Origin of the sequence: Streptomyces sp. NPDC091271, from assembly GCF_044757505.1 — a bacterium.
In the GTDB taxonomy this organism is placed as follows: domain Bacteria; phylum Actinomycetota; class Actinomycetes; order Streptomycetales; family Streptomycetaceae; genus Streptomyces.
This window is the reverse complement of record NZ_JBIVVD010000001.1, coordinates 831,177-1,286,527: the sequence shown is the minus strand read 5'-3', so window position 1 is coordinate 1,286,527 and position 455,351 is coordinate 831,177. Positions and strand designations below refer to the sequence as shown.

Annotated in this window: 404 protein-coding genes, 4 tRNA genes and 3 riboswitches (2 of these 411 cut by a window edge); of the genes, 166 read left to right on the top strand and 242 right to left on the bottom strand. The window is 71.1% G+C overall.

Features of this window, described 5'->3' with window-relative positions; all coding sequences use genetic code 11:
• Both ACIQM3_RS06135 and ACIQM3_RS06130 read right to left on the bottom strand, forming a co-directional pair.
• Positions 1–2,255, bottom strand: the 5' portion of a protein-coding gene (locus ACIQM3_RS06135) for a putative bifunctional diguanylate cyclase/phosphodiesterase (RefSeq protein ID WP_401619377.1). It extends 577 nt beyond the left edge of the window; 2,255 of the gene's 2,832 nt are visible here — the first part of the coding sequence; its start codon is at positions 2,253–2,255; its stop codon lies beyond the left edge, outside the window.
• Between the two features lie 265 nt (positions 2,256–2,520).
• Entirely contained in the window at positions 2,521–3,471 is a 951-nt protein-coding gene (locus ACIQM3_RS06130; protein WP_401619374.1) for a 2-hydroxyacid dehydrogenase, read from the bottom strand.
• 128 nt (positions 3,472–3,599) lie between these two features.
• Here ACIQM3_RS06130 and ACIQM3_RS06125 point away from each other — a divergent pair, with 128 nt between their 5' ends.
• Together ACIQM3_RS06125 and ACIQM3_RS06120 are read left to right on the top strand one after the other, a co-directional pair.
• Positions 3,600–4,556: an aldo/keto reductase gene (locus ACIQM3_RS06125; RefSeq protein ID WP_401620023.1), complete on the top strand. Its 957-nt coding sequence runs from the start codon at positions 3,600–3,602 to the stop codon at positions 4,554–4,556.
• 118 nt (positions 4,557–4,674) lie between these two features.
• Positions 4,675–5,853: a PQQ-dependent sugar dehydrogenase gene (locus ACIQM3_RS06120; protein ID WP_401619372.1), complete on the top strand. Its 1,179-nt coding sequence runs from the start codon at positions 4,675–4,677 to the stop codon at positions 5,851–5,853.
• Positions 5,854–6,009: 156 nt separating this feature from the next.
• On the opposite strand, the gene ACIQM3_RS06115 is transcribed toward ACIQM3_RS06120, so the two are convergent.
• The 15 genes from ACIQM3_RS06115 to ACIQM3_RS06045 all read right to left on the bottom strand — a co-directional run bounded on the left by ACIQM3_RS06115 (position 6,010) and on the right by ACIQM3_RS06045 (position 26,175).
• Entirely contained in the window at positions 6,010–9,048 is a 3,039-nt protein-coding gene (locus ACIQM3_RS06115; protein WP_401620020.1) for an AAA family ATPase, read from the bottom strand.
• 50 nt (positions 9,049–9,098) lie between these two features.
• Positions 9,099–9,272, bottom strand: coding sequence for a hypothetical protein (locus ACIQM3_RS06110; protein ID WP_401514554.1), 174 nt, complete (start codon positions 9,270–9,272; stop codon positions 9,099–9,101).
• Positions 9,273–9,466: 194 nt separating this feature from the next.
• Positions 9,467–10,123 (bottom strand): hypothetical protein, encoded by a 657-nt coding sequence (locus ACIQM3_RS06105; protein WP_401619370.1) that lies wholly within the window; start codon positions 10,121–10,123, stop codon positions 9,467–9,469.
• Positions 10,124–10,184: 61 nt separating this feature from the next.
• Positions 10,185–10,739: a GNAT family N-acetyltransferase gene (locus ACIQM3_RS06100; protein ID WP_401619367.1), complete on the bottom strand. Its 555-nt coding sequence runs from the start codon at positions 10,737–10,739 to the stop codon at positions 10,185–10,187.
• A gap of 28 nt (positions 10,740–10,767) precedes the next feature.
• Positions 10,768–12,987 (bottom strand): MMPL family transporter, encoded by a 2,220-nt coding sequence (locus tag ACIQM3_RS06095; protein WP_401619364.1) that lies wholly within the window; start codon positions 12,985–12,987, stop codon positions 10,768–10,770.
• A gap of 186 nt (positions 12,988–13,173) precedes the next feature.
• Entirely contained in the window at positions 13,174–15,285 is a 2,112-nt protein-coding gene (locus tag ACIQM3_RS06090) for a phosphocholine-specific phospholipase C (RefSeq protein ID WP_401619361.1), read from the bottom strand.
• Between the two features lie 168 nt (positions 15,286–15,453).
• Entirely contained in the window at positions 15,454–16,962 is a 1,509-nt protein-coding gene (gene gatB, locus ACIQM3_RS06085; RefSeq protein WP_401619358.1) for an Asp-tRNA(Asn)/Glu-tRNA(Gln) amidotransferase subunit GatB, read from the bottom strand.
• 16 nt (positions 16,963–16,978) lie between these two features.
• Positions 16,979–17,221 carry a hypothetical protein gene (locus ACIQM3_RS06080; RefSeq protein WP_136329351.1) on the bottom strand — a complete coding sequence of 81 codons (243 nt, stop codon included), beginning with the start codon at positions 17,219–17,221 and terminating at the stop codon, positions 16,979–16,981.
• Complete coding sequence (gatA, locus tag ACIQM3_RS06075; protein WP_401619355.1) at positions 17,218–18,720, bottom strand: Asp-tRNA(Asn)/Glu-tRNA(Gln) amidotransferase subunit GatA; 1,503 nt, start codon at positions 18,718–18,720, stop codon at positions 17,218–17,220. Before gatA ends, ACIQM3_RS06080 begins: the two co-directional genes overlap by 4 nt.
• A 5-nt stretch (positions 18,721–18,725) precedes the next feature.
• A complete protein-coding gene (gene gatC, locus ACIQM3_RS06070; protein ID WP_014153935.1) occupies positions 18,726–19,022 on the bottom strand; it encodes an Asp-tRNA(Asn)/Glu-tRNA(Gln) amidotransferase subunit GatC in 297 nt (98 codons plus the stop codon).
• Positions 19,023–19,187: 165 nt separating this feature from the next.
• Positions 19,188–21,329: a putative bifunctional diguanylate cyclase/phosphodiesterase gene (locus tag ACIQM3_RS06065; protein ID WP_401619352.1), complete on the bottom strand. Its 2,142-nt coding sequence runs from the start codon at positions 21,327–21,329 to the stop codon at positions 19,188–19,190.
• A gap of 300 nt (positions 21,330–21,629) precedes the next feature.
• Positions 21,630–23,828, bottom strand: coding sequence for an NAD-dependent DNA ligase LigA (gene ligA, locus ACIQM3_RS06060; protein ID WP_401619349.1), 2,199 nt, complete (start codon positions 23,826–23,828; stop codon positions 21,630–21,632).
• Between the two features lie 44 nt (positions 23,829–23,872).
• Complete coding sequence (locus tag ACIQM3_RS06055; protein ID WP_401619347.1) at positions 23,873–24,898, bottom strand: methionine synthase; 1,026 nt, start codon at positions 24,896–24,898, stop codon at positions 23,873–23,875.
• Positions 24,899–24,930: 32 nt separating this feature from the next.
• Positions 24,931–25,620 (bottom strand): SDR family oxidoreductase, encoded by a 690-nt coding sequence (locus ACIQM3_RS06050; RefSeq protein WP_401619344.1) that lies wholly within the window; start codon positions 25,618–25,620, stop codon positions 24,931–24,933.
• A 15-nt stretch (positions 25,621–25,635) separates the two neighbouring features.
• Positions 25,636–26,175, bottom strand: a complete 540-nt coding sequence (locus tag ACIQM3_RS06045; RefSeq protein WP_393761094.1) for a TIGR00730 family Rossman fold protein — start codon at positions 26,173–26,175, stop codon at positions 25,636–25,638.
• Between the two features lie 65 nt (positions 26,176–26,240).
• Between ACIQM3_RS06045 and ACIQM3_RS06040 the strand changes: the two genes are divergently transcribed.
• Together ACIQM3_RS06040 and ACIQM3_RS06035 are read left to right on the top strand one after the other, a co-directional pair.
• Entirely contained in the window at positions 26,241–26,576 is a 336-nt protein-coding gene (locus tag ACIQM3_RS06040; protein WP_401619340.1) for a DUF427 domain-containing protein, read from the top strand.
• A 62-nt stretch (positions 26,577–26,638) separates the two neighbouring features.
• A complete protein-coding gene (locus ACIQM3_RS06035) occupies positions 26,639–27,439 on the top strand; it encodes an alpha/beta fold hydrolase (RefSeq protein WP_401619337.1) in 801 nt (266 codons plus the stop codon).
• A 121-nt stretch (positions 27,440–27,560) separates the two neighbouring features.
• Here ACIQM3_RS06035 and mnmA read toward each other — a convergent pair whose 3' ends face one another.
• Positions 27,561–28,694 carry a tRNA 2-thiouridine(34) synthase MnmA gene (gene mnmA, locus ACIQM3_RS06030; protein ID WP_401619334.1) on the bottom strand — a complete coding sequence of 378 codons (1,134 nt, stop codon included), beginning with the start codon at positions 28,692–28,694 and terminating at the stop codon, positions 27,561–27,563.
• Between the two features lie 61 nt (positions 28,695–28,755).
• Here mnmA and ACIQM3_RS06025 point away from each other — a divergent pair, with 61 nt between their 5' ends.
• Entirely contained in the window at positions 28,756–29,451 is a 696-nt protein-coding gene (locus ACIQM3_RS06025) for an N-acetylmuramoyl-L-alanine amidase (protein ID WP_401619331.1), read from the top strand.
• On the opposite strand, the gene ACIQM3_RS06020 is transcribed toward ACIQM3_RS06025, so the two are convergent.
• The 3 genes from ACIQM3_RS06020 to ACIQM3_RS06010 all read right to left on the bottom strand — a co-directional run bounded on the left by ACIQM3_RS06020 (position 29,444) and on the right by ACIQM3_RS06010 (position 31,304).
• Positions 29,444–30,613: a cysteine desulfurase family protein gene (locus tag ACIQM3_RS06020; RefSeq protein WP_401619328.1), complete on the bottom strand. Its 1,170-nt coding sequence runs from the start codon at positions 30,611–30,613 to the stop codon at positions 29,444–29,446. The two genes, ACIQM3_RS06025 and ACIQM3_RS06020, sit on opposite strands and share 8 nt — an antisense overlap.
• Positions 30,614–30,803: 190 nt before the next feature.
• A complete protein-coding gene (locus ACIQM3_RS06015; protein ID WP_401619325.1) occupies positions 30,804–31,133 on the bottom strand; it encodes a DUF4190 domain-containing protein in 330 nt (109 codons plus the stop codon).
• Between the two features lie 15 nt (positions 31,134–31,148).
• Positions 31,149–31,304, bottom strand: coding sequence for a hypothetical protein (locus ACIQM3_RS06010; RefSeq protein WP_187355833.1), 156 nt, complete (start codon positions 31,302–31,304; stop codon positions 31,149–31,151).
• Between the two features lie 105 nt (positions 31,305–31,409).
• Here ACIQM3_RS06010 and ACIQM3_RS06005 point away from each other — a divergent pair, with 105 nt between their 5' ends.
• Complete coding sequence (locus ACIQM3_RS06005; RefSeq protein ID WP_401619321.1) at positions 31,410–32,033, top strand: TetR family transcriptional regulator; 624 nt, start codon at positions 31,410–31,412, stop codon at positions 32,031–32,033.
• Positions 32,034–32,043: 10 nt separating this feature from the next.
• On the top strand, positions 32,044–32,877 hold the full coding sequence (locus ACIQM3_RS06000; RefSeq protein ID WP_401619318.1) for an alpha/beta fold hydrolase: 834 nt from the start codon (positions 32,044–32,046) through the stop codon (positions 32,875–32,877).
• Here ACIQM3_RS06000 and ACIQM3_RS05995 read toward each other — a convergent pair.
• The 11 genes from ACIQM3_RS05995 to ACIQM3_RS05945 form a co-directional block, all read right to left on the bottom strand.
• Positions 32,849–33,820, bottom strand: coding sequence for a helix-turn-helix transcriptional regulator (locus ACIQM3_RS05995; RefSeq protein ID WP_401619315.1), 972 nt, complete (start codon positions 33,818–33,820; stop codon positions 32,849–32,851). The genes ACIQM3_RS06000 and ACIQM3_RS05995 overlap by 29 nt on opposite strands.
• 19 nt (positions 33,821–33,839) lie before the next feature.
• The gene (locus ACIQM3_RS05990; protein ID WP_401619312.1) at positions 33,840–34,706 is read right to left on the bottom strand and encodes a thioesterase family protein; all 867 of its coding nucleotides are present in this window, start codon (positions 34,704–34,706) and stop codon (positions 33,840–33,842) included.
• Positions 34,707–34,758: 52 nt separating this feature from the next.
• The gene (locus ACIQM3_RS05985; RefSeq protein ID WP_401619309.1) at positions 34,759–35,430 is read right to left on the bottom strand and encodes a trimeric intracellular cation channel family protein; all 672 of its coding nucleotides are present in this window, start codon (positions 35,428–35,430) and stop codon (positions 34,759–34,761) included.
• A gap of 18 nt (positions 35,431–35,448) precedes the next feature.
• Positions 35,449–36,822, bottom strand: a complete 1,374-nt coding sequence (locus ACIQM3_RS05980; protein ID WP_401619306.1) for an ABC transporter ATP-binding protein — start codon at positions 36,820–36,822, stop codon at positions 35,449–35,451.
• The gene (locus ACIQM3_RS05975) at positions 36,819–37,907 is read right to left on the bottom strand and encodes an ABC transporter ATP-binding protein (RefSeq protein WP_401619303.1); all 1,089 of its coding nucleotides are present in this window, start codon (positions 37,905–37,907) and stop codon (positions 36,819–36,821) included. The genes ACIQM3_RS05980 and ACIQM3_RS05975 overlap by 4 nt, the downstream gene beginning before the upstream one ends.
• Positions 37,904–38,893 carry an ABC transporter permease gene (locus ACIQM3_RS05970; protein ID WP_401619300.1) on the bottom strand — a complete coding sequence of 330 codons (990 nt, stop codon included), beginning with the start codon at positions 38,891–38,893 and terminating at the stop codon, positions 37,904–37,906. Before ACIQM3_RS05970 ends, ACIQM3_RS05975 begins: the two co-directional genes overlap by 4 nt.
• Before the next feature lie 90 nt (positions 38,894–38,983).
• A complete protein-coding gene (locus tag ACIQM3_RS05965) occupies positions 38,984–40,744 on the bottom strand; it encodes an ABC transporter substrate-binding protein (RefSeq protein ID WP_393761060.1) in 1,761 nt (586 codons plus the stop codon).
• A gap of 44 nt (positions 40,745–40,788) precedes the next feature.
• Positions 40,789–41,781 carry an ABC transporter permease gene (locus ACIQM3_RS05960; protein ID WP_104789294.1) on the bottom strand — a complete coding sequence of 331 codons (993 nt, stop codon included), beginning with the start codon at positions 41,779–41,781 and terminating at the stop codon, positions 40,789–40,791.
• Between the two features lie 356 nt (positions 41,782–42,137).
• Positions 42,138–42,932: an enhanced serine sensitivity protein SseB C-terminal domain-containing protein gene (locus tag ACIQM3_RS05955; RefSeq protein WP_401619296.1), complete on the bottom strand. Its 795-nt coding sequence runs from the start codon at positions 42,930–42,932 to the stop codon at positions 42,138–42,140.
• Positions 42,933–43,086: 154 nt separating this feature from the next.
• Positions 43,087–43,863 (bottom strand): enhanced serine sensitivity protein SseB, encoded by a 777-nt coding sequence (locus ACIQM3_RS05950; protein ID WP_401619294.1) that lies wholly within the window; start codon positions 43,861–43,863, stop codon positions 43,087–43,089.
• 173 nt (positions 43,864–44,036) lie between these two features.
• Positions 44,037–44,726, bottom strand: coding sequence for an AAA family ATPase (locus tag ACIQM3_RS05945; protein WP_401619291.1), 690 nt, complete (start codon positions 44,724–44,726; stop codon positions 44,037–44,039).
• Positions 44,727–44,899: 173 nt separating this feature from the next.
• Positions 44,900–44,997: riboswitch (glycine riboswitch) on the top strand.
• Positions 44,998–45,165: 168 nt separating this feature from the next.
• Between ACIQM3_RS05945 and gcvT the strand changes: the two genes are divergently transcribed.
• The 5 genes from gcvT (at position 45,166) to ACIQM3_RS05920 (ending at position 51,418) form a co-directional block, all read left to right on the top strand.
• Positions 45,166–46,293 (top strand): glycine cleavage system aminomethyltransferase GcvT, encoded by a 1,128-nt coding sequence (gene gcvT / locus ACIQM3_RS05940; protein WP_401619289.1) that lies wholly within the window; start codon positions 45,166–45,168, stop codon positions 46,291–46,293.
• 88 nt (positions 46,294–46,381) lie between these two features.
• Complete coding sequence (gene gcvH, locus ACIQM3_RS05935; protein WP_401619288.1) at positions 46,382–46,759, top strand: glycine cleavage system protein GcvH; 378 nt, start codon at positions 46,382–46,384, stop codon at positions 46,757–46,759.
• A gap of 18 nt (positions 46,760–46,777) precedes the next feature.
• Positions 46,778–48,037: a serine hydroxymethyltransferase gene (gene glyA / locus ACIQM3_RS05930; RefSeq protein WP_362931700.1), complete on the top strand. Its 1,260-nt coding sequence runs from the start codon at positions 46,778–46,780 to the stop codon at positions 48,035–48,037.
• 156 nt (positions 48,038–48,193) lie between these two features.
• Complete coding sequence (locus ACIQM3_RS05925; protein WP_401619285.1) at positions 48,194–49,579, top strand: L-serine ammonia-lyase; 1,386 nt, start codon at positions 48,194–48,196, stop codon at positions 49,577–49,579.
• 315 nt (positions 49,580–49,894) lie between these two features.
• Positions 49,895–51,418 (top strand): catalase, encoded by a 1,524-nt coding sequence (locus tag ACIQM3_RS05920; RefSeq protein WP_401619282.1) that lies wholly within the window; start codon positions 49,895–49,897, stop codon positions 51,416–51,418.
• Between the two features lie 104 nt (positions 51,419–51,522).
• On the opposite strand, the gene ACIQM3_RS05915 is transcribed toward ACIQM3_RS05920, so the two are convergent.
• The 3 genes from ACIQM3_RS05915 to ACIQM3_RS05905 are packed head-to-tail and all read right to left on the bottom strand — an operon-like array spanning position 51,523 to position 53,898.
• Positions 51,523–51,945 carry a RidA family protein gene (locus ACIQM3_RS05915; protein WP_401619280.1) on the bottom strand — a complete coding sequence of 141 codons (423 nt, stop codon included), beginning with the start codon at positions 51,943–51,945 and terminating at the stop codon, positions 51,523–51,525.
• Positions 51,942–53,069, bottom strand: coding sequence for a mandelate racemase/muconate lactonizing enzyme family protein (locus ACIQM3_RS05910; protein WP_401619277.1), 1,128 nt, complete (start codon positions 53,067–53,069; stop codon positions 51,942–51,944). The genes ACIQM3_RS05915 and ACIQM3_RS05910 overlap by 4 nt, the downstream gene beginning before the upstream one ends.
• 49 nt (positions 53,070–53,118) lie before the next feature.
• Complete coding sequence (locus ACIQM3_RS05905; protein WP_401619275.1) at positions 53,119–53,898, bottom strand: creatininase family protein; 780 nt, start codon at positions 53,896–53,898, stop codon at positions 53,119–53,121.
• A gap of 41 nt (positions 53,899–53,939) precedes the next feature.
• Between ACIQM3_RS05905 and ACIQM3_RS05900 the strand changes: the two genes are divergently transcribed.
• A complete protein-coding gene (locus tag ACIQM3_RS05900; RefSeq protein WP_401619272.1) occupies positions 53,940–54,899 on the top strand; it encodes an ROK family protein in 960 nt (319 codons plus the stop codon).
• Positions 54,900–54,913: 14 nt separating this feature from the next.
• Here ACIQM3_RS05900 and ACIQM3_RS05895 read toward each other — a convergent pair whose 3' ends face one another.
• The 5 genes from ACIQM3_RS05895 to ACIQM3_RS05875 are packed head-to-tail and all read right to left on the bottom strand — an operon-like array spanning position 54,914 to position 60,081.
• Positions 54,914–55,789 (bottom strand): ATP-binding cassette domain-containing protein, encoded by an 876-nt coding sequence (locus ACIQM3_RS05895; RefSeq protein ID WP_401619270.1) that lies wholly within the window; start codon positions 55,787–55,789, stop codon positions 54,914–54,916.
• A complete protein-coding gene (locus tag ACIQM3_RS05890) occupies positions 55,786–56,604 on the bottom strand; it encodes an ATP-binding cassette domain-containing protein (protein WP_401619267.1) in 819 nt (272 codons plus the stop codon). The genes ACIQM3_RS05895 and ACIQM3_RS05890 overlap by 4 nt, the downstream gene beginning before the upstream one ends.
• Positions 56,601–57,515 carry an ABC transporter permease gene (locus tag ACIQM3_RS05885; protein WP_401619264.1) on the bottom strand — a complete coding sequence of 305 codons (915 nt, stop codon included), beginning with the start codon at positions 57,513–57,515 and terminating at the stop codon, positions 56,601–56,603. The genes ACIQM3_RS05890 and ACIQM3_RS05885 overlap by 4 nt, the downstream gene beginning before the upstream one ends.
• A complete protein-coding gene (locus ACIQM3_RS05880) occupies positions 57,512–58,510 on the bottom strand; it encodes an ABC transporter permease (RefSeq protein ID WP_401619261.1) in 999 nt (332 codons plus the stop codon). The genes ACIQM3_RS05885 and ACIQM3_RS05880 overlap by 4 nt, the downstream gene beginning before the upstream one ends.
• Positions 58,507–60,081 carry an ABC transporter substrate-binding protein gene (locus ACIQM3_RS05875; RefSeq protein WP_401619258.1) on the bottom strand — a complete coding sequence of 525 codons (1,575 nt, stop codon included), beginning with the start codon at positions 60,079–60,081 and terminating at the stop codon, positions 58,507–58,509. The genes ACIQM3_RS05880 and ACIQM3_RS05875 overlap by 4 nt, the downstream gene beginning before the upstream one ends.
• A gap of 54 nt (positions 60,082–60,135) precedes the next feature.
• On the opposite strand from ACIQM3_RS05875, the gene ACIQM3_RS05870 reads away from it, so the two are divergent.
• Both ACIQM3_RS05870 and ACIQM3_RS05865 read left to right on the top strand, forming a co-directional pair.
• Positions 60,136–61,005, top strand: coding sequence for an IclR family transcriptional regulator (locus ACIQM3_RS05870; RefSeq protein ID WP_401619256.1), 870 nt, complete (start codon positions 60,136–60,138; stop codon positions 61,003–61,005).
• Positions 61,002–62,045: a serine hydrolase domain-containing protein gene (locus ACIQM3_RS05865; protein ID WP_401619253.1), complete on the top strand. Its 1,044-nt coding sequence runs from the start codon at positions 61,002–61,004 to the stop codon at positions 62,043–62,045. Before ACIQM3_RS05870 ends, ACIQM3_RS05865 begins: the two co-directional genes overlap by 4 nt.
• A 108-nt stretch (positions 62,046–62,153) precedes the next feature.
• Here ACIQM3_RS05865 and ACIQM3_RS05860 read toward each other — a convergent pair whose 3' ends face one another.
• The 6 genes from ACIQM3_RS05860 to ACIQM3_RS05835 form a co-directional block, all read right to left on the bottom strand.
• Complete coding sequence (locus ACIQM3_RS05860) at positions 62,154–62,369, bottom strand: EF-hand domain-containing protein (protein WP_401619250.1); 216 nt, start codon at positions 62,367–62,369, stop codon at positions 62,154–62,156.
• Between the two features lie 119 nt (positions 62,370–62,488).
• Positions 62,489–63,283 (bottom strand): polysaccharide deacetylase family protein, encoded by a 795-nt coding sequence (locus ACIQM3_RS05855; protein ID WP_401619248.1) that lies wholly within the window; start codon positions 63,281–63,283, stop codon positions 62,489–62,491.
• Between the two features lie 390 nt (positions 63,284–63,673).
• On the bottom strand, positions 63,674–64,189 hold the full coding sequence (locus ACIQM3_RS05850) for an ATP-binding protein (protein WP_401619245.1): 516 nt from the start codon (positions 64,187–64,189) through the stop codon (positions 63,674–63,676).
• A 251-nt stretch (positions 64,190–64,440) separates the two neighbouring features.
• Positions 64,441–65,208 (bottom strand): enoyl-CoA hydratase/isomerase family protein, encoded by a 768-nt coding sequence (locus ACIQM3_RS05845; protein WP_104789264.1) that lies wholly within the window; start codon positions 65,206–65,208, stop codon positions 64,441–64,443.
• A gap of 80 nt (positions 65,209–65,288) precedes the next feature.
• A complete protein-coding gene (locus ACIQM3_RS05840) occupies positions 65,289–66,539 on the bottom strand; it encodes an Ig-like domain-containing protein (protein WP_401619242.1) in 1,251 nt (416 codons plus the stop codon).
• A gap of 203 nt (positions 66,540–66,742) precedes the next feature.
• Positions 66,743–67,963, bottom strand: a complete 1,221-nt coding sequence (locus tag ACIQM3_RS05835) for an Ig-like domain-containing protein (RefSeq protein ID WP_401619239.1) — start codon at positions 67,961–67,963, stop codon at positions 66,743–66,745.
• 267 nt (positions 67,964–68,230) lie between these two features.
• Between ACIQM3_RS05835 and glgX the strand changes: the two genes are divergently transcribed.
• Positions 68,231–70,351, top strand: a complete 2,121-nt coding sequence (gene glgX, locus ACIQM3_RS05830) for a glycogen debranching protein GlgX (RefSeq protein WP_401619236.1) — start codon at positions 68,231–68,233, stop codon at positions 70,349–70,351.
• A 13-nt stretch (positions 70,352–70,364) separates the two neighbouring features.
• Here the strand turns inward: glgX and ACIQM3_RS05825 are convergent, their stop codons facing one another.
• From ACIQM3_RS05825 to ACIQM3_RS05810, 4 genes are read right to left on the bottom strand one after another with little or no spacing between them, the layout of a single operon-like run.
• Positions 70,365–71,021 (bottom strand): response regulator, encoded by a 657-nt coding sequence (locus ACIQM3_RS05825; protein ID WP_401619233.1) that lies wholly within the window; start codon positions 71,019–71,021, stop codon positions 70,365–70,367.
• Positions 71,022–71,043: 22 nt separating this feature from the next.
• On the bottom strand, positions 71,044–72,297 hold the full coding sequence (locus ACIQM3_RS05820; protein ID WP_401619230.1) for a sensor histidine kinase: 1,254 nt from the start codon (positions 72,295–72,297) through the stop codon (positions 71,044–71,046).
• Between the two features lie 20 nt (positions 72,298–72,317).
• Entirely contained in the window at positions 72,318–73,091 is a 774-nt protein-coding gene (locus ACIQM3_RS05815; RefSeq protein WP_401620018.1) for an ABC transporter permease, read from the bottom strand.
• Between the two features lie 2 nt (positions 73,092–73,093).
• Positions 73,094–74,002: an ABC transporter ATP-binding protein gene (locus tag ACIQM3_RS05810; RefSeq protein WP_401619227.1), complete on the bottom strand. Its 909-nt coding sequence runs from the start codon at positions 74,000–74,002 to the stop codon at positions 73,094–73,096.
• A gap of 153 nt (positions 74,003–74,155) precedes the next feature.
• Between ACIQM3_RS05810 and ACIQM3_RS05805 the strand changes: the two genes are divergently transcribed.
• The 3 genes from ACIQM3_RS05805 to ACIQM3_RS05795 all read left to right on the top strand — a co-directional run bounded on the left by ACIQM3_RS05805 (position 74,156) and on the right by ACIQM3_RS05795 (position 80,516).
• Complete coding sequence (locus ACIQM3_RS05805) at positions 74,156–75,958, top strand: ABC transporter ATP-binding protein (protein WP_401619224.1); 1,803 nt, start codon at positions 74,156–74,158, stop codon at positions 75,956–75,958.
• Positions 75,955–77,826 carry an ABC transporter ATP-binding protein gene (locus ACIQM3_RS05800; RefSeq protein WP_401619221.1) on the top strand — a complete coding sequence of 624 codons (1,872 nt, stop codon included), beginning with the start codon at positions 75,955–75,957 and terminating at the stop codon, positions 77,824–77,826. Before ACIQM3_RS05805 ends, ACIQM3_RS05800 begins: the two co-directional genes overlap by 4 nt.
• 644 nt (positions 77,827–78,470) lie before the next feature.
• Positions 78,471–80,516, top strand: coding sequence for a M4 family metallopeptidase (locus ACIQM3_RS05795; RefSeq protein ID WP_401619218.1), 2,046 nt, complete (start codon positions 78,471–78,473; stop codon positions 80,514–80,516).
• 94 nt (positions 80,517–80,610) lie between these two features.
• On the opposite strand, the gene ACIQM3_RS05790 is transcribed toward ACIQM3_RS05795, so the two are convergent.
• Together ACIQM3_RS05790 and glgP are read right to left on the bottom strand one after the other, a co-directional pair.
• Positions 80,611–82,284 carry a SpoIIE family protein phosphatase gene (locus ACIQM3_RS05790; protein WP_401619216.1) on the bottom strand — a complete coding sequence of 558 codons (1,674 nt, stop codon included), beginning with the start codon at positions 82,282–82,284 and terminating at the stop codon, positions 80,611–80,613.
• A 326-nt stretch (positions 82,285–82,610) separates the two neighbouring features.
• Positions 82,611–85,298 (bottom strand): alpha-glucan family phosphorylase, encoded by a 2,688-nt coding sequence (glgP, locus tag ACIQM3_RS05785; protein ID WP_401619213.1) that lies wholly within the window; start codon positions 85,296–85,298, stop codon positions 82,611–82,613.
• Between the two features lie 710 nt (positions 85,299–86,008).
• On the opposite strand from glgP, the gene ACIQM3_RS05780 reads away from it, so the two are divergent.
• The 4 genes from ACIQM3_RS05780 to glgB all read left to right on the top strand — a co-directional run bounded on the left by ACIQM3_RS05780 (position 86,009) and on the right by glgB (position 94,003).
• On the top strand, positions 86,009–88,105 hold the full coding sequence (locus ACIQM3_RS05780; RefSeq protein ID WP_401619210.1) for an alpha-1,4-glucan--maltose-1-phosphate maltosyltransferase: 2,097 nt from the start codon (positions 86,009–86,011) through the stop codon (positions 88,103–88,105).
• Positions 88,102–89,808: a maltose alpha-D-glucosyltransferase gene (gene treS, locus ACIQM3_RS05775; protein WP_104789243.1), complete on the top strand. Its 1,707-nt coding sequence runs from the start codon at positions 88,102–88,104 to the stop codon at positions 89,806–89,808. The genes ACIQM3_RS05780 and treS overlap by 4 nt, the downstream gene beginning before the upstream one ends.
• 261 nt (positions 89,809–90,069) lie before the next feature.
• Positions 90,070–91,512 carry a maltokinase gene (locus ACIQM3_RS05770; RefSeq protein ID WP_401619207.1) on the top strand — a complete coding sequence of 481 codons (1,443 nt, stop codon included), beginning with the start codon at positions 90,070–90,072 and terminating at the stop codon, positions 91,510–91,512.
• A gap of 49 nt (positions 91,513–91,561) precedes the next feature.
• A complete protein-coding gene (gene glgB / locus ACIQM3_RS05765) occupies positions 91,562–94,003 on the top strand; it encodes a 1,4-alpha-glucan branching enzyme (protein WP_401619204.1) in 2,442 nt (813 codons plus the stop codon).
• 197 nt (positions 94,004–94,200) lie between these two features.
• Here glgB and ACIQM3_RS05760 read toward each other — a convergent pair whose 3' ends face one another.
• Positions 94,201–94,659, bottom strand: coding sequence for a hypothetical protein (locus ACIQM3_RS05760; RefSeq protein WP_401619201.1), 459 nt, complete (start codon positions 94,657–94,659; stop codon positions 94,201–94,203).
• Between the two features lie 324 nt (positions 94,660–94,983).
• Here ACIQM3_RS05760 and ACIQM3_RS05755 point away from each other — a divergent pair, with 324 nt between their 5' ends.
• From ACIQM3_RS05755 to ACIQM3_RS05710, 10 genes are all read left to right on the top strand, one after another.
• Positions 94,984–95,703: an IclR family transcriptional regulator gene (locus ACIQM3_RS05755; RefSeq protein WP_401619199.1), complete on the top strand. Its 720-nt coding sequence runs from the start codon at positions 94,984–94,986 to the stop codon at positions 95,701–95,703.
• A gap of 335 nt (positions 95,704–96,038) precedes the next feature.
• Positions 96,039–97,796, top strand: coding sequence for a hypothetical protein (locus ACIQM3_RS05750; RefSeq protein ID WP_401619197.1), 1,758 nt, complete (start codon positions 96,039–96,041; stop codon positions 97,794–97,796).
• Positions 97,793–98,644: a hypothetical protein gene (locus ACIQM3_RS05745; RefSeq protein ID WP_401619194.1), complete on the top strand. Its 852-nt coding sequence runs from the start codon at positions 97,793–97,795 to the stop codon at positions 98,642–98,644. The genes ACIQM3_RS05750 and ACIQM3_RS05745 overlap by 4 nt, the downstream gene beginning before the upstream one ends.
• Positions 98,641–99,651: a membrane dipeptidase gene (locus tag ACIQM3_RS05740; RefSeq protein ID WP_401619191.1), complete on the top strand. Its 1,011-nt coding sequence runs from the start codon at positions 98,641–98,643 to the stop codon at positions 99,649–99,651. Before ACIQM3_RS05745 ends, ACIQM3_RS05740 begins: the two co-directional genes overlap by 4 nt.
• Positions 99,652–99,809: 158 nt before the next feature.
• Positions 99,810–101,438 carry an ABC transporter substrate-binding protein gene (locus tag ACIQM3_RS05735; RefSeq protein WP_401619188.1) on the top strand — a complete coding sequence of 543 codons (1,629 nt, stop codon included), beginning with the start codon at positions 99,810–99,812 and terminating at the stop codon, positions 101,436–101,438.
• 3 nt (positions 101,439–101,441) lie between these two features.
• A complete protein-coding gene (locus tag ACIQM3_RS05730; RefSeq protein WP_401619186.1) occupies positions 101,442–102,572 on the top strand; it encodes an ABC transporter permease in 1,131 nt (376 codons plus the stop codon).
• Positions 102,569–103,456 carry an ABC transporter permease gene (locus tag ACIQM3_RS05725; protein ID WP_401619183.1) on the top strand — a complete coding sequence of 296 codons (888 nt, stop codon included), beginning with the start codon at positions 102,569–102,571 and terminating at the stop codon, positions 103,454–103,456. Before ACIQM3_RS05730 ends, ACIQM3_RS05725 begins: the two co-directional genes overlap by 4 nt.
• Positions 103,456–104,613, top strand: a complete 1,158-nt coding sequence (locus ACIQM3_RS05720; RefSeq protein WP_401619180.1) for an ABC transporter ATP-binding protein — start codon at positions 103,456–103,458, stop codon at positions 104,611–104,613. The genes ACIQM3_RS05725 and ACIQM3_RS05720 overlap by 1 nt, the downstream gene beginning before the upstream one ends.
• Positions 104,610–105,635, top strand: a complete 1,026-nt coding sequence (locus ACIQM3_RS05715) for an ABC transporter ATP-binding protein (RefSeq protein ID WP_401619178.1) — start codon at positions 104,610–104,612, stop codon at positions 105,633–105,635. Before ACIQM3_RS05720 ends, ACIQM3_RS05715 begins: the two co-directional genes overlap by 4 nt.
• Positions 105,636–105,789: 154 nt before the next feature.
• Entirely contained in the window at positions 105,790–106,563 is a 774-nt protein-coding gene (locus ACIQM3_RS05710; RefSeq protein ID WP_401619175.1) for an SDR family NAD(P)-dependent oxidoreductase, read from the top strand.
• A gap of 122 nt (positions 106,564–106,685) precedes the next feature.
• Here the strand turns inward: ACIQM3_RS05710 and trxA are convergent, their stop codons facing one another.
• The 3 genes from trxA to ACIQM3_RS05695 form a co-directional block, all read right to left on the bottom strand.
• Complete coding sequence (gene trxA, locus ACIQM3_RS05705; protein WP_393760983.1) at positions 106,686–107,030, bottom strand: thioredoxin; 345 nt, start codon at positions 107,028–107,030, stop codon at positions 106,686–106,688.
• Entirely contained in the window at positions 107,027–107,443 is a 417-nt protein-coding gene (locus tag ACIQM3_RS05700; protein ID WP_401619171.1) for a MerR family transcriptional regulator, read from the bottom strand. The genes trxA and ACIQM3_RS05700 overlap by 4 nt, the downstream gene beginning before the upstream one ends.
• Positions 107,444–107,642: 199 nt before the next feature.
• A complete protein-coding gene (locus tag ACIQM3_RS05695) occupies positions 107,643–109,007 on the bottom strand; it encodes a cation:dicarboxylate symporter family transporter (protein ID WP_401619168.1) in 1,365 nt (454 codons plus the stop codon).
• Between the two features lie 154 nt (positions 109,008–109,161).
• Between ACIQM3_RS05695 and ACIQM3_RS05690 the strand changes: the two genes are divergently transcribed.
• From ACIQM3_RS05690 to ACIQM3_RS05680, 3 genes are all read left to right on the top strand, one after another.
• Positions 109,162–110,817, top strand: a complete 1,656-nt coding sequence (locus ACIQM3_RS05690) for an ATP-binding protein (RefSeq protein WP_401619165.1) — start codon at positions 109,162–109,164, stop codon at positions 110,815–110,817.
• On the top strand, positions 110,814–111,488 hold the full coding sequence (locus ACIQM3_RS05685; RefSeq protein ID WP_401619162.1) for a response regulator: 675 nt from the start codon (positions 110,814–110,816) through the stop codon (positions 111,486–111,488). The genes ACIQM3_RS05690 and ACIQM3_RS05685 overlap by 4 nt, the downstream gene beginning before the upstream one ends.
• A 164-nt stretch (positions 111,489–111,652) precedes the next feature.
• Positions 111,653–112,276, top strand: coding sequence for a helix-turn-helix domain-containing protein (locus tag ACIQM3_RS05680; protein WP_401620015.1), 624 nt, complete (start codon positions 111,653–111,655; stop codon positions 112,274–112,276).
• A gap of 61 nt (positions 112,277–112,337) precedes the next feature.
• On the opposite strand, the gene ACIQM3_RS05675 is transcribed toward ACIQM3_RS05680, so the two are convergent.
• On the bottom strand, positions 112,338–113,363 hold the full coding sequence (locus ACIQM3_RS05675) for an ATP-dependent 6-phosphofructokinase (protein ID WP_401619160.1): 1,026 nt from the start codon (positions 113,361–113,363) through the stop codon (positions 112,338–112,340).
• Positions 113,364–113,603: 240 nt separating this feature from the next.
• Here ACIQM3_RS05675 and pta point away from each other — a divergent pair, with 240 nt between their 5' ends.
• From pta to pyk, 3 genes are all read left to right on the top strand, one after another.
• Positions 113,604–115,676 carry a phosphate acetyltransferase gene (gene pta / locus ACIQM3_RS05670; RefSeq protein ID WP_401619157.1) on the top strand — a complete coding sequence of 691 codons (2,073 nt, stop codon included), beginning with the start codon at positions 113,604–113,606 and terminating at the stop codon, positions 115,674–115,676.
• 4 nt (positions 115,677–115,680) lie between these two features.
• Positions 115,681–116,922, top strand: a complete 1,242-nt coding sequence (locus tag ACIQM3_RS05665) for an acetate kinase (RefSeq protein ID WP_401619154.1) — start codon at positions 115,681–115,683, stop codon at positions 116,920–116,922.
• Positions 116,923–116,996: 74 nt separating this feature from the next.
• Complete coding sequence (gene pyk / locus ACIQM3_RS05660; protein ID WP_401619151.1) at positions 116,997–118,424, top strand: pyruvate kinase; 1,428 nt, start codon at positions 116,997–116,999, stop codon at positions 118,422–118,424.
• A 93-nt stretch (positions 118,425–118,517) separates the two neighbouring features.
• Here the strand turns inward: pyk and ACIQM3_RS05655 are convergent, their stop codons facing one another.
• The 4 genes from ACIQM3_RS05655 to ACIQM3_RS05640 form a co-directional block, all read right to left on the bottom strand.
• Positions 118,518–119,816, bottom strand: a complete 1,299-nt coding sequence (locus ACIQM3_RS05655; protein ID WP_401620013.1) for a hypothetical protein — start codon at positions 119,814–119,816, stop codon at positions 118,518–118,520.
• Positions 119,806–120,372 carry a DUF6114 domain-containing protein gene (locus ACIQM3_RS05650; protein ID WP_401619148.1) on the bottom strand — a complete coding sequence of 189 codons (567 nt, stop codon included), beginning with the start codon at positions 120,370–120,372 and terminating at the stop codon, positions 119,806–119,808. The genes ACIQM3_RS05655 and ACIQM3_RS05650 overlap by 11 nt, the downstream gene beginning before the upstream one ends.
• Positions 120,373–120,467: 95 nt before the next feature.
• Positions 120,468–121,109, bottom strand: a complete 642-nt coding sequence (locus tag ACIQM3_RS05645; RefSeq protein WP_401619145.1) for a DUF6230 family protein — start codon at positions 121,107–121,109, stop codon at positions 120,468–120,470.
• Between the two features lie 600 nt (positions 121,110–121,709).
• On the bottom strand, positions 121,710–122,687 hold the full coding sequence (locus ACIQM3_RS05640) for a tetratricopeptide repeat protein (protein ID WP_401619142.1): 978 nt from the start codon (positions 122,685–122,687) through the stop codon (positions 121,710–121,712).
• 318 nt (positions 122,688–123,005) lie between these two features.
• On the opposite strand from ACIQM3_RS05640, the gene ACIQM3_RS05635 reads away from it, so the two are divergent.
• On the top strand, positions 123,006–123,641 hold the full coding sequence (locus tag ACIQM3_RS05635; RefSeq protein WP_401619139.1) for a TetR/AcrR family transcriptional regulator: 636 nt from the start codon (positions 123,006–123,008) through the stop codon (positions 123,639–123,641).
• Positions 123,642–123,648: 7 nt separating this feature from the next.
• On the opposite strand, the gene ACIQM3_RS05630 is transcribed toward ACIQM3_RS05635, so the two are convergent.
• From ACIQM3_RS05630 to ACIQM3_RS05615, 4 genes are all read right to left on the bottom strand, one after another.
• Positions 123,649–125,349 (bottom strand): methylmalonyl-CoA mutase, encoded by a 1,701-nt coding sequence (locus ACIQM3_RS05630; RefSeq protein WP_401619137.1) that lies wholly within the window; start codon positions 125,347–125,349, stop codon positions 123,649–123,651.
• Positions 125,350–125,433: 84 nt separating this feature from the next.
• On the bottom strand, positions 125,434–125,766 hold the full coding sequence (locus ACIQM3_RS05625; protein ID WP_401619134.1) for a DUF3817 domain-containing protein: 333 nt from the start codon (positions 125,764–125,766) through the stop codon (positions 125,434–125,436).
• Positions 125,767–125,828: 62 nt separating this feature from the next.
• Positions 125,829–126,338, bottom strand: coding sequence for a MarR family transcriptional regulator (locus ACIQM3_RS05620; RefSeq protein WP_356711533.1), 510 nt, complete (start codon positions 126,336–126,338; stop codon positions 125,829–125,831).
• Positions 126,339–126,370: 32 nt separating this feature from the next.
• The gene (locus tag ACIQM3_RS05615; protein WP_401619132.1) at positions 126,371–127,717 is read right to left on the bottom strand and encodes an MFS transporter; all 1,347 of its coding nucleotides are present in this window, start codon (positions 127,715–127,717) and stop codon (positions 126,371–126,373) included.
• 71 nt (positions 127,718–127,788) lie between these two features.
• Between ACIQM3_RS05615 and ACIQM3_RS05610 the strand changes: the two genes are divergently transcribed.
• A complete protein-coding gene (locus ACIQM3_RS05610; RefSeq protein ID WP_401619129.1) occupies positions 127,789–128,775 on the top strand; it encodes a DUF5937 family protein in 987 nt (328 codons plus the stop codon).
• A gap of 26 nt (positions 128,776–128,801) precedes the next feature.
• On the opposite strand, the gene ACIQM3_RS05605 is transcribed toward ACIQM3_RS05610, so the two are convergent.
• The 3 genes from ACIQM3_RS05605 to ACIQM3_RS05595 all read right to left on the bottom strand — a co-directional run bounded on the left by ACIQM3_RS05605 (position 128,802) and on the right by ACIQM3_RS05595 (position 131,003).
• Complete coding sequence (locus ACIQM3_RS05605) at positions 128,802–130,190, bottom strand: glycosyl transferase (RefSeq protein WP_401619126.1); 1,389 nt, start codon at positions 130,188–130,190, stop codon at positions 128,802–128,804.
• A 172-nt stretch (positions 130,191–130,362) separates the two neighbouring features.
• The gene (locus ACIQM3_RS05600; RefSeq protein WP_401619123.1) at positions 130,363–130,656 is read right to left on the bottom strand and encodes an MTH1187 family thiamine-binding protein; all 294 of its coding nucleotides are present in this window, start codon (positions 130,654–130,656) and stop codon (positions 130,363–130,365) included.
• Positions 130,653–131,003, bottom strand: coding sequence for a DUF3817 domain-containing protein (locus ACIQM3_RS05595; protein ID WP_099174426.1), 351 nt, complete (start codon positions 131,001–131,003; stop codon positions 130,653–130,655). The genes ACIQM3_RS05600 and ACIQM3_RS05595 overlap by 4 nt, the downstream gene beginning before the upstream one ends.
• Positions 131,004–131,217: 214 nt before the next feature.
• Between ACIQM3_RS05595 and ACIQM3_RS05590 the strand changes: the two genes are divergently transcribed.
• From ACIQM3_RS05590 to ACIQM3_RS05575, 4 genes are all read left to right on the top strand, one after another.
• Positions 131,218–131,850 carry an AIM24 family protein gene (locus ACIQM3_RS05590; RefSeq protein WP_401620011.1) on the top strand — a complete coding sequence of 211 codons (633 nt, stop codon included), beginning with the start codon at positions 131,218–131,220 and terminating at the stop codon, positions 131,848–131,850.
• Positions 131,850–132,500: an AIM24 family protein gene (locus tag ACIQM3_RS05585; protein ID WP_401619120.1), complete on the top strand. Its 651-nt coding sequence runs from the start codon at positions 131,850–131,852 to the stop codon at positions 132,498–132,500. The genes ACIQM3_RS05590 and ACIQM3_RS05585 overlap by 1 nt, the downstream gene beginning before the upstream one ends.
• Entirely contained in the window at positions 132,497–133,261 is a 765-nt protein-coding gene (locus ACIQM3_RS05580) for an AIM24 family protein (protein ID WP_401619117.1), read from the top strand. The genes ACIQM3_RS05585 and ACIQM3_RS05580 overlap by 4 nt, the downstream gene beginning before the upstream one ends.
• Before the next feature lie 95 nt (positions 133,262–133,356).
• Positions 133,357–133,833: a MarR family winged helix-turn-helix transcriptional regulator gene (locus ACIQM3_RS05575; RefSeq protein WP_401619114.1), complete on the top strand. Its 477-nt coding sequence runs from the start codon at positions 133,357–133,359 to the stop codon at positions 133,831–133,833.
• A 12-nt stretch (positions 133,834–133,845) separates the two neighbouring features.
• Here the strand turns inward: ACIQM3_RS05575 and ACIQM3_RS05570 are convergent, their stop codons facing one another.
• Complete coding sequence (locus tag ACIQM3_RS05570) at positions 133,846–135,297, bottom strand: ATP-binding protein (protein WP_401619111.1); 1,452 nt, start codon at positions 135,295–135,297, stop codon at positions 133,846–133,848.
• Positions 135,294–135,953 (bottom strand): response regulator transcription factor, encoded by a 660-nt coding sequence (locus ACIQM3_RS05565; protein ID WP_401619108.1) that lies wholly within the window; start codon positions 135,951–135,953, stop codon positions 135,294–135,296. Before ACIQM3_RS05565 ends, ACIQM3_RS05570 begins: the two co-directional genes overlap by 4 nt.
• Before the next feature lie 124 nt (positions 135,954–136,077).
• Here ACIQM3_RS05565 and ACIQM3_RS05560 point away from each other — a divergent pair, with 124 nt between their 5' ends.
• The gene (locus tag ACIQM3_RS05560; RefSeq protein ID WP_401619105.1) at positions 136,078–136,698 is read left to right on the top strand and encodes a PepSY domain-containing protein; all 621 of its coding nucleotides are present in this window, start codon (positions 136,078–136,080) and stop codon (positions 136,696–136,698) included.
• Positions 136,699–136,753: 55 nt separating this feature from the next.
• Here ACIQM3_RS05560 and meaB read toward each other — a convergent pair whose 3' ends face one another.
• Positions 136,754–137,716 (bottom strand): methylmalonyl Co-A mutase-associated GTPase MeaB, encoded by a 963-nt coding sequence (meaB, locus tag ACIQM3_RS05555; RefSeq protein WP_362936533.1) that lies wholly within the window; start codon positions 137,714–137,716, stop codon positions 136,754–136,756.
• Positions 137,717–137,744: 28 nt separating this feature from the next.
• Positions 137,745–138,947, bottom strand: coding sequence for an acetyl-CoA C-acetyltransferase (locus tag ACIQM3_RS05550; RefSeq protein ID WP_401619101.1), 1,203 nt, complete (start codon positions 138,945–138,947; stop codon positions 137,745–137,747).
• Positions 138,948–139,082: 135 nt separating this feature from the next.
• Here ACIQM3_RS05550 and mce point away from each other — a divergent pair, with 135 nt between their 5' ends.
• The 7 genes from mce (at position 139,083) to ACIQM3_RS05515 (ending at position 148,708) form a co-directional block, all read left to right on the top strand.
• Positions 139,083–139,511, top strand: coding sequence for a methylmalonyl-CoA epimerase (mce, locus tag ACIQM3_RS05545; RefSeq protein ID WP_401619099.1), 429 nt, complete (start codon positions 139,083–139,085; stop codon positions 139,509–139,511).
• A gap of 244 nt (positions 139,512–139,755) precedes the next feature.
• Complete coding sequence (scy, locus tag ACIQM3_RS05540) at positions 139,756–143,550, top strand: polarized growth protein Scy (RefSeq protein WP_401619097.1); 3,795 nt, start codon at positions 139,756–139,758, stop codon at positions 143,548–143,550.
• 175 nt (positions 143,551–143,725) lie between these two features.
• Entirely contained in the window at positions 143,726–144,664 is a 939-nt protein-coding gene (locus tag ACIQM3_RS05535) for a cellulose-binding protein (protein ID WP_401619094.1), read from the top strand.
• Positions 144,665–144,753: 89 nt separating this feature from the next.
• A complete protein-coding gene (locus ACIQM3_RS05530; protein ID WP_401619091.1) occupies positions 144,754–145,761 on the top strand; it encodes an ATP-binding cassette domain-containing protein in 1,008 nt (335 codons plus the stop codon).
• 5 nt (positions 145,762–145,766) lie between these two features.
• Entirely contained in the window at positions 145,767–146,546 is a 780-nt protein-coding gene (locus tag ACIQM3_RS05525) for an ABC transporter permease subunit (RefSeq protein WP_401619088.1), read from the top strand.
• 123 nt (positions 146,547–146,669) lie between these two features.
• A complete protein-coding gene (locus ACIQM3_RS05520; RefSeq protein WP_401619085.1) occupies positions 146,670–147,848 on the top strand; it encodes an ABC transporter ATP-binding protein in 1,179 nt (392 codons plus the stop codon).
• Positions 147,845–148,708, top strand: coding sequence for an ABC transporter permease subunit (locus ACIQM3_RS05515; protein ID WP_401619082.1), 864 nt, complete (start codon positions 147,845–147,847; stop codon positions 148,706–148,708). The genes ACIQM3_RS05520 and ACIQM3_RS05515 overlap by 4 nt, the downstream gene beginning before the upstream one ends.
• Positions 148,709–148,717: 9 nt before the next feature.
• Here ACIQM3_RS05515 and ACIQM3_RS05510 read toward each other — a convergent pair whose 3' ends face one another.
• Positions 148,718–149,047, bottom strand: coding sequence for an ATP/GTP-binding protein (locus tag ACIQM3_RS05510; RefSeq protein WP_104789162.1), 330 nt, complete (start codon positions 149,045–149,047; stop codon positions 148,718–148,720).
• A gap of 215 nt (positions 149,048–149,262) precedes the next feature.
• Between ACIQM3_RS05510 and ACIQM3_RS05505 the strand changes: the two genes are divergently transcribed.
• A complete protein-coding gene (locus tag ACIQM3_RS05505; protein ID WP_401619079.1) occupies positions 149,263–150,294 on the top strand; it encodes an LLM class flavin-dependent oxidoreductase in 1,032 nt (343 codons plus the stop codon).
• A gap of 97 nt (positions 150,295–150,391) precedes the next feature.
• Here the strand turns inward: ACIQM3_RS05505 and ACIQM3_RS05500 are convergent, their stop codons facing one another.
• Entirely contained in the window at positions 150,392–150,784 is a 393-nt protein-coding gene (locus tag ACIQM3_RS05500) for an SCO5389 family protein (protein ID WP_104789158.1), read from the bottom strand.
• Positions 150,785–151,041: 257 nt separating this feature from the next.
• Between ACIQM3_RS05500 and nucS the strand changes: the two genes are divergently transcribed.
• The gene (gene nucS / locus ACIQM3_RS05495; RefSeq protein ID WP_356530893.1) at positions 151,042–151,713 is read left to right on the top strand and encodes an endonuclease NucS; all 672 of its coding nucleotides are present in this window, start codon (positions 151,042–151,044) and stop codon (positions 151,711–151,713) included.
• A gap of 70 nt (positions 151,714–151,783) precedes the next feature.
• Here nucS and ACIQM3_RS05490 read toward each other — a convergent pair whose 3' ends face one another.
• From ACIQM3_RS05490 to ACIQM3_RS05475, 4 genes are all read right to left on the bottom strand, one after another.
• Positions 151,784–154,252: an ATP-binding protein gene (locus tag ACIQM3_RS05490; RefSeq protein ID WP_401619076.1), complete on the bottom strand. Its 2,469-nt coding sequence runs from the start codon at positions 154,250–154,252 to the stop codon at positions 151,784–151,786.
• A 244-nt stretch (positions 154,253–154,496) separates the two neighbouring features.
• On the bottom strand, positions 154,497–154,820 hold the full coding sequence (locus ACIQM3_RS05485) for an STAS domain-containing protein (RefSeq protein WP_014154038.1): 324 nt from the start codon (positions 154,818–154,820) through the stop codon (positions 154,497–154,499).
• A gap of 243 nt (positions 154,821–155,063) precedes the next feature.
• Positions 155,064–155,912, bottom strand: coding sequence for a 3-hydroxyacyl-CoA dehydrogenase family protein (locus ACIQM3_RS05480; RefSeq protein WP_104791876.1), 849 nt, complete (start codon positions 155,910–155,912; stop codon positions 155,064–155,066).
• A 127-nt stretch (positions 155,913–156,039) separates the two neighbouring features.
• On the bottom strand, positions 156,040–156,681 hold the full coding sequence (locus ACIQM3_RS05475) for a TetR/AcrR family transcriptional regulator (protein ID WP_401619072.1): 642 nt from the start codon (positions 156,679–156,681) through the stop codon (positions 156,040–156,042).
• An 82-nt stretch (positions 156,682–156,763) separates the two neighbouring features.
• On the opposite strand from ACIQM3_RS05475, the gene ACIQM3_RS05470 reads away from it, so the two are divergent.
• Genes ACIQM3_RS05470 through ACIQM3_RS05460 form a run of 3 tightly spaced genes read left to right on the top strand, consistent with a single transcriptional unit; the run spans position 156,764 to position 158,890 of the window.
• A complete protein-coding gene (locus tag ACIQM3_RS05470) occupies positions 156,764–157,579 on the top strand; it encodes an ABC transporter ATP-binding protein (RefSeq protein ID WP_401619069.1) in 816 nt (271 codons plus the stop codon).
• Complete coding sequence (locus ACIQM3_RS05465; RefSeq protein ID WP_401619066.1) at positions 157,555–158,304, top strand: ABC transporter permease; 750 nt, start codon at positions 157,555–157,557, stop codon at positions 158,302–158,304. Before ACIQM3_RS05470 ends, ACIQM3_RS05465 begins: the two co-directional genes overlap by 25 nt.
• Before the next feature lie 13 nt (positions 158,305–158,317).
• A complete protein-coding gene (locus tag ACIQM3_RS05460; RefSeq protein ID WP_401619063.1) occupies positions 158,318–158,890 on the top strand; it encodes a cob(I)yrinic acid a,c-diamide adenosyltransferase in 573 nt (190 codons plus the stop codon).
• On the opposite strand, the gene ACIQM3_RS05455 is transcribed toward ACIQM3_RS05460, so the two are convergent.
• Positions 158,891–159,448, bottom strand: a complete 558-nt coding sequence (locus tag ACIQM3_RS05455) for a hypothetical protein (RefSeq protein ID WP_401619061.1) — start codon at positions 159,446–159,448, stop codon at positions 158,891–158,893.
• Between the two features lie 150 nt (positions 159,449–159,598).
• Between ACIQM3_RS05455 and ACIQM3_RS05450 the strand changes: the two genes are divergently transcribed.
• The 3 genes from ACIQM3_RS05450 to ACIQM3_RS05440 all read left to right on the top strand — a co-directional run bounded on the left by ACIQM3_RS05450 (position 159,599) and on the right by ACIQM3_RS05440 (position 163,480).
• Entirely contained in the window at positions 159,599–160,795 is a 1,197-nt protein-coding gene (locus tag ACIQM3_RS05450; protein ID WP_401620008.1) for a sensor histidine kinase, read from the top strand.
• The gene (locus ACIQM3_RS05445) at positions 160,792–161,442 is read left to right on the top strand and encodes a response regulator (protein WP_401619058.1); all 651 of its coding nucleotides are present in this window, start codon (positions 160,792–160,794) and stop codon (positions 161,440–161,442) included. Before ACIQM3_RS05450 ends, ACIQM3_RS05445 begins: the two co-directional genes overlap by 4 nt.
• Before the next feature lie 163 nt (positions 161,443–161,605).
• A complete protein-coding gene (locus ACIQM3_RS05440) occupies positions 161,606–163,480 on the top strand; it encodes a glycosyl hydrolase family 18 protein (protein ID WP_401619055.1) in 1,875 nt (624 codons plus the stop codon).
• An 83-nt stretch (positions 163,481–163,563) separates the two neighbouring features.
• On the opposite strand, the gene ACIQM3_RS05435 is transcribed toward ACIQM3_RS05440, so the two are convergent.
• From ACIQM3_RS05435 to ACIQM3_RS05315, 25 genes are all read right to left on the bottom strand, one after another.
• The gene (locus ACIQM3_RS05435; RefSeq protein ID WP_014154045.1) at positions 163,564–164,010 is read right to left on the bottom strand and encodes a DUF2550 domain-containing protein; all 447 of its coding nucleotides are present in this window, start codon (positions 164,008–164,010) and stop codon (positions 163,564–163,566) included.
• A gap of 142 nt (positions 164,011–164,152) precedes the next feature.
• Positions 164,153–164,527, bottom strand: a complete 375-nt coding sequence (locus tag ACIQM3_RS05430) for a F0F1 ATP synthase subunit epsilon (protein ID WP_359472776.1) — start codon at positions 164,525–164,527, stop codon at positions 164,153–164,155.
• A 109-nt stretch (positions 164,528–164,636) separates the two neighbouring features.
• The gene (atpD, locus tag ACIQM3_RS05425; protein ID WP_401514260.1) at positions 164,637–166,079 is read right to left on the bottom strand and encodes a F0F1 ATP synthase subunit beta; all 1,443 of its coding nucleotides are present in this window, start codon (positions 166,077–166,079) and stop codon (positions 164,637–164,639) included.
• The gene (locus tag ACIQM3_RS05420; protein ID WP_401619051.1) at positions 166,079–166,996 is read right to left on the bottom strand and encodes a F0F1 ATP synthase subunit gamma; all 918 of its coding nucleotides are present in this window, start codon (positions 166,994–166,996) and stop codon (positions 166,079–166,081) included. Before ACIQM3_RS05420 ends, atpD begins: the two co-directional genes overlap by 1 nt.
• A 3-nt stretch (positions 166,997–166,999) precedes the next feature.
• Positions 167,000–168,571: a F0F1 ATP synthase subunit alpha gene (gene atpA / locus ACIQM3_RS05415; protein ID WP_073745255.1), complete on the bottom strand. Its 1,572-nt coding sequence runs from the start codon at positions 168,569–168,571 to the stop codon at positions 167,000–167,002.
• A 146-nt stretch (positions 168,572–168,717) separates the two neighbouring features.
• Complete coding sequence (locus ACIQM3_RS05410) at positions 168,718–169,533, bottom strand: F0F1 ATP synthase subunit delta (RefSeq protein WP_401619048.1); 816 nt, start codon at positions 169,531–169,533, stop codon at positions 168,718–168,720.
• Positions 169,530–170,075 carry a F0F1 ATP synthase subunit B gene (locus ACIQM3_RS05405; protein ID WP_356711606.1) on the bottom strand — a complete coding sequence of 182 codons (546 nt, stop codon included), beginning with the start codon at positions 170,073–170,075 and terminating at the stop codon, positions 169,530–169,532. The genes ACIQM3_RS05410 and ACIQM3_RS05405 overlap by 4 nt, the downstream gene beginning before the upstream one ends.
• A 42-nt stretch (positions 170,076–170,117) precedes the next feature.
• Positions 170,118–170,363: an ATP synthase F0 subunit C gene (gene atpE / locus ACIQM3_RS05400; protein ID WP_014048348.1), complete on the bottom strand. Its 246-nt coding sequence runs from the start codon at positions 170,361–170,363 to the stop codon at positions 170,118–170,120.
• Positions 170,364–170,437: 74 nt separating this feature from the next.
• On the bottom strand, positions 170,438–171,253 hold the full coding sequence (atpB, locus tag ACIQM3_RS05395) for a F0F1 ATP synthase subunit A (RefSeq protein WP_393760877.1): 816 nt from the start codon (positions 171,251–171,253) through the stop codon (positions 170,438–170,440).
• A gap of 222 nt (positions 171,254–171,475) precedes the next feature.
• Entirely contained in the window at positions 171,476–171,913 is a 438-nt protein-coding gene (locus tag ACIQM3_RS05390; protein WP_356711608.1) for a hypothetical protein, read from the bottom strand.
• Between the two features lie 262 nt (positions 171,914–172,175).
• On the bottom strand, positions 172,176–173,543 hold the full coding sequence (locus ACIQM3_RS05385; RefSeq protein WP_401619043.1) for an MraY family glycosyltransferase: 1,368 nt from the start codon (positions 173,541–173,543) through the stop codon (positions 172,176–172,178).
• 94 nt (positions 173,544–173,637) lie between these two features.
• Complete coding sequence (gene glyA, locus ACIQM3_RS05380) at positions 173,638–174,918, bottom strand: serine hydroxymethyltransferase (protein ID WP_401619041.1); 1,281 nt, start codon at positions 174,916–174,918, stop codon at positions 173,638–173,640.
• A gap of 138 nt (positions 174,919–175,056) precedes the next feature.
• On the bottom strand, positions 175,057–175,698 hold the full coding sequence (locus tag ACIQM3_RS05375) for a protein-tyrosine-phosphatase (protein WP_104789118.1): 642 nt from the start codon (positions 175,696–175,698) through the stop codon (positions 175,057–175,059).
• Complete coding sequence (locus tag ACIQM3_RS05370) at positions 175,695–176,342, bottom strand: L-threonylcarbamoyladenylate synthase (RefSeq protein ID WP_401619037.1); 648 nt, start codon at positions 176,340–176,342, stop codon at positions 175,695–175,697. Before ACIQM3_RS05370 ends, ACIQM3_RS05375 begins: the two co-directional genes overlap by 4 nt.
• A gap of 67 nt (positions 176,343–176,409) precedes the next feature.
• The gene (prmC, locus tag ACIQM3_RS05365) at positions 176,410–177,255 is read right to left on the bottom strand and encodes a peptide chain release factor N(5)-glutamine methyltransferase (protein WP_104789117.1); all 846 of its coding nucleotides are present in this window, start codon (positions 177,253–177,255) and stop codon (positions 176,410–176,412) included.
• Between the two features lie 52 nt (positions 177,256–177,307).
• Entirely contained in the window at positions 177,308–178,384 is a 1,077-nt protein-coding gene (gene prfA / locus ACIQM3_RS05360) for a peptide chain release factor 1 (protein WP_401619034.1), read from the bottom strand.
• 156 nt (positions 178,385–178,540) lie between these two features.
• Positions 178,541–178,765: a 50S ribosomal protein L31 gene (rpmE, locus tag ACIQM3_RS05355; RefSeq protein WP_033298361.1), complete on the bottom strand. Its 225-nt coding sequence runs from the start codon at positions 178,763–178,765 to the stop codon at positions 178,541–178,543.
• Positions 178,766–178,942: 177 nt separating this feature from the next.
• The gene (locus ACIQM3_RS05350) at positions 178,943–180,046 is read right to left on the bottom strand and encodes an LCP family protein (protein ID WP_401619030.1); all 1,104 of its coding nucleotides are present in this window, start codon (positions 180,044–180,046) and stop codon (positions 178,943–178,945) included.
• 479 nt (positions 180,047–180,525) lie between these two features.
• A complete protein-coding gene (gene rho / locus ACIQM3_RS05345) occupies positions 180,526–182,616 on the bottom strand; it encodes a transcription termination factor Rho (RefSeq protein ID WP_401619027.1) in 2,091 nt (696 codons plus the stop codon).
• Positions 182,617–183,004: 388 nt separating this feature from the next.
• Positions 183,005–183,922, bottom strand: coding sequence for a homoserine kinase (gene thrB / locus ACIQM3_RS05340; protein WP_401619024.1), 918 nt, complete (start codon positions 183,920–183,922; stop codon positions 183,005–183,007).
• A 267-nt stretch (positions 183,923–184,189) separates the two neighbouring features.
• On the bottom strand, positions 184,190–185,260 hold the full coding sequence (thrC, locus tag ACIQM3_RS05335; protein WP_401619022.1) for a threonine synthase: 1,071 nt from the start codon (positions 185,258–185,260) through the stop codon (positions 184,190–184,192).
• A gap of 6 nt (positions 185,261–185,266) precedes the next feature.
• Positions 185,267–186,577 carry a homoserine dehydrogenase gene (locus ACIQM3_RS05330; protein WP_401619019.1) on the bottom strand — a complete coding sequence of 437 codons (1,311 nt, stop codon included), beginning with the start codon at positions 186,575–186,577 and terminating at the stop codon, positions 185,267–185,269.
• A gap of 95 nt (positions 186,578–186,672) precedes the next feature.
• Positions 186,673–188,064: a diaminopimelate decarboxylase gene (gene lysA, locus ACIQM3_RS05325; protein ID WP_401619016.1), complete on the bottom strand. Its 1,392-nt coding sequence runs from the start codon at positions 188,062–188,064 to the stop codon at positions 186,673–186,675.
• A 25-nt stretch (positions 188,065–188,089) separates the two neighbouring features.
• The gene (nrtL, locus tag ACIQM3_RS05320) at positions 188,090–189,154 is read right to left on the bottom strand and encodes an ArgS-related anticodon-binding protein NrtL (RefSeq protein ID WP_401619013.1); all 1,065 of its coding nucleotides are present in this window, start codon (positions 189,152–189,154) and stop codon (positions 188,090–188,092) included.
• A gap of 79 nt (positions 189,155–189,233) precedes the next feature.
• Complete coding sequence (locus ACIQM3_RS05315; RefSeq protein WP_401619010.1) at positions 189,234–189,716, bottom strand: response regulator; 483 nt, start codon at positions 189,714–189,716, stop codon at positions 189,234–189,236.
• A gap of 125 nt (positions 189,717–189,841) precedes the next feature.
• On the opposite strand from ACIQM3_RS05315, the gene ACIQM3_RS05310 reads away from it, so the two are divergent.
• Both ACIQM3_RS05310 and ACIQM3_RS05305 read left to right on the top strand, forming a co-directional pair.
• Positions 189,842–189,913 (top strand) — tRNA-Arg (locus ACIQM3_RS05310).
• Between the two features lie 533 nt (positions 189,914–190,446).
• On the top strand, positions 190,447–192,255 hold the full coding sequence (locus tag ACIQM3_RS05305; RefSeq protein WP_401619007.1) for an ABC transporter permease/substrate binding protein: 1,809 nt from the start codon (positions 190,447–190,449) through the stop codon (positions 192,253–192,255).
• Positions 192,256–192,336: 81 nt separating this feature from the next.
• Here ACIQM3_RS05305 and ACIQM3_RS05300 read toward each other — a convergent pair whose 3' ends face one another.
• From ACIQM3_RS05300 to glyA (ACIQM3_RS05275), 6 genes are all read right to left on the bottom strand, one after another.
• Positions 192,337–193,311 carry a TauD/TfdA dioxygenase family protein gene (locus ACIQM3_RS05300; protein WP_401514215.1) on the bottom strand — a complete coding sequence of 325 codons (975 nt, stop codon included), beginning with the start codon at positions 193,309–193,311 and terminating at the stop codon, positions 192,337–192,339.
• A gap of 1,201 nt (positions 193,312–194,512) precedes the next feature.
• Entirely contained in the window at positions 194,513–195,244 is a 732-nt protein-coding gene (locus ACIQM3_RS05295) for a hypothetical protein (RefSeq protein WP_401619003.1), read from the bottom strand.
• 63 nt (positions 195,245–195,307) lie between these two features.
• Complete coding sequence (locus ACIQM3_RS05290) at positions 195,308–195,970, bottom strand: formylglycine-generating enzyme family protein (protein ID WP_401620005.1); 663 nt, start codon at positions 195,968–195,970, stop codon at positions 195,308–195,310.
• Positions 195,971–196,062: 92 nt separating this feature from the next.
• Positions 196,063–197,025 carry a D-2-hydroxyacid dehydrogenase family protein gene (locus ACIQM3_RS05285; RefSeq protein WP_401619000.1) on the bottom strand — a complete coding sequence of 321 codons (963 nt, stop codon included), beginning with the start codon at positions 197,023–197,025 and terminating at the stop codon, positions 196,063–196,065.
• A gap of 74 nt (positions 197,026–197,099) precedes the next feature.
• Positions 197,100–198,257 carry an NERD domain-containing protein gene (locus ACIQM3_RS05280; RefSeq protein ID WP_401618997.1) on the bottom strand — a complete coding sequence of 386 codons (1,158 nt, stop codon included), beginning with the start codon at positions 198,255–198,257 and terminating at the stop codon, positions 197,100–197,102.
• Positions 198,258–198,414: 157 nt separating this feature from the next.
• Positions 198,415–199,710 carry a serine hydroxymethyltransferase gene (gene glyA / locus ACIQM3_RS05275; protein ID WP_401618994.1) on the bottom strand — a complete coding sequence of 432 codons (1,296 nt, stop codon included), beginning with the start codon at positions 199,708–199,710 and terminating at the stop codon, positions 198,415–198,417.
• A 39-nt stretch (positions 199,711–199,749) separates the two neighbouring features.
• A riboswitch (ZMP/ZTP riboswitch) is annotated at positions 199,750–199,872 on the bottom strand.
• Between the two features lie 176 nt (positions 199,873–200,048).
• Here glyA (ACIQM3_RS05275) and ACIQM3_RS05270 point away from each other — a divergent pair.
• Positions 200,049–201,692, top strand: coding sequence for a hypothetical protein (locus tag ACIQM3_RS05270; protein ID WP_401618991.1), 1,644 nt, complete (start codon positions 200,049–200,051; stop codon positions 201,690–201,692).
• Between the two features lie 32 nt (positions 201,693–201,724).
• On the opposite strand, the gene ACIQM3_RS05265 is transcribed toward ACIQM3_RS05270, so the two are convergent.
• Positions 201,725–202,813 carry a Ku protein gene (locus ACIQM3_RS05265; RefSeq protein ID WP_401618988.1) on the bottom strand — a complete coding sequence of 363 codons (1,089 nt, stop codon included), beginning with the start codon at positions 202,811–202,813 and terminating at the stop codon, positions 201,725–201,727.
• Between the two features lie 59 nt (positions 202,814–202,872).
• Between ACIQM3_RS05265 and ligD the strand changes: the two genes are divergently transcribed.
• The 6 genes from ligD to ACIQM3_RS05235 all read left to right on the top strand — a co-directional run bounded on the left by ligD (position 202,873) and on the right by ACIQM3_RS05235 (position 210,413).
• On the top strand, positions 202,873–203,766 hold the full coding sequence (ligD, locus tag ACIQM3_RS05260; protein WP_401618986.1) for a non-homologous end-joining DNA ligase: 894 nt from the start codon (positions 202,873–202,875) through the stop codon (positions 203,764–203,766).
• Positions 203,767–203,948: 182 nt separating this feature from the next.
• A complete protein-coding gene (locus tag ACIQM3_RS05255; protein WP_401618984.1) occupies positions 203,949–206,069 on the top strand; it encodes a PBS lyase in 2,121 nt (706 codons plus the stop codon).
• Positions 206,066–206,386, top strand: a complete 321-nt coding sequence (locus ACIQM3_RS05250) for a zinc-ribbon domain-containing protein (protein ID WP_401618982.1) — start codon at positions 206,066–206,068, stop codon at positions 206,384–206,386. Before ACIQM3_RS05255 ends, ACIQM3_RS05250 begins: the two co-directional genes overlap by 4 nt.
• Positions 206,387–206,465: 79 nt before the next feature.
• On the top strand, positions 206,466–207,830 hold the full coding sequence (locus tag ACIQM3_RS05245; protein WP_401618980.1) for an FtsW/RodA/SpoVE family cell cycle protein: 1,365 nt from the start codon (positions 206,466–206,468) through the stop codon (positions 207,828–207,830).
• A complete protein-coding gene (locus tag ACIQM3_RS05240; RefSeq protein WP_401618977.1) occupies positions 207,827–209,284 on the top strand; it encodes a peptidoglycan D,D-transpeptidase FtsI family protein in 1,458 nt (485 codons plus the stop codon). The genes ACIQM3_RS05245 and ACIQM3_RS05240 overlap by 4 nt, the downstream gene beginning before the upstream one ends.
• Positions 209,285–209,363: 79 nt before the next feature.
• Positions 209,364–210,413: an amidase family protein gene (locus tag ACIQM3_RS05235; protein ID WP_401618974.1), complete on the top strand. Its 1,050-nt coding sequence runs from the start codon at positions 209,364–209,366 to the stop codon at positions 210,411–210,413.
• Between the two features lie 7 nt (positions 210,414–210,420).
• On the opposite strand, the gene ACIQM3_RS05230 is transcribed toward ACIQM3_RS05235, so the two are convergent.
• Positions 210,421–211,287 (bottom strand): hypothetical protein, encoded by an 867-nt coding sequence (locus tag ACIQM3_RS05230; RefSeq protein ID WP_401618971.1) that lies wholly within the window; start codon positions 211,285–211,287, stop codon positions 210,421–210,423.
• A 76-nt stretch (positions 211,288–211,363) separates the two neighbouring features.
• Positions 211,364–212,254: an ADP-ribosylglycohydrolase family protein gene (locus tag ACIQM3_RS05225; RefSeq protein ID WP_401618968.1), complete on the bottom strand. Its 891-nt coding sequence runs from the start codon at positions 212,252–212,254 to the stop codon at positions 211,364–211,366.
• 122 nt (positions 212,255–212,376) lie between these two features.
• Here ACIQM3_RS05225 and ACIQM3_RS05220 point away from each other — a divergent pair, with 122 nt between their 5' ends.
• On the top strand, positions 212,377–212,691 hold the full coding sequence (locus ACIQM3_RS05220) for an SCO0607 family lipoprotein (protein ID WP_401618965.1): 315 nt from the start codon (positions 212,377–212,379) through the stop codon (positions 212,689–212,691).
• Between the two features lie 20 nt (positions 212,692–212,711).
• Here the strand turns inward: ACIQM3_RS05220 and ACIQM3_RS05215 are convergent, their stop codons facing one another.
• Positions 212,712–213,818, bottom strand: coding sequence for a ferritin-like domain-containing protein (locus tag ACIQM3_RS05215; RefSeq protein WP_401618962.1), 1,107 nt, complete (start codon positions 213,816–213,818; stop codon positions 212,712–212,714).
• 189 nt (positions 213,819–214,007) lie between these two features.
• On the opposite strand from ACIQM3_RS05215, the gene ACIQM3_RS05210 reads away from it, so the two are divergent.
• From ACIQM3_RS05210 to ACIQM3_RS05200, 3 genes are read left to right on the top strand one after another with little or no spacing between them, the layout of a single operon-like run.
• Positions 214,008–214,943, top strand: coding sequence for a diiron oxygenase (locus tag ACIQM3_RS05210; RefSeq protein ID WP_401618960.1), 936 nt, complete (start codon positions 214,008–214,010; stop codon positions 214,941–214,943).
• Positions 214,944–214,984: 41 nt separating this feature from the next.
• Positions 214,985–215,776 (top strand): TetR/AcrR family transcriptional regulator, encoded by a 792-nt coding sequence (locus ACIQM3_RS05205; protein ID WP_401618957.1) that lies wholly within the window; start codon positions 214,985–214,987, stop codon positions 215,774–215,776.
• A 44-nt stretch (positions 215,777–215,820) separates the two neighbouring features.
• Positions 215,821–217,035, top strand: coding sequence for a hypothetical protein (locus ACIQM3_RS05200; RefSeq protein WP_401618954.1), 1,215 nt, complete (start codon positions 215,821–215,823; stop codon positions 217,033–217,035).
• 34 nt (positions 217,036–217,069) lie between these two features.
• Here ACIQM3_RS05200 and ACIQM3_RS05195 read toward each other — a convergent pair whose 3' ends face one another.
• Positions 217,070–218,074 carry a hypothetical protein gene (locus ACIQM3_RS05195; protein ID WP_401618951.1) on the bottom strand — a complete coding sequence of 335 codons (1,005 nt, stop codon included), beginning with the start codon at positions 218,072–218,074 and terminating at the stop codon, positions 217,070–217,072.
• 137 nt (positions 218,075–218,211) lie between these two features.
• On the opposite strand from ACIQM3_RS05195, the gene ACIQM3_RS05190 reads away from it, so the two are divergent.
• From ACIQM3_RS05190 to ACIQM3_RS05180, 3 genes are all read left to right on the top strand, one after another.
• On the top strand, positions 218,212–218,487 hold the full coding sequence (locus tag ACIQM3_RS05190; RefSeq protein ID WP_401618948.1) for a hypothetical protein: 276 nt from the start codon (positions 218,212–218,214) through the stop codon (positions 218,485–218,487).
• 71 nt (positions 218,488–218,558) lie between these two features.
• Complete coding sequence (locus ACIQM3_RS05185) at positions 218,559–221,123, top strand: PQQ-binding-like beta-propeller repeat protein (protein WP_401618945.1); 2,565 nt, start codon at positions 218,559–218,561, stop codon at positions 221,121–221,123.
• Between the two features lie 151 nt (positions 221,124–221,274).
• Positions 221,275–222,447, top strand: a complete 1,173-nt coding sequence (locus ACIQM3_RS05180; protein WP_401618942.1) for an NlpC/P60 family protein — start codon at positions 221,275–221,277, stop codon at positions 222,445–222,447.
• A 57-nt stretch (positions 222,448–222,504) separates the two neighbouring features.
• On the opposite strand, the gene ACIQM3_RS05175 is transcribed toward ACIQM3_RS05180, so the two are convergent.
• From ACIQM3_RS05175 to ACIQM3_RS05155, 5 genes are read right to left on the bottom strand one after another with little or no spacing between them, the layout of a single operon-like run.
• Positions 222,505–223,746, bottom strand: coding sequence for a styrene monooxygenase/indole monooxygenase family protein (locus ACIQM3_RS05175; RefSeq protein ID WP_401618939.1), 1,242 nt, complete (start codon positions 223,744–223,746; stop codon positions 222,505–222,507).
• Positions 223,747–223,783: 37 nt separating this feature from the next.
• The gene (locus ACIQM3_RS05170; protein WP_401618936.1) at positions 223,784–224,434 is read right to left on the bottom strand and encodes a GTP-binding protein; all 651 of its coding nucleotides are present in this window, start codon (positions 224,432–224,434) and stop codon (positions 223,784–223,786) included.
• Positions 224,415–224,828 (bottom strand): DUF742 domain-containing protein, encoded by a 414-nt coding sequence (locus ACIQM3_RS05165; RefSeq protein WP_103513691.1) that lies wholly within the window; start codon positions 224,826–224,828, stop codon positions 224,415–224,417. The genes ACIQM3_RS05170 and ACIQM3_RS05165 overlap by 20 nt, the downstream gene beginning before the upstream one ends.
• Entirely contained in the window at positions 224,825–225,304 is a 480-nt protein-coding gene (locus ACIQM3_RS05160; protein WP_401618933.1) for a roadblock/LC7 domain-containing protein, read from the bottom strand. The genes ACIQM3_RS05165 and ACIQM3_RS05160 overlap by 4 nt, the downstream gene beginning before the upstream one ends.
• On the bottom strand, positions 225,301–228,246 hold the full coding sequence (locus ACIQM3_RS05155; RefSeq protein WP_401618931.1) for a nitrate- and nitrite sensing domain-containing protein: 2,946 nt from the start codon (positions 228,244–228,246) through the stop codon (positions 225,301–225,303). The genes ACIQM3_RS05160 and ACIQM3_RS05155 overlap by 4 nt, the downstream gene beginning before the upstream one ends.
• A 369-nt stretch (positions 228,247–228,615) precedes the next feature.
• Between ACIQM3_RS05155 and ACIQM3_RS05150 the strand changes: the two genes are divergently transcribed.
• A complete protein-coding gene (locus ACIQM3_RS05150) occupies positions 228,616–229,401 on the top strand; it encodes a protein phosphatase 2C domain-containing protein (protein ID WP_401618928.1) in 786 nt (261 codons plus the stop codon).
• 34 nt (positions 229,402–229,435) lie between these two features.
• On the opposite strand, the gene ACIQM3_RS05145 is transcribed toward ACIQM3_RS05150, so the two are convergent.
• Positions 229,436–229,933: a MarR family winged helix-turn-helix transcriptional regulator gene (locus ACIQM3_RS05145; protein WP_401618925.1), complete on the bottom strand. Its 498-nt coding sequence runs from the start codon at positions 229,931–229,933 to the stop codon at positions 229,436–229,438.
• 236 nt (positions 229,934–230,169) lie between these two features.
• Between ACIQM3_RS05145 and ACIQM3_RS05140 the strand changes: the two genes are divergently transcribed.
• Positions 230,170–231,015 carry a lysozyme gene (locus tag ACIQM3_RS05140; RefSeq protein ID WP_401618922.1) on the top strand — a complete coding sequence of 282 codons (846 nt, stop codon included), beginning with the start codon at positions 230,170–230,172 and terminating at the stop codon, positions 231,013–231,015.
• A 182-nt stretch (positions 231,016–231,197) separates the two neighbouring features.
• On the top strand, positions 231,198–231,950 hold the full coding sequence (locus ACIQM3_RS05135) for a polysaccharide deacetylase family protein (RefSeq protein ID WP_401620002.1): 753 nt from the start codon (positions 231,198–231,200) through the stop codon (positions 231,948–231,950).
• Positions 231,951–232,043: 93 nt separating this feature from the next.
• Here ACIQM3_RS05135 and lon read toward each other — a convergent pair whose 3' ends face one another.
• Positions 232,044–234,473: an endopeptidase La gene (gene lon, locus ACIQM3_RS05130; protein ID WP_401618920.1), complete on the bottom strand. Its 2,430-nt coding sequence runs from the start codon at positions 234,471–234,473 to the stop codon at positions 232,044–232,046.
• Positions 234,474–234,602: 129 nt separating this feature from the next.
• Here lon and ACIQM3_RS05125 point away from each other — a divergent pair, with 129 nt between their 5' ends.
• From ACIQM3_RS05125 to ACIQM3_RS05100, 6 genes are all read left to right on the top strand, one after another.
• Positions 234,603–235,430, top strand: a complete 828-nt coding sequence (locus ACIQM3_RS05125) for a nucleotidyltransferase domain-containing protein (protein WP_401618917.1) — start codon at positions 234,603–234,605, stop codon at positions 235,428–235,430.
• Positions 235,431–235,525: 95 nt separating this feature from the next.
• Positions 235,526–236,209 (top strand): spermidine synthase, encoded by a 684-nt coding sequence (locus ACIQM3_RS05120; RefSeq protein ID WP_401618914.1) that lies wholly within the window; start codon positions 235,526–235,528, stop codon positions 236,207–236,209.
• A gap of 233 nt (positions 236,210–236,442) precedes the next feature.
• A complete protein-coding gene (locus ACIQM3_RS05115) occupies positions 236,443–237,180 on the top strand; it encodes a response regulator transcription factor (protein ID WP_014154105.1) in 738 nt (245 codons plus the stop codon).
• Complete coding sequence (locus tag ACIQM3_RS05110) at positions 237,177–238,253, top strand: ATP-binding protein (protein ID WP_401618911.1); 1,077 nt, start codon at positions 237,177–237,179, stop codon at positions 238,251–238,253. Before ACIQM3_RS05115 ends, ACIQM3_RS05110 begins: the two co-directional genes overlap by 4 nt.
• Positions 238,254–238,512: 259 nt before the next feature.
• Entirely contained in the window at positions 238,513–242,319 is a 3,807-nt protein-coding gene (locus ACIQM3_RS05105; protein WP_401618908.1) for a multifunctional oxoglutarate decarboxylase/oxoglutarate dehydrogenase thiamine pyrophosphate-binding subunit/dihydrolipoyllysine-residue succinyltransferase subunit, read from the top strand.
• Between the two features lie 90 nt (positions 242,320–242,409).
• Complete coding sequence (locus ACIQM3_RS05100) at positions 242,410–242,592, top strand: DUF6104 family protein (RefSeq protein WP_003961784.1); 183 nt, start codon at positions 242,410–242,412, stop codon at positions 242,590–242,592.
• Here ACIQM3_RS05100 and ACIQM3_RS05095 read toward each other — a convergent pair whose 3' ends face one another.
• A complete protein-coding gene (locus tag ACIQM3_RS05095) occupies positions 242,593–243,465 on the bottom strand; it encodes a hypothetical protein (RefSeq protein WP_401618906.1) in 873 nt (290 codons plus the stop codon).
• Positions 243,466–243,634: 169 nt separating this feature from the next.
• Between ACIQM3_RS05095 and ACIQM3_RS05090 the strand changes: the two genes are divergently transcribed.
• Together ACIQM3_RS05090 and ACIQM3_RS05085 are read left to right on the top strand one after the other, a co-directional pair.
• Entirely contained in the window at positions 243,635–244,492 is an 858-nt protein-coding gene (locus ACIQM3_RS05090) for a DUF4097 family beta strand repeat-containing protein (RefSeq protein WP_401618903.1), read from the top strand.
• Position 244,493: 1 nt separating this feature from the next.
• Positions 244,494–245,471: a helix-turn-helix transcriptional regulator gene (locus ACIQM3_RS05085; RefSeq protein ID WP_401618901.1), complete on the top strand. Its 978-nt coding sequence runs from the start codon at positions 244,494–244,496 to the stop codon at positions 245,469–245,471.
• A 51-nt stretch (positions 245,472–245,522) separates the two neighbouring features.
• On the opposite strand, the gene ACIQM3_RS05080 is transcribed toward ACIQM3_RS05085, so the two are convergent.
• The 5 genes from ACIQM3_RS05080 to ACIQM3_RS05060 form a co-directional block, all read right to left on the bottom strand.
• Positions 245,523–246,095 (bottom strand): Clp protease N-terminal domain-containing protein, encoded by a 573-nt coding sequence (locus ACIQM3_RS05080; RefSeq protein ID WP_401618898.1) that lies wholly within the window; start codon positions 246,093–246,095, stop codon positions 245,523–245,525.
• Positions 246,095–246,304, bottom strand: coding sequence for a sigma factor-like helix-turn-helix DNA-binding protein (locus ACIQM3_RS05075; RefSeq protein WP_033298277.1), 210 nt, complete (start codon positions 246,302–246,304; stop codon positions 246,095–246,097). The genes ACIQM3_RS05080 and ACIQM3_RS05075 overlap by 1 nt, the downstream gene beginning before the upstream one ends.
• 31 nt (positions 246,305–246,335) lie before the next feature.
• Positions 246,336–246,884, bottom strand: coding sequence for a GNAT family N-acetyltransferase (locus ACIQM3_RS05070; RefSeq protein WP_401618895.1), 549 nt, complete (start codon positions 246,882–246,884; stop codon positions 246,336–246,338).
• A complete protein-coding gene (locus ACIQM3_RS05065; RefSeq protein ID WP_401618893.1) occupies positions 246,881–247,846 on the bottom strand; it encodes a zinc-binding dehydrogenase in 966 nt (321 codons plus the stop codon). Before ACIQM3_RS05065 ends, ACIQM3_RS05070 begins: the two co-directional genes overlap by 4 nt.
• Positions 247,847–248,046: 200 nt before the next feature.
• The gene (locus ACIQM3_RS05060; RefSeq protein WP_401618890.1) at positions 248,047–249,282 is read right to left on the bottom strand and encodes an NADP-dependent malic enzyme; all 1,236 of its coding nucleotides are present in this window, start codon (positions 249,280–249,282) and stop codon (positions 248,047–248,049) included.
• 523 nt (positions 249,283–249,805) lie between these two features.
• On the opposite strand from ACIQM3_RS05060, the gene ACIQM3_RS05055 reads away from it, so the two are divergent.
• The 3 genes from ACIQM3_RS05055 to ACIQM3_RS05045 are packed head-to-tail and all read left to right on the top strand — an operon-like array spanning position 249,806 to position 252,494.
• Positions 249,806–250,765, top strand: a complete 960-nt coding sequence (locus ACIQM3_RS05055; protein ID WP_401618888.1) for an ABC transporter substrate-binding protein — start codon at positions 249,806–249,808, stop codon at positions 250,763–250,765.
• Between the two features lie 29 nt (positions 250,766–250,794).
• Positions 250,795–251,736, top strand: a complete 942-nt coding sequence (locus ACIQM3_RS05050; protein WP_401618885.1) for an amino acid ABC transporter permease — start codon at positions 250,795–250,797, stop codon at positions 251,734–251,736.
• Complete coding sequence (locus tag ACIQM3_RS05045; RefSeq protein ID WP_401618882.1) at positions 251,733–252,494, top strand: amino acid ABC transporter ATP-binding protein; 762 nt, start codon at positions 251,733–251,735, stop codon at positions 252,492–252,494. The genes ACIQM3_RS05050 and ACIQM3_RS05045 overlap by 4 nt, the downstream gene beginning before the upstream one ends.
• 79 nt (positions 252,495–252,573) lie before the next feature.
• On the opposite strand, the gene ACIQM3_RS05040 is transcribed toward ACIQM3_RS05045, so the two are convergent.
• Positions 252,574–253,335 carry a class I SAM-dependent methyltransferase gene (locus ACIQM3_RS05040; RefSeq protein WP_401618880.1) on the bottom strand — a complete coding sequence of 254 codons (762 nt, stop codon included), beginning with the start codon at positions 253,333–253,335 and terminating at the stop codon, positions 252,574–252,576.
• 88 nt (positions 253,336–253,423) lie between these two features.
• Here ACIQM3_RS05040 and ACIQM3_RS05035 point away from each other — a divergent pair, with 88 nt between their 5' ends.
• Entirely contained in the window at positions 253,424–254,053 is a 630-nt protein-coding gene (locus tag ACIQM3_RS05035) for a CGNR zinc finger domain-containing protein (RefSeq protein ID WP_401618877.1), read from the top strand.
• Here ACIQM3_RS05035 and sodX read toward each other — a convergent pair.
• On the bottom strand, positions 253,957–254,394 hold the full coding sequence (sodX, locus tag ACIQM3_RS05030) for a nickel-type superoxide dismutase maturation protease (RefSeq protein ID WP_401618874.1): 438 nt from the start codon (positions 254,392–254,394) through the stop codon (positions 253,957–253,959). The two genes, ACIQM3_RS05035 and sodX, sit on opposite strands and share 97 nt — an antisense overlap.
• Positions 254,395–254,571: 177 nt before the next feature.
• Between sodX and sodN the strand changes: the two genes are divergently transcribed.
• Positions 254,572–254,967 carry a superoxide dismutase, Ni gene (sodN, locus tag ACIQM3_RS05025; protein WP_033298259.1) on the top strand — a complete coding sequence of 132 codons (396 nt, stop codon included), beginning with the start codon at positions 254,572–254,574 and terminating at the stop codon, positions 254,965–254,967.
• Between the two features lie 108 nt (positions 254,968–255,075).
• On the opposite strand, the gene ACIQM3_RS05020 is transcribed toward sodN, so the two are convergent.
• From ACIQM3_RS05020 to ACIQM3_RS05005, 4 genes are all read right to left on the bottom strand, one after another.
• Positions 255,076–255,957: an SDR family oxidoreductase gene (locus tag ACIQM3_RS05020; RefSeq protein WP_401618871.1), complete on the bottom strand. Its 882-nt coding sequence runs from the start codon at positions 255,955–255,957 to the stop codon at positions 255,076–255,078.
• On the bottom strand, positions 255,954–256,307 hold the full coding sequence (locus ACIQM3_RS05015; RefSeq protein WP_401618868.1) for a DUF952 domain-containing protein: 354 nt from the start codon (positions 256,305–256,307) through the stop codon (positions 255,954–255,956). The genes ACIQM3_RS05020 and ACIQM3_RS05015 overlap by 4 nt, the downstream gene beginning before the upstream one ends.
• Positions 256,308–256,317: 10 nt before the next feature.
• The gene (locus tag ACIQM3_RS05010) at positions 256,318–257,322 is read right to left on the bottom strand and encodes an NAD-dependent epimerase/dehydratase family protein (RefSeq protein WP_401618865.1); all 1,005 of its coding nucleotides are present in this window, start codon (positions 257,320–257,322) and stop codon (positions 256,318–256,320) included.
• 72 nt (positions 257,323–257,394) lie between these two features.
• Complete coding sequence (locus ACIQM3_RS05005; protein WP_401618863.1) at positions 257,395–258,348, bottom strand: LysR substrate-binding domain-containing protein; 954 nt, start codon at positions 258,346–258,348, stop codon at positions 257,395–257,397.
• 256 nt (positions 258,349–258,604) lie between these two features.
• Between ACIQM3_RS05005 and snpA the strand changes: the two genes are divergently transcribed.
• Positions 258,605–259,279 carry a snapalysin gene (gene snpA, locus ACIQM3_RS05000; RefSeq protein ID WP_401618860.1) on the top strand — a complete coding sequence of 225 codons (675 nt, stop codon included), beginning with the start codon at positions 258,605–258,607 and terminating at the stop codon, positions 259,277–259,279.
• Positions 259,280–259,343: 64 nt separating this feature from the next.
• On the opposite strand, the gene ACIQM3_RS04995 is transcribed toward snpA, so the two are convergent.
• From ACIQM3_RS04995 to ACIQM3_RS04980, 4 genes are all read right to left on the bottom strand, one after another.
• On the bottom strand, positions 259,344–260,012 hold the full coding sequence (locus ACIQM3_RS04995) for a DUF6304 family protein (protein WP_401618857.1): 669 nt from the start codon (positions 260,010–260,012) through the stop codon (positions 259,344–259,346).
• A 79-nt stretch (positions 260,013–260,091) separates the two neighbouring features.
• Complete coding sequence (locus ACIQM3_RS04990) at positions 260,092–260,688, bottom strand: GNAT family N-acetyltransferase (protein ID WP_401618854.1); 597 nt, start codon at positions 260,686–260,688, stop codon at positions 260,092–260,094.
• A gap of 92 nt (positions 260,689–260,780) precedes the next feature.
• Positions 260,781–261,824: a family 2 encapsulin nanocompartment cargo protein polyprenyl transferase gene (locus tag ACIQM3_RS04985; RefSeq protein WP_401618851.1), complete on the bottom strand. Its 1,044-nt coding sequence runs from the start codon at positions 261,822–261,824 to the stop codon at positions 260,781–260,783.
• Between the two features lie 99 nt (positions 261,825–261,923).
• Entirely contained in the window at positions 261,924–263,327 is a 1,404-nt protein-coding gene (locus tag ACIQM3_RS04980; RefSeq protein ID WP_401618849.1) for a family 2B encapsulin nanocompartment shell protein, read from the bottom strand.
• 300 nt (positions 263,328–263,627) lie between these two features.
• Here ACIQM3_RS04980 and ACIQM3_RS04975 point away from each other — a divergent pair, with 300 nt between their 5' ends.
• Positions 263,628–264,638 (top strand): questin oxidase family protein, encoded by a 1,011-nt coding sequence (locus ACIQM3_RS04975; protein WP_401618846.1) that lies wholly within the window; start codon positions 263,628–263,630, stop codon positions 264,636–264,638.
• 10 nt (positions 264,639–264,648) lie between these two features.
• Here ACIQM3_RS04975 and ACIQM3_RS04970 read toward each other — a convergent pair whose 3' ends face one another.
• The gene (locus ACIQM3_RS04970) at positions 264,649–266,076 is read right to left on the bottom strand and encodes an FAD-binding oxidoreductase (RefSeq protein ID WP_401618844.1); all 1,428 of its coding nucleotides are present in this window, start codon (positions 266,074–266,076) and stop codon (positions 264,649–264,651) included.
• 99 nt (positions 266,077–266,175) lie between these two features.
• On the opposite strand from ACIQM3_RS04970, the gene ACIQM3_RS04965 reads away from it, so the two are divergent.
• The 4 genes from ACIQM3_RS04965 to ACIQM3_RS04950 all read left to right on the top strand — a co-directional run bounded on the left by ACIQM3_RS04965 (position 266,176) and on the right by ACIQM3_RS04950 (position 269,611).
• Complete coding sequence (locus tag ACIQM3_RS04965) at positions 266,176–266,628, top strand: RrF2 family transcriptional regulator (protein WP_401618841.1); 453 nt, start codon at positions 266,176–266,178, stop codon at positions 266,626–266,628.
• Positions 266,629–266,758: 130 nt separating this feature from the next.
• The gene (locus tag ACIQM3_RS04960; protein WP_401618838.1) at positions 266,759–267,955 is read left to right on the top strand and encodes a globin domain-containing protein; all 1,197 of its coding nucleotides are present in this window, start codon (positions 266,759–266,761) and stop codon (positions 267,953–267,955) included.
• Between the two features lie 142 nt (positions 267,956–268,097).
• The gene (locus ACIQM3_RS04955) at positions 268,098–268,688 is read left to right on the top strand and encodes an N-acetylmuramoyl-L-alanine amidase (protein WP_401618835.1); all 591 of its coding nucleotides are present in this window, start codon (positions 268,098–268,100) and stop codon (positions 268,686–268,688) included.
• 29 nt (positions 268,689–268,717) lie between these two features.
• A complete protein-coding gene (locus tag ACIQM3_RS04950; protein ID WP_401618831.1) occupies positions 268,718–269,611 on the top strand; it encodes a 1-aminocyclopropane-1-carboxylate deaminase/D-cysteine desulfhydrase in 894 nt (297 codons plus the stop codon).
• Between the two features lie 16 nt (positions 269,612–269,627).
• Here the strand turns inward: ACIQM3_RS04950 and ACIQM3_RS04945 are convergent, their stop codons facing one another.
• On the bottom strand, positions 269,628–271,229 hold the full coding sequence (locus ACIQM3_RS04945) for a Na+/H+ antiporter (RefSeq protein WP_401618828.1): 1,602 nt from the start codon (positions 271,227–271,229) through the stop codon (positions 269,628–269,630).
• A 53-nt stretch (positions 271,230–271,282) separates the two neighbouring features.
• On the opposite strand from ACIQM3_RS04945, the gene ACIQM3_RS04940 reads away from it, so the two are divergent.
• From ACIQM3_RS04940 to ACIQM3_RS04930, 3 genes are all read left to right on the top strand, one after another.
• A complete protein-coding gene (locus tag ACIQM3_RS04940; protein ID WP_104788984.1) occupies positions 271,283–271,543 on the top strand; it encodes a UBP-type zinc finger domain-containing protein in 261 nt (86 codons plus the stop codon).
• A 230-nt stretch (positions 271,544–271,773) separates the two neighbouring features.
• Positions 271,774–272,187 (top strand): anti-sigma regulatory factor, encoded by a 414-nt coding sequence (locus ACIQM3_RS04935; RefSeq protein ID WP_014154139.1) that lies wholly within the window; start codon positions 271,774–271,776, stop codon positions 272,185–272,187.
• Positions 272,184–273,137, top strand: a complete 954-nt coding sequence (locus tag ACIQM3_RS04930) for an RNA polymerase sigma factor SigF (RefSeq protein ID WP_401618824.1) — start codon at positions 272,184–272,186, stop codon at positions 273,135–273,137. The genes ACIQM3_RS04935 and ACIQM3_RS04930 overlap by 4 nt, the downstream gene beginning before the upstream one ends.
• Before the next feature lie 60 nt (positions 273,138–273,197).
• Here the strand turns inward: ACIQM3_RS04930 and ACIQM3_RS04925 are convergent, their stop codons facing one another.
• Positions 273,198–273,650 carry a hypothetical protein gene (locus ACIQM3_RS04925; protein WP_401618822.1) on the bottom strand — a complete coding sequence of 151 codons (453 nt, stop codon included), beginning with the start codon at positions 273,648–273,650 and terminating at the stop codon, positions 273,198–273,200.
• Between the two features lie 149 nt (positions 273,651–273,799).
• Here ACIQM3_RS04925 and ACIQM3_RS04920 point away from each other — a divergent pair, with 149 nt between their 5' ends.
• A complete protein-coding gene (locus ACIQM3_RS04920; RefSeq protein ID WP_362935208.1) occupies positions 273,800–274,768 on the top strand; it encodes a diacylglycerol kinase family protein in 969 nt (322 codons plus the stop codon).
• Between the two features lie 320 nt (positions 274,769–275,088).
• A complete protein-coding gene (locus tag ACIQM3_RS04915) occupies positions 275,089–275,346 on the top strand; it encodes a WhiB family transcriptional regulator (RefSeq protein WP_003953983.1) in 258 nt (85 codons plus the stop codon).
• A gap of 175 nt (positions 275,347–275,521) precedes the next feature.
• Here ACIQM3_RS04915 and ACIQM3_RS04910 read toward each other — a convergent pair whose 3' ends face one another.
• Positions 275,522–276,988 carry a sensor histidine kinase gene (locus ACIQM3_RS04910; protein ID WP_401619999.1) on the bottom strand — a complete coding sequence of 489 codons (1,467 nt, stop codon included), beginning with the start codon at positions 276,986–276,988 and terminating at the stop codon, positions 275,522–275,524.
• Positions 276,989–277,559: 571 nt separating this feature from the next.
• Between ACIQM3_RS04910 and nagB the strand changes: the two genes are divergently transcribed.
• A complete protein-coding gene (gene nagB / locus ACIQM3_RS04905; RefSeq protein WP_401618818.1) occupies positions 277,560–278,345 on the top strand; it encodes a glucosamine-6-phosphate deaminase in 786 nt (261 codons plus the stop codon).
• 68 nt (positions 278,346–278,413) lie between these two features.
• On the opposite strand, the gene ACIQM3_RS04900 is transcribed toward nagB, so the two are convergent.
• The 4 genes from ACIQM3_RS04900 to ACIQM3_RS04885 form a co-directional block, all read right to left on the bottom strand.
• Entirely contained in the window at positions 278,414–279,937 is a 1,524-nt protein-coding gene (locus ACIQM3_RS04900) for a glycoside hydrolase family 3 protein (protein WP_401618816.1), read from the bottom strand.
• Between the two features lie 9 nt (positions 279,938–279,946).
• On the bottom strand, positions 279,947–280,819 hold the full coding sequence (locus ACIQM3_RS04895; protein ID WP_401618813.1) for a carbohydrate ABC transporter permease: 873 nt from the start codon (positions 280,817–280,819) through the stop codon (positions 279,947–279,949).
• Entirely contained in the window at positions 280,816–281,832 is a 1,017-nt protein-coding gene (locus ACIQM3_RS04890) for a carbohydrate ABC transporter permease (RefSeq protein WP_401618810.1), read from the bottom strand. The genes ACIQM3_RS04895 and ACIQM3_RS04890 overlap by 4 nt, the downstream gene beginning before the upstream one ends.
• Before the next feature lie 126 nt (positions 281,833–281,958).
• Positions 281,959–283,257 (bottom strand): sugar ABC transporter substrate-binding protein, encoded by a 1,299-nt coding sequence (locus ACIQM3_RS04885; RefSeq protein ID WP_401618807.1) that lies wholly within the window; start codon positions 283,255–283,257, stop codon positions 281,959–281,961.
• A 286-nt stretch (positions 283,258–283,543) separates the two neighbouring features.
• On the opposite strand from ACIQM3_RS04885, the gene ACIQM3_RS04880 reads away from it, so the two are divergent.
• The 6 genes from ACIQM3_RS04880 (at position 283,544) to ACIQM3_RS04855 (ending at position 290,752) form a co-directional block, all read left to right on the top strand.
• On the top strand, positions 283,544–284,308 hold the full coding sequence (locus ACIQM3_RS04880) for a GntR family transcriptional regulator (protein ID WP_104788968.1): 765 nt from the start codon (positions 283,544–283,546) through the stop codon (positions 284,306–284,308).
• 177 nt (positions 284,309–284,485) lie between these two features.
• Positions 284,486–284,749 carry a DUF3311 domain-containing protein gene (locus tag ACIQM3_RS04875; protein ID WP_393763445.1) on the top strand — a complete coding sequence of 88 codons (264 nt, stop codon included), beginning with the start codon at positions 284,486–284,488 and terminating at the stop codon, positions 284,747–284,749.
• Positions 284,746–286,380, top strand: coding sequence for a monocarboxylate uptake permease MctP (gene mctP / locus ACIQM3_RS04870; protein WP_401618803.1), 1,635 nt, complete (start codon positions 284,746–284,748; stop codon positions 286,378–286,380). Before ACIQM3_RS04875 ends, mctP begins: the two co-directional genes overlap by 4 nt.
• Before the next feature lie 144 nt (positions 286,381–286,524).
• Entirely contained in the window at positions 286,525–287,025 is a 501-nt protein-coding gene (locus tag ACIQM3_RS04865; RefSeq protein ID WP_401618800.1) for a GNAT family N-acetyltransferase, read from the top strand.
• Between the two features lie 40 nt (positions 287,026–287,065).
• A riboswitch (cobalamin riboswitch) is annotated at positions 287,066–287,202 on the top strand.
• Positions 287,203–287,339: 137 nt separating this feature from the next.
• Positions 287,340–289,736, top strand: a complete 2,397-nt coding sequence (locus ACIQM3_RS04860; RefSeq protein ID WP_401618797.1) for a ribonucleoside-diphosphate reductase subunit alpha — start codon at positions 287,340–287,342, stop codon at positions 289,734–289,736.
• Positions 289,736–290,752, top strand: coding sequence for a ribonucleotide-diphosphate reductase subunit beta (locus tag ACIQM3_RS04855; RefSeq protein WP_401618794.1), 1,017 nt, complete (start codon positions 289,736–289,738; stop codon positions 290,750–290,752). The genes ACIQM3_RS04860 and ACIQM3_RS04855 overlap by 1 nt, the downstream gene beginning before the upstream one ends.
• Here ACIQM3_RS04855 and ACIQM3_RS04850 read toward each other — a convergent pair.
• Entirely contained in the window at positions 290,749–290,961 is a 213-nt protein-coding gene (locus ACIQM3_RS04850; RefSeq protein ID WP_401618791.1) for a hypothetical protein, read from the bottom strand. The genes ACIQM3_RS04855 and ACIQM3_RS04850 overlap by 4 nt on opposite strands.
• An 81-nt stretch (positions 290,962–291,042) precedes the next feature.
• Here ACIQM3_RS04850 and ACIQM3_RS04845 point away from each other — a divergent pair, with 81 nt between their 5' ends.
• Both ACIQM3_RS04845 and ACIQM3_RS04840 read left to right on the top strand, forming a co-directional pair.
• Positions 291,043–292,017, top strand: coding sequence for a GlxA family transcriptional regulator (locus tag ACIQM3_RS04845; protein WP_401618788.1), 975 nt, complete (start codon positions 291,043–291,045; stop codon positions 292,015–292,017).
• A 92-nt stretch (positions 292,018–292,109) separates the two neighbouring features.
• Positions 292,110–294,029 carry a family 20 glycosylhydrolase gene (locus ACIQM3_RS04840; RefSeq protein ID WP_401618785.1) on the top strand — a complete coding sequence of 640 codons (1,920 nt, stop codon included), beginning with the start codon at positions 292,110–292,112 and terminating at the stop codon, positions 294,027–294,029.
• Positions 294,030–294,124: 95 nt separating this feature from the next.
• Here ACIQM3_RS04840 and ACIQM3_RS04835 read toward each other — a convergent pair whose 3' ends face one another.
• The 9 genes from ACIQM3_RS04835 to ACIQM3_RS04795 all read right to left on the bottom strand — a co-directional run bounded on the left by ACIQM3_RS04835 (position 294,125) and on the right by ACIQM3_RS04795 (position 302,377).
• Positions 294,125–294,862: a D-Ala-D-Ala carboxypeptidase family metallohydrolase gene (locus tag ACIQM3_RS04835; protein ID WP_401618782.1), complete on the bottom strand. Its 738-nt coding sequence runs from the start codon at positions 294,860–294,862 to the stop codon at positions 294,125–294,127.
• Positions 294,863–295,045: 183 nt separating this feature from the next.
• Positions 295,046–295,684: a peptide deformylase gene (def, locus tag ACIQM3_RS04830; protein WP_401618780.1), complete on the bottom strand. Its 639-nt coding sequence runs from the start codon at positions 295,682–295,684 to the stop codon at positions 295,046–295,048.
• A gap of 80 nt (positions 295,685–295,764) precedes the next feature.
• The gene (locus ACIQM3_RS04825) at positions 295,765–296,757 is read right to left on the bottom strand and encodes a tetratricopeptide repeat protein (RefSeq protein ID WP_401618778.1); all 993 of its coding nucleotides are present in this window, start codon (positions 296,755–296,757) and stop codon (positions 295,765–295,767) included.
• Between the two features lie 90 nt (positions 296,758–296,847).
• Positions 296,848–298,095 carry an HD-GYP domain-containing protein gene (locus ACIQM3_RS04820; RefSeq protein ID WP_401618775.1) on the bottom strand — a complete coding sequence of 416 codons (1,248 nt, stop codon included), beginning with the start codon at positions 298,093–298,095 and terminating at the stop codon, positions 296,848–296,850.
• Positions 298,092–299,477 carry an HD-GYP domain-containing protein gene (locus ACIQM3_RS04815; protein WP_401618772.1) on the bottom strand — a complete coding sequence of 462 codons (1,386 nt, stop codon included), beginning with the start codon at positions 299,475–299,477 and terminating at the stop codon, positions 298,092–298,094. Before ACIQM3_RS04815 ends, ACIQM3_RS04820 begins: the two co-directional genes overlap by 4 nt.
• Positions 299,478–299,616: 139 nt before the next feature.
• Positions 299,617–299,931 carry a mycothiol system anti-sigma-R factor gene (gene rsrA / locus ACIQM3_RS04810; RefSeq protein WP_393763422.1) on the bottom strand — a complete coding sequence of 105 codons (315 nt, stop codon included), beginning with the start codon at positions 299,929–299,931 and terminating at the stop codon, positions 299,617–299,619.
• Positions 299,928–300,584, bottom strand: coding sequence for a sigma-70 family RNA polymerase sigma factor (locus ACIQM3_RS04805; RefSeq protein WP_033298180.1), 657 nt, complete (start codon positions 300,582–300,584; stop codon positions 299,928–299,930). Before ACIQM3_RS04805 ends, rsrA begins: the two co-directional genes overlap by 4 nt.
• 305 nt (positions 300,585–300,889) lie before the next feature.
• Entirely contained in the window at positions 300,890–301,552 is a 663-nt protein-coding gene (locus ACIQM3_RS04800) for an alpha/beta family hydrolase (RefSeq protein WP_401618769.1), read from the bottom strand.
• Positions 301,553–301,561: 9 nt separating this feature from the next.
• Positions 301,562–302,377, bottom strand: coding sequence for an SOS response-associated peptidase (locus ACIQM3_RS04795; RefSeq protein ID WP_401618766.1), 816 nt, complete (start codon positions 302,375–302,377; stop codon positions 301,562–301,564).
• Between the two features lie 75 nt (positions 302,378–302,452).
• Between ACIQM3_RS04795 and ACIQM3_RS04790 the strand changes: the two genes are divergently transcribed.
• The 4 genes from ACIQM3_RS04790 to ACIQM3_RS04775 all read left to right on the top strand — a co-directional run bounded on the left by ACIQM3_RS04790 (position 302,453) and on the right by ACIQM3_RS04775 (position 306,111).
• Positions 302,453–303,166 (top strand): M50 family metallopeptidase, encoded by a 714-nt coding sequence (locus ACIQM3_RS04790; protein ID WP_401618763.1) that lies wholly within the window; start codon positions 302,453–302,455, stop codon positions 303,164–303,166.
• Positions 303,167–303,281: 115 nt separating this feature from the next.
• Positions 303,282–304,661 carry a 3-phosphoshikimate 1-carboxyvinyltransferase gene (gene aroA, locus ACIQM3_RS04785; protein WP_401618760.1) on the top strand — a complete coding sequence of 460 codons (1,380 nt, stop codon included), beginning with the start codon at positions 303,282–303,284 and terminating at the stop codon, positions 304,659–304,661.
• Positions 304,662–304,665: 4 nt separating this feature from the next.
• The gene (rsgA, locus tag ACIQM3_RS04780) at positions 304,666–305,682 is read left to right on the top strand and encodes a ribosome small subunit-dependent GTPase A (RefSeq protein ID WP_401618757.1); all 1,017 of its coding nucleotides are present in this window, start codon (positions 304,666–304,668) and stop codon (positions 305,680–305,682) included.
• A gap of 105 nt (positions 305,683–305,787) precedes the next feature.
• Positions 305,788–306,111, top strand: coding sequence for a multidrug efflux SMR transporter (locus ACIQM3_RS04775; protein WP_329232667.1), 324 nt, complete (start codon positions 305,788–305,790; stop codon positions 306,109–306,111).
• Here ACIQM3_RS04775 and ACIQM3_RS04770 read toward each other — a convergent pair.
• Positions 306,068–306,640 (bottom strand): TetR/AcrR family transcriptional regulator, encoded by a 573-nt coding sequence (locus ACIQM3_RS04770; RefSeq protein WP_401618753.1) that lies wholly within the window; start codon positions 306,638–306,640, stop codon positions 306,068–306,070. The two genes, ACIQM3_RS04775 and ACIQM3_RS04770, sit on opposite strands and share 44 nt — an antisense overlap.
• 152 nt (positions 306,641–306,792) lie before the next feature.
• Between ACIQM3_RS04770 and hisN the strand changes: the two genes are divergently transcribed.
• Positions 306,793–307,593 carry a histidinol-phosphatase gene (gene hisN / locus ACIQM3_RS04765; RefSeq protein WP_393763406.1) on the top strand — a complete coding sequence of 267 codons (801 nt, stop codon included), beginning with the start codon at positions 306,793–306,795 and terminating at the stop codon, positions 307,591–307,593.
• A 163-nt stretch (positions 307,594–307,756) separates the two neighbouring features.
• Entirely contained in the window at positions 307,757–308,158 is a 402-nt protein-coding gene (locus ACIQM3_RS04760; protein ID WP_401618750.1) for a cyclic nucleotide-binding/CBS domain-containing protein, read from the top strand.
• Between the two features lie 106 nt (positions 308,159–308,264).
• On the opposite strand, the gene ACIQM3_RS04755 is transcribed toward ACIQM3_RS04760, so the two are convergent.
• Entirely contained in the window at positions 308,265–309,734 is a 1,470-nt protein-coding gene (locus ACIQM3_RS04755; RefSeq protein WP_401619996.1) for a catalase, read from the bottom strand.
• 160 nt (positions 309,735–309,894) lie between these two features.
• Here ACIQM3_RS04755 and ACIQM3_RS04750 point away from each other — a divergent pair, with 160 nt between their 5' ends.
• Complete coding sequence (locus ACIQM3_RS04750; RefSeq protein WP_401618747.1) at positions 309,895–310,314, top strand: Fur family transcriptional regulator; 420 nt, start codon at positions 309,895–309,897, stop codon at positions 310,312–310,314.
• A gap of 102 nt (positions 310,315–310,416) precedes the next feature.
• On the opposite strand, the gene ACIQM3_RS04745 is transcribed toward ACIQM3_RS04750, so the two are convergent.
• From ACIQM3_RS04745 to ACIQM3_RS04730, 4 genes are all read right to left on the bottom strand, one after another.
• Positions 310,417–310,490, bottom strand: a tRNA-Met gene (locus tag ACIQM3_RS04745).
• 92 nt (positions 310,491–310,582) lie between these two features.
• The gene (locus ACIQM3_RS04740) at positions 310,583–312,628 is read right to left on the bottom strand and encodes a sel1 repeat family protein (protein WP_401618744.1); all 2,046 of its coding nucleotides are present in this window, start codon (positions 312,626–312,628) and stop codon (positions 310,583–310,585) included.
• Positions 312,629–312,839: 211 nt separating this feature from the next.
• Positions 312,840–312,913 (bottom strand) — tRNA-Met (locus ACIQM3_RS04735).
• A 42-nt stretch (positions 312,914–312,955) separates the two neighbouring features.
• On the bottom strand, positions 312,956–315,883 hold the full coding sequence (locus ACIQM3_RS04730) for a UPF0182 family protein (RefSeq protein ID WP_401619993.1): 2,928 nt from the start codon (positions 315,881–315,883) through the stop codon (positions 312,956–312,958).
• 127 nt (positions 315,884–316,010) lie between these two features.
• On the opposite strand from ACIQM3_RS04730, the gene ACIQM3_RS04725 reads away from it, so the two are divergent.
• A complete protein-coding gene (locus ACIQM3_RS04725) occupies positions 316,011–316,580 on the top strand; it encodes a PPA1309 family protein (protein ID WP_401618741.1) in 570 nt (189 codons plus the stop codon).
• A gap of 68 nt (positions 316,581–316,648) precedes the next feature.
• On the opposite strand, the gene ACIQM3_RS04720 is transcribed toward ACIQM3_RS04725, so the two are convergent.
• The 4 genes from ACIQM3_RS04720 to ACIQM3_RS04705 form a co-directional block, all read right to left on the bottom strand.
• Positions 316,649–317,755: a PDZ domain-containing protein gene (locus ACIQM3_RS04720; RefSeq protein WP_401618738.1), complete on the bottom strand. Its 1,107-nt coding sequence runs from the start codon at positions 317,753–317,755 to the stop codon at positions 316,649–316,651.
• A 176-nt stretch (positions 317,756–317,931) separates the two neighbouring features.
• Entirely contained in the window at positions 317,932–318,102 is a 171-nt protein-coding gene (locus tag ACIQM3_RS04715; protein WP_014048224.1) for a hypothetical protein, read from the bottom strand.
• A 127-nt stretch (positions 318,103–318,229) separates the two neighbouring features.
• Positions 318,230–318,691 (bottom strand): molybdenum cofactor biosynthesis protein MoaE, encoded by a 462-nt coding sequence (locus tag ACIQM3_RS04710; RefSeq protein ID WP_401618735.1) that lies wholly within the window; start codon positions 318,689–318,691, stop codon positions 318,230–318,232.
• Positions 318,692–318,807: 116 nt separating this feature from the next.
• Positions 318,808–319,950 carry an SDR family oxidoreductase gene (locus ACIQM3_RS04705; protein ID WP_401618732.1) on the bottom strand — a complete coding sequence of 381 codons (1,143 nt, stop codon included), beginning with the start codon at positions 319,948–319,950 and terminating at the stop codon, positions 318,808–318,810.
• Between the two features lie 191 nt (positions 319,951–320,141).
• Between ACIQM3_RS04705 and ACIQM3_RS04700 the strand changes: the two genes are divergently transcribed.
• Together ACIQM3_RS04700 and ACIQM3_RS04695 are read left to right on the top strand one after the other, a co-directional pair.
• A complete protein-coding gene (locus ACIQM3_RS04700) occupies positions 320,142–321,608 on the top strand; it encodes a zinc-dependent metalloprotease (RefSeq protein ID WP_401618729.1) in 1,467 nt (488 codons plus the stop codon).
• On the top strand, positions 321,605–322,150 hold the full coding sequence (locus ACIQM3_RS04695; RefSeq protein ID WP_401618727.1) for an NUDIX hydrolase: 546 nt from the start codon (positions 321,605–321,607) through the stop codon (positions 322,148–322,150). The genes ACIQM3_RS04700 and ACIQM3_RS04695 overlap by 4 nt, the downstream gene beginning before the upstream one ends.
• Before the next feature lie 61 nt (positions 322,151–322,211).
• On the opposite strand, the gene ACIQM3_RS04690 is transcribed toward ACIQM3_RS04695, so the two are convergent.
• The 4 genes from ACIQM3_RS04690 to ACIQM3_RS04675 form a co-directional block, all read right to left on the bottom strand.
• Positions 322,212–322,967 (bottom strand): AIM24 family protein, encoded by a 756-nt coding sequence (locus tag ACIQM3_RS04690; RefSeq protein ID WP_401618724.1) that lies wholly within the window; start codon positions 322,965–322,967, stop codon positions 322,212–322,214.
• An 18-nt stretch (positions 322,968–322,985) separates the two neighbouring features.
• Positions 322,986–323,666, bottom strand: a complete 681-nt coding sequence (locus ACIQM3_RS04685; RefSeq protein WP_362933523.1) for an AIM24 family protein — start codon at positions 323,664–323,666, stop codon at positions 322,986–322,988.
• An 11-nt stretch (positions 323,667–323,677) separates the two neighbouring features.
• Entirely contained in the window at positions 323,678–325,303 is a 1,626-nt protein-coding gene (locus tag ACIQM3_RS04680; protein WP_401618721.1) for a TerD family protein, read from the bottom strand.
• Between the two features lie 106 nt (positions 325,304–325,409).
• Positions 325,410–326,033, bottom strand: a complete 624-nt coding sequence (locus ACIQM3_RS04675) for a M48 family metallopeptidase (protein ID WP_401618718.1) — start codon at positions 326,031–326,033, stop codon at positions 325,410–325,412.
• 180 nt (positions 326,034–326,213) lie between these two features.
• On the opposite strand from ACIQM3_RS04675, the gene ACIQM3_RS04670 reads away from it, so the two are divergent.
• Together ACIQM3_RS04670 and ACIQM3_RS04665 are read left to right on the top strand one after the other, a co-directional pair.
• Positions 326,214–327,359, top strand: a complete 1,146-nt coding sequence (locus ACIQM3_RS04670) for a TOMM precursor leader peptide-binding protein (protein WP_401618716.1) — start codon at positions 326,214–326,216, stop codon at positions 327,357–327,359.
• A 64-nt stretch (positions 327,360–327,423) separates the two neighbouring features.
• A complete protein-coding gene (locus ACIQM3_RS04665; RefSeq protein ID WP_401618713.1) occupies positions 327,424–328,833 on the top strand; it encodes an ABC1 kinase family protein in 1,410 nt (469 codons plus the stop codon).
• A 19-nt stretch (positions 328,834–328,852) separates the two neighbouring features.
• Here ACIQM3_RS04665 and ACIQM3_RS04660 read toward each other — a convergent pair whose 3' ends face one another.
• The 5 genes from ACIQM3_RS04660 to ACIQM3_RS04640 all read right to left on the bottom strand — a co-directional run bounded on the left by ACIQM3_RS04660 (position 328,853) and on the right by ACIQM3_RS04640 (position 332,834).
• Positions 328,853–329,065, bottom strand: a complete 213-nt coding sequence (locus ACIQM3_RS04660; protein WP_401618710.1) for a hypothetical protein — start codon at positions 329,063–329,065, stop codon at positions 328,853–328,855.
• Between the two features lie 154 nt (positions 329,066–329,219).
• Positions 329,220–329,558, bottom strand: a complete 339-nt coding sequence (locus ACIQM3_RS04655; RefSeq protein WP_401618707.1) for a hypothetical protein — start codon at positions 329,556–329,558, stop codon at positions 329,220–329,222.
• 17 nt (positions 329,559–329,575) lie between these two features.
• Positions 329,576–329,944 carry a WhiB family transcriptional regulator gene (locus ACIQM3_RS04650; RefSeq protein WP_099174590.1) on the bottom strand — a complete coding sequence of 123 codons (369 nt, stop codon included), beginning with the start codon at positions 329,942–329,944 and terminating at the stop codon, positions 329,576–329,578.
• A 170-nt stretch (positions 329,945–330,114) separates the two neighbouring features.
• Positions 330,115–330,444 carry a hypothetical protein gene (locus ACIQM3_RS04645; protein WP_401513951.1) on the bottom strand — a complete coding sequence of 110 codons (330 nt, stop codon included), beginning with the start codon at positions 330,442–330,444 and terminating at the stop codon, positions 330,115–330,117.
• A 167-nt stretch (positions 330,445–330,611) separates the two neighbouring features.
• A complete protein-coding gene (locus ACIQM3_RS04640; protein WP_401618704.1) occupies positions 330,612–332,834 on the bottom strand; it encodes an ATP-dependent DNA helicase UvrD2 in 2,223 nt (740 codons plus the stop codon).
• A 183-nt stretch (positions 332,835–333,017) separates the two neighbouring features.
• Here ACIQM3_RS04640 and ACIQM3_RS04635 point away from each other — a divergent pair, with 183 nt between their 5' ends.
• On the top strand, positions 333,018–333,275 hold the full coding sequence (locus ACIQM3_RS04635) for a glutaredoxin domain-containing protein (RefSeq protein WP_401618702.1): 258 nt from the start codon (positions 333,018–333,020) through the stop codon (positions 333,273–333,275).
• 167 nt (positions 333,276–333,442) lie between these two features.
• The gene (locus tag ACIQM3_RS04630) at positions 333,443–333,967 is read left to right on the top strand and encodes a GNAT family N-acetyltransferase (protein WP_401618700.1); all 525 of its coding nucleotides are present in this window, start codon (positions 333,443–333,445) and stop codon (positions 333,965–333,967) included.
• Between the two features lie 50 nt (positions 333,968–334,017).
• Here ACIQM3_RS04630 and nudC read toward each other — a convergent pair whose 3' ends face one another.
• From nudC to ACIQM3_RS04605, 5 genes are all read right to left on the bottom strand, one after another.
• Complete coding sequence (nudC, locus tag ACIQM3_RS04625; protein ID WP_401618697.1) at positions 334,018–334,965, bottom strand: NAD(+) diphosphatase; 948 nt, start codon at positions 334,963–334,965, stop codon at positions 334,018–334,020.
• A gap of 44 nt (positions 334,966–335,009) precedes the next feature.
• Positions 335,010–336,404 carry a dipeptidase gene (locus tag ACIQM3_RS04620; RefSeq protein ID WP_401618694.1) on the bottom strand — a complete coding sequence of 465 codons (1,395 nt, stop codon included), beginning with the start codon at positions 336,402–336,404 and terminating at the stop codon, positions 335,010–335,012.
• A 10-nt stretch (positions 336,405–336,414) separates the two neighbouring features.
• Complete coding sequence (locus ACIQM3_RS04615; RefSeq protein ID WP_401618691.1) at positions 336,415–339,900, bottom strand: UvrD-helicase domain-containing protein; 3,486 nt, start codon at positions 339,898–339,900, stop codon at positions 336,415–336,417.
• A 60-nt stretch (positions 339,901–339,960) separates the two neighbouring features.
• Positions 339,961–343,317: an ATP-dependent helicase gene (locus ACIQM3_RS04610; protein WP_401618688.1), complete on the bottom strand. Its 3,357-nt coding sequence runs from the start codon at positions 343,315–343,317 to the stop codon at positions 339,961–339,963.
• Between the two features lie 293 nt (positions 343,318–343,610).
• Positions 343,611–344,024: an MGMT family protein gene (locus tag ACIQM3_RS04605; protein ID WP_401618685.1), complete on the bottom strand. Its 414-nt coding sequence runs from the start codon at positions 344,022–344,024 to the stop codon at positions 343,611–343,613.
• Between the two features lie 216 nt (positions 344,025–344,240).
• On the opposite strand from ACIQM3_RS04605, the gene ACIQM3_RS04600 reads away from it, so the two are divergent.
• The 3 genes from ACIQM3_RS04600 (at position 344,241) to ACIQM3_RS04590 (ending at position 350,371) form a co-directional block, all read left to right on the top strand.
• Positions 344,241–347,036, top strand: coding sequence for a lysylphosphatidylglycerol synthase domain-containing protein (locus tag ACIQM3_RS04600; RefSeq protein WP_401618683.1), 2,796 nt, complete (start codon positions 344,241–344,243; stop codon positions 347,034–347,036).
• 77 nt (positions 347,037–347,113) lie between these two features.
• The gene (locus ACIQM3_RS04595) at positions 347,114–348,712 is read left to right on the top strand and encodes an alpha/beta hydrolase (RefSeq protein WP_401618680.1); all 1,599 of its coding nucleotides are present in this window, start codon (positions 347,114–347,116) and stop codon (positions 348,710–348,712) included.
• Positions 348,713–348,820: 108 nt separating this feature from the next.
• Positions 348,821–350,371: an alpha/beta hydrolase gene (locus ACIQM3_RS04590; protein WP_401618677.1), complete on the top strand. Its 1,551-nt coding sequence runs from the start codon at positions 348,821–348,823 to the stop codon at positions 350,369–350,371.
• A gap of 66 nt (positions 350,372–350,437) precedes the next feature.
• Here ACIQM3_RS04590 and moeZ read toward each other — a convergent pair whose 3' ends face one another.
• The 12 genes from moeZ to ACIQM3_RS04530 all read right to left on the bottom strand — a co-directional run bounded on the left by moeZ (position 350,438) and on the right by ACIQM3_RS04530 (position 364,908).
• The gene (gene moeZ / locus ACIQM3_RS04585; RefSeq protein ID WP_401618674.1) at positions 350,438–351,616 is read right to left on the bottom strand and encodes an adenylyltransferase/sulfurtransferase MoeZ; all 1,179 of its coding nucleotides are present in this window, start codon (positions 351,614–351,616) and stop codon (positions 350,438–350,440) included.
• A gap of 84 nt (positions 351,617–351,700) precedes the next feature.
• A complete protein-coding gene (locus ACIQM3_RS04580; RefSeq protein ID WP_401618671.1) occupies positions 351,701–352,528 on the bottom strand; it encodes a spherulation-specific family 4 protein in 828 nt (275 codons plus the stop codon).
• Positions 352,516–353,481: an NAD(P)-dependent oxidoreductase gene (locus ACIQM3_RS04575; RefSeq protein WP_099174603.1), complete on the bottom strand. Its 966-nt coding sequence runs from the start codon at positions 353,479–353,481 to the stop codon at positions 352,516–352,518. Before ACIQM3_RS04575 ends, ACIQM3_RS04580 begins: the two co-directional genes overlap by 13 nt.
• Before the next feature lie 138 nt (positions 353,482–353,619).
• Positions 353,620–354,819, bottom strand: coding sequence for a hypothetical protein (locus ACIQM3_RS04570; protein WP_401618666.1), 1,200 nt, complete (start codon positions 354,817–354,819; stop codon positions 353,620–353,622).
• Positions 354,820–354,853: 34 nt separating this feature from the next.
• Positions 354,854–356,662 carry a DUF3492 domain-containing protein gene (locus tag ACIQM3_RS04565; protein ID WP_401619990.1) on the bottom strand — a complete coding sequence of 603 codons (1,809 nt, stop codon included), beginning with the start codon at positions 356,660–356,662 and terminating at the stop codon, positions 354,854–354,856.
• Between the two features lie 189 nt (positions 356,663–356,851).
• Positions 356,852–358,492: a dipeptide ABC transporter ATP-binding protein gene (locus tag ACIQM3_RS04560; RefSeq protein ID WP_401618663.1), complete on the bottom strand. Its 1,641-nt coding sequence runs from the start codon at positions 358,490–358,492 to the stop codon at positions 356,852–356,854.
• The gene (locus ACIQM3_RS04555) at positions 358,489–359,478 is read right to left on the bottom strand and encodes an ABC transporter permease (RefSeq protein ID WP_401618660.1); all 990 of its coding nucleotides are present in this window, start codon (positions 359,476–359,478) and stop codon (positions 358,489–358,491) included. The genes ACIQM3_RS04560 and ACIQM3_RS04555 overlap by 4 nt, the downstream gene beginning before the upstream one ends.
• The gene (locus ACIQM3_RS04550; protein WP_401618657.1) at positions 359,475–360,491 is read right to left on the bottom strand and encodes an ABC transporter permease; all 1,017 of its coding nucleotides are present in this window, start codon (positions 360,489–360,491) and stop codon (positions 359,475–359,477) included. The genes ACIQM3_RS04555 and ACIQM3_RS04550 overlap by 4 nt, the downstream gene beginning before the upstream one ends.
• A gap of 2 nt (positions 360,492–360,493) precedes the next feature.
• Complete coding sequence (locus ACIQM3_RS04545) at positions 360,494–362,221, bottom strand: ABC transporter substrate-binding protein (protein ID WP_401618654.1); 1,728 nt, start codon at positions 362,219–362,221, stop codon at positions 360,494–360,496.
• Between the two features lie 201 nt (positions 362,222–362,422).
• Positions 362,423–362,518 (bottom strand): Ms4533A family Cys-rich leader peptide, encoded by a 96-nt coding sequence (locus ACIQM3_RS04540; protein ID WP_397697135.1) that lies wholly within the window; start codon positions 362,516–362,518, stop codon positions 362,423–362,425.
• Positions 362,519–362,608: 90 nt separating this feature from the next.
• Positions 362,609–363,934: a DUF3152 domain-containing protein gene (locus ACIQM3_RS04535; protein WP_401618650.1), complete on the bottom strand. Its 1,326-nt coding sequence runs from the start codon at positions 363,932–363,934 to the stop codon at positions 362,609–362,611.
• Between the two features lie 8 nt (positions 363,935–363,942).
• A complete protein-coding gene (locus tag ACIQM3_RS04530; RefSeq protein ID WP_401618648.1) occupies positions 363,943–364,908 on the bottom strand; it encodes an alpha/beta fold hydrolase in 966 nt (321 codons plus the stop codon).
• 111 nt (positions 364,909–365,019) lie between these two features.
• Here ACIQM3_RS04530 and ACIQM3_RS04525 point away from each other — a divergent pair, with 111 nt between their 5' ends.
• The 4 genes from ACIQM3_RS04525 to ACIQM3_RS04510 all read left to right on the top strand — a co-directional run bounded on the left by ACIQM3_RS04525 (position 365,020) and on the right by ACIQM3_RS04510 (position 366,876).
• Entirely contained in the window at positions 365,020–365,235 is a 216-nt protein-coding gene (locus ACIQM3_RS04525) for a hypothetical protein (protein WP_401618646.1), read from the top strand.
• A gap of 168 nt (positions 365,236–365,403) precedes the next feature.
• Complete coding sequence (locus ACIQM3_RS04520) at positions 365,404–366,045, top strand: TetR/AcrR family transcriptional regulator (protein ID WP_099174612.1); 642 nt, start codon at positions 365,404–365,406, stop codon at positions 366,043–366,045.
• 135 nt (positions 366,046–366,180) lie between these two features.
• The gene (locus ACIQM3_RS04515) at positions 366,181–366,408 is read left to right on the top strand and encodes a DUF3107 domain-containing protein (RefSeq protein ID WP_056793994.1); all 228 of its coding nucleotides are present in this window, start codon (positions 366,181–366,183) and stop codon (positions 366,406–366,408) included.
• 195 nt (positions 366,409–366,603) lie between these two features.
• A complete protein-coding gene (locus ACIQM3_RS04510) occupies positions 366,604–366,876 on the top strand; it encodes a hypothetical protein (RefSeq protein WP_401618642.1) in 273 nt (90 codons plus the stop codon).
• 15 nt (positions 366,877–366,891) lie between these two features.
• On the opposite strand, the gene ACIQM3_RS04505 is transcribed toward ACIQM3_RS04510, so the two are convergent.
• Positions 366,892–367,638, bottom strand: coding sequence for a ferritin-like fold-containing protein (locus tag ACIQM3_RS04505; protein ID WP_401618640.1), 747 nt, complete (start codon positions 367,636–367,638; stop codon positions 366,892–366,894).
• 449 nt (positions 367,639–368,087) lie between these two features.
• Between ACIQM3_RS04505 and ACIQM3_RS04500 the strand changes: the two genes are divergently transcribed.
• A complete protein-coding gene (locus ACIQM3_RS04500) occupies positions 368,088–370,067 on the top strand; it encodes a DEAD/DEAH box helicase (RefSeq protein WP_401618637.1) in 1,980 nt (659 codons plus the stop codon).
• Positions 370,068–370,175: 108 nt separating this feature from the next.
• Complete coding sequence (locus ACIQM3_RS04495) at positions 370,176–371,030, top strand: alpha/beta fold hydrolase (RefSeq protein ID WP_401618634.1); 855 nt, start codon at positions 370,176–370,178, stop codon at positions 371,028–371,030.
• A 37-nt stretch (positions 371,031–371,067) separates the two neighbouring features.
• Here ACIQM3_RS04495 and ACIQM3_RS04490 read toward each other — a convergent pair whose 3' ends face one another.
• Entirely contained in the window at positions 371,068–371,979 is a 912-nt protein-coding gene (locus ACIQM3_RS04490) for an NYN domain-containing protein (protein ID WP_401618631.1), read from the bottom strand.
• A 210-nt stretch (positions 371,980–372,189) separates the two neighbouring features.
• Between ACIQM3_RS04490 and ACIQM3_RS04485 the strand changes: the two genes are divergently transcribed.
• Complete coding sequence (locus ACIQM3_RS04485) at positions 372,190–372,342, top strand: hypothetical protein (RefSeq protein ID WP_401618628.1); 153 nt, start codon at positions 372,190–372,192, stop codon at positions 372,340–372,342.
• A gap of 114 nt (positions 372,343–372,456) precedes the next feature.
• Here ACIQM3_RS04485 and ACIQM3_RS04480 read toward each other — a convergent pair whose 3' ends face one another.
• The 3 genes from ACIQM3_RS04480 to ACIQM3_RS04470 form a co-directional block, all read right to left on the bottom strand.
• A complete protein-coding gene (locus ACIQM3_RS04480; RefSeq protein ID WP_401618625.1) occupies positions 372,457–373,062 on the bottom strand; it encodes a MarC family protein in 606 nt (201 codons plus the stop codon).
• 111 nt (positions 373,063–373,173) lie between these two features.
• Entirely contained in the window at positions 373,174–374,040 is an 867-nt protein-coding gene (locus tag ACIQM3_RS04475) for a PHP domain-containing protein (RefSeq protein WP_401618622.1), read from the bottom strand.
• 88 nt (positions 374,041–374,128) lie between these two features.
• The gene (locus ACIQM3_RS04470) at positions 374,129–374,773 is read right to left on the bottom strand and encodes a DUF6758 family protein (protein WP_401618620.1); all 645 of its coding nucleotides are present in this window, start codon (positions 374,771–374,773) and stop codon (positions 374,129–374,131) included.
• A 157-nt stretch (positions 374,774–374,930) separates the two neighbouring features.
• On the opposite strand from ACIQM3_RS04470, the gene ACIQM3_RS04465 reads away from it, so the two are divergent.
• Entirely contained in the window at positions 374,931–376,163 is a 1,233-nt protein-coding gene (locus ACIQM3_RS04465; RefSeq protein WP_401618617.1) for an MFS transporter, read from the top strand.
• Between the two features lie 78 nt (positions 376,164–376,241).
• Here ACIQM3_RS04465 and ACIQM3_RS04460 read toward each other — a convergent pair whose 3' ends face one another.
• Positions 376,242–376,826: a suppressor of fused domain protein gene (locus ACIQM3_RS04460; protein WP_362933417.1), complete on the bottom strand. Its 585-nt coding sequence runs from the start codon at positions 376,824–376,826 to the stop codon at positions 376,242–376,244.
• A gap of 410 nt (positions 376,827–377,236) precedes the next feature.
• On the opposite strand from ACIQM3_RS04460, the gene ACIQM3_RS04455 reads away from it, so the two are divergent.
• Positions 377,237–378,352 (top strand): magnesium and cobalt transport protein CorA, encoded by a 1,116-nt coding sequence (locus ACIQM3_RS04455; RefSeq protein ID WP_401618614.1) that lies wholly within the window; start codon positions 377,237–377,239, stop codon positions 378,350–378,352.
• A 24-nt stretch (positions 378,353–378,376) separates the two neighbouring features.
• A complete protein-coding gene (locus tag ACIQM3_RS04450; RefSeq protein ID WP_401618611.1) occupies positions 378,377–378,895 on the top strand; it encodes a hypothetical protein in 519 nt (172 codons plus the stop codon).
• A gap of 8 nt (positions 378,896–378,903) precedes the next feature.
• On the opposite strand, the gene ACIQM3_RS04445 is transcribed toward ACIQM3_RS04450, so the two are convergent.
• The gene (locus ACIQM3_RS04445) at positions 378,904–379,710 is read right to left on the bottom strand and encodes a hypothetical protein (RefSeq protein WP_401618608.1); all 807 of its coding nucleotides are present in this window, start codon (positions 379,708–379,710) and stop codon (positions 378,904–378,906) included.
• Positions 379,711–379,865: 155 nt separating this feature from the next.
• Here ACIQM3_RS04445 and ACIQM3_RS04440 point away from each other — a divergent pair, with 155 nt between their 5' ends.
• The 3 genes from ACIQM3_RS04440 to ACIQM3_RS04430 are packed head-to-tail and all read left to right on the top strand — an operon-like array spanning position 379,866 to position 382,867.
• On the top strand, positions 379,866–381,140 hold the full coding sequence (locus ACIQM3_RS04440; RefSeq protein WP_104788854.1) for a magnesium transporter MgtE N-terminal domain-containing protein: 1,275 nt from the start codon (positions 379,866–379,868) through the stop codon (positions 381,138–381,140).
• Positions 381,130–381,690: a DUF1003 domain-containing protein gene (locus ACIQM3_RS04435; RefSeq protein WP_401618604.1), complete on the top strand. Its 561-nt coding sequence runs from the start codon at positions 381,130–381,132 to the stop codon at positions 381,688–381,690. The genes ACIQM3_RS04440 and ACIQM3_RS04435 overlap by 11 nt, the downstream gene beginning before the upstream one ends.
• A gap of 43 nt (positions 381,691–381,733) precedes the next feature.
• Complete coding sequence (locus ACIQM3_RS04430; RefSeq protein ID WP_401618601.1) at positions 381,734–382,867, top strand: Mrp/NBP35 family ATP-binding protein; 1,134 nt, start codon at positions 381,734–381,736, stop codon at positions 382,865–382,867.
• Between the two features lie 52 nt (positions 382,868–382,919).
• Here the strand turns inward: ACIQM3_RS04430 and ACIQM3_RS04425 are convergent, their stop codons facing one another.
• The 5 genes from ACIQM3_RS04425 to sigE all read right to left on the bottom strand — a co-directional run bounded on the left by ACIQM3_RS04425 (position 382,920) and on the right by sigE (position 388,017).
• Positions 382,920–383,582, bottom strand: coding sequence for a hypothetical protein (locus ACIQM3_RS04425; protein ID WP_401618598.1), 663 nt, complete (start codon positions 383,580–383,582; stop codon positions 382,920–382,922).
• Positions 383,583–383,707: 125 nt separating this feature from the next.
• A complete protein-coding gene (locus ACIQM3_RS04420; protein WP_401618596.1) occupies positions 383,708–384,178 on the bottom strand; it encodes a sec-independent translocase in 471 nt (156 codons plus the stop codon).
• Positions 384,179–384,296: 118 nt separating this feature from the next.
• Positions 384,297–386,225, bottom strand: a complete 1,929-nt coding sequence (locus tag ACIQM3_RS04415) for a trypsin-like peptidase domain-containing protein (protein ID WP_401618593.1) — start codon at positions 386,223–386,225, stop codon at positions 384,297–384,299.
• Between the two features lie 89 nt (positions 386,226–386,314).
• On the bottom strand, positions 386,315–387,259 hold the full coding sequence (locus ACIQM3_RS04410) for an anti-sigma factor family protein (RefSeq protein WP_401618590.1): 945 nt from the start codon (positions 387,257–387,259) through the stop codon (positions 386,315–386,317).
• Complete coding sequence (gene sigE, locus ACIQM3_RS04405; RefSeq protein ID WP_187355817.1) at positions 387,256–388,017, bottom strand: RNA polymerase sigma factor SigE; 762 nt, start codon at positions 388,015–388,017, stop codon at positions 387,256–387,258. Before sigE ends, ACIQM3_RS04410 begins: the two co-directional genes overlap by 4 nt.
• A 178-nt stretch (positions 388,018–388,195) precedes the next feature.
• Here sigE and ACIQM3_RS04400 point away from each other — a divergent pair, with 178 nt between their 5' ends.
• Positions 388,196–388,861 carry an O-methyltransferase gene (locus ACIQM3_RS04400; RefSeq protein ID WP_356716108.1) on the top strand — a complete coding sequence of 222 codons (666 nt, stop codon included), beginning with the start codon at positions 388,196–388,198 and terminating at the stop codon, positions 388,859–388,861.
• Between the two features lie 100 nt (positions 388,862–388,961).
• Here the strand turns inward: ACIQM3_RS04400 and ACIQM3_RS04395 are convergent, their stop codons facing one another.
• Positions 388,962–389,129 carry a DUF3117 domain-containing protein gene (locus tag ACIQM3_RS04395; RefSeq protein ID WP_003966491.1) on the bottom strand — a complete coding sequence of 56 codons (168 nt, stop codon included), beginning with the start codon at positions 389,127–389,129 and terminating at the stop codon, positions 388,962–388,964.
• 314 nt (positions 389,130–389,443) lie between these two features.
• Between ACIQM3_RS04395 and ACIQM3_RS04390 the strand changes: the two genes are divergently transcribed.
• Entirely contained in the window at positions 389,444–390,244 is an 801-nt protein-coding gene (locus tag ACIQM3_RS04390) for an enoyl-CoA hydratase/isomerase family protein (RefSeq protein ID WP_401618586.1), read from the top strand.
• Between the two features lie 50 nt (positions 390,245–390,294).
• Here ACIQM3_RS04390 and ACIQM3_RS04385 read toward each other — a convergent pair whose 3' ends face one another.
• The 3 genes from ACIQM3_RS04385 to ACIQM3_RS04375 form a co-directional block, all read right to left on the bottom strand.
• Positions 390,295–390,879 carry a DNA-3-methyladenine glycosylase I gene (locus ACIQM3_RS04385; RefSeq protein WP_401618583.1) on the bottom strand — a complete coding sequence of 195 codons (585 nt, stop codon included), beginning with the start codon at positions 390,877–390,879 and terminating at the stop codon, positions 390,295–390,297.
• The gene (locus tag ACIQM3_RS04380) at positions 390,876–391,268 is read right to left on the bottom strand and encodes a DivIVA domain-containing protein (protein WP_393764476.1); all 393 of its coding nucleotides are present in this window, start codon (positions 391,266–391,268) and stop codon (positions 390,876–390,878) included. The genes ACIQM3_RS04385 and ACIQM3_RS04380 overlap by 4 nt, the downstream gene beginning before the upstream one ends.
• Before the next feature lie 63 nt (positions 391,269–391,331).
• Positions 391,332–392,780, bottom strand: coding sequence for a PLP-dependent aminotransferase family protein (locus ACIQM3_RS04375; protein ID WP_401618580.1), 1,449 nt, complete (start codon positions 392,778–392,780; stop codon positions 391,332–391,334).
• 46 nt (positions 392,781–392,826) lie between these two features.
• On the opposite strand from ACIQM3_RS04375, the gene ACIQM3_RS04370 reads away from it, so the two are divergent.
• A complete protein-coding gene (locus tag ACIQM3_RS04370) occupies positions 392,827–393,768 on the top strand; it encodes an aldo/keto reductase (protein ID WP_401618577.1) in 942 nt (313 codons plus the stop codon).
• Positions 393,769–393,837: 69 nt separating this feature from the next.
• Positions 393,838–394,710: a dihydropteroate synthase gene (gene folP / locus ACIQM3_RS04365; RefSeq protein WP_401618574.1), complete on the top strand. Its 873-nt coding sequence runs from the start codon at positions 393,838–393,840 to the stop codon at positions 394,708–394,710.
• A gap of 109 nt (positions 394,711–394,819) precedes the next feature.
• Here folP and ACIQM3_RS04360 read toward each other — a convergent pair whose 3' ends face one another.
• Entirely contained in the window at positions 394,820–395,605 is a 786-nt protein-coding gene (locus ACIQM3_RS04360) for a TIGR00730 family Rossman fold protein (RefSeq protein WP_203182296.1), read from the bottom strand.
• 85 nt (positions 395,606–395,690) lie between these two features.
• Positions 395,691–396,770: a succinyl-diaminopimelate desuccinylase gene (gene dapE, locus ACIQM3_RS04355; protein ID WP_401618570.1), complete on the bottom strand. Its 1,080-nt coding sequence runs from the start codon at positions 396,768–396,770 to the stop codon at positions 395,691–395,693.
• Positions 396,771–396,832: 62 nt separating this feature from the next.
• On the opposite strand from dapE, the gene ACIQM3_RS04350 reads away from it, so the two are divergent.
• Positions 396,833–397,729, top strand: a complete 897-nt coding sequence (locus tag ACIQM3_RS04350; RefSeq protein ID WP_401618567.1) for a hypothetical protein — start codon at positions 396,833–396,835, stop codon at positions 397,727–397,729.
• 308 nt (positions 397,730–398,037) lie between these two features.
• A complete protein-coding gene (locus ACIQM3_RS04345) occupies positions 398,038–398,385 on the top strand; it encodes an ATP-binding protein (RefSeq protein ID WP_401618564.1) in 348 nt (115 codons plus the stop codon).
• Between the two features lie 82 nt (positions 398,386–398,467).
• Here ACIQM3_RS04345 and dapC read toward each other — a convergent pair whose 3' ends face one another.
• Both dapC and fdxA read right to left on the bottom strand, forming a co-directional pair.
• Positions 398,468–399,574: a succinyldiaminopimelate transaminase gene (gene dapC, locus ACIQM3_RS04340; RefSeq protein WP_401618562.1), complete on the bottom strand. Its 1,107-nt coding sequence runs from the start codon at positions 399,572–399,574 to the stop codon at positions 398,468–398,470.
• A 150-nt stretch (positions 399,575–399,724) separates the two neighbouring features.
• On the bottom strand, positions 399,725–400,045 hold the full coding sequence (gene fdxA, locus ACIQM3_RS04335) for a ferredoxin (protein ID WP_014154250.1): 321 nt from the start codon (positions 400,043–400,045) through the stop codon (positions 399,725–399,727).
• Positions 400,046–400,162: 117 nt separating this feature from the next.
• On the opposite strand from fdxA, the gene ACIQM3_RS04330 reads away from it, so the two are divergent.
• The 3 genes from ACIQM3_RS04330 (at position 400,163) to ACIQM3_RS04320 (ending at position 404,076) form a co-directional block, all read left to right on the top strand.
• Complete coding sequence (locus tag ACIQM3_RS04330; RefSeq protein WP_401618558.1) at positions 400,163–401,164, top strand: GNAT family N-acetyltransferase; 1,002 nt, start codon at positions 400,163–400,165, stop codon at positions 401,162–401,164.
• A gap of 30 nt (positions 401,165–401,194) precedes the next feature.
• Positions 401,195–402,043, top strand: coding sequence for a transglutaminase-like domain-containing protein (locus ACIQM3_RS04325; protein WP_401618555.1), 849 nt, complete (start codon positions 401,195–401,197; stop codon positions 402,041–402,043).
• Positions 402,044–402,282: 239 nt separating this feature from the next.
• Positions 402,283–404,076 carry a coagulation factor 5/8 type domain-containing protein gene (locus ACIQM3_RS04320; protein WP_401618552.1) on the top strand — a complete coding sequence of 598 codons (1,794 nt, stop codon included), beginning with the start codon at positions 402,283–402,285 and terminating at the stop codon, positions 404,074–404,076.
• 67 nt (positions 404,077–404,143) lie between these two features.
• Here the strand turns inward: ACIQM3_RS04320 and ACIQM3_RS04315 are convergent, their stop codons facing one another.
• The 5 genes from ACIQM3_RS04315 to ACIQM3_RS04295 all read right to left on the bottom strand — a co-directional run bounded on the left by ACIQM3_RS04315 (position 404,144) and on the right by ACIQM3_RS04295 (position 408,612).
• Complete coding sequence (locus ACIQM3_RS04315; protein ID WP_401618549.1) at positions 404,144–404,581, bottom strand: VOC family protein; 438 nt, start codon at positions 404,579–404,581, stop codon at positions 404,144–404,146.
• A 92-nt stretch (positions 404,582–404,673) separates the two neighbouring features.
• Complete coding sequence (locus ACIQM3_RS04310; RefSeq protein WP_401618546.1) at positions 404,674–406,791, bottom strand: hypothetical protein; 2,118 nt, start codon at positions 406,789–406,791, stop codon at positions 404,674–404,676.
• Positions 406,792–406,966: 175 nt separating this feature from the next.
• A complete protein-coding gene (locus tag ACIQM3_RS04305; RefSeq protein ID WP_401618543.1) occupies positions 406,967–407,428 on the bottom strand; it encodes a DUF6113 family protein in 462 nt (153 codons plus the stop codon).
• Positions 407,425–408,342 (bottom strand): N-acetyl-1-D-myo-inositol-2-amino-2-deoxy-alpha-D-glucopyranoside deacetylase, encoded by a 918-nt coding sequence (mshB, locus tag ACIQM3_RS04300; RefSeq protein WP_401618540.1) that lies wholly within the window; start codon positions 408,340–408,342, stop codon positions 407,425–407,427. The genes ACIQM3_RS04305 and mshB overlap by 4 nt, the downstream gene beginning before the upstream one ends.
• A gap of 75 nt (positions 408,343–408,417) precedes the next feature.
• Positions 408,418–408,612, bottom strand: coding sequence for a hypothetical protein (locus ACIQM3_RS04295; RefSeq protein WP_014154257.1), 195 nt, complete (start codon positions 408,610–408,612; stop codon positions 408,418–408,420).
• A 166-nt stretch (positions 408,613–408,778) separates the two neighbouring features.
• Here ACIQM3_RS04295 and ACIQM3_RS04290 point away from each other — a divergent pair, with 166 nt between their 5' ends.
• Positions 408,779–410,905, top strand: coding sequence for an alpha/beta fold hydrolase (locus ACIQM3_RS04290; RefSeq protein ID WP_401618537.1), 2,127 nt, complete (start codon positions 408,779–408,781; stop codon positions 410,903–410,905).
• Between the two features lie 10 nt (positions 410,906–410,915).
• Here ACIQM3_RS04290 and ACIQM3_RS04285 read toward each other — a convergent pair whose 3' ends face one another.
• The 16 genes from ACIQM3_RS04285 to ACIQM3_RS04210 all read right to left on the bottom strand — a co-directional run bounded on the left by ACIQM3_RS04285 (position 410,916) and on the right by ACIQM3_RS04210 (position 431,556).
• A complete protein-coding gene (locus tag ACIQM3_RS04285; protein WP_401618534.1) occupies positions 410,916–412,049 on the bottom strand; it encodes a hypothetical protein in 1,134 nt (377 codons plus the stop codon).
• Between the two features lie 205 nt (positions 412,050–412,254).
• Entirely contained in the window at positions 412,255–413,391 is a 1,137-nt protein-coding gene (locus ACIQM3_RS04280; protein WP_401618531.1) for an ABC transporter ATP-binding protein, read from the bottom strand.
• The gene (locus ACIQM3_RS04275) at positions 413,381–414,358 is read right to left on the bottom strand and encodes an ABC transporter ATP-binding protein (RefSeq protein WP_401618528.1); all 978 of its coding nucleotides are present in this window, start codon (positions 414,356–414,358) and stop codon (positions 413,381–413,383) included. The genes ACIQM3_RS04280 and ACIQM3_RS04275 overlap by 11 nt, the downstream gene beginning before the upstream one ends.
• Positions 414,359–414,371: 13 nt before the next feature.
• Positions 414,372–415,364 carry an ABC transporter permease gene (locus tag ACIQM3_RS04270; protein WP_401618526.1) on the bottom strand — a complete coding sequence of 331 codons (993 nt, stop codon included), beginning with the start codon at positions 415,362–415,364 and terminating at the stop codon, positions 414,372–414,374.
• Positions 415,357–416,280, bottom strand: coding sequence for an ABC transporter permease (locus tag ACIQM3_RS04265; protein ID WP_401618523.1), 924 nt, complete (start codon positions 416,278–416,280; stop codon positions 415,357–415,359). The genes ACIQM3_RS04270 and ACIQM3_RS04265 overlap by 8 nt, the downstream gene beginning before the upstream one ends.
• Before the next feature lie 88 nt (positions 416,281–416,368).
• Positions 416,369–417,997 carry an ABC transporter substrate-binding protein gene (locus ACIQM3_RS04260; protein WP_401618520.1) on the bottom strand — a complete coding sequence of 543 codons (1,629 nt, stop codon included), beginning with the start codon at positions 417,995–417,997 and terminating at the stop codon, positions 416,369–416,371.
• Between the two features lie 166 nt (positions 417,998–418,163).
• On the bottom strand, positions 418,164–419,306 hold the full coding sequence (locus ACIQM3_RS04255) for an ABC transporter ATP-binding protein (RefSeq protein ID WP_401618517.1): 1,143 nt from the start codon (positions 419,304–419,306) through the stop codon (positions 418,164–418,166).
• Positions 419,299–420,357 carry an ABC transporter ATP-binding protein gene (locus ACIQM3_RS04250; protein ID WP_401618514.1) on the bottom strand — a complete coding sequence of 353 codons (1,059 nt, stop codon included), beginning with the start codon at positions 420,355–420,357 and terminating at the stop codon, positions 419,299–419,301. The genes ACIQM3_RS04255 and ACIQM3_RS04250 overlap by 8 nt, the downstream gene beginning before the upstream one ends.
• Positions 420,358–420,368: 11 nt before the next feature.
• Positions 420,369–421,310 (bottom strand): ABC transporter permease, encoded by a 942-nt coding sequence (locus ACIQM3_RS04245; RefSeq protein WP_401618511.1) that lies wholly within the window; start codon positions 421,308–421,310, stop codon positions 420,369–420,371.
• Positions 421,303–422,232, bottom strand: a complete 930-nt coding sequence (locus tag ACIQM3_RS04240; protein WP_401618509.1) for an ABC transporter permease — start codon at positions 422,230–422,232, stop codon at positions 421,303–421,305. Before ACIQM3_RS04240 ends, ACIQM3_RS04245 begins: the two co-directional genes overlap by 8 nt.
• 122 nt (positions 422,233–422,354) lie before the next feature.
• Positions 422,355–423,980: an ABC transporter substrate-binding protein gene (locus ACIQM3_RS04235; protein WP_401618506.1), complete on the bottom strand. Its 1,626-nt coding sequence runs from the start codon at positions 423,978–423,980 to the stop codon at positions 422,355–422,357.
• A gap of 442 nt (positions 423,981–424,422) precedes the next feature.
• Positions 424,423–426,297 (bottom strand): translational GTPase TypA, encoded by a 1,875-nt coding sequence (gene typA / locus ACIQM3_RS04230; RefSeq protein ID WP_401618503.1) that lies wholly within the window; start codon positions 426,295–426,297, stop codon positions 424,423–424,425.
• Between the two features lie 335 nt (positions 426,298–426,632).
• Positions 426,633–428,864: an ABC transporter family substrate-binding protein gene (locus ACIQM3_RS04225; protein ID WP_401618500.1), complete on the bottom strand. Its 2,232-nt coding sequence runs from the start codon at positions 428,862–428,864 to the stop codon at positions 426,633–426,635.
• 193 nt (positions 428,865–429,057) lie between these two features.
• Positions 429,058–429,609 (bottom strand): isochorismatase family protein, encoded by a 552-nt coding sequence (locus ACIQM3_RS04220; RefSeq protein ID WP_401618497.1) that lies wholly within the window; start codon positions 429,607–429,609, stop codon positions 429,058–429,060.
• A gap of 43 nt (positions 429,610–429,652) precedes the next feature.
• Positions 429,653–431,062 carry an MFS transporter gene (locus ACIQM3_RS04215; protein ID WP_401619987.1) on the bottom strand — a complete coding sequence of 470 codons (1,410 nt, stop codon included), beginning with the start codon at positions 431,060–431,062 and terminating at the stop codon, positions 429,653–429,655.
• A 17-nt stretch (positions 431,063–431,079) separates the two neighbouring features.
• Positions 431,080–431,556, bottom strand: a complete 477-nt coding sequence (locus ACIQM3_RS04210; protein WP_401618494.1) for a MarR family winged helix-turn-helix transcriptional regulator — start codon at positions 431,554–431,556, stop codon at positions 431,080–431,082.
• 205 nt (positions 431,557–431,761) lie between these two features.
• Between ACIQM3_RS04210 and ACIQM3_RS04205 the strand changes: the two genes are divergently transcribed.
• The gene (locus tag ACIQM3_RS04205) at positions 431,762–433,858 is read left to right on the top strand and encodes a TPM domain-containing protein (protein ID WP_401619984.1); all 2,097 of its coding nucleotides are present in this window, start codon (positions 431,762–431,764) and stop codon (positions 433,856–433,858) included.
• 69 nt (positions 433,859–433,927) lie between these two features.
• Positions 433,928–434,641, top strand: coding sequence for a PspA/IM30 family protein (locus tag ACIQM3_RS04200; RefSeq protein WP_401618491.1), 714 nt, complete (start codon positions 433,928–433,930; stop codon positions 434,639–434,641).
• 27 nt (positions 434,642–434,668) lie between these two features.
• Here the strand turns inward: ACIQM3_RS04200 and ACIQM3_RS04195 are convergent, their stop codons facing one another.
• From ACIQM3_RS04195 to ACIQM3_RS04170, 6 genes are all read right to left on the bottom strand, one after another.
• Positions 434,669–437,242 carry a SpoIIE family protein phosphatase gene (locus ACIQM3_RS04195; protein WP_401619981.1) on the bottom strand — a complete coding sequence of 858 codons (2,574 nt, stop codon included), beginning with the start codon at positions 437,240–437,242 and terminating at the stop codon, positions 434,669–434,671.
• A gap of 193 nt (positions 437,243–437,435) precedes the next feature.
• The gene (locus ACIQM3_RS04190; RefSeq protein ID WP_362936775.1) at positions 437,436–437,873 is read right to left on the bottom strand and encodes an ATP-binding protein; all 438 of its coding nucleotides are present in this window, start codon (positions 437,871–437,873) and stop codon (positions 437,436–437,438) included.
• A 206-nt stretch (positions 437,874–438,079) separates the two neighbouring features.
• On the bottom strand, positions 438,080–438,484 hold the full coding sequence (locus ACIQM3_RS04185) for a (deoxy)nucleoside triphosphate pyrophosphohydrolase (protein ID WP_401618488.1): 405 nt from the start codon (positions 438,482–438,484) through the stop codon (positions 438,080–438,082).
• A gap of 55 nt (positions 438,485–438,539) precedes the next feature.
• Complete coding sequence (locus tag ACIQM3_RS04180; RefSeq protein WP_401618485.1) at positions 438,540–438,722, bottom strand: SPOR domain-containing protein; 183 nt, start codon at positions 438,720–438,722, stop codon at positions 438,540–438,542.
• Positions 438,723–438,936: 214 nt separating this feature from the next.
• Positions 438,937–440,658, bottom strand: a complete 1,722-nt coding sequence (locus ACIQM3_RS04175; RefSeq protein WP_401618482.1) for a purine-cytosine permease family protein — start codon at positions 440,656–440,658, stop codon at positions 438,937–438,939.
• A 203-nt stretch (positions 440,659–440,861) separates the two neighbouring features.
• A complete protein-coding gene (locus ACIQM3_RS04170; protein ID WP_401618480.1) occupies positions 440,862–441,614 on the bottom strand; it encodes a GntR family transcriptional regulator in 753 nt (250 codons plus the stop codon).
• Between the two features lie 131 nt (positions 441,615–441,745).
• Here ACIQM3_RS04170 and ACIQM3_RS04165 point away from each other — a divergent pair, with 131 nt between their 5' ends.
• Positions 441,746–442,870 carry a threonine synthase gene (locus ACIQM3_RS04165; RefSeq protein WP_401618477.1) on the top strand — a complete coding sequence of 375 codons (1,125 nt, stop codon included), beginning with the start codon at positions 441,746–441,748 and terminating at the stop codon, positions 442,868–442,870.
• Between the two features lie 5 nt (positions 442,871–442,875).
• Here the strand turns inward: ACIQM3_RS04165 and ACIQM3_RS04160 are convergent, their stop codons facing one another.
• Positions 442,876–443,358, bottom strand: a complete 483-nt coding sequence (locus ACIQM3_RS04160) for a cupin domain-containing protein (protein WP_401618474.1) — start codon at positions 443,356–443,358, stop codon at positions 442,876–442,878.
• Between the two features lie 90 nt (positions 443,359–443,448).
• Here ACIQM3_RS04160 and ACIQM3_RS04155 point away from each other — a divergent pair, with 90 nt between their 5' ends.
• Together ACIQM3_RS04155 and ACIQM3_RS04150 are read left to right on the top strand one after the other, a co-directional pair.
• Positions 443,449–446,034: a glycosyl hydrolase family 65 protein gene (locus ACIQM3_RS04155; RefSeq protein ID WP_401618471.1), complete on the top strand. Its 2,586-nt coding sequence runs from the start codon at positions 443,449–443,451 to the stop codon at positions 446,032–446,034.
• A gap of 30 nt (positions 446,035–446,064) precedes the next feature.
• Positions 446,065–446,138 (top strand) — tRNA-Trp (locus ACIQM3_RS04150).
• Positions 446,139–446,198: 60 nt separating this feature from the next.
• Here the strand turns inward: ACIQM3_RS04150 and ACIQM3_RS04145 are convergent.
• Positions 446,199–446,861, bottom strand: a complete 663-nt coding sequence (locus ACIQM3_RS04145) for a hypothetical protein (protein WP_401618469.1) — start codon at positions 446,859–446,861, stop codon at positions 446,199–446,201.
• 80 nt (positions 446,862–446,941) lie between these two features.
• Positions 446,942–447,031, bottom strand: coding sequence for a DUF397 domain-containing protein (locus tag ACIQM3_RS04140; RefSeq protein WP_401618466.1), 90 nt, complete (start codon positions 447,029–447,031; stop codon positions 446,942–446,944).
• A 485-nt stretch (positions 447,032–447,516) separates the two neighbouring features.
• Between ACIQM3_RS04140 and ACIQM3_RS04135 the strand changes: the two genes are divergently transcribed.
• The 8 genes from ACIQM3_RS04135 to ACIQM3_RS04100 all read left to right on the top strand — a co-directional run.
• Positions 447,517–447,720 (top strand): hypothetical protein, encoded by a 204-nt coding sequence (locus ACIQM3_RS04135; RefSeq protein ID WP_401618464.1) that lies wholly within the window; start codon positions 447,517–447,519, stop codon positions 447,718–447,720.
• Positions 447,721–447,834: 114 nt separating this feature from the next.
• Positions 447,835–448,896, top strand: a complete 1,062-nt coding sequence (locus tag ACIQM3_RS04130) for an RNA polymerase sigma factor (protein WP_401618462.1) — start codon at positions 447,835–447,837, stop codon at positions 448,894–448,896.
• Positions 448,897–448,908: 12 nt separating this feature from the next.
• Positions 448,909–450,801 (top strand): SMI1/KNR4 family protein, encoded by a 1,893-nt coding sequence (locus ACIQM3_RS04125; RefSeq protein ID WP_401618459.1) that lies wholly within the window; start codon positions 448,909–448,911, stop codon positions 450,799–450,801.
• Positions 450,802–450,864: 63 nt separating this feature from the next.
• Positions 450,865–451,848 carry a BtrH N-terminal domain-containing protein gene (locus tag ACIQM3_RS04120; RefSeq protein WP_401618456.1) on the top strand — a complete coding sequence of 328 codons (984 nt, stop codon included), beginning with the start codon at positions 450,865–450,867 and terminating at the stop codon, positions 451,846–451,848.
• 146 nt (positions 451,849–451,994) lie between these two features.
• Positions 451,995–452,873: an alpha/beta fold hydrolase gene (locus ACIQM3_RS04115; RefSeq protein ID WP_401618453.1), complete on the top strand. Its 879-nt coding sequence runs from the start codon at positions 451,995–451,997 to the stop codon at positions 452,871–452,873.
• Between the two features lie 126 nt (positions 452,874–452,999).
• Positions 453,000–454,154 carry a serine hydrolase domain-containing protein gene (locus ACIQM3_RS04110; protein WP_401618450.1) on the top strand — a complete coding sequence of 385 codons (1,155 nt, stop codon included), beginning with the start codon at positions 453,000–453,002 and terminating at the stop codon, positions 454,152–454,154.
• 122 nt (positions 454,155–454,276) lie between these two features.
• Entirely contained in the window at positions 454,277–455,014 is a 738-nt protein-coding gene (locus tag ACIQM3_RS04105) for an SDR family NAD(P)-dependent oxidoreductase (protein ID WP_401618446.1), read from the top strand.
• 80 nt (positions 455,015–455,094) lie between these two features.
• Positions 455,095–455,351: the beginning of a M24 family metallopeptidase gene (locus ACIQM3_RS04100; RefSeq protein ID WP_401618444.1), read on the top strand. 1,024 nt of this gene lie beyond the right edge of the window; 257 of the gene's 1,281 nt are visible here — the first part of the coding sequence; the start codon lies at positions 455,095–455,097; its stop codon lies off the right edge, out of view.

Sequence of the window (455,351 nt, the reverse complement as noted above, 5' to 3'; positions counted from 1 at the left end):
GCGGCCGACACGCGCACCGACACGGAGACCGGATGTCCGGCCCGGGACCGGTCCGCAGCCTGCTCGACGGCCTCCTCCAGCAGCCAGGTGCCGAGCTCGGCGGCGCGGTCGCCGCCCTCGGAGACCCGGAGGAATTCGGCGGGGGTGAACAGGATGCCCTGGGCGGAGCGCCAGCGGGCCTGGGCGGCGACGGCCGCGACCGTGCCGCTGGCCAGGTGGACGACGGGCTGGTGGAGCAGGGCGAACTCGCCGTCGCGCAGGGCCGTGCGGAGCCGTGACGCGAGCTCCGAGCGGCGGACGACGTCCGCCTGCATCTGGGGGGCGTACAGCTCGACCCGGTCCTTGCCGCTCGCCTTCGCCCGGTACATGGCGAGGTCGGCGTTGCGCATGAGGTCCTTGGGCGTGATGGAGGGCTCGGCGAAGGCGACCCCGATGGAGGCGGCCACCCGGACCTCACCGGTGCCGATCCGGTACGGCTGGGAGAGCCTGAGGCGCAGCCGGTCGGCGATCTCGTGGACCTGGTACTCCCTGGCGGCCTGGTCGCGGGTGCCGTCGCCGACGATGAGCGCGGCGAACTCGTCACCCCCGAGGCGGGCCGCTGTGTCCGAGGTGCGTACGGACTCCTGGAGGCGGCGTGCGGCCTGGACGAGGAGCTCGTCGCCCGCCTGGTGGCCGATGGAGTCGTTGACCGCCTTGAAGCCGTCGAGGTCGATGAAGAGCACGGCGGTGCCCGGGTCCCCGGCCCGGCGCCCGCCGAGCGCCTGGCCGACACGGGTGGTGAAGAGGGCGCGGTTGGGCAGGTCGGTGAGCGGGTCGTGTTCGGCGTTGTGCTGCAACTGCGCCTGCAGTCTGACCCGCTCGGTCACGTCGCGGCTGTTGAGGAGCAGACCGCCCTGGTGGCGGTTGACGGTGGACTCGACGTGGAGCCAGTCGCCCGTGCCCGATCTGAAGCGGCACTCGATCCGGGTGGTGGGCTCCTCCCGGGACGGCACGGCGAGGAAGCGCCGCAGCTCGTGGACCACTCCCCCGAGGTCGTCGGGGTGGATGATCGACGACAGCTCCGCGCCGACGAGGTCCTCGGCGTCGCGCAGGTAGACCCCGGCCGCCGCGGGACTGACGTAGCGGAGCCTGCCGCTGGGTTCGGCGATCATGATGACGTCGCTGGAACCCTGCACCAGGGACCGGAAGTGGTTCTCCTTCTGGGCGAGTTCCTGGGTGAGCGCGATGTTGTCGAGGAGCATGATGGCCTGCCGGAGGACCAGCGCGAGCACCACCGTGCATCCGGTGAGGACCACGACCCGGTCGACCCTGCGGCCCTCCACCACGTTGTACAGAATGCCGAGGGTGCAGACCGCAGCGGCCAGATAGGGCGTGAGCGCGGCGAGGGACCCCGCGATCGGGCGGCTCACGGCTCGCGGCTCCAGGGAGGGGGCCTCGACAGCGTTGTCCTGGCCACGGCGGACACCCCAGGGGGCGTACGCGAGGAGCAGGGAGCCGGAGAACCAGCCCGCGTCCAGCAGTTGGCCCGACTGGTAGGCCGAACGGAGCAGCGGGGCCGTGAACAGGGCGTCGCACAGCACGGTCAGGGCGAGGCCGGCGATGGCGGTGTTCACGGCGGAGCGGTTCATGTTGACCCGCCGGAAGTGCAGCGCGAGGACCATGGAGACCAGCACGATGTCGAGCAGCGGGTAGGCCAGCGAGAGCGCCGCCCTGGCCACGCTCTCACCGGCGGCGTTGGCGAGATGGGCGGTGTGTGCCAGCGCGAGGCTCCAGGAGAGCGTCAGCAGGGACCCGCCGATCAGCCAGGCGTCCAGCACCAGGCAGACCCAGCCGGCCCGCGTGACGGGCCGCTTGGCCAGGACGAGCAGCCCGACGATGGCGGGCGGCGCGAAGCAGAGGAAGAACAGGTCCGCGAGGGAGGGGCTGGGCACGGGGCGCCTCAGCACCACCTCGTACCACCCCCAGACCGCGTTGCCCCCCGCGGCCATGGCCGAGGAGAGCGAGAAGAGGAGCCAGGCGGGCCTGAACCGGCCTCCGCCGGAGCGGGCGTAGACGAAACAGGACACCGCGGCGATCAGGGCAGCGACGCAGAGGCCGAAGTCCCCCATGAACAGGGCGACTCCGGGCGATCCCCAGCCGAGGGCGGCTCCCACCGCGTATCCGGCGCAGACGGCACCGAGGACGAGCTGGGAGCGCAGCCCCACGGTCCGGCCCGAGGCCGGCCGCCTGGAGAGCAGGGCCGCGAGGGCGCTCACCGGAGGGCTCCACGGGCAGGCCCTGGCGCCCTCGCCGCCGCCTGCCTCGCCTGCCCGCCACGCCGCGTCGGATCGTCTCTCCGCTGCCCGAACATGCCCGTCGCCCCCTCGCGTTCCGCTTCCCCCCGGCACCGTCCCTTCCACGGCGCAGCCCTCTTGTGGACGATACACCAGAGCCGTCACTCAGGGACATAGCTTCTCTACTCTCCGTTACCACCTGCGGTGTTGCCGGGACACAGAGCGCCGGAACCGCTCCGGAGCGTGGTCAGCCGGTGGTGAGTACGAGGTTGGCGACCGGCTCTCCCGCGGCGAACCGGGTGAGCTGTCCGGCCAGCAGACGCTTGGCCCGGGGCAGGAACGCGGAGGTGCTGCCGCCCACATGGGGGGTGATCAGTGTGTGGGGAGCATGCCAGAGAGGATGGCCGGCGGGCAGCGGTTCGGGGTCGGTCACGTCGAGCGCGGCACGCAGTCGCCCTGACTCGAGTTCGGACAGCAGGGCCGCGGTGTCGACGACGGCGCCCCGCGCGACGTTCACGAGCAGTGCGCCGTCGCGCATCGCGGCGAGGAAGCCGGGTCCCACCAGCCCTTGTGTGGACGGGTTCAAGGGGGTGGACAGGATGACGATGTCGGCCTCGGGGAGGAGGGCGGGCAGATCGTCGAGCGCGTGCACGGGGCCGCGCGCGGTTGTCCGTGCGGAGCGCGCGACGCGCACCACCCGCGCGCACTCGAAGGGTTCGAGCCGGTCCTCGATGGCGGCGCCGATCGATCCGTATCCCACCACGAGAACGGACTTGTCGGCGAGCGCCGGATAGAAGCCGGACCGCCACTCCTCCTTGTCCTGGCCGTGCACGAAGCCGGGGAACCCCCGGAGGGAGGCGAGTATCAGGGCGAGAGCCAGCTCGGCCGTCGAGGCCTCGTGCACACCCTTGGCGTTGCACAGCCGCACTCCGGCGGGCAGCAGGCCGAGCCCCGGCTCCACGTGGTCGATGCCCGCGGAGAGGGTCTGGACGACCTGGACGGCCTTCATCCCCTCGAGCGGGCGGACCGCGACCTCCGAACCCTTCATGTAGGGAACGACGTAGAAAGCGCAGTCGGAGGGGTCCGCCGGGTAGTCCCGGCCGCCGTCCCAGAAGCGGTAGTCGAGGCCCTCGGGGAGGCCGTCGATCTCATCGGCGGGAAACGGCAGCCATACGTCGGTGGCAGATGTAGAAGTCATGGTCAGGAGGCTATGCGAAGGGCGCGGAGGCGTAGAGGTTACTTTGGGGTGCTGGTGGCCCGTGATCATGGGCCGAGGGAGGGTTCGGGGAGTTGGAGCGCAGGACTATCGGTGCGGCGGCACTCGCCGTGGGTGCGGTCGGGCTGGGCTGTATGCCGATGAGCTGGGCGTACAGCACGTCGCAGCAGCGCGGTGACCGCTCGGTGCGGACCGTGCACGCCGCGCTGGACGCGGGTGTCCAACTGCTCGACACCGCCGACATGTACGGGCCCTTCACCAATGAGCTGCTGGTGGGCCGGGCGCTCAAGGGCCGCCGCTCCGAGGCCTTCCTCTCCACCAAGTGCGGTCTGCTGGTGGGCGATCAGCACATCGTGGCGAACGGGCGTCCGGGCTATGTGCGCCGTGCGTGCGACGCCTCGCTGCGACGGCTCCAGACCGATGTGATCGATCTCTACCAGCTGCACCGGGCGGATCCCGAGGTACCGGTCGAGGAGACCTGGGGCGCGATGGCGGACCTGGTGACGGCGGGCAAGGTGCGGGCGCTCGGACTGTGCGCGGTGGGGGCCCGGGCCGGGCGCCGGCCGGGGGCGCGGATGCACGACGGGACCATCCGGCAGCTGGAGCGGATGCAGCAGGTCTTTCCCGTCAGCGCGGTCCAGGCGGAGCTCTCCGTGTGGTCGCCCCAGGCGCTGGAGGATCTGCTGCCGTGGTGCTCGGCCCGGGGTGTGGGGGTGCTCGCGGCGATGCCGCTGGGCAGCGGCTATCTCACGGGCACGCTCAAGCCCGGCCAGGGTTTCGAGCCGGACGACCCGCGGGCCAGGCACCCCCGGTTCACGGGCGAGATGATGGCGGCCAACCAGCCGGTGGTCGCGGGGCTGCGCAGGATCGCGGAGCGGCACGGCGCCACTCCGGCGCAGGTGGCCCTGGCCTGGGTCCTGCGGCAGGGCCGCCACGTGGTGCCCGTGCCGGGCACCAAGCGGGAGCTGTGGGCCGTGGAGAACGCGGGGGCGGCGGGACTTGTGCTGACCGACCGGGATCTGGGCGAGATAGCCGGGCTGCCGCGTGCCCGCGGGTCGTGGGACTGAGACGGCCCGCACAGGAGGACGGCCCGGCTCCGGGGCGGGAGAATTGGCGGAGATCGGGAACCCGGGCGGAGCGGCGGTGTAAGAACATGGTCGTGCGACCCTCGAAAGGATCGGTGCTGTGCAAACTCCCGTGCTGCGCAAGGGGGTAGTGGCCCTGCTCGCCTCGGCCTCCCTCCTGCTGACCGCCTGTTCGTCCGACGACGGCCCGGCGGCCGGTGAGGGCGCCTCCTCGCCCCCGGGCGCCACGTCCGCTCCCCCGGCCTCGGCGAGCCCGTCGGCGGACCTGCCGCCGGCCAAGGGCTCGGCCGAGGTGGTGAAGACGCTCACGGACGGCCTCGCGTCACCCTGGGGCCTGGCGGCGCTGCCCGGGGGCGACCTGCTGGTCTCCTCGCGTGACGAGGCGACGATCACCAGGGTCGACGGGGAGAGCGGCAAGAAGACCCTGCTGGGCTCGGTGCCGGGGGTCGCGCCCGCGGGTGAGGGGGGTCTGCTGGGCCTCGCCGTCGCACCGACCTACGGCGCGGACCACCTGATCTACGCGTACTTCACCACCGAGTCGGACAACCGCGTCGCCCGCCTCCAGTACGACGAGGAGAAGCCCGCAGGACAGCAGTTGGGCGCCCCGGACACCGTCCTGCGGGGCATCCCGAAGGGCGCCGTCCACAACGGTGGCCGGATCGCGTTCGGCCCCGACCGCATGCTGTACGTGGGCACGGGCGAGACGGGCGACACGGGCCTCGCCCAGGACAAGGCGTCCCCCTCGGGCAAAATTCTCCGGATGACGCCCGACGGCGAGCCGGTGCACGGCAATCCCGAGGCCGACTCGCTGGTCTATTCGTACGGGCACCGCAATGTGCAGGGCCTGGCCTGGGACAGCGGAAAGCGGCTCTGGGCGTCGGAATTCGGCCAGGACACCTGGGACGAGCTGAATCTGATCGAGCCGGGCAAGAACTACGGCTGGCCCGATGTCGAGGGCAGGAAGGGCGAGGAGGGCTTCGTCGACCCGGTGGCCCAGTGGAAGACCTCCGAGGCCTCGCCGAGCGGTATCGCGTACGCCGAGGGTTCGATCTGGATGGCCGGCCTGCGGGGTGAGCGGCTCTGGCGGATCCCGCTGTCGGGCAAGGCGGACGGGGAACCCCTGGCCGCCCCCCAGGCGTTCCTGGAGGGGAAGTACGGCCGTCTGCGCACGGTGCTCGCCGCCGGCGGCGACAAGCTGTGGCTGGTCACGAGCAACGCGGACGGCCGTGGCTCCGCGAAGTCGGGCGACGACAGGATCCTGCTCCTGAAGGTGCGGTAGCGGGTGTCCAGGGCCCGACAGGACCCGTCAGGCCGGGCGGGCAGCACCTCCCGCAAGGTGACGCTCCGCCGCCCTGCGCCCGGGCTGCCTCCCGAGGACGGCCGACAGGATGACGACCGGCCCCGCGGCTGAGAACCGCGGGCGACCGGCCCGGTCTCACCCCGCCGCGTACAGCCGGAAGCGGTGCGCCAGGGCGGCCGCCTCGCCACGGCTGGAGACGCTGAGCTTGGCCAGGATGTTGGACACGTGCACGCTGGCGGTCTTCGGCGAGATGTACAGCTCCTCCGCGATCCGGCGGTTGGTGTAGCCCGCCGCGACCAGCCGGTGCACCTCCTGCTCCCGCGAGGTCAGCTTGAACGACTCGATGGCGTCCACCGCGGGGGCGGGTCCGGCGGGCCGGGCTTCGTCCTCGGCCGCGTCGCCCGGTCCGGTGAGCGCGATACGGGCCCGGCCGGCGAGCAGCTCGATGCTCTCGGCGAGCGGCCGGGCCCCGAGGCGTACGGCGACCGCGTGGGCCTCGCGCAGGAGTCCCGCCGCGGGTGTCCGGTCGCCGGAGGCGGTGAGGATCGCCTCCGCCCAGTGATGGCGGATCCGGGCCAGCTCGAAGGGGCGCTGGAGCGGGGCGAAGGCGGTGGCGGCCCGGCGCCAGTGGTCCGGGGTGTCCGCCCCTTCCGCCCGGGCCAGTTCGGCCTCGATCAGCACGCCGTACGCCGCCCAGACGGGCACCAGCGTCGGCAGCCGCTTGAGGTGGCCCCGGATGCGCTCCAGGATCGCCGGCCGTCCGGGATCCGTGGCGGGCAGCCCGCGTGCGTCGGCCTCGATCGCGGCGGCGGCGTGGAGCAGCGGCAGGGAGTACCGCTGGGTTCCCGGTGGCAGGCCGATGTCGGACTGCGCCTCGAACGCGGCCCGCGCCTCGGAGAGCATGCCCTTCCGGGCGGCGATGACCATGGCGTGCCGTACCGGAGAGATCAGGTGCTGCGGCTGCGTTTCATGGCCGAGATGGCGGCGGTTCAGGGACAGTTGTTCCTCGGCCTCCTCGAAGTCCCCGGTGGCCAGGGCCAGATCGGTGCGGCGGGCGGCCACCAGGGCGTTCGACTTGCGGGACCGGGCCAGCGGGGCCGCGGCCTCCGCGGCGGCCCGGCTCTCCTTCCAGTGCCCCAGCGAGTAGTAGGACTGCGCCTGGTTGGCCCGTGTCCAGGCCTCGGACTCGGGGACCCCGTGGCTGTGGCAGATCCGGATGCCGTGGTCGGCGGCCGCGACCGCCTCCAGGGAGCGGCCGCAGGATTCGAGCGAGGAGGGCAGGTTGGTGGCGGCACGGCTCATGACGCCCACCAGGTGCAGCTCCTCGGCCCGGTCGCGGACGGCGTACATCTCGGCGATGCCCTCCTCGACGTCGCCCGCGTCGATCGTGAGCCAGCCGCGGGTGAGCCTGGCGTGCAGCTCGATGGACTCCTCGCCGACGAGCCGGGCGTACTCCACGGCCCGGTCGGCCGCGACGAGCGTCTCGGGTCCGGGCCGGTGCAGGGCGCCCCAGCCGGCGACCGAGGCGAGGACGTCGGCGTGCACGGCGGACGGCTGCAGACCCCGCACCAGGTCCTCGGCGGTGGCCAGTTCCTGACGGCCGTCCCCCCGGGAGAGGCTCTGCATCAGGAGGGAACGCTGCACCCAGAACCACGCCGCGCGCAGCGGGTCCCGGCCCCGGTCCAGGATGCGCAGCGCCTTCTTCGCGAGGGCCAGGGCCCGTTCGCGGTCGCCGCCGAAGCGGGCGGACACCGTGGCCTCGGCCATCAGGTCGAGGTAGCCCAGCGGGTCCGCCGGATCGCAGCCGCACCCCGGGTAGGCCTCGGCGTGGTCGAGTGGGCGCAGGGTGGCGCGTACCTCGTCGGGGACGTCGTCCCAGAGTTCCATGGCCCTCTCCAGCAGCCGGAGTTGCTCGCTGTACGCATAGCGGCGCCGGGCCGCCACCGCTGCCTGGAGCACGGCGGGCAGCGCCCTGACCGCGTCGTGCGCGGCGTACCAGTAGCTGGCGAGGCGGGCGGCGCGCTCGTCGGCGCGCACGAGGGACGGGTCAACTTCCAGCGCTTCGGCGTAACGGCGGTTCAGGCGCGTGCGTTCACCGGGCAGCAGGTCGTCGCTGACGGCCTCGCGGACCAGGGAGTGGCGGAAGCGGTATCCGTCGGTGTCGGGGGCGGGCAGCAGCAGGTTGGCGCCGACCGCCGCTCGCAGGGCCTCGTCGAGGTCGTCCTCGGAGAGGCCGGCGACGGCGGCGAGGAGCGGGTGCTCGACCGTGGAGCCGCCCTCGGCGATGATCCGGGCGATCCGCTGCGCGTCCTCGGGCAGCGCCTCGACGCGGACCAGGAGGAGGTCGCGGAGGGAGTCGGAGAGCCCGGAGCCGTCGCCGCAGCACTCCACGCTGCGGGCGAGCTCCTCGACGAAGAAGGCGTTGCCGTCGGAGCGTTCGAAGATGTCGTCGACCAGTGCGGCGTCGGGGACCATCGCGAGGATCCCGGTGAGCTGCCGGCCGACCTCGGCGCGGCTGAAGCGGTCGAGTTCGATACGGCGGACCGTGCGGAGCCGGTCGAGCTCGGCGAGGAGCGGGCGCAGGGGGTGGCGGCGGTGGACGTCGTCGGCACGGTACGTCCCGATCACGACGAGGCGGCCGCTGCGCAGGGTGCGGAAGAGATAGGCGAGCAGATGGCGCGTGGAGGCGTCGGCCCAGTGCAGGTCCTCCAGGACGAGGACGACCGTGCGGGTGGCGGAGACGCGCTCCAGCAGCCGGGCGGCGAGCTCGAAGAGCCGGGCGGTGCCGTGCTCGTCGTCCGGTGCCCGGTCGGCCTCGCCCAGTTCGGGCAGCAGCCGGGCGAGCTCACCCTCCTGGCCGGCCAGAGCCTCCGTCAGTTCCTCCGGGAGCGCCCGGCGCAGGGCGCGGAGCGCCGTCGCGAACGGGGCGTAGGGCAGGCCGTCGGCCCCGATCTCCACGCACCCGCCGACGGCCACGACGGCGTCGCGGCGGCAGGCCGCCCGGATGAACTCCTCGACCAGCCGGGTCTTGCCGACGCCCGCCTCGCCGCCGACGAGCAGTGCCTGCGGTTCCCCGGCGGCGGCGCGGGCGAGCGTCTGGGTGAGCGCGGCGAGTTCACCGGCGCGGCCGACGAAGACGGGGCTGACGGTGTTGGTCTCCACGTCGCCGAGCATCGCATACGCGTACGACACCCCGGCGACCGTTTTTCGGGGACGGTCCATCGCTACGCAGCGCGGACGAACCAGCTCCGGTTCTTCCCCACCCGCCCTTCGGTGTCGTCCTGTCCGGAACGGCGGGCGGCGCGGCGGGCGAGGACCGCCTGGCGGACGGTCCGCTGCTCCTCGGCCCTGCGGATCAGCTCGGCGACGGCGAGCTGGTGGATCTCGTACTCGTACATGGTGTTCTCCCTGGTGGAACGGAAAGTGGGGGCACGGCTTCTGCCGTGCCCCCACTCTCGTCCGTCAGGGGTTGCCGCCACATCGGGCGAGTGCCGCATCTCTGCGGGTGGGGGGCCTTAGGCCCGGGTGGCGGATGCCTTAGACCGGCCGGTTCCCCTGTGCCGGCCGGCCCGGGCCGACTGCCGCCAGGTCCTCAGCCGGCCGCGGACGGCAGGGCGACGAAGAGGTCGAGGTACATGCCCACGGAGATCAGCAGGCCGAGGACGCCGAGTGCGATGCCCGCCATGGCGACGGAGCGGACCCAGCCCGCCTGCGGAACGAGGGAGGGGGTGCCGAAGGAGGGCCGGACCAGGACGAAGACGCCGACGAGCAGCGCGAGCAGCGCGAAGACCCCGTTGACGAGGGCCGTGCTGTGCCACGCGTCGCCGTAGATCTCGGAGATCTGCTGGGCGGCGCTGCCGGTACCGCCGGAGGTCTTGATCTGGCCGACCAGGGTCTCGCGCTCGGCGGCTACACGGCCGGTCCAGGCGCCCGAGAGCGAGATGACGCCCAGCCCGGCGGCCACCACGGCCGCGGCTCCGGTTCCGGCCCCGGACGCCGCGGCCGCTTCGGCCTCGGCGTAGGGGTCGGGCTCCAGGTCGGTCTCGATGCCGTCCTCCGCGGCCGCGTCCGTCGCCGCCACGTCCATGGCGGTCACGTCCGACGCGGTCACACCCGGTGCGACCCCGTCCGGTACGGCGTCTTCCTTCGGCCCGGCCTGCTTCGTCACGCCCGGCGCGGTGGCGGTTCCGTCGGCCGCCTTCTTCTCCTCGGTGTCGTCGGTGGTCGGAGTGGAGGGGGAGGTGTTCATGCGCCGCACGCTAGGGGTCCCGTATGAGAACCTCCTTAAGACCGGCCCGCAGACGGGCACCTCAGCTCTTCCTCTGCCGCCATTCGGACGCCAGAAGGGCCCAGATCTCCTGGTCGTGACGCTTGCCGCGGTACGGATAGGCCTCGCGGAGTACACCCTCACGGGTCATGCCGAGCCGTTCTGCGACGGCGACACTGCGCCTGTTGGCCGAGGACGCTACCCACTCCACGCGGTGCATGCCCCGCACGCCGAAGGCCCAGTCGATCAGCTTCCGTGAGGCCCGGGTGACCAGGCCGCGGCCTTCGGCGGCCGCCTCCAGCCAGCAGCCGATCTCGCAGTTGCCGGTCTCCGCCTCGAATATCCGGAACAGGACGCCGCCGACCAGCGTGCCGTCCAGCCAGATGCCGTAGAGCCGGCCGGTGTCGGCCGCCTGCTTGTCCGCGTACCGCTGGAGCAGGGCGCGTGCGGACGTGAGGTCCTTGGCGGCCGCGGCGAACGGGATCCAGGGGTCGACCAGGGCACGCGCCCGGTCCATGTGGGCCAGGAACTCCTCGGCCTGCCAGGGCTCGATCGGCCGGAGCTCCGCTCCGTCGTCCCCCAGTGACACCGTGAACACAGTGAATCTCCTCGGTCTTCGTGCTGCCTCAGTGAACATGCTGCGGGGCCGCCGGCGCCTCGTCTCCCGCGCGCTCCCCCGGGATCCTCGCACGTGGTGCCGTGCGGTCCGGCGGCTCGATGCTGAGATGCGGGAGCAGCCGGTCCAGCCGGGCGGGGAGCCACCAGTTCGCGCCCCCGAGCATGTGCATCAGCGCGGGCACGAGCAGGGTGCGCAGGACGAAGGCGTCGAGGGCGACGGCGGCGGCGAGCGCGATGCCGAACATCGCGATGACGCGGTCGCCGCTGAGGACGAAGGCGAGGAAGACGGAGATCATGATCACCGCGGCCGAGTTGATCACCCGGCCGGTCTCGGCCAGGCCGACGCGTACGGACCGCCGGTTGTCGCCGGTCTCCAGCCATTCCTCGTACATCCGGCCGACGAGGAAGACCTGGTAGTCCATCGACAGCCCGAAGAGCACCGAGACCATGATCACCGGGAGGAAGGGCTCGATGGGGCCCGCGCTGCCGAGTCCCAGCAGCTCGCTCCCCCATCCCCACTGGAATACGGCGACGACGACGCCGAAGGAGGCGGCCACGGCGGCCACGTTCATCACGGCGGCCTTGAGGGGAACGGCGAGGGAGCGGAACGCCAGCAGCAGGAGCAGGCAGCCGAGCCCGACGACCACCCCGACGAAGAGCGGCAGCTTGCCGACGATGATCTCGGCGAAGTCGTCGTATCCGGCCGTCACCCCGCCCACATGCGTCCGGAGCGAGGTGGTGTCCCCCGTCGGCGGCAGGACGTCGTGGCGGAGCCGGTCGACGAGTTCGCTGGTCCGCTGCGACTGCGGAGCGGAGTCGGGGACGACGGTGAGGAACGCGGTGTCGCCGCTGCCGTTGTAGGTCACCGGACTCACCGACGCGACACCTTCGGTGTCCCGCAGCACGGCGGGCAGGCCGTCCAGGGCGAGCCGGTCGTCGGCTCCGTCGAGGTGGGCGGCTATGGTCAGCGGCCCGTTGACGCCGGGACCGAACCCGTCGGCCAGCAGGTCGTACGCCTGACGGGTGGTGGCCGTGGCGGGGTTGTTGCCCTGGTCGGAGGTGCCCAGGTGCAGGGAGAGGGTGGGCAGCGCGAGCACCGCCATGACGGCGGCGGCGGCCGCTCCCAGCAGCCGGGGGCGCCGCTCTACGAAGGCCGACCAGCGGGCGGTGAAACCGGTGGCGCGTTCGCTCTGCGGCCCGTGCTCGGTGAGCCGGCCGCGCTCACGCCGGCTCAGGGCCCGCATGCCGATGCAGGAGAGCAGCGCGGGCAGCAGGGTCACGGAGGCGGCGACGGTCAGCACCACGGTGAGGGAGGCGGCGATCGCGACCCCGTTGAGGAAACCCAGCCGCAGGACCAGCATGCCCAGCAGGGCGACGCAGACGGTGGCTCCGGCGAAGACGACCGCGCGGCCCGTCGTCGCGACGGCGTTCCGCGCCGCTTCGGGCACGGACAGGCCGCGTCGCAGGCCTCGCCGGTGCCGGGTGACGATGAAGAGGGCGTAGTCGATGCCCACGCCGAGCCCGATGAGCATCCCCAGCATCGGCGCGAAGTCGGCGACGGTCATGACATGGCCGAGCAGCACGATGCCCGCGTACGCGGTGCCGACGGAGACGAGTGCGGTGGCGATGGGCAGCAGGCTCGCGGCGAGCGAGCCGAAGGCGAGGAAGAGGACGACCGCGGCGACGGCCACCCCGACGGCCTCGCTCAGATGGAGCGCGGGCGCCTCGGTCAGCGCCACGGGGGCGCCGCCGAGTTCGACCTGGAGTCCCTCGCCCGCGGCCCGCCGCGCGGTGTCGACGACGGCCTGTGCCTGTTCCGGCGGGATCTCCCCGGCCCGGTGGTCGAAGGTGACCGTCGCGTAGGCGGTGTGCCCGTCCGTGCTGATCCGCCCCTGATCCGTCGCCCCGTAGGGACCGGTGACGTCACCGACCCCGGACAGTGCGCCGATCTCGTGCAGCGTCCTGGTCATCGTCCGCTCGACGCCGGCGTCGCGGACGGTGGAGCCGGAGGTGTGCCAGACGACGGTGCCGGTCTCGCCGCCGAGGTCGTCGAAACCCGCCTGCAGGAGCTCGCCGGCACGGCCGGACTCGGTGCCCGGCACCTCGTAGTCGTTGGAGTACGCGGACCCCGCGAACCCGGCCGCGGCCGCCATGCCTCCGAGGGCGAACAGCCAGATGAGGACGGTGGCGAGGCGGTGCCTGAGACACCAGCGTGCGATGGCGGCCAACGGAGGTGCTCCTGGGGTTCGTGGACCGTAGGGGGATATTACGGAAACATCCCACGAAGTCACATGACCTGAGCGCCTCACTCTGTCAGCCGTTCCTGACCATGTGCCGCTTTCGTGGCCATGGTCACATGGCTTGACTTCGCCCCTTTCGTCGTAGGGCCGCCATCACCGCCCGCCTCCTGCCCGTCAGCCGGTGACGCTCGCCCGGCCGTTCTCGATGTGGCCCATCAGCCGGCGCCTGAAGGGGTGCGCCTCGTCGGCCGTCACCTCGATGTCGTACCAGCCGTGGGCGTCGGCCGCCGAATGCACGACCGTACGGCTGCGCCCGGGCTTGACCGCGACCGTCCGGGTCCAGTTCCGCAGGTCGTCCTCGTCGACGTATCCGAGGGGCCGCACGGTGTAGGTCAGCGTCCGCCTGCCGTTGTTGCGCAGCGTGAGGTGCAGGTCCCGCTCGTGGGCGTCGATGCGGGAGGTCAGCTCCGCGCCACCGCCGGACGCGCCCTCGAACTCCCGCCGGAAGCCGTTCGGGCCGGTGACCGTGAAGCGGTACGCCTCACCCGTCAGCGGCACCGCCCACCGTGCCGTGCCCCTGACGTCCCGGTGCTGCGGGGTGGGGAACTCCCCCGCGTACGGGTAGAGCGTGAAGTGCGCGGAGGACCTGCCGGTGTTGCTGAGGTCCAGCCGCAGCCCGCCGGCCACGCGCCTGGCCTGCGCGTCGGGCTGGTAGGGCAGGGGCCGGGCCGGACGGGCGCCGGCCTCCTGGACGGGCATGTGCTGGACGGCAGGCGGCTTCGGCTGCCAGCGTCCGCCGAACGGCGGGATCGCGGCGGGGGGCGCCGTCTCGGGCTGCCGCCGCGCACGGGTGAAGTCGAAGGCCGAGGTGAGGTCCCCGGTGACCTTGCGCCGCCAGTCGCCGATGTTGGGTTCCTCCACCCCTGTCCAGCGCTCCAGGAGGCGGATCACGGAGGTGTGGTCGAAGACCTCGGAGCAGACGTATCCGCCGACGGACCACGGGGAGACGACCAGCAGCGGGACCCGCACGCCGAGCCCGGTGGGCTTGCCCTCCCAGTGCTCCTCGGTCACCTCCGCGGGGGCGACCGGCGGCGGCACGTGGTCGAAGAACCCGTCGTTCTCGTCGTAGTTGATGAGGACGACGGTGCGCCGCCACACGTCGGGGTGCTTGCCGAGTGCGTCCAGGATCTTGTAGACGACGGTCGCGCTGTGCACCGGCGAGGAGACGCTCGGGTGCTCGGAATCGACCGCTGACGGGACCAGGTAGGAGACCTCGGGCAGCGTCCCCGCCGCCACGTCGTCGGCGAACTCCTGGGCGAGCGTGCCCGTCTCGACCCGGCGCAGCCCCCGCTCGAACAGACTGCGCTCGGCCGCCGTCAGGCCGGCGACGCCTTCGTCGAGCAGGCCCAGCAGCCGCTCCCGCTCGGCAGCCCCGTCCGCGTCGCGCACGGTGGCGTAGAAGGACTCCATGTAGGTGTGGCCGTCGGTCTTCGCCAGGGCCTTGCGGGCGATCGCCTTGAAGGTGGCGAAGAACTCGATCTGGTTGTCGGTGAAGTTCTCCCACTCGGTGTACGTCTTCCAGCTCCGCCCGGCCTTCTCCAGCCTCTCGGCGTAGGTGCCCCAGTCGTATCCCGGGTGGGTGCCCTCGTCGTACGCGTCGTTGCCCACCGCCCGCCTGCCGTCCGGCTCGTCGCCCGTCCGGCCGCTCCACAGGTGGTTGCGGTTGGGGCTGGTGGAGGTGTGGATCGAGGAGTGGTAGGCGTCGCAGACCGTGAACGTGTCGGCGAGTTCGTAGTGCAGCGGGATGTCGCCGCGGTCGTAGTACGCCATGGTCGCGGCGGTCTTCGCGGTGACCCAGCCGTTCATCCAGCCGTCGGCCCACGCCTTGGAGCCACCGCTCCACGAGTGGTCGAGGGCGCCGATGTACTGCAGGTCCTTCTTCTGCGCTTCCGCGGCCTCGCGCACGGGGAACGGCAGCACGGTCGAGCCCGCCGGCCCCGGCTGTTCGAAGACGGGCCGGCCGGAGGGGAGCTCGATCGCGTTGCGGTCGCCGAAGCCGCGCACTCCGCGCAGCGTCCCGAAGTAGTGATCGAAGGAACGGTTCTCCTGCATCAGGATCACCACGTGCTCGATGGCGTCCAGCCCCGCGGCACCGGACCGCTCGGCCGCGGGCTGCGCGGCGATCGCCGCCTGGAGCGACGGAGGCAGGAACGATCCCGCCGCGGCGGCGCCGAGCGCACCGCCCCCGAGCGCGAAGAGCCGCCGCCGTGACATGTCCGTGGTCAAGTGAGCCTCCCGATTCCGTATCTACGGCTGGAAGCTAGTCACGCCGGGTGGCTACGGGAAGACCGCCGTACGGCCTGGTGGTGAACGTCCTGCAGGCCGGCCCGGGCAGCGCGAAGGGGGCGGCACACCCGGTCGACGGGTGAACCGCCCCCAGGGGCGTGCCGGGGATCAGCCCTCGACGCCGAGCTTCTCCAGGATCAGCTCACGCACACGCGCCGCGTCGGCCTGCCCGCGGGTGGCCTTCATGACGGCACCCACAAGGGCGCCGGCCGCCGCCACCTTGCCGCCGCGGATCTTGTCCGCGATGGCGGCGTTGCCCGCGATGGCCTCGTCGACGGCCGTCGACAGCGCACCCTCGTCGGAGACGACCTTCAGGCCGCGCTTCTCGACGACGGTGTCGGGGTCGCCCTCGCCCGCGAGGACACCCTCGAGGACCTGGCGCGCCAGCTTGTCGTTGAGGTCGCCGGAGGCGACGAGCTCCGCCACCCGGGCGACCTGCGCCGGGGTGACCGGCAGCTCGTCCAGGCTGCGGCCGGTCTCGTTGGCGTTACGGGCGAGCTCACCCATCCACCACTTGCGTGCCTGGTCGGACGGGGCGCCCGCGTCCGTCGTGGCGACGATCAGGTCGACCGCGCCTGCGTTGAGGATGGACTGCATGTCGTGCTCGTTGACACCCCACTCCTCCTTCAGCCGCTTGCGGCGCAGCCGGGGCAGCTCGGGAAGCCCCTTGCGGAGCTCCTCGACCCAGTCGCGGGCAGGGGCGACCGGCACCAGGTCCGGCTCGGGGAAGTAGCGGTAGTCCTCGGCGTTGTCCTTGATGCGGCCGGCCGTGGTGGAGCCGTCCTCCTCGTGGAAGTGCCGGGTCTCCTGCACGATCGTCCCGCCGGAGTTCAGCACCGCGGCGTGACGCTGGATCTCGAAACGGGCGGCACGCTCGACGGAGCGCAGCGAGTTGACGTTCTTCGTCTCGGAGCGCGTGCCGAACTTCTCGGTGCCGTTGGGGCGCAGCGACAGGTTGACGTCGCAGCGCATCTGGCCCATCTCCATCCGGGCCTCCGAGACGCCGAGCGCCTTGATGAGCTCGCGGAGCTCGGCGACGTACGCCTTGGCGACCTCGGGGGCGCGTGCGCCCGCTCCCTCGATCGGCTTGGTGACGATCTCGATGAGGGGGATGCCCGCACGGTTGTAGTCGAGCAGCGAGTGGGAGGCGCCGTGGATACGGCCGGTGGCACCGCCGACGTGCGTCGACTTGCCGGTGTCCTCCTCCATGTGCGCGCGCTCGATCTGCACGCGGAAGATCTCGCCGTCCTCCAGCTGGACGTCCAGATAGCCGTTGAAGGCGATCGGCTCGTCGTACTGGGAGGTCTGGAAGTTCTTCGGCATGTCCGGATAGAAGTAGTTCTTCCGGGCGAAGCGGCACCACTCGGCGATCTCGCAGTTCAGCGCGAGACCGATCTTGACGGCGGACTCGACGCCGATCTCGTTGACGACCGGCAGCGCGCCCGGCAGTCCGAGGCAGACCGGGCAGGTCTGCGAGTTCGCGTCCTGCTTGAGCTCGGTCGAGCACCCGCAGAACATCTTGGTCTTGGTGCCGAGCTCCACATGGACCTCGAGGCCCATGACGGGGTCGTACGTCGCGAGGGCATCCTCGTACGACTCCAGGTCGATGACAGTCACGATGAAACTTTCCCTCTCAGCCCAGCAGGACGTCGTCGTCGCCGAGACGCTTGAGCTCGCGGTAGAGGATCGCGAGTCCGGTCACGATCGCGGCGGCGGATACGGCGGCGTCGATCAGCCGCAGCGTGTCGTTGTCCTGGCGGGCCATCCTCGCCTGCTTGACGACGCTGAGTGCGCCGAAGGCGGTGGTGCCCAGGGACACGTACACACCGGACTTGGACTTCTTGAAGTTCTTGGCCTTCTTAGCCATTGCGCTCATAGTGACGGAGCCTCCTCAAGCAGCGGGTGCCCCCACTTTTCCACGAAAGCGGCCTCGACGGCTGCTCCGACCTTGTACAGCCGGTCGTCCTTCATGGCGGGGGCGATGATCTGCAGCCCGACCGGCAGGCCGTCCTCCGGTGCCAGGCCGCAGGGCAGCGACATGGCGGAGTTGCCGGCGAGGTTGGTCGGAATGGTGCACAGGTCCGCGAGGTACATCGCCATCGGGTCGTCGGCGCGCTCGCCGATGGGGAAGGCGGTGGTGGGCGTCGTCGGCGAGACGACGACGTCCACCTGCTCGAACGCCTTCTCGAAGTCCTGGGTGATGAGGGTGCGGACCTTCTGGGCCGAGCCGTAGTACGCGTCGTAGTAGCCGGAGCTGAGCGCGTACGTGCCGAGGATGATGCGGCGCTTGACCTCGTCGCCGAAGCCGGCCTCGCGGGTGAGGGCGGTGACGTCCTCGGCGGACCGCGTACCGTCGTCGCCGACCCGCAGGCCGTAGCGCATGGCGTCGAAGCGCGCCAGGTTCGAGGAGGCTTCGGACGGCGCGATCAGGTAGTACGCCGAAAGGGCGAGGTCGAAGGACGGGCAGTCCAGCTCGACGATCGTCGCGCCGAGGGACTTCAGCAGCTCGACGGACTCGTTGAACCGCTGGACGACGCCGGCCTGGTAGCCCTCGCCCGCGAACTGCTTGACCACGCCGACCCGCATGCCCTGCACGGAGCCGTTGCGCGCGGCCTCGACGACCGGCGGGACCGGGGCGTCGATGGACGTCGAGTCGAGCGGGTCGTGGCCGCCGATGACCTCGTGGAGCAGCGCCGCGTCCAGGACCGTACGGGCGCAGGGCCCGCCCTGGTCGAGGGAGGACGAGAAGGCGACCATGCCGTAGCGGGAGACGCCGCCGTAGGTGGGCTTGACGCCGACGGTGCCGGTGACGGCGGCGGGCTGGCGGATGGAGCCGCCGGTGTCCGTGCCGATGGCGAGCGGTGCCTCGAAGGAGGCCAGCGCGGCGGACGAGCCACCGCCGGAACCGCCCGGGATACGGGTGAGGTCCCAGGGGTTGCCGGTCGGGCCGTAGGCGCTGTTCTCGGTGGAGGACCCCATGGCGAACTCGTCCATGTTGGTCTTGCCGAGGATGACGACGTCGGCGGCCTTCAGCTTCTTCGTGAGGGTCGCGTCGTACGGCGGGACCCAGCCCTCGAGGATCTTCGAGCCGACGGTGGTCGGCATGTCCTGGGTGGTGAAGATGTCCTTGAGCGCGAGCGGGACGCCGGCCAGCGGGCCGAGCTTCTCGCCCGCCGCACGCTTGGCGTCGACGGCGCGGGCCTGCGCGAGCGCGCCCTCGCGGTCGATGTGCAGGAAGGCGTGGACCTTCTCGTCGATGGCGTCGATCCGGGCCAGGTGGGCCTCGGTGACCTCGACGGCCGTCAGCTCGCCGGAGGCGATCTTCGCGGCGATCTGGGCCGCGGTGAGCTTGATGATGGTGCTGATGTCCGTCATGGCTGTTAGTCCTCCCCCAGGATCTGCGGCACCTTGAAACGCTGCTGCTCCTGGGCCGGGGCGCCGGAGAGCGCCTGCTCGGGGGTGAGCGACGGACGGACCTCGTCCGCCCGCATGACATTGGTCAGCGGCAGCGGGTGGGAGGTCGGCGGTACGTCTTGGTCGGCGACCTCGGAGACGCGGGCGACCGCGCCGATGATGTCGTCGAGCTGACCGGCGAAGTGTTCGAGCTCTTCGCCCTTCAGCTCCAGACGCGCCAGCCGGGCGAGGTGGGCGACCTCCTCGCGCGTGATGCCAGGCATGCAGCGATCCTCAGGGTTTGGTGTGTGGTTTTGGCCCAATCCTATGGGGTCGCCGGACACTGCCCCGACTGCGTTACCACCCGCCGCCTCACAATCCCGGTCCGGCCACATCGGGCCCGTCCGGCGATTGCGGACAAAACGGCCACCGGGTGAGCCGTACGGCCCTCAGGCCGTCGCCGGGCCCGACACCGCCCGCCCGGCCGGGCGCTGCTGCTCCACCTCGGCCTTCAGCACCGCCGCCGCGGCCTCCAGGTCGGCGGGCCGCCGCCACCCGTGCTCGCCTCGGGCCCGCAGCCAGGCCGTCGTCTCCTGCGGCGGCATCGCAGCGGCGACGAGCCACCCCTGCACCGCGTCGCAGCGCAGGTCCCGCAGCCGCTCCCAGGTCTCGTCGTCCTCGACGCCCTCGGCGACGACGATCAGGCCGAGCGAATGGGCCAGGTCGATGGTGCAGCGGACGATCTCGGCGTCCTCGTTGTCCACGGCCAGCCGAGCGACGAACGACCGGTCGATCTTGAGCTCGCTGACCGGCAGCTTCCGCAGATGGACGAGGGAGGAGTAACCGGTGCCGAAGTCGTCGAGGGACATCTTCACGCCGTGCCCGGTCAGCCCGGCCAGGGTGTCCGCGGCCCGCTGAGGGTCCTCCAGCAGGACGTGCTCGGTTATCTCCAGCTGGAGCGCACCGGCCGGGACCCCGTGCCGGGCGAGCCGCGCGGCGACGCTGCCCGCGAAGCCGGGGGTGTGGACGTCGCGCGGCGAGACGTTGACCGCGACGGGGACGAACAGCCCCTGGGCCCGCCACCGGGCGACCTGGGCCAGCGCGGTCTCCAGGACGTACTCGGTGAGGTGGGGCATCAGCCCGGAGGATTCCGCGATCGCGATGAACTCGTCCGGGGGGACCCGCCCGCGCTCCGGATGCACCCAGCGCACGAGCGCTTCGAGGCCCGCGACCTGGCCGTCGAACCGGACCTTGGGCTGGTAGTGGAGCTCCACCTCGCGGGCGTCCAGGGCCCTGCGCAGATCGCCCAGCAGGCCGAGCCGGTCCGGGGTGTTGCTGTCGCGCTTGGACTCGTAGACCTCCACGCCCGTGCGGTCCCGCTTGGCCTGGTACATGGCCACGTCCGCCCGCCTGAGGAGCCCTTCGGCGTCCAGCGCGTGGTCGGGGTGGACGGCGACCCCCGCGCTCGCCTCCAGCACGAGCGTGAGCCCGTCGAGGTCGAGGGGCGAGGAGAGCTCGGCGACCAGATGGCGGGCGATGCGCTGGGCGCTGGTGGCGGAGTCCGCGGTCGGCAGCAGCACGGCGAACTCGTCGCCGCCGAGTCGTGCGGCCTCCGCGCCGCGCGGCAGGGCGAGTCGCAGCCGCTCCGCTATCTGGAGCAGCAGCCGGTCGCCGGCGAGATGCCCGAGGGTGTCGTTGACTGCCCGGAAGCGGTCGAGGTCGATGAGGACCAGGGCGGTTCTGGTGCCGGTGCCTCCGGCCTCCTCCAGCGCCGTCCACGTTCTCTCCAGGAGCCACTGACGGTTGGGCAGACCCGTGAGCGGATCCCTCAGCTGCTCCTCGGCCCGTGCGCGGGCGATCCACAGCGTGGAGTCCAGGGCGATCAACGGGACGGCGAAGAGCGGCAGCAGCACGGGCTTGGCCGAGGCCACCACGCAGATCAGCGGGGCGATGCCGAGCAGGGCGACCGCGACGAGCCCCTGGCGCAGCAGGGCGGTGCGGGCGATCGTCGGCAGCCCGCCGCTCTGGGACGCCCTGGCGTACCAGAGCAGGAAGCGGGTGACGAGGAGATACGTGCCGGCGGCGAGCAGCACTTCCGGTAAGGCGTCGATGCCCCAGTGGAGTGGCCGCCAGGGCCTTTCGACGCTCGGGACCTCGCCGAAGGCGGACAGGATCAGCGCGGCCGCCCCTATGCCGAGTATGTCCACCGCCCCGTGCAGCAGCCCCTGCCACCACCGGTGCCGCCTGGCCGTACCGACGAGCACCACCACGACGAGGCTGACCAGGCCCGCGGCCACCCAGCCGTAGAGCAGCAGGACGGCGAGGGTGAGGGCGGCGCCGGAACCGGTGCCGCCCCACCAGCGGTCGCGCCCGAGGGCGACCAGATGGCCCACGATGATTCCGGTGAGCAGGGCGAGCGACCAGCCGGCGGTGCCGGCGGGGAAGAGCGCGTGTCCGTCGTGGACCGTGCGGTAGAACCCGGTCGCCAGCTGCACGGCGGCGACAGCCACGACGACGGCGCCCACCTTGGACGTGAGGCCCACGAAACCTTGCAGACGCGACACCGGTGCGGCGCTCTCGGTCGGTTTCATTCCGTCCCTCTCACAGCCGGCGGTGCCGATGTCCCATGGTGGCCCCCGCTCCCATGCCACCACGACCCGAATCCCACCACGCGGCCGGGCACGGCAGGTGCTCGTTCAACAGTAGGCCGACGAGGGCCCCCACGGGCAGCGCTCTGCAGCTCTTGCCCGAATGCGGTCCTCCACCGCTCACCTTCTGATAAGCGCCGAACGGGTGATGCGGTCGGGCCGACCCACGCCCGCGTCACCTCGTCGGAGTACTTCCCCCGTCGCTCACGACCACGCGTCGCCGGCATCTCGATCGCGCCTCGATCAGGTCTCCTCGGGGGGAACAGCGACCTCCCGGGCCGCGTCCGGCCCTTGCTCCAGGAGTACGGCGAAGCCGTCCTCGTCGAGCACGGGCACCTTCAGCTGCATCGCCTTGTCGTACTTGGACCCCGGGTTGTCGCCCACCACCACGAAGGAGGTCTTCTTCGAGACGGACCCGGTGACCTTCGCCCCGAGGCTCTGGAGCGCCTCCTTGGCTCCGTCCCTGGTGTGCGCGGCAAGGGTGCCGGTGACCACGACGGTGAGCCCCTCCAGCGGTCGCGGCCCCTCGTCGTCGCCCGCGCCCTCGTCCTCCATCCGGACCCCGGCCTCCCGCCATTTGCGCAGGATCTCGCGGTGCCAGTCCTCGGCGAACCACTGCTTGACCGAGGCGGCGATGATCGGGCCCACCCCGTCGGCCGCGGCCAGCTCCTCCTCGGACGCCGCGTCGATCCGGTCGACGGACCGGAACTGCCGGGCCAGCTCGACGGCGGCCACCGGGCCCACGTGCCGGATCGAGAGGCCGGTGAGGATCCGGGCGAGCGGGGCCTGTCTGGCCGCCGCGATGCCCTCCAGCATGCCGAGGGCGTTCTTCTTCGGCTCACCCTGCTGGTTGGCGAAGACCGTTGCGATCTTCTCCTCGCCCGTCTTCGGGTCACGCTTGGGCAGCCCGCTGTCGGGGTCCAGGACGTACGCCCGGATCGGCAGCAGCTGCTCCACCGTCAGGCCGAAGAGATCCCCCTCGTCCAGCAGGGGCGGCTCGGCGGGCTCCAGGGGCTTGGTCAGGGCCGCGGCGGCGACATAGCCGAAGTGGTCGATGTCCAGGCATTTGCGGCCCGCGAGGTAGGCCAGCCGCTCCCGCAACTGGGCGGGGCAGGAGCGGGCGTTGGGGCAACGGAGGTCGATGTCGGCCTCCTTCATGGGCCGCAGCGGCGTCCCGCACTCGGGACACTCGGACGGCATGACGAACTCCCGCTCGCTGCCGTCCCGCAGATCGACGACCGGGCCGAGGATCTCCGGGATGACGTCGCCCGCCTTGCGGAGCACCACCGTGTCGCCGATGAGGACGCCCTTGGCCTTCACCACGTTCTGGTTGTGCAGGGTGGCGAATTCGACCTCCGAACCGGCCACCTCGACCGGCTCGACCTGGGCGTACGGCGTGACGCGGCCGGTGCGGCCGACACCGACCCGGATGTTGACCAGCTTGGTGTTGACCTCCTGGGGCGCGTACTTCCAGGCGATCGCCCAGCGGGGCGCGCGCGAGGTGGAGCCCAGCCTGCCCTGGAGCGGGATCTCGTCGAGCTTGACGACGACGCCGTCGATCTCGTGCTCGACGGACTGCCGGTTCTCGCCGAACCAGGCGATGAACTCCCTGACCTCGTCGAGGGATTCGACCACCTTGTTGTGCTTGGCGGTGGGCAGGCCCCATTCCCTCAACAGGTCGTAGGCCTGGGAGAGCCGGTCGATGTCGAAGCCCTCACGGGCGCCGATGCCGTGCACCACCATGTGGAGCGGGCGGGTGGCGGTGACCTTCGGGTCCTTCTGCCGCAGCGAACCGGCCGCCGCGTTGCGCGGGTTGGCGAAGGGCTTGTCCCCGGCCTCGACCAGCCGGGCGTTGAGCCCCTCGAAGGCCTCCATGGGGAAGAAGACCTCACCGCGGATCTCGACGAGCGCGGGGACGTTGTCACCCTTGAGCCGGAGCGGGATCTCGGCGATCGTACGGACGTTGGGGGTGATGTCCTCCCCCGTGCGGCCGTCGCCGCGGGTCGCCGCGCGGGTCAGCCTGCCGTGCTCGTAGGTGAGGTTGACGGCGAGGCCGTCCACCTTGAGCTCGCACAGGAAGTGGTACCCGCCCCTGCCCACGTCCTTGGCCACGCGCTCGGCCCAGGCCGCGAGCTCCAGGTCGTCGAAGGCGTTGTCCAGGGAGAGCAGGCGCTCACGGTGCTCAACGGAGGTGAATTCCGTGGTGTAGGGGCCCGCGACCTTCTGGGTCGGCGAGTCCGGGGTGCGGAGCTCGGGGTGCTCGTCCTCGATGGCCTCCAGCGCGCGCATCTGCCGGTCGAACTCGGCGTCGTCGATGACGGGCCGGTCCTTCACGTAATACCGGAAGCGGTGCTCCTCGATCTGCTCGGCGAGGAGTGCGTGCTGTTCCTGCACCTCCGCCGGCACACCGGTCAGCTGCTGCGCCTGCTCTTCGCCGGCCATCGACTGTTCCTCCGTTGCCCCATTAAGACCTCTACGACGACCCGTTACTCAGGGTTGTCCGCGAGCGACCTCGCAGCCCGGGCGCAGTGGGCGAGCGCGGCGCGCGCGTACGCGGGTGACGCTCCCGCCAGCCCGCAGGACGGGGTGACCACGACGGACTCGCTGAGAGTCCCCGGATTCAGCCCCAGCCTGCTCCACAACGTCCTGACCTCCATGACGCTACCGCCCGGGTCCGACAATGCGGTCGAGGCGGCGTCGATACCGGGAACCACGCCGAGGAAGAGCTGGGTACCGCCTTCGACGGCTTCCCCGATCGCCTCCTCCTCACGCTCGGTGAGTAGGGAGAAGTCGAAGGAGACCCCGCCGGCGCCGGCGCGGCGCAGCAGCGCGAACGGCACCTCCGGGGCACACGAGTGGACGACCGTGGGGCCCTCACCGTTCACCGCGAGCAGCTCGCGCAGCGTTCCCTCGACGACCTGGCGGTCCACCGCACGGTAGGTGCGGTAACCGCTCGCCGACCTGACCCGCCCCAGCAGTACGGCGGTGAGGGAGGGTTCGTCGAGCTGGAGCACGACCTCGGCGCCGGGGATCCTGCGCCGCACCTCCGCGAGGTGGGAGCGCAGCCCCTCGGCCAGCGAGCCCGCCAGGTCACGGCAGGCGCCCGGGTCGCCCAGCATGGCCTCGCCGCCCCGCAGTTCCATCGATGCGGCCAGGGTCCAGGGTCCGACGGCCTGGACCTTGAGCGGCCCCTCGTAGCCCTGGGTGAACTCCTCCAGCGCGTCGAGGTCCTCGCCGAGCCAGGAGCGGGCGCGGCGGGTGTCGCGGCCGGGGCGGTCGCTGATCCGCCAGCCGCTGGGTTCGACATGGCCGTACATCTCGACGAGCAGGCCGATGGTGCGCCCGATCATGTCCGCGCCGGGGCCTCGCGCGGGCAGCTCCGCCAGATACGGCATGCCCTGGCCGTCGGCGAAGGACCCGGTGACGGTTCTGGCCGCCTCCCGGGCGTCTCCCCCCGGCATGGACCCGATCCCGGTGGCTGCACTCGCGCTGAACCCGCTCTTCTCGCTCACGCGGAAAGCCTACGGGCCCCGGGCGCGGGTCCTCAGCGGCCGGGGCGGACCGTCAGGTCGTTGATCTCGGCGTCCCTCGGCAGATCGAGCGCGAGCAGGATCGTGGTGGCCACCGATTCCGGGTCGATCCAGCGCGAGGCGTCGTACTCCTTGCCCTCCTGCTGGTGGACCTTGGCCTGCATGGGGCTGGCGGTGCGGCCCGGGTAGACGGAGGTGACCCTGACGCCGTTGCCGTGCTCCTCGTGGCGCAGCGAGTCGGCGAGTGCCTTGAGCCCGTGCTTGCTCGCGGCGTACGCGCCCCATTCGGCGTGCGCCGCGAGCCCGGCGCCGGAGTTCACGAAGACGACGTGCCCCTGGGTGACGCGCAGCTGCGGCAGCAGCAGCCGTGTCAGCTCGGCCGGGGAGACCAGGTTGGCGTTGAGCTGGAAGTGCCAGGCCTTGGGGGTGAGGTCGCCGATCGTGCCGAGCTCGACGACGCCCGCGATGTGCAGCAGCGAGTCGAGGCGTTCGGGCATCGGCTGCTGCCCGAACGCCCAGGAGAGCCGGTCGGGGTTGCCGAGGTCGCCGACGAGCGTGCGGGCCCCGGGGTGGAGCGCGGCCAGTTCCTTGGCGCGTCCCGCGTCCCTGGCCAGCAGCACGAGTTCGTCGCCGCGCTCCAGGAGACGGCGGGCGACGGCCGCTCCGATGCCGGAGCCGGCGCCGGTGATGAGATGAGTAGGCATGGACTCATGCTCGCATCACTGCAGGCCGGCCGACTCCTCCAGGTGGGCCAGCGCCCCGACGCCGTCCTCGGCGAAGAAGACCAGCTCGGTCAGCGGGACCGGCAGGAAGCCCTCGTCCTCCATGCGCCGGAACTGCTGGTGCAGGCCGTCGTAGAACCCGGCGGTGTTCAGCAGGACGACGGGCTTGGTGTGCTTGCCGTGCTTCTTCAGCTCGAGGATCTCCGTCGCCTCGTCGAGCGTCCCCGTCCCGCCGACCATGATCACGACCGCGTCGGACTTCTCCAGGAGCAGCGCCTTGCGCTCGGCCAGGTCCTTGGCTATCACCATCTCGTCGGCGTTCGTCCGCGCCTTGGCCGCCAGGAAGTCCACGGACACCCCGACGAGCCGTCCGCCGGACTCCTGTACGCCGTCGGCGACGACCTTCATCAGCCCGCTCTCCGAGCCGCCCCAGACCAGGGTGTGCCCGCCCCGGCCCAGCAGCTCGGCGAATTCACGGGCGGGCCCCGTGTAGCGGTCGTCGAGGTCGGCGGCGGAGAGGAAGACACAGATGTTCATGCGGATACCGTACGACCGGCCCCGGGCGCGGGAAGAAACCGGGCTCCCCCTCGGCTGAACCAGGTATGACCTCCACCACAGGACACACCATCACCGTCGGACCCGAAGCCGTGCACGTGCGTGCGGTGCACGACGGGCAGGTGCTCGCCGAGAGCCGCCGCCCCCTGGTGCTGCGCGAGACGGGCTGTCCCGACCGCTACTACCTGCCGCCCGAGGATGTGCGGACCGACCTGCTGACGCCCTCGGACACCCGTACGCACTGCCCGTTCAAGGGTGACGCTTCGTACTGGTCGCTGCCGGAAGCGGCGGACCTCGTCTGGGCCTATCCGGAGCCCAAGGAGCAAGTCGCGGCGATCAAGGGGCACTTCTGCTTCTATGCCACGGATGTGGTCAGCGACTGACCGTCAGAAATATTTCTCCGTACCGGCGATGAGTTCCGCGGGGCGCGGCAGTCCACCCTCACATGGACAAGACTCTCTCCCGTGACGGCACGCCCATCGCGTATCGCCGTCACGGTGACGGGCCGCCGGTGATCCTGGTCGGCGGTGCCCTGAGCACCGCGGCCGACGAGGCACCGCTGGCCACTCTGCTGGCCCCGCGCTTCACGGTCGTCACGTACGACCGCAGGGGCCGCGGGGCGAGCGGCGACGGCGGGCCGTACGCGCTCCGCCGCGAGATCGAGGACCTGGCCGCGGTCGCGGCGACAGCGGGTGAGCGCGTCTCGGTGTTCGGCATGCTGTCGGGCGGGGCGCTGGCCCTGGAGGCGCAGGCCGCGGGGCTGCCCGTGGACCTCCTGGCGGTCTACGAGCCGCCGTACACCCCGGGCCCCGCCGGCCTCCTGTACAAGTCCCGCTGCACGGCGCTGCTGCACCGGCTGCTGGCGGCGGGCGACCGGGGCGGCGCCGTCGAGCTCTACCTGTCGCGGACGGGGGTCCCGGAGACGACGATCGCCCGCATGCGCCGCGCCCCGCTCTGGTCCGGCCTCGAAGCGGTGGCCCACACCCTCGCGTACGACGACGCCCTGCTGGGCGACGGCTCGGTCCCGGCCGGGCGGCTGGCGTCCGTCACGGCGCGCACCCTGGTGGTCACCGGCGGTTTCAGCACGGAACAGGCACACAGGTCGACGCTGGCCCTCGCGGCCGCGATCCCCCGGGCCAGGCACCGCACCCTGACCGGCCAGACCCGCGAACTGGCCCCGCACGCGATCGCGCCGGTCCTGGCCGACTTCTTCGCCCGGGACGTGTTCGCCGGCCGGGCGTCCTGATCCGCCTCGCCGCCGCGTCCGTACAGGGGTCGGACGTGGCAGCGAGGCATATGCCGCACGATTCGGGCGAGTTCGACAAGCCACCCGCCCATGCTGAGCAGTCCGCACCGGCCCCGGACCCTCAGCCGGTGGCCGCCGCCTTCTCCATGCGCACCGTCGTCGCGATCGTGGCCGAGCCGACGACCCGGGTGCCGTCGTACAGCACCACCGCCTGGCCCGGGGCCACGCCCCGTACCGGCTCGGTGAACGAGACGTGGAGCGTCCCGTCGAGCAGTTCCGCGGTCACCTCGGTCTCGCCGCCGTGGGCGCGGAGCTGCGCGGTGTACGTCCCGGGGCCCGCGGGGGGCGTGCCGCACCAGCGGGGCTTGATGGCGGTGAGCGCGGTCACGTCGAGGGCCTCCACCGGCCCGACCGTCACCGTGTTGTTCACCGGGGAGATGTCCAGGACGTAGCGCGGCTTGCCGTCGGGGGCGGGGTGGCCGATGCGCAGACCCTTGCGCTGTCCGATGGTGAAGCCGAAGGCTCCCTCGTGGGTGCCGACCTTCGTGCCGGACTCGTCGAGGATGTCGCCCTCCGCGGGGCCGCCGAGGCGGCCTGCCAGGAAGCCCTGGGTGTCGCCGTCGGCGATGAAGCAGATGTCGTGGCTGTCGGGCTTCTTGGCGACCGCCAGGCCCCGGCGCTCGGCCTCGGCGCGGATCTCGTCCTTGGTGGTCAGGGTGTCACCCAGCGGGAACATCGCGTGGGCGAGCTGCTTCTCGTCCAGGACACCGAGGACGTAGCTCTGGTCCTTGGCCATGTCCGAGGCGCGGTGCATCTCCCGGGTGCCGTCTTCCTTCAGCACGACCGTGGCGTAGTGGCCGGTGCACACGGCGTCGAAGCCGAGGGCCAGCGCCTTGTCGAGCAGCGCGGCGAACTTGATCTTCTCGTTGCAGCGCAGGCAGGGGTTGGGCGTCCGCCCGGCCTCGTACTCCGCGACGAAGTCGTCGACGACGTCCTCACGGAAGCGTTCCGCCAGGTCCCAGACGTAGAACGGGATGCCGATGACGTCCGCCGCGCGGCGGGCGTCCCGGGAGTCCTCGATGGTGCAACAGCCGCGCGCGCCCGTACGGAAGGACTGCGGGTTCGCGGAGAGGGCGAGGTGCACACCGGTCACGTCGTGGCCTGCCTCGGCGGCTCGGGCCGCCGCCACGGCGGAGTCGACTCCGCCCGACATGGCGGCGAGCACACGGAGGGGGCGCTGGGAGGTCTGAGTCATAGCTTCTCCAGAGTACGGGGCTCCGGGAACCGAATGCTCGCGGATATGCGTTGAGGAGCACATGGGGAACAACGGGAGTGCCGGGTCGCCGGGAAAGGGGCCAGGTCACGGCATCAGCAGGCGCTCGCTGCTGATCGGTGGCGGGGCCGCGGCGGCGGCCACCGCCGCCGTGGCCGTGGACGAGGTCCGGCGCGTCTGGTGGCGGGTGCCCGGTGTGGAGAAGCCCCGCGAGACCGGCGAGCTGGACTACGCGCCGGCGACCTGGGTCGCGGCCTCCGAGGGAAACTGGCGGCGGGCCGACCGCCCCGACGACTACGGCGTGGACCGGGTGATCATCCATGTCACCCAGGGCAGCTACGAGAGCGCGGTCAAGGTCTTCCAGGACCCGGCACACCAGGCGGCCACGCATTACATCGTCGGGCAGAACGGCCGCGTGACCCAGATGATCCGGGAGCTCGACGTGGCGTACCACGCGGGCAACCGCTCGTTCAACGAGCGCAGTATCGGCATCGAGCACGAGGGCTTCGTCGACCGCCCGCAGGACTTCACCGCGAAGATGTACGAGTCCTCCGCGCGGCTGACGGCCGCGATATGCAAGCGGTACGCGATCCCGGTGGACCGGGAGCACATCATCGGGCACGTCGAGGTGCCGGGCACGGACCACACCGACCCCGGACCGCACTGGGACTGGACCCGCTACATGAAGCTGGTGCGCGCGGCGTCCACGGCGGGAACCAAGAGGCCCCGGGCTAGCTGAGGCCCGCCGTCCTGGCCCGCTCGACGGCGGGGCCGATCGCCCGCGCGAGTTCCTCCACGTCCTGCCCGGTCGTGGTGTGGCCGAGCGAGAAGCGCAGCGTGCCGCGTGCCAGCGCGGGGTCGGTGCCGGTGGCCAGCAGCACATGGCTCGGCTGGGCGATGCCGGCGGTGCACGCCGAGCCCGTGGAGCATTCGATGCCCTGGGCGTCGAGCAGCAGCAGGAGGGAGTCGCCCTCACAGCCGGGGAAGGTGAAGTGGGCGTTGGCGGGCAGCCGCCCACCGGGGGCCGGATCACCGCCCAGAAGTGCGTCGGGGACGGCCTTCAGCACGGCGGCGGCCAGCTCGTCGCGGAGTGCGCCGATCTCACGGGCGAAGCCCTCGCGTCCGTCGGCGGCGTGCCGCGCGGCCACGGCGAACGCGGCCACGGCGGGTACGTCGAGGGTGCCGGAGCGCACATGCCGCTCCTGGCCGCCGCCGTGCAGGACGGGCACGGGAGCCTGGTCGCGGCCGAGCAGCAGCGCCCCGATACCGAAGGGCCCGCCGATCTTGTGCGCGCTGACAGTCATGGCGGCCAGCCCGGACGCGGCGAAGTCGACCTCCAGCTGCCCGAACGCCTGCACCGCGTCGGAGTGCATGGGGACGTCGAACTCGCGCGCCACCTCGGCGAGCTCACGTATCGGCATGATCGTGCCGATCTCGTTGTTGGCCCACATCACGGTGACCAGGGCGACGTCGTCGGGGTCGCGTACGAGCGCCTCGCGCAGGGCGTCCGGGTGCACACGTCCGTACGCGTCGACCGGAAGGTATTCGACGGTGGCGCCCTCGTGCTCGGCGAGCCAGTCCACGGCGTCGAGGACGGCGTGGTGCTCCACGGGGCTGGCGAGGACCCGGGTGCGCCGGGGGTCGGCGTCGCGTCGGGCCCAGTAGAGGCCCTTCACCGCGAGGTTGTCCGCCTCGGTGCCGCCGGAGGTCAGGACGACCTCGCTGGGGCGTGCTCCGAGGGCGTCGGCGAGGGTTTCTCTGGACTCCTCGACGGTACGGCGGGCCCGGCGCCCGGCTGCGTGCAAGGAGGACGCGTTGCCGGTGACGGCGAGCTGCGCGGACATCGCCGCGATCGCCTCCGGAAGCATCGGCGTGGTCGCGGCGTGGTCGAGGTAAGCCATGGTGCTGACGATTCTACGAGCCCGCGGCACGGTGCGTGCCGGGCGCATCGCACCACGGGTCGCGCGCGCCCGCCAGGAGGCCGGTGCGCGCCACCGGGAGGACCCGGCCGGGCCCGGTCCGAGGAGGCCCTGCCCGCGCCCGGCCGCACTCGGACGGCCGTCCGGCGTGCGAAGCCTCAGCCGCCGAGGGTCAGCCAGCAAGGCTCCAGGAGACGGTCCCGTTGGCCGTGACCAGGACGGCCAGGACGACCAGGTCGGCGACGCCGAGGGCCAGTCCGAGCAGCGCGCGGCCCCGGCGAGCGGTGGAGCGGGCGAGAGCGACGATCGCCATGACGATGGCGACGGGTCCGAGCAGGATGTTCATCACGAGCAGGCCGAGCAGCCCGAGCACGAACGAGGCGACGGCGAGACCGTCGCCCTCCCGGGTGCCGGAACGCGCCCCGACCGAACGGGCCTCGCCGGAACGCGCCTCGCCGGAGCGGGAGTCGCGCGGAGCGGTGCGTGCGGTGATGAGTGTCATGGTGCGGCTCCTTCGTCAGCGGGTGCGGCGGGCGAGGCGTTCACGGACGCCGAAGACCGCCAGCCAGAGACCGATCACGGCAGCGGCGGCCAGGGCCGCGGGGAGCGGGAGGTGCGCGACCGCTCCGAGGACAACCCCCAGCAGGAGCAGGGCGGCGACGAGGACGAACATGTCCGGGCCTTTCTGCGAGCTTTGAGAGTACGACTGTGCACTGACTTATGAGTCTAGACCCTGCATCACTTCCGAAACTCGGAGAACGGTTGTTTACTGAATGGCATGAGTCACACCGTCGGCATCCGCCAGGCCCAGAAGCTGAAGACCCGCCAGGCGCTGCTCGACGCGGCACTCGGACTGCTGGAGCACCAGAGCCTGAGCAGCCTGGGCCTGCGTGAGGTGACGAGGGCCGTGGGCGTGACCCCGACCGCCTTCTACCGCCACTTCGACGGCACGGCGGCGCTCGGTGTCGCACTCGTCGAGGAGACCCTGGGCAGCCTGCACGGCATGATCGGCGCGATCCTGGCCGACACGGGGGACAGCGAGGAGCGGCTCGACCGCAGCGTCGGGCTGATAACAGGTCATGTCACGGCGCAGCCCGCCCACTTCCGCTTCATCGCCCGCGAGCAGCACGGCGGTGTCGGGGAGGTCCGCGGGGCCATCGCCGCCCAGCTGCGCGGCTTCGCCGAGGAGGTCGCCCAAGTCCTCGGCGAGGAACCGGAGTCGGCGGGCTGGGACCGGGAGGACCTCCTGATGCTCGGCGGGCTGTACGTCGACCACATGGTGCTGACCGCGTCGGCGCTGCTGGACGCCGGCCCGGAGGGCGAGGAGAAGGTCGTCCGGGTGGCCCGGCGCCGGCTGCGCCTGGTCACGCTGGGCCGGGCCCACTGGCTGGACAAGCCGTAGGGTCGGTTTCATGAACGACTGGACGCTGGACCGGACCTTCGTCAGTTCCGCGGGCGAGGTCCGCTGGGCCGCGCTGGGGTCCGAGCAGGCTCCGCCCGTGGTCCTGGTGCACGGCACGCCCTTCTCCTCGTACGTCTGGCGGGACATCGCCCGGGGGTTGGCGCAGGACCACCGTGTGTACGTGTGGGACCTGCCGGGTTACGGCGCCTCCGCGCAGTACGACGGCCAGGACGTGTCGCTCCGCTCCCAGGCCTGGGTACTCGCCGAGCTCCTCGAGCACTGGGGGCTCGACGAAGCGGCCGTGGCCGCCCATGACTTCGGTGGCTGCGTCGCCCTGCGGGCCCATCTCCTGCACGGCGCCCGTTACCGGCGTCTGGCCCTCGTCGACCCGGTGGCGCTGGCCCCGTGGGGCTCGCCCGCATACCGGCTGCTCGGGGGACGGTCCGAGGTCTTCGGTGAGCTGCCGCCCGGCCTGCACCGGGCCCTGGTGACGGAGTACGTCGGCTCGGCCAGCCACCGGGGACTGCATCCGGCGGTGCTGGAGAGCCTCGTCGCCCCCTGGTGCACGGAGGCCGGACAGCCCGCGTTCTACCGGCAGATCGCCCAGAACGACCAGCGGTTCACCGACGAGATCCAGCACCGTTACGGCGAGCTGGAGCTGCCGGTGCTGGTGTGCTGGGGCACGGAGGACACCTGGATCCCGGTCGCCCGCGGCCATGAGCTGGCCGAAATGATCCCGGGTGCCGAGCTGCGGCTGATCGAGGGGGCCGGACATCTGGTCCAGGAGGACGCGCCCGCCGAGCTCACCGCGGCCCTCACCCGTTTTCTGCGTACAGCTCCGTGACCGCGGCCGCGGCATCGGCGAGCAAGGTCCGCACCTGAGGAGGCGACAGCACCTCCAGGTTCGGACCGAAGGCGAGCAGGGAGCGCGCCCACCCGAGTTCGGGCACCGCGAGCTCGGCCAGCAGCCACTCCCCCGCCGACTCCTGCTCCGGCTCCGGCCGGCCGGTCAGCACCCCCGCGCACAGGCGTACGAAGAGATCCAGCCGGGAGCGGTGCACGCGCACCCGGAGCCGTACGTCCCCGGGCCGCTCCTCGACCTGCCGGCGCAGCTCCTCCCAGACGTCGGCGGGCTCGACGCCTTCCCTGCGCACCACGGGCTCCTCGGTGAGGACCGCCCGTCCCACCCGGTCCGCGCGGAAGAGCCGGGGCGCGCCGTCCAGGTCGGCCGTCAGGTACCAGACGCCCGCCTTCACCACGAGGCCGTACGGGTCGACGGTGTAGACGCGGGGCGTGTCCGTGCCACTGTGCCGGTAGTGGAGCAGCAGCCTCCGGTCGGCGAAGACCGCGTCGTGCAGCTCACCCACGTCGACGGCGGCCTGCGGACCGCTCATCCAGCGGACCGGGTCCACCAGGATGCGGCGGCTGGTCTGTTCGGCGGCGGGCCGGTGCGGGGCCGGGAGCGCGGCCATCACCTTGCGCAGCGCGGAGCCGAGCGCGGCGTCGAGCCCGAGCGCGGTGTGGGCACCCTGCGCGGCGAGGACGAACAGGGCGCGTGCCTCGTCGGCGGTGAGCCCGGTGACATCGGTCCGGAAGCCCGGAAGCAGCGCGATCCCCCCGTGACGCCCCCGCTCCGCGTACACGGGCACGCCGGATGCCGAGAGCGCCTCGACGTCCCGGTAGATGGTGCGTACGGAGACTTCGAGGCGCTCGGCCAGCTCACCGGCGGGTACCAGGCCACGGGTCTGGAGCAGCAGCAGGATGGAGAGCAGCCGGTCGGACTTCACCGCACCATTCCGGCGGGCCTCAGCCGCGGGGCGCGCGGGCGAGCTGGCGGGACTGGGCGACGAGACGGCCGGCGCTGTCCCAGACGTCCGCGTCCTCCTCCAGGAAACCGCCCGCGAGGTTGCGGGTGGTGATGGAGACGCGCAGCGGCCCGGGGGCCGGGCGGCAGCGGATGTGGGTGGTGAGCTCGATGGTGGGCGTCCACCCCTTGAGCCCCAGCTCGAACGAGGTCGGCGGCAGCGCGTCCACGGTGAGCAGCAGCGAGAGCGGGTCCGCGTCACGGCCGTCGGCGAGCGCGAACCAGCCCCGCATCTCGCCCTTGCCCGACGGCGCGCCGACGGCCCAGCCGACCGTCGCCGGGTCGAGCTTGATGTCCAGCCGTTCGGTGATGGCGGAGCTGCCGGGGATCGGCGCGGTCCCGTCGCTCGTGCCGAAGCACTGGTCGAGGGGGGCGATGGCCGGCGGCTCGGCCGACGTGCGGACCTCGTCGGTCAGGCCGTCCAGGTCGCCGTAGGTGGCCAGCACCCGGATGCGCTCGATCTCCGTGCCGTCCTCCGCGAACTGGAAGAGCGAGGCCTCGCCGGTGGAGAGCGTGCGGCCGGTGCGGACCACCTGGGTGCGGATCACGGCGGGCCCGGGGACGGAGGCCGTGAGGTAGTGCGCGGAGACCGAGAAGGGGTCGGAGTGCGGGAGCGCCTCGCCGAGCGCGCGGCCGAGCATGGCGAGCAGGTAGCCGCCGTTGACCGCGTGGATGATCGTCCACCCCGCGGAGAGCTCCGCGTCGTAGACGCCTTCCTCCCGGAGCGTGACGGTGGTGTCGCGGTCAAACTCGCTGTCACCGATGGTCGCCTGTACCGCGCGCGACTCCTGCGCTGCTGCCTGTGCCATGGCATGCACGGTACACCGATCGTATTACTGAGCGGTAGCTTTTTGTTTGCCGTCACATGACGGCCGGCTTCTCCTCCGCCGTGGCCGACCGCCGGTTGTAGGCGCGCGGAGCCCGCCAGTGGAAGCGCATGGCCAGGAGCCGCAGGAGGAACGCGGTGATCGCGGCGGCGCCGCTGGTGTAGCCGTTGAGGGCGTCGAAACGGATGCAGAGGACCACCATGACGGCGCCCACGATCGCGGGCACGGCGTACAGGTCCCGGTCCCAGCGCAGCAGCGACGGCACCTCGTTGGCCAGGACGTCGCGCAGCACACCGCCGCCGACCGCGGTGGCCAGCCCGAGGGCGGCGGAGGAGGTGAGGCCGAGACCGTACTCGTACGCCTTGACCGTGCCGGCTACGCAGAAGAGCCCCAGCCCGGCGGCGTCGAAGACGTTGACGCCGACCTGGATCCGCTCCACGTGCGGGTGCAGGAAGAAGACCAGGGCGGCCGCGAGCAGCGGGGTCACGAAGTAGCCGAGATCCGTGAAGGCCGCCGGAGGGAGCGCGCCGATCATCACATCACGGAAGATCCCTCCGCCCAGCGCTGTCACCTCGGCGAGGACCGCGATGCCGAAGACATCGAAGTTCTTGCGTACGGCGAGCAGGGCGCCCGAGATCGCGAAGACGAAGATTCCGACGATGTCGAGCGAATGCTGGACGGAGGGGGTGAAGAGTTCGTTGAGCACCGGGCAATTGTGCCGGTACTACTCCTTCGTCTTGTCCTCCGCACTAGCGACCGGCGCGGAGGAGCCCTTGCCGTCACCGCCCGGGGCGGGCTCGGCGGGCTTCTCCGGCTCTTCCAGGGCTGCGGACCCGGACGCCTCCTCCGGCTCGTCCGACACCTCGGGACCTTCCTCCGGCTCGTCCGACGCCCCGGAAAGAGTCGCCTCGGGAGCGGTCGCCTCGGGAGTCGCGGCCTCGGGAGCGGTCGCCTCGGGGGCGGCCGCCTCCTCCGTCACGGCGGTCGGCTCCCCGGTGCCCGCCGACTTCACCGTGATGACGTCCGCGACGAGCGGCGCGTCCCCCGGGGCCTGGTCCTCGCCGTTCTCCGGGTGGTGGCACGCCACCTGGTGCCCGGTCTTCAGCTGGAGCAGCGGCGGCTCCGTGGTCTTGCAGACCTGCGTCGCCTTCCAGCACCGGGTGTGGAACCGGCAGCCGGTCGGCGGCGAGATCGGCGACGGCACGTCACCCTTGAGCAGGATGCGATCGCTCTTGGCGCCGCGCCTGCGCGGGTCCGGCACCGGCACCGCGGACATCAGCGCCTTCGTGTACGGGTGCATCGGCGCCTCGTACAGCGAGGTGCGGTCCGCGAGCTCGACGATCTTGCCGAGGTACATGACCGCGATCCGGTCCGAGACATGGCGGATGACCGACAGGTCGTGCGCGATGATCATGTACGTGAGGCCGAGCTCCTCCTGGAGGTCGTCCAGCAGGTTCACCACCTGCGCCTGGATCGACACGTCCAGCGCCGAGACCGGCTCGTCGGCGACGACCAGCTTCGGCTTCAGCGCGAGCGCCCGCGCGATGCCGATGCGCTGGCGCTGACCGCCGGAGAACTCGTGCGGGTAGCGGTTGTAGTGCTCGGGGTTGAGCCCCACCAGCTCGAGCAGCCGCTGGACCTCCGCCTTCACGCCGCCCTCGGGGTTGACGCCCTGGAGCCGGAAGGGGGTGCCGATGATCCCGCCGACCGTGTGGCGCGGGTTCAGCGAGCCGTACGGGTCCTGGAAGATCATCTGGATGTCGCGGCGCATCGGCCGGAGCCGCCCCGCGGACATGTGGGTGATGTCGCGGCCCTGGAACTCGACCTTGCCACCGGTCGGTTCCAGCAGGCGGGTCACGAGCCGCCCCATGGTCGACTTTCCGCAGCCCGACTCACCGACCACGCCCAGGGTCTCCCCGGGACGCACGTCGAAGGTGAGGCCGTCCACTGCCTGGACCGCACCGACCTTGCGCTTCAGCACGCCCTTGGTGATCGGGAAGTGCTTGACCAGGCCGTCGACCTTGAGGAGCGGCTCGGAACCGGACCCGTCCGACCCGGCCGCGGCGGGCGCGGGAGTCTTCTTGTTCAGATCAGTCACAGCTTCGGCGCAATCTCTTCGGTCCAGATCCGGTCGCGCTGCTCACGCGACATGTGGCACGCGGAGTAGTGCCCGTCGCTGACCTGCTGCAGCTCCGGACGCTCGGTGCGGGTGATGTTGTCCGGCGGGACGTCGGCGTACGGGCAGCGCGGGTGGAAGGCGCAGCCCGACGGGACGTTGATGAGGCTGGGCGGCGAGCCCTTGACCGGGACGAGCCGCTCGGTCTGCTCCCGGTCGATACGCGGCATCGAGCCGAGCAGACCCCAGGTGTAGGGGTGCTGGGGCTCGTAGAACACCTTCTCGGACGTGCCGCGTTCGATGCAGCGTCCCGCGTACATCACGAGCAGGTGGTCCGCGATCTCGGCGACGACACCGAGGTCGTGCGTGATCATGACGACCGCGGAGCCGAACTCCTTCTGCAGATCCCGGATGAGGTCGAGGATCTGCGCCTGGACGGTGACGTCGAGGGCGGTCGTCGGCTCGTCGGCGATGAGCAGCTGCGGGTTGTTGACCAGAGCCATCGCGATCATGGCGCGCTGGCGCATACCGCCGGAGAACTGGTGCGGGTAGTCGTCGTAGCGACGGTGCGGCTCGGGGATGCCGACACGGTCGAGCATCTCGATCGCGCGCTTCTTCGCGGTCTTCTTGTCGACCTTGTTGTGGACCCGGTGGGCCTCCACGATCTGCGCGCCGATGCTGTAGTACGGGTGCAGGGCGGACAGCGGGTCCTGGAAGATCATGGCCATCTTCTGGCCGCGCAGCTTCCGTACGCGCTCGGGGCCGGCGCCGATGAGCTCCTCGCCGTCCAGCCAGATCTCGCCGTTGATCCGGGCACGCTCCGAGGTGTGCAGGCCCATGATCCCCAGCGAGGTCACGGACTTGCCCGAACCGGACTCCCCGACGATGCCGAGGGTCTGGCCGGCCTTCAGGTCGAAGCTGACGCCGTCGACGGACTTGACCAGGCCGTCGTCGGTGTCGAAGTGGACGCTGAGGTCGCGTACGGACAGGAACTCGTGGCCGTCGCCGGACCGCGGGGCGGGAACGGTGTCCGCCGCCGGGGAGTCCGTCTTGCTTACGTCGCTCATGAGAGCCTCACCCGGGGGTCGATCGCGGCGTACACGAGGTCCACCAGCAGGTTGCAGATGACGATGAAGAAGGCGGCGACCAGGGTCACGCCCATCACCTTGGGCAGGTCGGCGGTGGTCACGCCCTGGATGGCGAAGGCACCCAGACCCTGGAAGGAGAAGACCCGTTCGGTGATGACGGCGCCGCCGAGCAGCAGCGCGAAGTCCATGCCGAAGATCGTGACGAGCGGGGTCAGCGCCGAGCGCAGCCCGTGCTTGACGACCACCTTGCGTTCCTTGAGGCCCTTGGCCCGCGCTGTCCTGATGTAGTCCTCGCCCATCGTCTCCAGCATCCCGGCCCGGGTGAGCCGGGCGTAGAGCGCGGAGTACAGGAGGGCGAGTGTGCACCAGGGCAGGACAAGACTGCCCGCCCATTCGACCGGACTCTCCGCGAACGGGACGTACTCCCCGTTGCCGAACAGCGCCAGCACGACGAGGCCGGTGAAGAACATCGGCAGCGAGACGCCGGCGAGGGCGACGCCCATGGAGAGGCGGTCGAAGAACGAACCCCGCTTGAGCGCGGAGAGGACACCGATCGCGACGCCGGAGACGACCCAGATGACCGCGGCACCGACGGCCAGCGACAGGGTGACCGGGATGCGGTCGACGAGCTGCGGCCAGATCTCGGTGTGGGTCTTGAAGGAGTACCCGAAGCACGGGGCGTTGCAGGTGACCGGGTCGGGGCCGAACTGGTAGTCGGCACCGACGACGATGCCCTTGATGAACTCCCAGTACTGGATGTAGAGGGGCTGGTCGAGCCCCAGGTTCTTCTTGACCGCGGCGATGACGTCCGGGTCAGGGCTCTTCCCGACGTACTGGGCGGCCATCGAGTCGAGTGTCTGCCCGCCGAGGCGGGGCACGAGGAAGAAGATCGCGAACGTGACTGCGCTGACCACCAGCAGCAGCAACACCGCGGCGAATACGCGTCGGATGATGTACGCAGCCACAGCCGTGCGGCGCCGGGCGGGCGGACGGGTGACGCCCGCCGGCCCGGCGCCTTCACCTGCCTTTCAAGGGATGCTGTTGATGAACAGGTGTTACTTGGTCGAGGTCATCAGCACGTAGTCGTACATGCCGAGGTACGCGTCGGTCACCGTGACGTTCGCCGCGGAGTCCGGGCGGTAGAGCAGGTTCTTGCGGTAGATGAGGGGAACGACCGAGGCGTTCTCCATGACCTTCTGGTCGACCTCGCCCCAGGCGGCGTTGCGCGCCGTGGTGTCGACGGTGCCGATGCCCTTGACGAGGGCCTCGTTGACACCCTTGTCGTCGAGCTCCATGAGGTTCGTGCCACCGGACGGCTTGATGGCCGATCCGTTCACGATCTGGTCCAGGAAACCGAAGCCGGTCGGCCAGTCGGCGCCCCACTGCATCATCATCATGCCCGCGTTGTTCTTGTGGACCCACTCGGGGACACCCGCGAAGTCGGTGAAGTACTTGTCCGACGGGAACTGCTTGATCTCGGCGGTGATGCCGATCGCCTTCAGGCTGCCCTGGAGCTGCGTGGCGGCGGTGATCTCGTCAGGACGGTCCGAACGCGCCGTCAGCGTGGTCTTGAAGCCCTTGGCCTGACCGCACTTGGCCAGGTGCTCCTTGGCCTTCGCGATGTCGCCCTTGTTGCCCTCGGTCGGGTACAGGTCGAACTTCTTGTAGCCCGCGACGGTCGGCGGAATGACAGTGGTGGCCGGGTCACCCTTGACCGAGCCACCGATCGAGTCGATCAGGCTCTGCTTGTCGACGGCGTACTGGACGGCCTTGCGGCACTCCACGTTGTCGAACGGCTTCACGTTCACGTTCAGCGCCATGTACTGCAGGACGCCGGCGTACGGGTTGTCCGTCTTCGCCTTCTCGGAGGCCTTGACCAGGACCTTGGGCTGCGTCTTGGACTGCAGACCCGTGCCCGCGACGTCCGCGGTGGTCACGTCGTTGAGAAGGTGGTCGTCGACCGTGGTGGGGTTGACGTTGAGCTTCAGCTGGATCTTGTCCGGCAGAGCCTTGCGGATCGGGTCCGTCTTCGGGTCCCACTCCGGGTTGCGGACCAGCGTCGCGCCCTTGCTCTCGTCGTACGCCGAGAACTTGTACGGACCCGAGGAGACCATCTTCTGGACGTAGCTGGCACCCGTGTCGGCCTTCTGCGGGACCGGAGCGGTCTGCGAGAAGGCGGCGAGGTAGTCCATGTCCGCGAAGGGCTTGCTCAGCTTGAAGACGATCGTGTAGTCGTCCGGGGTCTCGATGGACTTGAGGCCCTCGGCCGACTTGTCCTTGTACGGACCCTTGTACTTGTCGCCGCCCTCGAGGTACGCCTTGAAGTACGTCGGGCCGTTGGACAGGGCCTCCGGCGCGAAGTTGGAGCGCTCGACGGCGTACTTGACGTCCTTCGAGGTGATCTCGGTGCCGTCCTCGAACTTCACGCCCTTGCGGATCGTGTAGGTCCAGGTCTTGGCGTCCGCGCTGGCCTTGCCGAGGCTGGTGGCGAGGTCGGGGACGACCTTCAGGCTCTCCTTGCCGGCGGCGGGCTTGAAGGTCACCAGGGAACGGGCGTACAGGCGGGAGAAGTTCTGCACCCAGCCGTAGTACGTGTTGCCCGGGTCCAGGGAGTCCGGGCCACTGGAGTGCTCGTACGTGACCGTCCCCCCCTTCTTGTCCGTCGGGTTGACGATGCTCGTCAGACCGGCGTCGGCCTTGGCGTTGCCCCCACCGCCGTTGCTGTCACCGCCCGAGTCGCTGCCACTGCAGGCCGACGCTCCGAGCGACACCGCTACGGCCATGGCTATGGCCGCTGCTGTCTTTCTGTTCTGCATGCTGAGGAAAGCCCCCTCGCTAGTCCGGTGCGGCACTGCCGCGATTACTTGCCACGAGGGTCGAGTGCGTCGCGCAGCCCGTCCCCCAGCAGATTGAAGGCCAGCACGGTGATGAAGATCGCCATACCGGGGATGACCATGAACATCGGGTCCACCTCGTAGAGGTCGACCGCCTGCGTGAGCATGCCGCCCCAGGACGCCTGCGGCGGCGCGATACCCACGCCGAGGAAGGAAAGGGAGGCCTCGAAGAGGATGTTCGTGGGGATCAGCAGCGTCGCGTACACGAGGATCGGCGCGATGAGGTTCGGCAGCAGCTCGCGGAAGAGGATGAACGGACCTCGGGCACCCAGCGACCTGGCGGCCTCGACGAACTCCCGCTCGCGCAGCGACAGCGTCTGCGCACGGACGATGCGGCCGATGTAGGGCCAGCTGAAGAACCCGATCACGAAGATCAGGACCGCGATCCGCAGCGTGAGCCCTTCCATCCCGAAGGCGTTGCCCTGCAGGGAGGCGGAGATGGAGATCGCGAAGAGGAGCAGCGGGAAGGCGAGGAAGGTGTCCATCAGCCGGCTGATGAAGCTGTCGACCCAGCCACCGTAGAACCCGGCCACGACGCCCATGACGACGCCGATGACGACCGAGAGCAGCGTGGAGCCGACGGCGACCACGAGGGAGACCCAGGAGCCTTCGAGGATGCGCGCCAGGATGTCGCGTCCGGTCTGCGGTTCGACCCCGAGGGGGTGGTCCCAGCTGATTCCGCCCAGGGCGCCCTTGGGCGCCAGCATGACGGGGTCGACCAGGCTCTGGTTGAACGCGTTGGGGTCGAGCCCGAGGAGCGACTGCAGCGGCTTGGACAGGACCGCGGTGAGGATCAGCAGCACGACAACGATGCCACCGGCCATGGCGCCCTTGTCCCGCTTGAAGCGCGTCCAGGCGATGCGGCCGAGCGAGCGGCCCTCGATCTCCTTGCGCCCGGCGCCTTCCAGCACCGTTTCGGGCCGCGCATCCGCCCCGGTGGTCTCGATCGGTGCCGTCATTGCGCTGGAGACCCCTCTCGGCCGACGGTGGCCGGCCTGTGACCGCCGCTGTAGCGGCTCTAACAAAATGTGACAGATGCGATCACACATGCCGAACTGACCCTGTTTGAAAGAGGGTTTCGCCGGGCATGGAGCACCTGCTGTGTGGAGTCTTCAACCACTTTGCGATCACCCGCCAGACCTGACGGGGAATGTTTGCTCAAACGTGATGCTGCCAAGAGGCTTCCGTTATGCGGACAGCTGTGCTTGCTGAGCGGATCACCGATGCACCAATGCGCCACTAACGGACATGTCACCCAACTGCGTTGTCCAGGTGACTATTTGACTACGCCGTCGAGACGGCGGCCGACGCCCTCTCAGTACGCGCGCGGTGCCGGGCCGGTGGCGGGCGGGTAGCCGTAGCCCGGGACCGCGGGTGCCGGGGCGTGTGCCTCGCGGTCGTAGAACGGACGGGAGTTGGCGTTCAGCCACATCGCGACGGGGTCGTACTCGTCGGACAGCGAGACCGTGGAGACGGGCAGTCCGTCGGGGACCACGCCGATCGACTGCTGCATCATCGCGCGGACCGCGTCGACGGACGGCCGGCCGGTGTCGTAGAGGTCGAGCCCGATCGCGAGGTACGGGGCGCCGAGCGCGGGCTGCACCCAGGCGCGGCGCAGCGCGCGGACGGCGGAGGTGCGGTGGGCGTTCTGCGACAGCAGGGCGTAGAACTGCGGGAGCTCGATGGCGGGTTCACTGAGCCGCAGCGGCCCCGCGGGCATCCGGTCGAGGCCGGTGGCGATGCGGCGCAGGTCCAGCCAGGGGATGCCGACGCCGCCGCCGGGGGCGTGCGGGTTGAGCCAGATGCCCCAGCGGTCGGGGAAGAGGGAGCGCGCGATGTCGCGGCCCGTGATCACCTCGTGGGCCCTGTTCCAGCCGCTGGCCGACAGCTCCTGGGCGGAGGTCACGCACGGGGCGTAACCCTGCCCTTCGACCTCCATGTTGCCGTACTGGGCGTCGGGGGAGCCCGCCGTGCCGTGCCAGAGGAGCATCCAGACCTGGCCGTCCGCAAGGGAGCGCAGCAGCGACTCGTACGCGTCGAGGCGCCCCGGGGTCACTTGGCGAAGCATGTGCTCGACCTGACCGGCCGCCGCGGTGCCTGACGCACTCACCCTGGGTCCCGCCCCTCTTCGTTCCGCTGTTCCCGCATGCCGCACGGTGCTGTGGTGCCACTCCCGGGCACACGGGGCGGCCTCGTCATCCAACCAGCTTATGCGCCGCCCCTGACACCGGCTTGACGCCACGTGGCAACGGGGACTCCGTCTCTCAGTACGCGTCGCGCCGGTAGAACGGGCGCACCTTCTCCAGCATCCAGTCGCCGACCGGGTCCTGTGCCACGTCGAGCAGCAGGAGATTGACCGGCCAGGGCACCTGGACCCGGCCGAGCGCGCGGCCCAGGGCGTCCAGCGGGGCGCTCTGCCCGGCGGCGTCCCACACGGCGGACTCGACGCCGACGAAGAGGACAGGGCTGTCGCCCTCGATGCTGGCCAGCACCCGGCGCGCGGTGTTCACCCCGGCGGTCGCCTGGAATTCGGCGGACACCGCGGCGAGGAAGTCGACGGGGTCCTCCTTCCAGTCGGGCTCGTACAGCCGCACCCGGCCGCCGCTCGCGGGGCCGTCCAGCGGGGTGCGCCCGGCCCGGCAGAGCTCGGCGACGGCGGCGGGCGGCAGGGGCACCCCGACGGCACCGCCGGGGTTGACGGCTATACCGAGCTGCGGGGGCAGTCCACGGGCGAACTCGCGTGCGGGCGCCACGGTGAAGGAGAGATGGGTACCGACGCACTGGAGGAACTGCGCCTCGGAGCTGAACACGGGGACGTACGCGCCGCCGTCGATGTCGACCGTCGGCAGATCGAGGCCGACGCTGTCGGTCCCCCCGCCGTTCGGCAGGGGGACCCAGACCTGGCTGCGGCCGAGCACCTCGACCAGCCGTCCGCCCGCGCCGGGCACGCCGAGGGAGGCGCTGAGCACTTCTTCGAGCTCGTTGGCCGGCCATCCCTGCGACGGATGCGACGGGGCCTGGGCCTGAGCCGGAATGTCCACGGTGTCTGTGTCCCTTTCTCGCCATGCGGTGCGGCTGAAACTCTAGACCGGGTCTCGGCAGGACGGCAGAGTCCAGGCGGAGGCGGCACCCCGCCCACCGCGGCGTCCAGATCCCGGACAGCGTGCCGGGGGTCTGCGAACTGTGCGTATGCGAACGGTGACACCCACGGCCCCTACTCCTGCGGGAGCCGCGCCTCCGGGAACGAGATCCGGTCGATGCCCGCCGCGGTCTCACGGTCGAGCAGCACCGCCGAGGCGCATCCCGGCGGCAGCAGGCCGGTCTCCGTGTCGCGCAGCAGCCGGCCCACCGCGCGCCGGTGCCGGGCGAACGCGTATCCGGAGACCCCGCGCCCGCGCTCCCGCTGCCCCTGCCTGGCCACCCGGGGGGTGACGTCGAGCAGGACGAGATGGAGGCCGCTGCCCCGGCGCCGGGCCTCCCGCGCCAGCCAGCGCCGCACCCACGCCTGCGTACCGCAGTCGTGCACGACGACGGGTCCGCCCGACCGCAGGCGCCGCCACAGCCCGGCGTAGTGCGCGGCGCGCACCAGGGGGCGGTAGAGGGCGTACGGGAGTAAACCGGGCAGGGCGGCCGCCCAGCGGTCCCTGGTGTCCTGGGAGTCGACCGCGTACTCCTTCACCGCCCGCCGGATCAGCGTCGACTTCCCGCTGCCGGGCAGCCCCGAGACCACGACCACGTCACCCGCCGCGAAGTCCAGGCCGCTCGGTCCCCGCCCGCCGCCTCCCCGCAGATCACGCACCACCGGAGCGTGCCCGCCCGTCAGCTCCCGGGCGGGCACGCCCGGCTGCTGGGGCATCGCACCGCTTGCCGCCCCCGCGGTAGTCGCGTAGCGCTGCAACGTCATCGCCTTCCCCCTGCCGAGTCACCCACCGACCTGCCCAAGAAGTGTAAAGAAATGGTAATGCGGCACAACCGCTTCTCCCCGTACGTGTCGGGGCCGGCACCCGTCCGGGTGCGGACGCCCCACTCTCCCGCAATGCGTGCGATGATGACCCCGCCAACTGCATACAGGCCGTTTGAATCCGCGCGGGAGAGTCCCGGTCACCGTGTGCGCCGGGCGCCGAAGGAGCAAGTTCCTCCCTTGAATCTCTCAGGCCCCGTACCGCGTGGATGAGGCAGATCTGAAAAGCGGGCCGCTCTGCGGCTCCACCCAAGGTGCAAGCCGACGCTGACGGGGGCCGACCCCGTCGGGACCCTTTCAGGGGCTTTCGGCGAACCTCTCAGGTTCCGATGACAGATGGGGAGGGAACCACCCCCTGTCGTCATGCCCTGGAGCCATGTCCATGAGCACTGCCCCGAGCGCCGCCCCCCGTCTCACCGCCCTCGATGCCCTGCATCGGTCCCTGGGCGCGACCATGACCGACTTCGCCGGCTGGGACATGCCGCTGCGGTACGCCAGCGAGCGCGACGAGCACAACGCCGTGCGCGAGCGGGCCGGCCTGTTCGACCTGTCGCACATGGGCGAGATCACCGTCACCGGTCCGCAGGCGGCGGCCTTCCTGAGCTACGCGCTGGTCGGCAACATCGCCACCGTCGGCGTGGGCCGGGCCCGCTACACGATGATCGTCGCGGAGGACGGCGGGATCCTGGACGACCTGATCGTCTATCGCCTCGCGGAGACCGAGTACATGGTCGTCGCCAACGCGGGCAACGCCCAGCTCGTCCTGGACACCCTCACCGGGCGTGCCGGGGACTTCGACGCCGAGGTGCGGGACGACCGCGACGCGTACGCGCTGATCGCCGTCCAGGGACCCGACTCCCCCGCCGTACTGAAGTCGGTCACGGACGCCGACCTGGACGGACTGAAGTACTACGCCGGACTCCCCGGAACGGTCGCCGGCGTCCCCGCGCTCATCGCCCGTACCGGTTACACCGGCGAGGACGGCTTCGAGCTCTTCGTGGCCCCCGCCCACGCCGAGCAGCTCTGGAAGGCCCTGACCGAGGCCGGTGCGCCGTACGGTCTGATCCCCTGCGGGCTCTCCTGCCGCGACACGCTCCGCCTGGAGGCGGGCATGCCGCTGTACGGGCACGAGCTGACCACCGCGCTGACGCCCTTCGACGCGGGCCTGGGCAGGGTCGTGAAGTTCGAGAAGGAGGGCGACTTCGTCGGCCGCGAGGCGCTGACCGCCGCGGCGGCCCGTGCGGAGACCGCCCCGCCCCGCAAGCTCGTCGGCCTGGTCGCCGAGGGCCGCCGGGTGCCGCGCGCCGGTTACCCCGTCGTCGTCGGCGGGCAGGTCGTGGGCGAGGTCACCTCCGGCGCGCCGTCGCCCACCCTGGGCAAGCCGATCGCCATGGCCTACGTGGACGCGGCGCACGCCGCGCCCGGCACCGAGGGTGTCGGGGTAGACATCCGGGGCAAGCACGAGCCGTACGAGGTCGTGGCGCTGCCGTTCTACAAGCGCCGTAAGTGACACCTGCCCCCGCACGTGACGCAGTCGTGTCTCACACCGTAAGACCACCGTTCATCAGCACTCCCCCGCGTACAGGAGAATTCAGGTCATGAGCAACCCCCAGCAGCTGCGGTACAGCAAGGAGCACGAGTGGCTGTCGGCCCTCGAGGACGGCGTGGCCACGGTCGGTATCACCGAATTCGCGGCCAACGCGCTCGGTGACGTCGTCTACGCCCAGCTCCCGGAGGTCGGTGACACGGTGGCCGCGGGCGAGACCTGCGGTGAGCTGGAGTCGACCAAGTCGGTCAGCGACCTGTACTCGCCGGTGACCGGCGAGGTGACCGCGGCCAACCAGGACGTCGTGGACGACCCGTCGCTGGTGAACTCCGCCCCCTTCGAGGGCGGCTGGCTGTTCAAGGTGCGCGTCGCGGAGGAGCCGAAGGACCTTCTCTCCGCCGACGAGTACACCGCGTTCTCCGGCAACTGAGACCTTAGGGACCCACTGATGTCGCTTCTCAACTCCTCCCTCCACGAGCTGGACCCGGACGTCGCCGCCGCCGTCGACGCCGAGCTCCACCGTCAGCAGTCCACCCTCGAGATGATCGCCTCGGAGAACTTCGCTCCGGTCGCGGTCATGGAGGCCCAGGGCTCCGTCCTCACCAACAAGTACGCCGAGGGCTACCCCGGCCGCCGCTACTACGGTGGCTGCGAGCACGTCGACGTGGTCGAGCAGATCGCGATCGACCGCATCAAGGCGCTCTTCGGCGCCGAGGCCGCGAACGTCCAGCCGCACTCCGGTGCGCAGGCCAACGCCGCCGCGATGTTCGCGCTGCTGAAGCCGGGCGACACGATCATGGGTCTGAACCTGGCCCACGGCGGTCACCTGACCCACGGCATGAAGATCAACTTCTCCGGCAAGCTCTACAACGTGGTCCCGTACCACGTCGACGACACCGGTGTCGTGGACATGGCCGAGGTCGAGCGCCTCGCCAAGGAGTCGAAGCCGAAGCTCATCGTGGCCGGCTGGTCCGCCTACCCGCGCCAGCTGGACTTCGCCGCCTTCCGCCGCATCGCGGACGAGGTCGGCGCGTACCTGATGGTCGACATGGCGCACTTCGCCGGACTGGTCGCCGCGGGTCTGCACCCCAACCCGGTGCCGCACGCCCACGTCGTCACGACCACCACGCACAAGACCCTCGGCGGTCCGCGCGGTGGCGTCATCCTGTCGACGCAGGAGCTCGCCAAGAAGATCAACTCGGCGGTCTTCCCCGGCCAGCAGGGTGGCCCGCTGGAGCACGTGATCGCGGCCAAGGCGGTCTCCTTCAAGGTCGCGGCGACCGACGAGTTCAAGGAGCGCCAGCAGCGCACCCTGGACGGCGCCCGCATCCTCGCCGAGCGCCTGGTGCAGCCGGACGTCACCGAGGTCGGCGTCTCCGTCCTCTCCGGCGGTACGGACGTGCACCTGGTCCTGGTCGACCTGCGCAACTCCGAGCTGGACGGCCGGCAGGCCGAGGACCGGCTCCACGAGCTGGGCATCACGGTCAACCGGAACGCCATCCCGAACGACCCCCGGCCCCCGATGGTCACCTCGGGTCTGCGCATCGGCACGCCCGCCCTGGCCACCCGTGGCTTCCAGGCGGAGGACTTCACCGAGGTTGCCGAGATCATCGCGGCCGCGCTGAAGCCCACGTACGACGCCGACGACCTCAAGGCCCGCGTGATCGCGCTGGCCGAGAAGTTCCCGCTGTACCCCGGCATCAAGTAGTCACCCGTAATTTGCACGCAGGGTGGGGGCACCGCGCACACTGAACACAGTGAGCCCGGTGCCCCCACCCCTTTGCCCCGCGCTCCCGGGCCCACCGGCCCGTCCCCGCACCACCCGGCGGACAACGTCGTCCACCAACGCCTTAGGAGTACTCCCGTGGCCCTCTCGGTCTTCGACCTCTTCTCGGTCGGTATCGGCCCGTCCAGCTCCCACACGGTCGGCCCGATGCGCGCGGCCCGCATGTTCGCCCGCCGCCTCAAGAACGAGGGTCTGCTGGCCCACACCGCCTCGATACGGGCCGAGCTGTACGGCTCGCTCGGCGCGACCGGTCACGGGCACGGCACCCCGAAGGCCGTCCTGCTGGGTCTGGAGGGCGAGTCGCCCCGCACGGTGGACGTCGAGGGCGCCGACGCCCGCGTCGAGGAGATCCGCGCCTCGGGGCGCATCAACCTGCTCGGCATGCACGACATCCCCTTCGACGCCGACGAGCAGCTGGTCCTGCACCGGCGCAAGGCCCTGCCCTACCACGCCAACGGGATGACGGTCCTCGCGTACGACCGCGACGGCGCCCCGCTGCTGGAGAAGACGTACTACTCGGTGGGCGGCGGCTTCGTCGTCGACGAGGACGCCGTGGCCGGCGAGGACCCGATCGTCCCGGACGACACCGTCCTGAAGCACCCCTTCCGCACCGGCGACGAGCTGCTGAGGCTTGCCCGGGAGACCGGTCTGTCCATCTCCTCCCTGATGCTGGAGAACGAGAAGGCCTGGCGGACCGAGGACGAGATCCGGGCCGGGCTGCTGGAGATCTGGCGCGTCATGCAGGCCTGCATCGCCCGCGGCATGTCCCGCGAGGGCATCCTGCCCGGGGGCCTGAAGGTCCGCCGCCGCGCCGCGAACTCGGCCAGGCAGCTGCGGGCCGAGGGGGACCCCCAGACGCACGCGATGGAGTGGATCACCCTCTACGCGATGGCCGTCAACGAGGAGAACGCCGCCGGGGGCCGCGTGGTGACCGCCCCGACCAACGGCGCGGCGGGCATCATCCCCGCCGTCCTGCACTACTGGATGAACTTCGCGGCGGGCGGCTGCACCGAGGCCGAGAAGGACGACAGCGTCGTCCGCTTCCTGCTGGCCGCGGGCGCCATCGGCATGCTCTTCAAGGAGAACGCCTCCATCTCCGGCGCCGAGGTCGGCTGCCAGGGCGAGGTCGGCTCCGCCTGCTCCATGGCCGCCGGCGCCCTCGCCGAGGTCCTGGGCGGCTCCCCCGAGCAGGTGGAGAACGCCGCCGAGATCGGCATGGAGCACAACCTGGGCCTGACCTGCGACCCGGTCGGCGGTCTCGTCCAGATCCCCTGCATCGAGCGCAACGGGATGGCGGCGGTCAAGGCGGTCACGGCGGCCAAGATGGCGCTGCGCGGCGACGGCAGCCACAAGGTCTCCCTGGACAAGGTCATCAAGACCATGAAGGAGACGGGCGCGGACATGAGCGTGAAGTACAAGGAGACGGCCCGGGGCGGGCTCGCGGTGAACATCATCGAGTGCTAGGTCGTGTCCACGTCGCGGACACGTCCCAGGCCGGTCCAGGTGTGAATTCCCTCTGCGCGGACAGGCGGACGGTGCTGGGCACCACACGGGCGCCGACCGATCCTTGACTGGCCGGTTGCCCATGTTTGCCTACATTGGTAGTGGGTTACCAGTGCATGCGCAGGGGACGATCACGGCCCCCGGGCTGCGGCGGAGCTCTTCCTCACCGGCTCCGCCCACGCCTCGACGCTCCGCGGCGGAGCGTTCGGTCTCGGAGGTGCCCGGTACGGAGCCGCCACCGAGATCGCCGCGGCAAAGACGAAGGGGAACGACGCAATGACCGACACCTCCCACAAGCCGACCACCTCCGACTCGGGCGCCCCGGTGGAGAGCGATGAGCATTCGCTCACCGTCGGCCCGGGCGGGCCGATCCTGCTCCAGGACTCCTACCTGATCGAGCAGATGGCTCAGTTCAACCGCGAACGAATCCCCGAACGCCAGCCGCACGCCAAGGGCAGCGGCGCCTTCGGGCGGTTCGAGGTGACCGCGGACGTCTCCGCGTACACGAAGGCCGCGCTCTTCCAGCCCGACACCACGACCGACCTGGTCATCAGGTTCTCCACCGTCGCCGGGGAGCGGGGCAGCCCGGACACCTGGCGGGACCCCCGCGGTTTCGCGGTGAAGTTCTACACCAGCGAAGGCAACTACGACATGGTGGGCAACAACACCCCCGTGTTCTTCGTGAAGGACCCGATGAAGTTCCAGCACTTCATCCGGTCCCAGAAACGCCGCGCGGACAACAACCTGCGCGACCACGACATGCAGTGGGACTTCTGGACCCTCTCGCCGGAGTCGGCGCACCAGGTCACCTGGCTGATGGGCGACCGCGGCATCCCGCGCACCTGGCGCCACATGAACGGCTACACCTCGCACACGTACATGTGGATCAACGCGCAGGGCCAGCGGTTCTGGGTGAAGTACCACTTCAAGACGGACCAGGGCGTCGAGACGTTCACCCAGCACGAGGCCGACCAGATGGCCTCCGCGGACACGGACTATCACACGCGTGATCTCTTCGAGCACATCCGCGACGGGGAGTACCCGAGCTGGACGCTGAAGGTCCAGATCATGCCGTACGAGGACGCCAAGGACTACCGGTTCAACCCGTTCGACCTGACCAAGGTGTGGCCGCACGGCGACTACCCCTTGATCGAGGTCGGCCGGATGACGCTCGATCGCAATCCCACCGACAACCACGCCGAGATCGAGCAGGCGGCCTTCCAGCCGAACAACTTCGTACCCGGCATCGGCCCGAGCCCGGACCGCATGCTCCTGGCGCGGCTGTTCTCCTACGCGGACGCGCACCGCCACCGCATCGGGGGCAACTACCAGCAGCTCCCCGTCAACGCCCCCGTCGTCCCGGTGAGCACGTACTCCAAGGACGGAGCGATGGCGTACCGGAAGACCACCGACCCGGTCTACGCGCCGAACTCCAAGGGCGGCCCGGCGGCCGACACCGAGCGCTACGGGACCCCTCCGAGCTGGTACGCCGACGGCGAGATCACCCGGTCGGCCTATGTCGACCACGCCGAGGACGACGACTGGGGGCAGGCCGGCACCATGGTGCGGGAGGTCCTCGACGACGCGGCGCGGGACCGGCTGGTGGACAACGTCGTCGGCCACCTGCTCAACGGCGTGACCGAGCCCGTGCTGCAACGCGCCTTCACCTACTGGTCGAACATCGACGGCACCATCGGCAAGCGCATCGAGCAGGGTGTGCGCGCGAAGGCCGGCGAGAAGGACCCCAAGGCCCAGGAGCAGGGCAACCCCGCGCGCCGGGACATGCAGCGCAAGGCCTGAGAGCCGCACACCCCTCAGGCGTCGGCGCCCCGGCTTCCGCGCACACGCGTCGCAGGCCTCCACCCCGGGTCAACCGGGGTGGAGGCCTGTCACGTGAACGGGTGCTAAGGGAGCGCCGGCCCCTCCCGGCGGAGCGCGACGACGTCGATCTCCACCAGGATGTCCATGAGGTCGGAGCCCACGGTGGTGCGGACCGGGTGGGGCTCCGGGAAGAAGGCGCGGTACGCGGCGTCGTAGGCGGCGAAGTCGCGGCGCAGGTGCTGGAGGTGGGCCGTCACCTTGACGACGTCCTGGGGGCCGAGTCCTTCGGCCTCCAGCACGGCGCCGATGTTCCGCAGGACCTGGACGGTCTGTTCCTCGACGGTCTTCGCGACGGCGCCGGTGTCCGGGTCCTGCGGTCCGAAGCCCGAGGTGAACAGGTAGGGGCCTGCGGCCATCCCCTGGCTGTAGGCGCCGGCGGGCGCGGGCGCCCGGTCGGTGCGGACCGCGCGCCGGGCGGGGCCGGCGCCGGGGGTGGATCCGGTCATCGGGTCAGGTCTCCTTCACGGGCGTTGACCTCCGCGTAGTGACGGAGCTTGTCCTCGTCGACGGTGACACCGAGGCCGGGGCCGGTCGGGACCCGAAGGCTGCCGTTCTCCAGCGGGATGGGCTCGATGATGTCGTCGGCGTGCAGGTAGTACATGGAGTCGATCGCACGGGAGAGGACGGGAGTGCTGCCGACCACCGCGAGATGCGCGGCCGTCGCGATGCCGAGTTCGCCGCCGCTGTGCAGGTTCATGCCGAGCCCGAAGGTCTCGCAGTGCGCCGCGAGAGCCTTGGTGGGCGCGATGCCGCCCCACTTGTAGACGTCTCCGTGGATGACGTCCACGGCGCCCAGGCGTACGGCCGGGGCGAAGTCCTCGAAGCGTACGACGCACATGTTGGTGCAGAGCGGTATGCGCACCTTGGCGCGGACCTGGCTCATGCCCTCGATGCCGACACAGGGGTCCTCCAGGTATTCGAGGTCCAGCTCCTCCAGGGCGATGCCGGCGCGGACCGAGTCGGGGACGGACCATGCGGCGTTGGGGTCGACGCGCAGGCTGACCTCGGGCAGGGCGGAGCGCAGGGCGCGCAGGATCGCGACATCGCCCTGGACGTCCTTGGTGCCCTTGAGCTTGACGGCCTGGAAGCCTCCGTCGGCGACGACGCGAAGGGTGTGCTCGGCGAGGGCCTCGGACAGGTCCGCGGCCCGGGCGCCGGGGGCGTCGGCCCTGGTGATCAGCGCGGTGAGCGGGACCTCCTCGCGCACGGGTCCGCCGAGGAGGTCGGTGAGGGACTGGCCGGTGGCCTTGCCCATGGCGTCCCAGCAGGCGACGTCGAGGGCCGCGATCGCGGCGTAGCCGAGGTAGCCGTAGAAGAAGGGCACCATGTGCTGCTTGCGGTGGAACGCCTCCAGGGCGAAGGGGCTGGTGCCGATGAGGTCCTCGGCGAGGATCTTGACGATCGCGGCGACGGGCCGGCCCCACATGGTCTCGCCCCAGCCCTCGACCCCGGTGTCGGTGCGGATGCGTACGACGGTGCGGGTCTCACCGGTCTTCGTCTCGAACGAGCTGGTGAACGGGTTGAGCAGGGGCAGGTTCACGACGTGGACGTCGACATCGGTGATCTTCATGCTGTTCCTCGGTCGGTTCGGGTGATGCGGTCGGTGCGGCCGGTGCGGTTCACGGGTCCGTGCGGGTGGCGGTGTCGAATGCCAGGAGGGCGCGCGCGAGACCGCGTGCGCGGTCGTCGAGGAGCCTGTGGCCGTGCGCGGCGTCGGCGGTCGAGGCGTCGTCGGTGGCACCGCCGACGCGTTCCCATTCACCGTGCCGCTCGACGGTGAGCCCCGGGTAGGGCGGCCGGTCGAAGAGGGGCGGCGGGTCCACGGGGGCCCGCCCGGGCACGGGGGTGCGCACCAGGCCCGGGTGTGCGGCGAGCATGAGTGAGGTCTCGAACCAGCCCGCGTGACCGGGGGTGACGTCCGGGCGCCCGCCGTCCTCCTCCCCGCTGGTCACGGTCCAGTACGAGCAGGCGGCCGCGGTGACCTCGGCGCGCAGGGCGAAGCGCTTGACCGCGAGCTTCATGACCTCGTCGTTGCCCCCGTGGCCGTTGACGACGAGGATGCGGCGGTGGCCGCAGGCGGCGAGGGAGTCGAGGATCTCGCCGAGGACGGCGCCGAGGGTGGGCGCGGAGAGCGTCAGCGCCGCGGCGAAGAGGTGGTGCGGGCTGTGGCCGTAGGGCAGCGTGGGCAGCCGGACGAGGGTCGGTGTCCTCGTCGGGGCCTCCTCGTCGAGGAGGGCGAGGGCCCGGTCGAGTACGGCCTCCACGAGGAGGGTGTCGGTGCCCATCGGCAGGTGCTCGGCGTGCTGCTCCTGTGAGCCGACGGGGAGCACCGCGATGGCGTCGGGCGCCGACGCCCTGGTCTCCCGCCAGGTGGTTTCGGTCAGGTTCCGGTGACTCATGCGGCTGTCTCCCCGGAACACGGACGTGGCAGAGTCGGCGTATGGCGCATGAACGTTCTCCCTTGCGGTTGGTGCCGGACCCCGTGCCGGGTCCGGTGGTGCGGGCCGTCCCCGGCACGCTGGGGGCCGTGGAGCTGCTGCCCGGCCGGGTCCGTGCGGCGCTGCTCGACCGGTCGGGCACGGTGCTCGAACGGGCGGAGGCGGAGTTCGACGCGGCGTCCCCGAGTCCCGCCGGGGTCGACGAGGCGCTCGCGCGGGTGGCGTCGGTGTTCGAGGGGCGCCGTCCGTCCGGGATCGGCGTCGCGGCGGCGGGGGTGATCGATCCGGCGGGCGGGCGGGTGATCGAGGTCAACGAGGCGCCGGCGCTGCGCGGCTACCGGGTGGCCGGGCGGCTGGAGGAGCTGACCGGGGCGCCCGTACGGGTCGAGCACCGTGCGCGGGTCCAGGTCCTCGGGGACCGGTGGTTCGGACCCGGCCGGGGGCGGCGTTCCTTCGCCTCGGTGTCCACCGGCGAGGTGCTGGGGGTGGGAATCCTGTACGAGGGTGAGGTGCTGGCCCCGGAGGGCGGCCGCAGTGGCGCGCACATGACGGTGTCCGCCAGTGGTGAGCCGTGCACGTGCGGGCGTCGCGGCTGCTGGAAGACGGTGGCCACGACACGCTGGCTGCGGCAGCGCGCCGAGGCGCTGGGTCTCGGAGCGGCGGGTGGGTCGCTCGGCGAGCTGGTCGCGTCGCGGGAGGAGGCGGCCCGGATCCTGGTGGCGGAGTACGCGGAGAATCTGGTGCTGGGTCTCGCGACGGTCCAGCAGCTCTTCGCCTGCGGGCTCTTCGTCCTGCACGGGGAGGCCCGTGAGGGCGGGGAGCCGTTCCGTGCCCTGGTCGAGTCGCGGCTGCGCTCGGACGCGCTCGGCGGTGGAGAGCTTCCCCGGGTGGTGGTGAGCGAGGCGGCGGTGGACGATGTCGCGTTGCTCGGCGGGGCAGGTCTCGTGCTGTCGGGCAGGTAGGCGCGGGGCGGTGTTCACAGGGCGCCGTCGCCGACGGGGTGCGGGGCGATCCGCTCGTCGCCGGCCGGGGCGGAGCGCCGGGCCCGTCGGGCCTTCACGGGGTCGGGAATCGGTACGGCGTCGAGCAGCTGCCGCGTGTACGGGTGCGCGGGAGCGGTGAACACCTGATGGGCGGTCCCCACCTCGACCAGGCTGCCCCTGCGCATCACGGCGACCCGGTCGGCCACCTGCCGGACGACGGCGAGGTTGTGACTCACGAAGACGTAGGTGAGTCCGAGGCGTTGCTGGAGTTCGGCGAGCAGGTCGAGGACGCGGGCCTGGACGGAGACGTCGAGGGCGCTGGTGGGTTCGTCGAGGACCACGAGGCGTGGTTCGAGGCCGATCGCGCGCGCGATCGAGATGCGCTGGCGCTGGCCGCCGGAGAACTCGTGGGGATAGCGGTCCAGGATCGTGTCGTCGAGGCCGACGGCTTCGAGGAGTTCACCGACGCGCTGCCTGGTGAAGGCCCGGCCGCGCCGGCCCCGGGCCCGCGGGTCGTGGGTGACGAGAGGCTCGGCGACGATGTCCACGATCCGCAGCCGCGGGTTCATGCTGGAGTAGGGGTCCTGGAGGACGACCTGCATCTCGCGGCGGACCGCGCGCAGCGCGGCGGCGTCGAGGCCGAAGAGGTCGGTGCCGTCGAAGCGCACGGTGCCCGAGGTCGGCTCCAGCAGGCGCAGCAGCAGCCGGGTCAGCGTGGTCTTGCCGCAGCCGGACTCCCCCACCAGGGCGAGGGTTTCGCCCTGGTGGACGGTGAGGCTCACGTCGTCCACCGCGACGCTGCCGGGCCGGCCGCCGAACTCCTTCCGCAGTGCTTCGAGTTCCAGCAGAGGCGGTGCTGTGGCGGTCATCCGGCGGTCTCCAGTCGGGGCGTCGCGTCGAGCAGCTGGCGGGTGTAGGGGTCCTCGGGGCGGGCGAAGACGTCGTGGACGTCCCCGCTCTCGACGGCCTCGCCGCGGTGCATGACCACCACGCGGTCGGCGGTCTCCGCGACGACTCCGAGGTCGTGCGTGATGAGGACGACGGCCATGCCGTGCCGCTGCTGGAGCTGGACGAGGAGGTCGAGGATCTGGCGCTGCACGGTGACGTCCAGCGCCGTGGTGGGTTCGTCGGCGATGAGCACGCGGGGGCGGGCGACGAGTGCCGCGGCGATCATGACGCGTTGGCGCAGTCCGCCGGAGAGCTCGTGGGGGTACTGGCGGTAGCGGCGTTCGGGGTCCGGGATGCCGACCTCGTCGAGGGCGGACAGCGCGGCGGCCCTGGCTTCCGACCGGCTGTGGCCGCCGTGGTGGCGGAGTACCTCGGCGACCTGGTTCCCCACGCGCTGCAGCGGATCGAGGCTGGTCATCGGGTCCTGGAAGATCATGGAGAGTTCGGCGCCCCTGATCCGGCCGAGTTCGCGTTCGCCGCGGGTGAGGAGGTCCTTCCCGTCGAGGAGGATGTGGCCGCCCGCGTAGACGCACGGCGGTTCGGGGTTGAGACGGAGCGCGGACAGCGCGGTCGCCGACTTGCCGCTGCCCGACTCGCCCACGACGGCGAGGGTTTCCCCGGGCGCCACGGAGAAGCTGACTCCGCGTACCGCGTGGACGGTCGTGGTGGCGAGGCGGAAGTCGACGTGCAGGTCGTGGATCTCGAGGACGGGCGCTGCGGAGGTGGTGGAGGTCATCGGCGGTAGGCCTTCGGGTCCGCGACGTCGCGCAGGGCGTCGCCGGTGATGTTGACGGCGAGGGAGGTGAGCATGAGGGCGACGCCGGGGAAGACGGCGACCCACCAGGAGGTGCCGAGGTAGAGCTGTCCGTCGGCGAGCATCGAGCCCCAGGTCACGGTCTCCTTGGGGACGCCGAGCCCGAGGTAGCTGAGGGAGGCCTCGGCGACGACGGCCGCGGCGACGTGGAGGGTGCCGATGGTGGCGAGCGGCGCCATCACGTTGGGCAGCAGATGCCGGCGCATGATCGTGGTGTCGCCGACGCCGATGGCGCGGGCTTCGGTGATGAAGTCCCGGGAGCGCAGGGACAGCACCTCGGAGCGGACGACGCGGGCGTACGAGACCCAGCCGGTCACGCCGAGGACGAGGATGACGTACCAGAGGCCGGAGCCGAGGAAGCCGACGACGGCGAGGGCGAGCAGGATCGCGGGGAACGCGAGCTGGACGTCGGCGACGCGCATGAGGATGCGGTCGGGCCAGCCCCCGAAGTAGCCGGAGGCGAGGCCGACGACGGTGCCGATGACCCCGGCGAGGAGGGCCGCGCCCGCACCGACGAGCAGCGAGACACGGGTGCCGTAGATGACGCGGGAGAGCAGGTCGCGGCCGAGCTGGTCGGTGCCGAGGAGGTGGGCGGCGCTGCCGCCGTGCTGCCAGGCGGGCGGCCGGAGCCGGTCCAGCAGGTCCTGTGCGTTGGGGTCGGCGGGTGCGATGAGCGGGGCGAACAGCGCGCAGATCACGACGAGGGCGAGGAAGGCGAGGGCCACGACGGCGAGCCGGTTGCGCAGCAGCGTGCGCAGGGCCGCCGTCCGGTGGGACGGTGCGGCGGGGGCGCGGTCACCGGCGAGTGCCGGGCCGGCGGGGGTGGTCGTCATCGGGAGGTCCTCACCCTCGGGTCGAGGAGGCTGTAGGAGAGGTCGACGAGCAGGTTCACCACGACGAAGGTCGCGGCGAACAGCAGGACGGTGGCCTGGACGAGGGGGAAGTCGCGGTTGGAGATGGCTTCGATCGTGAGCTGCCCGACTCCCGGCCAGGAGAAGACCTGTTCGGTGAGGATGGCGCCGCCGAGAAGACCGCCGACCTCCAGGCCGACGACGGTGACGACGGGCAGGGAGGCGTTGCGCAGCCCGTGGGTGAGGACGACCTTGACGGGTCCGAACCCCTTGGCGCGTGCGGTGCGTATGTGGTCGGCGCCGAGTACGTCGATGAGGGAGGAACGCAGGAGCCGGGCGACGACGGCGACGGAGTACACGGCGAGCGTCACGGCGGGCAGCACGAGGTGGGCGAAGGTTCCGTAGCCCGAGGCGGGCAGGGCGTGCAGGCCGACCGCGAAGACCAGGATGAGCAGGATGCCGACCCAGAACGGCGGGGTGGACTGGCCGAGCAGGACACCGGTCATGACGGTGCGGTCGGTGGCCCGGCCACGGCGCATCGCTGCGACGGTCCCGGCGGGGAGCGCGACGACGAGGGTGACGACCAGGGCTCCGGCGGCCAGGAGGAGGGTCGCGGGGATGCGGTCGGCGAGGACCGCGCGGACCGGCTGGTTGTAGAAGAGGGAGTCGCCGAAGTCGAGGCGGGGGATGCCCCACAGGTAGTCGAGGTACTGGGTGAGCAGCGGGCGGTCGAGCCCGAGGCTGTGGCGCAGTACGCCTTCCTGGTGGGCCGTGGCGTCCGGCGGCAGCAGGACTTTGACGGGGTCTCCGGAGAGACGTACGAGGAAGAACGCCACGGTGGCGGTGCAGAGCAGGACGAACAGCGCGGTGCCGAGGCGGCCCGCGATCCTGCGCAGGACGGGCAGTACGTCGCGGCGGGGCGCGGCCGGCCGCTCGGTGTCCTCGCCGGGGGCGGGGAGGGTCGCGAGGTCGCTCATCGGGTGACCTCCGCACTCGCCATGTCGAGGACGCCGGCGAACCCCGGGGTCCAGCGCGGCCTCTCGTTGCGGGCGTAGATGTTGTCCACCTGGTAGAGGGGCACGAAGGGCGCCTCGGTCTTGATGAGCCGCTGGAGGCCGGAGAAGGCGCGCTGCCGGGTCTCCGGGTCGACCGAGAGTTCCTCGAGGTCGACGAGCCGGTCGGCCTCCTTGTTGTGCCAGCGGCTCTGCCGCCGGTCACTGCGCACGTTGGACTGGATCATGCTCTCGCCGTCGAGGGTCCAGACGGTGGATGCGGCCAGGTACATCGGGCCCAGCGCGCCGTGGTTGTCGGAGGTCAGGCGCTGCGAGTACGTGCCGGGGTCGAGCAGGTCGACCCGGGTGCGCACCCCGGCGCGGTCGAGCAGTCCGGCGACCGCCTCCGCCACGTCGGCGTCCACGTTGGACGCGGTGAGTGTGGTGCTGATGCCGTCCGGGTGTCCGGCCTCGGCGAGCAGGGCGCGGGCCTCGGCGACGGAACGGGTGAAGGGCTTGACGGCGGCGTCGTATCCGTAGGCACCGCGCGGGATCATCGCGGGGACCTCGGACGCCTTCCCCCCGAGGACGGCCTTGATGAGCAGGGGCACGTCGATCGCGTGGTTGAGTGCCTGGCGCACGCGGCGGTCCTGGAGCGGACCCGGGGTGAGGGTGTCGAGGGAGAGGTACGAGGTGCGGATGCCGGTGTGGTGGTCGAGGCTCACGCCGGTGTAGCCGTCGAGCTGCTGAGCCGCGTCGGGGGTCAGTCCGGCGACGAGATCGACGCCGCCGCTCTGGAGGGCGGCGAGCGCGGAGGAGGCGTTCGGCGCGGGGGTGAAGACGAGTTCGTCGACCGCGGGCCTGCTCTCCCAGTGGTGTTCGTAGGCCCGCATCCGCAGTTCGTGGTCGCGCTGCCAGCTCTTGAAGGCGAAGGGCCCGGTGCCGACGGGGTGGGCGGCGAAGCCCTCGTCACCGACCCGGGCGAGGTAGCGCGGAGGGACCACGACGCCGCCGAAGAGGGACACCTTGTCGGGCAGGATCGGGTCGTGGACGGTGGTGTGGAGGTCCACGGTGAGCCGGTCGACGACGGTGACACCTTCGACGTAACGCAGCTCGACGATGGGCGACTTGGTCGCCGGGTCGAGGAGGCGCTCGATGCTGAACTTCACGGCGGCGGCGTCGCAGACCTCGCCGTTGTGGAAGGTGACGCCGGGCCGCAGCCGGAAGCGCCAGACACGGGGCGAGACGGCCTTCCAGGACAGGGCCAGCCGGGGCCTCAGGGTGTTGTCCCGGCCCCGCGCCGTGAGTGTGTCGAACATGTTGATCAGGGCGTTCATCGAGATCATGTCGCCCTGCTTCTGCGGGTCCATGGTCTTGGGGTCGCCCGTCTGGGAGACCCGCAGGACGTTGCCGGCGCCGGCCGCGGGGTCGGTACCGCAGCCGGTGAGCAGTGCCGGCGCGGCGATCGCGGGGAGCAGCGCACTGCCGTACCGCAGGATCGTGCGGCGGGAGGGGCGGCTGCGGTCCCCGATCCGCCCTCCACGTATTCGTTCCATTGACCAACACATCCGTTCCGGCAGATGGAATGCAGTGGGGGTAAGCTAAGCGACATGGGGAAACCGGTCAATAGCCGTTCGAAGGAGCAGCCGCCCGCGGGCCAGGCTGTCGAACAGTCCGTCATGGGCCCGGTGGACAAGGCGATGGAGGTCCTGTCCGCGCTGGTCGAGACGGGCGCACCGCACCGTCTGGCCGATCTGGCCCGCCGCACGGGACTCACCAAACCCACCGTGCACCGGTTGCTGCGCGGCCTCGCCGGCGCCGGCTTCGTCGAGCCCGCCGAAGGGGGGAGCTACCGGGCGGGGCCCCGGCTGCTCGGTCTCGCGGCGGCGGCGCTCGACAGCGGTCCGGGCCTGCGCCTGATCAGGCCGGTGCTGGCCGAACTGCGCACCCGTACAGGCCTGCTGGCGCACTACGCCGTACGCGACGGTGACTTCGCGGTCTGCCTGGAGACGTCGGAGCCCGCCCGGGAGTACGCGCTGGAACTCCGCCCGGGGTCACGCGCGCCCCTGCTGCTCTCCGCACCGGGCCTCGCGATACTGGCCGCCCTCCCCGCCGCGGAGGCCGAACTCGCCTTCGTCGAAGGGGAGTCGGCCGGTCATCCGCTGCCGGTGCCCGCCGCGGAGCTGCGCGACGAGATCGCCGCGGCAGCGGAGCGCGGCTACGCGCTCGACGACCAGTACGAGCAGGAGGACCGCCGCGCACTCGCCGCGGCGGTCCGGGACGGTGAGGGGAGGATCGCGGGGGCCGTCGTGCTCACCGGACTCGTCTTCACCCTCGACCGTGCGGGCGTCGAGCTGTACGGCCCGATGGTCCGGGCCGCCGCGCGCGCGGTCTCCGCGGGGCTGGGCTCCGACGGGCGCGCCAGGCTCGCGGTCGCCCGCGACACGGCACGGTCCGACGCCCGGGGCGCGGCCCTGTGAGCGGCGGTGGGCAGGCGGACGACGACGGGCGTGCCGCCGTGCTGGCCGAGGGCAGGGCACGGCGCCTTTATTCGGGCGCCGCGTGGTCGGTGGGCTCCTCCCGGGGCCCCGTGGACCGGGGGTGGCTGGGCACCAGGAGCTGGGACGGCGCGGAGCTGGACGGCACCGACCTGTGGGATCTCGCCTCCGTCACCAAGCCCGTGGTGGGTCTGGTCGTCATGGCGCTCGCCGAGCGCGGCGCACTGTCCCTCGACGCCACGGTGGGAGAACTCCTCCCCCGCTACCGGGACACCGACAAGGCCCGGCTGACCGTCACCGGACTCCTCGCCCACACCTCGGGCCTTCCCGGTCGGGTCCCGATGTACCGCGACCACACCACCCGGGAGGCCCTGCTCACCGCCCTCGGCACCCTGCCGCTGCGGTCCCGGCCGGGCGTGCGGGTCGAATACTCCTCCCAGGGCTTCATGCTGCTCGGCCTGATCGCCGAACACGCGGGCGGGCAGGGGCTGGACACCCTGGTCGCCGAGCTGGTGTGCGCCCCGCTGGGCCTGAAGGCCACCGGCTTCAACCCGGGCCCCGATGACCGGGAGCGCGCCGTGGCGACCGAACGGTGCCCGTGGCGCGGCAGGACACTGACGGGTGAGGTCCACGACGAGAACGCGGCGGTCCTCGGCGGGATCGCCGGCCACGCGGGGCTCTTCGCCACCCTCGCCGACGTGGAGCGGCTTGCCGTCTGCCTGGCGGGCGGCGCGGGCGAACTGCTGCGCCCGCAGACGTTCTCCCTGATGACCGCCCCGCACACCGACGGACTGAACCTCCGGCGCGCTCTCGCCTGGCAGGGCCAGGACCCGGCCGGCTCCCCCGTCGGGCCGTCCTTCGGCCCGTCCTCGTACGGCCACACCGGTTTCACCGGGACGAGTCTCTGGGTCGATCCCGCAACGGGCCGCTACGCGGTGCTGCTCACCAACCGGGTCCATCCCACCCGGGAGGGCGACGGGATCGTCGGGCTCCGGCGGGAGTTCCACTCCCTCGCGGGGTGAGGCGAAGCGCCGCGTCACTGCCCGGTGCCCGCGGCGAGGGGCCGGGCGCCGGTGGATCCGGGGCCCTTCGCCGACGCGAAGGGCCGGACCGCCACCTGCCGGGCCGGGTCAGGCCTTGTTCTGCGAGGCCCAGAACTCGTCGAACGTGAGCTCGCCGTCGCCGTTCCCGTCGTGGGCGTTGATGACGGCCTGGGCGACCGTCTCGGTGACATAGGGGTCACCGAGCTGCGCCATGGCGCTCTTGTACTCGGCGGCCGTTATGCTGCCGTCGCTGTTCTGGTCGAAGCGCTCGAATGCCGTGCGTGCCGACTCGATGTCCGCCACTGTTCCGCCCCTTCGTTAAGCGTCGTTGACGGAGCTCAGATTATCCGGCGACCCGGACGTCGGATCCGGCGGGCGACCGCGCCCTCCCCGGTCCAGGACCCGCCGGCGGACGCGAGGACTCAGGTCAGCAGCTCCGTGGCGGTCACCGCGCGCAGCCGGCGACGGTCGATCTCGGTGAGGAGGAGGGGCAGCGCGGCGACGGTGTCCCGGTAGCCGAAGTGCAGACTCACCACGGAGCCGTTGCGGAGTTCACCGGCGACCTTGCGTGTGACCGCCGCGACCCCTGGCGAGGTGAAGTCGAGGGACTCCACGTCGTAGGAGAGGACGTGCGGGTAGCCGGCCCGGCGCGCGAGTTCCTGGACGAGCGGGGTGGCGTACCGGGCGCGCGAGGGCCGGAACCAGGTGCCGATCGAACCGGTGAGCCGGCGCAGGCGCCGGGCGCAGCCGGTGATCTCCTCGTACGCCCGCGTCTCGTCCATCGCGTTGATGTCGAGGTGGCTCTGGGTGTGGTTGCCGAGGTCGTGGCCCCCGTCGAGGATCCGGCGGGCCATGCCGGGGTTCCGGTCGAGCCAGCCGCCGACGGCCAGGACGGTGAGCCGGGCGCCGGCCCGTTCGGCCTCGGCGAGAACGGTGCGGGCCAGGGCGGGGTCACCCTGGCCGTGGAAGGTGAGGGCGACCCGGGGGCGGCCGCGGGGGCCGTGCTCGATCTGCACCGGCTGGCCGGGGAGGCGCCGCGGGGTGGCGGCCGGACGTACCGCGCTCCGGCCGCTCTCGCCGTTCCGCGCGGCTGCCGGGGCCGGAGGCCGCGGGGTCCCGTCCTGTGCGCAGCCGGCCGCGGAGGTTCCTGCCAGGAGTGCTCCGGCCGCCGTGCGCAGGGCGCCGCGTCGGGGCACCGGTGTCCTGCGACCGCTCATGGACGTCCACCTCGCGGGTCGGTTCGGGTGCTTTTCACCCGAGACCCGAGACACAGTAAGGCGGAACAAGTGGAGATTCCGGGGTGGCCGCGTGTGGCCGCCTCCAGGAGGTGATCAATGAATCACCGAGAGAAACCGATCGACATGGAGAGAATGCCAGGCGAGTGACTCATCACACCTGCGATTCATAAACCAAATGGACAGTTATATTGCAACTTGTCCCCTTTGAGGCTTTGGCTCCGGGGTCGCCCGTCTGCCATAGTCGGGGGCGCGACCTCCTCCGACCCGAGCCAGGTCCCCTGTGCGGCCGTGGACACACCCCCCCATTCCACGGCCCCCTCAGAAGCCCCCGACACGCCACCACCCAGGCGGACCGGGGGTTTCTGCGCGTCAGCGGTCGGCGGTGCGCATCTCGAACCATGTGGTCTTCCCGCGCGGTAAGAGATCCACACCCCACCGGTCGGAGAGCTTGTCCACCAGGAAGAGACCCCGCCCGCTGACATCCATCTCACGGACGGGCATGAGACACGGCAGCCCACGTGAGGGGTCGCGCACCTCGATCCGCACCCAGCCGCGGCGGCGCAGCATCCGCAGACCGAAAACCCGCGCCCCGGTATGCCGTACCGCGTTTCCCACGAGCTCGGAGACCAGTAGCACACCGTATTCGGCGGTCTGCGGAGGAAGCGCCCACTGACGCAGCATCACGCACGAAGTGATGCGCCGGGCGGTGGCGGCGGACTCCGGACGAGAGGGCAGACGGACTTCGTCCTCCGTCGGATTTCCGAACAACTCCAGCGCCTTGAACGCCTGTTCGTCTTCGACGGCAGTCGTCCATCGCGCCGCTGTCGCGCTGCTGCGCTGTCGCGGCTGCTCCACACCCTCCAGGCCCGCCATGCCACCCATCATGGACGCACAGAACGCTCTCTGTGACCGTTCCGGCAGAATCCCTCTACCGGAACCAGTCATTCCGCGCCGGTTCTCCGGCATATGCCAGGGGCAGAACGGACCCCTGTTCAGCCATGCCCACCTGCGGCAGGAGCGGGAGGCCGAGTAATTGCACGAGCGGAGCGGGCGCCACGCCTTAAGGTTCTCTTAAGGTCCAGCTAATCCGCCCGCACGGATGAACGTACGCGCCCCTGTACGCAACTCACGCTGGGTCAGAGGAATTCGGCCTTGCCCGGGCCCTCCTCCACGAAGCTGCGCATACCGCGCTCGCGGTCCTCGGTGGCGAACAGCCCCGCGAACCAGGTCCGCTCGATGGTGAGCCCGGTGTCGATGTCCGTCTCCAGTCCCGCGTCCACGGACTCCTTGGCGGCCCGCAGCGCCAGCGCGGGCCCCTTGGCCAGCCGTGCCGCCCAGGCGCGCGCCTGCTCGTACACCTCGGCGGCGGGCACCACGCGGTCCACCAGACCGATCGCCAGGGCCTCCTCGGCCTTCACCTGACGGCCTGTGAAGATCAGGTCCTTGGCCTTGGACGGCCCCACCAGCCGGGCCAGGCGCTGGGTGCCGCCGGCGCCCGGGATCAGTCCCAGGAGGATCTCCGGCTGGCCGAGCTTCGCGTTCTCCGCGGCGATCCTGAAGTCGGCGCAGAGCGCGAGCTCACAGCCCCCGCCCAGGGCGTAGCCGGTGACAGCCGCGACCACGGGCTTGGGGATACGCGCCACGGCGGTGAAGGACTCCTGCAGGGCCCTGGAGCGTACGACCATCGCCGTATGGTCCATCGCCTGCATCTCCTTGATGTCCGCGCCCGCCGCGAACACCTTCTCGCCGCCGTAGAGGATCACCGCCCGCACGTCGTCACGCCGGCCCGCCTCCTCGGCGAGCTCGCGCAGCCGGTCCTGGACGGCGACGTCCAGAGCGTTCATCGGCGGCCGGTCGAGCCGGATCGTGCCTACGTCGTCCTGTACTTCGAGGGTTACGGTCATGGGAGGCAGGTTAACCGCCGCTAACGCGGAGGGGCCCGGTGCCGTTGGTCACAGCACCGGGCCCGCCCACTGGAACGGATCTACTTGATCCACTCCGACCAGTCCATGTTCCAGCCGTTGAGGCCGTTGTCCGGCTGGATCACCTTGTCGTGGGAGTTCTTCACGATGACGACGTCGCCGATCAGGGAGTTGTCGAAGAGCCACGCGGCGGGCGTCTTGCTGTCCCAGGCGCCGCGCACGTCCCGCAGGCCGACGCAGCCGTGGCTGGTGTTCGTCGAGCCGAAGATGCCGGACGCACCCCAGTAGTTGCCGTGGATGAAGGTGCCCGAGGTCGACAGGCGCATCGCGTGCGGCACGTCCTTGATGTCGTACTCGCCGCCGAATCCGACGGTGTCGCCGTTCATCCGGGTCACCTTGAGCTTCTCGCTGATGACCATCTGACCGTTGTACGTGGTCGTGGCAGGAGCACCCGCGGAGATCGGGATGTCCTTGATCTGCTTGCCGTCGCGGACCACCTTCATCCGGTGGGAACTCGCGTCGACCGTGGAGACCTGGCTCCGGCCGATGGTGAACTTCACGGTCTTGGCCTGCTTGCCGTAGACCCCCGGCCGCCCCTCGACGCCGTCGAGGTCGAGCCGCACGGTCACCTTCGTGCCCGCCGCCCAGTACTTCTCGGGGCGGAAGTCGAGGCGGTCGTTGCCGAACCAGTGCGGCTCGACCTGCACGGCGGGCTCCGCCGTCACGCTGATCGCCTTCTCCACGGCCGCCGGGTCGGTGATCCCCCGGGTGAAGTGGATCGACACCGGCATACCCACACCGACGGTCGAGCCGTCCTCGGGGGTGTACTGACCGATGAAGGTGTTCTGCGGGACCAGCGTCGTGAAGCTGGTGTCCTTCGCCGACTGGCGGCCCTCGTCGTCCTTGGCGACCGCGTGCACGGTGTACTTGGTGGCGGCGGCCAGGTGACGGTCCGGCACCCAGCTGAGGCCGTCCGCGGCGATCTTGCCCTCGACCGCCCTGCCCTTGGGGTCCGCGACCTTCACCGTGCTCAGCTTGCCCTTGGCCGCCGAGACCTTCAGCGCCCCGCTGGTCGCCACGTCGTCGGCGCCGTCCTTGGGCGCGATCGTCACCACCGCCTGCGAGGCACTGGTGTCGTCGACCTTCCCGCCCGGCCCCTTGCTGTCCTTGTCGGCGGCGTTACCGCTGCCGCCGCACGCGGTCACCAGCAACAGCAGCGCGCCCAGCACCAGCGCGAGGAGGCCCCGGGTTCCGCGCCCGCCCCGTTCCCCGCCCGCGTCGGCCCATGCCCCCGATATCGGCTGCCCGTTCAATGTGGTCGTCTCCCCTCGCACGGCCTGGCCCCGCCATGGCCCGCACCCCCACGCGCTGTACATGCACGCTCGGCGCAAGATAATCACACCGCACGTAAGGAGGAGTTCCCCGGAATGTCACTGTTCGGTCCCAAGTCGCGCCGCACCGACGGAGGGTGGTCCCGGAGGGCTCGCCTCCGGGACCTTCCCTGGTCGGGCGGGGGTCAGCGCAGGGCGGAGCCCGCCTTCCACTGCGGCCAGCCGATGTTCCAGCCGCCCAGCCCGTTGTCCGGGGCGACGGTCTTGTCGGTGGAGTTGACCACCTCGACCACATCGCCCACGAGCGTGCGCTCGAAGAACCAGCCGGCCGGGGTGTCCGAGCCGCCGCCCTTCACGTCGCGCAGCCCGATGCAGCCGTGGCTGGTGTTCTCGGAGCCGAAGATGTCCGGGGACTCCCAGTAGTTGCCGTGCAGGAAGGTCCCCGACTTCGTCAGCCGGATGGCGTGGGGCACGTCCTTGATGTCGTACTCACCACCGAAGCCGACGGTGCTGCCGTCCATGCGGGTCACGTCGTGCAGCTCGGAGACCACCATCTTCCCGTTGTACGTGGTCGTCTTCGCGGCGCCCGCGGTGATCGGCACCGTGCTGACGACCTCGCCGTCGCGGCGTACCTCCATGGTGTGCGCCCGGGCGTCCACCACGGACGTCTGGGAGCGGCCCACCCGGAAGGCCACCTTCTTCCGCTGGCTGCCGTACACCCCCGGCGCGCCCTCCACATCGCGCAGGCCGACGTCCACGGTCACCTCGGTGCCCGGCTCCCAGTAGCGGGCCGGGCGGAAGTCGAGCCGGTCCTTGCCGAACCAGTGGCCGACCACCTCGACCTGGGGTTCCGTGGTGATCCTGATGGCCTTCTCCACCGCGGCCCGGTTCTTGACGGGCCGGTTGAAGTCGAAGGAGACGATCATGCCGGTGCCCACGGTGGACCGGTTCTCCGGCTTGAAGTAGCCGATGAACCGGTCCTTCGGGACCAGCGTGGTGAACGTGGTGCTGCGGGCCGAGCGATGGCCGTCCTCGTCGACGGCGACGGCCTCCACGCTGTACTTCCCGGCCAGCCCGAGCCGGTACCCGGCCTCCTTGGGTGCCCACGAACGGCCGTCCTCCGCGATCCGGCCCGGCACCTCCTGGTGTTCCGCGTCCTCCATCCGGGTCACCTTCACCCGCTCGAGCCGCCCGTCGGGGACGGTCACTCCGAGCCGGCTGTCGGCGCCGACGTTCTCGGCCCGGTCCTCGGGGACGATCCGGATGGCGTCGCCGGGTGACCGGTTGTCCCCGAAGAGCGACGTCGCGTCGGTGCAGCCCGTCAGTACGGCCGGCACGGTGAACAGTCCTGCCCATGTCAGCACGGCGACCGAACCCGCCCGTGCTCTCTTCGCTACGTGGTTCACGCTCCCCCAACGACGTGGCCGCCCCGGGGAAACGTGAGTGCGGGCCCGTCGATGGGCAGAACAGAGGGGAGGACACCGCTCGGAAGGCCGCGGCCGGGACGCCGCGCACTCCTACGGCGGGTGGCCGCTCCTACGAGCCGCAGGAGGCTAGAGGTGTCGAGCACAGCCGAGCAGGAGGAAACGCCGCGTACGACGGGGAGAGTGGTGACGGCCCGGTCGACCGTGAAGGACGAAAAAGGCGAACCACCCGTATGGCCGGGTGCCCCGATGCCGTTGGGAGCACGCTTCCGGGTCGGTCCGGACGGTGTGGCGGGCACCAACTTCGCCCTCTGGGCGGGCGGCGCCGAAGCCGTCGAGCTCTGCCTCTTCGACGAGCGGGGCACCGAGACCCGTCTCCCGCTGACCGAACTGACCCATGAGATCTGGCACGGCTTCGTTCCCGGTGTCGGCGCGGGACAGCGCTACGGCTACCGGGTGCACGGCCGCTGGGACCCCTGGACCGGCGCCCGCTGGAACGCGGCGAAGCTGCTCCTCGACCCGTACGCCCGCGCGGTGGACGGCTCGTTCACCCTTCCGCCCGAGGTGTACGGCCATGTGAGGGACTGGCCCGAGCAGCACGTCGCCGACACCGTGCGCGACGACCGGGACTCCGCGCCGTACGTCCCCAAGGCCGTCGTCGTGCATGACGACGACGACTGGGCGGAGGACCGCAGGCCCAAGACCCCGTGGGCGGACACGGTCATCTACGAACTTCACGTACGCGGCTTCACCAAGCTCCACCCCGACATCCCGCCCGAGCTGCGCGGCACCTACGCCGGACTCGCCCACCCCGCCGCGATCGGCCATCTCCGCCGCCTCGGTGTGACCGCCGTCGAACTGCTCCCGGTCCACCAGTTCGCCCACGAGGACCATCTGCTGCGGCGCGGACTGCACAACTACTGGGGTTACAACTCGATCGGCTACTTCGCCCCGCACGCGGACTACGCGGCGAGCGGCACGACGGGACAGCAGGTCGGCGAGTTCAAGCAGATGGTGCGCGCCCTGCACGACGCCGGGATCGAGGTGATCCTCGACGTGGTCTACAACCACACGGCGGAGGCCGGCGAGCTCGGCCCGATGCTGTCCCTGCGCGGCATCGACAACCGCGGCTACTACCGCCTCCAGCAGGACGCCCGCCGCTACGCGGACTACACCGGCTGCGGGAACACCCTGCACGTGGTGCAGCCGCAGGTCCTCCGGCTGATCACGGACTCGCTCCGCTACTGGGTGACGGAGATGGGCGTCGACGGCTTCCGCTTCGACCTGGCGGCGGCGCTCGCCCGCTCGATGCACGACGTGGACATGCTCTCCCCGTTCCTCGCGGTGATCGCCCAGGACCCGGTGCTGCGCCGCGTCAAGCTGATCGCCGAACCGTGGGACGTCGGAAACGGCGGCTACCAGGTGGGCGCGTTCCCCCCGCTGTGGACGGAGTGGAACGACCGCTACCGCGACGCCGTACGCGACTTCTGGCGGGGCGCCCTGCCCGACGTACGCGACATCGGCTACCGGCTCACCGGGTCGAGCGACCTGTACGCCTGGGGCGGCAGGCGACCGTACGCCTCGGTCAACTTCGTCACCGCGCACGACGGTTTCACCCTGCGCGACCTGGTCAGCTACCAGGACAAGCACAACGAGGCCAACGGCGAGGGCAACCGGGACGGCACGGACGACAACCGCGCCTGGAACGGCGGCGCCGAGGGCGAGACCGACGATCCCGAGGTCAACGCCCTGCGTCTGAGGCAGCTGCGCAACCTTCTCACCACGCTCCTCCTGTCGACCGGGGTGCCGATGCTGGTGGCGGGCGACGAGATGGGACGTACACAGGGCGGGAACAACAACGCCTACTGCCAGGACAACGAGGTCAGCTGGCTGGACTGGTCGCTTCTGGAGGAGCCCCGCTGGCGGGAGCTGACCGAGCTGACCGCCCGGGTCCTGGCCCTGCGCCACCGCCACCCGGTGCTGCGCCGCCGCGCCTTCTTCGCCGGGACGCCCCAGGCCCCGGACGGCCTGCGGGACCTGGCCTGGTTCACCGCGCAGGGCGCGGAGATGACGGAGGGCGACTGGTACGCACCGGCCGCGACGCTCGGGCTCTACCTCTCCGGGCGCGACATCCCGGGCCGGGACGCCCGGGGCGGACAGATCACCGACGACAGCTTCCTGGCGGTCCTGCACGCGGACCACCGGCCCTGCGCGTTCCGGCTCCCCGGCCCGCCCTGGGCCCAGGCCTACGAACTGGTGCTGGACACCTCGCGCGAGGAGCAGCTCACGGCCCCCTGCACGCTCCACCGGGGCGGCACGGAGCTCACGGTGGAGGGCAGGTCGGTGCTGCTGCTGCGGGTGGCGGAGTGAGGGGGCGCCGGCCTCAGCCGAGGATCCCGCGCTCGTAGGCGACGGCGACGGCCGCCGCGCGGTCCTTCGCGCCCAGCTTGGCGAAGACGTGGGTGAGGTGGGTCTTCACGGTCGCCTCGCTGATGAACAGCTCGGCGGCGATCTCCCGGTTCGAGGTGCCCTTGGCGACGAGCCGGAGCACCTCGCGCTCACGCGTGGACAGCGGCTCCTGGCCGGGTCCGGCCGGGGTGCGCACCCGTGAGACGAGCCGGGAGGCGACGGCCGGCGAGAGCACGGTGCGGCCGTCGGCGGCGGCGCGTACGGCGGTGAACAGCTCGTCGCGGGGCGCGTCCTTGAGCAGATAGCCGGTCGCGCCCGCCTCGATGGCGGGCAGGGTGTCGGAGTCGGTGTCGTACGTGGTGAGGACGAGCACCTTGGAGCGGGCGCCGAGCCGGGCGAGCTCGGCGATGGCGGCCACACCCCCGCCGCCCGGCATCCGCAGGTCCATCAGCACCACGTCGGGGTCGAGGCGGGTGGCGAGCTCGACGGCGGCCACTCCGTCGGCGGCCTCGCCGAGCACCTCGAAGCCGGGGGCCGAGGCGAACATGCCGCGCAGGCCGTCCCGTACGACGGGGTGGTCGTCGACGACGAGGAGGGTGATGACGCGCGCGGTTCCAGGGGCATCGGTCATATCGGCACCAGGCTACGTCTCTTCAGGCGCGCCGGACCAGCGGTACCCGGGCGGACACGGCGGTGCCCAGGCCGGGCTCGGACTCCACCTCGACGGTGCCCGCGATCCGCCCGGCACGGGCCCGCATCCCGCCGAGGCCGAAGCCGCCCGTGCCGTTGTGCGGGTGCGGGGCGGCCGGGTCGAAGCCGCAGCCGTCGTCGCGTACGTCCAGGGTGATCTCGTCGCCCATGTAGGAGAGGGTGACGCCCGCCCGGGTCGCCCCGGCGTGCCGGGCGGCGTTGGCGAGGGCCTCCTCCGCGATGCGCAGCAGCGTGGCGCCGAGCTCGTCGTGGAGCGGCTCGACGGTGCCCGTGACGGTGAACTCCGCCCGCACGCCGCTGCGTTCCGCCCAGCCGGCGACCGTCTTCTTCAGCGCACCGGGCAGGTCGTCGTGCTCCAGCGCTGCGGGCACCAGATTGCGCACCGAGCGGCGGGCCTCCCCGAGACTGTGCCGGGCAAGGCCGGCCGCGCGGTCGAGGTGCTCACGGGCGAGGGCGGGGTCGGCGGTCGAGGTGACGGCCTGGAGCTGGGCGATGATCCCGGTCAGTCCCTGCGCGAGGGTGTCGTGGATCTCGGCGGCGAGCCGTCGCCGCTCGTCGGCGACCCCTGCCTCCCGTGCCTGGAGCAGGAGCTGGGCGTGCAGGGCGGCGTTCTCGGAGAGCGCCTGTTCCAGGCGGGTGTTGGCGAGTTCCAGCGCGGAGATGGTCTCGGTCTGGCGCCTGGTCCGCTCGGCCTCCCGGGCTCCGATGTTGCCGAAGAGGAGGGCGAGCGAGGAGTGCAGGACGAACAGCGCTCCGAAGGCCACCCAGTTGGCGAGGGAGGCCGGCGGCATCCCGCTCCCGGACTGGGATCCCGCCATCGTGACGGCGGTGCACAGCATTCCCGCCCGCACGAAGCGTTTCGGCAGCAGCTCGGCGACGTCGAAGTAGCCGATGATGGCGTAGATGGAGAAGAACGGGTTGCACCAGCAGAGCGCGAACCCGATCGCGGTCCGCAGGACGTAGTAGACGACGGCGGCCGGCGTGTGCGGGTTGGGAGCGGGCCGGACGCGGCCCCACCACAGCTGGAGCCCGCAGGCCGCCCCGGTCAGGATCCCCGCCGTGTACTTGTCCGCCGCGGACATCCCGATCAGCCCCGAGGACAGGGCGGCCATCAGGACGGCGAGGCCGAGGAGCGTGTACGGGCCGTACCGGTAGAAGCGCTGCTCGACCGTGGTGCTGTCCCCTGCCGTCCCCATGGGGCCAGTCTTCACGCCGGTCACTCCCAGCGGAAGAGCCTGGTCGCCGCCCTGCCCAGCACCACGGTCCACACCACCATGACCGCGAGGTGCACCCAGCCCGGCCAGTCCCCGGTTGCCGCCTGGTCCATCGCCTGGGAGGCGGCGCCGAACGGGGTGAACTCGACGATCCGGCGGAGCAGGTCCGGCATGGCCTGGACGGGCACCCAGACCCCGGCGGTGAACATCATCAGGAGGTACGCCACCGAACCGACGGCGGTCGCGACCTTGGACGTCCGGGACAGTGCGCAGATGGTCGCGCCCAGGGCGAGGACGCACGCGACGGCGAGGAGAAGGGCCAGCAGGTAGCCGAACGGCTGCCCCGGCAGCCGTACGCCGAACGCGATCCGGCCGACAGCCATGACCAGCACCGCCGAGCCGAGCGAGGCAGCACCGTGCAGCACGATCTGCGCCGTGAGCAGGGCCGAGGGGCGCACCGGTGTGGCCGACATCCGGCGCAGGATGCCGCGTTCGCGGTATCCGGTGAGGACCGGTGGCATGGCCTGCAGCCCGGCCATGATCATGGCCAGGAGCACGGCCACCGGTACGTACAGGTCGATGACACTGCGGCCGCCGAGGGCGTCGTCGGCCTCCCGGAAGGCCGGGATCAGACCGAGGATCGTCATCAGGACCGTCGGGAAGACGAGGATCCAGAACAGACTGCCGGGCTCGCGCAGGAAGAGCCGGGTCTCCGTCCTGAGGACGGCGGCGAGCGGGGCCGGGCGGGACGGGGTCGTGGTGAGGGTCGTGGTCATGGTCATGAGGCCTGTTCCGTGAGGCCGAGGAATACGTCGTCCAGGCCCGCCTCGGCGACACGCAGCTGACGGGCGGTGATGCGGTGGCGGGCCAGGAGCGTGATCACGGCGTTGGCGGTGTCGTCCGTGCCGTGGATGACCACCCGCCCGCCGGGGTCGCTCACGTCGACGGAGACGGCGCCCGGCAGCGCCCCGAGTTCGGCGTACGCGATCGGCTCCGAGGGGGTGAAGGAGATGGCGGTCGACCCCTCCGCTCCCCCGGTCAGTCCGGCGGGGGTGTCGAGCGCGACGACGCGGCCCTTGTCGATCACGGCGACCCGGTCGCAGAGCCGCTGGGCCTCCTCCATGAAATGAGTGACGAGCAGGACCGTCACCCCGCTGTCCCGGATCTCCTCGATGAGCCGCCAGGTGTCACGGCGGGCCCGGGGGTCGAGGCCGGTGGTCAGTTCGTCCAGCACGACCACGCGCGGGTTCCCGATCAGGGCGAGGGCGATGAACAGGCGCTGCTTCTGGCCGCCGGACAGTTGCGCGAAGCGGCGGTCGAGGTGGCCGTCGAGACCGAGCCGTTCGGCGAGCGCCTGCCGGTCGGCGGGGCGCGGGTAGAAGGCGCTGTAGAGCTCCAGCGCCTCACGCACGGTCAGCTTGGGCTGGAGCTCGCTCTCCTGGAGCTGGGCACCCAGCATCCGGGTGACCTCGTGGCGGTCGACGGCGGGGTCCAGGCCCGCGACCCGGACCGTGCCCGAGTCGGGGACCCGCAGTCCCTCCACGCATTCGACGGTGGTGGTCTTGCCGGCTCCGTTGGGGCCGAGGATCCCGAAGATCTCCCCCTCGTCGACGGTGAAGCTCACCCCGTCGACCGCGGGGCGGCCGCCGTAGGCCTTGTGCACCCCGTGTACCTCGATGATTGCCATGCCCGTAAGAATTCCGGCGGGCGGCCGGCGACGGTATCCGCCGTCACGCCCGTCCCCGCATCAGCCGATCGGTTGACCGGTCCCTCCGACCAGCGGCGTGTGACCGGAAAACCACGTGAGCGATGTCAGTGGTGAACCATAGGCTCGGTCCTGATGCCCGAGAAACCTGCAGAGCCCACGGACCGGTCCGCCGTGCGCTCCCTCCTGCGCCTGTGGCCCTATGTCAGACCGGTGCGTGTGCGCTGGATCAGCGCGGCGCTCGTGGCGGTTCTCGCCTCCTGTCTCGCGCTGGTGATCCCCCTGGTCCTGAAGTGGATGGTGGACGGTCCCGTCGCGGACCGCGATCCGGGCGGGGTATGGCTGGGGGCACTCTGGCTGCTGCTTCTGGGGATCGTCGAAGCCGGGCTGTTCGGGCTCCGCCGGTGGCTCGTGGCCCGGCCGCTGGCCGGTGTCGAGGCGTCGATGCGCGCCGATCTCTACCGCCATCTCCAGCGGCTGCCGGTGGCGTTCCACGACCGCTGGCCCTCGGGGCAACTGCTCTCCCGCGGGACGACGGACCTGATGCTGCTGCGGATGTTCCTGGCCTTCCCGCTGACCTTCCTGCTGGTCAACGCCACGACGATTCTGGTCGGTTTCGTCATCCTGTTCGCCCAGGAGTGGTCGCTGGGGCTGGTCCTGCTCGCGCCCGCCGTCCCCCTGATGGTCCTGTGCTCGGTCTTCGAGACGAAGTACGCCCTGGTGGCGCGCAAGGCCCAGGACCAGGTCGGCGATCTGACGACGGTCGTCGAGGAGAGCGTGCTGGGCATCCGTATCGTCAAGGGCTTCGGCCGCAACCGCAGCCAGGCGCTGGCCTTCCGCGCGCTCGCGCAGCGGCTGCGCACCACGGAGCTGGGCAAGGCCCGGCTGCTCGCGGGCATCTGGGCGCTCATCACGGCCATCCCGGAGCTGGCGATCGGCGCGGCGCTGGTGCTCGGCACGATCGAGGTCGCGGACGGCACTCTGTCCGCGGGCACGCTCGTCGCGTTCCTCTCGACGGCCCTGGCGCTGCGCTGGCCGGTCGAGTCGATCGGCTTCCTGCTGGCGATGAGCCAGGAGTCGGCGACGGCCGCCGACCGCTACTTCGAGGTCATGGACGTCGCGGAGGAGCCGGAGTCCGGGACCCCGGGGGAGGCGGCCGGGACCGCCCGGCAGGGCATGGTCTTCGAGGGGGTGGAGTTCCGCTACCCCGACGCCGAGCCCGGCTCGCCGCCGGTCCTGGCCCGCGTCGACCTCCGGATCCGGCCCGGCGAGACCATGGCGCTGGTGGGCGCCACGGGTTCCGGGAAGACGACGCTGACGGCGCTCGTCCCCCGACTGCACGAGGTCACCGGCGGCCGGATCCTGCTGGACGGCGAGGACATCGCCACCGTCGAGCGGCCCCGGCTGCGCGAGCTGGTCTCGGTGGCCTTCGAGGAACCCACCCTCTTCTCGGCGACCGTCGGGGAGAACGTGCTCATGGGCGCGGAGGGCGCGGGCGAACAGGAGCTGCGCCGGGCCCTGTCGGTCGCGCAGGCCGACTTCGTGCACGAGCTGCCGCAGGGCATCGACACCCAGGTCGGCGAGCAGGGGCTGAGCCTCTCCGGCGGCCAGCGGCAGCGCCTCGCGCTGGCCCGCGCCGTGGTCGGCCGGCCGCGCTTCCTGGTGCTCGACGACCCGCTCTCCGCCCTGGACGTGCATACGGAGGCGCTGGTGGAAGCCGCGCTGCGGCGGGTCCTGGAGGAGACGACGGCCGTGGTCGTCGCCCACCGGCCGTCCACGGTGATGCTCGCGGACCGGGTGGCCCTGCTGTCCGGGGGCCGGATCAGCGCCGTGGGCACCCATCAGGAACTCCTGCGCACCAACGCCGAGTACGCCTGGCTGATGTCCGGTGACCGGGACACCGGAGTTCTCGTCTCCGAGGAGGGCAGCACCCGATGACCAGTACGACTGCCGACGGTCCCGCCCTCGCCGACGATGACCTCCCCGGGAGGGAGCCCGGTCCGGCCGGGAGCGACGGGGACGCGTTCGACGCCGACGCCCTGCCCGCTCCCCCGGGTTCCACCCGGGCGCTGCTGACCTCCCTGCTCGCACCGTTGCGGGCCAGGGTGGTCGTGGCCTCCCTCCTGCTGCTCGTCCAGCAGGCCGCCGTGCAGGCGGGGCCGCTGCTCGTCGCGTACGCCATCGACAGCGGTGTGCCCGCGTTCCGGGACCACGACTACGGCCCGCTGGCCGCCGTGGGCATCGGGTACGCGGTGTGCTCGGTCGGTGCGGGGCTGCTCCAGTACGCCTTCATCCGGGCGGCCGCCCGGATCAACCAGGACGTGCTGCTCGATCTGCGCGGGCGGATCTTCCGGCACGCGCAGGCGCTGAGTGTGGACTTCCACGAGCGCTACACCTCGGGCCGGCTGATCTCCCGCTCGACCACGGATGTGGAGTCCCTGCGGGAGCTGCTGAGCGAGGGCCTGCAGGAACTCATCGGGGTGGTCCTGTCGTTCGTCTCGATCTCCCTGATGCTGCTCTGGCTCGACCTCGGCATCGGGGCCATCGCCGTGGCGTCCTTCGCTCCGCTGTATCTGCTGGTGCGGGCCTACCGGCGCCGGGCGGCCAAGGCGTACTCGGCGCGTTCGTCGGCGATCGCCGCGGTCATCGTGAAGTTCGCCGAGACGATGAACGGGATCCGCCCGGTGCAGGCGTTCCGCAGGGAGCGCGCCAACGACGAGGACTTCGCGGTGTTCAACCGCCGTCACGAGCGGAGGAACGGCGACGCGCTGCTGGAGATGGCCCGCTATGTCGTGGGCTCCCGGCTCGTCGCCAACACGGCGGTGGCGGCGATGGTGCTCTGGGGCGCCTACCGGGTGGCGTCGGACACGCTGGCGCTCGGCGTCCTGGCCGCGGCGGTGCTCTATCTGCGGCGGCTGTACGACCCGATCGACCGGCTGGCGATGTTCCTCAACTCCTACCAGTCGGCCGCCGCTTCGCTGGAGAAGATCGCCGGCCTGTTGGCGCAGACGCCCTCGGTGCCCGAGCCCGTGGCCCCGAAGGTGCTGCCGGCCCTCGCCGGTGAGCACCCGGGCCGGGAGGTCGTGTTCGACGGGGTGCGGTTCGCCTACCGCACGGGTGGCGAGGTTCTGCCGCGCTTCGATCTGACCCTGCGCGCGGGCCGGACCGTGGCCGTGGTCGGCTCGACGGGCGCGGGCAAGTCGACGCTGGCCAAGCTGCTGGCACGCTTCTACGACCCCACGGAGGGCCGGGTCCTCCTGGACGGCGCCGACCTGCGGGACCTGGCGACGGCCGAGCTGCGGCGGGGTGTGGTGATGGTGACCCAGGAGGCGTTCCTGTTCTCCGGGACGATCGCGGAGAACATCGCGATCGGCCGTCCGGAGGCGACACCGGAGGAGATCGAGCACGCGGCCAAGGCCATCGGGGCGCACGACTTCATCAGCTCCCTTCCCGACGGGTACGACACGGACGTCCGTAAGCGGGGTGGCCGGATCTCCGCGGGCCAGCGCCAGCTGGTGGCCTTCGCGCGGGCGCTGCTCGCGGACCCGGCGGTGCTGATCCTCGACGAGGCCACGAGTTCTCTGGACATCCCCGGCGAGCGGGCGGTGCAGCGGGCGATGGACACGGTGCTGCACGGCCGCACGGCGGTGGTGATCGCGCACCGTCTGTCGACCGTGGAGATCGCGGACCGGGTCCTGGTGATGGAGCACGGGCGAATCGTGGAGGACGGCTCACCGGCCGAACTCATCGGCGGTACGGGCAGGTTCGCGGGCCTGCACCGCGCGTGGCGGGAGAGCCTGGCCTGAGCGTCTCCGGCGGGGTACCGGCCGGACCCCGGTCAGGCCGCACCCCGCCGGCCCGGGGGATCGCCTTGTGCGCCACCCGGCTGACCACGTCCCGGCCTGTTGGTTTCGCTCCTGGGCGCACCCGGTCGGCCCGTCGCCCGTGCCCCGCACAGACCCTACGGCAGGGCGCTGAAGCTCTGGACCTGCATCGGCGACCCCGACAACGGGGATTTCTGCATCCTGACCGCCCCTCCGAGGTAAGGCGTCGCGGCGCCCGAGCCCGTTGTGTCTCCTGAGGGCTGCCAGCGTACGAGGGGCACCCGGCCCGGAACCGGCCATACCTCGCACCGTCTCAGCACGTGGCCCCCCTCCGCTCCCGCCCGTGCACCCCGGCTGCGGGGGATACCGACGGAAACCCCTCTCTGCCCTGCGGTGTACGGAGGATGACAATCCCAGCAACCTCCTGCGCCACACCGACGACACACGGCGAAACGTCCGCTTAACGAACATGACCATTCCGGCAACGGACGACTTCCGGCCAATGTGTTGACGCGGTCCTGACATACCCCTGTTCCGGCTGACACTCTTCCCCCGTTCCACGCACCGCCTGCTCTGCCCGGCCGGCTCACCCAGTCGACCGGCTCCCCCTCGCAGAAGGAGTCCGCGTGAGACCCACGCCCAGCCGTCGTGCCACCGCGACCGGCGCTCTGATCGCAGCAGCAGCCCTCCTCGCCGTCGGAATGCAGGGCGGTGCCGCAACGGCCGCCCCCGAAGCCGCGAGCGCCGCCCCCGCGGCCGCGGTGAAGGGCGCCGACCCCGGCGCGCTCCCCGCGAAGCTCTCCCCCGCCCAGCGCGCCGAACTGCTCCGCGAGGCCGACGCCACCAAGGCGGCCACCGCCGACGAACTCGGGCTCGGCGCCACGGAGAAGCTCGTCGTCCGCGATGTCGTCAAGGATGTCGACGGCACCACGCACACCCGCTACGAGCGCACGCTCGACGGTCTCCCCGTCCTCGGTGGCGACCTGGTCGTGGCCGAGTCCAAGTCCGGCACGACCGAGGGCGTCACCAAGGCTTCCAGGGCGACCGGCGCGCAGCTGAAGGCGGCCGGCACCACCGCGGACGTCGCACCGGCCACCGCCGAGAAGCAGGCGCTCAGCGCGGCCCGGGCCGACGGTTCCAAGAGCACCGAGGCGAGCAAGGCTCCGCGCAAGGTCGTCTGGGCGGCGAGCGGGACGCCGCAGCTCGCGTACGAGACCGTGGTCGGCGGCCTCCAGCACGACGGCACCCCGAACGAGCTGCACGTCATCACCGACGCCTCCTCGGGTGCGAAGCTCTTCGAGTGGCAGGCCATCGAGACCGGCACGGGCAACACGCAGTACAGCGGCCAGGTGACGCTCGGCACCTCGGGCTCCGGCAGCTCGTACAACCTCACCGACTCCGCGCGCGGCAACCACAAGACGTACAACCTGAACCGCGGTACGTCCGGCACCGGGACCCTGTTCTCCGGACCCGACGACATCTGGGGCAACGGCAGCGCGTCGAACACGGAGACCGCCGCCGCCGACGCGCACTACGGCGCCGCGGAGACCTGGGACTTCTACAAGAACGTCATGGGCCGCACCGGCATCAGGGGCGACGGCGTCGGGGCGTACTCCCGGGTCCACTACGGCAACAGCTACGTCAACGCCTTCTGGTCCGACAGCTGCTTCTGCATGACGTACGGCGACGGCAGCGGCAACGCCGCGCCGCTCACCTCGCTCGACGTGGCGGCGCACGAGATGACGCACGGCGTCACCTCCAACACCGCCGGTCTCAACTACAGCGGTGAGTCGGGCGGTCTCAACGAGGCCACCTCGGACATCTTCGCGGCCGGCGTGGAGTTCTACTCCAACACCGCCACCGACCCGGGCGACTACCTCGTCGGCGAGAAGATCGACATCAACGGCGACGGCACGCCGCTGCGTTACATGGACAAGCCCAGCAAGGACGGCGCGTCCAAGGACTCCTGGTACTCGGGCCTCGGCTCGGTCGACGTCCACTACTCCTCGGGGCCGGCGAACCACTTCTTCTACCTGCTCTCCGAGGGCAGCGGCGCCAAGACCGTCAACGGGGTCTCCTACAACTCCCCGACGTCCGACGGGCTTCCCGTGACCGGCATCGGCCGGGACAAGGCGCTGCAGATCTGGTTCAAGGCGCTCACCACGAAGTTCACCTCCACCACGAACTACGCCGCGGCCCGCACCGGCACCCTCGCCGTGGCCGGTGAGCTGTACGGCACCACGAGCGCCGAGTACACGGCGGTCGCGAACGCCTGGGCCGGCATTGCCGTCGGCTCCCGTCCCGGCGGCGGCGACCCCGACCCGGGCGGCACGGTCTTCCAGAACACGACCGTCAAGGCCATCGCCGACCGGAGCACCACCAGCTTCCCGGTCGTCGTCAGCGGCATCACCGGCAAGGCGCCCGCCGACCTGTCGGTGGCGGTGAACATCAGCCACTCCTACCGCGGTGACCTCGTCCTCGACCTGGTCGCCCCGGACGGGACGGCCTACCGCCTGAAGAACTCCTCGTCGAGCGACTCCGCGGACAACGTGGTGGCGACCTACACGGTCAACGCCTCGTCCGAGACGGCCAACGGCACGTGGAACCTCAAGGTCCAGGACGCCTACTCGGGCGACACCGGCACCTTCAACAGCGTCAAGCTCACCTTCTGAGCACCGTACGGAGGCGCTGATCAGGGCGTCGCCACGGAACGCGGCAGCAGGGGAACAGCCCCGGGGAGCACCCTCCCCGGGGCTGTTCCGCGTGTCAGTGCGGGGAGTTCGCGTCCCTGCCGGGGAGGTTCTGCTCGGCCCAGACGATCTTGCCGGTCGCCGTTCGGCACGAACCCCAGCTGCGGCACAGCAGGTTGATGAGCTGGAGCCCTCTGCCACCCTCGTCGCTCAGGTCGGCGTGCTGGATCTGCGGCAGGTCGGGCCCGGTGTCGGCCAGCTCCACCTGGAGCCGCTCGTCGCAGAGCAGCCTGAGCCGGCCGGGCCCGCCGCCGTAGCGCAGGGCGTTGCCGACCAGTTCGCTGACCACCAGCTCCGTCACATCGGCGAGTTCGGCCAGGTCCCACCGCGCGAGCTGCTCGGTGACCAGCTTGCGGGCGGTGGATGCGGGGTTGCCCTCCGTGGGCAGGTCCCACTCCCGCAACCGCACGTCGGGGGTGAGCTCGTGGCCCCCCGCGACCAGCAGCACCGCCTCGTCGAAGCGGCCGGCGTCCTGCCGCGGCGAGGTGAGCGGGCCACCGGCATCGAGCTTCTCGGGCGCCATCGCCGCCACGGAGGCGCGCAGCCCCTCCAGTTGTACGTCCACGTCGTCGGTGCGCGTCTTGATCAGCCCGTCGGTGTAGAACACGAGCCGGCCACCGGCCGGTCCACGCAGTCTCAGCGGGTCGTACGGGATGACCCCGGCGCCCAGCGGCGCTCCGACCGGCATGTCGGGATAGCGGGCGGTCCCGTCCGCTTCCACGATCAGCGGCGGCGGATGGCCGGCGCTCGCGATCGTGTAGCTGGAGTCCGCCGGGTCGTAGACCGCGCACAGACACGTGGCGACCTGGTCGTCCTCCAGGTCGCGGGTGGCCAGGTCCAGCCGGGCGAGCAGCCGGTCGGGGGCGATGTCCAGCATCATGAGCGTACGGGCGACGGTCCGCAGCCGGCCCATCGTGGCGGCGGCGGGCAGACCGTGCCCGGTGACGTCGCCGACGACCAGCGCCGTACGCCCGCTCGGGAGCGCCACCACGTCGTACCAGTCACCGCCCACCCCGTGCGCGTCGACGGCCGGTGCGTAGTGGGCGTGCACCCGCAGTCCGGGGGTGTGCGGTGTGACGCGCGGGAGCAGGGAGCGCTGGAGCGAGACGACGTGCTCGCGCTCGCGTCCGTAGAGCCGCGCGTTGTCCATGAACACGGCCGCCATGGCGGCCAGCTGACCCGCCAGGTCCAGGTCCACGCGGCTGAAGGGCGGGCTGTCGCCGGCGCGCACGAAGTCGGCGGAGCCCAGCAGGACACCACGGGCGGTCAGCGGCACGGCCATGTAGCTGTGGACGCCCTGACGGCGCATCGCCTCCGCCGCGCTCGGCGTGGGCGCGACGCGCTCGTAGTCCTCCGGGGTCATCCGGCTGACCAGCACGGGCCTGCCGTTGCGCAGGCACTCGGTGGTCAGCAGCGTCTCGCGGCGCTCCCGGCGGTCGACCACCTCGCCCACCGGGGCGGGTTCGAGTCCGTCCAGCGCGTCGATGGCCCGCACCGCCATGGCACGGGTGACGGGCACCGCGGCGCCGGTGACGCGCTCGCCCTCCTCGCCGCGCAGCACGGACTCCAGCAGATCGACGGCGGCAGCGTCGGCCAGTCGCGGGACGCTGAATCCGGCCAGCTCCTGGGCCGTTCGCTCCAGGTCGAGCGTCGTGCCGATCCGGGTGCTCGCCTCGTTGAGCCAGCGCATCCGCGCCGCGGTGGTGAAGCGGTCCCCCCGCGGGGGTCCTGCGGGTTCCGGCCGGCGGATGTGCAACTGCCGGGATATGCCGCTCTGCGCGGCCAGCCGACGGGTCAGGCGTCTCGCTCGGCCTCCGCCGCCGTTCAACGTGCTGACCTCCACTCGCGCCCGGTGGGACGCCTCGCTGTCGTGTCGGTGGCCTCAGGGCCACACCGGCAGGGCTGTCATGTTAGCGAGATCACGCCGAATACACCCCTGCCGGTACCGGGTGGACCGCAGGACACGCGGGTGGGCCCGGCGCGCGAGCACGCCGGGCCCACCGTGAGCAGCGGGAGTCAGCGCAGGAGCACCCCGCCGCCGTCGCCCGTGGACGCGTTCGGCACCGCGACCAGACCCAGCTCCGCACCGGAGGCGAGCAGCCGGTGCGAGGGCAGGACCCGCACGGTGTAGCCGTAGGGGCCCGTGCGGTCGAGGGCGAGCGGGCCCTCGTACAGCCAGCGGTCCTCCAGGTCGTGACCGCCCGCCGGCTTCAGCGGATACGTCTGGGCCTCCGCGATCGCGTCCCCGGAATCGACCCGGCCTGCGACCACCTGCACCTCGACGTCCTCCGGGTCGAGGCCGCCCAGAGCGATCCGGACCCGGAGCGCCAGGGTGGACCCCAGCTCGGCGGAGCCGCCGACGACCGTGTCGGCGGAGGCCTCCACATGGTCGACCGCCACCTGCGGCCAGGCCGCGCGGACCTTGGCCTTCCAGGCGGCGAGCTCACGGGCGGCCGTCGGCTCCAGCACCCGGCGCGACCGCGCCGCGGGGGCGTAGAGCCTTTCGACGTACTCCCGCACCATGCGGCCCGCGAGGACCTTGGGTCCCAGGGTGACCAGGGTGCGGCGGACCATCTCGATCCACCGCTGGGGCAGGTCGTCGGCGTCGCGGTCGTAGAAGCGGGGGGCGACCCGGTCCTCGATCAGCGAGTAGAGGGCGTTGGCCTCCAGCTCGTCGCGCCGCTCCTCGTCGGTGGCGGAGCCGTCGGCGGTGGGGATCGCCCAGCCGAAGTCGGGCTCGAACCACTCGTCCCACCAGCCGTCGCGCACGGAGAGGTTGAGGCAGCCGTTGAGCGCCGCCTTCATGCCGCTGGTGCCGCAGGCCTCCAGGGGGCGCAGCGGGTTGTTGAGCCAGACGTCGCAGCCCGGGTAGAGCTTCTGCGCCATCCCCATGCCGTAGTCGGGCAGGAAGACGATGCGATGGCGCACCCTCGGGTCGTCCGAGAACCGCACCAGCTCCTGGACGAGCCGCTTGCCGCCGTCGTCGGCCGGGTGGGCCTTGCCGGCGACGACGATCTGGATCGGGTGCGTCGGATGGAGCAGCAGCTCACGGAGCCGGTCGCGGTCGTGCAGCATCAGTGTCAGCCGCTTGTACGAGGGCACCCGGCGGGCGAAGCCGATGGTCAGCACGTCCGGGTCGAGCACACCGTCGATCCAGCCCAGTTCTGCGGTGCCGGCGCCGCGACGGCGCCAGGAGGCGTAGAGACGCTTGCGCACCTCGGTGACGAGCTGCTCGCGCAGCCCCCTGCGGAGGTCCCAGATCTCGCGGTCGGGGACCGCGGTCACGGCGTCCCAGCGTCTGGGGGTGCCCTTCGTGCCCGCCGTCCCGCCGCCGGCGCCGGTCCCCATGCCGACCTCGGCTCCGGCGAGGGCGTTCTCCGCGCGCTCGGAGCCGAATGTGCCGGCGCCGAGCCGGAGAACCTCGGGCGCCACCCAGGTCGGGGCGTGCACCCCGTTGGTCACCGAGGTGATCGGCACCTCGGAGGGGTCGAATCCCGGCCACAGCCCGGAGAACATCTCCCGGCTGACGGCTCCGTGCAGCGTGGAGACCCCGTTGGCGCGCTGGGCGAGCCGAAGCCCCATCACCGCCATGTTGAAGAGGTCGGGCTCACCTCCGGGGTAGGTCTCCATCCCGAGGCGCAGGATCCGCTCCACGCCGACCCCGGGCAGCTCGCCGTCGTCACCGAAGTGACGGGCCACGAGCTGCCGTTCGAAGCGGTCTATCCCGGCGGGTACCGGGGTGTGCGTGGTGAAGACCGTGCCGGCCCGTACGACCTCCAGGGCGGCGTCGAAGTCCAGACCGGTCTCGGAGAGTTCCCGGATCCGCTCCAGGCCGAGGAATCCGGCGTGCCCCTCGTTGGTGTGGAACACCTCGGGGGCCGCGTGCCCGGTCAGCCGGCAGTAGGTGCGCACGGCGCGCACCCCGCCGATGCCGAGCAGCATCTCCTGCAGCAGCCGGTGGTCGCTGCCGCCGCCGTAGAGCCGGTCGGTGACGTCACGCTCGCCCGGTGCGTTCTCCTCGACGTCGGAGTCGAGGAGCAGCAGGGGGACACGCCCGACCTGGGCCTGCCAGACCGAGGCGTACAGGGACCGGCCGCCGGGCAGGGCGAGCACCACCCTGCTGGGGGCGCCGTCGGCCTCCCGCAGGAGGGTGAGCGGCAGCTCGTTGGGGTCCAGGACGGGGTAGTGCTCCTGCTGCCAGCCGTCCCGGGACAGGCTCTGCCGGAAGTAGCCGTGCCGGTAGAGCAGGCCCACCCCGATGAGCGGTACGCCGAGGTCGCTGGCGGCCTTGAGATGGTCGCCGGCCAGGATGCCGAGCCCGCCGGAGTACTGGGGCAGAGCGGCGGTGACGCCGAATTCGGGTGAGAAGTAGGCGATGGCCGCGGGGAGCTCCGCGCCCTGGGAGAGCTGGTTCTGATACCACCTCGGGCCGCCGAGGTACTCCCGGAGGTCCTCGGACACCTCGGTGAGCCGGTGCATGAAGTGCTGGTCGCCGGCCAGCTCGGCGAGGCGTGCGGCGGAGACGGCGCCGAGCAGACGCACGGGGTCGGCGTCCGCGGGCCGCCAGCCCTCCGGGTCGGCCGCCTGGAAGAGCTGTTGGGTCTCGGTGTGCCAGGACCAGCGCAGATTGCGGGCGAGGTCGCTGAGCGGTCGCAGGGGTTCGGGGAGGACGGGACGCACGGTGAATCGACGAATGGCCTTCACGTATCCCACCTTTACAGGGGACGTACGGATCCGAGGGGACGCACGACGGTGGGCGCCCTCTCCGTCACCCTCGACGGTAGCGGTGTGCCGCCGTACGCAACCACGGCGCGCGACCGGCTCAGTGGGTACGGCGCGGGGCGGTCCACCCGCTCCCGTCCCCCGCGCTGCACCGCGCGCGCCCTCTCTCAGCCGACTCCTGGACACCCCCTGTCACGGGGGTCCCGCCAGCGTCTCGGGCCCCTCTCGCCCCATGGGCCAGATGCGCCAGTTACGTACCCGTCTGTCACGGGCGATATGGCTGATTTCCTCACCTCACGCGGACTTGTGGCACCCCGCACCTCAGGGAAGGCTTCGGGGGTGCCCGCTCGTCGGCCGGGGGACCGGCGCGCGGTCCACAGCGCGTGCTCCGGTTGCACCCAGGAGTTAACACACCGCCGGGTTGGCCACTCGAAAACGGTGGGAAGGCTCCTTCGGTGACACCCCCCGCGCTGCACATCCCAGGTGCCCCGGTCGGAGCACGGATCCCCCGCGCGCCTGCCATTCGAGTGCCATTCGAGTGAACGCGGACAGGAGCGGCCATGCCCACAGCCCGCCAGCCGACAACCGAGCAGCTACAAAGGACGCAACCCCACCATCGCGGCGCGCGCGGTCAGCCCTTCACGCCCACGTCGCGCGCCGTGCATGCCGAGCTCCGACCCCCAGGTGATTCCATGATCGGTCGCATTCCCGTCCTGGACGTCCGTCCGCTCGTCGACTGCGGCAGGCGGCCCGCCAAAGCCGTCGCGGGCGAGACCTTCGAGGTCAGCGCCACCGTGTTCCGCGAGGGCCACGACGCCGTGGCCGCCAATGTCGTCCTGTGCGACCCGAGCGGACGGCCCGGCCCCTGGACGCCGATGCGCGAGCTCGCGCCGGGCACGGACCGGTGGGGCGCCGACGTCACCCCGGAGTCGGAGGGGCACTGGACGTACACCGTCGAGGCGTGGAGCGACCCGGTCACCACCTGGCGCGCCCATGCGCAGATCAAGATCCCGGCGGGCATCGACACCGCACTGGTCCTCGAGGAGGGGGCCGAGCTGTACGCCCGCGCCGCCGAGGGCGTGCCCAAGAAGGACGGCCGCGAGGCGGTGCTGGCCGCCGTCGACGCGCTGCGCGACACGAAGCGCCCGGCGGCCTCCCGGCTCGCCGCCGCGCTGACCTCCGAGGTGGACGAGGCGCTCGGCCGCCACCCCCTGCGCGAACTGGTCACCGCGTCCCGGCCGCTGCCGCTGACCGTCGAGCGCCGCCGCGCCCTGTACGGCTCCTGGTACGAGATGTTCCCGCGCTCCGAGGGCGCCCGCCCGGAGCCGGTGGAGCCCCCGAAGCCCGCCCGGAAGCCACGGGCCACGAAGACCGCGAAGACGGCCGCCAGCCGCAAGAAGGCCCCGGCGGCTGTCAGCGAGCAGCTCCCGCCGCCGGCTCCCCGGATGATCAGCGGCACGTTCCGGACGGCCGCCGAGCGACTTCCGGCCGTCGCCGCGATGGGGTTCGACGTCGTCTATCTCCCGCCGATCCACCCCATCGGCACCACCCACCGCAAGGGCGCCAACAACAGCCTCTCCCCCGGGGCCGACGACCCGGGCGTGCCCTGGGCGATCGGTTCGGCCGACGGCGGGCACGACGCCGTCCATCCGGATCTCGGCACGATCGAGGACTTCGACCACTTCGTCGCGACGGCCCGCACGCTGCGGATGGAGATCGCGCTGGACTTCGCCCTCCAGTGCTCCCCGGACCACCCCTGGGTGACGGAGCATCCGGAGTGGTTCCACCACCGCGCCGACGGGACCATCGCCTACGCCGAGAACCCGCCCAAGAAGTACCAGGACATCTATCCGATCGCGTTCGACAAGGACCTGCCCGGGATCGTCGCGGAGACCGTGCGCATCCTGCGGTACTGGATGGAGCACGGCGTACGGATCTTCCGCGTCGACAACCCGCACACCAAGCCGGTGGTCTTCTGGGAGAAGGTGATCGCCGACATCAACCGCACCGACCCGGACGTGATCTTTCTGGCCGAGGCCTTCACCCGCCCCGCGATGATGCGCACGCTGGCCTCGGTCGGCTTCCAGCAGTCCTACACCTACTTCACCTGGCGTAACACGAAGCAGGAACTCACCGAGTACGTCACGGAGCTTTCGGGCGAGAGTTCCTCGTACATGCGGCCCAACTTCTTCGTGAACACGCCCGACATTCTTCCCGGTTACCTGCAGGACGGCGGCCGTCCCGCCTTCGGTGCCCGGGCCGTGCTGGCCGCGACGCTGTCCCCCTCCTGGGGCGTGTACGCGGGCTTCGAGCTGTACGAGAACACCCCGGTGCGTCCCGGGAGCGAGGAGTACCAGGACTCCGAGAAGTACCAACTCAGGCCCAGGGACTGGGAGTCGGCGGAACGTGAGGGCCGCTCGCTCGCACCCCTGATCACCTCCCTCAACAGGATCCGGCGTCGCCATCCGGCGCTCCAGCAACTGCGCGACGTCCACTTCCACTCGGTCGACAACGAGGCGCTGATCGCGTACAGCAAGCGCTCGGGTTCGGACATCGTTCTGGTGGTCGTCAACCTCGACCCTCACCACACCCAGGAGGCCACGGTCTCGTTGGACATGCCGCGTCTCGGCCTCGACTGGCACGAGAGCGTGCCGGTGCGCGACGAGCTCACCGGCGACACCTATCACTGGGGCAGGGCCTTCTATGTGCGTCTGGAGCCGGGTGTCACACCCGCGCACATCGCGGTCCTGCGACCGTCCCCGCCGACCGGAGGGTCACCCACACCATGATCGTCAATGAGCCTGTCCACGACCTGTTCGAGGACACTCCCGCCAAGGACCGCGATCCCGACTGGTTCAAGCGCGCCGTCTTCTACGAGGTACTCGTGCGGTCCTTCCAGGACTCGAACGGGGACGGCGTCGGTGACCTCAAAGGCCTCACCGCCAAGCTGGACTATCTGCAGTGGCTGGGCGTCGACTGCCTGTGGCTGCCGCCGTTCTTCAAGTCACCTCTGCGCGACGGTGGTTACGACGTATCCGACTACACGGCCGTGCTGCCCGAATTCGGCGACCTCGCCGACTTCGTGGAGTTCGTCGACGCCGCGCACCAGCGCGGCATGCGCGTGATCATCGACTTCGTCATGAACCACACGAGCGACCAGCACGACTGGTTCCAGCAGTCCCGCACCGACCCGGACGGGCCGTACGGCGACTACTACGTCTGGGCCGACGACGACAAGCAGTTCCCGGACGCGCGGATCATCTTCGTCGACACGGAGACGTCCAACTGGACCTTCGACCCGGTCCGCAAGCAGTACTACTGGCACCGGTTCTTCTCGCACCAGCCCGATCTCAACTACGAGAACCCGGCGGTGCAGGAGGAGATCATCTCGGCCCTGCGCTTCTGGCTGGACCTAGGCATCGACGGTTTCCGGGTCGACGCCGTGCCCTACCTCTACCAGCGCGAAGGGACGAACTGCGAGAACCTCCCCGAGACCCACGGCTTCCTCAAGCGGGTCCGCAAGGAGATCGACGCCAACTACCCGGACACCGTGCTGCTGGCCGAGGCCAACCAGTGGCCGGAGGACGTCGTCGACTACTTCGGCGACTACACGGCCGGCGGCGACGAGTGCCACATGGCGTTCCACTTCCCGGTGATGCCCCGCATCTTCATGGCCGTACGCCGTGAGAGCCGCTACCCGGTCTCGGAAATCCTGGCGAAGACCCCGGCGATCCCGTCGGGCTGCCAGTGGGGCATCTTCCTGCGCAACCACGACGAGCTCACGCTCGAGATGGTCACGGACGAAGAGCGCGACTACATGTACGCGGAGTACGCCAAGGATCCGCGGATGCGGGCCAACATCGGCATCCGCCGGCGTCTCGCGCCGCTCCTGGACAACGACCGCAACCAGATCGAGCTGTTCACGGCGCTGCTGCTGTCCCTGCCCGGCTCCCCGATCCTCTACTACGGGGACGAGATCGGGATGGGCGACAACATCTGGCTGGGCGACCGTGACGCCGTGCGCACCCCGATGCAGTGGACGCCCGACCGCAACGCCGGTTTCTCCTCCAGCGACCCGGGGCGGCTCTACCTCCCCACGATCATGGACCCGGTCTACGGCTACCAGGTCACCAACGTCGAGGCGTCGATGGCCTCGCCGTCGTCGCTGCTGCACTGGACGCGGCGGATGATCGAGATCCGTAAGCAGAATCCCGCCTTCGGTCTCGGTTCGTACAGCGAACTGCCGTCGTCGAACCCCGCGGTGATCGCGTTCACCCGCGAGTACAAGGACGATCTCGTGCTGTGCGTCCACAACTTCTCGCGGTTCGCGCAGCCGACCGAGCTCGATCTGCGGGCCTTCGACGGGCGTCATCCGGTGGAGCTGATCGGCGGGGTGCGCTTCCCCGCCGTGGGTCAGTGGCCCTACCTGCTGACTCTCGCGGGGCACGGCTTCTACTGGTTCCGGCTGCGGAAGGACGCTCCGGTCGGCTGACCGGAGACGGTGGACGGCTGACGGCACCTCACCTCCGGGGTGCCACCCGCGGGGCGGTTTCCGCCGCCCCGCACGGGGCACTCTCCCCCATATCGAGCACTTCCTGGCTCTTCCGGGCACTTGTCGCCCATTGATCGAGCATTGATCGAGTCCATCCGGACTTTTCCTCACCCGACACGTCCCGCACAGCCGGACAGCCATTGCCGCAATCCGGGACACTCTTCGCATCCTGTGGTGTGCCCGGGGAAAGGACGCGATGCCATGTCGGAGGCTGCATCCACTCGAGTCGCCCTGGCGAAGAGCACAACATCAAGAAAGACGACAAGAAGACATTCGACGAGCACCACGGGCACCACCGCCCTGCTGCCGTCGCTCGTCCCGCTGCTCCACGAGTGGGTGCCACGGCAGCGGTGGTTCGCGGGCAAGGGGCAGGCCGTCACCGGCTTCTCCCTCGTCGCGGCCACCGAGATACTGCCTCTGGACGCCGCGGGCGCGGGCCCCGGACTGCTGCATCTGCTCGTCCGGGTGCACCAGCCGGGCGGCCGCCCCGCGCCTGCCCAGGGGGACTGCTACCAGCTGCTGCTCGGCGTGCGCACCACGCTGCCCCCGCGCCTGGCCGAAGCCCGCATCGGGCAGGTCACGGACGGGCCGCTGGCCGGCCTCACCCTGTACGAGGGGCTGCACGACCCGCGCGTCGCCGACCTCCTGCTGGAACGATTCCGTAACCCCGGATCCCTGGGCCCCCTCCGCTTCGACCGGGCGGAGCCGATCCCGCCGGGCCTCACCCCGCGCGTCCTGGACGCCGAGCAGTCCAACTCCTCGCTCGTCTTCGGGGACGCCTTCATCCTGAAGATCTTCCGCAGGGTCTTCCCCGGCATCAATCCCGATCTCGAACTTCCCCTCGCGCTCGGCCGCGAGGGCTGCCGCCGGGTACCCGCCCCGGTGGCCTGGTTCGAGGCGACGACGAGCGCGGAGCCGCTCACGCTCGGGGTGCTGCAGCCGTTCCTGCGCGGTGCTCAGGACGGCTGGCAGCTGGCGCTCGCCGCGCTGGCCGCCGGGCGGGACTTCGTGCCGGAGGCGCACGCGCTCGGCCGGGCCACCGCCGAGGTGCACATCGCGCTCGCCGCCGCACTGCCGACGCCGCCCCTGGCCCACGACCGGACCAGGGACCTGGTGGCCGGGATGGTGGAGCGGCTGGAGGCCGCCGCCCAGGCGGTACCGGCCCTCGTCCCGTACGTACCGGGGCTGCGCACCGCCTTCGACGCGGTCGCGGCGCTCGGGGACACGGAGTGCGGCTGGGCGGCGCAGCGGATCCACGGGGACCTGCACCTCGGCCAGACCCTGCGGGGGGACGACGGCTTCTGGTCGCTGATCGACTTCGAGGGCGAGCCGGCCAGGCCGCTGCCCGAACGGCGCGCGCCGCAGCCGACGGTGCGTGACGTCGCGGGGATGCTCAGGTCCTTCGACTACGCGGCCCGCTCGCACCACCCCTGGAACCCCGAATGGGCGGCCCGCTGCCGTGCCGCGTACTGCGAGGGCTACGCCCGCGCGGCGGGTTCCGATCCACGCGCCGAGCCGGAGCTGCTGCGCGCCCACGAGACCGACAAGGCGGTGTACGAGGTGCTGTACGAGGCCCGCCACCGCCCCGACTGGCTGCCGGTCCCGATGGCCGCCATCCAGCGCCTGGCCGGCACGACCGCGTGACCTCCGCTCCCACCACTCACCCCCCGAGCCTTCCGAGGAGGCAGTCTCTGTGACCGCCCGCAAGCCGTCCCGCAAGTCCTCCGATCCCATCGAGGTCCCTCCCACCGCCAAGCCGGTGACCACCGAGGTCACCGCCCCCGCGACTCCACCCGCCGTGGCTCCCGCCCCCGCCGAAGCACCCGCGGCCGCATCCGCGGACACGCCCGCGGACACGCCTCCGCCGCCTCCGGTGAAGCGCGCCCGGGCCAGGAAGACGACGGCCGCGGCCACCGGCGCCCCGCCCCGCCCCCGGCGCGGCGGAGGAAGCAAGAACGTGCTGCCCGCCACCACCCTGGACGACGCGGACCGGGGCCGGCTGCTCGCCGGTGAGCACCACGATCCGCACGGGCTCCTGGGCGCGCACCCGGCCCCGGGCGGAGTGCTCTTCCGGGTGCTGCGCCCCTTCGCCCTCTCGGTGACGGTGCTGGCCGGGGGCAAGAAGGCCGAGCTGCAGAGCGACGGCGACGGCTTCTTCTCGGGGGTCCTGCCGCTGCCCGCCGTGCCGGACGGGTACCGCCTCCAGGTCGCGTACGACGACAACACGATCGAGGTGGACGACCCGTACCGCTTCCTGCCCGCCATCGGCGAACTCGATCTGCACCTCATCGGTGAGGGCCGGCACGAGGAGCTCTGGAAGGCTCTCGGCTCAGAGCCGATGGAGCACCAGGGGGTGCCCGGCACCCGCTTCACCGTCTGGGCGCCGAACGCGCGCGGGGTCCGGGTCGCGGGCGACTTCAACTACTGGGACGGCACCGGCTTCCCCATGCGCTCGCTCGGCTCCACCGGCGTCTGGGAGGTCTTCCTCCCGGGTGTCGGCGAGGGCGCCGTCTACAAGTACGACATCTGCCGGCCCGACGGGTCGCACACCCAGCGGGCCGACCCGATGGCCCGGCACACCGAAGTCCCGCCCGCCACCGCCTCGGTGGTCACGGCCTCGCGCCACGAGTGGCAGGACGCGGACTGGATGGCCCACCGCGGCGACCGGCCGGTCCACGAGTCCCCGTTCTCCGTCTACGAGATCCACCTCCCCTCCTGGCGGCCGGGCCTCAGCTACCGCCAGCTGGCCTCCCAGCTTCCCGCCTACGTGCGGGAACTCGGCTTCACCCATGTGGAGTTGATGCCGGTCTCGGAGCACCCCTTCGGCGGCTCCTGGGGCTACCAGGTCACCGGCTTCTTCGCGCCGACGTCCCGCATGGGCACCCCGGACGACTTCCGCTTCCTGGTCGACGCGCTGCACGCGGCGGGCATCGGTGTCCTGATGGACTGGGTGCCTGCGCACTTCCCCCGCGACGACTGGGCACTCGCCGAGTTCGACGGTCGCCCGCTGTACGAGCACTCCGACCCGAACCGGGCCGCGCACCCGGACTGGGGCACCCTGGAGTTCGACTACGGCCGCAAGGAGGTCCGTAACTTCCTGGTCTCCAACGCCACTTACTGGTGCGAGGAGTTCCACATCGACGGACTGCGGGTCGACGCGGTCGCCTCCATGCTCTACCTCGACTACTCCCGCGAGGACGGCCAGTGGTCACCGAACGAGTTCGGGGGCCGGGAGAACCTGGACGCGGTCGCCTTCCTCCAGGAGATGAACGCGACGGTCTACCGGCGCAACCCGGGTGTCGTCACGATGGCGGAGGAGTCCACCGCCTGGGAGGGGGTCACCCGCGCCACGGACCACGGCGGCCTGGGCTTCGGTCTGAAGTGGAACATGGGCTGGATGCACGACTCCCTCGTGTACATGTCCAAGGAGCCCATCCACCGCAAGTACCACCACAACGAGATGACCTTCTCGATGGTGTACGCGTACAGCGAGAACTACGTGCTGCCGATCTCGCACGACGAGGTGGTGCACGGCAAGCAGGCGCTGGTCACCAAGATGCCCGGCGACTGGTGGCAGCGGCGGGCCAACCACCGCGCCTACCTGGGCTTCATGTGGGCGCACCCCGGTAAGCAACTCCTCTTCATGGGCCAGGAGTTCGCGCAGGGCGCCGAGTGGTCCGAGGGCCACGGCCCGGACTGGTGGCTGCTCGACGAGACGTACGAGGCCTCCGGCGACCACCGGGGCGTCCGCTCCCTGGTCACGGACCTCAACGCGGTCTACAACGCGCTGCCCGCGCTCTGGCAGCGGGACACCTCGCCGGAGGGCTTCAGCTGGATCGACGGCGGCGCCGCGGAGGACAACGCGTTCGCGTTCGTCCGCTACGACGCGGACGGATCACCGCTGATCGCCGTCTCCCACTTCTCCCCCGTGGTGCGGAACGACTACCGGATCGGCGTACCGGACGGCCCCGAGGCCTGGGTGGAGGTCATCAACACGGACGCGGCCCGCTACGGCGGCAGCGACGTACGCAACGAGGAGCCGCTGAAGCCGGAGGCGGTACAGGCGCACGGCAGGGACACCAGCATCACGCTGACGCTCCCACCGCTGGCGACGGTCTGGCTGCGGCCGGCCTGACCTCACGGCGCCTGCTCCCCGGGGCCCGCACCACGAGAGCGTGGTGCGGGCCCCGGCCACGCAGAGGCCGGGTCGATGAGAGGTAGCGGACACTTGGACCTCCCGCGACCTCAGCCTTCGGGAGAGCACACGGTCCGTAAGCTCACTCCGAGTCGCACCGGGGCGCCCCGCGCCCACGACCGAGCCGGCGCGCCTGCCTACTTGAGCGTGTACGAGCAGGGCTTGCCCGTCTTGCCACCCTCGTTCTCGACGACCGTCTTACCGTCGACGGTGATCGAACACCCCGCCGCGACGAGCATGCCGTCGGCCGCGGTCGTGTTGCCCGGCGTGACGAGCACCAGCCGGCCGACCTCGCGCTCAGCGCCCCGCGGGGCGATGGTGGCCGTCTTCGTCCACGGCAGGTCCACCTCCGCGAAGTCCGAGTCGTCGAGGGTGTACATGACGTTGCTCTTGCCGGTCCCCTCGACCTTGATCGTCACCTCGTGCGAGGCGCCTTCCTTCACGCCGCTTCCGCCGCTCTCCTCCGACTTCGCGGACTCCTGAGCAGCGGGGCTGCTCCCTTTGCCCGCCTCGGCCGGCTTCTCCGCGTCACCACCGCAGCCCGTCAGCAGAGCGGCCGCCAGAACGAAGGCCGTCGCGGTAAGTGTCCTGCGCATTGCTTCCCCCATGATCGATGTCCCCCGGCGCGCTCGACACGTTCCGGGTCCGGGAAGATCGTAGTCAGCCGCACAGGGTGGCGCGGGCCCAGCGCCGTCTCCGTATGGAAGACGCACGGAGGTGACACACCGAACTCGCCGGATCCCCATATTCGTAAGTCAGATGCGCTCATCGGAATGAAATCCAAGGCACACGCAGGTGAATACCGCACCTGATGGTGTGTCTGTTGTTTTTCTTCAGGCAACCATTGACGGCCCGACGAGTGCGGTGTTTTAGTGACGCATCCCGATCGGAGACAGTGTCCTCTTATAGGAGACAGCGCATTGGCCACCCAGATCCTCACCTCCTCGCTCAAGACGCTGGAGGTCCTCGCCGCCCTCGCCGACGAGCCGCAGGGCGTGGGTGTCTCCGAGCTGGCCCGTCGCACAGGTGGCAGCCGGGGCTATGTGCACCGGCAGTTGGTGACCCTGTGCGCCGGCGGCTGGGCCGAGCAGGCGGAGGACGGGACCTACCGGCTCAGCCTCCGTGTCTCCCGGCTCTCCGACGCCGCGTTCGCCCAGGCCGGGCTCGGCCACCGGGCCACCGCCGCGATGGAGGAACTGGCCGCCCTGATCGACGAGACGGTGTCGCTGGCCGTCCTCGACGGCGACTCGGCGCGGATCGTGCAGCGGGTCGAGGTGGACCGGCTGCTGCGTGTCGACTCCCGGATCGAGGCGCGGATGCCGATCTCGGACACCGCCTCCGGCCGGGTGCTCACCGCCTGGGCACTGCCGCACGACCTGGAGGCGCTGCGCGAGGCGGGCGTAGCGACCGCTCGTGACGCGGAGTTGGAGCACATCCGGGAGATCGGCTACGCGATCTCGCTGCCGAACCGGCTGGAGCCGACGGTCGCCGTGGCGGCCCCGGTCTTCGACGCCAGGCGCCGGGTGATGGCGGCGCTGTCCGTGGTCGGCCCGATGGTGCGTTTCGACGCCGAGGCGGCTGCGGGTGACGCCGTGGCCTGCGCCGCCCGCGTGACCAAGATCGTCTCCGGGAGCAGGTGACCGCCGCCGCCCGATACCTCGCCACCGGGCCCTGACCCGGACCCCGTACGCATGACCCGCCCCGCCCCGCTCAAGGTCCCGGCCCTCGTCCGCCCGGACACGGCACACCGCGGTCCTGCGGCGCCGCCGCCCCCGACCGGGGCGTGCCCCGCCGCACCGCCGCCTCCCCGCACCACCCTCGCGACCGGATCTCACCCCCTGCCGGCCGTGCCCTCCGTACACCCACCGTGCCTGGCCCCGGGCTGCCCTCCGCCCTGCCCCGCACCCCCTCTGACGCCCCGAGGAAGCCGGATCGCCGGCACCGCACCGCATGACCCGTACGAAAGGAACCATCCGTGGCACCACAGCCCAGCCTGGCCGGGCCCGCCGGCCGGCCGGCCGCCGAGATCATGACCTCGACCGCCCTCTCCTCCCTGCAGGCCGGGCGCCTCTCGTCGGCCCGCTCCCTGGTCAACCGGATGCTTCGCGAGGACTGGCGCGTCGAGCGCCGCTCGCTGACCGTCGAGGCGGACGGCAGCGGCGAGGCCGTCTACCGCATCCACGCCGCGGACCGGGTCATGGACTTCGTGGCCTTCGCCTTCCCGCCGTCGTCGCAGGAGCGCACCCTGCGCATCTTCGACCTCGGTTGGGACATGATGGGCGCCCTCCTCGACGGTCCCGCAACGGCCGAGGACGTCGAGCACACCCGCAACGAGATGCCGCGCCTCTACCACGGCCGCGCCACCGGGCACACGCTCACCTGGTGCCGCGCCAACCGCTCGCTGCGCGTCTTCGAGCACGTCGTGGAGGCGCTGGCCGCGGGCCGGCAGCCCGACACCGTCGCTCTCGCCCGCGTCGGCTATCTGATGCGCAACATCGGCCTCGACGGCAACGGCACCTTCGGCACCCGTACGTTCCTCTCGTACGGCGACGACCATCCGCTCGCGGTGCCGTACCACGCCCAGTTGCTGTCCGCCTACATGATGCGCGAGCTGAGCGCGGACCTGGTCGAGGCGCTGGCCGCCCGCCGCTCGGGCAAGGCTGTGGCCCTCGATCCGCAGGTGCGCCGATTCCTCGGTGTCGGCAACAGCTCCGCGCTCGGTCTGGTCCTGTGGGTCGGCAACCACCCGATGCTGGTGGACCGCTGGATCTCGCTGCGCGAGCAGGCCCTCGCCCACGCCCGCGGCCTCGCGGCGGCGCCCGGTTCCGGCGTGGCGGACGCCCTCGTCGCCCTGCTGGAGCGGGCCGCCGTCTACCAGAGCGAAGACGTCAACGAGTACACCTGCTTCACCCCCGCCGAGCGGATCGTCGCCGACCTGCGACGCGTGCTCGCCGCGATCCCCGGACGCGCCGCCGCGGCGGTGGCGGACGGCCGGGTGCCGACGGTGGCCGAGCTGGTCGACGGCGTCGAGGACGTCTGCGACGAGGCAGCCGAGGTCGTCAACTCCGTACTCACCGAGCTGGACCCGGCGGAGTCGGACCGGCTCGCGGCGGGGCTCACGGTCAACGAGACGTTCCGCCGGGACGGTTCGATGGCCGCCGGTGAGCTGCGCGCGCTGCTCGCCGAGCGGTACGCCTGGGCTCTCGCCGTCGACCGGACGGCGCCGGGCGCGGTCGCCAACACCTGGTACAAGTCCCGGTCCGCCGAGGAGCCCCGGTGCGGCGCCACCGCCGAACTGCCCGAGGGCACCGTCGATCTCACCGTGGACATCCCCGGCATGGTCCAGCACCTCGACGGCGTGCTCGCCGCCGAGGACCCCGCCCTGCCCGTCGGACGCCTCCTCGCGCGCCGCCCCGAGCTGCGGGGAGCCGTCGAGCGCCTCCAGTCCCTCGCCGGGCACGCGTACGCCGTACCGCACACCAACATCCGTGACGCCGCCTTCGTGCCCGCGCGGATCATCCGCCTGGCGAACGCCGCCCTCTACGGCCTGGAACGCACCAAGGACTACCTCGGCCGTGACCTGCGCGGCGTGATCTTCCAGGGCGCTCCCACCGCCGCCGACCTGGCGGGTGCCGGCACCGGCCCGTGGTTCTGGCCCGCCGTGCCGCGCCCCGCCGACACCGTCGTCCTCGACGCGCCCGCACCCGCCCCCTCGAACGGAGCCGCCCGATGACCTCCGCCACGCTCACCAGCGGCACCGGGAGCGACGGCGCCGCCGACCGCCTCGGACGCACCTGGCAGAACGCCTCCGACGCCGAGACCCTCCGCCTGTCACTGCGCGAACTACGGCTCATCACCGAGCGCCTGCTCCAGGCCCAGGGCCTCGCGCTCGGCGCCGTACCCGCCGTACGCGACCTGGTGCTGCACGCCCAGGCCGCCGGGCTGCCCGCGCTCCAGTTCCTCGCCGACGGACTCGGCGAGGCCGACCGCGAGGGCTCGGGCCGGGTGGAGATCGCCGCCGAGGCCCCGGGCGCTCTCGTGACCGACTGTCTCGGCCAGAGCGCCCTCGTCGTCGCCCCCGCCCTGCTCGACCTGCTCCAGGCCGAACCCGGCGAGCGGGTCACTCTGTGGGCCGGGCGCGTCGAGCGCGCGGAACTCGCCGCCGTACTGGAGCACCAGGGCACCGACCGGGGCGTGGTGATCACGGTGACGCCCACCCGGTCGGACGCCGTGCCGGCCGCCGGGCTGCCTCCGCTGCCCGAGGCCCTGGCCGGTGACGGCGTACTCCTCGTCATGGAGCGCCGCGAGCCCGAACTGCCCGACGACGGCGAACTGTTGCGGCTGATGCCGCTCGTCGGCTCGCTGCCGGCGGCCCGCGCGGTACACACCGGTGTCGAGACCCCCGCCGCCCTGTGGTGGTCGCTCTTCGAGGACTCCGCACACGCGCTGTCCACGGAGTCGGTGACCTCTCTCAAGCACGCCGGCGCGACCGCCGTCGACGAGAACGGCGTGATCGAACCCGACCTCACCGACGACGTGGACTTCGTCGGCGGCACGGCCAAGAACGAGGAGCAGCGATGAACATCGACGGACTCGAGTGCGGCGTCTTCAACCGGACGGTCTTCGAGGAGCTGCGCGCCGGGCGCGTGGACTGCGTGACCAACACCATCGCGTTCTGGGAGAACGCGGCGGAGACCATGCAGGCCCTCGCCGACTGGTACGGGATGGAACGCGACAACGCCGATCTCATACGGATCGCGTACTCCACGGCCGACATCGAGTCGGCTGCCGCCGAGGGCCGCACCGCCGTCCTCATGGGGACCCAGAACGCCTCCCCGATCGAGGACCGGCTGGACTACATCGAGCTGTTCGCCCGCATGGGCCTGCGGGTCATGCAGCTCACCTACAACATCCAGAACACCCTGGGCGCGAGCTGCTACGAGACCACCGACGCCGGCCTGACCCGTTTCGGCCGCAACGCCGTCGAGGAGATGAACCGCTGCGGCGTCCTCGTCGACTGCTCGCACGTCGGCGACCGGACCTCGTACGACGCGATCCACGCGTCGGCCGTGCCGGTGGCGGTCAACCACGCCAATCCGCGCGAGTTCTTCGACCACGCCCGCAACAAGCGGCCCGAGGTCATCGACGCGCTCGCGGAGCGGGGCGGGGTGCTCGGCCTGACGATGTATCCGAACATCGCCGGCGAGTGGAGCGAGACCGTCGAGAGCTGGTGCGAGCTGGTCGCCCGCACCGTGGAGCGGATCGGGGTCGATCACGTCGGTGTCGGTTCCGACCTGGGGCGCTTCCTCACCGAGGAGCACATGGTGGAGATGCGCAAGGGCCACTGGACGCGCGGCCCCGAGTACGGCGCGGGTAAGCCCGGCCAGTCGCCGGTCGTGCCGGACCCGGAGTGGTTCGAGACGTCGGCCCAGTTCGGCAACATCCCCGACGGGCTCGCCAAGGCCGGTTTCTCACCCGCCGAGGTCGAGAAGCTGTGCGGCGGCAACTGGCTGCGCCTGTACCGGCAGACCATCGACGTGGACCTGCAGGGCGGCCCGCCGGCCGTACCCGTGACCGCCTCGGCCTGACCGTCCGGCCCGGCGGCGGACCGCCAACCGCCGCCGGGCCGCCACCGAGGTACCCGTCAGCCGCCGTACGCACCCGGAGCGAGCCCCACGCCCCGGGACGCCACCCAGGAGTGACTCCCCCGCCTCCTCCCTGCCCGTCTCTCCGAGTGGAGACCCCGATGCCCCACCGTCCCCTCGCACCCCGGCCACACCGGCGCACTTTCGCCGCCCTCGCGCTGGCCGCCGCCCTGACCGCCTCGCTCTCCTCCTGCGCGACCGCAGGTGTGTCCGTCGAAGCCGCGCGCCACACCCTCGTCGTCGACACGGCGTTCAACGCCAAGTCCATCGACCCGGCCCGCGTCTACCAGCCCACCGACTACCTCGTCGACCACGCGCTGTACGAGACGCTGACCACCTACCGGGGAGACGACCTCCGTACCCCCGTGCCCGGCCTGGCCGCGTCCTGGTCCAACTCCGGGGACGGGCAGTCCTGGACGTTCACCCTCCGGGAGGACGCCCGCTTCTCCGACGGCACCCCCGTGGAGGCGAGCGACGTCGTCTTCTCCTTCGACCGGCTGCGTCACGTCGACGCCAGCCCCGCCTACCTGATGGCCGGGATCACCGTCGAGGCCGAGGACGCGCGGACCGTCGTCCTGACCACAGAGACCCCCCGCGCCGATGTGCCCGCCATGCTCGTCACCCCGCAGTTCGGGGTGCTCAACGCCGACGCGGTCCGCGCGCACGGCGGCACCGACGCGAAGAACGCGGTCACCGAGGACAAGGCCGAGACCTGGCTGAACACGGCGTCCGCGGGCTCCGGGGCGTACCGGCTGAAGAGTTACAGCAACTCCTCGCAGATCGTCCTGGAGGCCAACCCGGAGTACGCCGGTGACGCCCCGGCCTACCCCCGGGTGATCATCCGGAACGTGCCGTCCGCACAGCAGCAGCTGCTCGGGGTGCAGTCCGGTGACTCGCAGATCGCCCTCGACATCTCGGCGCTGCAGACCAAGGGCCTGCACGGCGCCGACCTCGCCGTCGACAACAGCCGGGCGGCAGAGGTGCTCTATCTCGCGGTCAGCCGCGCGAAGAACCTCCCCACCGCCTCCGACGACGTACGGAAGGCCATCCGGCTCGGCATCGACTACGAGGGCCTCGTCGAGGTCGCCGGGCCCGGCTCCACCCAGGCCACCGGCATCCTGCCGACCGTGTTCACCGGGGGTCTCGGCAAGGCGGACGCCGCCGCCCACGACTCCCGCGCGGCCCGCGCGCTCGTCGAGAAGGCCAAGAAGGAACAGGGCCTGAAGAAGATCGAGCTGACCCTCGACTACGCCAGTGACTACCACCGGCTGGCCGGCCTCGACTACGGCGTCATGGCCCAGCGCATCCAGAGCGACCTGGGGAAGATCGGGATCACCGTCACGCTCCGCCCCTCGCCGACGTCGACCTCCCTGCAGCGGTATGTGGACGGCAAGACGCAGCTCGCCCTGTGGTCCTATCCGCCCGACTACCTCGACCCGCAGAACGTCCTCGGCTTCGCGCCCGGCGACTTCCTCTCCAAGCGGGTGCACTGGCCCGCGAAGGCCGCTCCCGGGCTCGCCGCCCTCACGGAGAAGGCATACGGCTCGGTCGACGAGCAGGACCGGCTCACCGCCTACACGGCGTGGAACCGGGCGATGAACGAGGACGGCCCCTTCGTCCCGCTGCTGGAGCCGAACTTCGTCACCGTCGCCTCGTCCGAGGTCACCGGACTCGTCCGCAACCCGCTCTACTACCTCGATCTGGCCGCGCTCGGCCGCTCGGAGGGGTGACCCATGACCGACACCACCGGCACCGCCGCCGGCACCGCCCTCGCCGGGCCGGCCCCCGCACCGGCGGGCCCACCGGCCCCCGCCGGGAACGCTCGCCGTGGCCGCCGGAGGATGCCGCCCCTGCTGGCGTACGCACTGCGCCGCGTCGCGTCCTCGGTGCTGATCGTCTTCGGCGTCACCCTGGTGACCTTCCTCCTCAGCTCCGTCGTCCCGGCGGATCCGGCCACCGCCAACCTCGGCCAGCGCGCCCTCGACGACCCCGAGATCGTCGCCCGCTACCGCGCCGACCAGGGACTCGACCGGTCGCTGCCCGTGCAGTACGCCTCCTATCTCGGCAATCTGCTCACCGGAGACCTGGGTACCTCGCAGCAGACGCAGCGCCCGGTCCTCGACGACCTCGCCGAGAAGCTGCCCGCCACCCTCGAACTGGTCGTCGTCGCCACCGTGATGGCCATCGTCATCGGCGTGCTGTTCGGCGTACTCGCCGCGAAGGGGCGCGGCGGCCGCCTCGACCGGACCTCCCGCACCCTGTCGCTCACCGGGGTCTCCCTGCCGACCTTCTGGATCGGCATGGTCGCCGCCGTGCTGTTCGTCAAGAACCTCGGCATCCTGCCCGGTTCCGGACGGCTCGCCCCGGCCCTCGATCCACCGGCCCGGATCACCGGCTTCTACACGGCCGACGCGCTCCTGGCCGGCGACCTGGGCGCCTTCGCCTCGGCGGCCGCCCATCTCGTCCTGCCGGCATCGGTCCTCGCCCTGTCCGTCATCGGCATGGTGCTGCGCTTCACCCGCAGCGCCGTACTCGAAGCGCTCTCCTCCGACTTCGTGAAGGCGGGGCGCGCCAAGGGACTTCGCGCACGCGGCGTCCTGTGGGGGTACGCGGTGCGCTCGGCGTCCGGCCAGCTGATCACCGCCACCACCCTCTCCTTCAGCCTGCTGCTCGCCGCGACCGTCTACATCGAGCAGCAGTTCTCCTGGAACGGCATCGGCCAGTACGCCTTCCGCAGCTCGACCAACCTCGACCTGCCCGCCGTGATGGGCGTATCCATCCTCATCGCCCTGGTCTTCGTCGTGGTCAACCTGGTCGCCGACCTGCTGTACGCCGCCTTCGACCCGAGGATCCGCCTGTCATGACCGCCACCCTCACCCCGGTCACCGCGCCGGGTCTCCACGCGGGACGGGTGGCCGGCGCCTGGCGCTGGGCACGCCGCAACCCCGCCCAGGGCGTCGCCGTCGGCGTGCTGCTCCTGTGGCTGATCGTCATTCTCCTCGCCCCCGTACTGGCGCCGTACGACCCCCTCGACCAGAGCGCGGTGCCCCTCGAAGGCGTGTCGTCCGCGCACTGGCTCGGCACCGACCCGGCCGGGCGGGACGTACTCTCCCGCGTCCTGTACGGCGCCCGGCTCTCCGTCCCGGTCGGGCTGCTGCTCATCACCGCGACCGCAGTGATCGGCACGGTCGTCGGTCTTGTCGCGGGCTTCTTCGGCGGCTGGGTCGACGAGGTCCTGATGCGGATCACCGATGTCGTCTTCGCCTTCCCGGTGATCATCCTGGCGATGGCCGTGGCTGCCTCGCTCGGCCCGTCCCTGCCCAACTCCGTCCTCGCGGGCGCTCTCGTCTGGTGGCCGGGGTACGCGCGCACCGTGCGCTCCACCGTGCTCTCGCTGCGCGAGTCGGACTTCGTGCACGCCAACCGGCTCGCGGGGGTCGGTTCGGTCCGCTCGATCCTCGTGGACCTGGTGCCCGGCGTCGCCGGCTCGCTGCTCGTCCTCGCCATGCTGGACGTCGGCGGCGCCATCCTGCTGCTCGCCGGGCTGTCCTTCCTGGGGCTCGGTGCCAGGCCGCCGGCCGCCGAATGGGGATCGATGATCTCCGAGGCCTCGCAGTACTTCAACCAGTGGTGGCTCGCGGTCGTTCCCGGCCTCGCCATCGTCACGGTCGTGGTCGCCTTCAACGTCCTGGGCGACGCCCTGCGCGACCGGCTCGACCCCAAGCTCTCGACCGCTGGAGAACGATGATGAGTGGGGACAACACCCTCGGCGCGCGCACCCCGCTGGACTCCCGCGCGGGTACGGGCACAGCACGTACCGGTACGACTGGTTCCGTCACGGCCGTCGAGCCTCTCCTCGACGTACGGGACCTGACGGTCACCCTGCCCCGGGCCGGACGGGACATCCGGCTCGTCGACGGTGTCGGTCTCGCCGTCCGCCCCGGGGAGATCCTCGGGATCGCCGGGGAGTCCGGGAGCGGCAAGACGGTGACGGGCATGACCCTGGTCGGCCTCGGCCCGGAACACGCCAGGGTCACCGGCTCGGTCCGCTTCGACGGGCGCGAGCTGGTCGGGCTCCCCGACAAGGAGTGGGGGCAGGTGCGCGGCCGGGACATCGCGGTCGTCTTCCAGGACCCGTCCTCCGCCCTGCACCCGATGCTCACCGTGGGGCGGCAGATCACCGATCACGTCCGCCGTCACCAGGGCGTCAGCCGCAAGCAGGCGGCGGCCCGCGCCGTCGAGCTGCTCGACCTGGTGCGCATCCCCGGCGGGGCCTCGGCCGCCGCCCGCTATCCGCACCAGTTCTCCGGGGGCATGCGCCAGCGCATCGCCATCGCCTCCGCCCTGGCCTGCGGTCCGCGTCTGCTCATCGCCGACGAGCCGACCACTGCCCTCGACGTCACCGTCCAGGCCGGGATCGTCGAACTCCTCGACGAGCTGCGGCGCGAGACGGGCATGGCCGTCGTCCTGGTCACCCACGACCTCGGCGTCCTGTCCTCGACAGCGGACCGGATCGCCGTCTTCTACTCCGGCCGGGTCATCGAGACCGGCACCGTCGGCGAGGTCATCGGCTCCCCTCAGCACCCGTACACGCGTGGCCTGTTGCAGGCGCTGCCGCACGCGTCGCTCGGCGAGCGCTCCGCCGTCGGGCACGCCGTGCCGCTGCGCCCCATCCCCGGTTCGGCCCCGGCCGCCGACGCACCCGTACCCGGCTGCCCGTTCCACCCGCGCTGCTCGTCGGCCGTCGACGGCTGCGACCGCACGCGCCCCGTACCGGTCAGCATCGGCCCTGCCCGTACGGTCGCCTGCGTGCTGGCCGAGCCCGGTGCCGTCCGTCCCACCGACACCCCGTCGCCCCCCGGCCCCGTCCCCGCGGCCGATGCCCCCGCCAGGAGGAAGGCATGACCGTGAACGCCGGCCACCCGGTCGCACCACTGCTCCGCGTCGAGGACGTGGTCGTCGAGTACCCCCGCAAGGGGCTGCCCCCGATGCGCGCCCTGGCCGGGGTCGGTCTGGAGGTCGCCCCTGGTGAGATCGTCGGCATCGTCGGTGAGTCCGGCTGCGGCAAGTCCACCCTGGCTCGCGCCGTCACCGGGCTCGCCCCCGCGCACGCCGGCTCGGTCACCTTCGACGGCACACCGGTCGGCGCCGTGGGGCGGCGACGCCGCGCCCCCGGCCTGCTGCCGCTGCAGATGGTCTTCCAGGACCCGAACGCCTCACTCAACCCGCGGCGCACCATCGGCGCGCAGATCCAGGAGGTCGTGGTCGCCCGCGAGCGCGCACTGGGCGCCAGGCGCGGGCGCCGCGATCCGGAGACCGCGCGCGAGGCCGTCGAGGCGCTGCGCCGGGTCGGCCTTCCGGACGGAGCGGCGGAGAAGTATCCGCACGAGTTCTCCGGCGGGCAGCGGCAGCGGGCGGCCATCGCCAGGGCGCTCGCCTCCCGCCCGAAGATGATCGTCGCGGACGAGCCGGTGTCGGCCCTCGACGCCTCCGCGCAGGCGGCGGTGGCGAATCTGCTGCGGGACCTGTCGCGCGAGGAGGGCATCGCCCTCGCGTTCATCTCGCACGACCTGGCGGTGGTCGGCGCGCTCGCGGACCGGGTGGTCGTCATGTACCTGGGCCGCGTCGTCGAGACGGGCACCGTCGAGCAGATCTTCAACGCGCCGCAGCACCCGTACACACAGGCCCTGTTGGCCGCCGTACCGGTACCGGACGGCACCGGCGCCCGGCCTCGGGCGCTGACGGGCGAGGTCCCGGACCCGGGCAGCCCCCCGCCCGGCTGCCGCTTCCACCCCCGCTGCCCGCTCGCCGTCGACCGCTGCCGGACCGACGAGCCGGTCCTTCAGCGCGCCGGCGAGTCCGAGGTCGCCTGCTGGATCGCCCAGGCGCGGGATCCGGCCACGGTCCGATCCGGTCGGTCGGAGTGAGGTCACGGACGTGCGGGCCGCCCGCGACCTGGGCTTTCGGGGCCGCATGCGGTCCGGGGCCTCTCCCCGGGGCCGTGGCCTCGCCCGGTGCGCGGGCGTCACCGGGCCGGTTCGGGTGTGGCCCGTGGCCGGGGCGGGGCGATTTACTCGCCGCATGAGTGACACGAATGGAATGCTGGCCGGCAAGACCGTCATGATCACGGGCGCGTCGAGCGGTATCGGGGAAGCCGCCGCTCGTCTCTTCGCCGCCGAGGGGGCGGCGGTTCTCCTGATGGCCCGCCGCGAGGACGTGTTGAAGCAACTGGCCCTGGAGATAGACGACTCGGGCGGACGCGCCGCGATCAGCGCCGGCGATGTCTCGATCGCCCAGGACGTACAGCGCGCCGTGGACGCCGCCTGCGAGCACTTCGGCTCCCTGGACGCGGCCTTCAACAACGCGGGCTTCGCCGGTGACGACCTGTCCCCGATGCATGAGCTCGACCAGACGGTCTTCGACCGCTCGATGGCCGTCAACGTCAACGGCACCTGGAACTGCCTGCGTTCCCAGATCCCGGTGATGCTCGAAGCGGGGCAGGGCGCGATCGTCAACACGTCCAGCACCGCAGCCGTGGGGGCGACCGGGGCACCCGTGCCCTACGTCGCCGCGAAACACGCGGTGCTCGGCATGACCAGGGCCGCGGCTGCGGAGTACGCGGCACACGGCATCCGCATCAACACGCTCGTCGTGGGCACGACCCGGACGGAGATGATCGACCAGGCGGTCGAGGCCTATCCCGAGTTGGGGACGGCTTTCGTCGCCCGCCAGATGCAGAAGCGCATGGCGAACCCCGTCGAGATCGCCCAGGCGGCCCTGTGGCTGTGCAGCGACCGCGCCTCCTTCGCCACAGGCTCGGCACTGGCCGTGGACGGAGGCTGGACGGCCGCCTGAGCCCTCCCCTCCCCTCCCTGGCCGGTCGTTGGGGATTTACGGACAGCGGAAACGGGACAAACAGCGCCCTGGAGTGTCCGTAACTCCCCATCGACCGCCCCCCGCCTGCGGCGGGACCGGCGTCACACCGCCGCTGGGAGCACGTCCTCCAGCTCCTGGAGCAGGCGGCGCTTCGGGCGGGCGCCCACCATCGACTTCACCGGTTCGCCGTCCTGGAAGACCATCAGCGTCGGCATCGACAGCACCGCGTAGCGGCTGGTGACACCCGGGTTGTGGTCCACGTCGAGCTGGACGACCTTGACCCGGCCGGCCTCCTCCCGTGCGATCGCGCTGAGTACCGGGGCGAGCTGGCGGCAGGGCCCGCACCAGTCGGCGGTGAATTCGACCAGGACCGGCAGGCCGGCTCCCAGGACCTCCGTGTCGAACGTCGTGTCGGTCACCTCGGCGACACCTTCCGCGTGGATCATCTGTTGTCCTCCCAGTTGAGTTCACATCGTGGTTCGGGGCCGCCCGGCACCTCGGCGGACGCCTCCAGTTCGGCGCGGGCCAGCTGTGCGCCCACCTCCGTACGGACCGACCGGAGCTGGCCGATGAGCGCGTCCAGCTCGCCGAGCTTGCGCCGGTAGACGGCCAGCGAGGCCGGGCAGGCGTCGCCCGCCGGGTGGCCTGCGCGCAGGCAGTCGACGAAGGGACGGGTCTCCTCCAGGTCGAACCCGAAGTCCTGGAGGGTCCGGATCTGCTGGATCAGCCGCAGGTCGCTCTGGTCGTACGTGCGGTAGCCGTTCTCCGCGCGGCGTGCGTGCAGCAGGCCCCGTGACTCGTAGTACCGCAGCGTCCGTGTCGTCGTTCCGGCGCGTTCGGCCAGCTCCCCGATTCGCATACCGCGACGGTAAGCCTTGACGTCGGCGTCAAGGCAAGCGCCTGCGCCGAGGTACGGGCGCCCCGGCGCACCAGCGGTCGGCAGGTGCGGGTGAGTGACGACCGTATGCGAGACGGGACATCGCCGGCCGGGCAGACGGAAGCGGCCGGTACGGGAGGTCCCGTACCGGCCGCTCCGGCCGTGCGTCACGAGCCGCCGGTCACACCTTCGCGAGCGAGGGCTGCTCCTCGCCGCCGTCCCGGGCGTCCGGCACGTGCGGCTCGCCGCCGTGGGCGTCGTCCGTCATCGTCTGCTCGTCGAACGGGAGGGCGCCGGAGAGGACCTCGTCCACCCGGGCCCGGTCGATCTCCTTGGTCCAGGTGCCGACCAGCACCGTGGCCACCGCGTTGCCGGCGAAGTTGGTCAGGGCGCGGGCCTCGCTCATGAAGCGGTCGATGCCGACGATCAGTCCGACACCGTCGACGAGTTCGGGACGGTGCGACTGGAGGCCGCCCGCGAGCGTGGCCAGGCCGGCGCCGGTGACGCCCGCCGCGCCCTTCGACGCGATCACCATGAAGACCAGCAGCGAGATCTGCTCACCGATGCTCAGCGGGTCGCCCGTCGCGTTGGCGATGAAGAGCGAGGCCATCGTGAGGTAGATCGCGGTGCCGTCGAGGTTGAACGAGTAGCCGGTCGGCACGGTGATACCGACGACGGGCTTGCTGACGCCCATGTGCTCCATCTTCGCGATCAGCCGCGGCAGGGCCGACTCGGACGAGGAGGTGGAGAGGATCAGCAGGAACTCACGGCCCAGGTACTTCAGCAGGGAGAAGATGTTGACCCCGGCGACCAGGCGCAGGATCGCGCCCAGGATCAGGAAGACGAAGAGCGCGCAGGTGACGTAGAAGCCGACCATGATGATCGCGAGGGACTTCAGGGCGTCGACGCCGGTCTCTCCGACCACCGCGGCCATCGCACCGAACGCGCCTACCGGCGCCGCCCACATGATCATGGCGAGGATGCGGAAGACGAGGCGCTGGATGTGGCCGATGCCCCGCAGGACGGGTTCGCCGGCCGAGCCCATGGCCTGCAGCGCGAAGCCCGCGAGCAGGGCGATGAGCAGGGTCTGCAGGACCTCACCCTCGGTGAAGGCCGACACCATGGTCGTGGGGATGATGCCGAGCAGGAAGTCCACGGTGGACTCGCTCTCACCCGCCTGCGCCTCACCCGCGGCGCGGGCCGCCTCGGTGAGGTGGAGGCTGGACCCGGGCTCCAGGAGGTTGCCGACGACCAGGCCGATGGCCAGGGCGACGGTCGACATCACCAGGAAGTACCCGAGGGCCAGACCGCCGACGGCGCCGACCTTGGCGGCCTTCCGTACGGAGCCGACCCCGAGCACGATCGTGCAGAAGATGATCGGCGAGATCATCATCTTGATGAGGTTGACGAAGCCTGTGCCGATCGGCTTGAGCTCCACGGCGAAATCGGGAACCACGAGGCCCACCGTGATGCCCAGCACCACGGCGGCGATCACGGCGATGTAGAGATAGTGGGTGCGGTCCCGTCGTGCGGCTTTCTCTGCCACGGGGGTCTCCTCGGGTGTGCGGCGGCTCCCCGTCCCTGGGGGCCCCGGTGACTATTCACGCCCCTGTGACGGCCGTCACCCTTACGTTCATATCGTTCACGGACGCTTATCGGCCACCTTGGGCCCGCGGTCCCCGCCAGGCAGACTGTGAGGCATGCGCCTGCCCCGTACCCTCCCCCGCAGCCTGGCCGGCCAGCTGTTCGCGATGCAGGCCCTGCTCGTGGCCGCGGTCGTGGCCGGGTGCGCGTTCTTCGCGTACGCCTCGGGCCGGTCCCAGGCGGAGGAGACCGCGGCCCGCCAGGTGCGGGCAGCGGCCCTCGCCATGGCCGAATCGCCATCGGTGCGGGAGGCCATCCGTACCCCCGACCCGTCCGCCGTACTCCAGCCCTACGCGGAGCGGGTCCGCGAGGACACCGGGATCGCGTTCGTCACGATCATGGATCCGGAGGGGGTCCGCTGGACCCACCCCGACCCCACCCAGATCGGCAGGCGCTTCATCGGGCACACCGAGCGCGCCCTGCTCGGCGAGACGTTCGAGGAGACGTACACCGGCACGCTGGGGCCCTCGATACGGGTCGTCACGCCTGTCCGGGACGGTGACAGGATCGTCGGCCTGGTCAGCGCGGGCATCACCGTCGAGCGGGTCTCCACGCAGGTGCGCGAGCAACTCGGGGCCCTGGGGACGGCTGCGGGGGCCGCCCTGGCGCTGGGCGCGCTCGGGACGTACGTGATCAACGCCCGGCTGCGGCGGCACACGCACGGGATGAACGCCCGGGAGCTGAGCCGGATGCACACGTACCACGAGGCCACGCTGCACGCGGTGCGCGAGGGGCTGCTCATGCTGGACGGGCAGCGCCGGGTCGCCCTGATCAACGACGCGGGCCGCGAGCTGCTGGGGCTGGCGCCGGGATCGGTCGGCCGCAGGGTCGACGAGCTGGCGCTGCCGGTGCCACTGACCGGGGCGCTCCTGGCGTCCGAGCCGCGGGTGGACGAGGTCCACCTGACGGCGGAGCGGGTGATCGTCGTCAACACCAGCCCGGTGGTCGGCGGCGAGCGGCGCGGGACGGTCGTGACGCTGCGGGACCACACGGAGCTGCAGGCGCTGTCGGGCGAGCTCGACTCGGAGCGCGGCTTCACCCAGGCGCTGCGCTCGCAGGCGCACGAGGCGGCGAACCGGCTGCACACCGTGGTGTCGCTGATCGAGCTGGGCCGGGTCGAGGAGGCGGTGGACTTCGCGACGGCGGAGCTGGAGCTGGCGCAGGTCCTCACCGACCGGGTCGTGGGCGCGGTCGCCGAGCCGGTGCTCGCCGCTCTGCTGCTCGGCAAGGCGGCGCAGGCCAACGAGCGTGGTGTGGAGCTGGTGCTCGCAGAGGACAGCCTGATCGACGACGGGGCTCTGCCGCGCTCACTGGCGCCGCGGGATCTGGTGACGATCCTCGGCAATCTGATCGACAACGCGGTGGACGCCGCGTCGGAGGCGGCGACGGGCGCCGGCGGCCCCGTCCCCGCGCAGCGCACCGCGACCCGGGCCCTGGTCACGGTGACCGCGCGGACGGACTCCGGTGAGCTGCTGCTGCGGGTGGCGGACACCGGCGCCGGGATCGGCCCGGACGACGCGGACGAGGTGTTCCGGCGCGGCTGGACGACACACGGCACGGGCCGGGGCCTGGGCCTGGCGCTCGTCCGGCAGGCGGTCCACCGCAACGGCGGGACGGTGGCGCTGGACCGGGCGGAGGGCGGCGGCGCGGAGTTCACGGTGCGGCTGCCGCTCGCCGGCCGTACGGCGCTGACGGAGGTGGTGGCCCCGTGATCCGGGTGCTGGTCGTGGAGGACGATCCGGTGGCCGCGGACGCCCATCAGCTGTACGTGGGCCGGGTGCCGGGTTTCGAGGTCGCCGCCGTCGCCCACTCCCGCGCCGAGGCCGTCCGGGCGCTGGACCGGACGGAGGTGGACCTGCTGCTGCTCGATCTCTATCTGCCCGACGGGCACGGTCTTCAGCTGCTGCGCTCGCTGCGGGCGGCGGGACACGGCGCGGATGTCATCGCGGTGACGTCGGCGCGCGATCTGGCGGTGGTGCGGGAAGGCGTGTCGCTCGGTGTCGTGCAGTACGTGCTGAAGCCGTTCACGTATCCCACGCTCCGGGACCGGCTCGTCCGGTACGCCGAGTTCCGTGCGGCGGCCGGTGAGGCGAGCGGCCAGGAGGAGGTGGACCGGGCGCTGGGCGCGCTGCGGGTCTCGGACCCGGCCACGCTGCCCAAGGGGCTGAGCGGCCCGACGCTGGGCGCGGTGACGCGGGCCCTGCGGGAGGCGCCGGAGGGGGTGACCGCGGCGGCCGCCGCGGAAGAGCTGGGAATCTCCCGGATCACCGCCCGCCGCTATCTGGAGCATCTGGTGACGGTGGGCCGCGCCGTGCGGCGGCCGAGCTACGGTCAGGTCGGCCGGCCCGAGCTGCACTACCACTGGGTGGCTGAAACCCGCTGATGGTCCGGCCCACCCCCCGGGGGCACCCTAGGAGGATCATACGAAGGGTGAACTGATAGGAACAGCCTGTAGCCAGGCTGTTCCCGGCCTTCTACGGTGGGGCGGTGCACCCCACCCCGCCCTTCAACGCCCCCGCCGCGCGCCGCCTGCGCGAGGCGCTGGGAATGGCTCCCGGACATGTTGCGTACGGGCTCGGCGCCCAGTACGGACTTCGGATCACCGCCGAGACCGTGATGGCCTGGGAACGCGGTACGGCGCTGCCGGGCGAACGCGAACTGATGGCACTGGCCGGTGTGCTGTGGTGCGCGCCGGGCGAACTGCTGGCCGCCGCGAGCACCTTGCGCGAGCACCGGCTGGCCCGGGACGTCGCGGTGGACGACCTGGCCCGGGCGCTCGGGATGACGGCCGCCACGTATCAGCGGATCGAGGAGACGGGCCGCTGGCGCGGCAACGAGCGCCAGGCCATGGCGCTCTGCGACGCGCTGGACATGTCGGCGGCGCAGTTCCTGACGGCGACCGGCCGGAACGAGGAGCTGGCGGACCTGCTGACCAGGGCGGTCACGACACGCTGGCAGGCGTACGTACGACCGGTGGACAAGCTCGTACCGCTGGACCGGATCCTGGTCCAGAACGTGCTGGAGCAGTTGCACGCCGACTACCAGTCGCTGATGGTGTCGACGCTGAGCTGGAACACCACGGGCCGGGACCGGGCCGGGACGGCGGGCGAGGAGGGGCGGGAGTTCCTGGACCGGGTGGTCGAGGAGTTCTGGCGGACGGCGGGCATCTGAGCCGGCGTACGCGGGAACGACCCCGGCCGTCCGGAGCGGTCCGGCCGGGGCGCGCGGAGCGTCAGAAGACCGACTCGGCCTCGTACATCCGGTCGCTGGGGACGGTCTTCAGCCGGGTCACGGCGTCCGCGAGCGGGGCCATCACGATCTCGGTCCCGCGCAGCGCCGTCATCCGGCCGAAGTCGCCGCGGTGCACGGCCTCCACGGCGTTCCACCCGAAGCGGGTCGCGAGCACCCGGTCGTACGCGGTCGGCGTGCCGCCGCGCTGCACATGGCCGAGAATGACCGGCCTGGCCTCCTTGCCGAGGCGCAGCTCCAGCTCGGCGGCGAGGCGGTTGCCGATGCCCTTGAAGCGCTCGTGGCCGAACTGGTCGATCTCACCCTTGGCGTACGACATGGAGCCCTCGGCCGGGTGGGCTCCCTCCGCGACGCAGATGACGGCGAACTTCTTGCCGCGTGCGAAGCGTTCCTCGACCATCTTGACCAGGTCGTCGACCTGGAAGGGCCGCTCCGGCAGGCAGATGCCGTGGGCACCGCCGGCCATGCCGGACTCCAGCGCGATCCAGCCCGCGTGGCGGCCCATGACCTCGACGACCATGACCCGCTGGTGCGATTCGGCGGTGGTCTTGAGCCGGTCTATGGCCTCGGTGGCGACGCCGACGGCGGTGTCGAAGCCGAAGGTCCGGTCGGTGGCGGAGATGTCGTTGTCGATGGTCTTCGGGACGCCGACGACGGGCATCCCGGCGTCGGACAGCATGCGGGCCGCGGTGAGCGTGCCCTCGCCGCCGATCGGGATGAGCGCGTCGATGCCGTAACGGAGGGAGAGTTCCGCGCAGTTCTCGGCGGCCTCGCGCAGCCGGTCGCGCTCCAGCCGCGCCGAGCCGAGGATCGTGCCGCCGCGGGCCAGGATGCCGCTGACCGCGTTGAGGTCGAGGGGCCGGAAGTGGCCGTCGAGCAGCCCCTTGAAGCCGTCCTCGAAGCCGATGACCTCGTCGCCGTGGCCCACCACGGCGCGGTGCACGACCGACCGGATCACAGCGTTCAGGCCTGGGCAGTCGCCGCCTGCGGTGAGAATTCCGATGCGCATCCTGCTCTGTCTCCTGCTCGCTAGTGCCATGCATTCCGGGGACCGTCGTGAAACCCCCGTACCGTGAGCCACGACGATTGTCCCACGCCGAGCCGGGCCCCCGCGCTTCCGACCGCGTCGCAAGGACGGTACGGGCCCGGTGGCGGCCCGCCCCGGGCACCCTGCCCGGCGGGCGGCTCACCTGCCCCGGTAGGTATCGTCAAAGGGACAATGCCAGCCAAACAGGACGGGAGACCACGCGTGGCGCGCAGTGTGTACGTGACCGGGATCGACCGGGGAGACGGCCGCCAGGTCGTCGATCTGGGAGTCATGGAGCTACTGACGCGTCAGGTCGACCGGGTCGGTGTCTTCCGGCCGCTCGTCCATGACGGACCCGACCGGCTGTTCGAGCTGCTGCGGGCCCGCTACCGGCTCTCGCAGAGCGCGGAGACGGTCTTCGGGCTGGACTACCAGGAGGCCGCCGCCGTCCAGGCCGAGAAGGGGACGGACGAACTGGTCTCCCTGCTCGTCGAGCGTTTCCACCGGGTGGCCCGAGACTACGAGGTGGTGCTGGTCCTCGGCAGCGACTTCGCCGCCACCCAGCTCCCCGACGAGCTGGCCCTGAACGCGAGGCTCGCCAACGAGTTCGGCGCCTCGGTGATCGCGGTGGTCGGCGGCAAGGACCAGGACGCCGAGTCCGTACGGGCCGAGACGCGCAACGCCTACCGGGCGTACGCCGGCCTCGGCTGCGACGTCCTGGCGATGATCGTGAACAGGGTGGCGTCCGGGGACCGTACGGACATCGCCGAGCGGCTGAAGGCGCAGCTCCCGGTCCCCTGTTCCGTGCTGCCCGACGATCCGGCGCTCTCCGCGCCCACCGTCGCCCAGATCACCACCGCCCTCGACGGAACGGTTCTGCTCGGCGACGACTCGGGCCTGGCCCGGGACGCGCTGGACTTCGTGTTCGGCGGCGCCATGCTGCCGAACCTCCTCAAGGCCCTGACCCCCGGCTGCATGGTCGTGACCCCCGGCGACCGCGCGGACCTGGTCATCGGCTCGCTCGCCGCGCACAGCGCCGGCACGCCGCCCATCGCGGGCCTGCTGCTGACCCTGAACGAGCGCCCCGGCGAGGAGATCCTCCGGCTGGCGGCCCGCCTCGCACCGGGCACCCCGGTCATCGCGGTGGCCGGCGGGTCCTTCCCCACCGCGGGTGAACTCTTCGCCCTGGAAGGAAAGTTGAACGCGGCGACGCCCCGCAAGGCAGAGACCGCCCTCGGCCTCTTCGAGCGCCACGTGGACACCGGCGCGCTGCTGGAGCGGATCTCGGTGGCCCGCAGCGGCCGGGTCACCCCGATGATGTTCGAGCACGAGCTGCTGGAGCAGGCACGCTCGGCCCGGCGCCGGGTCGTCCTGCCCGAGGGCACCGAGGAGCGCGTCCTGCGCGCCGCGGACGTGCTGCTGCGCCGCGACGTCTGCGACCTGACCCTCCTCGGGGACACCGACGTCATCCGCAAGAAGGCCGCCGACCTGGGTATCGACCTCGCGGAGACGCAGCTCGTCGATCCGCAGACCTCCGAACTGCGCCAGAGCTTCGCCGAGCGGTACGCCGTGCTGCGGGCGCACCGCGGGGTGACGGTGGAGCTGGCGTACGACGTCGTCTCGGACGTCAACTACTTCGGCACGCTGATGGTCCAGGAGGGCCTGGCCGACGGCATGGTCTCCGGCTCGGTGCACTCCACTGCGGCGACCATCCGGCCGGCCTTCGAGATCATCAAGACCAAGCCGGACGCCTCGATCGTCTCCTCGGTCTTCTTCATGTGCCTCGCGGACAAGGTCCTGGTCTACGGCGACTGCGCGGTCAACCCGGACCCGGACGCGGAACAGCTCGCGGACATCGCGGTGCAGTCGGCGGTCACCGCCGCCCGCTTCGGTGTGGACCCCAGGATCGCGATGCTCTCGTACTCGACGGGCACCTCGGGTTCGGGTGCTGACGTCGACAAGGTGCGGGAGGCCACGGAGCGGGTACGCGCCTCACGGCCGGACCTGAGGATCGAGGGCCCGATCCAGTACGACGCGGCCGTCGAGCCGACCGTCGCCGCGACCAAGCTGCCGGCGTCGGAGGTGGCGGGCCGCGCGACCGTGCTGATCTTCCCGGACCTCAACACCGGCAACAACACCTACAAGGCGGTCCAGCGTTCGGCGGGCGCGGTCGCGGTCGGCCCGGTCCTCCAGGGGCTGCGCAAGCCGGTCAACGACCTCTCCCGCGGCGCGCTGGTCCAGGACATCGTCAACACGGTGGCCATCACCGCGATCCAGGCCCAGGGCGAGGAATGACGCGATGACCACCGACCCGACCAGCGAAGGTTTCCGCTCCATGAATGACGCGCACCGCGTACTCGTACTGAATTCCGGCTCCTCGTCGGTGAAGTACCAGCTGCTGGACATGCGCGACCGCTCAAGGCTGGCCACCGGCCTCGTCGAGCGGATCGGTGAGTCCTCCTCCCGGCTGGTGCACACACCGCTGAAGGGCGGGGAGCCCCGCGAGCGCACCGGCAGGATCGCCGACCACTCCGAGGCCCTGAAGGCCGCGGCCGACGAGCTGGCGGCCGACGGGCTCGGGCTGGACTCCCCCGAACTGGCGGCGATCGGCCACCGGGTGGTGCACGGCGGGCTGAAGTTCAGCGAGCCCACCGTGATCACCGACGAGGTGCTGAAGGAGATCGAGCGGCTCGTCCCCGTCGCCCCGCTGCACAACCCGGCGAACATCACCGGGATCCGTACGGCGCAGGCGCTGCGCCCGGACCTGCCGCAGGTCGCGGTCTTCGACACGGCGTTCCACACGACGATCCCGGAGTACGCGGCGCGGTACGCGATCGACGTCGAGACCGCCGACGCGCACCGGATCCGCCGCTACGGCTTCCACGGCACCTCGCACGCGTACGTCTCACGCAGGACGGCCGAGCTGCTGGGCCGCCCTGTGGCCGACGTGAACATGATCGTGCTCCACCTGGGGAACGGCGCCTCGGCCTCAGCGGTGGCGGGCGGCCGGTGTGTGGAGACCTCGATGGGACTGACCCCCTTGGAGGGGCTGGTCATGGGTACGCGTTCCGGGGACATCGATCCGGCCGTCACCTTCCACCTGAAGCGGGTGGCGGGGATGTCGGCGGACGAGATCGACGTCCTGCTGAACAAGAAGAGCGGCCTGGTCGGCCTCTGCGGCGACAACGACATGCGGGAGATCCGGCGCCGGGTGGACGAGGGCGACGAGCGTGCCGCGCTCGCGTTCGACATCTACATCCACCGGCTGAAGAAGTACATCGGCGCCTATTCGGCGGTCCTCGGCCGGGTGGACGCCGTGGTGTTCACGGCGGGGGTCGGGGAGAACTCGGCCCCGGTGCGGGAGGCTGCGCTCGCGGGACTCGAGGGTTTCGGCCTGGCCGTGGACGCCGGCCGCAACGCCGTACGGTCCGGCGAACCGCGGCTGGTCTCGCCCGACGGCGCCCGGGTGGCGGTCGCCGTCGTGCCTACGGACGAGGAGCTGGAGATCGCCGGCCAGACCTTCGATCTGGTCCACAACTGAGCGGGGCCGCGCCCCTTTGTATCTTCCACCAGACGGAATATTCCGCAGTGAAACAAACCGATAGGATCCGCCTCATGCGCCGTTCCAAAATCGTCTGCACCCTCGGTCCCGCCGTCGACTCCCATGAGCAGCTCGTCGCTCTGATCGAGGCCGGCATGAGCGTGGCCCGTTTCAACTTCAGTCACGGATCCCACGAGGAGCACCAAGGCCGTTACGACCGCGTCCGCAAGGCCGCCGCCGAGTCCGGCCGTGCGGTCGGCGTGCTCGCCGACCTCCAGGGCCCCAAGATCCGCCTCGGGAAGTTCGCCGAGGGTCCTGTCGAGCTGGTCCGCGGGGACGAGTTCGTCATCACCTCGGAGGACGTCGCCGGCGACAAGTCCATCTGCGGCACCACCTACAAGGGGCTGCCCGGCGACGTCACCAAGGGTGACCCGATCCTGATCAACGACGGCAACGTCGAGCTGAAGGTGGTCTCGGTCGACGGCCCCCGGGTCACCACCATCGTCATCGAGGGCGGTGTCATCTCGGACCACAAGGGGATCAACCTCCCCGGTGCGGCGGTCAACGTCCCCGCGCTGTCCGAGAAGGACGTCGAGGACCTGCGGTTCGCCCTGCGGATGGGCTGCGACATGGTCGCGCTGTCCTTCGTCCGGGACGCCGAGGACGTCAAGGACGTGCACAAGGTGATGGACGAGGAGGGCCGTCGGGTCCCCGTCATCGCCAAGGTCGAGAAGCCGCAGGCCGTCGAGCACATGGAGGGCGTCGTCGCCGCCTTCGACGCCGTGATGGTCGCCCGCGGCGACCTCGCCGTCGAGTACCCGCTCGAGAAGGTCCCGATGGTGCAGAAGCGCCTCATCGAGCTGTGCCGCCGCAACGCCAAGCCGGTGATCGTGGCGACCCAGATGATGGAGTCGATGATCACCAACTCGCGGCCGACCCGCGCCGAGGCGTCCGACGTCGCCAACGCGATCCTGGACGGCGCGGACGCGGTCATGCTGTCGGCGGAGTCCTCGGTCGGGGCGTACCCGATCGAGACGGTCAAGACGATGTCGAAGATCGTCGTCGCCGCCGAGGAGGAGCTCCTGTCCAAGGGCCTCCAGCCGCTGGTGCCGGGCAAGAAGCCCCGTACCCAGGGCGGTTCCGTGGCGCGCGCGGCCTGCGAGATCGCGGACTTCCTGGACGGCAAGGCGCTGGTGGCCTTCACCAAGTCCGGTGACACCGCCCGCCGTCTCTCCCGCTACCGCACGGCGCAGCCGATCCTCGCCTTCACCACGGAGGAGTCGACCCGCAACCAGCTCGCGCTGAGCTGGGGTGTCGAGTCCTACGTAGTCCCGCACGTGGACAACACGGACGCCATGGTCGACCTGGTGGACGCGGAGCTGCTGAAGCTGAACCGCTACAGCGACGGCGACACGATGGTCATCACGGCCGGCTCGCCTCCCGGCGTCCCCGGCACCACCAACATGGTCCGGGTCCACCACCTGAGCGGCGAGCACGCCTGACGCGCCGTACGCCACCGACGACCGTGGCCCGCACCCCCGTGAGAACGGGGGTGTGGGCCACGGTCGTTGTGCGGCTCCCGGAAGGGTCCCTGACTAGCTGTTGCCGCCGGTGAAGTAGTTCTGCAGTCCGGGGACCTTGAGCGAGCCGCCGAACTGGCCGGCCTGGGTCACCGTGGCGTTGGTGAAGAAGGCGAAGGGCACGTTCAGCGGCGGCGGGGTCTCCGGGCTGAAGGTGACGGGGATGAGGCCGAAGAGGTTGCCCTTCAGGCTCTCGGTGTACATCGTCACCTGGCCGTTGCGGATGGTGGAGGTGGACCCCTCCTCCGCCTTGACGTGGCCGGTGGTGCCGCCCGGACCCTTCGTCAGCTGGTGCAGGTCCTTGATGTCGATGGTGTCGGCGGTGAACTTCAGGACCTTCTTGACGCTGCCGTTGTACGTCTTCACCTCGACGATGCCCGCGTAGTCGAGCCCGGTGAGCGTGAGCTTCGAGGTCTCCAGCGTCCACGGGTCGTCCGGGAGCAGCGGGAGGCCCTGCTCCAGGTCGGCCGCGGCGAGCGCCTCGGGATCGGCGGTCGGGCAGGGGAAGCGCTCCTTGGCGCCGTCCGGGATGTCCTCGTCCTTCACCGGATCGAGGCCCTTGACGTCGTCGTCGAGCTCCTCGACGTCCTCGCCCGCCTTCTCCGCCGCGTCACGGATGGCGTCGGTGGTCTTGTCGACCGTGCCCTTCACCGCGTCCGTGGCCTTCTCGACGGGCTTCGTGGTGGCGCTCTCCGTCGGCTTCGGGGCCTCTGTGGTGGCGCTGGGGGACGGCTCGGCCGTCTCCTTGTCCGGTCCGTCGAAGAGGTCCTTGAGCGCGTCGCCGACACCCAGCGGGTCGAGGGGGTTCTTCGACTGCGTGGGCGTGGGGGTGGCCGAGGTGGCGGCCTTGTCCGCGGAGGCCTCCGTGGACTTCTCGTCCTCGGACGCACCCGCACTCGCGGAGGGGGTCGGCGTCGCGGTCGCGTCGTCCTTGCCGGCGTCGTCCTTGCCCGCGTCATCCTTGCCCGCGTCGTCCTTGCCCGCGTCGTCCTTCCCGGCGTCGTCGGACGGCGAGGCGCTCGGGGTCGGCTCCGTCTCCGGTTTCTCCGACTCGGACGGCTCGTCGGAGCGGGTGACGCAGGGTCCGGGTGCGAAGGGTATGTCCGAGCTGTCGTCGGCCATGGCCAGCTTGGGGGTGAGCCCCATGCCCACGAAGACGGCCGTCGGCATCGCGGCGAGCGCGAACGCCTTCTTGCCTGCGGGCATGTGCAGCTTCGTCAGGAGTGACTTCCTGGGCGCCGCGTGGCGGGGCCCGCTCCGCTCCGGAAGGTCCTCCGGACCGAAGTCGTTCATCTGCCTGTCGTCACCCCGCACGATGCCTCCCACCGTCGGCCTCCGCCGCCGCCTTGAACAGCATCGGCCTCCGCGGAGCCTCAGCCGTGCCGTGCGGCTCCTGGCGGTACTCAGGCGCCTCGGGGGCGTCGCCCCTGGACATCTGCGCCTCCGAGCCCTCGGAGGCCGGGACACCCTTCGCCTCGGCCGGCGCCCAGGCGATCGAGAGCGCTCCGCCAAGAAGGGAGAACAGGAAGCCGATGATGAAGCCGCCTATGTTGGCGACCGGTATGGAGATCAGCGCGAGCAGGATCGCGGCGACGCCTGCGAACACCCGCACGATGTGGTGGAACCACATCGTGAAACCCAGCGTGATCAGCAGGATTCCGATGATCAGCGACCCCGCACCCGCAGTGGTGGACATCGCGATCGTCATGTTGCCGAGGTGCATGTTGGCGTACGGGAAGTACGCGATGGGTAGACCACCCAGGATGGTGAACAGACCCGCCCAGAACGGCCGGTTACCCCGCCAGGTGCGGAATCCCCGCCGGTAGACGGTGAGGTAGTGCTCGTTCTGCCCTGTGGACTCGGGGCTCATGGAAAACAGCTCCCTGGAACCGGTACTGCTGTGAGAAGAGAAGGGGTGGGCAGCCGGAGGTCCTCACGGAACACTCCGGCCGCCCCGGGCGAGTGCTAGAAGCACTCCTTGACGCCCTTGTGCAGCTTCAGGCTCAGGTTGCTGAGCTTGAAGGTGCCGGCGGTGGTTGCCCACGCCGTCTGCTCCACGTTGGACAGCGTGGCCTTCTCGGCTCGCTGCGAGAAGCCGTTCGGGTTGACAGCCTTCTCTGTGCCGGACTGGATACCCGGCTTGCCCACCGAACCGGCGGCGACGCCGATGTCGATGTTCTCGAAGTACGCGTCCGCGTCGAGCTGTGCGACGTCGAGGTACAGGTTGGTCGCCTCGACGGGGTTCTTCGGGTCGGTACCCGCGTTCAGCTGCAGGCTGACGCTGCCGAGACCGAACGGAAGATCAGGCGTGACCACCGACTGGCACATGTTGGTGATCGTGGCCTTGCTGAAGCCCGACACGGCCACCGGGTGCGCCGCGTCGTTGCCCTTCATGTCCTTGCCGACAGCGACGCTGCCGTACTGGACGAAGTTCTCACCGACGAGCTTGTCGGTGCTGACCTTGAAGCTCTGGCCGGAGACGCTGAACGACGCGGCAAGCGCACCCTGCGCCAGGCCGACGCCGACCGCTGCGGTCGCGACGACGCTCGGCACCATGACCAGAGCGAAACGCTTCCATCTGGTACCACCGCGAACCTGCGAACTCATAAATTTCCTCCTTCTCGGACGTACATCTCCGGTACGGGCATGGTGCCCGCCCTGGGATGGGAGAAGTGCTACGTCCTCGGGAAGGAGAGCGCCCGGACCGGAGGCGCGTACCGCATCCGAATCACCGGCGATCACCCCCGAGCGACAACCACTGGCCGCGCGTCTGCGCAACCGGTTCGGACAGGCCCTGCCCAGGGGCAGGAACCCCCCTGTCCGCGATCGGCGCCACTGCCGCCGACCACCCGGTGGGGACCCAAAAGACCCTCCTGCGCCGACTGGCCGTCGGGCTGGGGGGTATTGGACCGAGCGTGGCCGATCGTGGTGCATTCGCGGCCCGGACACAAGGGGGGTCGTTACTGACTAGTAACGACCCGATAACCAGTACACGACAGGGCGATACCACCCGGCCACACAGGGTGGCACCAGGGTGACGGGCGAACAGCGGGATTACATCCCGAAACCGGACAGACCGCTGGAGGCGGTTTACTGCGAGTAACAGTGCGTACTTTTATCAAGTTTTGGTAAAGCGGGTGTGTCCGTTGTCGTTCACCCGCGAAAACGGCCGTGGTGCCCGAAGGGCTCCACGGCCGTGTTGTCACATCAGAACAAGACGCGCGCCAGCGCTGTCCGCGCGGCGTTGACCCGGGGATCGTCGGGGCCGATGACCTCGAAGAGCTCCAGGAGCCGCACCCGTACGGCGTCGCGGTCGTCGCCGAAATTACGGCGGACCGTCTCGACGAGCCGGCCGAAGGCGTCCTCCACGTGCCCGCCCACGAGGTCCAGGTCCGCGGCGGCCATCTGCGCCGCCGGCCGGTCCGGGTTCTCCGCGGCCTCCTTGCGGACCTGCTGCGGATCCATGCCCGCGACGCGGCCCAGCAGTTCGGCCTGGGCGAGACCCAGCTTCGCCTCGGTGTTGACCGGGTCGTCGGCCAGGACGCTCCTGTACGCCTGGACCGAGCCGTCGAAGTCGTTGGCGTCCAGCGCCTGCGCGGCGGCTTCCAGCTGCGCGTCGTACGGCCCGGCGGGCACCTCTGCGGGCGCGCTCTCCTCGCCACCCGCTCCGGCGTCCGGGTCGACGGCGATCCCGGTCAGACCGAACCGCTCCTCGCCGACCTGGATCAGCTGGTCCAGCGTCTGGCGGATCTGGCTCTCGGGGGCCGCGCCCTGGAAGAGCGGGAGGGCCTGTCCGGCCACCACGGCGAAGACCGCCGGGATGCCCTGGATCCCGAACTGCTGCATCAGCATCTGGTTGGCGTCGACATCCACCTTGGCCAGCACGAAGCGGCCGTTGTACTCGACGGCGAGGCGCTCCAGGAGCGGGCCGAGCTGCTTGCACGGCTCGCACCACTCGGCCCAGAAGTCGATCACGACAGGGACTTCGGTGGAGCGCTGGAGGACGTCGGTCTCGAAACCCGCCTCGTCGACGTCGATCACCAGCGAGGCGGGGGTCACGGCACCGCCGCCCCCCTGCCGGGCGGACTCCGCGCGGGCCTGCTCCGCCTTCGCCTTGGCGTCGCCGGCCGCCTTCACAGCGGCGAGGTCGACGACGCCGCTCATGGACATGTTCCTAGGCTGCATACGTACATCCTCCCCCCTGCGCGCGCTGATCCGGAAAGCGATCCGCGAACCGGTTCCGTCCACAGCCGCGCCGGTGTGCGCGACGGGCGGACGGAAACGGTCCCGGGGCCCTGAAAAACCCCGTGTTCGGCGCCGGGTCCCCACCCGGTGCCTGTGGTTGTCGATCGGTCGTGGCGCCACGACGGACGGACCGTCGCTTTTTACGCTACGGGTCGTAGCGTAACTGGCAGGACCCCCTCCGAGGCAAGAGCGCCCGGTGATCTGTCTCACGGGCTCCCGGGCCGGTCAGTACTACTTACTGGCCGGTATGGTCGCCGCATGCTGAGCCGCAGCCCAACCGGACCCGCGCGTTCCGGACGACCCCGCAGCCCCGAAGCCGATGCCGCGATCCTCGAGGCGACCCGTGCGTCGCTGGTCGACCTCGGCTGGTCGAAGCTGACGATGGGCGATGTGGCGACGCGGGCAGGGGTCGCCAAGACGACTCTCTACCGCCGCTGGGCAGGCAAGAACGAGCTGGTGGTCGACGCGGTCGCCGTCCTCTTCGACGAACTGGAGCTGCCCGACCTCGGCAGCCTCGCGGCCGACGTGGAGGCCGTGGTCCTCCAGTTCGCGGCACTGCTGGAACGGCCGGAGACCAAGACGGCGCTGATGGCGGTGGTCGCCGAGTCGACGCGGGACGAGGCGCTGCGGGACCGTATACGCGATTCGATCGTGACCCGGCAGAAGCACCTCGTCCTCCAGGGCCGGGAGCGTGCGCAGCGGCGCGGCGAACTGCCCGTCGAGCCGGACGCGGTGGTGGCGGCCCGCACCGCCGACCTGATCTTCGACGTGATCGCCGGCGCCGTGGTGCACCGCGCACTGGTGAGCGCCGAGCCCGTCGACACCGACTGGGCCCAGCGCTTCACCCTGCTGCTGCTCTCGGGGCTGGGAGCGGCGGCCACGCGGGAGGACTGACCGCGCGTCAGAAGCCTGGCGGCTCCGTGTAGACGCCCCACTCGTCGCGCAGCACCCCGCAGATCTCGCCGAGGGTCGCCTCGGCCCGTGCGGCCTCCAGCATCGGCGCGATCATGTTCGAGCCGTCGCGTGCGGCGGCCAGCACCGCGTCCAGCGCGCCACGGACCTTCGCCTCCTCGCGGCCCTCCTTGCGCCCGGCGAGCTCGCGCACCTGATCCCGTTCGACCTCGTGGCTGACGCGCAGGATCTCCAGGTCGCCGGTGACGGACCCGTGGTGGACGTTGACGCCGACGACCCGCTTCTCGCCCTTCTCCAGCGACTGCTGGTAACGGAAGGCGGATTCGGCCGTCTCGCCGGTGAACCAGCCGTCCTCGATGCCACGCAGGATTCCGGAGGTCATCGGTCCGATGGGGTGCCGGCCCTCCGGGTGCGCCCGGGTGCCGCGCTCCCTGATCTGCTCGAAGATCTTCTCGGCGTCGGCCTCGATGCGGTCGGTGAGCTGCTCGACGTACCACGACCCGCCCAGTGGGTCGGCGACGTTGGCGACCCCGGTCTCCTCCATGAGCACCTGCTGGGTGCGCAGCGCGATCTCGGCCGCCTGCTCGGAGGGCAGGGCGAGCGTCTCGTCCAGGGCGTTGGTGTGCAGGGAGTTGGTGCCGCCCAGGACGGCGGACAGCGCCTCCACGGCGGTGCGTACGACGTTGTTGTACGGCTGCTGGGCGGTGAGCGAGACACCGGCGGTCTGGGTGTGGAAGCGGAGCCACTGCGCCTTGTCGGTCTTCGCGCCGTACGTCTCCTTCATCCAGCGGGCCCAGATCCGGCGGGCGGCGCGGAACTTGGCGATCTCCTCGAAGAAGTCGAGGTGCGCGTCGAAGAAGAAGGAGAGCCCGGGAGCGAAGGTGTCGACGTCGAGGCCCCGGGAGAGACCGAGCTCCACATAGCCGAAGCCGTCGGCCAGGGTGTACGCGAGCTCCTGTGCGGCCGTGGCCCCGGCCTCGCGGATGTGGTAGCCGGAGACCGACAGCGGCTTGTAGTCGGGGATGTCGCGGGCGCAGTGCTCCATCAGGTCGCCGATGAGGCGCAGATGCGGCTCGGGCTGGAAGAGCCACTCCTTCTGCGCGATGTACTCCTTGAAGATGTCGGTCTGGAGCGTGCCGTTGAGCACGGCCGGGTCGACGCCCTGACGCTCCGCGGCGACCAGGTACATGCAGAAGACGGGGACGGCGGGACCGCTGATCGTCATCGAGGTGGTGACGTCGCCCAGCGGGATGTCCTGGAACAGGACCTCCATGTCGGCGGCGGAGTCGATGGCGACGCCGCAGTGGCCGACCTCGCCGAGCGCACGGGGGTCGTCGGAGTCGCGGCCCATCAGGGTCGGCATGTCGAAGGCGACGCTGAGCCCGCCGCCGCCGTTGGCCAGGATGGACTTGTACCGCTCGTTGGTCTGCTGGGCGTTGCCGAAGCCGGCGAACTGGCGGATGGTCCAGGTGCGGCCCCGGTAGCCGGTGGGGTGGAGTCCCCGGGTGAAGGGGTACTCGCCGGGCCAGCCGATCCGCTCGAAGCCCTCGTACGTGTCGCCGGGGCGCGGCCCGTACACCGGCTCCACCGGGTCACCGGAGAGCGTGGTGAAGTCCGCGTCGCGCTTGCGGGCCTTGTCGTAACGGGCCTGCCAGCGGCGGCGGCCTTCCTCGATCGCATGAGCGTCCATGGAATCAAATTTACTAGGACGTCCTAGTAAATGTCGACGGCAAACCGCCCGGCGCTTCGCGCGGGGCGGTTCGGGTCGTGCGGATCAGGCCTTGACGGCCTGCGGGGAGCTGTCGACGATCAGCGGCTCGACCTCCCGGACCACCTTGCGCTCGACGAAGAACGCGGCGGTCGGGATCGTTCCGGAGATCAGCACCCAGAGCAGCTTGCCGACCGGCCACTTCGCCTTGGAACCGAGGTCGAAGGCGAAGATCAGGTAGATGATGTAGAGGACACCGTGGACCTGCGAGACGACGAGTGTCACGCTCTCACCGGTGTCGAAGCCGTACTTGAAGATCATGGATACGCACAGGATCAACAGCATCACGGCGGTGACGTAGGCCATCACCCGGTAGCGGGTCAGCACACTGCGTTTCATGACATCGAGCGTAACCGGGAGGCCGGGGCGATCTTGCGGCGCCCTGCCCCTCACGAAAGGCCCTACTTGTCCTCGAAGTCCTGGGCGGCGACCCGCAGCGGCCGGAGCATGGCGAAGATCTCGGCGCACTCCTCGTCGTCGTACGCCCCGAGCCCGAAGTCCATCGCCATCAGGTCCTGGCTGGCCGCCTCGACGACCTCGCGGCCCTTGTCCGTGATGGAGGCGAGCGTTCCGCGGCCGTCGTTGGGGTTGGGGCGCTTGTCGACCAGCCCCGAGCGCACCAGCCGGTCGACGGTGTTCGTCACGGAGGTGGGGTGCACCATCAGGCGCTCGCCGATCTTGGACATCGGCAGCTCGCCGGCCTGGGAGAAGGTGAGCAGGACCAGCGCCTCGTAGCGGGCGAACGTCAGCCCGTACGGTTTCACCACCGCGTCCACCTCGGCGAGCAGGATCTGCTGCGCACGCATGATCGACGTGATCGCGCCCATGGAGGGCACCGGCCCCCAGCGCCGGTGCCAGAGTTCCTCGGCGCGGGCGATGGGATCGAAGGGGAGGCTGAGCGGCTTCGGCACGGCAACGACCTTACCCACTGGTCACATGGCGGTCAGCACCGTCTCGCACTTCGGTACCGGACGCCTGTTCTACGCACCTCGACCACCAGCAGGAGTGTGCAGGCGGTACCCACCACCCCCGAGTACGCGACCACCTGGTGCACCGGAAGGAACTCCGCCGCCAGCCCCGCGAGAGCCATGCCGAGCCCCTGGAACGTCATCAGCCCGGCGGTGAGGAGCGTCATCGCCCGCCCCCGCAGATGCTCGGGCACCGCCTCGACGAACCACTGGTCGAGCCCGATGATGTACGCCGCGCCGGCCCCGGCCAGGACGAGGGCGGCCATGGTCAGGGCGGCCCCCGGACGGAACGCGTACACCACGAGGGGCAGCAGCCCCAGTGCGGCGGCCGGCAGCACGATCCGGGAGCGGGAGCGGGGGCCCAGCGCGGTCGCCACGTACAGCTCGGCACCGATGTGGCCGACGGCCATCGCGCACATCAGAAGTCCGACGACGGCCGGGCCGGCACCGATCTCGGCCGCGTACGGAGCGGCGAGCGCCTCCGGGGCGACCACGAAGAAGGCCGGCACCCAGAAGAGCAGGAGCAGCCCCCGGATCCTGCGGTCGCCGAGGACGGCTCGGGCCCCGGCGAGCGACTCCTTGAGCAGCGTGCCGCCGGCGTCCCCTCCCGTGCGGGCGGGCCGGTCCCGGGTGCCGAGGCGCAGCAGCGCCGCCGAGCAGAGGAACGTCACCACGGTGACGGTGATCGCCCCGCGCGGGGACAGCGCGGTGAGCAGCAGCCCGCCCGCCCCGAAGCCGACGAGCACGGCGCTCTGCGAGACCAGGCGCAGCAGTGAGCGGCCGAGGACGTAGAGGTCGCCCTCCCCGAGGATGTCGGTGAGGGCCGCCGTCCGTGTCCCGGTGAAGACGGGCGCGATCGCGGCCACCAGGCAGCGCAGCGCGAGAAGCCCCGCGACGGGCGTACCGGGGAGCACCATCACGGCGACGCAGCCGGCGCAGACCAGGTCGCAGGTGACGAGGACGCGGCGGGCGGGGTACCGGTCGGCGACCCCGGCGAAGAGCGTGCCGCCGACGATGTACGGCAGGAAGCCGAGCGCGAAGGTGAGGGCGGACAGGAGGGGCGAGCCGGTGAGGTCGTAGACCAGCACGGTGAGTGCCAGCTCGCTGACGACCACACCGAGGAGGGAGAACAGATGGGCGGCGAAGACCGCCCGGAACTCCCGTACGGCGAAGACCGCGCGGTAGCCCTTCACTCGGGGTTCTGTCTCCGGGGCGGAGCCCGGGTCGGAGGAGGAGTTCCGCTCCGGAGACAGGGCCGGGGACAGCGCCTCGACGGCGGGCGTTTCGCGGGGTGTACCCGCCGGGGTGGTGTCGTTCGGCATGGACGCAGCGTGGCTCGGAGACTCGGCCCTTCCGTAGACTTTCGGCTCACGCCGAAACTCGAGTGGGCACCATGCCGTTCCATCTGCACTTCGACGAGAGCGATCTGCTCCGCTGCCGCTTCGCGCTCTCCCCGCTCTGGGAGACGCAGGAGGCCGTGCGCCTGCTCCACCGCCCCGCCCGGCACGGCTACCACCTGCCCTGGCTGCGGCGGGTCAGGAAGGACGCCGCCGGGCTGGACCTCTCGCCGCTGTGGCTGCTGATGCCGGAGGGCGGCTACAACCCGGACTTCATCTGTCCGCCGCCGCTCGGGCCGCTCGCCACCTTCGCCGAGGAGATCGCGGCCGTGCGCGCGACAAATCCGGCGACCGCCCACGACGACATGGCGCTCGCGCTCGCCGACATCCCGGGTGGCCTGCGCTCCCCCGCCGGGCAACGGATGCTGGCCGACCCGGCTCGCGCGGTCCAGGAGCTGGCGGACCTGCTGGAGCGGGCGTGGGAGGTGATGATCGAGCCGCACTGGCCCCGGTTGCGCGCCCTGCTGGAGGCGGACGTCGCCTACCACTCGCGCCGCCTCGCCGAGGTCGGTTTCGAGCGGCTGCTCGGCGAGATCAGCCCACGGCTGCGCTGGACGGACTCGACCCTGACGGTGGCCGGCACCAGCGGGAACCACAGCCGGGTCCTGGGCGGGCAGGGGCTCGTCCTGATGCCCAGTGTCTTCGTCTGGCCGGACGTCGTCGGGGGTTACGAGCCGCCCTGGCAGCCCGCGGTGATCTACCCGGCACGCGGCATCGGCGGACTGTGGACGGAGTCCGCCGACCGGACGCCGGACGCGCTCGCCCGGCTGCTGGGAAGGGCCCGAGCCGACGTGCTGTGCGCCCTCGGTGAACCGGCCGGGACGAGCGCGCTGGCGCACCGGCTCTCGCTCGCCCCGTCCTCCGTGTCGGCGCACCTGTCGGCGCTGCGCGCGGCGGGCCTGCTCACCTCGCGGCGCTACGGGCACCAGGTGCTGTACGAGCGCACCCCGCTGGGCATCGCGCTGGCGGCGCAGGAGCCGTGAGCGCGTCGTCCGGGCAGGCCGGCGGGTCAGCTTCCCGCGGCCGGGGTCCCCGCGGCGGTGGCGAGCGCGGGCTCCGTCTCCTGGCCCGGACCGGGGACGCGGGACCGGTGCCGTGCGCCTCCTCCGTACCCGCGCTCCCGCAGCAGCGTGAAGGACCGGGCCGCGAGCGGCGCGAGGGCGATCAGCAGCGCGAGCACCGCCCAGCCACGGGCCGCCGTGTGGACGGTGGCCGCCAGGCAGCTCAGCACGCCGAGCAGACCGGCGGCGGTGGCCACGGGATGGTGGACGAGGAGCAGCGTGTAGCCGATGAGCCGGCCGGGCGGCACCCGGAACAGCGCCTTCCCGTACTGCCGCAACAGCTCCGCCCGGGACCGCTGCGGCCACCGGCCGTGGCGGTCCGCCGGGGAGACGTGCCCCTCGCGGGAGGCCGGCACGTCCGGGGTGTGGACGGAGCGCCAGTACTGCCCGGTCCCAGGGTTCCGGCGCCGGTGGATCTCGAGACCCGTCGTCGTGTCCTCGGTGCCGGAGCCGTGGAAGCCGCCGGCCTGGCGCAGTGCCGCGATGCGTACGACGCTCCCGGGGCCGGCGAGCACGGGTGCGCCGTAACGGTTGCCCGCCCGCTGCACCAGCGCGTGGAAGTCGTGGTCCCCGGCGGGCCACGGGCCGACGACGAACGCGGTGTCCGGGTCACGGAAGTAGCCCGTCGTCCGCTCCAGGAAGCCGGGCAGCGGGACGTGACCGGTGTCCACGGAGGCGAGGAGGTCGTACGCGTCACCGTGCTTGGCGATCCAGGCGTTGCGGTTGCCGTGCTCGGTGCCGGCCTGGTGCGGCCCCTCCTCCTGGTTCCACTCGGGCACGCCGAGGCGGGTGAAGTGGTGCACGCCCAGCTCCGCGCAGAGCATCCTGGCCTCCGGGTCGTCGCCCTCGTCGAGCAGCCAGACGTCCAGCGGCCCGGGGTGCCGCATCCGAGCGGCACCCTCCAGGTTGGCGCGCACCGCGGAGAGGGGCTCCCTGCCCGGTACGTACGTGGCGAGGAAGGCGACCCGGGTGCCGGGTTCGGGCGTCACCGGGACCGGGTCCCTGGCCACCGTCACGGCGTGCACGGCCAGGGCGAGGCCGACCGGTGCGACCACGGCGACCAGGCCGAGGCACACCACGGTCACGGAGTCGGCGAGACCGAGCCACGCCTGGCCGTTCCCGCGCACGGCCCGGTGCGCGGGCAGGACCAGGAAGAGCAGCACGAGCCCTGCGGACACGGGGGCGAGCGTCAGCGGGATGACCACTCGTATTCGGTGCCACCCGGTGCGGAGGAGGCCGCGGTACCGCACCCGGTACCCGGTCGCGAGCTCCGCGAGCGGCCCGGCAGGCAGGCCGCGGCTGCCGCCCCGGTCGTGGTCACGTCTTTCCGACGGCATCGCGCCTCCAACGGTCGGATATGCCGGTGTCCCCACAGAAGGGGAGAACCCACGGGGTGTCGACCCGGCAGGTCCGAGTGAGCGGATTTCTTCGCCCGAACGGAACGAGCCCCCGTCGCCGGAAGGCGTCGGGGGCTCATCGTGCGCGTGGGGCCGGTGCGCGGACGGGGCGTCAGCCCGCCAGGTGCCGCTCCACCGCCTCGACCTTGGAGGTCAGACCGTCGGTGACGCCCGGCCGGATGTCGGCCTTCAGCACGAGGGAGACGCGGCCCGCACGGGCCTCGACGGCGGCCACGGCACGCTTCACGACGTCCATGACCTCGTCCCACTCGCCCTCGATCGAGGTGAACATCGCGTCCGTGCGGTTGGGCAGCCCGGACTCACGGACGACACGGACGGCGTCGGCGACGTACTCACCGACGTCCTCGCCGACCCCCAGGGGGCTGACGGAGAAGGCGACGATCACGCGCTGACCGTCCCCTCGGCGCGGGCGCGGGCGGCGATGACGCCGTCGGCCTCGTACTTCTTGAGCAGCTTCTCGCCGTAGAGCCCGCCGAAGGGCAGCACAGCGAGGAGGAAGAACAGGGCGACACGCTTGAACGGCCACTTGGCCTTGGCCCACACGTCCAGCAGGAACACCAGGTAGATCGTGAAGAGGATGCCGTGCAGCATGCCGAGCGGCATCATCAGGAAGTCGATGTCCGAGACCCGGCTGAGCACCGAGCCGAAGAGGATCAGCGCCGGGAAGGACAGCGCCTCGGGAAGCGAGATGAGGCGCAGCCGGTGCAGGGCGGAAGCGGTCTTGATGTCCACGAGGGCACCTTCGGTGGGTGGGAGGGGCGTGTCGGCTTGTGAAAGCAGGCACAAGCACGTCCATTGTGGCATCGTTCCCGGCCCCTCCAGGCAGGGGGTCCGTGTCCGGGCCCCGTGGCACGTATCCGCGCATATCAGGGTCGTGTCGGGGTCGGGATCGGCCGCCGGGCCCTGTCCGGCCGGGCTCCCCTGCGGCTAACGTCGCACTGTGGCGATGTTCCGACTCCAAGGCAGCAAGACGCTAGCCGTCGACCTGACAGGCGATGCCGTAAAGGCGAAGAACGGCTCGATGGTCGCGTACGACGGCCAGATGGCGTTCAAGAAGATGTCGGGCGGCGGTGAGGGCCTCCGCGGCATGGTGACCCGCCGGCTGACCGGCGAGCAGATGGTCATGATGGAGGTGAGGGGGCAGGGCACCTGCTATTTCGCCGACCGGGCGAGCGAGATCAACCTGGTCTCGCTGCGCGGCGAGACGCTGTACGTCGAGGCGAGCAATCTCCTGGCCACCGACGCCGGGCTGCGCACCGGCACCACCTTCACGGGGCTCCGGGGCGGGACGAGCGGCAACGGCCTGTTCACCACGACCGTCGAGGGCACCGGCCAGGCGGCGATCATGTCGGACGGCTCCGCAGTGGTGCTGCGGGTGACACCCCAGTACCCGCTGAACGTCGACCCCGGCGCCTACATCGCCCACCAGGGCAGGCTCCAGCAGCACTTCCAGTCCGGGGTCAACTTCCGGACACTCATGGGCGAGGGTTCCGGCGAGTCCTTCCAGATCCGCTTCGAGGGCGACGGCCTCGTCTACGTACAGCCCAGTGAGCGGAACACCGTCGGAGGCGATGTCTGATGCCGTTCCGTGAGATCAACTCGAAAGTGGTCGAGGCTGTGGTGGGGCCCGGCCGGACGCTGTACAGCCAACGCGGCGCGATGCTCGCCTACCGGGGCGACGTCTCGTTCACGCCGAACATCCAGGGCGGGCAGGGCGGCCTGGGGTCGATGATCGGCCGGCGGGTGGCGAACGAGGCGACCCCGCTGATGACCGTCGAGGGCAGCGGCACGGTGATGTTCGGCCACGGCGGCCACCACATCCAGGTGATCGACCTCGCCGGCGACACCCTGTACGTGGAGGCGGACCGGCTGCTCGCCTTCGACGGGACGCTCCAGCAGGGCACCATGTTCATGGGCTCGCAGGGCGGTGTGATGGGCATGGTGCGCGGCCAGGTGACCGGGCAGGGCCTGTTCACGACGACGCTCAAGGGGCACGGCGCGGTCGCCGTGATGGCGCACGGCGGGGTGATCGAGCTGCCGATCACGCCGGGGAGGCCGGTCCATGTGGACCCGCAGGCGTACGTCGCCCACCACGGGGACGTGACCAACAAGCTGTCCACCGCGCTCGGCTGGCGCGACATGGTGGGACGCGGTTCCGGTGAGGCGTTCCAGCTGGAGCTCAGCGGCAACGGAGCGGTGTACGTCCAGGCCTCGGAGGAGAAGCTTTGAGCACGCCGGTGATTCTCGATCCGATGACGCTGCCGTCGGACGACAACGTCAACGCGTACACCTTCTGCGTGGAGCTCAAGGGGAGCCAGTGGTTCCTGCAGAAGGGCAAGATGATCGCCTACTACGGGCAGATCGACTTCAACGGCATCGGACACGGGCGCTTCGAGCGGCTGATCCGCACGAGCTTCCACTCCCCGCTGCACGCGAGCGACTGGGTGGTGGCCGAGGGCAGCGGCAAGATGCTGCTCGCCGACCGGGCCTTCGACGTGAACTCCTTCGACCTGGAGGACGGCAACCTGACGATCCGGTCCGGCAATCTGCTGGCCTACCAGCCGACGCTGGCGCTGAAGCAGTCGATCGTTCCGGGCTTCCTGACCCTGATCGGGACGGGGAAGTTCGTCGCCGCGTCCAACGGCCCGGTGGTCTTCATGGAGCCGCCGCTGCGGGTGGATCCGCAGGCGCTGGTGGGGTGGGCGGACTGCCCCTCGCCGTGCCACCACTACGATCACGGCTACATGACGGGCGTGATGGGCGGGCTGCGCTCGCTGACCGGGATCGGCGGCACCTCGGGCGAGGAGCACCAGTTCGAGTTCGTCGGGGCCGGCACGGTGCTGCTCCAGTCGTCCGAGGCCCTGATGCCCGAGCAGGCGACCGGCGTCGTCCCGCACGAGCCGGGCGTGCCGGGCGGCGGCGGTCAACACGGCTCCGCACCTCGCATGCCCGGTCAGCTGGGGGACCTCCAGCGTCGCTTCGGGCTGTGAACGGTAGTCTGCGGAGTGTGACGCCCGGCAGTGCGTGCGAGGAGTCACACTCCCAGACTTCGTCCGGCTTTCAACATCTTAGGTAGAATCCATACATGGAGACCGAGACGGCCACCCGCTGGCTGACCGATGCGGAGCAGTGCGCCTGGCGCACCCACCTGGACGTCAGCAGGCTGCTGACGCATCAGCTGGAGAAGGACCTCCAGCCGTTCGGCCTGACCATGAACGACTACGAGATCCTGGTCAACCTCTCGGAGTCGGAGGACCGGCGTCTGCGGATGAGCGATCTCGCCGCCGCCACCCTGCAGTCCAAGAGCAGGCTCTCGCACCAGATCACCCGCATGGAGAACGCCGGCCTGGTCCGGCGCGAACACTGCGAGTCGGACCGGCGCGGGCTCTTCGCGGTCCTCACCGACCTGGGCGGCGAGACGATGCGGAAGGTCGCGCCGCACCATGTCGAGTCGGTGCGGAAGCACTTCATGGACCTGCTCTCCCCCGAGGAGCTGTCCGCACTGCACGCGGCGCTGACCCCGATCGCCGAGCACCTGCGCGGCCGGCGCGGCAAGCCGTAGCGCGTCCGGCCGTCAGCCGTCGTCAGCCGCTGCCGCCCCGGGCCGCCCGGGCAGCCGCAGGGTGAACCGCGCGCCGCCGCCCACCCCTTCGCCCACCGTGAGGGTGCCTCCGTGCCGGGAGGCCACATCACGGGCGATGGCCAGGCCGAGCCCGGCCCCGCCGTCGTCGCGGCTGCGGGCGTCGTCCAGGCGTACGAAACGCTCGAAGATCCGGTCCCGTTCGGCCTCGGGCACGCCCGCTCCGTCGTCCGTGACCTCGACGAGCACATCGCCCCGGTCCGCCCGCACCGAGACGGCGACCGAACGCTCCGCGTGGCGCTCGGCGTTGTCCAGCAGATTGCCGACGACCCGGGCCAACTGACCGCGTGATCCGCCCACTTCGAGCGGATCGGCGTCCGCCACGGAAACCTCCGGCGCGATCCGGTCCGCCGCACGCTGGGAGACCTCCTCGCGGACCAGCGCGCCCAGGTCGACCGCCGTGCGCCCCGGGCGCTCCCCCGCGTCCAGCCGGGCGAGCAGCAGCAGGTCGGCGGCCAGCACCTGCAGCCGTACGGTGTCGGCGACGGCGCCGGGCACGTCCAGCAGCTCCGGGTGGGCTTCGCCCACCTCCAGCTGGGTGCGGAGCGAGGCGATCGGGCTGCGCAGCTCGTGCGAGGCGTCGGCGACGAAGCGCCGCTGCCGGTCGACCGAGGCCTCCAGCACGGTGAGGGTCTCGTTGGTCGTACGGGCCAGCCGCGCGACCTCGTCCCGGGAGTCCGGCTCGGGCACGCGGCGCCCGAGATCCTCGGACGCGGTGATCGCGGCCAGCTCCCGCCTGATGCCCTCCACCGGGCGCAGGGCCCGGCGGGTGACCAGCCAGGTCACCCCGGCGACGACGAGCAGCATGACGGGCAGTCCGGTCAGCATGGAGTTGCGTACGGTGTTCACCGCCTCCTGCTCGGCCGCGAGCGGGGCGCCCGCGTGGACGGTCAGGGTGATGTCCTCCCCCGTGGTCACCTCGACGGTGGCGAAGCGGTAGTCCGCCGTCTCCCCGTCGACCGTGGCGGTGCCGTTCGTGAAGTCCGGCGGGTCGGAGGAGACCTCGCTGCGGGGCGGGTCGCTCGCGTCGTCATCGTCGTCATCGTCGTCGCCCGGGCTGGGGACCGGCGCCGGGGAGACCGGTACGACCTGTGCCGTGCCCGTCCCCTTGATCGCCTCCAGGTCCTTGGAGACGGCCACCACGCGCCCCGCCTCGTCGGTCACCTGGACGGGGTGGCTGTCCTCGTCGCCCGCCTCCAGGTCCGCGTACGCCCTGCCCGCGGCCAGCTCCGCCGCCACCTCGCGCGCGGTCACCTCGGCCTCCAGGCCCGCCCGGTCCGTCAGGTTGCCACGCAGCACCAGCAGCACGGCCAGCCCCGCGGCGGTCAGCGCGACGGCGACGACGAGGGTGGCGCCCAGGGCGGCCCTGGCCCGTACGGACCTCACAGCGCCTCCAGCCGGTAGCCCGCGCCCCGTACGGTGCGGATCGACGCTGCGCCGAGCTTGCGGCGCAGCGTGCTGATGTAGACCTCGACGATGTTCGGGTCGCCGTCGTAGGCGAAGTCCCAGACGTGCTCCAGGATGTCCGCCTTGCTCACCACCTCGCCCGCCCGCAGCACGAGCTGTTCCAGGACGGCGAACTCCTTCGCGGTGAGGGTGACTTCCTCCTCGCCCCGGTGGACGCGGCGGGCGGCGGTGTCCATCCGCAGCGTGCCGGCGGTCAGCACCGGCGAGGCGGAGCCGCCGCGGCGGCGCAGCAGCGCCCGGATCCGCGCGACGAGCACGACGTACGAGAACGGCTTGGTCAGATAGTCGTCGGCGCCGGTGTCGAGGCCCTCCGCCTCGTCGTACTCCCCGTCCTTCGCGGTCAGCATCAGGATCGGCATCTCGTGCCCCGCGGCGCGCAGGGCGGCGCAGATCCGGTAGCCGTTCATCCCGGGCAGCATGATGTCGAGGACCACGAGGTCGTGGACCCCCTGGCCTGCCAGGTGCAGGCCCTCCAGGCCGTCGTGCACGACGTCGACGGCGAAGCCCTCGGCGGTGAGCCCCCTCGCGAGGGACGTCGCGAGACGCTTCTCGTCCTCCACGATCAACAGGCGCATGGGGACAGCTTCGCAAACCGAACCTGAAGACGCCTTCAGGTGGCTTCAGGCTGCGTTCAGCATCGCCGGGCCAGTGTGGTTCCCGTCGCTCAGAACAGCACACCCCATCGGGGAGGAACCCACCATGAAGCGCAACATCGCCATCGCCACCCTCACCGCGGCCGTACTGGTCGGCGGCGGACTCGCCACGACCGCCGCCTTCGCGGATTCCGACAGCAGTGGCAAGGACGACCGGACGGCCACGGCGGACCGGGCGGCGGACAACACCGGGGAGCAGAGGACCGCACGCACCACCGTCGACGCGGCCACCGGCGCCGCACTGAAGGCCGTCCCCGGCACGGTCACCGAGGCCGAGCTGGACGATGACGACGACAGCGACCGTACGGTCTGGGAGCTCGACGTGTACGGCTCCGACAAGGTCTGGCACGACGTGACCGTGGACGCCGGCACCGGCAAGGTGCTGTCCGACCGCGAGGACGACGAGAACGACGACCGCGACCGGCACGCGCCCCGTGCGGCGGCCGTGTCCCTGGACGCCGCGGTGAAGGCGGCGCTCGGCGCGCAGCCCGGCACGGTGACGTCGGTGGACCTGGACGACGACGATGACGACGGCAAGCGCGATGCGCTGCGCTGGGACGTCGATGTCGCGGGCAAGGACGGCAAGCAGCACGAGCTGCACGTCGATGCCAAGAGCGGCAAGGTCACCGTGGACCAGGACGACGACAACGACGGCGACGACGACTGATCCGTCGCCCGCCTGACGGTGGCTCCCGGGCGGCCCGCACGCCGCCCGGGAACCGTCAGTTCCCGCCGGTGAGTCCCGCGACCAGCTCGTCCGCCGCCGCGTACGGGTCGAGACCTCCGGCCACGATCCGTTCCGCGAGGGCGTCCAGCCGGCGGTCGCCGTGCAGATCGGCGATCCGCTCGCGGAGCGCGGTGACCGCGATCGTCTCGACCTCGCGGGCCGCACGCGCGGTGCGCCGCTCGGCCAGGACGCCGTGCTCCTCCATCCACGCCCGGTGCTTCTCGAGGGCCTCGACCACCTCGTCGAGCCCCTCGCCCCGGGCGGCGACCGTCTTCACGATCGGCGGCCGCCAGTCGCCGGGCCCCCGGGACTCGCCCAGGCCCAGCATGTGGTTGAGCTCGCGGGCGGTGGCGTCCGCACCGTCCCGGTCGGCCTTGTTGACCACGTACACGTCGCCGATCTCCAGGATTCCGGCCTTCGCCGCCTGGATGCCGTCGCCCATGCCCGGGGCGAGGAGGACGACGGAGGTGTCGGCCTGGGAGGCGATCTCCACCTCCGACTGGCCCACCCCCACCGTCTCCACGAGGATCACGTCGCAGCCCGCCGCGTCCAGCACCCGGATCGCCTGCGGCGCCGACCAGGCCAGGCCGCCCAGGTGCCCCCGGGTGGCCATCGAGCGGATGTAGACGCCCGGGTCGGAGGCGTGCTCCGACATCCGGACCCGGTCACCGAGGAGCGCGCCCCCGGAGAACGGCGACGACGGGTCGACGGCCAGGACGCCGACCCGTTTTCCGGCCTTCCGGTAGGCGGAGACCAGCGCCGAGGTCGAGGTGGACTTGCCGACACCCGGCGATCCGGTCAGGCCGACGACGTAGGCGTGGCCCGCCAGCGGCGCCAGGGCGGCCATCACCTCACGCAGCTGCGGCGAGGCACCCTCCACCAGGGAGATGAGCCGGGCCACCGCACGCGGCCTGCCCTCACGTGCCTGCTCGACCAGGGTGGGGACATCCACCTTCACACTCGGCCTCCTCGCTCGCTCGTACGGACTACTTGCCCGGTACGCGGATGATCAACGCGTCGCCCTGACCGCCGCCGCCGCACAGCGCCGCCGCGCCGGTGCCGCCGCCGCGCCGCTTCAGCTCCAGCGCCAGGTGCAGCACCACACGGGCGCCGGACATCCCGATGGGGTGGCCGAGCGCGATCGCGCCGCCGTTGACGTTCACCTTGTCGGAGGTGACGCCGAGGTCCTTCATCGACTGGACCGCGACCGCCGCGAAGGCCTCGTTGATCTCGATGAGGTCGAGGTCCTCCACGCCGATGCCCTCCTTCTTCAGGGCGTGGCGGATGGCGTTGGACGGCTGCGACTGCAGCGAGTTGTCCGGGCCCGCCACATTGCCGTGGGCTCCGATCTCGGCGATCCAGTCCAGGCCCAGCGCCTCGGCCTTGGCCTTGCTCATGACGACGACGGCGGCGGCGCCGTCGGAGATCTGCGAGGAGGTGCCCGCCGTGATCGTGCCGTCCTTGGTGAACGCCGGGCGCAGCTTCCCCAGGGACTCCGCGGTCGTCTCGGGGCGGATGCCCTCGTCCTTGGCGAAGAGGACCGGGTCGCCCTTGCGCTGCGGGATCTCGACGGGCGTGATCTCGGCCTCGAAGATGCCGTTCTTCTGGGCGGCGGCGGCGCGCTGGTGGGACAGGGCCCCGATCTCGTCCTGGTCCGCGCGGGCGAGGCCCAGGCGGGTGTTGTGCTTCTCGGTGGACTCGCCCATCGGGATGTTCTCGTAGGCGTCGGTCAGACCGTCGTACGCCATCGAGTCGAGCATCTCGACCGCGCCGTACTTGTATCCCTCGCGGGACTTCGGCAACAGGTGCGGGGCGTTGGTCATGGACTCCTGGCCGCCGGCCACCACGACGTCGAACTCGCCGGCGCGGATCAGCTGGTCCGCGAGGGCGATCGCGTCGAGCCCCGAGAGGCACACCTTGTTGACGGTGAGCGCGGGGACGTTCAGCGGGATGCCGGCCTTGACGGCCGCCTGACGTGCCGGGATCTGCCCTGCCCCGGCCTGGAGCACCTGGCCCATGATCACGTACTCGACCTGGTCCCCGCCGATGCCGGCCCGGTCCAGCGCCGCCTTGATGGCGAAGCCTCCGAGATCGGCCCCGGAGAAGCTCTTCAGCGAGCCGAGAAGACGGCCCATGGGCGTCCGCGCGCCCGCGACGATCACTGAGGTGGTTCCGGTCGTTCCTGACATGAGGCGCAGCCCCTTGGGATCGGTTGTGAACGAGGGTTTACCTGAATGTACTGAGCGGTACGGCGCCCGTCATCCGGCAGTGGGTGTGATCGCGCGCACGTTGCGTAACCATCCCCGGGGCGCTGCACTGGTTCCATGCTGACGCGAATCGACCACATCGGAATCGCCTGTTTCGACCTCGACAAGACGGTGGAGTTCTACCGCGCGACCTATGGCTTCGAGGTGCACCACTCCGAGATCAACGAGGAGCAGGGTGTCCGGGAGGCCATGCTGAAGATCAACGACACCTCGGACGGCGGCGCTTCGTACCTCCAGCTCCTGGAGCCGACCCGTGAGGACTCCGCCGTCGGCAAGTGGCTGGCGAAGAACGGCGAGGGCGTGCACCACATCGCCTTCGGGACCGCGGACGTGGACGCGGACGCCGCCGACATCCGGGGGAAGGGCGTGCGGGTGCTCTACGACGAGCCCAGGACCGGGTCGATGGGGTCCCGGATCACTTTCCTCCACCCCAAGGACTGCCACGGTGTGCTGACCGAACTGGTCACGTCGGCGACCGAGCACTGACCTGACCGATACCCGGCCCGGTAGAGTGGGCGGTTCCGGGCCGGGGCCGGGTCGGGGCCGCGCCGCGTCCTCGCCGTTGATCTGTCACCATTCCCCCGGGGGACCGCTCGCCCGCGAGCGGTACTCGTATGGAGAATTGCGACCAGGGTTGGGGTCTTCCCTGCTCAGTGGGGCATCCCCTGCTCGAACGAAGTTGAGAGCTTGGGGAAGTAATTGAGAGCTCGGGGAAGGATGGGACCGCGCAGTGCGGGGCTACGAAAGCCAGCAGAGCCACCGAGCTGACGACGACCATCTCTCGCGGTTCGAAGCCGAGATGGACCGGCTGAAGACCGACCGGGAGAAGGCCGTCCAGCACGCCGAGGACCTCGGTTACCAGGTCGAGGTCTTGCGCGCCAAGCTGCACGAGGCACGTCGCAATCTCGCGACCCGTCCCGCACACGACAGCGCGGACATCGGCTACCAGGCCGAGCAGATGCTGCGTAATGCCCAGATCCAGGCCGACCAGCTGCGGACCGACGCCGAGCGCGAGCTGCGCGAGGCCAGGGCGCAGACGCAGCGGATCCTGCAGGAGCACGCGGAGCACCAGGCCCGGCTGCAGGCCGAGTTGCACGCCGAGGCCGTGCAGCGGCGCCAGCGGCTCGACCAGGAGCTGGCGGAGCGCCGGCAGACCGTCGAGTCCCACGTCAACGAGAACGTCGCCTGGGCCGAGCAGTTGCGGGCCAGGACCGAGTCCCAGGCCCGCCGTCTCCTGGACGAGTCGCGCACGGAGGCCGAGCAGTCGCTGGCCGCTGCCCGCGCCGAGGCCGCCCGGCTCGCGGACGAGACCCGCCGGCGCGTCAACTCCGAGGCGGAGGCGGCCCGTGCCGATGCCGAGGCCACGCTGCTGCGGGCCCGCAGGGACGCCGAGCGACTGCTCGACGCCGCCTCCACGCAGGCCCAGGAGGCGACCAGTCACGCCGAGCAGCTGCGCTCGACGGCCACCTCCGAGACCGAGCAGACCCGGCAGCAGACCGCGGAGCTGAACCGCACCGCCGAGCAGCGCATGCAGGAGGCCGAGACCCGGCTGCGCGAGGCCCGGCTGGAGGCGGAGAAGGTCCTCGCCGAGGCGAAGGAGGCCGCGGTCAAGCGGCTGGCCGGCGCCGAGTCGCAGAACGAGCAGCGCACCCGTACGGCCAAGTCCGAGATCGCCCGCCTGGTCGGCGAGGCCACCAAGCAGGCCGAGACGCTCAAGGAAGAGGCCGAGCAGGCGCTCGTCGACGCCCGCGCGGAGGCCGAGCGGGTGGTCGCGGAGGCGGCCGAGAAGGCCCGCACCCTGGCCGCCGAGGACGCCGCGGCCCAGCTCGCGAAGGCCGCCCGGAGCGCCGAGGAGGTCCTGACCAAGGCGTCCGAGGACGCCAGGTCGACCACCAAGGCCGCCGGTGAGGAGGCCGACCGGATCCGCCGTGAGGCCGAGGCCGAGGCGGACCGGCTGCGCGGCGAGGCCGCCGAGCAGGCCGACCAGCTCAAGGGCGCGGCCAAGGACGACACCAAGGAGTACCGGGCCAAGACCGTCGAGCTGCAGGAGGAGGCCCGCCGTCTCCGCGGCGAGGCCGAGCAACTGCGCTCCGAGGCCGTCGCCGAGGGCGAGCGGATCCGTGGCGAGGCCCGCCGCGAGGCCGTACAGCAGCTCGAGGAGGGTGCCCGCACCGCCGAGGAGCTGCTCACCAAGGCCAAGGCCGACGCCGAGGAGCTGCGGACCTCCGCCGGCACCGAGAGCGAGCGCGTCAGGACCGAGGCGGCCGAGCGCGCCGCCACCCTGCGCAAGCAGGCCGAGGAAGCGCTGGAACGCAGCCGCGCCGAGGCGGAGAAGCTGCGCGCCGAGGCCGAGGAGCAGGCCACCGCCCTGACCACCACGGCGGAAGAGGCGGCCCAGGCGCTGCGCGAGGAGACCGAGCGCGGGGTCGAGGCACGCAGGACCGAGGCGGCCGAGGAGCTGACCCGGCTGCACGCCGAGGCCGAGTCCCGGGTCACCGCCGCGGAGGAGGCGCTCGGAGAGGCGCGTACGGAGGCGGAGCGGATCCGCCGCGAGACGAGCGAGGAGTCCGAGCGGCTGCGCGCCGAGGCCGCCGAGCGGATCCGTGCGCTCCAGGAGCAGGCCACGACGGAGGCCGAGAGCCTGCGTACCGAGGCCGCCGCCGACGCCGCGCAGTCCCGCGCCGAGGGCGAGTCCGTGGCCGTACGGCTGCGCAGCGAGGCCGCGGCCGAGGCGGAGCGGCTGAAGACCGAGGCTCAGGAGAGCGCCGACCGGATCCGTTCCGAGGCGGCGGCCGCCGCCGAGCGGGTCGGCGTGGAGGCGGCCGAGGCCCTGGCCGCCGCGCAGGAGGAGGCCAACCGCCGCCGCCGCGCCGCCGAGGAGGCACTCGATTCGGCGCGTGCCGAGGCGGAGCAGGAGCGCGAGCGCGCCCGCGAGCAGAGCGAGGAGCTCCTCGCCTCCGCCCGCAAGCGGGTCGAGGAGGCCCAGGCCGAGGCCCAGCGGCTGGTCGAGGAGGCGGAGAACCGGGCCTCCGAGCTGGTATCGGCCGCCGAGCAGACCGCCCAGCAGGTGCGGGACTCCGTCGCCGGGCTGCAGGAGCAGGCCGAGGAGGAGATCACCGGGCTGCGTTCCGCCGCGGAGCACTCGGCGGAGCGGACGAGGACCGAGGCGCAGGAGGAGGCGGACCGGCTCAGGACCGACGCCTACGCCGAGCGCGAGCGGGCCACCGAGGACGCCAACCGCGTCCGCCGGGTCGCGCACGAGGAGGCGGACGCCGCCAAGGCACTGGCCGAGCGGACCGTCTCGGAGGCCATCGCCGAGTCCGAGAAGCTGCGCTCGGACACCTCGGAGTACAGCCAGCGGATGCGTACGGAGGCGTCCGACGCTCTCGCGTCCGCGGAGCAGGACGCCTCGCGCGCCCGCGGCGAGGCCCGTGAGGACGCCAACCGGATCCGTTCCGAGGCGGCGGCACAGGCCGACCGGCTCATGGCCGAGGCGACGACCGAGAGCGAGCGGGTCCGCGCCGAGGCGACCGAGCAGTCGGAGCGTTTCGTCGGAGAGGCGACCGACGAGGCGGAGCGGCTGCGCGCGGAGGCGGCACAGACCGTCGGTTCGGCCCAGGAGCACGCGGCCCGCACCCGCGAGGAGTCGGAGCGGCTGCGTGCCGACGCCGAGTCCGCGGCGGAGCAGCTGCGCGCGGAGGCACGCCAGGAGGCGGACCGGCTGCTCGACGAGGCGCGCGAGGCCGCGGCGAAGCGCCGTGCCGACGCCGCCGAACAGGCCGACCAGCTCGTGGCGAAGGCCCAGGAGGAGGCGCTGCGCGCCGCCACCGAGGCCGAGCAGCAGGCCGACAGCATGGTCGGCGCCGCGCGCAACGAGGCGGTGCGGATCACGTCGGAGGCGACGGTGGAGGGCAACACCCTGGTGGAGAGGGCCCGCACGGACGCGGACGAGCTGCTCGTCGGCGCCCGCCGGGACGCCACCGCCACCCGGGAGCGGGCGGAGGAGCTCAGGACCCGGATCGAGAGCGAGATCGAGGAGCTGCACGAGCGCGCCAGGCGTGAGACCTCCGAGCAGATGAAGACCGCGGGGGAGCGCGTCGACAAGCTGATGAAGGCCGCGACGGACCAGCGCGCCGAGGCCGAGGCCCAGGCCAAGGAGCTTCTGGCGGACGCGAATTCGGAGGCGAGCAAGGTCCGTATCGCCGCCGTGAAGCGCGCCGAGTCGCTCCTCAAGGAGGCGGAGACGAAGAAGGCCGAGCTGACCCGGGTGGCCGAGAAACTGCGCGCCGACGCGGAGGCCGAGGCGGAGCAGATGGTTGACGAGGGCCGCCGGGAGCTGGACCTTCTGGTCCGCCGGCGCGAGGACATCAATACGGAGATCTCCCGTGTCCAGGACGTCCTCGAGGCGTTGGAGTCTTTCGAGGCTCCGGGCGGAACGGGTAAGGCATCGGGCGGCGGTGCCGGGGGCGTCAAGGCCGGTGCGGCGGCGGGCAACCGGCCGGGCGGCAAGGCGTCGGACGGGTAGCCGCACACGTACTTCGCCATGAACATTCAAACGTTCGGGTCGCAAGCCCTCCGGGGGTCAGCCACTCAAAAGGGGTGTCATTCTCCATACCAAAGCGGCATCTTCACGTTGACACGCCGTTCTGGCCCCTAGGATTCCCTCTAACACCTCACCGGTCTCATTCGACAGGAACCCCATGAGCGACCCTTCCTCCCCCTTCGGCTTCGAGCTCGTGCGACGTGGATACGACCGCGGTCAGGTGGACGACCGCATTACCAAAATCGTCGCCGACCGTGACAGCGCTCTCGCACGGATCACCTCTCTGGAAAAGCGCATCGAGGAGCTCCACCTCGAAACGCAGAACGCCCAGGCCCAGGTCAACGACGCCGAGCCGTCGTACGCCGGGCTCGGTGCCCGCGTCGAGAAGATCCTCCGTCTCGCCGAGGAGGAGGCGAAGGACCTGCGTGAGGAGGCCCGCCGCGCGGCCGAGCAGCACCGCGAGCTGGCCGAGTCGGCCGCCCAGCAGGTGCGCAACGACGCGGAGACGTTCTCCGCGGAGCGCAAGGCGAAGGCCGAGGACGAGGGCGTTCGTATCGTCGAGAAGGCCAAGGGCGAGGCGAGCACGCTCCGCACCGACGCCCAGAAGGACGCTCAGCAGAAGCGCGAGGAGGCGGACGCCCTCTTCGAGGAGACCCGCGCCAAGGCCGCCCAGGCCGCCGCGGACTTCGAGACGAACCTCGCCAAGCGCCGCGATCAGTCGGAGCGTGACCTCGCGTCCCGTCAGGCGAAGGCCGAGAAGCGGCTCGCCGAGATCGAGCACCGCGCGGAGCAGCTCCGCCTGGAGGCCGAGAAGCTCCGTACGGACGCCGAGCGCCGGGCCCGTCAGACGGTGGAGACGGCTCAGCGCCAGGCCGAGGACATCGTGGCCGACGCGAACGCCAAGGCCGACCGCATCCGCAGCGAGTCGGAGCGCGAGCTGGCGGCGCTCACCAACCGCCGCGACTCGATCAACGCGCAGCTGACCAACGTCCGCGAGATGCTGGCGACGCTGACGGGTGCCGCGGTCGCCGCCGCCGGCTCCCCGGCGGAGGACGAGTCCGCCACCCGTGGGGTCCCGGCCCAGCAGACCCGCTGACGTCCGGCACGTACATCAGCTGTACCCCTTGCGCGCCCGGTTCCGCCTTTGTGGTGGCGCCGGGCGCGCGGGCGTTCTAGCGTGAGCGCATGATCGAGCTCGACGGCCTCACCAAACGCTTCGGCAACAAGGTTGCCGTCGACCATCTGTCATGCCGGGTCAGACCCGGAATGGTGACGGGGTTCCTCGGCCCGAACGGGGCGGGCAAGTCCACGACCATGCGGATGATGCTCGACCTCGACAACCCGACCAGCGGCACGGTGCGGATCGACGGCCGTCACTACCGCGACCTCCAGGAGCCGCTCAAGCACATCGGGGCGCTGCTGGACGCCAAGTCGATGCACGGCGGGCGCAGCGCGTACAACAACCTCCTGTGTCTGGCCCAGAGCAACCGCATCCCGGCGAGCCGGGTCTCGCACGTGCTGGACACGGTCGGCCTGACCGCGGTGGCCAAGAGGAAGTCCAAGGGATTCTCCCTCGGCATGGGCCAGCGGCTGGGAATCGCGGCGGCGCTGCTCGGCGATCCCGAGATCCTGATGTTCGACGAACCCGTCAACGGTCTGGACCCGGAGGGAATTCACTGGATCAGGAATCTGATGAAGACCCTCGCCTCGGAAGGCCGGACGATCTTCGTCTCCTCGCACCTGATGAGTGAAATGGCACTGACGGCCGATCATCTGATCGTCATCGGGCAGGGGAAGCTGCTCGCGGACACCTCGATGGCGGACTTCATCCAGGAGAACTCCCGCAGTTTCGTGCGGATGCGCTCCCCGGAACAGGAGCGCCTTCGTGACCTGCTGCACGCGGAGGGCGTCGTCGCGGTCGAATCGGGCAACGGCACGCTGGAGATCGACGGCGAGGCCCCGGAGCGGCTCGGTGACCTCGCCGGCCGGCACGGGATCGTGCTGCACGAGCTCAGCGCCCAGCGGGCCTCCCTGGAGGAGGCCTTCATGCAGATGACGGCGGGCTCCGTGGAGTACCACGCCCACTCCGACCGCGACGGTGACCGGCCACCGCCGGTGGGGCCGCACTGGGGCGAACAGTGGAACCAGCAACAGGCCGGCGGCGTCGTCGGCGACGGCACGAAGGGGGTGTGACGGCGATGGCATCGGTACCCGCGGTCCTGAATTCCGAGTGGACCAAGATCCGTACGGTCTCCTCGACCACCTGGACGCTGATCTCCGCGTTCGTCGTCACGGTGGCCATGGGCGCGGCCCTGAGCGCCCTGCTGAACAGCCAGTTCGACGACCTCTCGGCCGCAGAGCAGGCCACCTTCGACCCGACCTTCGTGAGCTTCTCCGGTACGGTCCTGGGGCAGCTGGCGATGGTCGTCTTCGGTGTCCTGGTGGTGGGTACGGAGTACAGCTCAGGCATGATCCGCACCTCCCTCTCGGCCGTGCCGCAGCGCGGGTCGTTCCTCTTCTGCAAGATCGCGGTGGCGGGCGTCCTGGCACTGGTGGTCGGCCTCGCCACCAGCTTCGTGACGTTCTTCCTCAGCCAGGCCATGCTGGGTGACCGCGGCACCGACATCGGCGCGGAGAACGTGCTGCGCGCGGTCTTCGGCGGCGGCGTCTACATGGGCCTGATCGCGATCTTCTCGATGGGCGTGGCCACGATGCTGCGCAGCTCCATGCTGTCGCTCGGCATCCTGATGCCGTTCTTCTTCCTCGTCTCGCAGATCCTCTCGGCGGTCCCCGGCGCCAAGAGCGTGGCCCGGTACTTCCCCGACCAGGCCGGCTCCAAGATCATGCAGGTGGTCCCGGACGCCATGAACAGCGACCCGGCGCCGTACGGGCCGTGGGCCGGGCTGGGGATCATGGCGCTGTGGGTGGTGGCCGCGCTGGTCGGCGGCTACCTGGTACTGAAGAAGCGCGACGCGTAGCGGCCGTCGCTCCTTGTACGGCTTGGCCGGAACCGCCCGCGGCTGGTTATCCTCCTAACTCTTACGGGGGCGTGCGGCCGCGGGCCTGGGCCCCGACGACAGATAAGTCGATGGGGCTGGAGAATGATCGAGGCAGTCGGCCTGACGAAGCGCTACGGCGCGAAGACGGCCGTGCACAACCTTTCCTTCCAGGTGCGGCCAGGAGCCGTCACGGGGTTCCTCGGTCCCAACGGGTCGGGCAAGTCCACCACCATGCGCATGATGCTCGGCCTGGACCGGCCGACGTCCGGGCATGTGACGATCGGCGGCCACGCCTTCCGCAGCCTTCCCAACGCCCCGCGCCAGGTCGGGGCGCTGCTCGACGCCAAGGCCGTGCACGGCGGGCGCAGCGCCCGTAACCACTTGCTGTGCCTGGCCCAGCTCGCCGGCATCCCGGCGGCCCGGGTGGACGAGGTCCTCGGCGTCGTCGGGCTCCAGGACGTCGCGAAGAAGCGGTCAAAGGGCTACTCCCTGGGAATGGGCCAGCGGCTCGGTATCGCGGCGGCGCTGCTCGGCGACCCGCAGGTGCTGCTCTTCGACGAGCCGGTCAACGGCCTCGACCCCGAGGGCATCCTCTGGGTCCGCAACCTGATGAAGCAGCTGGCCTCCGAGGGTCGCACGGTCTTCGTCTCCAGCCACCTGATGAGCGAGATGGCGCTCACCGCCGACCACTTGATCGTGATCGGGCGCGGGCAGCTGCTCTCCGACATGAGCATCAAGGAGTTCATCTCGGCCAACTCGGCGGACTTCGCGCGGGTGCGGGTCCCGGCCGACCGGCCGGAGGAGCGGGAGAAGCTGACGGCCTCGCTGACGGAGGCGGGCGCCGGGGTCATGCACGAGCCGGACGGCGCCCTGCGCGTCACCGGGCTGCCGCTCCCCCGGATCAGCGATCTGGCCCACGCGTCGGACGTCCGGCTGTGGGAGCTCTCGCCGCACCAGGCGTCGCTGGAGGAGGCGTACATGCGGATGACGCAGGGCGCCGTGGACTACCGCTCGACGGCGGATGCCAAGGAAGGGCTCCAGCTGCCGCCGCCCGGCTACGGACAGCCCGGCCACCAGGGCCCCGGGCAGGCCGGTCACGGGCTCCAGGGCCACGGCCAGCCCGGTCACGCGCCCGCGCCCCCGCCGGAGGTCCCGCAGCAGGGCTGGTACGCCCCGCCGCCCCCGGGACAGAACCCGTACGCCGCCGCACCGCCGGCCGGACCCGCGACCGCGCAGACCGCGGACCGGCCCGAGCGCAAGACCAGCGAGGACTCCCGATGACGATGCCGCCGCAGGCGCACCAGGCTCCCCCGCAGCCGCAGCCCCAGCCGGGTCAGGGCGGCCTGCCCGGCCTGTACGCCTCACCGATCCCCGTGCGCACCCCCGGCCTCGGTGACGCGATCGCCTCCGAGTGGACGAAGATCCGCTCCGTGCGCTCCACGGTGTGGACGCTCGGCGTGATGATCGTGCTCCTGGTCGGCATCGGGCTGCTCACCGCGTTCACCGTGAGCATCTCGGACGCGCCTCTGGACGACACCCCGGTGCTGAGCCTCGGTTTCTTCGGCGTGCTGCTCGGGTCGATCTGCGTGATCACTCTCGGCGTGCTCACCATCGCGTCCGAGTACGGCACCGGAATGATCCGTACGACGCTGACCGCGTGCCCGAGCCGGGCGCGGATGCTGATCGCGAAGTCGATCGTCTTCTTCCTGCTCGCCTTCACGATCACCACGGTCACCACGGGGGTCGTCGGCGTCCTGCAGACGGCCATGCTGGACGGAGCCACACCCGACGCCGGCTACTGGGTGCGTTCCACGGCGGGGGTCGGTCTCTACGTCGCGACGCTCGGACTGCTCTCGCTCGCGCTCGGCGCGCTCATCCGGCACTCGGCGGGCGCCATCACGATCATGATCGGGGTGGTGCTGCTCCCACTCGTGCTGGCGATCTTCATGTTCTCGCCGACGCTGGCCTCCGTGCAGCAGGCGCTCTTCGAGTACTCGATCCCCAACCAGCTGGGCGCGATGTACGACGTGTCGGTGACCGCGTCGGGCCCGACCGGCTGGGAGCCGCTGTGGATCATTCTCGGCGTCACCGCGGTCGCCATGGCCGGCGCCCTCTTCTCGCTCGACCGGCGGGACGTCTGAGGCCGTCGCTCAGTAGCGCGGAGCGTTCCTGGACCGCTGCACCCGTGTGGTGCGGCGGTCCTTCGCGTTCCAACAGGCCTTGTGCCAGTGCCTGCGGTCGTCGATCCCGCCGAACTCGGGCCAGGCGACGAGGTGCGGCACCCCCGACGGGATCTCCTGGTCGCAGCCGGGGCAGCGGTAGCGCTTGCCCGCCGCGCTCGCGCCGCTCACCGGGCGCACCGACCACTCCTCGCCCTGCCAGCTCTCCGTGGCGCCGCCCCCTCCGTACCGCTCCCCCGCCTCTCGTGGGCTGCCGGTAGGACTCTCGCCGCCTCGGGGGCGGTTGCGGCGCGGGGACACGGGACACCTCACGGGGCGGGCACGGGCGGATTTGTTCCGTCCAGCCTAGAGCCACCGGCGGCTGACCGGTGTCGGGAGTGGCGGATGGCTACCCGAGGGGCGGGTGGGTTACCGGAAAATCGCAACAACTTCGCCGTGGACCGTGCCTTTGGCACGTGTCAGACGTTGTTGCCCGTAGAGGGACAGCCGCGTCGGCCGTAAGGAGGCAACAGGCGATGCGCGTAGGAACGTTCGTACTGGCAGCTCAGTTTCCGGGCCAGGGGCAGGGTGAGGCCCTGCACCGGGCAGTCCGCTCCGCGGAGGTCGCGGAGGAGTCCGGGCTCGATTCCGTCTGGCTCGCAGAGCACCATTTCGTGCCGTACGGGGTGTGCCCGTCCGCCACGACACTGGCCGCCCTGCTGCTCGGCCGCACCCGCAGGATCCGCGTGGGCACGGCGGTGAGCGTGCTTCCGAACCATCACCCCGTCGCGCTCGGTGAGCAGGCCGCGCTGCTGCATCTGACCAGCGGCGGGCGCTTCTCCCTCGGGGTGGGGCGGGGCGGGCCGTGGGTCGACCTGGAGGTGTTCGGCGGCGGACTCGAGGCGTACGAGAAGGGCTTCCCCGAGGCGCTGGAGCTGCTGCTCGACTGGCTGGACAAGCCCCGGGTGGCGGGGGGCGGGGAGCGTTACGGCTTCCGCGAGGTGGCCGTGGTGCCCCGCGCCGACGAGCTCCTCGGGGACGGTCCGCCGGGCCCCGAGGTGATCGTGGCGTGCACGTCGCCGAAAAGCGTGAAACTCGCCGCTGAAAAGGGTTTGCCGATGCTCCTCGGGATGCACTGCGGCGACGAGGAGAAGGCCGACATGGTCGCTCTCTGGCGTTCGGCTGCCCGGGAGGCCGGTCAGCCGGCGGAGGTAGCGGAGCGGGTAGCACATGTGTCCGCAGGGGTGGCCCAGATCTCCGACCGCCCGGCGGACGCCGTGGAGACGCTCGTGAAGGCGATGCCGGGCTGGCTGCGCCAGGGGCTCGACGCCCATGTGACGGTCGACGGCCGGCACCGGGTGATGCGCGACCCCGTGGCCTACACCGAGTTCCTCTGCGGCCTGCATCCGGTGGGCCCGCCCCGTTTCGCCGCCGACCGGCTCGCGGCCACGGCGGAGCGCACGGGCATCACCCGCTTCGCCCTCATGGTCGAGGGGTCGGGCGATCTCGCGGCGACGGAGACCAATGTGGAGCGGCTGGGCACGGAAGTGCTGCCGTTGCTGGAGTGAGCTGTTCACGCTGGTAGTCCTGGTGGTGCGGTGGTACGGGAGCTGCCGCCCCGGAGCCAGTTGCACCTCCCGCGGCCCGAAGCGGCAGCAGAAGCGCTCAGCAGTCCCGTAGTTCGGGCGACTGGTTGAGCAACTGGCCCCTCACCGAGGTGAATCGGGCCAGCCGCTCGTCGACCGAGTCGTCCAGCGGGAACACCGCGACGCGGTGGCAGTTCTGGAATGCCAGGCGCACTCCGAAATGCCGCTGCAGCGCGCCGCGTATCGCATCACTCGCGAGCGCACGCAGCAGCTGACCACGTGCCTGCTCGTCCGGCGGGGGCGTCTGGTTGTCGGCGAATTCTCCGCCGTCGACCTTCAGCTGGGCCACCAGGGAGCTGATCATCTCCCATGCGTAGGGCAGGGAGGTCCGGACGCAGTCGACGAAGTCGGCTTCGTCGACCTCGCCTCGCTCGGCCTGTTCCAACAGCGCCGGTGAGACGTCGAGCGACATGGGTTCTCCTCTCGCGACCCCGGCGGAGCGCCGGGGCCTTACGGGCAAGGCAGGACGGCGACGCTGCGTACACAGACGGCGACCTCCTGCTTCCACGTTAAGGGCGCAGTCCGGGCCGCACCAGGAGATTGGGAACACAACCGGCCAATAACGAACGGTCGCAAAGAGGGGCAAGCCCGATCGGCCTCTGTCGGGAGGTGCACCTGAGGAGGACGGGAATCGCGTGGACCGTGGGTCGTCGAGTAGCGTTGCCGACCATGCGTCTCGTCATCGCCCGTTGCTCCGTCGACTACGCGGGCCGGCTCACCGCCCACCTGCCCTCCGCCCCCCGTCTGATCCTGGTGAAGGCGGACGGCAGTGTGTCGATCCACGCCGACGACCGGGCGTACAAACCTCTCAACTGGATGTCCCCGCCGTGCACCCTGAAGGAGGGCGCCGACGACAGCGAGGGCGTCTGGACCGTGGTGAACAAAGCGGGCGAGAAACTGATCATCACGATGGAGGAGATCCTCCACGACTCGTCCCATGAGCTGGGTGTCGACCCGGGGCTCATCAAGGACGGCGTGGAGGCGCACCTCCAGGAGCTGCTCGCCGACCGCATCGAGACGATCGGCGAGGGCTACACCCTGATCCGCCGTGAGTACCCGACCGCGATCGGCCCGGTCGACATCCTGTGCCGGGACGCGGACGGTGCGACGGTGGCCGTGGAGCTGAAGCGGCGGGGCGACATCGACGGTGTGGAGCAGCTGACCCGCTATCTGGAGCTGCTCAACCGTGATCCGCATCTGGCGCCGGTGCGGGGCGTGTTCGCGGCGCAGGAGATCAAGCCTCAGGCCCGGGTGCTGGCGACGGACCGTGGGATCGGGTGCCTGGTCCTCGACTACAACGCGATGCGGGGCATCGAGGACGACAAGCTCCGGCTGTTCTGACCTGGGGCCGTTGCCCGCTACCTGATCGCCGTACGGCCCCGGTCTCCGGAGCCGTACGGCGTTTTCGCGCTCAGGCCACCGTCGGGGAGGCCGGACCGCTCTCCGTCGCCGAGGCCGTGACGGACTCCGCCGGGCCGCTCGCCGAGGTGGAGTTCTCCGGCTCCGTCGGGGTGTCCGTCGGGGTCGGCTCCTCGGTCGGGGTCTCGGTGGGGGTCCCGGTCGGGGTCTCGGACTCGTCGGGCGGCGTGGTCGGCGGCTTCGTCGGCTTGTCCGTCGGCTTCTTCGTCGGCGTGGGGCTGCCCTGTGTCGGCGAGTCGCTGGGGCCCTCGCTGGACGAGGTGCTCGATCCCGGGCTCGAGGTGCCCGGGGACGGGCTGCCGCTCCCGGACGGGGTGGCGGTGCCTGACGGGCTGGGGGACCCGGAGCCGGTGGCCGTGCCCTCTTCGGTGGCAGGGTCGTCGGTCGGCTCGTCGGCGGGGAGGCCGTTCTCGCTGTCGTCCTCGTTCGCCGACTGTTCGGTCGTGACGTTCTGACCGTCCGGCTCCTCGCTTCCCGAGGTGGCTCCCAGGGTCACCACGGTGCCGAGCACGGCCGCCAGCAGCGCGCCCGCGCCCACCGCGACGATATTGCGCCTGGCGCCCTGGAGCACCGCTCCCGCACGCCTGCCTCCGCGCGGACCCGCGGCCGGCGGGGGCTGCCGGGTGACGAGGGTCGCGGACGTCTCGGTCAGCCGGGGGAAGAGGGGCTTGGCCGCCGGGATGCCGCCGGGGGGTGAGGCCGACTCGTCGTGACGCGGGGCCGGTACCTCCTCGCCCGCCGGGGTGCTGGGGATCGGTTCGCCCGAGCGGTCGCCCACGAGGGCGAGCGCCCGGCGTCCGGCCACCGCGCCGGGCTTGTCGGCGAGCGCCCCGCGCATGCCGATGGAGGCCTCCAGTTCGGCCCTGGCGCGGTCCAGATTCCCGGTGCAGAGCGCGAGGACGCCCAACTCATGGTGGAAGTAAGCCTCTTCCGCCACCTCACCGGCGATCCTGGCGGCCTCCTGGCCGGCCCTGAGGGCCTTCTCCCAGGCGCCCCACTGCATCCCCGCCGCGAAGGCGGGAGCGGCGCTGCGGGCCAGCAGGACGGCCACGCTGGCCTGACCCGGCACCTCGCCGGGGACGAGGCGGGTCATCGAGGCAAGGATGGCGTCCGCCTCGGCGACCGCGCGCTCCGGGGAGACGGACGGGTGCCCCGCCCACCAGGCGTAGTGCTGGGCGGCGCTGCGGGCGTGGGCGTCCGCGCTCTCGTCGTATCCGCTCGCCTCCAGCTGGGCCAGGACCCCGGCCGCCAGCCGGTAGCGGGGGCCGGCCGGGGAGAGCAGGCCGCTGAGGGCGAGCTCCCCCAGGGCGGCGTCGGCGTGGGTGTCCCCCACAAGGGCCGGCAGGTGCGCCTGGTGCGGCACCTCACCGCCGAGCGCGACGGCGAAGCGCAGGGTCTCGCGGGCGGCCTCGCTCAGCCGGGAGGCGAGCAGGGCTGCGGGCGCCGCTCCCTCGCCGAGGCTGGGCAGCGGGAGTCCGGCGGGCTCGGCCCGGCCGAAGGGGGCGTCGGCCGGATCGTCGTCGTAGCCGTCGAACACGTCCTGGCCGGGGCGCAGATCGTCGCGCCGGCGCAGCAGGGCGCCCGCCTGGACGAAGCGCAGCGGCAGCCCCTCGGACTCGAACCAGAGGTCTCCCGCCCAGTTCGCCTCGTCGTCGGTGAGCGCGCGCTCCACCACGTGTTCCATCAGCTCGATCGAGGCGCTGCGGCCGAGACCGGTGAGGAAGACCTCTTCGAGGTTCGCGTCGGGACCCGGCGCGGGCACATCGGGGGTCGCGGCGAAGAGGAACGCGCACTCCGGGGTGGCGTCGAGCAGCTCCTGGAGCGCGGCGCCGCCGAGCTCCAGGTCGTCGACGACCACGACGGCGCCGATGCCGTGGACGAGCCCGAGAAGTCCTTCGCGGTCGGGCCGGTGCAGCGGGGCGCGGTAGACGGCCTCGAAGAGCCCGTGCAGCAGCTCGGTGGCGGTCCGCTTGTATCCGGAGAGCCGTACGACGCCGTCCGGCGCCAGGTCCGCGCAGTCGGCGGCGACCGCGTCCAGGAGGGCTGTGCGCCCGGACCCGGCCGGCCCGGTGAGGCAGACCGAGCGCCCCCGGGCGAGCAGCCGGACCAGTCGCTCGCGCTCCTCCTGGCGTTCCAGGAGGGGCGTCTGCGGCGCGGGCGGCCCCGGGGGGACAGGCGGCGCGGCGGCGCGTTCCCGCTCCACACGCCGGTCGGTGGTGTGCCGTACGGGCGGGTCGGGCCGCTCCCCCGGCCGGCAGGGCTCGATCTCGCTGCCGTCGACCGGATTGACGGTGAGGAGGAAGTCGCCCGATATCAGCTGCACCGTGCGTGACTGCTGAGGTGTCTGGTGCCCGAGGTCGGGCGTCAACGGGTCGCGGGACTGCCGCCGCCGTCCGGCGTCGTCGCCGGAACGGTCGGCGCCGTGGTCGTACTCTTCCGGTCCCCGGTTGGTCGGGTCCATCGTCAAAGTCCCCCAGACGCGCAGCGCGCGGTTGCCCCCTCCGGCCTCGCGCGCCCCGCTGTCGCTCCCGGTCCGGTGTCCACCAGTGGGTCCTCGTCGATCGGCAGACGGCCGAACCCTAAACCTTCGCACAGTATCTACGATTCAGTGGGGGGCCGCGCGGCTCCCCACATCACATTCTCGTGAGGATCGTGCGCGTATCGCCGCTCCCGGGCGGCGCGGCCGGCGGGGCCCCGCGGATCCCTCAGACGCGTGGCAGGGAGTCCGCGGCGAGCCCGCCCTCGATGGCCAGGATCCTGTGCAGCCTCGTCGCCACCAGCAGACGCTGCATCTGCGGCGGCACACCGCGCAGTACGAGTCGCCGGCCGGCCCGGCCGGCTCTGCGGTGCGCGCCCATGATGACGCCGAGTCCGGTGGCGTCCCACGAGTCCAGCTCGGTCAGGTTCAGCACGAGGTCGCCGGCTCCGTCGTCGACGGCCGAGTGCAGAACCGTACGGGCGTCCGCCGCGCTTCGGACGTCGAGGCGGCCCCCGACGACCAGCTCGGCGTGGTCGCCCCTGATGTGCATATGCGCTCCCCGGAACTCTCCGCAGCATGGTCGGTCTGTCTGGTTTTCTCTTTCTGCCTCTGCCACAACTGACTGCCGCAGCGACAGGGAAGTTGCCGTCTGTAAGCGAACCGATACCGAATTCACCCCGAGGGGTGAAGCAGGTCCGGCGGTACCCGCTGGATCCGCGCGCCGGACGGCGCCGGATCCCGGATCCCCGGCTCTGACTGACGGCGCATCAGGCAGCCGGGGACCCGGTCGTGATCAGTAGGTGTAGAAGCCTTGCCCGCTCTTGCGCCCGATGTCACCTGCGTCGACCATCCGGCGCATCAGTTCCGGAGCGGCGAACTTCTCGTCCTGGGACTCGGTGTAGATGTTGCCGGTCGCGTGCAGGAGGATGTCCACTCCGGTCATGTCGGCCGTGGCGAGCGGGCCCATGGCGTGGCCGAAGCCCAGCTTGCACGCGGTGTCGATGTCCTCGGCCGAGGCCACGCCCGACTCGTAGAGCTTGGCCGCCTCGACGACCAGCGCCGAGATCAGCCGGGTGGTGACGAAGCCCGCGACGTCGCGGTTGACGACGATGCAGGTCTTGCCCACGGACTCGGCGAACTCCCGCGCGGTGGCCAGCGTTTCGTCGCTGGTCTTGTAGCCGCGCACCAGCTCGCAGAGCTGCATCATCGGGACCGGCGAGAAGAAGTGCACACCGACGACCCGCTCCGGGCGCTCCGTCACGGCCGCGATCTTGGTGATCGGGATGGCGGAGGTGTTGGAGGCGAGGACGGCGTCCTCCCGTACGACCTTGTCGAGCGTACGGAAGATCTCGTGCTTGACCTCGAGCTTCTCGAAGACGGCCTCGACGACGACGTCGGCGTCCGCCACGGCGTCGAGGTCGGTGGTCGTCGTGATCCGGGCGAGCGCGGCCTCGGCGTCGGCCGCGTCCAGCTTGCCCTTGGCGACGAACTTGCCGTAACTGGCCTCGATGCCGCCGCGCCCGCGCGCCAGGGCCTCGTCCGTGACATCCCGCAGCACGACGTCCCAGCCCGCCTGGGCGGAGACCTGCGCGATACCGGACCCCATGAGTCCGGCGCCGATGACGGCGAGCTTCCTGGCCACGTTTCGCACCCCAATGCTTCTCAGTTGTTCGCATGCTCTCCGGCGGAGATTAGTACCCGTGAGGGGCCGTGAGGCCCCGAAGAGATGCGCGTCACGTCTCACATGACGGACATCACACCGGCCGGTGTCACGCGGCGGCGCGCCGCGCGTAGTTGAGCACCTTGTCGCCGAGGAGCTCCTCCATGTCGTCGAGCAGGCCGAGGGCGTCGCGCGAGACCTCCTCCGGCTTGCGGCCCGCGACCATCTCGCGGCCGATGTACGCCATGAGCGTGCTGTGCACCCAGGAGAGCTGACCGGCCACCAGATCCGGGACCGGGTCGTCGGCATCCACCCCGGACTCCTCCCGCATGGTCCCCTCCAGGCGGAGCTGGGCCTCCTGACCGATGTGCCAGAGCCGGGCCTTGAGGGTGTCGGCGCCCTCGATGACCCGCATGAAGCGCGCGTAGCCGTCCATGAGGCCGACCGTCGGCGAGACGCCCTCCACCAGGATCCGCAGTTCGCGCAGGACGGCCTCGGCTGCCGATTCCCCCTGGTCGCGGCCCCTGACGAAGCGCGGGAGCCGGTCGACCATGCCGCTGCCGCGGTCCAGGAAGAGGTCCTCCTTGGCAGGGAAGTAGTTGTAGACCGTGTTCACCGAGACGTCGGCGGCCTGGGCGATCTCGGCGATCGTGACCGCGTCGAAGCCCCGCTCCACGAAGAGCCAGGTGGCCACGTCCGAGAGGTGCTGCCTCGTCCGGCGCTTCTTCCGCTCCCTCAGTCCCTCAGCCATGGATCCATTCTACGGAGCACATGGTGTCCCTGAAATTTTGGAGGGATTGCAATTTTTAAGTCACTCTGTTTTTGTGGTCGCTATGCCAATCATCAGCACGTCCGGGCTGGCCCGGACCTTCACGACCAAGGCGGGACCGGTCCACGCCGTGCGCTCGGTCGACCTGACCGTCATGCCCGGCGAGATCGTCGGCCTCCTCGGCCCCAACGGCGCGGGCAAGACCACCACCCTGCGGATGCTCACCACGCTGCTCACCCCCACCGGCGGCGCGGCCACGGTCGCCGGCCGCGACCTGACGGCGGACCCGGCGGGGGTCCGCGAGAAGTGCGGTTACGTCGCCCAGTCCGGCGGGGTGGACCCGCACGTCACCGTGCGGGAGGAGCTGGTCACCCAGGGGCGGCTGTACCGGCTGAGCAAGGCCGACGCCATCGCGCGCACGGACGCGCTGGCGGCCCGCCTCGGCCTCGGCGACCTGCTCGACCGCAGGACGGCCGCGCTCTCCGGCGGCCAGCGCCGCCGCCTCGACATCGCGATGGGCCTCACCCACCGCCCCGCCGTGCTCTTCCTCGACGAGCCGACGACCGGGCTCGACCCGGGCAGCCGGGAGGATCTGTGGGACCTGGTCCGGGGCCTGCGGGACGACTTCGGCACGACGGTGGTCCTCACCACCCACTACCTCGACGAGGCCGACGCCCTCGCCGACCGGCTGGTCGTCATCGACGGCGGCCTGGTCGTCGCCGAGGGTGCGCCGGCCGCGCTGAAGACCGAGCACGCCGGCTCGCCCGACGCCTCGCTCCACGAGACCTTCCTCGCGATCACCGGGCGGGCCCCTGCCGCCGCCGAGGCCGCCCCCATCTCCGTACAGGACGCCCCATGCTTCTCCACGACACGTCACTGATCTTCGGCCGGTACGTCCGGCAGACCCTGCGCTCCCGGTTCCAGATCTTCTTCGGGATCCTGATGCCGCTGCTCTACCTGTTCTTCTTCGGCCCGCTCCTCACGGGTCTCCCGCTCGGCTCCGCCGGTGACTCCTGGCAGGTCCTGGTGCCCGGACTGCTGCTCCAACTGGGCCTCTTCGGCGCCTCGTTCGCCGGTTTCTCGATCATCATCGAGAAGTCGACGGGTGTCGTCGAGCGCATGCGCGTGACCCCCGTCAGCAGGCTGGCCCTCCTGCTCGGGCGGGTCCTGCGGGATGCCCTGCTGTTCATGTTCCAGGCCGTGCTGCTGGTGCTCGCCGCGCTGGTGATGGGGCTGCGCGCGCCGCTGCCCGGGGTGATCGTCGGCTTCGCCTTCGTGGGCCTGCTGACCGTCTCGCTCGCCTCGCTGTCGTACGCCCTGGCCATGAAGGTGCGTACGCCGCAGGAGTTCGGGCCGGTGATCAACTCGCTGACCATGCCGGCCATGCTGCTCTCCGGCCTGATGCTGCCGATGACGCTCGGCCCCACCTGGCTGGACGTCCTGTCGCACTTCACGCCGTTCCGCTACCTGGTGGACGCGGTACGGGACGCGTACGTCGGCTCGTACGCCACGGCGCACATGCTGTACGGGGTGCTGGTGGCGTTCGCGTTCGCCCTTCTGGCTGTGACGGTCGGCACGCGTGTCTTCCGCAGGGCCGGAGCGTAACTACGCTGACCCCATGGTCAATCTGACGCGCATCTACACCCGTACCGGCGACAAGGGCACCACCGCCCTCGGCGACATGAGCCGGACCGCCAAGACCGATCTGCGGATCTCGGCCTACGCCGACGCCAACGAGGCCAACGCCGTCATCGGTACGGCCGTCGCGCTCGGGAATCTCTCCGAGGACGTCGTGAAGGTCCTCGTCCGCGTGCAGAACGACCTGTTCGACGTGGGCGCGGACCTGTCCACGCCCGTGGTGCAGGACCCGCAGTACCCGCCGCTGCGGGTGGAGCAGTCCTACGTCGACAAGCTGGAGGCGGACTGCGACACCTTCCTGGAGGAGCTGGAGAAGCTCCGCAGCTTCATCCTCCCGGGCGGGACCCCGGGGGCGGCGCTGCTGCACCAGGCCTGCACGGTCGTCCGGCGGGCGGAGCGCTCCACCTGGGCCGCGCTGGAGGTGCACGGGGACGTGATGAACGCGCTGACCGCGACGTATCTGAACCGCCTCTCCGACCTCCTGTTCATCCTCGCCAGGACGGCGAACAAGGAGGTCGGCGACGTGTTGTGGGTGCCGGGCGGCGAGCGCTGATCAGCGGTCCGCCCCGACCCGGTCCTTCGGCTCCTGCTTCGGGGCGACGGTGTAGCCCACGGCGATGATCAGGTTGATCCCGATCACCCAGAGCATCTTCTGCTGCCACATCTGCAGCGAGCCGGTGTCGCCGTCCCCGCCGACGTACCAGATCGCCGCCTGGAGCAGGGCCATGGCGGTCCCCGCGGCCACGATCCAGCGGGCGGCGGTGCGCCACTCGTGGGCAGCCCGCGCCATCCCGTACTTCGGGGGCTTCACCGGCGGCGGGCCGCCCGCGAAGCGGTGGGCGACCCTGGCGTCGACCCACTTGATGGTGGAGTGGCCGAGCCCCACCGTGAAGCCGATGTAGACGGCGGCCAGGCCGTGCTTCCAGTCCGGCTCGGCGCCGTTCTTCAGGTCCATGGCCGTCACCACCAGCAGGACGACCTCCAGCAGGGGTTCACACAGCAGCACCGCCGCGCCCAGCCGGGGTTTCTTCGCGAGGTACCGCAGCGCGAGTCCGGCGGCCAGCAGCACCCAGAATCCGACCTCGCAGAGCACGATCAGTGTGACGATCACGGCACTTCCCCTTCCGTCCCCTCCAGACTCCCTTCCGTACGGCGCCGGATCGTCGTCAGCAGTGACGAAACGTGACTGCATCCTTCGATGTACCCGCGCCTCCCCCCGCGTACGGACGTGGTGCGGGCCGGCGCCGTGTTGGATGAGGGGGTGCTCTCCCTTGCGCGCCCGCATCGCGACGACGTCCTGCTCGCGGTCGCCGGGCTGTCCGGCGGTGTGATCCTGTGGCTGATCGGCGTCCACATCCAGAGCGGCAGGCTCTTCGACGCCCCCTGGGTGTCCCTGCTGCCGCTCGTGGTGATGGCGGCCCTCGAACTGTTACGACGCAGCGCCCCGCTCACCGCTCTGGCGGTCGGCACCCTCGCGCTGGTGGCCGACCAGTTCACCGTGGGGAGCCTCGCGACCCTGCTGCTGTTCACGGACCTCGTGTACGCGGCGGTGCTGTACTCCACGCCCGCCGCCTCGCGCCGCATTCCGGTGATCACGCTGCTCGTCACGGTCGCCACGACGGTCGGCTTCATCGCCTGGGCCCCGTCGGCGGACGCCGTACTCATCGGGATCGTCGTCGGCATGGTCTCCTTCGGCCCCGCCCTCACCGGCGCAGCCGTGCGCAACCACCGGGACGCCGCGGAGGCTGCCCGGCTGCGCGCCGACCAGACCGCGCTGCTGGCGGAGATGGACCGCGTCCAGGCGGTGACCGCCGAGCGTTCCCGGATGGCCCGCGAGCTGCACGACATGGTCGCCAACCATCTCTCCGCGATCGCCATCCACTCCACCGCCGCGCTCTCCATCGACGATCCGGGCACCTCCCGCGAGGCCCTCGGGGTGATCCGGCAGAACAGCGTCGACGGGCTGGCCGAGATGCGGCGCCTGATCGGCCTGCTGAGGGAGAGCGGCGGGGCCGGGCCGCCGAGTGCGGCCCCGACCCTCGCCTCCCTGGACGTCCTCGTGGGGCAGGCGGGCGCGAACTCCGCGTCCAGCGGGCTCATCGTGACCCTGGACGACACCCGCGAGGAGTCCGGACCGCTGCCCGCCCCGGTGGAGCTCGCGGCTTACCGCATCGTGCAGGAGTCACTGACGAACGCGCTGAAGCATGCGGCGCCCGGTCCGGTGACGGTCCGTCTGGAGCGTTCACGCGAGGTGTTGACGGTCGAGGTGAGCAGCGTGCTGGGCGATCGGCCGGGACCGCGCGCACCCGGTTCGGGGGCCGGTCTGGTGGGGATGCGGGAACGGGTGGCGCTGTTGGGCGGGAGTGTCGAGGCGGGGCCGGAACCCCGGGGTGACGGCGCGAAGATCTGGCTGGTGCGGGCCGAACTGCCCGTCGAGGAAAGGACGTACCGCTCATGACGATCCGGGTGCTGGTCGCGGAGGACCAGTCGGCGGTGCGTGCGGGGCTGGTGCTCATCCTCGGCAGCGCTCCGGACATCGAGGTGGCGGGCGAGGCGGCCGACGGGGAGGAGGCCGTGCGCCTGACCCGTGAACTCCGGCCGGATGTGGTGCTGATGGATCTGCAGATGCCCCGGCTCGACGGGGTGTCCGCGACGCGGCAGGTCGTGGGTGAGCGGCTGGCGGACGTGCTGGTGCTGACCACCTTCGACCTGGACGAGTACGTCTTCGGTGCGCTGCGCGCCGGCGCGTCGGGCTTCCTGCTGAAGAACACCGACGCGAAGGACCTGATCGAAGCGGTGCGCACGGTGGCGCGCGGGGAGGGCCTGATCGCCCCGGCGGTCACCCGGCGGCTGATCGCGGAGTTCGCCGGGGCCCCCGCCTCCCGCAGGGCGGACGGGCCGGGCCGCGAGGTGCTCGCCCCGCTGACGCGCCGGGAGCGGGAGGTGCTGGGCTGTCTCGGGGAGGGGCTGTCGAACGCGGAGATCGCGGGGCGGCTCCAGATGGCGGAAGCGACGGTGAAGACGCACGTCAGCAGGTTGCTGGGCAAGCTGGAGCTGAGGAGCAGGGTGCAAGCGGCGGTACTCGCACAGGAGTTGGGTCTCTGACCACTGGCGCGGATCTTTGGTCTGGACCTCTTGACGATTGGTCCAGACCTTCCTAATCTCACCGAACACACACTGCGGTGAGTACGCCATGACAAAGCGGGCTCAGGGCGACGCAGGGTTTGACGGACCATCCCGATTGCCGGACCTCACCCGAGGAGCACCGTTGAGCACTGACAACCCCGTACGCCTCACCCGTCTCAGATGGAGACGCACAGCCTCCACCAGGTCGAGGACGGTCGCGGCCCTCACCGCGCTCCTGCTTCCCCTCGCCGCGATGGTCGGCCTGGCCTCTCCCGCCGAGGCCGCCACCTCCGCGACCGCCACGTACGTCAAGAAGTCCGACTGGGGCACCGGCTTCGAGGGCCAGTGGACGGTCAAGAACACCGGCACCACCGCGCTCTCCTCCTGGACGATCGAGTGGGACTTCCCCTCCGGCACCGCGGTCGGTTCCGCCTGGGACGCCTCCGTCACGAGCTCCGGAACCCACTGGACCGCCAAGAACCTCGGCTGGAACGGCACCGTCGCCCCGGGCGCCAGCATCAGCTTCGGCTTCAACGGCACCGGCGCCGGCTCCCCCACCGGCTGCAAGCTGAACGGGGCCTCCTGCGACGGCGGCAGCGTCCCCGGCGACAACGCCCCGTCCAAGCCCGGCACCCCCACCGCGAGCAGCATCACCGACACCTCGGCGAAGCTCAGCTGGGGCGCCGCCACCGACGACAAGGGCGTCAAGAACTACGACGTCCTGCGCGACGGCGCCAAGGTCGCCACGGTGACCACGACGACGTACACCGACACCGGCCTCACCAAGGGCACGGACTACTCGTACACCGTGCAGGCCCGTGACACCGCCGACCAGACCGGCCCGGTCAGCGCCTCGGTCGCCGTCCGCACCACCGGCACCACGGACCCGGGCCCCGGCCCCGGCGGCAAGGTCAACCTCGGCTACTTCACCGAGTGGGGCGTCTACGGGCGCAACTACCACGTCAAGAACCTCGTGACCTCCGGCTCCGCCGAGAAGATCACGCACATCAACTACGCGTTCGGCAACGTCCAGGGCGGCAAGTGCACCATCGGTGACGCCTACGCCGACTACGACAAGGCCTACACCGCCGACCAGTCGGTCGACGGCGTCGCCGACACCTGGGACCAGCCGCTGCGCGGCAACTTCAACCAGCTGCGCAAGCTCAAGGCGAAGTACCCGAACATCAAGGTCATCTGGTCCTTCGGCGGCTGGACCTGGTCCGGCGGCTTCGGTGCCGCGGCGCAGAACCCGGCCGCGTTCGCCCAGTCCTGCTACGACCTGGTCGAGGACCCCCGCTGGGCCGATGTCTTCGACGGCATCGACATCGACTGGGAGTACCCCAACGCCTGCGGTCTCACCTGTGACACCAGCGGGCCCGCCGCGCTGAAGAACCTCTCCTCGGCGCTGCGCACGAAGTTCGGCACGAACAACCTGGTCACCGCCGCGATCACCGCGGACGGCTCGGCGGGCGGCAAGATCGACGCCGCCGACTACGCGGGCGCCGCGGCGTACTTCGACTGGTACAACGTCATGACGTACGACTTCTTCGGCGCCTGGGAGGCCAAGGGCCCGACCGCCCCGCACTCCCCGCTGAACTCGTACAGCGGCATCCCGCAGGAGGGCTTCAACTCCACCGCCGCCATCGCCAAACTGAAGGCGAAGGGCGTCCCGGCGAAGAAGCTGCTGCTCGGCATCGGCTTCTACGGACGCGGTTGGACCGGCGTCACCCAGGCGGCACCCGGCGGAACGGCGACCGGGGCGGCCCCGGGAACCTACGAGGCCGGCATCGAGGACTACAAGGTCCTCAAGAACAGCTGCCCGGCCACCGGCACGATCGCCGGCACCGCGTACGCCCACTGCGGCACCAACTGGTGGAGCTACGACACCCCGGCGACGATCACGTCCAAGATGGCCTGGGCGAACAGCCAGGGGCTGGGCGGAGCGTTCTTCTGGGAGTTCAGCGGCGACACCGCGAACGGTGAGCTGGTGAGCGCGATGGACAACGGCCTCAACTAACCCCTACGAGGCAGTCGCACCCCGAAAAAGCGCCGGGGAGACAGGTCCGCCCCCTGTCTCCCCGGTTTTCGCATGCTCACGTGTCAGGCGACGTTCACCCTCTGGCCGGGCGGTGCCGCCTCCAGCCAGGCCAGGAAGCCGGTCAGGGCGTCCTCGCTCATCGCCAGCTCCAGGCGCGTCCCCCGGTGGAGACAGCCGAGCACGACGGAGTCGGACAGGAGCGCCAGCTCCTCCTCGCCCTCGGGCAGCCGGCGCGCGACCACCTCGATGGCGGAGCGCTCCAGGCCGCGGCGCGGGCGGGGCGAGTAGGAGAAGACCCGGAACCAGTCGACACGGTCACCGCTGTAGCGGGCGACCCCGTACACCCAGCCCTTGCCGGAGGGATCCGGCTCCTCGGACACGTCCCAGCGCAGGCTGCAGTCGAAGGTTCCGCCGGAGCGCTGGATCAGCCGCCTGCGGAGGCCGAAGACGAACAGACCCACCGCGACCAGTACGACGACCAGACCGCCAACCCACAGAGCGAGGACCATCTCCACCGACCTCCTCGCATCGTCGAGTAACGGATACCGAAACCGGCCGAACCGGACTGCACCTGCATCGCCTCAGCCGCGACACGGTCTGGATCTCTCCAGCTCGGGCCGCGGCTGAGTCAAAAACTCCTCGTGGGGACGCTCAGTGCGCCGCCACCGCACGCAGTCGCACGTCCGCGCGGCGCTCAGCACCGGCGTCCGTGTCCGACTTCGCGCGCTCCAGCGCACGCTCGGCGCGCTGGACGTCGATCTCGTCAGCAAGCTCGGCGATCTCCGCCAGCAGCGAGAGCTTGTTGTCCGCGAACGAGATGAAACCGCCGTGCACAGCGGCGACAACAGTCGCGCCGTCGCTCGTACGGATCGTCACGGGGCCCGATTCCAGCACACCCAGGAGCGGCTGGTGACCGGGCATGACGCCGATGTCGCCGGACGTGGTACGTGCGACAACGAGGGTGGCCTCGCCGGACCAGACACTGCGGTCCGCGGCGACCAGCTCGACATGCAGCTCAGCAGCCAAGGGTGGCTCCTCGGGTCACCACCCGGCGGTCGTGCCGGGTGTCGGTTCAATTCTACGGGGCGTGGTGAGGGGGGCGGGACACACCCACCCCCCTCGGTGAGCCGGAGGCTCAGGAGACGCCGAGCTCCTTGGCGTTGGCCTTGAGGTCCTCGATGCCACCGCACATGAAGAACGCCTGCTCGGGGAAGTGGTCGTACTCCCCGTCACAGATCGCGTTGAACGCGGCGATCGACTCGTCGAGCGGCACGTCCGAACCGTCCAGGCCGGTGAACTGCTTTGCGGCGTGGGTGTTCTGCGACAGGAAGCGCTCGACGCGACGGGCACGGTGGACAACGAGCTTGTCCTCCTCGCCCAGCTCGTCGATACCGAGGATCGCGATGATGTCCTGGAGGTCCTTGTACTTCTGCAGGATCCCCTTGACGCGGCTGGCCGTGTCGTAGTGGTCCTGCGCGATGTAGCGCGGGTCCAGGATGCGGGACGTGGAGTCCAGCGGGTCCACGGCCGGGTAGATGCCCTTCTCGGAGATCGGACGGGAGAGAACCGTCGTCGCGTCGAGGTGGGCGAACGTGGTGGCCGGGGCCGGGTCGGTCAGGTCGTCCGCGGGGACGTAGATCGCCTGCATCGAGGTGATCGAGTGACCACGCGTCGAGGTGATGCGCTCCTGGAGCACACCCATCTCGTCGGCCAGGGTCGGCTGGTAACCCACTGCGGACGGCATGCGGCCGAGCAGCGTGGAGACCTCGGAACCGGCCTGCGTGAAGCGGAAGATGTTGTCGATGAAGAGCAGCACGTCCTGCTTCTGCACATCGCGGAAGTACTCCGCCATGGTCAGGGCGGACAGCGCGACCCGCAGACGGGTGCCCGGCGGCTCGTCCATCTGGCCGAAGACCAGCGCGGTCTTCTCCAGGACGCCCGAGTCGGTCATCTCGTCGATGAGGTCGTTGCCCTCACGGGTGCGCTCGCCGACACCGGCGAACACCGACACACCGTCGTGCAGCTTCGCCACACGCATGATCATTTCCTGGATGAGGACCGTCTTGCCGACGCCCGCACCACCGAACAGACCGATCTTGCCGCCCTTGACGTACGGGGTCAGCAGGTCGACGACCTTCAGGCCGGTCTCGAACATCTCGGTCTTGGACTCGAGCTGGTCGAAGGCCGGGGCCTTGCGGTGGATCGGCCAGCGCTCGGTGATCTGCGCCTCGGCCTCCGGCTCGTTCAGGATCTGACCGAGGGTGTTGAACACCTTGCCCTTGGTGATGTCACCGACGGGGACGGTGATGCCCTCGCCCGTGTTGGTGACCGGGGCCTGGCGGACCACACCGTCGGTGGGCTGCATCGAGATCGCGCGGACCATGCCGTCACCCAGGTGCTGGGCGACTTCCAGGGTCAGCGTCTTACGAGCGCCGGCCTCGGCCGGGTCGTCGACGTCGATGTGCAGGGCGTTGTAGATCTCCGGCATCGCGTCGACGGGGAACTCCACGTCGACGACCGGGCCGATGACCCGGGCGACGCGGCCCGTGGCAGCGGCCGTCTCAACTGTCGTCGTCATTACTTGTCACTCCCCGCGGACGCGTCGGCCAGCGCACCTGCACCGCCGACGATCTCGCTGATTTCCTGGGTGATTTCGGCCTGGCGGGCCGCGTTGGCAAGCCGGGAGAGGCTCTTGATCAGATCCCCGGCGTTGTCGGTCGCCGACTTCATCGCACGGCGGCGGGCGGCGTGCTCGGAAGCGGCGGCCTGCAGCAGTGCGTTGTAGATACGGCTCTCGACGTAGCGCGGCAGAAGGGCGTCGAGGACGTCCTCCGCCGACGGCTCGAAGTCGAACAGCGGAAGGATCTCGCCCTTACCGGTGTTCTCCTCCGCGACCTCGTCGAGCGAGAGCGGCAGCATCCGGCCGTCGACCGCGTTCTGCGTCATCATCGACACGAATTCCGTGAAGACGATGTGCAGCTCGTCGACGCCGCCCTCGGCCGTGTCCTTCTGGATGGACTCGATGAGGGGCTCGGCGATCTTCTTGGCATCCGAGTACTCGGGGCTGTCGGTGAAGCCGGTCCACGACTCCGAGACCTTGCGCTCACGGAAGCCGTAGTACGCGACGCCCTTGCGGCCGACGATGTACGTGTCGACCTCCTTGCCCTCGGCCGCCAGCCGCTCCCGCAGCCGCTCCGCCGCCTTGATGGCGTTGGAGGAGTAGCCGCCGGCCAGACCGCGGTCGCTCGTGAGGAGCAGGACCGCCGCCCGGGCCGGAGCCTCGGCCTCGGTGGTGAGCGGATGGTTGGTGTTCGAGCCGGTCGCCACCGCGGTCACCGCACGGGTGAGCTCGGTCGCGTACGGCATCGACGCCGCCACCTTGCGCTGCGCCTTGACGATGCGCGAGGCGGCGATCATCTCCATCGCCTTGGTGATCTTCTTGGTCGCGGTGACGGCTTGGATGCGGCGCTTGTAAACGCGAAGCTGAGCGCCCATCGATCAGCCCTCGCCCAGGAGCTTGCCGTCCGAGGTCTCGAACTGCTGCTTGAAGGCGGCGATCGCGTCGGCGATCGACTGCAGCGTGTCGTCGGACATCTTGCCGCCCTCGGCGATGCTGGTCAGGAGGTCCTTGCGCTCGCGGCGCAGGAACTCGAGCAGCTCGCTCTCGAAGCGGCGGATGTCCTCGACCGGGACGTCGTCCATCTTGCCCGTGGTGCCGGCCCAGACGGAGACGACCTGCTCCTCCATCGGGAACGGGGCGTACTGCGGCTGCTTCAGCAGCTCGACCATGCGCTTACCGCGCTCCAGCGAAGCCTTGGAGGCCGCGTCCAGGTCGGAACCGAAGGCGGCGAACGCCTCCAGCTCACGGAACTGGGCGAGGTCCACGCGGAGACGGCCGGAGACCTGCTTCATGGCCTTGTGCTGGGCGGAGCCACCGACTCGGGAGACCGAGATACCGACGTTGAGCGCCGGACGCTGACCCGCGTTGAACAGGTCGGACTCCAGGAAGCACTGGCCGTCGGTGATGGAGATGACGTTGGTCGGGATGAACGCCGACACGTCGTTCGCCTTGGTCTCGACGATCGGGAGGCCCGTCATCGAACCGGCGCCCATGTCGTCGGAGAGCTTGGCGCAGCGCTCCAGCAGACGCGAGTGCAGGTAGAAGACGTCGCCCGGGTAGGCCTCACGGCCCGGCGGACGGCGCAGCAGAAGCGACACGGCGCGGTAGGCGTCGGCCTGCTTCGAGAGGTCGTCGAAGATGATGAGGACGTGCTTGCCGTCGTACATCCAGTGCTGGCCGATGGCCGAGCCGGTGTACGGCGCCAGGTACTTGAAGCCGGCCGGGTCGGACGCCGGGGCGGCGACGATGGTCGTGTACTCCAGCGCGCCGGCCTCTTCGAGGGCACCGCGCACGGAGGCGATGGTGGAGCCCTTCTGACCGATGGCGACGTAGATGCAGCGCACCTGCTTGTTCACGTCGCCCGAGCGCCAGTTGTCGCGCTGGTTGATGATCGTGTCGACGGCCAGAGCGGTCTTACCCGTCTGACGGTCGCCGATGATCAGCTGACGCTGGCCACGGCCGATCGGCACCATGGCGTCGACGGCCTTGTAGCCGGTCTGCATCGGCTCGTGCACCGACTTGCGGACCATGACGCCAGGGGCCTGCAGCTCGAGGGCGCGACGGCCTTCGGTCGCGATCTCGCCGAGACCGTCGATCGGGTTGCCGAGCGGGTCGACGACGCGGCCGAGGTAACCCTCGCCGACGCCGACGGAGAGCACCTCACCGGTGCGCTGCACCGGCTGGCCCTCCTCGATTCCGCTGAACTCGCCGAGGACGATCGCACCGATCTCGCGCTCCTCGAGGTTGAGGGCGAGACCGAGGGTGCCGTCCTCGAACTTCAGCAGCTCGTTCGCCATGGCGGAGGGCAGGCCCTCCACCTTCGCGATGCCGTCGCCGGCAACGCTGACCGTCCCGACCTCCTCGCGCGAGGCCGCGTCCGGCTGGTACGACTGGACAAAGTTATCCAGTGCGTCCCGGATCTCCTCCGGCCGGATCGTAAGCTCCGCCATCTGGGGTTCCCTGCTCTCCTTGTTGGGCCCGAAGTTTCTCAAAGGGGTCTGGGGGCGACCCCCAGGAATCTTCTGCAATTTCTGCACGGCCCAACCGGGCCGCAATTCTTGCTCGTTCAGTTGGTGCGGGTGGGCGCTGCGCGCTGTCAGCCGGCCATCCTGCGGGTGACCTCTTCGAGGCGCTCCGCGATCGTGCCGTTGATGACCTCGTCACCGACGCGCACCGAGATCCCGCCGAGGACCTCGGGGTCCACGTCCAGGTTCAGGTGCATCTGCCGGCCGTAGATCTTCGCCAGGGCGGCGCCGAGGCGCTGCTTCTGGCGATCGGACAGCGGCACCGCCGAGGTGACGACGGCGACCATACGGTCCCGGCGCTCCGCGGCGAGCCTGGACAGGGACTCGAGTCCCGCTTCCAGGCTACGTCCTCGGGGCTGCGTCACGAGGCGCGTGATCACGCGCTCGGTGACGGGCTGGGCCTTGCCGCCGAGCAGGCTGCGGAGCAGCTCGCTCTTGGCGGAGACCGTGGCCTTCCGGTCGGTCAGGGCGGAGCGCAGCGCGACGTCGGAGCCGACGATCCGGCCGAACCGGAAGAGCTCGTCCTCGACGTCGTCGAGCGCACCGGCGCGCTGGGCCGCGGTGAGGTCTGCGGTGTTCGCCAGTTCCTCGACCGAGTCCACCAGGTCACGCGACTGTGACCAGCGGGAGCGGACCATGCCGGAGACCAGGTCCACGGCTTCGCCGCCCACCTGACCGCGCAGCAGTCGTCCGGCCAGCTCGGCCTTGGCCTCGCCGCCCTGCGACGGGTCGGTGAGGACCCGGCGCAGCGATACCTCGCGGTGGAGCAGCGCGGTGACGGCTGTCAGCTCCTCGGCGAGCTTCGCCGCGTCGACCGACGTGGAGTCGGTCAGTGCGTCGAGACGCTCGCGTGCGGAGGCCAGCGCCTCGCGGCTCGCTCCGTTCATCGGACGGCCTCGGCCTTCGCCTCGAGCTCGTCGAGGAAACGGTCGACGGTGCCGCTCTGCCGGGCGTGGTCCTCGAGGGACTCGCCGACGAGCTTGCCGGCCAGGGCGGTGGCGAGGGTGCCCACGTCCTGACGCAGCGCGGACGCCGCGGACTTGCGGTCGGCCTCGATCTGGGCGTGGCCGGCCGCGATGATCTCCTCGCGCTGCCGCTGACCCTCCGCCCTCATCTCCTGGATGATGACGGCACCCTGCTCCTGCGCCTCCTGGCGCAGACGGGCGGCCTCGTGGCGGGCCTCGGCGAGCTGAGCCTTGTACTGCTCAAGAACGCTCTGGGCCTCGGTCTGGGCCGCGTCGGCCTTCTCGATCCCGCCTTCGATCGCCTCGCGGCGCTCTTCCAGAACCTTCTCGATGTTCGGGAGGAGCTTCTTGGCGAGGAAACCGAAGACGATGACAAAGGCGATCAGGCCGATGACGATCTCGGGGATCGCCGGGAGCAGCGGGTTCTGGATCTCTTCCTCGGCCGCCAGCTGTAGGGCGTTCACATCAATGCCTTTCGTCGCATCGGGCAGTCGGAATGCCGCGACTTAGTCGACCGGGTAGACGAAGGGCATGACGAGACCGATCAGGGCGAGCGCCTCACAGAGGACGAAGCCGAGGATCTGGTTCGAGCGGATCAGGCCGGCAGCTTCGGGCTGGCGGGCGAGCGCCTGGGTGCCGTTACCGAAGATGATGCCGACGCCGACGCCGGGGCCGATCGCGGCGAGGCCGTAGCCGATGGAACCGAGGTTGCCCGTGATGTTGACGGCGGCGAGGGTCTCAAGAGCGGACATGCCGTTTCTTCCTTCTCTTTCAGAACCGGTGGGGGTTGGCCACCGGACGACTATCGGGGGTGGTGCTGGACTGCTCAGTGCTCCTTGGCGAGAGCACCCTGAATGTAGTTGCAGGCCAGAAGGACGAACACGTAGGCCTGCAGCGCCTGGATGAACAGCTCGAAGGCGGTCATCAGGATGGTCATCACGAACGACACACCGGCGTACGCGATGCCGATGCCGTTCAGCAGGTACCAGCTGGCGATGGTGAAGATCAGCAGCAGCACGTGGCCGGCGAACATGTTGGCGAACAGTCGCACCGCGTGCGTGAACGGCCGGATCAGCAGGTTCGACATGATCTCGATGAGCATGACGAAGGGAAGAGCCGGGCCGATCGACGGGTCGTAGCCGGAGATGTTCTTCCAGCCGCCGACGAAGCCGTGCCGCTTGAAGGTCAGGCTGACCCACAGGACGTAGACGATCGCGGCCAGCGCCACCGGGAACCCGATGACCGAGACCACCGGGAACTGGGCGAGCGGGATGATCGCCCAGAGGTTCATGATCCAGATGAAGAAGAACAGCGAGACCATGAGGGGCACGTACTTCTTGCCCTCGCGCTTGCCGAGCGTCTCGTACACCACACCGGTGCGGATGAAGTCGTAACCCGCCTCGGCGACCATCTGGAGCTTTCCGGGCACCAGCTTCGGCTTGTTGAAAGCCGCCCAGAAGAAGCCGACGACGACAACGGTGCTCAGGACCGCCAGCAGCATCGGCTTGTTGATCTCGATGCCGCCAACGGTGAACATCGGCTCGAAAACAAAGGAGTGCAGGCCAGGAGCCGGGAAGCCGCATCCGTCGAAGATGTGGCAGTCGGTCTCGAAGGCGAGCACCGTCGTCGGGTCAGCACTCACCGCGGGCTCCTTCAGCGTGGCGCATAGGTACGGCAACCTCGTTGTGTCGGCGCGGCAAGCAGCCGCTGGTCGGCACTGGACTGGTGTTACGGATGGGGGGCGGCTCAGGCATCACGCCTCGTGATGAAGCAGGCGCCGTTCTTGATGCCCGCGCCCGCAGTGCCGCAGTTGGCACCGGACGATAGCAGGGTCTCGAACGCGCGCTTATCCCGGCCCTACCCCTCACGTCGAAGACCCCATGTTCTCGGGCGTCTTGCCCGCGGACGAGTCCGGCTCGACGTAAAGGATCTTTGTCTTCATGTGCACACGGATCTGCGCCGCGACCCAGACGAGCGTCGCGGCCATCAGCGAGGCCGCGAAGGCCCTCGGGTTGAACAGCGTCGTGTTCTGGAAGGCGGCGACGAAGACGAAGAGCAGCAGCAGTTCGACCGTGTAGAGCACCAGCCCCATGGCCTGGAACAGGTGCGGCATGGACTTCGCCGTGCGCTGCAGGACACCGAGTCCGATCCCCATGAAGAGGATCACCACCAGCGTCCCGACCGCAGCGCCGATCGCTCCCTTGCCGCCGGCGAGCGCAGCGCTGACGGCGACGGCGACAACACCGGCGGCAGCAGTGGGCACGGCGGTGTGGAGGAGAGTCCGGGCGTCGTTGGACGGCATGGCGGTTACTCCGCGTTGCAGGGGGTGGTCAGTGGTCGTCAGGGACGAGCGTAGGCCCGGTCCGAGTCGATGCTTCGGGCCAAAGGACCGTGCTACTCAGGTCCTTCGGCCTCCTCACCGGGCTTCGTGAACGGTATCACAAACTATTTGATGAGGTCTTTACTCAGAAAGTGTGCCAGCTGTCACACATGAGGGTTACCTCGCGCGTGTGTGCAGAACATCACGGCGCATTGTCTGGTATGGGGACTTCTGCGTCGGGGAGTCAACGCGGAGAGTCGGCACGGTCCCGATCCGTGAAGCGCGAACGGGGGCCGATCGCGGTCGCTCCGTTGACGCCGGAGACACCCACGGACACCGAGGCCCGTTCCGGCTCCGGGGAGGCCATCTGCGAACCCTCCGCCCCGTGTTGACCGGAAGCGGTGCCGTCGGCTTCCCCCTCGCCGTCGTGCCGGCGGCACCGGTAGCGCGGCGGCACGAAGGATTCGGCCCAGCGGGGGGTGCGCGGGGTGAAGCGCGGCATGAGCAGCAGGACCAGGCCGACGGCGCTCAGTCCCACGATGACCAGGACGATCCAGAGCGACGTCGAGTGCACGGAGTAGCCGACGGCGCCGAAGGCGATCAGCGCCGACCAGAAGTACATGATCAGCACGGACCGGCTGTGCGAGTGGCCGATCTCCAGCAGCCGGTGGTGCAGGTGGCCGCGGTCGGCCGCGAACGGCGACTGGCCGTTCCAGGTGCGGCGCACGATCGCGAGGATCAGGTCGGCCGCCGGGATCGCGATGATCGTGAGCGGCAGCAGCAGCGGGATGAAGACCGGCAGCATCGCGTGGGTCGCCTGCCGCTCGCTGCCCTCGAAGAGCTTCATCGCGTCGGGGTCGACCTGGCCGGTGACGGAGATCGCGCCGGAGGCCAGCACGAGACCGATCAGCATCGATCCGGAGTCACCCATGAAGATCCGGGCGGGGTGCATGTTGTGCGGGAGGAAGCCGAGGCACATGCCCATGAGGATCGCGGCGAAGAGCGTCGCGGGGGCGGCCGCCTCGATCCCGTACCCGTACCAGAGGCGGTAGGTGTAGAGGAAGAACGCCGCGGACGCGATGCAGACCATGCCGGCCGCGAGGCCGTCCAGGCCGTCGACGAAGTTGACCGCGTTGATGGTGATCACGACCAGGGCGACCGTGAGCAGCGTGCCCTGCCACTGGGTGAGCGCGACGGTGCCGACGCCGGGGATGGGAAGCCACAGGATCGTCAGCCCCTGGATGACCATGACCGCGGCGGCGATCATCTGTCCGCCGAGCTTGATCAGGGCGTCGAGCTCGAACTTGTCGTCCAGGACACCGATCAGCCAGATCAGGGCGGCGCCGGAGAGCAGCGCCCTGGGTTCGTTGGAGAGTTCGAAGACACCGTTCAGGTTGAACAGGTGGTCCGCGACGATCAGCCCCGCGCACAGTCCGCCGAACATGGCGATGCCACCGAGCCGAGGTGTCGGTTCCCGGTGTACGTCACGCGCCCGGATCGCGGGCATCGCCCCGATCGCGATGGCGAACTTCCGCACCGGCCCGGTCAGCAGATAGGTCACCGCTGCCGTGACACAGAGCGTCAGCAGGTAATCACGCACGGGCTGCCCCACAGAATTCGCCGGCCATCTCAGCCCCACACCCTAGTCTCCTGAGCAAGGACGCCGAGCCATGGGTTGTCGGTTGCACATACGTAGTTCACACCGTCTACCCCGGATACGGCGGATTGCGCTCGGCAAGTCCACGGGCCTCGGCCCGCAGCCGACCCGGCTCGCCCTCCTCGCGCACGGCCGCGCCGAACAACGCGGCGATCCGCGCCATGTCGTCCTCGTCCATGCCCTGGGTGGTGACGGCCGCGGTGCCCAGCCGGATCCCACGCGCGTCCCCGTACGGCAGGGCGCAGGTGTCCAGGACCATCCCGGCGGCCATGAGCCGCTCGCGTGCGGTGCGGCCGTCGACGCCCAGCGGGCCGGGGTCCGCGACGACGATGTGGGTGTCCGTACCGCCGGTGGTGACCTCGAAGCCCTCGGACTCCAGGGCGGCCGCCAGGACACGGGCGTGGGCGACGACCCGGTGGGCGTACGCCGAGTACGCCGGGGTGGCCGCCTCCCCGAACGCGACTGCCTTCGCCGCGACCGTGTGCATCTGGGCGCCGCCCTGGGTGAACGGGAACACCGCGCGGTCGATCCGCTCCGAGAGCTCGACGCCGCAGAGAATCATTCCGCCGCGCGGGCCGCGCAGCACCTTGTGTGTCGTCGCGCACACCACGTCCGCGTACGGCACCGGGCTGGGCGCCGCTCCCCCGGCGATCAGCCCCATCGGGTGGGCGGCGTCCGCGATCAGATAGGCGCCCACCTCGTCGGCGATGTCCCGGAACTGCTCGTAGTCGGGGTGCCGGGGGTACGAGATCGACCCGCAGACGATCGCCTTGGGACGCCGGGCCCGGGCCAGGGCGCGCACCTGTGCGTAGTCGATGAGCCCGCTGTCGGGGTCGACGCCGTAACCGGCGAACTCGAACCAGCGTCCGGAGAAGTTGCCCGGAGCGCCGTGGGTGAGATGCCCGCCGTACGGGAGCCCCATGGCCAGCACCGTGTCACCGGGGCGCAGCAGCGCGGCGTAGGCGGCGAGGACGGCCGACGATCCGGAGTGCGGCTGGACGTTGGCGTGCTCCGCGCCGAACAGCTCCGTCGCCCGCCGGACCGCGACGCGTTCCGCGGCGTCGGCCTGCTCGCAGCCGCCGTGGTGACGGGCTCCGGGGTAGCCCTCGGCGTACTTGTTGGCGAGCGGGGAGCCGAGGGCGGCGAGGACCGCGGGCGAGGTGAAGTTCTCGGCGGCGATGAGCTGGAGGGTGCTCGACTGCCGCCCCGCCTCGGCCAGCAGGATGGAGCCGATCTCCGGGTCCTGGCGGAGCAGGGCGCCGAAGTCCTGCGGCATGGCGGTGTCCGGCGAGGGCGCGGCCGCGCGTGCGGCTGGAGTGGTGACCGGCATCGAGGGCTCCGGGCCTGGAGGAGGGGGTGCGTGGCGTCAGATCCAATGTAGGCCCGCCCCGGGCCGCCTGCCCGCTGCCGGGCGCCCCTCTACGCCGGTCGGCGCACCCCGTTGCGGGGCGCGGAGGCCGGAGGCGGCTCAGTGCGGGGCGCGAACCCCGGTGAGGGCCGTCATGACGGGATCGAGCGCCTGGCTGATCTCGTCACCGATGGAACGGAAGAACGTGATGGGGGCGCCGTACGGGTCGTAGACCTCGTCGGCCTCCGCGGTGGGTGCCAGCAGCCAGCCGCGCAGGGCCGCCGCGGCGCGCACCAGCGCGCGGGCGCGTTCGACGACGCCCTCCTCACGGGCGTCCGGCAGCGTCGCGGGGTCTATGGCCCGCACCAGCCGGGTGAACTCCTTGAGCGTGAAGGTACGCAGGCCCGCCGAGTGCCCCATGGAGATCACCTGGGCGCGGTGGTCGCGGGTGGCGGTCAGCACCAGGTCGGCGCGGATCACGTGCTCGTCGAGGAGCTCGCGCCCGACGAAGCCGGTGGCGTCGGCGCCGAAGTCGGCGAGGACGACCTCGGCGTTGGCCTCCATGGGCGCGCCCTCGTGCCCCCAGGTGCCCGCGCTCTCCACGATGAGGCCGCCGCTGAGCGGGTCACCGAGGCGGTCCACGAGGGCATGCCGGGTCAGCCGCTCGGTGATGGGCGAGCGGCAGACGTTGCCGGTGCTGACGTGGAGGATGCGGAAGGTGTCGTGCCGCCCCGTTATGCCACGCCCCTCAGGGGCGGTCAATTGGCCACCTCGAGGTCGGGTACCACCTTGCGGAGTTCCTCGACCGAGAGGGCGCCCGCCCGCAGCAGCAGCGGGATCTTGCCGGTGACGTCGACGATCGAGGACGGGACGATCCCCGGGGTGGGACCGCCGTCGAGGTACACGGAGACGCTGTCTCCGAGCATCCCCTGGGCGGCGTCGCAGTCCTCGGGCGAGGGGTGTCCGGTGAGGTTGGCGCTGGAGACGGCCATCGGGCCGACCTCCGTGAGGAGCTCGATGGCGACCGGGTGCAGGGGCATCCGGACGGCGACGGTGCCGCGCGTGTCACCGAGGTCCCACTGGAGGGACGGCTGGTGCTTGGCGACGAGTGTGAGGGCGCCGGGCCAGAACGCGTCGACGAGCTCCCAGGCCTGCTCGGAGAAGTCGGTGACCAGGCCGTGCAGCGTGTTCGGAGAGCCGATCAGGACAGGGGTCGGCATGTTGCGGCCGCGGCCCTTCGCGTCGAGCAGGTCGGCGACGCCCTCCGAGCTGAAGGCGTCCGCACCGATCCCGTACACGGTGTCGGTGGGCAGCACGACCAGTTCGCCGCGGCGGACGGCGGACGCGGCCTCACGCAGGCCGGTCGTACGGTCGGTCGCGTCGTTGCAGTCGTATCGCCGTGCCATCAGCCGGCCTCCTCGGACATGTACGGGTCTGTCGGGTGGGGTTCGTGCGGTGCCGGTGTCCCGGTGGTCACGGCATGGCCTTGCGGGCCGTCGCGAACCGGGGCCGGTTGTTCAGGTCGGGGTGGTCGGCCGCGTCGGCCCAGCCCCGCTCCTCGGTGAAGATCCACGGCACCTGGCCGCCCTGGGTGTCGGCGTGCTCGATGACGACGAGCCCGCCGGGGCGGAGCAGGCGGTGCGCGGTGCGCTCGATGCCGCGGATGGTGTCGAGGCCGTCCTCGCCGGAGAAGAGCGCCATCTGCGGGTCGTGGTCGCGGGCCTCCGGCGCCACGTACTCCCACTCGGTGAGCGGGATGTACGGAGGGTTGGAGATGACCAGGTCGACCTGTCCGTCGAGCTCGGGAAGGGCGCTCAGGGCGTCTCCCCGGTGGATGGTGACCCTGGACCCCTCGGCGTTCTTCCGGGTCCACCTCAGGGCGTCCTCGGACAGCTCCACGCCGTGCACACGCGAGCGCGGCACCTCCTGGGCCATGGCGAGCGCGATGGCGCCCGATCCGGTGCAGAGGTCGACGATCAGCGGTTCGACGACGTCCATCGCGCGGACCGCGTCTATCGCCCAGCCGACGACCGACTCGGTCTCCGGGCGGGGGACGAAGACTCCGGGGCCCACCTGGAGTTCCAGGTAGCGGAAGAAGGCGCGGCCGGTGATGTGCTGGAGCGGCTCGCGGGCCTCGCGGCGGGCGATCGTCTCCCAGTAGCGGGCGTCGAAGTCGGCGTCCGGCACATGGTGCAGCTCGCCCCGCTTGACGCCGTGCACGAACGCGGCGAGTTCCTCGGCGTCGAATCGCGGCGAGGGGACACCGGCGTCGGCCAGCCGCTGGGTGGCCTGGGCCACCTCGGCGAGCAGCAGGTTCATCGCGGTTCTCCGTACGGGTTCACGAGCGGGGCGGGGCGGTGGCGCTCACGGCCTACGCGGCGGCGAGCTTGGCGGCGGAGTCTGCGTCGACGCAGGCCTGGATGACGGCGTCGAGGTCACCGTCGAGCACCTGGTCCAAGTTGTACGCCTTGAAGCCGACGCGGTGGTCCGAGATCCGGTTTTCCGGGAAGTTGTACGTCCGGATCTTCTCGGAGCGGTCCACGGTGCGCACCTGGCTGCGGCGGACGTCGGAGGCTTCCTGCTCGGCGGCCTCCTGGGCGGCGGCCAGCAACCGGGACCGCAGGATGCGCATGGCCTGCTCCTTGTTCTGGAGCTGGCTCTTCTCGTTCTGGCAGGAGGCGACGACACCGGTGGGCAGGTGCGTGATGCGTACGGCGGAGTCCGTGGTGTTGACGGACTGGCCGCCGGGGCCCGACGAGCGGTAGACGTCGATGCGGAGGTCGTTGGCGTGGATCTCGACGTCGACCTCCTCCGCCTCGGGCGTGACGAGCACGCCGGCGGCCGAGGTGTGGATGCGGCCCTGCGACTCGGTGGAGGGCACCCGCTGCACGCGGTGCACGCCGCCCTCGTACTTCATCCGGGCCCAGACGCCCTGGCCGGGCTCCGTGGCGCCGTTGCCGCCCTTGGTCTTCACGGCGACCTGGACGTCCTTGTAGCCGCCGAGCTCGGACTCGGTGGAGTCGATGATCTCGGTCTTCCAGCCGATGCGCTCGGCGTAGCGCAGATACATGCGCAGCAGATCGCCGGCGAAGAGGGCGGACTCGTCGCCGCCCGCGCCCGCCTTGATCTCCAGGAGCACGTCCTTGTCGTCGCTGGGGTCGCGCGGGACCAGGAGAAGGCGGAGCTTCTCGGTGATCTCGTCGCGCTGCTTCTCCAGGACCTTGACCTCGGCGGCGAAGTCGGGGTCGTCGGCGGCGAATTCGCGGGCGGTCTCGATGTCGTCGCCGGTCTGCTTCCAGGACCGGTAGGTGGAGACGATCGGGGTCAGCTCCGCGTAGCGCTTGTTGAGCTTGCGCGCGTTGGCCTGGTCGGCGTGGACCGACGGGTCGGCGAGCTTCTTCTCGAGATCGGCGTGCTCGCCGATCAGTTCCTCGACCGCCTCGAACATCTTCGGGCTCCTGGTTTCTGCGTCATACGTCTTCGGGCCTGCTGGACGGAGCGCCGCCGGAGGCGCGCCCCGGAAGGCGCACCCGGCCGCACAGCCGGAAAAAACGCCGGTCCCGGCGCCCCGTTGGAGGGCGTCGGGAACCGGCGCAGTGGCTCGCTACTTGCTGGCGGAGCCGGCAGCCTTGCCGAAGCGGGCCTCGAAGCGGGCCACGCGGCCGCCGGTGTCGAGGATCTTCTGCTTGCCCGTGTAGAACGGGTGGCACTCGGAGCAGACGTCGGCACGGATCGCGCCGCCGTCGAGGGTGCTCCGGGTGGTGAACGACGCACCGCAGGTGCAGCTGACCTGCGTCTCGACGTACTCGGGGTGAATGTCGCGCTTCAAGGTGTCTCCTAGATTCGGGAGGGCTCCGGGTCGTTCGCGCGGATTGCGCGTCCGTGAACCGGGGCCGACGTACCAGTCTGCCAGGACCGGCCGTATCTCCCAAAACGAGGGTACGGCCGTGTGTATTCCCGTGCGTACGGGGAACGTTCCGCGACCATTTGGTGACGGAAGGTGCCGTTACCGTACGACCTTCCCGGCCCCGCCCTTGTCGCCGGCCGACTTCGCCGTGGCGGACGCGGGGATCGGCTTGTCCTGCTTGAGGGCCGCCCACACCTTCCGGTCGGCGTTCTCCTGCGGCAGAACCCGGTTCGGGTCCTCGGGGTCGTACTCCACGGGCAGCGTGACCATGTCGATGTTCTTCGAGCCGAGGCCCTTGAGCCCGTTCGCGAAGCCGGTGAGCTTCTTGACGGAGGCCAGCTGGGAGTCGGTGGTGACGGCCTTGGTGGCGGTGTCGGCGAGCCCGAAGAGCGTCTTCGGGTTCGAGAACACCCCGACGCTCTTCGCCTGGTCCATCAGCGCCTTGACGAAGGCCTGCTGGAGCTGGATGCGGCCGAGGTCGCTGCCGTCGCCGACGCTGTGGCGCGTACGGACGAGGCCGAGCGACTGCTCCCCGCTCAGGGTGTGGGGGCCGGGCTTCAGCGCGAGGTGGCTGTCGGGGTCGTCGATCGCCTGGGAGGTGGTGATGTCGACGCCGCCCAGCTCGTCGACGAGCTTCTTGAACCCGGTGAAGTCGACCTCGACGTAGTGGTCCATGCGGATGCCCGACATCGACTCGACGGTCTTCACCGCGCAGGCCGGTCCGCCGACCTGGTAGGCGGAGTTGAACATCGTCTCGTGCTCCGCGCCGACCTGTTCCCCGGTCGTGTCGCTCGTGCAGGCGGGACGGTCGACGAGGGTGTCCCGCGGGACCGAGACCACGCTCGCGGAGGTGTGCCCCTCGTTGACGTGGACGACCATCGCGGTGTCCGCCCGCGCGGAGCCCTCGTCGGCGCCGTACTCGGCATTGGCGCCCGAGCGGGAGTCCGAGCCCAGCACCAGGATGTCCTGCGACCCGTTGTCCACGTCGTCCGGGCGCTCGGCTCCCAGGGCGGCGTCGATGTCGACGCCCTTCAGATTCCCGTTGAGCGTGTAGTAGGCGTAACCGAGCCCGGATCCTCCGACGACCACCAGGGCGGCGACGCCCCACAGCGCGATCCTCTTCACCCGGCGGCCCCGGGACGGCTTCCTCCGGCGGCTGCCGGTGCCGCGTATTCGGCCGGCGCTCCTGCTCTGCTCGCTCATGCGGTCCCTCTTTCGCTTCTCGCCGTTACCCCCTGCCGTGGTGCACGGGCGCGGTCCGGCCGTCACACGGTGGGGACGACCGGAGCAGCGAGAAGCGTTGCACAACGAGCTGAGGCCCCCGTCCGACGACGGGGGCCTCAGGAGAAGCGGGCGAGCGGGCCGGTACCCCGGCGCTGACCTGGGGTTTCGGCCTGACGGGTCACGGCCGCCCCAGCCGGTGCGGAACCCGGCTCATGTGGCAAAGATCGCACCCCGGGGCGTGCTGCCGCCGGGCGCCCCGGGGTGTCCCGGCGGCCGGGGCCGGGGCGGCGGGCGCCGTTCACGTCGCCGTACAGGGTGAGCGTGCCGGGGCTGCCGGAGGGGGCCGCGTTCACCCCGTCTCACACGAAGGCACCCGCCAACCGGTGGGTACCGATACACAATAGATGCCCCGTCACGAGGTGACGGGGCATCTGTTGTGGAGCTGCGGAGCGGCGACGTCAGTCGTTGCCGTTTCCGTTGCCCGGCGTCGTCTTCTGGATCTGGAGCAGGAACTCCGCGTTGGACTGCGTCTTCTTCATGCGGTCCAGCAGAAGCTCGATCGCCTGCTGCTGGTCGAGCGCGTGAAGCACCCGGCGCAGCTTCCAGACCACGGCCAGCTCATCGGTGCCGAGCAGGATCTCTTCCTTACGGGTGCTGGACGCGTCGACGTCCACCGCCGGGAAGATGCGCTTGTCCGAGAGCTTCCGGTCGAGCTTGAGCTCCATGTTGCCGGTGCCCTTGAACTCCTCGAAGATCACCTCGTCCATGCGCGAGCCGGTCTCGACGAGCGCGGTGGCCAGGATGGTCAGCGAGCCGCCGTCCTCGATGTTGCGCGCGGCACCGAAGAAGCGCTTCGGCGGGTACAGCGCGGTCGAGTCGACACCACCGGACAGGATGCGGCCGGAGGCCGGAGCCGCCAGGTTGTACGCACGGCCCAGACGGGTGATCGAGTCCAGCAGGACCACCACGTCGTGGCCGAGCTCCACGAGGCGCTTCGCACGCTCGATGGCGAGCTCGGCGACCGTGGTGTGGTCCTCGGCGGGGCGGTCGAAGGTCGAGGAGATGACCTCGCCCTTCACCGACCGCTGCATGTCGGTGACCTCTTCCGGACGCTCGTCGACCAGGACGACCATCAGGTGGCACTCGGGGCTGTTGACCGTGATCGCGTTGGCGATGGCCTGCAGGATCATGGTCTTACCGGTCTTCGGCGGGGCCACGATCAGGCCTCGCTGGCCCTTGCCGATCGGTGCGACCAGGTCGATGATCCGGGTGGTCAGGATGTTGGAGTCGGTCTCCAGACGGAGCCGGTCCTGCGGGTACAACGGGGTCAGCTTCTGGAACTCCGGACGGCCGCGGCCGGACTCCGGCGCCATGCCGTTGACGGAGTCGAGACGGACCAGCGCGTTGAACTTCTCACGGCGCTCGCCGTCCTTGGGCTGGCGCACCGCACCGGTGACGTGGTCACCCTTGCGCAGGCCGTTCTTGCGGACCTGGGCGAGCGAGACGTACACGTCGTTCGGGCCCGGCAGGTAGCCGGAGGTCCGGATGAACGCGTAGTTGTCGAGGATGTCGAGGATGCCCGCGACGGGGATCAGGACGTCGTCGTCGGCAACCTGCACGTCGGTCGCCGCGAAGTCGTCGCGGCCACGACGGCCACGGCGGTCGCGGTAGCGGCCCCGGCGTCCGCGCCGGCCGCCCTCGTCGTCGTAGCCGTCGTCCTGCTGGCCGCCGCCACCCTGCTGGCCCTGGCTCTGGCCCTGGCCCTGGTTCTGGCCGCCGCCCTGCTGGCCCTGACGGCGTCCGCCGCCCTGCTGGCCCTGGTCGTCGCCCTTGCCCCGGCGGTCGCGCTGGCGGTCGCGGCGGTCACCGCGGTCACCGCGGTCCTGGCGGTCACCGCGGTCACGGCGGCCGTCCTGGCGGTCGCCGCGACGGCCCTCGGCGGTGTCGACGGCGGACTCGGCCTTGGCCTCGCCCTTCGCCTCGGCGCGCTCGTCGCCGCGGTCCTGGCGGCTCTCCGCCTTCGGCTCGGCCTGGGCCTTGGACTCGGCCTTGGGCTCCGCCTTGGACTCGGACTTGGCGTCGGGGCTGCCCGCCTGCGCGGTCGCCCGGCGACGGCGGCGCTCGCCCGTCGGCTGTTCGTCACTGGCCGGCTGACCCGGGATGTCGATCTGCTGCTGGGCGTCGGCCTTGTCGGCGGCCGGGGCGGCAGCGCTCTCGTCACCGGTGCGCGTCTTGGACGTGGCACGCCGCTTCGGCTTGCTCCCGGTGTCCGTACCGGCGGATGCGGCGGCCTTGGGGGCGGGCGCGGAGGATCCTCCGGCCTGCGCCTCCTTGATGACCTCGATCAGCTGGCTCTTGCGCATCCGCGCAGTTCCCCTGATGCCGAGGCCGGACGCGACCTGCTGCAGCTCGGCCAGGACCATGCCCTCGAGGCCGGTGCCGGAGCGGCGGCGCCGTGCGGTGGTGCCAGTGGCAGCACCTTCGGCGGGCACGGAGCTGTCGACGCTCTTGTCGGCAGTCACGCCCATCAGATCGGTGGTGTCGCTCACGAAGGGTCCTTCCCTGGAGCGGACGTCGGCCTTCTGGCTCGGCGACCGGTTGTGCTGTCCGACTGCGGTCTGTTGATCGTGTCGATCGCGGACCTTGCCGGGGCGGTGGTCCGCCGGGTACGGCGGAGAGACGAATGTGCGGGGTTCCGGCGCGAGATCCCCCTGCTCGGCCCACTCCTGGACGAGCAAGAGGGTGTCGTGCCGGTTCCGGAGCGTGCTCGAAAGCTCAGGCGGGCTGCTCAGGCAGTCGGGGAGGCTCCCGGAAGAGTGGTGGTCCCGGAGCGGGACACGAAGCAACGCGCCACGAAGACGTCGATTGCTGACTTGAGGTTAACACTACCGGCTCCAACAAACATTCCCCCTCTCATGCACCGGCAATCACATGCGGTCACGCGGCGAGCGGCAACACGCTCGCACCCGTGGCGTCGAGAGCGAGCCGGTTCGCGGCCCATCCCTCACCCGCCAGCCGGGCGACCTTGTCGGCGGAACCCTCGTCCGCCAGCGCGAGCACCGTGGGCCCCGCACCGGAGATGACAGCGGGGACGCCGTCGGCGCGCAGCCGGTTCACCAGGTCGACGGTCTGCGGCATCGCGGGACCCCGGTACTCCTGGTGGATCCGGTCCTCCGTCGCCGCGAGAAGCAGCTCGGGGCGCCTGGTCAGGGCCTCGACGAGCAGTGCGGCGCGACCGGCGTTGGCCGCGGCGTCCACATGGGGGACGGTGCGCGGCAGCAGGCCGCGGGCGGTCTCGGTCAGCACCGGGGTGGCCGGCACGAAGACCACCGGCACGACGGAAGCCGCGGGGTCCATGCGGATCGCCCTGGCTGCACCGCCGTCCATCCAGGCGAGCGTGAATCCGCCGAGGAGACAGGCCGCGACGTTGTCGGGGTGCCCCTCGATCTCGGTGGCCAGCTCCAGCAGCGCGGCGTCGTCGAGGCGGGCCTCGCCGCCCGTCGTCACGGCGCGGGCGGCGACGATCCCGGCGCAGATGGCGGCGGACGAGGAGCCGAGGCCGCGGCCGTGCGGGATGCGGTTGGCGCAGACGATCTCCAGGCCGTGCGGCTGTCCGCCGAGCAGGTCGAACGCGGTGCGCAGGGAGCGTACGAGCAGGTGGTTCTCGTCGCGGGGCAGCGTCTCGGCGCCCTCACCCGCGATGTCGATGTGCAGCCCGGAGTCGGCGACCCGGACGACGACGTCGTCGTAGAGCCCCAGAGAGAGACCGAGGGCATCGAAACCCGGGCCCAGATTGGCGCTGGTTGCGGGGACGCGCACCCGGACGGCGGCGGCTCGGAACGCGGGACCGGCCATCGGTTGGACGACTCTTCCTGTACGGCGGCGGGGATGTTGTGCAGGGTACTTCGACGTGCGTGGGGTGCCGTTGCGCGGGGGGACGGGGAGCCCGGCAGGCACGACGGCTGCTGCACCGCGGCGGATGCGGCGGGGCGGGTCGCGTACAGCCTATCGAAGGAAGGTTCTGCGGCGACATAGGGCGCACAGGAGGCGCACGATGCGTGTCGCACACCTCCTATGCGCTCTCCGCCCCCGGCAGGACGGCTGAACTGCGGCAAGGGCCGTTTACGCGAGGCCCAGCTTCTCGGCCGCGGCCACCGCGTCGACCGGGACGGTGACGGGCTGCGGAGCGCCCGCGACGGCCCAGTCGGGGTCCTTGAGGCCGTTGCCGGTGACGGTGCAGACGATCTTCTGGCCGGGGTCGACCTTGCCCTCTTCGGCGGCCTTGAGCAGACCGGCCACGGACGCCGCCGACGCGGGCTCGACGAAGACGCCCTCCTGGGAGGCCAGCAGACGGTACGCCGACAGGATCTGACGGTCCGTCACATCTTCGATGAAGCCGCCGGACTCGTCCCGCGCGTCCAGCGCGAACTGCCAGGACGCCGGGTTGCCGATGCGGATCGCGGTGGCGATGGTCGCCGGGTCCTTGACGATCTCGCCGCGCACGATCGGCGCGGAACCGGACGCCTGGAAGCCCCACATGCGCGGGGCGTGCGTGGAGATGCTGTCCCCCGCGTACTCCTTGTAGCCCTTCCAGTAGGCCGTGATGTTGCCCGCGTTACCCACCGGCAGGACGTGGATGTCGGGGGCGTCGCCGAGCGCGTCGACGATCTCGAAGGCGGCGGTCTTCTGGCCCTCGATCCGGACCGGGTTGACCGAATTGACCAGCGCCACCGGGTAGTTGTCCGAGAGGCTGCGGGCCAGGGTCAGGCAGTCGTCGAAGTTGCCGTCGACCTGGAGGATCTTCGCGCCGTGGACGAGCGCCTGCCCCATCTTGCCGAGCGCGATCTTGCCCTGCGGCACGAGGACGGCGCAGACCATGCCCGCGCGCACCGCGTAGGCGGCGGCGGAGGCGGAGGTGTTGCCGGTGGAGGCGCAGATGACGGCCTGCGCGCCCTCCTCCTTGGCCCGGGTGATCGCCATGGTCATACCGCGGTCCTTGAACGACCCGGTGGGGTTGGCGCCCTCGACCTTGAGGTGCACCTCGCAGCCCGTGCGCTCGGAGAGGACCTGCGCCGGAACGAGCGGCGTACCACCCTCACGGAGTGTGACGACCGGCGTCGAGCTCGTGACCGGAAGCCGGTCCCGGTACTCCTCGATGATGCCGCGCCACTGGTGGGTGCCCTTGCTGGTCATGGGTCCTTACTCCCCTTCAACACGCATGATGCTGGCGACACCGCGCACGGTGTCCAGCTTGCGCAGCGCTTCGACGGTCCCGGAGAGGGCTGCGTCGGGCGCGCGGTGGGTGACGACGACGAGGGATGCCTCGCCGCCGGTTTCCTGACTGTCCGGCCGGCTCTGCTGGCGGACCGTATCGATGGATACGCCCTGTTCGGCGAAGACCGTCGCGACCTGGGCGAGTACGCCAGGCTTGTCGGCCACGTCGAGACTGATGTGGTACCGCGTGACGACGTCGCCCATGGGGCTGACCGGCAGGCGCGTGTACGCCGACTCACCGGGGCCGGTGGTCGCTCCGATGATGTTGCGGCACACCGCGACCAGGTCGCCCAGGACCGCGGACGCGGTCGGGGCGCCGCCGGCGCCGGGACCGTAGAACATCAGCTGCCCGGCCGCCTCGGCCTCGACGAAGACCGCGTTGTACGCCTCGCGGACGGAGGCCAGCGGGTGGCTGAGCGGGATCATCGCGGGGTGCACACGGGCGGTGACGGACTTGCCGTCGGCGGCGCGCTCGCAGATGGCGAGGAGCTTGACGGTGCAGCCCATGCGCCGGGCGGAGGCGATGTCGGCGGCGGTCACCTCGGTGATGCCCTCGCGGTGCACCTCGCCGATCTTCACCCGGGTGTGGAAGGCGATCCCGGCGAGGATCGCGGCCTTCGCGGCGGCGTCGAAGCCCTCGACGTCGGCGGTCGGGTCGGCCTCGGCGTATCCCAGCGCGGTGGCCTCGTCGAGCGCCTCGGAGTATCCGGCGCCGCTCGTGTCCATCCTGTCGAGGATGAAGTTGGTCGTGCCGTTGACGATGCCGAGCACCCGGTTGACCTTGTCCCCCGCGAGGGACTCGCGCAGCGGCCGTACGAGCGGGATGGCGCCGGCCACGGCCGCCTCGTAGTAGAGGTCCCTGCCGTGCTTCTCGGCCGCGGCGTGGAGCGCGGAGCCGTCCTCGGCCAGCAGCGCCTTGTTGGCGGAGACGACGCCCGCGCCGTGCTCGAAGGCGGTCGTGATGAGCGTGCGGGCGGGCTCGATACCCCCGATGACCTCGACGACGACGTCGATGTCGCCCCGTTTGACCAGGGCGGTCGCATCGGTGGTGATCAGTGCGGGGTCTATGCCCTCCCGCACCTTGGAGGGCCGGCGGACGGCGACGCCGGCGAGCTCGACCGGCGCGCCGATGCGCGCGGCGAGGTCGTCGGCGTGCGTCGTCATGATGCGCGCCACCTCTGAGCCGACCACTCCACAGCCCAGCAGCGCCACCTTCAGCGGACGCGTACGCATCATCCGACCTCGTTTCTCATACTTCTGATGTGTGGACCAGTCTCACTCACCGGACGGGGGTTTCTGCCACCCGTCCGGATTTTGAGATGTGAATTTCATCAGCCGACATCGAGACGCAGGAGATCTTCCTCCGTCTCACGCCGGACGATGACCCGCGCCTGTCCGTCGCGCACGGCGACGACGGGCGGGCGCAGGGCGTGGTTGTAGTTGCTCGCCATGGAGCGGCAGTAGGCACCGGTGGCCGGCACCGCGATGAGGTCACCCGGGGCCAGGTCGGACGGCAGGAACGCGTCCTTGACCACGATGTCACCACTCTCGCAGTGCTTGCCGACCACGCGTACGAGCATGGGTTCGGCCTCGGAGGTGCGGGAGACCAGCGCGACGCTGTACTCGGCGTCGTACAGCGCGGTGCGGATGTTGTCCGACATCCCGCCGTCGACGCTCACGTACGTCCGGAGGCCCTCGAGGGGCTTGATGGTGCCGACCTCGTAGAGCGTGAAGGCGGTGGGGCCGACGATCGCGCGGCCCGGCTCGACGGAGATGCGCGGGGTCCGGAGACCGGCGGACTCGCACTCCCGGGTCACGATGTCGCTGAGCGCCTTGGCGATCTCGTGCGGCTCACGGGGATCGTCCTCGGAGGTGTACGCGATCCCGAGGCCACCGCCGAGGTCGATCTCGGGGAGCTCGACGCCGTGCTCGTCGCGGATCTCGGCGAGCAGCTGCACGACGCGCCGCGCGGAGACCTCGAAGCCGGCCATGTCGAAGATCTGCGAGCCGATGTGCGAGTGGATGCCGATGAGCTCCAGGCCGTCCAGGGTGAGCGCCCTGCGGACCGCCTCGGCCGCCTGTCCGTCGGCCAGCGCGATGCCGAACTTCTGGTCCTCGTGCGCGGTGGCGATGAACTCGTGGGTGTGGGCCTCGACGCCGACCGTGACGCGGATCTGGACGCGCTGGCGGACGCCGAGCCGCTGGGCGATGTGCGAGACCCGGACGATCTCCTGGAAGGAGTCGAGCACGATGCGTCCGACGCCGGCCTCGACGGCCCGCTCGATCTCGGCGACGGTCTTGTTGTTGCCGTGGAAGGCGATGCGCTCGGCGGGCATCCCGGCGTCCAGCGCGGTGGCCAGCTCGCCCCCGGAGCACACGTCCAGGTTCAGCCCTTCCTCCTGGAGCCAGCGCACCACGGCGCGCGACAGGAAGGCCTTGCCGGCGTAGAAGACATCGGCGTCCGCCCCGAAGGCGTCGGCCCAGGCGCGGCAGCGCGCCCGGAAGTCGGACTCGTCCAGGAAGTACGCGGGGGTGCCGAACTCCTCGGCGAGCCGGGCAACTTCGATCCCGCCGACGGTGAGCGCACCGTCCGCGTCACGGGTGACGGTGCGGGACCAGACCTTCGGGTCCAGCTCGTTGAGGTCGGTGGCCGGGGCGGTGTAGTGGCCCTCGGGGTAGACGTCGGCGTGACGGGGCCCGGCGGGGTGTGCGGATCGGCTCATCGTTCTGCTCTGCTCTCTTACGGTCTCAGAGGTGTTCGGGCGCGCTGATGCCGAGCAGGGACAGGCCGCCTGCGAGCACCGTCCCGGCGGCTTCGGCAAGGGCCAGCCGGGAGCGGTGGGCGGCCGAGGGTTTCTCGTCGCCGACGGGGAGCGTCGGGCAGGCATCGTGGAAGTCGAAGAAGGCCTGCGCCACCGTTTCGAGGTGCCGGGCGAGCCGGTCCGGTGCCTGGTGGCGGGCGGCGGAGGCGAGGGCGCCGGGGTGGTCGGCGAGCGCGGCGTGCAGCGCGGGCGCGTCGACGTCCTCGTCGTGACCGGCGGTGAAGCCGAGCCGCTCCGCCTCGCGGCTGAGCGCGCGGGAGCGGGAGTGTGCGTAGCGGACCAGGAACAGCGGATTGGCCTCGCCCTGCACGAGGAGGTCCCCGCCGAGGTGCGCGCGGTCGTGCCCGGCGGGCCTCAGCAGGCCCCAGCGGGTGGCGTCGGCCCCCAGCCGATCCAGCAGCTCCCCCGCCGTGGCCCCGGCGGGGACGGGCCGGGTCTCCACGAGCGGAACCGGGGGCCGCCCGTTCGCGTCGACGGTGACGCCGAGACGCACCCAGTCGGGGTCGGACGCCTCTTCGCAGGTGACACGCCCCAGGGCGCCCTGCGCGCGCAGCAACTTCATCACCGTGCCCGCCACGACCGCCGCCCGGACCTCGCGCCGGTGGTGGAGCTGATGGACCTGCCCGGCGCACTCGGCACCCCACCCGTACCGGAGCCCCTGCTCCAGCACCTGGCGTACGCGTACGGAACGCGCGGCGCCGCCGGAGTCCGCGTCGAGCGTGAAGTTCAGAAATCCGGGCCCGGTGATCTCGACCCGTCCGATCCCGGGCGCACCGACGACCCGGTCCCGCAGCAGTGCGGCGACCTCCCGCGCGGGGAGCGCGGCGGGGCCGGCCAGCTGGAGGGCGACGGCGCAGGCGTAGTCGCCGCTGCCGCCGGGGCGTGTCCGCTCCACCCGCACGCGCGCGGGCACCCGCGCGCGCAGGGCGTCCTCGTCGACCGCGCGGCGCACAGCGTGCAGCACGGTCCGGGAGAGATCTGCGGGGGTCACGGCACAAGCGTATGGGAGGAAGGGGGGCACTTCGCCAACCGGTTTCGCCATACGGGCAGCGATCCGGCCGGCCACGCCGTCAGCCGGCCGTGCTCCCGGCGGTCCCCGCGCCGCGCCTGTCGTCGACCGGCACGGGATTCTCGCGGTGCGCGAGCCGTCGCACCATGCGCACCAGCTCGCTCGGCTCGAAGGGCTTCGCCAGGAACGCGTCGACCCCGGCGGCCGCCCCCGAGTCCACCTCGTGGGGCGTGCACGCGCTGATGACGGCGACGGGCAGGTGCCCGGTCCTCGGGTCGGAGCGCAACCGGGCAGCGGTCTGGATTCCGTCGAGCCTGGGCATCACCACATCGAGAGTGATCACGTCCGGGCAGACCTCGTGGACCAGGTCCAGGCACTCGACACCATCGGCCGCGGTCACGACCTCGAAGCCCTCCAGCTCGAGATTGACCCTGATCAGCTGCCGGATGACCTTGTTGTCGTCGACAACAAGCACGCGGCCGTACGCCCCTGACACCCTTCGAGGGTAGGTCGAGCGGAGGAGCTGCGTCCGGGTTTTGCCCACTTCCGCCCCCGGAGGGTGGCCGGCGCCCACCGCACGCAGGTGCCGACGACTCGGAAATACCTGTTCCCGGACACCACGTCGGAGCTGGTAGGGTTTCACTCGTCGCCGCCAAGCGCAGCGACATCGCCCCCGTAGCTCAGGGGATAGAGCATCGGCCTCCGGAGCCGGGTGCGCAGGTTCGAATCCTGCCGGGGGCACTTTCCGGAAAGACCTTCTGATCAGTGGAGACACTGAGCAGGGGGTCTTTTTCATGTCCGCGCCGGTTCATGTCCGCGCCGGAAGCCCGGAAGCCCGGAAGCTGAGGGACACGCGATGCACCTGCGAGCTCGTCGAGCCCGTCCGAACGAAAGCTTCGCCATCCGTTTGTCTCCTTGAACACTGGGTAGCCGCAGCCCGCATCACCCTGTCCGGGCGCGGACGCCCTTCGGGCAGCCGGCGCGGATGGTACGGCAGCACGCCAGGATCCGGCTGCCAGGACACATGACCGCCCGGCTGAGGCGCCGCTACGGCCACGCGCCGCGCGCATCCGCATGTCCCACACCGCCGAGGGGCTGGGCGGCGCCATGTCTCTTTCGCCGGGTCTCGGGACAACGCGAAAGGCACACGTGACCAGGCTGACAACAGAGCCCCCAGGCAGGTACAGGACTTGCGGTGAGGGAGCCGGGCGACCTGTGCGCGGGCCAGGCCCTGCCGGAGCTGACGGACACCGTTGCGATGAAGGCGGGAAGCCGTGATCAGGCTCGAGATAGGTGCCGGTGTCAACAGCGCGGTCGAGTTCCTGGAAGCTCGCCTGCCCTGGCTTTTCGACTCCCTGCACTCCGCCGGCCAAGGCCTGTACGACGGGGTGTACTTCGTCATGTCGGGCCCCGACGCGCTGGTCATGGGTGCGATCCTCGCGCTGATCGCCTGGTGGCTGCGGGGCGTGGTGGCCGCCGTCCTCGCTTCCGCGGGCTTCTTCCTCGTCAACTCGATCGAGTTGTGGGAAAAGGCGATGCAGACGCTGTCGCTTCTCGTCGTGGCGGCCACGGTCACCATGGTGATCGCTGTCCCTCTCGGCATCTGGGCGGCCCGCAACAAGTCGGTGAGTTCGGTCCTTCGGCCGGTTCTCGACTTCATGCAGACGATGCCGGCCTTCGTCTACCTGGTCCCCGGTATCACCTTCTTCGGAGTGGGCGTGGTGCCCGGCATCGTCGCCACCATCATCTTCGCGATGCCGCCGGGCATCCGGATGACCGAGCTCGGTATTCGGCAGGTGGACGAGGAGCTGGTGGAGGCCGCGGAAGCGTTCGGAGCCCCACCGCGTGCCATTCTGCTGCGCGTACAGCTGCCGCTGGCCCTGCCGACCATCATGGCCGGCGTCAACCAGATCATCATGCTCTCCCTGTCCATGGTGGTCATCGCGGGCATGGTCGGCGCCGACGGCCTGGGTACCGTCGTCTTCCAGGCCATCAGCTCGGTGGACATCGGCCTCGGCTTCGAGGCGGGTCTCGCGGTGGTCATCCTCGCCATGTACCTCGATCGCATGACCGGCGCGCTGAATCAGCGCATCTCGCCCCTCGGTCGCCGTGCGCTGGCCAGGGCGGCCTCCCTCCGGGCGGGAAAGGCCCTGCGGTGGAGGCCCAACACAGCGTTCGCGGGTATAGGTGTGCTGGTCCTCGCGCTGCTCGCCGGCGGCCTGCAGTTCGTCTCCGGCCCGGACGACGACGGCCAGGACGTGAACAGGAAGGACCTGGGGAAGGAGGCCGGTGCGGCTCCCAGCATCGGCTACTTCCCGTGGGACGAGGACGTGGCCGTCACCTACCTGTGGAAGAACGTTCTGGAGCGGCGCGGATACAAGCCCAGCATCCACCAGTACGACGTCGGGTCGATGTTCACCGCGATGGCCGGCGGCCAGGTCGATGTGGAGTTCGACGCCTGGCTCCCCAACGCCCAGAAGCAGTACTGGGACAAGTACAAGGACGACCTGGTCGACATCGGTCCGTGGTACGACGAGACCACGCTGGAAGTGACGGTGCCCAGCTATGTCAAGGGCATCGACTCGATGGCGGACCTCAAGGGCAGGTCGAAGGAGTTCGGCGGCAGGATCATCGGCATCGAGCCCGGGACCGGCCAGATGAACCTGCTCAAGAACGAGGTGCTGCCCGGCTACGGGCTCGACAAGGAGTACGAGGTCACCGACGGCAGCTCCCCCAGCATGATCCTGGAGCTGCAGCGTTCGCTGCGCAAGCGCGAACCGGTGGCGGTCGTCCTGTGGTCGCCTCACTGGGCGTACAGCAAGTACGAGTTGACCAAGCTCAAGGACCCGAAGAAGTTGTGGGGCGAGGTGAACGAGATCCGCTCGCTCGGCCACAAGTCGTTCCCGGAGAAGTTCCCCGAGTTCCACGGCTGGCTCGAGGACTGGCACATGTCGGAGGAGCAGCTCGGGGACCTGGAGGCGGCCATCCAGGACGAGGGCACCGGCCATGAGGAAGAGGCCGTGGAGAAGTGGATCGCCGAGAACCCGGGCGTGGTCGACAAGATGGCGCCGCTCTCCCCCTGACCCTGGACGTACGGCGACGGAACGGCGGGCGCGGTGCCGCGCCCGCCGTCCGGCAGTCGCCGGTCGCCGGTCCCGGGTCGCTCAGAAGGGGCGGTCCCCCGCGATGGCGACCCGCTCGGCGACCCGCGGATGCGGGGCGTAGTCGTTCACGGCGTAGTGCTGGGTCGCCCGGTTGTCCCAGAAGGCGATGTCGCCGGGCTGCCAGCGGAAACGCACCTGGTACTCGGGCACGTGCGCCTGCTGGAAGAGGAAGCGCAGCAGGCGGTCGCTCTCCGCCCGGTCGATACCGACGATCCGGGTCGTGAACGAGGTGTTCACGAACAGCATCCGGCGCCCCGACTCCGGGTGTGTGCGCACGACCGGATGCTCGACCGGCGGGAACGCCTCCTGGTGAGGGGCGAGTTGCTCGGGCCCGTGGAAGCGGGCGAAGCCTGGGATGAAGTCGTGGACGGCGCTCGCCCCGTCGATGCGGTCCTTCACCTCCTGCGGCAGGTTGTCGTACGCGGCGGCCATGTCCGCCCACATGGTGTCGCCACCCAGCGGCGGCACCTCGCGCAGTTGCAGGACGGCGCCGAGAGCCGGACGCTCGCGGAAGGTGACGTCCGTGTGCCAGACGTTCTCGAACGTCTTCGGTGCCCCGGCCGTCTTGTCGAAGCGCACGACGTCCTCGCTGTCGCCCCTGGCCAACAGCGGGTTGACTTCCAGCTCGCCCCAGTGGCGTGCGAAATCGCGCTGAGCGGCCGAGGTGAGGTTCTGCCCCCGGAAGAAGAGGACCTTCCACTCCAGCAGGGCACGGTTCAGCTCTTCGCGCAGGTCCGGCTCCAACGGCCGGGAGAGGTCGGGACCGTGGATCTCCGCGCCGATCGTGCGGGCCTGAGGGACGACGTCGAAGAGGGTGTACGGGCGCGTCGTCTCGCTGGCCGGCAGCCGTTCCAGGACGCGGTGCCCTTCGTACAGGCCGTCCTGCGGTATGCGTGCCTCACGCAGGAGGGGCGGGGTGCCGGAGGGCCGGCCGGCGGGCGTGGCGGTCGCATGCGGGGAAGCGGTGGTGGTCATACGGTTCCTCCTTGGCGGAGAGCGAGCCGCCGGGGGCTCCGGTGGGCGGGCCCCGTACCCGAAGGGAACGGGTGGGACCCGCGACAGCGGCCGGGGCCTCCGGCGGTGCGATGAGGTGGGCCGTCCACGCCCGCGCCGCGTGCCTGCCGAGCAGGTACGGGACACAGCGGGACCGTGAAGGGCCGGGGGAAGACAACACCGGTGTCACCGGGTTCTCGGCTTCGCCTCGCGAGGCGGCCGAGTGGAGTTGACGACCGGTCAGCGCGAGTGGACGCCGACGCGAGCGGGCGGCGAGCCGATACGGCCGCGGCGGCGCAGACAGGTGGCGGACCGCGGAGCACACTCGCCGCAAGGCCCCGTCATACGCAGGGCGACGGTGGTCAGCGAGTAGGGGGCCATGTCCCGCATTGTGTGCCGCCCCCGCCGACGCGGTCAAGCCCGCCTCCGGGAGGCGTGGCCCCGCGCCGGGCACCCGAGCCGCCCGGACAGTTCCTCGGTCGCGCAGGTGAGCTGAAAGGCGAGCGGGCCTGGGTCGCAGAGAGCGGGATTCCTGGACCAGGCAGCCGCGGCGTCGTCCAGGATGCAGGGCTAACGCCTGGCGTTCAGGATCTCGATCGGTCGTCGCCGCCAACTCTGCCCCCGGGTCGGTGGGAGAATACGGACATCCATATCGGACATATGAGGCGACTTCCTGTCCGCGGCTTCCCACCGACTCACAGAGGCCGGGGCCGACGTCGGCACGGCCCGGACGTGGCGGAGCCCGGGAGTCGTATCCAGCTCCCGGGCCCCTGGGGTTGCCACCCAATTGCGCTTGCCAGCGCCGTTTAAGAGTGCGGATCAGTCGTCATACCGTCGCGTTCTGCCTTTGAACTACCGCGCCGCGTAGAGGCGCAGGCCGGATTCGAACCAGCATTCAACGGTGTTCGTCCGTACTCGGTCGATCTGGCAATCGGCGGCGATACTGAAGCTGGAGCGAGAGTCTGAGATTGATCGCGGCTGCCTCTGCCATGTTGGGCCACCCCGGCAGGTGGTGCCGGGGGGAGGACTCGAACCTCCACCGTTACCGCGTCTTCAGGCTGAACGTCAGTTTCAGCTTGCGCTCATCACACGGGACGGACCTCAATTCCGCCTCGTGCAGGGTGCGCAGCCCCCACGGCATTGGCGCGGGGGCGTTCTTGGGGGTGCCGCCTCACGTCCGGCGTCAGCCGAACAGGTAGCCGAACACCGCGTCTCCGACCCGCCGGTCGGTGACCTCGGTGCCGTTGGCCTCCTCGCGGGCGAACTTCACCGCGTGCTGGAGCTTCTCGACCCGCTCCAGCAGCTCGTTCACCCGTCGTGCCGGAAGCGCTCCGGAGAACTTCACGGTCGTCCAGTACCCGATGGGCACGTCCTCGTAGTACACGTCGACCTGCGCCGGGTGCTTGTCGGTCGCCTCGGCCTTGACGTGGTTGCGCGGGACCTTCTTCGTCCGGATCGTGCGGACCGGGTCCGTCTTCCACAGGTCCGTCGAAGGGTCGAGCGACCAGGACTCGGCGGCGTCCAGGACCGGCAGCTTCTTGACGAAGGTGTGGAGGTCGGTGAGCTGCTTCTCCAGGAAGAGCAGGTAGCTGACCGGGACCTCGCTGACGACCGTACGTCCGTCCACGGTGACGTCCGCGCGGGCCGAACAGTTCGCCCAGTCCTTCGTCGCGGTCACGTCGAACAGCCGGGTCAGCGATGCGGACATGTCACGCAGCGCCTCCTCGGCCTTGATCTGTACCCGCGCGGACTCTGGGGGAAGCTGCTCGCCCTCTTCGTCCTTCGGCTGGTACGTGCGCGAGATGCCTGCCAGCAGCGCCGGCTTCTGCACCTTGTGGTGGGCCGCGGTGATGTCCTGGAGCGACTTGCTCTTGACACCCTTCTCCACGGCGATGATCTGGTTGAGCTTCGTCACTTCGCCCCCTTCGAGTGACAGGAACCTACCGCACGCGCTTTCGATCGGTCGCAAGGTTTTCCGCTACCCGCGCCCCGGCAGATTGCGGGCCAGCCGGAGGCCGAGGTCGTCGATCGCGAACGTGGGGTGGCTGCGGCGGCGCACCGTGGCGCCGCAGCCGCGCTCCGGCTCGGCCCAGCCGCCGCCCCGGAAGGTGCGGTACTCGCCGTAGACCTCCTCGTCGTAGAGGTCCCAGCACCACTCCCAGACGTTGCCCAGCATGTCGTGCAGGCCCCACGGGTTGGGCGCCTTGGCGCCGGCCTCGTGGATCCGGCCGCCGGAGTTCCCGTCGTACCAGGCGATGGCGTCGATCTCGCCGTAGCGGTATCCCGTGGTCCCCGCCTTGCAGGCGTACTGCCACTCCGCCTCCGTGGGCAGGCGGTAGCCGTCGGAGGCCGGGTCGCGGGTCACCTCGCCGGTCCGTGTGTCACGGGCGTAGACCGGGTCGAGTCCGGCGCGGGCCGAGAACAGGTTGCACAGGTCGACGGCGTCGAGCCAGCTGATGTTCGTCACGGGCAGGGCGCCGTCCGGCACGGTGGGCCCGAGCTCCTCCCCCGTGACGGCGTGGTGCTGCCGGGCGGTGGTGACGGGGTGGCGGCCGAGCAGGAAGGGCTCAATCTCCACCTGCCACTGTGCGCCCCGGCGGTCGTCGCGCAGATCCACGGTGCCGGCCGGTAACCGGACCATGCAGGAGGCCGTCTCGTCGTCGATGGGCGTGTGCACGCGGTGGGCCTTCCTGTACGGGAGAGCCGAAGTGCCCCCGCGTACAAGCTAATCGGTCATCGGCCGAGCCTGCGGACGGGCTCGCCGTCGAGGTAGGCGCGGATGTTTTCGACCGCGTCCCCGTAGTACGCCGCGTAGTTGGCCTGCGACACGTAACCCAGGTGCGGTGTCGCCAGGAGGCGCGGTGCGCTGCGCATCGGGTGGTCCGCAGGGAGCGGCTCGGTGTCGAAGACATCGACGCCCGCGCCGGCGATGGCCCCTCGGTGCAGTACGTCGAGCAGAGCCTCCTGGTCGACGATCGCCGCCCGGGAGGTGTTGACCAGGAAGCTTCCGGGCCGCATCAGCCCGAGTTCCCTGGCTCCCAGCAGGCCGCGCGTACGCTCGCTCAGCACCAGGTGTACGGAGACGAAGTCGCTGGTCTCCAGCAGTTCTTCCTTGGAGGCGGCGAAGCCCGCCCCGGCCTCCTCGGCCCGCTCCGGGGTGAGGTTGTGGCTCCAGGCCATCACATCCATGCCGAAGGCGCGGCCGACCGCGGCGACCCGGCTGCCGATCTTCCCCAGCCCGAGGATGCCGAGCCTGCGTCCGTGCAGATCGGTCCCGACGGTGGACTGCCAGGGCCCGCCCTCGCGGAGGCAGTTGGCCTCGGTCACGATGGAGCGCGCCAGTCCGAGCAGCAGCGCCCAGGTGAGCTCGACGGGCGGGGTCGCCGTGCTGGCGGTGCCGCAGACGGTGACCCCGTGGCGTTCGGCGGCGGCGTAGTCGATGGAGGTGTTGCGCATGCCGGAAGCGACGATCAGGCGGAGCCGGGGCAGCCGCCCGATCAGCGCCGCGGGGAACGGCACGCGCTCCCGGAGGGTGACGACCATGTCGAACTCGGCCAGACGCGCGGCGAGTTCGTCCTCCGTGGCGCAGTGCTCGGCGAAGCTGACCACGTCGATGTCGTCGGCGACCGGTGACCAGTCGGCGGCAGTGGCCGCCACGGACTGGTAGTCGTCGAGCACGGCACAGCGGAGCTTCATGGTGGCTTCCCCTTCGGCGGTACGGATGCCGGCCCTGCGGCAGCACCGGGGAATCTACCGGCCGCCTCCCGGGCTCACGCGCCCAGCCAGGCCTCCTTGTTCCGCGCGACGTCGTAGACCCTCTCCACCTGGGTGGGGGTGAACACGCCCGTCAGCGGGGCGAGAACGGACACCTGGCGCTCCCGGCAGACGCGGACACCGGACGGGGTGGAGGCGACCTCCAGCGCCGTGACGCCGGTGAACACCAGCACGGTCTGTACGGGCACGTCGAAGGCGCAGTACGCCTCCAGCGCGGCCCGGGCCCGCCGGGCGCCTGGCCGGCCGTCGAGCTCGTACGGCTGCGGGGCGCCGTCGTCGGTCCTCAGGGTGCCGTCGCCGATCCGTACCGAGGCCCCGGGGCGGTGATCGGTGCTCACGGCGAACACACCGCCGGGCCCGATGAGCAGGTGTCCGATCTCCGTGCCGTCCGGCAGCGGCACGGAGTGCAGGACTCTCCAGCCGTGCCGGGTCAGCCGCTTGAGCTCGGCCCCGACCCGCCGCTCCCCCGCGAGGGCACCACGCCGGGGGTCCGCGTCCTTGTGCCGCCGTAGCGCCCCCGTGGCGGCCCGCACGAGCGCACCGGTCCCGGATTCGCCGAGCTGCTCGCGGAGGCCGGCGCCCGGCCGACGCGACGCGAGATCGGTCGCGGGGGTCAGCGCGGGGAGGACGGCCGGCCTCCGGCGCCGCTCCCGCCCCGGCTCCGGGTCGGCGACCGGTGCCGGACCGGCCACCGGCTCCGGCACGGACGCCACGTCCGGCGCAGGCGTCACGCCCGGCACGGGCGCCACCTCCGGCGCACGTACCACCTCCGGCGCAGGCGCCACCTCCGGGACGGGCGCCACCTCCGTCACCCCCGCGGCCCTCGGCTCCACCGTGGGCGCCGGCCCCCTCACGGGCGGTGCCTCCTGCGCGGCTCCCCGCTTCCGCATCCCCCGCATGGGCGGGATCCGCGGGGCCGAAGGCGGCGCGGGTGGGGTCTGCCACCCGGCCGGGGCCTCCTCGCCGACGAGGGCCGGCAGGTCCGGGACCTGGCGCGCGAGCGCGTCGGTCACGGCGTCGCGATAGCGCGGGTGGAGGACGGTGATCGTGCCGCTGCCCCGGTCCGCCCATCCGATCGCGGTGCCGTCCGGCAGGTTCACATAGAGCCGGTCGTGCCCGAAGAGCTGCCATGACGTGACCTTGAGATCCTGCATCGTGCCCCCTCTGTTCACCCCGCCGACGTCCTTGCTCCCCCAGCCTGTACGGCGGGTCGGCCCCCGCACAGGGCGCAGAGCGGGCGCGCGGAGTCGGGAGCACGGCGTTCCGGAGCAGTCCGGGCCCTGTGTGCCCCGGACTGCTCCGGCGCCCCGGTCAGGCCAGGGGGAGACCCGGCGCCGGATAGGCCTCCATCATGGTCCTCACTTCGTCCCTGACCTTGGAAACGGTCGTTTCATCACCTGTACGAGCGGCATCGACCACAAGATCGATCCACTGCGCGACCACTCCCATCTCGGAGGCCGGGATGGACCGGGACGTCAGGGCGGGGGTGCCGATACGGATGCCGGACGGGTCGAAGGGCTTACGGGGGTCGTACGGAACGGTGTTGTAATTGACGACGATCCCGGCCCGGTCGAGCGCCTTGGCCGCGATCTTCCCGGAGACGCCCTTGCCCGTGAGGTCGGCCAGCAGCAGATGGTTGTCCGTACCGCCGGAGACGAGGTCGAAGCCGCGTGCCGCGAGTTCCTCGCCCAGCGCACGGGCGTTGGCGACGACCTGGTGGGCGTAGGCCGCGAAGCCGGCCCCGGCCGCCTCCTTCAGCGCGACGGCGATGGCGGCGGTCGTCTGGTTGTGCGGGCCACCCTGGAGGCCGGGGAAGACGGCGCGGTCGACGGCCTTGGCGTGCTCGGCGCGGGTCAGCAGCATCGCCCCGCGCGGCCCGCGGAGGGTCTTGTGGGTGGTCGTCGACACCACGTCGGCGTACGGGGCGGGCGAGGGGTGCGCGCCTCCGGCGATCAGTCCCGCGATATGGGCGACATCGGCCACCAGCACCGCGCCGACCTCACGGGCGATCTCCGCGAAGCCGGCGAAGTCGATCACCCGGGGCACGGCGGTGCCACCGCAGAAGATCAGCCTGGGACGTTCGGCGCGCGCCAGGTCGCGCACCTCGTCCAGGTCGATGCGCCCGGTGTCGCGCCGCACGCCGTAGCGCACGCCCCGGAACCACGTACCGGTGGCCGAGACGCCCCAGCCGTGGGTGAGGTGGCCGCCCATCGGCAGCGACATCCCGAGGACGGTGTCGCCGGGCTCCAGGAACGCCAGGTAGACGGCGAGGTTGGCCGGGGAACCGGAGTAGGGCTGGACGTTGGCGTGGTCCATCCCGAACAGCGCCTTGGCCCGCTCGACGGCGAGGGTCTCCACCTGGTCGATGACCTGCTGGCCCTCGTAGTACCGCTTGCCCGGGTAGCCCTCGGAGTACTTGTTCTGCAGGACGGTGCCGGAGGCCTCCAGCACGGCGGCCGACACGTAGTTCTCGCTGGGGATCAGGCGCAGGGTGTCCGCCTGGAGCCGCTCCTCGGCGTCCACCAGGGCGGCGAGTTCCGGATCGGTTGCCGTCAGGGCGGGGCGTGTCGGAGCGGGACGGCGTACATCGGACGGCTGTACGGCCACGGGTTTCCTCCCGGGTCGGTCGCACGGGGCGACGTGGACCCGGACTGCCCAGGCGGACGGCCTCCGGCGATGACTCCCCGGGACGTGCCCGGGGTGTGCCGCTCCCTCGTGGTCGATTCCACGGAGCACCCTTACGGGTACGCGCCAGTCGCGGCTCTCCGCACCTTACTGCGGGGCGGTCCGTTCCGACAGCGTGCGCGCCGGTCGCGGCATCCCGCACCATACCGGCGCCAACGTCCGCAAGAACGCGTGAACGGGCACGAAACTGGGCAGCTTCCCGGGGACCTGACGGGGTTCGACGGTGGGGGGCCGTGATGGAGTCACGTGATCAGTCGGGCATGTCCGAGCCAAGACCCGGGGCCGGGCCGGAGCCGGGACCGGAGCCGGGACCGGAGCAGAAATGGGGGGCCGACCGGCCTCCCGCCCGGCCTCCGGCAGCCGGCCCGCCGCCCCCGGGGGCGGCGATGCGGGCCGTCGCCGCCGGACTGCTCAGCCTCTCCGGCCTGGGACTCGGCCACGTCCTGCTGCGCCGCTGGGGCCGGGCGGCGGTGAGCTGGGCCGCGACGGGTGTCCTCCTGCTCGTCGCGCTGCCCGCGGACCCGGGCGGGGTGCCCGCCGCCCTCGTCGCCGCCCATCTCGTGCTGCTCGTCCTCGCCGGAGCCGACGCGGCCCGGCTCGCCCTGTGCGCGGACTTCGGCCGGTGGCCCCGGCCCGTCCTGGCAGCGGTGCTCGGGCTGCTCCTGCTGGCCGTCCCGCTCACCGGCACGGTGGCCTACGGCTCCGCGCGGGACGAGGCCGTGGAGCAGGAGCTGCTCGACCGTCTGGAGGAGGGCGACGATCTGGTCGCGAAGGCGGCGAAGAGCTCGTTCCTCCTCTCCGCGCCCGACTACCGCTACGCGCTCACGCTCTACCGGGAACTGGGCGAGGACCACCCCGGATCGCGCGCCGGCGCCCTCGTGCCCGGGCGTCTGAAGAGCTATTACGAGGCCGTCGCCACGCCGTACCGCGCGAAGAGGCACTGCGAGGCGGTCGAGCCGCTGACCTATCTGCGCACACTCCCCGACACGGTGGACCGGAAGCTGCTCGGCGGTCTCGCCGGCTGGCCCGACACCCCGCTCGCGGAGTCGCTGTACGGCTGCGGCGTCTCCCGTCTGGCCGGTACGGGGCCCGATTCCGGCAGCAAGGAGCTGGGCACACTGCTGCGCACGTTCCCCGAGTCCTCGCAGGCCGGACAGGTGGGCCCGGCCGTCAGCCGGACGATACGACAGCAGCTCTCCGGCTTGAAGGGCGCCGAGCCCTGCGCCGTGACCGATCAGCTGCGGCGGACGAGCACCATGGTCGCGGAGCTCCCCGAGACCTCCGTGCCCTCCCTGGGACGGCAGGCCGACGCGGGCGTACGGGACGGGGTGTACGCCTGCGGTGTGGACGAGTTCAAGGACAAGCGGTTCACCGAGGCCCGGCAGACCCTGACGGACTTCGCGGACACCTACGAGGAGGACCGGCGCGGGCGGCATGCCCGGGACATCGCCACGGCGGCCGAGATAGCCGAGGTCCGGCCCTCGGCCGGCAGAAGACTGCCCGGGAGCGGCAAGCCAGGTGGCGTCCGCATGGAACTCGTCATCAGCAACGGCGCCCCCAACGACGTCGATGTGCTCTACACGGGCCCGGTCACCGGCACGGTGAAGCTGAAGGCCTGCGGCAGCTGCGAGCGGTTCAGCAGCGAGGCCACCGGCGCCGCAGGCGCCTGCAGGGCGAGCGGCATGTCGTACCCGAAGACGCGGCTGCGGCTCCCGGCGGGCGACTACCACTTCCTGTACAAGCACGGCTCGGGGGCGACGGCGGCCGCCGACAGTTACGCCTCCGGATCCAGCGTCACGCCGGGCTACTCGTATACGAGTTGCACCTACGTGATCGAGAGGGACCCGTACGGACTGGACCTGCCCACGCTGCCGGAGCCGCTGAAGCCGGCGTCCGCGCGCTGAGGACAGCGAGCCTCGGCCGGCGCGATGACGCGTCAGGCCGAGGTGCGCTTCCGCGTGCCGGGGGACGTCTTCTTCGCCGCGGACCTCTTCGCCGCGGACTTCTTGGCGGCCGGCTTCTCCGCGGTCTTCTCGGCGGCCGTCTTCTTCGCGGCCGTCTTCTTCGCGGCCGCCTTCTTCGCCGACGGTTTCTCGGAGCTCTTCTTCGCCGCGGTCCTCTTCGCGGCCGTCTTCCTCGGTGCCGCCTTCTTCGCAGAGGCCCCCTTCGAGGACGCCCCGGTCTTCTTCGCGCCGCCGCCCCGGCCGGAGCCGATGTGGTGGACGTCCGCGACCTCGCCGCCGTCCTCCCCGTGGGACTCCTTCGCCGCCCGCACGCTGCTCTCCAGCGCCGCCATCAGGTCGATCACCTTGCCCTCGGGCTTCTCCGCCTCCTCCTCCGCCACGGGCTCGCCGGCAGCCTTCGCCGCGACCAGTTCCTCGACCGCCTCGCGGTAGTCGTCATGGAGCGTGTCCATGTCGGCGTCGCCGAGGGTGTTCATCAGCGCGTCCGCCAGGTCCAGTTCCGCGTCGCGGACCTTGACGCCGGTCTCCGGGGCGACGCCTTCCGGGGCGCGGATCTCGTCCGGCCACAGCAGGCCGTGCATCGCGATCACGTCGCCGGAGACCCGCAGCATGCCGAGCCGCTCCCGCCCGCGCAGGGCGTACTTCGCGACGGCGACCTTGCCGCTGCGCCTGAGGGCCTCGCGCAGCAGGGCGTACGGCTTGGCGGCGGGGACGCCGTTGGCCGAGAGGTAGTAGGCCGAGTCGAGCTGGAGGGGGTCGATGGCCGAGGACGGCACGAATCCTTCGATCTCGATCGTCTTGGCGGTGGGGAGCGGGAGCGAGGCCAGGTCCTCGTCGGTCACGGGGATCACCGTGCCGTCGGCGTCCTCGTACGCCTTGACGGTCTCGGAGGCCGGTACCTCCTCCTCGTCCAGCTCGCAGACCTTGCGGTAGCGGATCCGGCCGCCGTCCTCGACGTGGATCTGCCGGAAGGAGATCGCGTGGTTCTCCGTGGCGTTCATGAGCTTGACCGGGATGCTGACCAGACCGAACGAGATGGAGCCGTTCCAGATGGACCTCACCGTTCACCCCTTACGCCCGCCACGACCGCATTCATGCGATTTCATGTGATTCTTATCGTATGACGCCGATCACAGAGGTGGAGGGGCGGCGCCTGGCGCTCAGCAATCTCGACAAGGTGCTGTACCCGGCCACCGGTACGACCAAGGGCGAGGTGCTGCACTACTACGCGGCCACGGCGGCGGACGCGATGCTGCCGCACCTGCGCGACCGTCCGCTGTCCTTCCTCCGGTATCCGGACGGGCCCGAGGGGTTGCGCTTCTTCACCAAGAATCCGCCGCCCGGTACGCCCGACTGGGTGCGCACGGCCCCGGTCCCCCGCAGCGACGACCCCGGCGCCCGGCAGGTGCTCGCCCAGGACCTTCCGTCGCTGATGTGGGCGGCGAACCTGGTGGTGGAGTTCCACACCCATCAATGGCGGCAGGACGCGCCGGCCGTGGCCGACCGGATGGTGTTCGACCTGGACCCCGGACCGCCCGCGGGCGTCGTCGAGTGCTGCACGGTCGCCCTCTGGCTGCGGGAGCGGCTGGCGGAGGACGGGCTGTCCTCGTACGGGAAGACCTCCGGTTCGAAGGGGCTGCATCTGCTCGTCCCCCTGGAACCCACCCCCTCCGAGGAGGTGACGGCGTACGCGAAGAGACTGGCGGTGGAGGCGCAGGGGGCACTGCCCGACCTGGCTGTGTACCGGATGACGCGCGCGCTGCGCCCGGGGAAGGTGTTCGTGGATTTCAGCCAGAACGCCGCCGCGAAGACCACCGCGGCGCCGTACACCCTGCGGGCGAAGGGCAGCCCCACCGTCTCCGCACCCGTCACCTGGGACGAGATCGAGGCCTGCGGGGAGCCGGGCGATCTCGTCTTCCTCGCCGGCGACATGACCGAGCGGCTGGAAAGGCACGGGGATCTGCTCGCTCCGCTGACCGACCCCGGGCAGGCCCGGCCCCTGCCGGAGGACTGAGAGGAGCGGAGGGTACAGGGCGCGCACAGCGGTCCCACAGCTCCGGGCGGGCACGGCCAGGAAAGGCCGCAAGTGGAGGGTGGATTGTCCTGGGCGTGGTGCACACTCGGCGCAGACGCTGCTTCGCGGGCACGGCTCCGCCGCGTCCGGGGCGCAGAGGGAAGACACGGGGAGGGTGTGGCGTGTTCACGGGGATCGACGAGGTCGACTGGGCCTCGATGGAGCATGCCTACGGCCCGGCCGACGATGTGCCGGGGCTCCTGTACGGACTCGCCTCCGCCGATCCGGCGGAGCGGGAGAACGCGCTCGACGGTATGTACGGCGCGGTGCACCACCAGGGCGATGTGTACGCCTGCACGCTCGCGTGCATCCCGTTCCTCTTCGAGCTGGCCGTGGACCCGGGGATACGGGACCGGGGCGGCATCGTCGAGCTGCTCACCAGCATCGGCGGCATCGATCTGGACGAGGACGACGAGAACGAGCTGGACGAGGACGAGATCGAGGGCGTGGCCAACTACGCGATGGCCGCGGCCGCCGTGTCCGCCGGTTCCGCCGTGTTCTTCGAGCTGGTGGCCGACGAGGACCCGGGCGTGCGGCTCGCCGCGCCGCTCGCCCTGGCCACCCTGCACGGCCGGCCGGGCAGGGTGCTCGCGCTGCTGCGGGAGCGGCTGCCGGTGGAGGCGGACGACGAGGTGCGGCTCGCGCTCGTCGAGGCCGCGGGCCGGATCGCCCTGCGCCACCGGCCGCTGGCGGGACAGGCGGCCGACTGGCTGAGCCGGCTCGCCGCCGAGGCGTATCCGCCCGGGCTGCGGCTCGCGGCCCTCGCCCAGCTGGCCAGGTGCGCCCCGGACGGGCTGCCCGGTGATGTCGTACGGGTGGTGTCGGGTCTGCTGCGGGAGCTGCGCTCCCGGCCCCCTCGGCCGGAACAGCCGGCCGTGGTGGCGCCGGGCGGTGACGACGCCGGGGCGGACCGGGCCCCCTCACCGACGCTGGTGGGCCAGCTGCGGGAGCTGTCGGCCGAGGAGTCCGCCGGCCGCAGCACTCCGTGGGCCGCCGACCTGCTGCGGACGCTCCACGTCGGCCTGGACGACCGTGTCGACGACCGCACGGCGCTGCTGGCCGACCAGCTGTGCAGCCCGGATCCCTGGCAGCGCATCGACGCCGTACGGATGAGCGGCGGGCTGATCCGGGCCTGGCGCGGTTCGTACGAGGGCCTGGTGCGGCTCGTCGGCGTACAGCTCACGGATCCGGAGCCGCGGCTCGCCGAGGCGGCCTCGCACGTGCTGGAGGAGCTGTTCGGACTGGCGGCGCCGGCGGCCGACGCCCTGGCCGCGCGGGTGGCGGCGGATCCGGGGGCGTGGGTCAAGGAGTGGGCGAGCGGGCCGCCCGGTCTGGGCTCGGCGGTGAAGGCGCTGGCCCGGCTGGGCGACGTCCGGGTGCTGCCCGCCCTTGCGACGGCCCTGGAGCGGCCGGAGGTCCCGCACGACGTGGGGTTCGCGATCCGGTGCCTCGGTGACGCGGCGGCCCCCCTCGCGGGGGCGCTGCGGCGCAGGCTCGGACAGGTCGGCCTGGACGAGGGGGCGTACGACCGGGCGAGCCCGCTGCTCGCCGGGCTGACGGCGCTGCGCGCGGGTGAGGCCGCTCCGGAGGTGCTGCGGGTGCTGCGGGGGGCGCCCGAGTACCGGGGCGAGTGGCTGCGTACGGCGGCTCTGCGGGCGCTGAGGTCGTTCGGGCCGGCGGCCCACTGTGCCGTACCGGAGCTGCGGCGGCTGATCCGCCGGCCCGGGACCGCGGCGGCGACGGAGGCGGCGGACGCCCTGTGGGCGGTGACGGGCGACGCGGGCACGGTCCTGCCGGTGCTGGCCGAGGGGCTGCGGGCGGAGCAGGTACGCGACTGCCGGGCGGCGGCGAGCGCGCTGGGCGGGCTGGGGAGGCCGGCCGAGTCGGTGGCGCCGAGGCTGCGGGGCCTGCTGGCGCACGAGGAGCTGTGGCTCCGGGTCGACGCCGCGATCGCCCTCTGGGAGGTGTCGGGGCGCACCGGTGAATCCGTGCCGGTGCTCCTCTCGGCGTGGGAGAGGAACCGGCACGTCAGAGTCCGGGTGGCGGAATGTCTGGCGCGGATGGGCCCGGCTGGTGCAGGGTCGGACGCGGCACAGGTGCTGCGTGCCGAGCTCCTCTCCGTACGCCGTCACAACGCGATGGACGGCGGCTACGGCAGTCACGACACTTATGAGGACGAGAGGCTGCTGGCGCTCTGCCGGCGGGCACTCCTGGGAGACACGGGGAAAGGAACCACATCATGATCATTTTCGGTACCAAGGGGTATCTCTACCAGCTGGCGGTCCTGACGATGGTGTGCGGCTGGTGCGGCAATCCCGCGGCGCACACCCTGCGCAAGCGGGTCACCAAGTTCACGCTGTTCTTCGTGCCACTGTTCCCGTTCTCGACGAAGTACGCGACGCAGTGCACCTTCTGCGGCGGCGAGCGGCAGATACCGAAGGAGCAGGCCGACCAGCTGCTGGCGCAGGCCCAGGGCGGCCAGGACGGCAGTCCGTACGGCACCGCGCAGCAGCAGCCCGGCTACGCGCCTCCCGGCGGCCAGAACCCGTACCAGCGCTGAAGTGCGCCGGGAGCAGCCGAGGAATGCCACGAAGCTGACATAAGGGAAATAACACCCGCCTCTTGCTACGTTGCGGGGCATGACCGCAACGACGGCGGAGGCACGCCCGCCCGAGCTACGCCTGCCCAAGCGGCGCGGGGTCGAGCTCTCGCTCCTGATCGGGGCCGTGCTCATCTCCGTCTACGGCTACGCCGCCGTCGGCCTCGCCCGGAACGACGCCGTGCCGCCCGATGTCGCCGGGTACGGCGCCGGTCTCGGCCTCCTCGCCCTGCTCGCCCACCTCGCGGTCCGCTTCCGCGCCCCGTTCGCCGATCCGCTGCTGCTGCCCATCGCCGTGCTGCTCAACGGACTGGGCCTGGTGCTGATCTACCGGCTGGACCTGGAGACCCCGAGCGACCGGGCGGCGACGACGCAGCTGATCTGGTCCACGCTCGGGGTCGCGTTCTTCATCGCGGTGGTGGTGTTCCTCCGCGACCACCGAGTGCTCCAGCGGTACGCCTATCTGTCGGTCGCGACCGCCCTCGTCCTCATGATCGTGCCGATCTTCTTCCCGGCGGTGAACGGGGCCAAGATCTGGATCAGGATCGGCGGACTCTCCTTCCAGCCCGGCGAGTTCGCCAAGATCCTGCTCGCCGTCTTCTTCGCCGCGTACCTCGCGGCGAACCGCAACGCGCTCGCCTACACCGGCCGCAGGATCTGGAAGCTCCAGTTCCCCACCGGCCGGGTGCTGGGCCCGATCGTCGCGATCTGGCTGCTCAGCGTCGGCGTCCTCGTCCTCGAACGGGACCTGGGCACCTCGCTGCTCTTCTTCGGCCTCTTCGTGATCCTGCTCTACGTGGCCACCGGCAGGACCGGGTGGATCGCGGTCGGGCTGCTCCTCGCGGCGGCCGGCGCCTTCGCCGTCGGCTCGTTCGAACCCCATGTGCACAGCAGGGTGGAGGACTGGCTGGACCCGTACGCCACGATCAACGCGGGCCAGGGACCCAGCCAGCTCGCGCAGTCCCTCTTCGCGTTCGCGGCGGGCGGCATGCTCGGCACCGGTCTCGGGCTCGGCCACTCCATCCTCATCGGTTTCGCCGCCAAGTCCGACTTCATCCTGGCCACCGCCGGCGAGGAGCTCGGCCTGGCCGGGCTCACCGCGATCTTCCTGCTGTACGCCCTGCTCGTCGCCCGCGGCTTCCGTGCGGGCCTCGCCCTGCGGGACCCCTTCGGACGGCTCCTGTCGGTCGGCCTCGCCTCGATCCTGGCGCTCCAGGTCTTCGTGATCGCGGGCGGGGTGATGGGGCTGATCCCGCTGACCGGCATGGCGATGCCCTTCCTGGCCCAGGGCGGATCGTCCGTGGTCACCAACTGGATCATCGTGGCGCTGCTCATCCGGGTCAGCGACGTGGCCCGCACACCTGACCCCGATACGGAGACCGTGCCGGCCGGGGAGGGACGATGATCCGCCACATCCGGCACGCCGCCGGATTCTGCCTGCTCCTGCTCCTCGCCCTGCTGGCCAACGCCGCACGTGTCCAGCTCTTCGAGGCCGACGAACTCACCACCAACTCCGCCAACCGCCGCACCACCATCGACCGTTACGACCAGCCGCGCGGCAACATCCTGGTGGGCGACGAGCCCGTCACCGGGTCGAAGAACACCGGCGAGCAGCTCGCGTACGAGCGCACCTACCGGCACGGTCCGCTGTACGCGCCGGTGACGGGCTACGCCTCGCAGACGTACGGCACCACGCTGCTGGAGAACGCGGAGGACGGTGTCCTCTCCGGCACCGATCCGATCCTGGCCCCGCTGCCGCTGTGGGGGGACATCACCCGCAGCCGGCAGCCCGGCGGCAACGTCGTCACCACGATCGAGGACTCGGTGCAACGCGCGGCGTACGAGGGCCTGGACGGCCGGCGCGGCGCGGTAGCCGCCCTCGACCCGTCCACCGGCCGGATCCTGGCGCTGGTCTCCTCCCCCTCCTACGACCCCGAGGTCCTCTCCGGCACCGGCTCCGCCGTCACGGACGCCTGGGCGCGGCTCAACCGCGCGCAGAGCCGGCCGATGCTCAACCGGGCCATCCGGCAGACCTATCCGCCCGGTTCGGCCTTCAAGATCGTGACCGCGGCCGCGGCGCTGGACGCGGAGGTGGTCACCGATCCGGACGCGGAGACCGACACGCCGTCCCCGTACGTCCTGCCCGGCACCTCGACCGTGCTGCCCAACGAGGCGCGCGGCTGCGAGAAGGCGTCCCTGGCGGAGGCGATCCGGGTCTCCTGCAACACGGTGATGGCGCATCTCGGCGTCGAGGTGGGGCTTGACGGGATGCTGGAGGCGGTGGACAGGTTCGGCTTCAACGACGACGACCTGAAGATCCCCTCCCGGGTGGCCCGCAGCAATTTCGACTCGGACATGAGCGACGACCAGCTGGCCCAGTCCTCGATCGGCCAGTTCGACACGACGGCGACCCCGCTCCAGATGGCCATGGTGGCCTCGGCGGTCGCGAACGGCGGCGACCTGAGACGCCCCCACCTGGTGGACCGGGTGACCACCGACGACGGGGACACGGTCCGGCAGCAGGGCTCGGACTCGTACCACCAGGCGATGAGCCCGACGACGGCCCAGCAGCTCCAGCGGATGATGGTCGATGTCGTGGAGGACGGCACCGGCACGAACGCGGCGATCGACGGGGTGACGGTCGGCGGCAAGACGGGCACGGCGCAGCACGGGGTCGACAACTCCGGTACGCCATATGCCTGGTTCATCGCCTGGGCGCAGGCACCGGACTCCGGCCGCCCGGCGGTCGCCGTGGCGGTGGTGGTGGAGGACGCGGCGGCCGACCGGGCCGACGTCAGCGGGGGCGGCAACGCGGCTCCGATCGCCCGGGCGGTGATGGAGGCGGCGCTGGAGGACTGAGGGCGGGGCCCGGGGGCGACCGCCCCCGGACGCTGAGGGCTGCGGTCCCGGGGGCGGCCGCCCCCGGGACACTGGTGCCATGACAGCGGCTCTCGAAGCGTCTCTCGCCCTGATCGACCGGCTCGACCCGGAACTGTGCGCGTTCACGGAGGTCTGGCACGAGGAGGCACGGGCCAGGTCGGAGGCAGCGGCCCGTCTCCCGCTCGCCGGGCTGCCGTTCGCCGTGAAGGGCCACGCGGGCATCCGCTCGTACGCCGCCCGCCGGCTGACCGCCGCGGGCGGCGTACCGGTCGGATCGACCTCCGTACCGGGCCCCGGCACCCGGTGGCAGACATGGGGTCAGGGGGCGCACGGCCGTACGGTCAACCCGTGGCGCCCCGACCGGACTCCCGGCGGATCGTCGGCGGGGTCCGCCGTGGCGGTCGCCGCGGGCATGGTGGAGCTGGCGACGGGCAGCGACGGAGCGGGCTCGGTACGGATCCCCGCCGCGTGGTGCGGAGTGTTCGGTCTGAAGACGACGCAGGGCCTGCTGCCCTCCCCCGACCGCACGGGTCTGGCATCCCCCGGTGTCCTCGCGAGCTCAGCGGTACGGGCGGAGGACTATCTGCGCCACGTGACGGACGGGTACGTGCCGCAGCCCGCGCGGCTCCCCGTTCCAGCGGTCTACAGTCCCGACCTGGGCTTCGTCCGGGTCGACCCGGTGGTCGCGGACGTGACACGGCGGGCGGTCGGCCGGCTGGTGGCGGCGGGAGTGGTCCGCCTCCTGCCGGGCTCCTGCGAACTGCTCGACCCTGCGGAGGCGTGGTCCGCGGTGCGCGCGGGGCGCCCGACACCCTCCACCGAGCGGCTCCGCGCCGTCAACAACCGGGCGCTCGACGCCCTTTTCGCCCGGGCACCCTTGCTGCTCACCCCGGTCGCGCCCACGCCGCCGCACGGCCACGAGGGCCCGGGGGACATATACTCCACGGCGCTCACCTGGGCCTTCAACCTCAGCGGCCATCCGGCGGCGAGCCTGCCCGCCGGTTTCACGCCGGACGGCTGCCCGGCCGGTCTCCAGCTGGTGACCGGCCGTGGGACCGAAGCGGCGCTGCTCGGCATGGCCCGCGCCCTGGAGAGCACGCTCGGCTGACCGCCCCTCAGCCGATCGGCTTGCGGATCTCCGCCCGGATCCTGGCCGTCTCCCCGGCGGCCTTCGCCAGGTCGACGGACGTCCCGTCCTGAGCCACCTCGTCGGAGCGGATCACGGCGATCATGGCCGCGGTGTTCCCGTCACCCCAGGCGCACATCGGGGCGTCGGCCGTCACGCCCATGTCGGTGGACCGCACGACCTGGCACTCCACCGTGACGCCGTAGCCGTCGGGCTCGAACTCCTCGGGGGGCACGACCACGGTCGCGCCGTCCGCCTCGGCCGCTCCCTTCAGGATCGAGCCCCGCGTGGACGCGGGGCTCGCCAGCCGCCCGTACAGCCCCGAGAGGACCAGGACACCGCCCTCGTCCGACATGTACTGCGCGATGGCGGCCTTCCCGCCTCGGATGCTGGGGTCGGGCGCGTCCTCGATCTCCTTCCCCTCCGTGTCCGACAGGTCCTGGCTGAGGGTGAACTCCTCGTCCAGCAGCGTCTTCGGAACCACGAGCTCGTGCGTGGCCGCGGGGAACGCCGCGTCGGCGCCCTTGCCGATCAGCGTGAACGCGCCGAAGCCGATCCCCAGGACGAGGACGCACACCCCGAGGACGAGGCCGACGATGAGCCCGGTGCGCGTCTTGCGCGGCTGCTGCGGCTGCCACCCGGGCGTTCCCGGCGGCATGCCGGGCCCACCCCACGGGCCGGGGGCGCCGGGCGGGCCCTGCGGCGGGTACGCCGGGGCCGGCTGCTGCGGCGGGTAGGCGTAGGCAGGCTGCTGCGGCGGGTACGGGGCGCCGGCCGGGGGCTGTTGCCCGTACGGACCGTGCTGGGGCGGGGGCGGCCCGTACGGGCCCGGCGGTGGCTGCGGCGGCATGCTCATGCGCTCACGTTACGTCACTACGGCGAACAGGAATTCGACGTACAGACTGTCGGAACGGCCTGAGTGTCACGCCCCGTCAGCTCAGCGGTTCCCGCCGGCGGCGCCACTCGGCGGGGACGTCCTCCACCCCGGTCGCCGCCCCGACGACGCCTCCGGTGATGGCACACGTGGTGTCCACGTCCCCGAAGCCCTCCGCCGTCGACCACAGGGCGGCCTCCAGGTCACCGGGGTGCCGGGCGGCGGTCCACAGTGCGAACGGCACGGTGTCGTCGGCCCTGATCCGGCTCCCGTTGCCCAGGAGGTCGGCGGCCTTCCACGGCTCGGCGGCGAACGGCACCTCCGCCGCACGGAGCACGCCGTCGCGCACCAGCCCCTCCGGTGTGCGGCCGGCGACCGCCTCCAGCGTGAACTCCCCACGCGCCGACAGCGCCGCGGCTACCGCGACCGCCACCGCGCCGGCGACGCCCTCCGGGTGGGCGTGGGTGACGACCGCCGAGAGCACGGCCTGCTCGGCGGCGTGCCCGAGGTCCGCGTGGAAGCGGGCCCCGAGCGGCGCGACCCGCATCGCCGCTCCGTTGCCGAGGCTGCCGCCCTCGAAGAGCCCCGGCGCGAGGGTGCGCCAGTCGCCCGGTGAGGTCAGCAGCTCCGGCAGCAGCACGTGCATGCCGTGGCCGTAACCGCGGGCCTGGTCCGCGTCGAAGGCCAGGGCGTAGTACAGGGCGAGCCGGTCCTGCTCGACCTGCCCGTACTCGTCGAGGACCCGCTGCAGGGCCAGCGCCAGCGCGGTGTCGTCGGTCCAGTGCCACACGGGCTCGTGCGGGGTACGGCGCGCCCGGACCTCGGCGTAGGCCTGCCGGGGCGGCCGGAAGAGCGGGAACCACCGCTCCCCGAAGGCGTCGCCGAGGGCGAGTGCTTCGAGGCTGCGGCAGGCCGCTGCGGAATCACCATGGCCGGGAGGCGTGTTCATGGCGCCATCCTCCGCCCGCGCACCCGGTACGTACACCGGATATGAGTACGGAGGCTCACGCTTCTCCTCTCCGGCCAAGGCAGGCTGGGCACCGTCAGTCACCCACCAGAGGGAGCCCCGCCATGCGCACGGCCAACCGACTCCACGCCCCGTCCCGCACCACGCTCGGGCTCGCCCTGGCCGGCGTGACGGTCGCCCTGCTCACCACCGCCTGCTCGATGCAGGACGCCGTGTGCGGGGGCGGCGAATACCCGGTCCTGGCGGTGGGAAGCGCCGGCAGTGCGTGCGTGTCCGACGACGAGGAGCCGCCCAAGGGCTACGCCCGCTACCCGGAGGGCAAGGTCCCGGAGCGCGTGGACGACAAGTGGTACACGTACTGGGAGACCCGGACCATCGACGAGAACGGCAGGACCATCGAGATCCCCGAGGAGGGCTGAGGCTGCGCCACGGCCTCCGTTCAGTCCGTCCCGCCCTCCGCGATCGCCTCCGCGACCTCCGCGACCCGCTCCTGCTCCTCCACCGCGAAGCGCTCCCGGTCGAGCTGCTCGGCTATCTCCTCGTCCTGGGCCATCAGGAGGTCCAGATTCGAGTCACCCAGCTCGAAGACACCCATGTCGACGTAGGCCTTCTGGAGCCGCTCACCCCAGAGGCCGATGTCCTTCACGCAGGGGACGATCCGGCTGAAGAGCAGCTTGCGGAAGAGCTGGAGATACTCCGAGTGCTCGGAGAGATCCTTGGCCTCCTGCTTGCCGATGCCGAAGTTCTCCAGGACCTCGACACCGCTGAGCCGGTCGCGCATGAGGTAGCAGCCCTCGATGACGAACTCCTCGCGCTCGCGCAGTTCGGCGTCGCTCAGCTGCTTGTAGTAGTCGCGCAGCGCCATCCGCCCGAAGGCCACGTGCCGGGCCTCGTCCTGCATCACGTAGGCGAGGATCTGCTTGGGCAGCGGCCTGGTCGTGGTGTCCCGGATCATGCCGAACGCGGCGAGCGCGAGCCCTTCGATGAGGACCTGCATGCCGAGGTAGGGCATGTCCCAGCGGGAGTCGCGCAGGGTGTCGCCGAGCAGCCCCTGGAGGTTGTCGTTGACCGGGTAGAGCATCCCGATCTTCTCGTGCAGGAAGCGGCCGTAGATCTCCGCGTGGCGCGCCTCGTCCATGGTCTGGGTCGCGGAGTAGAACTTCGCGTCCAGGTCGGGGACCGACTCCACGATCCGCGCGGCGCAGACCATGGCGCCCTGCTCACCGTGGAGGAACTGGCTGAACTGCCAGGAGGTGTAGTGCTTGCGCAGTTCGCCTCGGTCCCTCTCGGTCATCTTCGCCCAGTGCGGGGTGCCGTAGAGGGTGAGGGCCTCGTCGGGGGTGCCGAGCGGGTCGGCGGGGTCGACCTCCAGGCTCCAGTCGATGCGCTTGTTGCCGTCCCACTGCTTGTCCTTGCCCTTCTGGTAGAGGGCGAGGAGGCGTTCGCGGCCGTCGTCGTAGTCCCAGCTGAACCGGGCCGCACCCGTGGCAGGCACCTGCCATGTCGGCGCGGGGGGTGGGGTGGTGTAGAGGTCGTGTGTCGACACGGACAGCTCCTTCGCCCGGCGAGGATCGTGCATTCCGTGGTGCTGACGTCAGTTGGCAGGTTCACACGTTGGTAGACGCGCGGTCAACAAGTCGGGCGCGAGGGATTGACTCCCTTGCTGACAGGCAGTCTCATAATTCATGAGCGGAAACTTGACCGCCGGTAACCCCTCTGCGAGGTGTCTTCAGCCGTGACGACAGTGACCGACGAGGACTTTCAGGCGCTGCGCGATGCGCTCGGTCCCCTCAAGGACCGCGAACAGGTGGCGGCCCGCCTGCTCGAGGCCTCGGCCAAGCACTCCTTCGACCCGGACACCGAGCTCGACTGGGATTCGGCCGTCGAGGACGGCAAGTGGTTCTGGCCGCCCGAGCTGGTCTCCCTCTACGACACCCCGCTGTGGCACAAGATGTCCGAGGAGCAGCGGATGGACCTGGCCCGCCACGAGGCGGCGTCGCTGGCCTCGCTGGGGATCTGGTTCGAGATCATCCTGATGCAGCTGCTCGTCCGGCACATCTACGACAAGTCCGTGACCAGCAAACACGTCCGCTACGCCCTCACGGAGATAGCCGACGAGTGCCGGCACTCCATGATGTTCGCCCGCATGATCGAGTGGGGCGGCGCTCCCGCCTACCCGGTCCCCCGGCGCTACCACAACCTGGCGCGGGTGCTGAAGACCGTCTCCACCACCCCCGGTTCGTTCGCCGCGACCCTGCTCGGCGAGGAGATCCTGGACTGGATGCAGCGGCTGACCTTCCCCGACGACCGCGTCCAGTCGCTCGTACGCGGCGTGACCCGCATCCATGTGGTCGAGGAGGCGCGGCACGTGCGCTACGCACGCGAGGAGCTGCGCCGCCAGATGGTCACCGCGCCGCCCTGGCAGCGCAGGCTCACCCGGCTCAACTGTGGTGAGGCGGCACGCGTGTTCTCCGTCTGCTTCGTCAACCCGCAGGTGTACGAGAACGTCGGCCTGGACCGCCACGAGGCCGTCGCCCAGGTGAAGGCGAGCGGCCACCGGGCGGAGGTCATGCAGACGGGAGCGAAGCGGCTCACGGACTTCTTCGACGACATCGGCGTCCTCAACGGGGTGGGTCGCAGGCTGTGGAAGAGCTCGGGTCTGCTGGCCTGAGGCCGGCCCCCCTACTGGGGGTAGCGCTTAGGCTTCGGAGTATGACCTCCGCACCCGCAGCACCGCCGGCCCGCGCATACCGACGGCTCGGTGTCGAGGAGCGCCGCGCCCAACTGCTGGGCGCGGCGCTCACGCTCTTCGCCCACCGGGCGCCGGACGACGTGTCGATCGACGAGGTGGCGGCAGCGGCCGGGGTCTCCCGCCCACTGGTCTACCGCTACTTCCCCGGCGGCAGGCAGCAGTTGTACGAGGCGGCCCTCGGGTCCGCCGCCGACCAGCTGACGCTCTGCTTCGCGGAACCCGCCGTCGGGCCGCCGACCGAGCGCGTCAGCCGGGTCCTCGACCGCTACCTCGGCTTCGTCGACCAGCACGACGCCGGCTTCAGCGCCTTGCTGCGCGGGGGCAGTGTGGCCGAGACCTCGCGCACCTCCACGATCGTGGACGGTGTGCGCCGGTCGGCGGCCGAGCAGATCCTGCTCCACCTGGGCCGGGGCGGCGGCCCGGGCCAGGAACCCGCCGGGCCACGCCTGCGGATGATGGTGCGCACCTGGATCGCGGCCGTGGAGGCGGCGTCCCTGATCTGGCTGGACGAGGAGAAGCAGCCGGCCGCCTCGGACCTGCGGGGCTGGCTGGTCGACCACCTGATGGCCCTGCTCGCGGCCACGGCGGCCTCGGACCAGGAGACGGAGGCGGTGGTGGCGGACCTGCTGGGCCAGGAGACCGCCGACGGCCCCGCCGGGCGGCTGGCGACACTGATCATCCCGGTGGCCGGCCGGGCCGCACACCTGCTGTCCCCTGAGGACGCGGCACCCGGGGCCGGGCCGGTGGACTGATCCCCGGGGGTAACCCGCATGCCGGCGGTCGCTAGTCTGCCCGGATGCGTGACGGGGGAAGCAACGACGACAGTGGCGGCTTGGACGACGCGGCAGCCGACGGCACAGGACCCGGCGGCCGGCTGCGCCGGCTGAGGGCGCACCGGTCGGCCGTCTTCGCGGCGGCGTTCCTGGTCCTCGCGGCCGGGGTGACGATTCCCCTGGTCCTCTCCGGCTCCGACGACTCCTCCGAAGGGGCCTGCCACCGCCTGCCCGCCTCGGCCCGCGCGCTCGCGGACGACCCCGGGGCAGCCACCGAGGCACTCGATCCCGGGGACGATCTCGCGGGCATCGGAGCGGCGAGGAAGCTCCTGAGGCACGAGCACGTGTGCGGTGACGGCGCGCAGGTGCTCGGGCACATCGTGGACGGCGCCACGCGTGCCACGGGCCCCGGCAGGCCGCACACCGTGGCGCAGGCCCGGGCGGCCTACGCGGTGGCGTCCGCCGTGAACGACATCGAACTCCCGGAGGGCCTGGCGCCGGGCATGGCCCGCATGGTGGCCGAGTACGTGGTGGACGCCGGACGGGACCACTCGTGGGCCTGGACCAAGGCCCGCGGCCCCGCCGCCGGGCCGGAGAAGGCACGGCCCGACGCCGACGGCTATGCGAAGCTCGGCCGCTTCCTCGCCCCGGGCGAGGCGCACGCCGTCTTCGAGTACGCCGACAGCAGCGTGGACGCGGACCCGGACATCGAGGACCTGGTCGAGGAACTCAGCAAGGACCCGGAGGCATTCGCGATCCTCTACGACGCCGAGCGGGCCGGCCTCGCGCACTACCTGGAGCGTCTCACCGACGACGGCGGTGACCCGGACTTCCGTCCCCCGTCGCGCCCGGACAGCTCCACCCCGACGGGCTGGCCCGACAACGACCTCGAGGCCATCGCCGACCGCGTAGGCACGCTCATGAAGTACCGGGCCGAGTACGCCAGGAACCGCACCATCCCCGATCTCGCCGCGTTCGACCGCGCCGTACGCCGCCACACCCGCGGCACCTTCCGGCCCGCCGGGAAGCAGCTGGACTCGCGTCCGGCGATGGGCGACATCGCCGACCGGCCGGTGGCCGGGCCGATGGAGGGTGACCTCACCGACGGCCGGCACCAGCTGTTCACCGTGCTGGACGACTGGGCGAAGGAGCGTGGCGTGCCGGTGCGGCGTGCCACGGCCATGAAGCAGCAGATGGACAACTCCTATGTCCGGGCCCTGTGGCTGCGGCTCTTCTGAGGCCCGCCCGCGCTCCTGCTCGGCCGGCGGCCCGTCAGAAGTGGAAGCGCAGGCCGGAGCAGCCGCGCCGCCGTACCTCGTCCTCGGCGAACAGTTTCAGCATCCGCTGTCTGTCCGTTGCCCCGACCCCCGGGATGTCATCGGACGCCACAAGCGCGTAGTTGGCGGCCTCGCCCTGGCACTGCGCGGTGGCGGTCATGGACGAGGGCACCCCCGCTTGCTCGTGGGTGGCGACGCGGTTGCTCCAGTCGCCGTACCAGGAGGCGAGGAGGAGCCTGGGGAAATCCTGCGTATCCTTCCCGTCCTCCGCGGGAACCAGATCGCAACGACCGCTGGGTGCAGCGTTGTTGGCTCCCACGGCGATCTGCCAGTCACCGTCCGTGGGCAGCCCCGCCTTGGTCGCCCAGCCGCAGGCCGTCCCCTCGGCCCGCGCCACCGGCACCCGCTTCCGATCGTCTTCCGGGTCGGCCAGCGGTGCCGCCGGCTCCGGGACCTTCAGGGGCTTTGCACCACAGCCGAGTCGGTCCGAGGCCGCGCCGGTGAGCGCTGCGGCCGTCCGGTGGGCGGCTCCGGGGATTCCGGTGAGTACGTCCCGCCCCATGCTGACACGGACCAGAAGCTTGCGCTTCCTGCCGTCGTCGTCCGCGGGCAGGTCCGGGCAGGGCACGAGAAGGAGAACGGCCCCGTAGTGGTCCACGAACCCCGGCATCCCGTCCGGCAGCGGTGCCTGCAGTTGGAATCCGCGCTCGAAAGCGGACTTGAACTCACGGTCCTGGTCGTCACGCCGGGTGTACGCGGCCACCGAGACGAACCGGTCACCGTCCGACTCCCCGCCCGCGAGGGTGACCTCGCAGGTGTAGGAACCAACCCCCTCTGTGGTCGTCGACTCCTCGGAATCCAGGAAGGAGTCCTCCGGCGTCAACTGCTTCGCGGCGTCCCGGGGAAGCCCTCCGCCGCAAGCGTCGCCGATCAACGCCCACTCCTTCACGTAGGGCTGCGCCGCATAGCCGCCCACGCACAGGACCACAGCAGCCGCCACCGACACCTTCACCCAGCGCCGCATCCGTCCCCGCCCCCGTCGCACCGATCGGATTTCGGCCCCACCAGGGCCGTACGTACTGGCCGCACCCTACGGGCCGAGGGGCCACGCCCCGCCGCCTGGGTCAGACTGGCACCGTGAAAAGCGAGAACACGCCCTTCCGCGGCGGTCCCCTGGACGGCCGGGTGCTGCCCGTCCTGCTCGGGCCGACCGGCCATCCGCCCAAGTGGTACGAGGTCCCGGTGCCGGACGCCGACGGCGGGCCCGCCACCGTGTACGCCTACCGGCGCGCTCCGGCGGGCTATTCGAAGCGGCTCGGGCTGCAGCGTGGCTGGGTGTACGAGTACGCCCCGGAGGGCCGTGAGCGCTTCGCCCCCAAGTGGCCCTGGACCAGGCCCCGCAGCGGGTCCTGAGCGGTATCGCGGCCCCCGCCCGTAAGATCTGCGCTCAGGTGCCGAGGGCACGGTCACAAGGGGGGTGCGCCATGGAGGCGCTGCGTCAGGACGATCCACGCCACTTCGGCCCGTACACCACGCTGGCGCGCCTCCGCGAGAGCGCGAGCGCCGTGCACTTCCTGACCCGGGGCGAGGACCGCGACGATCTCGCCGTAGTGACGGCGGCCCGGCCCGCCCTCGCCTCCGTGCCCGCCTTCCGGCGCCGCTTCCGGTCCGAGGCACGTACCGCCGAGCGGCTGGCCGGCGGCTGGGTGCAGCCGCCGCTCACCACGCCGGACGACGACAACCTGTGGACGGCCACGGCCTACGTGCCCGCGGTGACGCTCGCCGAGGCGATCGGCCTCGCGGGCCCGCTGCCCGAGCGTGCCGTACGGATACTGGGCGCGGGTCTGGCCGAGACCCTCTCCCGGGTCCACGCCACCGGGGCCGTGCTCCAGGGGCTCGCGCCGGAGACGGTGCTGCTGGCCGAGGACGGCCCCCGGCTGACCGCGTTCGGGCCTCTGGGGGCCGCCGCCTCCGCCGAGGCCCGGGAGGGCGGGCAGCTGTCCGTACGGCTGGGCTACCTCACCCCCGAGCAGGTCGAGGGCAGGGACGTGGGCCCGGCGTCCGACCTGTTCGTCCTGGGCCTGCTGCTGGCGTACGCGGCGACAGGGACGACCCCGCTCGCCGAGGGCCCCGCGGAGGAGGCAGCGGAGCGGATCGCACACGGGTCCGCCGAACTCGGCGACGTACCCGACGATTTGCGCGCGCTGATCGCACGCTGCCTGGCGAAGGACCCGGACGACCGGCCCGGGGCCGGAGCGGCCGCCGCCGAACTGGCACTGGAGGGCGCGGCGGGCCTCGCCAAGGGCGGCTGGCTTCCCGCGCCGGTGTCGGCTGCCGTGACGGACCAGGCGGCGCGGGTGCGTGCGCTGGAGGCGCCGGTCCGCGCAGAGGCGGCCGGGGCCCCCGGGCAGGACGACGGCGAGCCCACCGACGCGGTGCCCACGGACAGCGGCGACATCGGCGAGGACAGCCGGACCACCCGTTTCCTGGGGACCGGGGCGGGCGCACCGCGCTCCGACCGGGCCACGACACAGCTCGCAGTCCCGCAGGAGGCGGCCGCGCCCGTACCCCCGCACTCCCCGCCGCCCGCGTCCGCCCAGCCGTACCCGTACGCCTATCCGTCCGCCGCACCGCAGGGCGCCCCCGCCGTATCCGCGCCGTTCCCCCAGGCACTGCCCGCCGCTCTGCCCGCCGCCGCGCCGGCGGCCGCACCGCGCCCCGCGGCCGCCCCGGCCACCAACCGGCGCGCACTGCTCACCACCGTCGCCGCCGGTGCGGCCGGGCTGGTCCTGGGCGGGGCGGCCGTGTCCGTCCTCGGGTCCGACGAGCCCGCCTCGGCGGCCGACGACAAGCCGGCCGCCGAGCCCCGCCCCTCGGTCCCGGGCCGGGCGCCGGATCCCCGGTGGATGTACAGCCACCCGGCCGCCGCGCCGGCGCCGCTCACCGCGGGCGTCTGGCGGGACGAGCTGCTGGTGCTGACGGACACGGCCGGGGCGACCGCCGTGGACCTCCGGACCGGGCGGAAGATCTGGGAGCGCGCCGACGCCGCGGGTGCCCAGGGGGTCCTGGCGGCCGGGGACGGCCTCTGCTTCCTGGCGAGCCCCACCGAGTTCCTCTGGCTGTCGCCGAAGGACGGGCGGATCGCGCACCGGGTGCGCTTCGTGGACCAGTTCACCGGCGTACCGAACATGAAGGTGGCTCCGCTCACCGGACTGTCCGGCTCGGTCCTCTGGTTCACCGGCTCCCACACCGTCACCGAGAAGGCGCCGAAGCCGAAGAAGGGCAAGAAACCCGGCAAGGACAAGCAGGTCGTCAAGGCGTACTTCTTCGCGTACGACATCGTGCGGCGTGAGGAGCTCTGGCGCGTCGCCGTCCCCGCCGGCCGGGCGCCCGGCACCCCGGCCTACCGGCTGACCGCCGTCAGGGACGCCGACATCGTCGTACGCCAGGAGTCGGGCACGCTCACCGCCGCCGACGCGGCGGCGGCCAAGGGCAAGGCGTCGTTCCGCTGCTTCGACCGCACCACGGGCAAGCAGCTGTGGACCCGTCAGTTCGGCAACCTCGCACCCGGCGGCGCGGCGGCCGGTGACGGGGAGGGGCGGCTGTACGGCGCGGTCGGCGACGATCTCCAGTCCTTCGAGACGGGCACGGGGAAGCCCGTCTGGACTCTGAACGGCACCGAGTCGTCCGTCTTCGGCACGCCCGTCCCGGCCGGGACACTGCTCCACACCACCAATCGCAACCAGGAGGTCGGCGCGGTGGAGCGGACGACCGGAAAGCAGGTCTGGCGGCGGTCCACCGAGGTTCCGCTCGGTGGCGACGCCCCGCTGCTCACGCTGAGCGGTGGCGGGAAGACGCTCCTTGCCGCGGACGCCTCCCAGGTGACCGCGTTCGCCGCGGCGGACGGGCGCCGGCTGTGGAAGTTCCAGGACATCGGGGCCCAGGACCCGAAGGGCGCCACGGTCAGCGCGCCTTACAGGGTGCTGGCCACCGGGAAAACGGCTGTCGTGCAGCGCGAGCGGGCTTTCTACGCGTTCCCCGTGGCGTGACTTCCAGGCGTCCACCGTTCGGGGCATCCCCCCGGCGGCACGCCGGGCGGTGCTTGCATCACCCGGGACCGAGTGACCGGATGGACGAGATCCGAGCACTTGTGGGGTAGTCCGATTAATCGGCCTCACCCCTGTCACCGGAGGTGATGTCGTGTCACGCAGGTTCGCGCGCACCCTCTGCACCGCGGCCCTGGCCGCGGTCTTCGCCGCCTCCCCCGCCGTCGCCGAGCCATCGGGACCGAAGCCGGCGCCCGCACCGGCCCCCGGAGCACCGGGGAGCGTCGCCGGCCTCCTGAAGCAGCTGCAGACGCTCTACCGGAAGGCCGAGGAGGCCGGTGAGCTCTACAACGGCACCGAGGAGGAGCTGAGGAAGCGGACCGCCGAGGCCAGGAAGCTCCGCACCGAGCTGGCCGAGGCCCGGAGCGCGCTGAACGCCGGGCGCCGGGACGCCGGACGCCTGGCGCGCGACCAGTACCAGGGGAGCACCGACTTCTCCGTGTACATGAGGCTGCTGCTGGCCGACGACCCGGCCCGCGCCCTGGAGCAGAGCCATGTCATCGAGCGCGCCCAGGCCGGCCGGTCGGCCGTGGTCGACCGGCTCACCGGCGCGGAGAAGCGCGCCGAGGTCCTGGCGGCCAAGTCCCGGGCGGCGCAGGAGCGGCAGCGGGTGCTGGCCGGGCGGCAGAAGAAGCAGCGCAACACCGTGCGGTCACGGCTGAAGGGCATCGAGGCGATGCTGGCCTCGCTCTCCGCGGAGCAGCTCACGGCTGTGGCGAAACTGGAGGAGAAGAACATCGGAGCGGCCCAGGACGCGCTGACCGCGTCGGGAGCGCTCAGCTCCGTCCGCCCGCCGTCCGAGGAGGGCGGCGAGGCGGTCCGCTACGCCGTCGAACAGATCGGCAAGCCCTACGTGTGGGGTGCGGAGGGGCCGGAGTCGTACGACTGCTCCGGGCTCACCTCGCAGGCCTGGTCCACGGCGGGCAGGGCCATCCCGCGCACGTCGCAGGAACAGTGGCGGCAGCTCCCGAAGGTGCCGGTCGGCTCGCTGCGCCCCGGCGACCTGGTGGTCTACTTCCCGGAGGCGACCCACGTCGCTCTCTACATCGGCGACGGCCTCGTGGTGCAGGCACCCAGGCCCGGCGCCACGGTGAAGGTCTCGCCACTGGCGTCGAACCCCCTGCTGGGGGCCGTACGCCCCGACCCGGGCGGCGAACCGCTCAGCACGTACACGCTCCCCGAACTGCCCGAGGGCGCCACCTCGGGGGCGGACACGGGGTACGACGCCCAAGGCGCCCCGGACTCCCCGGACACCCCGGAAGCCTGAGAACCGGGCCTTCACGCCCTCGTGACGGACGTGAGGGCCCGGTTCCCCGCGCGGGCGTCAGCCCTGCGCACCCGTGAGCGAGCCCAGGTACGCGTTCGTCTTCTCCGGCTCGAAGAAGAAGTTGTCGAAGTCCGCCGGGTCGTTGAACCCGTTGGCGAACCGGTCGGCGGCCGGCTGGAGCTGACCGGACGCGCCGATCAGGTTCAGCACGTGCTCCGGCGGCGGGGCGAGCATCGCGTTCGTCCACTTCACGACGTGCTGGGTGTTCTCCCAGTGCCGCTCGAACGTGGCCTCCATCCACTCCTCGTCGAACGGCCGGTCGCCGTGGTCCAGGATCGAGTGCAGGTAGGAGTGCGCGCACTTGGACGCGGTGTTGGAGCCCTGGCCGGTGATCGGGTCGTTGGCGACGACCACGTCCCCCACACCGAGGACGAGGCCGCCTCCGGGCAGCCGGCCGACGGGCTTGCGCACGGTCGGGGCGTAACGGCCCGCCAGTGTGGCGTTGGCGTCGGTCAGCTCGACCTTGGTGGCGCGTGCGTACTCCCACGGGGTGAACCGCTCCATCAGCTCCAGGGTCTTGGCCAGGTGCTCCGAGGGGTCCTTGATGCCCTGGAAGGCGTCGAGGGGGCCGCCGGGGATGCCCTCCCAGAACAGGATGTCCGCGCGGCCCGACGTCGTCAGGGTCGGCATGATGAAGAGCTCGCCGACGCCCGGGACCAGGTTGCACCGCACCGCGTCGAACTCCGGGTGCTCCGGGCGCGGGCCCAGGCCGTGCACGTAGGCGACGGCCAGTGCCCTCTGCGGGGCGTCGTACGGCGAACGGGAGGCGTCCCGGCCGAACATGGAGACGAGCTCCCCCTTGCCGGCCGAGACCATCACCAGGTCGTAGGTGCGGGAGAAGTAGTCCAGGTCGGAGACCGCGGCACCGTGGATGACGAGCTGGCCACCGCGCTGGGCGAACGTCTCCATCCAGCCGGCCATCTTCACGCGCTGGTCGACGGACTGGGCGAAGCCGTCCAGCTTGCCGACCCAGTCGATGACACGCGAGGAATCCGGCCCTGCGACCGAGACGCCGACACCCTCGATCTTCGGAGCCTGTGACTCCCAGAAGTTGAGCTGGAGATCGCGCTCGTGCTGGAGAGCCGTGTGGAACATGCACTGCGTCGACATGACCCGGCCCGACCGGATCTCGTCGGCGGTGCGGTTGGACATAAGGGTGACTTCGTACCCGTTGGACTGCAGTCCGAGGGCGAGCTGGAGACCGGACTGGCCGGCTCCGACTATGAGTATCTTCCGCATCGCGGTTCTCCGTTACGTGTACTGGGCGCGTCTGTCGTTACTCGGGGGCGGCATCGAGTGCGTGGCCCACCAGGGCGAGCAGCGACTCGACGACGGTGATCCTCTTACGCGCATCCATGATCACAACAGGCACGTGCGGGGCTATTGTCAGGGCCTCCCTGACGTCGTCCTCCTCGTAGCCGGTCGTTCCCTCGAAGTGGTTGACGGCCACGATGTAGGGAAGGCCGCAGCTCTCGAAGTAGTCGAGCGCGGCGAAGCAGTCGGCGAGGCGCCGTGTGTCGGCCAGGACGACGGCGCCGATCGCGCCGCGCACCAGGTCGTCCCACATGAACCAGAAGCGCTGCTGGCCGGGTGTTCCGAAGACGTACAGGACGAGGTCGTCGTCCAGTGTGAGGCGGCCGAAGTCCATCGCGACGGTCGTGGTGACCTTGTCGGGCGTGGCCGAGAGATCGTCGGTCTCCTCGCTGGCCTGCGTCATCAGCGCTTCGGTCTGCAGCGGGGTTATCTCGGAGACCGAGCCGACGAAGGTCGTCTTGCCCACGCCGAACCCGCCGGCGACCACGATCTTGGTCGCGATCGGCGCGCGGGTGTGGTCGAGCTGCCAGGTCTGCACCGGCTCGTCGGGCCGCTCCTGCGGCCCTCGCTGACGCGGAGTGAAGAGCGGCGCCTCAGAGACGGCGGAGTCCATTGAGCACCCTTTCGAGCAGCGCGCGGTCGGGCTGGCCGGTGCCGTGACCGGTTCCGTAGACGCGGATCTTTCCCTGGTCGGCCAAGTCGCTGAGCAGCACACGGACCACGCCGAGCGGCATCTTCAGCAGGGCGGAGATCTCCGCGACCGTACGCATACGGCGGCAGAGTTCGACGATGGCGTGCAGCTCGGGCATGACGCGCGAGGCGAGGTTGCCGTTCGTGAGCTCGCGGCGCTCCTCGGGGGCGTCCAGCGCCGCGACGAACGTCTCGACCAGCAGGACGTGGCCGAAGCGGGTGCGGCCTCCGGTGAGGGAGTACGGACGGACCCGTGCGGCCTTGCGGTCGGCACCGCGGACCGGGAGTTTTCGTACGGGTTCAGCAGCTGACGTCACTGGGTGCTCTCCATCGATTTGCGCAGCTCACTGCGGAGTTCGGGGGTGAGTACGTGTCCGGCGCGGCCGACGAAGAGCGCCATGTGGTAGGCGATGACGCTCATGTCGCAGTCGGGGGTGGCGTGCACACCGAGCAGGGAACCGTCACTGACCGACATGACGAAGACGCTGCCCTCGTCCATGGCGACCATCGTCTGCTTGACGCCACCGCCGTCCATCAGCTTGGCGGCGCCGATCGTGAGGGACCCGATGCCGGAGACGATGGTGGCGAGGTCGGCGCTGGAACCCTTGGGGCCCGTCCGCCGTCCTCCGGCCTCGGCCGTCGCGAGACCGGGGTCCGAGGAGAGCAGCATCAGTCCGTCGGACGAGACGACGGTGACCGAGTGGACCCCTGGCACCTCCTCCACGAGATTGCTCAGCAACCAGTGAAGGTTCCGGGCCTCGGCGCTCAGCCCGAATGTGCTGGGTGCAGTCAACTGCGTGCCTCCTCGACTGTGTCCCCCGTCTCATCGATGCGACCGTCGGTACGGTCGTGGTCGGTCTGTGGGCCGGTGTCGGCGATCTCCGCCTCGACATCGCGGCGGCCGTCCTTCGCGCCCTGGTGGAACCCGCCGAGCCTGCGGCGCAGGGCCTCCTTGTCCAGGGTCCCCTTGCGCTCGGTGGCCGGGGCCGTCGGCGGTGCCGCGATCTTCGGGGTGCGCTTGGGCAGCCCCTTGTCCGTGAGGCGTTCGGGCAGCGGCGCCGGGTCGGGCACCTCCTCGCCCAGTCCGGTCAACGGCTGCCGGGGGCCGGGAAGGGCGTCGGCGGCGGGCTGGGCGGCCGGCGCCGCGGGCGCGGGGGCAGGAGCGGGGCTCGTGTCGGCGGCGCGCTCGTGGCGGTCGGGGCCGATGGCGTACGGGCTCGGCGCGTCCTGCTGCGCGGGCAGCCGGACCTGCATCGTGGTCTCGGACTCGGACTCGGGCTCGGGCTCGGACTCAGTCTCGGTCTCGGGCTCGGACTCCTCGCCGGCGCCGGGTCCGGTCGCGGGTCCGGCCTCCGGCACGGGCGCGGACGCCGGCTCCGCCACGGGCTCGGCCGCGGCGGGCGCGGTCGGCTCCGGGGCGGTCGGCTCCGGGGCGGTCGGCTCCGGGGCGGTCGGCTCCGGGGCCGCGGGCTGCGGAGTCGCCGTCTGCAGGGTCCGCTCGGCGGCCGCGATCAGCGGGTCGTCGACGGGGTGGGGCGAACGGGGCGGCAGCGCGTTGGAGTTGGCCTCGGCGACCGACCCCGGGAGGTTCAGCGTGGGGGCGTCCCCGGGCAGCGGCACGGGCGGCGGGGAAGCCGCGGGCGGCGTCTTGGGCAGCAGCGCCTGCGGAAGGACGACGACCGCGGTCACCCCGCTCCCCTTCTGTTCGCGCAACTGCACCCGCACGCCGTGGCGGGCCGCCAGCAGCGAGGTCACCTGAAGACCGAGCCCGGCCCCGTCCGCGGCCTGTTCGCCCGCTTCGAAGGACGCCGGGTCGGCCAGCCTGGCATTGAGTTCGCTCATCCGGACCGCCGACATGCCGATGCCCTCGTCCTGCACGGAGAGCATCACCTCCCCGGTCTCCAGCAGCCAGCCGGACAGCTCGACATGGGAGTCCGGCGGCGAGAAGGAGGTCGCGTTCTCCAGGAGTTCGGCGACGAGGTGGCTCAGGTCGTCGGCGGCGAAGCCCGCGATCTGGGCGTGCGGCGGCAGGGACTGGATGGTGACCCGCTCGTACCGCTCGATCTCGCTGACCGCCGCGCGCAGTACGTCGACGAGCGGGATCGGGCCCGCGTGCCCCTGGTTGTGGTCGGTTCCGGCGAGGACCAGCATGTTCTCGCTGTGGCGCCGCATGACGGTGGCCATGTGGTCCAGCTTGAAGAGGGTCGCGAGGCGTTCCGGGTCCTGCTCGCGCTCCTCCAGGCCCTCGATGACGCCGAGCTGGCGCTCGACGAGACCGAGCGTGCGCAGCGACAGGTTGACGAAGGTGTGGTGGACGGTGTTCCGCAGCCGTTCGAGCTGCCTTCCGAGCTCCGCGACCTTGACCTGGAGTTCGGCCCGCTGGAGCGTGAGGGCCTCGCGGCCGGCGATGAGTTCGCCGCGCTCGGTCTGCAGGCCCTCCAGCCGGCCGGTGACGTCGTGGTGCAGTGCGTGCAGCTTGCCGTGGAGGGCGTTGATGGACCGTACGACCTGGGCGAACTCGTCGTTGCGTCCGGTGTAGCGGACCGGTTCGGCGGTCTCGGGCTCGGCGGCGATGCGGCCGGCCCCGATCCGCAGGACGGCGAGCGGCTGGGTGAGGGTGCGGGCCACGGCGGTGGAGACACCGATGGCGATCAGGAGGCAGCCGCCGAGCAGGGCGAGGCGGAGTTCCAGCGCCGTGACGTCGTCGTCGCGCAGCCCTTCCAGGCGCTCGACCTGCGCGGTGCCCAGCGCGGACTCGACTCCGCGCATGCGGTCGATCCGGGCGGAGAGCGCCGCTCCGACCTTCTTGGGGTCGGCTTCCCGGTCGGAGTCGGAGAGCTCGGGCCGGTCGGTGAACCGGGTGAGGTACTTCTCCGCGCTGGTGACCTCGGGTCCGGTCACCGTGGAGGCGAGCCGGTCCCGGGCGGACGGGCCGGCCGCCTGGTCGAAATCGGCGAGCGAGGCGAGCTCGCGCACCCGTGCCTGCTGGGCGGCGGCGCTCAGCTCGTCGCGGTCGCGGTCGTCCTCGCTGCCGCCCTCGTCCTGGGTCTGCACGGGCAGACCGGTGAAGGGGTCGATCTGCTGCTGCGGCTCGGTGCCGGGCACGGCGAGCGCGGCCAGGAGCAGTCCCCTGGTGGCGGAGGCCTGCTCCACGGCACCGCCGAGGGCGAGCGGGGCCCGAGTCGCGTCGGCGGCACGCGGCGGGGTCTTCTCGGCGAGCTCGTCGGCGACGCCGTGGAGCTTGGCGATGACCTCGGAGTACGCCTGGTACGCCTCCATCGCCGAGCCCTTGCCGGTGAGGGCGGTCCTGCGGAGTGAGGGGACGGCGGCGAGGTCCCGGCGCAGCGACGCCGGGGCCGCCTCCCGGATCTCGTCCACCTGCTGGTCGACGCGGGCCGCGGTGCTCGTTGCGCCGGAGGTGCTGTCCTCGTCCTCACGGCCGCCCGCGATGTGGGCGGTGACCTCGTCGCGTTCGTCCGCGAGGGAGTGCGCGAGGGTGATCGCCTGCTGGTTCAACTCGGCGAGCGTGACCAGCCGCTGGGACTCGTTGAGATCGGAGGATGCGCCGAGGGCCGCCGGGGCGCCCGCCGCGATGACGGTGATCCCTACGACGGCGACGCCGGCGACGAGCCGGCTGCGTACCCGCACGGTCCGCTTGGAGGCACCCGCTGCCGGAGGCATCGCCCCGGACTCCTCGCGCGCGCTGTCCTTGCTCCGAGGCCGCTTCTTCTGCACCGGTGCTCGCAATCTTGACTCGTCCGCCTTGAAGCAGAGGTGACGCACGGTCACGTGAATGGGCGCCCCGCCCTGGTGTGCGCCGTACGGCTTCCGACCATTCCAGCGCTTTTGGGAGGGGGCCGTGCATCAACCGCTCCGCCACTCGAACGAGTGAACATCACTCCGGAGTTGGCGAACAAGTCTCCCCACAGGCGCCGCGGGCCATGCATCGGCCGCCGGGTGGAACTTCGGGCCAGGCTTTGGCAGTATGCCCGCCCGCATATGCACGGAGCACGGGATTCCGTGGATGAGGGTCATCTGACCTGCCGGTACGGTCCAACCGCGGTATTGCGGGGGGCCCGTGAAGACATCGTGCAGACTGGCCGGATGCGCATCGAACTCGCCACCGAGCCCGGCAGCCCCGAACGCCCCAACGAGGACTGGGCGTCGGCCACCGTGCCTGCGGCAGGCCAGGGCGGCACCCTCGTCCTGCTCGACGGCGTCACGCCCCCCTCGGGCAGTGACGGCTGCACGCACTCGGTTCCGTGGTTCACCGCGCGGCTCGGGGGGTCCCTGGCCGAACTGTCCGCTTCGCGGCGGGATCTGACACTGTCCGAGATCCTCTCGATGTCCATCCGGCGCACCGCCGACACACACCGTTCCCTGTGTGACCTTTCTCACCCGCGCACACCTCAGGCAACGGTGGTCCTGGCGCGTTGGGACGACGAGCGGGTCGAGCACCTGGTGCTCTCCGACTCGGCACTGCTCGTGGAGGCGCCCGACGGCACGGTCCGGCCGCTCCTCGACGACCGGATCGACCGGCTGCCGCCGGGCTCGCTCGCCTCGGAGGAGATCGCGGACGCGCGAGTGCGGAACAAGGAGGGCGGTTTCTTCACGGCTGCCGCGGACCCCTCGGTGTCGTCACGCGCGGTGACGGGTGAGACCCCGCGGGCCGAGGTCCGGGCACTGGCGGCGCTGACGGACGGGGCGAGCCGCTGGACGGAGAAGTTCCGGGAGGGCGACTGGACCGACACCCTGGGTGTGCTCCGCAAGGCGGGGCCGCAGGGGCTGATCGACCGGGTCAGGGAGCTGGAGCGGGCCGACACCGGCCGGGTGCATCTGCGCCGCGGCAAGACGCATGACGACGCGACAGCGGTTCTTGTGGAGCTGTGACGGCCGCCGCCGGGGCGCTCCGCGACCCGGCGGCTCAGTCCTCGGCGCGCTCGTTGAAGTGGTGCAGCAGCCGTGCCAACTCCGCGACCTCGGCCCGGTCCCAGTCGGCGAGCTTGAGGGCGTAACGGCTCCGGCGTGCGTCACGGACGCTGCGGAAGCGTGCGAGTCCTTCCTCGGTGAGGTGGACGAGCGAGGCACGGCCGTCCGCCGGGTCGGTCTCCCGCGCCACCAGGCCGAGGCCCTCCAGGGCGCGCAGCTGACGGCTCACCGTCGCCTTGCCCACGCCGAAGTAGGCGGCGAGATCGGTGGCGCGCTGCCGCCCCGCGGACTCCAGCCGTACGAGAAGTCCGTAGGCCGAGGCTTCCAGATCCGGATGGACCTCGCGGGCCATCTCCCCCGAATTGGCCCGCGCCCGGCGCAGAAAGACAGCCAACTCACGCTCCAAGGCGAGGAATTCATGGTCCACACCACTCCCGGCCGTCGCACCGGGTTCACCGCCGCTTCCGCTCCCGTGCACGTCAGCACCCCTCATACGCTTTCCCGCCGATGAAAGTTTCTTTCAACTCCGGCCATCGCCGCAGTTGGGCCAGTATTTCGCAGGCGTAGACCTCCGGCACCGGCCAGGCCCCCTTCCGGAGGGCGGGTCTACGTGCGTAGCTTCGTGAGTGCCACGGGTGGCATGTCCACACCATGGCGCACGCACCGCAGGAGCGTCCCGCACCCGCTCCTGGGCCATGAGCTCCCCCACCGAGCCCTCGGAGGCACGCAATGCCCGTGCTCAGATCCGGATCCGCAGCTTCAGCCGGCCGCCCCCGCCTCTTCGCGGCAGGCACACTCCTCGCCACCCTCGCCCTTCTGGTCACGCTGCCCGGCGCGGCGTCCGCCGCCGACACCGCGACCGTCCCCGAACGGGGTACGGCCAGGATGGGCCAGGGCGTCATAGCCCATGACGGCCAGGGCGGCGGCGCCCCCACGGGGACGAACGCCGTCCAGACCGAGGGTGTGGACGTCAGCAGCCACCAGGGCAACGTCGCCTGGTCGACCCTGTGGAACAGCGGAGTGAAGTGGGCCTACGTCAAGGCCACCGAGGGGACGTACTACAAGAACACGTACTTCACACAGCAGTACACCGGCTCCTACGACGTCGGCATGATCCGGGGCACTTACCACTTCGCCACTCCGGACACGACCAGCGGCGCGGCCCAGGCGAACTACTTCGTGGACAACGGCGGCGGCTGGTCCAAGGACGGCAGGACCCTGCCCGGCGTGCTGGACATCGAGTGGAATCCGTACGGCGCGCAGTGCTACGGCAAGACCCAGGCCGGCATGGTCGCCTGGATCCGCGACTTCGTGAACACCTACAAGGCGCGGACCGGGCGGGACGCGGTGATCTACACCGCCACCAGCTGGTGGAAGGACTGCACGGGCAACAACGCGGGCTTCGGCGCCACCAACCCGCTCTGGGTGGCCCGCTACAACACCACGGTGGGCGAACTCCCGGCCGGGTGGGGTTACTACACGATGTGGCAGTACACGTCGTCGGGCCCGACGGTCGGCGACCACAACCACTTCAACGGCGCGCTCGACCGCGTGGTGGCACTCGCGAACGGCTGAGCCGGCACAACGCAGGCCCCGGGCCCCGGTGACGAAGCTCCAGGTCACCGGGGCTCCACGCTGCCTCGCAACCCACTACACACTGCGCGTATACACACTATGTATAGTCCTGGCGTGCCGCACCACCGGCGTGCGGTCGAGCCATGGGGAAGTGACGCGCTGTGTCTGTTGTGCCCGGAAAGATGACTCCGTGGGGTACGGGGTTGGCCGCCGCTCTTGTGACGGTGCTCACGCTGACACTCGGCGGCTGCTCGATGGAGACGACGGCTCCCGGGTCGGCGCGCGCCGACGCCGCCTCCGACGCCAAGGGCTCCTTCGGGCAGGCGGACTGCCGCAAGGCCAAGTGCATAGCCCTGACCTTCGACGCCGGGCCCGGGGAGGACACCCCGCGCCTCCTGGACGTCCTCAAGGAGAAGAAGGTGCCGGCCACGTTCTTCCTGCTCGGCAAGAACCACGTGCTCGAACACCCCGACACCGTGCGGCGCATCGAGGCCGAGGGCCACGAGGTCGCCAACCACACCTGGTCGCACGAGATCCTGACCGGGAAGAAGCCCGACGAGATACGCGCCGAACTGGGGAAGACCCAGGACGCGATAGCGAGGATCACGGGCAGGAAGCCGCGGCTGATGCGTCCGCCGCAGGGCCGCACCGACGACACGGTCTCCGAGGTCAGCAAGGAGCTGGGGCTCTCCCAGATCCTCTGGAGCACGACGGCCAAGGACTACTCGACGGACGACTCCGCGCTGATCAGGAAGCGGACTCTCGACCAGGCGGGCAGGGACGGGATCATCCTGTTGCACGACATCTACAAGGGCACGGTGCCCGCGGTGCCGGGCATCATCGACGCTCTGCACAAGGACGGCTACACCTTTGTGACGGTCCCCCAGCTGATGGCCCCCGCCGAGCCCGTTCCCGGCACGGTCTACCGCCCCTGAACCAGCTGGCACGCGGAACGGCCCGCCTTCCGGGGGAAGACGGGCCGTCCGACCGGCCGTCGGCGTGATGCCACGCCCGTCACAGCATGACGCCTACGCGGCGGCCGGGATCCTCTCCGGCGCCTTGGCCGAGGCCGGGGCGAGCGCGATCTCCAGCACCTGGCGGACGTCGGTGACCGGGTGGACGGCCAGCTTCTCCAGCACCTCGGCCGGGACGTCGTCCAGGTCGGCCTCGTTGCGCTGGGGGATCACCACGGTGGTGATGCCCGCGCGGTGTGCCGCCAGCAGCTTCTGCTTGAGGCCGCCGATCGGCAGCACCCGACCGGTCAGCGACACCTCACCGGTCATCGCCACATCCGTACGGACGAGCCGTCCGGAGAGCAGCGAGGCCAGCGCCGTCGTCAGGGTGATACCGGCGCTCGGGCCGTCCTTGGGGACCGCGCCCGCCGGGAAGTGGATGTGCACACCCCGGTCCTTGAGGTCGGCGACCGGCAGCTCCAGCTCCGCGCCGTGCGACCGCAGGAAGCTGAGGGCGATCTGCGCGGACTCCTTCATCACGTCGCCGAGCTGACCGGTCAGGGTCAGTCCGGACGCCCCGGTCTCCGGGTCGGCCAGCGACGCCTCGACGAACAGCACGTCGCCACCCGCTCCGGTCACCGCGAGCCCGGTGGCCACACCCGGCACCGCCGTGCGGCGCTCGGCGGGGTCCTGGGCGGACTCGGGCACGTGGTGCGGCCGGCCGATCAGACCCCGCAGGTCCTCCTCGGCCACCGTGAACGGGAGGTCCCGCTCGCCCAGTTCGTGCTGGGCCGCGACCTTGCGGAGCAGCCGCGCGACGGCCCGCTCCAGATTGCGCACCCCGGCCTCCCGGGTGTACTCGCCGGCCAGCTTGCGCAGCGCGGACTCGTCGAGCCCGACCTCGTCCTTCTCCAGACCGGCCCGCTCCAGCTGGCGCGGGAGCAGGTGGTCCCGTGCGATGACGACCTTCTCGTCCTCGGTGTAACCGTCCAGCGTGACGAGCTCCATGCGGTCGAGCAGGGCCTCCGGAATGGCATCGAGGACGTTGGCCGTGGCCAGGAACACGACATCGCTGAGGTCGAGTTCGACCTCCAGGTAGTGGTCGCGGAAGGTGTGGTTCTGCGCCGGGTCGAGCACTTCGAGCAGGGCGGCCGCCGGGTCGCCCCGGAAGTCCGAACCGACCTTGTCGATCTCGTCGAGCAGGACGACCGGGTTCATCGAGCCGGCCTCCTTGATCGCCCGCACGATGCGTCCGGGAAGCGCGCCGACGTACGTACGCCGATGGCCCCGGATCTCGGCCTCGTCGCGGACACCGCCGAGCGCGACCCGGACGAACTTGCGGCCCATGGCGTGCGCGACGCTCTCGCCGAGCGACGTCTTTCCGACGCCGGGCGGGCCGACCAGCGCCAGCACGGCGCCGCCGCGCCGGCCGCCGACCACGCCCAGTCCGCGTCCGGCACGCCGCTTGCGTACCGCGAGGTACTCGGTGATGCGTTCCTTCACGTCCTGGAGCCCGGCGTGCTCGGCGTCCAGGATCTCCTGGGCGCCCTTGATGTCGTAGGCGTCCTCGGTCCGCTCGGTCCAGGGGAGTTCGAGGACGGTGTCCAGCCAGGTCCGGATCCAGGAGCCCTCGGGGCTCTGGTCGGAGGCGCGCTCCAGCTTCTCGACCTCCTTGAGCGCGGCCTCGCGGACGTGCTCGGGCAGGTCGGCGGCCTCGACGCGGGCCCGGTAGTCGTCGGACTCGTCCTCCGGGTCGCCGTTGAGCTCGGAGAGCTCCTTGCGTACGGCGTCGAGCTGGCGCCGCAGCAGGAATTCGCGCTGCTGCTTGTCGACGCCCTCCTGGACGTCCTTCGCGATGGACTCCGCGACATCCTGCTCGGCGAGGTGTTCGCCGAGCCACTGGATGGCCAGCTTCAGACGGGCGACCGCGTCGACGGTCTCCAGCAGCTGGACCTTCTGATCGGTGGTCAGGAACGGCGAGTACCCGGAGTTGTCGGCGAGCGCGGAGATGTCCTCGATCTGCTGGACCCGGTCGACGACCTGCCAGGCACCGCGCTTCTTCAGCCAGCTGGTGGCGAGCGCCTTGTACTCCTTGGCGAGCTCGGCGGCGGAGCCGGGCAGGGGGACAGGCACGGATACGTCGATCCTGGTGCCCTCCACCCACAGCGCGCTCCCGGGACCACTGGTCCCGGCGCCGATCCGCACACGGTCACGCGCCCTGATGAGGGCGCCCGGGTCACCGTCCGAGAGCCGGCCGACCTGCTCGACCGTGCCCAGGACGCCGGTCCCGGTGTAATTCCCGTCGATGCGCGGCACGAGCAGCACCTCGGGCTTACCGCCTCCGGGCCGCGCGACCGCCTGCGCGGCCTCCACGGCGGCGCGCACCTCCGCGTCAGACAGGTCGAGCGGCACCACCATTCCGGGCAGCACGACCTCGTCGTCGAGCGGCAGCACGGGCAGGTCGATCGGTGTGAACTCCGTCGACGCATTCGACTCAGCAGTCATGATCTCCCCTTCGGCAGGCAAGTTGAGCTATGTGGGCTCAATGCTTGTGAGTCTGCGAATGTTCCCGGGGGCCTGTTCGCTCTCAGCGATCACTCCTGTCCCCCGCTTCCCACCTGCGAGGATCCAGGCATGCACGAAGAGGACAAGGGGCTCGCGACGGACGGGACGATCCGTCGCGAGGGGTCCATCGGCCTCGTGGCCGCACCGTTCGCCCCGGTGGTCGAGGCGGTCCGCGTGCGCGTCCCCGAGGCGTTCGGCCCCTCGCGGCTGCACAGCGCCTACCTCTACGGCAGCATCCCGAGGGGCACGGCCATTCCCGGCGTGTCCGACCTGGACCTGCAGGTGGTCCTGCGCGACGAACCCACCGACGCGGACCGGGCGGCAGCCGAGGAGACCGCCGCCGCCCTGGACGCCGCCTTCCCCGTGATCGACGGGGTCGGCCTGCTCCTCTCCCCCGTCGGTGCCGTGCTCAGCGAAGCGGAGCGCCATGACTTCGGCTTCTTCGTCGCCTGCCTCTGCACCCCGCTGCTGGGCGAGGATCTGGCCGCGCGCCTGCCGCGCTACCGGCCGACCTCGCTGCTCGCCCGTGAGACCAACGGCGATCTGGCGCTCGTGCTCCCCCGGTGGCGCGCCCAGGCCGCCGAAGCCGCCGCCGACGAGGCGCGCCTCAGACTGAGCCGGCGCGTCGCCCGCCGCCTCGTCCGGTCCGCGTTCACGCTGGTCATGCCGGTCTGGGGCGGCTGGACGAGCGACCTGCGGCGGTCCGCCGGAGTGTTCGCGCGCTTCCGCCCGGACGCCCCGGAACGCGCCGCGCAGGTCCGCACGGCCGCCGTCACGGCACGCACCCCCTCGCCCGATCCGGCCGTCCTGGCGATGCTCATCGAGGACCTGGGCCCCTGGCTGGCCGCCGAGTACACCGCGGCGCACGGGACGAAGGCACCGCGCCACGAAGGGTGAGGCCGGGCGAATCCGCTGGTCCGCAGGGCCCGCGACGAGGAAAGATGGACGCCCGGAGAACCAACCGCCGCCGACCGGAGACCGGAGACCGCACCATGCACGCCCCAGACACCCACCGCCCCGTCGTCCTCGACCGGCGCGAAGGGCCGTTCGGCGAGGTCGTCCTGCGCGAGCACGGCGACAACTTCGAGATCATCGCCAACGGATGCTTCCTGATGGACACCTCCGACGGGCGTTCCGAGCGGCTGCTGATCGACGCGGCGCTCTCCGCGCTGCCGCCCGGCCGGCCGGGCCCCTCGGTGCTGATCGGCGGACTCGGCGTCGGCTTCTCGCTGGTGCGGGCCTCCGCCGAGCCGCGCTGGGGCCGGATCGTGGTCGTCGAGCGGGAACAGGCCATCGTGGACTGGCACTGCGACGGACCGCTCGGCAGGATCTCCGGGGCGGCGCTCTCCGATCCGCGCACCGAGATCCTCCGTACGGACCTTGTGGCCCATCTCCGCACGACCACGGAGCGTTACGACGCACTGTGCCTGGACATCGACAACGGCCCCGACTGGACCGTCACCCAGGACAACGGAAACCTCTATTCGCCCGTTGGTCTCGCGTCCTGCCGCGCTCGTCTGACGCCCGGTGGAGTCCTCGCCGTCTGGTCCGCACAGCCATCCGGCGAGTTCGGCGAAGCCTTGCGGAATGCCGGATTCCACGCGGTAAGGACCGAAGAAGTAGCCGTTGCCCGAGGTGTGCCGGACGTGGTCCATCTCGCACTCCGGGACGACTGAACCCCCACCCGGTACCCATGGCCCCGCCCCACCCGCGGATCAGAGGCGCAAGTCCGCCGATCCGTCTCCTTTCCCGTGGGTAACACCTTCACGACGGACAACACCCTGCGTAGCCGAGAGGCACCTTGTGCCTTTACGCTGCTGACCGGCACAAGGGATCACCGACGAAATCCACAAGCGATAACCGTGCCTCCGGGGGAATGGCCTCCGCGAGAACGGGCAGGGGCGGGGCGATGGAACAGACACACACCACCCACAACGGCGTCGCGGCCACCCCCGGGGCTCAGCGCCGGGTGCTGGTGGTAGAGGACGACGCAACAATCGTCGACGCCATTTCCGCCCGGCTGCGGGCCGAGGGCTTCCTGGTGCAGACCGCACTGGACGGGCCCGCAGCCGTGGACGCGGCCGAGGCATGGCAGCCCGACCTGATGGTGCTCGACATCATGCTTCCCGGCTTCGACGGCCTGGAGGTCTGCCGTCGTGTGCAGGCTCAGCGCCCCGTACCGGTGCTGATGCTGACCGCGCGCGACGACGAGACCGACATGCTGGTCGGGCTCGGGGTCGGCGCCGACGACTACATGACCAAGCCGTTTTCGATGCGGGAGCTGGCGGCGCGGGTCCACGTCCTGCTGCGCCGGGTCGAGCGTGCCGCGCTGGCCGCGGTGACGCCGCGCAGCGGCATCCTGCGCCTCGGCGAGCTGGAGATCGACCACGCGCAGCGCCGCGTCAGGGTGCGCGCCGACGACGTCCACCTCACTCCGACCGAGTTCGACCTGCTGGTCTGCCTGGCCAACACACCGCGCGCGGTGCTGTCCCGGGAGCAGCTGCTGGCCGAGGTCTGGGACTGGGCGGACGCCTCCGGGACCCGTACGGTCGACAGCCACATCAAGGCTCTGCGCCGGAAGATCGGCGCCGAGCGGATCCGTACCGTGCACGGCGTCGGCTACGCCCTGGAGACACCAGCGCCATGACGCCGCCCGGCTCGGGACTGCGGCCCTTCTCGATCAAGGCCAAGCTGGGCACGCTCGTGGTGGTCTCCGTGTTCATCACGACCGGACTGCTGATCGTCGCCCTGCGGACCAGGACCGAATTCCGGTTCATCACGGTCTTCTCGGTGATCGCCACTCTGCTGATCACCCAGTTCGTGGCGCACGGTCTGACCGCGCCGCTGGACGAGATGCGCGCCGTCGCCCGGTCGATCTCGCACGGCGACTACACGAGACGGGTGAGCGGCGCCGGGCGGCGTGACGAGCTCGGCGACCTGGCGCAGACGATCAACCGTATGGCGGACGATCTGGAGGCGGAGGACCGGCACCGCAAGGAGCTGGTGGCGAACGTCTCCCATGAGCTGCGCACACCGATCGCGGCACTCAGAGCCGTCCTGGAGAACGTGGTGGACGGGGTGTCCGCCGCCGATCCCGAGACGATGCGTACGGCGCTGAAACAGACCGAACGCCTGGGCAGGCTGGTGGAGACCCTGCTGGACCTCTCCCGGCTGGACAACGGCGTGGTGGCGATCAAGGCGCGCCGCTTCGAGGTCTGGCCGTATCTGTCGGGCGTGCTGAAGGAAGCCAATCTCGCCGCTTCGCAGCGCCGGCTCTCCTCGGGCTCGGGCAACCACTCCCGCACGGACGTCCATCTGCACCTCGACGTGTCGCCGCCCGAGCTGACGGCGTACGCGGACGCGGAACGCCTGCACCAGGTGGTCGCCAACCTCATCGACAACGCCGTCAAGCACAGCCCGCCGCACGGGCGGGTCACCGTGCTGGCGCGGCGCGGGGAACACCCCGAGTCGCTGGAGCTGGAGGTCGTCGACGAGGGGCCCGGCATCCCGGAGGCGGAGCGCCACCGGGTCTTCGAACGCTTCAACCGCGGCCAGGCGCCCTCCCCGCACGGGCCGGGCTCCGACGGCGGTACGGGGCTCGGGCTGGCGATCGCCCGCTGGGCGGTGGATCTGCACGGCGGCCGCATCGGCGTGGCCGAATCCGCCCGTGGCTGCCGAATCCAGGTCACCCTTCCGGGGAACGCCCAGGCGCACGGTTGACCACGTGTTCGAAGCGGAGGGCCCCGTTCTCCCTGCCGTCCGGGAAAGAGATACGGTCCAGGGGGCCTGAGCGCAGGCCTCGCGTACCCGAAGGGCAGCGGAACCCTGCTTGTTTCCCGCCATTTCATGCGCCGAAACCCGCCTTCAGATGTGATGTGCACGACGAAGACCGGCCCGGCCTGCACGTAACGGCTCGGGAGGCGTAGCCTTGATTTCCGCTGTCCATCACCTTGTGAAGCGGAAGAGGGCGGTTGCCGCCGTGTCGTCTCAGTCCCCCAGTAACTCGAGCATCTCGACCGATCAAGAAGCAGGCTCCGGGTCCAACCCGGCGGCAGCTTTCGGCCCCAATGAGTGGCTCGTCGACGAGATCTACCAGCAGTACCTCCAGGACCCGAATTCGGTCGACCGCGCCTGGTGGGACTTCTTCGCCGACTACAAGCCGGGTACGACCGGCACGGCGGACAAGCCTGTCCCCGCACCTGCGGGAGCGGTGACCCCGGCCCCGGCCGCGAGCACCGTGAACAACACCGCTCCGGCACAGGCCGCGCCGCCGGCTCCGGCCGCGCCGGCCAAGCCCGCGGCCGCCGCTCCGGCGGCCCCGGCGAAGGCACCGGCCGCTCCCGCCGCTCCCGCGAAGGCAGCGCCCGCGAAGGCGGCCCCGGCACCTGCGAAGACGGATGCCCCCGCCGAGGCCCCCGCCGGCCCGGAGTACGTGACGCTGCGCGGCCCGTCGGCCGCCGTCGCGAAGAACATGAACGCCTCCCTGGAGCTGCCGACGGCCACGTCGGTCCGCGCCGTGCCGGTGAAGCTGCTCTTCGACAACCGCATCGTCATCAACAACCACCTGAAGCGCGCCCGGGGCGGGAAGATCTCCTTCACGCACCTCATCGGGTACGCGATGGTGCAGGCCCTCAAGGCCATGCCGTCGATGAACTACTCCTTCGCGGTGAAGGACGGCAAGCCGACCCTGGTCAAGCCCGAGCACGTCAACCTCGGCCTGGCCATCGACCTGGTGAAGCCGAACGGCGACCGCCAGCTGGTCGTCGCGGCCATCAAGAAGGCCGAGACGCTCAACTTCTTCGAGTTCTGGCAGGCCTACGAGGACATCGTCCGCAGGGCCCGCGTCGGCAAGCTCGGCATGGACGACTTCTCCGGGGTCACCGCCTCGCTGACGAACCCCGGCGGCATCGGCACGGTCCACTCGGTGCCCCGCCTGATGCCCGGACAGGGCCTCATCATGGGCGTCGGCGCGATGGACTACCCGGCGGAGTTCCAGGGCACCTCGCAGGACACCCTGAACAAGCTGGGCATCTCGAAGGTCATGACCCTGACCTCGACGTACGACCACCGGGTCATCCAGGGCGCCGCGTCCGGCGAGTTCCTCCGCGTCCTGTCCCAGCTGCTGCTCGGCGAGAACGACTTCTACGACGAGATCTTCAAGGCGCTGCGCATCCCCTACGAGCCGGTCCGCTGGCTCAAGGACATCGACGCCTCGCACGACGACGACGTCACCAAGGCCGCGCGGGTCTTCGAGCTGATCCACTCCTACCGGGTCCGCGGTCACGTGATGGCCGACACCGACCCGCTGGAGTACCGCCAGCGTAAGCACCCCGACCTGGACATCACCGAGCACGGCCTCACCCTGTGGGACCTTGAGCGGGACTTCGCGGTCGGCGGTTTCGCCGGCAAGACGATGATGAAGCTCCGCGACATCCTCGGCGTCCTGCGTGAGTCGTACTGCCGCACCACCGGCATCGAGTTCATGCACATCCAGGAGCCGAAGGAGCGCAAGTGGCTCCAGGACCGGGTGGAGCGTCCGCGCCCGGCTCCGGAGCGCGAGGAGCAGCTGCGGATCCTGCGCCGTCTCAACGCCGCCGAGGCGTTCGAGACGTTCCTGCAGACCAAGTACGTCGGCCAGAAGCGGTTCTCGCTGGAGGGCGGCGAGTCCGTCATCCCGCTCCTCGACGCGGTCATCGACTCCGCCGCCGAGGCGCGCCTCGACGAGGTCGTCATCGGCATGGCCCACCGCGGCCGGCTGAACGTCCTGGCGAACATCGTCGGCAAGTCGTACGCGCAGATCTTCCGGGAGTTCGAGGGCAACCTCGACCCGCGGTCGATGCACGGCTCCGGTGACGTCAAGTACCACCTGGGCGCCGAGGGCACCTTCACCGGTCTGGACGGCGAGCAGATCAAGGTCTCGCTGGCCGCCAACCCCTCGCACCTGGAGGCCGTCGACCCGGTCCTCGAGGGCATCGCCCGCGCCAAGCAGGACATCATCAACAAGGGCGGCACGGACTTCACGGTCCTGCCCGTCGCGCTCCACGGCGACGCGGCCTTCGCGGGCCAGGGCGTCGTCGCCGAGACGCTCAACATGTCGCAGCTGCGCGGTTACCGCACCGGCGGCACCGTGCACGTGGTGATCAACAACCAGGTCGGCTTCACCGCCGCCCCGGAGTCCTCGCGCTCCTCGATGTACGCCACGGACGTGGCGCGCATGATCGAGGCGCCGATCATCCACGTCAACGGTGACGACCCGGAGGCCGTGGTGCGTGTCGCGCGCCTCGCCTTCGAGTACCGGCAGACGTTCAACAAGGACGTCGTCATCGACCTCATCTGCTACCGCCGCCGCGGTCACAACGAGGGCGACAACCCGGAGTTCACCAACCCGCAGATGTACACCCTGATCGACAAGAAGCGCTCGGTGCGCAAGCTCTACACCGAGTCCCTCATCGGTCGCGGTGACATCACGCTGGAAGAGGCCGAGCAGGCTCTCCAGGACTTCCAGGGCCAGCTCGAGAAGGTCTTCGCGGAGGTCCGCGAAGCCACCTCGGCGCCGTCCCAGCCCCACGTCCCGGACGTGCAGGCCGAGTTCCCGGTCGCCGTGACCACCGCGGTGTCCTCGGAGGTCGTGAAGCTGGTCGCCGAGTCGCAGGTGAACATCCCCGACGGGATCACCGTGCACCCGCGCCTCCTGCCGCAGATGCAGCGCCGTGCGGCATCCGTGGAGAACGGCACGATCGACTGGGGCATGGGCGAGACCCTGGCCATCGGCTCGCTGCTCATGGAGGGCACCCCGGTCCGGCTCGCAGGCCAGGACACCCGCCGCGGCACGTTCGGCCAGCGCCATGCCGTCCTCGTCGACCAGAAGACCGGCGAGGACTACACCCCGCTGCTCTACCTCTCCGACGACCAGGCCCGTTACAACGTCTACGACTCGCTGCTCAGCGAGTACGCGGCGATGGGCTTCGAGTACGGCTACTCTCTGGCCCGACCGGAGTCCCTGGTCATCTGGGAGGCCCAGTTCGGTGACTTCGTCAACGGCGCGCAGACCGTCGTGGACGAGTTCATCTCCTCGGCCGAGCAGAAGTGGGGCCAGACGTCCGGCGTCACCCTGCTGCTCCCGCACGGTTACGAGGGCCAGGGCCCGGACCACTCGTCCGCCCGCCCGGAGCGTTTCCTGCAGATGTGCGCGCAGGACAACATGACGGTCGCGATGCCCACGCTGCCGTCGAACTACTTCCACCTCCTGCGGTGGCAGGTGCACAACCCGCACCACAAGCCGCTGATCGTCTTCACCCCGAAGTCGATGCTCCGTCTGAAGGCGGCCGCGTCGACGGTGGAGGAGTTCACCACCGGCGGCTTCCGTCCGGTCATCGGTGACGAGTCGGTCAAGGCCGAAGCGGTCCGCAAGGTCGTCTTCGTCTCCGGCAAGCTCTACTACGACCTGGACGCCGAGCGCGAGAAGCGCGGTGACACGGAGACGGCGATCATCCGGCTGGAGCGCCTGTACCCGCTGCCGGGTGCGGAGATCCAGGCCGAGATCGCCAAGTACCCGAACGCCGAGAAGTACCTCTGGGCCCAGGAGGAGCCGGCGAACCAGGGCGCGTGGCCGTTCATCGCGCTCAACCTGATCGACCACCTGGACCTGGCCGTCGGCGCCGACGTCCCGCACGGTGAGCGCCTGCGCCGCATCTCGCGTCCGCACGGCTCGTCCCCGGCGGTCGGCTCGGCCAAGCGCCACCAGGCCGAGCAGGCACAGCTGGTCGCCGAGGTCTTCGAGGCCTGATCAGCGGCTGTACGCCATCGAAGGGCCCGGTCCCGCGCGCATCTCGCGGGGCCGGGCCCTCGGGCTGTCCGGCCTCGTTATTCTGGTCGTATGTACTTCACGGACCGTGGCATCGAGGAACTGGAGAAGCGGCGCGGCGAGGAGGAGGTCACCTTCGAGTGGCTCGCCGAGCAGCTCCGTACGTTCGTCGACCTCAACCCCGACTTCGAGGTCCCCGTCGAGCGCCTCGCGACCTGGCTGGCCCGGCTGGACGACGAGGACGAGGACGAGTAGTCACCGTCCGGGGCTCACGCCGCCCGCACTCCTGAAGCGGTTGTACGCGAGCCCCAGAAGGCCCTGTACGAGAAGGACGAGGCCCGCGGCGATCCAGCCGCCGCTGCGCCGGCGGGCGCCCCACACGGTCAGCGGCAGACCGGCGGCGACCTGTCCCGCCGCCACGGCGCGTGCCCGCGGGCCGAGCACCCAGGGGCCGAGGCTGCCGCTCTCGACGGCGTCGAGTTCCAGGCGCACGGCGTCGCGCCAGCCGGCCCATTCGATCTGTTCCGCCTCCGGGAGGATCCCGGCGACCGAACGCAGCCGGTCGGCGGGCTCGCCGGGCGTGAGACCGGGCGGCAGGCGGACCCCGGCCCGGGCGAGTACGGCGAGCAGTCCGCGGAGCCGGGCATCGGCGTCGGTCCCCGGGTCCTCGCGGGTGAGGGCTTCCAGCGCCTGGACGTCCGTGACGGGGTCGAGGCCCAGCCGGAGTGCGGACGTACGCATGGCTTCCTCCTCGGCGGCCGGGGTGCCGTCGGCGAGCCAGGTGTAGCCGACCGGGCGGCGGAATCCCGAGGCGAGGGTGTAGCCGGAGCGGTCGTCGTCCCACCACAGGGCCAGCACCGGCCAGGTGGAGCCCACGGCGAGGGCGGTGGCCCAGCCACCGACGACGCGGTCGACGGGCTCGGTGCCTGCGTCGGCCGCCGTGGGCCCGTCGGCCGGTGCGCCTCCCTGGGTGTCCTTCCGCCAGGGCTTCCCTTCGGGGACGAGCACGCTCCAGCCGTCCCCGGCGGGCACGAGCAGCAGGCGTTCCCGCAGGAGATGGGCCACGGGCCGTACGGTCTCGGGGTCGGCGCGGCACAGAAGCAGGGCGCCCACGGATGTCGCGGTCATGCCCCACACGCTAGGTCAAATTGCCCGCGTATGAACCATTTACAGCCTCCTCTCACTCTCCCACCAGCACCCGTTCCGGCTGTCTCTTGACTTCTCCGATCCGCGATATATCGTGTTCTCAAGAAGACGCGATATGTTGCGTCGCACCACCCAGTGGGAGGTCAGATCCATGCCTGAGTCGACGTGGACCGTCGCCGAGCCCGAGAAGCTCACCTTCGAGGACCCCGTGACAGCACTCAACGTGCGCATCGTCGACGGCATGATCAATGTCGTCGGCACCGACGAGCCGACCGCCCGGCTGGAGGTCTCCGAGATCGACGGACCCCCACTGGTCGTGACCCTGGAGGGCGGGACCCTCACCGTCACCTACGAGGACCTGCCGTGGCAGGGCATTCTGACCTGGCTCGACCGCAGGGGCCCGCGCCGCAGCGCCGCGATCTCGCTCGCCGTGCCGGCCGGTGCGACGGTGGAGGTCGGTGTCATCGGAGCCGAGGCGGTCGTCTCGGGTATCCAGGGCCGCACGGAGCTGCGCGGCATCTCGGGGGACAGCACCCTGGTGGGTCTCTCCGGGGTCGTCCGGGCCGAGACGGTGTCCGGCAGCCTGGAGGCCCAGACCGTCACCGGAGACCTCCGCTTCCAGTCCGTGTCGGGCGATCTGACGATCGTCGAGGGCGCCGGCACCTCGGTCCGGGCGGAGACCGTCACCGGCCACATGGTGCTCGATCTCGACACCTCCCCGAAGCCGACGGACATCAGACTGACCTCGGTGTCCGGCGAGATCGCCATCCGGCTTCCGCACCCGGCGGACGCGAAGGTCGAGGCGAACACCGCCAGCGGGACCGTCTCCAACGCCTTCGAGGACCTGCGCGTGGGTGGCCAGTGGGGTGCGAAGAAGATCACCGGCACGCTGGGCGCGGGCACGGGGAAGCTGAAGGCGACCACCGTCTCGGGTTCGATCGCCCTGTTGCGCCGTCCACCCGCCCAGGACTCCCCGCAGGACGCCGAGCCGACCGGAAAGGTGCTCTGACATGCCTCCCGTATTCGCCCACGGCCGTCTGCGCCTGTACCTCCTCAAGTTGCTGGACGAGGCCCCCCGCCATGGTTACGAGGTGATCCGGCTCCTGGAGGAGCGCTTCCAGGGGCTGTACGCCCCGTCGGCGGGCACCGTGTATCCGCGGCTGGCCAAGCTGGAGGCCGAGGGCCTGGTCACCCACGCCACCGAGGGCGGCCGCAAGGTCTACTCCATCACCGACGCCGGGCGGGCCGAGCTGGCCGGCCGCGGCGGCGAACTGGCCGATCTGGAGCTGGAGATCCGCGAGTCCGTCTCCGAACTGGCTGCCGAGATCCGTGACGACGTGCGGGGAGCGGCAGGCCAGCTCCGCAGCGAGATGCGCGCGGCGGCTTCCGAGTCCCGCCACACCTCCGGCGGTGGCAAGAGCGGCTGGGACCCCGGTTTCGGGGACAAGGAGGCGTGGCGCACGGCGAAGGAGGAGCTGAGCAAGGCCAAGCAGGAGTGGAAGGAACAGGCCCGCAGGGCGAAGGACGAGTCCCGCAAGGCCCGTGAGGACGCGGACCAGGCCCGTCGCCAGGCCCAGGAGGCGCACGAGAAGGCGCGGGAGCAGATGCAGAACGCCGCGCGCCAGGTCCAGGAGCACTTCGCGCGGGGCGACTGGCCCGCGGGGGTGCGGGACGGACTGGCCGAGATCACCGGTCAGCTGGGCAATTTCGCCAGGACCGGCGCCTGGCCGGTGTACAGCCGTCCGGCAACCGAGGAGCCGGACGTCGAGTGGGCCGCCGACGCGACCACCACCGGTGACCCGGCCCGTGACCTGGACCGCCTGCTGGACCGGTTCCGCGACGACATCCGTGACGCGGCCCGGGACCACGGCGTCACCGAGGTCCAGCTGTCGGAGGCACGCGGTCATCTGGCCTCGGCCGCGACACGCATCGGCTCCCTGCTGCGGTCCTCTGCCGGCGAGGAGAAGGGCGCCCCCGGCACGCCCTGACCCCGCGCACGGCCCGGCCTGAGGATGCCCCGGCCGGGCCGTGCCGCCCGGTCAGCCCGCCCGGGCCCGGCCCTGCCCGCCGTCGCCGTACAGCGCGCGCTCCACTGTCGCGTAGGTGGCCCCATGGTCGGCGAGCACATCGGCGACGACGCCCGGGCAGGCTGTCAGGGCCAGCAGCAGGTGCTCCTCCCCGATGAAGCGGTCACGTCGCCCGAGGGCGACACGCAGGGACTTCTCCAGGATGCCCTTGGCGCCGCTCGTGAAGGGCCGGCGTCCGGACCACCATCGGCGGTTCCGGTGATCGCCCGCCAGGACCCCCTCGCCGTGGGCGCCCTCGACCCGGGCCACGATCTCGGTGACATCGATACCGATACCGGCGAGCGCCTCGGTGTCGGCCTTGGTGAGCCCTCCGCGACGGCGGGCCTCGCCGAGCGCCGCCTCCACCGAGGCGCGCCGGTCGGTGAGTCCGAGGGCGGTGACGGCGAAGGACGCCCGGCTGCCCTCCTGGTCCAGCAAGGAGAGCAGGAGGTGCTCCTCGGTGACGGAGTCCGCTCCGGCCTGCTCGGCGTGGGTCACCGCGCCGGTCACGGTGGCCCGGGCTCCCACGGTGAATCGCTCGAACATCAATGCCTCCCGTACTTCTTGTGCACGGCCTGCCTGCTGACACCCAGCTCGGCAGCGATCTCCTGCCACGACCAGCCCTGGACGCGGGCGCTTCTCACCTGGACGGCTTCGAGTTGTTCGAGCAGCCTTCGCAGCGCCGCCACCGCCCGCAGCCCGACGCGGGGGTCATGGTCGCCGGCACGCGCGGCGAGATCCGTTGCTTCGGTCATGGCGTCAACCTACGTTGACACCAGGGCCTTGTCAACCTTCATTGACATCGTCGGTGGCGAGGCGGGCGTGACGCTCGACGTCGTACCGGACGTCCCCGTAGCGGAGCTTCTGCCGGTCGATGCCCTCCGGGACGAAGCCGGCCCGCAGGGCGACGGCGCAGGAGGCGGGATTGTTCGTCCTGTGCCCGAGCTCAAGCCGGTGGAGGCCCAGTTCACCGAAGGCCCAGCGGGCCAGCGCCCGTACGCCCGCAAGCGCGACGCCCCTCCCCCGAGCTGTTTCGACGGTCCAGTACGAGACCCAGCCGGTGTCGTGGACGTGGTTCACCGCCGCCACGGCCACCGAGCCGAGCGCGACTCCGTCGCGGACGACGGCCCATGTGTACGCGCTGCCCGCCGACCGCTCGCTCTCACGGGCGTCGATCCATTCCAGCGCCTCGGCGGCGTCCGTGACGGGCCGGCCAGCCTGTCGCGCCATCTCCTCGGGCACGAAGGCGCGGAGTACCGCCGGGGCGTCCTCGGGTCGCCAGGGCCGCAGCAACAGCCCTTCGGGCGTCGACAGTTCCGTGACCTGCCGCCTCACGACGCGGTGAGCACGATCTTCCCGAACAGGTCTCCGGCGGCGAGCCGCTCGAAGCCTTCGCGGGCCCGGTCCAGCGGCAGGGTCTCGTCGATCACGGGCCGTACACCGGTGGCCGCGCAGAACGACAACAGGTCCTCCAGCTCGTCCTTGGAGCCCATCGTGGAGCCGACGATCTTGAGTTCCAGGAAGAAGATCCGGGTCAGCTCCGCGTGCGAGGGCCGGTCGCCGCTGGTGGCGCCCGAGATGACCAGGGTGCCGCCGGGCCGCAGCGACTTGACCGAGTGGGACCAGGTCGCCGCTCCGACGGTCTCGATGACGGCGTCGACACGCTTCGGCAGCCGGGCGCCGGGCATGTAGGCCTCGACGGCTCCCAGTTCGACAGCCCGCTTGCGCTTGGCCTCGTCACGGCTGGTGGCGAACATCCGGAGCCCGGCGGCCTTGCCGAGCACGATCGCGGCGGTGGCCACACCGCCGCCCGCCCCCTGCACGAGGACGGAGTCCCCGGGCCGTACGCCGGCGTTCGTGAACAGCATCCGGTACGCCGTCAGCCAGGCGGTCGGCAGGCAGGCGGCCTGCTCGAAGGTGAGCTCCTTGGGCTTGGGCAGCACGTTCCAGCTGGGCACGGTGACCTGCTCGGCGAACGTGCCCTGGTAGCGCTCGGTGAGGATGGAGCGCGGTTCGTCCGGGCCGACGCCGTGGCCCGTCTGGCCGATGACGGAGTGCAGGACGACCTCGTTGCCGTCCTGGTCGATGCCGGCGGCGTCGCAGCCGAGGATCATGGGCAGCTTGTCCTCGGCGAGGCCCACACCTCGCAGGGACCAGAGGTCGTGATGGTTGAGCGATGCGGCTCTGACCTGGACGGTGGTCCAGCCGGGGCGGCTCTCGGGTGAGGGGCGTTCGCCCAGCTCAAGGCCGTCGAGCGGCTGGTCACGGTCGATGCGTGCGGCGTAGGCGGCGAACATGGCCATGACGATAGGCCGTGACGCGTCGTGACGTAACCGTCCGAGAGTGTGACACGCGCCGCGCCGCAGGCGAGCCTGGGCGAAACCCGGCCCGCCCTGCGTTCGAGGGCCGTGGTCCGGGGCGGAGCCCCGGTTCCGGGAAGGGGCGGGGCGGGGCACAGGCCCCGCCCCGCGGACCCCGCACCCCACCCCGTACGGCGTCAGCGCCGCGCGACACCTTCCGCGCGGGCGGCCGCAGCCACCGCGGTGGTGACGGCGGGAGCGACCCGCTCGTCGAACGGCGACGGAATCACGTAGTCGGCGGCCAGCTCGTCACCGACCACATCCGCCAGGGCGTTCGCCGCGGCGATCTTCATGCCCTCGGTGATCCGGGAGGCACGCACCTGCAGCGCGCCCGCGAAGATCCCGGGGAACGCCAGCACGTTGTTGATCTGGTTCGGGTAGTCCGACCGCCCGGTGGCCACCACGGCCGCGTACTTGTGCGCGACGTCGGGGTGGACCTCGGGGTTCGGGTTGGCCATGGCGAACACGAACGCGCCGGGCGCCATCGAGGCCACGGCCGGCTCGGGGATCGTACCGCCGGAGACCCCGATGAAGACGTCGGCGCCGGCCAGCGCCGTCTCCAGGGAGCCGGTGATGCCGGCGCGGTTCGTGAGCTCCGCCAGCTCGCGCTTGACGTCGGTGAGGTCCTCGCGGTCGGCGCTGACGATGCCCTTGCGGTCGGCCACGGCGACATCGCCGATGCCCGCCTCCAGCAGGAACTTCGCGATGGCGACACCCGCCGCGCCGGCGCCGGAGATGACGGCGCGCAGATCACCGAGCGTCCGGCCGGACAGCTTCGCCGCGTTGCGCAGAGCCGCGAGGGTCACCACGGCGGTGCCGTGCTGGTCGTCGTGGAAGACCGGGATGTCGAGACGCTCCTGGAGCTTGCGCTCGATCTCGAAGCACCGGGGCGCCGAGATGTCCTCCAGGTTCACGCCGCCGAAGGAGGGCGCGAGGCGCACGACGGTGTCGACGATCTCGTCCGCGTCGGTCGTGGCGAGCGCGATCGGCACCGCGTCGACCCCGCCGAACTGCTTGAAGAGAATCGCTTTGCCCTCCATCACCGGGAGGGAGGCCTCGGGACCGATGTCCCCCAGGCCGAGGACGGCCGTGCCGTCCGTCACCACGGCCACGACCTGCGACTTCCACGTGTAGTCGTGGACGAGCTCGGGATTCTCGGCGATGGCGCTGCACACCTTCGCGACGCCGGGCGTGTACGCGAGGGACAGGTCGTCCTTGTCGCGGATCGGGACGGTGGCCTGCACGGCCATCTTCCCGCCGCGGTGGAGGGCGAAGGCCGGGTCGAAGGGCTCGTCCGCACTGCTGAGCCCTGCCGCACCGGCCGCGCCGTGTGTCTTGCTGTCGCTGCGAGGATTGACGATCTCCGCTGCCATTGTGTTGACCCCTTAAGTCTTCATCAGTTGAGGGTGGCCACTCCTGGTTGAGGAGGGGTGGGCGGGCACCGCGTACGTTCCCGGCACTGAGCGGTTGGACCGCTCCGGCAGGGGAGACACATACGCGCGGGCGCGCCGCACACGCGCCCTGAGCCCCGGATGAGGGGTGTAAAGGTCTTTCTTACCGGACGGACCGGGCCTCTTACGAGTCGGTATCGACTCGGTGACATGACTCATAGCCGAATATCTGGACAAGTCCACTAAGGCCCACAAAGGCCGTCCGTAGGTCGAGACGCACCGGAGATTCTCCGGAGGGGCACGCACTTTCCAGCAGATGGTCCGGCCTTGCCGTATCGGCCCGTTGAGGTTCGGGGGTCGCCCGTTACCCGATTTTGACATGACCGGCCCCCTGATTGGGTGAGTCCGAATGGCAAGATGCCCTAATCACACGAGGTGGCGGCACTCGAAGGTGCGTGCGTACCCACCCCCACCAGCATTCCCTCACTGCCGGAGGATTCCGATCATGACCGCAAGCACCCTCTGCCGTACGGCCGCGAAGTCCCGGATTGCCGCGGTCTGCGCAGTCGCGGTCGCCGGCACCCTGCTGCTGACCGCCTGTGGCGACCAGACCGACAGCGCGAGCAAGAAGGAGTCGGGGGCGACCGCCACCGAGGAGGCGCCGCTCGCCGACCTCCTCCCCCAGTCCGTCAAGGACAAGGGCGAGATCAAGGTCGGATCCGACATCGCCTACCCGCCGGTCGAGTTCAAGGACGAGTCCGGCAAGACGGTCGGCATCGACCCCGACCTCGGGGACGCCCTCGGCAAGCAGCTCGGCGTGAAGTTCGTCTTCGAGAACGGCACCTTCGACACGCTGCTCACGGGCCTGCGCTCGAAGCGCTACGACCTCGCGATGTCGGCCATGACCGACACGAAGGACCGCCAGGAAGGCGTCGACTCCGAGACGAAGAAGAAGGTCGGCGAGGGCGTCGACTTCATCGACTACTTCACCGCCGGTGTCTCGATCTACACCAAGAAGGGCGACGACAAGGGCATCAGCACCTGGTCGGACCTCTGCGGCAAGAAGCTGGTCGTGCAGCGGGGCACGGTCTCCCACGACCTCGCCAAGGCCGAGAGCGCCAAGTGCGGCAGCAAGGGCAAGATCGCCGTCCAGGCGTTCGACAACGACCTGGAGGCCCAGACCCGGCTGCGCGGCGGCGGCGCCGACGCGGGCTCCTCCGACTTCCCGGTCGCCGCGTACGCGGTGAAGACCTCGGGCGGCGGCAAGGACTTCCAGCTGGTCGGCGAGCAGGTCGAGGCGGCCCCGTACGGCATCGCCGTGGCCAAGGGCAACGACGAGCTCACCAAGGCCGTCGAGGCGGCCCTGAACGCGGTCATCAAGAACGGCGAGTACGGGAAGATCATCGACAAGTGGGGCGTCCAGGCCGGCGCGGTCACCGAGGCGAAGATCAACGGCGGGTCCTGACCGGAGACCGGCGCTGAAAGGCAACATCTGTGACTGACATCAAGAAGGCGGACCCGGCGGACACCCCGCCCACCCCGTCGGCGGGGCCGGAGGCGATCAAGGCCATCCCGGTACGTCACTACGGCCGGTACATATCCGCGGTCGTCGCGCTCGGCCTGCTGGCCTCGCTCGTCTACGCGTTCGCCCAGGGCGACATCAACTGGGACGCGATCCCGGACTACTTCTTCGACGACCAGATCCTCGAAGGGGTCAAGAACACCGTCATCATCACGGTCCTCTCGATGATCATAGGTGTCGTGCTGGGCATCGTGCTCGCCGTGATGCGGCTCTCCAAGAACCCGGTCACGACGTCCATAGCCTGGGGCTACATCTGGTTCTTCCGCGGGACCCCGGTCTACGTACAGCTGCTGGTCTGGTTCAACCTCGGCATCGTCTTCGAGTACATCAACCTCGGGCCGATCTACAAGGACGAGTGGTCGTCCTTCATGACGCCGTTCCTCTGCGCGCTGCTCGGTCTCGGGCTCAACGAGGCCGCGTACATGGCGGAGATCTGCCGGGCCGGCCTCCAGTCGGTCGACGAGGGCCAGACGGAGGCGGCGCACGCCCTGGGCATGAGCCACGGGAAGACGCTGCGCCGGATCGTCGTACCTCAGGCGATGCGCGTCATCGTCCCGCCCACGGGCAACGAGGTCATCAACATGCTGAAGACCTCGTCCCTGGCGGTCGCCGTCCAGTACACCGAACTGCTGCGTTCGACCCAGAACGTCTCGCAGACCTCCGGTGCCACCGTGGAGATGCTGTTCCTGGCCGCGGCCTGGTACATGATCCTCACCTCGATGCTCAGCATCGGCCAGTACTACCTGGAGCGGTACTACGCGCGCGGCTCCAGCCGCAGCCTGCCGGACACCCCGTTCCAGAGGATCAGGGCCAACATGCTCTCGCTGGGTCGCCCGAAGGGAGGCGCCGCATGAGCGCCATGGTGAAGGCCGAAGGCGTACACAAGTCCTTCGGCCCCGCGCACATCCTCAAGGGCATCGACCTGGAGGTCGCCCCGCGTGAGGTCTTCTGCCTGATCGGCCCCTCCGGCTCCGGCAAGTCGACGTTCCTGCGGTGCATCAACCACCTGGAGCAGATCAACGCCGGGCGGCTGTACGTAGACGGCGACCTGGTCGGCTACCGCCAGAAGGGCGACAAGCTCTACGAACTCAAGGACAGCGAAGTCGCTCTGAAGCGCCGGGACATCGGCATGGTCTTCCAGCGCTTCAACCTGTTCCCTCACATGACGGCCATCGAGAACGTCATGGAGGCGCCGATCCAGGTCAAGGGCGAGGCCAAGGCCGTCGCCCGCGCCCGTGCGGAGCGGCTGCTGGACCGGGTCGGGCTGTCCGACAAGGCGAAGAACTACCCGTCCCAGCTCTCCGGCGGACAGCAGCAGCGGGTGGCCATCGCCCGCGCCCTGGCCATGGAACCGAAGCTGATGCTCTTCGACGAGCCGACGTCGGCGCTCGACCCCGAGCTGGTCGGCGACGTGCTGGACGTCATGCGCGGCCTGGCCGAGGAAGGCATGACGATGATCGTCGTCACGCACGAGATGGGATTCGCCCGCGAGGTCGGCGATGCGCTGGTCTTCATGGACGACGGCGTCGTGGTCGAGTCCGGCCACCCGCGCGACGTCCTGACGAACCCGCAGCACGACCGGACGAAGTCCTTCCTGTCGAAGGTGCTGTAACCCGTCACGCAGTGCGCGGAGGGCGGTACGGACCTGGTCCGTACCGCCCTCTCCGCCGTCCTGGCCGGCCGTGCACGCCCTACTTCACCGCGAGGACCAGGCTGTCCGACGGGGAGGCCCAGACCGCGCGTGCTTCGCCGAAGCCGGACTCCCGGAGGGTGCGGGCGTGCCAGTGGACGGAAGGCATGTCGCCGTCGGCGTGGTCGCCGTAGATCTCGAACCGCTCGGCGGTGGGCCCCGCGAGGACCGGGTCCTTCGCCATCAGGGCCCACCACTCGCGCCAGTCCACGGCTCCCTCGGCCTTGGCACGGTCCATGGCAGCGTGCCGGTGGGCGCGTTCGGCGGCGTTGATGCGGGGGGTGTCGGTGTCGATCATGTGGTCGGCGTTCATGAAGACCCCGCCTTCCCTGACCAGTCCGCCGATCTGCCCGTACAGGGCGGCGAGGGGCTCGCTGTGCAGCCAGTGCAGGGCGGTGGCGGTGAGCACGGCGTCGTACGACGTGTGCGGAAGCCGCTCGGTCCAGGCGGCGTCCTTCAGGTCGGCGGTCACGAAGGTGACCCGGTCGTCCCCCTCGAAGGTGCCGCGCGCGATGGCGAGCAATGCGGGGTCGAGGTCGACACCGGTGCTGGTGGCCTCGGGGAACCGCTTGAGGAGCCGGTCCGTGATACTGCCCGTACCGCATGCCAGGTCGAGCACTCTCGGTTCGGGCCCCACGACGGCCTCGACCATGTCCAGCATCACCCGGAACCGCTCCTCGCGGTCCGGCATGTACCACTCCTGCTGCCGGTCCCAGCTCGCCTGCCAGGACTGCCAGTCGGCGCCCGTAGCCGTCTCCGTCATCCCATCCTCCGCGTAATACTCAGTGTTCACCCTCGACCATTACACTGGTCGACACAGTGACCATAGACCGACGCCGTAAGGACTACAAGTGGAACTGGCCTATTACTCGGATTACGCCGTGCGTCTGGTCAACACCGAGGAGCCGGCCCGCAACAAGGACTCCCTCACCACCGTCGACTGCATCCGCGAGCTGTTCGGCCCCAGCGCCCAGGCCGCCCGGCGCGCCACGGACGCCGATGTGACGCGCTTCCGCTCCGTGCGGGCCCGGCTGCGCGCGGTGTTCGAGGCGGCCGACGGCGGCGACGAGACGCTCGCGGTCGATCTGCTCAACTCATTGCTGCTGGAGTTCCCGGTCAACCCGCAGATCTCCGGCCACGACACCCGTGACGAGGACGGCAAGCCGCACTGGCACATGCACCTGGCCGATCACCCGTCGAACGCGACGGCCGGCTTCGCCGCCATCGCCGCGATGGGCCTCGCGTTCCACCTCACCACACACGGCGTGGACCGGCTCGGCCTCTGCGAGGCGGCTCCGTGCCGCAACGCCTACCTCGACACCTCGACCAACCGCTCCCGGCGCTACTGCTCCGACCGCTGCGCGACCCGCGCCAACGTGGCGGCCTACCGGGCCCGCAAGCGGCTGGAGGCGGACCGCTCGGGCGAGACCCGCCGCACCGCGGAGAGCGCCCAGCCCAGCAGCCCGAACACCGACCGCTGATCCTTCCTCAGCGGCCGGTAGCGGGCCCGGACGCGGGCCAGTACGAGCTCTTCGGGCACCGCCCCGTAGTCCGTGCTGTCCCCGCCCGCGTACGAGTTGTCGCCCAGCACCCACCAGCCGCTGCCGCGTCGCTCGGTGGCCCGCTTGACGACCAGCAGGTCCTGCTGCAGCGGGTGCCGCAGGATCACCACGTCCCCCGGGCGCACCGGCGCACCGCGCTGCACGAGCAGCCGGTCGCCGTGGTAGAGCGTGGGCACCATCGACGGCCCCGTCACCTCCACCACCTGGAACGGCTTACGCGCCGCCCGCCCGCTCCATGGTTCCTGTGCCGGTTCCGGCATCTGTGGCACCTCCCGGTCCATCCTCCAGTACACGGCAGCGCGCACCGCTCCGTTTCGGCCGCCGGTCTCATCCTCACCCCGGACTTTTGGCCTAAGCCCTAGGGGGCAGCCGCAAAAACAGGCTCCCTACGGAGTAATGTCCCACCTGAGAAGACGATCACGAGGAAGGACAGCTCCATGCTTTCCCGCCTGTTTGCCCCCAAGGTGAAGGTCAGCGCCCACTGCGACCTGCCCTGCGGCGTGTACGACCCGGCCCAGGCCCGCATCGAGGCGGAGTCCGTCAAGGCCGTCCAGGAGAAGTACCAGGCCAATGAGGACGCGGACTTCCGCACGCGCGCCGTTCTGATCAAGGAACAGCGTGCCGAGCTCGCGAAGCACCACGTCTCGGTGCTCTGGAGCGACTACTTCAAGCCCCCGCACTTCGAGAAGTACCCGGAGCTGCACCAGCTGGTCAACGACACCCTGAAGGCGCTTTCCGCGGCCAAGGGTTCGAACGACCCGGCCACGGGCCAGAAGGCTCTGGACCTGATCGCCCAGATCGACAAGATCTTCTGGGAGACCAAGAAGGCCTGACTTTCGGTCCTCTTCCGCGAGGCCGACAACGACCGCACCCGGTCCGCCGCTTCCCCTCCAGGGGTGGGGCGGGCCGGGTGCGGTCGTTGTCGGTGGGGCCGAACCGTGTCAGGCGCCCGGCAGGAGGTGGCTGAAGCTGTCCGGGTTCTCCTGGAGATAGGCCGCCAGGCTCTGGGCGGGCCGGCCGGTGAGGGTGGGGACGGCGTCCGAGACGGTCTCCAGCTCACCCGCAGCGATCGCCTCGTACGACGTGACCCAGCCGGCCATTTCCCACTCGGGGGCTCCGTAGTGGGCGCGGGAGGCATAGGCCTCCTCCCTGGTCTCCGCCACGTACCGGATGGTCCTGCCGGTGCGCCGGCTCAGCTCGCCGGCCGCGTCCGCCAGGCTGAACGCCTCGGGGCCCGTGAGGTCGTACGTCGCGCCGTCGTGGGCGGTCCCCTCGTCCAGCAGGACGGCTGACGCCGAGTCCGCGATGTCGTCGTGCGAGACGGCCGACACCCGCCCCTCGCCGCCGGGACCGCGCAGGACCCGGTCGGCCCCCGTCATCGCGGGGATCGCCGCGAGATACCAGCTGTCCCGCAGGAAGGTGTGGCGCACACCGGTCATCCGGATGTGCGCCTCGGTGTGCCAGTGGTCGCGCGCGAACGTGAACGTCGCGTCCGGTGCCGCTCCGAGGAACGACACGTACACGACGCGCTCGACGCCCGCGGCCAGGGCCGCGTCCACCGCGGTGGTGTGCTCCGGCACCCGGCCGGGACTCTCGTGCGCCGAGACGAGGAACAGGGTGTGCGCGCCGTCGAGCGCGCGGCGCATCGCCTCACCGTCGCCGTACGCCGCGGCGGGCGCGGCGACCGTGCCGGGCAGCCGGGGCAGCCGTGAGGGGTCCCTGCCGAGGAGACGCACGGGGACGCCGGTCCGGGCCAGCCGGGCGGCGACGCGGCCCCCGACTGCCCCGGTCGCGCCGGTCACCGCTACGAGAGGGCTGATCATCCCGCCTCACCCTCCTCCGCCGTCAGGGGCTCGGCCCAGCGGCGCACCTCCACGACCGCGCTCGCCGGCAGCGGTCCGTAGATGTGCGGAAACTTCTCGCCGCCGGGCTCCACGGCCTCGTAACGGACGGGCGCCGGGAGCCGGCCGGTGTCGATGACCAGCACCACGAGGCCGCCGTCGTCGGATCCGTACAACGCCCGTGCCACGGCGGGGAGCTGATGGGGCAGCGAGCAGTGGATGAACCCTTCCTCGCGCAGAGTGCGGCCCCGGGTGGACATCTCGTACGTCCCCGCTCTGCGGGCGGCCTCCCACAAGGGCTCTTCCGTGAGGTGCAGCAGCTGTTCGGTCATGGGGGTCACGCTAAGGGCTGCCGGGCGCGGCCAGGAGCTTCGCCTCCGTTCGCGCGTCGAGACCGACGGCGGGCCGGTCCGGCCGGTGCGGGGCGGTTCCTCCGAGCTCGCGCAGCCAGGCCCATGTGTCGGCGACCGTCTCGCCTACGGGTCTGCAGCGCAGGCCGGCGGCGTGCGCCTTGGTGACGTCCCCCTGGTGCAGGGTGTCGTAGAGCTCTCCGGCGGGAAGCCAGACCGGCAAATCCGTCCACGGCTCCACGCCCGCCGCGAGGAGCACCCCGGGGTCCGTCCAGCGCAGTCGGGCGCGGGAGCCGGTGACACGGACGCAGGTGTCCAGGAGCTCGCCCATGGTCGTGTGCCCCGGGTGGCTCACGGTGTTGTACGGCCCGGACAGGCCTTCCGCGGCGGCGTCCAGCAGCCAGTCGGCCAGGTCGCGGGCGTCGATGTACTGGAGCGCGGCGTCCGGCGGCCCCGGCGCGATGACCTCTCCGCCCCGGGCGGTCCGCGTGAGCCACCACGGCAGACGGCCGATGTTCTCCCCCGGGCCGAGGATCAGCCCGGCCCTGGCGAGCAGCGCCCGGTCGCCGAAGGCTTCGAGTGCCGCGAGCTCCCCGCCGCGTTTGGCCAGGGCGTACGGGACGTCCGCTCCTGCGTCCGGAGACGCCCCGTCCACCAGCGGCCCGTCCTCCGTCAGCCCGGCCGGGGCGGGGTAGGCGTGCACGGACCTGCTGGAGACGTAGGTGAAGTGGCCGGCCCTGTCCGACAGCAGCCGGGCGGCGTCCCGCACGGCCGAGGGGGCGCCGCTCCAGGTGTCGACCACCAGGTCCCAGGCGCCGTCGGCGAGTGCCGCGAGGCCCGCCTCTCCCGTCGTCCGGTCACCGGTCAGGGTCCGGGCCCCGGCCGGTGCCGCGTGGAGTCCGCGGTGGAGGACGGTGACCTCCCAACCGCGGTCGAGGGCCGCGACGGTGACGGCGCGTCCCACGAATTCCGTGCCGCCCAGCATCAAGAGCTTCATGAGGTGATCGTGCCAGTCGGAGGACCGGGGGAAACGGGACGTCGCTGTCGGCAGAACGGGGAACTCTCCGGCTCAGGGCGTGTACGCGAGGGGGCTGCGGTGGCGCAGCAGCCACCGGTGGTACTCCTCGGCCCTCAGTGCCGCGTCGCGGTAGGCCGCCTCCAGCTCCTCGTACACGGCGTCGATGTCCGCGCCCGGCCGCGAGACCAGCAGCAGACGCACCGCCAGAGGGTCACCACGCAGGGGGCGGATCGCCATGTCCTCGCGGGGGCCGGAGGTCGGCTGGCAGGGGGCGACCGCCTCGCCGAGGACGACGAGGGAGGCCGCGGTGAGGTAGTCGCCGTGCAGGACGGGCGGGTCGAGGCCCGCGGCGCCGAGGACCCGGCGCACACCGTCCCACTCACCGTCCACCGACGGGTCCACCATCCACCGGTCGCCCGCCAGGTCGTCGAGGTCCACCACCGGCCGGCCGGCCGCCGGGTGGTCCCGGGCCAGGGAGATGAACTGCGGTTCGCGCTCCAGGAGTACGCGCTGGACCAGTCCGTCCGGAACGGCGAGCGGGCAGCCCTCCACCTCGTGCACGAAGGCCACGTCGAGCCGGCCGGCCGCCACCGCCCCGAGCAGCGCCCGGGCCGACACATCGACCCGGAGCGATATGTCGGTGCCGGGCAGCCGCACCCGCAGTCCGCGCAGCCAGCCGCCGATGACCCGGCTCGCGGTGGATCCGATCCGCAGACCGGGACCGCCGGCCCGCGCGGCCGCGGCCTCCGCCGTCGCGGCGCCGACCAGGGCGGACATGCCGTCCACCAGAGGGCGGGCGCGGCTGAGGACGGCGCGCCCCAGGAGGGTCGGCCGGCAGCCTGTCCTCCCGCGGCGGAACAGCTCCGCGCCCAAGGTCTTCTCGATCCGCTGGAGCTGGGTGGTCAACGAGGGCTGGCTGACGCCCAGCCGCCGTGCGGCCTGGTGCAGGCTGCCCGTGTCGGCGATGGCGCAGAGCGCCCTGAGGTGCCTCACCTCGAGCTCCATGACGGGGAGGGTATGGCTGTTCGCACGCCGAGCACCAGATGCCCCAACCGCCACCAACCGGGCCGATTCAGGGGGTGTCGGGGCGACCGGCACGTGCTGATTCTGTGTGCTCCCTGTCCCGGGGATAGGGCGGTGCTATCCCCGGTTGACATCATCCGCCGCGGGCCCGGCTGCCCCGACACTCTTGCCGTACCCCCCACCCGTTCCCCGTCCGTCTCCGGACGGGGTTCTTCGGACAGGCAGGAGAACACCCCCCATGAGACACCCCAGGACAGCCGTCATGTCGGCCGTGGCCGGTCTCGGACTCGGCCTCGCCACCGCGCTCGGCACCACCCCCGCGGTCGCCGCCGCTCCCTCCCCCACGTCCACGGCCACCGTGCCCGCGGCTCAGTCCGGCTACGCCGCGTACGCCGGTTCGAGCGAGAACGCCGCCGCGAACAGGGCGTTCTTCGACGCCGTCATGAAGTCGGTCGCCGAGAAGCGGGCCGCGAACCCGGGCGCCCAGGCGGTCACCGTGGTCTACAGCACCACGAACGCCCCCAGCTTCCGCAGCCAGATAGCCAGCAGCACCAGCATCTGGAACAGCTCGGTCAGCAACGTCAAGCTGCAGGAGGGCTCGAACGCCGACTTCGCCTACCGCGAGGGCAACGACTCCCGGGGTTCGTACGCGAGCACGGACGGCCACGGCAGCGGCTACATCTTCCTCGACTACGCCCAGAACCAGCAGTACGACTCGACCCGGGTCACCGCTCATGAGACCGGGCACGTACTGGGGCTTCCGGACCACTACACCGGGCCGTGCAGCGAACTCATGTCGGGCGGCGGTCCCGGCACGTCCTGCACGAACGCCTACCCGAACGCCACGGAGCGCTCGCGGGTGAACTCCCTCTGGCAGAACGGTCTCGCGGCTCTCGCCCGCGCCACGTCCTGACACCGGGCTGCCCGGCAGGGGGGCCGTTCCGCGGGAGCGGGGCGGCCTCCACTTCGGCAGCGGGTCAGGCGAGTTCGAGCGGGAAGGCGCCCCGGTGGCCGGTGCCGGCGCCGTGCGCCGGACGCGGTTCGAACTCCCGGCAGCTCCATATCTCCTGGACGAATCCCGTACGCCGGTCCCAGAGGCCCGCGACGTCGTCCCCGCCCGCCACGTCGCGGTAGGCGTCCTTCGCCCCGCGGAAGCAGGCGAGCCCGCCGGAGAGACCGCGGACCGGGGCCGGGAAGTAGTCCGAGAAGGCGCAGGCTATGCACGTCTGCAGATGCATGCCCGACGGCAGGATCCGCTGGACCGTGGCCAGCGCGGCCGCGAAGTCACCCTCGGCGCGGTTCGACTCGTAGACCGCCCCGTCCAGATGGAGGGCGAGATACAGATCCGGGTCCGCCCTGCGCAGGGACAGCAGACAGCTGAGCGTCGCCTGGCGGACCGCCCCGGAGACGAGGACCGGGAGCGGGAGGTCCCACTCCAGGACGCAGTCGTCGAGCACGCCGTCCACCAGGCCGAACAGCCCTTCCGGAACCGGCACACCGGCCACGGGCCCCAGGCCGTCGAAGCTCTCGCCCTCGAAGTCCGTGCCCCGGATGCGAATACGGAGCTGCTGTCCGTCCGTGGTGAGAATGACGGCCTCGGAACCATGACGGTCCCGGTACCAGCCTGCCCACGACTCATCTGTCATGAGCAGGGACTGTAGCCCGTGCCCCGGCGCACCCCCTGTGGCACCCTCCCCTTCCGCGCTTCCGGTGACGGGGCCACGGTCATCCGGCCTGCGGCTCACGCCACATGGGCCACATCGACGGTCCCTGGGGGAGGTCTACGGCCCTCCCCATGAAGGTGAAGCCGAGCCGCTCGTAGAGACCGCGGCTGCGCTCGCTGCTCGCCTCCAGATAGGCGGGGGTCCCCTCCAGGTCGCACCGCTCCAGGACCCCTCTCATCAGCGCCTCACCGATCCCCTCCCCCTGGCGCTCCGGGGAGACACCGATCATCAGCAGGTACTCGTGCGCGCGGTCGTGAGGGTGGACGGCGCCGGTCAGCCTCCCCACCAGTTCGGCCCGTTCGTTGTCGGGATCAGCGGTCTCCCGCATGAGCGCGGGGGTGTCGTCGTCCTCCTCCGGCGCCCCCGCCGGCACGGAGAGCCAGAGGGCCGCCGCCGTGCCGTCCTCCAGCAGGTCGACGCGCCCCCCTTCCAGCGTGATGTCGGCGAAGACGCCGAGGAACTTCCCGTGCACCGCGCGCCGGTGCTCCTCGTCGGGAAAGACCCAGCTGCTCACCGGATCGTGGTGGAACGCCTCCTCCAGGATCCGTACGACCTGGTCCCTGTCCCGCTGGTCCGCCCGCCGTACTCCTACGCCCATGACCGGCCCCGCTCCCCTCGTCCCGTGGTTGATCCCAACCGACGCACGGAATACTAGAGTTGACTCTCAGGGCCGGTCACGGGCGGCCTGGTTCAGTGCGTTCTGCGGGTGACGAATTCGGCCAGGGCGAGCAGGTCTCCGGCGCCGTCCGGCGCGGGCACCGCGCGGGACAGGTGGTGGACCGCTCTGGCCATCCGGTCGGCCGCGGCGGTCTGTGCCCAGTCGCGCCCGCCGGCCCTGTCGACCGCGTCGGCGGCACTCCTCACCTCCCCCGGTGTGTTCATGGCACCCAGGTAGAGCGCCGCGAGCTCGGCGGCGGCCGGGGTGTCCGAGGTGAGCGCAGCGACCACCGGAAGGGACTTCTTGTGTGCGGCCAGGTCCGCCCCGACCGGTTTGCCCGTGCGGTCCGTGTCCCCCCAGATCCCGATCAGGTCGTCGATGAGCTGGAAGGCGAGACCGGCTTCCCGGCCGAAGCCGTCCATGGCGCGGACCGCCCGCTCCCCCGCCCCGGCGTAGAGCGCGCCGAGGGCACAGGCGCAGCCGAGCAGAGCGCCCGTCTTGGCCATGGCCATGGCGAGGCACTCGTCCAGCGTGACGTCGTCGGGGCCGCGGACCTCCAGGGCGCAGTCGGCCTGCTGTCCCGCGCAGAGCTCGATGACGCAGGTGGAGAGCCGCACCGCGGCGTGCGCGGACGCCGGATGCGGGTCGTCCGCCAGGAGTCTCAGAGCGAGGGAGAGCATGGCGTCCCCCGTGATGACGGCGTCCGGCACACCGAACACCGCCCAGGCCGTGGGCCGGTGTCGCCGGGTGGTGTCCTCGTCGATGACGTCGTCGTGGAGCAGGGTGAAGTTGTGAGCGAGCTCGACGGCGACGGCCGCCCGCATCGCCGCATCCGGGTCCCCTCCCAGCGCACGGGCGGCGGCCAGGACGAGCGCCGGCCTGATCGCTTTGCCTGCCTGCCCGGAGGCGGGCGTCCCGTCGGCGTTCTGCCAGCCGAAGTGATACATGGCGACGCGGCGCATCGCCCCGGGCAGCGTCTCGACGGCCGCCCGGAGGTGTGGGTCGACGGCGTGGCGGGTGTGTTCCAGGAGCGCGGCGGCCTTGTGCCCCTCCATCGCGGCATCCGTACTGGTCATGGTCACGGTCACTCCTTCCGGGCGCCACGGGGCGCCTTTGATCGCGGCCTCGGGCCTGCCGTGGCCCGGACGGTCCCGCCGCCCGGGCCCGGAGGAGCGTCACTTCCAGCGGCTCACCTCGACGTTCTCCAGGACGCCGAGGGCGTCCGGCACGAGGACGGCGGCGGAGTAGTACGCGGTCACGAGGTACGAGATGATCGCCTGCTCGTCGATGCCCATGAAGCGGACCGAGAGGCTCGGTTCGATCTCGTCCGGGATGCCGCTCTGCTGGAGCCCGATGACGCCCTGGTCCGCCTCACCGGTCCTCATGCAGATGATCGATGTGGTGCGGGCGTCGGTGACCGGGATCTTGTTGCACGGGAAGATCGGCACCCCTCGCCACGCCGGCACGTGGTGCCCGCCGACCTCGACGCTCTCCGGCACCAGGCCGCGCTTGTTGCACTCCCGGCCGAACGCGGCGATGGCGCGCGGATGGGCGAGGAACAGCTTCGATCCGCGCCGCCGCGACAGGAGTTCGTCCATGTCGTCGGGGCCGGGCGCTCCGTCATGGGGCTGAAGACGCTGCCCGTAGTCGCAGTTGTTGAGCAGGCCGAACTCCCGGTTGTTGATCAGCTCGTGTTCCTGGCGCTCGCGCAGCGCCTCGACCGTGAGCCGCAGCTGCTGCTCGGTCTGGTTCATCGGCTGGTTGTAGAGGTCGGCCACCCTGCTGTGGACCTTCAGCACGGTCTGGGCGACGCTCAGTTCGTATTCACGGGGCGCCGACTCGTAGTCGACGAAGGTGTGCGGGACGACCGTCTCCCCCACATGTCCCGCGGACAGGTCGATCTCCGCCTCGCCGTAGCGGTTGGTTCGCTGGTGCGGGATGGCGAGCAGCCCCGCGAGGTGGTCACGGAGTGAGTCCGCCCGTGCCGCGAGGTTGAGCACGTCCGACCGGCGAAGGGTCAGCAGCGTGCAGGCGGTCACGGCACGGGCCGTGTACTCCCAGGTGGCGTCGCCGTCGAGCAGGACATGGTCGCCGAAGTAGGCGCCGTCGGCGAGGACTCCGAGCACCGTCTCGTCGCCGTACGGCCCGGCCCCGATCTTCTCGATCTTGCCGTGGGCCAGCAGATGGACCCGGTCCGCCGCTTCGCCCGACGTGACAAGCACTTCGCCGGCCGCGACGTCGCGCTGTTCGCACCGGCGCGATAGCTCGGCCAGCACCTCCTCGTCACCGAAATCGCGCAGGGCCGGAAGTTCGCCGAGCTCGGCGGGGATGACCGTGACCCGGTCGCCCGTCTGGACGAAGGTCACCCTGCCGTCCCCGACGGAGTAGCTCAGTCGCCGGTTCACCCGGTACGTGCCGCCCTGCACCTGCACCCACGGCAGCATGCGCAGCAGCCACCGTGAGGTGATCTCCTGCATCTGCGGGGCGGACTTGGTCGTCGTCGCGAGGTTCCGCGCAGCCGCTGTACCGAGACTCTGCTGCGGCGGCTGCGTGTCGCGAACCTCTTCACCAACGGACATCCGACATCCTCTCGATCATGGGCTGACCTGCGAGAAGAAGACTTGCAGCCGGGGACACAGCGCGCTATTACACAAAAGAGTGTGACTATTCCGGCCTGGGGCGGGAACGTTGCCCACACCCGGGCACCGGCATTCACCCGGACCGAGCCGAGCCGGACCGAACGGAGCCGGACCGAACCGAGCCGACCGAGCCCGGCCGGTTGTAGGGCGACCAGGGCCCTGGTCCTAGGACTTCGGCCCGCTCCACGCCCGGACCTCCGCCCGTTACGGCGCCGTGCACAGGCGCCTAGCGTTTCCGTCATGGATACGACAGGCACTCTCGACGAGGCTCTCCAGCGGCTGCACATCTCGGGTCCCGAGCGGCTCGGGCGGCTCACCAACCACGCGCCGATGGCTGTGGAGGCCCTCGCCACCAACGGTCGGTCGTCCGCCGTGCACCGTTGGCTCGACCTGTACGCCTCCAGGCTGGAGGAGTTCCCGGCCGGCGTGGAGCCGGTCACGGACGCCGACTGGCGTTCCGCGCTGGGCGACCCGCGCCGCGCCGCCGACTGGATCGGCTACTTCGGCCGCGAGCTCGCCGACCACCCGTGGCGCGACGTGCTCACGCTGTGGTGGCCCCGCCTCCTGCCGGGCATGTACGGCGGAGCGACGCATCCGGTGATCCGCGTGGGCCACGCCGTGCGCACGCTCCTGGCGGGCGAGGAGACCGGACCGCGTGTGACCGAGCTGGCCCATGGCCTGGGTTACTGGGCGGCCCGCCACCACCCCGTCACCGGCCTCGTCCCCGCGCCCGGCGCCGGCAGCGCCGCCGCGGCCCTCGACGCGGTGGCGCCCGTCGACGAGCGGGAGGGCGGGTTCCCCGCCCGGCTCGGCCGGGTCAGGAGCCTGCCCGTGTGGGCCGCCGGGGTGACGGACCCGGCCGAGGCGCGCCGCCGGCTCACCGAACTGGTCCGGGCGGCCACCCACCGGTACGCCACCCACGGCCACGGCGAGGAGACGATGCTGGTCCACGCGGCCACGGCTCCCAACGCCGTCCTGCGGACCCTCCCCGCACTCCCGGAAGCCCTGTGGGTGCCGAGCCTCCAGGCGGCCTGGGCCGCGTCCGCGGCGGTGACCGCCATGTACGCGCCGGACGCCCCGGTGGCCTACGTACCGCCGGGCCGGATCGCGCCCGAGGAGGTCATGGAACGTGCCCTGGCCCACGGCGACGAGCACGTCATCAAGCTGACCGACACGGCCATGGACTTCGGCGACGAGCGGTCGCTCGCGGCGGCCCTGCGCGCCGTCGAGCTCAGCGAACCTCTGCGGTAGGGCCGGCCGTTCAGTGCGCCAGCGGTGCTCCCGATACGACGACCTTGCCCGGGTTGAGGATGCCGTGGGGGTCCAGGGCCGCTTTCACCGCTCGCTGCATGGCGAGGTTGACAGGCCCCACCTCGCGGTCCATGCCGCCCATCTTCAGCAGGCCCACGCCGTGTTCACCGGTGACCGTGCCGCCGAAGGAGATCGCCGCGTCGAGGATGTCCTCGAAGGCGAGCTGGGCGCGGGCCCTCGCGGCGTCGTCGCCCGGTTCGGTGATGATCAGGGGGTGGAGGTTCCCGTCGCCGGCGTGGGCGATGTTGGCGATGAGGACGTCGTGCGCGCCGGCGATCTCCTCGATGCGGGCGAGCATCTGCGGCACCCGGGACCGCGGCACGACGACGTCCTCGGTGAGCACCGGGCCCAGCCGTTCCAGCGCCGGGTAGGCGAGCCGGCGGGCCTGGAACAGGGCGTCCGCCTCGGCCTGGTCGGTTGAGACCTCGGCCCAGGCCGCGCCGGCCTCCGCGAAGCAGGCCCGCACGGCTTCGGCCTCGGCGTCGCCCGCGGCTCCCGGGGTGTCCACGCGGCCGAGCAGGATCGCGTTCGCGTCCGCCGACAGGCCCATGTTCTTCCACTCGTCGACGGCCTTGAGGCAGTGCCGGTCGAGGAGTTCGAGCGCCGAGGGCACGATGCCCGCCGCCGTCACCCGGCTGACCGCGTCGCCGGCCGCCACGACGGACTCGAAGAAGCCCGCCACGGTGCGCTCCGCAGGCCGCGCGCCGCGCAGCTTCACGGTGATCTCGGTGATCACGCCGAGGGTGCCCTCGGAGCCGACGAACAGACCGCAGAGGTCGTACCCGGCGACCCCCTTCGCGGTCTGCCGGCCCACCCGCACGGTCTCGCCGAGGCCGTTGACCACCTCGAGGCCGAGCACGTAGTCGCGGGTCACGCCGTACTTGACGCAGCACATGCCGCCCGCGTTGGTGGCGGCGTTGCCGCCGATCGTCGACCAGGGCGAGCTCGCCGGGTCCGGCGGGTACCAGAGGCCCTGCTCGGCGCACGCGGCGCGCAGATCGTCGTTGACGACGCCAGGCTGGACGACGGCGATGCGCTCCACCGGGTCGATGCGCAGGATCCGGTTCATGTCCTCGAAGGAGAGGACGACTGCGCCGTCCACCGCGTTGGCCCCGCCCGACAGGCCCGTGCCCGCGCCGCGCGGGATCACCGGGATCCGGTGTTCGACGCAGTACGCGACGACGGCCCGTACCTCTTCGGTGTCCTGGGGCCGCACGACGGCCAGGGGCTGCCCCGCCGGGGCCCACTCCGCCTCGTCGTGCGCGTAACGGCCCAGGCTGTCCGGGTCGGTGATGACCTTGTCCGCCGGTATCCCGTCGGCTGCGTTCGGCTTCGGCACTGCCGCTGACCACCTCTCTTGCCCACGCGCACCCCGCATCCGTCACGGGGCCGCACCTCCCATGATGACGCGGTCCCTCCCACGGCGGACGGGCACCCTAAGTTGCATCTCTCATGCCACTTATCTATGCTGCCGCCCATGCGGCTGACGCGATTCACCGATGTGGCGCTGCGGGTTCTCATGCGCCTGACCGTCACGGCGGAGGGCGAGGACCCGCCGACCACCCGCGAGGTGGCGGCCACCATGCAGGTGCCGTACACCCACGCGGCGAAGGTCGTCGCCCGCCTCCAGCACCTCGGCCTGGTCGAAGCGCGGCGCGGCCGTGGCGGGGGCCTCTCCCTCACCACCGCCGGCCGGGCGGCCTCGATCGGCGCCCTGGTGAGGCAGCTGGAAGGGCCGGGTGAGGTCGTCGAATGCGAGGGCGGCACACCGTGCCCCCTGCGCTCCGCCTGCCTGCTCCGCTCCGCACTACGCCGGGCCGAGGAGGCGTTCTACGCCTCGCTCGACCCGCTCACGGTCGGCGATCTCGTCTCCTCCCCCACCGGCCCACTGCTGATGGGTATCAGCCGCGGCCGCCCCTCGCCCGGCTGATCCGCCGGACACCCGCCCCCACTCACCCCATCTGCGCGCGACAGGCGGTCACGCCGCTCAAATACGCATCTCATATACCAGTTACCTGCCCGGCCGCGATCCGGCGGGCCCTCACACCCAGGAGTCCCCGATGCTCTCCGAGACGTCGACCGCCACCGTCCGAGCGACACTTCCCGCCGTGGGGGCGGCCATCGGGGACATCGCGGACCTCTTCTACCGAAAGCTGTTCGACGCCCACCCGGAGCTTCTCCGGGACCTGTTCAACCGGGGCAACCAGGCTTCGGGCACCCAGCGCCAGGCGCTCGCCGGGTCGATCGCCGCCTTCGCCACCCAGCTCGTCGAGCACCCGGACACCCGGCCCGATGTGATGCTGAGCCGTATAGCCAACAAGCACGCCTCGCTCGGCATCACCGCCCCGCAGTACGAGATCGTGCACACGCACCTCTTCGCCGCGATCGCCAAGGTGCTCGGCGACGCCGTCACCCCCGAGGTCGCCGCGGCCTGGGACGAGGTCTACTGGCTGATGGCCAACGCCCTGATCGCGATCGAGGAGCGGCTCTACGCGCAGCGGGGCGTGACTGCGGGCGACGTCTGGCGCGAGTGGACGGTGGTCTCCCGCGTCGAGGACACCCCTGACGTGGCCACCTTCCGGCTCACCCCCACCGACGGCGCTCCGGCCCCCGCCTTCCGGCCGGGCCAGTACGTCTCCGTCCAGGTGGAACTGTCCGACGGCGCCCGGCAGATACGCCAGTACAGCCTCACGGGAGCGCCCGGTGCCGCCCTGCGCTCCTTCTCGGTCAAGCGGGTACGGGGCACGGACGGCCCGGAGGGCGAGGTCTCCGCACACCTGCACGCCCGGCTGGGCGCCGGCGACCGGCTGCGCGTCTCGGCGCCGTACGGAGACCTCGTGCTCGACGGCTCCGACGCCCCGCTGCTCCTCGCCTCGGCCGGCATCGGCTGCACGCCGATCATGTCGATGCTGGAGCACCTCGCGGAGGAGGGTCACCGTTCGCCCGTCACCGTGGTGCACGGCGACCGGTCCCCGGCCGACCACGCGCTCCGCACGGACCACGAGGCGCTCACCGCCGAACTCCCCGGAGCCTCCGCCCACTTCTGGTACGAGAACCCGGAGCCCGGCCGGGCCGCCGAACGCACCGGCACCGTGGACCTGAGCGGTCTCCCGGTCGCCCCGGGCACCCGTGCCTACCTCTGCGGTCCGCTGCCCTTCATGCGCGCCGTCCGCTCGCAACTCCTCGCGAAGGGAGTGGCGTCGGCAGACATCCACTACGAGGTGTTCGGCCCCGATCTCTGGCTCGCCCAGGACTGAGCACGGCTCGCCCGGGGCACTCGCGGACTGTCCGGATCGAATCGCACACGACGCGAACAGTGCTCGAACAGGTTTGCCGGAGCCTCGTGTTCCGGTACAAGCGCTGTACGGACACGCTCCCCCGCTAACGAAGGAGTCGGCCATGTCCTCACCGATGTCCGCCAGCAACTTCCTCAAGGCCCTCAAGGACGAGGGGCTCACCGTCGTCCAGGTGGGCGACTGGCGTACGCACAACCGCAACCACAAGGGCCCCTGGGGGCCGGTGCACGGCGTGATGATCCACCACACCGTCACGAAGGGGACCGCCCGCACCGTCGAGATCTGCCGTGACGGCTACTCGGGGCTTCCGGGCCCTCTCTGCCACGGCGTGATCGCCAAGGACGGCCGGGTCCACCTGGTCGGCTACGGCCGTGCCAACCACGCCGGGCTCGGCGACGACGACGTCCTGCGCGCCGTCATCGCCGAGAAGCGCCTGCCGTCGGACAACGAGTCCAACACCGACGGGAACCGGCACTTCTACGGCTTCGAGTGCGAGAACCTCGGCGACGGGAAGGACCCGTGGCCCGCCGTCCAGCTCGAGGCCATCGAGAAGGCCGCGGCGGCCGTCTGCCGCTTCCACGGCTGGGACGCCCCCTCGGTCATAGGGCACCTCGAGTGGCAGCCCGGCAAGGTCGACCCGCGCGGCTTCTCGATGACGGGGATGCGCAACCGCATCCACGACCGGCTGAAGTAGGAGATCCCCGGGCGGCGGACAATGAGGGAATGACCGACGAAAAGCTCGACCTCTCCCGGCTGCAGCCGGTGCTCCCCTCACCCCTGCAGCCGGCCGAGGACGAGCGCTTCGCGCGGCACGGCGTGACGCTGCTCCTCAAGCGCGACGACCTGATCCACCCGGACCTTCCGGGCAACAAGTGGCGCAAACTGGCCCTCAACCTCCGGGCCGCCGCCGGCCGTACCGTGCTGACCTTCGGCGGCGCCTACTCGAACCACCTCCGGGCGACGGCCGCCGCCGGACGCCTGCTGGGCTTCCCCACCGTCGGCGTCGTACGGGGCGACGAACTGGCCGGCCGTCCGCTGAACGCCTCACTCGCGCGATGTGCGGCCGACGGCATGCGTCTGCACTTCGTGGACCGGGCGACCTACCGCGCGAAGGCCTCCACGGACGTCCTGGAAGGCCTGCTGAGCCTCTTCGGGGAGTGTGTGGTCATCCCGGAGGGCGGCAGCAACGCGCTCGCCGCACAGGGCTGCACAGAGCTCGGCCGGGAGCTGCTCGGCCGGACCGGCACGGTGGCCGTCGCCTGCGGCACCGGCGGCACCCTCGCGGGGCTGGCCGCCGGACTCGGCCACGGACAGCGCGCCCTGGGCATCCCCGTCCTGCGTGGCGGTTTCCTGGGAGCGGCGGTGCGCGATCTGCAGCGGGAGGCCTTCGGCGCCCCGACCGGACAGTGGTCCCTGGACGAACGCTTCCACTTCGGCGGGTACGCCCGCACCACTCCGGAACTGCACGCCTTCGCGGACGACTTCGAGGACCGCCACGGCCTGCCCGTCGAGCGGCTCTACGTGGCCAAACTCCTGTACGGGCTGACGGTGCTGGCCGGGGAGGGTGCCTTCGCTCCCGGTTCCACGGTCACCGCGGTCGTCACCGGGCGGCCGTGAACGGCCCTGGTCGCGGTCACGCGCCGTCCGACTCCCGGTAGGCGGCGGCCTCCTCCAGGTCCAGCCGCCGCAGCAGGACGCGCAGCATCTCGTCGTCGATCCGGCGCTCGTCCCTGAGGCGCACGAAGACCTCGCGCTCGGCGGCGATCACGCTCCTCGCCAGCCGCCGGTAGGTGTCGTCCGCCGACTCGCCGGTGACCGGATTGGCCGCACCGAGCCGCTCCCAGACCGCGTTGCGGCGCCGTTCCATGACGGCGCGCAGCCGCTGGAGGAGGGGGTCGGGCAGTGCGTTGCGCGGTTCGGCCAGCAGCGCCTCCAGCGAGGCGTCGGCGGCCGTGGAGGCCTCGCTCTGGGCCTGCGCCTCGGCCAGCGTCTCGGCCCGTGCGCTGCGCCTCGGCAGCTTCAGTACGCGTACCAGGAGGGGCAGACTGAGCCCCTGGACGACCAGCGTCCCGATGACGGTCGTGAAGGTCAGGAAGAGCACCAGGTTGCGCGCGGGGAAGTCCTCCCCGTCATGCGTGACCATGGGGATGGAGAAGGCGATGGCGAGCGAGACGACGCCCCGCATCCCGGCCCACCCGACGATCAGGGGCGAGCTCCAGGAGAGCTCCCCCTCGCGCTCCCTGATACGTCTGGAGAGCCAGTGCGGCAGGTAGGTCGCCGGGTACACCCAGACGAAGCGCACCACGACCACGGCCACGAACACGAGGACCGCGTATCCGAAGGCCTCGGACACGCCGTACGAGCCGAGCCCCCGGAGCACGAAGGGCAGCTGCAGCCCGATGAGCGCGAAGACCGCGGACTCCAGGACGAACGCGACCATCTTCCAGACCGCCGCCTCCTGGAGCCGCGTCGCGAAGTCGACCTGCCAGGAGCGGTGCCCCAGGTAGAGCGCGACGACCACGACGGCGAGCACCCCGGAGGCGTGCACCCGCTCCGCGGCCGCGTAGGCGACGAAAGGGATCAGCAGCGACAGCGTGTTCTGGAGCAACGCCTCCTTGAGGTGCGTACGCAGCCAGTGCAGCGGCACCATCAGCAGCAGGCCGACACCGATGCCCCCGACCGACGCCAGCACGAATTCACCGATCCCGGCGCCCCAGCTCATGCCCTCGCCGACGGCCGCCGCGAGGGCCACCTTGAACGCGGTGATCGCGGTGGCGTCGTTCACCAGGGACTCGCCCTGCAGGATCGTGGTGACCCGGGCGGGCAGACCCACCCTGCGCGCGATCGCCGCGGCCGTGACGGCGTCCGGCGGGGCGACCACCGCGCCGAGCACCAGGGCGGCGGTGAGCGGCAGGTCCGGGACGAGGAGATAGGCCAGCCAGCCCACCGCGACCGTCGCGAAGAGCACGTACCCCACGGAGAGCAGGGCGACCGGCCGCAGATTGGCCCGCAGGTCGAGGTACGAGCTGTCGACCGCCGCCGTGTACAGCAACGGCGGCAGGAGGAGCGGCAGCACGATGTGCGCGTCCAGCGTGTAGCTCGGCACTCCCGGCAGGTACGAGGCCAGCAGACCGGCGGCCACCAGCAGCAGCGGTGCGGGCACCGGTGTCCGGCGGGCGGCCCCCGCTACCGCCGCGCTTGCCGCGACCAGTGCCACCAGCGGCAATGCGTCCATCTCACTGTCCTCACATCCGACGTAACGACCTCACCCGTCGTAACGTGGCCATCATGAGTGAGTGCCTCCACGTATCCGAACTGCCGCGCCCCGAACCCGCCCCGCTCAGCGACACCTGCCCCGAGTGTCTGGCGGCCGGCACCCATCCCGTGCAACTGCGGCTCTGCCTCGTCTGCGGTCACGTCGGGTGCTGTGATTCCTCGCCGCTGAAGCACGCGACGGCACACTTCGAGGCGACCGGTCACCCGGTGATGCGCAGCTTCGAATGCGCGGAGAGCTGGCGCTGGTGCTTCGTGGACGGTTCGATCGTCTGACGTCTGGGTACGTCAAACCGGCGCCGGTTCTTCGCAATTGACCGCCGCAGACCCCTAGCCACTGTGTGTACTCATATGCCTACCATGAGTAATCAGCGGGTTGCGGTCTCGGCGACACGGCATCATGGGTCGCGACAGCGTCGCCGAACCACAGAACCGACGACGGACCGCATGGCCCCGGGCACCCGTCCCGGGGCCTCGAACGAGTTTGTGCCACCTTGGAGGTGAGGGTGTCCCAGATCGCAGGCGAGCCCGGGAACCAGGACTTCGTAGAGGTCCGGCTGCCCGCTGCGGGTGCCTACCTGTCGGTGCTGCGTACGGCCACGGCCGGCCTCGCAGCCCGCTTGGACTTCACTCTCGACGAGATCGAGGATCTTCGCATCGCGGTCGACGAGGCCTGCGCGATCCTGCTCCAGCAGGCCGTGCCCGGCTCCGTCCTCAGTTGCGTCTTCCGACTCGTCGGCGATTCCCTCGAGGTGACCGTCTCGGCCCCCACGACGGACGGCCGCGCCCCTGAGCGCGACACCTTCGCCTGGACGGTGCTCTCCGCACTGGCCGGCAAGGTCGACTCCACGGTCGCCGACGACCGTACGGTCAGCATCAGCCTCTACAAACAGCGCGGCGCGGGACCCGGGCCGGCGTGAGCGACGGGAACGGGGACGGTCCTGTGCGGGACGAGACGATCCGGTCGGAGCCGGTGCGCCCGGCCGCCCTTCCGGAGCAGCAGGCCCGGCCGCATCCGGAAGGCGGGGCGGACGGCACGCAGGACCGTCCGGCCGCGGCGGAGCAGTCGCAGACGGAGCGGGCGGGCCGGATGAGCGAGCACGGGCACCACGATCCGCACGACCGCAGTGGGGCACGGGCGCTCTTCATCGAGCTCCGGGAGCTTCCCGACGGGTCGGTGGAGAAGGCCGAGCTGCGCAACCGGCTGGTGCGGATGCATCTGCCGCTCGTGGAGCACCTGGCCCGCAGATTCCGCAACCGCGGCGAGCCGCTGGACGACCTGACGCAGGTCGCCACGATCGGGCTGATCAAGTCGGTCGACCGGTTCGACCCGGACCGCGGCGTCGAGTTCTCGACGTACGCGACCCCCACGGTCGTCGGCGAGATCAAGCGCCACTTCCGGGACAAGGGCTGGGCGGTGCGGGTCCCGCGGCGCCTCCAGGAGCTGCGTCTGTCGCTGACCACGGCAACCGCCGAGCTCTCGCAGCAGCACGGCCGCTCCCCCACCGTGCACGAGCTGGCGGAGCGTCTGGGTATCTCCGAGGAGGAGGTCCTGGAGGGGCTGGAATCGGCCAATGCCTACAGCACCCTCTCGCTCGACGTCCCGGACACGGACGACGAGTCGCCGGCGGTCGCTGACACGCTGGGCTCCGAGGACGAGGCGCTGGAGGGCGTCGAGTACCGCGAGTCGCTGAAGCCGCTGCTGGAGGATCTCCCGCCGCGCGAGAAGCGGATCCTGCTGCTGCGTTTCTTCGGCAACATGACCCAGTCGCAGATCGCGCAGGAGGTCGGCATCTCCCAGATGCACGTCTCCCGCCTGCTGGCCCGCACACTGGCGCAGCTGCGCGAGCGGCTCCTCGTGGAGGAGTAGCCGCCCCTGGGCGGACAGAGCCGTGGCCCGGCCGGGCAGGACCGGTCGCGCTGCGGAAGATCAGGCGTCGGGGGTCGTCCGCGGCCCCCGACGGATACCCAGCGCCTCCGTCGTCGCGGGGTCGAACAGCAGCACGAGCGACGTCACGGCTACCGCCGCGAGGGCGATGCCCGCGGGGATCATGGCCCCCTGGGCCCGCAGAAGCGTCCAGGCCACCGGCAGCGCCATGAGCTGGGTGATGAGAGCGGGGCCCCGGCTCCAGCTGCGGCGCCGCAGCAGGCCACGGGCGGCGAACAGCGGGATCAGGCCGAGCGCCACCAGCGTGAGCCCGCCCATCTCGGCCTGCTGGATGCTGTCGGGCCGGCCGAACAGCCCGACGGCCAGCATGTAGATCCCGCCGACGGCGAGCGCGGCGCCTTCGAGCGCGTTGAGTCCGGCCAGTGCGGCGATCCGCCCCGGCTTCTCCTGGCCGGCCGAGGGCGACGGAGAGGGCGTGTTCTGCTGAGTGCTCACGCCTTTCAGATTCGCATCCCGGCCCCTCGAACGCGAAGCCGGGGCGCCGGCGCACACGGCATGGTGGACGGATCACGCTGCGTGACCCTCTGCGGACCCGGCGGATCGGGACTTCAGGGCGGTACCGCGCGGTAGGTACCCTGGCGGGCATGCGCGCACTTCTCGTGGTCAACCCAGCTGCCACCACTACCAGCGCGCGTACGCGCGACGTGCTGATCCACGCTCTGGCGAGCGAGATGAAGATCGAGGCCGTGACCACGGAGTACCGCGGGCACGCCCGGGACCTGGGGCGACGCGCAGCCGACTCCGACGACATCGACCTGGTGGTCGCGCTCGGAGGCGACGGCACGGTCAACGAGGTGGTCAACGGGCTGCTGCACGACGGTCCGGACCCCGAGGGGCTGCCGAGCCTCGCCGTGGTCCCCGGCGGCTCCACCAACGTCTTCGCCCGGGCCCTGGGCATCCCGAACGACGCCGTGGAGGCGACGGGCGCCATCCTCGACGCCCTTGAGGCCCGCAGCGAGCGCACGGTGGGGCTCGGCCTGGCGGCCGGCACCCCGGGCACGGCGGACGAGGCCGTCCCCGGCCGGTGGTTCACCTTCTGCGCGGGGCTCGGTTTCGACGCCGGCGTCATCGGCCGGGTCGAACAGAAACGCGAGCGGGGCAAGCGCTCGACCCATGCGCTGTACGTGCGCCAGGTGCTCCGGCAGTTCATGGACGACCCGCACCGGCGCAACGGCATGATCACACTGGAGGTCCCCGGCCAGGACCCGGTAACCGACCTCGCGCTGTCGATAATCTGCAACACCGCACCCTGGACCTACCTGGGGAACCGTCCGATATACGCCTCCCCGAAGGCATCCTTCGACAGCGCCCTGGACGTCCTCGGCCTGAAGCGTCTCTCCACCCCCGCCGTGACCCGGTACGCCACCCAGCTGCTCACTTCGAGCCCGGAGAAGGGACCGCACGGCAAGCACGCCGTGTCCCTGCACGACCTCACGGACTTCACCTTGCATTCCAAGGCCCCACTGCCCTTCCAGATGGACGGTGACCACCTGGGACTGCGTACGAGCGTGACGTTCACAGGCGTACGCCGTGCACTGCGTGTGATTGTGTGAGTAGAAGGGGCGAAAGTCCTTTAACTCGAACGTTTGGGCTGGCCCCCACCCCTTAGAAGTACGGCTGTGACCTAGTCGACACCGAGGAATCAAAAAAAACTTTCCAGAAGGGGTTGTATCCGCCGCCGAGGTTTGCGAATCTCTACATGGCGATCGGGACGGCCCGCAACATCGGCCTCCACTGAGAGCCAGAACCCCTCCTCACCACAACAGGACCACATCCAGTTCATCTGGACGTCGGACCTTCGTCTGCGGGGGGATTCGTGAAAGCGTTCACATTCACAAGCACCAGCATGTAATACCAAGGAGAGGTAGCAGCCATGGACTGGCGTCACAACGCCGTTTGTCGTGAGGAAGACCCCGAGCTGTTCTTCCCCATCGGCAACACCGGTCCTGCGCTGCTGCAGATCGAGGAAGCCAAGGCCGTCTGCCGTCGCTGCCCCGTCATGGAGCAGTGCCTGCAGTGGGCGCTCGAGTCCGGCCAGGACTCCGGCGTCTGGGGTGGCCTCAGCGAGGACGAGCGCCGCGCAATGAAGCGCCGCGCCGCTCGCAACCGGGCGCGTAACGCCAGCGCCTGACCGACGCCCCCCACACGAGCCTCAGCCAGGCGGCGCGTACAGAGCGTACGCACAGCCCCGCCTTCGAGTCGCAGCGCGCAGTACCCCCGAAGCGCATCGCACCGTGAGCACCACGCAGTGGGCCCGGACCGTTACAACGGTCCGGGCCCACTGTTGTGCGGTGGCCTCCGCCGCGCTACTTGTCGTTCTCCACGGGGATGTCGAGCACCACCTGCGTACCGCGCACCGGGGCCGGGACCATGCCGAAGGTGCCGCCCAGCTCGCCCTCCACCAGCGTCCGCACGATCTGCAGTCCCAGATTGCCGGCCCGCTGCGGGTCGAACCCCTCGGGCAGCCCGCGCCCGTCGTCCGTCACGGTGATCAGCAGCCGGCCCTCGGCCGGTGAGCCGCCGCGCACCGCGGACACCTCCACCGTGCCCTGCTCGGCCACGGTGAACGCGTGCTCCAGGGCGTTCTGCAGCACCTCGGTCAGCACCATCGAGAGCGGGGTGGCCACCTCCGCGTCGAGAATCCCGAAGCGCCCCGTGCGTCGGCAGGTGACCTTCCCGGGCGAGATCTCCGCGACCATCGCGATCACCCGGTCGGCGATCTCGTCGAACTCGACCCGCTCGTCCAGATTCTGGGACAGCGTCTCATGGACGATGGCGATCGAACCGACGCGCCGCACCGCCTCGTTGAGCGCCTCCCGGCCCCGCTCGGAGTCCATCCGGCGCGCCTGGAGCCGCAACAGGGCGGCCACGGTCTGGAGGTTGTTCTTCACCCGGTGGTGGATCTCCCGGATGGTGGCGTCCTTGGTGATCAACTCCCGCTCGCGGCGACGCAGTTCCGTGACGTCGCGGAGGAGCACCAACGAACCGATGCGCACCCCCTTGGGCTTGAGGGGGATCGCGCGCAGCTGGATGACCCCGCCGGCGCCCTCGACCTCGAACTCCCGGGGCGCGTATCCGCTCGCCACCTTGACCAGGGCCTCGTCCACCGGGCCGCGCGACGGAGCGAGTTCGGCGGTGGTGGCGCCGAGGTTGTGACCGACGAGGTCCGAGGCCAGGCCGAGCCGGTGGTAGGCGGAGAGGCCGTTGGGGCTGGCGTACTGCACGACGCCGTCGGCGTCGAGCCTGATCAGCCCGTCGCCGACGCGCGGCGACGCGTCCATGTCGACCTGCTGGCCGGGGAACGGGAAGGAGCCCGCGGCGATCATCTGGGCCAGGTCGGAGGCGGACTGGAGGTAGGTGAGCTCCAGCCGCGACGGCGTGCGCACGGTGAGCAGGTTGGTGTTGCGGGCGATGACCCCGAGGATGCGGCCCTCTCTCCGTACGGGGATCGACTCGACCCGGACGGGCACTTCCTCCCGCCACTCCGGATCCCCCTCGCGCACGATGCGGCCCTCGTCCAGGGCTGCGTCGAGCAGCGGCCGGCGGCCGCGCGGCACGAGGTGGCCGACCATGTCGTCCTGGTAGGAGGTGGGGCCGGTGTTGGGCCGCATCTGCGCGACGGACACATAGCGGGTCCCGTCGCGGGTGGGCACCCACAGGACGAGGTCGGCGAAGGACAGGTCGGAGAGCAGCTGCCACTCCGAGACCAGCAGATGGAGCCACTCGAGGTCGGTGTCACTCAGGGCTGTGTGCTGGCGGACGAGGTCGTTCATGGAGGGCACAGGGCGAGCGTACCTGTGCGGACGAAGAGGTTCCGAACCGTTCGGTCCCCGGATACGTGACACTGTGAGGGCGCGTGTGCGGGCGGGAAATTGTCCGCGCGCACGGATGGACAGAGACTATTGGTCTAGTCCACAATGCACCACGTAGGGGTGGCACGGTCAGGACGTGTCCCCTGCGAGACAGACATCCGCTCTCCCCGCACAGGAGAGCGGATCGAGGTAACCGGCGCTCTCTGCCCTGACTGCGCCGGTGCCTCCAGTGGCCGGAGGCACCGCACACCGCCGGCCAGGCAGGGCCTGCCGAGAGGCGGGCCCCTAGCTCCGGGCTGCGGTGCCGGACGGGCTGAGGGTCCCGTCCTGGCGCCGCGGCCCGCGGGTGTTTCCGGGCACTCCCCCGCGGCTGTTTCCAGGCACTCCCCCGCGGCCGGGGCGGTCCGCCGACAGGGCGACAACCGATGACCTACAGGCGGACGGTTCACCTCACGGCCGCGCCGTTCTGCTAGATTGGCTTCCAGATTGGTCTATACCACATGACGCCACTCTCCAGATCGGCAGGCACAGCGTGGAAGTTGTCATCGTCCCGGACGCCACAGCAGGCGGCGAACTGATCGCGGAGGCCATCGCGTCCCTGCTGAGCAGCAAGCCCGACGCCCTGCTCGGCGTGGCCACCGGCTCGACCCCGCTGCCCATCTACCAGGCCCTCACCGCGAAGGTCCGCTCCGGCGCCGTGGACGCCTCGCGCGCCCGCATCTGCCAGCTCGACGAGTACGTCGGGCTGCCGGCGGGCCACCCCGAGTCGTACCGCTCGGTCGTGCTGCGCGAGGTCGTCGAACCGCTCGGCCTGTCCGAGAAGTCCTTCATGGGCCCGGACGGCACCGCCGAGGACGTCCAGGCGGCCTGCGACGAGTACGACAAGGCGCTCGCCGAGGCGGGCGGCGTCGACCTCCAGCTGCTCGGCATCGGCACCGACGGGCACATCGGCTTCAACGAGCCGTGCTCCTCGCTCGCCTCCCGCACCCGCATCAAGACGCTGACCGAGCAGACGCGGATCGACAACGCGCGCTTCTTCGACGACGACATCGAGCAGGTGCCTCGGCACGTCATCACCCAGGGCATCGGCACGATCCTGGAGTCGCGCCACCCGATCCTGCTCGCCACCGGCGCGGGCAAGGCCGACGCGGTCGCCCGGACGGTCGAGGGCCCGGTCGCCTCGGTCGTGCCGGCCTCGGCGCTCCAGCTGCATCGGCACGCCACGGTGGTGGTGGACGAGGCCGCGGCGTCCAAGCTGAAGCTGGCGGACTACTTCCGCGCCACGTACGCGGCGAAACCGCGGTGGCAGGGCCTGTAGAGCCCCGCACGCGTGAGGGCCGGGCACCTGTGACGGTGGCCCGGCCCTCGCGCGTCACTCCCCCGGGCTCAGGAGCCCGTGCCCGTGAGCGCCTCAGCGGCCGCGACCCCGCAGACGCGCGCCGCGCCGTGCGTGGCGATGTGCAGGGCGCCTCGGGGCGGCGCGTAGGGCAGGCCCATCTCGACCACGACCGTGTCGGGACGGGCGGCGAGCACGGCGTCCAGGGCCTCACGCATCCACGCGTGGCGGTGCACGTCACGGACGACGGCGACGATGCGCCGCTCCCCCGCCACCCTCAGCACCTCGGCGGCCGGCGGGGTGCTCGCGGTGCTGTAGGTGTCCGTCTCCGTGCCGGGCAGGATCCGGGTCAGCTCGGCCGCGACCCCCCACGGGGTCTCGTCGCCGACCGCGATGTTGGCGACCGGGGTGAAGGCCGCGACGTAGGCCGGCTCGCGCAGGGGCTCGGCGGTGCCCGTGACCGTCACGGCCCGTCGGGCCGCGACCAGCCCGATATCGGCTCCGGGGCCGGGCGCGGTCCCCTCCTGCGTGTCCGCGCCCGGCTCCGGGGCAGCCCCCCTGGCCCCCTGCGTCCAGGACGCGAGGGCCCGTACACGTGCGGCCGCGTCGGCCAGCCGCTCCTCGGGCAGTTCGCCGGTCCGCACCGCCGTCACCAGCGCGTCGCGCAGCCGCAGCACGGTGCCCTCGTCGGCCAGCCCGCCGCCGACACAGATGGCGTCGGCGCCCGCGGCGATGGCGAGGACGGAACCGCGCTCGATGCCGTACGTGCCGGCGATGGCGTCCATCTCCATGCCGTCGGTGACGATCAGCCCGTCGTAGCCCAGCTCCTCGCGCAGCAGACCGGTGAGGATCTGGGGGCTCAGAGTCGCGGGCCGGGTCGGGTCGAGTGCGGGGAGCAGGATATGGGCACTCATCACACATTTGGAACCCGCTGCGATGGCCGCCCGGAAAGGCACCAGCTCACGGGCGTGCAGGGTGTCCAGGTCCACATCGATGCGGGGTAGCGAGTGGTGCGAGTCGACCGCGGTGTCGCCGTGTCCCGGGAAGTGCTTGGTGCACGCGGCGACACCGGCGGACTGGAGACCCTCGACGTACGCGGCGGTGTGGCGGGCGACGAGCCCTGTGCCGGCGCCGAAGGAGCGTACGCCGATGACCGGGTTGCCCGGATTGGAGTTGACGTCGGCGGACGGCGCCCAGTTGAGGTTGACCCCGCACTCGGCCAGCCGACGGCCGAGCTCCCGGGCGACGGCCCTGGTCAGGTCGGTGTCGTCCACCGCGCCGAGAGCGAGGTTGCCGGGGAAGGACGAGCCGTTGCGGACCTCCAGCCGGGTGACGTCGCCGCCCTCCTCGTCGATCGCGACGAGTACGTCGTCGCGCTCGGCACGCAGCCGGGCGGTGAGCCCGGAGAGCTGCTCGGGCGAATGGATGTTCCGGCCGAACAGCCCGACGGAGGCCAGGCCTTCCCCGACCCTGCGCAGGAGCCAGTCCGGGGCGGTCGTCCCGGTGAAGCCGGGCTGGAGCACGGCGAGCGCGTCGCGGGTGACGGTGTCCATGGTGGATACGAGGGTGGTCATGGGGCTGCGTTATCCCTTCACGGCGCCTGAGGTGAGCCCCGTGGCCATCTTCCCCTGGATGATCATGAAGAAGATGACGACCGGGATGGAGATGAGTGTGGAGGCCGCCATCAGCGCGCCGTAGTCCGTACCGCGTTCCGTCGTGAAGGTCATCAGCCACACGTTGAGCGTGTACTTGGAGTTGTCGTTGATCAGGATGTACGCGAACAGGTACTCGTTCCACGCGTTGACCAGGGCGAAGATGGACGCGGCAGCGAGACCCGGCGCCAGCAGCGGGAAGATGACCCGGCGGAAGGCCTGCATGCGGGTGCAGCCGTCCACCATCGCGGACTCCTCGAGCTCCACGGGGATGTTGATCACGAATCCGCGGATCATGATGGTCGCGAAGGGCAGCGTGGAGACCAGGTAGACGACGATGAGTCCCCAGTACTCGTCGATGCCTCCCATCGCGTTGAGCTGGAGGTAGATCGGGATCAGCATCGCGGTCGGGGGCAGCATCTGGACCAGGATCATGACCATCATCAGCGCCTTCCGTCCGAAGAAGCGGAAGCGTCCGATGGCGAGCGCCGCGAGGGTCGCGATGATCATGCCGCCGACGACCGCCGTGACCGAGACGATGAGACTCGACTGGATGGCGGTGGAGAAGTTGTCCTGCTTCACCGCGCGCGCGAAGTTGTCGAAGGTGAGGGAGGACGGCCACAGGGTCTGGTCGTAGGACCGGATCTCGTGGTTGGGGCGCAGCGAACTGACGATCAGCCAGTACACGGGGAAGGCCATGACCCCGGCCGTGACCAGCGCCAGGATGTTGTAGCCGAGGCGGTTCCTCTTACGGTCGGGCCGCAGGACCTGGGCCGGCGTGTTCGTGGGCGTGGAGGTGCTCATTCGACCTCTCCCGTCTTGATCAGCTGGCGCAGGTAGTACACGGCGACGCCGGAGAGCATCAGGACGGTGATCAGTGCGATCGCGCTGCCCTGGCTGAAGGAGGTGGACTCGAACGCCTTGGAGAAGGAGTAGAGGCCGAGGGTCTCGTACTCGGGCTCGGGCTTGTTGCCGCGCAGCAGCCAGATCTGGCCGAACACGTTGAAGTCCCAGATGACCGAGAGCGTGGCGACCATGGTGAAGACCGGCTTGATGACGGGCCAGGTCACGTAACGGTAGACGCCGAACGCGGTGGCTCCGTCGAGGGCGGCCGCCTCCTCCAGCTCCCTGGGGACCTGGGTGAGGGCCGCGTACATCGTGATCACGACGAACGGGATGGCGCCCCAGACGACCAGGAGCGTGATGATGCCGAAGCCCTGCCAGGGGTCGAGGAACCAGTTGTGGCCGAGCCACCGGTCCTCGTTGCCCGTGATGTCGGCGAGCAGCGTGTTGATCAGGCCGTAGTCGGAGTCGGAGAGCCAGCGGAAGACCGACGCGGCGACCATGAGCGGCATGGACCAGGCGGCGATCAGCGCCACCGTGAGGACGAGCCGCACCCAGGTGGAGACCTTCAGCATCATCAGGGCGATGAGCAGGCCGAGGCCCATGGTCAGCACGACGCAGACGGTCATGAAGACGACGGTTCTCCCGACGACCGACCAGAACTCCGGGTCGCCGAGGATGTTGGTGAACTGCTCGAAGCCGACCCACGGGGCCTCGCCGTTGCCCCAGAGGGCCGCCCGTCCCAGGTCCTGGAAGGACATGATCACGGTCTTGACCAGCGGGTAGACGTAGACGGCGGCGATCGCCAGGATCGCCGGCAGGATCAGGAGGTAGGGGAGGAGTTCACCCTTCTTCCGCCGCTTCTTCGGGCGCGGCCCGGCGGTTCCCTGCTCGGAGGACGAGGTCCCGGTCTTCTCCGGGACACTCGGTACGGGGACCGGTGGACCGGCGGCCTTGGTGTCGGCAGCAGTCACGTGACTGACCTTCCATCGGGATTCCGGGGATCTGCACCCGGGAATCACGGCGTTCTACCTGAGAAAAAAGGGGGCGGGGGCCCGGTGTTCGCCGGACCCCCGCCTGGAGAGCCGAAGGCCCGGGGACTACTTGTTGATCAGTTCGTTGATCTTGTCGTCGGCCTTCTTGGCCGCGTCGGCCACCGAACCGCCCTTGAGGATCTCCAGAAGCATGTTCTCCAGGACCTCCTCCTTCTCGATGGAGGTCCAGCCCGGCGCGATCGGCGTGAACCAGGCGTCCGGCACCGCGTTGGCGACGGCGGCCGTCTCCGGCTTGGACTTCAGCGGCTCGAGCTGCTTCTCGTTGTTCGGGAGGATGTTCTTGGAGGTGAGCACCTCCTGCGACTTCTCACTGGTGAAGAGGGAGACCCACTCCTCGCCCAGGTCGGTGACCTTGGACTTGGCGGTCACCGCGAGGTCCGAACCACCGATGAAGGACGGGAGAGCCTTGCCGTTCGGGCCGGGCATGCCGGCCGTGCCGATCTTGCCTTCGAGCTTCGGGTTGCCGTTGTTGGCGCCGTCGACGACGGAGCCGGCCTCCCAGCCGTTGCCGTAGATCAGGGCCGCCTTCTCGTTGGCCATGACGTTGGCGTGGTCCTGCTCGTCCTTGGTCTGGTCGGCCTTGTTGTACTTCTTGACCAGGTTGACGAAGTGCTCGATGCCCTTCTGGGACTCGGGCGAGGAGAGGTTGCCCTTCCACTCCTTCGCGCCCTCGTCGTACTCGGCGATGGAGCCGCCGTAGCCCGCGACGTAGGACATGGCCGCGTACCAGTAACGGCCCGGCAGGTAGAGGGACGAGAAGCGCTTGTCCTTCTTGCCGTACTCGGCCGAGACCTTGTCGAGTGCGGCGAGCATCTCGTCCTCGGTCTGCGGGAGGGCGTCGCTGCCGGTGCCCTTCTTGAGCATGTCCTTGTTGTAGATCGCGACACGGGCGCCCGCGTAGTAAGGCACGCAGAACTGCTTGCCCTCGAAGGTGCAGGTGTCCTTCAGACCCTTGATCCAGGTATCCGAGTTGTCGTACTTCTTGGGGTCGATCTCGGCCAGCGCGCCGTTGAGGATGTACTGCATCGTCTCGGTGTTGCCGAGCTCGACGACGTCCGGGAACTTGTCACCACCGAGCGCGGTGTCGAGCTTCTTGGCCTTGTCCGCCCACTGCTGGTACTGGACGTCGACCTTGACCTTCGGGTACTTCTTCTTGAACTGCGCGTTGACGTCCTTGACCAGTTCCGGCCAGGTGCTCTGCGCGTCGACCATGAGCCAGACCGTCAGGCTCTCGGTACGGTCCTTCGGGTCCTTCGAAGCGTTGTCGCCACTGTCCCCACCACACGCCGCGATTCCGGTCATCATCGCTGCGACGCCTACTGCCGCTATGAGCTTGCGCTTCATGCCACACCCTCCTCAGGGATACCAGCAACCCCCCGCCCACCGCGAAGACGTACGCCTGGCGCTACCTGTGGGTCTGGGACCTGGTCTTTAATGGTTTAGACCAGTACCGGGAGCTTGGCCTAGACCTTTAGGGGTGTCAAGGGTGTATAAGAAGTGCACTCGCGTCCGTTATCGGACCGACACCTGAGGGAGGGCGACGACCCGTGACCGGACCGTGCCACCATGTGAGCCGCGACAGACGGAGGAGCCGGTGACGGCAGCAACGCAGCAGTCGGGAAGGCGGGCCATGGGTGCCGACGGGGGCAGCAGTACGAGCGAGACCGGTGCGGGAGCGCGCACGGCACGCGTCCCGAAGTACTACCGGCTCAAGCGCCATCTCCTCGAAATGACGGACACCATGCCGCCCGGCACCCCGGTGCCGCCCGAACGGACCCTGGCGGCGGAGTTCGACACCTCTCGCACCACGGTGCGTCAGGCCCTCCAGGAGCTGGTGGTCGAGGGCCGGCTGGAGCGCATCCAGGGCAAGGGCACCTTCGTCGCCAAGCCGAAGGTCTCCCAGGCCCTGCAACTCACCTCGTACACCGAGGACATGCGTGCCCAGGGCCTGGAACCCACCTCCCAGCTGCTGGACATCGGCTACGTCACGGCGGACGACACGCTCGCCGGGCTGCTGGACATCACGACGGGCGGCCGGGTGCTGCGGATCGAGCGGCTCCGGCTCGCCAGCGGTGAGCCGATGGCCATCGAGACCACCCACCTCTCGGCCAAGCGCTTTCCCGCGCTGCGCCGTTCACTGGTGAAGTACACCTCGCTCTACACCGCGCTGGCCGAGGTGTACGACGTCCGGCTCGCCGAGGCGGAGGAGACCATCGAGACCTCGCTCGCGACGCCGCGCGAGGCGGGACTGCTCGGCACGGACGTCGGTCTCCCGATGCTCATGCTGTCCCGGCATTCGATCGACGGAGGGGGCGAACCGGTGGAGTGGGTGCGCTCGGTGTACCGGGGCGACCGGTACAAGTTCGTCGCCCGTCTGAAGCGTCCCACGGACTGAGCACTTTCGGTGCCCCGAAATGCCTGATCCCCCTGCACACACAGGGGGATCAGGCATTTCGGGCGACACCGGACCGTTGCAGGACCGCAATGCGGACAGGGGTGACGGTGGACGGGGCATTCGCTTAGATTTCCTGCGCATTACACCAGGTGATCAGCGAGGGGACGGAGTCGCCACATGCCAGAAGATACCGATGCGAACCCACCGACAGCACCGACAGTGACACCCATGAGGGTGGTCATCGGGCTCTGCCTGATCGCTCCGTTCGTGGCGATGCTCTGGGTCGGGTCGTACGCGAAGGTCGATCCGACCTTCATAGGCATCCCGTTCTTCTACTGGTACCAGATGCTGTGGGTGCTCATCTCGACCGCTCTCACCATGATCGCGTACAAGCTGTGGCAGCGTGACCAGCGCGCCCGCAAGGGGGGTGCGTCAGCATGAAGGACGGCGTGAACGGCGTCGCACTCGCCGTATTCATCTTCTTCTTCCTGGCCGTCACGGTCATCGGCTTCATGGCCGCGCGCTGGCGCAAGGCCGAGAACGAGGCCAGCCTCGACGAATGGGGCCTGGGCGGGCGGTCGTTCGGCACCTGGGTCACCTGGTTCCTGCTCGGCGGCGACCTCTACACGGCGTACACCTTCGTCGCGGTGCCCGCGGCGGTCTACGCGGCGGGCGCGGCCGGCTTCTTCGCCGTCCCGTACACGATCCTCGTGTACCCCCTGATCTTCACCTTCCTGCCGCGTCTGTGGTCGGTGTCGCACAAGCACGGCTACGTCACCACCTCGGACTTCGTCCGTGGCCGCTTCGGCTCGAAGGGGCTCTCGCTGGCGGTCGCCGTCACCGGCATCCTCGCCACGATGCCGTACATCGCGCTCCAGCTGGTCGGCATCCAGGCCGTCCTGGACGTCATGGGCGTCGGCGGCGGCGAGAACACGCACTGGTTCATCAAGGACCTGCCGCTGCTCATCGCCTTCGCCGTCCTCGCCGCGTACACCTACTCCTCGGGGCTGCGCGCGCCGGCACTGATCGCGTTCGTCAAGGACGGCCTGATCTACCTCGTCATCGCCGTGGCGATCATCTACATCCCGATCAAGCTGGGCGGGTTCGACAACATCTTCGCCGCGGCCGGCGAGAAGTTCTCCGCCGCCAACGAGGCGGCCGGCAAACCGGTGGCCGGACTCGCCCCCGGCGCCTCCGGCCAGTGGGTGTACGCCACGCTGGCTCTGGGCTCGGCGCTGGCCCTCTTCATGTACCCGCACTCGATCACGGCGACGCTCTCCAGCCGCAGCCGTGAGGTGATCCGGCGCAACACCACGATCCTCCCGCTGTATTCGCTGATGCTGGGTCTGCTGGCCCTGCTCGGATTCATGGCGATCGCCGCCGGGATCAAGGTGGACAACGGGCAGCTCGCGATCCCCCAGCTGTTCGAGAACATGTTCCCCGACTGGTTCGCGGGCGTGGCCTTCGCCGCGATCGGAATCGGTGCCCTCGTGCCGGCCGCGATCATGTCGATCGCCGCGGCGAACCTCTTCACGCGCAACATCTACAAGGACTTCATCAAACCCGACGCGACCCCGGCGCAGGAGACCAAGGTCTCCAAGCTGGTCTCGCTGCTGGTCAAGGTCGGCGCACTCGCCTTCGTCCTCACCATGGACAAGACGGTCGCGATCAACTTCCAGCTGCTGGGCGGTATCTGGATCCTCCAGACGATGCCGGCCCTGGTGGGCGGTCTGTTCACCCGGTGGTTCCACCGCTGGGCACTGATCGCGGGCTGGGCGGTCGGCATGATCTACGGCACGGTGGCCGCGTACGGCGTCGCCAGCCCGACCCAGAAGCACTTCGGCGGGTCCTCGAAGGAGATCCCGGGCATCGGCGAGATAGGTTACATCGGTCTCACCGCGTTCGTGCTGAACGTCGTCGTCGTGCTCGTGCTGACCGTCGTCCTCAACGCGGTGAAGGCGCCGGCCGGTGTGGACGAGACCTCCCCGTCCGACTACACGGCGGACGCGGGCGACCCCGGCGTCAAGGTCGAGCTCCCGCCGGCCACGGCGGGCGCCCCTGGCGGCCACTGATCCCACAGCGGTCGCTCCGACCGCAGGACGTCCGTCCCGGCAGGGTCCACCTGCCGGGACGGAGTCGTATCAGGACCCGCCCCGGCCGTCGGCCCTCCGAAACCGGGGCGCGCCGCACCCGCGGCCTGGTGCAGACTGCCGCCCATGGACGTATCGATCAGGCCGGCCCTGCCCGCTCAGTTCGAGGAGCTGGGCGAGATCACCGCGCAGGCGTATCTGGGCGACGGACTCCTGGACTTCGGCGCCGACGACCCCTATCTGGAACAGCTCCGCGCGGTCGGTCGGCGAGCTGCCGAGGCCGAGGTGCTGGTCGCGCTGGACGCCGACGGCCGCTTGCTGGGTGGTGTCACCTACGTCGAGCCCGGCAGTCCGTGGGCGGACATCGCCGGGGAGGACGAGGCCGAGTTCCGGATGCTGGCCGTCTCGCCGGAGGCCCGTGGGCGGGGCGCGGGCGAGGCGCTCGTACGGGCCTGTATCGAGCGGGCGCGGGCCGCCGGAGGGCTCTCCGGGATCGTCCTGTCGACGCAGTCCGCCATGCTGGGCGCCCATCGGATATATCGCCGCCTCGGCTTCGTACGGACTCCGGAGCGGGACTGGTACCCCCTGCCGGGGCTCGCGCTCCTGACATTCCGCCTGGAGCTCTGACCCTTCACGACACAAGATGTGGGGGCTTCTTCAATCAGCAGCCCCCACATGTATGCTCGACCTCGCTGTCGCCGCAGGGGAATCCGGTGAGAATCCGGAACTGTCCCGCAACGGTGTGATCGGTGTGCTTATCCGCACCCCGAAGTCCGAAGACCTGTCGACAGTGCGTCCGGCTCGACCGAACCGGACGCCGAGACGTCCGGGCCCCGCGGAGGGCCGGTGGACGCCGTGCGCCGTGCTGCCCTTCCCCGGGTGCCGCCGTGCCCGGCTGCCCCGCTCCCGCAGGCCCTGAGCCGAGCGAGGGATAGCCCCCAGTGACCATCGCGCCAGCCGACCCGGTTTCAGCCACGGAATCCGAAGGCCGCACGACCGACGCGCCCGGGACCGCACTGCTGCGGACCCTGACCGGTCTCACCGCCGATCTGCCCGACACCGACCCCGGACGGGTGGCCGCCGCCGCACTGCGCGGCCGCAACGCCCGGTCGGACGAGGCCGAGCTGCGCTCGCTGGCCACCGAGGCCGCCGCCGGCCTGATCTCCGAGGACCCCGCCTACTCCCGGCTCGCCGCCCGGCTCCTCACCCGGGCCATCGCGGACGAGGCCGCCGGACAGGGCGCTGTCTCCTTCTCCGCGTCGGTCGCCGTCGGACATCGCGAGGGCCTGATCGCGGACCGTACGGCCGAGTTCGTCACCCTGCACGCCGCCGCACTCGACGCGCTCGTCGACCAGGCGCTCGCCGACGGCGCGGACGACCGCTTCGGCTACTTCGGGCTGCGGACGCTGCACAGCCGGTACCTGCTGCGCCACCCGCTCACCCGCGACGTCGTCGAGACCCCGCAGCACTTCATGCTGCGCGTCGCCGCCGGTCTCGCCGAGGACACCTCCGAGCGGGCTCTGGAGGAAGTGGCCGCGCTGTACGGCCTGATGAACCGGCTCGACTACCTGCCCTCCTCCCCCACCCTCTTCAACTCCGGCACACGCCACCCGCAGATGTCGTCCTGCTACCTGCTGGACTCGCCGCTGGACGAGCTGGACTCGATCTACGACCGCTACCACCAGGTGGCGCGCCTCTCCAAGCACGCGGGCGGTATCGGGCTCTCGTACTCCCGCATCCGCGCCCGGGGTTCACTCATCCGTGGCACGAACGGGCACTCCAACGGCATCGTGCCGTTCCTGAAGACGCTCGACGCCTCGGTCGCCGCGGTGAACCAGGGGGGCCGCCGCAAGGGTGCCGCAGCGGTCTACCTGGAGACGTGGCACGCGGACATCGAGGAGTTCCTCGAGCTGCGCGACAACACCGGTGAGGACCAGCGGCGTACGCACAACCTCAACCTGGCGCACTGGATCCCGGACGAGTTCATGCGCCGCGTCGACGCGGACACGGAGTGGTCGCTGTTCTCCCCCGCCGACGCCCCCGAGCTCGTGGACCTGTGGGGCGACGAGTTCGACGCCGCGTACCGTGCCGCCGAGGCCAGGGGGCTGGCCCGCAAGACCATGCCGGCCCGTGAGCTGTACGGCAGGATGATGCGGACCCTCGCGCAGACCGGACAGGGCTGGATGACGTTCAAGGACGCCTCCAACCGCACGGCGAACCAGACCGCCGAACCGGGCCGCGTCGTCCACTCCTCGAACCTCTGCACCGAGATCCTGGAGGTCACCGACGACGGCGAGACGGCCGTCTGCAACCTCGGGTCGGTCAACCTCGGCTCGTTCGTCGCCGACGGCACCATCGACTGGGAGCGGCTGGACGCCACCGTCCGTACGGCGGTGACCTTCCTCGACCGCGTGGTGGACATCAACTTCTACCCGACCGGGCAGGCGGGCCGCTCCAACGCCCGCTGGCGCCCGGTGGGCCTGGGCGCGATGGGTCTCCAGGACGTCTTCTTCCAGCTGCGCCTGCCCTTCGACTCCCCCGAGGCCCGCGCGCTGTCCACGAAGATCTCCGAGCGGATCATGCTCGCCGCGTACGAGTCCTCGTGCGACCTGGCCGAGCGGTCGGGCCCACTGCCCGCCTGGTCCGAGACGCGCGCGGCGCGCGGTGTGCTGCACCCCGACCACTACGACACCGAGCTGAACTGGCCCGAGCGCTGGGACGCGCTGCGCTCCCGGATCGCGAAGACCGGCATGCGCAACTCCCTGCTGCTCGCCATCGCGCCGACAGCGACGATCGCCTCGATCGCCGGGGTGTACGAGTGCATCGAGCCGCAGGTCTCCAACCTCTTCAAGCGCGAGACGCTCAGCGGGGAGTTCCTCCAGGTCAACGCCTACCTGGTGGACGAGCTGAAGAGGCTCGGCGTCTGGGACGCGCGGACCCGGGAGGCGCTGCGCGAGGCGAGCGGCTCCGTGCAGGGCTTCGCCTGGATCCCCGAGGACGTACGGGCGCTGTACCGCACCGCGTGGGAGATCCCGCAGCGCGGCCTGATCGACATGGCGGCGGCCCGTACGCCGTTCCTCGACCAGAGCCAGTCGCTCAACCTGTTCCTGGAGACGCCGACGATCGGCAAGCTCTCCTCGATGTACGCGTACGCCTGGAAGCAGGGGCTGAAGACGACGTACTACCTGCGGTCGCGCCCGGCGACCCGGATCGCCCGCGCGGCATCCGGGACGGCCGCCACCGCCGCCCCGATTCCCGTACAGCAGGCCTCCGCCCCCGACGCGGACGCGATCGCCTGCTCCCTCGAAAACCCCGAGTCCTGCGAGGCCTGTCAGTAATGACCACGTCCGAGAACAAGAACCTGCTCGACCCGGGCTTCGAACTGACCCTGCGCCCCATGCGCTACCCGGACTTCTACGAGCGCTACCGGGACGCGATCAAGAACACCTGGACGGTGGAGGAGGTCGACCTGCACTCCGACGTCGCCGACCTCGCCAAGCTCTCACCCGGTGAGCAGCACATGATCGGCCGGCTGGTCGCGTTCTTCGCGACGGGTGACTCGATCGTCTCCAACAACCTGGTGCTGACGCTCTACAAGCACATCAACTCGCCCGAGGCGCGGCTCTACCTGTCGCGTCAGCTGTTCGAGGAGGCCGTGCACGTCCAGTTCTATCTGACGGTGCTCGACACCTATCTGCCCGACCCGGAGGACCGCGCGGCGGCCTTCGACGCGGTCGAGGAGATCCCCTCGATCCGCGAGAAGGCGCAGTTCTGCTTCCGCTGGATGGACTCGGTCGAGAAGATCGAGCGGCTGGAGACGAGGGCGGACCGCCGGCGCTTCCTGCTCAACCTGATCTGCTTCGCCGCCTGCATCGAGGGGCTGTTCTTCTACGGCGCGTTCGCCTACGTCTACTGGTTCCGCTCGCGCGGTCTGCTGCACGGGCTCGCCACGGGCACCAACTGGGTGTTCCGTGACGAGACGATGCACATGAACTTCGCCTTCGAGGTCGTGGACACCGTCCGCAAGGAGGAGCCGGACCTCTTCGACGACGAACTCCAGCAGCAGGTCACCGACATGCTGAAGGAGGCCGTCGAGGCGGAGCTGCAGTTCGGCCGCGATCTGTGCGGCGAGGGCCTGCCGGGGATGAACACCGAGTCGATGCGCCAGTACCTGGAGTGCGTCGCCGACCAGCGGCTCACCCGGCTCGGCTTCCCCGCGCTCTACGGTTCCGAGAACCCGTTCTCGTTCATGGAGCTCCAGGGGGTACAGGAGCTGACGAACTTCTTCGAACGGCGTCCCTCCGCGTACCAGGTGGCGGTGGAGGGGTCCGTCGGCTTCGACGACGACTTCTAGATCCGCGCCCAGGACCTGATGTACGGGCGCCGCGTGGCCGTGAGCGGCTGCGCGGCGCCTGCCGTTTCCGGGGGTGTGTCCCCTCGGCCCCGTTGCGCGTCCCTCAGTTCGCGGTCGATCCGGCGCTCCCGTGCGAGGCCGAGAAGGGCGGGCAGCAGGACGAGGGCGAAAAGTGCGGCTGTGGCCAGGTAGCTCAGGAATGTGTTCATGGCTCTACTGTCGTCCGCGCGCCAGGATTTGGTCAGTGGCAGGACTGTCACACACCATCGAATTGCTGCCACACTGCCGTCATGCTGAACAATGTCGCCGTCCTGCTGATGGACGAGGTCCATCCCTTCGAACTCGGCGTCCTGTGCGAGGTGTTCGGCCTCGACCGCTCCGAGGACGGCCTCCCTGTGCACGACTTCGCCGTCGTGTCCGCGGAAGGCCCGGTCCTGCGGACCCACGCAGGGTTCACCCTCGGCATCCCCCACGGACCGGAGCGCCTGGAGGAGGCCGACCTCATCGCCGTCCCCGCCGGGGGTCACTTCATCGACCGGGAGTACCCCGAGGAGGTCCTCGATGCCCTGCGCCGGGCCGTGGAGCGTGGCGCCCGGGTGCTGAGCGTCTGCTCCGGCGCCTTCGTCCTCGGCGCCGCCGGACTGCTCGACGGCCGCCGCTGCACCACGCACTGGCGGCACTCCGACGAACTGGCCCGCCGCTTCCCCGAGGCCCATGTGGAGCCGGACGTGCTCTACGTGGACGAGGGCCCGGTCATCACGTCGGCCGGCACGGCCGCCGGGATCGACGCCGCCCTGCACCTGGTGCGCCAGGCGCACGGGCCCGCCGTCGCGAACGCCCTGGCGCGCCGCATGGTGGTCCCCCCGCACCGGGACGGCGGCCAGGCGCAGTACATCAAGCGTCCGCTGCCCCGCACCCGGTGCGACACCGTCGGCGAGACGCTCGCCTGGATGGAGCGCCACCTCGACCAGGAGATGACCGTCGAACAGCTGGCCGCCCAGACCCATATGTCTCCCCGGACCTTCGCCCGCCGCTTCCAGCAGGAGACCGGCACCACGCCGTACCGCTGGCTGCTCCGGCAGCGCGTGCTGCTGGCACAGCACCTGCTGGAGACCTCGGACGAGACCATGGACACGATCGCGGGACAGACCGGATTCGGAACCGCGGCGGCGCTGCGCCACCAGTTCGTACGGTCGCTGGGCACGACCCCCAACGCCTACCGCCGCACCTTCCGCGGCCCGGCCCTGATGCGGGAAGTCGCCTGATCCGTACGTGATCCGGCGTCCGGCCGATTGTCCAAGCACCGCCCGGGCCCGTCCATGGACTGCTGCCCGGGCGGCGGACGATGGTCTGGCGCATGGACATACACAAGGCAGGACGAAGGACCGCCGTGGCGGTGGTGGCCGCGCTCGCCGCCGCACTGCTGCCCTGGCAGAGTGCGGGAGCCGATGAGGCCCCGGCCGCCGCTCCTCCGCCCCAGGTGCTGCCCACCCTGCGTGACTGGCAGGGCGGCGAGGGGGAGTTCACCCTCACGGGCCGGGCCCGGATCGTCACGCAGGGCAGAGCCGACGCCCGCACGGCCGCCGACGCCCGCCGCTTCGCGGGTGAGCTGACGGCCCGGCCGCCGGTCTCCGACGGCGGTGCGGACCGCCGCGGCGACATCGTGCTCCGCCAGGAACCGTCCCTGAAGGACGAACTGGGACCGGAGGGCTACCGGTTGGTCGTGGGCGACCGGGTCACCGTCACGGGCGCGACCTCGACCGGTGTGTTCTACGGGACCCGGACCGTCCTCCAGCTGCTCGACGACGACGGCCGCGCCACCCGGGGCTCGGCGACCGACGTGCCCGCCTACCGGGAGCGCGGGGTCGGTGTCTGCGCCTGCTACGTCAACGTCTCCATCCCGTGGTTCGAGCGGCTGATGAAGGACATGGCGTCCCAGAAGCTCAACCAGCTCTGGATCGAGGCCAAGGTCAGGAGCGACGTCGACCCGGAATCGGCGTTCTGGGGCTACTACACCAAGGACCAGGTCCGCACCCTGGTCGCGATGGCGAAGAAGTACCACATCGAGCTGATCCCGGAGATCAACTCCCCGGGCCACATGGACACCTACCTGGAGAACCACCCTGAGCTCCAGCTCAAGGACAGGTCCGGTACCTCCTCCCCGCCCAGGCTCGACATCTCCCGGCCCGAGGCCCTGGAGTACTACACCTCGCTGGTCGACGAGGCGCTCGAGGTGTGGGGCGGCGACGTCTGGCACATGGGCGCGGACGAGTACATGATCGGCTCCTCCTACCCCGACCATCCGCAGCTCGGGGCCGCGGCGGTCGCGAGGTTCGGTGAGGACGCCACCCCCGACGACCTGTTCGTCGACTTCATCAACCAGGTCAACGCCCATGTGAAGGCCGACGGCCGGTCCCTGCGCATCTGGAACGACGGGCTGCTGGGCAGGAACACCGTCGTCCCGCTGGACCGTGACATCACCGTGGAGCACTGGCTCGGCGGCGGCGCCGTCCAGCAGCCGTCCGCCCTGCTCGCCGAGGGCCGCCCGGTCATGAACTCCGCCTACGCGCTCTACCTGGTGCGCGGCGGGTACACCATGCAGACCCAGAAGCTGTACGAGAGCGACTGGACGCCGCTGCGCTTCGAGGGGCAGACGCTGCCCGCCGGCGCCGACAACCTCACCGGTGCCAAGATCAGCCTGTGGCCGGACACCGCGTCCGCCGAGACGGAGAACGAGGTCGAGGAGAAGACCTTCATGCCGTTGCGCTTCATCGCCCAGGCCACCTGGGGCGGCCCGAAACCCAGCGGGACGTACGCCGGTTTCGAAGCCCTGGCGCGGAAGGCGGGCCACGCCCCCGGCTGGTCGAACACCGACCGCACCCCTCTCCCCGACGGTACCTACCGGCTGACCGCGGGCCCGAAGTCGCTGGCCCCGACGGCGGACGCGGGAGCCGGGCTGGCCAGGGGCGGCGCCGCCACCTGGACGCTGACGGCGACCGCCGACGGCTATTACACGGTCCGCTCCGCGGGGAACGGCCTGTGCCTGGACGCCACGCGCGGGAAGAAGTACCTGGGCGCGCCGCTGGAGGTGGGGGCGGAGCTCTCGCTCGGGGCCTGCTCGGCGACCGCACGCACCCAGCGCTGGCAGCTGGACTCCACGGCGGGGTCGCTGGTCCTGCGCAACGCCGTCTCGCAGCTGAGCCTCACGGAGCGGGCGTCCGACGGCGCCGCGGTCCAGACGGTGCGGGGGACCTCCTTGCGGGCTCGCACCGCCTGACGCCCCCCGGCTTCCCCGTCGCGACGGAGCCCCGTCCGGATGCGTATCCCGGACGGGGCTCCGTCGCGCGAGGTGCGGTCACCGCGTGCGTACGCTCAGATGCCGCACTGCGAGGCGGACCAGAAGTGGCTGGGCCCCTGGTTCACGTGGATGTGGTCGCTGTGCCCGGCGTAGCCCGGGCCGAGGATCCCGTTGAAGCCGTGGTTACGGGCCTGCTGGGCGATGGTGCACAGCGAGTGCGGTCCGGAACCGAGGTCGACGGCGTCACCGTACAGATGACGGCTGTTCGTGGCTCCGCCGACCGCCGAGTTGCAGGAGGTCGACCTGAAGCCGCTGGTGACCCGGAGGGGCTGGTCGCCCAGCGCGTGCCGAAGGGCCTGCAGCTTCCACATGCTGCTCAGGGCGTTGGCCTTGGCCGTTCCCGCGGCGACCGCACCGCCCGCCCAGGTGCTGTTGCACGTGTTGAGCTCGGGGTAGGTGAAGTTGACGGGGGTGCAGTCGTCGTCCTGGAGGGCGTAGAGCTTGTTCTGCGTGGCCGGCCCGGCGACCCCGTCGGCGGCGAGGCCGTACGCGGACTGGAAGCGCTTGACCGCGGCCGTGGTGGCGGGGCCGTAGGAGCCGTCGATGGCGAGCACGGAGTTGTATCCCGGATAGCCGGCCACCCGGATCTGGAGCTGGGTGACGTCGTTGCCGGTGGCGCCGGACGACAGGGTGCGGGTCCAGGTGAAACAGCCGTCGGCCTGCGCGGTGCCCGCGGTGACGACGGCGCCGCCGATGGCGAAAGCCATGGTCATGACAAGGCCGAGCAGCAGATGTGCGGTACGTCTGAGCATGGGGGTCTCCCTGCACGGTGAGGCGTAGAGGCGTGGCGTGGGGACGAGCCTGGCGGACGGGTCGACGCGCGTCAACTACGCGACGGAGAACGCTGGTTGACGAAGCCTTTCGTCCGCCCACGCCCCCGGCCACGGGAAAGGGCCCCGCCTGCGGCGGGGCCCTCCTCCGAACAGGAAGGGGAATCAGTCGTTCGGGACGACCTCGTAGCGCGGGGTGCCTTCGGCCATCTCCTTCAGCGCCGCCTTGCGGTCGCGCTTCGAGAGCCGGTCGATGTACAGGTAGCCGTACAGGTGGTCCGTCTCGTGCTGGAGGCAGCGCGCGAAGTAGCCGCTTCCCCGGACCTTCACCGCGTTGCCCTGGGCGTCCTGACCGCGCACGACCGCGTAGTCGGGGCGCGCGAGCGCGGCGTACGCCGTGGGCACGGAGAGGCAGCCCTCGTTGGAGTCGTCGAGGTTGCGCTGCTCGGGGGCGAGATCCTCCAGCACCGGGTTACAGATCGCGCCGACGTGGCGGACGCCGTCGTCGTCCGGGCAGTCGTAGACGAAGACCTTGCGGTCCACGCCGATCTGGTTCGCTGCGAGGCCCACGCCCTGCGCGGTCCGCTGGCTGGCGAACATGTCGTCGATCAGCCGCGCCAGCTCGTCGTCGAACTCGGTGACGTCGGCGCACTCCTTGTGCAGAACCGGGTTGCCGACCACCGTGATGGGGCGGGACGTGCCGCGCTCTCGGTGCGCCGCCTCGCGCGCCTCGCAGTCCTCGGTGTCCACGAGGAATCCCTCGTCGTCCACACCGGTCTGCTCGTCCGTCTCCTGCTGCGACATGTCCGCCGTTCGCCTTCCTGCAACCCTGAGCCGTGAGTACCCGCACCGGAATCGGTGCCCGTACAGCCTACGGGCACGGATCAGCAGACTTCTTCCAGATCCCGCCACTCGCGGCTGTCCGGGCTGTCAGCCACCCAGCCGTCCAGCAGACCGCGCACCAGCCCGGCCGGGGCCGCTATGCCGCACTCACGCTCCGGCACCCAGAGGTCACCGGCGGTACGGTGGCCCAGGGGCCCGGGGTGGCCAGGCTCACTGTGGTCGTGCGGGTCCTGGTGTTCGCCGTCGCCCTCGTCGCTCTCCATCCGGCTCTCCGAACACGCGCGGCAGAGCAGCCGCACGGAGGACGACCAGTCCTCGGCGGCGAAACCGGCGTCCGAGGCGAGCTTCTCCAGCGCGTCCCGGTCGGCCTCGGTGGCGGCCTCCAGGAGGACCACCCAGGTGGGGACGGGTGACGGCGCCCACAGCTCGATCTCGTCGAAGACCGGGTACGAGGGCCCGGCCGCCGTGATCCGCTCGCCGTTCGGCACACCGTCGTGCAGGACGACCTCGCCCCAGCGGCGTCCCGAGGACGGCAGCGGGATCGACAGCACCTCCAGCCGGGCGGGGTCCAGCCTGCGGCCCCAGACGACCTCGGCCTCCCCCTCGGGCGAGAGCCGCACGGCAGCGCTGCCCAGCTCCATGCCCGTGGGCTCGCTGTTGGCCGCCGCGTTGTGCTGACCGCTGCCCGGCACCCGCAGCCCGTAGGCCTGCCAGGCACGGCGCGCCAGCGGCCAGTCCTGCAGCGCGGTGGCGGCGATCCCGACGTTCCACCAGTCCGGGGCCCCGGACTCCCGGTCGAGCAGGGCGACGGCGCGCAGGCCCGCGGCCCTCGCCTGTTCCCAGTCGTGCCGGAACTTGTGCAGCAGCGCCAGATTGAACCAGGACTCGGAGAGCCAGGGCTCCAGGTCCGCCGCGCGCGTCAGCAGCGCCCCCGCGTCCTCGTACCGGCCGTCGCCGATCAGCGTGAACGCGCGGTCCGTGGCCTGCCGCCAAGAGGCGGACGGCCGATGCCGTACCTTCCCGAAGATCCTCACGATTCCCGCCTGTCCCGACTGGACACCCTCGTTTTCCGCTCTCTTCGCATCCAACCATGCCCGGCAGGACGCCCGCTCATTACCCATGGGTTACCCCGCCCCGGCAGGGGCGGGACCGCCCCGCGCCAGGACTCTGGCCAGTGCTTCCACCACCTGTGGCTGGTAGTCGCGCCCGGTGCCGAGCCTGAGCTGCTCCAGGGCCCGCAGGGACCCCTTGACGCCTTCCCCGCACAGGTCGTCGTACGCGTTGACCGCACGGACGATCCTCGCGGAGGTCTGCTGTTCCCTGTACGGATCCGCCTGCTGCTCCACCACCACGGCGACCGCGGGGTCCACACCGGTCTGCCGGACCACCGCCCCGCCGAGCAGCGCGATCCTGCGCTGCTCGGCGGCCGGGAGGACGGCCGTCGCCCCGGCCGCCACCGGGTCGACCAGCGAGAGCTGCCCGATGTCGTGCATCAGCGCCGCGTACTCCAGCACGGTCAGCTCGGGGCCGGTGAGCCCGAGCTCACGCCCGACGGCCGTCGAGAGCCCGGCCACCCTGCGGGCGTGCCCGTGCGGGGTGTAGCCCGCGATCTCGGTGGACCGGGCCAGCGACGCGATGGTCTGCCGGTAGGTCGTACGGACGGCGGCGTACCTGCGGAACGAGACCTGGGTGAGCAGCAGCGGCACGCACAGGACGGGCAGGGCCCACAGCCCCGCGACGGCGACCCCGAGCGCCATCACCGCACCGGTCGCGCAGACCGCGGAGCCGATACCGCTGAGCGCGCGGAGTTCGTCGCGGAGCTGCGGCCCGTACGGGCGGGAGGTCCCGGCCGTGAGAGCCGCGAGGACGGCGTCGCAGAGGGCGGTGAGCACCAGCAGCACGAGCAGGAACAGCGCGAAGTACGGCCCCTCGCCGAACCAGCGCCCCGACAGGCCGGCGTGGTGGAGCGGCTGGAAACACACGGCGGCGAAGGCCACGGCCAGCACACGGCGGGCCGCCTGGTCGGGCCCCGGGCCGCTGCCCCGCGCCATGTGGGGCACGGAGGCGAGCAGCTGCGCCGCCACGACGACGGTGATCACCTGGAGCACGCCGTGCGCCGTCTCCTGTCCCGCGCTGCGCCCGAGCAGCGCGTACGCCAGTGCCCCTGCCGCTCCCAGCGGCGCGGGCTCCCGCTCACCGGGCAGGGCGCCCCAGCGGGCCAGCTCACCCACGGTGACCAGGACTCCGAAGGCGAGGGCGTGGCCGGGCTCGACGACGCCGTTCCACAGGGTGTGCCCGAGCGCGACGGCCGCGAGGACCAGGGCGGCGCCACGGACCGCGCGGACGGCCGGCGACGGGCGGAGCGGGTTCACCGGGGCCGCCCGGGCCGGTCCGGCGACCCCGTGGCGGGCGGCCGCGCCGCCCGCTGCCGCGGCAGCCCGGCCGGCTCCTCCTCCGAGGTGACCGTGTTGGCCGCTGCGGACCAGCCGTGGCGCTCCAGGGCACGCGCCAGCGCGCGGACCATGCGCGGGTCGAACTGGCTCCCCGCGCAGCGCCTCAGCTCCTCCACGGCCACGGGGACGGGACGCCCGCGCCGGTAGGAGCGCGTCGAGGTCATCGCGTCGAAGGCGTCCGCGACGGCGACGACCCGGGCGAACTCGGGGATCCGGTCCCCGGCGAGGCCGTACGGATAGCCGCTGCCGTCGAGCCGCTCGTGGTGGTGCAGGATCGCGGCGCGCGCCTCGTCCAGGAAGCCGATGCCCCGGACGATCTCGTGGCCGTACTCCGGGTGCAGCTCGATGACACGGCGCTCCTCCGGGGTGAGCGGCCCGTCCTTGCGCAGGACCCGGGTGGGGACTCCGAGCTTGCCGACGTCGTGCAGGATGCCGGCGAAGCGTAGCGCTTCCATCCGGTCCTCCTCCATGCCCAGTTCGCGGGCGATCAGCTCGGAGGCGCGGCCGACCCGCTCGCTGTGTCCTCGGGTGTAGCCGTCCTTGATGTCGACGGCCTGGACGAGCGCCCTGATGGTGGCGCGGTGAGCGGCGTGCTGGCGGTGGTACTGCGCGAAGACCCAGCAGGAGATGTACATCGGCAGCAGGACGACCAGCGCGGACAGCGGACCGTAGGAGCTGTGCCACAGGACGGCCATCATCAGCCCCGCGAGCGCGTGCACCAGGTGCGGCCCCACGGAGCGGGCCGGCAGTCCGCGCCAGGCGTGCCTGCCGGCCACGCGCTCGGCCGTGACGAGGATCGAACCGTCCAGCGCGGCCAGCACCAGACTGAACACGAGAGCCGCCGCACAGGCCGGGAGGAGGGCGTACGGAAGATCGGGCGCTGCACCTCCCGACGCCCCGCCGAGCGTGGCGGGACCGCCCAGGCGCGCGTACGCCCATGAGGCGGCCCCCACGGTCAGCGCGAGCTGGGCGGCCCGCCAGACGCGGCGGGCCGCGGCGGGAGGGCGCTCCACCCGGCCCGCGAGCGCGCCGGGTACGGCGACGAGCGCGGCGGCGGACGGAGGCAGCAGGAACGCCGCGGCGAGCAGCAGGGGGAAGAACGATCCGGCACCGATCGGCACGGAGCTGCCGAAGAAGGGGCAGCGGCCCGGAAGTTCACAGGCCAGGTAGAGCGCCGCGAGGAGCGCGAGGGTGCCCCAGGGCGTGGAAGCCCCCGGGGACAGCGCGGGAAGGACGCAGAATACGGCGCCGACCGCCGCGCACAGGATGTGGACGCGTGCCGCCCCCGGTGTGCCCCTCACCCGAACCGCCCGCCCCCAGCCTGGTCAATGGAGGCGCCAGGCTAGCGAGTTGGGGGTCGACCGTGGCCCGAACGGACCGGATTAGCACATTCGGGTGACACGACCGGGGTTCAGCGCGCGGCGCGCCGACGGAGAGCCGTCACTCGGCGGTGGCCGGACGGTCGGCGCCCACGGACACGTCCTGCTCGGGCACGGCGTGCCCGGAACGGATCAGGTCGATCCGCCCCATCACCTTCGAGCGCAGGTCGGCCGGGACGTCGTCCTGTCCGCAGCAGCGCTTGACCAGCTTCTTCACGGCCTGCTCCAGGCCGTACTTCTCCAGGCACGGGGAGCACTCCTCGAAGTGCACCTCGAACTTGGTGCAGTCGCCCTCGGGCATCTCATGGTCGAGAAACTCGTAGAGATGATCGAGAACCTCTGAGCAGTCCGTCTCGTGCGGCTCTCCGCAGCTCATGAGGCCGAGCCTTTCCTGTCGTCCGACTCACCGGCTCCGGCCGGGACGAGCCCGCGCTCACGCGCGTAGTCCTCCAGCATGCCGCGCAGCTGACGGCGTCCCCGGTGCAGCCGTGACATCACCGTACCGATGGGGGTCCCCATGATGTCCGCGATCTCCTTGTAGGCAAAGCCCTCTACATCGGCGAGATACACGGCGATGCGGAACTCTTCGGGGATCGACTGCAGCGCGGACTTCACATCGGAGTCCGGCAGGTGGTCGAGCGCCTGGGACTCGGCCGAGCGCAGGCCGGTCGACATGTGCGACTCCGCACGTGCCAGCTGCCAGTCCTCGATCTCCTCGGCGGCGCTCCGCTGGGGTTCGCGCTGCTTCTTGCGGTACGAGTTGATGAAGGTGTTGGTGAGAATGCGGTACATCCACGCCTTGAGGTTCGTGCCCTCACGGAACTGGTGGAAGGAGCCGTACGCCTTCGCGTACGTCTCCTGCACCAGGTCCTCGGCGTCCGCGGGGTTGCGCGTCATGCGCAGCGCGGCCGAGTACATCTGGTCCAGATATCCGAGGGCGTCCCGCTCGAAGCGCGCGTTGCGCTCGGCAGTCGTCTCCTGCGCACGGCCGTCGTCGGTCCCTGTGTCGGTCCCAGTGACCGGACCCACCTCCTCCAACGATGTGGCGGAGCCGAAACCGGACCCGCTCGCATCGGAGAATAGTCGACCTTGCTTCTGGGCGGGCTGTCGATCGGCTCCGCCCGGGGCGCGCGCCGGAGTGCTCTTGGCCGCGTGAAGCACCGTCCACTCCAGTTCTGCGGCGTTCGAGCGGCTCGGGCAGATGGTCGAACCCATGCGACGGACTCCCTCTCCACGTACGACGTTGCTGTACCGACACCAGCCACAACAGCCGCCCCTCATGGCGCATTCCCGGGGGCTGGGCGCGCTCCGGGAGTGTGAGGGGAACAACGTCGTCAGGAGAGTCCGTCGAGCCACCCGGCAACCGCACCGGCGAGGTCGTCCATCGCCTGATCCTGGGTCAGCGGTGCCTTCTTCGGTACGGCGAAGCCATGATCCGCGTACGGCACCTCGACGAGCCCGTGCTCCCCCGGGGGGAACTCCTCCGGGCGTCCGAAGGGGTCACGGCCGCCCTGCACCACGAGGGTGGGGACGCCCGCGCCGAGCAGCTCGTCCGCGCGGGACTTCTCCGGCTTGCCCGGAGGGTGCAGCGGGAAGCTGAGGGCGAGGACCGCGCGGGCGCCGAGCTCCGCCGCCGTACGACAGGCCACCCGGGCCCCCGCGCTGCGTCCCCCGGAGACGACGGGAAGCCCCGGGGCCCTCAGGGCCGGCCACAGGCCCCGCCAGCCGGTGTCCAGGGTCCGGGGGGCGGGCGCCAGCTTCTTCCCGGCCACCCGCCAGGGCTGCTCCACCAGGGCCACGGTCACCCGGTGGTCCGGCAGCACGGCGGCCAGGGCCTGGAGGTCACGGGCCTCGATGCCACCGCCGGCGCCATGGCTGACGGCGAGCACCAACCGGGCCCTCTTCGCGGGGAGCCAGGTGATCCTGGCCTCACCGGCGTCCGTGCCGACGCTCTCGGTCTTCCGCTCTGTCGCTGTAGTACGGCTCACAGCACCCATCCTGCCGGGTCAGAAGAGCGTGCTCTCCTCCGGCGCGGCCAGCTCCTCCAGGAGCTCCGGGCCGTTGTTGCGGACGTTGCTGACGGCGGTGGCGACCGGGTAGGCCCGCATCAGCCCGCCGGGCGGCGGCTCCAGCAGCGGCTTCAGCTCCTCGACGCCGGTGAGCGAGGGGTCGAGCCAGTCGTCCCAGCGGTCCGGGGTCAGCATCAGCGGCATCCGGGGGTGGATGTCGGAGAGCGACGCGGGCCCCTCGACGGGGGCGACGGCGAGCGGCGCCGTCTCGGCCTCTGTGGTGATCACCGAGCAGGTCACCCACCAGGCCCCCGGGTGGTCGTCGGGGAGAGTCCGGTCGCGCCAGAACTCGTACAGGCCCGCCATGGCGAAGACGGAGCCGTCGGCGGGCGTCACGAAGTACGGCTGCTTGCGGGGCCGCTTCTTCCTGCCCTTCTCCTCCAGCTGACGCTCGTCGGCGCCCGTGACCCACTCGTAGTAGCCGTCGGCGGGCAGGATGCAGCGCCTCGACACGAAGGGTCGGCGGAAGGACGGCTTCTCGTGGACGGTCTCCGCGCGGGCGTTGATCATGCGGGCGCCGCCCTCCGGTGACTTCGACCAGGACGGCACGAGTCCCCATTTCAGGGCACGCAGCTGGCGAACCGGCCGCTGGTCGTCCGCGTCCTTAACAGGACGGTCCAGAACCGCGTAGACCTCCTTGGTCGGCGCGACGTTCCAGTCGGGCTCCAAGGTCTCCGTGGGTTCCCATTTCTCCACGCCGAAGAGCCCGGCCAGATCCTCCGGCCGCCGGCTCGCTGCATACCGTCCGCACATAAGTGCCAGACTGCCACGACCCGCCAGCCGAGTGGATGCCGATTCCCTCCAGCACCTCAAGGAGCCGCCCTCACCATGGACAGCACCGAGCTCGGCGATCTGTGGGATCGCGTCTTCGGAACCCAGCCCGCGCCCGAGCAGTGGCTGGTGGTCGTCACGGCCACGGCGGCGCTCGTCGCGGTGGTCCCGAACCTCATATGGCGGCTCTCACGCAACGCGATCACCATCGCGCACGAGGGAGGGCACGGCCTGGTCGCCCTCCTCACCGGGCGCCAGCTGTCGGGCATCCGGCTGCACTCGGACACCAGCGGCCTCACCGTCAGCCGCGGCAAGCCCACCGGCATCGGCATGATCCTCACCGCGGCGGCCGGCTACACGGCGCCACCGCTGCTCGGCCTCGGCGGTGCCTGGCTGCTGACCAACGGCCGGATCACGCTGCTCCTGTGGCTGGCGACGGCGCTGTTGGCGGTGATGCTGGTGATGATCCGCAATCTGTACGGGGCGCTGACGGTCATCCTCACGGGTACGACCTTCCTGCTGGTGTCCTGGCTGACCTCGGCCGACGTCCAGTCGGCCTTCGCGTACACCGTGGTCTGGTTCCTGCTGCTCGGCGGCGTACGCCCGGCGTTCGAGCTGCAGTCCAAGCGCAGGTACGGCGGCGCCCCCGACTCCGACGCCGACCAGCTCGCACGGCTGACGCACGCGCCGGCCGCGATCTGGCTCTTCCTCTTCCACGCCGTGTCGCTCTGCTCGCTGATCGGCGGCGGACGCTGGCTCCTCGGACTGTGAGGACCGCCTGATCGGGTGCGGTCGGGAACCCGCCTCTATCACCCTTGTATTACCCCCCGGTTTCGTCCCTTTTGTTCAGGATCTGGGATTGCGCTGAGCCACTAAAGTGAGGGGCATGACCGAAAGTTCCGTGCACCCCGCCCTCTGGCCCGCCCCTCGAGCGACCGGGGCCGTCGACGCGACCGTCACCGTGCCCGGATCGAAGTCGGTCACCAATCGCGCCCTCGTCCTCGCCTCGCTCTCCTCCGAGCCGGGCTGGCTGCGCCGCCCGCTGCGCTCCCGCGACACCCTCCTGATGGCGCAGGCGCTCCGCGCGATGGGCGTCGGCATCGAGGAGGGTGTGGGCCCGGACGGCTCGGGCGAGGCCTGGCGGGTCATCCCCGCCGGTCTGCACGGCCCGGCGCAGGTGGACGTCGGCAACGCGGGAACGGTGATGCGTTTCCTGCCGCCCGTGGCCTGCCTCGCGGACGGCCCCGTCCGCTTCGACGGGGACCCGCGGTCGTACGAGCGCCCCCTGCACGGCGTGATCGGCGCGCTGAAGTCCCTGGGCGCCCGGATCGACGACGACGGCCGGGGGACACTGCCTCTGACCGTGCACGGGGCGGGCTCGCTGGACGGCGGACCGGTGTCCATCGACGCCTCCTCGTCCTCCCAGTTCGTCTCCGCGCTGCTGCTGTCCGCACCCCGGTTCAACCAGGGCGTGGAGGTGCGCCACACGGGCTCGACGCTGCCCTCGATGCCCCACATCCGGATGACCGTCGACATGTTGCGCTCGGTCGGCGCCCAGGTCGACGAGCCGGAGTCGGGCGGCGAGCCGAACGTCTGGCGGGTCTCCCCCTCCGCCCTGCTGGGCCGCGATCTGACCGTCGAGCCCGACCTCTCGAACGCCCAGCCGTTCCTGGCCGCCGCGCTGGTGACCGGAGGCCGCGTCACCATCCCCGACTGGCCGCTGCGGACCACCCAGCCGGGTGACGCGCTGCGCGAGATCTTCACCGCAATGGGTGGCGCGTGCGAGCTGACCGAGCGCGGTCTCACCTTCACGGGCTCGGGCTCGGTCCACGGCATCGACGTCGACCTGGGCGAGGTCGGTGAGCTGACCCCGGGCATCGCGGCCCTCGCCGCCCTCGCGGACTCCCCGTCCACCCTGAGCGGCGTGGCCCACCTGCGGCTGCACGAGACGGACCGGCTGGCGGCGCTCACCAAGGAGATCAACGAACTCGGCGGCGACGTCACGGAGACCGCCGACGGCCTGCGGATCAACCCCCGCCCGCTGCACGGCGGCACCTTCCACACGTATGACGACCACCGCATGGCGACCGCCGGCGCGATCATCGGCCTCGCCGTCGCCGGGGTGGAGATCGAGAACGTCGGCACGACGGCCAAGACCCTGCCGGACTTCCCGGACATGTGGACCGGCATGCTCGGGGAACCCTCCGGCGCCGTCGGCGTCTCGTCCGGGGCGCTCGGCGCTCCGGCCGGCAGGCGCGGGGTCTGAGGACATGCGCCGCTACGGGAAGAACCCCGACGAGGACGACATCCGCGTCCGCCCCAACCCCAAGGGCAACCGGCCCCGTACGCACACACGCCCGAAGCACGAGGACGCCCAGGACGGCATGGTCCTCACCGTCGACCGGGGCAGGCTCACCTGCCTGGTCGAGGACCGTACGGTGACGGCCATGAAGGCCCGCGAACTGGGCCGCAAGGCCGCAGTGGTGGGCGACCGGGTCTCCCTGGTGGGTGACCTCTCCGGCGCCAAGGACACCCTGGCGCGCATCGTGCGGATCGGTGCACGCACGTCGGTGCTCCGCCGCACGGCGGACGACGACGACCCGTTCGAGCGAGTGGTCGTCGCCAACGCCGACCAGCTGGCGATCGTCACCGCGCTCGCCGACCCGGAGCCCCGCCCGCGCATGATCGACCGCTGTCTGGTGGCGGCGTACGACGGCGGGCTCACCCCGCTCCTGGTGCTGACCAAGTCCGACCTGGCCTCGGCGGACAAGCTCCTGGAGGCGTACACCCCGCTGGGTGTCCCGTACGTCGTGACCAGCCGCGAGGAGCTGGAGAACGGGGACGCCGCCGAGGGGGTTCGGGAGCTGCTGAACGACCGGGTGACCGCCTTCGTCGGTCACTCCGGGGTCGGCAAGACGACGCTCGTCAACGCGCTGGTACCGAAGGACCGGCGGCGGACGACCGGAGTGGTCAACGCGGTCACGGGGCGCGGCAGGCACACCACCACGTCGGCGCTCGCCCTGCCGCTGCCGGACGGCCGCGGCTGGGTGGTCGACACCCCGGGCGTACGGTCGTTCGGGTTGCACCACGTCGACCCCTCCCGGGTGATCAACGCCTTCCCCGACCTCCAGCCGGGCACGGAGAACTGCCCGCGTGGCTGCACCCACGACGGCCACGAGCCGGAGTGCGCCCTGGACGCGTGGGTCGCGGAGGGCCACGCCGACCCGGCACGGCTCGACTCCCTGCGGAGGCTGCTGGCGACCCGGGAGCGGCGCGAGGGCGACTGAGCCACGGCGCCGCCCGACTCGCGCACGTTTGCGGGCTCCCACGGTTGGTAAGGGCATAATCGCGCAAGCGAGACGAAGCATCACCTACGTGGGAGGCACCTGACGATGGCGTGGTTGCTGGTCGTGGTCGCTGGACTGCTCGAGACCGGCTTCGCCGTGTGCCTGAAGCTCTCGCACGGATTCACCCGGCTCTGGCCGACGATCGCGTTCTGCGCGTTCGCCCTCGGCAGCTTCGGCCTGCTGACGCTGGCCCTCAAGAAGCTCGACGTCGGCCCGGCGTACGCGGTGTGGACGGGCATCGGAGCGGCGGGGACGGCCATCTACGGGATGATCTTCCTCGACGACGTGGTCTCGGCCCTCAAGCTGGTGTCGATCTCGCTGGTGATCATCGGTGTGATCGGTCTGCAGCTGTCCGGTTCCGCGCACTGAGCGCCGGCGCCGGCACCAGCGTGTAGGAGACGGCGAGCCGGAGCGCGATCTCGCAGCTCAGCTCCAGCGCCGCGGGGTCGCGCGGCGAAGATCCTCCCTCGAGCGCGGCCACGGCACGGTCCCTGACGAGCGTGAGCAGCTCGGTGGCCGTGGGCAGTGGCGTGTCGGTGCGCCTGTCCGCGGGCGGGTTCCCCGGTCTGGGTAAGTGCTCCCCCCAGACACCGGTGAGCAGAGCCTTGACCAGGACGTTCGCGCGGGCCGCCCGGACCGTCCAGCGAGCGAGTTCCGCCGGCCCCTCCCCTCGCGCTCGGGCGGAGCCGAGCGCCTGTTCCACGCCGGCCAGATAGCTGTCGGCCGCCCGATGGATCAGCGCGCGGGCCAGACCGTCCTTGCTGCCGAACTCGTTGTAGAGGGTCTGCCGGGAGACCCCCGCCCGGGCCGCCACGTCGACCATGCGCACGGCCGTCCAGGGCACGGTCGAGAGCACCGAGTGTGCGGATTCCAGCAGTGCTTCTCGCGCCGATGGCATCGTCGCCTCCCACGCCGGGGACCTGCGCATCAGAGTTGACGCGCCCGGGGGCACTGTCAAGGGTCCGCGCACCGCGGGCACGGCCGGGACGGGACCGCCACCCCGCACGGGGCCGTGTAGCCCGGGCGGGTGGCTGTGGATACTGTGACGGCATGCCCGACTACCACGATGATCTGCGCCTGGCCCACGTACTGGCGGACGCCGCCGACGCGGCGACGATGGACCGGTTCAAGGCTCTGGACCTCAAGGTCGAGACGAAGCCGGACATGACCCCGGTGAGCGAGGCCGACAAACACGCGGAGGAGCTGATCCGCGGGCACCTGCACCGGGCGCGTCCGCGCGACGCGATCCTCGGCGAGGAGTACGGGATCGAGGGCACCGGTCCGCGGCGCTGGGTCGTCGACCCGATCGACGGCACGAAGAACTACGTACGGGGTGTCCCCGTCTGGGCGACGCTGATCTCCTTGATGGAGGCGGGCGAGGACGGCTTCCAGCCGGTGGTCGGTGTGGTGTCGGCTCCCGCGCTGAACCGCCGCTGGTGGGCGGCGAAGGGCGCCGGCGCGTTCTCCGGCCGCAGCCTGACGTCGGCGACCCGGCTGCATGTGTCGAAGGTCGAGCGGATCGCGGACTCCTCGTTCGCGTACGCCTCGATGACCGGCTGGGAGGAGCAGGGCCGCCTTGACGGCTTCATGGATCTGACGCGGGCCGTCTGGCGCACGCGCGGGTACGGGGACTTCTGGCCGTACATGATGGTCGCCGAGGGTTCGGTGGACATCTGCGCCGAGCCGGAGCTCTCCCTGTGGGACATGGCGGCGAACGCGATCATCGTCCAGGAGGCGGGCGGACAGTTCACCAGCCTGGACGGGGTCTCGGGCCCGGGCGGCGGCAACGCGGCGGCGTCCAACGGCCTGCTCCACCACGAACTGCTCGGCTACCTCAACCAGCGCTACTGAGCGCTGCCGAGCGCCGCTGAGGAACGTCCCGCAATCCCCTGCGGGCGCCCCCCTTGTTGAGTCTCCTCCTGGGTGCGACTCTGAGAGTCCCCCTACTTGTGAACTTGTGAATCGTCTCACGAAGGCCTTCGCAGGTCGCTTCTCGAAGGAGGTGGCTCCCCGCATGCTTGTCCGCGACGCCATGAGCACCCTGGTCCTCACCATCGGCCCGGCCCACACGCTCCGGCAGGCGGCCCGGCTGATGTCGGCCCGCCGTATCGGAGCAGCTGTCGTCCACGATCCGGACACCTGCGGTCTCGGCATCATCACCGAGCGCGACATCCTCGACGCCGTCGGCGCCGGACTGGATCCCGATGTCGAGACCGCGTCCACCCACACCACCACCGACGTGGTCTTCGCCTCTCCCGCCTGGACCCTCGAGGAGGCGGCCGAGGCCATGACGCACGGCGGATTCCGGCACCTGATCGTGCTGGACGGCGACGGCCCCGTCGGCATCGTCTCGGTACGCGACATCATCAGGTGCTGGGTGCCGGCCCGGCGGCCCCGGGCCGAGATGGCCCTCTGACCGGCACGCCCCGGCCCGCGGACCCCTTCCCGCCGACGACAGCGGGCCGGACCCCCGGGAGCACCTCCCGGGAATCCGGCCCACCACCTACGGCAAGCGCCCTGTGTCAGCCGCGCAGGGCCTGGACCGCGGCCTCGAGCCGCTTGCCGAAGTCTCCGTCCGCCTGACGGAAGTTGCCGATCGCGCGCTCGGCGATGTCGTCGCGCGAGACCTTGGATATGAAGCCGGCGAGGTTGTCGATCAGCCGGGCCTTCTCGTCCTCGGACAGCAGCCGGTAGAGGTTGCCGGCCTGCACGAAGTCGTCGTCCTCGGCGTGGAGCGGCGTCTCGTGGTTGCCCGTGCCGCCCGTGACAGGGACGGGCTGCCAGAGCGGCCGGTCCGTCTGGGCGGGGCCGCCGAAGCTGTTGGGCTCGTAGTTCTTCGCACCCTTGTGACGGCCGTCGTACAGGTAGCCGTCACGGCTGTTGGTGCGCGCCTCTGTGGCGTGCGGGCGGTTCACCGGCAGGTGGTCCGCGTTGATGCCGACGCGGTAACGGTGCGCGTCGCCGTACGCGAAGAGGCGGCCCTGGAGCATCTTGTCGGGGGACGGGCCGATGCCGGGCACGAAGTGCGCCGGACTGAAGACCGACTGCTCGACCTCGGCGAAGACGTTCTCCGGGTTGCGGTTGAGCTCCAGCTTGCCGATCTCGATCGGCGGGTAGTCGGCGTGCGGCCAGACCTTGGTCAGGTCGAACGGGTTGAAGCGGTACGTGGCCGCCTCCGCCGCCGGCATGATCTGGACCTGCACCGTCCAGGACGGGAAGTCGCCGCGCTCGATGGACTCACGCAGGTCGCGCTGGTGGCTGTCCGGGTCGACGCCGGAGAGGCGGACGGCCTCCTCGGTGGTGAGGTTCTTGATCCCCTGGTCGGTCTTGAAGTGGTACTTGACCCAGAAGACCTCGCCGGCCTCGTTGTTCCACTGGAACGTGTGCGAGCCGAAGCCGTCCATGTGGCGGTACGACGCGGGGATGCCGCGGTCACCGAAGAGCCAGGTCACCTGGTGCGTGGACTCGGGCGACAGACCCCAGAAGTCCCAGACGTTGTCCGCCTCCTGCGAGCCGGTGTAGGGGTCGCGCTTCTGGGTGTGGATGAAGTCGGGGAACTTGATGGCGTCCCTGATGAAGAACACCGGGGTGTTGTTGCCGACGAGGTCGTAGTTGCCCTCTTCGGTGTAGAACTTCAGCGCCCAGCCTCGGGGGTCACGTGCCGCGTCGGCGGAGCCGAGGTTGCCCGCCACGGTGGAGAAGCGCAGGAAGGTCTCGGTCTCCTTGCCGACCTCCGAGAGGAACTTCGCCCTGGTCCACTCCGAGACGTCCCGGGTCAGCGTGAAGGTGCCGTACGCGCCGGCCCCGCGGGCGTGCACCACGCGCTCCGGGATGCGCTCGCGGTTGAAGTGGGCGAGCTTCTCGAGAAGCGCCTGGTCCTGGACGAGGACCGGTCCACCCGGACCGGCGGTCTCACTGTTCTGGTTGTCGGCCACCGGAGCGCCGGCCTCCGTGGTGAGCGGTCCCTGAGTCACGCGCGCCTCCTGCGTCATGTCCCGCACAGCGTCGTTCCCTGTGCGGTGTGTTTCCCGGCCGCAGCCTGTCCTTGGCCAGTACGTAAACGATCCTACAATAGACTTTGTCCAAGTCAATCAACCATCTAAAGTCACACCTACTCGGGACTCGGGCTCTTCCACTGTTACGCTGGGCTCCATGAGTGACCTCCTGGAACGACTTCGTGGACGCGGCTGGCGCATGACGGCACAGCGGCGCGTGGTGGCCGAGGTTCTCGAGGGGGACCATGTGCATCTGACGGCGGACGAGGTCCACGCGAAGGCCGTCGACCGGCTCCCCGAGATCTCCCGGGCCACCGTGTACAACACGCTGGGCGAGATGGTGTCCCTCGGGGAGGTCATCGAGGTCACCACAGACCGCCGGGCGAAGCGGTACGACCCCAACGCCCACCGCCCCCACCACCATCTGGTGTGCGGGCGCTGCGGCACGATCCGGGACGTGCACCCGTCGGGCAACCCGATGGCCGACCTGCCCGACGACGAGCGGTTCGGCTTCACCGTCTCGGACGTCGAGGTGACCTACCGCGGCATCTGCCCGAACTGCTCCGCCACGGCCTGAGTCCCCGGCGCCCGGCGGAGCTTCCCCTGGGCGCGGACGGACTTTGCGCGGGCATACGACAGAGGCCCGGATCCTTGGAAGGATCCGGGCCTCTGTCTTCAGTAGCGGGGACAGGATTTGAACCTGCGACCTCTGGGTTATGAGCCCAGCGAGCTACCGAGCTGCTCCACCCCGCGCCGTTGTGAGTGCAACAGTACGGCACCCGCACCGGCCGGAGCAAATTCATTCGCCGGACACCCGTGCGCCCCCATGAGCCGGCCGCCCGGCGTCATGCGGTGAGCTCCTGGTGCAGCGCCTCCAGCAGACGCGCTGCCCGCTCGGTCACCTCCGCCGGCCCCAGCTCGACCGCCCGGGCACACCAGCGCTGCCCCTCGGTCAGCTCGCCCCGGCGGGCGGCGAGCAGCGCGAGACGCAGGGCGGCGCGGCCGTGGCCGTCGTTGGCGGCACGGCTCCACCACAGGGCCGCCTCGCGCTCACTGCCCTCACGGGCGAGCAGCAGGCCGAGGTTGAAGGCGCCGTTGCGGCTGCCCGACTCGGCGGCCTCGCGGTACCAGCGCGCGGCGCTCGCCATGTCGCCGCGAGCGGCCGCGAGCATCCCGGCCCTGACCTGGGCACGGCGGTGGCCCTGCTCGGCCGCCCTCTCGTACCACTCCTCGCACTCGGTCTTCTCCGGCATCTGCTCCCCGAGCGCGGGAGGCCCCGGTGCCGGCTGGCGCAGGTCGAGGACGCCCGCCAGCCGGAAGGCGGCCTCGGCGCTGCCGCCGCCCGCTGCGCAGCGCAGGTGTCGCTCCGCCTGCCGCTCGTCGCCGTCCCGCAACAAGGCCATGCCCACCTGGAGCGCGGCATCGGTGTGCCCGGCCGCCGCCGCCCGCTGGTACCAGCCGAGTGCCGTGCGGTCCTCGTCCCGTCCGGCGTGCAGGATGCCGAGGTTGAACGCGGCGTCCACGCTGCCGGCCTCCGCCGCCTTGGAGAACCAGGGCTCGGCCCCGGTCGCGTCCCCGGCCTGGAGTAGCAGCACGGCCAGTGCGTTCGCGGCCTCCCGGTGCCCGGCGTAGGCGGCCCGGCGGTACCACTGCTCGGCCTGGGGGATCCGGTCCTGGGCGGCACAGAGCAGGCCGAGGTTGTACGCGCCGTTGACGTCCCCCGCGTCCATGGCGGCGCGGTACCAGCGCTCCGCGGTCTGCTGCTCGCCCCTGGCCGCGTGCAGGGCGCCCAGGGCGTTGGCGGCGTTGCCGTCGCCGTCCTGAGCGGCACGCAGCCACCACACGGCCGCACTCTCCTCGTCGCCCGCGTCACGCAGCAGGAAACCGAGGGCGCAGGCGGCCCGGGGCTCACCGTCCTTGGCGGCGGTGAGGTACCAGCGGCCCGCCTCCTTCAGCTCACCGCGCTGCTCGAGGATGGCGCCGAGGTGCAGGGCGGCACGGCGGTGACCACGCGCCGCGGCCTGGCGGTACCACTGCTCGGCCTCGCCGACGCGTCCCGTATCAGGGCCCGCGACGGGGCTGTCCCGCTTCACCGGCGCGCCGGCGTCCAGCCCCCGGCGGCCCTCGCCCACGACGCGGCCCAGACCGAAGGCGTCGTGGGCGTCGCCGACGGCGTTGCGCTCGATCGTCCGCGCCAGGCGGTACGCGGCCTCCCTGTGCCCCTGCTCCGCGGCGGCGCGCAGCCAGCGCTCGGCGCCGGCGTCGCCGCGGTGCTCCAGCAGGTCCGCCAGGGCGTACGCGCCCAGCGCGTGGCCCTGCTCGGCGGACTGGCACAGCCAGTACTCGGCGCCGGGCTCGTCCCCGCGCTCCCGGAAGTGGCGCCCGAGGGCGTGCGCCGCGGCGGCGGAGCCGGCGACAGCGGCGATGCGCCACCACCCGGCCGCCTCGTCGGCGTATCCCCTCTGATGCAGGAGCACACCGAGGTTGTTGGCCGCGGCCCGGTCGCCCTCGGCGGTAGCCGCGCGCAGGTAGACCTCGGCGCCGTCCAGGTCACCACGGCGCAGCAGGAGAGCGCCCAGGACGCTCATCGACGCCGTGTCACCGGCCTCTGCGGCACGCCGGTGCCGGGCCTCGGTCTCGTCGGCGTGATCCGCGCCGTCCGCGGTGTCCGCGCTCCCGGTGGTGTCCGCGCCCCCGACCGTCTCGGTGCTCTCGACGGCATCGGCCGTGGCGGTGAAGGCGGCTTCCTCGCGGACGCCGTCGGCGATGTCAGCGGTCCCGGCCAGGGCAGCGGCGAATGCCGCATCTGCGGTGTTTTCCGTCGTCCGGCCGCGTCGCTGCACAAACCGCCCTGTCTCCAACAGAGTTGCCCTGTCCCCCATAAATACCATCGTCGCACCACCTGCTACCCGCGTACACCTGGTATACCGCGGCCAGTGAAGTCACTTCGGCGTTTTGTCGACATGCCCACAGAGAGACAAGTGAAACACGACTGGCTCCAACTCATGCCCCGTGAACCGCACTTCACTCCGACAACTTGAGAAAAGGCCCGTGACATGGCGAAGGCCCGGATCCCAAAGGATCCGGGCCTGCGCCTTTCAGTAGCGGGGACAGGATTTGAACCTGCGACCTCTGGGTTATGAGCCCAGCGAGCTACCGAGCTGCTCCACCCCGCGTCGTTGTGTTCAAACCGTACCACGACGCGGGGTGGACATTTCTCAACTGCCCTGGTCGTCGCCCTCCGGCTTCTTGGCGCCCTCGGTCGACGAAGCACCGCCGGCTCCGTCTGGCTGAGCCGCGGCCGCCCGCTCGAGAGCCTCCTGGAGGTCCGCCTGGGCCTTGCCGTAGGCCTCCCAGTCCTGCTCCTTGAGAGCCGTCTCGCCGGCCGTGTACGCCTTCTGCGCGTCCGCGATGGCCTTCTTCAGGGCCGCGTCCCCGGTGGCCGGGGGCTCCGTGGTGTCACCCGGTGGCTCGTCCGGCTCGGTCGGCGGTGTCGTCGTGTCGGAGCCCTCGACCCCGAACACCGCGTTCAGAGCTTCGCCAAGACTGTTCTCGAACACGATCTTCGACCCGTACGAAGCGGCGACCTTGCGCAGCAGCGGATAGTTCTGCGTACCACCGCGCGTATACACCGGTTCGATGTAGAGGAAGCCTCCGTCGAGCGGCACCGTCAGCAGGTTGCCGTACTCGATGTCCGAGTCGGTGCCCTTCAGGTTTCTCACGAACTCGGCGACGTCGTCGTTGCCGTTGAGCTCACTCTGTACCTGGCCTGGGCCCTTGATCGTGCTGGTGACTCTCAGGAGTCTGATCGTGCCGTAGTCCTTGCTGGCCGCGTCCGCGTCCACCGCCATGAACGCCCCTAGGTTGGGGCGCCCCTTCGGGGTGAAGGTCGTGGTCAGGGAGAACTTCTGCGCGTCCTGGTCCGGCATCTTCATGCTCAGGTAGTACGGCGGAACGGACCCGGGTTCCTTGTTGGTGGGGTCGTCCGGCACCTGCCACGCGTCACTGCCGCTGTAGAACTGCGCGGGGTTCTCCACGTGGTACCGCGTCAGCAGCTCACGCTGGACCTTGAACAGGTCCTGCGGGTAGCGCAGGTGGTCCATGAGCTCCTGCGGGATGTCCGCCCGGGGTTCCACCGTGCCGGGGAACGCCTTGCGCCACGTCTTGAGCACCGGGTCCTCGGTGTCCCACTCGTAGAGCTTGACCTTGCCGTCGTACGCGTCGACGGTGGCCTTCACCGAATTCCGGATGTAGTTGACCTGGTTCTGCTGGGCGACGACCGCACGCTGGTTGGTGGTCAGCGAGTCGGCCGTGGTGTCACCGAGCGTCGTACGCGAGGCGTACGGATAACCGTTGGTCGTGGTGTACGCGTCGACGATCCACTGGATCCGGCCGTCGACGACCGCCGGGTAGGCGTCGCCGTCGATCGTCAGCCAGGGGGCTACCGCCTCGACGCGCTCCTTGGGGGTGCGGTTGTAGAGGATCCGCGAGCCCTCGCCGATGGCTCCCGAGTACAGGATCTGCGGCTCGCTGAACGACACGGCGTAGGCCGCCCGGTTGAAGGCGTTGGAGAGACTGATCCCGCTGTCGCCCTCGTAACTGGTGGTCTTCTCGCCGTCCTCCTCGTAGTCGAGCTCCTTCTGGGGCCCGCCGACGATGGAGTACTGCTCGGTCTTCTCGCCGTAGTAGATCCGCTGCTCGTACTTGCCCAGCTCGCCCGTGGTGGGCAGGCCCGACTCCGTGAAGTCCGGGGATCCCGCCGGGTTGGTGCCCGTCGTGGTGCCCCGCGCCGCGATGACGCCGTAGCCGTGGGTGTACGTGAAGTGGTCGTTGATCCAGTTCCTCTTGGGGAGGCCCTGGAGGTTCAGCTCGCGCAGGCCGACGACGGTGTCCTGCTCCTTGCCGTCCTCACCCTTGTAGCGGTCGACGTCCAGCGTCTTGGGGAACTGGTAGTAGTTCCTCTTCTGCTGGAGCTGCTGGAAGGCGGGCGAGACGACGTTCGGGTCCATGACGCGGTAGCTGGCGGCGGCGTCGGCGCTCGCCCTCAGCTTGGTGCTGTCGTCGGTCGTGCTGGTGCCCGTGTAGTCGTCGACCTTCGCGTCGTCGATGTCGTAGGCGTCGCGCGTCGCATCGATGTTCTTCTGGATGAACGGCGCTTCCTTGGCCTGCTCGTTGGGCTGGACCTGGAACTTCTGCACGATCGCCGGGTAGAGCCCGCCGATCAGGATCGCCGAGAGCACCATCAGGCCGAAGCCGATCACCGGCAGCTGCCAGGTGCGGCGCCAGAGCGTCGCGAAGAACAGCACGGCGCAGATGACCGCGATACAGAAGAGGATCGTCTTCGCCGGCAGGTAGGCGTTGGCGTCGACGTACCGCAGACCGGTCCAGTTGTCCGTGGCCTTGAAGTCACTGGACTTCACCGCCAGGCCGTACCGGTCGAGCCAGTACGCCACGGCCTTCAGCGCGACGAAGACGCCGAGCAGCACGGAGAGATGACCCGTCGCGGCACCCGTGGCACGCGCGCCGGGGCTGGTGACCCGCAGTCCGCCGTAGAGGTAGTGGGTCAGCGCCGCCGCGATCAGCGACAGCACCACCGCGGCGAAGCCGAATCCGAGCAGGAAGCGGTACCACGGCAGGTCGAAGGCGTAGAAGGCGACGTCCAGCTTGAACTGGGGGTCCTTCTGCCCGAACGGCACACCGTTGACGTACATCAGCCAGGTGCGCCACTGGCCGGACGCGGAGGCGCCGGCGATCAGACCGACGAGAGCGGTGACCGCGAGCAGCACCCACTTCTTGTACGGTGCGACGCTCATCCTGTAGCGGTCCAGGCTCTGCTGCTCCAGCGACATCGCGCTCAGCGGCGGCCGGAGCCGGTGCGCGAGCCAGATGTTCACACCGATGGCGATGGCCATCAGCAGTCCGAAGACGAGGAACAGCCCGATCTTGGTCCACAGAGTGGTGGTGAAAACAGACGAATACGCGACCGACCTGTACCAGAGCCAGTCCGTCCAGAACCCGGCGAACATGACGAAGGCCATGGCGAGAACCGCCAGGACGCCCAATGTCATGAGCAGGGTACGGACGCGCCGGGACGGGCGGCCGACTCTGATCCGTGGCCCGGTCGGGCCTCCGCCGCGGTCCGGCATCTGGAAAGCCAACGTGCGCACCTCGAAGTTCGCGGTCGTGTGAAGCAGGCCCAGCGATCGTAGAGCCCACCTATGCAACTTACTGAGGCTTTACCTAGTTCCCGTTCCCGGGGCAGAAGGAGGCAGGATGTTGGGTATGCCCAACGTTTCCCCCTCAGGCCCTCCGATGGCCGCGAGCCCCCTCACCGTCGCCGTCCTCGAAATCGACGCCTACGCCGCAGGTCTCGGCTGGGACCAGCCGGCCCGGCTGTTCGCCCTCGTCGACACCGCCCGGCTGCGCGCCCACGAGCCCGGCCTCGCCGCCCAGCTCGGTCTCGACGACACCGCATCCACGACCGCCACCCTCACCCCCGTCGAGCAGGAGGAGCTGCCCGACGGCACCGCGCTGGACGAATTCCTCGCCACGATCGCCTGGCCCGACGCCGTGGTCGGCTGCGCCATGACCGTCGAACGGCTGATGCTGCCGCCCTCGGCGGAGGCGTCCGTACCGGAAGGGCTGTCCGACGCCCAGTTGACCAAGTGGGTCGCCGAGCACCCCGACCGGCAGGAGGTGCGGATGACCGTCGCGGTCCTGCGGGACGGTGCCCGGGACTCCGCCGTGCGCCTGCGGGAGAAGGACTCCCCGACCGAGGTCCTGACCGGCGCGGGACTGGTTCCGGGGCTCGCCGAGGCACTCGCGGCCACCTTCGAGTCCTGACCACCGGCGGGGGCGGCCCCGGAGACTGCCGGGTGGCTTCCGCCCTGTCCGGGCCACCCGGCGGCCTCTCAGCCCTTCGAGCAGCTCGGCAGGCCGGCCGTGTCCCCCGCCCGGATCTTCTCCAGGGACTTCTTGGCGTCGTCGAGGGTCTTCACCCTCACCAGGGTGAGGCCGCCCGGGGTGTCGGAGGCCGCGGCGGAGCAGTTGTCGTCCGGCGTCAGGAAGTACCGGGCGCCCGCGTCGCGCGCGCCGACCAGCTTCATGTTGATCCCGCCGATGGGGCCGACCTTGCCGTCGTCGTCGATGGTGCCGGTGCCGGCGACGAACTTGCCGCCCGTCAGCTTGTCGGGCGTCAGCTTGTCGATGATGCCGAGCGAGAACATCAGTCCGGCGCTCGGGCCGCCGACGTCGGCCAGCTTGATGTCGATCTCGAACGGGAACGTGTGGTCCGTCCCTGCCTGGATCCCCACGATCGCCCGGTCCTCCGAGGGGTTCGAGGGGTCCTCGGGTGCCTTCCGTGTGGTCAGGGTGACGTCACGGGAGCCTTCGGGCTCCTTGCCCGCCTTCTCCGCCGCGGCGGCGGTCCTGGCCGGGATCACCGTGAAGACGACGTCCTCGCCGGGCTTGTGCTTCGTGACGAGCTTCGCGACGTCCTCCGGCTGTTCGACCGCTTTGCCGTCGACCGCCTTGATCACGTCGCCCGCGTGCAGCACACCCTCGGCGGCGCTGTCCTTGACGACCGTGGAGACCACCACGCGGGAGGTGACGGGGATCTTCAGCTCTTCAAGGGCGGCGACCTTCGCGCTCTCCTGGGACTGGCTGAACTCCTCGGCGTTCTCCTGCGTCGACTGCTCCTCGGTCTTCCCGTCCGGGTAGAGGGTGTCGTGCGGCACGACCACGCTGTCGTGGGCCAGCCAGCCGTAGACGGCCTCGACGATGTTCATGTCGTAGTCCGCACCGGTGACGCGCACCGTCGTCATGTTGAGGTTTCCGGACGTCGGATACGTCTTGTGCCCGCTGATGTGCAGCACCGGCTCGCCACGCGCGTCGCCGAGCGTGTTCACGGTCGGGCCGGGGGACATCTCCGAGTACGGCACACGAATCAGCACGCCTGCGCAGAGCAGCGCGATGAGGATGAGGGTGGAGGCGAGCATCGTCGCGGTGCGGCGTGGCATGGAACGACAGTACGGGAACGGCCTGTCAGTGCACCGTCGGGGCCGGTCCGTACGAGGCGGACGGCGGAGGAGATCCGGAGGGACCGAGGGGCATCGCGTATTCGCTCGCTGCGCGGACTGCGCCTACGGGGAGCGGGTGCGGTGCGGAATTGGCAACTGCGTACAGCTGCGGAGTGTCAGACGGCCTCGGAACCGGAATGCGATTTCTCCATCGCCTCACGGAACCTGGCGTAGCCGGCGAGTTCGGTGACGTCGCCGGTCGTTCGATTACGGGCTGCCCACCCTCCCCATATCGCCGCGCCAAGAGCAGCTATAAGCGGAATCAAGAGCCAAGCGAGTGCTGCCATCACGACCTCCCTACCCCATGAGCGACCGCAACTGACGATCAGAAGATTAACCACCTGCAGGACCAACGCTCACGGCAGGGGTGCGGTTACGCAAATCGGGGCTGATGCCCCCTGGGGCGGTTTGCGCTCAGCAGGCGCCGACCCACTCCTCCGTGCCGTCGGAGAAACGCTGGTGCTTCCAGATCGGGACCTCGTGCTTGAGGTCGTCGATCAGCTTGCGGCAGGCCTCGAAGGCCTCACCCCGATGGGCGCAGGACACGGCGACGACCACCGCCAGATCGCCCACACCCAGTTCACCCACCCGGTGGACGGCGGCCAGAGCCCGTACCGGGAACTCCGCCACCACCTTCTCGGCCACTCTGCGGAGCTCGTCGCCGGCCGTCGGGTGGCAGGAGTATCCGAGGGAGCCGACGTCCTGCCCGTCGTCGTGGTTGCGCACCGTGCCGACGAAGAGCGCCATGCCTCCCGCGGCGTCGTCCCCCACCGCGCGGTAGATCTCGTCGACGGACAGCGGTGTGTCACGGATGTCCAGGAGCCGGATGGGGTCCTGAGCAGCCTGCTCGCCGGGGTGGTCGTGGGTGCGTGCCATGGGGCCATCGTGCCGCACGGCGGGCACATCCCGGAATAGCGTTTTCGACCGGTGGCCTGCCGGTCGGCTTGGAGCCTCCTACCAGGCGGGGCGACCGGGGGCTTCCGCCCGGCCGCCTAGAAGCGCCGGCGCGCCTTGCGGGCCCGCCGGACCAGTGCCGCCGTGCCGAGCAGCGCGACGGTCGCTCCCGCGGCACCGGCTGCGGTGGCGTCCTTGCGGCCGAGCCGCCGTCCGGCGACGGTGTGGCGTCCCTCGACCTCTTCCAGGAGCGCTGCCAGGACCTCCTCGTTGGTCCACCTCGGGCGCCATCCCGTGTCGTGGAGCCGGCTCACACTGACCACCCAGGGGTGCATGGTGTAGGCGAGATCCCCCGCGGGGGACGGGGTGAGACCGATCCGGTGGAGGCGGGCCGCCGCGCCGAGGGCGACGGCGGACGGCAGCTCCATACGGCGCACTCCGGAGAGCTCCTCCACCTCTTCCTGTTCGAGCCAGCCGTCGCAGCCGACCGCGAACTCTCCCTCGATCTTTTCGAGAGCCGCGTACTCCAGGGCGCTGACCAGGTCGTCGACGTGGCAGAACTGCCAGGCCGGGCGTGAGCCGGCGACGACGAGGAGCCTGGGGGACTCGAAGTACCGGGTGAGCGCCGTGTCCGTACCGCCGACCAGGACCGTGGGCCGTACGACCGTCACGTTGAGGCCGGGGTGGGCACGGGGTGCGCGCCGGCCGAGCCGCTCGATCTCCAGCAGGTCGCCGACACCGGTGGCCTCCGCCGTGGCCCGCAGTTCCGCGTCCTCGGAGAGGGGGATGTCGTTGTCTGGCAGAGCGCCGTAGACCATCGCCGAGGTGCACAGCACCACCCGGTGGACGCCCACGGCTGCCGCCGCCGTCAGCACGGTCTGGGTGCCGCGGACGTTGTACGCGGTGCGGGCGGCGGGATCGGTCTCCAGGTCGAGGTCGAGCGCCATGTGCACGACGACGTCCGCGCCGCGCAGCTTCTCGGCGATGGCGGGGTCCCGTACGTCCAGGATGTGCCACGTCGCCTCCGAGACGTCCCCCCGGCGCTCGTCGATGGCGATGACCTGCTTGATCTCGTCCGATGCGGCGAGATGGGCGGTGAGCAGCTCACCGACGCCGGTCGCGGCACCGGTGACCGCGACGACGGGGCCGCGGTTCCGGGAAAGATTTTTCGTGGGCTTGCTCTCGGTCGTGGGGTCGGCCAGGTTTCGCGCTGCGCGAACCTGCGGATCTGGGGAACTCACCGGGCGTCTCCAGCGGTTGTCTTCAGTACGTACCCGAATGACGCGTACGTACCAGGTGGCGTCCATCCTGCCGCAGGCCGGGAGCCGGCGGAGCACTGAGGGCCCAAGCGGTCTTCGGTGTCTACGCTGGATGGTGATGTCGGGCAGTCGCCGTCGGTTCGAGCCGGCGGCCCTACGAGCCGAGGAAACCCGTGAGTGACACCCCATTCGGATTCGGCCTTCCGCCGGAGGAGCCGGAAGACGGCGACGAAGGCAAGAAGAAGGACCCCACCGGTGCTGGGCAGGGCTCGGGCGGGCCGGCGAACCCGTTCGGCTTCCCGCCCGGCGCGGGTGGCGACAACCCGTTCGCCGCGATGTTCGGCTCGATGAATCCGAACGACCTGGGTGCGGCCTTCCAGCAGCTCGGCCAGATGCTGAGTTACGAGGGCGGCCCGGTCAACTGGGACATGGCCAAGCAGATCGCACGACAGACGGTGTCGCAGGGCACCACCGACGGCAGCAAGGACGCGAGCGTCGGACCCGCGGAGCGGGCCTCCGTCGACGAGGCTCTGCGTCTCGCCGACCTCTGGCTCGACGGTGTGACGTCGCTGCCCTCGGGTTCCGTCTCGACGGTGGCGTGGAGCCGCGCCGAGTGGGTCGAGGCCTCGCTTCCCGCCTGGCAGCAGCTGGTGGACCCGGTGGCCGAGCGCGTCGGCCTGGCCATGGGCGATGTCCTGCCGGAGGAGATGCAGGCCATGGCCGGCCCGCTGATCGGCATGATGCGGTCCATGGGCGGCGCCATGTTCGGCCAGCAGATCGGGCAGGCCGTCGGCGTGCTCGCGGGCGAGGTCGTCGGCTCGACCGACATCGGCCTGCCGCTGGCGCCCGCCGGCAAGGCGGCGCTGCTTCCGCTGAACGTCGAGCGGTTCGGCAAGGACCTGAGCGTGCCCCAGGACGAGGTGCGGCTGTATCTGGCGCTGCGCGAGGCGGCCCACCAGCGGCTCTTCGCCCACGTTCCGTGGCTGCGCTCGCATCTGTTCGGGGCGGTCGAGGCCTATGCGCGCGGCATCAAGGTCGACACCAGCAAGCTGGAGGACGTCGTCGGCCAGTTCGACCCGTCCCAGCCCGAGCAGCTGCAGGACGCTCTTCAGCAGGGCATGTTCCAGCCTGAGGACACCCCGGAGCAGAAGGCGTCGCTGGCCCGTCTGGAGACCGCTCTCGCCCTCGTCGAGGGCTGGGTGGACGCGGTGGTGCACGAGGCCGCGAAGTCACGGCTGACCTCGGCGGACGCGCTGCGCGAGACGATGCGCAGGCGCCGGGCCTCCGGCGGTCCAGCCGAGCAGACCTTCGCCACGCTCATCGGGCTCCAGCTGCGCCCGCGCCGGCTGCGTGACGCCTCGCGGCTGTGGGCCTCGCTCACGGACGCCCGGGGCGTCGACGGGCGTGACGGCCTCTGGGAGCACCCGGACATGCTGCCGACGGCCCAGGACCTGGACGACCCGGACGGCTTCGTCCACCACGAGCAACTGGACTTCTCCGAGCTCGACAAGATGCTCGGCGAAGCTGCGAAGGGCCCGCAGAAGTCCGCATCCGACGAGAAGGGCAAGGACGAGCCCGGCGACGACGAGCCCGGCGAAGACGACCCGAAGAGCGACGGCAAGGACGACTCCGGCCGGTGAGCCTGCACGACGACGCGGTTTCGGTACTCAAGGGCTACGACGACGGCGACACGGGGCAGGCCGGCCTGCGCCGGACGTACCTGGAGCATCTGGCCGGGCATCCCGACGGCATGTGGAAGGCGTGCGGAGCGGGGCATCTGACGGCCAGCGCGCTGGTCATCGACCCGGAGCGCGGCAGGGTCCTGCTGACCCTGCACAGGAAGCTGCGGATGTGGCTGCAGATGGGCGGGCACTGCGAGCCCCAGGACACCACTCTGGAGGCGGCGGCCCTGCGCGAGGCCACGGAGGAGTCGGGGATCCCCGGGCTCACCCTGCTGCCCGGCGGGCCTGTGCGGCTGGACCGGCATCCCATCCCGGCGCCCTGCCACTGGCACCTCGACGTGCAGTACGCGGCGACGGCGTCGGCGGGGGCGGTGGAGCGGATCAGCGAGGAATCCCTGGATCTGCGCTGGTTCCCCTACGACGAGGTGGCGCGGGTGGCGGACGCCTCGGTCGAGCGGCTGCTGGCGAGCACCCGCACACGGCTGGCGCAAGGTTGCTAGACCACGGGTGAGGGGCGGCTTCCGCGGGAAGCCGCCCCTCACCCGTCGCGCCCGGCGCGGCTCAGTTCCAGGAGTTGTTCTGGTTCTGTCCGTGCGAGCCCTGCTGCCCCATACCGAACTGCGCCGCGGCCCCCTGGCCGATCTGGGCGTTCTGCGGCGGCAGCACCTCACTCGGCTGGACGAGGGCGAAACCCTGACCCAGGAAGCTCAGCTCCCAGCCCTCCCCCGTGTTGCCACGGCGCCGGAAGACCCCTGAGGAGTGCGTCTGGGCCTGCATCTGCACCCGCAGGCCGCTCGACCAGGCGACGATCGCGTCGGCGTCGGCATTGACGTACTTGTCGGGGGTGACCTGCATCATCAGCGGCTGGCCGGAGGTCATCAGGGCGACCTTGCCGCTCCCGGAGATGTTGAGCTGGTACTTGCCGGTGCCGGAGATCCCGTACTGGCTGTCCACCGCGATGACCTCGGTGTGCAGCGAGGAGTCCAGCGCCAGGACGTAGGCGCTGTCGACGGTCATGCCCTCGTGGTCGACGTCGACCACATGGATGTACTGCGCGAGGTTGGCCAGGTAGACCGTGCCCTGACCGGAGCAGCGCATGAGGTCGAGGCCCTCACCCGTGTTCCTGCGGGCGCGGCGCTGGCCGTGCGACTGGTACTCACCGTCGAACTCCATGAGCCCCTGGTAGGCGACCATGGCGCCCTTACGGGCGAGGACGTCGTCGTGGCCGGTCAGCGCGACCCGCAGGAGCTGCGGGTTCTGGACCGTGTAGCGGTCCTGCGACTGCTGTTCCGTGTAGCTGAAAAGCGGACTCTGCATGATGTGTTCCTCCCCCGCTCAGTTCCGGATCCGCAGACGGTCGGTACTGTCCTCGCTCGGCTGGACGACGACGATGCCCTGACCGGAGAAGGCCATCTGGTACGCCTCTCCGCTGCCCCGCCCGATGAGCGAGCTCGCCTTGAAGCTGCGCTTGCCCTTCACCTTGAGGTTCGGGGACCACGCGACGAGGGCGTCGGGGTCGACGTACGTCTCGTCCTCGCCACGCCCGCAGTCGACGACGATCGGTGTGCCGCGCGAGGTGATGGCGACCCATCCTGTGCCCTGGATCCCGACGTTCCACAGGCCCTGGCCGGCGAACTTGGCCAGCCCCTTGACCCGCTCCACGCCCCAGGTGAGGTGACCGTCGAAGGCCAGGAGGTTGGTGCCGTTGACCGAGAGCGAGTCGTTGTTGAGATTGATGACGACCACGTCGGCGCCGTAGTCGGCGAGGTAGAGCAGTCCGTCGCCGGCGCACTTCATCAGGGGTGCGCCCTCGCCGGTGATCCACTGGGACGCGATCTGCCGGACGGCCGGCGGGTTGGGCTCGTACTGGATGAAGCCCTCGTAGGCCACCATCGAGCCGGTGCGGGCGTAGAGGTCCTGGCCGGTGGCCATGGCGACCTTGAGCATCGTACGGCCGTGGTTCTCCATGCGGGCCGTGACGGGGGTCGGGGCGAAGCCCGCGAGCTGCTGATTCATGACGGGCTCCCTCAGACCTCGTAGGGCTGGACGACGATGAAGTTGCCGGGTGCTCCCCGGAACTGGAGGTTCACGGTCTCCCCGCTGTGCCCCGGGTACGCGTTGCGACGCAGCCGGACCTGGCTGGAGATGATCACCTGGGACGCGGACGACCAGGCCACCACGGCGTTGCAGTCGGCGAAGGTGGTCGGGGTGACCGGCAGGACGACCGGCACACCGTGGGTCTTGACGACGACGGTGCCGGTGCCCTGGAACTGCATGGTGAAGAGGGCACCGCCGGGAATCCCGTGCCCCTCGATCCTGCGGACCTCGTACTGCAGGGACTCGTCGAAGGCGAGCACGCTCTCGGCGGAGACGCAGATGCCGTCGCCCTGCAGCTCGATGGGATGCAGATGCGATCCTTCCTCGGCGAGGAAGACCTGGCCACGGCCGCTGCAGCGCATCAGCTGCATTTCCTGGCCCGTCGCGTTGCCGACCATGCGGCCCGCGAAGCCGGCCCCCTTGTAGCCGAAGTCGACCTTGCCCTGATACATCACCATGCTGCCCTGACGGGCCAGCACCGGGGTGCCGCCCATCGTGAGGTCGACGCGCATGAGCTGCTGGTTCTGCGAGGTCCAGCGCTGCCCGGTAGCCGTTTCCTTGTACGGCTGCAGTGCGGCCTGGAGGCCTGCGCCACCCGCGGGAACACCCTGGGGTACGCCTTGCGGCATACCGGGCTGCATGCCCGGGGGCTGCTGGCCGAACGGACCGGGAGCCTGCTGACCGAACTGCGGTGCGGCCGGGGGCTGCTGTCCGTAGGGCGGGGCGGCGGGCGGAGCACCCTGCCCCGGGACCTGTCCGAACTGCGGCTGCTGGGGCGGCTGCCCGTAAGGCGCGGGCGCTTGCGGCGCGGGTGCCTGCGGTGCCGGCGCCATAGGGGCCGCGATGGTCGGCGCGGCGTGCATCGGCTGCTGCTGCGGTGCGGGAGCCGGTGCTGCCGGAGCACCGAAGGCCGGTGCGGGCTGCGGTGCCTGGGGTACGGCCGGAGCACCGAAGGCAGGGGGCGTGGAGGCCTGGGCGGGCGGTGCGAACGAGGGGGCGGCCCCCTGGGGCGGCGCGGCGGGGGCCTCCTCCGCGACCTCCCCGCCGAAGTTCTTGAGCAGCGCGTCGAGTCCGCCGTCGAAGCCCTGGCCGACCGCGGCGAACCGCCAGACGTCCTTGAGATAGAAGTCGCCGAGCATGACCGCGCGCTCGGTGGTGAACTCGGAGCCGGTGAAGGCGTACTTCACCACTTCCTCGCCGCCCGCGACGATCCGGATGTATCCGGGGCCGACCTGCGACATCTGCCCGGCGCCGTCGAGTGTCGCGGTGAAGGACAGCTTGTGGATGTTCGCCGGAATTCGGTCGAGGGTGACGCGGAACGATTCGGTGTCACCGGCCTGGGCACCGAGAAGCTGAATGGACTCCTCCGGCGATTTCGGCTGATTGAAGAAGATGAAATACCGGTCGTCGGAGAGCTGCTCATTGGCGTCGAGACCGAAGCAGCTGATGTCGAACGTCAGGCCGGGGCCCGCGATCTGCACACCTACGTACAGATCCGTCCCTGACGTGAGATCACTGATCTTGGCCTTGTGGCCGCGCTGAAATTCCCTGGCCATGCGTAACGACCGTCCCCCATCCCGAAGGTGAATGCGTCGCGTCAGGCTAACCGCAAACCACGACATCGGGCCAAGCCGGTACAGACCCGGTACAGAATCGGCGACGTCACTCTTCGCGGGCGGCGGGCAGATGCGGGAGCCGGTCGGCCGCCACGACTCCTTCGAGATAGCCCCGTGCTCGCTCGGTCCGGGGGTACGCCTCCAGGAGCCGCCAGAAACGCGGCCCGTGGCCCGGAACCAGCAGATGGGCCAGTTCGTGGAGGAGGACGTAGTCGAGGACGTACTCCGGCATCCCCTGCAGGCGGTGCGAGAGGCGGATGCTGCCCTCGGCCGGGGTGCAGGAGCCCCAGCGGGTGTTCTGGTTGGTCACCCATCGCACGGAGGCCGGGCGCGCCCGGCCGTCGAGGTACTGGCCGGAGAGCCGCTCGGCCCGGCCGGCGAGCTCGCTGTCGCCGATGACGCGTCTGCTCTCCTGCGCGGCGAGCTTGTCCAGCATCACACCGACCCAGCGCTGCTCCTCCGCCTCCGACATCCGGGCCGGGATGAGCACGATGGTGCGGTCGCCCTCGCGGTACGCGGAGACCGTTCTGCTGCGCCGGGTGCTCCTGCGGACCTCGACCGCGCTCGTCACCGATGCGCGGGGCTGCTGGGTGACTGCGCTGCGCTGCTGGCGTCCGGCGCTGCGCGCAGGGGTCTCCCCGGCGAGACCGGGAGAGGGGTCGGCGGGCACGACTCGACGTTACCCGCTGGCGGTGCGGGAAGTCCCGCCTCCTCGACGGTCCGACGTTGATCCACTTCTCGGCTTGCACCATTTGAACGACTAATGCCCCAGCCTGTGGATAACTTTCCGCCCGTTTCGCCGCCATGTTGCATTCTGGCAACGGATCCCGACACCGACCTGGGAGAAGTCATGCATCCGATGCTGAAGCCCGCACTCCGCCGCGCCTGGCGTGGACGGAACACCGTGCAATTCGGTGTGACGCCCGCACACGCGGTAACGCTGGGGCCGATGGATATCGCCACCGGAAGCTTTCTGGAACTCCTCGACGGAACACGCGGACTTCCTCTGCTCCGCGAAGAGGCCAGGGCTCTGGATCTGTCGGACCGTCACGTGGACATTCTCGTATCGCGCCTCACGGAGGCCGGTCTGCTGGACGATCCGGATGCGGGCGGCCCCGAGGCCGACGCCTTACGCCGACGGGCCGAGACCCTCGAGCGGCAGCGCCCCGACGCCGCGGCGCTCTCCGTTGTCCATCCGACGCCCGGCGGCGGGCTGCGCACGCTCGCGGCCCGGCGCGCGATGCGGGTGCAGGTGCGCGGAGCGGGCAGGGTCGGCGCGGCGGTCGCCGCGGTGCTCTCCGGGTCAGGGGTGGGCCACGTCGAGGTGCTCGACGGGGGCCGCGCCGAACCCTGGGACGTGGCGCCGGGCGGCCTCCCGGCGTCGTCGGTCGGCGAGCGCCGTGACACGGCGGCACGGCAGCTGGTGCGCAGGTCCGCGGTCGGTGGCCCTCCGCGGCCGGGCGGGGCGTCCGAGGCCCCGGAGCGGGGCGAACCCCCGCTGTCCCTGATCGTGGTGGCGCCAAGGGACGGCCTCTCCGTGTACGCCCCCGATCCGAATACCGCCGCACCGTGGATCGCTTCGGGTACGCCGCACCTCTATGCGGGAGTGATCGAAGCCACCGGAGTGGTCGGGCCGTTGGTGCTGCCCGGAGGCACCGGCTGCGCGGGCTGTCTGGCGCTGCGCCGCGCGGAGGCGGATCCCCAGTGGCCGCGGATGCTCGCGCAGTGGAGGTCCGGGCGGCGCACATGCGTGCAGGCCTGCGATCTGGGTTTGGCGACCGCGGTGGCCGGCCTCGCCGCGGCCCACGCCCTCTCCTTTCTCGACGGAGAGCTGCCCGCCAGCACGGGGGCGCGGTGGGAGGCCGCCATGCCGATGCTGGACTGGCGGTCGGAGCGGCTGGGCCCCCACCCCGACTGCGACTGCGGTGCCGCCGGGCACACTGAGGTGGAGCTCACCTCCGCGGCCGGCGCCACGCAGGACACAATGGCCGGGTGACCGCCGCCGCCGGAGCGGAGCCGGATACGCACGCCGCACGGCAGTCTGGGAAATGGAGGGGCACATGTCTGATCTTCCCCGGAAGGCGGTCACCCGTACCGCGAAGCTGGCAGCTCTGCCGCTCGGCTTCGCCGGCCGTGCCACATGGGGTCTGGGCAAACGGATCGGCGGGAAGTCCGCCGAGATAGTGGCCCGCGAGGTCCAGCAGCGCACGGCGGACCAGCTCTTCAAAGTCCTCGGCGAGCTGAAGGGCGGTGCGATGAAGCTCGGACAGGCGCTGTCCGTCTTCGAATCCGCGCTGCCCGAAGATGTCGCGGGGCCCTACCGGGCGGCGCTGACCAAGCTGCAGGAGGCGGCACCGCCCATGCCGACCCGCACGGTCCACGGGGTCCTGGCGGAGCGGCTCGGCGAGGACTGGCGGGAGCTGTTCACCGAGTTCGAGGACCTGCCCTCCGCCGCTGCCTCGATCGGGCAGGTCCACCGCGCCGTCTGGCACGACGGGCGGGACGTCGCCGTGAAGGTGCAGTACCCGGGCGCCGGGGAGGCGTTGCTGTCGGATCTCACCCAACTCAGCCGCTTCGCGCGGCTGCTCGGCCCACTCGTCCCCGGGATGGACATCAAGCCGCTCATCACGGAGCTCCGCGACCGGGTGTCCGAGGAACTGGACTACGAGCTCGAGGCCCGAGCCCAGCAGGAGCACGCCGCGGAGTTCGAGGACGATCCTGATGTGGTGATCCCGGGCGTGGTCCACCAGTCCGAGCAGGTGCTGGTCACGGAGTGGATCGACGGAATTCCGTTGTCGGAGGTGATCGCTGACGGCACGACGGAACAGCGGGACCGGGCGGGCCAGCTCCTGGCTCGCTTCCTCTTCTCGGGGCCGGCGCGCACCGGTCTGCTCCACGCGGACCCGCATCCGGGCAACTTCCGGCTGCTGCCACCGCCGGAGGCGGCCGACGGGGACGCGGGCAAGCACGACGGGGACGCGGACCTGTGGCGCCTGGGGGTGTTGGACTTCGGCACGGTGGACAGGCTTCCGGGGGGTCTGCCGCAGACCATCGGCGATGCCCTGCGGATGACGCTGGACGGGGACGCCGACGCCGTCTACACCATGCTGCGTGAGGCCGGCTTCGTGAAGGAGTCGATCGATCTCGAACCGGACGCCGTGCTCGACTACCTGATCCCCATCATCGAGCCGGCCCAGGCGGACGAGTTCACCTTCACCCGCTCCTGGCTGCGCAGCCAGGCCGCTCGAATCGCCGATCCGCGCTCCCCGGCACACCAGTTGGGGAAGCAGCTGAACCTTCCGCCCGCGTACCTGCTGATACACCGAGTGACGCTGAGCACGATCGGAGTGCTCTGCCAGCTGGGGGCGACGGTCCGTCTCCGCGACGAACTGGAGTCCTGGCTGCCGGGATTCCTCCCGGAGTACGAACCGGACGAGGACAGCGCCGAGGAGGAGGCGGTCGAGGTGTAGGCGGCCGAGGTGCAGCGGGTCACCACCAGGCTGAGTCGAGCCTGCTCTCGATCGCCCTGATGTGGGTGCGCGCGCAGTCCTCACAGAAGTACTGGCGCGCGCCGTTCTCCATGGAGCAGAGCCACGTCGGAGGCGGTGGGTCCGACTCGGCGACGGTGCCGCAGCGGGCACACGCCACGTGGCCGTCGGCCGGGTCCGCGGGGTCCGCGGGGTGATGAGTCTCCTCGTCCACCTCGCGACGATAGCGCCGCGGGCCGCACGGCGCGCGCCGCAACGCACTGCGGGGCCGGCCTGTTCGGGCCGGCCCCGCTGATGGGGAGGGTGGCTGCCTCAGGGGCCGAGCGGTGGCCCGGCAGCCGTGGTGCGCCGTACTGCTGGTGCGGCTGTCAGTGCATGACGGCCATGGCGAGCGCGCGGCGGGCGCGCATCGAGGCACGCTCCGCACGGCGCTGCATCCGCCGGGCGGCCACCAGGCGCACTGCCTGACGTCCCTCCTCGGCTTCCCTCAGGCGGTCGTGCATATGCGCACGAGCCAGGGCTTCTGGGATGAGTTGCATCTCGCGGGTCCTGTTCTGACGCGAGTCGTTCGCGCCGATGATGGTGACGTCCGGGGTGGCGGAGCCGACGGGCTCCCTCGTCGTGGTGGTCATTGGTGCCTGATTCCGGGGGTCATGGGTCTGGGGACGGTCGATGGTTCCGATGCGCTTCGTTCGTGTGGGGGTCATGACCCCCAGGCCGGGAGTCACGCCGCGACCGGGTTCTTGCGCGGACGGCCACGCGGCCGCTTGCGGGCCACGACGACGCCCTGGACGAAGAGCTCGCCGCCCCAGACGCCCCACGGCTCGCGCCGCTCCTTGGCGCCGGCGAGGCAGGCCTCGATCAGCGGGCAGGTCCGGCACAGGGACTTGGCGTACTCGACGTCGGCCGGGGACTCGGCGAAGAAGACCTCCGGGTCGTAGGAGCGACACGGGACGGGCACGCCGAGGTTCTCGATGGCGTCGTCGAGCGCGGTGAGCGCGGTGAGGGGGATCAAGGTGGAGTCCTCCGTGAGGCCGGGCGGGGAGATCGTGTCGGAAGGCGGTACGGACGGGGCGTGCGTCTCGAGTTGCACGGTGGCGTTGTCCTCGTCTGGTCGTGCCGGCCTGTTGGCCGGTTGGCGGCTGGTACCAGGTCCTGCTGTCCCGAGGTTCCTTCGTCTCGTCTCATCCGTTCGGACAAAACAAAAGGGCCGCGGATCCCGAGTGGGGTTCCGCGGCCCTGAAGGCGCCGGCCTGATTATTCTCAGGCTGGATCACTCCAGGGTTCAGGCCCACGGAAGGCCCACATCGTGTGGTGCTGCGTCGTCTGCTTCTTGGCTCCGGCACCGGCTGCGGCTGCCGCAAAGGCATAGGCCGAGGCCTGTCCCTTCACTACTGCTGCTTCCGGTGCCTCGGTCGGTCGCTCATTGCGCTCTCGCACGGGCAGGCTCGCCAGGGACAGAGGGCTGACCACGGAGATGCCGGACACACCGGTGCCACGAAGCGAGAGCTCCGAAGAGCGCGTGAGGCCGAGCGAGCAGGTGGAGACGACCGACGGATCGGTCATTTTGATGGTGTTGATGATGCTGATCACGACAATCGCCTCCTCTCGGCGTCTCAAGGGACCGGCCGGGGCCGATCCTGCGGTATTCGGATAAGTACAGCACGGAGTCAGGGCTTCAGAGAAGTCGCTGTTCCCGTGGTTAAGAACCTATGGTGATGACTGCTGTGGGCGCAAACTATTTTTTCGACGAGTTTTCCTCACACGTCGCCGTCTCCCTCGCCTAGCTCCTGACCCACCGTCCGACCTGCGCAGATGTCCAGCACGTCGGCCCCGAACCTGGTCAACTTCCGGTTGCCGACTCCGGCGATGACGACGAGCTCCCCCTCGCTGACCGGCGCGGCCTCGGCGATCGCCATCAGCGTCTTGTCGGTGAAGACGCAGTACGCGGGCTGGCTGATCTCCTTCGCCCGGTCCGCGCGCCACTCCCGCAGCCGCTCGTACAGTCCCTCGTCCATGTCCGAGGGACAGTCCTCGCAGCGCATCAGTTTCATCTCGCCGGCCTCGGTGAGCGTCTTGCCGCAGACCCGGCACCGGACCGGGCCCCTCCGGCCGGCCCGGGCCGGCCTCTCCGTGCCGACGGCGGCCGTGCCCGCGCGGGAGCCGCGGTCGATGCCGCCTCCTCCCCCGGCGGCGCCCCGTGCGCCGAGCGGGGCCGAGCCGGGCCGCAGCCCGTTGAGGAAGCGGGTCGCCCGGCGGTTCCCCCGGCCGCCCGGCGACCGGGACAGCGCCCAGGACAGCGAGAGGTGGAAGCGGGCCCGGGTGACACCGACGTACAGCAGGCGGCGTTCCTCCTCGACCTGTTCGTCCGTCTTGGCGTAGGCGATGGGCATCATGCCCTCGGTCAGCCCGACGAGGAACGCGGCATCCCACTCCAGGCCCTTCGCCGAGTGCAGCGACGCCAGGGTGACGCCCTGGACCGTGGGTGCGTGCTGGGCGGCGGCCCGCTCGTCGAGTTCAGCCACCAGATCGGAGAGCGTCGCCCCCGGCTTGGCCTGTTCGAAGTCCTCGGCCAGGCGCACCAGGGCGGCGAGGGACTCCCAGCGGTCCCGCACCGCTCCTGAGCCGGCCGGCGGCTTGGAGGTCCATCCCTTGGTGGAGAGGACCGCCCGCACCTCGGAAGGCAGGTCGTCGGCGCCGTCGAGCAGTGCGTCGTTGCCTCCCGCGCGGGCGGCACCGCGCAGGGCGACGCCCGCCTCCCGCACCTCGGGCCGGTCGAAGAAGCGCTCGGCGCCACGCAGCTGGTAGGGCACGCCCGCGTCCGCGAGTGCCTGCTCGTAGACCTCGGACTGGGAATTGACCCGGTACAGCACGGCGATCTCACCGGCCGGGACGCCGGCGGCGATCAGATCACGGATCCGGCGTGCGGTGCCCTCGGCCTCGGCGGGCTCGTCCGCGTACTCCGTGTAGACCGGTTCGGGGCCCTTGTCCCGCTGGGAGACCAGCTCCAGGCGGTGTTCGGCCGCCCGGCCCCGGGCCTGGCTCAGCAGGCCGTTGGCCAAGTTGACGACCTGGGGCGTGGAGCGGTAGTCGCGCACCAGCTTGACCACCGTCGCGTCCGGATGACGGGTGCGGAAGTTCAGCAGGTGGTCAGGGGTGGCACCGGTGAAGGAGTAGATCGTCTGACCGGCGTCGCCGACGACGCAGAGATCGTCCCGGTCGCCGAGCCAGAGATCGAGGAGCCGCTGCTGGAGCGGGCTGACGTCCTGGTACTCGTCGACGACGAAGTGCTGGTACTGACGGCGCACATGCTCGGCGATGTCGTGGCGGTCCTGGAGGATGCCGACGGTGAGCAGCAGCACGTCCTCGAAGTCGATCACCGACCTGTCGCGCTTCAGCTGCTCGTACATCGCGTAGATCTGGGAGAGCTCGGCCGGGTCGCGCGGGACGTCCCGCTGGGTCTTGGCCACCGCGGCCGGGTAGTCGGCGGGGACGGTCTGGGTGACCTTGGCCCACTCGATCTCGCTGGTGGTGTCCCGCAGTTCGTTGCGGTCGAGCCGGACCCCGCAGCGGGCCGCGGCCTCGGCGACCAGCTGGACCTTGCGCTCCACGAGGCGTGGAAGATCGCCACCGACCGCTTTCGGCCAGAAGTACTGGAGCTGGCGCAAGGCCGCGGAGTGGAACGTACGGGCCTGGACACCCGTGGCTCCGAGCTGGCGGAGCCGTCCCCGCATCTCCCCGGCCGCCCGGTTGGTGAAGGTGACGGCGAGCACGGTGGTCGGCTGGAGAATCCCGGCACGCACCCCGTAGGCGATGCGGTGCGTGATCGCCCGCGTCTTGCCCGTCCCGGCCCCGGCCAGCACGCACACGGGTCCGCCGAGGGCCAGCGCGACCTCGCGCTGCTCGGGGTCGAGCCCGTCCAGCACGGCGTCCGCGGAGTCGGGGACCTGTGGGAAGAGGGTGGAATGCGTTGCTGCTGTCACCCTGCCATGCTGCCAGGTCGTGAGGGGCAGCCGCGGCGGTTGTCCACAGGGGGTGCCGTTCGTCATACCGGCCGGGGCCGGCGCGGGAATGGTGGTCAGGTCCCGTGCGTTCCCTCCATGCGGGAGCGTGCGCGTGCGGACGGTCCCGCATTCAGACGGACAAGACGAAGGAGCGCCGACGACATGCCGGGCACTGTGACGATGTACAGCACCACGTGGTGCGGCTACTGCCGCCGGCTCAAGGGGCAGATGGACCGCGAAGGCATCGCGTACACCGAGGTCAACATCGAGCAGGACGCGGACTCGGCAGCCTTCGTCGAGAAGGCGAACGGCGGAAACCAGACGGTTCCGACGGTTCTGGTGGTTCCCGCGCAGGGAGGCTCCGAGGTCGTCATGACGAACCCGAGCCTCGCGCAGGTGAAGCAGGCGCTCGGCGTCTGACCGTCGTGACGCACGCACAACCCCTGATCGGCCTGGAGCTGATCGGGGGTTTCGTGTACCCCGGCCCGTACCCGGGAGTTTCAGCGGGCCGAGAACGAGGCGGACGCACAGCGGAACCGCCCGAAGGGGGCCACATGACACGGCAAGGGGCCGTCACGGTACAGCGCATGGGCGGATCTGCCGCGGTGCGGGCCGAGGAAGCGTTCAGAACGGTCTACGCCGAGGCGTTCGCCGAGCCTCCTTACGACGAGGGCGAGGACGACGTCGCCGCCGCCTTCCGCCGCTTCCCCGTCCAGGCTCGCGACCGCACCTTCCGCGCCGTCCTGGCCCGCTGCGAGGACGGCGAGCCCGTCGGCATGGCGTACGGCTTCACGCTCGGACCCGGCACGGGATGGTGGGACGAACTGACCGAGCCCGTGCCCGAGGACATGCGGCGAGAGGACGGGCACCGCACCTTCGGGCTCATGGAGCTCGCCGTGCGGGGGCCGTGGCGTGGACAGGGCGTCGCGCGTCGTCTGCACGGGACGCTGCTCGACGGCGTAGATGCCGAGCGGGTGCTGCTGAACGTCCACCCGGGCAGCGCGGCGGCGTCGGCCGCCTACCGGGCGTGGGGATACCGCAAGGTCGGCGAGGCGCGGCCGTGGGGGGAGAGCGCGGATCTCCACGACGTGATGCTGCTGGCTCTGCGCTGAAGCGGCCCCGGGCGGACTCCCCCCGGGGCCGTAGCCGTGTCCGTCCGCCCTCAGCCGGTGGCGCCCGGCCTGGGGAGCGGCTTGCCGTACCAGAGCTCGATCAGACGAGCCGCGATCGAGACGCCGAACGGGGGCAGCACTTCACCCGAGTCGAAAGCGGCGGTCAGCTCCTCGCGGGAGAACCAGCGGGCCTCCTCGATCTCCTCGCCGTCCACGTCGATCTCGAACGAGGTGGCACGCGCCATGAAGCCGAGCATCAGGCTGGAGGGGAACGGCCAGGGCTGGCTGGCGATGTACTCGACCTCGCCGACGACGACCCCGGCCTCCTCGAACACCTCGCGGGCCACGGACTGCTCGATCGACTCCCCCGGCTCGACGAAGCCGGCGAGGGTCGAGAAGCGGCCCTCGGGCCAGTGCACCTGGCGTCCCAGCAGAGCACGGTCCTGGTCGTCCGTGACCAGCATGATCACGGCGGGGTCGGTACGCGGGTAGTGCTCCGCCCCGCAGGCCTGGCAGCGGCGGATGTGCCCGGCCGCCGCGATGACGGTGCGCTCGCCGCAGCGTGAGCAGAAGCGGTGCAGCCGCTGCCAGTTCTCCAGAGCCACCGCGTGCACCATCAGCCCGGCGTCACGCGGGCCGAGGAGCATCCCGGCCTCACGGAGACCGGCGGGCCGTGCGGACTGGTCCATGCGGCCCGGAAGGGAGTCCTTCTGAAGCGCGAAGTAGCTTACGCCGTTCTCGTCGGTGCCCAGGAAGTAGCGGTGGGTCTCGGTGACGGGCGCCTCGAAGGCGGGTGTCATGACGAGCTCGGTGCCGCCCTCGGGGGTGTCGTCGATGAGCGCCTGGCCCCCGGAGACGACGAAGACTCTGGTCGTCGGGTGGCTCCAGGCCGCGGCGAGCCAGGCCTCGTCGAGCCGGTGGTGCGCCGCGCGGTCGATGCCACTGGGCGCGGTGAGACCGATCGGGCGGTCTGCGGTGGCGTTGTCGAAGGTGCTCACAGGTGCTTCCTACTCCCCCGGGGGTGGATCGGGCGTTCAGAGATTCAGCGGAGTGCGTCGGCCAGCTCGCTCCACAGATGGGCGGTGGTCTCCACACCCTTGAGGAGGAGGTCGAGCTCGACCTTCTCGTCGGGGCCGTGCCAGCCGTCGGACGGTACGGAGACACCCAGGAAGAGGACGGGTGCGCCGAGCACGTCCCGCAGGTCGGCGGCAGGGCCCGAACCCCCCTCACGGGTGAAAAGGATCTTCGTCCCGAAGGCCCGGCCCATCGCGCGGGTCACCGCCCGGAGGGCGGGGTGGTCAAGAGGCGTCAGACAGGGACGGGTGGCGGGGGCGAACGTGATCCGGTGGCGGACGCCGGCCGGGACGCGGTCCTCGGCCCAGGTCCGGACCGCTTCCTGGATCCGCTCCGGGTCCTGGCCCGCGACCAGCCGGAAGCTCAGCTTCGCAAGGGCGGACGAGGGGATGACGGTCTTGCTGCCCGCCCCCTGGTAGCCGCCGCCGATGCCGTTGACCTCGGCGGTGGGACGGGCCCAGACGCGTTCCAGGGTGGAGTAGCCGGCCTCACCCGCGGCGGCGTGGGAGGCGGCCGTGCGTAGCCAGACGTCCTCGTCGAAGGGCAGCTCGGCGAAGAGGGCGCGTTCGGTCTCGGTGAGCTCGGCGACGCCGTCGTAGAACCCGGGGACCGCGACCCTGCCCTCCGTGTCGTGGAGGGCGGCGACGAGGCGGGCGAGTGCGGTCGCGGGGTTGGGCACCGCACCGCCGAAGGAACCGGAGTGGATGTCCTGGTCCGGGCCGTACAGCTCGATCTCGCACTCCGCGAGGCCGCGCATGCCGGTGCAGACGGTGGGGGTGTTCTCGTCCCACATGCCGGTGTCGGAGACGATCACGGCGTCGGCCGCGAGGCGGGCGGACCGCTCTTCGGCCAGCGCGCGGAAGTGCGGGGAGCCCGACTCCTCCTCGCCCTCGACCAGGAGCTTGAGGTGCACGGCGGGGGTCGTGCGGCCGGTCGCGGCGAGGTGGGCGCGGACACCGAGTGCGTGGAAGAACACCTGGCCCTTGTCGTCGGCCGCACCGCGTCCGTACATCCTGCCGTCGCGGATCACCGGGTCGAACGGGTCGCTGCTCCAGCCGTCCTCGCGGGCCGCGGGCTGCACGTCGTGGTGGCCGTAGACGAGGACGACGGGTGCGTCCGGGTCCTGGGAGGGCCACTCGGCGAAGACCGCCGGAGCGCCGGGCGTCTCCCAGATCTCGGTGACCGGGAACCCGGTCTCCGCAAGCTTGTCGGACAGCCACTCGGCACTGCGCCGTACGTCCCCGTCGTGCTCCGGCTGGGCGGACACGGACGGGATGCGCAGCCACTCGGCGAGGTCGTCGAGGAAGGCCGCGCGGTGCTGCTCGGTGTACGTACGGACGGCGCTGTCCGGGGTGTCGCTCATGCTTATGAGCCTATCGGCCCTGGGGAGGTGGCTCGTCCAGCAGGAGCTTCTCCAGCTCCTCCCGGCCCGGCAGCCCGGCGGGGCGGGACGTCTCGCCGGTACGCACGTACAGGAAGGTCGCCTCGACCGCTTCCAGGGGCAGACCGTGCAGTTCGGCCCAGGCCAGACGGTAGACGGCGAGCTGGAGCGGGTCGGCCGTGCGGTGCCGGCTGGTCTTCCAGTCGACGATCTCGTACGTGTCTCCCGTGCGGTAGACCGCGTCGATCCGGCCGCGGATCACCCGGCCTCCGAGCGTGATCTGGAACGGTGTCTCGACGCGGTACGGAGTGCGCCGGGCGTACGCGGTGCGCTCGAAGGCCTCCTTGAGCTCGGCGAGGTCACGCTCGTCCGCGATCTCCGTGTCGCTCGCGTCGCCCCCGGGGAGTTCGTCCGGGCCCAGCATGGGCAGTGGCAGCTCCTCGAACCGGGACTCCACCCAGGCGTGGAAGCGGGTCCCCCGGCGGGCGGCGAGCTGCGGGGGGCGGGGCATGGGGCGGGCGAGCTCCCGCGCGAAGCCGTCGGGGTCGTCGGCGAGGTGCAGGAGCTGGGTGGCGGAGAGCGTGGCCGGTACGACGACGTCGCGCACCGCCGCACGGGCGCGGCGCAGCTCACCGGCGAGGGCGTCGAGATCCCGGTCCCAGGAGGCGAGGGCGCGGGACTCCTCCGGGGTGAGGGCCTCGTCCGCCGGGGCACGGGCGGCCGGTACGTGCGGAGCGGGGGCCGCTCCGCGCCCGGACGGGGCGCCCTCGGGGCCCTGGCCACCGTCCGGGGGCGGGCCCTCCTCGCCGGCCGCGACGGGCCCGCCGTCCGGGAACGGGTCGTCGTACGGGGCGTCCGCCTCGTCGTACGGCGGCACCTCGTCGTCGTACGGGGGCTCGTCGTCGTACGGGGGCTCGTCGTCGTGGGGCGGTTCCTGTGCCTCGTACACATCCGGTACGGGCGTGGCCGCCAGGGCCTCCAGGTGTGCCAGCACCGTGTCCCGGGCGGCGCGGCGACGGGCCATGGCGGCGTCGTCGAGCGGGAGCGGCCATGCCTGGTCGGCGTCCTTCTCCTGGAGCGCCGGGTTCTCCTCGTCCTCCCCGGGCTCGTCCGCCCAGGCCTCGATCTCGCCGTAGCCGGCCGCGCAGTGCTCGTACAGCGCGTCGAGGAACGCGGACGGGCCGCGGGGCTTCTTCTGGGACGGGCCCCACCAGTGGCCGGAACCGAGCAGCAGGCTGCGGGGGCGGGTGAAGGTGACGTAGCCGAGGCGGAGCTCCTCGGTGTGCTGATGGCCCTTCAGCTCCTCCTTGAACGCCTTGAGGCCCTTGGCGTCGAAGGAGTGGAGGGCGGGGAGCGTGGCCGCGTCGCCGCGCAGGGCGTGCGGGAGGACCTGGGACTGCGAGGTCCACGCGTCCCGGGACTGTGTGCTGGGGAACTGGCCGCCGACGAGGCCGGGGACGGCGACGACGTCCCATTCCAGTCCCTTCGACTTGTGGGCGGTGAGGACCTTCACGGTGTTCTCGCCGCCGGGCAGGGCGTTGTCCAGGCCCTTCTCGTACTGCGCGGCGGTGCGCAGGAAGCCGAGGAAGGCGAGCAGGGTCGCCTCCCCGTCCACCGCGGCGAAGCCGGCCGCGACGTCCAGGAAGTTGGCGAGGGTCTCGCGGCGGCGCGCGGCCAGGGCCTGCGGCGACGCGGAGAGCTCCACTTCGAGGCCGGTGGTCGCGAGGACCCGGTGCAGTACGTCCATGAGGGGGTCGGCCAGCGAGCGGCGGAGGTCGCGGAGCTCGGTGGCGAGGCGGGCGAAGCGGACACGGGCCTCGGCGGAGAAGGGCAGCTGGTCGTCCTCGGCACCCCCGGACTCCAGGAAGGTGTCGAGGGCGTCGGCGAGCGAGATCACCTCGGCGGGGTCGATGCCCTCGACGGCCTCGGCCAGGCGCTGGTCCGGGTCGGCGTCGTCACCGGCGGTGGAGCGGTGGACGAGGAGGCGGGCGCGGCGCCCCAGGAGCGCGAGGTCCCGGGGTCCGATGCGCCAGCGCGGTCCGGTGAGCAGCCGGACCAGGGAGGCGTTGGCCCCGGGGTCCTGGAGGACCTCGCAGACGGCGACGAGGTCGGCGACCTCGGGGAGGTGCAGCAGCCCGGACAGGCCGACGACCTCGACCGGGATGTCCCGGGCGGCGAGGGCGGCCTGGATGCGGGGGAAGTCTCCCGCGGTCCGGCACAGGACGGCGATCTCCCCGGGTGCCGTCCCCGTCCGCACGAGGTGGGCGAGCGAGTCGCCGAGCCAGTCGATCTCCTCGGCGTGGGTCCGCAGGAGGGCGCACCGGACCGTGCCGTCCCTCTCGGCTCCGGGTGCGGGGCGCAGCGCCTCGACGCCCTCGTGCATGGCGCGCAGGGGTTCGGCGAGGCCGTTGGCGAGATGGAGGAGACGGCCGCCGCTGCGGCGGTTCTCGCTGAGGGAGTAGCGGGTGGCCGGGGTGCCGTCGGCGTGCGGGAAGTGGTGCGGGAAGTCGTCGAGGTTGGCCACGGAGGCGCCGCGCCAGCCGTAGATCGCCTGGCAGGGGTCGCCGACGGCGGTGACCGCGTGGCCCGCTGTGCCGCTCCCGCCGCCCCCGCCGAACAGCGCGGCCAGGAGCAGCCGCTGGGCCACGGAGGTGTCCTGGTACTCGTCGAGCAGGACCACCCGGAATTCGTCGCGGAGGATGGCACCGACCTCGGGCCGGGTGAGTGCCAGCTCGGCGGAGAGGGCGATCTGGTCCCCGAAGTCGAGGAGGTCCCGGCTGCGCTTGGCCGCCCGGTAGCGCCGGGTCAGCTGGAGGAGCTCGCGGCGGGCCTCCGCCGTCTCGGGGAGCTTGCGCAGCTCGGCGTTGGTGAGCCTGGCCGTCTCCAGGGTGTGGAGCAGCTCGGTGTCGTGCTCGGCGAGCTGTTCGGGCCGTACGAGGTGCTCGGCGAGCTCGGCGTCCAGGGCCAGCAGGTCGCTCACGAGAGTGGGGAAGGACCGGGTGAGAGCCGGGTACGGGCCGGGGGCCTCGCGCAGCACCCGGGCGGCGAGCTGGTAGCGGGTGGCGTCGGCGAGGAGCCTGGTGGTGGGTTCGAGCCCTATCCGCAGGCCGTGGTCGGTGAGGAGCCGTCCGGCGAACGCGTGGTAGGTGGAGATGCTGGGTTCGCCCGGGGGGTTGTCCGGGTCGATGACGTCCGGGTCGGTGACCCCGGCAGCGACGAGGGCCCGGCGGACCCGCTCGGCGAGCTCACCGGCGGCCTTGTTCGTGAAGGTCAGGCCGAGGACCTGCTCCGGGGCGACCTGCCCGGTTCCCACCAGCCAGACGACCCGGGCGGCCATCACCGTGGTCTTCCCCGAGCCGGCTCCGGCCACGATCACCTGCGGGGCGGGCGGCGCGGTGATGCAGGCCGTCTGCTCCGGGGTGAAGGGGATCCCCAGGAGCTCCTTGAGCTGCTCGGGATCGGTGATACGGGAGGACACTCCAGAGAGGCTAACCGGACGCACCGACAACGCGGTCCCACACGGATCCGGCCGGGACGGTCATTCGATGATCTGCCGGCCTTCGGGCTGCGCGCTGCAGGACGCCTTGAACGCGCAGTGGGTGCAGTGCTGGCCGGTCGTGGGGGTGAACCGTTCGTCCAGGACCCGGCCGGCGGCCGTGGCCAGCAGGTCGGAGACCCATTCCCCGGAGAGGGGTTCCTGCGCCTGCACCTTGGGAAGGGCGTCGCCGCCCTCCTTCTTGGGGGCCGGCTGGCGCAGCTGGACGAGCTCGGCGCCGCCTGCGTCGGGACGGCGGCCGTCGAAGACCTCGTCGACGGCGCCTTCCCTGACCGCCAGCTGGTACACGGCCAGCTGGGGGTGGGACGCCACCTCGTCCTTGGTCGGCGCCCCCTTGCCGGTCTTGAAGTCGACGACGTACGCCCGGCCCTCACTGTCCTGCTCGACCCGGTCCATGGAGCCCCGGATGCGCACGGCGTACTCGCCCGCTTCGAGGGTGACGTCGAAGTCGTGTTCGCTCGCGGTGGGGGTACGGCCCCCGCGGTCCATGACGTGCCAGCGCAGGAAGCGTTCCAGGGCGTCGCGCGCCTGGTCCTTCTCCTGCTGCGACTTCCAGGGCGCGTCGAAGACCAGGCCGTCCCACACGGAGTCCAGGCGCTCCATCAGGACGTCCAGGTCGGCGCCCGTACGTCCGGAGGCCACCTCGTCCGCGAGCACGTGGACCACGTTGCCGAAGCCCTGGGCCGCAGTCGCCGGGGCGTCGGCCTTGACCTCCCGGCCCAGGAACCACTGGAGGGCACAGGTGTTGGCCAGCTGGTCGAGCGCGCTCCCGGAGAGCGCGACGGGGTGGTCCCGGTCGCGCAGCGGGACCTCGGAGCGGGTCGGCTCGTCGAGTCCCCACCAGCGGTACGGGTGGGCCGCGGGCACGAGCGGCTGGCCCTCGTCGTCGGTGAGCGCCGCGAGCCGGGCGAGCCGTTGCGCGGCGGCATCACGCAGGACTTCCGAGGCGGCGGGGTCGACGGTCGTCGCCCTCAGCTCGGCGACGAGCGAGGCCACCGCGAGCGGGCGGCGGGGGCGTCCGGTGACGTCCCGGGGCTCGGTGCCGAGCTCGGTGAGGAAGCGGGAGGGCTGGTCACCGTCGTCGGCGGGGGCCTTGACGGCGGTGACGATCAGGCGTTCACGGGCCCGGGTCGCGGCCACGTAGAAGAGGCGGCGCTCCTCGGCCAGGAGCGCCCCCGGGGTGAGCGGTTCGGCCAGACCGTCGCGCCCGATGCGGTCCGCCTCCAGAAGCGATCCCCGGCGGCGCAGGTCGGGCCAGAGCCCCTCCTGAACACCGGCGACGACCACCAGGCGCCACTCCAGGCCCTTGGAGCGGTGCGCGGTCATCAGACGTACGGCGTCGGGCCGCACGGACCGCCGGGACAGGGTGTCGGCGGCGATGTCCTGGGCGTCGACCTCCTCCAGGAAGTTGAGCGCGCCGCGTCCGCCGGTGCGCTCCTCGGCGCGTGCCGCGGTGTCGAAGAGGGCGCATACGGCGTCGAGGTCCCGGTCGGCGTTCCGGCCGCCCGCACCGCCGCGCAGCGCCGCCCGCTCGAGACGGCCGGGCCAGGGGGTGCCGTTCCACAGGGTCCACAGGGCCTCCTCGGCGGTGCCGCCGCTCTCCAGGAGTTCACGTGCCGTGTGCAGGAGCGCGCCGAGCCGCTGCGCTCCGCGGGCGTACGCCGGATCGTGTGTGGCCAGGCGCTCGGGCTCGGCGAGCGCCCGGGCGAGCAGCTCCCCGGACGGCGGCGGTACGCGGTTCCCTGCGGCCCGCTCCTCGTCGCGCAGGGCCCGGCCGAGACGGCGCAGGTCGGCGGCGTCCATGGAGCCGAGGGGCGAGGTGAGAAGGGTGAGGGCGGTCTCGGTGTCGAGCGGGCCGCGCGCTTCCCCGCCGGCTCCGGCCCCGTCGTCCGGGTCCTCGGGCGCGGCGGGGTGCATGGCCGCCGTGGCGACGGTGCGCAGGGCGGTCAGGAGCGGGGCGACCGCAGGCTCGTGACGGAGCGGGAGATCGTCGCCGTCCACCTCCAGAGGGACCCCCGCGGAGGTGAGCGCCCGGCGCACGGCCGGGATCGAACGCCCGCCGGCGCGTACGAGGACCGCCATGTCCCTCCAGGGCACGCCCTCTTCCAGGTGCGCGCGCCGGAGCAGGTCGGCGATGTTCTCCAGCTCGGTCGAGGGCGTCGGGTAGGTGTACGTCTCGACACGGCCGCCTCCGCGCACGGCGGACAGCTCGCGGTGGGCGCGGACCTTGGCCGAGGGCAGGCGGGTGAGCGGCATCCGGCGGGTGAGCAGCCGGGTGGCCTCGAGCAGCTTCGCGCCGGAGCGGCGGGAGGTCGTGAGGACCCCGACGGGCGCGGGAGCGCCGTCGGCACGGCGGAAGGTGTCCGGGAAGTCGAGGATGCCGTTCACATCGGCGCCCCGGAAGGCGTAGATCGACTGGTCGGGGTCGCCGAAGGCGATCAGTGTCCGGCCGCCGCCGGTGCCCGGCGCGGCGCCGCCCTGGTTCCCGGCCAGCGCGTGCAGCAGCCGCACCTGGGCGGGGTCCGTGTCCTGGTACTCGTCGACGAGGACCACGTCGTAGCTCCGGGCCAGCTCCGCCGCCACCTCCGGCCGTTCGGCGAGCAGGACCGCCCGGTGGACCAGTTCCGCGTAGTCGAGGACACCCTGGGCGTCGAGGACGTCCAGGTACTCGGCGAGGAACTGGGCGGCGGCGCTCCAGTCCGGGCGGCCCGTGCGGCGGGCGAAGGCGGCCAGTGCGTCCGGGCCCAGGCCCAGCTCGCGGCTGCGGGCCAGCACCGCGCGCACCTCGTCGGCGAAGCCCCGGGTGGTCAGGCACGCGCGCAGCTCGTCCGGCCAGCGGACATGGGCGAGCCCCGCCTGCTCCAGGCCGAGTTGTCCGGCGAGGAGTTCACGGACGGTGACGTCCTGCTCCGGCCCGGAGAGCAGGCGCAGCGGATCGGCGAACAGGTCGGCGTCCTGGTGGGCACGGACCAGGGCGTAGCAGTACGAGTGGAAGGTGGTGGCCTGCGGGCCCCGGGTGGAGCCGAGCCGGGCGGCCATCCGGTCGCGGAGTTCGACCGCCGCCTTGCGGCTGAAGGTGAGGACGAGGATGCGCGCGGGGTCGGTCCCACGGGCCACACGCCGGGCCACCGTCTCGACCAGCGTCGTGGTCTTGCCCGTGCCGGGACCGGCGAGGACCAGCAGCGGGCCGTCCCGGTGGTCAACCACGGCCCGCTGCGGTGCGTCCAGGAGAGGGGGGCCCACGGATCCCGGCGGCGTGCGCACCAGCCGGTACGCGCCCGGGGCCCGCCGCCGTGCCTGACGGTGCGGGCTGTTCCGGGTGGTGAAGGAGGAGCTCACGTGGATCGCCGGTCCTGGTGGGTGTACTGGGTCTGCGCGGTGGCCGGCCATGGGGTGACGGCCCGGGTGTGACGCCTGCTGGTGTCCGACGGGTCCCCGGTGCGGGCGGCCCGGTCGTGACGGAAACGGACGGACGGATGAGGGAGCGGAGCGTGCCGCGTGTGGACGACGCTACGCCAGCGGCGAGGCGGACAGCGGGCGGTGGGGCGCGTCGCCCGTCACATACGGACCCACCGGTGAGCCCCTCTCACCGGCCAGCCGCCTGTCCCGGCGGGGCACGATGGCGGAAGCTGTCAGATGTGAGCTTCGTCGCCCGGACCACCGGCCACGCCGTCCCATCTGGCGCGCTTCATGTCGAGGCGCGGGACATGCCCTCCCGCGGCGCGCGGGGCCCCTCTCATCGGCGTGCCCTCCTCGCGGTAGTGGCCGAGCGCCCGCAGTTCATGGCCCGGCAGCAGCAGTCCGTCGGCGCGCACGACACGCCACCAGGGCGCCGCGGAGCCGTACAGGGCCATCACCCGGCCGACCTGTCTCGGCCCGCCGTCACCGAGCCACTCCGCGACATCGCCGTACGTCATGACCCGGCCGGGCGGGATCAGGTCCGCCACGTCCAGGACCCGCTCGGCGTAGACGGGCAGCTCGGCGGTCACGGGGAGGGGCGGCACGTCCCCGGTCCGGCCGCTGCCTCTCGTCCGGTCTTCGCTCATCCGCCCCATCCTGCCGTACGCCACCGACAACCGGGGCTGTGCCGGGCCGCTCCGGTCGGACACCGCGCGCGCGGCGGCGAAGCCGCGTATGTTGCGCATCGCGCCCGCGCAATGCACCCTGATGCCCCCCTCTGTCTGCAGGCCGTGCCACCATCATGCGGGCGGTGACCGGTGATACGAGAACACGAAGATTCGTCAGAGGCTAAGGAGCAGGGCGTGCAGCCACCGAAGGCGGCGGGCGCCTCTGACGCCGAGCCGCGCCCGGACGCGCCCGACGTCCCTGGTTCCGGCGGCCCCGGTGCACCCGATTCCGGGAAGATCCCCAGGGCGTCGGAGAAGACTCCCGGGACGTCCGAAGAGACCCCTGGAGCGTCCGCGGAGCACCTCGCGGGCTCGACACTCGCGTCGGCCGGCACGGGACTGACGGACCGCGTATCCGGCGACGAGCCCCTGCTGCCCGCCCGGGTCCACCGCCCCTCCGATCTGCTGCGGCTCCTCATCGGGGTCCTCGCGATCGCTCTGCTGTTCTCCGTCGCCGCGTTCGCCCAGGGGACCACCACCGGCCTCGAGGACGACATCTCCAAGGGCACCGACCAGGCCCCCGATCTGCTGATCAAGATCGCGGGCCTGGTGTCCAGCATCGCCGTGCTCCTCGTGCCGGTCGCCTTCGCGATCGAGCGTCTGGTGAAACGCGACGGGCTGCGGATCGCGGACGGGGTGCTCGCCGCCGTACTGGCGCACGGGGTGACCCTGGCCACCGACCTGTGGGTCGCCAGGTCGGCGTCCGGGACGATCCGGGACGCCCTGACCCAGCCCCAGCCCGGTGACGCGCTCACCGACCCCGTGCACGGATATCTCGCTCCCGTCATCGCCTATATGACGGCGGTCGGGATGGCCCGCAGACCTCGCTGGCGGGTCGTCCTGTGGGTGGTGCTGCTCCTGGACGCCTTCGCGATGCTGGTCGGCGGTTACACCACCCCGTTCTCGATCGTCCTCACCGTGCTGATCGGCTGGACCGTGGCGTACGGCACGCTGTACGCGGTCGGCTCGCCGAACGTCCGTCCGACCGGCCAGCATCTGATGGCCGGTCTGCGCCACGTCGGCTTCCGTCCGGTCGCCGCGATGCGCACGGAGGACGCTCCCGACAACATCGACCAGAGCGACCGGGGCCGCCGCTATCTGGTGACCCTGGAGGACGGGCCACCGCTGGACGTCACGGTCGTCGACCGTGAACAGCAGGCCCAGGGGTTCTTCTACCGGGTGTGGCGCAGGCTCACCCTGCGCAGCATCACCCAGCGACGCTCCATCCTGTCCCTGCGCCAGGCCCTGGAGCAGGAGGCACTCCTCGCGTACGCGGCGATCGCCGCCGGAGCCAACGCGCCCAAGCTGATCGCCACGTCCGAGCTCGGCCCCGACGCCGTGATGCTCGTGTACGAGCACATCGGCGGGCGCTCGCTGGACGCGATGGAGGACGAGGAGATCACCGACGACCTGGTGCGGGGCGCCTGGCGCCAGGTGCGGGCGCTCCAGTCGCGGCGGATCGCGCATCGCAGGCTCACCGGGGACGCCATTCTGGTGGACGGTTCCGGCACGGTGTTCGTCACGGACCTGCGGGGCGGCGAGATCGCCGCCGGCGACCTGGTCCTGCGCATGGACGTCGCCCAGCTGCTCACCACCACCGGTCTGCGTGTGGGCGCCGAACGGGCCGTCGAGGGGGCGCTCGCCGTGCTCGGTCCCGACGCCGTCGCCGACTGCCTGCCGCTGCTCCAGCCGATCGCGCTGAGCCGCTCCACCCGGGCGACGCTGCGCAGGATCGCCCGGGAGCGTTCGCAGCGCGAGCGTGAGGCGGTGCTGGAGGCCTCGCAGGCGGCGAAGCAGACCAAGGCGGAGGAACACGGCTCGGAGACCAGCGACCGCAAGGCCGTCCGCAAGTCGCTGCGCACGGAGAAGCAGGCCGAGAAGCGGGCGATAGACGACGCTCTGGAAGAGGCCCGCGAGGAGGACATGCTGGCCCAGATCCGCCGCCAGGTGCTGCTGATCAGGCCGCAGGCGCCGGTCGAACCGGTCCGCCTGGAGCGCATCAAGCCGCGCACCCTCTTCAGCTTCATCGCGGGTTCCATCGCCGCGTACTTCCTGATCTCCCAGGTCACCGAGGCCGATTTCGGCACGGTGGTGGAGCAGGCGGAGTGGGGCTGGGTGGCGGCCGCGCTGGGCTTCTCGGCTCTGAGCTATGTCGCCGCGGCCATGAGCCTGCTCGGCTTCGTGCCCGAGCGGGTGCCCTTCGGGAAGACCGTGCTGGCACAGGTGGCCGGGTCGTTCGTGAAGATCGTGGCACCGGCGGCGGTCGGCGGTGTGGCGCTGAACACGCGCTTCCTGCAGCGCGCCGGGGTGCGCCCGGGACTCGCCGTCGCGAGCGTGGGCGCCTCCCAGCTGTTCGGCCTCGGCTGCCACATCCTGCTGCTCGCCCTGTTCGGTTATCTGACCGGCACGGAGAAGACCCCCGACTCGCTCACCCCGTCGAGGACGGTCATCGCGGGACTGCTCACGGTCGCCGTGCTCGTGCTGGTGGTGACCGCGATCCCGTTCCTGCGGAAGTTCGTCGTCACCCGGGTACGGTCGCTGTTCGCCGGCGTGGTCCCCCGCATGCTCGACGTGGTGCAGCGCCCGCAGAAGCTGATCACCGGCATCGGCGGCATGCTGTTGCTGACCGGGCTGTTCGTCCTCTGCCTCGACGCGTCGATCCGCGCGTTCAGCGGTCCGGACGTCCCCCAGCTCAGTTACGCCAGCATCGCCGTGGTCTTCCTCGCGGGCAACGCCATCGGGTCCGCGGCGCCCACCCCGGGCGGTATGGGCGCCGTCGAGGGCGCGCTGACCCTGGGTCTGATCGCGGTGGGGCTGCCGAAGGAGGTCGCGGCGCCGGCCGTGCTGCTGTACCGCGTGATGACGCTCTGGCTGCCGGTCCTTCCCGGCTGGATCTGCTTCAACCAGCTGACCCGTAAGGAAGAGCTCTAGAACGTACGCGCGAGGGCGTGCCACCCGCATGGACGACGCCCCGCGCGGACCACCGCGCCCCGCCGCACGATGGGGTCATGAGGACCTCCCCCGCTCTGCGTGCCGCCGCCCTCGCCGCCACCGCCACCGTGCTGCTGCCACTGGCGGCGTGTTCGGACGACGGGGACGACGGAGGTACGGGAAGTGCGAGGCCGTCGGCCGCGTCGACGGCCTCCCCGACGGCGACGGCGGAGGAGCTGTCCTCCCAGAAACTCGACTGGAAGCCGTGCACGGCCCCCGACCGGGCCCAGGGCAGCGGCACGTCCCCCTCGCCACTACCGGGCGGGACGTCGTGGGAGTGCTCCTTCATGGACGTACCCCTCGACTACGCGGACCCGGAGGGCCGGACCATCGAACTGGCGCTCATCCGCGCGGCCGCACGGAACAAGGACCGGCGGATCGGTTCGCTGATCTTCAACTTCGGCGGCCCCGGGGGCTCCGGTGTCGCCACGCTGCCGTCGTTCGGCACCGCGTACGACGCGCTCCGCACCCGCTACGACCTGGTGAGCTTCGACCCGCGCGGGGTCGGCCGCAGCGAGGGCGTCGAGTGCTCGGACGACAGCACGCTGGACGAGCGTTACGAGCAGGACGGGACCCCGGACGACGCCGAGGAGGAGAAGGCGTTCGTCGAGGACCAGAAGTCCTACATCGCGGACTGCGAGGAGAACTCCGGGGACGAGCTGCCCTATGTCGGCACGACGAACGCGGCCCGGGACATGGATCTGCTGCGCCAGGTGCTCGGTGACGACAAGTTGTACTACTTCGGGATCTCGTACGGCACCGAACTGGGCGGCGTCTACGCCCACCTGTATCCCAAAAGGGTCGGCCGGGCCGTCCTGGACGCGGTGGTCGATCCGACGGAGGACTCCCTGAAGTCCTCACTCGGCCAGGCGGAGGGTTTCCAGCTCGCCCTGGACAACTTCACCGCCGACTGCGCCGAGCGCGACGACTGCAGGCTCCCGGGTGCCACCTCCAAGGAGGTCCAGGACTGGATCGCCGCTCTCCTGGCCAAGCTGGAGAAGACGCCCGTCCCGGGGCTCGGCGACCGGAAGCTGACCGAGACCCAGGCCACCACCGGCATCGCCTCGGCCCTCTACTCCAAGGAGACCTGGCCGTTGCTCGAACAAGGCCTCGACGAGGCGGACGGCAGGAACGGCGGACTACTGCTCGCGCTCGCCGACTCGCTGAACGGCCGCTCCGAGGACGGGCACTACGACAACTCGAACGCCGCCAACGCCGCCATCAACTGCGCGGACTCCGAGCAGCGGTTCACCCTGGAGCAGACCAGGAAGGCGCTCCCCGCATTCCGTAAGGCCTCCCCCGTGTTCGGCGACTACCTCGGCTGGGGGCTGATGGCCTGCACCGGCTGGCCCGTCGCGGGCGCCTGGGACACCCCGGACGTCAGCGCGCCCGGTTCGGCCCCGATCCTGGTGATCGGCAACACCGGGGACCCGGCGACGCCGTACGCCGGAGCGAAGGCGATGGCCGCCGAGCTCGGCAAGGGAGTCGGGGTCGAGCTGACGTACAAGGGCGAGGGGCACGGGGCGTACAACGGCGGCAGCACCTGCGTGCAGCGGGCCGTGGACGGCTATCTGCTCGAAGGGAAGGTCCCGAAGTCGGGAACGGTCTGCGAGTGACCGCTCGTTGAACGGCCGGACACCGGTGACAGCCCGGCCGCCGCCGGGCGGCCTTCGGGCACGGGGCCTTCGGGCACGGGGCCTTCGGGCACGGGGGAGGAAGCGCGCATGCGCGTACGTGGACGGGCGCGTGGAAGCGCGGCGCTCGCCGGGGCGGCTCTGCTGCTGACGACGGCGGTCCTGACGGGGTGTGACGACGGCCCGGCACCACCGCAGTCGTCCAAGGGCGCCTCTCCGGGGGCCTCAGGGGCTTCGTCCCGGGCACCCGGCCCGTCCCGGCCCCTGGACTGGAAGCGCTGCGACGCCCCGGAGGGCGGCACCGCGCCGGGCCCCGCCTGGCGGTGCGCCACGCTCGACGTCCCCCTGGACCACGCACGGCCGGACGGGAGGACGATCGGCATCGCGCTGATCCGCAAGGCGGCCACGAGGAAGAGCGAGCGGCTCGGTTCGATGCTGTTCAACTTCGGCGGCCCCGGAGGCTCAGGAGTCGGCATCCTGCCGCGCGCCGCAGCTTCGTACAAGGAGCTCAACACCCGCTACGACCTGGTGGGCTTCGACCCCCGCGGGGTCGCGGCCAGTGCGGGGGTCCGCTGCCGCGGCGACAAGGAGCAGGAGACGGCCTACCGGGAGATCGACATGACCCCGGACACCCCGGCTGAGGAGTCCGCGTTCATCGGGGACGGCAGGGACTTCGGCGCCGGCTGCGAGCGTCTCTCCGCCGCGGTGCTCCCCCACGTCGGCACGGTGAACGCCGCCCGGGACATGGACGCGATCCGCCGGGCACTCGGCGACGAGAAGCTGTCGTACTTCGGCATCTCTTACGGTACGGAGCTCGGCGGGACCTACGCGCACCTCTTCCCCGGGACCGTGGGGAGGGTCGTGCTGGACGCCGTGGTCGACCCGACGGCCGACTCGGTGGGACACGCCCGTAATCAGGCGACGGGATTCCAGCGGGCCCTGGAGAACTATCTGAAGGACCGCGGCCAGGACCCGACAGCCGGCACCCGTCGGATAGCGGAGCTGCTGGAGCGGATCGACCAGGACCCGCTGCCGACCTCCTCCGGGCGCGAACTCAACGAATCGCTCGCCGTCACCGGCATCGTGGCCCCCCTCTACTCGAAGAGCGGCTGGCCCACCCTGACAGCCGCGCTCGACGAGGCGGAGGACAGGGGCACGGGCGACGGACTCCTCCAACTGGCCGACTCGTACAACGGCCGCGACGGGAAGGGGCACTACGACACCCAGAGCCACTCCCAGCGGGCGATCTCGTGCGCCGACGCCAAGGCGAGGCCGACGGCTGCCGAGGCCCGGGCGCTGCTCCCCGAATTCCGGGAGCTGTCACCGGTCTTCGGCCCGTTCCTGGCCTGGGACACGGCCGGCTGGTGTGCGGGGTGGCCGGTCGAAGGGGAGCACGACACCCCGGAGGCGAGCGCTCCGGGTGCCGCCCCGATCCTGGTCATCGGCACGACCGGCGACCCGGCGACCCCGTACGAGGGCGCGCAGCGGATGGCGGACGAACTGGGCGAGGGGGTCGGCGTCACGCTGACCAACAAGGGCGAGGGACACGGATCCTACGGCGAGAGCGCCTGCGTGACCTCGCTCGTCGACGCCTACTTCCTCGAGGGGAAGGTCCCGGCGGACGGACGCACCTGCTCCTGAGCCCCGGATACGCGAAGGGACCGGCTCCCCTCGGAGCCGGCCCCTTCGTACGTCACGTTCGCAGGTCTAGTAGACCGGCTTCTCGGGCTCGACCTGGTTGACCCAGCCGATGACGCCGCCGCCGACGTGCACCGCGTCGGCGAAGCCCGCCGACTTGAGGACCGCGAGGACCTCGGCGCTGCGGACGCCGGTCTTGCAGTTCAGGACGATGCGCCTGTCCTGCGGAAGGTCCTGGAGGGCGGTGCCCATCAGGAACTCGTTCTTCGGGACCAGCCGGGAGCCCGGGATCGAGACGATCTCGTACTCGTTCGGCTCGCGGACGTCGATGATCTCGATCTTCTCGTCGCCGTCGATCCACTCCTTGAGCTGCTTGGGAGTGATCGTGGAACCGGCCGCCGCCTCCTGGGCCTCCTCGGACACGACGCCGCAGAAGGCCTCGTAGTCGATGAGCTCCGTGACGGTGGCGTTCGGGCCGCAGACCGCGCAGTCGGGGTCCTTGCGGACCTTGACCTGGCGGTACTGCATCTCCAGCGCGTCGTAGATCATCAGACGGCCGACCAGCGGGTCACCGATACCGGCGAGCAGCTTGATGGCCTCGTTGACCTGGATGGAGCCGATGGACGCGCAGAGCACGCCCAGGACACCGCCCTCGGCGCAGGACGGAACCATGCCGGGGGGCGGCGGCTCCGGGTAGAGGCAGCGGTAGCAGGGGCCGTGCTCGGACCAGAACACGGACGCCTGGCCGTCGAAGCGGTAGATCGAGCCCCAGACGTACGGCTTGTTCAGCAGGACCGCGGCGTCGTTGACGAGATAGCGGGTGGCGAAGTTGTCCGTGCCGTCCACGATCAGGTCGTACTGCGCGAAGATGTCCATCACGTTCTCGGCTTCGAGCCGCTCCTCGTGAAGGACGACGTTCACCAGCGGGTTGATACCCAGCACCGAGTCCTTGGCCGACTGGGCCTTGGACCGGCCGATGTCGGCCTGACTGTGGATGATCTGGCGCTGCAGGTTCGACTCGTCGACCTCGTCGAACTCCACGATGCCGAGCGTGCCGACACCGGCCGCGGCCAGGTACATCAGGGCCGGCGAGCCGAGGCCGCCGGCGCCGACACAGAGCACCTTCGCGTTCTTCAGCCGCTTCTGTCCGTCCATCCCGACATCCGGGATGATCAGGTGGCGGGAGTACCTGCGGACCTCATCGACGGTGAGCTCAGCAGCTGGCTCGACCAGGGGTGGCAGCGACACAGGAACCTCAACAATGCAGGTGGTCGGTTTCTACGTACTTCATCTACGTACGGTTGTTCTCCCGTAACACTGCCACGCCGCTCCTCATTCCGAGATACCAGGTCCGATCCGCGAGACGAATTCGTCCCAGTAGCTGGGCAGTGCCGCAAATGGATCGGTTTGCCCCTTCGCGCCGTCCCGGTCCGTGAAGAAGATCGTGCCCGCGCCCTGCCATCGGGCGATGCGCAGGGCCTCCTCCAGATGTGTGCGCGGGACCCCGTGGACGAAGTGCGCGAACCGGCCTGGTTCGTACGCGGCGGTCCACTCGGCCACCTGGGACCAGCGGTAGTCGGCCCACGGCCCCCGGAAGGTGACCAGTTGATCGGCGGCCTCGGCGTAGCCGGGGTGCGGGTGGGTGCCGTGGCCCAGGACCAGCCGCCCGCCCTCCTCGTCCGCGCTGTCACTGTCGGCCAGCAGCGCGGAGAGGGTACTTGTCAGCCGGCGGACCGCTTGGAGCCCGTCACGTCCCTCCGGGCAGCGGTCCAGATAGAAGCCGCCGACGCGGTACCAGTCCAGGTAGGACTGGGCGTCGGCGATCAGCTCACCGAAGGGACGGCCGCCGAAGGCCAGGTCGAGCTGGCCCAGCAGCCGGCCCCCCGAGGCCCGGACGGCGTCCTCGGGCGCCTCTCCGTGCAGAGCCCGCTCTCGGGCGTTGCGCAGTCGCCCGGCGGCCTCCAGACAGTGCGGGTCGGGCCGGGCGCCCGGCCCGTTGTCGATGTTGAGGACGGCCCAGTGCAGCGGCGTGCCCGGCCGGTTGAGCCCGGCCCATTCGGCGGGCGCGAGCAGCGGGTGCGCGTATCCGGGCACGCCGACGCCGAGCTGTTCCGCCCCGCCGGTCCGCAGTGTGGAGCCGGTGCTGGTCAGATGCGGCACGCCGCCTCCATCCAGATGTCCGCGAGGGACTCCTCCAGATTGATACGGGGGCGCCAGCCGAGCCGGTCCCGGGCGGTGCGCACATCGGCCTGCTGCCAGGCGCCGCAGCCGTCGGGATAGGGGGACGGGGTCGCGGCGAGGTGCTCCACGACCGATTCCGAGGAAGCACGGGGGGCGCCGATGGGGAGCCGGCCGGGGGGTGTGTCGAGCTCGTGGAGCGCGCCGGCGTAACCGGCGACCCTGGCGAGGACCGCCGCCGCGTCACGCAGCCGTACGGCCCGGCCGGTGCCGATGTTGACGACGCCCTGGGCAGCGGAGAGCGAGGCGGCGTGCACGGCACGCGCCACATCGCGTACGTCGACGAAGTCGCGCTGCACGCCGAGGCCGCTGAGCTTGAGCTCGGGGTCACCGGTCTGCATGGCGCGCCGCATGGTCTCGGCGAGCCGGCCGAGCGGGGAGCCGGCCGGGGTCCCGGGGCCCACCGGCGAGAAGACCCGCAGGACGACCGCGTCCAGGCCGGAGCCGAGGACCAGCTCGGTGGCGGCGAGCTTGCTGACGCCGTACGGACCTCCCGGACGGGGTACGGCGTCCTCGGCGGTGGACGAGCCGGGCTGCGAGGGCCCGTACTCGGACGCGCAGCCGACCTGGACGAGCCGTGCGCTGCAGCCGCTGCGGCGCATGGCCTCGCAGACGGTGGCCACGGCGACGGTGTTGTGGCGGGTCAGGTCCCGGGCCCCACCGCGGGTGGCACCCGCGCAGTTGACGACGACCCCGGGGTGGACGGCGTCCAGGAAGCGGGTGAGCGCTCCTGGGCTGCCGCCCGCGAGGTCGAAGCGCACGTCGGCGTCGTCGCCGCGGCCGAGCGCCGTGAGGTGCACGGCCGGGTCGGCGAGCAGCCGGTCGGCGACGAAGCGCCCGAGGAACCCGTTCGCTCCGAGCAGCAGAACCCTCATCGCGCGCCCCTTCGGTGCCGACGGCGAGCTGCCGGTGCGGGGGATTGGGGGGTCATGTCCGGTGTCTCCTTGAGGAAGGTGTGTGCGGTACGGGAGACCCGCGGCGTCGGCTCCGCGGGGTGGGGATAGGGGGCCCGGCTAGGCCGTGGCGTGGGCGGATGCCCGTGTGAGGGTGACCGATGCGTGGACCAGCAGCCCGAACGCGGCGATGCCGCAGGCGAGCACGGGTACGCCGCCGGGTCCGGCCGCGACGACGACGGCGTCGACGGGCCGGGCGAGGAGGCCGAGGCCGGGCAGCCGCCCGGCCAGGACCAGGAAGGGGGCCGCCACTTCCACGGCGCAGGCGGCGGCGAGTCCGGTGGCCGCGGGCTCGGGGAAACCGTGGACGGCCAGCAGCCGGGCCAGGAAGAGCAGGGCACCGAGGGCGGCAGGGCCCACGAGGGGGCCTCCCGCGCCGGGGTGGCCGAGGTCGGCGAGGAACAGCAGCGCGGTCAGCGCGCAGAGGAAGAGCGCGAGGACGCCGAAGAGCAGGGGGCGCACGCCGGCGCCGAAGTCCGACAGCCCGTGGGATCCGGCGAGCCGGCGGCGCGCGTGCGCCGCGAACAGGTGGGCGCACCAGGCCGCGGGGGCCAGGGCGAGTGCGAGCCCGAGCAGGGGGGCGGGTGCGGCGGTCCAGTGGCCGTCGGGCCCACCGCTGATGACCTGGGCGAGCAGGTCGTCGCCGTACACGACGTAGCCGAGGAGCCAGCAGACGTACAGCGTGACGCCGCCGGTGCCGTCCGGGGCGCGCAGCGGGCCGCCTCGCAGAGCGAGCCGGAGCCCGAGGAGGACGAGCACCGCCCCGGCGGCGGTCACCGCGAGCCGGGCTTCGCCGCCGAGCACTCCCTCGGTCACCCTGAGCGCCCCGGCGGTCGCGAGGCAGGCGGCGCCGGGGAGCAGCGCCGGGAGCGCCCATCCGGCCCGCGCCTCCTTGCCGGGGTCCTGCTGCGGCCCGGGGGTTCGGGGGACGGACCTGCCGGCGCCGGGGACGCGGGCGTAGAGCTCCTCCGCGAGCGAGAAGACGTCACGGTGCCGGTAGCGCGCGGCGGTCCGGTCGGTGAGCCCGTGCGCCTCCAGACCGGCGGCGATCTCCAGGGGGTCGACGGCGTGCTCGCAGAGGTCCCGGTGCCGGTGCATGAGTGCCTTCACGGGGTCCGCGGGGCCGCGCCGGACCACTGACCTGCGGGCGGGGTGGTAGGCGATCTCGGGTGCCCGGACAGCGGCACGGACCGCACCCGGGCTCTCGTCCGCCGGCTCGTCCCCGGCGTCCTGGCCCGGGGTGTCGTTCGGTCTGCCCATCGGGGCTCCTCCGTGATCGCGTCCGCTCATGCCGTCACGCATCGCCGTCACCCGCCCCGCGTGCGCCCGCGCACACGCCTTCCTCGCCGAGCGCCCAGCTCGGCACCCTGGAGGCACCGGCGGCGACCCCGGCGGGCAGGGCCACCGGCGTCCGGTCGGAGGGCAGAACACCCAGCACATGGGCCTCCGGAGGGGTGGCGAAGGGGCGCGGCGGGCCGGCCGGATCCTGCGGATCCGGCGGCGTCACCCAACGGGCCGGGGCGTGGCCCACCAGGTCGAGGTAAATGCCGCGAAATGCCGTGAGGTTCTGCTCGACGGTGAAGAGTTCGAGCGCCCTGGCGCGCGCCGCCGCGCCCAGGCGTGCGCGGCGCTCGGGGTCACGCAGGAGCGCGACGCAGGCGTCGGCGAGCGCCCGCGGATTGCGCGGGGGCACCACCAGCCCTGTACCGCCGACGACTTCGACGACGGCGCCGACGTCCGTCGATACGGTGGCCCGGGCGCAGAACATCGCTTCGACCAGGCTGATGGGAAAGCCCTCGACGACGCTGGAGAGCACGACGACGCCACCCGCGGCGTAGGCCTCCGCGAGGTCGGGCACCTCGGGGCCGCCGATCTCCTCGAAGGTGACCGGGTTGTCGCCGACGGCGTGTGCGTCCGTGGCCTCGTCGGGGAAGAGCTGGGCGGCCAGCGCCCTGCAGTGGGCGAGGTAGGTGTCAGCCTCACTCCCCTGGACGGGCGCGCCGAAGATGCGCAGCCGCGCGTCGGGCTCGGCCCTGCGCACCTCGGCGAAGGCGTGGAGCAGGGCGATCAGGTCCTTGGCGGGTTCGATCCGCCCGATCCACACCAGGGTGCCGGGGCCGCCGTCGTCGTCGCCCTCCCCCACGGCCCCGAACCGCTCCGCCTCCATGCCCGGGTAGACCGTGCGCAGCTTGCCGCGGTCGGCGCCGAACCGCTCCTGCCAGCGGCGGACATGGGTGTTGCCGGGGGTGATCAGCGCGGCCTGCCGGTAGACCTCCGAGGCGAGCAGCCCGTGGAAGTTGGCCAGCAGGGCGCGCACCGGCGCACCGAGCGGGGCTTGGGGCGCCGCGAGGTAGTGGGCCCGCAGCGGCACGCCGTGCTCCGTCACCAGCAGCGGCACCCCGAAGAAGCGTTTGGCCAGCAGTCCCGGCAGTGCGGCCGCGCCGCCGGAGGCCGCATGACAGAGATCGACCGCGCCGAGGCTGTCCTCGTCGTACCAGTCGAGGGAGAGGGGGCGCAGGGTGCGCTCCAGCTCGGCCACGAAGGCGAGGTAGTCGGGGACGGTGGCGCTGTGGACGGTCCGCCCGGTGCCCGGCGCGCGGCAGGCCGCCTCCACGATGCGTACGGCCGTCTCGGAGCGCAGGGCGTGGTGCAGACCACCGCGTTCCCGGGCCAGTTCGGCCAGGCCGTAGAGGCCTTCCGTGAAGAGGCCGGCGGCCGTCCCGACGTCCGCGCCCTCGGATTCCGGCCCCGTCTCCGTGCCGGCGCACACCGCGCCGACGAGCACCGTCATGTGCGCCGTGAAGCGCCGTCGGTCCCGTCGCCCGTAGGAGCGCCCCAGGCCGGTGGCGATCCTGCCCGTCAGGCCCCGGGGGCGGTCGGTGTGCCGGGGATCCTCCTCATGCGTCCACATCGGCGCCGTCCGCACTCTGCCGACCCGGTCGGGGAGTCTGACCCAGCCCTGTTGTTCCTGGTCAGCGGAGCGGCTGAGCGCGAAGAGGTCGAACTCGTGCTGGGGAAGGCCGCGCACCAGGCGGTCGCACCAGAGTCTGGACTCACCGGTCGCATACGGATAACCACCGTCCGTGAGGAGTCCGATCCGCACGAGCACACCCCCGATCTCCCTTGTGGGCAGCCGCCGTTGCTCGGCGACTCGCAGCGGGACGACCGTATGCGGATACATAGGCGGTGCGACGGACGGTTGTCCGTCGCACCACCGAAAGGGGTGAACCGGCGTAACTTTCCCGCCTCAGTCGCGTTCTGTTGCGATATGCGGGCGCCTGGTGACACAGAGTCAGGCTGCGGCCAGCTCCGAGCGGATCGCACGGCGGGCCGCCGCGTGTGCGGGATCGAGCGCGGGGACCGCCGCCAGGAGCTGTTTCGTGTACGGGTCCCGCGGCGATCCGTACACCTCGTCGACGACGCCCTGCTCGACGATCCGGCCCTGGCGCATCACCGCCACCCGGTCGCTGACCTGCCGCACGACGGCCAGATCGTGGGCGATGAAGACGAGTCCGATGGAGAGCTCCCGCTGGAGCTCCGCGAGGAGTGCGATCACCTGGGCCTGCGTCGTGACGTCGAGCGCGGAGACCGGCTCGTCGCACACGATCAGCTTCGGCTCGGCGGCGAGGGCGCGCGCGATGCCGATCCGCTGTCGCTGACCGCCGCTGAACTCGTGCGGATAGCGCTCGTACCGGCCGGCGTCGAGGCCGACCCTCTCCAGCAGTTCGCGCACGCGGTCCCGGATCCGGGTCTCGTCGGTCTCCCCCGCGGCCCGGAGCGGATCGGCCACGGACTCACCGATCGAGCGGCGCGGGTTGAGCGAGGCGACGGGGTCCTGGAAGACCATCTGGAGCTCGCGGCGGAACGGACGGAGGTCCCTCTCCGGCAGCGAGCCGATGTCCCTGCCGCCGTACCGCAGCCGGCCCGCCGTCGGGTCGGTCAGCCGCACCAGCATGCGTCCGAGCGTCGTCTTGCCGCTCCCGCTCTCCCCCACGATGCCGAGGGTCTCACCGGCGTGGACGGTGAGCGAGACACCGTCCACGGCGGTGACACGGCCGGAGCCCCGGCCGAACTCACGCCGCAGACCGTCCGCTTCGAGGAGCGGCACGGCGTCCTGGGTCACGGTCCTCGGGCCGGGGACGCCGGCCCGCTTCTCGTCGATCCTCGGTACGGACGCCAGGAGCTCGCGGGTGTACGGCTGCCAGGGGGCGCCCAGCACCTCGGCGACCGGGCCGCGCTCCACCGCACGGCCGTGCCGCATGACCAGGATGTCGTCCACGCTCTCCGCCGCGACGCCCACGTCGTGGGTGACCAGCAGCAGCCCCATGCCCGTCTCGCGGCGCAGGTCGTGCAGCAGGTCCAGGATCTGGGCCTGCACGGTGACGTCGAGGGCGGTGGTCGGCTCGTCCGCGACGATCAGCCGGGGTTCGCAGGCCAGGGCCATCGCGATGAGAGCGCGCTGCCGCATCCCGCCGGAGAACTCGTGCGGCCGGGACCGCGCGCGCCGGGCGGCGTCCGGGATGCCGACCCGGTCCAGCACCTCGACGGCCCGGGCCCGGGCGGCGCGCCGGGAGACGGAGTTGTGCACCCGGTACACCTCGGCGATCTGGTCGCCGACCGTGTAGTACGGGTCCAGCGAGGAGAGCGGGTCCTGGAAGACCATCGCGGCCTTCGCGCCCCGCAGCGCCCGCAGGCCGGCCTCGTCCGCCGCGCCCACGTCCGTACCGGCGACCCGGACGGTCCCGGTGACCCGGGCGCCGGTGCCCCGGTGCAGCCCGAGCAGCGCGGAGGCGGAGGCGCTCTTGCCTGAGCCGGACTCGCCGACGACGCCGAGGGCGGCGCCCGCCTCCAGGGTGAAGGAGAGCCCGTCCACGGCGCGGACGGTGCCGAAGTCGATGGTGAGGTCCTCGACCTGGACCAGCGGCGTTGTCATGACAGGACCACCCGTCGGTCGGCCGTCGCGTACAGCATGTCCGCGACGGCATTGGCGAGCACCACGAAGAAGCCGGTCACCAGCACCATGCCGACGACCACGGGCAGGTCGACGACCTTGACGGCGTGGACCAGTTCCCGCCCGATGCCCGGGATCCCGAAGAGGGACTCGGTGAGCACCGCGCCGCCGAACATGGAGCCGAAGTCCAGGGCACTGAGCGCGATCACGGGGGCGAGCGCACCACGCAGCGCGTGCCGCCCGATGATGGCGCGCTCGCTGACGCCGTAGGCGCGGAAGGTGCGCACATGATCCTCGGCGAGCGTCTCCAGCATGGAGCTGCGGGTCAGCCGGGCGTATTTGGCGGACTCGATGAGCGCCAGGGACACCCAGGGCAGCAGGAGACCCCAGGCCCACTGCTCGGGGTTCTCGCCGAAGGGCACATAGGTGGGCGACGGCAGCCACTGCAGCGTGGAGCAGAAGATGATGATGAGCAGCAGCCCGATGACGAAGACCGGGGTGGCGGTCCCGGCCAGGGTCAGCCCTGTGAGGACCCGCTCGGTGATCCGGCCCCGCCGCCAGGCGGACAGTACGCCCGTACCGACGCCGAGCAGGATCCACAGGGCGAAGGCGCCGATGACGAGCGAGCCGGTGACCGGCAGCTTGGTCAGGATCAGCCGCATGACCTGCTGGTCACTCTGGTACGAGACCCCGAGGCAGGGTGCGGAGCAGTGCTCCACGCCCGTGCCGGTGGAGAAGTCGCGCCCGGCGACGATGCCCTGGAGGAAGTGCCAGTACTGCGTGTACACGGGGTCGTCGAGCCGGAGTTGCTCCGTGACCTGGGCTACCTGGGCGGGTGAGCAGCGCGGACCGCAGGCGATCTGGGCGACGTCGCCCGGGGCGACGTAGAAGACCGCGTACAGGATGACGGTGAGGGAGAGCAGCACGAAGACGGCGCCGCCGAGCCGCCGCAGCAGGAATCCGGTCACGAGGCCTGCTCCTTCGTACGTTCCTTGCGCTCCTTGCGCTCCTTGCGTCCGGTGCCGATCCGCAGCCGGGACGCGGCCCGTGGGTCGAGTGCCGTACGGACGCCCTCGCCGAGGACGGTCAGCGCGAGCACGGTGACGAAGAGCAGCCCGGCGGGCAGCAGGAGATAGGTGGGGGCCGACTGGTACCAGGTGTCGGCCTCGGTGAGCATCTGCCCCCAGGAGGGTGTGGGCGGCTTGATGCCGACGCCGAGGAAGGACAGGGCCGCCTCGACGGTGATGTTGACGGGGAAGAGCAGCGCGGCGTACGTGATGACGGGCGCGGCGAGCGACGGCAGCAGTTCGCGCCGGGCGATGCTCCACCGCCCGCGGCCGCTGAGCCGTGCGGCGGAGACGAAGTCGAGCGACTTCAGGGCGAGCGCCTGGGCGCGCACGATCTTCGACGTACCCGCCCAGTTGATGCCGCCGATGACCAGCGCGATCAGGACGGGCCTGGGGAAGGAGGACGGCACGATCGCGAGCAGGCCCAGGGCGATGACCATGAGCGGCAGGGCGACGTTGATGTCGGTGATCCGGCTGAGGACCTGGTCGACCAGACGGTTGCCGAGGGCGGCCGCGAGCCCCACCACCACGCCGATGGCGACCTGGAGGACGGTGGCCGCGACGGCCACGCCGAGCGAGACCCGGGCCCCGTAGACGACGCGGGCGAAGAGGTCGCGGCCGGTCTGCGGTTCGACGCCGAACCAGTGGTCCGCGCCGATGCCGCCGAAGGAGCCGATGGGGACCCCGCCGGCCGCCGAGTCGACGAGGCCGGGGTGGTAGGTGTCGGGGTCCTGGCCCGCGAGCGCGGCGAGCAGGGGCGCACCGATCGCGGTCAGGAAGAGCAGGAGGACCACGGCCGCCGCGACGGTGGCCGCGCGCTGGGCGCGCAGCCTCCGCCAGAACTGCCGGGCCCCCGAGGCGGGGGCGGCGACCTGCGCCGCTCCCGCCTCCTGGACCAGAAGTGCTTCCGACATGGTTACTTGACCGCGGTCTGCGAGATGTCGAGGACGCCGGTCCAGTCACTGATGACCACGTTCTTGACGTCCTGGCCGAAGAGCCGCTTGTAGACCGGGTGGAAGAGCGGCACCGTCAGCGCCTTCTCGCCGATCTTCTTGTCGAGCGCGCCCCAGCGCACCGCGGCGGCGTCCAGGTCGGTGAGCTTGTTGATCTCGTCGATCTCCTTGTTGACCGACGCGTCGTCCAGGAAGCCGGTGTTGAAGTTGGCACCGTCCTTCACGATCTGGCGGCCGTCGAAGATCGGCGCGAGGAACGGACCGCCGGAGGGCCAGTCGGCACCCCAGTGGGCGAGGAAGAAGCCCGGCTCCTTGGACGCGCTGTGGATGGTGTCGGAGTAGTCGTTGCCCTCCAGCCCCTTCAGCTCGACGGTGATGCCCGCCTTCTTGAGGGCCGCCTGGAGCGCCGTGGCGATCTCCGGGCTGGTCTCGAAGTCCTTGTCGTTGGAGTGCGTGAGGGTGACCTTCAGGCCCTTCGGGTGACCGGCCTCCTTCAGCAGCTCCTTGGCCTTCGCCGCGTTGCCGGTCTCGCCCGCCGGGAAGTGGTCGTAGGCCGTGTAGCCGAAGGACTTCTGGTTCGGCAGGTAGGTGGTGGCGGGCTCGGCGAGCGAGGAGCCGCCCGCCGCGTTGATCACGGAGGAGCGGTCGACGGCGTAGGCGATCGCCTGACGCACCTTCGGGTCGTCGAACGGCTTCACCTTCGGGTTGAAGGCGATGTAGTTCGTGTAGCCGAAGTGGCCGGTGCCGACGCGGGCGGCGAGCTTCTTGTCGCCCGACACCTTGGCGAGCTCGGCCGGGCCGAGGTTGGTGTCGGTGGTGACGGCCGCGGCGTCGGCGCCCTGCGAGGCGGAGAGCCGCTGGTTGATGACGGCGGAGTCCAGGCCGGAGCGTACGTCGATCTTGTCCGGGTAGGCCTTGCGCTCCTCGTCGGTGCCGGCCGACCAGTGCTCGTTGCGCTCCAGGACGAGCCGCTCGCCGTCGTTCTCGTTCGAGACGACCTTGTACGGCCCCGAGGAGACGGGGTGCTCCTCGTACTTGGTGCCCGTGTCCCTGGCCTGGGGCACCGGGGTGGTCTGGGTCTGCGTGGCGAGGTACGGGAACTCACCCTCGGGCTTGTTCAGGTGGAAGACGATGGTCTTCTCGTCCGGCACCTCGATCGAGTCGAGGCCCTTCTTGTCCTTGTACGGGCCCTGGTAGTCGGCCCCGCCGATCAGCCAGTCGCGCAGGTAGGGCGCGCCGCCGGAGAGTTCGGCGGCGAAGGACCGCTCGATGCCGTACTTGATGTCCGCGCTGGTGATCGCGGTGCCGTCCTCGTACTTCAGCCCGTCCTTGAGGGTGTACGTCCAGACGGTGGCGTTCTTGCTGGGCGTGCCCAGGTCGGTTGCCAGGTCGGGGACGACCTCGGCGCCCGCCGCACCGTTCTCCCGGTTGCGGGTGGTGAGCGTGCGGAAGACCAGGGAGGGGACGTTGCCGCCGCCGGAGGTGTAGAGCCGCGCCGGGTCGAAGTCCTCCTGCGGGTTGCTGTTGAGGACCGTGAGCGTGCCGCCCTTCTGCGGCTTGCCCGAGGTGCCGGAGCCGCCGCTCCCCCCGTTGTCCTGGGGCCCCGCGCAGGCCGCGAGGCCGGCGACCAGGGCAAGGCTGACAGCGGCGGTGGTCGCCACGCGGCGCGATATGACGGACGGCTGACTCATCGGAAGATGACCTCTCGGTGTGCTGCGGCAGGGAGGAGGAGACATGTCCCGCGGGCGCAGCGGGTCCCGCCCCGATGACGGGAAGGGAACCGGATACCGGAATGCCGCGCCTGCGGACGGAATACGCCCGGGCGCGGCAGAGAAGGGGCCGAGGAGTCCGGAAAGGGCTCGTCAGGGGGCCGACGCGCGCTCGAGCAGGCGTCAGCGACAGAGAATGTCGGCTACGCAGTGCCCGGCCACGCCGAGGAGCGCCAGCTCAAGGGCGGCGCGCTCGGAGAATGCGGGGCTGCGTGACATGCGGAGAAATATGGACCGACCCCTCTCCCGATGTCAACGCGCACTGAGACAGCCGTCCCGCCATACGGACAGGACGGCCTCCGAGGCGGCTCAACTCCCCGGATAAACCCAGGGGTTGGGGCGACATTTGATGCCGTCCAGGTTCAGGGTCTTGGTCTGCTGCTGCATCACGGGCGCCAGAGCGCCGGGGGTGCGGCAGCTCACGTGGTTGTGTCCCAGCCGGTGGCCGACCTCGTGGTTGATCAGCATCTGACGGTAGGGCAGGAGCTTGTCCGCCCCGAAGGTCGAGGCGCCCTGCGCCCAGCGGTAGGCGTTGATCATCACGCGGTCGGTGGCGGCGGAGTCGCAGGAGACGTTGTCCTCGGTGGTGTCGAGGCCGGACTTCGCGCACCAGACGCCCGTGGTCCCCGGACTCGCGAGAGTGATGACGAAATCGGGTTCGCCGGAGGAGATCCGCTCGAAGGTCATGGTGCCGTTGTGCGCCCAACTGCGGTCGTCGTTCAGCGTCTTCTGCACCGCTTCGGCGAACAGCCCCGCGTCGAGACCCATCCCCTGTTCGACATCGATCCGGTACTGGTACTTGTCTCCCTTGCCGGGAGCCTTCGCCAGCCCCGGTACCGCCTCGAACTTTCCGGACGCCTTCAGGTCCGGCGCCAGCGGGAAGGCGGTGGCCATCTTCTGCGCGTACGACAGGGGCTTGACCTCCTGCCTCTGCACCTCGGGGGTCGCCCGGTCCACCGAACGGGAGGCGTCCTCGGAGTCCTGCCGGTCGACGCCCGTGGTCTGCGGGCCGTCCCCGGCGCTCCCGGAGTCCTGTGCCACCTGTCCGGCGACCACGACCGCGAGCACCGTGGTCACGGCGGCTGCCGCGATCCCTGTGAAAGCGCGGCCCCTGCCCCCCTTGGCCGGCGGGGTGGCCTCGTCGTCCGGAGCCTCGTCTGGTCCGCCGGGCTCCATGGGGGTCCGGGCCGTGTCCTCGGGCGGAGCCGGGGGTGCGGGACGCGAGGGTGCGGTGTCGAAGGCCTCCAGGAACTCCCTGCGCGGGCCCGGTATCAGCGCGGCGCTGCCGGTCTGCGGCCCGGCCGTGCGCCGCCCTGCCGCCTGCTGCGCCGCCCGCTGCCGCGCGATGGCGTCCTGCCTGGCCCGGAAGAGCTCTTGGGCGCCGGGGCCCTCCGGGTTCCTCCGGCCGTCGTCACCCGGTTGCGGGCCGGTCCCCCAGCCGCCGCCCGGTTCACGCTGTTCGGGGTGGCCGCCGCGCACCTGCGGGGCGTCGCGGAACGGGCTGTGGCCGTCCCGCGGAGGCGGTGTGACGGGGTCCCGCCCGCGTCGGCCGGTGCCGCGTTCCGCACCGGTGCCTGCCGCGGTCCCGGTGTCGAGCCGGGTGGCCTCGGGGCCCTTTCGACTGTGTCGTCCCACGCCCCGGATCAGCTCCTGCCACGTTCGTCGAGCAGTTCCCGGAACGCCTGGGCGACCGCCTCCGGGTACTCCATCATCGCCACGTGCCCCGCCTCGGGCAGTGTCAGCAGGCGCGACTCGCGGAAGGCCGCGGACGCCCTGCGTGCCATCCGGTACGAGACCAGCTGGTCCCGTCCGCCGTACACCAGCAGGGTCGGTGCGAGCACCCGCTCGGCCTGGCGCCACAGCCCGTGCTGTCCGCCCAGCGTGTAGGCATCGACGATGCCCCGTGCCGAGCGCGTCATGGCGTCCCAGAAGTACGGCAGTTCAAGCCGGCGCTCCATCTCGGCCACCGCGTGACGGAAGGCTTCGTCGGAGATACGTGCCGGATCGCCGTAACAGAGTGCCATGGCACCGCGGGTGCGCTGCTCCGCGGTCCAGTCCCGGGTGAGCCGGACGAACAGGGATGCGACGCCCGGGAGTGCGAGCAGTGCGGTCGGCACGGCGGGCCGCTGGACCCGGATCTCGGGCAGGGCCGGGGAGATCAGCGTCAGGGTGCGCACCAGATCGGGCCGGGCGGCCGCGACCCGGGTGGCAACAGCGCCACCCAAAGAGTTACCGAAAAGGTGAACGGGACCGCGCCCGCCGGCGTCCAGCAGCCGGATCACCGCCCGGGCGTGTCCGGTGACGGAGTAGTTGCCGTCGTCCGGCGGCGGAGAGTCCCCGAAGCCGGGCAGATCGACCGCCTCGCTGTCGAGCGTGTCCGCCAGCAGCGGCATCAGGGCCGACCAGTTCTGGGAGGAGCCGCCAAGCCCGTGCACGAAGAGGGCGGGATCCTGCCCCTCCGCCTCCGGCGGGCGCGAACGGACGGTCAGGGTGAGGCCGGGCAGCGCGACGGAGCGCAGCTCCTCACCCTCCGCGACCCGGACGGGACTGACCGTGGGCGCCACCGCGGCGGCGGCGGCATTGATACCGGGCAGCTCGGTCGAAGACATGGGGGCAATGTTACGAGACGATCACGCGGTGGTTCATGTGTTCGCGGTCACAGGCCGCATCGCGCCCCTGGAGGCTTGCTCCTAGGCTGCAAGGGAAGGAAGGGAGTCATCATGACGGTCGACCCGAGCGACCCGGAGACGTTCGAGGATCCGCAGCCGGACGAACCGGACCCCGAAGCCCCCGAAGCCGACACCGCCGAGCAGCGGGCCACCGTCCGGCCGGAGCGCGACGAACCGCTCACCGGAATCGACCGGTCCACCGCGAACGAGGCGGATGCGGCGGAGCAGGCCCGCGTTGTCACACAAGATGAGGACGATTACCGGTAAAACGCACCGCTTTGCGGCATGGGCCGACGTTTCTGCGGCTTCCGCAGCCGTCCGGTCCGTGAAATTCTGCGTCCGCGCCGCGCGCACCCGGGTTACTCAAAAGTACGATGGCCCCACGGCGCAGCGTTCACGGTACGGCTGTGTTCGATCACGAATTTGGGAGGCGGCGTGACAGCCATCGAGCAGACAGAGGCGGCGCGCCCGCGGGGCACCCGGCTGCCCCGCCGTGCCCGACGCAATCAGCTGCTGGGCGCCGCCCAGGAGGTCTTCGTCGCCCAGGGCTACCACGCCGCGGCGATGGACGACATCGCCGAGCGGGCCGGCGTCAGCAAGCCGGTGCTCTACCAGCACTTCCCCGGAAAGCTGGAGCTCTACCTCGCCCTGCTCGACCAGCACTGCGAGTCACTGCTCCAGGCGGTCCGTACGGCGCTCGCCTCGACCACGGACAACAAGCTGCGCGTCGAAGCGACGATGGACGCCTACTTCGCGTACGTGGAGGACGAGGGCGGTGCCTTCCGTCTGGTCTTCGAGTCCGACCTGACCAACGAGCCGGCGGTCCGCGAGAGGGTCGACCGGGTCTCGCTGCAGTGCGCGGAGGCCATCTCCGACGTCATCGCCGGTGACACGGGCCTGTCCAAGGACGAATCGATGCTGCTCGCGGTCGGCCTCGGCGGCGTCTCCCAGGTCGTGGCGCGCTACTGGCTCTCCAGCCCGTCCGGCATTCCGCGCGACTCCGCCGTACAACTGCTGACGTCGCTGGCCTGGCGCGGCATCGCCGGATTCCCGCTGCACGGCGCCGATCAGCACTGAACACGGCGTGAGCCGCGGCCGGTGTTCGCTGCGGGCGTTGCCGGTCGACCCGTGGTCCGTCCCTTCACCGGGCTAATGTGTGCTGCGTACGGCGCGGTTCACCGCGCAGAGACGGACCGTCGGAGGGACATAGCCGTGGAGGTCAAGATCGGGGTCCAGCACACGCCCCGCGAGATCGTTCTGGAGAGCGGACTTTCCGCCGAAGAGGTCGAGAGCGCGGTCGGTGAGGCGCTCAGCGGCAAGGCGCAGCTGCTCAGCCTCACGGACGACAAGGGCCGCAAGGTCCTGGTGCCTGCCGACCGGATCGCCTACGTGGAGATCGGCGAGCCCAGCACCCGACGGGTGGGATTCGGCGCGCTGTAGCCCGCGCGACACGGCAGCAGAGGTGGAGGCCCGGCGGAATCGTCCGCCGGGCCTCCACCTTTCTCCTCCGGATCGGCTCGGTGTTCTTCCCTCGGTGGGGTTCACAGCGGCCGGGGAGGGTTGTATTCCGCGAGCCCCGGGTAAGACGGCCTACGACCGACCGATCGTCGCGCAATCAGTAGCGAGGTGACCCCTGTGCTCTGGGAATCCATCAGCGCCGTCGTGCTCGGACTCGCCCTGTCCTGGGTCGTGCTCCGCTTGCTCCCCGGCCGGCTCCCGTCCTCCCGCGTGGTGTTCGTCACGGGCGGGCTGGGTGCCCTCTTCGGCGCGTATCTGACGCATTCGACACTGGGCTCCGGCCATGTCCTGGCCACGCTCGTCGGCGCCGTGCTGGTCGGGGCGGTGACCCTGTCCCTGCTGATCCGCCCGCGCTCCGGCCGGCCGGTGCGATCAGCGGCGGCCCAGTAGGGCCCACCGTCCGGATCAGGCCGCGAGGCCGAGCGCGGCCATCCGCTTGGTGTGCGCCTCGGTGATCCGGGAGAACATCCTGCCGACCTCGGCCAGGTCGAAGCCGTCCGCCACGCCGCCCACGAGCATCATGGACAGGGCGTCGCGGTCCGCGACCACCCGCTGGGCCTGCGAGAGAGCCTCGCCCATCAGCCGGCGCGCCCACAGGGCGAGCCTGCCGCCGACGCGGGGCTCCGCCTCGATCGCGGCCCGCACCTTCTCGACCGCGAAGTTCCCGTGGCCCGTGTCGTCGAGCACGGAGAGGACGAGGGAGCGGGTGTCCGTGTCGAGGCGGGCGGCGATCTCCCGGTAGAAGTCGCTGGCGATCGAGTCGCCGACGTACGCCTTGACCAGGCCTTCCAGCCAGTCCGACGGGGCCGTCTGGCGGTGGAAGTCGTCCAGTGCCTTGGCGAACGGCTCCATGGCGGCGGTCGGTACCTCGTCGACCGCCGCGAGCCGGTCGGTCAGCTGCTCGAAATGGTGGAACTCGGCGGACGCCATCTTCGCCAGTGCCGCCTTGTCGCCGAGTGTCGGGGCGAGTTTCGCGTCCTCGGCGAGCCGCTCGAAGGCCGCGAGTTCCCCGTAGGCGAGCGCGCCGAGCAGATCCACGACCGCGGCGCGGTACTGCGGGTCGGCGGACGCGGTGGCCCAGTCCTGGGCGGCGATACCGGTCGGTGCGGGTGCTTCGTCGGATGCTGCAGTGGCGTTGTCAGGCGTCTCCATGGAGCGCAGAATAGCCCGCCCCGCCAGGGACCGAAGGGCCCGCTCAGCGAGAGGCATCACACCGATCCGATGAATTCGCCCAACACGCATGCGCGAATCCGGGGTACAGTGGTATTGCGCTTACTGAGCATTTGCTGTGCCAGAAGCGCGACATTGAATGAGGATGCCCGGTCGGTGGCCCGATCGGCTCCGACCCGACAGCCCTCCACGCGGGGCGTACACCACGTACGACCGCAGATGAGGGGCCCCCTCAGCGGCACGAGCGCTCGAGCGACGGCAGTGGTCCCGCGCCACCCGGCCCATCCACGGCCGGATGACCAACCCCGGCACGGTACGACCCCCAGCGTTCGCCTCGGGCCGCGTCTCACAGAAGAGGCAGCACCCTGACTACGTTCCGCGACCTCGGAATCCTTACCGAGACGGCCGAAGCCCTTGAGGCGGTCGGCATCATGTCCCCCTTCCCCATCCAGGAGATGACGCTCCCCGTAGCGCTCTCCGGGTCCGACGTCATCGGCCAGGCCAAGACCGGCACCGGCAAGACGCTCGGCTTCGGCCTTCCGCTCCTGGAGCGTGTGACCGTCCCCGCCGACGTAGAGGCCGGCCGCGCCGCGCCCGAGAAGCTGACGGACGCGCCGCAGGCCCTGATCGTCGTTCCCACCCGTGAGCTGTGCCAGCAGGTCACCAACGACCTGCTGACCGCCGGCAAGGTCCGTAACGTCCGCGTTCTCGCGATCTACGGCGGCCGGGCGTACGAGCCCCAGGTGGAGGCCCTCAAGAAGGGCGTCGATGTGGTCGTCGGCACCCCGGGCCGACTGCTCGACCTGGCGGGTCAGCGCAAGCTCGACCTGTCGCACATCCGCGTCCTGGTCCTCGACGAGGCCGACGAGATGCTGGACCTGGGCTTCCTGCCCGACGTCGAGCGCATCATCACGATGCTGCCGCCCAAGCGCCAGACGATGCTGTTCTCGGCCACCATGCCCGGTGCCGTCATCAGTCTCGCGCGCCGCTACATGTCGCAGCCGACGCACATCAACGCCACGTCGCCCGACGACGAGGGCACGACCGTCAAGAACACCGCGCAGTTCGTCTACCGCGCGCACAACATGGACAAGCCGGAGATGGTCTCGCGCATCCTGCAGGCCGATGGCCGCGGGCTGGCGATGATCTTCTGCCGCACCAAGCGGACGGCCGCCGACATCGCGGAGCAGCTGGAGAAGCGGGGCTTCGCGTCCGGCGCGGTCCACGGCGACCTCGGCCAGGGCGCCCGCGAGCAGGCGCTGCGCGCCTTCCGTAACGGCAAGGTGGACGTCCTCGTCTGCACCGACGTCGCCGCGCGCGGCATCGACGTCGAGGGTGTGACCCATGTCATCAACTACCAGTCGCCGGAGGACGAGAAGACGTACCTCCACCGCATCGGCCGTACCGGCCGCGCGGGTGCCAAGGGCATCGCGATCACGCTGGTGGACTGGGACGACATCCCGCGCTGGCAGCTGATCAACAAGGCCCTGGACCTGAAGTTCCCGGACCCGCCCGAGACGTACTCCACGTCTCCGCACCTGTACGAGGAGCTCGGGATCCCCGCGGGCACCAAGGGTGTCCTGCCGCGCACCGAGCGGACCCGTGCGGGTCTGCGCGCGGAGGAGATCGAGGATCTCGGCGAGACGGGTGGCCGCGGCCGCAAGTCCGCCGCCTCCGCCCCGGCACCCCGCGAGGAGCGTCCGCCGCGCACGCCGCGTCAGCGTCGTCGCACGAGGGGCGGCAGCGTCACCGACGAGGCCGCCGCCGTCACCGTGCCCGCCCCTGCCGCCGAGGCGACCGGTGAGGACACGTCGGAGCCGCGCACCCCGCGCCGTCGCCGCCGTACCCGTGCGGCCGCTCCCGAGGTCGTGACCGAGGCCGCGGTGGCCGTGGCCGAGGCCCCGGTCGTCGAGCCCGCGCCCGTCGCCGAGGCCGAGCCGGCCCCGGAGGCGAAGCCTCGCCGTCGCCGTGCGCGTGCCACGACCGCCGCCACCGAACCGGCCCTCGCCCCGGCGCCGGCCGCCGAGCCCGTGGTCGACTTCCAGACCGTGGCCATCGCCGCGCCCGCGGAGGAGCCCGTGGCCACCAAGCCGCGCCGCCGTACCCGGGTCGTGAAGCCGGCCGACGAGGTCGACTTCCAGATCGCTCCGGCCTCCGAGCCGGTGACCGAGACCAAGTCGCGCCGCCGTCCGCGTGCCGCCGCCAAGCCGAAGGCCGAGGTCGTGGCCTCCACGGCCACCGCCGAGGACGCGGCGGAGACCAAGCCGCGCCGTCGCCGGCCGCGTGCCACGGCCGGTGAGAAGGCGGAGACCGCCGCGGTCACCGAGACCGTGACGGACGGCGATGCGCCCGCGAAGCCTCGCAGGCGCCGGTCCCGCGCGGCGGCAGCCGCCGAGTCGACCGAGGGCTGATCTCCGGCCACCGCTTCATCTGCGTACGGCCCCGGTTCCCGCTCCGCGGGGTCCGGGGCCGTACGTCTGCCCGGGCACGGCCGCGCGCCCGGCGATACCCTCGGCCCCATGAGCCGGCCGCCCACCTTCACCCCGCCCCCCTGTGCCCGTGCCCGCGTACTGCGCACCGAGCGCGGGGACTTCGCCGTGCTGGACGCCGCACCGCCCGCGGGCGCGCACTCCACCGCCCTCCTGCTGCCCGGGTACACCGGCAGCAAGGAGGACTTCATCGCACTGCTCGAACCCCTGGCCGACGCCGGGTTCCGCGTGCTGTCCGTCGACGGGCGAGGACAGTACGAGACCGAACGGACAGGCCGTCAGAATCCTTACGCACAAGTCGAGTTGGCCCGTGATGTGCTGGCTCAGGCGGCCGCCGCCGACGACGCCGCGCTGCCCGGTGCCATCCATCTGCTCGGGCACTCCCTCGGCGGCCAGATCGCCCGCGCGGCGGTGCTGCTCGACGCGACGCCCTTCCGTTCGCTGACCCTGATGTCGTCGGGCCCCGCCGAGATCGACCCCGCGCAGCAGCAGAAGGCTCGGCTGCTCAGTGAAGCGCTGAGCCGGTGGAGCATGGCCCAGGTCTGGCAGATGATGCGCGCGATGGATCCGCCCGAGGACGCGGACACAGGTGACGGCGAGGATCTGCGCCGCCGCTGGATGCTTCACGACCCGGCCCAGCTGATCGCCACCGGCGCGCAGCTGTCGTCCGAGCCCGACCGGGTGGACGAGCTCGCCGCTCTCCCCCTCCCCGTACACGTGGTCTCGGGCGAGCGCGACGACGTCTGGCCGGTGCCTCTGCTCGACCGGATGGCGGAGCGGCTCGGAGCCCACCGCACCGTGATCGAGGGCGCCGAGCACTCCCCCAACACGGCCCGGCCCCAGGAGACCGCGGCGGCCCTCGTCTCGTTCTGGAAGAACGTCTGAGCTTCACCCGAGGGCCCGGCCGCCGCGGCAGCCGGTGTCAGTACTGCGCCTGGAGGTGCTGCCAGAAGCCGTCGCGCAGCGCCCTGCGCAGATGGGCGTGGCCGCGCAGCGAGTGCTGGAGCAGCCGTTCGGCCTCGACGAGCAGGTCCTGGTCGACGGAGCCCGGCAGGTAGGGGTGCCCGGGCAGCAGGTCCGCGAGGGCGTCGCGGCCGCGCGAGGAGAGCCATCCGGCGGCGATCTGCGCACCGACGAAGCGGACGTCCTCGCGCGCGGGCGCCGGGCTGTCGTCGTCGTACATCGTGACGGAGCGCCGGGTCACGTACGGGCGGCAGAAGTCGAGGTCGAAGGTGCGCTGGCTGTCGACCTCCCAGAGCAGCGGCTCGGCCTGGTTGCGGCCTTCGCCCGCCTCGATGCCCCAGAGATGGACGCGGGCACCGTAGCCCTGGGCGGCCTCGACGGCCGAGACGAGGTCCTCGTCGCCTCCGACGAGCGCCGCGTCGCTGATGGCGCGGTGGCGGGCGAGCGACTCGAGGTCGGTGCGGATGAGTGAGTCGACGCCCTTCTGCTGGTTGTTGGCGTTGAGGTTGCCCAGCCTGACCTTGACGTCGGGGAGTTCGGCGATGGACTGCTGCTCGACGGTGTGGATCCGGCGCCTGGCCCCGTCGTACCAGTACACGCGCAGCAGCCTGCTGTCCGCGAAGATCGTGCGGGCCTTGTCGATGAAGGCCTCGATCAGCCCTTCCGCGTCCAGGTCGAAGGACCGGCGGTCCTCGGTGCCGGTGACGAGCAGCCCGGCCGCCGCGTAGACGTAACCCGCGTCGACGAAGATCGCGTGGGTCGAGGGCGTCTTCGACACCTCGGCGAGTACGCGCTGGAGCAGCTCGTTGGTGCGGTCCAGCTGTTCGCGGATGCCCGGCCCTTCGTCCGTCCGCGTGTCCGGGTGGCTCATACGGGCCTCATTGTCTGCGCATGCCTGATTACCGACGGGTACTTAGTCATCCAAAAAATTTCCTTAGCGTAGGGAATGTTTGCAGTAGGCAAGTCGTTGTACCCCCTGTGGAGCGCGAGACGCAGACGCCTTGCGCTCCCCATCCTTGCGGACGGCAAGCCCGTCCTCCCAGTAGTTCTCCAGCAGGAGGATCAGACGAAGGGAAGCCATATGCGCTTCGAGATCATGCGACTCGACGATGTCGACGGTACCGCCGTGGACAGCAACGTCGTGGACGCCGCCTCCGTCAACCGGATCGTGCAGCAGGCCGCGGCAATGGGCCAGCGCATCTACATCCGGCCGGCCGACACGTCGGCTTCGTAACACCTTGCTTTGCTCGGCGTCGCTGGTTTCGAGCGGATGACATGAGCTGAAGACGAAGCGCCCCCGCACGGAAGGCCCGTGCGGGGGCGCTGTGGTGTCCGGACCGTGCGGGCCTCAGGAGGTCTGGATGACCTGGGTGACGCCGTTGATGATCTGCTGTACGGCGATGGCCGAGAGCATCATCCCGGCGAGACGGGTCACCAGGACCACACCGCCGTCCTTGATCACACGGATGATCAGCAGCGAGTACCGCATGGTCACCCAGAGCACCACATGCATGGCGACGATCGCCGCCCAGACCGAGATCTGACCGGCCGTCCCGTCGGCGTTCTGCACCGCGAGGATCACGGAGACGATCGCACCGGGTCCGGCGAGCAGCGGCATGCCGAGCGGCACGAGGGCGACGTTGACGTCCTTGGTCTGCGTCGGCTCGTCCGTCTTGCCGGTGAGCAGGTCCAGCGCGATGAGCAGCAGGAGCAGCCCGCCCGCGATCATCAGCGCCGGCACGGAGACATGCAGATAGTCGAGGATCTGCTGGCCGAGCAGACCGAAGACGGCGATCACGCCGAAGGCGACGGCGACGGCCTGCAGGGCCATCCTGCGCTGCACCTTGGCGGGGCGTCCGGCGGTGAGGGCCAGGAAGATCGGGGTGATTCCGGGCGGATCCATGATCACGAAAAGGGTGAGGAAGAGGGATCCGAAGACAGCGATGTCGAACACGGTGAGCCTTGCGAGAGATGAGCGGGCCGAACAGGAGGACGTACGCGCCGGCACGCCACGAGACGCCCGGACGCACGGGGTGCGACGGAGGGGAGGAGGAGAGAGGCCCCGTTACGCGGGGGCCGGTCCACCGGCGCCCGGCACGGGGAACGCTCCCGTGGCGCGCCGGGTGATCTCGCCGTAGATCTCGGGGTCGGTGGTGTATTCACCGAGCCGGACGGTCTTACGGGTGCCGTGGTAGTCGCTGGACCCGGTGGGCAGCAGCCCCAGCTCGGCGGCGAGCCCCCGCAGCCGGGCCCTGGTGGGCTCGTCGTGGTCCATGTGGTCGACCTCGATGCCGTCGAGCCCTGCGTCGGCCAGCTGCGCGATCACGGCTTCCGGGACCACCTGGCCGCGCTTGACGGCGAGTGGGTGGGCGAAGACGGTGACGCCGCCGGCGGCCTTGACCAGCCGGATCGCGTCGAACGGGTCGAGTTCGTGCTTGTCGGCGTACGCCCGTCCGCCGTTGCCCAGCCAGGCCGAGGTGAAGGCGTCGGAGACGGTGTCGACGACGCCGAGCTCCACGAGCGCGGTCGCGACGTGCGGCCGGCCGACCGAGCCGTCCCCGGCGATCCGCGCGACCTGCTCCCAGCTGACCGGGACGCCCAGCTCCTGGAGCTTGCGCACCATGGCCTGCGCGCGCGGCACCCGGTCGTCCCGGACGAGCTCGCGCTCACGGGACAGCTCGGGCTCGGAGGGGTCGAAGAGGTAGGCCAGCATGTGCAGGCCGATGCCGTCGACGCGGCAGGAGAGTTCGGCGCCCGTGACGAGCGTGAGCCCTTCGGGGAGGGCGGCCAGCGCCTCCGCGTGGCCTCCCACCGTGTCGTGGTCGGTCAGTGCGACGACGTCGAGGCCGGCCGCCGCCGCGTCGGCCACCAGCTCGGCGGGGGTGTCCGTACCGTCCGAAGCGGTGGAGTGGGTGTGCAGATCGATGCGCACGACGCGTACTCCAGAGCTGGCGGGCGGACAGGGGAAGCTCAAGGATAACCGCCGGGCGTCACCCGTCCGGCCCGCTCGAACCACCGGGTCAGGGCCGTGTGAGCAGCCGGGGGGTGAGCGCCCCGCACGGCAGGAGGTCCACTTCCCCTCCGGCGTCGCGCAGGTCGGTCAGCACCAGTTCGTCGTACATCAGGAGCCCGGACTGTTCGGGCCAGACGATCGCCCAGAGCCACAGGCCACGCGCCTCGCCCGCGAAGACCGCACGGTCGGCGGGGGCGTCCTTGACGTGCCAGAGCGGAGTGGGTCGTCCCGCCGCGAGCACCTTGGCGTCGGGGGCGGCCTCGACGGCCAGTCCGGAGCCGGGGTCGGGGCCGTCGATGCCCGCGTAACGCGCACCGAGCCCGACGCCGAGCTCCTCGGCGACGAGCAGCAGCTCCCCCATACCTCCGAGCGGGCCGGGGCCCGAGCACGCGACGGCGGTGGCCCGGCCGCCGCTGCGGTCGTCGCCCGCGTACGCCGCGCCCGTGAACAGCCAGCCCACCGGGAGCGGCCAGGGCATCCACACCGGCACCTGGGCCCGGTGCACCACCACGCCCAGCGCCTCGACGCTGGGCGGGACCACCGGCTGCATCGGGTGCACCTGGCCGTGCGCGGAGCACTGCCAGGCATCGGCGAAAAGGCCGGGCGCCCTGACCCGGCCACCGCACTTCGGGCAACTGGGTTCGCCCCTCATAACGCCCAACGGTCCTCTCCGGTCGTCGCCGCGTCAAGGACGATCACCCGTCCGCAGCGTGGCTTTGACCGGTGGAGATAGATGTGGGTTGCACTTGTTAGCTTGTCTAACTTATTCTGTGTATAACGCAACGGCCTAGTGGAGAGCGAGAGAACCCATGCCGGCAGAGGATCCGTTCGACGAGGGGGCGACCAGCATCCTGCGTCAGCCGAAGGCCGTCTGGGCCACGGCGGGCGCCTCGGTCGTCGCCTTCATGGGGATCGGTCTGGTGGACCCGATCCTGCCGTCCATCGCCAAGGGACTCGAGGCGACACCCAGCCAGGTGTCGCTGCTGTTCACGTCGTACTTCCTGATCACCGCCATCGCGATGCTCGTGACCGGCTTCGTCTCCAGCCGCATCGGTGGACGCAAGACACTGCTGGCCGGCCTGGCGCTGGTCGTCGTCTTCGCCGCGCTCTCCGGGACGTCCTCGTCGGTCTCCGAACTGGTCGGCTTCCGGGCGGGCTGGGGCCTGGGCAACGCCCTGTTCGTCTCCACCGCCCTCGCGGTGATCGTCGGCGCCGCCGCCGGCGGCAGTGCGGCGGCAATCCTCCTGTACGAGTCGGCGCTCGGCCTCGGCATGGCGTGCGGGCCGCTGGTCGGCGCCCTGCTCGGCGACGCCAGCTGGCGCTATCCGTTCTTCGGTACCGCGGTCCTGATGGCGATCGGGTTCCTCTGCATCACCGCCTTCCTCAAGGAACAGCCCAAGCCGGCCCGGAAGACCTCGCTGCTCGATCCGGTGAGGGCACTCGGCCACGGCGGACTGGCCTCGGTCGCCACCTCGGCGTTCTTCTACAACTACGCGTTCTTCACGATCCTGGCCTTCACGCCGTTCGTGCTGAACATGTCGCCGTACAGGTCGGGGGCGGTGTTCTTCGCCTGGGGCCTGCTGCTCGCCGTCTTCTCGGTGCTCGTCGCGCCGCGTCTGCAGCGGCGCTTCGGCTCCCTGAAGGTGGTCGGCGGCTCCCTGGTGCTGCTCGCCGCGGATCTGGTGATCCTCGGATACGGCAGCCACACGACGGCCATCGTCTGCACCATCGTCTCGGGCGCCTTCATCGGCATGAACAACACCGTCTACACGGAACTGGCCCTCGGTGTGTCGGACGCGCCGCGCCCGGTGGCGAGCGCCGGATACAACTTCGTCCGCTGGTTCGCCGCGGCCGCGGCGCCCTACCTCGCCCCGAAGATCGAGGAGTGGAGCGACATCCACATCCCGTTCGTGGTCGCCGCCGTCGCGGCCCTCGTCGGCGCGGTGGTGGTCTGGGTCCGGCGCGCGGCGCTGACCCACGAGGCGCAGGAACTCGAGCCGCGCCACGCGACCGAGGACAGCGTCACCGTCTTCGCCGACTGACGGCCTGGTCTCCCCTTGCCGGCCCCGCCCGCGGTTGCTCTTCCTGGCCGCGCGGCGGGGTTTCCCTTGCCCGGGGCGTCAGTCCAGCGGTACGGACGCGCGCAGCGGGTCCCGCAGGTCGGTCCCCTGCGAGAGCCAGCGCTCCTGGAGCTCCTGCGCGCCCCTCACCCGCTTCCAGGCCGCCTCGTTGTGGGTCATCGGCAGCAGCGGCAGGAAGCGCACCGGGTCCATCGGGGCGTCGAGCTCGAGGTCCTCGACCAGGCCGCCCGGCTCGGCGACCAGGACGGAGCTGAAGGGCGCCCCTGTCCACAGCGGCTGCCCGAGGTCCAGTGACGCCCCGGGGGCCACGATCAGCCCCTCGACCTGCGGGGAGGCCGCCAGTACCGCGAGGGGCCGCAGCACCTGGTCGGTGTCGGCGAGCCCCACCCGTACGGACAGGACCAGTTCGGCGCGCGGGCCCTTCACGGGGTCGGCGAGCGGCGCGGTCGGGTCGGCCATCGGCTGGGCGGACATGCCGAGCGTGGCGTAGCGCACCACGTCGCCGTCGATGAAGCGGAGCACCTCGATGCGGTCCGTGCCGAGGAACGTCACATCGGCGCGTGCGTCCGGCTCCCCCAGCGCCGTACGGAGCCGGGCCTCGACCAGATCAAGAATTTCTCCCATGCCGCGAGCATAGATCGCGTAAGGAATGGGAACAGAAAGGGATTGGCTCCTCGACCGGCTGATAGCCTGAGGCGTCGGTCGGGACAGCACGCAGAGCGCGCTCTCAGTCCTGACAACACGTGATCCCCCACGGGGGACCGGCCGGAGGAGGTGGGGCTGCGGTGGATCCAAGTCGACCGTGCAGTACCAACCGCCCTTCCGCACGACGCCTTCCTTCTGTGATCTGACGCCCTTCCCGGACGTCACCACGGCAGTTCGCGCACCGGAAGAGCCCCGCGTTTTTGCCTGTCTGTAGCGAACGCCGTCATCGTGCCCACGCGGTGCCGCCCGCTTTGCGGACGTGAGCGCACGTCCCCATTCCGGGCAGTTCCACGTGCCCACCGACGGCCCTCCGTGAAGAGGAGCCAGCCATGTCGATGATCCGTGACCTGCGCGCCGCCGTGCGCCCGTCCCTGCGCAAGAGCAACACCCCGTACAACAGCTACGACGCCACCCGTGACCCGTCCGCCTCCAGCGCCGTCGTCGACTGCGCGGTCTACCGGGACGGGCGCCGGATCACCGAGGTCTCCTGCCTCACACCGCGCGAGGCGATTCTGCGCGTGCGGGAGGAGGGCGGCTTCGCCTGGATCGGTCTGCACGAGCCGACCGAGGAGGAATTCGCGGGTATCGCACGGGAGTTCGGCCTCCACCCGCTCGCCGTCGAGGACGCGGTCCACGCCCACCAGCGGCCCAAGCTGGAGCGTTACGACGACACGCTGTTCACCGTCTTCAAGACGATCCACTACGTCGAGCACGCCGAACTGACCGCGACCAGCGAGGTCGTCGAGACCGGTGAGGTGATGTGTTTCACCGGGCGGGACTTCGTGATCACCGTCCGGCACGGCGGGCAGGGTTCGCTGCGCGCCCTGCGCCACCGGCTCCAGGAGGACACCGAGCTGCTCTCCAAGGGCCCGTCCGCCGTGCTGCACTCCATCGCCGACCACGTCGTCGACGGCTACATCGCGGTGGCGGCCTCGGTGCAGGACGACATCGACGAGGTGGAGATCGACGTGTTCTCCACCCCCGCCAAGGGAACCCCGCGCGGGTCGGACGCGGGCCGGATCTACCAGCTGAAGCGCGAGGTGCTGGAGTTCAAGCGCGCCGTGTCGCCCCTGCTGCGGCCCATGCAGCTGCTGAGCGAGCGCCCGATGAGGCTGATCGACCCCGACATCCAGAACTACTTCCGCGATGTGGCCGACCACCTGGCCCGCGTGCACGAAGAGGTCATCGGCTTCGACGAGCTGCTCAACTCGATCCTCCAGGCCAACCTGGCGCAGGCGACCGTCACGCAGAACGAGGACATGCGCAAGATCACCTCCTGGGCGGCGATCATCGCCGTACCGACGATGATCTGCGGCGTGTACGGCATGAACTTCAAGCACATGCCCGAACTGCGGTGGACGTACGGCTATCCGATGGTGCTCGCGCTCATCGGCGTCGTCTGCTTCTCCATCCACCGCACCCTCAAGCGCAACGGCTGGCTCTGACGGAGTCTCCAATAGAGTTCGGGCATGACTGCTGCTGACGTGTTGCTTGCCCGGGCTCTCGTCGAGGAGGCCACCAAGAAGTCCGGCCTGATCTGGGTGCGGGGCACCGGCCCCTCTCGGGCGCTGTGGCACGTGTGGCACGAGGGTGCGGCCGTGCTCGTCGGGGACGGCCCCGGGGAGCAGCCGCTCCCCGAGGGGGTTGTCGCCGGCGCCACCGCCGAGGTGTCCGTGCGCAGCAAGGACAAGGGCGGCAGGCTCGTGGCCTGGACCGCCGCCGTCACGGTGCTGGAGCCGCGCTCCGAGGAGTGGGAGGCGGCGGTCGGCGAGCTCAAGGGCAAGCGGCTGAACGCGCCGGACGCGGAACAGATGACGGAGCGCTGGGCCCGTGAGTGCCGGGTCGTGCGGCTGACACCCGGTGAGTCCCGCACGGACCTTCCGGACTCCTCGCTGGCCGCACCGCCGCTGCCCACCGGGGCGACGACGCGGCGTACGGCGCCGGCGGCGCTCCCCCGGCTGCTGCTGAAGCGCCGCGGGAAGCGCTGACCGGCTCCTCAGCCGGAGGACCTGGGCAGCTCGCCGCCGTAGTCGACGGTGTCGTCCTCGGGCGGTGCCTCCAGAGTGAAGGACTTGCCCCAGTCGGCGAGGGTGACGGTCCCGCCGCCGCCGCCACGGGCCACACGCAGGGGATACGGGGTGCCCTTGAGGGAGACGTCCAGTGCGCCCCCCTCGCCCTTTCCACCCATGATCTGCACGGTGCGCACGCCGCCGACCGTGTCCCGGTCGCCCTTGTTGATCTTCCCGTGCAGGGACAGCATCCCGTCGAGGAGCGTCTTCTTCTCCGTGAAGCCGCGCAGCTGCTGGTAGGTGGGGTCGTCCTCCGGCACCTTCACGTACTTGCCGCCGAGCTTGTCGGCGGCCTGGTCGCTCTCGTCGTCGGCCTTCTCGTCCTTCCAGAAGCCGGCGTCCGCCTTGAGGAAGAGCTCGTCACCGATGCGCAGCAGCGCGAACGTGTTCTGCTTCGAGGTGACCGATCCCGTGCCGCCCACGCCGCTGAGCTGCATGTTCAGGGTGTACGTCCCGCCCTTGCTGACCAGCTTGCCCGTCAGCCGCACCGCGTCCGCGGCCCCGGCCGCGGCCAGCGCCTTCTTCTCGATCTGCGAGGCCGTCAGTTTGCCGACGCCGTTGGTCCCCTTGTCCGGGTCCTCTCCCGCACAGGCCGTGAGCGCGACGGTCAGCCCCGCGCAGAGCACCACGGCGAGAGCGGTCCGGCGGTGGGCCGGGACGGCCGGGGCGGCCGGGGCGGCCGGGGCGGCCGGGGCGGCCGGGGCGGAAGAGGTCACAGGCGCACTGCCTCTCATCTGTGTGTCTGGGGGTGGCAGACGGCAGCGTACCCGTGCCGCGTACGCCATTCGGCAGAGCGCCGTACGGACGGCCCGCCAGCGCGTGACGGACCGGTACGGGCTAGCCTGATCACGGCGAAGGAGGATGTGAGGGACAGAGGGAGGCGCACAGGATGGCGGCAGTCACTCCCAGGGTTTTCGTCTCGCACCTCGCCGGCGTACCGGTGTTCGACCCGAATGGTGATCAGGTCGGCCGGGTCCGGGATCTGGTGGCGATGCTCCGGGTCGGCGGCAAGCCGCCACGGCTGCTCGGCATGGTCGTCGAGGTCGTGAGCCGGCGGCGCATCTTCCTGCCCATGACCCGGGTGACGGGGGTCGAGTCGGGCCAGGTCATCACCACCGGCGTGGTCAACATGAGGCGCTTCGAGCAGCGCCCGACCGAGCGACTCGTCCTCGGCGAGTTCCTTGACCGGCGGGTGCGCCTCAAGGAGACGGACGAGGAGGTGACCGTCCTCGACGTCGCCATCCAGCAGCTCCCCGCCCGCCGCGACTGGGAGATCGACAAGTTCTTCGTACGCAAGGGACGCGGCGGCGCCCTCCGTCGCAAGGGCGAGACGCTGACCGTGGAGTGGTCGGCGATCAGCGGCTTCTCGCTGGAGGAGCACGGCCAGGGCGCCGAGAACCTGGTGGCGACCTTCGAACGGCTGCGCCCCACCGATGTCGCCAACGCCCTGCACCACCTGACGCCCAAGCGCCGTGCCGAGGTCGCCGCCGCCCTGGACGACGACCGGCTCGCTGACGTCCTGGAGGAGCTCCCCGGTGACGACCAGGTGGAGATCCTGGGCAAGCTGGCGGAGGACCGCGCCGCGGACGTCCTGGAGGCGATGGACCCTGACGACGCGGCCGACCTGCTCTCGGAGCTGCCGGAGGCGGACAAGGAACGGCTCCTCGCCCTGATGCGCCCGGACGACGCGGCCGACGTACGGCGCCTGCTGGCGTACGAGGAGCGGACGGCGGGCGGGCTGATGACGACCGAGCCGATCATCCTGCGGCCCGACGCGACGGTCGCGGACGCGCTGGCCAGGGTCCGCCAGCAGGACCTCTCCCCCGCGCTCGCCGCCCAGGTGTACGTCTGCCGGTCGCCGGACGAGACCCCGACCGGCAAATACCTGGGCACCGTGCATTTCCAGCGGCTGCTGCGGGACCCGCCGTTCACCCTGGTCAGCTCGATCGTCGACAGCGATCTGGTCCCCCTGGCGCCGGACACCCCGCTGCCCGCCGTGACCAGCTATCTGGCCGCGTACAACATGGTCTCGGTGCCTGTGGTGGACGAGAGCGGCTCGCTGCTGGGCGCGGTGACCGTCGACGACGTGCTGGACCACCTGCTGCCCGACGACTGGCGCGAGACGGATTTCCTGGGCGAGGAGGAGATCACCGGTGGCCGCTGAGGACCGCGCGAGGGCCGTGCCGACGGGCGCCTCGGGCATCGTGCGCCCGCCGCGTCCCCGGCTCGACCAGCCGAAGGCACCGCGGCGCCGGCTGCTGCCCGAGTACGACCCCGAGGCGTTCGGCCGGTTCTCCGAGCGCATCGCCCGCTTCCTGGGCACCGGGCGGTTCATCGTCTGGATGACCCTGATCATCATCCTGTGGGTGGTGTGGAACATCTTCGCGCCGAAGGAACTGCGGTTCGACGAGTACCCGTTCATCTTCCTGACCCTGATGCTGTCCCTCCAGGCCTCCTACGCGGCCCCTCTGATCCTCCTCGCGCAGAACCGCCAGGACGACCGCGACCGGGTCACCCACGAGCAGGACCGCAAGCAGAACGAGCGCTCGATCGCGGACACGGAATTCCTCAGCCGGGAGATCGCCGCGCTGCGGATGGGCCTCGGTGAGGTCGCCACGCGGGACTGGATCCGCTCGGAGCTGGAGGCCATGATGAAGGACATGGAGGAACGCCGGATCCTCTCGCAGGTCGAGAGTGACGAAGGCGACCGCTGACGCGTTACCCACGCGTAGCCCCCGGCGCCGTACCATCGTCCGTATGGCTACGGAAGACGCGGTGCGCGAAGCGCTGGCGACAGTGAACGACCCGGAGATCCACCGACCGATCACCGAGCTGGGCATGGTGAAGTCGGTCGAGATCGATCCTGACGGTGTAGTCGCTGTCACCGTGTATCTCACGGTTTCCGGCTGCCCGATGCGCGAGACGATCACGAAGAACGTCACCGACGCGGTGGCCCGCGTCGAGGGCGTGTCGCGGGTCGAGGTCACGCTCGACGTGATGAGCGACGAGCAGCGCAAGGAGCTCGCCTCTTCGCTGCGCGGGGGCACGGCGGAGCGGGAGGTGCCGTTCGCCAAGCCCGGCTCGCTGACCCGGGTCTACGCGGTCGCGTCCGGCAAGGGCGGCGTCGGCAAGTCCTCGGTGACGGTGAACCTCGCGGCGGCGATGGCCGCCGACGGGCTGAAGGTCGGCGTGGTGGACGCGGACATCTACGGGCACAGCGTGCCCCGGATGCTCGGCGCGGACGGCAAGCCCACCCAGGTCGAGAACATGATCATGCCGCCGTCCGCGCACGGTGTGAAGGTGATCTCCATCGGCATGTTCACCCCGGGCAACGCCCCGGTGGTGTGGCGCGGGCCCATGCTGCACCGCGCGCTGCAGCAGTTCCTCGCCGATGTGTACTGGGGCGACCTCGACGTCCTGCTGCTCGACCTGCCGCCGGGCACCGGTGACATCGCGATCTCCGTGGCGCAGCTCGTCCCGAACGCCGAGATCCTGGTCGTCACGACCCCGCAGCAGGCCGCCGCCGAGGTGGCCGAGCGGGCCGGCTCCATCGCCGTACAGACCCACCAGAAGATCGTCGGAGTCGTCGAGAACATGTCGGGCATGCCGTGCCCGCACTGCGACGAGATCGTCGACGTGTTCGGTTCGGGCGGCGGGCAGCGGGTCGCCGAAGGGCTGACGAAGACGGTCGGCGCCGAGGTCCCGGTGCTCGGGTCCATCCCGATCGACGTACGGCTGCGTGAGGGCGGCGACGAGGGCAAGCCCGTCGTCCTGTCCGACCCGGACTCCGCCGCGGGCTCCGCGCTGCGCTCCATCGCGGACAAGCTGAGCGGCCGTCAGCGCGGCCTGTCGGGCATGTCCCTGGGGCTCACCCCGCGCAACAAGTTCTGAGCGGCGTACGGGTGGGGGCGGTCTCCTGAGGAGGCCGCCCCCACCCGTTCGCTCAGTTCTCGTACGAGGCGATGTCGCCGATCACCGCGAATCCCAGGCCGTAGGCGCTCATGCCGCGTCCGTAGGCGCCGATGTGCACCCCGTCGGGGGCCGAGCCCGCGAGCACCCAGCCGAACTCCGACTCGCGGTAGTGGAAGTCCACGGGCACGCCGTCCACGGGAAGGGACAGCGTCGACCAGGGCTCCCGGCCCAGGTCGTCCGCGAGCTCGAACGCGGTGTCGGTCTGCTGGTTCAGCCATTCGCCACGCAGGGTGTGGTCCATCTGCGGGGGCCAGGTGCAGTCCAGCAGGCCGGAGCCCGCCAGCCAGGCCGCCGACGAGACCGTGGTGGCGTCCAGGACCCCCGTACCGTCGTCGCTGTCCCGTACGGGGCTGCTGCCCACGGTCACGACCACCGCGAAGCGCGCCTTCTCCGCCCCCGCGTCGGCCCGCACGACGGGCTCCTCGCCGTGCCCGGTGGAACCGTGCTGCACCGTCTCGTCCGCCGCGGCGGTGACGGTCATCAGCCAGCGCGGACCCGTGAAGGCCTCGTCCAGCCCGTACCAGGGGAACGGCGCCTTGAGATAGCCGTCGACAGTACGCCGGGTCGCCGGCACCCCCTCTGCGGTGACTGTGCTGGGCGCACCATCCGCCCCTACCCGACTCGTCGTCTCCATCTGCCCGGCCGCCTCCTCGATCTTTCACTGATCCGGAGCGGCCCTCCCCCCGTGGGCATGGGCAACCTCGCTACCGGACAGATGGAGAATAGCCATACGGTCCGGACGAGTCGGGATTGACGGTCTCAGGTGGCGTCTGCGTCGAAGGGCGGGCGCTCGTCCTTGGCCGGCTGCGCGGGCTTCTTCAGGAGGTCAGGCGTGGCGGCGGCACCGGCCGCGGCCGCCGTGCCGGACGCCGCCGCGGCGGTGCCGGTGGACGAGGCGCTCTCGCGGCCGTTCACCGCGTCGGTGACCTCGGCCATCTCCTTGCGCAGGTCGAAGCTCTCGCGGATCTCCTTGAGCCCCAGGTCGTCGTTCCCGTCCATGAGCTGCTTGCGGACGAACGTCTTGGGGTTGAGGTCCTCGAACTCGAAGTCCTTGAACTGAGGTCCGAGCTCCGAGCGGATGTCCTCCTTGGCGCTGTCCGAGAACTCACGGATCTTGCGGATGGTGCGCGTGACGTCCTGGATGACCTTCGGCAGCTTCTCCGGACCGAATACGAGCACGGCGAGAACCACGAGCGTCAGCAGCTCGAGTGCGCCTATGTCATTGAACACCTTGCTGCTCCTCGTGTTCTCTGCGTGGTCTCCGCGTGTTCTCCGCCGCCAGGTCAGGGGGCCCGGACCGCTCCACGGTACCCGGCGAAGCTGTCCGTGCGGTACCTGCCGGTGGCCGTCAGGTGCCGCTCGCCGAACCCAGCGTCAAAGTCATGGACAGGTCTTTACCACCGCGGGTCAGGACGAGCTCGAGCCGGTCACCCGGCCGGTGGGCGCGGATCTTGACGATCAGTTCCTCACCGCTGTGCACGCGCTGGCCCTCCACCTCGGTGATGATGTCGCCCGAGCGGATGCCCGCCTTGTCGGCCGGGCCGCCCTCGGTCACCTCCGCTCCGCCCGCGGCCACCTTGCCGCCGACCTTGGCTCCGTCGCCGGTGAACTCCATGTCCAGCGTGACGCCGATCACGGGATGGGTGGCCTTGCCTGTGCTGATCAGCTCCTCGGCGACGCGCTTGCCCTGGTTGATCGGTATCGCGAAGCCGAGGCCGATGGAGCCGGACTGGCCACCGTCGAGACCGGATCCGCTGTCGGCGGCGCGGATGGCGCTGTTGATGCCGATGACCCGGGCCTCGGCGTCGACCAGAGGGCCGCCGGAGTTGCCCGGGTTGATCGGGGCGTCGGTCTGCAGCGCGTCCACGTAGCTGACGTCGGTGCCGTCGCCCTTCTCGCCGCCCGCGGTGATGGGGCGCTGCTTGGCGCTGATGATGCCGGAGGTGACCGTGTTGGACAGGTCGAAGGGGGCGCCGATGGCCACCACGGGATCGCCCACCTGCACGTTGTCGGAGTTCCCGAGGGGCAGCGGCTTGAGGCCCGAGACACCGGTGACCTTGACGACGGCCAGGTCGTAGCCGCTGTCCTTGCCGACGAGCTCGGCCGGGGCGCTCTCCCCACCGCTGAACGTGACGGTGATGTCGCCGGTGGAGCCCGCGGGGGCGACCACATGGTTGTTGGTCAGGATGTGGCCCTTGTCGTCGAGGACGAAGCCGGTGCCGGTGCCGGACTCGGCGGAGCCGTTGACGTGCAGGGTGACCACGCTGGGCAGCGCGCTGGAGGCGATCCCGGCGACGCTGTCGGGTGCCCGGCCTCCGTTGTCCCGGCCGGCCTGGGGCAGTTCGACGGTGGTCAGGCCGCCGTTGCGCTCGACGTAGGCACCGATTCCGCCGCCGATCCCACCGGCCACGAGGGCGAGCAGTGCCGCCCCGACGAGGACGGCCCCCCGGCGGCTCCTGCGCGGCCGGGGGGCCGGCCCCTCGGCGGGGCCGGGGTGGCTCAGCGGCTGCTGCGCGGGCGTGCCCCAGGGGTCGTACCGCAGCCACTGCGAGGGCTGCTGCTGGGTCTGCACCGGGGGCTGCTGCTGCGGCACGGTGTGCGGCGGGGGCGGGGGTGCCCAGCCCTCGGAGTGCCCCTGGCCGCCCGCCACCGGGGCGGGGACGGGGACGGCCGCGGGCACGGGGGCGGGCGCGGCCACGCCGTGCCCGTTCGTGCCGGCGTACGGCGGCGGTACGGGGGTCCCGTGGGCCGGGGTCGGCACCGGACGCTGCACGGGCGGCGCGGGCGCCCACGGCCCCGGACCGCCGTAGGGCGGGGTGCTGTACTCGTCGGGCGCGTGCAGCGGCTGCGTACGATGCGCCGCAGGCTCGGCGGCGGGGGGTGCGGGCGTGAAGTCACGGGGCTCGCCGTCCGAGGGCGCGGACGGCTCGGCGGCCGACGGCGGGAGCGGCTGGGCGGCCGACGGCGGGAGCGGCTGGGCGGCCGACGGCGGGAGCGGCTGGGTGGCCGACGGCGGGAGCGGCTGGGTGGCCGGTGGCGAGGTCGGCCGGGCTGCCGGTGGCGCGGGCATGAAGTCGCCGTCCGTCGCGGGCGCGGGCGGCTCTCCGGCGGTGGTTGCGGCGGCCTCGTCGGCCGGCGGCTCCCTGCGCGGGGGCGGCATCGTCCCTTCCATGTCGAAGACGGTCACCGCGTCCTCCGGAGCGGCCGGACGGGCCCGTTCCGCAGAGGGACGGCTCCACCACTTCGTCTTCGGCCCGCTGGGCTTCCCGTCGTCCATGCTCTCCCCGCCACTGGCCCTTGCACGCCTCACAGAGGCGTCCCTCCCGGAATTCAACCAGGTTTGCGAATCCGTGCGCAGGGTCCCGGTCAGCGCAGCGGTGTGAGCGGCATCGCGCGGTCCTGCAGCGGCGGGGCGGAAGCCGTCGTGGACGGCTTCGGCTCCACTCCCGCGCGGAGCGCGGACGAGTACAGCGGGCCGGCGTCGGTCGGGCGTATGAGCGGCGGCACGGTCACGTTCAGCACCGGGAAGGCGAACGTGCCCCCGGTGAGCGCCGAGGTGCTCAGCAGCGAGGGCGCGGAGGCCGGCTGGGCGGACGAGGACGGGACGGCACCCGGCCGGAGGTCCTGGCCCTGGCCGACGGCGAGGGCGCCGCCGCCGCTGCGGCTGGCCGCCGCACTGGCGCTGCCGGTCCGCTCCTCGGCGTCGAGCGGGGTCGCGTTGCTGCCCGCGCCTTCGGCGCTGAGCGGGGCCTCCGGGTTGTGGTCGAGCGGGAGCGAGCCCCCCAGCGCGATGGCCGCGAGGGAGACCGCGCTGGCCGCGACGAACGCGAAGCGCCGGGCGCGCCAGGGGGAGCGGTCGGAGTCCCGGGCGACGTCATGGATGCGGAAGCCGGAACCGGACGCGCCGCCGGGCAGCACGGCCGTCGAGCCGTGAGCGGTGGGGAGGTAACCGAAGCCGTCCAGCGGGGGACGGCCTGATTCCGGGGAACCGGGCTGCAGCACGGGGAGGATTCCGTCCGCGAAGCGCCGTCGGCCGGTCGAACCGTCGTCCGGACCGCCACCGCTGCCGCTGGGGCCCCCGGGGAGGCCCTGCAGGCGGGCGAGGAAGCCCTCGGAGGGCGAGGGGTCGGCGGAGGTCGCGAAGGCGCTTTTCAGCCGTCGCTGGGCGTCGGCCTCGGCCTTGCACCGGGCGCAGGTCGCCAGATGGGCCAGGACCCGCTCCCGGGCATCGTGTTTGAGCTCGCCGTCGACAAGCGCGGCGAGCCGGTCCCCCAGATGCTGCTCCGCAGGGGTCGGACCTGTGCCACTCACGCCGTTCCGCCCTCCCCTGCCAGGACCGCGTCCGCGAGGGAACGCTGCTCGGCGCGGGCCTCGGGCGAACGGTGCTTGAGCGCCTTGCGCAGGTGCGAGCGGCCACGGTGGATGCGGCTGCGCACCGTGCCGAGCTTGACGCCGAGCGTGGCGGCGATCTCCTCGTACGAGAGGCCCTCGATGTCGCAGAGCACGACCGCGGCACGGAACTCGGGCGCGAGGGTGTCCAGCGCCTGCTGCACGTCCGCGTCGAAGTGGGTGTCGTTGAAGACCTGCTGCGGGGACGGCTCACGGCTCGGCAGCCGCTCGGCCGCGTCGTCGCCGAGGGAGTCGAAACGGATCCGCTGCTTGCGGCGGACCATGTCCAGGAAGAGATTCGTCGTGATCCTGTGCAGCCAGCCCTCGAAAGTGCCGGGCGTGTAGGTCGACAGCGACCGGAAGACGCGGACGAAGACTTCCTGGGTGAGGTCCTCGGCGTCGTGCTGGTTGCCCGTCAGCCGGTAGGCGAGGCGGTACACCCGGGCGCTGTGGGTGCTGACGATCTCTTCCCATGAGGGCGGGGTCCACGCCTGGGAATCCGCATCTGAGGCGAAGGTCGCGGTCGGTGCGGAATCGTTGGAAGAACGGTCAGCGATGTCGGTCACGGATTTCGGCTCACCCGCCGACCTGAGAAAGCGCCGCAGCGCACCTCTCCGATCCACAGGCGCAGCCGCACCTCCCCTATCGGCTCTGGTGGTGTCCAGTGGAGCCCCTACCATAGCCACCTCGCCCGTTAGCTCCGGATAAGCCTTTTTACCTGCTGGTGTCCCGGTGTCCCCGGGAGCAAGAGGCACATTCCGGACCCCGCCGCGGGGCCCGGTCCACGTGTTCTCCTCCGTCCTCTCATAACGCCCGGTCCCATCTGCGGGTTCCCGGGTCCAGCGGATACAGTCACCGTTGCGCCAACTACGGGGACAGGAGAGGGTCATTACCGCCAACCGGCAGACGAGCTGGGCATTCGCCGACGCCTTTGTCGCCGAGGAAGAAGCTCTGCTCTGGGCCCGGGACCGGGCCCACGAGGCAGGGCTCCGCCCGGTGTCCTCAGGCACCGGCGCGGCGTTGCGCCTGCTCGCTGCCACCGCGGACGCCAAGGCGGTGGCCGAGATCGGCACCGGAACCGGCGTGTCCGGCATCTATCTGCTGCAGGGCATGCGCCCGGACGGCGTTCTGACCACCGTCGACCCGGAGCCCGAGCGCCAGCAGTTCGCCCGCGAGGCCTTCCGGGCCGCGGGCTTCGCCACGAACCGTGCCCGGTTCATCCCGGGGCGCGCCCTCGACGTACTGCCGCGGCTGGCGGACGGCGGTTACGACCTCGTTTTCTGCGACGGCGACCGGCTCGAGAGCCTGGACTGCCTCGCTGAATCGTTGCGCCTGCTGCGACCTGGCGGACTGGTCTGTTTCGAGGGCGTCTTCGCCGACGGCCGCACGATCGACTCGGCGGCGCAGCCGGCCGAGGTGCTGCGCCTGCGCGAGCTCCTGCGGGCCGTGCGCGAGAGCCAGGAGCTCATGGCGACGCTGCTGCCGGTGGGCGACGGCCTGCTGTGCGCGGTACGGCGCGGCTGAGCCGGCCGTCCCGGGCCCGACCGCCGGGCCTCCCCCGACGCACTGCTGCCCCGGCACGGAATCCGTGCCGGGGCAGCAGTGAAGTGTGGGCGCCTCCGCCTCAGCCGACGACCTTCTTCAGCGCGTCACCGAGTGCATCGGCCTCGTCCGGAGTCAGCTCGACGACAAGCCGACCGCCGCCTTCGAGCGGAACGCGCATGACGATGCCCCGCCCCTCCTTTGTCACCTCGAGCGGGCCGTCGCCCGTCCGCGGCTTCATGGCCGCCATGCTCGTTCCCCTTCCTGAAACCAGCTCATCGCAGCCGGCGGCCCCATGACAGGCGCTGCCTCACCGGCGTCGAACACAATGCTTCCTCCGCATTATCCCGCATCAGAGACCCCGATGACCAACATCGGTCGGCATCGCTTGCGCAACGCGCTCTCGCAAAACCACTCAATTCGGCGATCCGGCTGCGATACTGCGCCGCCGTCGGCCCCCAGCCGAAGTCCAATCGTTAGACGCAGGTCACATGTCCGGCCCGCCCGAAGTCCGCCATGCTTGCCTGGACAGGCACGACGCCGGACCCGCAAGGAGACCCCGCAATGGCTGACACGGTGCTCACAGACGTGAGCGACGGGCTCGCGACGATCACGATCAATCGCCCCGACGCGATGAACGCCATGAACACCGCCGCCAAGGTCGCACTCCGCGACGCCCTTCTGGCGGTCGCGGACGACCCCGCCGTGCGCGCGGTTCTGCTCACGGCCACCGGGCGCGCCTTCTGCGTCGGCCAGGACCTCAAGGAGCACGTCGCCAAGCTCTCCGAGGCCCGTGAGACGGACGGCGGCAACGCGCTGAGCACGGTGCAGGAGCACTACAACCCCATCGTCCGCGCCATCACGGAGATGGAGAAGCCCGTGGTCGCGGGCGTCAACGGGGTCGCCGCGGGGGCGGGTTTCGGATTCGCTCTCGCCGCCGACTACCGCGTGGTCGCCGACACCGCGGCCTTCAACACGTCCTTCGCGGGTGTCGCGCTGACCGCCGACTCGGGCGTCTCCTGGACCCTCCCCCGGCTGATCGGCGCGAGCCGCGCCGCCGACCTGCTGTTCTTCCCCCGTTCGATCTCCGCCCAGGAGGCGTACGAGCTGGGCATCGTGAACAAGGTGGTGCCCGCGGCCGACCTGGCGAAGGAGGCACACGCGGTGGCCCGCGCCCTGGCGGACGGGCCGACCGTGGCCTACGCGGCCCTGAAGGCGTCCGTGGCGTACGGCGCCGGGCACACGCTCGCCGAGACCCTGGAGAAAGAGGACGAACTCCAGACGAAGGCGGGCGCGTCGCAGGACCACACGATCGCGGTCGAGGCGTTCCTCGCCAAGCAGCCGCCGAAATATCTCGGCAGGTAGGAGGGCCGGGGGCCTCCTGTCCCGATCATCCTCATCCGGACAGGAAGGCCCTACCGGCCGCCGCCCCGGGCCACGCAGTCGGCAAGATGGTCGTCGACGAGGCCGCAGGCCTGCATCAGCGCGTACGCCGTCGTGGGCCCGACGAAGCGGATGGAGCGCTTCTTCAGGTCCTTGGCCAGCGCGGTGGACTCCGGGGTGACCGCCGGGACGTCTGCGAGTGCGCGCGGGGCCGGCCGCGAGGCGGGGTCCGGTGCGTGGGACCAGATGAGCGCGTCCAGCTCGCCCTCGTCCCAGCCGGCCAGCACCTTGGCGTTGGCGAGCGTGGCGTCGATCTTCGCGCGGTTGCGGATGATTCCGGCGTCGGCGAGGAGGCGCTCCCTGTCGGCGTCGGTGAACCCCGCCACGGCGGAGATCTTGAATCCGGCGAACGCGCTGCGGAAGCCCTCGCGGCGGCGCAGGATCGTCAGCCACGACAGCCCCGACTGGAACGCCTCCAGACAGAGCCGCTCGAAGAGCGCGTCGTCGCCGTGGACCGGGCGGCCCCACTCGGTGTCGTGGTAGGCGAGGTAGTCCTCCGTGGACAGGCCCCACGGGCAGCGCGGCCGCCCGTCCGCCGCCGGCTCCGCGCCGCTCATCGCCCGCCCTCCCCGTCCTGCGGGCCGTCACCGGCGGCGGGCGGTTCGCCCGGCCGCTTGAAGAGGTCGGGGCCGTTCACCGCGGTCGCCTGGGCCCCGGCGAGCGCCGACTCCAGCTCGGCGATGTGGGCGTCGCGCTCGGCGAGCTCCGCCCCCAGCCGTCCGAGGGCCTCGTCCACGTCCGTCATGCGGTAGCCGCGCACGGCCATGGGCAGCCGCATGGCTTCGACATCGGCGCGGCCGACGGGGCGGTCGGCGGGCAGCGGGTCGGTGAGCCGCTCGGGCTCGACGTCCTGCAGCACCGCGCTTCCGCCTCCGCCGACCACCGCCAGGGTGACCGCGGCCACGACCACGGCCATCGTGAGCAGCAAGAACCAGAACACGTGCATCTCCCCGGGAGCGGAATACCTGTCCGGGTCAGATCGTGCCATGCGCCGCTGACAGTCAGGGCCTCACCGCGGAACAGCCGGACCCAGCGCCTCACGCAGGAGCGTGACGGCCGGAGGGATCTCCGTCTCGCTGATGTTGCCGTAACCGAGGACGAGCGCGCGCTGCCCCGGCCGCTCCGCGCGGTAGTCGCGCTGCTCCGGCCGCTCCGCGCGGTAGTCGTCGAGATCCACCAGTCGCAGCCCGGCGGCGGCCGCGGACCGGACCGCCTCGCCGAGGACGTCCCCGTCCGGCAGGTGGAGCAGGATGTGCAGCCCGGCGGCGGTGCCGGAGACCCGGCCCTCCGGCACCTGGTCGCCGAGCGTCCGGACCAGCAGGTCGCGGCGGGAGCGGAACCGCCGTCGCGAGGCGCGCAGGTGGGCGTCGTACCATCCGCGGTCGAGGAAGGTGGCGAGCGCGAGCTGGTCGAGTACCGGTGGTGCCGCGGCGACGGGGTTCGCCGCCCGGAGCGCCGGGGTCATTCCGGCGGGCGCGACCAGCCAGCCCAGGCCGAGGGCGGGCGACAGCGTCTTGCTGACGGATCCGAGCAGGACGACACGGCTCGGATCCATCCCCTGCATGACGGCGACCGGGTGGTGGTCGTAGCGGAACTCGGAGTCGTAGTCGTCCTCGATGACGAAGCCGTGCACCTCGCGGGCCCAGCGCACCAGACCGGCCCGGCGCTCCGGGGACAGCACCGTGCCGGTGGGGAACTGGTGTGCCGCCCCGACGACGACGGCCCTGGCGGGCGTACGCGCGAGCTCCTCGACGCGGAGGCCGTCGTGGTCGACGGGCACCGGGTGCACACGCAGGCCGGCGCTCGTCGCGGCGTCCCGCAGCCGCCCCCAGCCCGGGTCCTCCACGGCCAGGTCGGCGATCCCTCCGGCCCGCAGCGCCCGGCACGTGCGGAACAGGCCGTCGATGGCGCCCGCGCACACGGACACGGACCCGGCGTGCGCGTCCGCGCCGCGTGAGCGCCGCAGGTACTCCGCCACGGTGGTCCGCAGCACCACGTGTCCGGCGGGGTCGGGCCGGCCGAGGTCGTAGTGGACCGCCGAGCCCGTGACCGCCCGGACGGCCTCCGCCCATCGGCGGCGCGGAAAGGCCCGCAGGTCGGGAAGGCCGGGCGCGAGGTCGTACCGGATGGGCGGCCGCTCGGGTGCGCGCCGCTCGCGGGGGCGCGGCGGCGCGGTCTCCGGTGACCAGGAGACGCGCGTGGCGGAGCCGACCCGGGCGGAGAGATATCCCTCCGCGACGAGCTGCCCGTACGCCTCCGTCACGACCCAGCGGGAGCAGCCGAGTTCCTCGGCGAGCGCGCGGCTCGGGGGCACGGCGGCGCCCTCCACGAGCCTGCCGTTCCGTATCTCGGTGCGCAGGGCGTGAGCCAGGCGGTCGTGCAGGCGGCGCCGGCCGCGTTCCGGGGGGCCGACGTCCAGCAGCGTCGCCCAGGCGTGATTGGTCCGGGAAAAGTCCACGGTATTGGAGCGTAGCGGCGAGCCGAATCCGCCTACCGTCAAGGACATGATCAAGAACCTGATTCTCGGGGCCATGCTCTTCGGCACGGCCCAGGACGAACGCCGGTCGTTCGAGCTCCTGGACCACTTCGTGGACGCCGGAGGCGTCTGGATCGACACCGCCGACTGCTACGCGTTCTGGGCCGACCCGGCAGGCTTCGGCGGCCACAGCGAGACCTTGCTCGGACGCTGGATGGCACGCCGCCCGGGCGTCCGTGACCGCGTCAGGATCAGCACGAAGGTGGGCTGCGAGCCGACCGTGGCCGGGCGGTTCCCGGAGACGGCCGAGGGCCTGTCGGCCAAGGCCGTGAAGAGCGCGTTCGAGGCCGGCCTGCGACGGCTCGGTACGGACCGCGTCGACCTGTACTGGGCCCACATGCCCGATCCGTCCACGCCGCTGGAGGAGACGGTCGCCGCCTTCGACGAGCTGGTGTCCGCGGGCACGGTCGACCGCCTCGGCTGCTCCAACTACCCCGTCTGGCAGGTCGCGCGGGCCAGGCAGATCGCGCGGGACCAGGGCGGCACCGGCTTCACCGCCGTGCAGCAGCAGCACTCCTACCTGCAACCGCGCCCCGGGACCCGGCCCAACGTGTCGCACCGGTTCGGCAGGGTCACCGACGAGGTGCTCCATTACGTGGAGCACCAGCCGGACCTGGAGCTGTGGGCGTACACGCCTCTGCTGAGCGGCGGCTACACCCGCGAGGACAAGCCGCTGCCGGCGGAGTACGACCATCCCGGCACCGCCCGCCGCCTCGCCGCGCTCGACGAGATCGCCGCCGAGACCGGCACGAACCGCAACCGCGTGGTGCTGGCGTGGCTGACCGGAGGGAGTCCGGCGGCCATGCCGATCGTCGGTGTGAGCACGGTCGAGCAGCTGGACGAGGCGCTCGCGGGGGTGTCGCTCGAGCTGACCGCCGAGCAGCGCGAACGCCTGGACTCCACTGTGTGACCTGGTGCCGCCTCCCACTCGCCGGGTGAGATCGTAAAGTCGCAGGCGGGCTACAGGGAGGAAGCAGGAATGCGAAGCGGGACGCTCAGGCTGGGACGGCGGGAGTTCGGGCCGCACGAGCCGGTGATCATGGCGATCGTGAACCGGACTCCCGACTCCTTCTACGACCAGGGGGCGACCTTCCGCGACGAACCCGCGCTCTCCCGGGTCGAGCAGGCCGTCGCGGACGGCGCCGCGATCGTCGACATCGGCGGGGTGAAGGCCGGCCCCGGCGAGGAGGTCACTGCGCAGGAGGAGGCGCGCCGTACGGTCGGCTTCGTCGCCGAGGTGCGCCGCCGCCACCCGGACGTCGTGATCAGTGTGGACACCTGGCGGCACGACGTGGGCGAGGCCGTCTGCGAGGCGGGGGCCGACCTGCTGAACGACGCGTGGGGCGGCGTGGACCCGAAGCTGGCGGAGGTGGCCGCGCGGTTCGGAGCGGGGCTGGTGTGCACGCACGCGGGCGGCGCCGAGCCCCGTACACGTCCGCACCGGACCGCCTACGACGATGTGATGGCGGACATCCTGCGCGTGACCCTGGGTCTCGCCGAGCGGGCCGTGGAGCTCGGGGTGAGGCCGGACGGGATCATGATCGACCCGGGGCACGACTTCGGGAAGAACACCCGGCACTCGCTGGAGGCGACGCGCCGGCTGGAGGAGATGACGGCCACGGGCTGGCCGGTGCTGGTCTCCCTCTCCAACAAGGACTTCGTCGGGGAGACGCTCGACAGGCCGGTCAAGGAGCGCGTCATCGGCACGCTCGCGACGACGGCCGTGTCGGCCTGGCTGGGGGCGCAGGTCTACCGGGTGCACGAGGTGGCCGAGACCCGGCAGGTCCTCGACATGGTGGCCTCCATCGCGGGCCACCGGCCGCCGGCGGTCGCGCGGCGGGGCCTCGCGTAGGCCGCACCCCTCTCCCGTGGACGGGCGGGGAGAGGGGTGGACGCGGCGGCTCCGCCAGGGTCTTTCGTCTGGATCAGGCTGGAGCCCGGCATGATCCGAACGAGAGGCCCTAGCGGCCGACTTCCTTCGTGACCAGCCGGACAGCCTCGTCCACGTCGTCCGTGACGTGGAACAGCATCAGGTCCCGCTCGGAGGCCTTGCCGCCCGCGACCACGGTGTCCCGCAGCCAGTCGACCAGGCCGCCCCAGTACGCCGTACCGAACAGGACGATCGGGAAGCGCGTCACCTTGCCCGTCTGCACCAGGGTCAGCGCCTCGAAGAGCTCGTCCAGCGTGCCCAGGCCGCCGGGCAGGACGACGAAGCCCTGCGCGTACTTCACGAACATCGTCTTGCGGACGAAGAAGTAGCGGAAGTTGACGCCGATGTCGACATGTGGATTCAGCCCGGACTCGAAGGGCAGCTCGATGCCGAGTCCGACGGAGACGCCGTTCGCCTCCCGCGCCCCCTTGTTCGCCGCCTCCATGGCGCCGGGGCCGCCGCCCGTGATGACGGCGAATCCCGCCTCGACGAGCGCCTTGCCGATCTGTACGCCCGCCTCGTAGTCCGGTCCGCCCGCCGGGGTGCGGGCCGAACCGAAGACGCTGATGGCGCTGGGAAGTTCCGCCAGCGCGCCGAATCCCTCCACGAACTCGGACTGGATCCGCATGACCCGCCAGGGGTCGGTGTGGACCCATTCCGAGTCGCCCTCGGAATCCAGCAGCCGCTGATCGGTCGTGCCCGGCTGGACCTGGTCCCTGCGGCGCAGTACCGGCCCCAGTCGCTGTTCCTCGGGCTTCACCGCACCCTCGGGAATCTGCGCGCCCTCGGGGATCCGTGCGTCCTCCGGGTTGCCCATGACCTGCTCCCTCCGCCGACCTGCGATGTGCGTGTGTCGCTTCAGCGTAGATCGGCGGAGGTTACGCGCAGGGGAATGCCATGAGTCAGCTGGTGAGCCAGGAGCGGAGGCGGTCCTCGCAGTGCGTGATCCTCTCGACACGCACGTGCTCGTCCCGCTTGTGCGCGAAGAGCGGATCACCCGGACCGTAGTTCACCGCGGGGACGCCCAGGGAGCCGAACCGGGACACGTCCGTCCAGCCGAACTTGGGCCGCGCGACGCCGCCGACCGCTTCCATGAACGCCTTGGCGGCGGGGTGCGAGAGACCGGGCATCGCGGCTCCGGTGTGGTCGTCCACGACGAACTCGTCGACACCGCAGTCCGCGAAGACCTCCTGGACGTGCGCCTCGGCCTCCTCGGCAGTGATGTCGGGGGCGTAGCGGTAGTTGACGACCAGGGTGCAGGCGTCCGGGATGACGTTGGTGGCGACACCGCCCTCGATGCCGACCGCGTTGAGCCCTTCGCGGTACTCCAGCCCGTCGATCACCGGGCGGCGAGGCTCGTACGCGGCCAGCCGGGCCAGCGCCGGGGCGGCCGCGTGGATCGCGTTGGACCCCATCCAGCCGCGCGCGGAGTGGGACCGCTCGCCCTTGAACCGCAGATGGACGCGGAGCGTGCCCTGGCAGCCGCCCTCGACCTCGCCGTTGGAGCCCTCGAGGAGGACGGCGAAGTCCGCGTGGAGCCATTCGGGGTGCGCCTCGGCCACGTGACCGAGGCCGTTGAGGTGGGCGGCGACCTCTTCGTTGTCGTAGAAGATGAACGTGAGGTCGCGGTTGGGCTCCGGCACCGTCGCCGCGATGCGCAGCTGGACGGCCACGCCCGACTTCATGTCGGAGGTCCCGCAGCCCCACAGCACGCCGTCGTCGTCGAGCCTGGACGGCACGTTGTCCGCGATCGGGACGGTGTCGATGTGCCCCGCCAGCACGACCCGCTCGGCACGGCCCAGCCGCGTCCTGGCCACGATGTTGTTGCCGTGGCGGTCGACGGTCAGGTGCGGCAGTGGGCGCAGGGCCGCCTCGATGGCGTCGGCGAGGTCCTTCTCCTGCCCGCTGACCGACGGGAAATCGACCAGCCGTGCGGTGAGCGCCGGGCCGTCCAGGGCGAGGTCGAGCGTGTGTCCATCCATGGCCACGACCCTAGAGGACTTGTGTCCCGGCCCCGGTCCTACCCTCCAGTACGGTGGGCCCCGTGCCCCGGACCAGCTCTCCTCCCCGCCGCCGTCGCGCCCTCCGTGTCGCGGCCTCCTTCGCCGTGATCATGGCGCTGGCCGGCTACCTGGCCGTGCAGTACATCTCCGGTGAGCAGAGCGTGCCCCGCTGCACCGTCGGCCCCGCGGACGGGGGTGAGGGGCGTACGTACGAGCTGAGCCCGGACCAGGCCGCCAACGCCGCCACGATCTCCGCCGTGGGCACCACGCGGGGGCTGCCTGAGCGCGCGGTGACCATCGCGCTGGCGACCGCGCTGCAGGAGTCCACGCTGCGCAACCTCGACCACGGCGACCGGGACTCGCTCGGCCTCTTCCAGCAGCGCCCCTCGCAGGGGTGGGGCACGCCCGGGCAGATCATGGACCCGGTCTATTCGGCCGGGAAGTTCTACGAGCACCTCGTCGAGGTCCCGCGCTATCTGGATCTGAAGCTGACCGTCGCGGCCCAGTGGGTGCAGAAGAGCGCCTTCCCGGACGCGTACGCCAAGCACGAGCCGGACGCCCGGCTGCTGGCCGACGCGCTGACCGGACGCGCCCCCGCCTCGCTGACCTGCACGGTGCCGCCGCCGGCCGCCGGGGAGTCCGGGGACGCGGCGGAGGTCCGGTCCGATCTGGTGCGCGCCTTCGGGAAGGACGTCCTGCCGTCCGCCGGGTCGGCGGGCGCCTCCGCGGCGGGCACGGTGTCGGTGCCCGTACGGGCCGCGGACGACGCCGGGCCCCGGCGGGGCTGGGAGCTCGCCCACTGGGCGGTCGCGCGGGCCGGGACCCTGCGGATCGCGGAGGTCTCGTACGCGGGCCGGACGTGGACCGCCGAGTCGGGCTGGGGGACGGAACGCGGGGAATCGGGCGCCACAGCGGTCCGAATGCGGCTCGCTCAGTAGTACGACCCGTCATCCGTACGGGCCGTTCGGTGACCGCCGGCCCCCCACTGCCGGAACCGTTTCCGCGACCCTGCGCACCGGGCTGATTCCCGTGCCCGCACTCGGAAGTGACGGTTCATCGGGCGCTCGCCGAATGCGCCGTTCGCCCGGGTTCCTCCGTTGCGGATTATCCGACGCATTACCCAGTCTTTACCTCGGTGCCCCGCAACCTTCCCCGCCCCCGGACCGGTTGTTCAGTGCGTCCGATCACCGGACAGGCGGATTCCACATCCGCCGCGTAACCGTTGACGTCCCGTCGAAGGAGCATCATGTCCCTCCCCCTGACCCGCCGGATCGCCCGTGCCGCACTGCTGATCGCCGCGGGTGCGGCCCCTGTGGTCGGCGCGGCCGGTGCCGCGGGTGCCGCGGGGCTCCCGCAGACCCCCGCGCTCGGCGGCCTCACCTCGCTCGACGGCGCCGGACTCAGCAGCACGCTGGACTCCACCTCGAAGCAGGGCTCCGAGGTGGCGAACGAGACCGGCGGCAAGGTGGTCGGCACGACCCTTCCCGCCGCGGGCAAGACCCTTGAGAAGGCCGGCACCGTGGCGGACGGCGAGCTGACGGAGGACACCCTCCCGACCAAGAGCCTGCCGACCAAGGGCCTGCCGATCGGCTGATCCGCCGGAACACTCGCCGTCACGGGCGCACGGAGGGGCCTCGGGAGTGCGCACTCCCGAGGCCCCTCGGCGTACTGAGTCCCTAGGAAAGCCTCTTGACCGCGGCGTCCACACGCTCGTCCGAGGCCGTCAGGGCCACCCGTACGAAGCGGTCGCCGGCCGGCCCGTAGAAGTCGCCCGGCGCCACGAGGATGCCGAGCTCCGCCAGACGCGCCACGGTCTCCCAGCAGGGCTCGTCGCGCGTGGCCCAGAGGTAGAGGCTCGCCTCACTGTGCTCGATCCGGAAGCCATGGGCCTCCAGCGCGGCCCGCAGCACCGTGCGCCGCCGCGCGTAGCGCTCCCGCTGCTCCGCCACGTGCGTGTCGTCGCCCAGCGCCGCGACGGTCGCCGCCTGGACCGGGGCCGGGGTCATCATCCCGCCGTGCTTGCGGATCTGGAGCAGCTCGCCGAGGACGGCCGCGTCGCCCGCGACGAAGGCCGCGCGGTAACCGGCCAGGTTGGAACGCTTGGAGAGCGAGTGCACGGCGACGACACCCTCGTACGTGCCGCCGCAGACGTCCGCGTGGAGCACGGAGACGGGCTCGGCCTCCCAGCCGAGCTCGAGGTAGCACTCGTCGCTGAAGACCAGCACCCCGTGCTCGCGCGCCCAGGCGACGATCCGGATCAGCTCGTCCTTCGGCAGGACGCGGCCGGTCGGGTTGGACGGGGAGTTGAGCCAGAGCAGCTTCAGGCCCTCCGGGTCCAGCTCCGTCGGGTCGTCGTAGACGACGGGCTCGGCGCCGCAGAGCCGCGCGCCGACCTCGTACGTCGGGTAGGCGAGCCGAGGGTAGGCGACCTTGTCGCCCGCGCCGAGACCGAGCTGGGTCGGCAGCCAGGCGACCAGCTCCTTGGAGCCTACGACCGGCAGCACGTTCTCGTGTGTCACACCGGCCGCCGCGCCGAGCCTGCGCTCCACCCAGCCGGTCAGCGCGTCACGCAGCGCCTCGGTCCCCCACACCGTCGGATAGCCGGGGCTGTCCGCCGCGGCGATCAGCGCCCGCTGGATCAGCTCGGGCACCGGGTCGACCGGCGTACCGACCGACAGGTCCACGAGGCCGTCCGGATGGGCCACGGCCGTGGCCTTGTAGGGCGCCAGCTTGTCCCAGGGGAAGACCGGGAGACGGGAGGAGACGGGAACTGCTGCGGACACGGAGCTCTGCTTTCTCGTACGGGGGCGTGGCGGCCGGGAAACGCCTCGGCCCCGCACGGTGACAAGCCGTACGGGACCGGGCGGCGCTCGTGCCGCCGGCGGCTTACCCGCGGCAGGGAGCCGGCTCACTCCCTGCCGCGGGTGAGGCCGTTACTGGTTCTGCGGCGGCAGCGCGGCGATGAACGCGTGGTCGCGCTCGATGAGCCCCAGCTTGGAGGCGCCACCCGGCGAGCCGAGGTCGTCGAAGAACTCGACGTTCGCCTTGTAGTAGTCCTTCCACTCCTCCGGGGTGTCGTCCTCGTAGAAGATGGCCTCGACCGGGCAGACCGGCTCACAGGCTCCACAGTCGACACACTCGTCCGGATGGATGTACAAGGACCTGGAGCCCTCGTAGATGCAGTCGACGGGGCACTCTTCGATGCAGGCCTTGTCCTTCACGTCGACACAAGGCTGCGCGATGACGTAGGTCACGCTGTCGTTCCTCCTCGGTAGGGCGTTGGCTCTCGCGCGGGAGCGCGGCGTCGTCGATGCCCGCCCCTAGTATCTCCGTTCCGGGGCACGATCCGAACAGGAGGGGCAGACAGAGCTGTGGAATTCACCATGGGCGGACGGCTCGAGGTTCGCATAACCCCTGCTGACGTGGGCAAACGCGTATCCCTGCGGCGCGCCGCCGGCGTGCGGGGGGAGGGCGCGAAGTTCACCGACACGGTCGGGGTTCTCACATCGTGGGACGGCGGAGTGCTGTCGGTCACGACGAAGAACGGCGAGAGTATCCGCATCGCGGAATCGACGCTGGTGGCGGGCAAGGTGGTGCCCCCGGCCCCGGCTCGCCGCCGCGGCCCCGCCGCGTCGTTCGGCGAACTCGCCCGGGCTACCGCGCGCGCCTGGGAGCCCGTCGAGAGCGAACTCCTGGGCGACTGGCGGCTGCGCGCCGCAGGCGGATTCACCCGCCGCGCCAACTCCGTGCTGCCGCTCGGCGATCCGGGTCTCCCGATCGGCGAGGCGCTCGGGCGTGTCCGCCGCTGGTACGGGGAACGGGGCCTGCCCGCCTACGTCCAGACCGCCACGGGCGCCGAGGGCACGCAGGAGACGCTCTGCGCGGACCTGGAGGAGCACGGGTGGCGGCGCGAGGTGACCGCCGAGGTGCGGATCGCGGCGCTCGCCCCCGTCGGGGACCTGGACGCGGACATCTCCGCCGTACGGATGGCCCGTGAGCCGGACGAGGCGTGGCTCTCCCGGTACCAGCGTTTCGAGACCCCGGGGCCCCATGTGCTGGAAGTGCTGGGCAGCGGGCCTTCGGTGTGGTTCGCCTCCGTCCCGGGCGAGGGTCCGGCGGGGGTGCCCGCCGCGATCGGGCGCTGCGTGGTGGACGGCCGCTGGGCGGGGTTCATGGCCGTCGAGGTGGGCCCGGAGCACCGGCGCCGCGGTCTCGCGACGGCCGTCATGACGGCGCTGGCCCGCACGGCGCTGGACGAGGGCGCCTCGGCCGCGTGGCTACAGGTGGAGGCGGACAATGAAGGTGCCCGTGCGCTGTACGACGGCATGGGCTTCGCCACCCACCACAGCTACCACCACTTCCGGCCCGCGTAGCGGGGAGAGCAGCAAGGGGGACGTGCACACATGAGCGCCGAGGATCCCGGCACGGCCGAACGACGACGGCGGTTCGCCGAGGAGGCGCGCGCCGAACGGCCCGACCTCGCGCTGCTCTGCCTGCTGCTCGGTGCGGAGGCCGCACCTCCGTCACCCGGGGACGCCGATCCCCACGGCATCGACGCGGCGCAGATCGAGCTGGACCGGCTGGCCGGCCTCCTGCCGTACGGAGCCCGCGACGCCCGCTCGTGGGCGTCCGCACTGGCCGGACTGCTCGGCGAGCGCCGCGGTTTCGCGGGCTCGTCCCAGGACTACCAGCGGCTGGACTCGTCGGTGCTCCAGCAGGTGCTGCGGCGCCGCAGGGGGCTGCCCATCCTGCTGTCCGTGGTCTGGATCGAGGTCGCGCGGAGGGCCGGGGCGCCCGTCTACGGGCTGGCCCTCCCCGGCCATTACGTGGTTGGTTTCGGCGACCCGGCCGAGCGGGTGCTGGCCGACCCCTTCGCCGGCGGTGCGCCCCTGAGCGGCGAGGACGCGGATCTGATGGTGACGGGGATGACCGGGGAGCCGGCGGCGGCGATGCCGGTGCCCGCCAGGCCCCTGGAGACGGTGCTGCGGATCCTGAACAACGTCCGGGCCTGGGCGGCGGCACGCCCCGAGCGTACGGACGTGGCGCTGTGGGCCCTCGAACTCTCCCTGCTGCTGCCCTCGCACCCGGCCAGACTCCGCTACGAGCGGGCCCAGCTCCTCGTGCAGCGCGGGGAGTTCCTGCGGGGGGCGGCGGAGATGGACGAGTACGCCGAGATCGTCGACGGCATCGAGCCGACGGCGGCCGAGGCCATCCGCCACCGCGCCCAGGCCGCCAGAGCGCTGTTGAACTAGGCCTTCCCCCTGCGGTCACCCTGTGAACTCACAGGGAGCGCCGTCTGCACGCAAAGCGCCTCAATTGCCGTACAGCTCAGGCCATTTGTTGCCCGTTCGGCGATCGGCCGAGGCTCCTGACGCACACCTCTTGACGTGTCCAGGGCGACAGCGGTTACATCGGCGACACGAGAGAGCGCTCTCTCGCCTCTCTCGAGGTTCCGTCGTGCACCCGTACCACGACCCAGGAGACGTCATCCATGCAAGCTCCCCCCACGAGTTCCGCGCCCCCCACCGCCCCTCGCCGACCCCACCGGTCCAGGGCGCTCGGCTTCGCCGCGCTCGCCGTTTCGCTGCTCATGGCCTTCCCCACAGCCCAGTCGGCGTTCGGTGAAGAGGCCCAGGAGGTCCCCGGCGGTGGTGACCTCGGCCCCAACGTGCTGGTCTTCGACCCCTCGACCCCGGACATCCAGGGCAAGGTCGACGAGGTCTTCAAGAAGCAGGAGTCGAACCAGTTCGGCACCGACCGCTACGCGCTGATGTTCAAGCCGGGCACGTACGACAACATCAACGCCCAGATCGGTTTCTACACCTCGATCGCCGGACTCGGCCTGAACCCCGACGACACCACCTTCAACGGCGATGTCACCGTGGACGCCGGCTGGTTCAACGGCAACGCCACCCAGAACTTCTGGCGTTCGGCCGAGAACCTCGCCCTCAACCCGGTCAGCGGCACCAACCGCTGGGCCGTCTCCCAGGCCGCCCCCTTCCGCCGTATGCACGTCAAGGGCGGCCTCAACCTCGCCCCGAACGGCTACGGCTGGGCCAGCGGCGGCTACATCGCCGACAGCAAGATCGACGGCCAGGTAGGCCCCTACTCGCAGCAGCAGTGGTACACCCGCGACAGCTCCATCGGCAGCTGGGGCAACGGCGTCTGGAACATGACGTTCTCCGGCGTCGAGGGCGCCCCCGCCCAGAGCTTCCCCGAGCCGCCGTACACCACGCTGGACACCACCCCGGTCTCCCGCGAGAAGCCCTTCCTCTACCTCGACGGCAACGCCTACAAGGTCTTCGTCCCCGCAAAGCGCACCAACGCACGGGGCACTACCTGGGCCGACGGAACCCCCGAGGGTGAGTCCATCCCCCTCGACCAGTTCTACGTGGTGAAGCCGGGCGCGACCGCCCAGACGATCAACGCGGCCGTGGACCAGGGCCTGCACCTGCTGTTCACGCCCGGTGTCTACCACGTCGACGAGCCCATCGAGATCGACCGCGCCGACACGGTCGCCCTCGGCCTGGGGCTCGCCACGATCATCCCGGACAACGGGGTGACCGCGATCAAGGTCGGCGACGTCGACGGCGTCAAGCTCGCAGGACTCCTGGTCGACGCGGGACAGACCAACTCCGAGACGCTCATCGAGGTCGGCCCCGAGGGCGCGGCGGCCGACCACTCGGCGAACCCGACCAGCCTCCAGGACGTCTTCGTCCGGGTCGGTGGGGCGGGCGCCGGCAAGGCGACCACCGGAATGGTGGTCAACAGCGACGACACGATCATCGACCACACCTGGCTGTGGCGCGCCGACCACGGCGACGGGGTCGGCTGGGAGACCAACCGCTCCGACTACGGCCTCCGGGTCAACGGCGACGACGTACTGGCCACCGGGCTGTTCGTCGAACACTTCAACAAGTACGACGTCCAGTGGTACGGCGAGAACGGGAAGACGATCTTCTTCCAGAACGAGAAGGCCTACGACGCCCCCAACCAGGCCGCCATCCAGAACGGCGACATCAAGGGCTACGCCGCCTACAAGGTGGCCGACTCCGTCACCACCCACGAGGGCTGGGGCATGGGCAGCTACTGCTACTTCAACGTCGACCCGACCATCCGCCAGCAGCACGGCTTCCAGGCCCCGGTGAAACCCGGAGTCAAGTTCCACGACCTGCTCGTCGTCTCCCTCGGCGGCCAGGGACAGTACGACCACGTCATCAACGACACCGGATCCCCCACATCCGGTACGGACACCATCCCGTCCCAGGTGGTGTCCTTCCCGTAGACCGGGGGGAGGCAGGGCCCGGCCGCGAGTGCGGCCGGGCCCTGTCCCGTCCGGTCACGCGTCCCGTTCAGACCACGCAGAACTCATGGCCCTCCGGGTCGGCCATCTCCACATGATCCGGACGCCCCTGGAACTCGTGCACCCGGATCACCGTGCCGCCGGCGGCCGTCAGCCGCTCCACGGCCTCGGCCACCCGCGGCCACCTGGTCTCCCACGGTGTCTCGCGGCCACCGCCCGCCTGCACGTCGAGATGCAGGCGGTTCTTCGCCGTCTTGGGCTCCGGGACCTTCAGGAAGGACAGGCTCGGGCCCGTGCCGTCCGGGTCCGACAGATAGGCACCGTCGTCCCACTCCTCCTCCGGGACGTCGTGGTGGGCGAACCACTCCTCCCAGCTGCCGAATCCGGCGGGCGGCGGCTTCTCCACGTACCCGAGCGCCGACGCCCAGAATCCCGCCAGTACTTTCGGGTGCGCGCAGTCGATCGTCAGACTCCACGGGGTGGACATGATTCCGTCTCCTCTGCGTGCCGGGACGTACGACGGCCGCCCCCGCCCGGAGATCCGGGCGGGGGCGGGTCGTGCGGGTGTGTCGCGTCCGGTCAGCCCGCGCCGGTCAGGTCGATCGCGACGGTGCGCTCCGCGGGGGTCTTGCCGAGCAGCGCGCCCTGCATGGCCTGGGCCACGTCGGTCGAGCTGACCTGGTGCTTCTTCCCGTCCCCCTTGGTGATCATGATGCCGTCGAAGACGCCGTCCAGCAGGGTGTCGATCGCTTCCCTGTCGTAGACGGGGACCAGCTTGCCGTCGACCGGCTTCATGGACAGGATCTGCGGCAGGGACCTCGCGGGGCCGAAGTCGATCTGCTTGGGCCCTGCCTTGATGGTGACCAGACCGGACATCGCAGGCTCGGCGAAGTCCTTCATCGCCCGGTCCAGTTCGGCCTGGGTGATCGTGGGTTCGGTGGCGGCCACCGGCAGTTCGACGACGGCCGGCTCACCGGTCTGGACCTGCGCGCGATAGGCGTCGCGGACGGAGATCATCGACCGGTTGACGTCCAGCGACTTCCCCGACTTGCCGGGGACGGCCACGGCCTTGTTCGGCTCGAACTTGATCGTGCCGTCGTTGGCGGAGCCGGAGACGCCCGCCAGGTCGGTCAGCGCGACCCCGAGCTTCTCCTCGTCGACCGGGATCACCGGGTCGGCGGGACGTGCCCCGCCGAAGAGGGAGCCGATCACCGAGACCGGGTTGTAGTCGCTGCCCGCGGCGCCACGGACGGTCTCCTGGCTGTCCAGGGTGAGGCCGGCCTTGTCGGGGGCGAGCTTCTCCTCCTTGCCGTCCACGGACAACTGCAGAGGCGCCTGAGCGCGCTTGCCGAGGGCGGCCTCGAGCTTGGTGACCGCCTCCTCCTTCGTGCCGCCGCCGATGTCGACGCCGAGCACGGTGGTGCCCTTGGGGACCTCGGAGTGGTTCATCAACAGGCCGGCGCCGTAGGCGATGCCGAGCAGCACGACGACTGCCACGCACAGCAGGACCAGCTTGGAGCGGCCCTTCCTTGCGGGCGCCGCGGCCTTCGGAGCGGGCCGGGGAGCGGGCGCCGGGGCGCCCTCGTCCACCGGTCCGCCGCCCATGGGGCCCTCGGGCGGCCGGACCCCGCCGGGCCCGCCCGGGAACGCCGAACGGGGCTCCGCGGGGATGACGGGGATACCGCTGGTGAGCGTGTCGCCGGAGACATGGCCGCCGGAGCCGGACCCGGGAACCGGGGCGGGAGCCTGCGGCGTCAGGATCGCGGTGTCGTCCGACATCCGCGGGGGTACGCCGCCGGGGCCGCCGGGCCGGGGGCCGGACGGGCCGCCAGGTGCCTGGCCGGGTCCGCCGGGTCCGCCAGGAAGACGGTCGAGGTTCGGCGTCAGGGACGAAGTCCCGGTGACCGGGCCGGTGGTGGGCCCGGAGGGACCCGGCCCGGCGGGCGGCCGCATGCCGGGGTTCGGCGTGGACCGAGGACCGGAGTCGAGGTCGTCGAGGGCGCTGCGGCCCGGACGGGGCGCGCCGCCCCGGTCGCCGGGCTGCTGCGGACCGTCGGGGAAGTACGGCGCGTCCGGGCGGGGCGGCGTAGGGCCACGGCCCGCGCCGGAGGGACCGCCGGCGGATCCACCACCGGGGCCCTGGCCCGGGCCCTGCCCAGCGCCGGGACCCGGGCCCTGACCGGGGCCGGAACCCTGGCCGGGCGCGCCCGAAGCCGAGGCCGCGGGTGCGGCGCCCGCACCCGGGGCCTTGCGCGGGGCGAACCAGTCGCTGCCGCTCTTCTCCCTGGCCGGCTTCTCGGCCGGGACGTCGGCAGTCGGGCGGCCGTCACGCGCGTCCGGGCCGGGAGCGGGCGCTCCACCGGACGACGGCACGGGTGCGCCGGGCCTCGGGGCGGAGCCCGTGCGCTCGGGGTCCGGGCGGTCGGCGGACGCGTCACTCATCGGCGTACGCATGACGACAGGCGGGATCGGACGCGAGCCCGGGATGTTGATCCGGATACGCGTCGTCAGCGTCGTCTCTGTTCTGGGCTCCTCGGGCTGAGGCGGATCCGCAGGCTCCGGAGTCTCCTCCGGCCCGTCCTGGGACGGGTGCAGCGACGGATACTGGCGTGATCCGTACGGCGGCGTACCCGACGGGTACGCGGCTCCTCCGCGCCCCTGGGGCCCGGAGGACGAACTGTCAGTTTCACGACTCAAAGCAGGTTCTCCCGATTGGCTCCGCCGCCCGTACTTCCCCCATGCCGCAGGCCAGGGGACGGCTCGGCGCGCGCACCACCATACTGGCCGCCACCGTAAGACTCTCCGCGCCCGGGGGGAACAAGGATGCACCCATCACCGCGCGGAGGGGCAATCCGGGAGCGGACATACCACATCACGTGCCGGTTCGGCCGGGGTCGCCGGCCGGATACGGCAGCCGCGACATCGTGGCACACATCACAGCGACGGCCGTCCCTCCGAGCATGAAGAGCGCCAGGCCGAGCTCCTGGCCGAAGACGTAGTCGCCCTCGGGCCGCCCGCCGAGAAGGACCACGACGGCGATGAACCAGCCCACCGCCGGTGCCAGTGCGCCGAGCTGTGTCCCTGTCAGCACCCGGCCGCCGTAGAACAGACCCGCCGACGCCGCGAGGGCGAGCAGCAACCCGCCCGGGAACAGGGCCGCCTGGACGAGGGTGCCCGCGATCCCGACGACCGCGCCGAGCACCGCGAGCCCCACGTACAGGGGGATCCGCGCGGGGTTCGGGGGCGCGGCGAGACCCGTGGGCGCGGGGCTCCTCGGCGGGGCGTTGGTGCGCGGTGCCTCCGACGAGGCGCGTGGCCTCTGCCTGCTGCTCATGCCTGTGCTCCTGGTGCGAGGGCCGCGTCCGGCACGCCCGCGAAGAGGTCGTGCTCGCGGGAACCGTCGTCCCCGCCCGGGGCGCCCCGCACCAACTCGTAGTACTCGGTGGTGAAAAGGGGCTGCCCCAAGTCGTTCGAAAGAGCGAAGAACGGTCCGTCCACGGCGATCTGGGTGGCGTGCGCCCGCATGGCCTCGGTCTTCGCCGCGGCGTACGCCGAACCGTCGATCTCCGCCGTGATCCCCGCGTCGTCCACGACACCGGGCACGTCGTCGACCGCGGCGATCCCCGGGAAGGCGTCGGGGGCGGTCTCCCGCAGCCGCGTGAAGGCCGCCTCGGCCACGGAGCGGGGTACCCGGTTCCAGTAGATCTTGGCGACGGTGTGCGGGGCTCCGGCGTCGGCGTCGTACGCGGGATCCGCGGCCAGGTCCGCCGCGCGCATCGCGACGCGGTGCGCCTGGATGTGGTCCGGGTGGCCGTAGCCGCCGTCGGGGTCGTACGTGATGAGGACCTGGGGGCGCAGCGAGCGGATCACCTCGACGAGGTGGCCGGCCGCCTCGTCGAGGTCGGCGGCCCAGAAGGCACCGGGCCGGTGATTCTGCTCGGTGCCCATCATGCCGGAGTCACGGAACCGGCCGGGGCCTCCCAGGAACCGGTGGTCGCCGACCCCGAGCGCCCGCATCGCGGCGGCGAGTTCGCCGATGCGGTGGTCGCCCAGTCCGCCCTCCCGGTCGGCGGCGAGATGCGCGAGGTCCGCCGGGATGACCTCGCCCTCCTCGCCGAGGGTGCACGTCACGAGGGCGACGTGGGCGCCCTCGGCCGCGTACCTGGCCATGGTGGCGCCGTTGTTGATCGACTCGTCGTCGGGGTGCGCGTGCACCAGGAGCAGACGGCGGGCGGGGAGGTCCTTCATGGGGCCACCCTACGAGCAGGCCGGCCCACCCGCCGAACGCCCCACGGTGTCGGGGGCGCCCGGCGGGGTACACGTTCAGAACTTGATGCCCCCGATCATGCCTGCCACGTTCGACGTCACCTCCGAGATGGTCGGGGCGATCGACGAGCTCGCGAGGTAGAAGCCGAGCAACATGCAGACCACCGCGTGTCCGCCCTTCAGTCCGGATTTCCGGATCAGCAGGAAGACGACGATCGCCAGCAGCACCACCGCCGAAATCGAGAGTGCCACGGCGGTTCACCTCCATCAGTACGGTCGGGACAGGCAGCACACATGGAGCCAGCAGGTTCATACCCACCGAGCGCTACGGATCATAACTATCCGTGCCGACGCATTGATCGGGGCACAGCAGCACGAGGGGCGCACGGACCGGCCGTCGGGAGCTAGGTTCGGGGCCATGACCTCGCAGAAGTTGACCTTTCCCCGCCAGCACGCCCGGACCCAGCGGTTCACCCTCGGCGCACCTCGCGCCTTCACCGTCTCACCGGATGGGACGCGGGTGCTGTTCCTCCGGTCTGCCTCCGGCACCGACCGGACGAACCGGCTGATGGTGCTGGACACCGGGACGGGCGAGGAGCGGATCGCGGCCGATCCCGACACCCTGCTGGGCGGTTCGGCGGAGAAGCTGTCGCCCCAGGAGAGGGCACGGCGCGAGCGGACCCGGGAGGGCTCGGCGGGCATCGTGGGCTACGCGGTGGACGGCGCGGCCGAGTTGGCGGCCTTCGCGCTCTCCGGGAAGGCGTACGTCGCCGAGTTGAGGGCGGGCACGGCACGCGCCCTGCCCGTACCGGGTCCGGTGATCGACCCGCGCCCCTCCCCCGACGGCCGGCACATCGCCTACGTGACACGGGGCGCGCTGCGCGTGGTGGGGGCGGAGGGCGACGGTGACCGGCCGGTCGCGGAGCCGGAGGACGCGCACACCTCGTACGGCCTCGCGGAGTTCGTCGCGGCCGAGGAGATGAGCCGCTACCGCGGTTTCTGGTGGTCGCCGGACTCGGACCGCCTGCTGGTCGCCCGGGCCGACGACAGCGCCGTACAGCGGTGGTGGATCGCCGATCCGGCACACCCCGGGAGCAAGCCGGCCGAGGTGGCCTATCCGGCGGCGGGGACGGCCAACGCCGAGGTGCGGCTCTTCGTGATGGGCCTGGACGGGACCCGCACGGAGGTTGTCTGGGACCGGTCCCGCTTCCCCTATCTGGCGCGGGTGCACTGGTCCTCGCACGGCGCCCCGCTGCTTCTGGTGCAGGCCCGTGACCAGCGTAGTCAGCTGTATCTGGCCGTCGACACGGAGAGCGGCGCGACCCGCACGGTGCACGTCGACGAGGACGGCGTGTGGCTTGATCTTTTCGCCGGGGTGCCCGCCTGGGCGCCCGACGGGCGGCTCGTGCGGGTCGCCGACGAGGGGGGCGCGCGGGTGCTCTCGGCCGGCGACCGGCCGCTGACCGGCGACCAGCTGCACATCCAGGCGGTGCTGGACATCGGGGAGTCCGACATCCTGGTGCAGGCGACCGCGGGTGAGGGCGCGGCGGATCCGGAGACGGGGCAGAGCCATGTGTACCGGGTCAACGAGCTGGGCGTGGAACGCGTCAGCGAGGGCTCCGGGGTGCACTCCGCGGTGCGCGCGGGCGGTGTGACGGTGCTGGTGTCGGCGTCCCTGGAGCACCCCGGCACGGCCGTGCGGGTGCTGCGGGACGGCAAGCGGATCGCCGATGTGGCGAATCTCGCCCAGGAGCCGGTCCTGACCGCGAACGTCCGGCTGACGGAGGGGGGCGCACGGCGGATCCCGTGCGCCGTGCTGCTCCCCACCGGATACAAGGAATCGGACGGACCGCTCCCGGTCCTGATGGATCCCTACGGCGGCCCGCACGGCCGGCGGGTGGTCGCGGCCCACAATCCGCACCTCACGTCCCAGTGGTTCGCGGACCACGGTTTCGCCGTGATCGTCGCGGACGGCCGGGGCGCGCCCGGCCGTTCGCCGGGCTGGGAGAAGGCGGTGCGGGACGATCTCACGCTCACCCTCGACGATCAGGTCGAGGCGCTGCACGCCCTGGCCGGGCGCTTCCCGCTGGATCTCTCCAAGGTGGCCATGCGCGGCTGGTCGTACGGCGGCTACCTCTCGGCGCTCGCGGTGCTGCGGCGCCCCGATGTCTTCCACGCGGCCGTCGTCGGCGCTCCGGTGACGGACTGGCGGCTGTACGACACCCACTACACCGAGCGCTATCTCGGCGACCCCGCGACCCGGCCCGAGGTGTACGCCCGCAACTCCCTGGTCACGGACGAGGGACTCTCCGAGCCCGCTGACACGGTGCGGCCGATGATGATCGTCCACGGTCTGGCCGACGACAACGTGGTGGTCGCCCACGCGCTGCGACTCTCGTCCGCGCTGCTGTCCGCCGGACGCCCGCACGAGGTGCTGCCGCTGAGCGGGGTGACGCACATGACCCCGCAGGAGCAGGTGGCCGAGAACCTTCTGCTGCTCCAGGTGGACTTCCTCCGGCGGTCCCTGGGGCTGCTCCGGGCGTAGGCCCCGGCCGTCACCAGCCGGGCGGCGGGGACGCGGGCGGCGGCGGACTGCCCGGCCCGCCGCCGCTCTGCGGGTAGCCGTAAGGAGGCGTGCCGGTCTGCGGATAGCCGTAACCGGGCGCCCCGGCCTGCGGATAGCCGTAACCGGGCGCCCCCGCCTGCGGATAGCCGTAACCCGCCGCCCCGGACTGCGGATAGCCGTAGCCGCCGTACCCCTCGTTCTGTCCGTCGGGGCTATCGAGGCCCCTGCGCGCCAGGACGAGGAGTGCCGCGGCCCCGGCGAAGGCGAGGAGGAACGAGGTGCCCATGCTGAGCTGCTGCTCGACCGGCGCCCCGCCGAAGTCCTCCAGCCACCCGTTGTGGAGGACGCGGGCGATTCCGCAGGCGCCGGAGACCAGCAGGAACCCGGCGGCGATCATGCCGAGCGGACGGGCGTGGACGGCGCGGAGGAGCGCGGTCCAGGCCACCACCAGGCAGACCGTCCCGAGCGCGATGCTGCTCCAGCCGGGCGGGGTGGCGGTGAGCCCCAGCGTGAGGGCCTTTCCGCCGATGTACCAGGCGGGATAGACCGAGTCCGGCAGCGTGAAGAGCTGGCGGATCTCCCAGGCGATCAGGACCGCCCCCGAGGTGCCGAGCACCAGGAAGGCCGTGACCCCGGCGCCGCGTCCCGGCCGGGTGGGCAGTGGCTCGTGGGAGTCGTAGGAGTCGACGGGCTGTCTGCGGCCCGCGGCTCCGGTGACGACGAGGGCGAGGCCGGCGGCCAGGGCGACGAAGGTGCCGATGAGGGCGCGGGTGCGCAGTTCGTCGTCGAACCGCCCGTCCATCCAGGACGATCCGATGATCCAGACGCCCGGCAGCCGCAGGACGAGCGTGATCAGGCCGGTGGCGACCAGTGTGGACGCGGCGACCGAGGAGCGCAGCGCGGCGATCAGGGCGAGGACGTAGACGACGAGCAGCACCGGATCGGCCTGCAGGGTGGCGGGCAGTTCCTTCGGCCAGCCGTCCGTGTAACCGGCCCAGTAACGCAGCAGGACCGATACGTCGCCGACGGCCCGGAGATCCCGCACGATCCATCCCGCGACGACGGCCGCGAGCACGGCGCACAGCACCGCTCCGGTGATTCTGGCTCCCCGTGTGAGTATCACACCGGCGATACTCCACCGCGGTCCGCCGATGGACAAGGGGACCTGTGGGGCAGGGCGGGAAAGGGTAACCGGCCGGGGCGACGTGATGAACGCCCCGGCCGGTTCACGGCACCCGCACGGCCGTACGCTCTCTATGGTGGGAGGTCCGTATATCGGTGTGACGACGGTCAAGTTGCCTCTGTGTTAACGACATGAGGCTCATTTATCATCCTTTGTCACCCTCGGGAGTCTCCCGCAGGTCCTCCGGCGGCACCACCTGCTTCTCCTCGGCGAAGTGGCACGCCGAGTCGTGCCGGGCCGGTGTCCCCGTGTCCCGGAACACCGCCGGGACCGCGAGCAGCGGCACCTCCAGCTCGCACCGCTCCTGCGCCTTCCAGCACCGGGTGCGGAAGCGGCAGCCGGACGGGATGTTCGCCGGTGAGGGCACGTCACCGTGGAGGATGATCCGCTCGCGGTGATCACGGGCCGTCGGGTCGGGCACCGGGACGGCCGACAGCAGCGCCTGGGTGTACGGGTGTGTCGGGTGGTCGTAGATCTCCTCGTCCGTGCCGATCTCTACGATCCTGCCGAGGTACATGACGCCGACGCGGTCGGAGATGTGCCGGACGATCGACAGGTCGTGCGCGATGAAGAGGAAGCTCAGGTCGAATTCGGTCTGCAACCGGTCCAGCAGGTTGACGACCTGGGCCTGGACGGACACGTCGAGCGCGGAGACCGGTTCGTCGGCGACGATGATCTCGGGGTTCAGCGCGAGGCCCCGGGCGATCCCGATGCGCTGGCGTTGGCCGCCGGAGAACTGGTGCGGATACCGGTTGATGTACTCCGGGTTCAGACCGACGACGTCGAGCAGGTCCTGCACCTTCTGCCGGCGACTCCCCTTGGGCGCCACCTCGGGGTGGATCTCGTAGGGCTCCCCGATGATGTCGCCGACCGTCATACGCGGGTTCAGCGAGGTGTACGGGTCCTGGAACACCATCTGGATGTTGCGGCGGACGGCCTTCAGCGCACGCCCGGACAGCTTGGTGATGTCCTCGCCCTTGTAGCGGATCGCGCCCCCGGTCGGCGGCTCCAGGTGGACGAGCATCTTGGCGACGGTCGACTTGCCGCAGCCGGACTCCCCCACGATGCCGAGCGTCTCGCCCGCCGCGAGGTCGAAGTCCACACCGTCGACGGCCTTGACCGCGCCGACCTGCTTCTTGAAGAGGACGCCCCGGGTCAGCGGGTAGTGCTTGACCAGCCCGCGCACCTCCAGGATCGGGTCGCCCTCGGCGTACGGGCGTACGGGCGCCTCGGCCTGGAGCGTGGAACCGCCGCCCCCGCGGCCCGTCTCGTCAGCGTGCATCGAGCGTCTCCTTCCAGAAGTGGCAGGCGCTCCGGCGTTTCTCGTCCACGGTGTAGAGCGGCGGCACGTCCGTGCGGCAGACGGCCTGCGCCATGGGGCAGCGCGGGTGGAAGGCGCAGCCCGGGGGGATGTGCAGCAGGTTGGGCGGCAGCCCCTTGATCGCGTACAGCTCCTGGCCCTTCTGGTCCAGGCGCGGGATCGACCTCAGCAGGCCCTTGGTGTACGGGTGGGCCGGCGCCTTGTAGATCTCGTGGACGGGCGAGGTCTCGACGATCCGGCCCGCGTACATCACGGCGATCTTGTCGGCGACGTCGGCGACGACGCCGAGGTCGTGGGTGATGAGGATGAGCCCCATGTTGAGCTCACGCTGCAGCTCCGCGAGCAGGTCCATCACCTGGGCCTGGACGGTCACGTCGAGGGCGGTGGTCGGTTCGTCGGCGATGATCAGGTCGGGCTCCAGGGCGAGCGCCATCGCGATCATGATGCGCTGGCGCATACCGCCGGAGAACTGGTGGGGGAAGTCGCCCACCCGCTGCCGGGCCGCCGGGATGCGCACCCGGTCCATCAGCTCGATCGCCCTGGCCTTGGCGTCGCCGCGTGACATCCCCCGGTGCACGACGAACATCTCGCCGAGCTGCGCGCCCACGCTGAGGACCGGATTCAGCGAGGACAGCGCGTCCTGGAAGATCATGGCCATCTCCTGGCCGCGGATGCGCCGGCGCTCCTCGTTCCTGAGCTTCAGCAGGTCGCGGTCCTTGAAGAGGATCTCGCCTCCGCTGATCTTCCCGGGCGGCATGTCCAGGATGCCCATGATCGCCTGGGCGGTGACGGACTTGCCCGAGCCGGACTCGCCGAGGACGGCGAGCGTCTCCCCCTCGGACACCGAGTAGTTGACGCCATTGACGGCCTTGGCGACGCCGTCCCGGGTGTGGAACTCCACGTGCAGATCGCGCACTTCGAGCAACATGGCAGCGGACTCCTCAGCGCAGCTTGGGGTCGAGGGCGTCGCGCACCGCGTCGCCGAGCATGATGAAGGCGAGCACGGTGATCGCAAGCGCCCCGGCCGGCCAGAGCAGCATGTGCGGCGCGTTGCGGATGTACTGGGAGGCGGCGGAGATGTCGATCCCCCAGGAGACCGCCGGCGGCTTCAGCCCCACCCCGAGGAACGACAGGGTCGCCTCCAGCGAGATGTACGTGCCGAGGGCGATGGTCGCGACGACGATCACCGGGGCGATGGCGTTGGGGGTGATGTGCCGGAGCATCATCCGTGAGTTCGAGGCACCCAGCGCGCGGGCGGCCTGGACGTAGTCGTTCTGTTTGGCGGTGATGACGGAGCCCCGGGCGATGCGTGCGATCTGGGGCCAGCCCAGCAGCACGATGAAGCCGATCACGGGCCAGACGGTGGAGCTGGTGACGACGGACAGGAAGACCAGCCCGCCGAGGACCACGGGGATGCCGAAGAAGACGTCCGTGATGCGGGAGAGCACGGCGTCCCACGCCCCGCCGAAGAAGCCGGCGAGGCCGCCCAGGACGCCCCCGAGCAGCGAGACCCCGACGGTGGAGAGGACGCCGACGGCCACCGAGGTCCGCGCGCCGTAGACGGTGCGGGTGTAGACGTCGCAGCCCTGTCCGTCGAATCCGAAGGGGTGCCCGGGCTGGGAGCCCTCCTGGGCCTTGGCCAGGTCGCAGTCGAGGGGGTCCTGGTCGGCGATCAGCGACGGCCAGATCGAGATGATCACCAGGAACAGGATGACCAGCCCGGAGATGATGAAGACCGGGTTGCGGCGCAGGTCGCGCCAGGCGTCGGACCACAGGCTGCGCGGCTTGCCGGTGGGCCCGGTGCCTTCGGGGCCGCCGGGCGTCTTCTCCAGCGTGGTGCCCTCGTCCATGGCGAGGTCCATCGCCCCGCCCGCGCCGGCGCCCGAGATCGCGCCGCTGCCCGTCGTCTCGTCCCACGGCTTCTGCTCAGGCATAGCGGATCCTCGGGTCGAGTACGGCGTACAGGAGGTCGACGATCAGGTTGGCCGCCAGGAAGACGAGGACCAGGACGGTGACGAACCCGACGACGGTCTGGGAGTTCTGCCGCAGGATCCCCTGGTAGAGCTGGTAGCCGACCCCGTGGATGTTGAAGATGCGCTCGGTGACGATCGCCCCGCCCATCAGGGCGCCCACGTCCGTACCGATGAAGGTGACGACGGGGATCAGGGAGTTGCGCAGCAGGTGCCGCACGACCACCCGGCGCCTCGGGAGGCCTTTGGCCACGGCGGTACGGACGTAGTCGGCGCGGGAGTTCTCGGCGATCGACGTCCGGGTGAGCCGGGTGACGTAGGCCAGCGAGACGGAGGCCAGGACCAGCCCGGGCACGATGAGTTCGTCGACCGGGGCCTCCGAGGAGACGGACGGCTTGATGATCCCCCACTCCACGCCGAGGAGGAGCTGGAGCAGCAGGCCGGTGACGAACGTCGGTACGGCGATGACGACCAGGGTCAGGATGAGCACCACGGTGTCGACGGGCCGGCCGCGGCGCAGGCCGGTGACGACGCCGAGGCTGATGCCGATGACGATCTCGAACACGATCGCGACGATGGTGAGCCGGATGGTGATGGGGAAGGCGGTGGCCATCAGCTCCGTGACCTTCTGCCCGTTGAAGGCAGTGCCGAAGTCACCGGTGAAGATGTTGCCCATGTAGGTCAGGTATTGCTGCCAGACCGGCTTGTCGAGGCCGAACTCGGTACGCAGCTGGGCGGCGGTCGCGGGGTCGCACTGGCGGTCGCCGCAGAGGCCCGCGATGGGGTCGCCCATCACGTTCACCATGAGGAAGATCAGCAGCGTGGTGCCGAAGAAGACCGGGATCATCTGCAGCAGCCGCCGGATCACGTAACGTCCCATGAGGGGCTCCCGGGGGTCGGGGGGCGGAGGGACCGGAAAGCCGGGTGGCCGGTGCGGGCTGCCGCACCGGCCACCCGGCTTCAGCGGGTCACTTGACCTTGATCTGGTCGTACACCGGGACGCTGAAGGGGTTCAGCGAGACGTTCTCGACCCTGTCCGAGTAGCCGGCGCTGCCGTTCTGGTACCAGAGCGGGATGACCGGCATCTGCTCGACGAGCACCTTCTCCGCGTCCTGGAAGGTGGTGACGGCCTTGGCCTTGTCGCTCTCCGCGTTGGCCTTGTCGACCAGGTCGTCGAACTTCTGGTTGCTCCACTTGCCGTCGTTGGACGGGGCGTTGGTGTAGTAGAGCGGCTGGAGGAAGTTCTGGATCAGCGGGTAGTCCATCTGCCAGCCCGCGCGCCAGGCTCCGGTCAGCTTCTGTGTGGAGACCTGGCTGCGGAAGTCGGCGAAGGTGCCGACGGGCCCGCCGACACACGCCTTGTTGTTGCCCATGACGTTGTTGATGCTGTTGCAGACCGCGTCGACCCACTCCTTGTGGGATCCGGTGTCGGCGTTGTACGAGATCTTGAGCTGGCCGCCGGGGATGCCGCCGCCCTCCTCGACCAGCTTCTTGGCCTCCGCCTTGTCGTACTCGCACGCGGGGCCGCAGAGGCCCTTCTTGAAGCCGCCCTCCTCGCCGAGGACCGGCGAGGTCCAGTCGGAGGCGGGGGTGCGGGTCTTCTGGAAGATCTGGTCGGTGATCTGGGCCCGGTTGATCGCCATCGACAGGCCCTGGCGGACCTTGATCGCGCCCGGGGTGTTCCAGGCCTTCTCGTAGAACGGGAAGGCGAGCGTCTGGATGATGCCGGCGGGTGTGTTGATGTACCGGTCACCCAGGTCCGCCTGGACGTTCTTGAGCTGCGAGGCGGGCACGTCGTCGACCAGGTCGAGGTTGCCCGCGGTCAGGTCGGTGTAGGCGGTGTTGTTGTCGGTGTAGACCTTGAGGTCGATACCGCCGTTCTGCGCCTTGTCCGCGCCGGGGTAGTCGTCCCACCGGCGCAGGTTCATCGACGAGCCCTTGGCGTACTGGTCGATGGTGTAGGGACCGTTGCCGACGGGCTTGGAGAGCCAGGCGTCGTGGTCGGTGTAGAAGACCTTGGGCAGCGGCACGAACGCGGCGTAGCCGAGGGTGTCGGGCCAGAGCGAGAACTTCTGCGACAGCTTGGCCGTGAAGGTCGTGCCGTTGACCACCTTGAGGCCGGAGAGGGTGGTGGCGGACGCCTTGCCGGACTCCGGGTGCACCTTGTCGTAACCGTCGATGTACTGGAAGAAGTAGGCGTTCTTCTGGTTGTTCTTCAGAGCGGCGCCGTAGTTCCAGGCGTCGACGAACGACTTCGCGGTGATCTTCTCGCCGTTGCTGAAGGTCCAGTTGTCCTTGATCGTGATCGTGAAGTTCTGCGAGTCCGTCGACTCGATCTTCTGGGCGATCTCGTTCTGGGCCTCGCCCGTCTTGGGGTCGTAGCGCACGAGCCCGCGGAAGACCATGTCGAGGACCTTGCCGCCCTGCACCTCGTTCGTGTTCGCCGGCTCCAGCGGGTTCTGCGGGTCTCCCCAGGACGAGCTCACGATCCCGTCGGCGCCACCGCCGCCACCGCTGTCCCCGCCGCCGCAGGCCGTGGCCGCCAGGGCGACCGCGACGGCGCATGCGGCCCACCTGGCCTGTGTGGCTCCGCGCATGGAGTGCCTCCTAGGGTTCCCTTGAGTGGCTCAATGCCTCATACCACCCCATATGACACTCCGTCGCATGTCGGCATACGCCGTACGCCGTACGGGAACCACCGGAACGCCAGGACGCCCGGCCCCCCGCGGGGGGCCGGGCGTCCTGGTCTGGACCGATCGGGTGCTACGCCGCGTGCACGACGTCCTTCTCCTCTGCGAAGTGGCACGCCGACTCGTGCGCGGCGGGCGTGTCCGAGGCCTTGAAGCGCTCGGGGATCGCCAGCAGCGGCACCTCGGTGGCGCACTTGTCCTGCGCCTTCCAGCACCGCGTACGGAAGCGGCAGCCGGACGGCGGGTTCGCCGGCGACGGGACGTCACCGGAGAGGATGATCCGCTCGCGTCCGTCGCGGGCCTCGGGGTCCGGGACGGGGACCGCCGACAGCAGCGCCTGGGTGTAGGGGTGCGTCGGGTGGTCGTAGATCTGCTGGTCCGTACCGATCTCGGCCATCTTGCCGAGGTACATGACGCCGACCCGGTCCGAGATGTGCCGGACGATCGACAGGTCGTGCGCGATGAAGAGGTAGGAGAGGTTGAACTCGTCCTGGAGCTTCTCCATCAGGTTGATGACCTGCGCCTGCACCGACACGTCGAGCGCGGAGACAGGCTCGTCGCAGATGATGATCTCCGGGTTGAGCGCGAGGCCCCGGGCGATCCCGATGCGCTGGCGCTGACCGCCGGAGAACTGGTGCGGATACCGGTTGATGTACTCCGGGTTCAGACCGACGACGTCCAGGAGGTCCTGCACCTTGCGGCGCCGCTCACCCTTCGGGGCCGCCTCGGGGTGGATCTCGAAGGTCTCCCCGATGATGTCGCCGACCGTCATACGCGGGTTCAGCGAGGTGTACGGGTCCTGGAACACCATCTGGATGTTGCGGCGCACGGCCTTCAGCGCACGCCCGGACAGCTTGGTGATGTCCTGGCCCTTGTAGAAGACCTCACCGGCGGTGGCCCGCTCCAGCGTCATCAGGAGCTTGGCGACCGTGGACTTGCCACAGCCGGACTCGCCCACGATGCCGAGCGTCTCGCCCTGGTAGAGATCGAACGAGATCCCGTCCACGGCCTTGACCGCGCCGACCTGCTTCTTGAACAGGATGCCCTGGGTCAGCGGGAAGTGCTTGACCAGGTTGCGCACCTGGAGGATCGGCTCCCCCTGCGAGACCGGCGCCTCGATTGCCGCGACGGCCTCGGACTCGGTGCTCGCGTTGACCGTCGCCACTTCGGTGACGTTCGGGGTGGCGTCCACGGACCCCTTGTCGAGGTCAGCCATGGATCGTCTCCTTCCAGAAGTGGCAGGCGCTGCCGCGGCCGGCCAGCTCGGTGCCGTCCTGCTCGGTCACCGGGCGCAGCGCCGGGATGTCCGTACGGCAGATGTCCTGCGCCATCGTGCAGCGCGGGTTGAAGGCGCAGCCGGACGGCACGTGCAGCAGGTTGGGCGGCAGGCCCTTGATCGCGTAGAGCTCCTGGCCCTTCTGGTCCAGGCGCGGGATCGACTCCAGCAGGCCCTTGGTGTACGGGTGCGCGGGGCGCTTGTAGATCTCGTGGACCGGAGCGGTCTCGACGATCCGGCCCGCGTACATCACGGCGATCTTGTCGGCGACGTCGGCGACCACGCCGAGGTCGTGCGTGATCAGGATCAGGCCCATGTTGAAGTCGCGCTGGAGCTCCGCGAGCAGGTCCATGACCTGCGCCTGCACGGTCACGTCGAGCGCCGTGGTGGGCTCGTCCGCGATGATCAGGTCGGGCTCCAGGGCCAGCGCCATCGCGATCATGATGCGCTGGCGCATACCGCCGGAGAACATGTGCGGGTAGTCGTTGACCCGCTCCTTGGCCGCCGGGATGCGCACACGGTCCATCAGTGCGATGGCCTTGGCCTTGGCCTCCTTCTTGGAGAGGCCCTGGTGCACGCGGAACATCTCGCCGAGCTGGTAGCCCACGGAGAGGACCGGGTTCAGCGAGGAGAGCGCGTCCTGGAAGATCATGGCGATCTTCCGGCCGCGGATCTGCCGGCGCTCCTCGTTGGACATCTTGAGCATGTCCTGGCCGCGGAAGAAGATCTCCCCCTTGGGGATGCGACCCGGAGGCATGTCCAGGATGCCCATGATCGCCTGAGCGGTCACGGACTTGCCGGAGCCGGACTCGCCGAGCACGGCGAGGGTCTCGCCGGCGCTGACGCTGTAGTTGACTCCGTTGACGGCCTTGGCGACGCCGTCGCGGGTGTGGAACTCCACGTGCAGATCGCGGACTTCGAGCAGCGGGCCGCTCTCGTCGTTCGAACCACGCGGAGCAGGAACATCCGCCGTCTTGTCGATGATGGTCATGTACGCCTCCCTCAGCGCAGCTTGGGATCGAGGGCGTTGCGTACCGCATCGCCGAGCATGATGAACGCCAGAACGGTGATCGACACCATGACCGACGGGATGATCAGGACGAACGCGGCGTTACGCAGCTGCTCCTGGCCGGAGGAGATGTCGACACCCCACGACACGGTCGGTTCGGCGAGCCCGATGCCCAGGAAGGACAGGGTCGCCTCGGCCGAGATGTAGCCGCCGAGTGCGATGGTCGCGACGACGATCACCGGGGCGATCGCGTTGGGCAGGATGTGCCGGAGCAGGATGCGGGTGGTCGAGGCGCCGAGCGCCTTGGCCGCCATCACGTAGTCGGCCTGCTTGATCGTCAGCACCGAGCCGCGCGCGACACGGGCGATCTGGGTCCAGCCGAGGAAGGCCAGGGCAAGGATGACGACCCAGATCTTGCGCTCCTCGAACGAGGTCAGGACGACCATCGCGCCGAGGATGAAGGGCACGCCGAAGAAGATGTCGGTGACCCGGGACAGGATCGTGTCGATCCAGCCGCCGAAGTAACCGGCGAGCATGCCGACCACGGTGCCCAGGATCGTGACCAGGGCGGTGACGACGACGGCGACGGTGATCGAGGCACGGGCGCCGTAGACGACACGCGCGTAGATCGAGCGCCCCTGGATGTCGTACCCGAACCAGTCCTCCTGGAAGAAGTTCCCCCACTTGGGCTTCTGCAGGTAGTGGTGGGCCAGGTCCGCGTAGCGCGGGTCGGCGCCGGTGAACAGGCCGGGGAATACCGCCATCACCAGCAGGAAGAAGATCAGGACGGCGGAGACGACGAACAGCGGGCTGCGCCGCAGGTCGTGCCAGGCGTCCGACCACAGGCTGCGGGGCTTGCCGACCGGTGAGGCGGCGGCGGGTGCCGCCACGGCCCCGGGCGTGTCCGGGGTGGCTTCCTTGAGCGTCTCAGGCATAACGGATCCTCGGGTCCAGGACCGCGTAGAGCAGGTCGACGACCAGGCTGGCGATGAGATAGACGACGACGATCAGCGTCACGATGCCGACGACGGTGGCGCCTTCGCGGTGCCGGAGCGCGTCGAAGACGTTGTAGCCGACGCCCTTGATGTTGAAGATGCCCTCGGTGACGACGGCGCCGCCCAGCAGGGCACCGAGGTCGGTGCCGAGGAAGGTGACCACGGGGATCAGCGAGTTGCGCATCAGGTGGACGCCGATGATGCGACGGCGCGGCAGCCCCTTGGCCACGGCGGTGCGCATGTAGTCGGAACGCAGGTTCTCCGCGACCGAGGTGCGGGTCAGTCGCGCCACATAGGCGAGCGACAAGGACCCGAGGACGACCGCGGGCAGGATCAGCTCACTCGAACTCGCCTCGAGGCTCACGTTGGGTTCGACCCAGCCGAGCTGGAAGGCGAAGAAGTACTGGCCGAGGAAGCCCAGCACGAACGAGGGGACCGAGATGAGCAGGAGCGTCAGGACGAGCAGACCGCGGTCGCGAAGGGTATCGGCCTTCAGCCCCGCGAAGATGCCCATGGAGATACCGACGACGACCGTGAAGATGAAGGCAAACAAGGCCAGCCGGACGGTGATCGGGAACGCTTCCGAAATGATGTCGGCGACGGGTCGCCCACTGGCGATCTGTGTGCCGAAATCACCCTGGAACAGGTTCACGAGGTAGTTCCAGTACTGGTGCCAGAGCGGCAGGTCGAGCCCGAGCTCCTTCTTCATTTCCGCGATCTGCGTGGGGTCGACGGCCTGTTCGCCTGCGAGCGCGCGCACGGGGTCGCCGGGCAGCGCGTACATCATGGCGAAGACCAGCAAGGTTGACCCGAGGAAGACCGGGATCATCTGGAGCAGTCGCCGCGCGACGTAACGCCCCATGTTTGCCTCCGATTAGGGATAAAGCAGCCCAGGGGCCGCCCTCCGGTTACGGAGAGCGGCCCCCCGGGACCTACTGCCTGGTGTGGGCGGCTGATGGCCGAGTGGGGGCCCTCAGGCGTGTGTTACTTGTTGACCGTGACTTCGGTGATGTTGTAGTCACCGTGGAAGTCGATCGTCACGTTGTCGACAGCCTTCGAGTAGCCACCGTTGGTCTTGTACTCCCAGAGCGGGATCGCCGGCATCTTGTCCAGGAGGAGCTTCTCCGCGTCCTGGTAAGCCTTGATCGACTCGTCCAGGGTCTTCGCGTTGTCGCCCTTCTTGAAGGCCGCGTCGACCTCCTTGTCGGAGAACCGGCCGTTGTTGGCCTCGGCCGTGGTGCCGTACAGCTCCCGCATGAAGTTGACGTTCACCGGGTAGTCGGCGACCCAGCCACCGCGGTACATCGACTTGACCTGGTCGTTGTCACGCGCCTCCAGGTCGGTCTGGAAGTCCGGCTTGGCGTCCGGGACGCAGTCGACCCCGGTCGAGTTGCGGATGGACTCGCAGACCGCGGTCACCCACTCCTTGTGGCCACCGTCGGCGTTGTACTGGATCCAGATCTTGTTGTCCGGAACACCGCCGCCCTCGGTGACGAGCTGCTTCGCCTTGGCCGCGTCGAACTTGAACACGTCGGTGCCCAGGTCCTGGTTGCCGGCGACGCCCGGAGGCGTGAAGCTGGTGGCGGGCTTGCGGGTGCCGTTGAGCACGGTCTTGGTGATCGTGTCGCGGTCGATGCCCATCGACAGACCCTGGAGGACCTTCGGGTCGATGTCCTTGAAGGTCTTCGAGTAGAACGTCGGGACGATCGACTGGATGGCCGCGTACGGCTCGTCGATCGCGCGGTCACCGAGGTCCGTCTTGTACTTCGGCAGGTCCTTCGGGCCGACCTGGCGGATCATGTCCAGGTTGCCGGAGAGGAGGTCCTGGTACGCGGCCTCGACGGTCGCGTAGTTCTTGAAGAGGACACCCTTGTTCTTGGCCTTGTTCGGGCCCTGGTAGTCAGGGTTGGCCTTGACCTGGATGAGCTTCTTGTGGTCCCACTTCTCGAAGATGTAGGGACCGTTGCCGACCGGGGCCTGGCCGAACGCCTTGGTGTCCTTGTAGAACACCTCGGGCAGCGGGGCGAACGTGGTGTAGCCGAGCTTGTACTCGTAGTACGGCACCGCGTTGTTGAGCTCGATCGTGAAGGTCGTGTCGTCGACCGCCTTCAGACCGGACATCTCCGTGGCCTTGGGGTCACCCTTCTCGGGGTGCACGTCCGCGTAGCCCTTGATGTCCTCGAACCAGAACGCGTTCTGCTGGGCGTTCTTGCTGTTGGCGTACCAGTTCCAAGCCTTGATGTAGGACTCGGACGTGACCGGGGTGCCGTCGTGGAACTTCCAGCCGGACTTGAGCTTGACCGTCCACGTCTTGTTGTCCGTCGACTTCACGGACTCGGCGTTCGTGTAGACGATGTTGCCGTCCGCGTCGAAGTCCAGGAGCTGGGTGAACAGCGACTGGATGACGTAGCTGCCGAGCGACTCGTTGGTGTCGGCCGGGATCAGCGGCTTCTGCGGCTCACCGACGTCGATGGAGACGTAGCCCGCGGGCTTGCCCTTCTCCTTCGAGGCATTGCTGCTGTCGTCACTGTCGCCCCCGCCACAGGCAGTCGCGGCCAGGGCGATGATTGCCGCTCCCGCGACCCACTTGGCGCTCTTGGCACCGCGCATGGGTTTCCTCCTCATGAGTCCACTTTTGACTACAAGAGGGGCACTGGACAGATCCACCGACACCCCTGACGGCGATCGTTTGCAGTGCCCCGAGTGTGCTCGTGAGTCCGCACTCCCCACAGTGCGCCGACCCATTGACCCGAGCTCAATGGAGCCAACTATTAAGTAACACCGGGCTGTAAACCACACTTAAAGGGTCTCGGTTTGACAACATCGAGAAGCCATGGTTGCCCGAAATCCGGACAAAGTGATCCCAGACAGACACGCCCGAAACGGACCGTTAACACATGTTCCGGAGAGCGACGCACGATATCCGGACACCTCGGTCAGGAAAACGGGTTGACGAAAGGCCCGGACCCCCACAGTGTCTGCGGGGGTCCGGGCCCTGTGTCAATGGCTCGCACTGACGGTTCGTCGGCCGCAGCGGACGACGCCGGTCAGGTCAGCCGTTCTTCGCGCGCGAGGCCGTGCGGCCGCGCTGCTTCTGGTCCAGGACGACCTTGCGGATACGCACGGTCTCCGGGGTCACCTCGATGCACTCGTCGTCGCGGCAGAACTCCAGCGACTGCTCCAGCGAGAGCTTACGGGCGGGCACCACGTTCTCCGTGGTGTCCGCGGAAGCCGCACGCATGTTGGTGAGCTTCTTCTCCTTGGTGATGTTCACGTCCATGTCGTCGGCGCGCGAGTTCTCGCCGATGATCATGCCCTCGTAGACCTCGGTGGTGGCCTCGGTGAAGATGACACCGCGCTCCTGGAGGTTGACCATCGCGAACGGCGTCACGACGCCCGCGCGGTCCGCCACCAGCGAGCCGTTGTGGCGGGTGCGCAGCTCGCCGAACCACGGCTCGTGGCCCTCGAAGATGGAGTGCGCGATGCCCGTGCCACGGGTCTGGGTCAGGAACTCCGTACGGAAGCCGATGAGGCCGCGGGAGGGCACGATCCACTCCATGCGGACCCAGCCCGAGCCGTGGTTCGTCATCGTCTCCATGCGGCCCTTACGGGTCGCCATCAGCTGCGTGATGGCGCCGAGGTGCTCCTCGGGGGAGTCGATCGTCATGCGCTCGATCGGCTCGTGCGTCTTGCCGTCGACCTGCTTGGTGACGACCTCCGGCTTTCCGACCGTCAGCTCGAAGCCCTCACGGCGCATCTGCTCGACCAGGATGGCGAGCGCGAGCTCACCACGGCCCTGAACCTCCCAGGCATCGGGGCGCTCGGTGTCCAGGACGCGGAGCGAGACGTTACCGACCAGCTCCCGGTCCAGCCGGTCCTTGATCTGCCGGGCAGTGACCTTGTGGCCCTTGCCACCCTTGCCGACCAGGGGCGAGGTGTTCGCACCGATGGTCATCGAGATGGCCGGCTCGTCCACCGTGATCAGCGGCAGCGCGACCGGGTTCTCGGGATCGGCCAGGGTCTCGCCGATCATGATGTCCGGGATACCGGCGATCGCGCAGATGTCGCCCGGGCCCGCCTTCTCGGCCGGCTTGCGGGTGAGCGCCTCGGTCATCAGGAGCTCGGTGATGCGCACGTTGGAGATCGTGCCGTCGCGCTTGATCCACGCGACCGTCTGGCCCTTGCGCAGCTCGCCCTGCTCGACGCGGCACAGCGCGATACGGCCGAGGAAGTTGTCGGCGTCCAGGTTGGTGACGTGGGCCTGGAGGGGAGCGGCCTCGTCGTACTCCGGTGCCGGGACCGCGGAGAGGATGGTGCTGAAGAACGGCTCCAGGCTGTCGCTGTCCTGCGGGACGGTGCCGTCCTCGGGCTTGGTCAGCGAGGCGACGCCGTCACGGGCGCAGGCGTAGACGATCGGGAACTCGATCTGGTCCTCGTCGGCGTCGAGGTCCAGGAAGAGGTCGTAGGTCTCATCGACGATCTCGGCGATCCGGGAGTCCGGCCGGTCGGTCTTGTTGACGCAGAGGATGACCGGCAGCTTGGCGTCCAGCGCCTTGCGGAGCACGAAGCGGGTCTGCGGGAGCGGCCCCTCGGAGGCGTCCACGAGCAGCACGACCGCGTCCACCATCGACAGACCACGCTCGACCTCGCCGCCGAAGTCGGCGTGGCCGGGGGTGTCGATGATGTTGATGGTGATGACGTCGCCGCCATCCTTCGGGTGGTACTTCACGGCCGTGTTCTTGGCCAGGATCGTGATGCCCTTCTCACGCTCCAGGTCGTTCGAGTCCATCATGCGTTCGTCGAGGTTCTCGGCGGCGTGGGCGGCGAAGGCGCCGGCCTGCTTGAGCATGGCGTCGACCAGTGTGGTCTTGCCGTGGTCGACGTGGGCGACAATGGCTACGTTACGGATGTCGTGGCGCGTGGGCATGGGTGGCTTGCGCTTCTCTCGGATCGTGGGATCAGGCGTCTCAGTCGGTCTTCGAGTCCTCGTACGCCCGCCGGGCGGCACGCCACGGCTAGTCCAATGGTACGGGCCCGATCGGTCCGGGGCTTCCCGGCCCGATCCACAGGGCGGGACTACAGCCACTATTCAGCCGATATTCAGCCGGTATTACGTCATCGTCCAGCCGGTGCGTGGCCGGACGGCAAGGGGTGTGGGAAGACGAGCAGCCCGGGTCGGGGCGGACACCACCTTGCCCGCCGGGGGCTCCGGCGGGCAAGGGAATTGAGCTGTATCTGAGCTTCGAATGTGGCCTTGACCTGCTACTTCTTCCGATTCGCGGGGGAACCTGCCGCTTCACGCCCGGTGAATCCGATGTCCTCGTAACGAGGGGCGGCGAAGCCGAAGGCGCCGATGTTGGCCAGCTTCTTGTCGACGGCGACCAGCTGTGGCCTCTGATACAGCGGAATCGATCCCGCGGCGGCCCAGATCCGTGCGTCGGCCTGCTTCAGGAGGTCCCTCGACGCGTTGGCGTCGAGCTCGGAGACCGCGCGGTCGAAGAGCTGGTCGATGTGGTCCGAACCGACCCGCGTGTAGTTCTGCTCGACGAGGAGCGAGCCGTCGGTGGCGGGCTCCGGCTTGGCGAAGATCGGGCGGCCGTCGGTCGCCGGGTAGGCGGTGGCGGGCCAGGAGTACAGCGCCATGTCGTAGTCGCCGGAGGCGATGTGGTCCTTGAAGTAGCTGTCGTCGTCGACCTTGGTGACCTGTGTGCTGATGCCGATCGAGTCCAGCATCTCCACGATCTTCTCCCCGACGGTCCGCAGCGGCTGCGATCCGGGGCCCGAGGGCAGGACGAAGCGGAGGGTCAGCGGCTTGCCGCCCTTGCCGAGGCGGTCCTTGACGGCGGCCGGGGCCGGTGCGGCCGTGCCCGCGGGGGCGTAGGCGCCGGCGGCGCCGCCGGGGTGCTTGTCCTGCGCGGTGACCCCGGCGTCGCCGGCGGGGCGGTCGCCCGGCTTCTCGTCACCGACGATGTACGTCCCCTCCTCGCGCGAGGCCTTGTCGTCCTTCTCGGCCTTGTCGGCCTTGTCGGTGCCCTTCTCCTCGGCCTTCTTCTCGTCGGCCTTCTTCTTCTCGTCGGCCTTCTTCTCGGCCTCGCTGCCCGCCTTGGTGTCCTCGGTCTTGCGGACGGCCCCGCCCACGGTCCATCCCGCGTCGGCCAGCAGCGCCTGCGCCTCCTTGGTGTCCCGGTCGCCGAGCGCGCCGCTGCCGTCCTTGTAGCCGGGCTGCCCGGCCAGGGCCAGGTGGCTGCCGGGCGGCTTCGCGGGCAGGCCGAGCGGCTTCAGGACGGTGTCGGCGAGCTCCTGCCGGTCCAGGGTGCGGGCGATGGCGCGGCGCACCCGGTCGTCGGAGAGTGGCCCGGACTCGCCGTTCAGCGCGAGCTGCGTGTAGGCGGGCTCCAGTGACTTGCGTACGGCGAAGCCCTTCAGCGCCTTCTGCTCGGCGGCGTACACCGCCACGGCTTCCCGGCTCTTCTCGCGGGAGGCCTGCGCGGTCTCGGCGGCCTCCTCGTCCGAACCATGGGCCAGGGCCCAGGACCGCAGAGCGGCGGCCGGGGTGATGTCGGCTCCCGGGCCGTGGGCGGGCGGCTGGCCGTTCCCGCCCCGGTAGCGGGCCGCGAGGGCGATGCCGTTCGCCGTGACGGAGTCGATGTCGGCGACGTCCACCGTGCCCTCGGTCAGCGCGTCGGTGCGGTCCTCCGGCTCGACGGCGCGGAAGACCAGGGATTCGAGCTTGGCCTCGTCGCCCCACCAGCGGGGGTTCCGGTCGAGGACGACCGTGCCCTTGTCCTTGTTCACACTGCGCAGCCGGAACGGTCCGGCGGTGTTCTTCAGGGTGGCCCTGGCGCCGTCGTTGAAGGTGCCGGGCGCCCCGGTCACCTCCTTGGGGTACAGCGGCGAGAAGAGCGAGCGCCAGTCCGCGTACGGCTTCGAGAACGTGACCCGGACCTGCAGATCGTCCTTGCCGCGTTCGATCTTCTCGATCCGCTCGTACCCCGCGTTGCGCGCGGTCCAGAAGGCCGAGTCCTTGCCGCTCAGCGCGCGCCACTGGGCGACGAAGTCGGGGGCGCCGATCTCCCGGCCGTCGCTCCACACGGCCTGCTGGTTGAGCTTGTAGAGGACGACCTGCTTGGGCTCCTGCTCGATGACCTTCGCCGACTCCAGATAGTCGGGGTTCAGCTTGGGCTCGCCCCGCGCGTCCAGCGGGAAGAGCGAGGGGAGCAGGGCGCCGGTGATACGTGTGGTCGCGCTGTCGGCGTCGGCCTGGAAGGTGTTGAGGGTGGTGGGGACCGCGTCGATCGCCCACGTGAGGGTGGAGCCCTCGGTCACCCGCTCCCGGGAGGCCGGGGCGATGTCCTGCGGGACGGCCACCGAGGTGGGGCCCTCGCTGTCCGAGGTGCAGCCCGCCAGTACCGGGATCGTGAGCACACCTGTCGCCAGGAGCGCGACCGAGCGGCGCTTTCGGGCCGTCCCGCGTGGGACGCCGACGTGGGCCATGGCTGATACCTCCGGGGCCGGCCCGGCCCACCCCGTACCGGAATGGACCGGATGATGCGTTCTGGTGGCATTTGCAGTTGATCAGACTGATTCGCTGATCCACTGAAAGCACCTTCACGCGCGGGAGGCGGCAGGCGCGGCCGGTGGGGCCGCGGACGTCACCCGTGCGGCCCCGGTACCGGCCCGGCGGGGGTCAGCCCAGGAGCTTGACGATCGCGGCGGTGGTGTCGGTCTCGCCGAGCCTCGGGAAGATCTTCTCGACGCTGTTGCGGTGGGCCTCGGCGTCCATGTCGGTGACGGCGTCCGTCGCGACGGTGACGTGGTAGCCGTGTTCGTGCGCGGCGCGGGCGGTGGACTCGACGCCGATGCTCGTGGCGATGCCGGTGACCACGACCTGGGTGATGCCGCGGCGGCGCAGCTCGAGGTCGAGCGCCGTGCCGTGGAAGGCGCCCCACTGCTGCTTGGTGACGACGGTGTCGCCGTCGCGCGGGCCGAGCTCGGGCAGGATGTCGGCCCAGTCGGCGGCGGGCTTGCCGGCCGGGGCCCGGCCCTCGTTGCGGCCGGGGGCGCCGCCCGTCACGCGGACCAGGAAGACCGGGAGGTCCTTGGCGCGGAAGGCTTCGGCGAGGGTCACCGAGTTGGCTACGACGCCCTCCGCCGGGTGGGCCGTCGGGAGGGCGACGATGCCCTTCTGCAGGTCGACGACGACGAGTGCGGTCCGGGGGTCCAGGACGGTGGCGGTCATGTGCGTACTCCTTGATGTGCTGATGTGCGGGTTTTGCCGGGGGTCAGGTGCGGGCGCGCAGGGCGCGGTCGGTGAGGGTCAGGACGGCCAGCAGCACGGCCAGGACGACGGAGACCGCAGCCATGAGGTGCAGTCCCGCGTCGCTCGCCGCATCGGCGTACGCCAGGGCGATCAGGCTGGACGCGGTGATGGCGCCGATGTACTGGGCGGTGCGCTGGAGGCCGGCGGCGGCCCCGATGCTCTCGGGGGGCGCGTAGGTCTGGACGGCCGCCTGGTTGCTCGTGCCGATGAGCCCCTGCGGTGCGCCGAAGCACGCCCCGGCGAGCAGCAGGACGGCGAGCGGGGTGTCGCCGGAGAGGAACACGAGGATGCCCGCACCGGCGGTGAGCAGCAGGCAGGCCACGGTCAGCGGGGCGCGCAGCCCCTTCGTGCGGGCGCCGAGCAGCGAGCAGACGAGCGCGGTGACGGACATCGGCAGCATGAGCAGCCCGGTGTGCCCGGAGGAGAAGCCGCGGGCCTCCTCGAGCCACTGCGTGTAGCCGTACATGACGCAGTAGATCAGCAGGTAGCTGAGGCCGTGGCGCAGGTACGTACGTAGCAGGGGGCCGTTGCCGGCGAGCATCCGGATGTCTATGAACGGCTGCGGGGTGCGGAGCTGCCACCGGACGAGGACTGCCGTCAGGACGGCGAAGGGGGCGAGCAGCCACCACTGCGGGTGGGCGAGGTCGAGCAGGAAGAAGACGAGCACCGTCAGCGCGGTGGTGAACAGCCCGATGCCCAGGGGGTCCAGGGAGAGCTTCGGCGTGCCCCCGTCGGCGGCCCGCTCGCGCGGCGGGTCGGCCGGGACCCAGAGCAGCGCGGCACCGAAGGCGAGCAGGGCGATCGGCACGTTGACGGCGAAGATGCCGCGCCAGCCGACGGTCGACACGAGCAGCCCGCCGAGCGCGGGGCCGACGGCGGCGCTGCCCAGGGCCGCGAAGGAGAGCCTGGCGAGCACGGGGCGGGGAGTGGGCCGGCCGAGCCGGCGCGACTCGTCACGCAGGACGGCCATGGCGGCCGGGTAGGCGGCCGAGGTACCGATGCCGAGCAGCAGCCGGGAGACGATCAGGGTGCCGAAACCGGGGGCCAGCGCGCCGACCAGCCCGGACACGACCACGACGACGAGACCGGCCAGGAAGACCCGGCGCGGACCGAGGGTGTCGGCGAGCTTGCCGAGGACGGGCTGGGCGACGGCGCTGGCGAGGTAGAGGACGGAGATGAGCCAGGCGGTGTCGGCGGCTCCGATGCCGAAGGAGTGCCCGATGGCCACCAGGGCGGTGGAGATCATCGTGGTGTTCAGCGGGTTGAGCAGGGAGCCCATCAGCAGCGGCGCGGTGAGCCGTGCGCTGAACCCGGGGCCGTCCTCCCCGGGCGGGGCGGGCCGGGGCTCCGCCACCGGCGCACCGGGGGTCAGGTCCGTCCCGTACCGGGTCACTTGTCGACCAGACGGCCGATGAGCTCGACGGCCTCGGCGAGCGCCCGGCGCTCCGCCCCGTCCAGCTCGCCGGCGATCGCGTCGGCCAGCCAGCTCCGCTTGGCGGCCCGCACGCCGGCCAGGACGGCGCTCCCCTCCTCGGTCACCGACACGAGCGACTTGCGGCCGTCCGCCGGGTCGGGGGCGCGGGTGACGAACCCCTGGCTCTCCAGCGCGCCGAGGGTCAGCCGCATCGACTGGGGCCGCACGAGCTCCGCCCTGGCCAGCGCCGCAGTGGTGGCCGGTCCGCCGTCCTCCAGCCTGGCGAGGGCGGAGCGCTGGGAGGGGGTGAGCAGACTGTCGGCCGAGGAGCTGCGCAGCCGCCTGAGCAGCCGCCCGACCACGGCCGAGAGATCCGTCGCCACACTCTCGGCCGTGGGGTCGACGGGGGCCTGCGGCGCTGCGCCACCGGGGTTCTCGGGCGTTCCGGACATGTCTTCCACCGTAAAGATGGACAGGGCATCTTGCAAGGCAGCCTGTCTATTCTTGGGTAAAGGCCGGCGTACGCCGCACGGGCGGCACACCACCACACCCCACCGGCTGGCGCCCCCGGACACCCGGTGCCCCGGCGTCGGGTCGCGGGCGGCAGTGGGCGGACATAGCCTCCCAAATGTGACGCCGCCTGCGAGCCGTACCGGGATGCCCCGGCTTTCGATACCCGGCAGGGTCCTCATCGCCGCCCTGGCGGCGGTGCTCTGGACCGCCCTGCCTGGCGCTCCGGGAGCCCGGGCCGAGGACCCCGTGACGCTTTCCCGCGACGGGCAGATCACCGACAAGGTGGACGCACTCGGGGACCGGGAGCGACAGGTCGAGGCCTCACTCGACCGCCTGTTCGAAGAACAGCGGGTGCAGCTGTTCGTGGCGTACGTCCGTGACTTCTCCGGCCGGGATGCCCAGACCTGGACCGACGAGACCGCGAACCGCAACGGCCTGGGCCAGGAGGACGTGCTGCTGGCCGTGGCCACGCACGACCGGCGGTACGCCTACTCCGTCGACCAGGGATCTCGCCTCACCGACGCACAGCTGCGGGACGTGGCGAACACGGCGATCGAGCCGGCGCTCCGGCAGAACGACTGGGCCGGAGCCGCGATCGGCGCCGCCGACGGCTATGCCGCGGTGCTCGGGGGCGACCCCGTACCGGCCCCCGCCATCACGCCGGGCACCGCCGACCCCGGGGGCGACTCCGACAGCGGTGCCTCGGCGAACCTGATCGTGCCCGTCGCCGTACTCGTCGTCGTGTGCGCCGTCGCGGCCTTCGCCCTCACCCGCCGCAGACGGCGTACGAAGACCCGGACGACGCCGGCGGCGGGCGGCTGGGGCGGCGAGGCCGGGGCGGCGGCCGAACCGCTGGCCCCCCTGCCGGACCTGGACGCCCGGGCGAAGGCGGACCTGGTCGACACGGACGACGCCGTGCGCACCAGCGAGGAGGAGCTCGGCTTCGCGACGGCCCAGTTCGGCGAGGAGGCCGCGGCCCCCTTCGCCGAGGCGGTCCGGTACGCCAAGAACGAGCTGACCGCGGCCTTCCGGCTGCGGCAGCAGCTGGACGACGCCTTCCCCGAGGACGACGCGACACGGCGCCGCATGCTCGACGAGATCATCAGCCGCTGCACGGACGCCGACGGACGCCTGGACGCCATGTCGGAGGACTTCGACCGGCTGCGCTCCCTCGAACAGACAGCCCCGCAGGCCGTGACCACCGCCGAGACCGCCTACCGCGACCTGATCGCTCGCGTCTCCGCCGCGGAGACGGCCCTCGGCACGATGCGGGAGCGGTACGCCGAGTCCGCGACCGCTCCCGCCGTCGGGGACGTCGAACAGGCCAAGGACCGGCTGGTCTTCGTCACCTCCACCCTCAACCAGGCGCGCCAGGCCGTGGACGGCGAGGACAACTCCCGGGCCGCGGTGTACGTCCGTGCGGCGGAGGGCGCGATCAAGCAGGTGGCCACCCTCGTTGACGCGGTCGACCGGCGGGCCGGGGAGCTGGCCGAGGCCGCGGACAAGCTGCCGGGCGCGCTCACCGAGACGGAGACGGACCTGGCGGATGCCCGGGGGCTGCTGGACGGCACCCCGGAGGGTGTGCCGACCGCGGATCTGCGGGGCCGGGTGGCCCGCGCCGAGGCGGTGGCCGGCGATGTGAGGGGGGAGATGGGCTCCGGCCCGTACGACCCGATCGACGCGCTGCGCAGGGTGGAGGAGGCGGACGCCGCGCTGGACGAGGCGCTGGCAGGAGCCCGTGAGCAGGAGCACGGCGACCAGCGGGCCCGTTCGCTGCTCGATCAGGCGATGCTCACCGCGCGGGCGGCGATCGGTGCCGCCGCGGACTACATCACCACCAACAGGGGCGCGGTCGGCAGCCAGGCGCGCACCCGGCTGGCGGAGGCCCAGCGGCGGTGGGAGAGAGCCCGGGTGCTGTCGGAGGGGAACGACCCGCAGGCCGCCCTGACCGAGGCGCAGCAGGCGGACGCGCTGGCCGCGCAGGCGCGGAGCCTGGCCGAGCAGGACGTACGCGGCTATGGCGACGGGGGCGGCTACGGCGGGCCGCGTGGCGGAGGCGGGACCGGCGGTGCCGTGCTGGGCGGCATCCTCCTCGGCGGGCTGCTCGGCGGGCGGGGCGGAGGGTTCGGCGGCGGATTCGGGGGCGGGTTCGGCGGTTCCGGGGGCGGGTTCGGCGGCGGGCCGGGCAGCTTCGGCGGCGGGGGGACCCGTGGCCGGCGGGGCGGCGGAGGCCGCTTCTGACGGCGGCCGGGGCGCGCGGCGCCGGATGCCGCCACACGTACGACGGGATTTCGCACAAGGAGAGGTGCCATGACCAAGCAGACCGTCCTCGGCCGCGTCACTCAGCTGGCGCGGGCCAACATCAACGCCCTGATCGACCAGGCGGAGGATCCGCAGAAGATGCTGGACCAGCTGATCCGCGACTACACGAACAACATCGCGGAGGCCGAGCAGGCGGTGGCCACCACCATCGGCAACCTCAGGCTGCTGGAGGAGGACCACCGGGAGGATGTCGACGCGGCGAGGGAGTGGGGCCAGAAGGCGCTCGCCGCCAGCAGGAAGGCCGACGAGCTGCGGGCCGCGGGAGCGGGGGTGGACGCCGACAAGTTCGACAACCTCGCCAAGGTGGCGCTGGGCAGGCAGCTCCAGTCGGAGCAGGAGGCGAAGACGGCCGAGCCGACGATCGCCTCGCAGACGGTGGTGGTGGACAAGCTGAAGTCGGGTCTCGACCAGATGAAGAACAAGCTGACCCAGCTGAAGTCCAAGCGCGACGAGCTGGTCGCACGCGCCGCGTCCGCCCAGGCGCAGAACCGGATGATGGACGCCGTCAAGAGCATCGACGTCATGGACCCGACGAGCGAGCTCGGCCGCTTCGAGGACAAGGTGCGGCGCGAGGAGGCGAGGGCGGTGGGCAAGCAGGAACTCGCCGCGTCGTCCCTGGACGCCCAGTTCGAGCAGTTGGACGGCCTCGGGGACAGTGCGGAGGTCGAGGCCCGGCTCGCCGCCCTGAAGTCCGCTTCCTGAGCTGGACCAGCAGCGGCCGGGGTCCCGTCAGTACATGCTCAGCAACTGCTCCACGGAGAGTTCGGCGGCGGGCTCTCCGTCGGGCAGCGCCAGCTCGAACCACACCGTCTTGCCGCGCGGGGTGCGCCGCGAGCCCCAGGCCGCGCTGAGCAGCCCGACCAGCTGCAGCCCGCGCCCGCCCTCGTCGGTGTCGCGTGCGCGCCGGCGCCGCGGCTGGACGAGTCCGGCGTCCCACACCTCGCAGACGAGCGTGCGGTCGCGGAGCAGTCTGAGCCGGATCTCTCCCTCGCCGTAGCGCAGGGCGTTGGTGACGAGTTCACTGACGAGCAGTTCGGTGGTGTCCACCAGGTCGTCCAGGCCCCAGCTGATGAGCTGCGTGCGGGCCAGCTCACGGGCGCGGGCGACCGAGCGGAGCTCCCGCGGAAGCCGCCAGTCGCCCACCGCGTCCGGGGCGAGTCCCTGGATGCGGGCCATCAGCAGGGCGATGTCGTCCTCGCCGTGCCGGGTGTCGAGGGTCGTCAGCACGTGGTCGCAGACGTCCTCCAGGGGCTGTGACGGTTCGGCGAGGGCGTGCCGGAAGGCGTCGAGGCCCTCGTCGAGCGGGTGGTCGCGCGACTCGACGAGCCCGTCGGTGTACAGGGCGAGGAGGGCACCCTCCCTGAGCTCCACCTCCACCTCCTCGAAGGGCTCGCCGCCGACACCGAGCGGCATGCCCGGGGGTACGTCGAGCAGGAGGGCGGGCTCGCCCGGCTCGGCCACCACCGGGGGGAGGTGACCGGCGTTGGCGAAGGTGCACCGCCGGGTGACCGGGTCGTACACCGCGTACACACAGGTCGCCAGATACACCTCGGAGAGGTCTGCCTCGCGTGACTTGTGGGCGGCCCGCGAGGGCCACTGGGCGCCGCCGCCCGCGCCGAACCCTTCGCTCCGCTCGCCGCCTCCCGGGGTACCCAGCCCCCGGGCGACCTCGTCCAGGGCGGAGAGGACCTCGGCGGGCTCCAGGTCCAGGAGTGCCAGCGTGCGTACGGCGGTGCGGAGTTCACCCATGGCGACGGCTGCCCGCAGTCCACGGCCCATCACGTCGCCGACGACCAGGGCCGTGCGGTGGCCGGGGAGTTCGATCACGTCGAACCAGTCGCCGCCGACCTCCGTGGCCGTGTTGCCCGGGAGGTAGCGGCAGGCGATGTCCAGGCCCGCCGCCTCGGGGTCGCCCGGCGGCAGCAGGCTGCGCTGGAGGATGAGCGCCCGCTCGTGCTCCCGGCGGTAGAGGCGGGCGTTGTCGATACAGACGGCCGCGCGGGCGGCGAGCTCGGTGGCCAGCGCCCGGTCCCGCTCGCCGAAGGGCTCGCTGCCCTTGGTACGGGAGAACTGGACGAGGCCTACGACGACGTCGTGCGCGACCATCGGCACGGCGAGGGTGGAGTGGACGAAGCCGCGTTCGTCGCCGGGCACGGCCTCGACGCGGCCGGTGCGCAGGGCGACGGCACAGGGGGAGTGGAACGGGTAGCGGTGGACCGAACCGAGAGCGGGCGGCTCCGTTTCCCCGGCGGCATCCACCCCACCGCCCACGGCGGAGAAGGTTCCGGGGAGGGCGTCGGAGACGGCGCTGGCCTGGGCCACCCGGCGCAGCTCCGCGGAGCCGGTGCCGGACTCCTGGTGCCTGCCCCAGCTGGCGGGCGAGGCCTCCTCGCCGGTGAGCAGCCCCTGGTAGAGATCGACGGAGGCGAGGTCGCAGAAGACGGGCACCGCGACGTCCAGCAGTTCCCGGGCTGTCGTCTCCAGGTCGAGGGAGTTGCCGATGCGGGCGCTGGCCTCGTTGAGCAGGGCGAGATTGCGGCGGGCGCTGGCCGCCTCGCGGGCGGCGATGTGCCGTTGCGTGACGTCGGTGGCGAGCCCGGCGATACCCACGGGTCGCCCGGCGCCGCTGTGCACCCGGTAGAGGTTCATCGACCAGTGGCGTCGGCCCGTGGTGCCGGGCGGGGTGCCGACGAGCTGGAGGTCGGTGACGGCGTCACCGGTCTCCAGGACCCGCTTGAGCGTGCTGGAGAGGCGTTCCGCCTCCGGGCGGGGCAGGTAGTCGTCCACCGTGCGGCCGCGGTGGTCGTCGGCCTCGCCGCCGAAGACGGTCGCGAACCGCTTGTTGGCGCGCACGACGGTGAAGTCCGTGCCGAAGAGGACGAAACCGAAGGGAGATTGGCCGAATATCGCCTGCGAGGCGGCGAGGTCCGTCTCGATGCGCCGCAGCGCTCTGACGTCGACCACGATGCAGAGCGCGGCACGCTCGCCGGCCCCCGTCTCGCTCGGCATGACGTAGATCTCGGCAAGCCCGCCGACCCCGTTCTCGCCCGGGATCCGGAACGGGACGACGCCCGTCCACTCCTTGCCGTCAAGGATCTCGGCGACCCGCCTGTGGGCGTCCGGGCGCAGCTCGGCGGGCATGAAAGCCTCGACCGGGTCCTTGCCCACCACCTCGTCGGAGGCCATGCCGAAGAGACCGGCGGCCCGCCGGCTCCACTGCTCGATCAGCCCGTCGGGCCCGATCGAGAACGATGCGACCCTGATGTAGTCATAGATCGAGCCGGGCGGGCTGCTCTGCCACATGACGTCGCCCGCCGTTCCAGGTATCTCGCTCACGCGACCGTCCCCTCCAGCTCACACACCGGACCGGTCCTGCCCGCAGTATTCAGCACTACGGCCCTCACCGGCACGGCGTTCACGATCACAGCAAGGTCTCAGTCCCTTTCAGCCAGGTTCTGCCCGACCTCCGGTGATCGCTGTGCGTCCCTCCCCACTCCTAACCAGGCAGAGCGAGCTCGAACCACACGGTCTTGCCACTTTTCCCGCGCCGGGTCCCCCAGCGGCGCGCGGAACAAGCCACGAGCTGCAGTCCGCGACCGCCCTCGTCCTCGGGTCCGGCCGTGCGTTCGGTGGGCGGATCCGGAACCGGATCGGAGACTTCCACCAGAAGGCCCCGCCCCTCGGCACCTGCGTCGGGCGCCTCGCCGTCGGGATGCGGCCACCTCAGGCGGACGCCGATGGGACCGGAGGCATAGCGCAGGGAATTGGTCACGAGTTCGCTGACGAGGAGTACGGCGACGTCCCCGACCGCCGTGTCGAACCCCCATTGGTGCAGTGCGTCACGGACCGCATGCCTGGCGCTGCGCACGGAGCCCGGCACCGCCGGAAAGCTCCACTCGGCAGAATCGCCTTCGGTATCGGTCACGCCGATCACTTCCCAGAGCCGGCAGCGGGGGCGCACCCTGTTGAAAGGGCATAATCCGCACATACCCGATATTCGGCGCAACCTATCGCAGACGCTGCCCTATGGGGCGTACGGGTGTATGTCGCCGGGCTGGTCGGCAGGCGGAAACGGGGCGCCGCCCTCACGGTTCCCGGGGCTCGCGGCCGCGCCGCTCAGGCCCGCCTGGCCTCCCGCAGTCAGGCCCGCATGGTCTCCCGCAGCCGGCGAACGGCTTCCGCCACGGCGGGGCGGTCCTGGTCCAGCCAGTCGACGGTGTCCGTCTCCTCCGGCGCGAGCCAGCGCAGCTCGTCGTGGTCCTCCAGCGGGGTGGGCTCGCCCGACAGCAGCCGCACCGTCCACACCCGGAGCACGAGGCCGGGCTTCAGCGGCCACTCCCCCGGGATGCGCTCCAGAGGCTCCGCCTCCACGCCCAGCTCCTCGCGGAGTTCCCGTACGAGCGCCTGCTCTCCGCTCTCCCCGGGCTCCAGCTTGCCGCCCGGCAGCTCCCAGCGTCCGGCCAGCTCCGGCGGGGCGCTGCGGCGGGCGGCCAGGAGCCGTCCGCCGTGACAGACGGCCCCGGCCACCACCACGGAAACACTCATGTGCGGGAGCGTAACCGGTGACTCTCTCCCGCCGGTCGCGCTGGATGGTCACGGACTAAGGGCGTGCGCTCCGGCTCGTCCGCTCCACCCAGTAGAGCTGCTTGTGTCCATGACGGTCCAGGCCGTCGGCGATCTTCTGAGCCTCGTCCTGCGTCGCGTAACGCCCGACGCGGTATCTGCTGCCGTTGTCGTCCTGTCTGATCACCAGCCAGGGGAGCACGGCACCGCTGTCAGTCATGACTTCCCTCCCCAGCATCCCGCCCCTCTCCCCACCGGCGTGCACGTCTCTAAGGATCCCCAGGAAACCGCAGTACGCATATGCCCGAGCGTACGCCTGACCTTCACTCAGCGGATGCGTGTTTACACAAAGAGACACGCATCCGGCCATATCAAAGGGGGCGCACTCCATCGAATGCGCCCCCTTCCGGCCACGAGCCGGCGCCTCTACGACATCAGCCGGCGGGTGTCCGTACGACCGGCATCGGCATCAGCACCGGGCCGGCCGCTGGTTCCTTGCGGCAGACGTCTCCGCACTCCTCGTCCAACGAGCAGCACAGGGAGCAGACCGGCCCCGACCGGACCGGGCAGTCGGCGATGTCCGGGAGCTCGTAGGCGTTTTCGCACACCGCGCAGGTGTGCGTGGCGGTGATGTCGGCGATGTCGACGTCCGGGCCGTTCACCGGGTTCGGCCGGGCCAGGTAGTACTTCCCCTTCGTCAGCCAGGCGATCAACGGGCAGAGGACCAGCGACAGTCCGGCCGCGATGAAGGTCGAGAAGGCCTCCGCGTACCTGCCGAACAGGCCGAAGAAGGCGAGGATCGAGACGGTCGACGCGATCACCATCGCCCCGAAGCCGGCCGGATTGACCGCGTGGAGGTAAGCCCGCTTGAACTCGATGTAACGGGGGCTCAGCCCGATCCGCTTGTTGATGACCAGGTCGGCGGCGACGGCCGCGATCCAGGCGATGCCCACGTTGGAGTAGAAGCCCAGCAGCTTGTTGAGGGCCGCGAACATGTTCATCTCCATCAGCGTCAGCGCGATGGCGAGGTTGAGGAAGATGTACCAGACGCGGCCCGGGTGCTTGTGCGTGATCCGGGAGAAGAAGTTCGACCAGGACAGCGAGCCGCTGTAGGCGTTGGTCACGTTGATCTTGATCTGGGAGACGATCACGAAGAGGGCGGCGGCCGGGAGCGCGAACGAGCCGAGCCACGGTTTCAGGGCCTCGATCTGCGGTGCGATCGGCTCCAGCGCGTGCGTCTTGCCGACCGCCTCCAGGGCGACGAAGGCGAGGAAGGCGCCCCCGAGCTGCTTCGCGGCCCCGATGATGACCCAGCCGGGCCCGGCCGCGAGGACGGCGAGGTTCCACCGGCGCTTGTTGGCCTCGGTCTTGGCCGGCATGAAGCGCAGGTAGTCGGCCTGTTCACCGATCTGCGCGATGAGCGAGAGCGCGACGCCCGTACCGAGTCCGAAGGCGATCCAGGAGAAGCCCGGCTCCGCCCCCTCCGTGCCCGTGAAGGAGCTGAACGCGCCCCAGGAGCCGGGGGCTTCGACGGCGAGCACCACGAAGGGGAGCACCATGCCGATGATCCAGACCGGCTGGGTCCAGGCCTGCACCTTGGCCAGCGCGCCCATGCCCCGGAACACGATGGGGATGACGATCAGCGTGGTGATCAGATAGCCGGCCTCGACGGGGAGCCCGACTGCCTGGTGCATGGCCTGCGCCATGATCGAGCCTTCGAGCGCGAAGAAGATGAAGGTGAAGGACGCGTAGATCAGCGAGGTCAGCGTCGAGCCGAAGTAGCCGAAGCCCGCCCCGCGGGTCACCAGGTCCATGTCCAGGCCGTACTTCGCGCACGCCCGGGCGATCGGGATGCCGGTGAGGAAGATGATCGCCGCCGCGGCCAGGATCGAGGCGAGCCCGCTGGTGAAGCCGTAGGTGAAGACGATCGACGCGCCGATCGCGAAGTCGGCCAGATATGCGATGCCGCCGAGCGCCGTCCCCGCGACCGTCGAGGGCGACCAGCGCCGGAAGGAGTGCGGCGCGTAGCGGAGGGAGTAGTCCTCGCGGCTCTCGTCGGCCGCGAGGGCGGCGTAGCTGCGCCGGGGCGGCCGGGGGCCTTCCTGGGGCTCCTGCCGCGGCGCCTCGCCCGCCGTGGGCGTTGCGATGTCCGTCATCGGTGACTTCCCGTTCGTCGGTCCGGTGTGCGGGTGACGAACGGGAAGTTAGGACTTGGACATGACAAGGGGGCGCGGCGGACGATTGCCCGCCGGTTACGTGCGGCGCGGGTTCGTTAACTCCGCATCAACCGCTGCGGACAGGCTGTCGCTCCCAGCGGTCACCACAGCCGTCCCACCTTTCACCTCACGCGCCCCAGGGGCTACTTGACCGGCAGATGGTAGGCAATCCTGTAGCGGTCGGCGGGGACGACCACATCGGCCGTCTCCACCGCCCGCCCCGAGGCGTAGTACGTCCGCCCGATCACCATCACCACGTGGCCCGGCACCCCGCCGAGCGTCAGGAGCTCCTCCGCCAGCCCGGGGCGCGCGCCGACCTCCTCCGCCACGTTGTCCACGACGACGTCGATCGCCGCCATGCGGTCGACGACGCCGCAGCCGCCCAGCGGGCCCTCCTCCGGCAGCATCACCGGCGTGCGCCCCGTGACGGCCAGGGGCTCCCAGGAGGTGGACAGCATCATCGGCTCGCCCGCCTCCCGGAAGACGTACCTCGTGCGCATCACGCGGTCGCCCGGCTCGATCCCGAGCCGCTCGGCGATCTCGGCGCTCGCCCCCTCCTGCTCGCTGCGGGACTCCCAGGTCCCCCGCGCCCCTTCCGCCGTCTGTTCCTGACGGAACGGACCGGTCCCCGCTCCCGACCGGTAGCCGGAGCGGGCGATCCGGCGCGGGACCGGACGGGCGCGCACATAGGTGCCCGAACCCGACCGGCCCTCGACGAGCCCCTCGGCCATCAGCACCTTGCGGGCCTCCAGCGCCACGGTGTCCGAGACGCCGTACTCCTCACGGATACGGGCCTGCGACGGCAGGCGGGTATGGGGCGGCAGCGCGCCGTTGACGATCTTCTCCCTGAGATCGCTCGCCACGCGCAGATAGGCGGGCTGCTCACCGAAAGGCACAGGCCACTCCCAACAGGTTGACAGACAGCAACAGCGTCGCAACCGTGGGTTGAGTACCGCAAGCACAGGCCAGGGTTTCACTCGAAGTGATGATTCCCCACCCACCTGCGCATACCGAATAGACTCGCCCCATGGCGGACACCCCAGTGCCCTCGGCGACCTATCTCTGCCCGCGGGACGGGGCCAGGGCCGACTCCGCCACGACGGCCTGGTGCTGCCCTGTCTGCGGTGGCCCCTGGGACCTCGACACCGGCGTCCTGCCGCCGGTCCGCCTCGACGCACTGGGCGGACGCGTCAATTCGCTGTGGCGTTACGAGGAGGTTCTCCCCCTCGCCTCCCCGGCGGTCTCCCTGGGCGAGGGCCGGACCCCCCTCGTCCCCCTCACGGACCGGGTCTCGGCCAAGCTCGACTACATGATGCCCACGCTCTCCTTCAAGGACCGTGGCGCCGTCATGCTGGCCGAACTGGCCCGCAGGCTCTCCCCGGAGCGGGTCGTCGCGGACAGCAGCGGGAACGCGGGGACAGCCGTCGCCGCGTACTGCGCCCGGGCCGGGCTGCCGTGCACGGTCTACGTGCCCGAGGGGACCTCGCCCAAGAAGACGGAGCAGATCCGCGCCCACGGCGCCCGGCCGGAAACCGTGCCCGGCGGCCGCGAGGCCGCTGCGGCCGCCGCCCGGGCAGCCGCCGACGTACCCGGCAGCTTCTACGCCTCGCACGTCTTCAACCCGTACTTCCTGCACGGCACCAAGACGTACGTCTACGAGATCTGGGAAGAGCTCGGCGGCACCCTGCCCGACGCCATCGCCGTGCCGGTCGGCAACGGCACCCTGCTCCTGGGCGCGGCCCTCGCCACCGCGGAACTCCTCGCCCACGGCCTGATCGACCGCCGGCCGGCGCTGATCGCCGTACAGGCCGAGGCGGTGTCCCCGCTGGCCGCGGCGTTCCGGGCGGGGGCCGACGGGCTGTCCGGAGTCCCGGGAGTCCCGGACCGGGCGCGGGCCACCCTCGCCGAGGGGATCGCCATCCCCCGGCCGCCCCGCGCCCGGCAGATCCTCGCCGCCGTCCGGGAGTCGGGCGGCACCTTCCTGACCGTGACGGAGAAACAGATCCGCGAGGCGCAGAGGGATCTGGCCCGCCGCGGCTTCTTCGTCGAGACGACCGGCGTCGCGTGCTGGGCCGCCGTGGGCGGCATGACGGACCGAAGCGTGGTCGTCCCGCTCTGCGGCGCCGGCCTCAAGACGGGCCTCGCGCCGTAGGGCCCTCAGCCCGTCCAGTACGTGTCGTGCTTGATGAAGAACTCCGCCCGCTGCTTCTCGGGCCAGTCGGAGACCTGCCCGACCTTCTCGAAGTACTCCTCACGGGGCGCTCCGGGCGTGAAGAGCAGCAGCATGGAAGCGGGTTCCTCGGAGTCGTTGCGGAAGGCGTGCAGGCCGCCCTGGGGCACGTACAGGAAGTCGCCCTGGGTGGCGTCGACCCATCGCTCGCCGTCGTAGATCCGCACCGTCCCGTCGAGGATGAAGAACGACTCGGAGATCGACCGGTGGAAATGCTCGGCCGGGCCGCCCGCCTTGGGGCCCATGTTGATCCGGTACAGCCCGAATTCGCCGTGCGTCGACTCCGCCGTGGCCAGGTAGTGGGTGGATCCGCCGCTGCGTGTCAGCAGATTCGCGGCGGTGCCAGCCGGACGGTACGTCGCGCTGATCTCGCCCGCACCGTCCCTGTAGACGGGTTCCGGATAGGACATGCCGCTCTCCCTGCCTCCGGCCGTGGACCGGTCCGCTCGTCCCGCGCGCCGGTACCGCACCGGCGGCGTCGTCTTCCCTACCTTCGTGGGGTGAGCCTCAAGCGCATCTCTCTTCTCGCGCCGGTCGTCGCGGGCGCGTTGGTCCTCCCCCTGCCGCCGCTCTCGCATGCCGCCGGGTCCGCCCCGGATCAGGTGTGCGGGAGGACAGGTACGCACCCCGACGCCTCGTGGGCACCGACGTCCACCACCTTCGGCGAGGCCGCGGGATACGACCCCTATGTCGGCAACGGCTACCTGGGCCACCGCGTGCCCGCCACCGGCGCCGGATACGCCGCCACGGGCGAGAAGACGGGCTGGCCCCTCTACACCCCACGGTACGACGGAGCCTTCGTCTCCGGGCTCTACGCTCGCGACAAAGGCCTCGCCGAGGGCCGCGAGGTGATCGCCGCCCTGCCGTCCTGGACCACGCTCGACGTGCGCGTGGGCTCCGAGACGTACGGCTCCGCCACCCCCGCCGGCCGCGTCTCCCGCTACCGCCAGACCCTCCACCTGCGCTGCGGCGTCGTGGTCACCTCCCTGCGGTGGACCACGGCCGACGGCCGCGCGACCGACCTGACCTACGAGGTGCTGGCCGACCGCTCCGACGTGCACACCGGCGCCGTACGCCTGCGGATGACCCCGCACTGGAGCGGCACCGCCACGGTGACGGGCCGGCTGGACGAACGAGGGGCGCGCCGGGTCACGGTCGCCGATGACGGCACCTTCCGCACGCTCGGCACGGGCACGTCGGGGGCGATCGCCCAGCGGGGCACCGCCGGCGCCCGCACCGCCCGGGTGAGGGCCGGGCGCTCGTACACCTTCGAGAAGTACGTCGGCGTCGACACCGCCCTCACCTCCCGCACCCCGCCGGCATCCGCCGGGGCGGCGGCGGACCGCGCGGCCCGGCGCGGCTGGTCCGGGGTCCTCGCCTCCAACGCGGCGGCCTGGCGCCGGGCCTGGGCCTCGGACGTCAGGACACCGGGCAGCCCGGACCTGCAGGCCTGGCTGCGGGCCGCGCAGTACGGGCTCCTCGCCAACACCCGGCCCGGTTCCTCGGACAGCATCGCCCCGGCCGGGCTGACCAGCGACAACTACGCCGGCATGGTGTTCTGGGACGCCGAGACCTGGATGTATCCGGGGCTGCTCGCCACCCGCCCCGACCTGGCCCGCTCGGTCGTCGAGTACCGCTACCGCAGCCGGGACGCCGCCCGCGCCAACGCCGAGAAGCTGGGCCACGAAGGGCTGTTCTACCCCTGGACGAGCGCGAGCAAGGGGCGCCTGGACTCCGAGTGCCAGAGTTGGGACCCGCCGCACTGCCTCACCCAGAACCACCTCCAGGGCGACATCGCGCTCGCCGTCTGGCAGTACTACCTGGCCACCGGTGACCGGGCCTGGCTCGCCGGCCGGGGCTGGCCGCTGCTGAAGGGCATCGCCGACTACTGGCAGTCGCGCGCCACGGCCAACGCCGACGGCGGCTACTCGGTGAAGAACGTCGCGGGCCCCGACGAGTACAGCAACGGCGTCACGGACGGCGTCTTCACCAACGCGGTCGCGGCAACCGCCCTCCGCAACGCCACCCGCGCCGCGGAACTCCTCGGCCACCCGGCACCCGCCGGCTGGACCAGGGTGGCCGACGGACTGCGCATCCCGTACGACGCCGAGCGGAAGCTCTTCCTCCAGTACGCGGGCTACAACGGCTCGACCATCAAGCAGGCCGACACGGTGCTGCTGATGTACCCGCTGGAGTGGCCGATGGCGGAGGGCGCGGCAGCGGCGACGCTCGACTACTACGCCGCCCGCACCGACCCGGACGGCCCCGCCATGACCGACTCGGTGCACGCGATCGACGCCGCCACGATCGGGGAGCCGGGCTGCGCCACGTACACGTACCTCCAGCGCGCCGTACGTCCGTTCGTCCGTGGTCCCTACAACCTCTTCTCCGAGGCGCGGGGCGAGAAGTCCGGGGCCCAGGACCCGCTCTCGGGCTTCCCCGCCGAGGACTTCCTCACCGGCAAGGGCGGCTTCCTCCAGGTCTTCACGCACGGCCTGACCGGCCTCAGGCTCCGCGAGGACGGCGTACGCCTCGACCCGCTCCTGCCCCCGCAGCTCCGCGAGGGCGTGGCGCTGACCGGGCTGCACTACCGGGGCCGTACGTACGACATCACCATCGGCCCCCGGACGACCACGGTCCGGCTGACGGACGGCGCGCCCTTCACGGTCCACACCCCGGCCGGCCCGCGCCGCCTCTCCGGCACCCTCACGCTCCCCACCCGCCGCCCCGACCTCGCCCCGACGCCCGACGCGGCCCGCTGCCGCCCGGCGACGGCCACCTCGGAGGCCCCCGGTCTGTACGCCGAGGCGGCGGTGGACGGCAGCCCCTCGACGTCCTGGTCACCGGACCGCGCGACGGGCACGCTGACGGTGCCGCTGCGCCACGTGACCCGGCTCGCCTCGCTCACGCCCCGCTGGACGGACATCGCACCGGCCTCCCACACCCTGGAGACCTCCCTGGACGGCCACACCTGGCACCCGTACGAACCGGGAGCCACGGCCCGCCAGGTCAGGCTCACGGTCCGCTCGGCCGACGCGGAGAAGCCGACGGGGGTGGCCGAACTGACCGCCACGGCGCGCGAATAGCCGAAGGCGCGGGCTAGGATTCCGGGCGGCGGAGCCGTAGCGCAGAGGTCGTCGCGCCGGTCTCCAGAACCGCGAGGACGCCGGTTCGAATCCGGCCGGCTCCGCCCGGACCAGGGCCACCGAACGCAGCATCGAGGCCCACATGAGCGCGCAGCGCGAAAGCCTCAGGATGCCGTGACGTGCTCGCGCCGCATGTGGTCGTTGACCGTGTCGATGATCTCCTGGAGCCGGTCCCGGGTAGCCCACGGGAGCCGCTTCCCGAGCCCGTTCACGCCGGGGAAGAGGACGAGTGCGCGCTGCGCTTCGGTGGCGTAGGCGACTGCCCGTTCCGTGCAGTACGGATGCTCGGAGGTCAGGGATGACCGGACGAGGTCCGCGAAAGGGCGGTCCCCCTCGTCCATGAGGATGGCGCCGAAGCCGAAAAGGAAGGGAAAGCTCTGCAGGAATTCCGTGGAGCCCAGGGGCTTTTCCCCGTACTCGGGAACTCCGCCCCGGTCAGCCATGCGCACCAGTTCCGCCAGGATGCGCATGTACTCCGCCGGGTCCATGTCACCGGCCGCACGGGCGAGCTTCCTCTTGAATTCCGACGGGTACGCTTCGAGCGTCCCCGAGCGCTCGACGGCATCGGCAGCGAGGTCCAGCACCCCGGCGGAGAAATACACCGAGCAATTCCAGTGGGCAACCCAGTCGTTGCGGATCAGGCGGACGTAGCGCCCTATCTCGTCATCCAGAGAGAGCTTGCCGCCCGACTCCTGGACCGCGATGACGATGTCCAGAACCCTCTGCACCGGACCGTCGGACAGCAGTGACGGCGGAAACGACCGCACGGAACGCACCTCCTCAGGGGGCTCATGACGGAGTGACTTCCGCCATGAGTATCGCCGCATACCCTGCGTGCCGTCGTCCGTCAGCCGCGCGCGGCCATCCGCACGAAGGTCGCCCACCGGCCGGCCTCGACGTGCAGGACCGGCCCTTCGGCCTGCTTGGACTCGCGCACACACTGATGACCCGCGGGAGTCCGGCACGGCGCCGGCGCCCCCGGCACCGTGCCCGGCTCGGCCGGCCACGCCTCCTTCGCCGCCTGCGGCCGCCAGGCCCGGACCGCGGGTCATCTGCGGCGGATCTCCACACCGCGCACTCAGGTGGCCCGCCGCCTCCGGTGACTCTTCACGCATCGAGCGGACCACCGCCCCCGTCGCGGAGAATGTCCCGTTCGCGGCGTATTAAAGATTCGACCGGTGGAAAGTCCGTCGATCGGTCGAGTGAAGAAAACGTACCGGTCCATGAACCGATGTGATCGCCCTGGCGCTTCGATGTGGAAAGACCGGCGCAAGGGACGCCGGGTGGGTGGCCCCGCAAGGCGCTCCCGTGCTTTCATCCTCCACACCACGGAAGCCGCCACAGCCGTGAAATCGGCAAGGGCCCGCATTCCTGACGGAGTTGGCCCCCGCCATTCGGAATAACGTGAAAGGAATTCACCTCATGAGCACCGCCCCCCAGGTACAGACCCAGGAAATCTCCGACGCGGACCTGGACGGCGTGTCCGGCGGCGTCTCCGCCGGCCTGGCCGGCGAGGTCTCCCTCGAGACGCCGCTCTCCTCGCTCACCGCCGGTTTCTCGGGCGCCCTCGCCGCCGACGGACTGGGTGTGGCCGGGCTCGGCTCCGCCGCCACGCTGTCGGCCTGAGCCGACGCCGAGCCCGTGTGCCCCGATGCCGGCCAGGCCGCGGGGCATAGGGGCCGTGGGGCCGCGATCGACACGCATCGGGCTCCGAACCCACGGACCGGAGAGCTTTCGCACGTGAGGGACCATCCACGCACGGCTCATCGTCCGCCCGGCCCGGGCGATCGGTGGGAGCTCGTCTGGAGCCACCGGGACGAGCTGCTGGAGATCGCGCGCCGCCGTTCGTCGAGCGCCGAGGAGGCCGAGGACGCCGTCCACGAAGCGATGCTGCGCGCGGTGGAGGACCGGAGCGTCCAGTACGGCCGGGTGCGTTCGTGGCTCAGGCACGCGACCGTGCGCGTGTGCGCCGAACGGCACCGTCAGGTCGCCCGCGACGCGGAGTTGAGCAAGAGCCTCTCCGCCGCTCCGGCCGAGCCCCAGCCGGTCGAGGAAGCGGCATGCGACCGGGCAGAGGCCAGGTGGCTGGCCGCCCGCAGCGCGGAGTTGCTGCCCGCCCGCCAGGCCGAGGCGCTACGGCTCCGGTCCCAGGAGCTCGATGTCGGGCAGGTGGCCCTGGCCATGGGGCTGAGTTACCGAGGGGCCGAGTCGCTGCTCGCCAGGGCCAGACGGCAGTTGCGTGGCGCCCTCGCCGGGAGTGTCACCCTGGCCCTGACCGTCTGGGTGTTCGTGCGCAGGCTCCCGCGCACGGGTGTCACGCAGTCGGCGGTGGCGACATCGGCCGCGGTGACGGTCGCCACGGTGGGACTGTCCCTGCCTGCCGATCCCCCCGAGATTCCGGACGCCCCGCCTCCGAGGGCCGGCGCCGACACCCTGCGTACCGCCCCGGACACGGAGTTCCCGGTCCCTCGCCCGGCTCCGGAACGTCCGCACACTCCCCCGCCCCCTTCCCCGGCGACGCAACGCGCCGAAGGGGCGGAGCAGGACGCGTCGCGGATCGACTCGGGTGACGCGCCGGTGGCCTACGAGCCGCAGGTCTCGGCGGCGGTGAGGATACGGATCGAGCCCGTAGGCCTGACGGCGGAACTGCCCTCCGCGACCACGCCCACGTCCATACCGCCCCTTCCTGTGGACGCGTCAACCATCTCTCCCGCGAAGCCGCCTTCGATGACGTCCGGCATCGCCACCGACGGCTCGACCGAGCTCCTTCAGCTGCCCTCTGCTGTTGTCAGTGCCCGGTGACACCATCCGGTCATGAACAGTGAGACTTTCGACTGGCACACATTTCTCGGGCGTTGGCAGGAGGAGTGGGTTCCTCGCGAGGAGGAGGACGAGGAGGACGAGGACGGACAGACCCCCGTCAGCCAGGGCAGACCCGGGGCGGACGAGTCCGCGATCGCCGCAGCCGAGAAGCGACTGGGGCGGCGGCTGCCGCCCTCGTACCGTGAGTTCCTGGCCGTGAGCGACGGGTGGCACGTGGACCAGGTGGCCGGGGTCTATCAGCTCGGCGGCGCCGCGGACATCGACTGGTTCCAGGATCCGTTCGGCATGACCCCGCTGTACGAGGAGAGCCTGGGCGACAACCCGCGCGAGGAGGAAGTCCTGCTGGCCGGGATGTGGCGCCGCGCGCTACAGCTGGAAACGGACTCCGACATGTCGTACGCCCTGCTCGACCCGGGCGACAGCGACCAGGACGGCGAGTGGGCGCTCTACCTCTACAAGGGCTGGGGCGGTGAATACCCGGACCGCTACCCGTCGTTCCGCGCCTATATGGAGGCCATGTACCGCGGGTTCCACGGCGACCGGGCGGGGAGGCCCGACTTCGTCAACGCGACCACCCGCGCCCAGGACGCGCACGTCGAGGAGGCCCGTCTGCTGGCCCTGCGCGGACGGCACGAGGAGGCCCTGCCCCTGCTCGAGGAGGCTCTGGCCTTCGGACGGCCACGGAGCGCCGTCCTGCTGAACCAGCTCCGTCATCTGCTGGCGCCGCACGGTTCCCGGGATTACGGCATGCTCGTGGCCGACCCGTACTGTCTGTCCGAGCTCCTCCCCGTGCAGGCACTGGAACCGGCACGCGGCGAATGGCGGCTGGGCGGGGACGACCACTGGCTCGGCATGATGGCCGCCCGCGGGGTCGCCCGGGAGACCGCCGAGGCCGTACTGGGCGCGATGCGGGACGACACCCATCGTTACGCGCCGCCCGGCCCCTGGGGCAGTGCGGTCGCCGAGGCCCGGGAGCCGGCCCGCTGGGGGGCGACCGACGCCGCGTGGCGGGTGCTGCGGGACGCGCTCCCGCTGTGGGAGGCTCCCGGGCCCTCGCTGATCGCCCCGATCGGCCTGCTCGCCGATCCGGTCCTGGGCTCGCTGATCACCCCGGAGCGTGGGCGGGAGATCCTCGCGACACCACGGGCCGGGGAGACGGGCCCCGCTCCCGAGCCCGTACCCGATCTCGACCCGCCGGGACTCGCCTGGCTGACGGAGCCGGCGGCGAACCGGCGGCCGTCCGACGGGTTCCGCTGTGTCTGGGTCGAGGGCGCGGACCCCGCCCGCCTGCCCGCCCTGATCGGCGAGGAAGACGCCGGACTGGGCGCGCCCACGGATCAGCTCATGGCGCCCTGGCGGCGGCGCACGCAGGAAGCGGAGCACTCGGAGCCCTGGGAGGACCGGGCCGTGGTCGCGGTCGGCCGCGCCACCGACGAGTGGACCTTCGCCTTCGACGGCCACCCCAATCACTTGCACGAACGGTTCGTGTCCCCCGCTCCGGCCGCCTCCTGCGCCGGCCGCGCGGTGGTGGTGTGGCGCGACCCGGAGCGCTCGCACCCGGAGGGCCACCCCACCGCGTTCCATTTGTCGGTGGCCGAACAGGGAAAGGAGCTGTACGCGTTCACCGTGCGGGGTGCGGAGATCCAGCGCTCCGGCGCGATACCCGAGGCCCTGGACCCCGCCCGGCTGTTCCGCCCGGAGGACACCGAACCGGAGAACGAACTGCGTGTGCTGGAGACCCTCCACACCGAACTCGGCCTCGCACTCCCCCGCTTCGCGCTGACCAGCGGCCGTCTGCATACCTTCACCACCCGGTCCTGGACCCGGGCACCGCGCGAGGGGGAGTCGTACGCGTACATCCGCTTCGGGCGGCACCGTTCCTGAACGCCCCGGCGCATCAGCCGCGTTACGGCGTCGTCGTCGGGCGAGAAAGGGAGAATGAGCCGCATGACCATGGTGGAAGGCATCGACGCCCGCGGCATGCAGCACTGCGAGACGACGGCGCTGGGCGTGCTGCTGCGGCACGAGGGAGTCGACCTGTCCGAGCCCATGCTGTTCGGGCTCGGCTCCGGGCTGTCCTTCATCTACTGGGACAGCAAGGGCATGGGCTTCCCCTTCCTGGGAGGTCGCGTCAAGCCGTTCGAACTCACCAGGAACCTGGCCGCCACGCTCGGCCTCGAGCTGCTGGTCGGGGAGACCACCTCCGCACGCAAGGCGTGGGAGAACGTGGCGGCGCCCATCGACGCCGGCCGGCCGGTCGGCCTTCAGCTCGACAGCTACCACCTGAACTACTTCAGCACGAAGGTGCACTTCGGCGGGCACGTCGTGGCCATGTACGGCTACGACGAACAGGACGCCTACCTGGTGGACACCGAACCGCAGGGCGGAGCCGTCTCGACCGGCCTCGCTGCTCTGGCGATGGCCAGGGCCGAGCGCGGCCCCATGACCGCCAGGCACCGCTCCTTCACCCTCACGGCGCCCGGCGGGCCGGCGTCACCGCAGGACCGAATCGTCCCCGCGATCAGGGCATGTGCCGACGCCTTCCTGAACCCGCCCATCGCGAACCTGGGCCACCGGGGCATCGCGAAGGCGGCCACGCAGGTGCCCAAGTGGCTGCAGCGCACCGACAGTCCGGAGGAGGACCTGCCTCAGGCGGCCGCCCTCATGGAGAGGGCCGGCACCGGCGGCGCCCTGTTCCGCAATCTCTACCGGGACTTCCTCGCCGAGAGTGCCCAGCTGATCGACAGCGGCCGTCTGCGCACCGGCCAGGGCCTGTACACCGAGGCCGCCGCCCTCTGGACGGAGGTGGCCGCGCTCGTCGCTGCGGCAGGCGAGTCCGGCGACGCGACGCAGCTCACGCAGGCCGGCTCGATCCTCCACGACCTCTCGCGCATCGAACACGACGCGATGAAGGCACTCAGCACGCTCTAGGCGGGCGTCCCGGAAAACGGCCGTCCCGGAAACGGCCGTCTCGGAAAAGGCTGTCCCGGAAACGGCCGTCTCGGAAAAGGCTGTCCCGGAAAGGGCTGTCCGAAAAACAGCGGCCCCGGAAAACGGCGGCGATTACAGTGCCCTCCATGATCAGGACTGTGGTCAACGGCGTGTCCATCCACTACGACGACCAGGGGCCCTCGGACGGCATACCCGTGGTGCTCGTGCACGGCCATCCGTTCGACCGCACCCTGTGGGCACCGCAGGTCACAGCACTCACAGCAGCCGGATACCGCGTCGTGACACCGGACCTCCGCGGCTACGGCAGCAGCGAGGTCGTGCCGGGCACGTGCCTGCTCTCCGACTTCGCCGACGACATCGCCGGACTCCTGGACACGATCGGCCTGGAGTCCGTCGTCATCGGCGGGGTCTCCATGGGCGGCCAGATCACCATGGAGTTCCAGCGGACCCGTCCGGAACGGGTGCGCGGGATCGTCCTCTCCGACACCTCCCCGGTCGCCGAGACCGAGGAGGGCAAGGCCTTCCGCATCGCCCTGGCCGCCCGGCTCCTCTCGGAAGGCATGGGGCCTTACGCGGACGAGGTGATCGGCAGGATGATCGCCCCGTACAACGTCACGGCTCTCCCGGACGTCGCCGGCCACGTCCTGGCCATGATGCGCGCCACCGCCCCGGAAGGGGCAGCTGCCGCACTGCGCGGCAGGGCCGAACGGCCCGACTACCGCGACACCCTCGCCGGGACCTCCGTACCCGTCCTCATCCTGGTGGGGGCCGACGACGACTACACCCCGGTGAGCGAGGCCCAGGCCATGCGCCGCCTGATCCCCTCCGCCGATCTCGTCGTCATCGAGCAGGCCGGACACCTCCCGGGCGCCGAGCAGCCCGACGCCTTCAACGACGCGCTCCTGACCTTCCTCGGCACCCGCGTCACCGACCACGAACAGGGCCGACCCGCGCCGGGCCAGGGCCCCGGGCATCCCGCACCGCGCCACGATCACCGCTTGTAGCACACCACTGGGGCCCGACACGGCTCAATAGCGCTCAACCCGCCAGGCGGCGGGCAACCCGCCCGCCTGCCGCCGTGTCCCTTCCGTCGAAGGCCAGCAATCCTCGACGGAAGGATGTGCCAACTCATGAGAGCATCCCGTGGCCTGCGCCTCGGCCTGGTGGGAGCTGTCGCGCTCACCGCGACATCGCTCGCGGCCACCGCCCCGGCCGCCCCCGTCTCCGGCCCGGTCACCGGCGGCCACAGTGCGACATGGGAAGCGATGAACGCTGCCGTGGAGGACGGCGTTCCCGGTGTCGTGGGGCAAGCGCAGGACGCGTACGGCACCTGGAAGGGCGCTTCCGGCGTAGGCGACCTCAGGACGGGGCGGTCGCGCTCGGCCGACGAACACTTCCGGGTCGGCAGCATCACCAAGACCTTCGTCGCCACGGTGCTGCTCCAACTGGAAGCGGAGGGCGATCTGTCCCTGGACGACAAGGTCGGCAAGTGGCTGCCCGGCGTGGTCCGGGGCAATCTTCACGACGGCCGCCGGATCACTCTCCGCCAGCTCCTCAACCACACCAGTGGTGTCTTCAACTACCGCTACGACAAGGAGTTCATGAGGACTTACATGCTCAAGGACGCCTTCCAAAGGACCCGTTACGACACGGTCTCCCTCGACCAGCACGTGAAGTACGCCATGGCGAACAAGCGCGACTTCGCGCCGGGCAGCTCCTGGAAGTACTCGAACACCAACTACTCCCTGGCCGCGATGGTGATCGGGAAGGTCACCGGCAACCCGTACGGGGAGGAGATCCGCCACCGCATCATCGAACCGCTCCACCTGCATGCCACCTCCGTCCCCGGTACGGCCCCGCGGCTGCCCCGGCCGAGCAGCCGCGCCTACGCGAAGCTCGCCGGGTCCACGGCCGGCCCGAGCTTCGACGTCACGGAAATGAACCCGACGCGCGCCGGAGGCGGGGGCGACATGATCTCCGACGCCGCCGACCTGAACCGCTTCTACTCGTCCCTGCTGCGCGGCGATCTGCTGCCCCGGGAGCAGCTGGCCGAGATGAAGACGACTGTCGAGGCCAAGGGGCTCCCCGGAGCCCGTTACGGCCTGGGCCTCGCCGAGCGTGAGCTGAGCTGCGGCGTCAAGGTCTGGGGCCACCCCGGCAGCATCACCGGCTGGTTGTCGGAGGCGGTCACGACAGCCGACAGCCGCCACTCGCTGGCCTTCGATTTCAACGGGGACTGGTCCGGGGACAGCGACGCGGTGATCGAGGCGGAGTTCTGCGGCTAGCCGACGGCTCACGCGCATCCGTTCGCCGCTTGTCCACCGGTCCCGCGTGGGCATCCAGGGAGGGCCGCTCCTGGGCTCATCCCTCTCTGGATAGCTCCCGGCCGACCCGTCATGGTCGAGGCATGAACGAATCGCACAGCCCCTCCAGCAGTACGACCAACGTCCTGATCACCGGCGGCAACAAGGGCCTGGGTCTCGAGACGGCCCGCCGTCTCGGCGCACTCGGCTGGCGCGTCTTCCTCGGAGCGCGCGACGAGGCCCGCGGCCGCCAGGCGGCCGAGCGACTGGCGGCCGACGGCGCGCACGTGACCTTCGTCCCGCTGGACGTGACCTCCGACGACTCGGTCGCGGCGGCCGTCCGTACCGTGAGCGACAGCACCGACCGGCTGGACGTTCTGATCAACAACGCCGGGATCACCGGCGAGCTCGTCGGCCCCGCGGACACCCTGCCGCGGCACCTCGTCCCGGTACTGGAAGTCAACGTGGTCGGGCCGGTCCGCGTGACGCACGCGTTTCTGCCCCTGTTGCGCGCCGGGCACGACCCACGCGTCGTGATGATCTCCAGCGGTGCCGGGTCACTGACGATCACCTCCGACCCCGAGCGGAAGGAGTCGACCTTCCCCCATCTGCTGTACCCGCCCTCCAAGGCCGCCCTCAACATGATCACCACCCAGTACGCCAAGGCCCTCCCCGGGATCCGCTTCAACCTCGCCGACCCCGGCTTCACCGCCACCGACCTCAACGGCCACAAGGGCACCCAGACGGTCACCGAGGGCTCCGACGTCATCGTCGAGCTGGCGACCACCTCGCCCGGAGGGACAGGGCAGTACCGCGACCGCGACGGTTCACTCCCCTGGTGAGAACGGGGCAGGGGCGTGTCCGGCCCGCGCCGGCCGATGCCTCGTTCCACAGGCTCACCGACAACCTTGAGGGGAACGACATGAGTGACGCAGTGGTACCGGCCTTCTCGATGGCGGAGCGCGATCGCCGATGGGACCTGGCGCGCGCCTTCATGGACCGTGAAGGCCTCGACGCGCTCCTCGTCTTCGGGGAGCACGAGGACGCCGGCCCGGCGCCGTTCGCCTACGACACATGGTTCACGAACGGCAGGGCCGGGACGACGGTCATCTTCCCGCGGGGCGGCGACCCGGTCGTGCTCTTCCCCATGGAGATGTTCGCCAGGGACCACCTGGAGTC

What these genes read in the sequence shown, in the direction of transcription:
- ACIQM3_RS04850 (WP_401618791.1), bottom strand. Translation starts at nt 290,961, where the DNA reads ATGAACACATTCCTGAGCTACCTGGCCACAGCCGCACTTTTCGCCCTC.
- ACIQM3_RS05125 (WP_401618917.1), top strand. Translation starts at nt 234,603, where the DNA reads ATGCACGAAGAGGACAAGGGGCTCGCGACGGACGGGACGATCCGTCGC.
- prfA (WP_401619034.1), bottom strand. Translation starts at nt 178,384, where the DNA reads ATGTTCGAGGCGGTCGAGGAACTGATCGGCGAGCACGCCGATCTCGAG.
- gcvH (WP_401619288.1), top strand. Translation starts at nt 46,382, where the DNA reads ATGAGCAACCCCCAGCAGCTGCGGTACAGCAAGGAGCACGAGTGGCTG.
- ACIQM3_RS05990 (WP_401619312.1), bottom strand. Translation starts at nt 34,706, where the DNA reads ATGGCACAGGCAGCAGCGCAGGAGTCGCGCGCGGTACAGGCGACCATC.
- ACIQM3_RS05095 (WP_401618906.1), bottom strand. Translation starts at nt 243,465, where the DNA reads ATGACCGCGACATCCGTGGGCGCCCTGCTTCTGTGCCGCGCCGACCCC.
- ACIQM3_RS05810 (WP_401619227.1), bottom strand. Translation starts at nt 74,002, where the DNA reads ATGGCAATCATCGAGGTACACGGGGTGCACAAGGCCTACGGCGGCCGC.
- ACIQM3_RS05145 (WP_401618925.1), bottom strand. Translation starts at nt 229,933, where the DNA reads ATGAGGGGTGCTGACGTGCACGGGAGCGGAAGCGGCGGTGAACCCGGT.
- ACIQM3_RS04385 (WP_401618583.1), bottom strand. Translation starts at nt 390,879, where the DNA reads ATGAGCGGCGCGGAGCCGGCGGCGGACGGGCGGCCGCGCTGCCCGTGG.
- ACIQM3_RS05760 (WP_401619201.1), bottom strand. Translation starts at nt 94,659, where the DNA reads ATGCGCAGGACACTTACCGCGACGGCCTTCGTTCTGGCGGCCGCTCTG.
- ACIQM3_RS04470 (WP_401618620.1), bottom strand. Translation starts at nt 374,773, where the DNA reads ATGAGGGGCGAACCCAGTTGCCCGAAGTGCGGTGGCCGGGTCAGGGCG.
- ACIQM3_RS06040 (WP_401619340.1), top strand. Translation starts at nt 26,241, where the DNA reads ATGACCTCCACCACAGGACACACCATCACCGTCGGACCCGAAGCCGTG.
- atpA (WP_073745255.1), bottom strand. Translation starts at nt 168,571, where the DNA reads ATGGCGGAGCTTACGATCCGGCCGGAGGAGATCCGGGACGCACTGGAT.
- ACIQM3_RS04865 (WP_401618800.1), top strand. Translation starts at nt 286,525, where the DNA reads ATGGACGTATCGATCAGGCCGGCCCTGCCCGCTCAGTTCGAGGAGCTG.
- ACIQM3_RS05170 (WP_401618936.1), bottom strand. Translation starts at nt 224,434, where the DNA reads ATGGACTCCGCCGTCTCTGAGGCGCCGCTCTTCACTCCGCGTCAGCGA.
- ACIQM3_RS05730 (WP_401619186.1), top strand. Translation starts at nt 101,442, where the DNA reads ATGACCGACACCACCGGCACCGCCGCCGGCACCGCCCTCGCCGGGCCG.
- ACIQM3_RS05075 (WP_033298277.1), bottom strand. Translation starts at nt 246,304, where the DNA reads ATGACCGAAGCAACGGATCTCGCCGCGCGTGCCGGCGACCATGACCCC.
- ACIQM3_RS04315 (WP_401618549.1), bottom strand. Translation starts at nt 404,581, where the DNA reads ATGTCCACCCCGTGGAGTCTGACGATCGACTGCGCGCACCCGAAAGTA.
- ACIQM3_RS04730 (WP_401619993.1), bottom strand. Translation starts at nt 315,883, where the DNA reads ATGCCGGACCGCGGCGGAGGCCCGACCGGGCCACGGATCAGAGTCGGC.
- ACIQM3_RS05720 (WP_401619180.1), top strand. Translation starts at nt 103,456, where the DNA reads ATGAGTGGGGACAACACCCTCGGCGCGCGCACCCCGCTGGACTCCCGC.
- ACIQM3_RS06065 (WP_401619352.1), bottom strand. Translation starts at nt 21,329, where the DNA reads ATGAAACCGACCGAGAGCGCCGCACCGGTGTCGCGTCTGCAAGGTTTC.
- ACIQM3_RS04500 (WP_401618637.1), top strand. Translation starts at nt 368,088, where the DNA reads ATGTCCCCCTTCCCCATCCAGGAGATGACGCTCCCCGTAGCGCTCTCC.
- gcvT (WP_401619289.1), top strand. Translation starts at nt 45,166, where the DNA reads ATGAGCACTGCCCCGAGCGCCGCCCCCCGTCTCACCGCCCTCGATGCC.
- ACIQM3_RS04910 (WP_401619999.1), bottom strand. Translation starts at nt 276,988, where the DNA reads ATGAACGACCTCGTCCGCCAGCACACAGCCCTGAGTGACACCGACCTC.
- ACIQM3_RS04800 (WP_401618769.1), bottom strand. Translation starts at nt 301,552, where the DNA reads ATGGGTGCTGTGAGCCGTACTACAGCGACAGAGCGGAAGACCGAGAGC.
- ACIQM3_RS05900 (WP_401619272.1), top strand. Translation starts at nt 53,940, where the DNA reads ATGGCGCATGAACGTTCTCCCTTGCGGTTGGTGCCGGACCCCGTGCCG.
- mshB (WP_401618540.1), bottom strand. Translation starts at nt 408,342, where the DNA reads ATGAAGGACCTCCCCGCCCGCCGTCTGCTCCTGGTGCACGCGCACCCC.
- ACIQM3_RS04360 (WP_203182296.1), bottom strand. Translation starts at nt 395,605, where the DNA reads ATGGGCAACCCGGAGGACGCACGGATCCCCGAGGGCGCGCAGATTCCC.
- ACIQM3_RS05680 (WP_401620015.1), top strand. Translation starts at nt 111,653, where the DNA reads ATGGCTCCCGGACATGTTGCGTACGGGCTCGGCGCCCAGTACGGACTT.
- ACIQM3_RS05805 (WP_401619224.1), top strand. Translation starts at nt 74,156, where the DNA reads ATGCCCGAGAAACCTGCAGAGCCCACGGACCGGTCCGCCGTGCGCTCC.
- ACIQM3_RS05485 (WP_014154038.1), bottom strand. Translation starts at nt 154,820, where the DNA reads ATGCACATCAGGGGCGACCACGCCGAGCTGGTCGTCGGGGGCCGCCTC.
- ACIQM3_RS04975 (WP_401618846.1), top strand. Translation starts at nt 263,628, where the DNA reads ATGGATACGACAGGCACTCTCGACGAGGCTCTCCAGCGGCTGCACATC.
- ACIQM3_RS05460 (WP_401619063.1), top strand. Translation starts at nt 158,318, where the DNA reads ATGGTCAATCTGACGCGCATCTACACCCGTACCGGCGACAAGGGCACC.
- ACIQM3_RS05090 (WP_401618903.1), top strand. Translation starts at nt 243,635, where the DNA reads ATGCCTGAGTCGACGTGGACCGTCGCCGAGCCCGAGAAGCTCACCTTC.
- ACIQM3_RS04680 (WP_401618721.1), bottom strand. Translation starts at nt 325,303, where the DNA reads ATGGCCAGGGAATTTCAGCGCGGCCACAAGGCCAAGATCAGTGATCTC.
- ACIQM3_RS06010 (WP_187355833.1), bottom strand. Translation starts at nt 31,304, where the DNA reads ATGTTCGTCCTCGTCGCCGCCCTGCTCCTGCTGGGGGTTGTCCTCGGA.
- ACIQM3_RS05565 (WP_401619108.1), bottom strand. Translation starts at nt 135,953, where the DNA reads ATGCGCCTGTTGATCGTGGAGGACGAGAAGCGTCTCGCGACGTCCCTC.
- ACIQM3_RS04250 (WP_401618514.1), bottom strand. Translation starts at nt 420,357, where the DNA reads ATGACCATCATCGACAAGACGGCGGATGTTCCTGCTCCGCGTGGTTCG.
- rsrA (WP_393763422.1), bottom strand. Translation starts at nt 299,931, where the DNA reads ATGAGCTGCGGAGAGCCGCACGAGACGGACTGCTCAGAGGTTCTCGAT.
- ACIQM3_RS04135 (WP_401618464.1), top strand. Translation starts at nt 447,517, where the DNA reads ATGAGCACCGCCCCCCAGGTACAGACCCAGGAAATCTCCGACGCGGAC.
- ACIQM3_RS05220 (WP_401618965.1), top strand. Translation starts at nt 212,377, where the DNA reads ATGCGCACGGCCAACCGACTCCACGCCCCGTCCCGCACCACGCTCGGG.
- ACIQM3_RS05640 (WP_401619142.1), bottom strand. Translation starts at nt 122,687, where the DNA reads ATGCAGCCTAGGAACATGTCCATGAGCGGCGTCGTCGACCTCGCCGCT.
- ACIQM3_RS05005 (WP_401618863.1), bottom strand. Translation starts at nt 258,348, where the DNA reads ATGGAGCTCGAGGTGAGGCACCTCAGGGCGCTCTGCGCCATCGCCGAC.
- ACIQM3_RS05665 (WP_401619154.1), top strand. Translation starts at nt 115,681, where the DNA reads ATGACCACCGACCCGACCAGCGAAGGTTTCCGCTCCATGAATGACGCG.
- ACIQM3_RS04180 (WP_401618485.1), bottom strand. Translation starts at nt 438,722, where the DNA reads ATGACTGACAGCGGTGCCGTGCTCCCCTGGCTGGTGATCAGACAGGAC.
- ACIQM3_RS05055 (WP_401618888.1), top strand. Translation starts at nt 249,806, where the DNA reads ATGACCGCAAGCACCCTCTGCCGTACGGCCGCGAAGTCCCGGATTGCC.
- ACIQM3_RS04245 (WP_401618511.1), bottom strand. Translation starts at nt 421,310, where the DNA reads ATGCCTGAGACGCTCAAGGAAGCCACCCCGGACACGCCCGGGGCCGTG.
- ACIQM3_RS05605 (WP_401619126.1), bottom strand. Translation starts at nt 130,190, where the DNA reads ATGCCGTCGGAAAGACGTGACCACGACCGGGGCGGCAGCCGCGGCCTG.
- ACIQM3_RS04320 (WP_401618552.1), top strand. Translation starts at nt 402,283, where the DNA reads ATGCAAGCTCCCCCCACGAGTTCCGCGCCCCCCACCGCCCCTCGCCGA.
- ACIQM3_RS05465 (WP_401619066.1), top strand. Translation starts at nt 157,555, where the DNA reads ATGCTTCTCCACGACACGTCACTGATCTTCGGCCGGTACGTCCGGCAG.
- ligA (WP_401619349.1), bottom strand. Translation starts at nt 23,828, where the DNA reads ATGGCCGGCGAAGAGCAGGCGCAGCAGCTGACCGGTGTGCCGGCGGAG.
- ACIQM3_RS05820 (WP_401619230.1), bottom strand. Translation starts at nt 72,297, where the DNA reads ATGGGGACGGCAGGGGACAGCACCACGGTCGAGCAGCGCTTCTACCGG.
- ACIQM3_RS04450 (WP_401618611.1), top strand. Translation starts at nt 378,377, where the DNA reads ATGACTGCTGCTGACGTGTTGCTTGCCCGGGCTCTCGTCGAGGAGGCC.
- ACIQM3_RS04210 (WP_401618494.1), bottom strand. Translation starts at nt 431,556, where the DNA reads ATGTCCGGAACGCCCGAGAACCCCGGTGGCGCAGCGCCGCAGGCCCCC.
- ACIQM3_RS04455 (WP_401618614.1), top strand. Translation starts at nt 377,237, where the DNA reads ATGTCGATGATCCGTGACCTGCGCGCCGCCGTGCGCCCGTCCCTGCGC.
- ACIQM3_RS06000 (WP_401619318.1), top strand. Translation starts at nt 32,044, where the DNA reads ATGAACGACTGGACGCTGGACCGGACCTTCGTCAGTTCCGCGGGCGAG.
- ACIQM3_RS05435 (WP_014154045.1), bottom strand. Translation starts at nt 164,010, where the DNA reads ATGGTCCTCGCTCTGTGGGTTGGCGGTCTGGTCGTCGTACTGGTCGCG.
- ACIQM3_RS04240 (WP_401618509.1), bottom strand. Translation starts at nt 422,232, where the DNA reads ATGGGGCGTTACGTCGCGCGGCGACTGCTCCAGATGATCCCGGTCTTC.
- lon (WP_401618920.1), bottom strand. Translation starts at nt 234,473, where the DNA reads ATGACTGCTGAGTCGAATGCGTCGACGGAGTTCACACCGATCGACCTG.
- ACIQM3_RS05740 (WP_401619191.1), top strand. Translation starts at nt 98,641, where the DNA reads ATGAACATCGACGGACTCGAGTGCGGCGTCTTCAACCGGACGGTCTTC.
- ACIQM3_RS04855 (WP_401618794.1), top strand. Translation starts at nt 289,736, where the DNA reads ATGACCACGTCCGAGAACAAGAACCTGCTCGACCCGGGCTTCGAACTG.
- ACIQM3_RS04505 (WP_401618640.1), bottom strand. Translation starts at nt 367,638, where the DNA reads ATGGAGACGCCTGACAACGCCACTGCAGCATCCGACGAAGCACCCGCA.
- ACIQM3_RS05370 (WP_401619037.1), bottom strand. Translation starts at nt 176,342, where the DNA reads ATGGCACGGCGATACGACTGCAACGACGCGACCGACCGTACGACCGGC.
- ACIQM3_RS05085 (WP_401618901.1), top strand. Translation starts at nt 244,494, where the DNA reads ATGCCTCCCGTATTCGCCCACGGCCGTCTGCGCCTGTACCTCCTCAAG.
- ACIQM3_RS05915 (WP_401619280.1), bottom strand. Translation starts at nt 51,945, where the DNA reads ATGACCGGATCCACCCCCGGCGCCGGCCCCGCCCGGCGCGCGGTCCGC.
- ACIQM3_RS04370 (WP_401618577.1), top strand. Translation starts at nt 392,827, where the DNA reads ATGATCAAGAACCTGATTCTCGGGGCCATGCTCTTCGGCACGGCCCAG.
- ACIQM3_RS04795 (WP_401618766.1), bottom strand. Translation starts at nt 302,377, where the DNA reads ATGTGCGGACGGTATGCAGCGAGCCGGCGGCCGGAGGATCTGGCCGGG.
- ACIQM3_RS05870 (WP_401619256.1), top strand. Translation starts at nt 60,136, where the DNA reads ATGGGGAAACCGGTCAATAGCCGTTCGAAGGAGCAGCCGCCCGCGGGC.
- ACIQM3_RS04875 (WP_393763445.1), top strand. Translation starts at nt 284,486, where the DNA reads ATGCCAGAAGATACCGATGCGAACCCACCGACAGCACCGACAGTGACA.
- ACIQM3_RS04655 (WP_401618707.1), bottom strand. Translation starts at nt 329,558, where the DNA reads ATGACCCCCACACGAACGAAGCGCATCGGAACCATCGACCGTCCCCAG.
- ACIQM3_RS04940 (WP_104788984.1), top strand. Translation starts at nt 271,283, where the DNA reads ATGAGTGAGTGCCTCCACGTATCCGAACTGCCGCGCCCCGAACCCGCC.
- ACIQM3_RS05825 (WP_401619233.1), bottom strand. Translation starts at nt 71,021, where the DNA reads ATGACCGATGCCCCTGGAACCGCGCGCGTCATCACCCTCCTCGTCGTC.
- ACIQM3_RS04205 (WP_401619984.1), top strand. Translation starts at nt 431,762, where the DNA reads ATGCCCCGGCTTTCGATACCCGGCAGGGTCCTCATCGCCGCCCTGGCG.
- ACIQM3_RS04270 (WP_401618526.1), bottom strand. Translation starts at nt 415,364, where the DNA reads ATGCCTGAGCAGAAGCCGTGGGACGAGACGACGGGCAGCGGCGCGATC.
- ACIQM3_RS04775 (WP_329232667.1), top strand. Translation starts at nt 305,788, where the DNA reads ATGGCGTGGTTGCTGGTCGTGGTCGCTGGACTGCTCGAGACCGGCTTC.
- ACIQM3_RS05875 (WP_401619258.1), bottom strand. Translation starts at nt 60,081, where the DNA reads ATGGAACGAATACGTGGAGGGCGGATCGGGGACCGCAGCCGCCCCTCC.
- ACIQM3_RS04380 (WP_393764476.1), bottom strand. Translation starts at nt 391,268, where the DNA reads ATGCACGTGTTCTGGTTCTTGCTGCTCACGATGGCCGTGGTCGTGGCC.
- ACIQM3_RS05710 (WP_401619175.1), top strand. Translation starts at nt 105,790, where the DNA reads ATGAGTGACACGAATGGAATGCTGGCCGGCAAGACCGTCATGATCACG.
- ACIQM3_RS06115 (WP_401620020.1), bottom strand. Translation starts at nt 9,048, where the DNA reads ATGCTCGGCGACGTGGAGACCAACACCGTCAGCCCCGTCTTCGTCGGC.
- ACIQM3_RS06105 (WP_401619370.1), bottom strand. Translation starts at nt 10,123, where the DNA reads ATGAACACCTCCCCCTCCACTCCGACCACCGACGACACCGAGGAGAAG.
- ACIQM3_RS05905 (WP_401619275.1), bottom strand. Translation starts at nt 53,898, where the DNA reads ATGAGTCACCGGAACCTGACCGAAACCACCTGGCGGGAGACCAGGGCG.
- ACIQM3_RS04720 (WP_401618738.1), bottom strand. Translation starts at nt 317,755, where the DNA reads ATGCCACGCCGCACCGCGACGATGCTCGCCTCCACCCTCATCCTCATC.
- ACIQM3_RS04605 (WP_401618685.1), bottom strand. Translation starts at nt 344,024, where the DNA reads ATGAGCGAAGACCGGACGAGAGGCAGCGGCCGGACCGGGGACGTGCCG.
- ACIQM3_RS05330 (WP_401619019.1), bottom strand. Translation starts at nt 186,577, where the DNA reads ATGATGCGTACGCGTCCGCTGAAGGTGGCGCTGCTGGGCTGTGGAGTG.
- ACIQM3_RS04390 (WP_401618586.1), top strand. Translation starts at nt 389,444, where the DNA reads ATGGCTGACACGGTGCTCACAGACGTGAGCGACGGGCTCGCGACGATC.
- ACIQM3_RS04750 (WP_401618747.1), top strand. Translation starts at nt 309,895, where the DNA reads ATGAGTGACCTCCTGGAACGACTTCGTGGACGCGGCTGGCGCATGACG.
- ACIQM3_RS04165 (WP_401618477.1), top strand. Translation starts at nt 441,746, where the DNA reads ATGGCGGACACCCCAGTGCCCTCGGCGACCTATCTCTGCCCGCGGGAC.
- ACIQM3_RS05110 (WP_401618911.1), top strand. Translation starts at nt 237,177, where the DNA reads ATGACGCCGCCCGGCTCGGGACTGCGGCCCTTCTCGATCAAGGCCAAG.
- ACIQM3_RS05115 (WP_014154105.1), top strand. Translation starts at nt 236,443, where the DNA reads ATGGAACAGACACACACCACCCACAACGGCGTCGCGGCCACCCCCGGG.
- ACIQM3_RS04550 (WP_401618657.1), bottom strand. Translation starts at nt 360,491, where the DNA reads ATGTCGGAAGCACTTCTGGTCCAGGAGGCGGGAGCGGCGCAGGTCGCC.
- ACIQM3_RS06005 (WP_401619321.1), top strand. Translation starts at nt 31,410, where the DNA reads ATGAGTCACACCGTCGGCATCCGCCAGGCCCAGAAGCTGAAGACCCGC.
- ACIQM3_RS04275 (WP_401618528.1), bottom strand. Translation starts at nt 414,358, where the DNA reads ATGTTGCTCGAAGTGCGCGATCTGCACGTGGAGTTCCACACCCGGGAC.
- ACIQM3_RS05280 (WP_401618997.1), bottom strand. Translation starts at nt 198,257, where the DNA reads ATGCAGGATCTCAAGGTCACGTCATGGCAGCTCTTCGGGCACGACCGG.
- ACIQM3_RS05770 (WP_401619207.1), top strand. Translation starts at nt 90,070, where the DNA reads ATGTCGGAGGCTGCATCCACTCGAGTCGCCCTGGCGAAGAGCACAACA.
- ACIQM3_RS04525 (WP_401618646.1), top strand. Translation starts at nt 365,020, where the DNA reads ATGACGGTCGACCCGAGCGACCCGGAGACGTTCGAGGATCCGCAGCCG.
- ACIQM3_RS05120 (WP_401618914.1), top strand. Translation starts at nt 235,526, where the DNA reads ATGCACGCCCCAGACACCCACCGCCCCGTCGTCCTCGACCGGCGCGAA.
- gatA (WP_401619355.1), bottom strand. Translation starts at nt 18,720, where the DNA reads ATGACGGACATCAGCACCATCATCAAGCTCACCGCGGCCCAGATCGCC.
- ACIQM3_RS05890 (WP_401619267.1), bottom strand. Translation starts at nt 56,604, where the DNA reads ATGACCTCCACCACCTCCGCAGCGCCCGTCCTCGAGATCCACGACCTG.
- ACIQM3_RS05270 (WP_401618991.1), top strand. Translation starts at nt 200,049, where the DNA reads ATGTCCGAGCCAAGACCCGGGGCCGGGCCGGAGCCGGGACCGGAGCCG.
- ACIQM3_RS04415 (WP_401618593.1), bottom strand. Translation starts at nt 386,225, where the DNA reads ATGGACGACGGGAAGCCCAGCGGGCCGAAGACGAAGTGGTGGAGCCGT.
- ACIQM3_RS05645 (WP_401619145.1), bottom strand. Translation starts at nt 121,109, where the DNA reads ATGAGTTCGCAGGTTCGCGGTGGTACCAGATGGAAGCGTTTCGCTCTG.
- ACIQM3_RS05515 (WP_401619082.1), top strand. Translation starts at nt 147,845, where the DNA reads ATGACGATGCCGCCGCAGGCGCACCAGGCTCCCCCGCAGCCGCAGCCC.
- pyk (WP_401619151.1), top strand. Translation starts at nt 116,997, where the DNA reads ATGCGCCGTTCCAAAATCGTCTGCACCCTCGGTCCCGCCGTCGACTCC.
- glyA (WP_401619041.1), bottom strand. Translation starts at nt 174,918, where the DNA reads ATGCCGGTCACCACTCCAGCCGCACGCGCGGCCGCGCCCTCGCCGGAC.
- ACIQM3_RS04965 (WP_401618841.1), top strand. Translation starts at nt 266,176, where the DNA reads ATGCGGCTGACGCGATTCACCGATGTGGCGCTGCGGGTTCTCATGCGC.
- ACIQM3_RS05975 (WP_401619303.1), bottom strand. Translation starts at nt 37,907, where the DNA reads ATGAGCGACGTAAGCAAGACGGACTCCCCGGCGGCGGACACCGTTCCC.
- ACIQM3_RS05010 (WP_401618865.1), bottom strand. Translation starts at nt 257,322, where the DNA reads ATGAAGCTCTTGATGCTGGGCGGCACGGAATTCGTGGGACGCGCCGTC.
- ACIQM3_RS05520 (WP_401619085.1), top strand. Translation starts at nt 146,670, where the DNA reads ATGATCGAGGCAGTCGGCCTGACGAAGCGCTACGGCGCGAAGACGGCC.
- thrC (WP_401619022.1), bottom strand. Translation starts at nt 185,260, where the DNA reads ATGACCAGCAAGGGCACCCACCAGTGGCGCGGCATCATCGAGGAGTAC.
- ACIQM3_RS04255 (WP_401618517.1), bottom strand. Translation starts at nt 419,306, where the DNA reads ATGGCTGACCTCGACAAGGGGTCCGTGGACGCCACCCCGAACGTCACC.
- ACIQM3_RS05910 (WP_401619277.1), bottom strand. Translation starts at nt 53,069, where the DNA reads ATGAAGATCACCGATGTCGACGTCCACGTCGTGAACCTGCCCCTGCTC.
- ACIQM3_RS05535 (WP_401619094.1), top strand. Translation starts at nt 143,726, where the DNA reads ATGAGCGACCCTTCCTCCCCCTTCGGCTTCGAGCTCGTGCGACGTGGA.
- ACIQM3_RS06015 (WP_401619325.1), bottom strand. Translation starts at nt 31,133, where the DNA reads ATGACACTCATCACCGCACGCACCGCTCCGCGCGACTCCCGCTCCGGC.
- ACIQM3_RS05800 (WP_401619221.1), top strand. Translation starts at nt 75,955, where the DNA reads ATGACCAGTACGACTGCCGACGGTCCCGCCCTCGCCGACGATGACCTC.
- ACIQM3_RS04990 (WP_401618854.1), bottom strand. Translation starts at nt 260,688, where the DNA reads ATGGGCGTAGGAGTACGGCGGGCGGACCAGCGGGACAGGGACCAGGTC.
- ACIQM3_RS05530 (WP_401619091.1), top strand. Translation starts at nt 144,754, where the DNA reads ATGATCGAGCTCGACGGCCTCACCAAACGCTTCGGCAACAAGGTTGCC.
- ACIQM3_RS04630 (WP_401618700.1), top strand. Translation starts at nt 333,443, where the DNA reads ATGGGCGGATCTGCCGCGGTGCGGGCCGAGGAAGCGTTCAGAACGGTC.
- ACIQM3_RS05745 (WP_401619194.1), top strand. Translation starts at nt 97,793, where the DNA reads ATGACCTCCGCCACGCTCACCAGCGGCACCGGGAGCGACGGCGCCGCC.
- ACIQM3_RS05060 (WP_401618890.1), bottom strand. Translation starts at nt 249,282, where the DNA reads ATGGCAGCGGAGATCGTCAATCCTCGCAGCGACAGCAAGACACACGGC.
- snpA (WP_401618860.1), top strand. Translation starts at nt 258,605, where the DNA reads ATGAGACACCCCAGGACAGCCGTCATGTCGGCCGTGGCCGGTCTCGGA.
- ACIQM3_RS04665 (WP_401618713.1), top strand. Translation starts at nt 327,424, where the DNA reads ATGTCTGATCTTCCCCGGAAGGCGGTCACCCGTACCGCGAAGCTGGCA.
- ACIQM3_RS04465 (WP_401618617.1), top strand. Translation starts at nt 374,931, where the DNA reads ATGCCGGCAGAGGATCCGTTCGACGAGGGGGCGACCAGCATCCTGCGT.
- ACIQM3_RS05420 (WP_401619051.1), bottom strand. Translation starts at nt 166,996, where the DNA reads ATGGGCGCTCAGCTTCGCGTTTACAAGCGCCGCATCCAAGCCGTCACC.
- ACIQM3_RS04960 (WP_401618838.1), top strand. Translation starts at nt 266,759, where the DNA reads ATGCTCTCCGAGACGTCGACCGCCACCGTCCGAGCGACACTTCCCGCC.
- ACIQM3_RS05590 (WP_401620011.1), top strand. Translation starts at nt 131,218, where the DNA reads ATGTTCCGACTCCAAGGCAGCAAGACGCTAGCCGTCGACCTGACAGGC.
- ACIQM3_RS05475 (WP_401619072.1), bottom strand. Translation starts at nt 156,681, where the DNA reads ATGGCTGAGGGACTGAGGGAGCGGAAGAAGCGCCGGACGAGGCAGCAC.
- ACIQM3_RS06020 (WP_401619328.1), bottom strand. Translation starts at nt 30,613, where the DNA reads ATGGCTTACCTCGACCACGCCGCGACCACGCCGATGCTTCCGGAGGCG.
- def (WP_401618780.1), bottom strand. Translation starts at nt 295,684, where the DNA reads ATGTCGCAGCAGGAGACGGACGAGCAGACCGGTGTGGACGACGAGGGA.
- ACIQM3_RS04715 (WP_014048224.1), bottom strand. Translation starts at nt 318,102, where the DNA reads ATGGCAGCACTCGCTTGGCTCTTGATTCCGCTTATAGCTGCTCTTGGC.
- ACIQM3_RS05885 (WP_401619264.1), bottom strand. Translation starts at nt 57,515, where the DNA reads ATGACGACCACCCCCGCCGGCCCGGCACTCGCCGGTGACCGCGCCCCC.
- ACIQM3_RS04200 (WP_401618491.1), top strand. Translation starts at nt 433,928, where the DNA reads ATGACCAAGCAGACCGTCCTCGGCCGCGTCACTCAGCTGGCGCGGGCC.
- sodN (WP_033298259.1), top strand. Translation starts at nt 254,572, where the DNA reads ATGCTTTCCCGCCTGTTTGCCCCCAAGGTGAAGGTCAGCGCCCACTGC.
- ACIQM3_RS04235 (WP_401618506.1), bottom strand. Translation starts at nt 423,980, where the DNA reads ATGCGCGGTGCCAAGAGCGCCAAGTGGGTCGCGGGAGCGGCAATCATC.
- ACIQM3_RS06130 (WP_401619374.1), bottom strand. Translation starts at nt 3,471, where the DNA reads ATGACTTCTACATCTGCCACCGACGTATGGCTGCCGTTTCCCGCCGAT.
- ACIQM3_RS04840 (WP_401618785.1), top strand. Translation starts at nt 292,110, where the DNA reads ATGGACATACACAAGGCAGGACGAAGGACCGCCGTGGCGGTGGTGGCC.
- ACIQM3_RS04460 (WP_362933417.1), bottom strand. Translation starts at nt 376,826, where the DNA reads ATGGGAGAAATTCTTGATCTGGTCGAGGCCCGGCTCCGTACGGCGCTG.
- ACIQM3_RS04790 (WP_401618763.1), top strand. Translation starts at nt 302,453, where the DNA reads ATGGACAGCACCGAGCTCGGCGATCTGTGGGATCGCGTCTTCGGAACC.
- ACIQM3_RS04425 (WP_401618598.1), bottom strand. Translation starts at nt 383,582, where the DNA reads ATGGAGACGACGAGTCGGGTAGGGGCGGATGGTGCGCCCAGCACAGTC.
- ACIQM3_RS04915 (WP_003953983.1), top strand. Translation starts at nt 275,089, where the DNA reads ATGGACTGGCGTCACAACGCCGTTTGTCGTGAGGAAGACCCCGAGCTG.
- ACIQM3_RS05715 (WP_401619178.1), top strand. Translation starts at nt 104,610, where the DNA reads ATGACCGTGAACGCCGGCCACCCGGTCGCACCACTGCTCCGCGTCGAG.
- ACIQM3_RS05040 (WP_401618880.1), bottom strand. Translation starts at nt 253,335, where the DNA reads ATGACGGAGACGGCTACGGGCGCCGACTGGCAGTCCTGGCAGGCGAGC.
- ACIQM3_RS05850 (WP_401619245.1), bottom strand. Translation starts at nt 64,189, where the DNA reads ATGATGGGTGGCATGGCGGGCCTGGAGGGTGTGGAGCAGCCGCGACAG.
- ACIQM3_RS05630 (WP_401619137.1), bottom strand. Translation starts at nt 125,349, where the DNA reads ATGGACGCTCATGCGATCGAGGAAGGCCGCCGCCGCTGGCAGGCCCGT.
- ACIQM3_RS04590 (WP_401618677.1), top strand. Translation starts at nt 348,821, where the DNA reads ATGCGCGTACGTGGACGGGCGCGTGGAAGCGCGGCGCTCGCCGGGGCG.
- ACIQM3_RS04395 (WP_003966491.1), bottom strand. Translation starts at nt 389,129, where the DNA reads ATGGCGGCCATGAAGCCGCGGACGGGCGACGGCCCGCTCGAGGTGACA.
- ACIQM3_RS05945 (WP_401619291.1), bottom strand. Translation starts at nt 44,726, where the DNA reads ATGACGTTGCAGCGCTACGCGACTACCGCGGGGGCGGCAAGCGGTGCG.
- ACIQM3_RS04175 (WP_401618482.1), bottom strand. Translation starts at nt 440,658, where the DNA reads ATGACGGACATCGCAACGCCCACGGCGGGCGAGGCGCCGCGGCAGGAG.
- ACIQM3_RS05150 (WP_401618928.1), top strand. Translation starts at nt 228,616, where the DNA reads ATGCGCATCGAACTCGCCACCGAGCCCGGCAGCCCCGAACGCCCCAAC.
- atpD (WP_401514260.1), bottom strand. Translation starts at nt 166,079, where the DNA reads ATGACGACGACAGTTGAGACGGCCGCTGCCACGGGCCGCGTCGCCCGG.
- ACIQM3_RS05080 (WP_401618898.1), bottom strand. Translation starts at nt 246,095, where the DNA reads ATGTTCGAGCGATTCACCGTGGGAGCCCGGGCCACCGTGACCGGCGCG.
- ACIQM3_RS05575 (WP_401619114.1), top strand. Translation starts at nt 133,357, where the DNA reads ATGGAGACCGAGACGGCCACCCGCTGGCTGACCGATGCGGAGCAGTGC.
- ACIQM3_RS04540 (WP_397697135.1), bottom strand. Translation starts at nt 362,518, where the DNA reads ATGTCACGCAGCCCCGCATTCTCCGAGCGCGCCGCCCTTGAGCTGGCG.
- ACIQM3_RS04740 (WP_401618744.1), bottom strand. Translation starts at nt 312,628, where the DNA reads ATGGTATTTATGGGGGACAGGGCAACTCTGTTGGAGACAGGGCGGTTT.
- ACIQM3_RS04125 (WP_401618459.1), top strand. Translation starts at nt 448,909, where the DNA reads ATGAACAGTGAGACTTTCGACTGGCACACATTTCTCGGGCGTTGGCAG.
- ACIQM3_RS05350 (WP_401619030.1), bottom strand. Translation starts at nt 180,046, where the DNA reads ATGAGCGAGCAGAGCAGGAGCGCCGGCCGAATACGCGGCACCGGCAGC.
- thrB (WP_401619024.1), bottom strand. Translation starts at nt 183,922, where the DNA reads ATGGCCGGTCCCGCGTTCCGAGCCGCCGCCGTCCGGGTGCGCGTCCCC.
- ACIQM3_RS05965 (WP_393761060.1), bottom strand. Translation starts at nt 40,744, where the DNA reads ATGCAGAACAGAAAGACAGCAGCGGCCATAGCCATGGCCGTAGCGGTG.
- ACIQM3_RS04185 (WP_401618488.1), bottom strand. Translation starts at nt 438,484, where the DNA reads ATGAGTGTTTCCGTGGTGGTGGCCGGGGCCGTCTGTCACGGCGGACGG.
- ACIQM3_RS04195 (WP_401619981.1), bottom strand. Translation starts at nt 437,242, where the DNA reads ATGTGGCAGAGCAGCCCGCCCGGCTCGATCTATGACTACATCAGGGTC.
- ACIQM3_RS05500 (WP_104789158.1), bottom strand. Translation starts at nt 150,784, where the DNA reads ATGTCGCTCGACGTCTCACCGGCGCTGTTGGAACAGGCCGAGCGAGGC.
- treS (WP_104789243.1), top strand. Translation starts at nt 88,102, where the DNA reads ATGATCGTCAATGAGCCTGTCCACGACCTGTTCGAGGACACTCCCGCC.
- ACIQM3_RS04970 (WP_401618844.1), bottom strand. Translation starts at nt 266,076, where the DNA reads ATGCGGGGTGCGCGTGGGCAAGAGAGGTGGTCAGCGGCAGTGCCGAAG.
- rsgA (WP_401618757.1), top strand. Translation starts at nt 304,666, where the DNA reads ATGCGCCGCTACGGGAAGAACCCCGACGAGGACGACATCCGCGTCCGC.
- ACIQM3_RS05780 (WP_401619210.1), top strand. Translation starts at nt 86,009, where the DNA reads ATGATCGGTCGCATTCCCGTCCTGGACGTCCGTCCGCTCGTCGACTGC.
- ACIQM3_RS06025 (WP_401619331.1), top strand. Translation starts at nt 28,756, where the DNA reads ATGGGGAACAACGGGAGTGCCGGGTCGCCGGGAAAGGGGCCAGGTCAC.
- ACIQM3_RS05855 (WP_401619248.1), bottom strand. Translation starts at nt 63,283, where the DNA reads ATGAGCGGTCGCAGGACACCGGTGCCCCGACGCGGCGCCCTGCGCACG.
- ACIQM3_RS05250 (WP_401618982.1), top strand. Translation starts at nt 206,066, where the DNA reads ATGATCATTTTCGGTACCAAGGGGTATCTCTACCAGCTGGCGGTCCTG.
- ACIQM3_RS04995 (WP_401618857.1), bottom strand. Translation starts at nt 260,012, where the DNA reads ATGACAGATGAGTCGTGGGCAGGCTGGTACCGGGACCGTCATGGTTCC.
- ACIQM3_RS04260 (WP_401618520.1), bottom strand. Translation starts at nt 417,997, where the DNA reads ATGCGCGGAGCCACACAGGCCAGGTGGGCCGCATGCGCCGTCGCGGTC.
- glgX (WP_401619236.1), top strand. Translation starts at nt 68,231, where the DNA reads ATGCCGTTGGGAGCACGCTTCCGGGTCGGTCCGGACGGTGTGGCGGGC.
- ACIQM3_RS04885 (WP_401618807.1), bottom strand. Translation starts at nt 283,257, where the DNA reads ATGAAGCGCAAGCTCATAGCGGCAGTAGGCGTCGCAGCGATGATGACC.
- lysA (WP_401619016.1), bottom strand. Translation starts at nt 188,064, where the DNA reads ATGAGCCGATCCGCACACCCCGCCGGGCCCCGTCACGCCGACGTCTAC.
- ACIQM3_RS05725 (WP_401619183.1), top strand. Translation starts at nt 102,569, where the DNA reads ATGACCGCCACCCTCACCCCGGTCACCGCGCCGGGTCTCCACGCGGGA.
- ACIQM3_RS04115 (WP_401618453.1), top strand. Translation starts at nt 451,995, where the DNA reads ATGATCAGGACTGTGGTCAACGGCGTGTCCATCCACTACGACGACCAG.
- ACIQM3_RS05410 (WP_401619048.1), bottom strand. Translation starts at nt 169,533, where the DNA reads ATGAACGGAGCGAGCCGCGAGGCGCTGGCCTCCGCACGCGAGCGTCTC.
- ACIQM3_RS05635 (WP_401619139.1), top strand. Translation starts at nt 123,006, where the DNA reads ATGCTGAGCCGCAGCCCAACCGGACCCGCGCGTTCCGGACGACCCCGC.
- ACIQM3_RS04110 (WP_401618450.1), top strand. Translation starts at nt 453,000, where the DNA reads ATGAGAGCATCCCGTGGCCTGCGCCTCGGCCTGGTGGGAGCTGTCGCG.
- ACIQM3_RS04635 (WP_401618702.1), top strand. Translation starts at nt 333,018, where the DNA reads ATGCCGGGCACTGTGACGATGTACAGCACCACGTGGTGCGGCTACTGC.
- ACIQM3_RS04835 (WP_401618782.1), bottom strand. Translation starts at nt 294,862, where the DNA reads ATGCTCAGACGTACCGCACATCTGCTGCTCGGCCTTGTCATGACCATG.
- ACIQM3_RS04290 (WP_401618537.1), top strand. Translation starts at nt 408,779, where the DNA reads ATGACCTCGCAGAAGTTGACCTTTCCCCGCCAGCACGCCCGGACCCAG.
- ACIQM3_RS05735 (WP_401619188.1), top strand. Translation starts at nt 99,810, where the DNA reads ATGCCCCACCGTCCCCTCGCACCCCGGCCACACCGGCGCACTTTCGCC.
- ACIQM3_RS05675 (WP_401619160.1), bottom strand. Translation starts at nt 113,363, where the DNA reads ATGCGCATCGGAATTCTCACCGCAGGCGGCGACTGCCCAGGCCTGAAC.
- glyA (WP_362931700.1), top strand. Translation starts at nt 46,778, where the DNA reads ATGTCGCTTCTCAACTCCTCCCTCCACGAGCTGGACCCGGACGTCGCC.
- ACIQM3_RS05560 (WP_401619105.1), top strand. Translation starts at nt 136,078, where the DNA reads ATGAAGCGCAACATCGCCATCGCCACCCTCACCGCGGCCGTACTGGTC.
- ACIQM3_RS04265 (WP_401618523.1), bottom strand. Translation starts at nt 416,280, where the DNA reads ATGGGACGTTACGTGATCCGGCGGCTGCTGCAGATGATCCCGGTCTTC.
- mce (WP_401619099.1), top strand. Translation starts at nt 139,083, where the DNA reads ATGCTGACGCGAATCGACCACATCGGAATCGCCTGTTTCGACCTCGAC.
- ACIQM3_RS05610 (WP_401619129.1), top strand. Translation starts at nt 127,789, where the DNA reads ATGCCGTTCCATCTGCACTTCGACGAGAGCGATCTGCTCCGCTGCCGC.
- ACIQM3_RS05880 (WP_401619261.1), bottom strand. Translation starts at nt 58,510, where the DNA reads ATGAGCGACCTCGCGACCCTCCCCGCCCCCGGCGAGGACACCGAGCGG.
- ACIQM3_RS04280 (WP_401618531.1), bottom strand. Translation starts at nt 413,391, where the DNA reads ATGCACGCTGACGAGACGGGCCGCGGGGGCGGCGGTTCCACGCTCCAG.
- prmC (WP_104789117.1), bottom strand. Translation starts at nt 177,255, where the DNA reads ATGAACCTGCTGCTCGCCGAGGTGGCCCAGGCCACCCAGCGGCTGGCC.
- ACIQM3_RS04485 (WP_401618628.1), top strand. Translation starts at nt 372,190, where the DNA reads ATGCGCTTCGAGATCATGCGACTCGACGATGTCGACGGTACCGCCGTG.
- ACIQM3_RS05230 (WP_401618971.1), bottom strand. Translation starts at nt 211,287, where the DNA reads ATGAGCATGCCGCCGCAGCCACCGCCGGGCCCGTACGGGCCGCCCCCG.
- ACIQM3_RS05625 (WP_401619134.1), bottom strand. Translation starts at nt 125,766, where the DNA reads ATGAAACGCAGTGTGCTGACCCGCTACCGGGTGATGGCCTACGTCACC.
- ACIQM3_RS05205 (WP_401618957.1), top strand. Translation starts at nt 214,985, where the DNA reads ATGACCTCCGCACCCGCAGCACCGCCGGCCCGCGCATACCGACGGCTC.
- aroA (WP_401618760.1), top strand. Translation starts at nt 303,282, where the DNA reads ATGACCGAAAGTTCCGTGCACCCCGCCCTCTGGCCCGCCCCTCGAGCG.
- ACIQM3_RS04345 (WP_401618564.1), top strand. Translation starts at nt 398,038, where the DNA reads ATGTCCCTCCCCCTGACCCGCCGGATCGCCCGTGCCGCACTGCTGATC.
- gatC (WP_014153935.1), bottom strand. Translation starts at nt 19,022, where the DNA reads ATGCCTGGCATCACGCGCGAGGAGGTCGCCCACCTCGCCCGGCTGGCG.
- ACIQM3_RS04895 (WP_401618813.1), bottom strand. Translation starts at nt 280,819, where the DNA reads ATGAGCACCTCCACGCCCACGAACACGCCGGCCCAGGTCCTGCGGCCC.
- ACIQM3_RS05240 (WP_401618977.1), top strand. Translation starts at nt 207,827, where the DNA reads ATGATCCGCCACATCCGGCACGCCGCCGGATTCTGCCTGCTCCTGCTC.
- ACIQM3_RS04490 (WP_401618631.1), bottom strand. Translation starts at nt 371,979, where the DNA reads ATGAGCCACCCGGACACGCGGACGGACGAAGGGCCGGGCATCCGCGAA.
- ACIQM3_RS04845 (WP_401618788.1), top strand. Translation starts at nt 291,043, where the DNA reads ATGCTGAACAATGTCGCCGTCCTGCTGATGGACGAGGTCCATCCCTTC.
- ACIQM3_RS05135 (WP_401620002.1), top strand. Translation starts at nt 231,198, where the DNA reads ATGACTCCGTGGGGTACGGGGTTGGCCGCCGCTCTTGTGACGGTGCTC.
- ACIQM3_RS06035 (WP_401619337.1), top strand. Translation starts at nt 26,639, where the DNA reads ATGGACAAGACTCTCTCCCGTGACGGCACGCCCATCGCGTATCGCCGT.
- nucS (WP_356530893.1), top strand. Translation starts at nt 151,042, where the DNA reads ATGCGTCTCGTCATCGCCCGTTGCTCCGTCGACTACGCGGGCCGGCTC.
- ACIQM3_RS06080 (WP_136329351.1), bottom strand. Translation starts at nt 17,221, where the DNA reads ATGAGCGCAATGGCTAAGAAGGCCAAGAACTTCAAGAAGTCCAAGTCC.
- ACIQM3_RS04670 (WP_401618716.1), top strand. Translation starts at nt 326,214, where the DNA reads ATGCATCCGATGCTGAAGCCCGCACTCCGCCGCGCCTGGCGTGGACGG.
- ACIQM3_RS04305 (WP_401618543.1), bottom strand. Translation starts at nt 407,428, where the DNA reads ATGAGCAGCAGGCAGAGGCCACGCGCCTCGTCGGAGGCACCGCGCACC.
- ACIQM3_RS04545 (WP_401618654.1), bottom strand. Translation starts at nt 362,221, where the DNA reads ATGAGTCAGCCGTCCGTCATATCGCGCCGCGTGGCGACCACCGCCGCT.
- ACIQM3_RS05225 (WP_401618968.1), bottom strand. Translation starts at nt 212,254, where the DNA reads ATGAACACGCCTCCCGGCCATGGTGATTCCGCAGCGGCCTGCCGCAGC.
- ACIQM3_RS04725 (WP_401618741.1), top strand. Translation starts at nt 316,011, where the DNA reads ATGTTGGGTATGCCCAACGTTTCCCCCTCAGGCCCTCCGATGGCCGCG.
- ACIQM3_RS04690 (WP_401618724.1), bottom strand. Translation starts at nt 322,967, where the DNA reads ATGCAGAGTCCGCTTTTCAGCTACACGGAACAGCAGTCGCAGGACCGC.
- ACIQM3_RS05470 (WP_401619069.1), top strand. Translation starts at nt 156,764, where the DNA reads ATGCCAATCATCAGCACGTCCGGGCTGGCCCGGACCTTCACGACCAAG.
- ACIQM3_RS04770 (WP_401618753.1), bottom strand. Translation starts at nt 306,640, where the DNA reads ATGCCATCGGCGCGAGAAGCACTGCTGGAATCCGCACACTCGGTGCTC.
- typA (WP_401618503.1), bottom strand. Translation starts at nt 426,297, where the DNA reads ATGCCCACGCGCCACGACATCCGTAACGTAGCCATTGTCGCCCACGTC.
- atpE (WP_014048348.1), bottom strand. Translation starts at nt 170,363, where the DNA reads ATGTCCGCTCTTGAGACCCTCGCCGCCGTCAACATCACGGGCAACCTC.
- ACIQM3_RS04560 (WP_401618663.1), bottom strand. Translation starts at nt 358,492, where the DNA reads ATGACAACGCCGCTGGTCCAGGTCGAGGACCTCACCATCGACTTCGGC.
- ACIQM3_RS04945 (WP_401618828.1), bottom strand. Translation starts at nt 271,229, where the DNA reads ATGGACGCATTGCCGCTGGTGGCACTGGTCGCGGCAAGCGCGGCGGTA.
- ACIQM3_RS04160 (WP_401618474.1), bottom strand. Translation starts at nt 443,358, where the DNA reads ATGTCCTATCCGGAACCCGTCTACAGGGACGGTGCGGGCGAGATCAGC.
- ACIQM3_RS05550 (WP_401619101.1), bottom strand. Translation starts at nt 138,947, where the DNA reads ATGTCAGGAACGACCGGAACCACCTCAGTGATCGTCGCGGGCGCGCGG.
- ACIQM3_RS05245 (WP_401618980.1), top strand. Translation starts at nt 206,466, where the DNA reads ATGACCGCAACGACGGCGGAGGCACGCCCGCCCGAGCTACGCCTGCCC.
- ACIQM3_RS05920 (WP_401619282.1), top strand. Translation starts at nt 49,895, where the DNA reads ATGACCGACACCTCCCACAAGCCGACCACCTCCGACTCGGGCGCCCCG.
- ACIQM3_RS05895 (WP_401619270.1), bottom strand. Translation starts at nt 55,789, where the DNA reads ATGACCGCCACAGCACCGCCTCTGCTGGAACTCGAAGCACTGCGGAAG.
- ACIQM3_RS04955 (WP_401618835.1), top strand. Translation starts at nt 268,098, where the DNA reads ATGTCCTCACCGATGTCCGCCAGCAACTTCCTCAAGGCCCTCAAGGAC.
- ACIQM3_RS04985 (WP_401618851.1), bottom strand. Translation starts at nt 261,824, where the DNA reads ATGACCAGTACGGATGCCGCGATGGAGGGGCACAAGGCCGCCGCGCTC.
- ACIQM3_RS04900 (WP_401618816.1), bottom strand. Translation starts at nt 279,937, where the DNA reads ATGACCACCCTCGTATCCACCATGGACACCGTCACCCGCGACGCGCTC.
- ACIQM3_RS05490 (WP_401619076.1), bottom strand. Translation starts at nt 154,252, where the DNA reads ATGGACCCGACCAACCGGGGACCGGAAGAGTACGACCACGGCGCCGAC.
- ACIQM3_RS06045 (WP_393761094.1), bottom strand. Translation starts at nt 26,175, where the DNA reads ATGAACATCTGTGTCTTCCTCTCCGCCGCCGACCTCGACGACCGCTAC.
- ACIQM3_RS04120 (WP_401618456.1), top strand. Translation starts at nt 450,865, where the DNA reads ATGACCATGGTGGAAGGCATCGACGCCCGCGGCATGCAGCACTGCGAG.
- ACIQM3_RS05505 (WP_401619079.1), top strand. Translation starts at nt 149,263, where the DNA reads ATGCGCGTAGGAACGTTCGTACTGGCAGCTCAGTTTCCGGGCCAGGGG.
- ACIQM3_RS04980 (WP_401618849.1), bottom strand. Translation starts at nt 263,327, where the DNA reads ATGTCCGTTGGTGAAGAGGTTCGCGACACGCAGCCGCCGCAGCAGAGT.
- hisN (WP_393763406.1), top strand. Translation starts at nt 306,793, where the DNA reads ATGCCCGACTACCACGATGATCTGCGCCTGGCCCACGTACTGGCGGAC.
- ACIQM3_RS04530 (WP_401618648.1), bottom strand. Translation starts at nt 364,908, where the DNA reads ATGTCTTCGACCGAGCTGCCCGGTATCAATGCCGCCGCCGCCGCGGTG.
- ACIQM3_RS04760 (WP_401618750.1), top strand. Translation starts at nt 307,757, where the DNA reads ATGCTTGTCCGCGACGCCATGAGCACCCTGGTCCTCACCATCGGCCCG.
- ACIQM3_RS05585 (WP_401619120.1), top strand. Translation starts at nt 131,850, where the DNA reads ATGCCGTTCCGTGAGATCAACTCGAAAGTGGTCGAGGCTGTGGTGGGG.
- ACIQM3_RS04710 (WP_401618735.1), bottom strand. Translation starts at nt 318,691, where the DNA reads ATGGCACGCACCCACGACCACCCCGGCGAGCAGGCTGCTCAGGACCCC.
- ACIQM3_RS05615 (WP_401619132.1), bottom strand. Translation starts at nt 127,717, where the DNA reads ATGCCGAACGACACCACCCCGGCGGGTACACCCCGCGAAACGCCCGCC.
- ACIQM3_RS05175 (WP_401618939.1), bottom strand. Translation starts at nt 223,746, where the DNA reads ATGCGGAAGATACTCATAGTCGGAGCCGGCCAGTCCGGTCTCCAGCTC.
- ACIQM3_RS04685 (WP_362933523.1), bottom strand. Translation starts at nt 323,666, where the DNA reads ATGAATCAGCAGCTCGCGGGCTTCGCCCCGACCCCCGTCACGGCCCGC.
- sodX (WP_401618874.1), bottom strand. Translation starts at nt 254,394, where the DNA reads ATGCCGGAACCGGCACAGGAACCATGGAGCGGGCGGGCGGCGCGTAAG.
- ACIQM3_RS05185 (WP_401618945.1), top strand. Translation starts at nt 218,559, where the DNA reads ATGGAGGCGCTGCGTCAGGACGATCCACGCCACTTCGGCCCGTACACC.
- ACIQM3_RS05650 (WP_401619148.1), bottom strand. Translation starts at nt 120,372, where the DNA reads ATGAGCCCCGAGTCCACAGGGCAGAACGAGCACTACCTCACCGTCTAC.
- ACIQM3_RS04325 (WP_401618555.1), top strand. Translation starts at nt 401,195, where the DNA reads ATGAGCGCCGAGGATCCCGGCACGGCCGAACGACGACGGCGGTTCGCC.
- mnmA (WP_401619334.1), bottom strand. Translation starts at nt 28,694, where the DNA reads ATGACTCAGACCTCCCAGCGCCCCCTCCGTGTGCTCGCCGCCATGTCG.
- ACIQM3_RS04570 (WP_401618666.1), bottom strand. Translation starts at nt 354,819, where the DNA reads ATGGGCAGACCGAACGACACCCCGGGCCAGGACGCCGGGGACGAGCCG.
- ACIQM3_RS05525 (WP_401619088.1), top strand. Translation starts at nt 145,767, where the DNA reads ATGGCATCGGTACCCGCGGTCCTGAATTCCGAGTGGACCAAGATCCGT.
- mctP (WP_401618803.1), top strand. Translation starts at nt 284,746, where the DNA reads ATGAAGGACGGCGTGAACGGCGTCGCACTCGCCGTATTCATCTTCTTC.
- sigE (WP_187355817.1), bottom strand. Translation starts at nt 388,017, where the DNA reads ATGGTAGGGGCTCCACTGGACACCACCAGAGCCGATAGGGGAGGTGCG.
- ACIQM3_RS05140 (WP_401618922.1), top strand. Translation starts at nt 230,170, where the DNA reads ATGCCCGTGCTCAGATCCGGATCCGCAGCTTCAGCCGGCCGCCCCCGC.
- ACIQM3_RS06050 (WP_401619344.1), bottom strand. Translation starts at nt 25,620, where the DNA reads ATGCCTACTCATCTCATCACCGGCGCCGGCTCCGGCATCGGAGCGGCC.
- ACIQM3_RS05845 (WP_104789264.1), bottom strand. Translation starts at nt 65,208, where the DNA reads ATGACCGTAACCCTCGAAGTACAGGACGACGTAGGCACGATCCGGCTC.
- ACIQM3_RS04220 (WP_401618497.1), bottom strand. Translation starts at nt 429,609, where the DNA reads ATGACCGCCACCGTCCTGGACCCCCGGACCGCACTCGTCGTCGTCGAC.
- ACIQM3_RS05290 (WP_401620005.1), bottom strand. Translation starts at nt 195,970, where the DNA reads ATGGTCCGGTTACCGGCCGGCACCGTGGATCTGCGCGACGACCGCCGG.
- ACIQM3_RS05015 (WP_401618868.1), bottom strand. Translation starts at nt 256,307, where the DNA reads ATGACCGAACAGCTGCTGCACCTCACGGAAGAGCCCTTGTGGGAGGCC.
- ACIQM3_RS04225 (WP_401618500.1), bottom strand. Translation starts at nt 428,864, where the DNA reads ATGGCCCACGTCGGCGTCCCACGCGGGACGGCCCGAAAGCGCCGCTCG.
- ACIQM3_RS04595 (WP_401618680.1), top strand. Translation starts at nt 347,114, where the DNA reads ATGAGGACCTCCCCCGCTCTGCGTGCCGCCGCCCTCGCCGCCACCGCC.
- dapE (WP_401618570.1), bottom strand. Translation starts at nt 396,770, where the DNA reads ATGGATGGACACACGCTCGACCTCGCCCTGGACGGCCCGGCGCTCACC.
- ACIQM3_RS05790 (WP_401619216.1), bottom strand. Translation starts at nt 82,284, where the DNA reads ATGCGCTGGCTCAACGAGGCGAGCACCCGGATCGGCACGACGCTCGAC.
- ACIQM3_RS04495 (WP_401618634.1), top strand. Translation starts at nt 370,176, where the DNA reads ATGAGCCGGCCGCCCACCTTCACCCCGCCCCCCTGTGCCCGTGCCCGC.
- ACIQM3_RS04445 (WP_401618608.1), bottom strand. Translation starts at nt 379,710, where the DNA reads ATGAGAGGCAGTGCGCCTGTGACCTCTTCCGCCCCGGCCGCCCCGGCC.
- trxA (WP_393760983.1), bottom strand. Translation starts at nt 107,030, where the DNA reads ATGATCCACGCGGAAGGTGTCGCCGAGGTGACCGACACGACGTTCGAC.
- ACIQM3_RS04440 (WP_104788854.1), top strand. Translation starts at nt 379,866, where the DNA reads ATGGCGGCAGTCACTCCCAGGGTTTTCGTCTCGCACCTCGCCGGCGTA.
- ACIQM3_RS05020 (WP_401618871.1), bottom strand. Translation starts at nt 255,957, where the DNA reads ATGATCAGCCCTCTCGTAGCGGTGACCGGCGCGACCGGGGCAGTCGGG.
- ACIQM3_RS05690 (WP_401619165.1), top strand. Translation starts at nt 109,162, where the DNA reads ATGCGCCTGCCCCGTACCCTCCCCCGCAGCCTGGCCGGCCAGCTGTTC.
- ACIQM3_RS04430 (WP_401618601.1), top strand. Translation starts at nt 381,734, where the DNA reads ATGGCTACGGAAGACGCGGTGCGCGAAGCGCTGGCGACAGTGAACGAC.
- ACIQM3_RS04105 (WP_401618446.1), top strand. Translation starts at nt 454,277, where the DNA reads ATGAACGAATCGCACAGCCCCTCCAGCAGTACGACCAACGTCCTGATC.
- ACIQM3_RS05045 (WP_401618882.1), top strand. Translation starts at nt 251,733, where the DNA reads ATGAGCGCCATGGTGAAGGCCGAAGGCGTACACAAGTCCTTCGGCCCC.
- ACIQM3_RS04920 (WP_362935208.1), top strand. Translation starts at nt 273,800, where the DNA reads ATGCGCGCACTTCTCGTGGTCAACCCAGCTGCCACCACTACCAGCGCG.
- ACIQM3_RS06110 (WP_401514554.1), bottom strand. Translation starts at nt 9,272, where the DNA reads ATGTACGAGTACGAGATCCACCAGCTCGCCGTCGCCGAGCTGATCCGC.
- folP (WP_401618574.1), top strand. Translation starts at nt 393,838, where the DNA reads ATGCGAAGCGGGACGCTCAGGCTGGGACGGCGGGAGTTCGGGCCGCAC.
- ACIQM3_RS05065 (WP_401618893.1), bottom strand. Translation starts at nt 247,846, where the DNA reads ATGTTCGCCGCCTACGCCGCACGCATCGACCGTGACCAGCCGCTCGAC.
- ACIQM3_RS05700 (WP_401619171.1), bottom strand. Translation starts at nt 107,443, where the DNA reads ATGCGAATCGGGGAGCTGGCCGAACGCGCCGGAACGACGACACGGACG.
- ACIQM3_RS04880 (WP_104788968.1), top strand. Translation starts at nt 283,544, where the DNA reads ATGGGTGCCGACGGGGGCAGCAGTACGAGCGAGACCGGTGCGGGAGCG.
- ACIQM3_RS04950 (WP_401618831.1), top strand. Translation starts at nt 268,718, where the DNA reads ATGACCGACGAAAAGCTCGACCTCTCCCGGCTGCAGCCGGTGCTCCCC.
- ACIQM3_RS05285 (WP_401619000.1), bottom strand. Translation starts at nt 197,025, where the DNA reads ATGAAGCTCCGCTGTGCCGTGCTCGACGACTACCAGTCCGTGGCGGCC.
- ACIQM3_RS04755 (WP_401619996.1), bottom strand. Translation starts at nt 309,734, where the DNA reads ATGACGCAGGAGGCGCGCGTGACTCAGGGACCGCTCACCACGGAGGCC.
- ACIQM3_RS04575 (WP_099174603.1), bottom strand. Translation starts at nt 353,481, where the DNA reads ATGAGGGTTCTGCTGCTCGGAGCGAACGGGTTCCTCGGGCGCTTCGTC.
- ACIQM3_RS05390 (WP_356711608.1), bottom strand. Translation starts at nt 171,913, where the DNA reads ATGCCGTCCAACGACGCCCGGACTCTCCTCCACACCGCCGTGCCCACT.
- ligD (WP_401618986.1), top strand. Translation starts at nt 202,873, where the DNA reads ATGACGCCGATCACAGAGGTGGAGGGGCGGCGCCTGGCGCTCAGCAAT.
- ACIQM3_RS04620 (WP_401618694.1), bottom strand. Translation starts at nt 336,404, where the DNA reads ATGAGCGACACCCCGGACAGCGCCGTCCGTACGTACACCGAGCAGCAC.
- ACIQM3_RS05200 (WP_401618954.1), top strand. Translation starts at nt 215,821, where the DNA reads ATGCGTGACGGGGGAAGCAACGACGACAGTGGCGGCTTGGACGACGCG.
- ACIQM3_RS05300 (WP_401514215.1), bottom strand. Translation starts at nt 193,311, where the DNA reads ATGACCACCACCGCTTCCCCGCATGCGACCGCCACGCCCGCCGGCCGG.
- ACIQM3_RS05235 (WP_401618974.1), top strand. Translation starts at nt 209,364, where the DNA reads ATGACAGCGGCTCTCGAAGCGTCTCTCGCCCTGATCGACCGGCTCGAC.
- ACIQM3_RS05100 (WP_003961784.1), top strand. Translation starts at nt 242,410, where the DNA reads ATGTACTTCACGGACCGTGGCATCGAGGAACTGGAGAAGCGGCGCGGC.
- ACIQM3_RS05960 (WP_104789294.1), bottom strand. Translation starts at nt 41,781, where the DNA reads ATGACGGCACCGATCGAGACCACCGGGGCGGATGCGCGGCCCGAAACG.
- ACIQM3_RS05445 (WP_401619058.1), top strand. Translation starts at nt 160,792, where the DNA reads ATGACGATCCGGGTGCTGGTCGCGGAGGACCAGTCGGCGGTGCGTGCG.
- ACIQM3_RS05815 (WP_401620018.1), bottom strand. Translation starts at nt 73,091, where the DNA reads ATGACCACGACCCTCACCACGACCCCGTCCCGCCCGGCCCCGCTCGCC.